The 461373-nt window shown below is 58.9% G+C and carries 399 protein-coding genes and 19 pseudogenes (1 of these 418 only partly in view); 184 read left to right on the forward strand and 234 right to left on the reverse strand.

All coding sequences use genetic code 11. The annotated features are described in order from the left end of the window. Positions 1 to 122 precede the first annotated feature (122 nt). Together ACYZTW_RS13735 and ACYZTW_RS13740 are read left to right on the forward strand one after the other, a co-directional pair. Positions 123 to 1055, forward strand: a complete 933-nt coding sequence (locus ACYZTW_RS13735; RefSeq protein WP_462005321.1) for a GlxA family transcriptional regulator — start codon at positions 123 to 125, stop codon at positions 1053 to 1055. A 263-nt stretch (positions 1056 to 1318) separates the two neighbouring features. Next, the gene (locus ACYZTW_RS13740) at positions 1319 to 2293 is read left to right on the forward strand and encodes a nitrilase-related carbon-nitrogen hydrolase (protein WP_462005322.1); all 975 of its coding nucleotides are present in this window, start codon (positions 1319 to 1321) and stop codon (positions 2291 to 2293) included. A gap of 177 nt (positions 2294 to 2470) precedes the next feature. Here the strand turns inward: ACYZTW_RS13740 and ACYZTW_RS13745 are convergent, their stop codons facing one another. The 4 genes from ACYZTW_RS13745 to ACYZTW_RS13760 are packed head-to-tail and all read right to left on the reverse strand — an operon-like array spanning position 2471 to position 4655. Further along, positions 2471 to 3169, reverse strand: a complete 699-nt coding sequence (locus ACYZTW_RS13745; RefSeq protein WP_462005323.1) for a dienelactone hydrolase family protein — start codon at positions 3167 to 3169, stop codon at positions 2471 to 2473. A 37-nt stretch (positions 3170 to 3206) separates the two neighbouring features. Then, entirely contained in the window at positions 3207 to 3830 is a 624-nt protein-coding gene (locus ACYZTW_RS13750; RefSeq protein WP_462005324.1) for a glutathione S-transferase family protein, read from the reverse strand. A 50-nt stretch (positions 3831 to 3880) separates the two neighbouring features. Further along, positions 3881 to 4396 (reverse strand): HvfX family Cu-binding RiPP maturation protein, encoded by a 516-nt coding sequence (locus ACYZTW_RS13755; RefSeq protein ID WP_008151486.1) that lies wholly within the window; start codon positions 4394 to 4396, stop codon positions 3881 to 3883. Between the two features lie 55 nt (positions 4397 to 4451). Beyond that, positions 4452 to 4655 (reverse strand): HvfA family oxazolone/thioamide-modified RiPP metallophore, encoded by a 204-nt coding sequence (locus ACYZTW_RS13760; protein ID WP_046048963.1) that lies wholly within the window; start codon positions 4653 to 4655, stop codon positions 4452 to 4454. 388 nt (positions 4656 to 5043) lie between these two features. On the opposite strand from ACYZTW_RS13760, the gene glsB reads away from it, so the two are divergent. Continuing rightward, positions 5044 to 5952 (forward strand): glutaminase B, encoded by a 909-nt coding sequence (gene glsB / locus ACYZTW_RS13765; RefSeq protein ID WP_462005325.1) that lies wholly within the window; start codon positions 5044 to 5046, stop codon positions 5950 to 5952. Positions 5953 to 5975: 23 nt separating this feature from the next. Here the strand turns inward: glsB and ACYZTW_RS13770 are convergent, their stop codons facing one another. Beyond that, a complete protein-coding gene (locus ACYZTW_RS13770; RefSeq protein WP_462005326.1) occupies positions 5976 to 6767 on the reverse strand; it encodes an N-acetylmuramidase domain-containing protein in 792 nt (263 codons plus the stop codon). Between the two features lie 166 nt (positions 6768 to 6933). Here ACYZTW_RS13770 and ACYZTW_RS13775 point away from each other — a divergent pair, with 166 nt between their 5' ends. Next, entirely contained in the window at positions 6934 to 8436 is a 1503-nt protein-coding gene (locus ACYZTW_RS13775; protein WP_462005327.1) for an aldehyde dehydrogenase family protein, read from the forward strand. Positions 8437 to 8607: 171 nt separating this feature from the next. After that, the gene (locus ACYZTW_RS13780; RefSeq protein ID WP_462005328.1) at positions 8608 to 8958 is read left to right on the forward strand and encodes a BON domain-containing protein; all 351 of its coding nucleotides are present in this window, start codon (positions 8608 to 8610) and stop codon (positions 8956 to 8958) included. An 80-nt stretch (positions 8959 to 9038) separates the two neighbouring features. Here ACYZTW_RS13780 and ACYZTW_RS13785 read toward each other — a convergent pair whose 3' ends face one another. Both ACYZTW_RS13785 and cynS read right to left on the reverse strand, forming a co-directional pair. After that, a complete protein-coding gene (locus ACYZTW_RS13785) occupies positions 9039 to 9701 on the reverse strand; it encodes a carbonic anhydrase (protein ID WP_149630622.1) in 663 nt (220 codons plus the stop codon). A gap of 188 nt (positions 9702 to 9889) precedes the next feature. After that, entirely contained in the window at positions 9890 to 10357 is a 468-nt protein-coding gene (gene cynS / locus ACYZTW_RS13790) for a cyanase (protein WP_462005329.1), read from the reverse strand. A 123-nt stretch (positions 10358 to 10480) separates the two neighbouring features. Here cynS and cynR point away from each other — a divergent pair, with 123 nt between their 5' ends. Then, entirely contained in the window at positions 10481 to 11386 is a 906-nt protein-coding gene (cynR, locus tag ACYZTW_RS13795) for a transcriptional regulator CynR (RefSeq protein WP_462005330.1), read from the forward strand. Here cynR and ACYZTW_RS13800 read toward each other — a convergent pair. Continuing rightward, entirely contained in the window at positions 11372 to 11674 is a 303-nt protein-coding gene (locus ACYZTW_RS13800; protein WP_462005331.1) for a hypothetical protein, read from the reverse strand. The two genes, cynR and ACYZTW_RS13800, sit on opposite strands and share 15 nt — an antisense overlap. Before the next feature lie 563 nt (positions 11675 to 12237). Here ACYZTW_RS13800 and ltrA (ACYZTW_RS13805) point away from each other — a divergent pair. After that, entirely contained in the window at positions 12238 to 13530 is a 1293-nt protein-coding gene (gene ltrA / locus ACYZTW_RS13805; protein WP_462001131.1) for a group II intron reverse transcriptase/maturase, read from the forward strand. Positions 13531 to 13636: 106 nt separating this feature from the next. Here the strand turns inward: ltrA (ACYZTW_RS13805) and ACYZTW_RS13810 are convergent, their stop codons facing one another. From ACYZTW_RS13810 to ACYZTW_RS13825, 4 genes are all read right to left on the reverse strand, one after another. Further along, on the reverse strand, positions 13637 to 13966 hold the full coding sequence (locus ACYZTW_RS13810; protein WP_462005332.1) for a hypothetical protein: 330 nt from the start codon (positions 13964 to 13966) through the stop codon (positions 13637 to 13639). 520 nt (positions 13967 to 14486) lie between these two features. Further along, complete coding sequence (locus tag ACYZTW_RS13815; RefSeq protein WP_462005333.1) at positions 14487 to 14990, reverse strand: GNAT family N-acetyltransferase; 504 nt, start codon at positions 14988 to 14990, stop codon at positions 14487 to 14489. A 98-nt stretch (positions 14991 to 15088) separates the two neighbouring features. Beyond that, a complete protein-coding gene (locus tag ACYZTW_RS13820) occupies positions 15089 to 17038 on the reverse strand; it encodes a DNA topoisomerase III (protein WP_462005334.1) in 1950 nt (649 codons plus the stop codon). A 118-nt stretch (positions 17039 to 17156) separates the two neighbouring features. After that, positions 17157 to 19388, reverse strand: coding sequence for a C1 family peptidase (locus ACYZTW_RS13825; RefSeq protein WP_462005335.1), 2232 nt, complete (start codon positions 19386 to 19388; stop codon positions 17157 to 17159). Positions 19389 to 19688: 300 nt separating this feature from the next. On the opposite strand from ACYZTW_RS13825, the gene ACYZTW_RS13830 reads away from it, so the two are divergent. Then, on the forward strand, positions 19689 to 20057 hold the full coding sequence (locus ACYZTW_RS13830) for a DUF427 domain-containing protein (protein WP_462005336.1): 369 nt from the start codon (positions 19689 to 19691) through the stop codon (positions 20055 to 20057). Between the two features lie 67 nt (positions 20058 to 20124). Here ACYZTW_RS13830 and lldD read toward each other — a convergent pair whose 3' ends face one another. The 3 genes from lldD to ACYZTW_RS13845 form a co-directional block, all read right to left on the reverse strand. Beyond that, positions 20125 to 21267 (reverse strand): FMN-dependent L-lactate dehydrogenase LldD, encoded by a 1143-nt coding sequence (gene lldD / locus ACYZTW_RS13835; protein WP_462005337.1) that lies wholly within the window; start codon positions 21265 to 21267, stop codon positions 20125 to 20127. A 198-nt stretch (positions 21268 to 21465) separates the two neighbouring features. Continuing rightward, positions 21466 to 23088 carry an MFS transporter gene (locus ACYZTW_RS13840; protein WP_462005338.1) on the reverse strand — a complete coding sequence of 541 codons (1623 nt, stop codon included), beginning with the start codon at positions 23086 to 23088 and terminating at the stop codon, positions 21466 to 21468. A gap of 139 nt (positions 23089 to 23227) precedes the next feature. Beyond that, positions 23228 to 24889, reverse strand: a complete 1662-nt coding sequence (locus ACYZTW_RS13845; RefSeq protein ID WP_462005339.1) for a GMC family oxidoreductase — start codon at positions 24887 to 24889, stop codon at positions 23228 to 23230. A 133-nt stretch (positions 24890 to 25022) separates the two neighbouring features. Between ACYZTW_RS13845 and ACYZTW_RS13850 the strand changes: the two genes are divergently transcribed. The 4 genes from ACYZTW_RS13850 (at position 25023) to ACYZTW_RS13865 (ending at position 28195) form a co-directional block, all read left to right on the forward strand. Further along, the gene (locus tag ACYZTW_RS13850; protein WP_462005340.1) at positions 25023 to 25907 is read left to right on the forward strand and encodes a LysR family transcriptional regulator; all 885 of its coding nucleotides are present in this window, start codon (positions 25023 to 25025) and stop codon (positions 25905 to 25907) included. Between the two features lie 81 nt (positions 25908 to 25988). Continuing rightward, positions 25989 to 26864 (forward strand): tetratricopeptide repeat protein, encoded by an 876-nt coding sequence (locus ACYZTW_RS13855; protein WP_462005341.1) that lies wholly within the window; start codon positions 25989 to 25991, stop codon positions 26862 to 26864. Between the two features lie 157 nt (positions 26865 to 27021). Then, positions 27022 to 27237: a DUF4287 domain-containing protein gene (locus tag ACYZTW_RS13860; RefSeq protein WP_140679290.1), complete on the forward strand. Its 216-nt coding sequence runs from the start codon at positions 27022 to 27024 to the stop codon at positions 27235 to 27237. Between the two features lie 601 nt (positions 27238 to 27838). Then, positions 27839 to 28195 (forward strand): DUF6124 family protein, encoded by a 357-nt coding sequence (locus tag ACYZTW_RS13865; RefSeq protein WP_462005342.1) that lies wholly within the window; start codon positions 27839 to 27841, stop codon positions 28193 to 28195. A gap of 203 nt (positions 28196 to 28398) precedes the next feature. Here the strand turns inward: ACYZTW_RS13865 and ACYZTW_RS13870 are convergent, their stop codons facing one another. Further along, positions 28399 to 29502 carry a DNA alkylation repair protein gene (locus ACYZTW_RS13870; protein WP_462005343.1) on the reverse strand — a complete coding sequence of 368 codons (1104 nt, stop codon included), beginning with the start codon at positions 29500 to 29502 and terminating at the stop codon, positions 28399 to 28401. Positions 29503 to 29710: 208 nt separating this feature from the next. Further along, positions 29711 to 31522: a monovalent cation:proton antiporter-2 (CPA2) family protein gene (locus ACYZTW_RS13875; protein ID WP_462005344.1), complete on the reverse strand. Its 1812-nt coding sequence runs from the start codon at positions 31520 to 31522 to the stop codon at positions 29711 to 29713. A 282-nt stretch (positions 31523 to 31804) separates the two neighbouring features. Between ACYZTW_RS13875 and ACYZTW_RS13880 the strand changes: the two genes are divergently transcribed. Next, positions 31805 to 32710 (forward strand): LysR family transcriptional regulator, encoded by a 906-nt coding sequence (locus ACYZTW_RS13880; protein ID WP_129444896.1) that lies wholly within the window; start codon positions 31805 to 31807, stop codon positions 32708 to 32710. Here the strand turns inward: ACYZTW_RS13880 and ACYZTW_RS13885 are convergent. The 3 genes from ACYZTW_RS13885 to ACYZTW_RS13895 form a co-directional block, all read right to left on the reverse strand. Then, positions 32700 to 33476 (reverse strand): substrate-binding domain-containing protein, encoded by a 777-nt coding sequence (locus ACYZTW_RS13885; protein ID WP_462005345.1) that lies wholly within the window; start codon positions 33474 to 33476, stop codon positions 32700 to 32702. The two genes, ACYZTW_RS13880 and ACYZTW_RS13885, sit on opposite strands and share 11 nt — an antisense overlap. Before the next feature lie 21 nt (positions 33477 to 33497). Continuing rightward, entirely contained in the window at positions 33498 to 34802 is a 1305-nt protein-coding gene (gene tcuC / locus ACYZTW_RS13890; RefSeq protein ID WP_462005346.1) for a tricarballylate/proton symporter TcuC, read from the reverse strand. A gap of 156 nt (positions 34803 to 34958) precedes the next feature. Beyond that, positions 34959 to 35564 carry a DJ-1/PfpI family protein gene (locus ACYZTW_RS13895; RefSeq protein ID WP_462005347.1) on the reverse strand — a complete coding sequence of 202 codons (606 nt, stop codon included), beginning with the start codon at positions 35562 to 35564 and terminating at the stop codon, positions 34959 to 34961. Between the two features lie 150 nt (positions 35565 to 35714). Between ACYZTW_RS13895 and ACYZTW_RS13900 the strand changes: the two genes are divergently transcribed. After that, complete coding sequence (locus ACYZTW_RS13900) at positions 35715 to 36023, forward strand: RcnB family protein (RefSeq protein ID WP_462005348.1); 309 nt, start codon at positions 35715 to 35717, stop codon at positions 36021 to 36023. A gap of 100 nt (positions 36024 to 36123) precedes the next feature. Beyond that, positions 36124 to 36588: a hypothetical protein gene (locus ACYZTW_RS13905; RefSeq protein ID WP_462005349.1), complete on the forward strand. Its 465-nt coding sequence runs from the start codon at positions 36124 to 36126 to the stop codon at positions 36586 to 36588. Between the two features lie 5 nt (positions 36589 to 36593). On the opposite strand, the gene ACYZTW_RS13910 is transcribed toward ACYZTW_RS13905, so the two are convergent. Further along, a complete protein-coding gene (locus tag ACYZTW_RS13910) occupies positions 36594 to 37667 on the reverse strand; it encodes a diguanylate cyclase domain-containing protein (RefSeq protein ID WP_462005350.1) in 1074 nt (357 codons plus the stop codon). A gap of 185 nt (positions 37668 to 37852) precedes the next feature. On the opposite strand from ACYZTW_RS13910, the gene ACYZTW_RS13915 reads away from it, so the two are divergent. Then, entirely contained in the window at positions 37853 to 38191 is a 339-nt protein-coding gene (locus tag ACYZTW_RS13915) for an FKBP-type peptidyl-prolyl cis-trans isomerase (protein WP_462005351.1), read from the forward strand. 106 nt (positions 38192 to 38297) lie between these two features. Here ACYZTW_RS13915 and ACYZTW_RS13920 read toward each other — a convergent pair whose 3' ends face one another. Together ACYZTW_RS13920 and ACYZTW_RS13925 are read right to left on the reverse strand one after the other, a co-directional pair. After that, positions 38298 to 38537, reverse strand: a complete 240-nt coding sequence (locus tag ACYZTW_RS13920) for a pyocin S6 family toxin immunity protein (protein WP_462005352.1) — start codon at positions 38535 to 38537, stop codon at positions 38298 to 38300. Positions 38538 to 38552: 15 nt separating this feature from the next. Next, complete coding sequence (locus tag ACYZTW_RS13925) at positions 38553 to 39785, reverse strand: colicin E3/pyocin S6 family cytotoxin (RefSeq protein ID WP_462005353.1); 1233 nt, start codon at positions 39783 to 39785, stop codon at positions 38553 to 38555. 130 nt (positions 39786 to 39915) lie between these two features. Between ACYZTW_RS13925 and ACYZTW_RS13930 the strand changes: the two are divergent. Beyond that, a pseudogene (locus tag ACYZTW_RS13930) lies at positions 39916 to 40074 on the forward strand (FKBP-type peptidyl-prolyl cis-trans isomerase); the annotation flags it as partial. 409 nt (positions 40075 to 40483) lie between these two features. On the opposite strand, the gene ACYZTW_RS13935 reads toward ACYZTW_RS13930, so the two are convergent. Then, a complete protein-coding gene (locus ACYZTW_RS13935; protein ID WP_462005354.1) occupies positions 40484 to 41515 on the reverse strand; it encodes a D-cysteine desulfhydrase family protein in 1032 nt (343 codons plus the stop codon). Between the two features lie 139 nt (positions 41516 to 41654). Between ACYZTW_RS13935 and ACYZTW_RS13940 the strand changes: the two genes are divergently transcribed. Together ACYZTW_RS13940 and ACYZTW_RS13945 are read left to right on the forward strand one after the other, a co-directional pair. Next, entirely contained in the window at positions 41655 to 42536 is an 882-nt protein-coding gene (locus tag ACYZTW_RS13940; RefSeq protein ID WP_462005355.1) for a LysR substrate-binding domain-containing protein, read from the forward strand. A gap of 81 nt (positions 42537 to 42617) precedes the next feature. Continuing rightward, positions 42618 to 43094, forward strand: a complete 477-nt coding sequence (locus ACYZTW_RS13945; protein ID WP_462005356.1) for an MEKHLA domain-containing protein — start codon at positions 42618 to 42620, stop codon at positions 43092 to 43094. Between the two features lie 108 nt (positions 43095 to 43202). On the opposite strand, the gene ACYZTW_RS13950 is transcribed toward ACYZTW_RS13945, so the two are convergent. After that, positions 43203 to 44396 (reverse strand): cytochrome P450, encoded by a 1194-nt coding sequence (locus ACYZTW_RS13950; RefSeq protein WP_462005357.1) that lies wholly within the window; start codon positions 44394 to 44396, stop codon positions 43203 to 43205. Between the two features lie 82 nt (positions 44397 to 44478). On the opposite strand from ACYZTW_RS13950, the gene ACYZTW_RS13955 reads away from it, so the two are divergent. Next, positions 44479 to 45243 carry an ArsR/SmtB family transcription factor gene (locus tag ACYZTW_RS13955; RefSeq protein ID WP_462005358.1) on the forward strand — a complete coding sequence of 255 codons (765 nt, stop codon included), beginning with the start codon at positions 44479 to 44481 and terminating at the stop codon, positions 45241 to 45243. Here the strand turns inward: ACYZTW_RS13955 and ACYZTW_RS13960 are convergent. Further along, positions 45240 to 45848, reverse strand: coding sequence for a LysE family translocator (locus ACYZTW_RS13960; protein WP_462005359.1), 609 nt, complete (start codon positions 45846 to 45848; stop codon positions 45240 to 45242). The two genes, ACYZTW_RS13955 and ACYZTW_RS13960, sit on opposite strands and share 4 nt — an antisense overlap. A gap of 105 nt (positions 45849 to 45953) precedes the next feature. Here ACYZTW_RS13960 and ACYZTW_RS13965 point away from each other — a divergent pair, with 105 nt between their 5' ends. Further along, the gene (locus ACYZTW_RS13965) at positions 45954 to 46883 is read left to right on the forward strand and encodes a LysR substrate-binding domain-containing protein (protein ID WP_462005360.1); all 930 of its coding nucleotides are present in this window, start codon (positions 45954 to 45956) and stop codon (positions 46881 to 46883) included. Positions 46884 to 46996: 113 nt separating this feature from the next. Here ACYZTW_RS13965 and ACYZTW_RS13970 read toward each other — a convergent pair whose 3' ends face one another. From ACYZTW_RS13970 to ACYZTW_RS13990, 5 genes are all read right to left on the reverse strand, one after another. After that, positions 46997 to 48016, reverse strand: coding sequence for a branched-chain amino acid aminotransferase (locus tag ACYZTW_RS13970; protein ID WP_462005361.1), 1020 nt, complete (start codon positions 48014 to 48016; stop codon positions 46997 to 46999). Positions 48017 to 48317: 301 nt separating this feature from the next. Beyond that, complete coding sequence (gene lpdA / locus ACYZTW_RS13975; RefSeq protein ID WP_462005362.1) at positions 48318 to 49700, reverse strand: dihydrolipoyl dehydrogenase; 1383 nt, start codon at positions 49698 to 49700, stop codon at positions 48318 to 48320. A gap of 17 nt (positions 49701 to 49717) precedes the next feature. Next, entirely contained in the window at positions 49718 to 50986 is a 1269-nt protein-coding gene (locus ACYZTW_RS13980; RefSeq protein WP_462005363.1) for a dihydrolipoamide acetyltransferase family protein, read from the reverse strand. Beyond that, positions 50987 to 52045 carry an alpha-ketoacid dehydrogenase subunit beta gene (locus ACYZTW_RS13985; RefSeq protein ID WP_462005364.1) on the reverse strand — a complete coding sequence of 353 codons (1059 nt, stop codon included), beginning with the start codon at positions 52043 to 52045 and terminating at the stop codon, positions 50987 to 50989. A gap of 1 nt (position 52046) precedes the next feature. Beyond that, positions 52047 to 53282: a thiamine pyrophosphate-dependent enzyme gene (locus ACYZTW_RS13990; protein WP_462005365.1), complete on the reverse strand. Its 1236-nt coding sequence runs from the start codon at positions 53280 to 53282 to the stop codon at positions 52047 to 52049. 186 nt (positions 53283 to 53468) lie between these two features. Between ACYZTW_RS13990 and bkdR the strand changes: the two genes are divergently transcribed. Then, positions 53469 to 53957 carry a Bkd operon transcriptional regulator BkdR gene (bkdR, locus tag ACYZTW_RS13995; protein ID WP_007895124.1) on the forward strand — a complete coding sequence of 163 codons (489 nt, stop codon included), beginning with the start codon at positions 53469 to 53471 and terminating at the stop codon, positions 53955 to 53957. Positions 53958 to 54104: 147 nt separating this feature from the next. Here the strand turns inward: bkdR and ACYZTW_RS14000 are convergent, their stop codons facing one another. Next, positions 54105 to 54968, reverse strand: a complete 864-nt coding sequence (locus tag ACYZTW_RS14000; RefSeq protein WP_462005366.1) for an MBL fold metallo-hydrolase — start codon at positions 54966 to 54968, stop codon at positions 54105 to 54107. Between the two features lie 161 nt (positions 54969 to 55129). Between ACYZTW_RS14000 and ACYZTW_RS14005 the strand changes: the two genes are divergently transcribed. The 4 genes from ACYZTW_RS14005 to nahK all read left to right on the forward strand — a co-directional run bounded on the left by ACYZTW_RS14005 (position 55130) and on the right by nahK (position 61399). After that, entirely contained in the window at positions 55130 to 55936 is an 807-nt protein-coding gene (locus ACYZTW_RS14005) for a sulfite exporter TauE/SafE family protein (protein WP_462005367.1), read from the forward strand. Between the two features lie 209 nt (positions 55937 to 56145). Continuing rightward, positions 56146 to 57330, forward strand: coding sequence for a porin (locus tag ACYZTW_RS14010; RefSeq protein WP_462005368.1), 1185 nt, complete (start codon positions 56146 to 56148; stop codon positions 57328 to 57330). A 342-nt stretch (positions 57331 to 57672) separates the two neighbouring features. Then, positions 57673 to 58836 (forward strand): nitric oxide-sensing protein NosP, encoded by a 1164-nt coding sequence (nosP, locus tag ACYZTW_RS14015; protein WP_462005369.1) that lies wholly within the window; start codon positions 57673 to 57675, stop codon positions 58834 to 58836. Next, positions 58805 to 61399, forward strand: coding sequence for a hybrid sensor histidine kinase/response regulator NahK/ErcS' (nahK, locus tag ACYZTW_RS14020; RefSeq protein ID WP_462005754.1), 2595 nt, complete (start codon positions 58805 to 58807; stop codon positions 61397 to 61399). Before nosP ends, nahK begins: the two co-directional genes overlap by 32 nt. Before the next feature lie 113 nt (positions 61400 to 61512). Here the strand turns inward: nahK and ACYZTW_RS14025 are convergent, their stop codons facing one another. The 6 genes from ACYZTW_RS14025 to ACYZTW_RS14050 all read right to left on the reverse strand — a co-directional run bounded on the left by ACYZTW_RS14025 (position 61513) and on the right by ACYZTW_RS14050 (position 66886). Then, the gene (locus ACYZTW_RS14025; RefSeq protein ID WP_140679198.1) at positions 61513 to 62175 is read right to left on the reverse strand and encodes a response regulator transcription factor; all 663 of its coding nucleotides are present in this window, start codon (positions 62173 to 62175) and stop codon (positions 61513 to 61515) included. A 56-nt stretch (positions 62176 to 62231) separates the two neighbouring features. Beyond that, a complete protein-coding gene (locus tag ACYZTW_RS14030) occupies positions 62232 to 62789 on the reverse strand; it encodes a PQQ-dependent catabolism-associated CXXCW motif protein (RefSeq protein WP_462005370.1) in 558 nt (185 codons plus the stop codon). Between the two features lie 381 nt (positions 62790 to 63170). Next, positions 63171 to 63962 carry an ABC transporter permease gene (locus tag ACYZTW_RS14035; protein ID WP_462005371.1) on the reverse strand — a complete coding sequence of 264 codons (792 nt, stop codon included), beginning with the start codon at positions 63960 to 63962 and terminating at the stop codon, positions 63171 to 63173. Continuing rightward, the gene (locus ACYZTW_RS14040) at positions 63959 to 64690 is read right to left on the reverse strand and encodes an ABC transporter ATP-binding protein (protein ID WP_462005372.1); all 732 of its coding nucleotides are present in this window, start codon (positions 64688 to 64690) and stop codon (positions 63959 to 63961) included. The genes ACYZTW_RS14035 and ACYZTW_RS14040 overlap by 4 nt, the downstream gene beginning before the upstream one ends. Further along, positions 64687 to 65661 carry a YVTN family beta-propeller repeat protein gene (locus ACYZTW_RS14045; RefSeq protein ID WP_462005373.1) on the reverse strand — a complete coding sequence of 325 codons (975 nt, stop codon included), beginning with the start codon at positions 65659 to 65661 and terminating at the stop codon, positions 64687 to 64689. The genes ACYZTW_RS14040 and ACYZTW_RS14045 overlap by 4 nt, the downstream gene beginning before the upstream one ends. A gap of 40 nt (positions 65662 to 65701) precedes the next feature. Then, the gene (locus ACYZTW_RS14050) at positions 65702 to 66886 is read right to left on the reverse strand and encodes an ABC transporter substrate-binding protein (RefSeq protein WP_462005374.1); all 1185 of its coding nucleotides are present in this window, start codon (positions 66884 to 66886) and stop codon (positions 65702 to 65704) included. A 252-nt stretch (positions 66887 to 67138) separates the two neighbouring features. Between ACYZTW_RS14050 and pedF the strand changes: the two genes are divergently transcribed. The 13 genes from pedF (at position 67139) to ACYZTW_RS14115 (ending at position 80769) form a co-directional block, all read left to right on the forward strand. Then, complete coding sequence (pedF, locus tag ACYZTW_RS14055) at positions 67139 to 67600, forward strand: cytochrome c-550 PedF (RefSeq protein ID WP_462005375.1); 462 nt, start codon at positions 67139 to 67141, stop codon at positions 67598 to 67600. Positions 67601 to 67603: 3 nt separating this feature from the next. Then, entirely contained in the window at positions 67604 to 68479 is an 876-nt protein-coding gene (locus tag ACYZTW_RS14060; RefSeq protein WP_462005376.1) for a substrate-binding periplasmic protein, read from the forward strand. Next, complete coding sequence (locus ACYZTW_RS14065; RefSeq protein ID WP_462005377.1) at positions 68479 to 69240, forward strand: quinoprotein dehydrogenase-associated SoxYZ-like carrier; 762 nt, start codon at positions 68479 to 68481, stop codon at positions 69238 to 69240. The genes ACYZTW_RS14060 and ACYZTW_RS14065 overlap by 1 nt, the downstream gene beginning before the upstream one ends. A 16-nt stretch (positions 69241 to 69256) precedes the next feature. After that, on the forward strand, positions 69257 to 70195 hold the full coding sequence (locus ACYZTW_RS14070) for a quinoprotein relay system zinc metallohydrolase 1 (RefSeq protein ID WP_462005378.1): 939 nt from the start codon (positions 69257 to 69259) through the stop codon (positions 70193 to 70195). Positions 70196 to 70510: 315 nt separating this feature from the next. After that, positions 70511 to 72289, forward strand: coding sequence for a PQQ-dependent methanol/ethanol family dehydrogenase (locus tag ACYZTW_RS14075; protein WP_415767404.1), 1779 nt, complete (start codon positions 70511 to 70513; stop codon positions 72287 to 72289). 264 nt (positions 72290 to 72553) lie between these two features. Continuing rightward, positions 72554 to 74074 carry an acetaldehyde dehydrogenase ExaC gene (gene exaC / locus ACYZTW_RS14080; RefSeq protein ID WP_462005379.1) on the forward strand — a complete coding sequence of 507 codons (1521 nt, stop codon included), beginning with the start codon at positions 72554 to 72556 and terminating at the stop codon, positions 74072 to 74074. 259 nt (positions 74075 to 74333) lie between these two features. Further along, a complete protein-coding gene (gene pqqA, locus ACYZTW_RS14085; protein WP_003253598.1) occupies positions 74334 to 74405 on the forward strand; it encodes a pyrroloquinoline quinone precursor peptide PqqA in 72 nt (23 codons plus the stop codon). Positions 74406 to 74460: 55 nt separating this feature from the next. Next, positions 74461 to 75375, forward strand: coding sequence for a pyrroloquinoline quinone biosynthesis protein PqqB (gene pqqB / locus ACYZTW_RS14090; protein WP_462005380.1), 915 nt, complete (start codon positions 74461 to 74463; stop codon positions 75373 to 75375). A gap of 114 nt (positions 75376 to 75489) precedes the next feature. Then, the gene (gene pqqC / locus ACYZTW_RS14095) at positions 75490 to 76242 is read left to right on the forward strand and encodes a pyrroloquinoline-quinone synthase PqqC (protein WP_462005381.1); all 753 of its coding nucleotides are present in this window, start codon (positions 75490 to 75492) and stop codon (positions 76240 to 76242) included. Then, positions 76239 to 76511 (forward strand): pyrroloquinoline quinone biosynthesis peptide chaperone PqqD, encoded by a 273-nt coding sequence (pqqD, locus tag ACYZTW_RS14100; RefSeq protein ID WP_046048900.1) that lies wholly within the window; start codon positions 76239 to 76241, stop codon positions 76509 to 76511. Before pqqC ends, pqqD begins: the two co-directional genes overlap by 4 nt. Then, complete coding sequence (pqqE, locus tag ACYZTW_RS14105) at positions 76489 to 77631, forward strand: pyrroloquinoline quinone biosynthesis protein PqqE (protein WP_462005382.1); 1143 nt, start codon at positions 76489 to 76491, stop codon at positions 77629 to 77631. Before pqqD ends, pqqE begins: the two co-directional genes overlap by 23 nt. Positions 77632 to 77894: 263 nt before the next feature. Next, the gene (ercA, locus tag ACYZTW_RS14110; protein WP_283184275.1) at positions 77895 to 79058 is read left to right on the forward strand and encodes an alcohol dehydrogenase-like regulatory protein ErcA; all 1164 of its coding nucleotides are present in this window, start codon (positions 77895 to 77897) and stop codon (positions 79056 to 79058) included. After that, positions 79042 to 80769 (forward strand): hybrid sensor histidine kinase/response regulator, encoded by a 1728-nt coding sequence (locus ACYZTW_RS14115; RefSeq protein ID WP_462005383.1) that lies wholly within the window; start codon positions 79042 to 79044, stop codon positions 80767 to 80769. Before ercA ends, ACYZTW_RS14115 begins: the two co-directional genes overlap by 17 nt. Here ACYZTW_RS14115 and ACYZTW_RS14120 read toward each other — a convergent pair. From ACYZTW_RS14120 to copC, 6 genes are all read right to left on the reverse strand, one after another. Further along, a complete protein-coding gene (locus ACYZTW_RS14120; protein ID WP_462005384.1) occupies positions 80754 to 81629 on the reverse strand; it encodes an aldose 1-epimerase in 876 nt (291 codons plus the stop codon). The two genes, ACYZTW_RS14115 and ACYZTW_RS14120, sit on opposite strands and share 16 nt — an antisense overlap. 182 nt (positions 81630 to 81811) lie before the next feature. Continuing rightward, positions 81812 to 82699 carry an SMP-30/gluconolactonase/LRE family protein gene (locus ACYZTW_RS14125; RefSeq protein WP_462005385.1) on the reverse strand — a complete coding sequence of 296 codons (888 nt, stop codon included), beginning with the start codon at positions 82697 to 82699 and terminating at the stop codon, positions 81812 to 81814. Between the two features lie 41 nt (positions 82700 to 82740). After that, entirely contained in the window at positions 82741 to 83559 is an 819-nt protein-coding gene (locus ACYZTW_RS14130; protein WP_462005386.1) for an NAD-dependent epimerase/dehydratase family protein, read from the reverse strand. A 323-nt stretch (positions 83560 to 83882) separates the two neighbouring features. After that, the gene (locus tag ACYZTW_RS14135) at positions 83883 to 85181 is read right to left on the reverse strand and encodes an OprD family porin (RefSeq protein WP_462005387.1); all 1299 of its coding nucleotides are present in this window, start codon (positions 85179 to 85181) and stop codon (positions 83883 to 83885) included. Between the two features lie 264 nt (positions 85182 to 85445). Next, positions 85446 to 86306 carry a copper homeostasis membrane protein CopD gene (gene copD / locus ACYZTW_RS14140; RefSeq protein ID WP_462005388.1) on the reverse strand — a complete coding sequence of 287 codons (861 nt, stop codon included), beginning with the start codon at positions 86304 to 86306 and terminating at the stop codon, positions 85446 to 85448. A gap of 3 nt (positions 86307 to 86309) precedes the next feature. Beyond that, a complete protein-coding gene (copC, locus tag ACYZTW_RS14145) occupies positions 86310 to 86675 on the reverse strand; it encodes a copper homeostasis periplasmic binding protein CopC (RefSeq protein ID WP_462005389.1) in 366 nt (121 codons plus the stop codon). A 140-nt stretch (positions 86676 to 86815) separates the two neighbouring features. On the opposite strand from copC, the gene ACYZTW_RS14150 reads away from it, so the two are divergent. Further along, positions 86816 to 87436 (forward strand): TetR/AcrR family transcriptional regulator, encoded by a 621-nt coding sequence (locus ACYZTW_RS14150; protein WP_008149783.1) that lies wholly within the window; start codon positions 86816 to 86818, stop codon positions 87434 to 87436. A 78-nt stretch (positions 87437 to 87514) separates the two neighbouring features. On the opposite strand, the gene preA is transcribed toward ACYZTW_RS14150, so the two are convergent. The 3 genes from preA to hydA form a co-directional block, all read right to left on the reverse strand. Next, on the reverse strand, positions 87515 to 88789 hold the full coding sequence (preA, locus tag ACYZTW_RS14155; protein WP_462005390.1) for an NAD-dependent dihydropyrimidine dehydrogenase subunit PreA: 1275 nt from the start codon (positions 88787 to 88789) through the stop codon (positions 87515 to 87517). Then, positions 88790 to 90157, reverse strand: coding sequence for an NAD(P)-dependent oxidoreductase (locus tag ACYZTW_RS14160; protein ID WP_462005391.1), 1368 nt, complete (start codon positions 90155 to 90157; stop codon positions 88790 to 88792). Between the two features lie 203 nt (positions 90158 to 90360). Beyond that, positions 90361 to 91800 carry a dihydropyrimidinase gene (hydA, locus tag ACYZTW_RS14165; protein WP_462005392.1) on the reverse strand — a complete coding sequence of 480 codons (1440 nt, stop codon included), beginning with the start codon at positions 91798 to 91800 and terminating at the stop codon, positions 90361 to 90363. A gap of 554 nt (positions 91801 to 92354) precedes the next feature. On the opposite strand from hydA, the gene ACYZTW_RS14170 reads away from it, so the two are divergent. The 5 genes from ACYZTW_RS14170 (at position 92355) to ACYZTW_RS14190 (ending at position 98321) form a co-directional block, all read left to right on the forward strand. Then, positions 92355 to 93839, forward strand: a complete 1485-nt coding sequence (locus tag ACYZTW_RS14170; RefSeq protein WP_462005393.1) for an NCS1 family nucleobase:cation symporter-1 — start codon at positions 92355 to 92357, stop codon at positions 93837 to 93839. A gap of 142 nt (positions 93840 to 93981) precedes the next feature. After that, positions 93982 to 95265, forward strand: coding sequence for a Zn-dependent hydrolase (locus ACYZTW_RS14175; protein ID WP_462005394.1), 1284 nt, complete (start codon positions 93982 to 93984; stop codon positions 95263 to 95265). A gap of 481 nt (positions 95266 to 95746) precedes the next feature. After that, the gene (locus ACYZTW_RS14180; protein ID WP_462005395.1) at positions 95747 to 96118 is read left to right on the forward strand and encodes a DUF6124 family protein; all 372 of its coding nucleotides are present in this window, start codon (positions 95747 to 95749) and stop codon (positions 96116 to 96118) included. 328 nt (positions 96119 to 96446) lie between these two features. Further along, positions 96447 to 97943 carry a helix-turn-helix transcriptional regulator gene (locus tag ACYZTW_RS14185; RefSeq protein WP_462005396.1) on the forward strand — a complete coding sequence of 499 codons (1497 nt, stop codon included), beginning with the start codon at positions 96447 to 96449 and terminating at the stop codon, positions 97941 to 97943. A 129-nt stretch (positions 97944 to 98072) separates the two neighbouring features. Continuing rightward, the gene (locus ACYZTW_RS14190) at positions 98073 to 98321 is read left to right on the forward strand and encodes a DUF1652 domain-containing protein (protein ID WP_462005397.1); all 249 of its coding nucleotides are present in this window, start codon (positions 98073 to 98075) and stop codon (positions 98319 to 98321) included. Between the two features lie 415 nt (positions 98322 to 98736). Here the strand turns inward: ACYZTW_RS14190 and ACYZTW_RS14195 are convergent, their stop codons facing one another. Further along, entirely contained in the window at positions 98737 to 99852 is a 1116-nt protein-coding gene (locus tag ACYZTW_RS14195) for a Gfo/Idh/MocA family protein (RefSeq protein ID WP_462005398.1), read from the reverse strand. 315 nt (positions 99853 to 100167) lie between these two features. Between ACYZTW_RS14195 and ACYZTW_RS14200 the strand changes: the two genes are divergently transcribed. Beyond that, complete coding sequence (locus ACYZTW_RS14200; protein ID WP_462005399.1) at positions 100168 to 100581, forward strand: hypothetical protein; 414 nt, start codon at positions 100168 to 100170, stop codon at positions 100579 to 100581. Then, on the forward strand, positions 100581 to 100946 hold the full coding sequence (locus ACYZTW_RS14205; protein ID WP_462005400.1) for a hypothetical protein: 366 nt from the start codon (positions 100581 to 100583) through the stop codon (positions 100944 to 100946). The genes ACYZTW_RS14200 and ACYZTW_RS14205 overlap by 1 nt, the downstream gene beginning before the upstream one ends. Before the next feature lie 164 nt (positions 100947 to 101110). Here ACYZTW_RS14205 and ACYZTW_RS14210 read toward each other — a convergent pair whose 3' ends face one another. Both ACYZTW_RS14210 and ACYZTW_RS14215 read right to left on the reverse strand, forming a co-directional pair. Continuing rightward, positions 101111 to 101878 carry an SDR family oxidoreductase gene (locus ACYZTW_RS14210; protein ID WP_462005401.1) on the reverse strand — a complete coding sequence of 256 codons (768 nt, stop codon included), beginning with the start codon at positions 101876 to 101878 and terminating at the stop codon, positions 101111 to 101113. Between the two features lie 33 nt (positions 101879 to 101911). Then, positions 101912 to 102979, reverse strand: a complete 1068-nt coding sequence (locus ACYZTW_RS14215) for a phosphotransferase family protein (protein WP_462005402.1) — start codon at positions 102977 to 102979, stop codon at positions 101912 to 101914. Between the two features lie 190 nt (positions 102980 to 103169). On the opposite strand from ACYZTW_RS14215, the gene ACYZTW_RS14220 reads away from it, so the two are divergent. Next, positions 103170 to 103562: a DUF4280 domain-containing protein gene (locus ACYZTW_RS14220; RefSeq protein ID WP_462005403.1), complete on the forward strand. Its 393-nt coding sequence runs from the start codon at positions 103170 to 103172 to the stop codon at positions 103560 to 103562. A 170-nt stretch (positions 103563 to 103732) separates the two neighbouring features. Here ACYZTW_RS14220 and ACYZTW_RS14225 read toward each other — a convergent pair whose 3' ends face one another. The 11 genes from ACYZTW_RS14225 to tssB form a co-directional block, all read right to left on the reverse strand. Next, positions 103733 to 104275 carry a toxin-antitoxin system YwqK family antitoxin gene (locus tag ACYZTW_RS14225; RefSeq protein ID WP_462005404.1) on the reverse strand — a complete coding sequence of 181 codons (543 nt, stop codon included), beginning with the start codon at positions 104273 to 104275 and terminating at the stop codon, positions 103733 to 103735. Between the two features lie 14 nt (positions 104276 to 104289). Further along, the gene (locus ACYZTW_RS14230; RefSeq protein WP_462005405.1) at positions 104290 to 106299 is read right to left on the reverse strand and encodes a type VI secretion system Vgr family protein; all 2010 of its coding nucleotides are present in this window, start codon (positions 106297 to 106299) and stop codon (positions 104290 to 104292) included. Positions 106300 to 106384: 85 nt separating this feature from the next. Then, positions 106385 to 107053, reverse strand: a complete 669-nt coding sequence (locus ACYZTW_RS14235; protein ID WP_462005406.1) for a hypothetical protein — start codon at positions 107051 to 107053, stop codon at positions 106385 to 106387. 126 nt (positions 107054 to 107179) lie between these two features. Then, entirely contained in the window at positions 107180 to 107668 is a 489-nt protein-coding gene (locus ACYZTW_RS14240; protein ID WP_462005407.1) for a hypothetical protein, read from the reverse strand. 77 nt (positions 107669 to 107745) lie between these two features. Then, complete coding sequence (gene tssH, locus ACYZTW_RS14245; RefSeq protein ID WP_462005408.1) at positions 107746 to 110289, reverse strand: type VI secretion system ATPase TssH; 2544 nt, start codon at positions 110287 to 110289, stop codon at positions 107746 to 107748. Between the two features lie 2 nt (positions 110290 to 110291). After that, entirely contained in the window at positions 110292 to 111317 is a 1026-nt protein-coding gene (gene tssG, locus ACYZTW_RS14250) for a type VI secretion system baseplate subunit TssG (RefSeq protein WP_462005409.1), read from the reverse strand. Next, a complete protein-coding gene (gene tssF, locus ACYZTW_RS14255) occupies positions 111281 to 113074 on the reverse strand; it encodes a type VI secretion system baseplate subunit TssF (protein ID WP_462005410.1) in 1794 nt (597 codons plus the stop codon). The genes tssG and tssF overlap by 37 nt, the downstream gene beginning before the upstream one ends. After that, positions 113058 to 113501, reverse strand: a complete 444-nt coding sequence (tssE, locus tag ACYZTW_RS14260) for a type VI secretion system baseplate subunit TssE (RefSeq protein ID WP_462005411.1) — start codon at positions 113499 to 113501, stop codon at positions 113058 to 113060. The genes tssF and tssE overlap by 17 nt, the downstream gene beginning before the upstream one ends. Before the next feature lie 15 nt (positions 113502 to 113516). Next, a complete protein-coding gene (locus ACYZTW_RS14265) occupies positions 113517 to 114014 on the reverse strand; it encodes an Hcp family type VI secretion system effector (protein ID WP_462005412.1) in 498 nt (165 codons plus the stop codon). A 165-nt stretch (positions 114015 to 114179) separates the two neighbouring features. Continuing rightward, positions 114180 to 115661: a type VI secretion system contractile sheath large subunit gene (tssC, locus tag ACYZTW_RS14270; protein WP_462005413.1), complete on the reverse strand. Its 1482-nt coding sequence runs from the start codon at positions 115659 to 115661 to the stop codon at positions 114180 to 114182. A 28-nt stretch (positions 115662 to 115689) separates the two neighbouring features. Beyond that, a complete protein-coding gene (gene tssB, locus ACYZTW_RS14275) occupies positions 115690 to 116238 on the reverse strand; it encodes a type VI secretion system contractile sheath small subunit (RefSeq protein ID WP_008149836.1) in 549 nt (182 codons plus the stop codon). Positions 116239 to 116463: 225 nt separating this feature from the next. Between tssB and ACYZTW_RS14280 the strand changes: the two genes are divergently transcribed. From ACYZTW_RS14280 to tssA, 5 genes are read left to right on the forward strand one after another with little or no spacing between them, the layout of a single operon-like run. Further along, positions 116464 to 116913 (forward strand): type VI secretion protein, encoded by a 450-nt coding sequence (locus ACYZTW_RS14280; protein ID WP_462005414.1) that lies wholly within the window; start codon positions 116464 to 116466, stop codon positions 116911 to 116913. 56 nt (positions 116914 to 116969) lie between these two features. After that, positions 116970 to 118301 carry a type VI secretion system baseplate subunit TssK gene (gene tssK, locus ACYZTW_RS14285; protein ID WP_462005415.1) on the forward strand — a complete coding sequence of 444 codons (1332 nt, stop codon included), beginning with the start codon at positions 116970 to 116972 and terminating at the stop codon, positions 118299 to 118301. An 18-nt stretch (positions 118302 to 118319) separates the two neighbouring features. Next, positions 118320 to 119087, forward strand: a complete 768-nt coding sequence (locus tag ACYZTW_RS14290) for a DotU family type IV/VI secretion system protein (RefSeq protein ID WP_462005416.1) — start codon at positions 118320 to 118322, stop codon at positions 119085 to 119087. Beyond that, positions 119084 to 122902 carry a type VI secretion system protein gene (locus ACYZTW_RS14295; RefSeq protein WP_462005417.1) on the forward strand — a complete coding sequence of 1273 codons (3819 nt, stop codon included), beginning with the start codon at positions 119084 to 119086 and terminating at the stop codon, positions 122900 to 122902. The genes ACYZTW_RS14290 and ACYZTW_RS14295 overlap by 4 nt, the downstream gene beginning before the upstream one ends. Continuing rightward, a complete protein-coding gene (tssA, locus tag ACYZTW_RS14300) occupies positions 122899 to 123987 on the forward strand; it encodes a type VI secretion system protein TssA (protein ID WP_462005418.1) in 1089 nt (362 codons plus the stop codon). Before ACYZTW_RS14295 ends, tssA begins: the two co-directional genes overlap by 4 nt. Here tssA and ACYZTW_RS14305 read toward each other — a convergent pair whose 3' ends face one another. From ACYZTW_RS14305 to ACYZTW_RS14315, 3 genes are all read right to left on the reverse strand, one after another. Then, positions 123988 to 124956: a 2-hydroxyacid dehydrogenase gene (locus ACYZTW_RS14305; protein WP_462005419.1), complete on the reverse strand. Its 969-nt coding sequence runs from the start codon at positions 124954 to 124956 to the stop codon at positions 123988 to 123990. 241 nt (positions 124957 to 125197) lie between these two features. Beyond that, positions 125198 to 125815, reverse strand: a complete 618-nt coding sequence (locus ACYZTW_RS14310) for a TetR/AcrR family transcriptional regulator (RefSeq protein WP_462005420.1) — start codon at positions 125813 to 125815, stop codon at positions 125198 to 125200. A gap of 31 nt (positions 125816 to 125846) precedes the next feature. Then, positions 125847 to 126230: a tautomerase family protein gene (locus ACYZTW_RS14315; RefSeq protein WP_008149859.1), complete on the reverse strand. Its 384-nt coding sequence runs from the start codon at positions 126228 to 126230 to the stop codon at positions 125847 to 125849. 270 nt (positions 126231 to 126500) lie between these two features. On the opposite strand from ACYZTW_RS14315, the gene ACYZTW_RS14320 reads away from it, so the two are divergent. Continuing rightward, entirely contained in the window at positions 126501 to 127781 is a 1281-nt protein-coding gene (locus tag ACYZTW_RS14320; protein ID WP_462005421.1) for a serine/threonine transporter, read from the forward strand. Between the two features lie 237 nt (positions 127782 to 128018). Beyond that, on the forward strand, positions 128019 to 129680 hold the full coding sequence (locus ACYZTW_RS14325; RefSeq protein WP_462005422.1) for a SulP family inorganic anion transporter: 1662 nt from the start codon (positions 128019 to 128021) through the stop codon (positions 129678 to 129680). Positions 129681 to 129882: 202 nt separating this feature from the next. Here ACYZTW_RS14325 and acnB read toward each other — a convergent pair whose 3' ends face one another. Continuing rightward, the gene (gene acnB / locus ACYZTW_RS14330; protein ID WP_123364375.1) at positions 129883 to 132492 is read right to left on the reverse strand and encodes a bifunctional aconitate hydratase 2/2-methylisocitrate dehydratase; all 2610 of its coding nucleotides are present in this window, start codon (positions 132490 to 132492) and stop codon (positions 129883 to 129885) included. A 408-nt stretch (positions 132493 to 132900) separates the two neighbouring features. Here acnB and ACYZTW_RS14335 point away from each other — a divergent pair, with 408 nt between their 5' ends. Next, entirely contained in the window at positions 132901 to 133371 is a 471-nt protein-coding gene (locus ACYZTW_RS14335; RefSeq protein ID WP_008149863.1) for a DUF1289 domain-containing protein, read from the forward strand. A 94-nt stretch (positions 133372 to 133465) separates the two neighbouring features. On the opposite strand, the gene ACYZTW_RS14340 is transcribed toward ACYZTW_RS14335, so the two are convergent. Beyond that, positions 133466 to 134329, reverse strand: coding sequence for a universal stress protein (locus tag ACYZTW_RS14340; protein WP_462005423.1), 864 nt, complete (start codon positions 134327 to 134329; stop codon positions 133466 to 133468). A gap of 204 nt (positions 134330 to 134533) precedes the next feature. On the opposite strand from ACYZTW_RS14340, the gene ACYZTW_RS14345 reads away from it, so the two are divergent. After that, complete coding sequence (locus ACYZTW_RS14345) at positions 134534 to 135142, forward strand: MiaE family protein (protein ID WP_462005424.1); 609 nt, start codon at positions 134534 to 134536, stop codon at positions 135140 to 135142. On the opposite strand, the gene ACYZTW_RS14350 is transcribed toward ACYZTW_RS14345, so the two are convergent. From ACYZTW_RS14350 to ACYZTW_RS14370, 5 genes are all read right to left on the reverse strand, one after another. Then, a complete protein-coding gene (locus tag ACYZTW_RS14350) occupies positions 135139 to 135627 on the reverse strand; it encodes a GFA family protein (RefSeq protein WP_462005425.1) in 489 nt (162 codons plus the stop codon). The two genes, ACYZTW_RS14345 and ACYZTW_RS14350, sit on opposite strands and share 4 nt — an antisense overlap. 264 nt (positions 135628 to 135891) lie before the next feature. Next, the gene (locus ACYZTW_RS14355; RefSeq protein WP_462005426.1) at positions 135892 to 136509 is read right to left on the reverse strand and encodes a DNA-3-methyladenine glycosylase family protein; all 618 of its coding nucleotides are present in this window, start codon (positions 136507 to 136509) and stop codon (positions 135892 to 135894) included. A 4-nt stretch (positions 136510 to 136513) separates the two neighbouring features. Beyond that, the gene (locus tag ACYZTW_RS14360) at positions 136514 to 137326 is read right to left on the reverse strand and encodes an isocitrate lyase/PEP mutase family protein (RefSeq protein ID WP_462005427.1); all 813 of its coding nucleotides are present in this window, start codon (positions 137324 to 137326) and stop codon (positions 136514 to 136516) included. 42 nt (positions 137327 to 137368) lie between these two features. Further along, positions 137369 to 138451, reverse strand: coding sequence for a bifunctional transcriptional activator/DNA repair enzyme AdaA (locus ACYZTW_RS14365; RefSeq protein WP_462005428.1), 1083 nt, complete (start codon positions 138449 to 138451; stop codon positions 137369 to 137371). A gap of 223 nt (positions 138452 to 138674) precedes the next feature. Beyond that, entirely contained in the window at positions 138675 to 139295 is a 621-nt protein-coding gene (locus tag ACYZTW_RS14370) for a LysE family translocator (RefSeq protein WP_462005429.1), read from the reverse strand. 170 nt (positions 139296 to 139465) lie between these two features. Here ACYZTW_RS14370 and ACYZTW_RS14375 point away from each other — a divergent pair, with 170 nt between their 5' ends. Next, positions 139466 to 140050: a LysE family translocator gene (locus ACYZTW_RS14375; protein ID WP_462005430.1), complete on the forward strand. Its 585-nt coding sequence runs from the start codon at positions 139466 to 139468 to the stop codon at positions 140048 to 140050. On the opposite strand, the gene ACYZTW_RS14380 is transcribed toward ACYZTW_RS14375, so the two are convergent. Next, complete coding sequence (locus tag ACYZTW_RS14380) at positions 140047 to 140880, reverse strand: AraC family ligand binding domain-containing protein (protein ID WP_462005431.1); 834 nt, start codon at positions 140878 to 140880, stop codon at positions 140047 to 140049. The two genes, ACYZTW_RS14375 and ACYZTW_RS14380, sit on opposite strands and share 4 nt — an antisense overlap. A gap of 35 nt (positions 140881 to 140915) precedes the next feature. Next, positions 140916 to 141419, reverse strand: coding sequence for a VOC family protein (locus ACYZTW_RS14385; protein ID WP_462005432.1), 504 nt, complete (start codon positions 141417 to 141419; stop codon positions 140916 to 140918). Between the two features lie 180 nt (positions 141420 to 141599). Here ACYZTW_RS14385 and ACYZTW_RS14390 point away from each other — a divergent pair, with 180 nt between their 5' ends. Beyond that, positions 141600 to 142958 (forward strand): XAC2610-related protein, encoded by a 1359-nt coding sequence (locus ACYZTW_RS14390; protein ID WP_462005433.1) that lies wholly within the window; start codon positions 141600 to 141602, stop codon positions 142956 to 142958. Between the two features lie 29 nt (positions 142959 to 142987). After that, positions 142988 to 143101 (forward strand): annotated as a pseudogene (locus ACYZTW_RS14395) (transmembrane sensor/regulator PpyR); the annotation flags it as partial. 231 nt (positions 143102 to 143332) lie between these two features. Here ACYZTW_RS14395 and ACYZTW_RS14400 read toward each other — a convergent pair. Then, positions 143333 to 144250, reverse strand: coding sequence for a LysR family transcriptional regulator (locus ACYZTW_RS14400; protein ID WP_462005434.1), 918 nt, complete (start codon positions 144248 to 144250; stop codon positions 143333 to 143335). Positions 144251 to 144364: 114 nt separating this feature from the next. Between ACYZTW_RS14400 and ACYZTW_RS14405 the strand changes: the two genes are divergently transcribed. The 5 genes from ACYZTW_RS14405 (at position 144365) to ACYZTW_RS14425 (ending at position 149529) form a co-directional block, all read left to right on the forward strand. Beyond that, complete coding sequence (locus ACYZTW_RS14405) at positions 144365 to 145210, forward strand: oxidoreductase (protein ID WP_462005435.1); 846 nt, start codon at positions 144365 to 144367, stop codon at positions 145208 to 145210. Positions 145211 to 145625: 415 nt separating this feature from the next. Further along, entirely contained in the window at positions 145626 to 146081 is a 456-nt protein-coding gene (locus ACYZTW_RS14410) for a (2Fe-2S)-binding protein (RefSeq protein WP_046048854.1), read from the forward strand. A 25-nt stretch (positions 146082 to 146106) separates the two neighbouring features. Then, positions 146107 to 148275, forward strand: coding sequence for a xanthine dehydrogenase family protein molybdopterin-binding subunit (locus ACYZTW_RS14415; RefSeq protein WP_462005436.1), 2169 nt, complete (start codon positions 146107 to 146109; stop codon positions 148273 to 148275). Position 148276: 1 nt separating this feature from the next. After that, positions 148277 to 148855, forward strand: a complete 579-nt coding sequence (locus tag ACYZTW_RS14420) for a hypothetical protein (RefSeq protein WP_462005437.1) — start codon at positions 148277 to 148279, stop codon at positions 148853 to 148855. Positions 148856 to 148929: 74 nt separating this feature from the next. Beyond that, positions 148930 to 149529, forward strand: coding sequence for a GGDEF domain-containing protein (locus ACYZTW_RS14425; protein ID WP_462005438.1), 600 nt, complete (start codon positions 148930 to 148932; stop codon positions 149527 to 149529). Here the strand turns inward: ACYZTW_RS14425 and ACYZTW_RS14430 are convergent. Then, a complete protein-coding gene (locus tag ACYZTW_RS14430) occupies positions 149498 to 149923 on the reverse strand; it encodes a VOC family protein (RefSeq protein WP_201187412.1) in 426 nt (141 codons plus the stop codon). The genes ACYZTW_RS14425 and ACYZTW_RS14430 overlap by 32 nt on opposite strands. A 111-nt stretch (positions 149924 to 150034) precedes the next feature. Between ACYZTW_RS14430 and ACYZTW_RS14435 the strand changes: the two genes are divergently transcribed. Then, on the forward strand, positions 150035 to 150901 hold the full coding sequence (locus ACYZTW_RS14435; RefSeq protein WP_462005439.1) for a LysR family transcriptional regulator: 867 nt from the start codon (positions 150035 to 150037) through the stop codon (positions 150899 to 150901). A 178-nt stretch (positions 150902 to 151079) separates the two neighbouring features. Here the strand turns inward: ACYZTW_RS14435 and fabI are convergent, their stop codons facing one another. From fabI to gloB, 8 genes are all read right to left on the reverse strand, one after another. Then, on the reverse strand, positions 151080 to 151874 hold the full coding sequence (fabI, locus tag ACYZTW_RS14440; protein ID WP_008152082.1) for an enoyl-ACP reductase FabI: 795 nt from the start codon (positions 151872 to 151874) through the stop codon (positions 151080 to 151082). A 21-nt stretch (positions 151875 to 151895) separates the two neighbouring features. Further along, positions 151896 to 153506 carry an ABC transporter ATP-binding protein gene (locus ACYZTW_RS14445; protein ID WP_462005440.1) on the reverse strand — a complete coding sequence of 537 codons (1611 nt, stop codon included), beginning with the start codon at positions 153504 to 153506 and terminating at the stop codon, positions 151896 to 151898. 1 nt (position 153507) lies between these two features. After that, positions 153508 to 154527: an ABC transporter permease gene (locus ACYZTW_RS14450; RefSeq protein ID WP_095128240.1), complete on the reverse strand. Its 1020-nt coding sequence runs from the start codon at positions 154525 to 154527 to the stop codon at positions 153508 to 153510. A 1-nt stretch (position 154528) separates the two neighbouring features. Further along, complete coding sequence (locus tag ACYZTW_RS14455; protein ID WP_415767452.1) at positions 154529 to 155602, reverse strand: microcin C ABC transporter permease YejB; 1074 nt, start codon at positions 155600 to 155602, stop codon at positions 154529 to 154531. A gap of 4 nt (positions 155603 to 155606) precedes the next feature. Beyond that, positions 155607 to 157448 carry an extracellular solute-binding protein gene (locus ACYZTW_RS14460; RefSeq protein ID WP_462005441.1) on the reverse strand — a complete coding sequence of 614 codons (1842 nt, stop codon included), beginning with the start codon at positions 157446 to 157448 and terminating at the stop codon, positions 155607 to 155609. After that, entirely contained in the window at positions 157445 to 159277 is a 1833-nt protein-coding gene (locus ACYZTW_RS14465) for an extracellular solute-binding protein (RefSeq protein WP_462005442.1), read from the reverse strand. Before ACYZTW_RS14465 ends, ACYZTW_RS14460 begins: the two co-directional genes overlap by 4 nt. Positions 159278 to 159595: 318 nt before the next feature. Further along, complete coding sequence (locus ACYZTW_RS14470) at positions 159596 to 161050, reverse strand: transglycosylase SLT domain-containing protein (RefSeq protein WP_462005443.1); 1455 nt, start codon at positions 161048 to 161050, stop codon at positions 159596 to 159598. A 99-nt stretch (positions 161051 to 161149) separates the two neighbouring features. After that, positions 161150 to 161917: a hydroxyacylglutathione hydrolase gene (gene gloB, locus ACYZTW_RS14475; RefSeq protein WP_462005755.1), complete on the reverse strand. Its 768-nt coding sequence runs from the start codon at positions 161915 to 161917 to the stop codon at positions 161150 to 161152. Positions 161918 to 161982: 65 nt separating this feature from the next. Between gloB and ACYZTW_RS14480 the strand changes: the two genes are divergently transcribed. Together ACYZTW_RS14480 and rnhA are read left to right on the forward strand one after the other, a co-directional pair. Beyond that, a complete protein-coding gene (locus ACYZTW_RS14480) occupies positions 161983 to 162741 on the forward strand; it encodes a methyltransferase domain-containing protein (RefSeq protein ID WP_008152097.1) in 759 nt (252 codons plus the stop codon). A gap of 92 nt (positions 162742 to 162833) precedes the next feature. Continuing rightward, positions 162834 to 163286: a ribonuclease HI gene (gene rnhA, locus ACYZTW_RS14485; protein ID WP_008152099.1), complete on the forward strand. Its 453-nt coding sequence runs from the start codon at positions 162834 to 162836 to the stop codon at positions 163284 to 163286. Positions 163287 to 163409: 123 nt separating this feature from the next. Here the strand turns inward: rnhA and ACYZTW_RS14490 are convergent, their stop codons facing one another. The 3 genes from ACYZTW_RS14490 to ACYZTW_RS14500 form a co-directional block, all read right to left on the reverse strand. Beyond that, positions 163410 to 163556: a DUF2388 domain-containing protein gene (locus tag ACYZTW_RS14490; RefSeq protein WP_462005444.1), complete on the reverse strand. Its 147-nt coding sequence runs from the start codon at positions 163554 to 163556 to the stop codon at positions 163410 to 163412. Between the two features lie 710 nt (positions 163557 to 164266). Continuing rightward, positions 164267 to 165640 carry a transposase gene (locus ACYZTW_RS14495; RefSeq protein ID WP_462005445.1) on the reverse strand — a complete coding sequence of 458 codons (1374 nt, stop codon included), beginning with the start codon at positions 165638 to 165640 and terminating at the stop codon, positions 164267 to 164269. A gap of 347 nt (positions 165641 to 165987) precedes the next feature. Next, positions 165988 to 166266, reverse strand: a complete 279-nt coding sequence (locus tag ACYZTW_RS14500; RefSeq protein ID WP_462005446.1) for a hypothetical protein — start codon at positions 166264 to 166266, stop codon at positions 165988 to 165990. A gap of 775 nt (positions 166267 to 167041) precedes the next feature. Here ACYZTW_RS14500 and ACYZTW_RS14505 point away from each other — a divergent pair. From ACYZTW_RS14505 to ACYZTW_RS14535, 7 genes are all read left to right on the forward strand, one after another. Then, positions 167042 to 168325: an oligosaccharide MFS transporter gene (locus ACYZTW_RS14505; protein ID WP_462005447.1), complete on the forward strand. Its 1284-nt coding sequence runs from the start codon at positions 167042 to 167044 to the stop codon at positions 168323 to 168325. Positions 168326 to 168338: 13 nt separating this feature from the next. Further along, a complete protein-coding gene (gene ansP / locus ACYZTW_RS14510; RefSeq protein ID WP_462005448.1) occupies positions 168339 to 169916 on the forward strand; it encodes an L-asparagine permease in 1578 nt (525 codons plus the stop codon). 714 nt (positions 169917 to 170630) lie between these two features. Then, the gene (locus ACYZTW_RS14515) at positions 170631 to 172040 is read left to right on the forward strand and encodes a circularly permuted type 2 ATP-grasp protein (protein WP_462005449.1); all 1410 of its coding nucleotides are present in this window, start codon (positions 170631 to 170633) and stop codon (positions 172038 to 172040) included. A 3-nt stretch (positions 172041 to 172043) separates the two neighbouring features. Continuing rightward, the gene (locus ACYZTW_RS14520; protein ID WP_462005450.1) at positions 172044 to 172994 is read left to right on the forward strand and encodes an alpha-E domain-containing protein; all 951 of its coding nucleotides are present in this window, start codon (positions 172044 to 172046) and stop codon (positions 172992 to 172994) included. Further along, positions 172991 to 173770, forward strand: a complete 780-nt coding sequence (locus ACYZTW_RS14525) for a transglutaminase family protein (protein WP_462005451.1) — start codon at positions 172991 to 172993, stop codon at positions 173768 to 173770. The genes ACYZTW_RS14520 and ACYZTW_RS14525 overlap by 4 nt, the downstream gene beginning before the upstream one ends. Positions 173771 to 173849: 79 nt before the next feature. Next, positions 173850 to 174599, forward strand: coding sequence for a peptidase (locus ACYZTW_RS14530; RefSeq protein ID WP_462005452.1), 750 nt, complete (start codon positions 173850 to 173852; stop codon positions 174597 to 174599). Positions 174600 to 174767: 168 nt separating this feature from the next. Next, complete coding sequence (locus tag ACYZTW_RS14535) at positions 174768 to 176075, forward strand: dicarboxylate/amino acid:cation symporter (protein ID WP_462005453.1); 1308 nt, start codon at positions 174768 to 174770, stop codon at positions 176073 to 176075. Between the two features lie 414 nt (positions 176076 to 176489). Here the strand turns inward: ACYZTW_RS14535 and ACYZTW_RS14540 are convergent, their stop codons facing one another. From ACYZTW_RS14540 to ACYZTW_RS14560, 5 genes and pseudogenes are all read right to left on the reverse strand, one after another. After that, complete coding sequence (locus ACYZTW_RS14540; protein ID WP_462005454.1) at positions 176490 to 176993, reverse strand: hypothetical protein; 504 nt, start codon at positions 176991 to 176993, stop codon at positions 176490 to 176492. A 256-nt stretch (positions 176994 to 177249) separates the two neighbouring features. After that, positions 177250 to 177615: a histone-like nucleoid-structuring protein, MvaT/MvaU family gene (locus ACYZTW_RS14545; protein ID WP_462005455.1), complete on the reverse strand. Its 366-nt coding sequence runs from the start codon at positions 177613 to 177615 to the stop codon at positions 177250 to 177252. Between the two features lie 571 nt (positions 177616 to 178186). Then, positions 178187 to 178336: pseudogene (locus ACYZTW_RS14550) on the reverse strand (IS4 family transposase); the annotation flags it as partial. Positions 178337 to 178638: 302 nt separating this feature from the next. After that, entirely contained in the window at positions 178639 to 179637 is a 999-nt protein-coding gene (locus ACYZTW_RS14555) for a LacI family DNA-binding transcriptional regulator (protein WP_462005456.1), read from the reverse strand. Further along, complete coding sequence (locus tag ACYZTW_RS14560; protein WP_462005457.1) at positions 179638 to 179940, reverse strand: hypothetical protein; 303 nt, start codon at positions 179938 to 179940, stop codon at positions 179638 to 179640. A 2-nt stretch (positions 179941 to 179942) separates the two neighbouring features. On the opposite strand from ACYZTW_RS14560, the gene ACYZTW_RS14565 reads away from it, so the two are divergent. Together ACYZTW_RS14565 and ACYZTW_RS14570 are read left to right on the forward strand one after the other, a co-directional pair. Continuing rightward, positions 179943 to 180941, forward strand: a complete 999-nt coding sequence (locus tag ACYZTW_RS14565) for a LacI family DNA-binding transcriptional regulator (RefSeq protein WP_462005458.1) — start codon at positions 179943 to 179945, stop codon at positions 180939 to 180941. A gap of 262 nt (positions 180942 to 181203) precedes the next feature. After that, positions 181204 to 181350 (forward strand): annotated as a pseudogene (locus ACYZTW_RS14570) (NCS2 family permease); the annotation flags it as partial. A gap of 112 nt (positions 181351 to 181462) precedes the next feature. Here ACYZTW_RS14570 and ACYZTW_RS14575 read toward each other — a convergent pair. From ACYZTW_RS14575 to ACYZTW_RS14595, 5 genes are read right to left on the reverse strand one after another with little or no spacing between them, the layout of a single operon-like run. Continuing rightward, positions 181463 to 182932: a glycoside hydrolase family 32 protein gene (locus ACYZTW_RS14575; RefSeq protein ID WP_462005459.1), complete on the reverse strand. Its 1470-nt coding sequence runs from the start codon at positions 182930 to 182932 to the stop codon at positions 181463 to 181465. Positions 182933 to 182961: 29 nt separating this feature from the next. After that, positions 182962 to 184098: an ABC transporter ATP-binding protein gene (locus ACYZTW_RS14580; RefSeq protein WP_462005460.1), complete on the reverse strand. Its 1137-nt coding sequence runs from the start codon at positions 184096 to 184098 to the stop codon at positions 182962 to 182964. A 27-nt stretch (positions 184099 to 184125) separates the two neighbouring features. Then, positions 184126 to 184968 (reverse strand): carbohydrate ABC transporter permease, encoded by an 843-nt coding sequence (locus ACYZTW_RS14585; RefSeq protein WP_462005461.1) that lies wholly within the window; start codon positions 184966 to 184968, stop codon positions 184126 to 184128. Beyond that, a complete protein-coding gene (locus tag ACYZTW_RS14590; RefSeq protein WP_462005462.1) occupies positions 184965 to 185927 on the reverse strand; it encodes a carbohydrate ABC transporter permease in 963 nt (320 codons plus the stop codon). The genes ACYZTW_RS14585 and ACYZTW_RS14590 overlap by 4 nt, the downstream gene beginning before the upstream one ends. 11 nt (positions 185928 to 185938) lie before the next feature. Beyond that, on the reverse strand, positions 185939 to 187213 hold the full coding sequence (locus ACYZTW_RS14595; RefSeq protein WP_462005463.1) for an ABC transporter substrate-binding protein: 1275 nt from the start codon (positions 187211 to 187213) through the stop codon (positions 185939 to 185941). A gap of 170 nt (positions 187214 to 187383) precedes the next feature. Between ACYZTW_RS14595 and ACYZTW_RS14600 the strand changes: the two genes are divergently transcribed. The 6 genes and pseudogenes from ACYZTW_RS14600 to ACYZTW_RS14625 all read left to right on the forward strand — a co-directional run bounded on the left by ACYZTW_RS14600 (position 187384) and on the right by ACYZTW_RS14625 (position 196054). Continuing rightward, positions 187384 to 188949, forward strand: a complete 1566-nt coding sequence (locus tag ACYZTW_RS14600) for a carbohydrate porin (protein ID WP_462005464.1) — start codon at positions 187384 to 187386, stop codon at positions 188947 to 188949. A gap of 107 nt (positions 188950 to 189056) precedes the next feature. After that, positions 189057 to 189173 carry a thiolase C-terminal domain-containing protein gene (locus ACYZTW_RS14605; protein WP_462005756.1) on the forward strand — a complete coding sequence of 39 codons (117 nt, stop codon included), beginning with the start codon at positions 189057 to 189059 and terminating at the stop codon, positions 189171 to 189173. A 194-nt stretch (positions 189174 to 189367) separates the two neighbouring features. Next, positions 189368 to 191032 (forward strand): glucose-6-phosphate isomerase, encoded by a 1665-nt coding sequence (pgi, locus tag ACYZTW_RS14610; protein WP_462005465.1) that lies wholly within the window; start codon positions 189368 to 189370, stop codon positions 191030 to 191032. Positions 191033 to 191434: 402 nt separating this feature from the next. Then, a pseudogene (locus ACYZTW_RS14615) lies at positions 191435 to 192442 on the forward strand (methyl-accepting chemotaxis protein); the annotation flags it as partial. A 102-nt stretch (positions 192443 to 192544) separates the two neighbouring features. Next, positions 192545 to 193300: a methyl-accepting chemotaxis protein gene (locus ACYZTW_RS14620; protein WP_462005757.1), complete on the forward strand. Its 756-nt coding sequence runs from the start codon at positions 192545 to 192547 to the stop codon at positions 193298 to 193300. Between the two features lie 177 nt (positions 193301 to 193477). After that, positions 193478 to 196054: a bifunctional diguanylate cyclase/phosphodiesterase gene (locus ACYZTW_RS14625; protein WP_462005466.1), complete on the forward strand. Its 2577-nt coding sequence runs from the start codon at positions 193478 to 193480 to the stop codon at positions 196052 to 196054. Between the two features lie 33 nt (positions 196055 to 196087). On the opposite strand, the pseudogene ACYZTW_RS14630 reads toward ACYZTW_RS14625, so the two are convergent. Next, positions 196088 to 196270, reverse strand: a pseudogene (locus ACYZTW_RS14630) (hypothetical protein); the annotation flags it as partial. A gap of 579 nt (positions 196271 to 196849) precedes the next feature. On the opposite strand from ACYZTW_RS14630, the gene ACYZTW_RS14635 reads away from it, so the two are divergent. After that, positions 196850 to 197065 (forward strand): hypothetical protein, encoded by a 216-nt coding sequence (locus ACYZTW_RS14635; protein ID WP_462005467.1) that lies wholly within the window; start codon positions 196850 to 196852, stop codon positions 197063 to 197065. 460 nt (positions 197066 to 197525) lie between these two features. Here the strand turns inward: ACYZTW_RS14635 and gabP are convergent, their stop codons facing one another. Continuing rightward, positions 197526 to 198917, reverse strand: a complete 1392-nt coding sequence (gabP, locus tag ACYZTW_RS14640; RefSeq protein WP_462005758.1) for a GABA permease — start codon at positions 198915 to 198917, stop codon at positions 197526 to 197528. A gap of 388 nt (positions 198918 to 199305) precedes the next feature. On the opposite strand from gabP, the gene ACYZTW_RS14645 reads away from it, so the two are divergent. The 3 genes from ACYZTW_RS14645 (at position 199306) to ACYZTW_RS14655 (ending at position 201619) form a co-directional block, all read left to right on the forward strand. Continuing rightward, on the forward strand, positions 199306 to 199776 hold the full coding sequence (locus ACYZTW_RS14645) for an Lrp/AsnC ligand binding domain-containing protein (protein ID WP_462005468.1): 471 nt from the start codon (positions 199306 to 199308) through the stop codon (positions 199774 to 199776). A gap of 47 nt (positions 199777 to 199823) precedes the next feature. Then, positions 199824 to 200555: a transposase gene (locus tag ACYZTW_RS14650; RefSeq protein ID WP_462005759.1), complete on the forward strand. Its 732-nt coding sequence runs from the start codon at positions 199824 to 199826 to the stop codon at positions 200553 to 200555. A gap of 347 nt (positions 200556 to 200902) precedes the next feature. After that, entirely contained in the window at positions 200903 to 201619 is a 717-nt protein-coding gene (locus tag ACYZTW_RS14655; protein WP_462005469.1) for a class I SAM-dependent methyltransferase, read from the forward strand. 91 nt (positions 201620 to 201710) lie between these two features. On the opposite strand, the gene ACYZTW_RS14660 is transcribed toward ACYZTW_RS14655, so the two are convergent. Beyond that, positions 201711 to 202031, reverse strand: coding sequence for an isochorismate lyase (locus ACYZTW_RS14660; RefSeq protein ID WP_462005470.1), 321 nt, complete (start codon positions 202029 to 202031; stop codon positions 201711 to 201713). Positions 202032 to 202290: 259 nt separating this feature from the next. Continuing rightward, positions 202291 to 203250, reverse strand: coding sequence for a LysR family transcriptional regulator (locus tag ACYZTW_RS14665; protein ID WP_462005471.1), 960 nt, complete (start codon positions 203248 to 203250; stop codon positions 202291 to 202293). A 100-nt stretch (positions 203251 to 203350) separates the two neighbouring features. Here ACYZTW_RS14665 and ACYZTW_RS14670 point away from each other — a divergent pair, with 100 nt between their 5' ends. From ACYZTW_RS14670 to ACYZTW_RS14685, 4 genes are all read left to right on the forward strand, one after another. Further along, entirely contained in the window at positions 203351 to 204091 is a 741-nt protein-coding gene (locus tag ACYZTW_RS14670; RefSeq protein ID WP_462005472.1) for an SDR family oxidoreductase, read from the forward strand. 28 nt (positions 204092 to 204119) lie between these two features. Next, positions 204120 to 205205 carry an alkene reductase gene (locus ACYZTW_RS14675; RefSeq protein ID WP_462005473.1) on the forward strand — a complete coding sequence of 362 codons (1086 nt, stop codon included), beginning with the start codon at positions 204120 to 204122 and terminating at the stop codon, positions 205203 to 205205. A 576-nt stretch (positions 205206 to 205781) separates the two neighbouring features. Then, positions 205782 to 207113, forward strand: a complete 1332-nt coding sequence (locus ACYZTW_RS14680) for an IS4 family transposase (RefSeq protein WP_462000820.1) — start codon at positions 205782 to 205784, stop codon at positions 207111 to 207113. A gap of 122 nt (positions 207114 to 207235) precedes the next feature. Next, positions 207236 to 207544, forward strand: coding sequence for a hypothetical protein (locus ACYZTW_RS14685; protein ID WP_123366410.1), 309 nt, complete (start codon positions 207236 to 207238; stop codon positions 207542 to 207544). 376 nt (positions 207545 to 207920) lie between these two features. Here ACYZTW_RS14685 and ACYZTW_RS14690 read toward each other — a convergent pair whose 3' ends face one another. The 5 genes and pseudogenes from ACYZTW_RS14690 to ACYZTW_RS14710 form a co-directional block, all read right to left on the reverse strand. Then, a complete protein-coding gene (locus ACYZTW_RS14690; RefSeq protein WP_462005474.1) occupies positions 207921 to 208730 on the reverse strand; it encodes a hypothetical protein in 810 nt (269 codons plus the stop codon). Between the two features lie 317 nt (positions 208731 to 209047). After that, positions 209048 to 209338, reverse strand: a pseudogene (locus ACYZTW_RS14695) (transposase); the annotation flags it as partial. Continuing rightward, positions 209295 to 209564, reverse strand: coding sequence for a hypothetical protein (locus tag ACYZTW_RS14700; RefSeq protein ID WP_462005475.1), 270 nt, complete (start codon positions 209562 to 209564; stop codon positions 209295 to 209297). The pseudogene ACYZTW_RS14695 and the gene ACYZTW_RS14700, both read right to left, overlap by 44 nt. Next, entirely contained in the window at positions 209558 to 210637 is a 1080-nt protein-coding gene (locus ACYZTW_RS14705; protein WP_462005476.1) for a hypothetical protein, read from the reverse strand. Before ACYZTW_RS14705 ends, ACYZTW_RS14700 begins: the two co-directional genes overlap by 7 nt. A 142-nt stretch (positions 210638 to 210779) precedes the next feature. Next, on the reverse strand, positions 210780 to 211979 hold the full coding sequence (locus tag ACYZTW_RS14710; RefSeq protein ID WP_462005477.1) for a site-specific integrase: 1200 nt from the start codon (positions 211977 to 211979) through the stop codon (positions 210780 to 210782). A 132-nt stretch (positions 211980 to 212111) separates the two neighbouring features. Between ACYZTW_RS14710 and dnaQ the strand changes: the two genes are divergently transcribed. The 3 genes from dnaQ (at position 212112) to ACYZTW_RS14725 (ending at position 216000) form a co-directional block, all read left to right on the forward strand. Then, positions 212112 to 212888: a DNA polymerase III subunit epsilon gene (gene dnaQ / locus ACYZTW_RS14715; RefSeq protein ID WP_462005478.1), complete on the forward strand. Its 777-nt coding sequence runs from the start codon at positions 212112 to 212114 to the stop codon at positions 212886 to 212888. 227 nt (positions 212889 to 213115) lie between these two features. Beyond that, positions 213116 to 215371, forward strand: coding sequence for an Orn/Lys/Arg family decarboxylase (locus ACYZTW_RS14720; protein ID WP_462005479.1), 2256 nt, complete (start codon positions 213116 to 213118; stop codon positions 215369 to 215371). A gap of 14 nt (positions 215372 to 215385) precedes the next feature. Next, positions 215386 to 216000: a GNAT family N-acetyltransferase gene (locus ACYZTW_RS14725; protein ID WP_462005480.1), complete on the forward strand. Its 615-nt coding sequence runs from the start codon at positions 215386 to 215388 to the stop codon at positions 215998 to 216000. Here the strand turns inward: ACYZTW_RS14725 and ACYZTW_RS14730 are convergent. After that, positions 215966 to 216859: a LysR family transcriptional regulator gene (locus tag ACYZTW_RS14730; protein ID WP_462005481.1), complete on the reverse strand. Its 894-nt coding sequence runs from the start codon at positions 216857 to 216859 to the stop codon at positions 215966 to 215968. The two genes, ACYZTW_RS14725 and ACYZTW_RS14730, sit on opposite strands and share 35 nt — an antisense overlap. A gap of 88 nt (positions 216860 to 216947) precedes the next feature. Beyond that, entirely contained in the window at positions 216948 to 217208 is a 261-nt protein-coding gene (locus tag ACYZTW_RS14735; protein WP_462005482.1) for a hypothetical protein, read from the reverse strand. Between the two features lie 176 nt (positions 217209 to 217384). Here ACYZTW_RS14735 and ACYZTW_RS14740 point away from each other — a divergent pair, with 176 nt between their 5' ends. Next, on the forward strand, positions 217385 to 217945 hold the full coding sequence (locus ACYZTW_RS14740) for an NADPH-dependent FMN reductase (protein WP_462005483.1): 561 nt from the start codon (positions 217385 to 217387) through the stop codon (positions 217943 to 217945). A 13-nt stretch (positions 217946 to 217958) separates the two neighbouring features. On the opposite strand, the gene ACYZTW_RS14745 is transcribed toward ACYZTW_RS14740, so the two are convergent. Next, the gene (locus ACYZTW_RS14745) at positions 217959 to 218618 is read right to left on the reverse strand and encodes a TetR/AcrR family transcriptional regulator (RefSeq protein ID WP_462005484.1); all 660 of its coding nucleotides are present in this window, start codon (positions 218616 to 218618) and stop codon (positions 217959 to 217961) included. A gap of 55 nt (positions 218619 to 218673) precedes the next feature. Between ACYZTW_RS14745 and ACYZTW_RS14750 the strand changes: the two are divergent. Next, positions 218674 to 219778: pseudogene (locus ACYZTW_RS14750) on the forward strand (DUF2855 family protein). 262 nt (positions 219779 to 220040) lie between these two features. Continuing rightward, a complete protein-coding gene (locus tag ACYZTW_RS14755; RefSeq protein ID WP_462005485.1) occupies positions 220041 to 221324 on the forward strand; it encodes an arsenic transporter in 1284 nt (427 codons plus the stop codon). Positions 221325 to 221437: 113 nt separating this feature from the next. On the opposite strand, the gene ACYZTW_RS14760 is transcribed toward ACYZTW_RS14755, so the two are convergent. Beyond that, a complete protein-coding gene (locus tag ACYZTW_RS14760) occupies positions 221438 to 222388 on the reverse strand; it encodes a DUF1853 family protein (RefSeq protein WP_462005486.1) in 951 nt (316 codons plus the stop codon). A 107-nt stretch (positions 222389 to 222495) separates the two neighbouring features. Between ACYZTW_RS14760 and ACYZTW_RS14765 the strand changes: the two genes are divergently transcribed. From ACYZTW_RS14765 to ltrA (ACYZTW_RS14805), 9 genes are all read left to right on the forward strand, one after another. Next, on the forward strand, positions 222496 to 223386 hold the full coding sequence (locus tag ACYZTW_RS14765; protein ID WP_462005487.1) for an NAD(+) kinase: 891 nt from the start codon (positions 222496 to 222498) through the stop codon (positions 223384 to 223386). After that, positions 223383 to 224357 carry a metallophosphoesterase gene (locus tag ACYZTW_RS14770; RefSeq protein ID WP_462005760.1) on the forward strand — a complete coding sequence of 325 codons (975 nt, stop codon included), beginning with the start codon at positions 223383 to 223385 and terminating at the stop codon, positions 224355 to 224357. Before ACYZTW_RS14765 ends, ACYZTW_RS14770 begins: the two co-directional genes overlap by 4 nt. Further along, positions 224354 to 225223: a rhomboid family intramembrane serine protease gene (locus ACYZTW_RS14775; RefSeq protein WP_462005488.1), complete on the forward strand. Its 870-nt coding sequence runs from the start codon at positions 224354 to 224356 to the stop codon at positions 225221 to 225223. Before ACYZTW_RS14770 ends, ACYZTW_RS14775 begins: the two co-directional genes overlap by 4 nt. 35 nt (positions 225224 to 225258) lie before the next feature. Beyond that, positions 225259 to 225519, forward strand: coding sequence for a YeaC family protein (locus ACYZTW_RS14780; RefSeq protein WP_462005489.1), 261 nt, complete (start codon positions 225259 to 225261; stop codon positions 225517 to 225519). Further along, positions 225516 to 226346: a DUF2797 domain-containing protein gene (locus ACYZTW_RS14785; protein WP_462005490.1), complete on the forward strand. Its 831-nt coding sequence runs from the start codon at positions 225516 to 225518 to the stop codon at positions 226344 to 226346. Before ACYZTW_RS14780 ends, ACYZTW_RS14785 begins: the two co-directional genes overlap by 4 nt. Before the next feature lie 10 nt (positions 226347 to 226356). Next, positions 226357 to 229014 carry an aminopeptidase N gene (gene pepN / locus ACYZTW_RS14790; protein WP_462005491.1) on the forward strand — a complete coding sequence of 886 codons (2658 nt, stop codon included), beginning with the start codon at positions 226357 to 226359 and terminating at the stop codon, positions 229012 to 229014. 996 nt (positions 229015 to 230010) lie between these two features. Beyond that, positions 230011 to 231078, forward strand: a complete 1068-nt coding sequence (locus ACYZTW_RS14795) for a WD40/YVTN/BNR-like repeat-containing protein (RefSeq protein ID WP_462005492.1) — start codon at positions 230011 to 230013, stop codon at positions 231076 to 231078. A 28-nt stretch (positions 231079 to 231106) separates the two neighbouring features. Then, complete coding sequence (locus ACYZTW_RS14800; protein WP_462005493.1) at positions 231107 to 233491, forward strand: efflux RND transporter permease subunit; 2385 nt, start codon at positions 231107 to 231109, stop codon at positions 233489 to 233491. 476 nt (positions 233492 to 233967) lie between these two features. After that, positions 233968 to 235389: a group II intron reverse transcriptase/maturase gene (gene ltrA, locus ACYZTW_RS14805; RefSeq protein WP_462001834.1), complete on the forward strand. Its 1422-nt coding sequence runs from the start codon at positions 233968 to 233970 to the stop codon at positions 235387 to 235389. A 227-nt stretch (positions 235390 to 235616) separates the two neighbouring features. Here the strand turns inward: ltrA (ACYZTW_RS14805) and ACYZTW_RS14810 are convergent, their stop codons facing one another. Together ACYZTW_RS14810 and ACYZTW_RS14815 are read right to left on the reverse strand one after the other, a co-directional pair. Next, the gene (locus tag ACYZTW_RS14810) at positions 235617 to 236336 is read right to left on the reverse strand and encodes a FadR/GntR family transcriptional regulator (protein ID WP_178122760.1); all 720 of its coding nucleotides are present in this window, start codon (positions 236334 to 236336) and stop codon (positions 235617 to 235619) included. 164 nt (positions 236337 to 236500) lie between these two features. Continuing rightward, positions 236501 to 236794: pseudogene (locus ACYZTW_RS14815) on the reverse strand (dihydroxy-acid dehydratase domain-containing protein); the annotation flags it as partial. Between ACYZTW_RS14815 and ACYZTW_RS14820 the strand changes: the two are divergent. The 7 genes and pseudogenes from ACYZTW_RS14820 to ACYZTW_RS14850 all read left to right on the forward strand — a co-directional run. Further along, positions 236780 to 237699, forward strand: a pseudogene (locus tag ACYZTW_RS14820) (aldehyde dehydrogenase family protein); the annotation flags it as partial. The pseudogenes ACYZTW_RS14815 and ACYZTW_RS14820 overlap by 15 nt on opposite strands. A 218-nt stretch (positions 237700 to 237917) precedes the next feature. Then, the gene (locus ACYZTW_RS14825) at positions 237918 to 238214 is read left to right on the forward strand and encodes a DUF5629 family protein (RefSeq protein ID WP_462005494.1); all 297 of its coding nucleotides are present in this window, start codon (positions 237918 to 237920) and stop codon (positions 238212 to 238214) included. After that, positions 238207 to 239376 (forward strand): lactonase family protein, encoded by a 1170-nt coding sequence (locus tag ACYZTW_RS14830; protein WP_462005495.1) that lies wholly within the window; start codon positions 238207 to 238209, stop codon positions 239374 to 239376. Before ACYZTW_RS14825 ends, ACYZTW_RS14830 begins: the two co-directional genes overlap by 8 nt. 155 nt (positions 239377 to 239531) lie before the next feature. Continuing rightward, on the forward strand, positions 239532 to 239711 hold the full coding sequence (locus ACYZTW_RS14835; protein WP_462005496.1) for a hypothetical protein: 180 nt from the start codon (positions 239532 to 239534) through the stop codon (positions 239709 to 239711). A gap of 209 nt (positions 239712 to 239920) precedes the next feature. Further along, positions 239921 to 240046 carry a hypothetical protein gene (locus ACYZTW_RS14840; protein WP_462005497.1) on the forward strand — a complete coding sequence of 42 codons (126 nt, stop codon included), beginning with the start codon at positions 239921 to 239923 and terminating at the stop codon, positions 240044 to 240046. A gap of 115 nt (positions 240047 to 240161) precedes the next feature. Next, on the forward strand, positions 240162 to 240374 hold the full coding sequence (locus ACYZTW_RS14845) for a hypothetical protein (RefSeq protein ID WP_462005498.1): 213 nt from the start codon (positions 240162 to 240164) through the stop codon (positions 240372 to 240374). Continuing rightward, on the forward strand, positions 240371 to 240628 hold the full coding sequence (locus ACYZTW_RS14850) for a hypothetical protein (RefSeq protein WP_462005499.1): 258 nt from the start codon (positions 240371 to 240373) through the stop codon (positions 240626 to 240628). The genes ACYZTW_RS14845 and ACYZTW_RS14850 overlap by 4 nt, the downstream gene beginning before the upstream one ends. A gap of 169 nt (positions 240629 to 240797) precedes the next feature. On the opposite strand, the gene ACYZTW_RS14855 is transcribed toward ACYZTW_RS14850, so the two are convergent. From ACYZTW_RS14855 to ACYZTW_RS14865, 3 genes are read right to left on the reverse strand one after another with little or no spacing between them, the layout of a single operon-like run. Beyond that, complete coding sequence (locus ACYZTW_RS14855) at positions 240798 to 241394, reverse strand: glutathione S-transferase (RefSeq protein ID WP_462005500.1); 597 nt, start codon at positions 241392 to 241394, stop codon at positions 240798 to 240800. Further along, the gene (locus ACYZTW_RS14860) at positions 241391 to 245032 is read right to left on the reverse strand and encodes an AAA family ATPase (RefSeq protein ID WP_462005501.1); all 3642 of its coding nucleotides are present in this window, start codon (positions 245030 to 245032) and stop codon (positions 241391 to 241393) included. Before ACYZTW_RS14860 ends, ACYZTW_RS14855 begins: the two co-directional genes overlap by 4 nt. After that, the gene (locus ACYZTW_RS14865) at positions 245029 to 246273 is read right to left on the reverse strand and encodes an exonuclease SbcCD subunit D C-terminal domain-containing protein (RefSeq protein ID WP_462005502.1); all 1245 of its coding nucleotides are present in this window, start codon (positions 246271 to 246273) and stop codon (positions 245029 to 245031) included. The genes ACYZTW_RS14860 and ACYZTW_RS14865 overlap by 4 nt, the downstream gene beginning before the upstream one ends. Positions 246274 to 246474: 201 nt before the next feature. Between ACYZTW_RS14865 and ACYZTW_RS14870 the strand changes: the two genes are divergently transcribed. After that, entirely contained in the window at positions 246475 to 248058 is a 1584-nt protein-coding gene (locus ACYZTW_RS14870; protein WP_462005503.1) for an ABC-F family ATP-binding cassette domain-containing protein, read from the forward strand. A gap of 6 nt (positions 248059 to 248064) precedes the next feature. On the opposite strand, the gene ACYZTW_RS14875 is transcribed toward ACYZTW_RS14870, so the two are convergent. From ACYZTW_RS14875 to ACYZTW_RS14905, 7 genes are all read right to left on the reverse strand, one after another. Further along, positions 248065 to 249717, reverse strand: a complete 1653-nt coding sequence (locus ACYZTW_RS14875) for a BatD family protein (RefSeq protein WP_462005504.1) — start codon at positions 249715 to 249717, stop codon at positions 248065 to 248067. Next, the gene (locus tag ACYZTW_RS14880; protein ID WP_462005505.1) at positions 249714 to 251453 is read right to left on the reverse strand and encodes a tetratricopeptide repeat protein; all 1740 of its coding nucleotides are present in this window, start codon (positions 251451 to 251453) and stop codon (positions 249714 to 249716) included. The genes ACYZTW_RS14875 and ACYZTW_RS14880 overlap by 4 nt, the downstream gene beginning before the upstream one ends. After that, positions 251450 to 252529 (reverse strand): vWA domain-containing protein, encoded by a 1080-nt coding sequence (locus ACYZTW_RS14885; RefSeq protein WP_462005506.1) that lies wholly within the window; start codon positions 252527 to 252529, stop codon positions 251450 to 251452. Before ACYZTW_RS14885 ends, ACYZTW_RS14880 begins: the two co-directional genes overlap by 4 nt. Continuing rightward, on the reverse strand, positions 252522 to 253016 hold the full coding sequence (locus ACYZTW_RS14890) for a DUF4381 domain-containing protein (protein WP_462005507.1): 495 nt from the start codon (positions 253014 to 253016) through the stop codon (positions 252522 to 252524). Before ACYZTW_RS14890 ends, ACYZTW_RS14885 begins: the two co-directional genes overlap by 8 nt. Continuing rightward, positions 253013 to 253957 (reverse strand): DUF58 domain-containing protein, encoded by a 945-nt coding sequence (locus ACYZTW_RS14895; RefSeq protein ID WP_149631509.1) that lies wholly within the window; start codon positions 253955 to 253957, stop codon positions 253013 to 253015. Before ACYZTW_RS14895 ends, ACYZTW_RS14890 begins: the two co-directional genes overlap by 4 nt. A 5-nt stretch (positions 253958 to 253962) precedes the next feature. Next, positions 253963 to 254922: an AAA family ATPase gene (locus tag ACYZTW_RS14900; protein WP_150640839.1), complete on the reverse strand. Its 960-nt coding sequence runs from the start codon at positions 254920 to 254922 to the stop codon at positions 253963 to 253965. A gap of 281 nt (positions 254923 to 255203) precedes the next feature. After that, positions 255204 to 255557, reverse strand: coding sequence for a hypothetical protein (locus ACYZTW_RS14905; protein ID WP_462005508.1), 354 nt, complete (start codon positions 255555 to 255557; stop codon positions 255204 to 255206). 503 nt (positions 255558 to 256060) lie between these two features. Between ACYZTW_RS14905 and ACYZTW_RS14910 the strand changes: the two genes are divergently transcribed. After that, entirely contained in the window at positions 256061 to 260968 is a 4908-nt protein-coding gene (locus tag ACYZTW_RS14910; RefSeq protein WP_462005509.1) for an NAD-glutamate dehydrogenase, read from the forward strand. Between the two features lie 101 nt (positions 260969 to 261069). Here the strand turns inward: ACYZTW_RS14910 and ACYZTW_RS14915 are convergent, their stop codons facing one another. The 4 genes from ACYZTW_RS14915 to pdxR all read right to left on the reverse strand — a co-directional run bounded on the left by ACYZTW_RS14915 (position 261070) and on the right by pdxR (position 264755). Next, positions 261070 to 261777: a lytic polysaccharide monooxygenase auxiliary activity family 9 protein gene (locus tag ACYZTW_RS14915; RefSeq protein ID WP_462005510.1), complete on the reverse strand. Its 708-nt coding sequence runs from the start codon at positions 261775 to 261777 to the stop codon at positions 261070 to 261072. A gap of 525 nt (positions 261778 to 262302) precedes the next feature. Beyond that, entirely contained in the window at positions 262303 to 262713 is a 411-nt protein-coding gene (locus tag ACYZTW_RS14920; RefSeq protein WP_462005511.1) for a cupin domain-containing protein, read from the reverse strand. 191 nt (positions 262714 to 262904) lie between these two features. After that, a complete protein-coding gene (locus tag ACYZTW_RS14925) occupies positions 262905 to 263198 on the reverse strand; it encodes a putative quinol monooxygenase (protein WP_462005512.1) in 294 nt (97 codons plus the stop codon). A gap of 123 nt (positions 263199 to 263321) precedes the next feature. Further along, the gene (pdxR, locus tag ACYZTW_RS14930; RefSeq protein ID WP_462005513.1) at positions 263322 to 264755 is read right to left on the reverse strand and encodes a MocR-like pyridoxine biosynthesis transcription factor PdxR; all 1434 of its coding nucleotides are present in this window, start codon (positions 264753 to 264755) and stop codon (positions 263322 to 263324) included. A gap of 207 nt (positions 264756 to 264962) precedes the next feature. Here pdxR and ACYZTW_RS14935 point away from each other — a divergent pair, with 207 nt between their 5' ends. From ACYZTW_RS14935 to ACYZTW_RS14945, 3 genes are all read left to right on the forward strand, one after another. Next, positions 264963 to 265403, forward strand: coding sequence for a carboxymuconolactone decarboxylase family protein (locus tag ACYZTW_RS14935; RefSeq protein ID WP_462005514.1), 441 nt, complete (start codon positions 264963 to 264965; stop codon positions 265401 to 265403). Between the two features lie 85 nt (positions 265404 to 265488). After that, a complete protein-coding gene (locus ACYZTW_RS14940) occupies positions 265489 to 266481 on the forward strand; it encodes a LysR substrate-binding domain-containing protein (protein ID WP_462005515.1) in 993 nt (330 codons plus the stop codon). Between the two features lie 37 nt (positions 266482 to 266518). Next, positions 266519 to 267040, forward strand: coding sequence for a GNAT family N-acetyltransferase (locus ACYZTW_RS14945; RefSeq protein WP_462005516.1), 522 nt, complete (start codon positions 266519 to 266521; stop codon positions 267038 to 267040). A 1-nt stretch (position 267041) separates the two neighbouring features. Here the strand turns inward: ACYZTW_RS14945 and ACYZTW_RS14950 are convergent, their stop codons facing one another. The 5 genes from ACYZTW_RS14950 to ACYZTW_RS14970 form a co-directional block, all read right to left on the reverse strand. Next, positions 267042 to 267734, reverse strand: a complete 693-nt coding sequence (locus ACYZTW_RS14950; RefSeq protein ID WP_462005517.1) for an aspartate/glutamate racemase family protein — start codon at positions 267732 to 267734, stop codon at positions 267042 to 267044. Between the two features lie 89 nt (positions 267735 to 267823). Next, a complete protein-coding gene (locus ACYZTW_RS14955) occupies positions 267824 to 268777 on the reverse strand; it encodes a halovibrin HvnC (protein WP_462005518.1) in 954 nt (317 codons plus the stop codon). After that, complete coding sequence (locus tag ACYZTW_RS14960; protein WP_462005519.1) at positions 268774 to 269706, reverse strand: halovibrin HvnC; 933 nt, start codon at positions 269704 to 269706, stop codon at positions 268774 to 268776. The genes ACYZTW_RS14955 and ACYZTW_RS14960 overlap by 4 nt, the downstream gene beginning before the upstream one ends. A 113-nt stretch (positions 269707 to 269819) precedes the next feature. After that, on the reverse strand, positions 269820 to 270260 hold the full coding sequence (locus ACYZTW_RS14965) for a DUF2599 domain-containing protein (RefSeq protein ID WP_462005520.1): 441 nt from the start codon (positions 270258 to 270260) through the stop codon (positions 269820 to 269822). A 62-nt stretch (positions 270261 to 270322) separates the two neighbouring features. Beyond that, positions 270323 to 271711, reverse strand: coding sequence for a hypothetical protein (locus ACYZTW_RS14970; RefSeq protein ID WP_462005521.1), 1389 nt, complete (start codon positions 271709 to 271711; stop codon positions 270323 to 270325). A gap of 248 nt (positions 271712 to 271959) precedes the next feature. Between ACYZTW_RS14970 and ACYZTW_RS14975 the strand changes: the two genes are divergently transcribed. Then, the gene (locus ACYZTW_RS14975; protein ID WP_462005522.1) at positions 271960 to 272454 is read left to right on the forward strand and encodes a hypothetical protein; all 495 of its coding nucleotides are present in this window, start codon (positions 271960 to 271962) and stop codon (positions 272452 to 272454) included. A gap of 131 nt (positions 272455 to 272585) precedes the next feature. Here the strand turns inward: ACYZTW_RS14975 and ACYZTW_RS14980 are convergent, their stop codons facing one another. Beyond that, positions 272586 to 272807, reverse strand: coding sequence for a cbb3-type cytochrome c oxidase subunit 3 (locus ACYZTW_RS14980; RefSeq protein WP_462005523.1), 222 nt, complete (start codon positions 272805 to 272807; stop codon positions 272586 to 272588). A 15-nt stretch (positions 272808 to 272822) separates the two neighbouring features. Then, complete coding sequence (gene ccoN / locus ACYZTW_RS14985; RefSeq protein WP_462005524.1) at positions 272823 to 274250, reverse strand: cytochrome-c oxidase, cbb3-type subunit I; 1428 nt, start codon at positions 274248 to 274250, stop codon at positions 272823 to 272825. A gap of 425 nt (positions 274251 to 274675) precedes the next feature. Here ccoN and ACYZTW_RS14990 point away from each other — a divergent pair, with 425 nt between their 5' ends. The 3 genes from ACYZTW_RS14990 (at position 274676) to ACYZTW_RS15000 (ending at position 277871) form a co-directional block, all read left to right on the forward strand. Beyond that, on the forward strand, positions 274676 to 276349 hold the full coding sequence (locus tag ACYZTW_RS14990; protein ID WP_462005525.1) for a nitrite/sulfite reductase: 1674 nt from the start codon (positions 274676 to 274678) through the stop codon (positions 276347 to 276349). After that, positions 276346 to 276825 (forward strand): DUF934 domain-containing protein, encoded by a 480-nt coding sequence (locus ACYZTW_RS14995; protein WP_102614351.1) that lies wholly within the window; start codon positions 276346 to 276348, stop codon positions 276823 to 276825. The genes ACYZTW_RS14990 and ACYZTW_RS14995 overlap by 4 nt, the downstream gene beginning before the upstream one ends. Positions 276826 to 276902: 77 nt before the next feature. Beyond that, on the forward strand, positions 276903 to 277871 hold the full coding sequence (locus tag ACYZTW_RS15000; protein WP_462005526.1) for a hypothetical protein: 969 nt from the start codon (positions 276903 to 276905) through the stop codon (positions 277869 to 277871). 84 nt (positions 277872 to 277955) lie between these two features. Here the strand turns inward: ACYZTW_RS15000 and ACYZTW_RS15005 are convergent. Together ACYZTW_RS15005 and ACYZTW_RS15010 are read right to left on the reverse strand one after the other, a co-directional pair. Then, positions 277956 to 278482, reverse strand: a pseudogene (locus tag ACYZTW_RS15005) (DUF1254 domain-containing protein); the annotation flags it as partial. A 412-nt stretch (positions 278483 to 278894) separates the two neighbouring features. Then, positions 278895 to 279320 (reverse strand): YciI family protein, encoded by a 426-nt coding sequence (locus tag ACYZTW_RS15010; RefSeq protein ID WP_462005527.1) that lies wholly within the window; start codon positions 279318 to 279320, stop codon positions 278895 to 278897. Positions 279321 to 279388: 68 nt separating this feature from the next. Here ACYZTW_RS15010 and ACYZTW_RS15015 point away from each other — a divergent pair. The 8 genes and pseudogenes from ACYZTW_RS15015 to ACYZTW_RS15050 all read left to right on the forward strand — a co-directional run. Then, positions 279389 to 279568, forward strand: a pseudogene (locus ACYZTW_RS15015) (polyketide cyclase); the annotation flags it as partial. A 246-nt stretch (positions 279569 to 279814) separates the two neighbouring features. Beyond that, positions 279815 to 280315, forward strand: coding sequence for a thiol peroxidase (tpx, locus tag ACYZTW_RS15020; protein ID WP_134097025.1), 501 nt, complete (start codon positions 279815 to 279817; stop codon positions 280313 to 280315). A gap of 441 nt (positions 280316 to 280756) precedes the next feature. Then, positions 280757 to 282073: an MdtA/MuxA family multidrug efflux RND transporter periplasmic adaptor subunit gene (locus ACYZTW_RS15025; protein WP_462005528.1), complete on the forward strand. Its 1317-nt coding sequence runs from the start codon at positions 280757 to 280759 to the stop codon at positions 282071 to 282073. Further along, on the forward strand, positions 282070 to 285165 hold the full coding sequence (locus ACYZTW_RS15030) for an MdtB/MuxB family multidrug efflux RND transporter permease subunit (RefSeq protein ID WP_462005529.1): 3096 nt from the start codon (positions 282070 to 282072) through the stop codon (positions 285163 to 285165). The genes ACYZTW_RS15025 and ACYZTW_RS15030 overlap by 4 nt, the downstream gene beginning before the upstream one ends. A gap of 157 nt (positions 285166 to 285322) precedes the next feature. After that, entirely contained in the window at positions 285323 to 288430 is a 3108-nt protein-coding gene (locus ACYZTW_RS15035) for an efflux RND transporter permease subunit (RefSeq protein ID WP_462005530.1), read from the forward strand. Further along, entirely contained in the window at positions 288427 to 289908 is a 1482-nt protein-coding gene (locus ACYZTW_RS15040) for an efflux transporter outer membrane subunit (protein ID WP_462005531.1), read from the forward strand. Before ACYZTW_RS15035 ends, ACYZTW_RS15040 begins: the two co-directional genes overlap by 4 nt. A 372-nt stretch (positions 289909 to 290280) precedes the next feature. After that, positions 290281 to 292362, forward strand: coding sequence for a bifunctional diguanylate cyclase/phosphodiesterase (locus tag ACYZTW_RS15045; RefSeq protein WP_462005532.1), 2082 nt, complete (start codon positions 290281 to 290283; stop codon positions 292360 to 292362). A 239-nt stretch (positions 292363 to 292601) separates the two neighbouring features. Then, entirely contained in the window at positions 292602 to 293348 is a 747-nt protein-coding gene (locus ACYZTW_RS15050; RefSeq protein WP_462005533.1) for an SDR family oxidoreductase, read from the forward strand. Between the two features lie 123 nt (positions 293349 to 293471). Here the strand turns inward: ACYZTW_RS15050 and mapR are convergent, their stop codons facing one another. The 3 genes from mapR to ACYZTW_RS15065 all read right to left on the reverse strand — a co-directional run bounded on the left by mapR (position 293472) and on the right by ACYZTW_RS15065 (position 297035). After that, positions 293472 to 294881 carry a GntR family transcriptional regulator MpaR gene (gene mapR / locus ACYZTW_RS15055; protein WP_462005534.1) on the reverse strand — a complete coding sequence of 470 codons (1410 nt, stop codon included), beginning with the start codon at positions 294879 to 294881 and terminating at the stop codon, positions 293472 to 293474. Between the two features lie 294 nt (positions 294882 to 295175). Beyond that, the gene (ccoG, locus tag ACYZTW_RS15060; RefSeq protein WP_462005535.1) at positions 295176 to 296606 is read right to left on the reverse strand and encodes a cytochrome c oxidase accessory protein CcoG; all 1431 of its coding nucleotides are present in this window, start codon (positions 296604 to 296606) and stop codon (positions 295176 to 295178) included. A 195-nt stretch (positions 296607 to 296801) separates the two neighbouring features. Continuing rightward, a complete protein-coding gene (locus tag ACYZTW_RS15065) occupies positions 296802 to 297035 on the reverse strand; it encodes a DUF3203 family protein (RefSeq protein WP_462005536.1) in 234 nt (77 codons plus the stop codon). 145 nt (positions 297036 to 297180) lie between these two features. On the opposite strand from ACYZTW_RS15065, the pseudogene ACYZTW_RS15070 reads away from it, so the two are divergent. Beyond that, positions 297181 to 297474 (forward strand): annotated as a pseudogene (locus ACYZTW_RS15070) (MgtC/SapB family protein); the annotation flags it as partial. Here ACYZTW_RS15070 and ACYZTW_RS15075 read toward each other — a convergent pair. Beyond that, complete coding sequence (locus tag ACYZTW_RS15075) at positions 297422 to 297634, reverse strand: hypothetical protein (protein ID WP_462005537.1); 213 nt, start codon at positions 297632 to 297634, stop codon at positions 297422 to 297424. The pseudogene ACYZTW_RS15070 and the gene ACYZTW_RS15075 sit on opposite strands and share 53 nt — an antisense overlap. A gap of 229 nt (positions 297635 to 297863) precedes the next feature. On the opposite strand from ACYZTW_RS15075, the gene ACYZTW_RS15080 reads away from it, so the two are divergent. The 3 genes from ACYZTW_RS15080 (at position 297864) to glgB (ending at position 305669) form a co-directional block, all read left to right on the forward strand. After that, a complete protein-coding gene (locus tag ACYZTW_RS15080) occupies positions 297864 to 299861 on the forward strand; it encodes an alpha-1,4-glucan--maltose-1-phosphate maltosyltransferase (protein ID WP_462005538.1) in 1998 nt (665 codons plus the stop codon). Positions 299862 to 300093: 232 nt separating this feature from the next. Beyond that, positions 300094 to 303435 carry a maltose alpha-D-glucosyltransferase gene (gene treS, locus ACYZTW_RS15085; protein ID WP_462005539.1) on the forward strand — a complete coding sequence of 1114 codons (3342 nt, stop codon included), beginning with the start codon at positions 300094 to 300096 and terminating at the stop codon, positions 303433 to 303435. 2 nt (positions 303436 to 303437) lie between these two features. Continuing rightward, a complete protein-coding gene (gene glgB / locus ACYZTW_RS15090; protein ID WP_462005540.1) occupies positions 303438 to 305669 on the forward strand; it encodes a 1,4-alpha-glucan branching protein GlgB in 2232 nt (743 codons plus the stop codon). Positions 305670 to 305771: 102 nt separating this feature from the next. Here the strand turns inward: glgB and gloA are convergent, their stop codons facing one another. Further along, the gene (gloA, locus tag ACYZTW_RS15095) at positions 305772 to 306293 is read right to left on the reverse strand and encodes a lactoylglutathione lyase (RefSeq protein WP_462005541.1); all 522 of its coding nucleotides are present in this window, start codon (positions 306291 to 306293) and stop codon (positions 305772 to 305774) included. Between the two features lie 145 nt (positions 306294 to 306438). Between gloA and ACYZTW_RS15100 the strand changes: the two genes are divergently transcribed. Then, positions 306439 to 306963 (forward strand): DUF4946 domain-containing protein, encoded by a 525-nt coding sequence (locus ACYZTW_RS15100; RefSeq protein ID WP_462005542.1) that lies wholly within the window; start codon positions 306439 to 306441, stop codon positions 306961 to 306963. Positions 306964 to 307137: 174 nt separating this feature from the next. On the opposite strand, the gene ACYZTW_RS15105 is transcribed toward ACYZTW_RS15100, so the two are convergent. The 3 genes and pseudogenes from ACYZTW_RS15105 to ACYZTW_RS15115 all read right to left on the reverse strand — a co-directional run bounded on the left by ACYZTW_RS15105 (position 307138) and on the right by ACYZTW_RS15115 (position 309564). Further along, the gene (locus ACYZTW_RS15105; RefSeq protein ID WP_415756071.1) at positions 307138 to 307500 is read right to left on the reverse strand and encodes a histone-like nucleoid-structuring protein, MvaT/MvaU family; all 363 of its coding nucleotides are present in this window, start codon (positions 307498 to 307500) and stop codon (positions 307138 to 307140) included. 254 nt (positions 307501 to 307754) lie between these two features. Continuing rightward, positions 307755 to 308579: pseudogene (locus tag ACYZTW_RS15110) on the reverse strand (CSS-motif domain-containing protein); the annotation flags it as partial. Positions 308580 to 308691: 112 nt separating this feature from the next. Continuing rightward, positions 308692 to 309564, reverse strand: a complete 873-nt coding sequence (locus tag ACYZTW_RS15115) for a LysR family transcriptional regulator (RefSeq protein WP_462005543.1) — start codon at positions 309562 to 309564, stop codon at positions 308692 to 308694. 78 nt (positions 309565 to 309642) lie between these two features. Between ACYZTW_RS15115 and ACYZTW_RS15120 the strand changes: the two genes are divergently transcribed. Beyond that, complete coding sequence (locus ACYZTW_RS15120; protein WP_462005761.1) at positions 309643 to 310587, forward strand: DMT family transporter; 945 nt, start codon at positions 309643 to 309645, stop codon at positions 310585 to 310587. A gap of 252 nt (positions 310588 to 310839) precedes the next feature. Next, a complete protein-coding gene (gene hppD, locus ACYZTW_RS15125) occupies positions 310840 to 311916 on the forward strand; it encodes a 4-hydroxyphenylpyruvate dioxygenase (protein ID WP_462005544.1) in 1077 nt (358 codons plus the stop codon). 166 nt (positions 311917 to 312082) lie between these two features. On the opposite strand, the gene rarD is transcribed toward hppD, so the two are convergent. Both rarD and ACYZTW_RS15135 read right to left on the reverse strand, forming a co-directional pair. Then, positions 312083 to 312973: an EamA family transporter RarD gene (rarD, locus tag ACYZTW_RS15130; RefSeq protein ID WP_462005545.1), complete on the reverse strand. Its 891-nt coding sequence runs from the start codon at positions 312971 to 312973 to the stop codon at positions 312083 to 312085. A gap of 313 nt (positions 312974 to 313286) precedes the next feature. Then, entirely contained in the window at positions 313287 to 314300 is a 1014-nt protein-coding gene (locus ACYZTW_RS15135) for an aldo/keto reductase (RefSeq protein WP_462005546.1), read from the reverse strand. A 546-nt stretch (positions 314301 to 314846) separates the two neighbouring features. Here ACYZTW_RS15135 and ACYZTW_RS15140 point away from each other — a divergent pair. After that, on the forward strand, positions 314847 to 315203 hold the full coding sequence (locus ACYZTW_RS15140; protein ID WP_462005547.1) for a DUF6124 family protein: 357 nt from the start codon (positions 314847 to 314849) through the stop codon (positions 315201 to 315203). A 97-nt stretch (positions 315204 to 315300) separates the two neighbouring features. Here the strand turns inward: ACYZTW_RS15140 and ACYZTW_RS15145 are convergent, their stop codons facing one another. Continuing rightward, positions 315301 to 316611, reverse strand: a complete 1311-nt coding sequence (locus tag ACYZTW_RS15145) for an MFS transporter (protein ID WP_462005548.1) — start codon at positions 316609 to 316611, stop codon at positions 315301 to 315303. Positions 316612 to 316781: 170 nt separating this feature from the next. Here ACYZTW_RS15145 and ACYZTW_RS15150 point away from each other — a divergent pair, with 170 nt between their 5' ends. The 4 genes from ACYZTW_RS15150 to ACYZTW_RS15165 all read left to right on the forward strand — a co-directional run bounded on the left by ACYZTW_RS15150 (position 316782) and on the right by ACYZTW_RS15165 (position 322551). After that, a complete protein-coding gene (locus tag ACYZTW_RS15150) occupies positions 316782 to 317912 on the forward strand; it encodes a sugar diacid recognition domain-containing protein (RefSeq protein ID WP_462005549.1) in 1131 nt (376 codons plus the stop codon). Positions 317913 to 318179: 267 nt separating this feature from the next. Further along, complete coding sequence (locus tag ACYZTW_RS15155) at positions 318180 to 319322, forward strand: glycerate kinase (protein WP_462005550.1); 1143 nt, start codon at positions 318180 to 318182, stop codon at positions 319320 to 319322. Positions 319323 to 319696: 374 nt separating this feature from the next. Beyond that, on the forward strand, positions 319697 to 321322 hold the full coding sequence (locus ACYZTW_RS15160; RefSeq protein WP_462005551.1) for a methyl-accepting chemotaxis protein: 1626 nt from the start codon (positions 319697 to 319699) through the stop codon (positions 321320 to 321322). 41 nt (positions 321323 to 321363) lie between these two features. Beyond that, a complete protein-coding gene (locus ACYZTW_RS15165) occupies positions 321364 to 322551 on the forward strand; it encodes a pyridoxal phosphate-dependent aminotransferase (RefSeq protein ID WP_462005552.1) in 1188 nt (395 codons plus the stop codon). A gap of 113 nt (positions 322552 to 322664) precedes the next feature. Here the strand turns inward: ACYZTW_RS15165 and ACYZTW_RS15170 are convergent, their stop codons facing one another. From ACYZTW_RS15170 to ACYZTW_RS15190, 5 genes are all read right to left on the reverse strand, one after another. Further along, on the reverse strand, positions 322665 to 323642 hold the full coding sequence (locus ACYZTW_RS15170) for an NAD(P)-dependent oxidoreductase (protein ID WP_462005762.1): 978 nt from the start codon (positions 323640 to 323642) through the stop codon (positions 322665 to 322667). Between the two features lie 21 nt (positions 323643 to 323663). Next, positions 323664 to 324962 (reverse strand): MFS transporter, encoded by a 1299-nt coding sequence (locus tag ACYZTW_RS15175; protein ID WP_462005553.1) that lies wholly within the window; start codon positions 324960 to 324962, stop codon positions 323664 to 323666. A 102-nt stretch (positions 324963 to 325064) separates the two neighbouring features. After that, entirely contained in the window at positions 325065 to 326051 is a 987-nt protein-coding gene (locus tag ACYZTW_RS15180) for a sugar kinase (protein ID WP_462005554.1), read from the reverse strand. Continuing rightward, positions 326044 to 326826: a sugar phosphate isomerase/epimerase family protein gene (locus ACYZTW_RS15185; RefSeq protein ID WP_462005555.1), complete on the reverse strand. Its 783-nt coding sequence runs from the start codon at positions 326824 to 326826 to the stop codon at positions 326044 to 326046. Before ACYZTW_RS15185 ends, ACYZTW_RS15180 begins: the two co-directional genes overlap by 8 nt. 154 nt (positions 326827 to 326980) lie before the next feature. Next, on the reverse strand, positions 326981 to 328006 hold the full coding sequence (locus ACYZTW_RS15190; protein WP_462005556.1) for a LacI family DNA-binding transcriptional regulator: 1026 nt from the start codon (positions 328004 to 328006) through the stop codon (positions 326981 to 326983). Between the two features lie 241 nt (positions 328007 to 328247). On the opposite strand from ACYZTW_RS15190, the gene ACYZTW_RS15195 reads away from it, so the two are divergent. The 3 genes from ACYZTW_RS15195 (at position 328248) to ACYZTW_RS15205 (ending at position 333990) form a co-directional block, all read left to right on the forward strand. Continuing rightward, complete coding sequence (locus ACYZTW_RS15195; RefSeq protein WP_462005557.1) at positions 328248 to 329093, forward strand: hypothetical protein; 846 nt, start codon at positions 328248 to 328250, stop codon at positions 329091 to 329093. A gap of 108 nt (positions 329094 to 329201) precedes the next feature. After that, positions 329202 to 331292, forward strand: coding sequence for a hypothetical protein (locus tag ACYZTW_RS15200; RefSeq protein ID WP_462005558.1), 2091 nt, complete (start codon positions 329202 to 329204; stop codon positions 331290 to 331292). Between the two features lie 253 nt (positions 331293 to 331545). After that, entirely contained in the window at positions 331546 to 333990 is a 2445-nt protein-coding gene (locus ACYZTW_RS15205; RefSeq protein WP_462005559.1) for an autotransporter outer membrane beta-barrel domain-containing protein, read from the forward strand. Between the two features lie 67 nt (positions 333991 to 334057). On the opposite strand, the gene ACYZTW_RS15210 is transcribed toward ACYZTW_RS15205, so the two are convergent. The 6 genes from ACYZTW_RS15210 to ACYZTW_RS15235 all read right to left on the reverse strand — a co-directional run bounded on the left by ACYZTW_RS15210 (position 334058) and on the right by ACYZTW_RS15235 (position 341443). Then, positions 334058 to 334558 carry a hypothetical protein gene (locus tag ACYZTW_RS15210; protein ID WP_462005560.1) on the reverse strand — a complete coding sequence of 167 codons (501 nt, stop codon included), beginning with the start codon at positions 334556 to 334558 and terminating at the stop codon, positions 334058 to 334060. Positions 334559 to 334766: 208 nt separating this feature from the next. Further along, a complete protein-coding gene (locus tag ACYZTW_RS15215) occupies positions 334767 to 335384 on the reverse strand; it encodes a LysE family translocator (RefSeq protein ID WP_462005561.1) in 618 nt (205 codons plus the stop codon). Between the two features lie 51 nt (positions 335385 to 335435). Beyond that, a complete protein-coding gene (locus ACYZTW_RS15220; RefSeq protein ID WP_462005562.1) occupies positions 335436 to 336275 on the reverse strand; it encodes an AraC family ligand binding domain-containing protein in 840 nt (279 codons plus the stop codon). Positions 336276 to 336351: 76 nt separating this feature from the next. Next, positions 336352 to 336993: a DUF1345 domain-containing protein gene (locus ACYZTW_RS15225; protein ID WP_462005563.1), complete on the reverse strand. Its 642-nt coding sequence runs from the start codon at positions 336991 to 336993 to the stop codon at positions 336352 to 336354. A 182-nt stretch (positions 336994 to 337175) separates the two neighbouring features. Beyond that, positions 337176 to 340271, reverse strand: a complete 3096-nt coding sequence (locus tag ACYZTW_RS15230; protein WP_462005564.1) for a multidrug efflux RND transporter permease subunit — start codon at positions 340269 to 340271, stop codon at positions 337176 to 337178. A 14-nt stretch (positions 340272 to 340285) separates the two neighbouring features. Further along, the gene (locus ACYZTW_RS15235; protein ID WP_462005565.1) at positions 340286 to 341443 is read right to left on the reverse strand and encodes an efflux RND transporter periplasmic adaptor subunit; all 1158 of its coding nucleotides are present in this window, start codon (positions 341441 to 341443) and stop codon (positions 340286 to 340288) included. 267 nt (positions 341444 to 341710) lie between these two features. On the opposite strand from ACYZTW_RS15235, the gene ACYZTW_RS15240 reads away from it, so the two are divergent. Then, positions 341711 to 342412 carry a response regulator gene (locus ACYZTW_RS15240; protein WP_449643681.1) on the forward strand — a complete coding sequence of 234 codons (702 nt, stop codon included), beginning with the start codon at positions 341711 to 341713 and terminating at the stop codon, positions 342410 to 342412. 4 nt (positions 342413 to 342416) lie between these two features. Beyond that, entirely contained in the window at positions 342417 to 343718 is a 1302-nt protein-coding gene (locus ACYZTW_RS15245) for an ATP-binding protein (protein ID WP_462005566.1), read from the forward strand. A 161-nt stretch (positions 343719 to 343879) separates the two neighbouring features. On the opposite strand, the gene pncA is transcribed toward ACYZTW_RS15245, so the two are convergent. From pncA to ACYZTW_RS15270, 5 genes are read right to left on the reverse strand one after another with little or no spacing between them, the layout of a single operon-like run. Then, positions 343880 to 344509, reverse strand: a complete 630-nt coding sequence (gene pncA / locus ACYZTW_RS15250) for a bifunctional nicotinamidase/pyrazinamidase (protein WP_462005567.1) — start codon at positions 344507 to 344509, stop codon at positions 343880 to 343882. Between the two features lie 50 nt (positions 344510 to 344559). Then, complete coding sequence (locus tag ACYZTW_RS15255) at positions 344560 to 345336, reverse strand: anti-sigma factor family protein (RefSeq protein WP_462005568.1); 777 nt, start codon at positions 345334 to 345336, stop codon at positions 344560 to 344562. Beyond that, positions 345333 to 345830, reverse strand: a complete 498-nt coding sequence (locus tag ACYZTW_RS15260; RefSeq protein ID WP_462005763.1) for a sigma-70 family RNA polymerase sigma factor — start codon at positions 345828 to 345830, stop codon at positions 345333 to 345335. Before ACYZTW_RS15260 ends, ACYZTW_RS15255 begins: the two co-directional genes overlap by 4 nt. A gap of 54 nt (positions 345831 to 345884) precedes the next feature. After that, positions 345885 to 346418, reverse strand: coding sequence for a tetratricopeptide repeat protein (locus tag ACYZTW_RS15265; protein WP_462005569.1), 534 nt, complete (start codon positions 346416 to 346418; stop codon positions 345885 to 345887). Positions 346419 to 346445: 27 nt separating this feature from the next. Next, complete coding sequence (locus tag ACYZTW_RS15270) at positions 346446 to 347006, reverse strand: cytochrome b (RefSeq protein WP_462005570.1); 561 nt, start codon at positions 347004 to 347006, stop codon at positions 346446 to 346448. 137 nt (positions 347007 to 347143) lie between these two features. Between ACYZTW_RS15270 and ACYZTW_RS15275 the strand changes: the two genes are divergently transcribed. Further along, a complete protein-coding gene (locus ACYZTW_RS15275; protein WP_462005571.1) occupies positions 347144 to 347917 on the forward strand; it encodes a methyltransferase domain-containing protein in 774 nt (257 codons plus the stop codon). Positions 347918 to 348042: 125 nt separating this feature from the next. Here the strand turns inward: ACYZTW_RS15275 and ACYZTW_RS15280 are convergent, their stop codons facing one another. The 4 genes from ACYZTW_RS15280 to ACYZTW_RS15295 form a co-directional block, all read right to left on the reverse strand. Then, a complete protein-coding gene (locus tag ACYZTW_RS15280; RefSeq protein ID WP_462005572.1) occupies positions 348043 to 348996 on the reverse strand; it encodes a D-2-hydroxyacid dehydrogenase family protein in 954 nt (317 codons plus the stop codon). A 13-nt stretch (positions 348997 to 349009) separates the two neighbouring features. Next, complete coding sequence (locus ACYZTW_RS15285) at positions 349010 to 350038, reverse strand: alpha/beta fold hydrolase (RefSeq protein WP_462005573.1); 1029 nt, start codon at positions 350036 to 350038, stop codon at positions 349010 to 349012. 85 nt (positions 350039 to 350123) lie between these two features. Then, complete coding sequence (locus ACYZTW_RS15290; RefSeq protein ID WP_415769220.1) at positions 350124 to 350558, reverse strand: YqaA family protein; 435 nt, start codon at positions 350556 to 350558, stop codon at positions 350124 to 350126. Further along, positions 350558 to 351004 (reverse strand): DUF411 domain-containing protein, encoded by a 447-nt coding sequence (locus tag ACYZTW_RS15295; RefSeq protein WP_462005574.1) that lies wholly within the window; start codon positions 351002 to 351004, stop codon positions 350558 to 350560. Before ACYZTW_RS15295 ends, ACYZTW_RS15290 begins: the two co-directional genes overlap by 1 nt. Before the next feature lie 186 nt (positions 351005 to 351190). On the opposite strand from ACYZTW_RS15295, the pseudogene ACYZTW_RS15300 reads away from it, so the two are divergent. Further along, positions 351191 to 351421 (forward strand): annotated as a pseudogene (locus ACYZTW_RS15300) (hypothetical protein); the annotation flags it as partial. Between the two features lie 49 nt (positions 351422 to 351470). Here ACYZTW_RS15300 and ACYZTW_RS15305 read toward each other — a convergent pair. Beyond that, positions 351471 to 352466, reverse strand: coding sequence for an aldo/keto reductase (locus ACYZTW_RS15305; RefSeq protein ID WP_462005575.1), 996 nt, complete (start codon positions 352464 to 352466; stop codon positions 351471 to 351473). Between the two features lie 118 nt (positions 352467 to 352584). Here ACYZTW_RS15305 and ACYZTW_RS15310 point away from each other — a divergent pair, with 118 nt between their 5' ends. Continuing rightward, on the forward strand, positions 352585 to 353511 hold the full coding sequence (locus ACYZTW_RS15310) for a LysR family transcriptional regulator (protein ID WP_462005576.1): 927 nt from the start codon (positions 352585 to 352587) through the stop codon (positions 353509 to 353511). Here the strand turns inward: ACYZTW_RS15310 and ACYZTW_RS15315 are convergent. The 6 genes from ACYZTW_RS15315 to ACYZTW_RS15340 all read right to left on the reverse strand — a co-directional run bounded on the left by ACYZTW_RS15315 (position 353500) and on the right by ACYZTW_RS15340 (position 361020). Then, positions 353500 to 354453: a GNAT family N-acetyltransferase gene (locus ACYZTW_RS15315; RefSeq protein ID WP_462005578.1), complete on the reverse strand. Its 954-nt coding sequence runs from the start codon at positions 354451 to 354453 to the stop codon at positions 353500 to 353502. The two genes, ACYZTW_RS15310 and ACYZTW_RS15315, sit on opposite strands and share 12 nt — an antisense overlap. Beyond that, complete coding sequence (locus tag ACYZTW_RS15320; RefSeq protein WP_462005579.1) at positions 354453 to 355742, reverse strand: phenylacetate--CoA ligase family protein; 1290 nt, start codon at positions 355740 to 355742, stop codon at positions 354453 to 354455. The genes ACYZTW_RS15315 and ACYZTW_RS15320 overlap by 1 nt, the downstream gene beginning before the upstream one ends. A gap of 66 nt (positions 355743 to 355808) precedes the next feature. Beyond that, a complete protein-coding gene (locus ACYZTW_RS15325; RefSeq protein ID WP_462005580.1) occupies positions 355809 to 358211 on the reverse strand; it encodes an acyl-CoA reductase in 2403 nt (800 codons plus the stop codon). A 1-nt stretch (position 358212) separates the two neighbouring features. After that, entirely contained in the window at positions 358213 to 359343 is a 1131-nt protein-coding gene (locus tag ACYZTW_RS15330) for a LuxE/PaaK family acyltransferase (protein WP_462005581.1), read from the reverse strand. Positions 359344 to 359364: 21 nt separating this feature from the next. Next, entirely contained in the window at positions 359365 to 360606 is a 1242-nt protein-coding gene (locus tag ACYZTW_RS15335; protein WP_462005582.1) for an MFS transporter, read from the reverse strand. 276 nt (positions 360607 to 360882) lie between these two features. Next, positions 360883 to 361020, reverse strand: coding sequence for a hypothetical protein (locus ACYZTW_RS15340; RefSeq protein WP_165353291.1), 138 nt, complete (start codon positions 361018 to 361020; stop codon positions 360883 to 360885). A 156-nt stretch (positions 361021 to 361176) separates the two neighbouring features. Here ACYZTW_RS15340 and ACYZTW_RS15345 point away from each other — a divergent pair, with 156 nt between their 5' ends. After that, on the forward strand, positions 361177 to 361365 hold the full coding sequence (locus tag ACYZTW_RS15345) for a hypothetical protein (RefSeq protein WP_008024801.1): 189 nt from the start codon (positions 361177 to 361179) through the stop codon (positions 361363 to 361365). 18 nt (positions 361366 to 361383) lie between these two features. Here the strand turns inward: ACYZTW_RS15345 and ACYZTW_RS15350 are convergent, their stop codons facing one another. Further along, entirely contained in the window at positions 361384 to 361755 is a 372-nt protein-coding gene (locus ACYZTW_RS15350; protein WP_462005583.1) for a fe2+ zn2+ uptake regulation protein, read from the reverse strand. A gap of 244 nt (positions 361756 to 361999) precedes the next feature. Between ACYZTW_RS15350 and ACYZTW_RS15355 the strand changes: the two are divergent. Continuing rightward, positions 362000 to 362371 (forward strand): annotated as a pseudogene (locus ACYZTW_RS15355) (penicillin acylase family protein); the annotation flags it as partial. A gap of 156 nt (positions 362372 to 362527) precedes the next feature. Here ACYZTW_RS15355 and ACYZTW_RS15360 read toward each other — a convergent pair. Both ACYZTW_RS15360 and ACYZTW_RS15365 read right to left on the reverse strand, forming a co-directional pair. Further along, on the reverse strand, positions 362528 to 363529 hold the full coding sequence (locus tag ACYZTW_RS15360) for a FecR family protein (RefSeq protein WP_462005584.1): 1002 nt from the start codon (positions 363527 to 363529) through the stop codon (positions 362528 to 362530). Between the two features lie 98 nt (positions 363530 to 363627). Next, entirely contained in the window at positions 363628 to 368484 is a 4857-nt protein-coding gene (locus ACYZTW_RS15365) for a dermonecrotic toxin domain-containing protein (protein ID WP_462005585.1), read from the reverse strand. Positions 368485 to 368715: 231 nt separating this feature from the next. On the opposite strand from ACYZTW_RS15365, the gene ACYZTW_RS15370 reads away from it, so the two are divergent. Beyond that, complete coding sequence (locus ACYZTW_RS15370; protein ID WP_462005586.1) at positions 368716 to 369756, forward strand: Ldh family oxidoreductase; 1041 nt, start codon at positions 368716 to 368718, stop codon at positions 369754 to 369756. A gap of 303 nt (positions 369757 to 370059) precedes the next feature. Here the strand turns inward: ACYZTW_RS15370 and ACYZTW_RS15375 are convergent, their stop codons facing one another. After that, the gene (locus ACYZTW_RS15375) at positions 370060 to 370377 is read right to left on the reverse strand and encodes an ElaB/YgaM/YqjD family protein (RefSeq protein WP_056739945.1); all 318 of its coding nucleotides are present in this window, start codon (positions 370375 to 370377) and stop codon (positions 370060 to 370062) included. Positions 370378 to 370542: 165 nt separating this feature from the next. On the opposite strand from ACYZTW_RS15375, the gene ACYZTW_RS15380 reads away from it, so the two are divergent. Continuing rightward, on the forward strand, positions 370543 to 370794 hold the full coding sequence (locus ACYZTW_RS15380; protein WP_282379433.1) for a hypothetical protein: 252 nt from the start codon (positions 370543 to 370545) through the stop codon (positions 370792 to 370794). A gap of 101 nt (positions 370795 to 370895) precedes the next feature. Here ACYZTW_RS15380 and ACYZTW_RS15385 read toward each other — a convergent pair whose 3' ends face one another. Beyond that, complete coding sequence (locus ACYZTW_RS15385; protein ID WP_462005764.1) at positions 370896 to 371810, reverse strand: LysR family transcriptional regulator; 915 nt, start codon at positions 371808 to 371810, stop codon at positions 370896 to 370898. Positions 371811 to 371895: 85 nt separating this feature from the next. Here ACYZTW_RS15385 and ACYZTW_RS15390 point away from each other — a divergent pair, with 85 nt between their 5' ends. Further along, positions 371896 to 372819: a carbon-nitrogen hydrolase family protein gene (locus ACYZTW_RS15390; RefSeq protein WP_462005587.1), complete on the forward strand. Its 924-nt coding sequence runs from the start codon at positions 371896 to 371898 to the stop codon at positions 372817 to 372819. A 129-nt stretch (positions 372820 to 372948) separates the two neighbouring features. On the opposite strand, the gene ACYZTW_RS15395 is transcribed toward ACYZTW_RS15390, so the two are convergent. The 8 genes from ACYZTW_RS15395 to ACYZTW_RS15430 form a co-directional block, all read right to left on the reverse strand. After that, positions 372949 to 373494, reverse strand: a complete 546-nt coding sequence (locus ACYZTW_RS15395; RefSeq protein WP_462005588.1) for a GNAT family N-acetyltransferase — start codon at positions 373492 to 373494, stop codon at positions 372949 to 372951. 27 nt (positions 373495 to 373521) lie between these two features. Next, complete coding sequence (locus ACYZTW_RS15400; protein ID WP_462005589.1) at positions 373522 to 373995, reverse strand: LEA/WHy family protein; 474 nt, start codon at positions 373993 to 373995, stop codon at positions 373522 to 373524. A 136-nt stretch (positions 373996 to 374131) separates the two neighbouring features. Then, positions 374132 to 375211, reverse strand: coding sequence for a nucleoside hydrolase (locus ACYZTW_RS15405; RefSeq protein ID WP_462005590.1), 1080 nt, complete (start codon positions 375209 to 375211; stop codon positions 374132 to 374134). A gap of 171 nt (positions 375212 to 375382) precedes the next feature. After that, on the reverse strand, positions 375383 to 376693 hold the full coding sequence (locus ACYZTW_RS15410) for an MFS transporter (RefSeq protein ID WP_462005591.1): 1311 nt from the start codon (positions 376691 to 376693) through the stop codon (positions 375383 to 375385). 336 nt (positions 376694 to 377029) lie between these two features. Further along, on the reverse strand, positions 377030 to 377662 hold the full coding sequence (locus ACYZTW_RS15415) for an N-carbamoylsarcosine amidohydrolase (protein WP_462005592.1): 633 nt from the start codon (positions 377660 to 377662) through the stop codon (positions 377030 to 377032). Positions 377663 to 377674: 12 nt separating this feature from the next. Next, complete coding sequence (locus tag ACYZTW_RS15420; RefSeq protein ID WP_462005593.1) at positions 377675 to 378427, reverse strand: maleate cis-trans isomerase family protein; 753 nt, start codon at positions 378425 to 378427, stop codon at positions 377675 to 377677. Positions 378428 to 378445: 18 nt separating this feature from the next. After that, positions 378446 to 379252, reverse strand: a complete 807-nt coding sequence (locus ACYZTW_RS15425; protein ID WP_462005594.1) for an alpha/beta fold hydrolase — start codon at positions 379250 to 379252, stop codon at positions 378446 to 378448. Further along, on the reverse strand, positions 379249 to 380397 hold the full coding sequence (locus ACYZTW_RS15430; RefSeq protein WP_008149895.1) for an FAD-dependent monooxygenase: 1149 nt from the start codon (positions 380395 to 380397) through the stop codon (positions 379249 to 379251). Before ACYZTW_RS15430 ends, ACYZTW_RS15425 begins: the two co-directional genes overlap by 4 nt. Positions 380398 to 380709: 312 nt before the next feature. On the opposite strand from ACYZTW_RS15430, the gene ACYZTW_RS15435 reads away from it, so the two are divergent. From ACYZTW_RS15435 to ACYZTW_RS15450, 4 genes are all read left to right on the forward strand, one after another. After that, positions 380710 to 381762, forward strand: coding sequence for a 2,5-dihydroxypyridine 5,6-dioxygenase (locus ACYZTW_RS15435; protein ID WP_462005595.1), 1053 nt, complete (start codon positions 380710 to 380712; stop codon positions 381760 to 381762). A 164-nt stretch (positions 381763 to 381926) separates the two neighbouring features. Beyond that, positions 381927 to 382409: a MarR family winged helix-turn-helix transcriptional regulator gene (locus ACYZTW_RS15440; protein WP_462005765.1), complete on the forward strand. Its 483-nt coding sequence runs from the start codon at positions 381927 to 381929 to the stop codon at positions 382407 to 382409. A 161-nt stretch (positions 382410 to 382570) separates the two neighbouring features. Continuing rightward, positions 382571 to 383047 (forward strand): (2Fe-2S)-binding protein, encoded by a 477-nt coding sequence (locus tag ACYZTW_RS15445; RefSeq protein WP_462005596.1) that lies wholly within the window; start codon positions 382571 to 382573, stop codon positions 383045 to 383047. Positions 383048 to 383063: 16 nt separating this feature from the next. After that, positions 383064 to 386618: a molybdopterin cofactor-binding domain-containing protein gene (locus tag ACYZTW_RS15450; protein ID WP_462005598.1), complete on the forward strand. Its 3555-nt coding sequence runs from the start codon at positions 383064 to 383066 to the stop codon at positions 386616 to 386618. 81 nt (positions 386619 to 386699) lie between these two features. Here the strand turns inward: ACYZTW_RS15450 and ACYZTW_RS15455 are convergent, their stop codons facing one another. The 3 genes from ACYZTW_RS15455 to ACYZTW_RS15465 form a co-directional block, all read right to left on the reverse strand. Next, entirely contained in the window at positions 386700 to 387356 is a 657-nt protein-coding gene (locus ACYZTW_RS15455; protein WP_462005600.1) for a TetR/AcrR family transcriptional regulator, read from the reverse strand. 53 nt (positions 387357 to 387409) lie between these two features. Then, positions 387410 to 388858 (reverse strand): nucleobase:cation symporter-2 family protein, encoded by a 1449-nt coding sequence (locus ACYZTW_RS15460; protein ID WP_462005601.1) that lies wholly within the window; start codon positions 388856 to 388858, stop codon positions 387410 to 387412. Between the two features lie 225 nt (positions 388859 to 389083). Beyond that, positions 389084 to 389977 carry a LysR family transcriptional regulator gene (locus ACYZTW_RS15465; protein WP_462005602.1) on the reverse strand — a complete coding sequence of 298 codons (894 nt, stop codon included), beginning with the start codon at positions 389975 to 389977 and terminating at the stop codon, positions 389084 to 389086. A 101-nt stretch (positions 389978 to 390078) separates the two neighbouring features. Between ACYZTW_RS15465 and ACYZTW_RS15470 the strand changes: the two genes are divergently transcribed. Both ACYZTW_RS15470 and speB read left to right on the forward strand, forming a co-directional pair. Then, positions 390079 to 391170: a polyamine ABC transporter substrate-binding protein gene (locus ACYZTW_RS15470; protein WP_462005604.1), complete on the forward strand. Its 1092-nt coding sequence runs from the start codon at positions 390079 to 390081 to the stop codon at positions 391168 to 391170. A gap of 13 nt (positions 391171 to 391183) precedes the next feature. After that, a complete protein-coding gene (gene speB / locus ACYZTW_RS15475) occupies positions 391184 to 392143 on the forward strand; it encodes an agmatinase (protein WP_462005605.1) in 960 nt (319 codons plus the stop codon). Positions 392144 to 392273: 130 nt separating this feature from the next. Here speB and ACYZTW_RS15480 read toward each other — a convergent pair whose 3' ends face one another. After that, entirely contained in the window at positions 392274 to 393326 is a 1053-nt protein-coding gene (locus ACYZTW_RS15480; RefSeq protein ID WP_462005606.1) for an aldo/keto reductase, read from the reverse strand. 205 nt (positions 393327 to 393531) lie between these two features. On the opposite strand from ACYZTW_RS15480, the gene ACYZTW_RS15485 reads away from it, so the two are divergent. The 5 genes from ACYZTW_RS15485 (at position 393532) to ACYZTW_RS15505 (ending at position 397143) form a co-directional block, all read left to right on the forward strand. After that, positions 393532 to 394248, forward strand: coding sequence for a helix-turn-helix transcriptional regulator (locus ACYZTW_RS15485; protein WP_462005607.1), 717 nt, complete (start codon positions 393532 to 393534; stop codon positions 394246 to 394248). 52 nt (positions 394249 to 394300) lie between these two features. Further along, complete coding sequence (locus ACYZTW_RS15490) at positions 394301 to 394642, forward strand: nuclear transport factor 2 family protein (RefSeq protein ID WP_462005608.1); 342 nt, start codon at positions 394301 to 394303, stop codon at positions 394640 to 394642. A gap of 179 nt (positions 394643 to 394821) precedes the next feature. Continuing rightward, positions 394822 to 395940, forward strand: coding sequence for a cell division protein ZapE (gene zapE / locus ACYZTW_RS15495; protein ID WP_462005766.1), 1119 nt, complete (start codon positions 394822 to 394824; stop codon positions 395938 to 395940). Between the two features lie 16 nt (positions 395941 to 395956). Continuing rightward, a complete protein-coding gene (locus ACYZTW_RS15500; RefSeq protein ID WP_462005609.1) occupies positions 395957 to 396538 on the forward strand; it encodes a DinB family protein in 582 nt (193 codons plus the stop codon). Positions 396539 to 396651: 113 nt separating this feature from the next. Further along, a complete protein-coding gene (locus ACYZTW_RS15505) occupies positions 396652 to 397143 on the forward strand; it encodes a GNAT family N-acetyltransferase (protein ID WP_462005610.1) in 492 nt (163 codons plus the stop codon). A gap of 73 nt (positions 397144 to 397216) precedes the next feature. On the opposite strand, the gene ACYZTW_RS15510 is transcribed toward ACYZTW_RS15505, so the two are convergent. From ACYZTW_RS15510 to ACYZTW_RS15520, 3 genes are all read right to left on the reverse strand, one after another. Continuing rightward, positions 397217 to 397426, reverse strand: a complete 210-nt coding sequence (locus ACYZTW_RS15510) for a hypothetical protein (RefSeq protein ID WP_462005611.1) — start codon at positions 397424 to 397426, stop codon at positions 397217 to 397219. Between the two features lie 96 nt (positions 397427 to 397522). Further along, positions 397523 to 397870: a hypothetical protein gene (locus ACYZTW_RS15515; RefSeq protein ID WP_462005886.1), complete on the reverse strand. Its 348-nt coding sequence runs from the start codon at positions 397868 to 397870 to the stop codon at positions 397523 to 397525. Between the two features lie 429 nt (positions 397871 to 398299). Beyond that, on the reverse strand, positions 398300 to 398482 hold the full coding sequence (locus ACYZTW_RS15520) for a DUF6026 family protein (RefSeq protein WP_462005612.1): 183 nt from the start codon (positions 398480 to 398482) through the stop codon (positions 398300 to 398302). 270 nt (positions 398483 to 398752) lie between these two features. On the opposite strand from ACYZTW_RS15520, the gene gnd reads away from it, so the two are divergent. Genes gnd through ACYZTW_RS15535 form a run of 3 tightly spaced genes read left to right on the forward strand, consistent with a single transcriptional unit; the run spans position 398753 to position 402071 of the window. Beyond that, the gene (gnd, locus tag ACYZTW_RS15525) at positions 398753 to 399733 is read left to right on the forward strand and encodes a phosphogluconate dehydrogenase (NAD(+)-dependent, decarboxylating) (RefSeq protein ID WP_462005613.1); all 981 of its coding nucleotides are present in this window, start codon (positions 398753 to 398755) and stop codon (positions 399731 to 399733) included. Further along, positions 399730 to 401253 carry a glucose-6-phosphate dehydrogenase gene (gene zwf, locus ACYZTW_RS15530; protein ID WP_462005614.1) on the forward strand — a complete coding sequence of 508 codons (1524 nt, stop codon included), beginning with the start codon at positions 399730 to 399732 and terminating at the stop codon, positions 401251 to 401253. Before gnd ends, zwf begins: the two co-directional genes overlap by 4 nt. Next, positions 401250 to 402071 (forward strand): HAD family hydrolase, encoded by an 822-nt coding sequence (locus ACYZTW_RS15535; protein ID WP_462005615.1) that lies wholly within the window; start codon positions 401250 to 401252, stop codon positions 402069 to 402071. The genes zwf and ACYZTW_RS15535 overlap by 4 nt, the downstream gene beginning before the upstream one ends. A 118-nt stretch (positions 402072 to 402189) precedes the next feature. Here the strand turns inward: ACYZTW_RS15535 and nhaB are convergent, their stop codons facing one another. The 3 genes from nhaB to ACYZTW_RS15550 all read right to left on the reverse strand — a co-directional run bounded on the left by nhaB (position 402190) and on the right by ACYZTW_RS15550 (position 405567). After that, a complete protein-coding gene (gene nhaB, locus ACYZTW_RS15540; RefSeq protein WP_462005616.1) occupies positions 402190 to 403692 on the reverse strand; it encodes a sodium/proton antiporter NhaB in 1503 nt (500 codons plus the stop codon). Between the two features lie 78 nt (positions 403693 to 403770). After that, positions 403771 to 405060, reverse strand: a complete 1290-nt coding sequence (locus tag ACYZTW_RS15545) for an NHL repeat-containing protein (protein WP_462005617.1) — start codon at positions 405058 to 405060, stop codon at positions 403771 to 403773. Between the two features lie 240 nt (positions 405061 to 405300). After that, positions 405301 to 405567 carry a hypothetical protein gene (locus ACYZTW_RS15550; RefSeq protein ID WP_462005618.1) on the reverse strand — a complete coding sequence of 89 codons (267 nt, stop codon included), beginning with the start codon at positions 405565 to 405567 and terminating at the stop codon, positions 405301 to 405303. A gap of 343 nt (positions 405568 to 405910) precedes the next feature. Here ACYZTW_RS15550 and ACYZTW_RS15555 point away from each other — a divergent pair, with 343 nt between their 5' ends. Further along, entirely contained in the window at positions 405911 to 407236 is a 1326-nt protein-coding gene (locus ACYZTW_RS15555; protein WP_462005619.1) for a sigma-54 dependent transcriptional regulator, read from the forward strand. A 178-nt stretch (positions 407237 to 407414) separates the two neighbouring features. Here the strand turns inward: ACYZTW_RS15555 and ACYZTW_RS15560 are convergent, their stop codons facing one another. From ACYZTW_RS15560 to ACYZTW_RS15600, 9 genes are all read right to left on the reverse strand, one after another. Next, on the reverse strand, positions 407415 to 408695 hold the full coding sequence (locus tag ACYZTW_RS15560) for a coiled-coil domain-containing protein (protein WP_462005620.1): 1281 nt from the start codon (positions 408693 to 408695) through the stop codon (positions 407415 to 407417). 46 nt (positions 408696 to 408741) lie between these two features. Further along, positions 408742 to 409482, reverse strand: coding sequence for a hypothetical protein (locus tag ACYZTW_RS15565; RefSeq protein ID WP_462005621.1), 741 nt, complete (start codon positions 409480 to 409482; stop codon positions 408742 to 408744). 34 nt (positions 409483 to 409516) lie between these two features. After that, positions 409517 to 410197 carry a C39 family peptidase gene (locus ACYZTW_RS15570; RefSeq protein ID WP_462005622.1) on the reverse strand — a complete coding sequence of 227 codons (681 nt, stop codon included), beginning with the start codon at positions 410195 to 410197 and terminating at the stop codon, positions 409517 to 409519. Between the two features lie 62 nt (positions 410198 to 410259). Beyond that, complete coding sequence (locus ACYZTW_RS15575; protein WP_462005623.1) at positions 410260 to 411726, reverse strand: heme utilization protein; 1467 nt, start codon at positions 411724 to 411726, stop codon at positions 410260 to 410262. Between the two features lie 51 nt (positions 411727 to 411777). Next, positions 411778 to 412350 (reverse strand): adhesin, encoded by a 573-nt coding sequence (locus ACYZTW_RS15580; protein ID WP_462005624.1) that lies wholly within the window; start codon positions 412348 to 412350, stop codon positions 411778 to 411780. 1 nt (position 412351) lies between these two features. Then, positions 412352 to 412789, reverse strand: coding sequence for a hypothetical protein (locus tag ACYZTW_RS15585; RefSeq protein WP_462005625.1), 438 nt, complete (start codon positions 412787 to 412789; stop codon positions 412352 to 412354). Between the two features lie 331 nt (positions 412790 to 413120). Next, a complete protein-coding gene (locus ACYZTW_RS15590) occupies positions 413121 to 413645 on the reverse strand; it encodes an AAA family ATPase (protein ID WP_462005626.1) in 525 nt (174 codons plus the stop codon). Continuing rightward, complete coding sequence (gene pnuC, locus ACYZTW_RS15595) at positions 413642 to 414205, reverse strand: nicotinamide riboside transporter PnuC (protein ID WP_462005627.1); 564 nt, start codon at positions 414203 to 414205, stop codon at positions 413642 to 413644. Before pnuC ends, ACYZTW_RS15590 begins: the two co-directional genes overlap by 4 nt. A gap of 255 nt (positions 414206 to 414460) precedes the next feature. Continuing rightward, positions 414461 to 416095: a methyl-accepting chemotaxis protein gene (locus ACYZTW_RS15600; protein ID WP_462005628.1), complete on the reverse strand. Its 1635-nt coding sequence runs from the start codon at positions 416093 to 416095 to the stop codon at positions 414461 to 414463. A gap of 292 nt (positions 416096 to 416387) precedes the next feature. On the opposite strand from ACYZTW_RS15600, the gene ACYZTW_RS15605 reads away from it, so the two are divergent. Next, entirely contained in the window at positions 416388 to 417218 is an 831-nt protein-coding gene (locus ACYZTW_RS15605) for an undecaprenyl-diphosphate phosphatase (protein ID WP_462005629.1), read from the forward strand. After that, positions 417215 to 417631 carry a DUF1294 domain-containing protein gene (locus ACYZTW_RS15610; RefSeq protein ID WP_462005630.1) on the forward strand — a complete coding sequence of 139 codons (417 nt, stop codon included), beginning with the start codon at positions 417215 to 417217 and terminating at the stop codon, positions 417629 to 417631. Before ACYZTW_RS15605 ends, ACYZTW_RS15610 begins: the two co-directional genes overlap by 4 nt. Before the next feature lie 11 nt (positions 417632 to 417642). Here the strand turns inward: ACYZTW_RS15610 and ACYZTW_RS15615 are convergent, their stop codons facing one another. Together ACYZTW_RS15615 and ACYZTW_RS15620 are read right to left on the reverse strand one after the other, a co-directional pair. Then, positions 417643 to 418002: an MmcQ/YjbR family DNA-binding protein gene (locus ACYZTW_RS15615; RefSeq protein ID WP_462005631.1), complete on the reverse strand. Its 360-nt coding sequence runs from the start codon at positions 418000 to 418002 to the stop codon at positions 417643 to 417645. Next, positions 417999 to 418907, reverse strand: a complete 909-nt coding sequence (locus ACYZTW_RS15620) for a LysR substrate-binding domain-containing protein (RefSeq protein ID WP_462005632.1) — start codon at positions 418905 to 418907, stop codon at positions 417999 to 418001. The genes ACYZTW_RS15615 and ACYZTW_RS15620 overlap by 4 nt, the downstream gene beginning before the upstream one ends. Positions 418908 to 419036: 129 nt before the next feature. On the opposite strand from ACYZTW_RS15620, the gene ACYZTW_RS15625 reads away from it, so the two are divergent. Further along, complete coding sequence (locus tag ACYZTW_RS15625) at positions 419037 to 419648, forward strand: FMN-dependent NADH-azoreductase (RefSeq protein WP_462005633.1); 612 nt, start codon at positions 419037 to 419039, stop codon at positions 419646 to 419648. Between the two features lie 179 nt (positions 419649 to 419827). Further along, complete coding sequence (locus ACYZTW_RS15630; RefSeq protein ID WP_462005634.1) at positions 419828 to 420865, forward strand: alpha/beta hydrolase family protein; 1038 nt, start codon at positions 419828 to 419830, stop codon at positions 420863 to 420865. A 396-nt stretch (positions 420866 to 421261) separates the two neighbouring features. Here ACYZTW_RS15630 and ACYZTW_RS15635 read toward each other — a convergent pair. From ACYZTW_RS15635 to ACYZTW_RS15645, 3 genes and pseudogenes are all read right to left on the reverse strand, one after another. Next, positions 421262 to 422361 (reverse strand): annotated as a pseudogene (locus ACYZTW_RS15635) (IS110 family RNA-guided transposase). 97 nt (positions 422362 to 422458) lie between these two features. Continuing rightward, complete coding sequence (locus ACYZTW_RS15640) at positions 422459 to 423646, reverse strand: MFS transporter (protein ID WP_462005635.1); 1188 nt, start codon at positions 423644 to 423646, stop codon at positions 422459 to 422461. Positions 423647 to 423907: 261 nt separating this feature from the next. Beyond that, positions 423908 to 425497 (reverse strand): ABC-F family ATPase, encoded by a 1590-nt coding sequence (locus ACYZTW_RS15645; RefSeq protein ID WP_462005636.1) that lies wholly within the window; start codon positions 425495 to 425497, stop codon positions 423908 to 423910. A gap of 344 nt (positions 425498 to 425841) precedes the next feature. Here ACYZTW_RS15645 and ACYZTW_RS15650 point away from each other — a divergent pair, with 344 nt between their 5' ends. Next, positions 425842 to 425979, forward strand: coding sequence for a hypothetical protein (locus ACYZTW_RS15650; protein ID WP_462005637.1), 138 nt, complete (start codon positions 425842 to 425844; stop codon positions 425977 to 425979). 16 nt (positions 425980 to 425995) lie between these two features. After that, positions 425996 to 426895 carry a lipid A hydroxylase LpxO gene (gene lpxO, locus ACYZTW_RS15655; protein ID WP_415764118.1) on the forward strand — a complete coding sequence of 300 codons (900 nt, stop codon included), beginning with the start codon at positions 425996 to 425998 and terminating at the stop codon, positions 426893 to 426895. A gap of 131 nt (positions 426896 to 427026) precedes the next feature. Here lpxO and ku read toward each other — a convergent pair whose 3' ends face one another. Next, positions 427027 to 427887 carry a non-homologous end joining protein Ku gene (gene ku / locus ACYZTW_RS15660; protein WP_462005638.1) on the reverse strand — a complete coding sequence of 287 codons (861 nt, stop codon included), beginning with the start codon at positions 427885 to 427887 and terminating at the stop codon, positions 427027 to 427029. 203 nt (positions 427888 to 428090) lie between these two features. On the opposite strand from ku, the gene ACYZTW_RS15665 reads away from it, so the two are divergent. Next, positions 428091 to 428447 (forward strand): hypothetical protein, encoded by a 357-nt coding sequence (locus ACYZTW_RS15665; protein ID WP_462005639.1) that lies wholly within the window; start codon positions 428091 to 428093, stop codon positions 428445 to 428447. A gap of 51 nt (positions 428448 to 428498) precedes the next feature. Next, a complete protein-coding gene (locus ACYZTW_RS15670; protein ID WP_462005640.1) occupies positions 428499 to 429650 on the forward strand; it encodes a PQQ-dependent sugar dehydrogenase in 1152 nt (383 codons plus the stop codon). 157 nt (positions 429651 to 429807) lie between these two features. Here the strand turns inward: ACYZTW_RS15670 and ACYZTW_RS15675 are convergent. Both ACYZTW_RS15675 and ACYZTW_RS15680 read right to left on the reverse strand, forming a co-directional pair. Beyond that, positions 429808 to 429990 (reverse strand): annotated as a pseudogene (locus tag ACYZTW_RS15675) (GNAT family N-acetyltransferase); the annotation flags it as partial. Between the two features lie 106 nt (positions 429991 to 430096). Beyond that, the gene (locus ACYZTW_RS15680) at positions 430097 to 430432 is read right to left on the reverse strand and encodes a DUF2834 domain-containing protein (RefSeq protein ID WP_462005641.1); all 336 of its coding nucleotides are present in this window, start codon (positions 430430 to 430432) and stop codon (positions 430097 to 430099) included. A gap of 248 nt (positions 430433 to 430680) precedes the next feature. On the opposite strand from ACYZTW_RS15680, the pseudogene ilvA reads away from it, so the two are divergent. Further along, a pseudogene (ilvA, locus tag ACYZTW_RS15685) lies at positions 430681 to 431676 on the forward strand (threonine ammonia-lyase, biosynthetic); the annotation flags it as partial. Positions 431677 to 431700: 24 nt separating this feature from the next. Here the strand turns inward: ilvA and ACYZTW_RS15690 are convergent. Together ACYZTW_RS15690 and eco are read right to left on the reverse strand one after the other, a co-directional pair. Next, complete coding sequence (locus tag ACYZTW_RS15690) at positions 431701 to 432006, reverse strand: NIPSNAP family protein (protein ID WP_074876451.1); 306 nt, start codon at positions 432004 to 432006, stop codon at positions 431701 to 431703. 29 nt (positions 432007 to 432035) lie between these two features. Continuing rightward, positions 432036 to 432518 (reverse strand): serine protease inhibitor ecotin, encoded by a 483-nt coding sequence (eco, locus tag ACYZTW_RS15695; protein WP_462005642.1) that lies wholly within the window; start codon positions 432516 to 432518, stop codon positions 432036 to 432038. Positions 432519 to 432818: 300 nt separating this feature from the next. Between eco and ACYZTW_RS15700 the strand changes: the two genes are divergently transcribed. Continuing rightward, on the forward strand, positions 432819 to 433088 hold the full coding sequence (locus tag ACYZTW_RS15700) for a DUF1652 domain-containing protein (protein WP_462005643.1): 270 nt from the start codon (positions 432819 to 432821) through the stop codon (positions 433086 to 433088). On the opposite strand, the gene ACYZTW_RS15705 is transcribed toward ACYZTW_RS15700, so the two are convergent. After that, positions 433085 to 433480 (reverse strand): hypothetical protein, encoded by a 396-nt coding sequence (locus ACYZTW_RS15705; protein ID WP_462005644.1) that lies wholly within the window; start codon positions 433478 to 433480, stop codon positions 433085 to 433087. The two genes, ACYZTW_RS15700 and ACYZTW_RS15705, sit on opposite strands and share 4 nt — an antisense overlap. Before the next feature lie 91 nt (positions 433481 to 433571). Beyond that, entirely contained in the window at positions 433572 to 433841 is a 270-nt protein-coding gene (locus ACYZTW_RS15710; protein ID WP_140678705.1) for a DUF2790 domain-containing protein, read from the reverse strand. A gap of 507 nt (positions 433842 to 434348) precedes the next feature. On the opposite strand from ACYZTW_RS15710, the gene ACYZTW_RS15715 reads away from it, so the two are divergent. Further along, the gene (locus ACYZTW_RS15715; protein WP_462005645.1) at positions 434349 to 434645 is read left to right on the forward strand and encodes a hypothetical protein; all 297 of its coding nucleotides are present in this window, start codon (positions 434349 to 434351) and stop codon (positions 434643 to 434645) included. A gap of 82 nt (positions 434646 to 434727) precedes the next feature. Here the strand turns inward: ACYZTW_RS15715 and ACYZTW_RS15720 are convergent, their stop codons facing one another. The 18 genes from ACYZTW_RS15720 to ACYZTW_RS15805 form a co-directional block, all read right to left on the reverse strand. After that, on the reverse strand, positions 434728 to 436857 hold the full coding sequence (locus ACYZTW_RS15720) for a lipase family protein (RefSeq protein ID WP_462005646.1): 2130 nt from the start codon (positions 436855 to 436857) through the stop codon (positions 434728 to 434730). 11 nt (positions 436858 to 436868) lie between these two features. Further along, positions 436869 to 437663 (reverse strand): hypothetical protein, encoded by a 795-nt coding sequence (locus ACYZTW_RS15725; RefSeq protein ID WP_462005647.1) that lies wholly within the window; start codon positions 437661 to 437663, stop codon positions 436869 to 436871. Positions 437664 to 437673: 10 nt separating this feature from the next. Further along, entirely contained in the window at positions 437674 to 438468 is a 795-nt protein-coding gene (locus ACYZTW_RS15730; RefSeq protein ID WP_462005648.1) for a hypothetical protein, read from the reverse strand. A gap of 1 nt (position 438469) precedes the next feature. Then, positions 438470 to 439282, reverse strand: coding sequence for a hypothetical protein (locus ACYZTW_RS15735; protein WP_462005649.1), 813 nt, complete (start codon positions 439280 to 439282; stop codon positions 438470 to 438472). Continuing rightward, entirely contained in the window at positions 439275 to 440126 is an 852-nt protein-coding gene (locus ACYZTW_RS15740) for a DUF4123 domain-containing protein (protein ID WP_462005650.1), read from the reverse strand. The genes ACYZTW_RS15735 and ACYZTW_RS15740 overlap by 8 nt, the downstream gene beginning before the upstream one ends. Then, positions 440123 to 442195 carry a type VI secretion system Vgr family protein gene (locus tag ACYZTW_RS15745; protein WP_462005651.1) on the reverse strand — a complete coding sequence of 691 codons (2073 nt, stop codon included), beginning with the start codon at positions 442193 to 442195 and terminating at the stop codon, positions 440123 to 440125. Before ACYZTW_RS15745 ends, ACYZTW_RS15740 begins: the two co-directional genes overlap by 4 nt. 317 nt (positions 442196 to 442512) lie before the next feature. Continuing rightward, on the reverse strand, positions 442513 to 443457 hold the full coding sequence (locus tag ACYZTW_RS15750; RefSeq protein ID WP_462005652.1) for a carbohydrate kinase family protein: 945 nt from the start codon (positions 443455 to 443457) through the stop codon (positions 442513 to 442515). Between the two features lie 13 nt (positions 443458 to 443470). Further along, positions 443471 to 444967, reverse strand: a complete 1497-nt coding sequence (gene xylB / locus ACYZTW_RS15755; protein ID WP_462005653.1) for a xylulokinase — start codon at positions 444965 to 444967, stop codon at positions 443471 to 443473. Between the two features lie 158 nt (positions 444968 to 445125). Beyond that, positions 445126 to 446598, reverse strand: coding sequence for a mannitol dehydrogenase family protein (locus tag ACYZTW_RS15760; protein ID WP_462005654.1), 1473 nt, complete (start codon positions 446596 to 446598; stop codon positions 445126 to 445128). Between the two features lie 15 nt (positions 446599 to 446613). Then, complete coding sequence (locus ACYZTW_RS15765; RefSeq protein ID WP_462005655.1) at positions 446614 to 447717, reverse strand: ABC transporter ATP-binding protein; 1104 nt, start codon at positions 447715 to 447717, stop codon at positions 446614 to 446616. A gap of 166 nt (positions 447718 to 447883) precedes the next feature. Beyond that, positions 447884 to 448714: a carbohydrate ABC transporter permease gene (locus ACYZTW_RS15770; RefSeq protein ID WP_223484925.1), complete on the reverse strand. Its 831-nt coding sequence runs from the start codon at positions 448712 to 448714 to the stop codon at positions 447884 to 447886. 10 nt (positions 448715 to 448724) lie between these two features. Continuing rightward, positions 448725 to 449624, reverse strand: coding sequence for a carbohydrate ABC transporter permease (locus ACYZTW_RS15775; RefSeq protein ID WP_462005767.1), 900 nt, complete (start codon positions 449622 to 449624; stop codon positions 448725 to 448727). A 209-nt stretch (positions 449625 to 449833) separates the two neighbouring features. Continuing rightward, a complete protein-coding gene (locus tag ACYZTW_RS15780; protein WP_462005656.1) occupies positions 449834 to 451144 on the reverse strand; it encodes an ABC transporter substrate-binding protein in 1311 nt (436 codons plus the stop codon). A gap of 341 nt (positions 451145 to 451485) precedes the next feature. Next, the gene (locus ACYZTW_RS15785) at positions 451486 to 452391 is read right to left on the reverse strand and encodes an AraC family transcriptional regulator (protein WP_462005657.1); all 906 of its coding nucleotides are present in this window, start codon (positions 452389 to 452391) and stop codon (positions 451486 to 451488) included. Between the two features lie 79 nt (positions 452392 to 452470). Beyond that, positions 452471 to 453352 carry a phospholipase gene (locus tag ACYZTW_RS15790; RefSeq protein ID WP_462005658.1) on the reverse strand — a complete coding sequence of 294 codons (882 nt, stop codon included), beginning with the start codon at positions 453350 to 453352 and terminating at the stop codon, positions 452471 to 452473. A 188-nt stretch (positions 453353 to 453540) separates the two neighbouring features. Then, entirely contained in the window at positions 453541 to 454398 is an 858-nt protein-coding gene (locus ACYZTW_RS15795) for a phospholipase (RefSeq protein ID WP_462005659.1), read from the reverse strand. A gap of 149 nt (positions 454399 to 454547) precedes the next feature. Then, positions 454548 to 455843 carry a glycosyltransferase gene (locus ACYZTW_RS15800; RefSeq protein WP_462005660.1) on the reverse strand — a complete coding sequence of 432 codons (1296 nt, stop codon included), beginning with the start codon at positions 455841 to 455843 and terminating at the stop codon, positions 454548 to 454550. Between the two features lie 98 nt (positions 455844 to 455941). After that, positions 455942 to 456301: a response regulator gene (locus ACYZTW_RS15805; RefSeq protein ID WP_462005661.1), complete on the reverse strand. Its 360-nt coding sequence runs from the start codon at positions 456299 to 456301 to the stop codon at positions 455942 to 455944. A 261-nt stretch (positions 456302 to 456562) separates the two neighbouring features. On the opposite strand from ACYZTW_RS15805, the gene ACYZTW_RS15810 reads away from it, so the two are divergent. The 3 genes in view from ACYZTW_RS15810 to ACYZTW_RS15820 are tightly spaced (at most 13 nt apart) and all read left to right on the forward strand, a layout consistent with a single transcriptional unit that may run on beyond the window. Next, positions 456563 to 460054, forward strand: coding sequence for a response regulator (locus tag ACYZTW_RS15810; protein ID WP_462005662.1), 3492 nt, complete (start codon positions 456563 to 456565; stop codon positions 460052 to 460054). A 13-nt stretch (positions 460055 to 460067) separates the two neighbouring features. Continuing rightward, on the forward strand, positions 460068 to 460883 hold the full coding sequence (locus ACYZTW_RS15815) for a CheR family methyltransferase (protein WP_462005663.1): 816 nt from the start codon (positions 460068 to 460070) through the stop codon (positions 460881 to 460883). Then, positions 460880 to 461373, forward strand: the 5' portion of a protein-coding gene (locus ACYZTW_RS15820; protein WP_462005664.1) for a chemotaxis protein CheB. Its footprint extends 100 nt past the window's final position; the window shows 494 of its 594 coding nt (coding positions 1–494); its start codon is at positions 460880 to 460882; its stop codon lies off the right edge, out of view. Before ACYZTW_RS15815 ends, ACYZTW_RS15820 begins: the two co-directional genes overlap by 4 nt.

The raw sequence follows: 461373 nt of genomic DNA on the forward strand, positions 1-461373 counted from the left end.
TGTGCCTCTTGTTCTCGGCCAACTGATTACAGTTATGTATAGACCCAATAAGAGGGTTCAGTGCAAAGTCAGTGGCGGTAAAATCAGTCATGCCACCTTTAAGGTCACAAGAGGCAGCCGCCATGCACACCATCGGACTCATCGTTTACCCCGGGTTTCAGGTGTTGGGCCTGGCCATGTGCGCCACGTTCGAGTTGGCCAACACGGCCACTGACGAACCGGTGTACAGCATGGCCTTGCTGTCCGAGCACGGCGGTACGGTGCAGACCTCCGCCGGGTTTGGCGTGGAAACCTCGGCGTTCGACCAGCGCTCGTTCGACACGCTGTTGGTGATGGGCGACAACCTGATCCGTCCGGTATCACCGGGCATGGTGGCGTTTTTGCGCAGCGCCAGCCGGACCACCCGGCGTCTGGGCTCGATCTGTACCGGCGCTATCGCACTGGCCGAGGCCGGTTTGCTGGATGGCCGGCGCGCGACCACACACTGGTGCCATGCCCCGGCGCTGCAGAAGGCGTACCCGAAGGTGAAGGTCGAGGAAGACCGGATCTTCATCAACGACGGCAACCTCTGGACGGCCGCGGGCATGAGCGCTTGTGTTGATCTGGCGCTGGCGCTGGTGGAAAAGGATCTGGGCGCGGAAGTCGCGCGGCGGGTGGCCCGGCAATTGGTGGTGTACCACCGGCGCGCGGGAGGGCAGTCGCAGTTTTCGGTGATGCTCGAACTTGAGCCCAAGACCGATCGCATCCAGGCCGCGTTGGCCTATGCCAAGCAGAACCTGAAATCCGCGCTGTCAGTCGAGGAACTGGCCAGCGCCGCCAACCTCAGCCCTCGGCAATTCAGCCGTGTGTTCCATGCCGAAACCGGGCAATCACCGGCCAAGGCCATCGAAAACCTGCGGGTGGAAGCGGCGCGTCTGATGATGGAAACCGGTCGGCACCCCATCGACGTGGTGGCGACCGATACCGGTTTTGGCGATCGCGAGCGGATGCGTCGGGCGTTTATTCGTGCATTTGGCCAGCCACCGCAAGTGATCCAGCGCGCTAATCGAGGCTGATGCCAGTCAGTTAAGCGTGACACTGAACCTGTGGCGAGGGAGCTTGCTCCCGCTGGGCCGCGAAGCGGCCCCCCGATCCCTAAAAAGAAGGGGACTGCTGCGCAGTCCAGCGGGAGCAAGCTCCCTCGCCACAGGTTACTTATCGATCGACGCGGCTGATTGTCATGGTGTCCTAAAAGGTGGTGTATTCGACATTTCGGTCTAAATATTATTGGCGTAATTTTGATCTCGTTGAAGTCCATTCCCTCAATGAGATCACCGCCATGACCCTCGTAAAAGCCGCTGCCGTACAAATCAGCCCCGTTCTTTACAGCCGTGAAGGCACCGTCGACAAAGTGGTGCAGAAGATTCTCGAACTCGGTGATCAGGGCGTGCAGTTCGCCGTGTTCCCGGAAACCATCGTGCCTTACTACCCGTACTTCTCGTTCGTTCAGTCGCCTTTCGAAATGGCGGCTGAACACCTCAAACTGCTGGATCAGGCCGTCACTGTCCCTTCGGCTGCCACCGAGGCCATCGGCGCCGCCGCCAGACAGGCCGGCATGGTGGTCTCCATCGGCGTCAACGAACGTGACGGCGGCACGCTGTACAACACGCAGTTGTTGTTCGATGCCGACGGCACCCTGATTCAGCATCGCCGCAAGATTTCACCGACCTATCACGAACGCATGATCTGGGGCATGGGCGACGGTTCCGGCCTGCGCGCCACCGACAGCGCGGTAGGGCGCATCGGCCAACTGGCGTGCTGGGAACATTACAACCCGCTGGCCCGTTATGCCTTGATGGCCGATGGCGAACAGATTCATGCGGCGATGTACCCAGGATCGTTTGCGGGGCCGCTGTTTGCTTCACAAATGGAAGTCAGCATCCGCCAGCATGCATTGGAGGCGGCCTGCTTCGTGGTCAACTCCACGGCCTGGCTGAACCCAGAGCAACAGGCACAAATCATGGCCGACACCGGTTGCCCCATCGGCCCGATTTCCGGTGGTTGCTTCACTGCGATCATCAGCCCGGATGGCGTGGTGCGGGGCGCGCTGACTGAAGGCGAAGGCGAGGTGATCGTCGACCTCGACATGGGCCTGATCGACAAACGCAAACGCATGATGGATTCGCGCGGTCACTACAGCCGTCCGGAACTGCTGAGCCTGCTGATCGACCGCACACCGACCGCGCATGTGCATGAGCGCAGTGTTCATCCGACGTTGATGGTGAACGAGGTGGTGGAAGAAACCAGTCGTTAAACGGCTGAGACCGTGTCGACCCCATCGCGGGCAAGCCACGCTCCCACAGGGGAAATGCATTCCAATGTGGGAGCGTGCGATGCGGCGATCCGACTTGCCCGCGATGACGCCATTGCAGGCGCTAAAAAAAGGGGACTTCCATCGCCGCGATGGAAGTCCCCTTTTGTTCGTCTGGGCTTACAAATTCTGACTCAAAAAGATCAACGTATTGCCATGCGCCTCGGCTGCCGCCGGCTGGTTGTAGCTGTCGCGATGCGAGCAGTTGAAGCCATGTTCGGCACCCGGATACACCTGAATATCCACGTGGTCGTTGTTCTCGAAACGTTCGGCGATTGTCTTCACGGCGTCCATGGAGATGTGGCTGTCTTGTTCGCCAAAATGCATCAGCACCGGCACCTTGATTTCATCGGCCCGCTGCAAATGGTTCTGGATACCGCCGCCGTAATAGGCGATCGCCACGTTGACCAGTCCGTTGGCCGCCGTGTGGTACGAGAGCAGGCCGCCAAAGCAGAAACCGATGGAAGCGATCCCGCCGTCCAGGCCGGGCTGAGCTTTCAGCGCTTCAATGGCCAGTTTGATGTCGGCCTGCGCCTTGTGGACGTCGGTGGCGTTCATCAACTCGACGGCGCGTTTCCAGCCGGCTTCGTCGTAGCCCAGTTCTATGCGCTCGCCGCTGCGCCAGAACAGGTCCGGTACGATCACCAGGTAACCGTCGGCGGCGTATTGTTCGGCGACCGAACGGATGTGTTCATTCACGCCGAAGATTTCCTGGATCAGCACAATCCCCGGACCTTTGCCGGTGTGCGGAATCGCCAGGTAAGCGTCGAATTTGCCGTCGGTGCTGTCGATCTCGATCCATTGGGTGGTCACGCTCATGGTGGCTCCTGTCTACGCAAGTGAGTTCGGTTGATGCTTACTGGGGCTGTGTGGCCTTGAAGCTTGGCAGCGCCTGCATACGTTTCCACCATTCGGCGAAACCGTCCACGGCAAACACCTGTGACGCGTCCGGGATCATGGCCAGGTAGGCGCAGCCCGGTGCCAGGTAAAAGTCGCCGATGCTGGGTTCTTGACCTGCGATAAACGGATCGGTGCCTTTTATTTTCATCAGTTCGCGCAGCACCCGTTTCGAGTTCTCGATGCCTTTGCGGCGCGAATCTTCATTCTTTCCGCCGATGAAGTCGGGAAACAGGTGATAGCCGAACACCTGCACAAAGTTGCCATAGCCATAGGAATCGTAAATGCCTTGGGCCATGTGGGTGCGAGCGCGGTCGTGGGCATTGTCAGGGGTGATTGACGGGCCTGGCAGGACTTCGTCCAGATAGGCCACGATCGCGCCGGTTTCGATCACCCGGAAACCGTCATGGTCGATGACGGGCACTTTGCCGAAAGGGTGGCGCACCAAATGCTCTGGCAGGTGCGGCTCGCCTTTGATCACGTTGACCTGCACCTGGTCGAAGTCCGCGTCTTTTTCCGCCAGCAGCATCTTCACTGTGCGCACGTAAGTACTGCCGTCAAAACCATAGAGGGTGAGACTCATGACCATTGCTCCACTATTGAACCGAGGGACGTTATCGAGTCCCTGGCAGTTCAGCGGTTATCGCGACGCCAGAAGACTCGAGCCAGCAGCGCATCGAGGCTGAGCTTGCCGGCACCCGAGAGCAACAGCGGCATAAAGGCCGCGAGGTAGATCAGCGGCAGTTTGAAGTTGCCGTGACCTTTGTTGCTGATGGCGTAACCCTGGGCAAGCTCACTCAATGTAGACCAATCGGCCGGCCAGTGAACGGCAGCGGTCGCGACGACCGTGACCACGATCAAAATGATTGCCGAGATCCGCGTTCCCAGGCCGACCAGTATGGCCAGGGCGCAGATCAGTTCGGCCCACATCGACAGTTCCCAGTTCAGCGTGGCCGGCACGTGGTTGAAGGGGAACGGGAAGCTGTCCTGAATATCGGCGAACCAGTTTTCGCCATTGAATTTTTCCAGGCCTGACTCGAAGAACTCCCAGGCGAGGAACACCCGCAGGGTCAGCGGCGCAATCCAGCTACCGGCACGGTCGAGGTTCAGGTGCAGGCCTTTCACGGCCGACGAGAGTGAGGTGGTCATGGCTTGATCTCCGTTCAGTCAGGGAAGTGGGCAACGCGGGGCCCCACGCAATGGGTTACTCGCTGGCGCCGCACTTGCCTTCGCCACATTTACCTTCAGCCGGTTTTTCCGCCGTGTCGGCCTGGACCTGGCTGTAGCCGTGGGCCAGTTGTTTCATGCTGAATGCTTCGGACTCGGAGGCAGAAGCCACGTTGGACAAGGCCAGGCCGCCAGCGATGATCAGGCCGAGGGTCAAAGAAGAAGTCGAGAGCTTGAACATGGTGATACTCCGTAGCATTGAGTGAGTTGAGCGCTTTGATCGGCGTGGCCAATCGACAGGCACAGTTCATCAAGCGGGTGTATCTGCGATGTGTCTTTGGTGCGGGGTTTTAGGGGCGGGGTGTGTCGGGAGGGGCGCTGTACACAATGTGATACGTAACCACTGATCCCTTGTGGGAGCGAGCCTGCTCGCGAAAGCGGACTGTCAGTTGGCATTGATGTTGTCTGACACAGCGCTTTCGCGAGCAGGCTCGCTCCCACAAGGGGGGCAATGGGGTATTGGAGACTGGGTTTATCCAATGCCACGGAAAACTGTGATCCAGTCCCGCCCCGTGGCGTCTAGCGTCTGTGTCCCCGCAATCCCATGGGGCGAGACTTCGGAACCCGGCATGCAAGCGCTGTTGAACGAGATCCTTGACGCAGTACGTCCCCTGATCGGCCAGGGTAAGGTGGCTGACTACATTCCCGCCCTCGGTACGGTGCCGGCCGATCAACTGGGCATCGCGGTGTACGGCAATGACGGCGAACTGTATTGCGCCGGCGATGCCCATACGCTGTTCTCGGTGCAGAGTATTTCCAAGGTGTTCAGCCTGGTGCAGGCCATCGAACACTCCGGCGAAGCCATTTGGAAACGCCTGGGTCACGAGCCTTCCGGCCAACCGTTCAATTCGCTGGTGCAACTGGAGTTTGAGCGCGGACGCCCGCGCAATCCCTTCATCAACGCCGGTGCGCTGGTGATCTGCGACATCAACCAGTCACGCTTTGCCGCGCCGGCACTGTCCATGCGCGATTTTGTCCGTCGGCTGTCCGGCAACCCGCAAGTCATGGTGGACGGCAAGGTCGCCGAGTCCGAATACCAGCATCGCGCGCGCAACGCTGCGATGGCCTATCTGATGCAATCTTTCGGCAATTTCCACAACGACGTCGAAGCGGTGCTGCGCAGTTACTTCAGCCATTGCGCGCTGCGCATGAGCTGCGTGGATCTGGCGCGGGCGTTCTGTTTCCTGGCCAATGACGGTTTCTGCAAACACAGCGGTGAACAGATCCTCACCGCTCGGCAGACCCAGCAAGTCAACTCGATCATGGCCACCAGCGGCCTCTACGATGAAGCCGGCAACTTTGCCTATCGCGTCGGTTTACCCGGCAAGAGCGGCGTGGGCGGAGGGATTGTCGCGGTGGTGCCGGGGCAATTCACGGTGTGCGTCTGGTCACCGGAGTTGAACACCGCCGGCAACTCCCTCGCGGGCATGGCCGCGCTGGAGTTGCTGAGTCAGCGGATTGGCTGGTCGGTGTTCTAGGCACGGTGCACAGTGGTGCCGGGTCACAGCGGCAACGCTTCGACTCGGCTGCGCAAACACGCCAGCGTTTCATCGTCCAGCACTGTGGTGATATCCAGGTGCTCTTTTGCCTGGAAGAGGTTCATTGCATCCCGGGTCTGTTTGCCGACGATGCCGTCGACGGGGCCGGGGTGCCAGCCCAGGTACGTCAAGCAGGTTTGCGCCATACGAATTCTCAGGTCCGGCGTCCCTCCATAGGAAAACTTCTGATACGCCGCGCTGAGTCGCACGTCGTAGTTGTTGATCGCGTAGTTGGGGCCGTTGTAGCGGCGAGCAAAGTTAGTCCAGTCCTTGGCCCGTAAGGCCGCGACTGACCCGCCTTCGATCAACGTGCCAACGGTGCACAGCAGTTGTTCGTTTTCGGACACGACCATCCGTTTGATCATCGTCTCGACATCCGCCGAATGGGTCTGCGCAAAATTGAATCCCATGATCTGCCCCAGCCCCCAGGATGTACTTTGCAAGGCTGCGGTCCTGTTCAGGCCGACGGCCAGGTTCAGACGGTCATATTGATGCGGCCCCGATGCGCCATAGTTGCCGGGGGTTTTGCTACTGATATCAGGATGTTGCGCGTCAAACGTCTGGTGGGTCAGTCGACTGAAGACGTGGCGCTCGTAAAGGATTTTCGGGCGGCGATCGGGAAAGAACCCGTTGCCGGACGTTTCTACTGCCAAAACAGCCCAGAGTTGCGCGGCACTGACTTTGGCAAGGTCCAGCGCCTGCGCCAGACCATCCTCGTCAAGGGCCGCTCCATGGCTTGTGAATTCATCGCTCATGACGGCCTCCTTGGAAAACAGGAAACGCTGATGTACCTCTTTTAGCGTAGGAGGGCCGGGTGCAGGGCTGCCGGGTTTTCGATTACCGGTCAGGCGTGCGGTTAATGACGCTCCCGGGATTTTCCTATACATTTTCCGGCCGCCCACTGCATGGTGAAACCGCTTCATGTCTCTTGCGCTCGAACGTCTAGTCGCTGGCACGCCTATCCCTTTCGCCGGGAATCGTGTCTCTGTGGTCAGCCCCGAATTGGCCGCGCGCTTTCAGCCCGGGGACCATTTGCTGGTGGAGCAGGTCAGCGGCGAATTGTTGCTGATTCCGGTGGCTGACCAGCAAGCGGCGGCCATTGCAATCGAGCGTGCCGAAGCGGCCTTCAGCGCAATGTCCGCGGTCCCCGATCAAGCCATCAGCGAGTTCTTTGATCGCTTCGCCCAACGTCTGGAAAACCCTGACTGCTGGGCCTTGATCGAAGCCGCCAACCTGGCCGACATCGAGCGGGCCAAGGCCCGCGGACGCTCCACCACGCGCCTTCTGGCTGATGAACGCATGCGCCGCGACATGATCGCCGGCCTCAGGGCCTGGCGCGATGCGTCGGCCACGCGCGGCAAAGTGGTCAGTTGCATCGAGCATGACGGCTGGAAAGTCGAGCAAGTGGTCTCGCCTTTGGGCATCGTCGCGTTCGTCTTCGAAGGCCGGCCGAACGTCTTCGCCGACGCCGCCGGCGTGTTGCGCACGGGTAACACGGCGGTGTTGCGCATTGGCAGCGATGCGTTGGGCACGGCGCAAGCCATCGTCACCCACGCGCTGAATCCGGCACTGAGCGACGCCGGGTTGCCGACTGGCGCGGTGTCGCTGGTGGAAAGCGTCAATCACGCGGCCGGTTGGGCGATGTTCGCCGACCGGCGCCTGTCGCTGGCGGTGGCCCGTGGTTCGGGTCGCGCCGTCAGTCAATTGGGCAGCATCGCCCAACAGGCCGGCACCGCCGTCAGCCTGCACGGCACCGGTGGTGCCTGGCTGATCGCGAATAAGGATGCCGATGCCCAGCGCTTTGCTGCGGTGGTGCGCAACTCGCTGGATCGCAAAGTCTGCAACACCATGAACGTCTGCCTGATTCACCGTGACCGTGTCGCCGAACTGCTGCCGCTGTTCCTGGACGCGCTGCAACAGGCCGGCACTGCACGGGGGCAGGGCTGCAAATTGCACATCGTCGAAGGCAGCGAGCAATACTTGCCGGCCGATTGGCAGACCGCCAGCGTTGAGGTTTACCGCGCCGAAGGCTATCAGACCGAAGCGTTGGCCGAACCGCTGCCCGAAGATCAGTTGGGCCGTGAATGGGAATGGGAAGAAACCCCGGAAGTCAGCCTGAAGATTGTCGATGACCTGGACAGCGCCATCGCGTTGTTTAATCGCTATAGCCCGCAGTTCACCGTGTCATTGATCAGTGAAGATGCCGAGGCTCAGGAACGCTTCTACAACGCGGTCAACGCACCCTTTGTCGGTAACGGGATTACCCGCTGGGTCGACGGACAGTACGCGCTGAACAAGCCGGAACTGGGGCTTTCGAACTGGGAGAGCGGTCGCCTGTTTGCTCGCAGCGCGATTCTCTCGGGAGATGGGGTGTTCACGATCCGCAGTCGCATGACCCAGACGGATCTGTCGGTCAAACGCTGAGCCAGAGCCGCGCCCCCGGTCAACGACCGCACTATACTTAATGTGCGTCTGTATGGGCGCGGCGAGCACTCCAAAACGAATCAGATGTCCCATAACGCTCGCCTGAGAGTCAGAGGGCTGCACAGCCAATAGACGGGCAGTGCATCTGATGACGGGAGAGAGGGTTGCACCATGAAACTTCATTCCTTTCAACATTACTCTCATGATCTGGAAAGGGGCGTTCACGACACGTGGATTACCGCCAGGGTGAAGTCAGCCCTGGCAATGGCTGAACCAAGCCTTGGCCTGCAAATCCATGTCAAAACCCACGGGGGCACGGTGGCATTGAGCGGTCGTGTCAACACCCATAAACAGTGTGAGCAGGCTGTTGCTCTGACCCGTTCGGTTCAGGGCGTCGTCGACATCGATGCCAAAGACTTGCTGACTCACGTGTTCACGCCCGGCAGTATTCCAGAACCACCCAACGCTGAAGAGGCCCCTGAGATTCGGCCACAATCGTCAACAAAGATGGACGATAAATAACCCAGTCGATCGTGTCAGTGCAGCGTTCCCGTGAGCCGGGAGCGCTGCGTCGATCGGCTCGTTACCCGTGGATACACACTTCAGGCTGCTGCTTCTATGGATCGGGCTTGAAGGGCGCAGGTGTCCGGATACTCGGCGAGCGCCACGAAACGGTGGCTGTTGGCATCCAGGGCGTCAACCGAACCGGTCTCGATGTCGTAAACCCAACCATGCAAATTCAACAGGCCTTTCTCCTGAGCCAGGCGCACGCTCGGATGCGTCTGGATATTGGCCAGTTGCGCGATGACATTTTCCCGAACCATTGAACTCACCTTCGCCGCGTCATTGGCGTGAGGGCGGGATTCGTTGATGACTTTCGCTGACTCGGCGTGTTGCAACCAGCCGCTGACGGCGGGCAGGTGGTCCATGCATGTGCACTTCGCTACGGCGGTCATGGCGCCGCAGTCCGAGTGCCCGCAGATCACAATGTCAGTGACGCCGAGCACTGCCACCGCATATTCGACTGTGGCCGACACACCGCCGGGATGCGGACTGTAAGAGGGCACGATATTGCCGGCGTTGCGGATCACAAACAGTTCACCGGGTTCTTGTTGGGTCAGCAGTTCCGGCACGACACGGCTGTCGGAACAGGTGATAAACAACGTGCCCGGATGCTGGGTGGTCGCCAGGTGTTTGAACAGGTCGGTGCGTTGCGGAAAGGCGTCTTTCTGGAACTTCAAAAAACCTTCGATGAGCGCTTTCATGGCGATGTCCTCATGCGTGAGACGAATGATTATTTTGTAGCAGCTGTCGAGCCTGCGAGGCTGCGTTCGGCTGCGCAGCAGTCGCCTGGATCTGCGAGGACTTCGGTCGAGCGCGACCCCGGCTCGAACGCAGCCTCGCAGGCTCGGCAGCTGCTACGGATTTGGCGTGATGCAGAGCCAGCATCCACTTAGAAAGGACGCAGCGGCAGGAATTTGCCATCGAGGGTGATCACCGCGCGGGAGCCGCCTTCCGGGTCTTCGACTTTCTTCATGTCGAGCTTGAAGTTGATCGCACTGATGATGCCGTCGCCGAATTGCTCATGAACCAGGGCTTTCAAGGTGGTGCCGTAAATCTGGATCATTTCGTAGAAGCGGTAGATGGTCGGGTCGGTCGGGACACCCGAGAGGCTGCCGCGCAACGGGATGATCTGCAGGCGGGCCACGGTCTCGGCATCCAGGTCCAGTTTCTCGCCAATCACTTTGGCGGCGCTTTCCGGCAGCGGGTGCTGACCGAGCAGGGCAGCGGTGACGTAGGCCAGACCGAGGCCGGTGCCGTCGGTCAAGTCCTGCCAGGACAGATTTTTGCGCGCTTTTGCATCGAGGATCGACGTGGTCAGCGCCAGGCTTGGGTCGTTGTAGGCGTGGGACTGCTGCATGGTGTTTCTCCTGTCGGAAGTGATGTTGCTTGGGTGTGGGGCAATCTTCTGCTGATCGATCCATAGCGTCCAAGACCGATATACAATGCAGCGCATAAGCACAGCCTATAGATGGGGATTGCAATGCTGCTCCGACACCTTCGTTATTTGCTGGCGGTTGCCGACCACGGCGGTTTCACCCGCGCCGCCGAGGCGCTTCACGTCTCGCAGCCGACCCTGTCCCAACAGATCCGGCAACTTGAAGAAACCCTGGGCGTGAGCTTGTTCGACCGAACCTCGCGCACGGTGAAACCCACTGATGCGGGAGAGGCCTACATCGAATGCGCTCGTCGGGTGCTGGTGGAACTGGAGGCGGGCAAACGTGCGTTGCATGACGTGAAGGACTTGTCCCGCGGCACCTTGCGGCTGGCCATGACCCCAACGTTCATGGCGTACCTGGTGGGGCCGCTGGTGCGCGATTACGTGGCGCGGTTTCCGAACATCCATCTACAGATTTTCGAGCTGTCGATGGATGACATCGAGGCCGGGCTGGTGGATGACTCACTGGACATCGCCATCGCCTTTACCCAGGTCAGAAATCCCGACATCGAGTCGATCCCGGCGTTTACCGAGACATTGGGTGTCATGGTGGGGCGCGATCACCCGTTATACGAAAGCCAGGTCGCGTTGTCCGCGCAAGAGGTCGCGCAACTGGAATTTGCGCTGCTGGCCCCGGACTTCGTTACCCGCACCCGCATCGATGAGTACTTTGCCCAGGAGCAGATCACGCCGAAGGTGGTGATCGAGGTCAACTCGGTGAGCACCTTGCTGGAAGTCATTCGGCACACGGCCATCGCCACCATCCTTCCGGAGCCTATCGCCACCTCGGATCGCGCATTGCGCAAAATCCCGTTGTTGGGGGAGGCGCCGAAAAGAGGGGCCGCGCTGCTTCGACGTAAAAACAACTATCACAGTGCGGCGTCGGTGGCGTTTATGGAACTGGTGTTGGGTGCGGCTGCAGGTGAGTCGACGACGTCAGTCTTCTATTAATTGGCACACACCATTGGGCGCCTTGCCCGTGGAGGACACCGTGACCGAGTCGTCATCGGTGAGGAGGATCGAGATTACGACGCCCGAACCCTTGGCTTCGAAACGGCGATCGTCAATGGCTTTGGTCTCGGCTTCCTTGCTGTTGATCAACACCGGTCCGTCCTGATCCGCGTGGACGACGATTTTGCCGGGGCAGTCCGCATCGAACAACGGAACGCCGGTGATGCTGTTTGCATGGGCAGCACTGGCCATTACGAGCAACAGCAAGCCTGTCAGTTGTATGTTCATCGCAAACCTCCAATGATCCAGTGCACACGGTTAACAATAGCGTTGTTTGGTGCGCACGAGACAAACAAAAAGGCCCCGCTCGATATGACGAGCGGGGCCTTTTTATGTGCGCCCAGCATGGGCGCAATCTTGTGGGTGAAAGTCCCGCCGTAAGCTGACCACAGCGAACGAAGTGAAGCGCAACTGCATGAGGGCGACCGAGTGTGGGGAGGAAGCGTGGATCGAAGCCATGAGCCGATGTACAAGAACCGGATAGAAGGCGAAGCCGATCAGGGCGAGCGGGCATAAAACCGCGAAGCTCTTGTGGTCAAGGATCAGGTTGCGTAAATCCGGCGGTTGTGTGGTGAAGGATTGCGTTCTTACCTGGGGAGATCTCGCCTTGTGCCTGAAAGGGCGACGGTGCAAGCCGGAGCGAGAAGTCAGCAGAGGCCGTAGTAGTCTTTTTTTTTTTTTTGACGAAGGGCCGAACGAGAGAAAGCGTTATAGGCCATGTTGATGCGAACGACCGGAAGTCAGATGCCTGCCAAACGCGGGGCGGATGTGAGGACGCGAGCGGTGAAACCGTGAGAAGCCCCATCAGCGACGAGGTCAATCGCCCGCAAGATGAATCCGACAACGCAGGGCAAGGGCTGCTGGATCGGGCCTTTGCGAGAGAAAACCTGAAGCGGGCATGGAAGCGGGTCAAGGCCAACAAGGGAGCAGCGGGCGTCGATGGTCTGGATATTGAACAGACCGCCGAACATCTACTGAGCCAGTGGGCGGCGATTCGCGAACAGCTTCTTTCAGGCGTCTACCGGCCCAGCCCGGTACGACGTGTGGTCATCCCCAAACCTGACGGCGGTCAGCGCGAGTTGGGAATTCCAACGGTCACCGATCGCTTGATCCAACAAGCGTTGCTGCAAGTCTTGCAACCAGAACTCGATCCGACTTTCAGTGAACACAGCTACGGCTTTCGCCCGGGACGTTGCGCGCAGGATGCTGTTTTGGCGGCTCAGCGCCATGTGTCTTCAGGGCGAAGAGTGGTGGTGGATGTTGATCTGGAGAAGTTCTTCGACCGGGTCGATCACGATATTTTGATTGATCGTTTACGCAAGCGGATTGCGGATCGGGCGGTTATCCGGCTGATTCGGGCGTATCTGGATGCGGGAACGCAGATCAATGGCGTAGTCGAGAAAAGCCGCTGCGGGGCGCCGCAAGGCGGCCCGCTGTCGCCGTTGCTGGCGAACGTGCTGCTGGACGAAGTGGATCGGGAACTTGAACGTCGAGGTCATTGCTTCGTGCGCTATGCCGACGATGCGAATGTGTATGTTCGCAGCAAGAAGGCCGGGCAGCGAGTGATGGCCTTGCTCAAGCGTCTGTATGAAAAGCTGCACTTGAGCGTCAACGAGAGCAAGAGTGCGGTGGCGAGTGTATTTGGTCGCAAGTTTCTGGGGTACGCGTTCTGGGCTTCTCCACAAGGCGTCAAAAGGACAGTAGCGGTCAAAGCGCGTCAGCGCTTCAAACAGTGCATCCGCTGGTTTACCCGGCGCTCAGGTGGCCGCAGCTTGCAACAAGTTGTCGACCGATTAAGGCCCTACATGCTTGGCTGGAAGGGATATTTCGGCTTGTCGCAAACTCCCAGAATCTGGCGAGAGTTAGATGAATGGATACGACACCGACTACGAGCAATCCAGCTCAAGCAATGGCGGCGTAGTTCAACGATCTATCGAGAGCTGCGCAGGTTGGGTGCAAGTGAGGCTACTGCTCGCAAAGTGGCGGGAAGCTCTCGCTGCTGGTGGCGCAATAGCGCTCTTGAACTCAACCGAGTGCTCGATATAGCGTGGTTCGACAGAACGGGTTTACCGCGTCTCTCCTGACCTCAATCTCTCGAACCGCCCGGTGCGGACCCGCATGCCGGGTGGTGTGGCAGGGGAACGGCCTATGAAGGCCGTCCCCTATGCCGATGGATGGGGTGTGGAGGTATCAGGAGAACCGGTCAATCACCCGAACTTCGTTCTGGTTCTGCATCGAGGCCCACGCCTGTTTCAGCGTCTGCAGCACATTACCGATGAAGTCCTTGTCAGCCGCGGCTTTCTTGCCGACATAGCCTTGGCCGCGACGGTACATCTTCAGTCGGGCGAGCAGGTTCTGGTTGTTCTTGTCGAACTCCGCTTCATCAGCGTGCATCGACAGGCAGTCGATATGCACCTGGCCCGACTTGCTGATCCACAGAATATGGCTGTCATGGCTGTCTTTTTGCGCAGCGAACAGATGAGCCAGTTCATCGATAGTGGGTTGATTGTTCAGATTCATAGTAAGCCCCTTGACCATTTGGTGATCTTTCAAAGTTGATTCGCTAATACAGGTAGCCCATGGGTTAGTTGATCCCTGGCACCGAAACCAGGACGTCAGCGGTCGGCCGCCAAATTGACGGGGTCCCGCGTCTGTTGCATGTAGTCGTGTTGAATAACTGCTACGCAATAGCGTCACAACGAGGAGAAGCAGCGAAAACCTTCTGGCCACTGCCGACGTTTTCAGGGTCGGCCACAAGCTTCATGAGGATTGATCGCCAGCGCTTCTCGTCCTTGTACTGGACGTTCAGGCCAGGTCAGCTTCTTCAATCTGCCTTGTGGGCAGCGTGTATCCGGGAAAAACAGCTCGGCGGTCAGACGAGCTTGCTCAAACGTGTTGCCTGTACTCCCGATCGGGGAGATGTCTGCATCATGCAAGGGCAAATCGGAGGCGTCAACGGTTTTGTAGTGATTATTTTTAGTCACTACATATTGTCGGACAAAGTCGTTTGGAATTAAAAAGCGGGATCGGAAGGCGCCAGTCAGGACGCTGGCAGCGATGTCCGGAATCGGTAAACGGTGCAGGGATAACCGTCTACCGGCAGTTGATGCAGGGTGAACTCGCCATGGGTGAGATCAGCTATGGCCCGTGCCCAGAACCGCCGCGCAGGCGGGTTCGCGTCGAGGTGGAAAATTTGCCATTGACCGGGGAACCGGCTCAAGAGGGTGGAAACGACAAACTTCGCGACGCCTTGGCCACGAAAGCGTCGACTGACAAAGAAGTAGCCGATGTTGTACTCGGCGCCGTGAAGATGGGTTTCATCATCCACGGTCACGAAACCGGCCAATTCTCCGTCGACCTTGATCAGAAACGGCCTGGTTGCGGGTTTTTGCCAGTAACCCGGTTTGGGCTGGGCGTTGAAGAAACCGTGCTCGCCGAGCTTCAGTGGCAGCCACTCGCTGAAGTCATACATGTAGAACTGCATCAGGTTTTCAATCGTTTCCAGTTCGTCGCGCTGGGCGGCGTGCAGTTCTATCAAGGGCATGCTGGTTGGCTCCTGATGCGCTAGTCCGTCGTGGCGCTGGTGCGCTGCAGATAATTATGGTCGATGCTTTTCCAGAAAGTGGCCCGCCCGAACTGCCCTCACGCCTTGCTCGCCGGTTTTGCCGCGCGTTTGGTGCCTGCCGAGGGTTTGCGTTTGGCGGGCTTGCGTTTGTTTTTCCACGGTGTGGCACCGCGCCCGGCGGGGCTTGCCGGTCCGCTGATGGTCAGGCTCAGGCCGGCGCAACGGGCGACCTGTTTGCTCATCCACGCGGCCTGCTTGGTGACGAATTCTTCCAGGCTCATCTCGCCGCTCTGCACCATGTCCAGCGCCTGCTCCCAAATCGCCGTGGTCCCAGGGTCGGCGATGGCACGCGGCACGGCATCGATCAGGCTGAACGCGGCCGGGGTGGCGGCGAGGGCCTTGCCGTTCTTGATCAGATAACCACGGTCGAGCAGACCCTGGATGATCGAGGCGCGGGTTGCTTCAGTGCCGATTCCGGTGGTGTCCTTGAGTTTCTGCTTGAGCAGGGGATCTTCCACCAGTTTGGCGACGTTCTTCATCGCCTTGATCAGATCGCCTTCGGTGAACGGTTTGGGCGGTTGGGTCCAGAGGTCCTTGAGCTTGACGTCGGCCACTGCGCAGTCACGCCCTTCGGCCAAGGCCGGCAGTGTTTGCGGCGCCGGTGCTTCGCGGCCCTTGGCCGGGGCAAGGGCCTCGGGCAGGGCGCGCTTCCAGCCGGGTTCGACGATCTGCTTGCCGACGGCACGCAAGGCTTCACCGGCGCAGTCGAAGTCGGCCTGGGTCCGGTCGTATTCATGGTTGGGCAGAAACTGCGCCAGGTAACGCGCGCGGATCAGGGTGTAGACCGCCCGTTGCTTACCCGCCAGTCGCTCGAGGTTTTTCGCCGCAGCCGTGGGGATGATGCCGTGGTGAGCGCTGACCTTGGCGTCGTTCCAGGCCCGTGAGCGGCGCTGAGGCTCCAGGAAATCGTTCAAGGCGTTCAACGCCGGATCAGCCTGCCTCAGCGCGGCCAGAATGCCCGGTGCTTCGCTGTGCTGACTCACGGGCAGGTAACCGCAGTCACTGCGGGGATAGGTGATGACTTTGTGGGTTTCGTACAGGGCCTGGGCGATGTCGAGGGTTTCCTGGGCACCAAGCCCGAGCTTCTTCGAGCAGACTTCCTGCAAAGTGCCCAGGTCGAAGGGCAGGGGTGCCACTTCGCGCATTCGCTCGGTGCGCAGTTTGATCACCCGGGCACTCGCCGCGCTGCCAATCGCCGCCGCTGCGTTGCGCGCCAGTGCCTGATTCAGGCAGCGGTCCTGATCGTCGCAAACCTCGGAGGCCGCACGCCACTGGGCGGTGAACGCGGTGTCGTCGTGCAGCAGTTGCACATCGATGGCCCAATAGGCGACCGGCACGAAATCGGCGATGCTGCGGTCGCGATCCACCACCAGGCGCAGGGTTGGCGTTTGCACCCGACCGACCGGCAATACGCCCTGGTAACCGGACTGACGCCCCAACAGCGTGAACAGCCGGCTCATGTTCATCCCGATCAGCCAGTCGGCCCGCGAGCGCCCGAGTGCCGAATGGTAAAGGCTAAAGGTCTCGGCCCCCGGCTTCAGGGCTGCCAGTGCCTTGCGGATCGACGCATCGTCCAGCGCCGACAGCCATAGCCGCTGGATCGGCCCGCGATAGCGGCAATGCTCCACCAGTTCCCGGGCAATCATCTCGCCCTCACGGTCGGCGTCGGTGGCGATCACCAGTTCCGTGGCCTCGCCGAGCAGCCGTTTGACCGCTTTGTACTGGCCGGCCGTGCGCGGTTTGACGGTCATCTTCCACTTCTCTGGAATGATCGGCAGATCCGCCAGCACCCAGCGCTTGTAACGCGCGTCATAGGCATCCGGCGGCGCGGTTTCCAGCAGATGGCCGATGCACCAGGTCACCGTGACGTCCGTTCCCAGCCAGCAGCCGTCGCCACGACGCCTGGCGCCGAGGACGGCCGCAATGTCTTTGGCCTGGGAAGGTTTTTCACAGAGGTACAGCCGCATAACCACCATCGTTCATCAACTGTCGAGAGGCGAACAGAATGGCGGCTGATGAGCGATGGGGCAATCTTTATCTGTATGGATGTACAGTCGGTGCGTTGCGATTCATTGCGCGGACGCCTCAGTAGTTCAGGTTAACCACCGGCTGGTCCAGCTTCCCGTCGGGCTCTCGTCTGAGAATGGTCAGCAAGGCTGCGGTAATGACGTTCACATCATTGTCGAACCCGCCGTGGGAGGTGTCCGCTTTGGTACCCGCGCCGTAGTTCATTTGCGAATCGTTGAAGATATGCAGGGTTTTCGCGAACGCCTCGGGAAGCCCACGGCCTGTGGCGGCGAACCCGGCCGGAATGGTTTTTCCCCAGTAAAACTGGTTCCACTGCTCGGTCATGTTCTTGGCGGCAATGTTCCACTGCGCCACATCGGGATTGCTGAAGTCCTGGAAGTTCTTGTCCAGGCTCTTGGCCATGCCCAGCAGCGGCATGCGTTGCAGTTCTTCATAGGCACGGGAAACGAGGTACAGCAGTGACTTGTGGTACACGTCGATGACGTTGTCATCCTGTTCGCGATTGTCGGACATCATGTAAATGTGGAAGTCCTTGCGCTTGAGTCCTCCACCTTCGATGACTTTGCGGTAGGTCTGGTTGGCGAAATCGAGGGTGCAGGCCGGGGCCATCAGCGTCGACGTTTCGATGGCCAAGCCTCTGGCCGACAGCAGTTGAGCCAAGTGGCCATTGATCAAGGACCCCGCGGAATGACCGATCAGATGAAGTTCGACGTTCTTCTTGCCCATGTCGGCGACCAGTTTTTTCAGGTTCTCCGCCATTTCCACCAGCCCGCGCGGGGTAAAGCCTGCGACTGAGGCCGCTTCGGCGTTCTGCTTCATCTGGCTCCACTGATCGCCGCCGAGTTTTTTGGTGGCCAGTTCCACCGTGCGATCAAAGCCTTCCAGGGCCTTGTCCTTGAGGGTCTTCAACACATCGCTGATGCCGCCAGCCTCGGGAAACAGCCCTGAGAGGGCGTCCTTGACGATGTCGGCAAACGTCTCCAGCGCCCCGGTTCGCCAAGTGACAAACAGTGGATAGATACCGTTTTCAAGAAAATAGGGCGCCATCGCACAGATTCGATTGATGGAGTCCTGCTCGGAATTGAGCCCGCCGTGAGCAATGACGGCGATGCGCAGCACGGCGGGTTTGTTGGCCGCCGGGAGCTTGTCGTACCAGGCGCGCGGTGACTCGTAGACGATTCGCTTGACGCCCGCGCGGACGTTTTCGACATCGGTGAGGCGGGGGCCGATGCTGCCATTGTTTTCCATCACGATGGTCAGGCCATACGCCTGATCCATGGTCAACAGGGCAGGCCCTTTGCGACCGGTATCGCGGGCACCGGCGGTGAACAGCGAGAAACCTTCGCGCTTGGCGCTGGAGCTCGACAGGGCGCTGCGAAACGCGGATTGAACATCAGCCCGGGAACGTGAAGGCCGCGCGTTGTGCGATAACGCGCCGTGTTCGATCGGCACGCCGAGGGCCACAGTCCAGGCGTCGGTGCCGTTGGCCAGCCAGTCCTCGAACGTCAGGAGGGCGAAGCCCGAGAATCCCCATCCGGTTGACCAGGAATTCTGCACGATGAACCCCTGACGGGTGTACCCGATCAAGGCAAAGGCGTGACCACCCTGGCTGGTTGCCGGCCATTTGATGACGGGTAGCTGTGACATGCTCTGGAACACCGCCGGCGGACGTTTTTTGCCTTTGGGCTGCATCAGTGCCCAGCCCTGATGCACATTGGCGGAAACGTAAAGCGCACCCGCTTCGTACAGCGCCGCCATCATGGCGGTGATGTCGTCTTTCTCGACGCGGTAGTAAACCCCCAGCGGCCGGGTCACGGCGTCTGTCGCCCAATTTTCGGCGGGTGCTTCAAACGCCGGAACCGATCCGTCGGGCTTGACGGTATAGGGCCACAGTTCCTCTGCGCAGACGCCGTGCTTATGCCATCCCTTCAATGCGCCGCGACAACTGGAACCGGTGTAGTCCTCGCCTGGCCATTCGTCATAGAGTTTGGCCAGATGATAAAGCTGACGCGGGCTCGTCTTGATGGACGCCCGGTCCCGCAGCCACAACAGATAGTTGACCACCGCCGCCAGCCCGAACCCTGTGCACGCGCCTTCGTTGCCTTGGTAGAGCACCAGGCCTTTACCCAGGTATGCAGAGAGTTCGGTGGCAATGTCTTTGTCTGCGGGCCAGGAGGGCGGCAGTGACTGGACCCGTGGGGTGAAGATCCGATCACGCAGGTCGAGGCGATCGGGACGGGCGTCGAGGGTGATGATCTTTTGATCGAGCGTAAACTGTGTGGCGGGCATGGTGAGACCCTCAGGTTTCTGAGACTCAAATCCCCACGCCATGCCACGACTGCCTGTCTGGGTAGTAGGGAGGTCAACGGTCCAATTGATCGTAGACGATGTTTCACCGACTTCGAGTGTTTGCCCGCTTAAAGCGGCATCTGGTTCTACTTTTGTGGCGAGGGCGCTTGTCGGAACGCCGCACCGTTCCGTTCGGCTGCGCAGCCGTCGTGATTGCAAAATGTGGGTTATACCTGACAGTTGTGGTCTCAGGTTTTGGGGCTGCTGCGCAGCCCATCAGCATCATGAGGAACGTATTTCATGAAAAGCACCGGTCCTAGTCCTGTCATCACCATCGCAGAGCAGCCAGGCACCCTGTTGGTGAAGTTTCACGGTATTCAAGTGGCTGCATCTACACGGGCGCTGGTGCTGCTCGAGGCCAATTATCCTCCGGTGTACTACGTTCCATGGGAGGACATCGCCGAACAATATTTTGCCCGCACCGACCACACGACCTATTGCCCGTACAAGGGCGACGCCACGTATTACAGTCTGCAAATCCCGGGGCATGAGGGGGCTAACGCGGTGTGGCGCTATGAAGACCCCAAAGTGTCGGTCGATCAGATTCGCGGCTACGTGGCGTTCTATCCCGATCAAGTCACGTTTGAGATTCTCAAAAACGTCGAGTGATGGTCGCTTTCCAGGCATCAACGAAAACGCCGCGCATTGGCGCGGCGTTCAAGGACAGGTGTTCAACTCATCTAACAGCATTCACCAGCGTGGATTCATCAATCTGACCAATCGAGGTCACCCCGGTCAAGGTCATGGCGACGCGCATTTCCTTGGCGAAGATATCCAGCATATTTTCCACCCCGCGCTGACCATCGGCGGCCAGTGCATAGGCCATGGAACGCCCCAGCAATACGCCTTTTGCTCCCAACGCCAACATCCGTACGACATCAAGCCCCGAGCGGATTCCCGAGTCGACCAGCACCGTCAGATCATTGCCGATGGCTTGCATGATGGGCGGCAGTGCCTTGGTGGTGGAGAGCACGCCGTCCAGCTGCCTCCCGCCGTGGTTCGACACGACAATGCCATCCGCGCCAAAGCTGACCGCGTCTCTGGCATCCTGAGGATCGAGAATGCCTTTGATGATCATCGGGCCTTTCCAGAACTCACGAATCCACTCCAGATCGCTCCAGCTGATCGAAGGGTCGAAGTTATTGGCCAACCAGCCCATGTAGTCTTCGAGCGTGACGGCTTTGCCAAGGTACTTCGAGATATTGCCCAGGTCGTGTGGACGCCCCATGACACCGACGTTGAATGCCCAGTCGGGTTTGGTCATGGCCTGAAGCATTCGCCGCGACGCGGCAAAAGGGCCTGACATGCCCGAGTGTGCGTCCCTGTATCGGGCGCCGGGCGTGGGCATGTCCACGGTAAACACCAGGTTTCTCACACCGGCGGCCTTCGCACGCTCCAGTGCATTTTTCATGAAGCCTCGGTCTTTCAACACATACAGTTGAAACCAGATGGATTGTTCGGTTTGTGCCGAGACCTCTTCGATCGAACACACCGATACCGTTGATAGGCACAGTGGAATGCCTTTATTTTCCGCCGCTTTTACAGCCTGCACTTCACCACGGCGGGCGAACATGCCCGTCAGGCCTACCGGCGCCAATATGATTGGCATGGAAAGTGGTTGATCGAAGAGGGTGGTTTCAAGGCTCAGGGTTTCGACGTTTTTCAGAATGCGCTGACGAAGGCTGATGCCCGTCAGATCCGCGCTATTGGCCCTCAGCGTATGCTCTGCATAAGCCCCGCCATCAATGTAATCAAACAAAAAACGCGGGAGTTTGCGACGTGCTGCCTCGCGATAGTCAGATGCGGATGAAATGATCATGGTGCCTCGGTCTGTGGAATGGCGGGGCTGCCGATGTCGTCGAGCTTAACTTGTGGCGAGGGAGCTTGCTCCCGCTGGGTGGCGAAGCCACCCCAATCCAGCCAACTCGATTGTTCTGACACACCGAGGCGGCTGGATTGGGCCTGCTGCCCAGGCCAGCGGGAGCAAGCTCCCTCGCCACAGGGGATTGTGGTGAGCTCAGTTTTTATCCAGGTCCACGCTCCTGGTCTCACGCAAACAGATCATCCCGACGACCAGGCTCACCCCGGTAATCACCACCGGGTACCACAGCCCATAGAAGATGTCCCCGGTGTACACCACCAAGGCAAACGACACCGTTGGCAGGAAACCGCCGAACCAACCGTTACCAATGTGGTACGGCAGGGACATCGAGGTGTAGCGGATGCGGGTCGGGAACAGTTCGACCATCAGCGCTGCCAGCGGGCCGTAGCACATGGCGGAAATGATGATCAGCGCGACGATCAGCGCCACGATCATCGGTTTGTTGATCAACTGGATGTCGGCTTTTGATGGATACCCAGCCAGCGTCACGGCGCCTCGCAGGGCCGCTTCATCGTAACCATCGAGTTTCACCTCACCGACGCTCACCTGCACGCCACTGCCGGCCGGTGCAGCTTCGCTGTTGTAGGGAAGGCCCTGTTTCACCAGGAAGGTTTTGACCTTGTCGCAAGGGCTGTCAAATTTCGCCTTGCCCACCGGGTCGAACTGGAAGGTGCAGGTGGCCGGGTCAGCCAGCACGGTGATCGGTGCCTGACGGCTGGCCTGGTCGATGGCCGGGTTGGCGTAGTGGGCGATGGACTTGAAGATCGGGAAGTACAGTGCAGTCGCCAGCAGCAGGCCGATCATCAGCACCGGTTTGCGCCCGACCTTGTCCGACAACCAGCCAAAAAAGATAAAGAACGGTGCGCCGATAATCACGCTAACGATCAGCAGATTGTTGGCCAGCGCCGGGTCCATTTTCAGGAACTGGGTGAGGAAGAACAGCACGTAGAACTGCGCCGCGTAGAAGGTCACGGCTTGCCCGGCGTTGATGCTGAACAGGGCGATCAGTACGACTTTCAGGTTTTCCCATTTGCCGAAGGAATCGCGCAGCGGCGACTTGCAGAGCTTGCCTTCCTCTTTCATTTTCACGAACGCAGGCGACTCGTGCAGGCTCATGCGAATCCAGGTCGAGATGCCCAGCAGAATGATCGAAAACAGGAACGGAATCCGCCAGCCCCAGACTTCAAACTGGTCACCGGTGAAGTAGCGGCAACCGAGCACCACCAGCAGCGACAGCAGCAAGCCGAGGGTCGCGGTGGACTGAATCCAGCTGGTGTGGAAACCGCGTTTACCCATCGGTGCGTGTTCCGCGACATAGGTCGCAGCGCCGCCGTATTCACCGCCCAGCGCCAAGCCTTGAAGCATGCGCAGCAGCACGAGGATGATCGGCGCGGCAATGCCGATACTCGCGTAGGTCGGTAGCAACCCGACGCAGAAGGTCGCCAGGCCCATGAGGATGATGGTCGCAAGGAAGGTGTATTTACGCCCGATCATGTCCCCCAACCGGCCGAACACCAAGGCGCCGAACGGCCGCACGATGAAGCCGGCGGCGAAGGCCATCAGCGCAAAGATGAACGCCGTAGTGTCGTTGACCCCGGCGAAAAACTGTTTGCTGATCACCGCCGCGAGGGCGCCATAGAGGAAAAAGTCGTACCACTCGAAGACCGTCCCGAGCGACGAGGCGAAGATGACTTTCTGCGTCTCGCGGCTGGTGCCCGCGCTGCGTACGGCTTCCAGAGGCTGAACATGTTCTGACATATCGGTATCCCTCACAGTGATTGTTTTTTTTGTTCCACTGGTGTTGCGTAGTCCTTGTAGCGGTATTTCAACGTCCGTAAATCTAGTACGACCCCTTGTAGGAGCGAGCCTGCTCGCGAAGGCGTCGTATCAGTGCACATCAATGTTGATGGTCTACCGCTTTCGCGAGCAGGCTCGCTCCCACACGGGGAGTGATTGCAGGGGTGGTAAGCATCAGTTGTGCTGCCTTTTCGGCAATCATCAGCGTAGGCGAACAGGTGTTGCCCGAGGTGATGCGCGGCATGATCGAGGCGTCGGCGATGCGCAGGCCGGGGATGCCGTGAACACGCAGGTCGGCATCGACCACTGCGTCCGCGTCGTTACCCATGCGACAGGTGCCGACTGGATGGAAGATGGTGGTGCCGATGCGGGCGGCGGCTTCGTGCAATTGTTCTTCGCTCTGCAAGCTGTCACCGGGCAAGTACTCGACCGGTTTGAACGCTTGCAGGGCCGGTGCGGCGACGATGCGCCGGGTCAGGCGAATGGCATCCGCTGCCACCCGCAAGTCCTCCGGATGGCTCAAGTAATTGGGCTGAATCAGCGGTGCTTCCTTAGGATCGGTGGAGCGAATCTCGATGCGACCACGGCTTTGCGGACGCAGATCGCACACCGACGCCGTGAAGGCGGGGAAGGCATGCAGCGGCTCACCGAAACGCTCCAGCGACAGCGGTTGAACGTGGTACTCGAGATTCGCCGACGTCTGCTCCGGTCCTGAGCGGGCGAAGGCCCCGAGTTGGCTCGGCGCCATGGACAGCGGGCCGCTGCGGTCATACAGGTAGCGCAGGCCCATGCCCATTTTTCCCCACAGGCTGCCGGCAATTTGATTCAGCGTGCGGGCGTTTTCCAGTTTGTAGATCAGGCGCAGTTGCAGGTGATCCTGCAGATTGCCCCCCACGCCGGGCAGTTCATGGGCAACGCCAATCCCCAATCGTTGCAGCAGCGGGCGAGGGCCGATCCCGGAACGTTGCAGGATGCTCGGTGAGCCGACGGAACCGGCGCACAGCACGATCTCCTTGCGCGCTTTAAAGGTTTTCGCCTGACCCTGCCAACGCGTGCTGACTGCTGACGCACGGCCGTTTTCCAGCAGCACGCGATCCACTTCGACGTCGGTCAGCACGGTGAGATTGGGGCGGTTGCGGATCGGTTTGAGAAACGCCTTGGCCGCGTTCCAGCGAATCCCGGCCTTCTGGTTGACCTGGAAGTAGCCGCAGCCTTCGTTGTCGCCCTGGTTGAAGTCATCGATGCTGGCGATGCCGCTTTGCTCGGCGGCGCTGCGGAAGGCATCCAGAATCGGCCACGACAGACGCTGGCGTTCGATTCGCCATTCACCGGCGGCGCCGTGAAACTCCGAGTCGCCGGCAAAGTGGTTTTCGCTCTTTTTGAACAATGGCAGGACGTCTTGCCAGCTCCAGCCGGGATTGCCCTGAGCCGCCCAGCCGTCATAGTCGCCGGCCTGGCCGCGCATGTAGATCATGCCGTTGATCGAGGAACAGCCGCCGAGCACCTTGCCACGCGGGTAACTCAGGGCGCGGCCTTGCAGGCCGGGTTGCGCTTCGGTCTTGAAGCACCAGTCGGTGCGCGGATTGCCGATGCAGAACAGGTAACCCACGGGGATGTGAATCCACGCATAGTTATCGCGGCCGCCGGCTTCGAGCAGCAACACGCGATGTTGCGGGTCGGCCGACAACCGATTGGCCAGCAAACAACCGGCCGGGCCGGCCCCGACCACGATGTAGTCGTATTCATCCAGGGAAGTCTGCATCCGTGACCTCATGTTGTTGTTCTTGTTGTCGGTCATCCTAGTTGTTAGCTTTCGTCAAAAGAATGTTAGTTTTTGCGCAGCCGCTGTGCGTTTTTAAACAGCGCCTCAAACAGCGTAGACACAAGGACGATTCATGTTCGACTGGAATGACCTGCGGTTTTTTCTCGAGTTGCAGCGTAGCGGGCGTCTGCTCACCGCTGCCCGCCGTTTGAACACCACCCACGCCACCGTGGCCCGGCATATCGAGGCCATCGAAAAGAGCCTGGGCACTGCTCTGTTTGTCCAGCATGCGCAGGGATATGAACTGACGCCGGCAGGCGAAGCACTGCTCAAACACGCCGAAGCCATGGAAAACGTCGCGCTGCTGGCGCAGGAAGAAATCACTCAGTCCACGGCACCGCTGGGCAAGATCCGCGTCGGCGTGACCGAAGGGTTGGGCATCATGTTCCTCGCCAGCCGCATGAACGGCCTGTTCGAACGTTATCCGGGGCTGGAAGTGGAACTGGTGGCGGTGCCGCGTTTCGTCAGCATCCTCAACCGCGAAGCCGAGATCAGCATCCACCTGGAGCGCCCGGCCGCCGACATGCTGGTCACGCGCAAACTGACTGACTATCGATTGGCGCTGTACGCCAGCCAGGACTACCTCGACCGTTCGCCACCACTGCGCAGCCGCGAAGACCTCGGTCGTCACGCGTGGATTGGCTACGTCGACGACTTGCTGTTCAGCCAGGAACTGATGTTCCTCAATAGCTTCTGCCGCAATCCCCAAGTGGTCTTCCACAGCACCAGCGTCATCGCCCAGCAACAAGCCGCGCGTTCCGGGCTGGGGATCGCAGTGCTGCCGTGTTACATGGCCAGCGCTGATCCAGACCTTGTGCCGTTGTTGCCGGATGAGAGCATCCAGCGCAGCTACTGGATCAGTACGCGGCGGGAGTTGCACAAATCGGTGCGGCTGCGGGTGTTGTGGGATTACGTGGTGGAGTTGTGTGAGCGCGAACAGGCGTTGTTGCTGGGATAGCGTTTGGCAGCCCAATCCATCGTCACAGGTTCAGTGACTCATTTTTTCTTGATGTTTGGACGACTTCAACGGATGCAATACATGAAAAAGGCTGTTGTTTTACTGGTGCTCACGGCCCTCATTGCAGGATGCCAAACCACCCCGCCCAGTCCTCAGGACGACTTTCAAGCCGGCCTCCGTTGCAGGCTTCTTATGGATAAAAAACCCATCACCCCGGAGCAGGTCGAAAACATCCGCGAATCCAGCGAGAGCGGCAACCTCCTGTGCAAACTCGTGCTCGGCTTTCTGTATGAAACTGGCCATGGCGTGCCGCAGGATGTACATAAAGCCAAGACCCTCTATCAGTCCGTGGCCGTCGGGAAGGCAGCAGGCTATGAGCAACTCGCTCGCATGGCGGAAGAGGGCATCGGCCAGGCGCCCAACTTTGTTGAGGCCAGGCAGTTTTATCAGTTGGCCGTCACCGCACCCGGAAATCTGCGCAGTGAGGCCAAGTTGGCCCAGTTCATGGAGGACGGCAGAGGTGGTCCGCAGGATCTCAAAGGGGCGCTGGCGCATTACCTGAACGCTGCCAAGTACGTCGACGATGCTCCATGGCAAGGCGTACAACGGCTACGCGACGAAGGCTCGACCCTGACGGCCGAACAGGAAAAGCACTACAACGAAATATGGGTCGCTAGCCTCGATAGCAGCCTCACCAGAAAGGCACTGGACGTTCAGCAAGCCCTGGCGACGCAGATCAAGTCAGGCGCTGCCGGCAAACCGGTCACGCTACAACTGGTAGGCAGCCCTGGTTCGGTTGTGCCTCAAATCTCAGTGCTGGAAAGCTCGGGGAATAGCGCCATTGACCAAGCGGTGTTGAAAGCCATGAGCGACTACCGATTCTTCGACGAGCCAATATTGCCAGCAGGTCAGAAGACTTGGCAGGCGACTGTCAGCGTCGAGACAGAGTTGAAATGACAGGCTCCAGAGAACACGGCTGAGCCGGCCGCAATGACGAGCGGGTCGCGTGAGGGCCGAGCAGGGTGGTTGTCGGGATAACGCTTGGCGTCCACTCTATGGCATGACGACAAGGAGCGTTATCCGACACTCCGTCGCGATAAAGGGAGCTTGCAGCATGACCGACGATACAAAAACGAAAGGCCCGGCGTCGTACTTCCCGTCAATCGAGAAAAAATACGGGCAGCCAATCAGCCACTGGCTGGATCTGCTCGGAACAGTGAGCGCAAAGAAGCACATGGAAATGGTGGCCTGGCTGAAGACTGAGCATGGTATGGGGCATGGCCATGCCAATGCTTTGGTTGCGCATTATTTAGCGAGCGCTAAAACGTGAGCCACCTGTAAACGGCTTGCAACGTGGCATGGCAATGACACGGATGCTGGATGTGCCGCCGTCTTCGTCGGAACGCCGCCCGGAGCAAGCTCGCTCCCACATTTGTTCGGTGTCGTTCGCGAGAGTTGTGGTCGATACAGGCGCTTGTGGGAGCGAGCTTGCTCCGGGCGGCGTTCCGACGATGGTGTCAGATCTGGCACACCGCATTCAGGTGAGGGTTTTTCGCTCGATTTTTGATGCGGATAAACATGTTTCTGGGCGCGCGTTTAAAGACACTCGGTGTTACGTCCTAACGGCTACAGCGCCTTGCGTCGTTACCTACACGTGCGCCAGAATCCGCCGGCTTGTGCGTCTAGGGGGCCGTCGGTAACTTAATTCCTGTCACTGCTCATCAGTGATCGGGTCTGCAAGCCCGCCGGAATACCAGTCGCATAGCCCTGCCAAAGGACGCTCGTTTATGTCCGCGAAATGGCGGCTTTGTGCGGGAGACCTTCGGTCTGCCGGGTTCCTGGTTTCCCGGTCTTGCAGACCCGCACATAGCTGCCACCCATCATCTGCAAGTGATGCTGGTAGCTCCTAGTGAACAATCAGGAGTTTCATCATGATCAAACCAACACCCAATCCACCGGAAACCGATCCGGCATCCCCGTACGAACCCGATTCAAAGAAGCTCAACGAGGCCGCCGAACGGGCACTCGACTTCCACTTCCCCTCGAATGCCGATATCAAAGCCACCGCGCGTACACCCAGCACCCTGTTTTCCGTGGCCCCAGAGGCTACGACCGAAACCCTGATGGTTTTTTTGGTCGAAACGCTTGCCTCGGTCGATGTGATGGTCCGTCAGTTGGTGGATCATCTGGAAGGTGGGTCGCGCTACGCACTGCTGGGCATTTCAAACAGCATCATGGTGGCGGAAATCACTGCGAATCGGGTTCTGGATCATATTGATACGCCTTAACAGGTGTTGCCTTAAAAGATCGTCCGAACGCGGCCCGAACCTTCGGCAGCTCCTACAGGGGATCGTGTAAACCTGTAGGAGCTGCCGAAGGTTCGGGCCGCGTTCGGACGATCTTTTGGGGCCGCTTCGCAGCCCAGCGGGAGCAAGCTCCCTCGCCACAGATTGTTTAGCGGCCTTTTGCCCTTGATGGGCGTGGCCTGCCGCTAGGGGAGGATTTCGAATGCGGTACTGGCCAGGCGCTCGCCGTTCACCAGAATGTGCACGGCGTGCTGACCGGCGTAATGCCGGCGGGTGGTGAGTTCCTTGATCTGCTGGCTACGGGCGATGGATTCGGTCGCCTTGCCAGGAAGTGTCAGCGCCTTGAGCTTGAACACTTTCGCCGACGTGCTGCCGTTAGCTTTCACGTAATCGATTGCGTAGTCGATCACCAGTCGTTGACTGTCCTGGACCGTGGATTTCACGGCGAAGGACAGGGTGATTTTTTCCCCCAGGCGAATCACTGCCGGTTGCACCTGCGCACCGATGATCTCGACCTCAGGCTTGCCGCCTGCGCCAATGATCGCCAACGCGCGTTGGTTACCTTGTTTGATCAGGCTGCGCAGGGCGTGTTTGGTGATCCATGCGGTGTGTTTGTTGTCCAGCGACCAGCCTTCGATCAGGTCCAGCACCCATTCGGGATGATCCTTGGTGACGTCGTTGAGGTGGTTGGCCACGGACTTGCGCACGTAGAGGCTGTCGTCAGCCTTGAGGTTGTCGAGGATCGAAGCCGCCAATGTTGGGTCAGCCTGAATCTGTTCCAGTCGAAACGACCATGGCAGGCGCGGTCGGCTGCCTTCGCTGGCCAGGCGGCGGACGTGTTCGTTTTCGTCCAGGGACCAATCGTGCATGACCGCCAGTGAGCGTTCGATGTCGCTGCGCAGGAAATAGCGGATCGCGAACTCCGATGAACCGAACGCGGTGAAGTATTTCAGCGCGTCCATGGACTGCTCGAAGGCATGTCCGCCATACGTCGCGACGTAATGCGGTAATGAAATGCTGACGAAGCCGCTGTTCAGCCGCGGAGCGAGGGCGCGCAGCACCTCAAGTGTCTCTTCATAACTCAACGGCAGCACCGCGTGCAGGCACTCGCTGACCCGGGCCATTCGCTGCATTTTTGATAAATCGGCTAGCCCGTCGTTGGCCTGCTTCAGGAAGGCCTTGGCGTTGAACGCGGGGTAGACCGCGGTCATCTCGGTGGCGATGTGCTGGAGGCGGTCGGCGTTGAAGATTTCTTTCAGGGCGGGGGCGGGTTGGTTGGTGTTGGTCATGGGATGGGTTTGCTCGAATGATTGTGTGTCAGTTAGATCCATCCCCTCACCCCAGCCCTCTCCCACGGGGGAGAGGGGGAAAGGGAGCCGATCTCCATTGCTTTCAAATCTTGAGTTCGACTCGATATCTCAGGTCGATGTAGCTCTTAAGAACCACTCGGTCAGTCCCCTCGCCCCCTGGGGAGAGGGTTAGGGTGAGGGGGGGCTCTCAAGCCTTACCCGATTCCTGCTCCTCCAACTGATCCGACTCAAACAGCCTCGCCAGTTCCGCCCGGGCTTCCTGCGCGGTCTGCAATACCTTCGCCGCATCGTCATAAATCGCATGCTGGGCTTCCAGCACCTGCTCGTCGTGATGCTTGAAACGCTTGATCCGCGCATCGGCCTGGGCCTGGGTCAGCCCCAGGCCGACCAACGTGCGCCGGCTCATTTCCAGACTCGAATAATAGGTTTCCCGAATGGCCTCGGCGCCAAGGTCCACCAGGCGATGCACATGCTGACGGTTACGCGCCCGGGCGATGATTTTGATGTGCGGATAGAGTTTGTGCACGATTTCGGCGGTCTTGATGTTGGTGTCCGGGTCGTCGGTGGCAATGACAAAGTATTCCGCCTGCTCGACCTTGGCTGCGCTGAGGATCTCCGGGCGCATCGGGTCGCCGTAGAACACCGGCACACCGCCGAAGCTGCGCGACAGTTCGATGGTTTCCACCGAGGTGTCGAGGGCGACGAACTTGATGTTTTGCGCGCGCAAAATCCGCGCGACGATCTGCCCCATACGGCCCATGCCGGCGATCACCACGCGCGGTGTGTCGGTATCAATCTCGCGGAATTTCTCCGGCACCACCACCGGTTGAACCCTGGGGCTGACCAGTCGCGCGCACACCAGCAACAGCAGCGGTGTCACCGCCATCGACAAGGTGATGGTCAGCACCAGCAAGTCGTACAGGCGCGGCTCGAACAGCCCCTGGTCGCGGCCGATCTTGAACACCACAAACGCAAATTCACCACCGGCCGCGAGCACGATGCCGAGGCGAATGGCACTGACCTTGCCCAAGCCACCCGCCAGCCGACCGACGACAAACAGCAGCGGCAATTTGATTGCGATCAGCAATAGCGTCAGCCCCAGCACCGTGATCGGCGCGCTCAGAAGCAGACTCAGATTGGCGCCCATGCCGACACTGATGAAAAACAGCCCCAGCAGCAATCCCTTGAACGGTTCGATTTGCGCTTCCAGTTCGTGACGGTATTCGGAGTCCGCCAGCAGCAACCCGGCGAGGAACGCCCCCAGCGCCATGGACACGCCGACCAGGTCCATCAGCCACGCCGTGCCAATCACCACCAGCAACGCGGTGGCGGTGGAGACTTCCGGCAAACCGGTCTTGGCCACTACCCGGAACACCGGTCGCAGCAGATACCGCCCACCGATCACCACCACCGCGATGCTGCCCAGCACGCGCAAGCCGTGATTGAGGCCTTCGCCAGCGCTGCTGGTGTGATCGCCGCCCGCCAATAATGGCACCATGGCGATCAACGGGATGGCGGCGATGTCCTGGAACAACAGAATCGCGAACGCCAATCGCCCGTGGGGGCTGGTCAGTTCCTTGCGTTCGGCCAGGCTTTGCAAACCGAACGCGGTGGACGATAGCGCCAGGCCCAAGCCCAACACGATCGCGCTGTTCAACGGCTGGCCAAAGACGACCAACGCCAGCACACCAATCACCGAGCCCGTCAGCAACACCTGCGCCAGGCCGACGCCGAACACCGATTTGCGCATCACCCACAAACGTCGTGGCGACAGTTCAAGACCAATGATGAACAGCAGCAACACCACCCCGAGTTCGGAAATGTGGCTGACGCTTTGCGGATTGCCGATCAGGCCCAGCACCGACGGCCCGATGATCACCCCGGCAAACAGATAACCCAGCACTGCCCCCAGTTGCAGGCGCTTGGCCAAGGGAACGGTGAGCACCGCCGCGAACAGAAACACGACAGCGGCTTGCAACAGGTTGCCTTCATGGGGCATGACAAAAACTCCATTAACTCGGTACGGCGGGGGCGACAAGGATAAAGGGTGATGCTTCATGCGTCAGCCTGAACATAAAGTCTTGTTGACTGACACACCGCCATCGCGAGCAGGCTCGCTCCCACAATGGATCTGCGGTGGACACAGTATCTCTGCACGCCACGAACAAATGTGGGAGCGAGCCTGCTCGCGAAGGCGGCCTTGCAGGCGACATAGATTTGCATTAATTGGTTACATTCATAGGATAAGCTGATCAATCTGCCCCGTTCCTGAGTACACACCATGGCCATCAACTTCGACCTTAACGACTTGCAAGCCTTTCGCGCCGTGGTGGAGCAGGGCAGCTTTCGCAAGGCGGCCGACACGGTGCGCATTTCCCAGCCGGCGCTGAGCCGGCGTATCGAAAAGCTTGAAGACGCCCTCGGTGTGAGGTTGTTCGAGCGCACCACACGCAAGGTCAGCCTGACCCAGGCCGGACGCGGTTTTATGCCGAGTGTCGAGCGTCTGCTGGACGACCTGGACGTGGCGCTACTGGGCATCAGCGAAGTCGCCTCGACCCGCCTCGGTCATGTCACCGTGGCCTGCGTGCCTTCAGCGGCTTACTACTTCATGCCGCGAGTGATCGCCCATTACCACCGGCAGTTTCCACGGATCAAGGTCAAGGTCCTCGACTCCAGCGCCCACGAAGTGCTCAGTGCGGTGGTCAACGGCGAGGCGGATTTCGGCCTGAGTTTCATGGGCACCCTGGAGGCGGAAGTGGAGTTCGAGCCGCTGGTACAGGAAGGTTATGTGGTGGCGTGCCGGCGCGATCATCCGTTGGCCGGGCGCAGCAGCGTGACGTGGGATGAGTTTTATCAGCAGGATTACATCTCGCTGGACAAGACCTCGGGCAATCGCTTTCTGCTGGATCAAGCGCTCACGGGCATCGTGCCGCAGCGGCCGAGCATCTGCGAAACCCGGCATGTGACGACGATGATTGGTTTGGTCGAAGCGGGGTTGGGCGTGGCAGCGGTGCCGTTGATGGCGATGCCGGCGGCGGATCACCCGATCCTGACACGGGTGCCGCTGACCGATCCGCAGGTGATGCGCAGTGTCGGTTTGATCAAGCGCCGGGGTCGTACCTTGACCCCGGCGGCACTGGAGCTGGAACGGTTGGTGGTGGAAATGAAAGTTCAGGTCAGCGACTGACCGAGTCCAGCCCGGTGGCTTTCACATCCGGTTGAGCGGCGGAGGAGGCCAGGTAATCCAGCAATGCCCTGGCTTCGGCCGGGTGTTGCGCGCCCACCGGAATACCGGCAGCAAAACGCGTCACCGACTGCACCGACTCTGGAATCTTCGCCACAAAACTCACGCCCGGCACCGGCAGCAACTCGCTGACCTGCTGAAAGCCCAGTTGATAGTCACCGGTGGCAACCACAGAGCCCACCGGGATTTTCGGAACCATCGTCGACTTGGGTTTGAGCTGGTCTTCGATACCCAGCCGTTTGAACAGTTGTTCCTCGATGTACACGCCACTGGCGCTGTCGGAATAGGCCACGGACTTCGCGTCGAGCAAGGTCTTTTTCAGGCCGTCGACAGAGCTGATGTCCGGCTTCGGCGCGCCTTCGCGCACCACCAGACCGATTCGCGAGTCAGCCAGCTCGACCCGTGAAGCAGGGTCGACTTTGCCTTGCTTGATCAGGTCATCGAGGGCGTAACCGACCATGATCACCACGTCGGCTTTTTCACCGCGAGCCAGGCGATTGGGGATCGCTTCCGGCGCCTTGCCCATCGAAGGGCCGAGGGCGGTGTCCAACGTGTTGCCGGTGGAAGCGGCGAATTTCGGGCCGAGGATTTTATAGGCGGCGGTGAAACCACCGGAGGTCATCACGCGGATCTCTTCGGCCTGGGCGACGGTGCTCAGACCGAGGCTGACCAGCAAAGTCAGGGCAGCAAAACTGAATAGCTTCTTCATGGTCATGTGCTCTCAAAGGGTTCAGGACATCGCCGGTTGCAAGCGACCGGTCGAACGGCGATAGAGATACAGCGTCGCGCACAATGCACAGAACGCGGCAAAACTCATCCAGTAGCCGGGCGCAGCCTTGTCGCCGGTGTACTGGATCAGGAAAGTCGATATCGCCGGGGTGAAACCACCGAACACCGCCGTGGCCAGGCTATAAGCCAGGGAGAAACCGGCAACCCGAACTTCAACCGGCATGATTTCCGTCAGCGCGGCAATCATCGCGCCGTTGTACAAACCGTAAATGAACGACAACCACAGCAGCACCAACAGCATGTTGATAAAGCTCGGTGCCTGCACCAGATACGTCAGCGCCGGATACGCCGTAGCCAACGTCAGCAGGGCCATGGCGATCAGCACCGGACGACGGCCGATGCGGTCCGACAGCGCACCGCCAATCGGCAGCCAGAAGAAGTTCGAAACGCCCACCAGCAAGGTCACCAGCAGCGCATCAGACGTACTCAGGTGCAGCACGGTCTTGCCGAAGGTCGGCGCGTACACGGTGATCAGGTAGAAGGCAGTGGTGGTCAGGGCGACCATCATCATCCCGGCGAACACGATCACCCAGTTCTGCGCCAACGTGCGGAACACTTCGCCCATGCTCGGGCGGTGTTTGCGGGCGGCGAACGCTTCGGTTTCCTCAAGGTTGCGGCGCAGGAAGAAAATGAACGGCACGATCATGCAGCCGACGAAAAACGGAATCCGCCAGCCCCAGTCGGCAATCATCGTCGGCGCCATCCATTGGTTCAGGCCATAGCCCAGCGCCGCCGCAACAATGATCGCCACTTGCTGGCTGGCCGACTGCCAACTGGTGAAGAAGCCTTTGTTGCCGGGGGTGGCGATCTCCGAGAGATACACCGAGACGCCGCCCATTTCCGCGCCGGCCGAGAAGCCTTGCAGCAAGCGGCCGATCAACACGATGGCCGGAGCGAACAGTCCGATGGTTTCGTAACCGGGCACCAGCACAATCAAAATCGTGCCGCTGGCCATGATCGACAGGGTGACGATCAGCCCTTTGCGCCGGCCCACATCATCGATGTAGGCGCCCAGCACCACCGCGCCCAACGGCCGCATCAGGAAGCCTGCGCCGAACACCGCGAAGGTCATCATCAGCGAGGCGAACTCGCTGCTGGCCGGGAAGAACACGGCAGCGATTTGCGTGGCGTAAAAGCCGAAAAGGAAGAAGTCGAATTGTTCGAGGAAGTTGCCCGAGGTGACCCGGAAAATCGCACTGGCCCGGGAGCGACCGGAAGTCGCGGGCCGTTGGGTTGATGTTGTCATAGACGTGTACTCCACCGCTTTTATGACGTGCACCGCCTGGACGCGGCGCACGGTTCTTATTGGGGCGGATAGTGGAGCAGGGTGATCGATATGTTAATTGCATTGTTGACATGCATTAATGCGTGAAACGGATCAATGCATTCGCGGGCTACGCCATTACAGACTGGCCTCGATATGAGCAAACGCCCGCGCCACATAGTCTTCTTTCTCGCCGACCGGGGCGAAATAGTGCAACACCTCCCGCGCCGTTTCAGTGCCCTTGAGCCGTGCCAGCAACCACGCCGAAAGGTACTGCGCCGACAAACAGCCGCCGGCGGTGGCGATGTTGCCATTGGCGTAGAACGCCTGATTAACGATGTTGGCCCCCGCCGCCTGCACCCACGGTTTGCTGGTGGTGTCGGTGCAGGCGGGTGCCTGGCCGAGCAAGCCGAGTTTGGCCAACAGGAAGGTGCCGGAACATTGGGCCGCCAGCAGTTGCCGCGCTGGATCAAGGCGCAACTGCGCCATGATCGCCGGATCGCTGGCCACTTCGCGCGTCTTCCGGCCACTGCCTACCAGCACTGCATCCGCCTGACAGGCCTCGACCAGGTCGATGTGGGCATCGATGGTCAAACCGTTCATGGATGTGACCCGCGGCGTTGGCGAAGCAATGCTCACGCGCCACTCCTTGTCGCCGAGCAGGGAAACCCGGCTGAGCATGCCGAAGGCGATCAGGGAGTCCAGTTCGTTGAAACCGTCAAAGGTCAGAATGGCGATGTGCATGGCGAATTCCGATGGTTTTTTTCGCAGCCTACGCTGACGCTGCGCCAAGTCCCCCGTACAGTTCGGCACAGAATTGTCGCAACAGTAATGAATGATTTATCGCGAGCGCAGTCGGAGTTCGGTACCACGACATCACTGGAGGATCACCCCATGAACAGCAAAACCCTCATCGCCGCCCTGGCCCTGGCTGCAGGCGTTGCCGGTATCAGCCCGATCGTTCAAGCGGATGACCCACCGCAAAAAACCGTCCAGCCCGGGGTCAACAACACCCGGGAGTTAGTGGTCGGCGACCGCGCCCCGGACGTTTACCAGCGCAGCGAAAAGGCCTTGAGCAACTGGAAGCAGAAAGGCTTGAAAGCGCCGAAGGCTCAGGCGCAGTGGGTGCAGATCAACGACAAGTACATGATGGTGATGATTACTAACGGGACGATTGTGGATATCACGCCGGTGGAGCGTTAGGCCGCAAGCAACATTTGGCCATTGAAGGCTGATTGAAATCGTCAGCGGTTCCGGTAAAGCTCGGCGGCGATTTCATTGGCTGGATGTCAGGAGCGACTCGTTGGAAAAGAAACCCCTCTACCGCAAGGTCAATACCCGCACTTGGGGTGTCTGGCGTAACGAAATTACCGGGCATTACCGGCATCAGCGCAATACCAAGATTGAAATCCAAAACGATGCGCCACGGGGTTCGATGCATGGAACTCGTCGGCACGGATTCGACTACACACCGCTGTTCCGGTTTTTGCTGTCCCGCGTCGGTAGGCAGTGGGATGAAGTGTTCAGCGAAGCGGTGGCCCGCCTCGATCGGCCTGAACCGGTGTTCTGGATGGTGGCTCTGCATGAAAACGAAAGGAAGGAGCAGGTGTGTCTGGGAGAGTCGAGCTACTTCAGTGGCTTGTATGTCGATGATCAAGGGTGTCTGCGGATCGTCAATCCTGAGCTGGCAGCCGAACGCATGACGCCTTACTGCCATTGCTGCACCCACACCTTTAACGGCATTCCTTTCGGTCAGCACAAGGACTGAACGGGTCAATCGACCCGGCTATGGATCATCGTTTGCTCGCCCAACCGATACTGATTATTCCCACTGCGCTTCGCCTCATACATCGCCAGGTCCGCAATATGAATCAGCCGGTCCATGCTCGGCGCATGGTCGGGGAACACCGCGACCCCCAGGTTGGTGCCGATGTGCCGTTGATCATTGCCGATAGTCACCGGTGGCGACAGTTCGACGAAGATTTTCTGGCAGATGGTGCGGGCTTCGTCTTGCAGGCTGTTGCCCTGGGGCAGGCCTTGAAGGATGACTACAAATTCGTCGCCACCGATCCGGGCGACGGTATCGGTTGAACGCAGGATTTTCTTCAGTCGGGTGGCGGTGGTGATCAGTACCCGGTCGCCGGCGGCATGGCCGTAATGGTCGTTGATTGCCTTGAAACCGTTGAGGTCGACAAACACCAGCGCAACCCTCGTGGCGCTGATGCGCGCCTGTTCCAGCGCCTCGGACAGACGCTCCTCGAGCACCAGGCGATTGGGCAAACCGGTCAGCGGGTCGAAGTGGGCCAGGTGTTGCAGGTAGCTGGCGGAGGCTTTTTCCTCGGTGATGTCGCGCACTACGCCCATCATCTTGATCGTTGCATCGTGGTCGTTCTTGACCACATTGCCGGTTTCCCGAAGCCAGCGGATCGTGCCGTCGGGCCAGACCACCCGGTATTCCTCGTCATGGTTGTCGCCGGTTTCCAGGCAACGCAATTCCCCGGCCCGGACCTTGGCCCGGTCGTCGGGGTGAACACATGAGCAAAACAGGGCGTAGGAGGGCGTTACTTCGTCGATCTTGAAGCCGAACATGCCGTAGATCGCGTCCGACCAGTAGAGCTTGTCGGTGTCGACATCCCAGTCCCACGTGCCGATACGGGCGAAGTACTGGCTGCGCTTGAAGCGTTCGGCGTCGCCATCCTGGTGGATATTTTGGCCATCTGTCAGGCTGGTGACCAGCACGCGATACTCGGCCAACTGCTTTTGCAGCGAGCGCTCGCGACAGATCAACGCGATGATCAGGGCAAGCATCAGTGAGCCGATGGTTGCGCTGGTCCAGACCACATTCATTCAGAAATTGCCGTCATGGCGCGTTGATCCGTACGGGTAAGTGTTGCTTATCTTAGTTCACGGTCACCGTGGTAAACAGGTTTAAACCCTTCGCCAGGCGATCGGAATGGTTGCCAATCGACTGTAAATCTGGGAAAACGGCGCCCATTAGGCCTTTCGGGCAAACGAACACACGAGTGCATGCAATGAATGACGAGCTTCAGGTAATCGACATCCAGGTGGGCGACGGCAAAGCCGCCGTCAAAGGCGCGCTGATCACCACGCAGTACCGTGGCTGGCTGGAAGACGGCACTGAATTCGATTCTTCCTACAGCCGTGGTAAGCCTTTTCAGTGCGTGATCGGCACTAGTCGGGTGATCAAAGGGTGGGATCAGGGGATTATGGGCATGCAGGTTGGTGGCAAGCGCAAGCTGTGGGTGCCTGCGCATTTGGCCTATGGCGAGCGGACGATGGGGGGCATTCCCCCCCATTCGAATTTGATTTTCGAGATTGAATTGCTGGAAGTACTGACGCGGGATGAGTGATTGTTGACTTGGGTTTGAAAGTCAAAAGATCGCAATGTGCGATCTTTTGATGTTGATTTGGCAAGTTGATTGAACGCCTCGATATCATCAAGTGTGTCTGCCGTATTTACTCCCGCACCCCTATGAAGAGGTCCAGTTCAGTTGGTAACTGCTCATTGAGAGCTATAGCGACTTGTTGGACTTGCTCGCTAGTCAGTAGCCATTCCCCATCCGCGCTTTCATCAAGATTTTTCCAACCTAGAACATCCATTACCGCGACTTCAAACTCAGGTCGAACTGTAAGATCGTATTTTAAGGAGTCGTCCTCGTCACTATCTTTTAAAAATCCACTAATCCATAAAAACATAAATAGCCTCTTAATTTACTTCTCGGTGGTTCTGCCGGTTTTTGCGGGGTCTATCTGTTCACCTGTTTCGTGGTTGAACTCGCCAAGATGCTTACCTTGCTTGTCATAGATCTCTATTGCGCCTGTCTTGCTGTCCCATTCATATATTCGCCCCTTCCGGTCTTTCCACCGACTGCGCTTACCCCCGCCGCCCTGAACACTGCTTTTTGATTTAACAGGAAGGGCATCAGGGAATGCAGGTAATGCCTGCGGTGGCCTGTGGTACTTTATATCACCATTACCAGCAGGTCTTGAAACCACAACATATAGCGGCTGCACACCGGAATCAGCCGGGAAAACAAGGATGAAGTCCTTGTATTCTGGGGGGTAAATCGGATTGACGCTGATGTTATCTGCCTGTTCAGTAGGCGGATAAATCAAGATTTGCGGGGCTTGCGGGGCACCCTCTAGTGGAGGAATACCTGAAGTGCTGGACGGATCAACCGCTGGCGTCCATATCAGTGTTACGTTACCACCAAAATCAGCCACTTGCTGAGAGCCTTGTGCAACGAACTGCACTACAGGAATCATTTCCCAGTCGCGGCGCTTCTGGGTGTTGTACCCGTACCCTTTCAAGGTGCCATCGGCTTGTTGCTCGACGTGTAGTCGAAGACGTGTACGACCTAGCTTGAGCGATTTGAGTTGTTCGTCCGTGTACAGGCTGCTGTCACCGAGACTCGACGGCCACAACAGTGCAACCACTCCCACCAATGCACCAGTAACAACACTAGCCGTCACTATGCCCGCACCACTTGCAGCCCCCGTTGCAGCAGTCCCGGTACCAGCAGGACTGGCCTCGCCTAAGAGAAGCGTTCCCAGTGCAGCAGGCAACGCGCTGCCACTGATTTTTTTGAGAGGGATGTTCCCTGCTGCATCCCTTTCGCGGCCTCCCAGCAGGGAGAATTTTCCATAGTCGGCCAGCTTCTCAACGGGAACAAACCCCGCTACGTTGTCGTGATTGATTACGCCGTCTGGGAGGTTACAGCTTTTGGTGAATACACACCCCATGGAACTGGGACGGTTCTGCGGTTGAGGCTTGCTGATAAAACGGTCTTCATACGTCTGTTGTCGAGCCAGCATGTCGTCGTAGGATTTTTGTCTGGCGTCTCGCTCTGCTAATTCGGTGGCGGTCATGTAGCGGCTGGTTATGTGGTGTCCGTCCCCTGACGGTGGGTTTTGCACCCGTGGTATGTCTTTATTGCGAGCCATGAGCGTCCTTTCAAGTTCCAGCGTGAGGCTGGGGCAACGGGACATTACAGGGGGGCTCCAACGCTGGCTGTAGGACATGTCCTAATTGCCATGTTCCAGTTTCCTGTGTCTATGTCATTGCCGAAATACCTGGGGTCAGGGGATTATGGGCATGCAGGTCGGCGGCAAACGCAAGCTGTGGGTGCCCGCGCATTTGGCCTATGGCGAGCGGACGATGGGTGCGATCACGCCGAATTCGAACCTGATCTTTGAGATTGAATTGCTGGAAGTGCTGACACGTGATGATTGATTGGCGTATGAGCTGACATGACAAAAACCGCCCTATCTGCTCGCAGAGAGGGCGGTTTTTTTTGGAACATTGATCAAGTCACTACGCCACGGTGATTCAGGTGAATGCGTCGATGTCGTCAAGGGTGTCCATAACAACTCCTTCCAATGAGGGGAACTTCGTGGCTCATTGATGGATCCTGGTAGAGAAGGCCCACTTTTTTACTCCTGGAACGTTGCCCTTGTTATCGACTTTTTTAGCTTTAATCAGAGCGTTTTTCATATCTTGGTGAAAACTCAGGATTGCATCCTATGGCTGTAGGACGGGTCTGAAACTCGTCCTGTTGGTACAAATGCACGTGTTTCTCTCAATAGGAAAATCAATCGAGAGAAGTGAATGGCAGGAAGTACTGCCCCGCGACGATTGACCGCTAGGGCTGAAAGGTCTCCCGGTAGGCATACAGACCCGGTGTTCCGCCGGTCATCACGAACAACACGTTGTCCCCGGAACGGAAGCGTCCTTGCCTGAGATCGGCCAACAGGCCCGCGAACGCTTTGCCGGAGTACACCGGGTCGATCAACAGGCCTTCGGCGCGAGCCATCAGGCGCACCGCTTCCTGCATGGCGGGTGTCGGCAGACCGTAGCCGTCGCCCAACTGACTGCCGTCAATGGCAATTTCTTCAGCCTTCACAACGGCGTTGCTGCCCAGCAGCGCCAATGCGTCTTGGGTCAATTGTCGGGTTCTGGTTGCCGACGTGTCTTGATCGGACAAAACCGAATAGGACTTGACGATCGAGGTGCCTCGGCCCAGCAACTGGAAGCCCGCCGCGAGCCCGGCGTGGGTGCCGGCGCTGCCGTTGGGCACCACGACCTGATTGAAGGTGAGGCCAAGTTCCGTCTCCTGCTGTGCGATCTCCGCTGCGCAGCGCGCATAACCGAGACTGCCAAGAGGCGTTGAGCCACCGGTGGGAATCACCAGCACGTTGCGCCCTGATTCCCGAAGTTGCGCGGCCCGTCTCTCGGCCTCGGCGAGTGAGTCGCTGCCCCCGGCAAGCACCTGTAGGTGTGCGCCGAACAACTGGTCGAGCAGAACGTTACCGTTGAGTTCGTAATCCACATCGTTTTTAGGAACCGAGCGGGTCAGGATCAGTTCGCAGGCAAAGCCCAGACGGGCACATACCGCAGCGGTCAGGCGCGCGTGGTTGGACTGAATGCCGCCCACGGTAATCACCGTGTCGACCCCAGCCTGCTGCGCCGCGCCGATATGGAATTCGAGTTTGCGCAATTTGTTGCCGCCACCGCCAACCAGCATGTGATCATCGCGCTTGAGAAACAGGCCGATTCCCTGCGACTTCAAGCCCAGCAGTTGTTCGAGGCGATCGGCGCGCTGAATGGGCGTGGGGCCTTGCAGAAGGTCTGCCCGCGCAAAAGAACTCAGTGACGTGTCCAGTAAGGTTTGCATCAATGGAGCCTCGTTGTTCACTTTAATAAAGTGACTCTATGGAGAAAGCCCTTCGTGATAAACGCATTGCCGGTTATTACTCCTTTAACCTGATGTACTTAATCAAGCTTTTAGTTTCCTCCCTTCACAAGGCATGGTCATGAGCAAACTCAGGCAAATGGAAGTTTTCGTCGCCGTGGTCGAGGCGGGCAGCTTCGCCGATGCGGCCAGTGAAATCGGCATGTCGGCGGTCATGGTTGGACGGCATATCCAGAGCCTGGAGAAAACCCTCAACACCCAACTCATTCAACGCACTACCCGGCGGCAATCCATCACCGGGGAGGGGCGGTTGTTTTATGAAGAGGCCAAGCGGGCACTGGAACAGGTGAAGTACGCATTCAGTCGGGTGGAGGCGTCGAGCCCCGAGCCCAGCGGTCTGTTGCGAATCACCGCGCCGATGACCCTCGGCGTGGCATTGGTCGGTCCTCTGGTGTCGGAGTTCATGCAGCATTATCCGCAGATCCAGGTCGAACTGATTCTGAGCAACGAAGTGGTGGACCTGTACGAGACGTCATTCGATCTGGCGTTCAGGATCTCCGAACTGATCGGCGTCAATCTGCTGGCCAAGCCACTGCCACCGTATCGAATGGTGATCTGCGCATCGCCCCGGTATCTGGGAAAATGGCAGGAACCTCAGTCCCCCGAAGACCTGCACCGACACAGAATCCTCACCCACACGTCCTGGAACAACCGGTTTGCCTGGCCTTTGAAAAACGGTGCCAGCGAGGTTCCCTGGCCTGAAGGGGCGGTGTTGAAAAGCAATGACGGCCAGGTACTGCTGCAGGCGGCCGTGGCTGGTGAAGGGATATTGATGCAGCCCGATTTCCTGGTGTCGGCTGCTTTGGCCAAAGGCGAACTCGTGCGGATCCTGGACGCCTATGCTCCGCCGCCCAAGCCGGTGCAGATGGTGTATCCACGCTCGCGTAAATCACTGCCCAAGTTGAAAGCTTTTATCGATTTTGTTGTGCAGCGACTGGCGTGATCGTTGCGAATACGGATTTTTCAGGAAGGTTTCGATAGGCTACGTTGCATCAAAAACCAACGCCTTTGTGTGGGAGGGCGCGTGTCGCCAATCAACGAATATGCAGCTGTTGTTCAACTGCTGGACGAGGCTTACCGGCGCTGGACCGGCCAACGCCTGCCAGCCCCTGAATCGCTGACCGGACCTGAGCGCTTGCACTGGTTGCACGCGCACGCGCCTTACAGCCTGTTGGCCCACGGCACCGAAGCCGATCCATGCTTCTTCTACGCCAATGAACAGACGCTGGCCTGTTTCGAATACCCTCGTTCGCAGTTCCTCGGCATGCCGTCACGGTTCAGCGCTTCGCCACTGGACCGAGCCATGCGCCAGTCGTTGCTGGAGCAGGTCACGGCCAACGGGATTGCTCATGGCTACAGCGGTTATCGGGTGGACAAGGACGGCAATGCCTTCATGATTCATGAAGGCAAAGTCTGGACGCTGATCGATCAGCATGGCGAACATCGGGGGCAGGCGGCGCTGTTCTGGCCGGATGCGGAGCGTGTTGGTCGGGTTGATTGATTTCGATGTGGCCTGCTGGGCATTTAGGAAATGAAGCATCGTTTGTCAGGCCGCCTTCGTCGGATCGCCGCCCGGAGCAAGCTCGCTCCCACAGGGGATTCTTGTCTATCACGAATACTGTGTGCGACACCCATCAACTGTGGGAGCGAGCTTGCTCCGGGCGGCGTTCCGACGATGAACGATGACGCGGTCGTTGAAGAGCGGAATGCGGCCGTTGAGGGAAGGGCGGTAGTGCCATTCCAATTGGTCTAGCGCGGGTTTCATTGCCAGAATCTCCCTCAACGTGGCGCTGGCAATGCTCAGGGCCAATGTCTGTCCCGGGCATTGATGACGCCCCGCCCCAAAGGTGAAGCTGCGCCGGTCTGGACGATCCAGAAGAAAAGCGTCTGGATGGTCATTGAACTGCGGATCACGATTAGCCGAAGCCAGCAGCACCAGAATCACGTCGCCGGGGTTCAGGCTAGCCCCCTCGATATCACAAGGCGCAGCGACAAACCGGCGGGTGTTCTGCACCGAGGGATCGAAGCGCTGAACTTCAGCAATCAAGTTGTCAACGGGTGTCGATTCGCTGTGCAACGAGGGGTTGCGAATCAACGCCAACAGCGCAATGCCGATCAGCCCGGCGGTGGCTTCATAGGTCTGTGAGAACAGGCCGATCAGATTGGCGATCAACATTTCGGAATCGCTAGAGGTTGCCGCGAAGCGCTCGCGGATCCCGGCGAGCAGGGCGTTCTGTTTGCTCAGGTCATCCAGCAGCTCAACGAAATAGCCGCTCAATTGTTCCGCCGCAACGTGTGCCGCATCCAGTTGCGCTTGATCGCTAAGGGGCGACAGGCACGCGACGAAGTCCCCGGTCAGCTCACTGATAGCCCGACCTTGAGCCGGAGAGAACCCCAGCAATGCAGCCACCACGCAAACCGGCCCGCGGAACATCGCCTTGTATAACCCCTCGGCGCCTGGAGTGATCAGGCGAGCGCCGACCAGGGCATTGACTTCAGCGACATCAATCAACGCCAACCCTGGTTGCATCGCCGACCTCGGGCAGCGCTGCCGGTCGCCCTCATTCATCCGCATCAACTGACCAAAGACCTTGCCGGCCAACCCTTCAACAATCGCCTTGGGCACCGGCTCGTGGGACGGCCGGACATGACAGTCAGGATGAGCCAGCACGGCCGCAACGGCGCGGGCGCTACTCGCCACCCACACTTTCAGTTCTTCGTGAAAAAACAGCCCACCCTCGGCACGCAGTTGTGCGTAATAGGGATAAGGGTCGGCGTGAGTCGCAGCGATGATCGGGTCCATGGGTCGCAGCCTTGTTCGTGGTTGGAAAAGTGTTGCTACTATCTCCAGTCCGAAAGGGCCTTGATTCGTCCGGGAGCGAAATATGAACGTAGAACAACACGACATCGGCGTTTCTCACGTGGCCGCGGCCATCGCAGAACCGGCCCGGACGAAAATCCTCTGTTCGCTGATGGACGGCCACGCCCGCACCAGCACCGAGCTGGCGGCGATTGCCGAAGTCAGCGCCTCCACCGCCAGCGCGCACCTGGCCAAACTCAAGGAACTGGCGTTGGTGCGGCTGCACGTGCAGGGTCGCCATCGCTATTACAGCCTGACGGACAAGCGCGTTGCCCAGGCGCTGGAAGCGTTGATGGTGATCGGCCAGAACGCCGCGCCGACCTTCAATTCGCGCACCCCGGATCGCCTGCAATTCGCCCGCACCTGCTACGACCACATGGCCGGTACGTTGGCGGTGCTGCTGCATGACCGGATGATCGAAGCGGGGTGGTTGCTGGAAACCGATGAGCAGGTTTATCAGCTCAGCGACAGCGGCGAGGCGTTGTTTGAAGGGTTGGGTATCGAGGTCAAGGACCTGAATACGCTGCGTCGCCGCTTCGCCTGTCCGTGCCTGGACTGGAACATGCGTCGGCCGCATTTGGGCGGCTCACTGGGGGCGGCGTTGTTGCAAACGACGATCAAGCGCAAATGGGTGACTCAAGACCTGGACAGCCGCGCGCTGACGTTGACCGCCACGGGGCGAAAGGAGCTCAGCAGCCGGTTCGCCGTTGAACTGCCGGTTCAGGTAACGGCAGCACAACCCGCTTCCACCGAGACCAGGCGCCGAGCGATCGCCAGTTCTGCGCCTTAGCGACTGGCCGAGGCCATCAGTACGCCGAAACCGGCGAAGGTCACGCCCGAGACTTTCGCCGCCAGCCAGGAACCTTTCGGGCTGGATAACCAGCCTTTGGCGGCATTGGCGAGCAAGGCATAGCTGCCATGCACCAGGATCACCAGTACGCCGTAGGAGGCGACCAGCTTGAAAAACTGGCTGGAGAAGTGCGCCGAGGTGTCGATGAATTGCGGGAACACTGCCAAAAAGAAAAACACGGCCTTGGGGTTCAAAAACTGGATCGAAGCCGCTTCAAGGAAGCGATAGCCCCGGCTTGAGGGGCGCGTTTCAAGCCGCGTGCTGAAACCATCCGAGAGCCAGCTTTTGTAACCCAGGTACAGCAAATAGGCGGCCCCTGCGTATTTCAACGCGGTAAAGGCGTTGGCGGAGGTGCTGAGGATCAGGCCAACACTGGTGGCGCTGATGGTGGCGACGACAAATGCCCCCGACGCAATCCCCAGAATGCCCGGCACTGCCCCCGTCCAGCCATGGCGCACCGCGTTGGACAGGGTCAGGACCACGCCAGGCCCTGGACTCAAAATGGTCAGGGTGGCAAACAGTAGAAAGAGTCCGTAGCTGCTCATGTCTTGCTCCGTCAGGTGGCGCTGGCTGCGTGCTGGCAGATTGGCGTGACGAAGAGGGCGTGACAAACGCTTTAAATGCAGCGCATAGGTGACTAAATTAGACGCATGACTAATCAACTACCGCCGCTTAACGCTGTTCGCGCCTTCGCCGTTGCTGCTCGCCATCAGAGTTTCAGCCTGGCGGCCGAAGAGCTGCATGTCAGCCACAGTGCCGTCAGCCGGCACATCAAACTGCTTGAGGAGCACCTGGGTGTGCTGCTGTTCGAGCGGCGTATCCGTCAATCGGTGCTGACGCCGGCCGGTCAGCGCTTTTATGAGCAGGTCAGTGCCGGGCTGGCGCAGATCGCCAACGCCGCTGCTTCGCTCAAGCAACATGCCTCGCTGCCGACCGTGAAGATCAATGTCCGTCCCTCCTTTGCCATGCTTTGGCTGATGCCCAGGCTGGCGGATTTCATTGCGCAGCACCCGGACATCAAACCGCAGGTGATCACCCAAACCCAGGCACCCGATCATGCACGCGACGGATTCGACGTCGTCATTCGCCGGGGTCGTGACGACTGGGCGCCAGCGATTGAGGCGCGAGCCCTCTTCGAAGACGAATTGTTGTTGGTCGCGGCTCCTTTGCTGATCCAGCGCCTGGCCCTTGAAGACCTCGCGTCTCTGAGCCGGCACACGTTACTGACAGCCAAGGCGCGTCGCGAGGACTGGCACAATTGGGCTCTGCACTTTGGTCAAACCCAGTCAGCCACTCAGGCCATGCGGCAGTTTGATCACATGCACCTGGTGCTTGAGGCCGCCGTGCAAGGGCAGGGCATTGCCTTGTGCCCGACCTCTTTGTTGGGCACCCATCTCTCGAGCGGTCGCCTGATCTGCCCGTTGCCCGAGTTGAGGATGCCGCTGCCGCGTTATTACTACGGGGTTGCGCCGGATGTGACGGCGCAGACACGGGTGTTTGTGGAGTGGTTGTTTGCCCGGATCGATGAAGATGCCGGTCAGGTTCAAGACGGTATCTACAGGGATCGCATTTCAATGTAGGAGCTGCCGCAGGTTCGGGCCGCGTTCGGACGATCTTTTGATTTTTGCCCATAAAAAAAGCCCACCCGACGCGTTAACGAGGGGTGGGCTTTTTTAGTGCGTGAAGCGCTGGATCAAACCTTGACGATCCAACCCGCTGGCGCTTCGATGTCGCCGGTCTGTACGCCCGTCAGCTCTTTGTAGAGCTTCTGAGTGACCGGGCCAACGTCGGTTTCGCTGTGGAACACGTGCAGTTTGTCGTTGTAGCTGATGCCGCCGATCGGTGTGATCACCGCAGCAGTACCGCAAGCGCCGGCTTCCTTGAAGTCGGACAGCTTATCGATGAACACGTCGCCTTCGACCACTTCCAGGCCCAGACGCGATTTTGCCAACTCGATCAAGGACAGGCGGGTGATGCCCGGCAGGACCGACGGCGAGTTCGGGGTCACGAACTTGTTGTCGTGGGTGATCCCGAAGAAGTTGGCCGAACCGACTTCTTCGATTTTCGTGTGGGTCATCGGGTCCAGGTAGATGCAGTCGGCGAAGTGGGCTTTCTTGGCCTGGGAACCTGGCATCAGGCTGGCCGCGTAGTTACCACCGACTTTGGCTGCACCGGTGCCTTGTGGGGCGGCGCGGTCGTAGCTGGAGATCAGGAAGTTGTGCGGGGTCAGGCCGCCCTTGAAGTAGGCGCCAACCGGGATGCAGAAAATCGAGAAGATGAACTCGGGGGCGGTGCGCACGCCGATGTTGTCACCCACGCCGATCACGAACGGACGCAGGTACAGCGCGCCGCCGGTGCCGTAAGGCGGGATGAAACGCTCGTTGGCGCGGACCACTTCCTTGCAGGCTTCGACGAACTGCTCGGTGGACACCTGTGGCATCAGCAGGCGTGCGCAGCTGCGTTGCATGCGTGCAGCGTTCTGATCCGGGCGGAACAGGTTGATCGAACCGTCCTTGCAACGATAGGCCTTTAGCCCTTCGAAGCATTGCTGGCCATAGTGAAGGGCAGTGGAGCCTTCGCTGATGTGCAGCACATTGTCTTCGGTCAGGGTGCCTTTGTCCCACTCGCCATTACGCCAGTGCGACAGATAGCGCTTGTCTGTCTTGATATAGTCAAAACCCAACTTGTCCCAATTGATGCTTTCGTTACCCATGACACCCTCTATCACTTAACAACCGCCGAAACGGTTCAAGGCTTCTGACGTTTTTCTGGATGGGGACAACAATACTTCATTCCGGGCCTGTTTCGCAGCCCGCAATTCGATCTCTGCGACCATCGATGCTCCCCGATGTAGCAGCTGTCGAGCAACGCGAGGCAGCGTCCGGCGGCGAAGCCGTCGTATTCCGGCTGACTCGGAATGCCTAAAAGCACGCGGTGGCAGGTTTTGCGACGACTTCGTCGTCGGACGCTGCCTCGCGGTGCTCGTCAGCTGCTACAGGGTTATATGTCCGGTTTTAGAGGTGCAGAGCATGGCCCAATGCACGCAGTGCTGCCTCCTGCACTGCTTCGCCGAGCGTCGGATGCGCGTGGATGGTGCCGGCAATGTCTTCCAGCCGTGCACCCATTTCCAGGCTCTGGCCAAACGCCGTCGACAATTCCGACACGCCCACACCGACCGCCTGCCAGCCCACAATCACATGATTGTCACGCCGCGCCACGACCCGCACGAAGCCGCTTTTCGATTCCAACGTCATCGCCCGACCATTGGCCGCAAACGGGAAGCTGGAAACGATGCAGTCCAGACCCGCCGCCTTGACGTCGTCCGGGGTCTTGCCGACCACCACCAGTTCCGGGTCGGTAAAGCACACGGCGGCGATGGCGGTCGGGTTGAATTCGCGGGATTTACCGCTGATCAGTTCGGCAACCATTTCACCTTGTGCCATGGCCCGGTGCGCGAGCATCGGTTCGCCGCTCAGGTCGCCGATGGCATACACATTGCGCATGCTGGTCTGGCAGCGGTTATCGATCTTGATCGCCGAGCCGTTCATGGCCAGGTTCAAACCTTCGAGGTTCCAGCCTTGGGTGTTCGGTTTGCGACCAACGGCCACCAGCACCTGATCGGTTTCCAGGTTCAGGGTGTCGCCATTCGGGTCAAGCACTTGCAGTGTATTGCTCGCAAAATCAAAGCCTTGGACGCTGTGCTTCAAGTAAAGCTTCATGCCAAGTTTTTTCAGTTCGTCATGTACAGGCTGCGTCAGTTCGGCGTCGTAGGCCGGCAAGATGCGATCCTGAGCTTCGACCACACTGACCTCGGCGCCTAGCTTGCGATAGGCAATCCCCAGCTCCAGACCGATGTAACCGCCACCGACCACGATCAGCCGTTTTGGCACGGACGTCGGCGCCAGGGCTTCGGTGGAGGAGATGATCGGCCCGCCAATCGGCAGCATCGGCAGGTTCACGCTTTTCGAACCGGTGGCCAGCACCAGGTGCTCGCACTGAATCCGCGTGTCGCCGACGTCGGCGGTCTTGCCGTCGATGACCTTGGCCCAGCCTTGAATGACCTGGACTTTGTTCTTTTTCAGCAATGCCGACACGCCGGTGGTCAGGCGATCAACGATGCCGTCCTTCCACTCGACGCTTTTGCCGATGTCGAGGGTCGGCGCCGACACGCTGATGCCCAGCGCCGAGTGCTGGCTGTGGTGTTGCGTCTGGTGAAACTGTTCGGCGACATGGATCAACGCCTTGGACGGAATACAGCCGATGTTCAGGCACGTGCCGCCCAGGGATTCGCCTTCCACCAGAATGGTCGAGATGCCCAACTGACCGGCACGAATCGCCGTCACATAACCGCCAGGGCCGCCGCCGATGATCAGCAGCGTGGTGTTCAAAGTTTTCATGCCTGCTCCACTAATAATCAGTCCACAAACAGGGTGGCGGGTTGTTCGAGCAGGCCACGAACGGCCTGGATGAATTGCGCCGCGTCCATGCCATCGACCACGCGGTGATCGAAGGAGCTGGAGAGGTTCATCATCTTGCGAATCACGATCTGGCTTTTGACGACCATCGGGCGTTCGACGATTTTATTGACGCCCACGATCGCCACTTCCGGCAGGTTCAGCACCGGGGTGCTGACGATCCCGCCCAAGGCGCCGAGGCTGGTCAGGGTGATGGTTGAGCCGGACAGTTCATCGCGGCTGGCCTTGCCATTACGGGCAGCGGTAGCGAGGCGAGAAATTTCCTGAGCGCTGTCCCACAGGCTGCGGGTTTCAGCGTGACGGACCACCGGCACCATCAAACCGATGTCGGCTTGAGTGGCGACGCCCACGTGCACCGCGCCGAGGCGGGTGATGACCTGGGCTTCGTCGTCGTAACGGGCGTTGATTTGCGGGAAGTCGCGAAGTGCAACGACCAGGGCACGGACCAGGAACGGCAGCAAGGTCAGCTTGCCGCGGGTCGCGCCGTGTTTTTCGTTCAGGTGCGCGCGCAGTTCTTCCACGGCGGTGACGTCGATTTCTTCGACGTAGCTGAAGTGAGCGGCGCGCTGAGTGGCGTCCTGCATGCGCTGGGCAATCTTGCGGCGCATGCCGATGACCGGGATTTGTTCTTCGTCGTTACGCTGTGCGTAAGCGGCGGCAACGGTCGATTGCGGCTGCTGACCCTGGGCCAGATAGGCGTCGAGGTCTTCGTGCAGCACCCGACCGGCAGGGCCGGAGCCACGCACCAGACGCAACGGGATGCCAAGGTCCAGCGCATGTTTACGTACAGCTGGAGAGGCCAGCGGACGCTCATCAGCTTCGCGAGCGACCATCGGGCCTTGGCAGACAGTGGCCGGACGCGGGGCTGCAACCGGTTTGCTTTCAACAGCGGCTGCAACTGTCGGCGCCGCAACCGGTGCTTCTTTAACAGGTGCAGGCTGAGCCGACTCTTTAACGTTGCCCGCGCCTTCGACTTCAATGCTGATCAGGATGCTGCCAACCGCCATGACTTCGCCCGGCACACCGCCCAACGCAATCACCTTGCCGTGCACCGGCGAAGGGATATCGACCATCGCCTTGTCGGTCATGACATCGGCCAGTACTTGATCTTCGACGACCATGTCGCCGACTTTGACGTGCCATACCGACAATTCAACTTCTGCAATGCCTTCACCAATGTCCGGCATTTTAATAACGTGCGTGCCCATTCAGACCTCCATAACCCGATGCAAAGCCGCGCCCACTCGGGACGGACCAGGGAAATACGCCCACTCTTGCGCGTGCGGGTAGGGAGTGTCCCAACCGGTGACGCGTTCGATAGGCGCTTCCAGGTAGTGGAAGCAGTGCTCTTGCACCAGGGCGACCAGTTCGGCGCCGAAACCGCAGGTGCGGGTCGCTTCGTGAACGATCACGCAACGGCCGGTTTTCTTCACCGACTTGACGATGGTGTCCAGGTCCAGCGGCCACAGGCTGCGCAGGTCGATGACTTCGGCGTCGATACCGGTTTCTTCAGCCGCCACTTGCGACACGTAAACGGTGGTGCCGTACGTCAGGATGGTTACGTCCTTGCCCGGACGCGCGATGGCGGCCACGTCCAGCGGCACGGTGTAGTAACCGTCAGGGACTTGCGCGGCCGGGTGTTTCGACCACGGGGTTACCGGGCGATCGTGGTGACCGTCGAACGGGCCGTTGTACAGGCGTTTTGGCTCGAGGAAGATCACCGGGTCATCGTTTTCGATGGAGGCGATCAACAAGCCTTTGGCGTCGTAAGGGTTGGACGGCATGACCGTGCGCAAACCGCAGACCTGGGTGAACATCGCTTCGATGCTCTGGCTGTGAGTCTGGCCGCCATAGATGCCGCCGCCGCAAGGCATGCGCAGGGTCATCGGGGCGGTGAACTCGCCGGCCGAGCGATAACGCAGGCGGGCGGCTTCGGAAATGATCTGGTCCGACGCCGGGTAAACGTAATCGGCGAACTGAATCTCGGCCACTGGCCGCAGACCGTAGGCACCCATACCGACGGCGACGCCGACGATGCCGCTTTCGGAGATCGGCGCGTCGAACACCCGGGAGGTGCCGTACTTGTTCTGCAGGCCTTCGGTGCAGCGGAACACGCCGCCGAAATAGCCCACGTCCTGGCCGAAGACCACGACGTTGTCGTCGCGCTCAAGCATCACGTCCATGGCCGAGCGCAGGGCCTGGATCATGGTCATGGTGGTCGTGGTCATGGCGGTTTCCAGCTCAATATTGTTGTTGTGGTCGTTCATGTCAGATCCCCAACTCTTGACGCTGGCGCTTCAAGTGCTCCGGCATCTCTTTGTAGACGTCTTCGAACATCGTCGCGGCGCTTGGAATCTGGCCGCCGGCGAGGGTGCCGTACTGCTCGGCTTCTTTCTGCGCGGCAATGACTTCGGCTTCGAGTTCGGCGCTGACGGCGACGTGTTCCTCTTCGGACCACTGGCCGATTTTCACCAGGTGCTGCTTCAGGCGCGCAATCGGGTCGCCCAACGGGAAGTAGCTCCAGTCGTCGGCAGGACGGTATTTGGACGGATCATCGGACGTCGAGTGTGGGCCGGCGCGGTAGGTGACCCACTCGAGCATGGTCGGGCCGAGGTTGCGGCGCGCACGTTCGGCGGCCCAGGCTGAGGCGGCGTAGACCGCGACAAAATCGTTGCCATCGACCCGAAGGGAGGCAATCCCGCAACCAACGCCACGACCGGCGAACGTAGTGGCTTCACCACCGGCAATCGCCTGGAACGTGGAGATGGCCCACTGGTTGTTGACCACGTTGAGGATCACTGGCGCACGGTAAACGTGGGCGAAGGTGAGGGCGGTGTGGAAGTCGGATTCAGCGGTGGCGCCGTCGCCGATCCAGGCCGAGGCGATTTTGGTGTCGCCCTTGATCGCCGAGGCCATGCCCCAGCCCACACCCTGTACGAACTGAGTGGCGAGGTTGCCGGAAATGGTGAAGAAACCGAAGTCTTTGACTGAATACATGATCGGCAGCTGACGGCCCTTGAGCGGATCGCGCTCGTTGGACAGCAATTGGCAAATCAGGTCCACCAGCGGCACTTCACGCGCCATCAGAATGCTTTGCTGACGGTAGGTGGGGAAGCACATGTCGTCGATGTTCAAGGCCAGGGCCTGGGCGCTGCCGATGGCTTCTTCGCCAAGGCTCTGCATGTAGAACGACATTTTTTTCTGACGCTGGGCGACCACCATACGGTTGTCGAAGATTCGCGTCTTGAGCATGGCGCGCATGCCTTTACGCAGGATCTCGACCGGCACGCCTTCGCCCCATGGACCGAGGGCATTGCCCTGGTCGTCGAGCACGCGAATCAGGCCCTTGGCCAGGTCGGCCGTGTCGGCGGGTTCAACGTCAATTGGGGGTTTGCGCACCGTGCCGGCGTCGGTCAGACGCAGGTAGGAGAAGTCGGTTTTGCAGCCAGGACGGCCCGAGGGTTCGGGAACGTGCAGTTGCAGCGGTTCGTACGCTTGGTTCATGGCTTCTACGCTCGATCTTGTGAATTTCTTGTAGTGAGCTGACCGTCATTCCAGGGGTGATGGAAATCTTGTCCTACAAACATCATAGGCCCGGCGAAGAAGAATATTTCTCTCTGTTTCGTTGCGCTGGCGGTCATTTGAGGATAAAAAATCTGCATAAACATAAAAAACAGGTGGTTTTGTCTCATGCGCAAACTGGACCGTACCGATATCGGCATTTTGAACAGCCTTCAGGAGAACGCGCGCATCACCAACGCCGACCTCGCACGCTCGGTGAACCTGTCGCCGACCCCGTGCTTCAATCGGGTCAAGGCGATGGAAGAATTGGGCCTGATTCGCGAGCAGGTGACCCTGCTGGATGCCGAGCTGCTGGGGCTGCACGTGAATGTGTTCATTCACGTCAGCCTGGAAAAACAGGTGGAGGAGGCGTTGCAGCATTTCGAGGAGGCGATCTCGGATCGCCCGGAAGTGATGGAGTGCTATTTGATGGCCGGCGACCCGGACTATTTGATCCGGGTGCTGGTGCCGACCATTCAGTCGCTGGAGCGCTTCATGATGGATTTCCTCACCAAAGTCCCCGGCGTCGCCAACATCCGTTCGAGCTTTGCACTCAAGCAGGTGCGCTATAAAACGGCGCTGCCGTTGCCGGCGAATGGGTTAACCCTCGCCAACTAAACGCAAATCCCCTGTAGCAGCTGTCGAGCAGCGCGAGGCTGCGACCGCGATCTGTCTGGAAGAATGCTGACGCAGCCTCGCGCTGCTCGACAGCTGCTACACCGTTAGAGCTTGATGATCGTTCCCACGCGTGGGAACGATCGAACGTCAGAGTTTATTCAGAGGGATTTTGAGGTAGGTCACGCCATTGCCTTCGGCCGGCGGCAAATTCCCCGCCCGCACATTCACCTGAATCGCCGGCAGCAACAGCGTCGGCATGCCCAACCCGGCATCGCGCCGCGTACGCATGGCGACGAACGCGGCTTCGTCGATACCGTCATGGATGTGAATGTTGCTTTTGCGTTGCTCGCCCACCGTGCTCATGCACTGAGGTTCGCGGCCTGCGGGTGGATAATCGTGGCAGACATAAAGTCGGACGCCGGCAGGGAAGGCCAGCAGTTTGCGAATCGAAGCGAACATCTGGTTGGCATTGCCGCCGGGGAAGTCGCAGCGCGCGGTGCCGACGTCCGGCATGAACAGCGTATCGCCCACCAGAATCACATCGCTATCGATCAGATAGGCCATGTCCGCGGGCGTGTGGCCGGGAACATGCAACGCCGTGGCCTTGAGGTTGCCGATGCTGAATGATTCGTCCGGCGCGAACAGATGGTCGAACTGCGAACCGTCACTGCGAAATTCCGGTTCAAGGTTGAACAGGGTCTTGAACACGCCCTGAACCTTGCTGATCGACTGACCAATCGCAATCTTCCCGCCCAGTTCCCGACGCAAATACGGTGCGGCGGACAGGTGATCGGCATGGGCGTGGGTTTCCAGCAGCCATTGCACCTGCAGCTGATGTTGGCGAACGAAAGCGATGATCTTGTCGGCCTGGGTGGTGCCGGTTCGCCCGGCGGCGGGGTCGTAGTCGAGCACCGGGTCGACGATCGCGCAGTGTTCGCCATCGTGCTCGTAGATCACGTAGCTGTAGGTCGACGAGGCAGGGTCTAGAAAAGCTTCAATCAAGGCGGGCATGGTGGCCGTTTCTTTCTGGTTAAGCCATGAGGGTAGTTTCATTTTCCCTGCGCTGACCAGCCCCCAGTCAATTCAAACAAGGAAAAAAGCTGCACGGGCTCTATCCTGTCTGTCATCGATACCGGGCGTTCCCGGCTTTTTTTGCAGATCACGAGTGTTTTATGTTGCTGGCGAGTTTTTTTGGCGTGGTGATGGGGTTGGTGCTGGGTTTGACCGGGGCCGGTGGCGGCATTCTTGCGGTGCCGGCGCTGGTATTGGGGTTGGGCTGGACCATGACGCAAGCCGCGCCGGTCGCACTGTTTGCGGTGGGCAGTGCGGCAGCTGTCGGCGCCATTGACGGGTTGCGCCATGGCCTGGTGCGCTACCGCGCGGCGTTGCTGATCGCCCTGTTGGGGGCGATTTTTTCGCCGGTCGGCATCTACGTTGCCCACCAGTTGCCGGAAAAAATCCTGATGATCCTGTTCAGTCTGCTGATGGTCATGGTGGCCTGGCGGATGCTGCGCCGTGAGCGCCAGGAAGAAGGACCCAGCGACCACGGCCACGCCAACTGGGGCCAGAAAAACTGCATGCTCGATCAGCAGACCGGGCGCTTTTCCTGGACCGCCAAGTGCACCGCGACCCTCGCGGCACTGGGCGCGGTGACCGGTGTTGTTTCCGGGCTGCTCGGGGTGGGCGGTGGCTTCCTGATCGTTCCGGCGTTCAAGCAACTGACCGATGTGCAGATGCGCGGAATCGTCGCCACTTCTTTGATGGTCATCAGCCTGATTTCCGCCATTGGCGTGATCGGCGCGTTTCAGGCCGGGGTGCGAATCGACGGTTTGGGTGTGGTGTTTATCGCCGCAAGCATCGTCGGCATGATCATCGGCCGAAAGCTTTGCGCGCGAGTACCGGCTAGGGGTTTGCAGACCGGCTTCGCCAGCATCTGTGTCGTGGTCGCCGCTTACATGCTGTTTAGAGCGGGTGGCTAGCGAGTACCGATTCTTGTGGACGCCAGTCTGTTCCACAGACGTACACCCAAAGTTCCGAGCCTCGTCGACAGACGGTCTTATACCGAATTTGCCGCGCCTAACCTGCTACTCCGAAGCACTTCAAAACTGCCTCCAAGGCAGCGTATGACGCCGCCGGTCAGCTTTCGATAATCGCCTCCGACATCCAGTCCCCCGCTGCGGAGCGCGTCATGCACAACAATAAGAACATCAAGCATCGTTTCTTGCCTGCCTTCATCGCCAGCCTGTCGACCCTCGGTTTGAGCTCGATGGCCCAAGCCGAGATCATGCTGTACGACAAGGACCAGACCACGTTTTCCACCGATGGCTACATCAACGCCTTCTATGTGAACAGCAAAGTGGACCGTGCCGGCGACCAGTTCGACCGGCGACAGGCGCGTGTGAAGATGGGGTTTCTGCCCAACTATCTGGGCTTCAACATGAGCAAGCAGGTCGATGACCTCAAGCTTGGCGCCCGGTCCTCCTTCTGGGTGACCATCAACGACAGCGAAACCAACGGCACCGACACCGCCATCGACGTGCGGCAGTTCTACGGCACGGTGGCCAACCCGGAGTGGGGCGAAGTGTTGATCGGCAAGGACTTCGGCCTGTTTGCCCGTTCCAACATCCTGCTGGATGAAATGCTCGCCGGTTACGGCCAGGTCAGCGATTCCCTGGGGCTGGTGGACGGTGGCGGGGTGTCGTTCGGCAACATCGGCACGGGTTATCCGTATCCGTTCCCGACTTCACAGATCACCTACCGCACGCCGGTGATGGAGGGTTTGCGGGTGGCCGTGGGGATCATGGACCCGGTGGACACCAACGACAGCAGCCCGACAGGCAAGGCTTACCAAGAGAACCCGCGTACCGAAAGCGAGATCACCTATCAGTTCGACCTCGCCGGGGCGAAGATTTACAGCTGGGTCAACGGCAGCTACCAGACGTCGGACAACACCGATTCCACCGTCCAGTCCGTCACCTCCAAAGGCGTCGGCTATGGCGTGCAGGCGAAAATGGGCGGCTTGTCCCTCACCGGCTCCGGCTTCCAGGCCAAGGGCATCAACCCGTTCTTCACCAACAACGCCGGCGAACCGACCCTGCGCAATGTCGACAGTGACGGTTACCTGCTGCAGGGCTCCTACAAACTGGGCAAGAACCGGCTGGCCTTGTCTTACGGCAAGACCAACGACGATGGCAATGGCGTGGTCGGCAGCGGCGCGGACTACGAAACGAGCGGTATTGCGCTGTTCCATGACGTCAACGACAACCTCAAGCTGGTGGCCGAGTACAACCAGTTCGCAATCAACGGCCACGACACCAATGCCCAGGACGAAGACACCGACACCTTTGCGGTGGGGGCGGTGCTGACCTGGTAAGTCCATCGTGCTGAGTGAGCTCTCGAACCATAGCCGCTTTTGAAGCCTAAGCTCGGCTCCGTAGCAGCTGTCGAGCCTGCGAGGCTGCGTCCGGCTGCGCAGCAGTCGCAAAACCTGAGTGCGAGGTTTTCCTAAAACACCGCATTGTCTGATTTCACGACTGCTGCGCAGCCGGACGCAGCCTCGCAGGCTCGACAGCTGCTACGGAGTGTGGATCGCGCCTGAATGGTTATCAGACTCTCATCCCATCGAAGCGGCTACCCGCTACCCAAGTAGCATACGTTGCAGCTCACAGGCTTCGTACACTCGAGCCTCATACATGCGCACCTGCGGGAGGCGACGATGCAGCAGGTCCAGAGTGAAGGTGTGGTCAGCGCAATGTCCCAGGCCACCGATGCCCAACAGGTGGCCCAGGAGCTGGCGCGACAACTGTTGCATCCGCACTTGGGCTTCGTGCTGTTCTTCTGTTCCGCCGAGTACGACTTGCAGGCGCTGGGTCAGGCCTTGCAACAAAGCTTCGGCGGCATTCGCCTGGTGGGTTGCACCAGCGCGGGGGAAATCACGCCCCTTGGCTACGGCCGCAACTGTGTTACGGCGGTGGGCTTCGATCATCGGCATTTTTCCATCGACGCCGAACTGATCGACGAGATGGAGCGCTTCAGCCTGATCGACGCCCAGCAAATGGTCGAGCGACTGGTCAGTGGCTGTCGCAGCAACACCCAGGCACCGATCAAGGGCAACAGCTTTGCGCTGACCCTGCTCGATGGGTTGTCCAGTCGTGAAGAAATGGTCCTCGCAGCCCTGAGTGCGGCGCTGGGCGACATCCCGCATTTTGGCGGTTCGGCCGGCGACGACAATTACCTGACCCACACCCACGTTTATTTTAATGGCGAGTTCCACAGCGGCGCGGCGGTGGTGGTGCTGGTCAATACCTGGCTGGATTTCGAGGTGTTCACCACTCACCACATCTTGCCGAGGGCGGAAAAACTGGTGGTCACCGGCGCTGACAGCGCTTCGCGTCGGGTCTTTGAGCTCAACGCCGAACCTGCCGCCGAGGAATACGCCCGGCACATCGGCGTGCCGGTGGCGGAGCTCGATCATCGGATCTTCGCCGCGCACCCTTTGGCCGTGCGGATCAACGATCAGTATTACGTGCGGGCGATCCAGCAGGTTCACCCGGACCTGAGCCTGAGTTTCTACTGCGCGGTGGAAAACGGCATTGTCCTCACCGTCATGACGCCAGGCCCAATGCTGCCGAATCTGCAAACGCTGTTCGAAGGCTTGCAGGAGCGCCTTGGCGATCTGTTGCTGACCATCGGCTGCGACTGCTTTCTCAGGCGTCTGGAACTGGAAGACGGCGGCAGTCTCGAGCAGATCGGAACGTTTTTGCGTGACCAACGGGTGATGGGTTTCAACACCTACGGAGAACAGTTCAATGGCATGCACATCAACCAAACCTTCACCGGGGTTGCCATTGCCCGAGGCCGGTCCCCTGGACACCGCTGATCTTCAAGCGCAGATCGCCAGCCTGCAGTGCGACAACCACAAACTGCAGCGCATCAATGGCGCGCTGATCGAGCGCATCGAGTCCGGCATCACCCGCGGCAATGACCCGTACGCGGCGTTCCAGCATTCGGTGGTGCTGGCCGAACAGGTGCGTGAGCGCACCGACGCCTTGAACCAGGCCATGGCCGAACTCAAGTCGGGCAACCACTTGCTCAGCGAAGCGCGCCTGCGCGCGGAGACCGCGCATCAACACTTGATCGATGCCATCGAGAGCATTTCCGACGCCTTTGTGCTGTTCGATGCAGACCAGCGGATCGTGTTGTTCAACAGCCGCTTCAAGGCTTTCTGGGGCAACAGCCGGGTGCGAATCAACGCCGGCATGCGCCTGGCCGAGGTCAAGCGGCTGATGTCCGCCACCGGGCTGTTCACTGAAGAGCCGCGCGGGCATGCCGACGAAAACCTGTTCTATCGCCTGCAGAACGGCCGCTGGTTGCAAGTCAGCGAAAGGCCCACCCAGGAAGGCGGGCGGGTGATCCTGTTCACCGACATTACCGACGTCAAACTCAGCGAAACCGTGCGCCGCGAGCAGGCGGTGGCGCAGAAATCGCATTTGTTGCAACGGGCGGTCGACAACCTGTCCCAAGGGGTGGCGATGGTCAACGCCGAGGGCATTCTGGAGCTGTGGAACCGGCGTTTCCTCGAACTCAGCGGCTTGGCCCCGGTAGCGGCCCATCGTCCGTTTGCCGAAGTGATCGCCGACAGCGAATTGAACCTGTTGACCCCGGCCAGTCGCGATGTAAACGGACGGCCTGTGCAGGAACGCGAGCAACGTCTCTACGATGGCCGGGTGCTGGAAATCCGCACCCATCCGTTGCCCACCGGCGGTTTCGTCAACACCTTCACCGACATCACCGAACGCTACCAACACGCCGAAGCGCTGAGCGAAAGCGAGCGCTGGATCCGCCTGATCACCGACCATGTGCCGGCGTTGATTGCCTACCTGAATGCCGATCTGGTCTACGAGTTCACCAACAAGGTGTATGAAGAATGGTACTGCTGGCCTCGGGGCGTGATGCTTGGGCAGAGCCTGCGTGAAGTCCACAGCGAGCAGCATTACCAGCGTCTGGAAGACTATGTGGCACGGGCCCTGGCCGGCGAGAGCGTGACGTTCGAGTTCGCCGAAACCAACATCAACAATCAGGAGCGCTACATGCTGCGCTCCTACGTACCCAATCGCCTGGCCACCGGGGAAGTGGTGGGGATTTTCGTGTTGATCCGCGACATCACCGAACGCCGTCGCACCGCCGAGGCGCTGCACCAGGCCTATCAGAATCTAGAGTTGCGGGTGCGCGAACGGACGGCGGAACTGACGACGCTCAACGACCAATTACTGCGCGAGATCGACGAGCGTCGGCGGGCGGAGTCTCGCCTGCGCGAAGCCAAGCTCGAGGCCGAGCAGGCCAACCTGTCGAAGACCAAGTTTCTCGCCGCCGTCAGTCATGACCTGCTGCAACCGCTCAACGCCGCGCGGCTGTTTACCAGCGCGTTGCTCGAACGGCGGGAGCCGGTGGCCAATGCGATTTTGGTGCGTAATGTCAGCAACTCTCTGGAAGATGTGGAGAACCTGCTGGGTACGCTGGTCGACATCTCCAAACTGGATGCCGGGGTGATCAAGGCCGACATTGCGCCGTTCGCCCTGAGCGAATTGCTGGAAAACCTCGCGGCCGAATACACCCAGGTGGCTCGCAGCGAAGGTCTGGAACTGCATTTCATCCCCTGTTCGGCACTGGTGCGCAGCGACATTCAGTTGCTGGCGCGGATCCTTCGAAATCTGCTGAGCAACGCCATTCGCTACACCTACAGCGGTCGTGTGGTGCTCGGTTGCCGGCGTCATCACCAGCGCCTGTCGATCGAGGTCTGGGACAGCGGCATGGGCATCGCCGAAAACCGCCTCGAGGAGATTTTTCAGGAATTCAAACGCGGTGATGTACAGCGTCCAGATCAGGATCGCGGGTTAGGTCTGGGCCTGGCGATCGTTGAAAAAATCGCCGGGATTCTCGGTCACCGCATTCATGTGCGTTCGTGGCCGGGCAAAGGCTCGATGTTCTCGGTCGAAGTGCCGCTCAGCGCCACGGCACCCAAGGCTCTGCCGAGCCTGCTGATGAGTGAGCCGATGCTTGAACGTCTGCGTGGGGCGCGGGTGTGGGTGCTGGATAACGACGCGGCTATTTGCGCCGGGATGCGCACGTTGCTCGAAGGGTGGGGGTGTCTGGTGGTCACGGCGCTGTCCGAGCAGGACCTGGCGCGGCAAGTGGACAACTATCACGAAGAAGCAGACCTGTTGATCGCCGACTATCACTTGGATGACGATCAGAACGGGGTCGATGCCGTGGCCCGGATCAACGCCCGTCGCGGCTCGGCCATTCCGGCGATGATGATTACCGCTAATTACAGCAATGAACTCAAGCAGCAGATTCGTGAGCTGGGCCACACCCTGATGCACAAACCGGTGCGGCCGATGAAGCTCAAGACAGCGATGAGTCATTTGCTCGGCAGGCCCTGAGTCTTCTGGTGTGATCACTGGCCCCATCGCGAGCAAGCTCGCTCCCACATTTGACCGAGTTCACTCAGATCCAATGTGGGAGCGAGCTTGCTCGCGATGAAGGCGACTCGGTCTCAACGCCGTAAGTAAGACCCGAAATCAATATCCCCGGCACTCAAAATGGCCTGCACCCGATTGTGCACATTGAGTTTGCGCAGGATCGCCGAGACGTGGGCCTTGACCGTGGTTTCGGCGATTTCCAGGGTGTAGGCAATCTGTTTGTTCGACTCGCCCTTGGTCATGCGTTCGAGCACCAGCAACTGCTTGCGGGTCAAGGCCTGGAGCAGTTCAGGTGGGAAGCTTGGGGCATCGTTCATGCGCCTTGAACCGCATTTTTGCGTGCGGATGATGTCCGGCGGCAAGTAGACATTGCCGTTGAGGATCTGCTGGATGGCTTCGGTCATCTGCACCCGTGGCGAGGATTTGGTGATGAAACCCACTGCGCCGTAAGTGATGGCTTGCAACACGACTTGTTTGTCCTGCTCGGCCGAGACGATCACCACCGGAATGGTCGGCGCCTCGTTGCGCAGGTTGATCAGGCCATTGAGGCCGTGCATGCCGGGCATGTTCAGGTCGAGCAGGATCAGGTCCAGGTCGTCATGTTCCTGAGTCAGCACCAGGGCGCTGTCCAGGTCGGCGGTTTCCATCACCTCGCTGCCCGGAAAACCGTCGCTGATGACGTTATGAATGGCTTCGCGAAACAGCGGGTGATCGTCGGCAATCAGAATTTTGTACATAGCCTTTCACCTCATTATTTTGATTAGGGTGTGGCAACAACACGCACGCGTTAAAGTCAGGGAAAGGGCTCGGGCTGGGCGGGTGTCACCGGCAGGTTGGCGGCCTGCCAGGCGTCCAGGCCGTCGCGATACCAATACAGCGTCTTATAGCCCATGGCGGCGGCGCGCTTCACCGCATTCCAGCTCAGCCAGCAATCGGCGCGGCAGTAGAAGACCAGCGGTTGCGCGAGATCGCCTGCGGTCAATGTGTTCAGCTTACGCGCAAAATAGTCCTGCCAGTCGGGCGTCAGGTCACCGTCGCCGGTATTGGCCAGCCAATGGCTGCCGGGCAGGTTTTCGTGGGGCTGGTCCTCGATGAAACGTCCTTGCAACCACTGACGGCGGTAGACGTCGATCAGCACCGGACGCGGTGTCTGGGTCAGCAGGGTTTGCAGGGCGGCGGTATCGATGATTCCGGCGCCCTGTACTTGATTCGGGGTCGGGCTGCGGTACAGACCGATGCGATAGCCGTCGGCGGAAAACAGCGGGGTTTCGGCCTGCGCGACACCCAGCAACAGGCTCAGCGATAGCGCAGCGAGAGAAGGGCGCAGCAGACGACGTCGGGCACGCGGCATGGGGTTCAATCCTTATAGTTATGAACCTATTACATGCCAGTCTCGGTGCGATTGGAATGCGACGATAGACAGGGAAACCAGTACTAAAGTAGTAATTTTGCCCGGATTGCCGGGTGCTTTGCCTGTGTACACCTCAGAACAACTGTGGGAGCGAGCCTGCTCGCGAAGAGGCCATCACATCCAGCATTGATGTTGACTGACACACCGCTATCGCGAGCAGGCTCGCTCCCACACTGAATGGTGTGTGAAAAAAAAATATGTGAACACCTCAGATCAACTGTGGGAGCGAGCCTGCTCGCGATGGGGCCATCACATCCAGCATTATCGTTGGCTGATACACCGCTATCGCGAGCAGACTCGCTCCCACAGGGAATCGTGTTTTCAGTTGGATTTGCGTAAGGCGGCATGTTGCGGGTTGAAGGTGAGTACGGCGAGTAGGGCGAACACCAGGGTCAGCCCCGCGCACACCGCCAGCGCCAACGGATTGAAGCGTTCATACAGGGCAAACCGCACCAGTTCCACCGCATGGGTGAACGGGTTCAGGGCACACAACCCGTACAACCACTCGCTGGACTCGCGCATCTTCCACAGCGGATACAGTGCCGACGACAGGAAAAACAGCGGGAAGATCACGAAATTCATCACCCCGGCAAAGTTCTCCAGCTGACGAATCGCATTGGAGAGCAGCAGGCCCAACGCGCTGAGCATCAACGCCACCAGCAGCAACGCCGGCAACGCAAACAACAGCCCCATGGCCGGTGGTTGCACGCCGTACACCCAGGCAATTGCCAGGAAGGCATAGACCTGTAAAAGCGAGATCAGCGAGGTGGCCAACAACTTGCTGCACAACAGGAAGGTTCGGGGCAGGGGACTGGTCAGTAGCACGCGCATGCTGCCCATTTCCCGGTCGTAGACCATCGACAGCGAACCTTGCATGCCGTTGAACAGCAGGATCATGCAAGCCAGCCCGGGAATGATGTAGACCTCGTAGGGAATGTAGGTGTCATAGGGCTCGATGATCGCGATCCCGAGTGCCGCGCGAAAACCGGCGGCGAACACCAGCAGCCACAGCAACGGCCGCACCAGTGCGCTGAGAAACCGCGTGCGCTGCAACACAAAACGCAGCCATTCACGCAGCACGATGCCGCTGAAACATTGCCAGTAGGCATTCATTGGGCGGCTCCTGAAGTCGTCAGTCGAGTGAAGGCCGAACCCAGGTCACCACCGTGCTCCAGGCTCAGGGCGTCGGCTTGTCCGCTGGCGACCAGCCGGCCCTGATGAAGGATCAACAAGTCGTCGCTCGGCTGTACTTCATCGAGTAAGTGAGTGGTCCAAAGCACGCTGATGCCTTGCTCGCGGCACAAACTGCGGATGTGTTGATTGAGCGCCAGCCGGCTGGCCGGGTCGAGGCCGACGCTGGCTTCGTCGAGCAGCAGCAGGCGCGGTTCATGCAGCAACGCACGGGCGATCTCCACCCGGCGACGGTGGCCGCCATTGAGTTCGCGGACCCGCTCGCGACGGCGTTCGGTCAAGGCCTGACGAGCCAGTTCGGCGTCGACCCGCAGGCCGGTCTGACGCCGGGACATCCCATGCAGCGCGGCGTGATAACGCAGGTTTTGCTCGACGCTGAGGTCCAGGTCCAACGTGCTTTGCTGAAACACCACACCCAATTGCTTGAGAGCCGGACGCGCTGCGTTGCGCAACGAACAACCGCCGACGCGGATGTCGCCGCGCTGCACATCGTAGAGTCGAGTGAGCAGGGCGATCAGCGTCGATTTGCCCGCGCCGTTTGGCCCCAGCAATGCAGCAAAACGGCCAAGCGCCAGGCTGAAACTCACCTGACGCAACGCTTCTTTCGCACCATAAGCGAAACTCAGCTCGCTGACTTCGAGTGCGTTCATGGCGTCACCACCACGCCCCACGGATAGCGCCCGACCTTGATCGATTGGGTGACCTTGAGGCTGTCGACATCAATCACCGACACGTCGCCGCTGACGCCGTTGGTGGCCAGCAATTGTTTTTGATCCGGGGTAAACGACATCTGCCAGACTCGTCGCCCGACCAACAGGTAATCAAGAATCTCGAAAGTCTTGGCGTCGATCACCGCCACATGATTGGCCGGGCCGAGGGCGACGAAACCGTACTTGCCGTCAGCGCTGAGTTTGATGCCCACCGGCTGGACTTTGTCCGGGTGCACGCCCTTGATCTGGAAGGTCAGGGTCTTGAGGATCTTGCGGGTGGCAACGTCGAGAATGGTCACCGTGCCGCCGATTTCCGCCGAGGCCCAGAGCTTCGAGCCATCCGGCGTGAACTCGACGAAGCGCGGCCGCTGATCCACCAGTGTGCTGTCGGCCAGGGTCTGGGTGCTGGTGTCGATCCAGTGCAGCATGTTGGTGGTTTCGCTGGTGTTCACCGCCCACTTGCCGTCGGGGCTGACGGCCATGCCCTCGGGTTCGACGCCGACGTTGATCTGGCTCAGCACCTTGGAAGTTTCGGTGTCGATCACCGTCACCAGCGCATCGTCTTCGTTGGAAACGTACAGCCAGCGATTGTTGGGGTGCAGGGCGAACTGCTCAGGGTCTTTGCCCGAGGGCAGCTCCTTGATGATTTTGCGCGTGGCGACGTCCATCACCTGGACCCGGTCCGAGTCACTGGCGCAGATGTACAGCAGCTTGTTGTCGTGGGACAGCAGCAGGCCACGCGGGCGCTGGCCGACGGGCAGGGTGTCGGTGACTTGCAGGGTCTGCAGGTCGATCAGACTCAGGCTGTTGTCCTTTTCGTTGGAGACCCAGGCGGTGCTGGCCGCGGCCTGCCCGGCGGCGAGCAGCAGGGCCCAGAAAAGCAGGGAGCGGCAGAGCAGGGTGCGGCGCATGGCGGATTCCTTTTTGTTGTAGTTCTTGTGGAAAGTTGGATTAGGGAAAGCGGCAGGTCACTTCGGGTTTGTCGTAGCCCAGGCTGTCCATTTCGTTGAACGGGTGCAGGAAACCGTCCTGGGGCGAAGTGCTGACCAACGCCCGGGGTTGCACAATGGGGATCGGCTGACGCAACTGGCCGTTCCACGGTCGATAACTGAGCTTGCGACCCTTGAAACCGTCCAGCGGCAATTGATCGCTGATTTCAAGCGTACGGATCGCCATCGGATCGGCCTGACGCAGTTTGCTCACCGCACTGGCGATGCTGCGCACGGCGATCCACGCGGCGAAATCCCGATCATTCATCCAGCGCCCGGCCAGGGCTTCGAAGCGTTTCTGCAACTGGGCGGCGCCGTAGGTTTCCACGGTTTTGTGCCAGCCCACCGGGGTCAGCCCCTGAGTGCCGGCGACCGGCCGTGGGTACCAGGTCTGGTAGGGCACGTATTCGCCGAAATCGCCCCGTTCATCCGCGACCAGCACCACGTCGTACTCGGCGGTCTGGGTGAACAGCGGCATGTCGGCCTGGGCGCTGCGACGCTGATCGTTGTCGAAACTCCAGGCTTTTTCCGCGACCAGTTTCAGGCCGAAGCGTTTGGCGGCGCGGCGCAGCGCGGCGGCATAGGCTTGATCGTCCGGGGTCGGGCCGACGATCAGTAGCGCCCGTTGCCATTTGCGCACCACCAGAAATTGCGCCAGCGCATCGGCCAGCATCGCCCGGCTCGGCAGGCTGTGCAGCACGTTCGGCAGGCAGTCGGTGGCGCGCAGGCTGTCGTCGGGGCTGCCGGCGTTGAACAGCAAACTGTCGGGTAACACGGTGCTGAGCCGGCGCAGGCTGGCGGCCGGTGCGTTGACGACAAACAGGCGCAGACCTTGTTCATGCTGAGCCTTGGCCTCTTCGACCAGGGCATCCGGATTGTCGACGTTGGCGCTGACCAGGCTGTAGCTCTGGTTGAGGAAACGCCCGGTGCTGTTACTGTCAGTGATCGCCAGTTCGGCGCCACGCCGCCCGGCATCGACTGGTTCGGGAATGACGTTCGACAGCAACGGGCCCGGGTCAGGGCGATACCCCAGGTAGCCGATCTGCACCTGCAACGGCGCGTCGGAAGCCTGGCTCTGGGTCGCCAGCCCGGCGGCGCAGGCAATCGCCAACAGGTAGATCAGGGCGTAAGGGGCAAGCTGGCGCATAGGGCTCTCCATTACAGGTAGCGCCAGCATAGGAAGCCTGCGAGGCAGAAGGAAATATGCAGAAAGTACCAGTGAGCCAGTACCAAGGTAGTAAAGGCGCCGGAAGCGTACCCGGGTGCGCGCCACAAGCCCTACTACCAAGGAACTAGGCGGCGGCCACCAAAGCAGCATGGGGCTTGCGCGAAGCCGTTCTTAAGATGGGTGCCATAGCCTCTTCACAGAGGTTTTGCGTGCAATCAAGAGGGCATAACAATGAAAACAAAACGCAGCGCCTTACTCGTTGCCGGACTGCTGGCCGGTTTTATCAGCGCAGGTTCCGTCTGGGCCCACGGCAATGTGGTGCCGCAAGCGGTGGAAACCCCGGGCCTGACCCCGATCAAGGACGCCGGCGTACCGGTCGATGCCGATGGTTGGGCATCGGTGAACCCTTACCGCACTTCGCCGGAACATGATAAGGCCCTGGAAATCGGCTCCTCGGCGTACAACCAGAACTGTGCGGCCTGCCATGGCCTGGAAGCCAAATCCGGCGGCATCGCCCCCGATTTGCGCATGCTCGATGTCGCTGATGCCGGTGATGAGTGGTTCGTCGAACGCGTGCGCCATGGCGCCGTGCGTGACGGCCGGGTCTACATGCCGAAGATGGCCGACTACCTGAGCCAGGAAGCCTTGTGGGCGGTGCGCACCTATCTGGACAGCGTTCACGTCGAGGAGTAATCCATGCGCCTGCTCGCTGTGTTGATCAGCGCTGTGTTGCTGTGCTGCCAGGCAGTGCAGGCGCAGGTCCGTACCTATGACGAAATGATCGCCGCCGGGGAGCTGAAAGTGGCGGTCTACAAGGACTTCGCCCCCTACAGTTTTGAAGACGCCGGCCAGGCCCGTGGCGTTGATGTCGAACTCGCCGAAGCATTGGCCAAGGCTCTCGGTGTACGCCTGACGTTGATTTGGGCGCCGGCCGGCGAGAAGCTCGATGACGACCTGCGCGATTACATCTGGCGTGCCAGTCAGTTGCACGATCTGCAACTGGCCGACCTGATGATGCGCGTGCCGTACGACCGCGACTACGCGCAAAAGCGCAATGAACTGGGTGAGCTGGAAAACGGCCATGTGGTGATGTTCGGGCCGTACCAGAACGAACAATGGCAGGTCGCCTATGACCGTCGCCGGCTGGAGTCGGTGGGCAGCGTCGCCGTGTTCGAGCACCACCCGATCGGCGTCGAAGTCGACAGCGTGCCGTCGTTCTACCTGACCTCGGTGTTCAACGGCATGCTTGCCGCCAAAACGCATCACTATCCCGGTGTGCCTCAAGCGTTCGCGGCCATGAAGGCCGGTGAAGTCGACGCAGTCATGGCCATGCGCGGTGAGATCGACTGGCAAGTGCATGAAGCGGCGGACCCGCAAGTGGCGCTGGCGGAAAACGCCTACCCGAACATGGGCAAGCAGCTTTGGGAGATCGGCATGGCGGTGCACGAAAGCAACCGTCAACTGGCCTATGCCGTGGAAGAGGCGCTGGAAGCCTTGATCCGCGAGGGTTCGGTCAAGACCATTTATGGCCACTACGGCCTGCGCTATGACGTGCCCGAGATGTATCAGTAGTGAATTGGCGAGCGGGTTGTTTATTGGCCTGTTGGCTACCCATCGCCGCGCACGCTGTGGACATCGATCCGGGCAAAGACCCGGTGCCCTCGGTGATGTGGGCCTTCTATCACAAGCAAATGCTCGGCGATGCGCCGTTCGTGTTCGACGAGCGGGTCAAGCTGCTGGCGCCGCCATTCGCCGAAGATGCCCGGCAAGTGCCGCTGGAAATCGACGCGCGGGCGTTCAAGGGCGAAGTGGTGAAAATCCTCGCCTGGGCCGAACTCAACCCTTTGCCGAAAATTGTCGATTTCCAGCCGCTCGACCGCGTGCTGCCGTGGCTGTCGATCCGCATCCGTATCGAACAGGCCACGCCGTTGCGCGCGGCGGTACTGACCCGCGATGGGATCTGGCATGTCGGCTCGGCGCTGATCGACGCGGCGGGCGGCGGTTGCACGGCGCCGAGTGTGGTGCGCACTCAGCCAGGTTGGGAAGACCATATCGGCGAAGTGCTGGGCGGGCGTTATCCCCGTGGCGAGTTCAGCCGTGTGCGTTTGCAGGTAGCGCATCCGATGGACAACGGCATGGTCAGCGGCATTCCCGAGTTTTTCATCAACCATGCTGAACTGCGGGACCAAAACGATCAGCTGTTGGCCCGTCTTGAGCTGTTTCCCGCCGTCAGCGAAAACCCCAACCTGGCCTTTGATATCGAAGGAGCAGGGCAGACGCGGCTGTTGCTGCGCGACAACAGCGGCAATCAATTCGATGCGGCCATACCCTGACCCAAAGGAGCGCGTGATGCGCTGGATGCTGCTGTTGTTCATCGGTTTGAGCCTGCCGGCCCTGGCCGACTTCGAGTACTCACTCAAGCCCCGACAGATCGCCGAAGACACCTGGCTGCTGGAAGGCAGCACCGACAATTTTGCCAAGGCCAATGGCGGCAACATCGTCAACACCGCGTTCATCGTCACCGAGCGCGGCGTGGTGGTGATCGACACCGGGCCGTCGAAACGCTACGGCGAAGCGATGCGCAAAGCCATTGCCGCGACCACCGATAAACCGGTGATCGAGGTGCTGCTGACCCATCATCATCCTGATCATGTGCTCGGCAACCAGGCCTTCACTGACGTGCCGATCGGCGCGTTGGCTGGCACCACCGAGCTGCTGCATCAGCAGGGCGATGCCATGGCCGAGAACATGTATCGCCTGGTGGGCGACTGGATGCGCGGCACCGAAGTGGTGTTGCCGACCCGGACGCTGACGCCCGGCGTGCGAAGTTTTGGGAATCACGATCTACGTCTGCTGGGCCTGGGTGGGCACACGGGCGCGGATCTGGCTATTCTCGACCAGAAAACCGGCGTGTTGTTTGCCGGGGACCTGGTGTTTTACCAACGGGCGCTCACCACGCCCAACAGTCCGGGGTTGGCGGTGTGGCTGGCGGACATCGCCACCCTGCAAGGCTTGCCGTGGACGCTGATCGTTCCCGGCCATGGGCCGGTGGCCAGCGATCAACTGCCGTTCGAGCAAATGCGCGACTACCTCACCTGGCTCGATCAGCTCATGCGCGATGGCGCCGCCAACGGCAGCGACATGGCCGAGATGATCCGCAGCCCCATTCCCGAGCGTTTCGCCGGGATTACTCTGAGTCGTTACGAGCTGATCCGCAGCGTCAGCCATTTGTACCCGCGTTACGAGCGCGCACAAATGACCCGCGTCGATTCCGCCGCGGACAAATGACCTAGCGGCGACACAACCCCTTGTAGCAGCTGGCGAAGCCTGCGTTCGGCTGCGTAGCAGTCGTAAATCCGGTTTGCACGATTTTCCAGATGCACCGCGAGCGCTGATTTTACGACTGCTACGCAGCCGAACGCAGGCTCCGCCAGCTGCTACAGGTCGAGGTGAACCCTAACTCGTTGGCATCATTCGACCCGGTACTAAGGAACTAGCAATCTCAGCACTGCGGGCAATTGTTCCAAGGGCGGCGGCGCCCAAGAATCTGCACCAGACCGGGAAAATTTCCCGGGTATAACAAAAACTGCAGAGGTAGCCGTCATGACCCAACCCGCACGTCGCCAACCCTTCGTCTTGAGCGTGCTGCTCAGTGCCATGCTGTTGTCCGGCACCGCGCTGGCCGGCGTCACCGATCAAGACATTCTCCAGGACCCCAAGAACCCGGAGCAGATCGTCACCAACGGTCTAGGCGTCCAGGGTCAGCGCTACAGTCCGCTGGATACGCTCAACGTCAACAACGTGAAGGACTTGCGGCCGGTCTGGGCGTTCTCCTTTGGGGGTGAAAAACAACGCGGTCAGCAAGCACAGCCGATGATCAAGGACGGCGTGATGTACATGACCGGTTCCTACTCGCGAGTGTTTGCGGTGGATGCGCGCACCGGCAAGAAGCTTTGGCAATACGATGCGCGCCTGCCCGATGACATCCGCCCTTGCTGCGACGTGATCAACCGTGGTGTCGCGCTGTACGGCGACCTGGTGATTTTCGGCACCCTCGACGCCAAGCTCGTGGCCCTGAACAAAGACACCGGCAAGGTTGTCTGGAGCAAGAAAGTCGCCGACCATAAGGAAGGCTATTCGATCAGCGCCGCGCCGTTGGTGATCAACGGCAAACTGATCACCGGTGTCGCCGGTGGCGAGTTCGGGGTGGTCGGCAAAATCGAAGCCTACGACCCGAAAAACGGCGACCTGCTGTGGACCCGACCCACCGTCGAAGGCCACATGGGTTATGTCTACAAGGACGGCAAAGCGGTGGAGAACGGTATCTCCGGCGGTGAAGCTGGCAAGACCTGGCCCGGCGATCTCTGGAAAACCGGTGGCGCGGCGCCTTGGCTAGGCGGTTACTACGACCCTGAAACCAATCTGCTGCTGTTCGGCACCGGCAACCCGGCGCCGTGGAACTCGCACCTGCGTCCTGGCGACAACCTCTACTCGTCGTCGCGTCTGGCGCTCAATCCGGATGACGGCACCATCAAATGGCACTTCCAGAGCACACCTCACGACGGCTGGGACTATGACGGCGTGAATGAGCTGGTCTCGTTCAACTACACCGAAGGCGGCAAAGAGATCAAAGCCGCAGCGACTGCTGACCGTAACGGTTTCTTCTATGTGCTGGACCGCACCAACGGCAAATTCATTCGCGGCTTCCCGTTCGTGGACAAAATCACCTGGGCCACCGGCCTGGATAAAGACGGTCGGCCGATCTACAACGAAGCCAGCCGTCCAGGTGCACCGGGTACCGAAGCCAAAGGCAGTTCAGTATTCGTAGCCCCGGCGTTCCTCGGCGCGAAAAACTGGATGCCGATGGCCTACAACAAGGACACCGGGCTGTTCTACGTGCCGTCCAACGAATGGGGCATGGACATCTGGAACGAAGGCATCGCCTACAAAAAAGGCGCGGCGTTCCTCGGTGCCGGTTTCACCATCAAACCGTTGAATGAAGACTACATCGGCGTGCTGCGCGCCATTGACCCGAAAACCGGCAAGGAAGTCTGGCGCCACAAGAACTACGCGCCGCTGTGGGGCGGCGTGCTGACCACCAAGGGCAACCTGGTGTTCACCGGCACGCCAGAAGGTTTCCTGCAGGCGTTCAATGCCAAGACCGGCGAGAAGGTCTGGGAATTCCAGACCGGCTCCGGCGTTCTCGGCTCGCCTGTGACCTGGGAAATGGACGGCGAGCAGTACGTCTCGGTGTTGTCCGGTTGGGGCGGTGCCGTACCGCTGTGGGGCGGCGAAGTGGCCAAGCGCATCAAGGACTTCAACCAGGGCGGCATGCTTTGGACGTTCAAGTTGCCGAAAGACCTGGTCGTCGCCAAACACTAACCCTGAAACCCTCGCATAACCCCTGTAGGAGTGAGCCTGCTCGCGATAGCGGACTTCCAGTCAAAAGTGATGCTGACTGACACTCCGTCATCGCGAGCAGGCTCACTCCTACAGTGAGATTTGCCACAGGTAGATGTGGGCAAATCTACTACCAAATAACGAGAGTCCTCCTGCCAACGGCGCATTCGTCTGACGCGTGGGGCTCTCTACTATCGGTTCATCGCCTGTTTGCCCGACAGGCATCGACCCAGACAGAGGCCCACCATGATCTATGCACAACCCGGCACACCCGGCGCCATCGTTTCCTTCAAACCGCGCTACGGCAATTTCATCGGCGGTGAGTTCGTGCCGCCGGTCAATGGCGAGTACTTCACCAACACCTCACCGGTCAACGGTGAAGTGATCGCCGAGTTCCCGCGCTCCAGCGCCGCCGACATCGACAAAGCCCTCGACGCTGCCCACGCGGCCGCCGATGCCTGGGGCAAGACCTCGGCGCAGGACCGCTCCCTGGTGCTGCTGAAAATCGCCGACCGCGTCGAGCAAAACCTCGAAATCCTCGCCGTCGCCGAAACCTGGGACAACGGCAAAGCCGTGCGCGAGACCCTCAACGCCGACGTGCCGCTGGCCGCCGACCATTTCCGTTACTTTGCCGGTTGCATCCGCGCTCAAGAGGGCGGCGCCGCCGAGATCAACGAGCTGACGACGGCCTATCACTTCCACGAGCCGCTGGGCGTGGTCGGACAGATCATTCCGTGGAACTTCCCGCTGCTGATGGCCGCCTGGAAACTCGCCCCGGCCCTGGCCGCCGGTAACTGCGTGGTACTCAAACCCGCCGAGCAGACGCCGCTGTCGATCATGGTCTTCGCCGAGCTGATCGCCGATTTGCTGCCGGCCGGTGTGCTGAACATCGTCCAGGGCTTCGGTCGCGAAGCGGGTGAGGCGCTGGCCACCAGCAAGCGCATCGCCAAGATCGCCTTCACCGGTTCCACCCCGATTGGCGCGCACATCATGAAATGCGCGGCCGAGAACATCATTCCGAGCACCGTCGAGCTGGGCGGCAAGTCGCCGAACATTTTCTTCGAAGACATCATGCAAGCCGAGCCACAGTTCATCGAGAAAGCCGCCGAAGGCCTGGTGCTGGCGTTCTTCAACCAAGGCGAAGTCTGCACCTGTCCGTCCCGGGCCTTGGTGCAGGAATCGATCTACGACGACTTCATGAAAGTGGTGATGAAGAAGATCGTCAAGATCAAGCGCGGCAACCCGCTGGATACCGAAACCATGGTCGGCGCCCAGGCGTCCGAGCAGCAATACGACAAGATCCTCTCGTACCTGAAAATTGCTCAGGAGGAGGGCGCCGAGCTGCTCACCGGCGGCGCGGCCGAACGTCTTGAGGGCGACTTGTCGACGGGTTATTACATCCAGCCGACCCTGCTCAAGGGCCACAACAAAATGCGCGTGTTCCAGGAAGAAATCTTCGGCCCGGTGGTGGGTATCACCACCTTCAAGGACGAAGCCGAAGCCTTGGCGATTGCCAACGACAGCGAGTTCGGTCTCGGTGCCGGTCTGTGGACCCGCGACATCAACCGCGCCTACCGCATGGGCCGCGCGATCAAGGCCGGGCGTGTCTGGACCAACTGCTACCACCTGTACCCGGCCCACGCCGCGTTTGGTGGCTACAAGAAGTCCGGCGTCGGTCGTGAAAACCACAAGATGATGCTCGACCATTATCAGCAGACCAAAAACCTGCTGGTGAGCTACGACATCAATCCGATGGGGTTCTTCTGATCCGATAAGCACGCCGCAACCCCCCTGTGGGAGCGAGCCTGCTCGCGAAGAGGCCAGCACATTCAACATTGATGTTGATTGTCAGACCGCCTTCGCGAGCAGGCTCGCTCCCACATTGGTTTTGTGTGTACTGAAAAACCCCGCAACACCCCCTACCAATGCACGCCGCCACCTCGTTCGAAAGTAGCATTCGGGTGCCTGGCGCCCCGTGCATTAATGGCTTTACCGGAATCGTCCGGCACAAGAAGAGGATTGACCCATGTGGACTAAACCCGCGTTTACCGATCTGCGCATTGGCTTCGAAGTGACGATGTATTTCGCCAACCGCTGATTGTTCACCCGGCCAGCCGCTACGTTGGCCGGGCCTGCCTTCTGGAGCATTGCCCATGCATATTCGCGTTCTCGGATCCGCCGCTGGCGGTGGTTTTCCGCAATGGAATTGCAACTGCCGCCAGTGCGCCGCGATGCGCAATGGCAGCCTGCGGGCCCAACGGCGCACACAATCCTCGATTGCCCTGAGCGACAACGATGTGGATTGGGTGCTGTGCAATGCTTCACCGGACATTCGCGCGCAACTTGAGAGTTTCGCGCCGCTGCAACCAGCACGTCGGGTGCGTGACACGGCGATTGCCGGCGTCGTCCTGCTGGACAGCCAGATCGACCATTGCACCGGCCTGTTGAGCCTGCGCGAGGGCTGCCCGCATTCGGTCTGGTGCACCGAACGGGTTCATGAAGACCTGAGCAGCGGCTTCCCGTTGTTCACCATGCTCAAGCACTGGAACGGCGGGTTGCAGTGGCAACCGGTCGGGTTGGCCCGCGAGCCGTTCAGCATCCCGGCGTGTGCACACCTGCGATTTCGCGCGATCCCCTTGGTCAGCAACGCACCGCCGTATTCGCCCAATCGCGGCAATCCGCAGCCAGGCGACACCATCGGACTGTTTGTCGAAGACCGGCGCAGCGGTGCTTCGCTGTTCTACGCGCCGGGTCTTGGACAGGTCGACGACGAGGTTCTGAGCTGGATGCAACGCGCCGATTGCCTGTTGCTGGACGGCACCTTGTGGCGCGACGACGAGATGCGAATCTGCGAAGTCGGCCAGAACCTGGGCAGTGAAATGGGTCACCTGTCGCAAAGCGGCCCTGGCGGCATGCTCGACATCCTTGAAGGCTTCACCCGCCAGCGCAAGGTGCTGATCCACATCAACAACACCAACCCGATCCTCGATGAAGACTCGGCCGAGCGGGCGTTGCTGGAGCGGCGCGGGATCGAAGTGGCCTATGACGGCATGAGTATTGTGCTGTAGCGGAGGGCCCTTTCGCGAGCAGGCTCGCTCCCATAGTGGATCGCATTCCCCTGTGGGAGCGAGCCTGCTCGCGAAGACGCCAGACCAGACACCGCAGTTTTTCGGAGAACCGCAATGACTGACACCCCAATGACCCCCGCCGAATTCGAAGCGGCCCTGCGAGCCAAAGGCGCCTATTACCACATCCACCATCCATTCCACCAAACCATGTACGCCGGCCGATCAACCCGCGAGCAGATTCAGGGCTGGGTCGCCAATCGCTTCTACTACCAGGTGAACATCCCCCTGAAGGACGCAGCGATTCTCGCCAACTGCCTGGACCGCGACGTACGCCGGGAATGGCTGCAACGGATACTCGATCACGACGGTGCACCCGGCAGCGAAGGCGGGATCGAAGCCTGGCTGCGGCTGGGCGAAGCGGTGGGCCTGGATCGCGAGCAAATCCTTTCACAGGAATTGGTGCTGCCCGGTGTCCGTTTCGCCGTCGACGCCTATGTCAATTTCGCCCGTCGCGCCTGTTGGCAGGAAGCCGCCAGCAGTTCGCTGACCGAGCTGTTTGCGCCACAGATCCATCAATCCCGGCTCGATGCCTGGCCGACCCATTACCCGTGGATCGACGTCAGTGGTTACGACTATTTCCGTACTCGCCTGAGTCAGGCGCGACGGGATGTCGAGCATGGCTTGCGTATCACCCTGGCGCACTACGTCACGGTCGAAGGCCAGCAACGCATGCTGGAAATTCTGCAATTCAAGCTCGACGTGCTGTGGAGCATGCTCGACGCCATGAGCATGGCCTACGAGCTGGAGCGCCCGCCGTATCACACCGTCACCACGGAGCAGGTCTGGCACCGGGGGATTGCCCTGTGAGCCTGATCAACCGCGAGCAATCACCGTCGCTGCGTCAGGGTTTTCGCCTGCAATGGGAACCTCGTCAGGACTGTCACGTGCTGCTGTACCCCGAAGGCATGATCAAACTCAACACCAGTGCCGGGCAGATCCTCGATCTGGTGGACGGCCAGCGCAGCGTCGCGGCGATCATTGATCGACTGTCTGAGAGTTTCCCCGGCGTGCCGGGGATCGACGAAGATGTGTTGGCGTTTCTGGAGGTGGCCCATGCTCAATTCTGGATCGAGTGACTCGCCTCCGGGCCCGCCGCTGTGGCTGTTGGCGGAGCTGACCTACCGTTGCCCGCTGCAATGCCCGTATTGCTCCAACCCGCTGGACTTCGCCCGGCAGGGCGAGGAATTGAGCACCGAAGAATGGATCCGGGTGTTCCGCGAAGCCCGGGAGATGGGGGCCGCGCAACTGGGATTTTCCGGCGGCGAGCCGTTAGTACGTCAGGACCTGGCCGAGCTGATCAAGGCCGCCCGGGACATGGGTTATTACACCAACCTGATCACCTCGGGCATTGGCCTGACCGAGCAGAAAGTACGCGATTTCAAGGTCGCGGGGCTGGACCATATCCAGATCAGCTTCCAGGCCGCCGACGAAGCGGTGAACAACATGCTCGCCGGTTCGCGCAAGGCCTTCGCCCAGAAACTCGCCATGGCCCGGGCGGTAAAGGCCCAGGGCTACCCGATGGTGCTGAACTTCGTCACCCATCGGCACAACATCGACCAGATCGCACAGATCATCGACTTGTGCCTGGAGCTGGAAGCGGATTTCGTCGAATTGGCGACGTGCCAGTTCTACGGCTGGGCCGAGCTCAACCGCGTCGGCCTGTTGCCCACGCGCGAACAATTGCAGCGTGCCGAGCGCATCACTAACGAGTATCGCGAGCGTCTTGAGGCGCAGGGCCACCCGTGCAAGCTGATCTTCGTCACCCCGGATTACTACGAAGAGCGTCCCAAAACCTGCATGAACGGCTGGGCCAACCTGTTTCTCGACATCACCCCCGACGGCACGGCGTTGCCTTGCCACAGCGCCCGACAGTTGCCGGTGCAGTTTCCCAATGTGCGCGAGCACAGTATCGAGCACATCTGGACGGAGTCGTTCGGTTTCAATCGCTTTCGTGGCGATGACTGGATGAAAGAGCCGTGCCGCTCCTGCGATGAAAAGCACAAGGATCTGGGCGGCTGTCGCTGCCAGGCATTCATGCTGACCGGTGACGCCGCCAACGCGGACCCGGTGTGCAGCAAATCCCCGCACCACGGCATGATTCTAAAGGCCCGCGAGGAAGCCGAGGCACCGGGGCTGGGCATGGAACACCTGACGTTGCGTAACGAGAAGGCTTCGCGACTGATCTATCGCGGATGAATAAAGCAACACTACTCCCCTGTGGGAGCGAACTGTGGCGAGGGGATTTATCCCCGCTGGACTGCGAAGCAGGCCCAAGATTTTGGGGCGGCTGCGCCACCCAACGGAGATAAATCCCCTCGCCACAGTTCGCTCCCACAGGGGGTATCCGGTGAATTCAGAGTCTGAGTACACCAGCCTGCTACCCATTGGTCTGATTGCATTCACCACCGGATGCTTTAGTGTGGACGTTACCTTCCAAAACAATAAAAACAGGCTTTCCAATGAGCCAGAGTCTCAGTCAGCTGCGTAAATTCGTTTCGCCTGAAATCATCTTTGGTGCCGGCTGCCGGCACAACGTCGGCAATTGCGCCAAAACCTTTGGCGCCCGTAAGGTGCTGTTGGTCAGCGATCCCGGTGTGATTGCGGCCGGTTGGGTCGCCGATGTCGAGGCCAGCCTGCAAGCTCAGGGCATCGAGTATTTCCTGTACAGCGCGGTCTCGCCCAACCCGCGGGTCGAAGAAGTAATGCTCGGCGCCGACCTGTACCGGGAAAATCATTGCGATGTGATCGTGGCCGTCGGTGGCGGCAGCCCGATGGATTGCGGCAAAGGCATCGGCATTGTCGTCGCCCATGGACGCAGCATCCTCGAATTCGAAGGCGTGGACACCATCCGTGTCCCGAGCCCGCCGCTGATCCTGATTCCGACCACCGCCGGGACCTCGGCCGATGTCTCGCAATTCGTGATCATCTCCAACCAGCAAGAACGCATGAAGTTCTCCATCGTCAGTAAGGCGGTGGTGCCGGACGTGTCGTTGATCGACCCGGAAACCACGTTGAGCATGGACCCGTTCCTGTCGGCCTGTACCGGCATCGATGCGTTGGTGCATGCCATCGAAGCGTTTGTGTCCACCGGTCATGGGCCGTTGACCGATCCCCATGCGCTGGAGGCGATGCGCCTGATCAACGGCAACCTGGTGCAGATGATCGCCAACCCCAACGACATTGCCCTGCGCGAGAAGATCATGCTCGGTAGCATGCAGGCCGGGCTGGCGTTCTCCAACGCGATCCTCGGCGCGGTGCATGCCATGTCCCACAGCCTCGGTGGTTTTCTCGATTTGCCTCATGGTTTGTGCAACGCGGTGCTGGTGGAACACGTGGTGGCGTTCAACTACAGCTCCGCACCTGAGCGCTTCAAGGTGATCGCCGAGACCTTTGGCATCGATTGCCGTGGCCTCAATCACCGGCAGATTTGCGGGCGTCTGGTGGAACATCTGATCGCTCTGAAACATGCCATTGGCTTCCACGAAACCCTTGGCCTGCACGGGGTCAGCACCGCGGACATTCCTTTCCTGTCGCAACACGCCATGCACGATCCGTGCATCCTGACCAACCCGCGCGAGTCCAGTCAGCGTGATGTCGAGGTCGTCTATGGCGAAGCCCTCTGACGAACAGCAACGGGCGCTGGCGGGGTTACTGGGATTAGGCAGCCACTCGGCGCGCAAGAGTCATTACCCGGAACTGGCCGCGCGCCTTGACGAGCTGGAAGCCGAGCGCAATCGCTACAAATGGCTGTTCGAAAACGCGGTTCACGGGATCTTCCAGGCCAGCCTCTTGGAAGGCATGCGCGCCGCCAACCCGGCCCTGGCACGGATGCTCGGCTATCAGGACCCTCAGGAAGTGCTGTTCTCGCTGGCTGACCTGGCGAGCAACCTGTTTGTCGGCGGGGCTAAAGAGCTGGAAAACATCGGTGAACTGCTCAAGCGCGAGCGTAGCCTGCTCGGGTACGAAACCCAATTGCGGCGCAAGGATGGCAGTAGCCTCGACGTGCTGATGAACCTGTTACTCAAGCCCGATCAGGAAGGGCTAGTGGAAGGTTTTGTCGCCGACATCACTGAACGCAAACTCGCCCAGCAGCGCCTGCAGCAACTCAACGACGAACTGGAGCAGCGCGTCACTGCGCGCACCGACGAGTTGCTGGAAGCCAACCGCAACCTGCAACAGCAGATCACCCAGCGTAAACAGATTGCCCAGGCCTTGCGCGATGCCCGGGACGCCGCCGAGGCCGCCAACCGTAGCAAGGACAAATACCTCGCTGCCGCCAGTCATGACCTGCTGCAACCGCTCAATGCCGCGCGTTTGCTGATCTCGACACTGCGTGAGCGCAAGCTGCCCGACGTCGAGCAAGTGCTGGTGGAGCGTACTCACCAAGCGTTGGAAGGGGCGGAGGATTTGCTCACCGATTTGCTGGATATTTCCCGGCTCGATCAGGCGGCGGTCAAACCGGACATTGCGCTGTACCGCCTCGACGAATTGCTCGCGCCGTTGGTGTCGGAGTTCCAGTCAGTGGCGCAAGCCGCAGGGTTGAACCTGCGGGTGCACATAGGCGATTACGCCATCAGCACGGACTTGCGCCTGATGACGCGGATTCTGCGCAACTTCCTCAGCAACGCCTGCCGCTACACCGACGAGGGCTGCATCCTGCTGGGTGCCAGACGCCGGGGTGAAATGCTGCGCCTGGAAGTCTGGGACACCGGGCGCGGGATCGCGGCGGACCGACTGGATTCGATTTTCCTCGAGTTCAACCAACTGGACGTCGGACGCGCCGCCGACCGCAAAGGTGTGGGCCTGGGGTTGGCGATCGTTGAACGCATCGCCAAGATCCTCGGCTATAAAGTCGGGGTTCATTCGTTGCCGGGGCGCGGTTCGATGTTCAGCATCGACGTGCCGATTTCCCATGAAATTCCGCTGCCGATCAGTCTGGCAGCACCACAACCCGGCACCGGCAATCCATTGCCGGGCCGGCGTTTGCTGGTGCTGGACAACGAAGTGAGCATCCTCGAAAGCATGAGCGCGCTGCTCGGGCAATGGGGCTGCGAAGTGGTGACAGCCACGGATGAATTTTCCGCACTGGCAGCCTTGCAGGGGCGACCGCCCGAACTGATTCTGGCGGACTACCACCTCGATCACGGGGTGGTGGGCTGTGATGTGGTCAGGCATTTGCGCGAGCATTACCGCCAGGCGATTCCGGCGGTCATTATCACCGCAGACCGCACGGATCAGTGTCGGCGCTCATTACAGCGGCTCGACGCACCGCTGCTGAACAAACCGGTGAAACCCGGCAAGTTGCGCGCGGTGCTGAGTCAGTTGCTGGGGTAGCGATAGTGCAGGCTGAAACCGAGCTCGGCTGACTCGCCTTGCTCCAGCAAACGCAACCCCGGTCGACCGGGCAGGTGATGCGCGTTGACCGGGTGGCTCACCGGTTCGATACAGAAAAAATCCAGGCCCACCGGGCAGTAGAGCAGGTAGTAATCGCTGCCCGTGGCCCGGCATTCCAGCTCATAGCCCAACGCTGGCTGGCGGATCAGGCAGTGGCCGTCCCATGCGCAGAAGCCGTTGTCGACCAATGTGTCGGGCAACACCTTGAGTGCCTGGAAATCCCATTCGGCCGGCAACGCGCTGAGGTGTGTCGGTAGTTTTGTCCCGTCACACAACCAGACGTGCCGGGCTTGCGCCTGCAACTGGGTGCCCGTGGTACGCGGAAAGTAAGGATGCAAACCGAGCCCATGCCAGGCAGGGCTTTCGGCCAGATGGGTGACCTTTAGATCAATACTCAGCTTGCCTTCGCTCAGGTGAAATCGTTGCCGGGCGCGATAGGCGAAGGGCGTGGTGCTGTCGAGTTGCAGGACGACTTCATCGCGCGTCTGCGAAACCACCTGCCACGGCTGTTGCCAGGCGCTGCCGTGAATCGGCAGGGGATCGGTGAGGCTGTTGGGTGTCAGTGCCAGCCAGCCATCGGGGCCGTCGAAACCCCCTTCGGCAATGCGATTCGACCAGGGAACCAAGGGAAAACAGCCGAGCTTGCCCGGCAGGCCGGTGTTTAGCGCGTGGGCATCGCTATGGCGAAACAGCGGCAGACCCGTGCTGCGCACGCTCCAGTTGACGATGCTGCCACCGAGTTGCGGGGCGAGGGTGAGGTGGGTGAATTCGTCTTCGAGGTTCAGCAATGTTGGCGGCATTTCAATTGAACTCTGATGTGAGAACACCGCTGAGCCTTGTAGCAGCTGGCGAAGCCTGCGTTCGGCTGCGAAGCAGTCGTCAATCCGGTGAATGCGATTTTTCTGATACACCGCGCCGTATGGTTTTACGACTGCTGCGCAGCCGAACGCAGCCTTCGGCAGCTGCTACATGGCGACCTGCTTCATCCCTGGAACAGCGGCTCCGGCAAACCTTTCACCCCGGGATAGAGGGCGAACACACCGCCGGCCAGTGACTGTTCGTCGTGGTCGTCGCCGGGGCGGATCGAGGTCACGAACAGCGTGTCCAGGCGACTGCCGCCGAAGGCGCACATGCTCGGTTTTTTCACCGGTACGGCGAGGGAACGGTCCAGTCGGCCGTCGGGGTTAAAGCGGTGAATCAGCCCGGCGTCATTGGCGCAAATCCAGTAGCCGCCTTCGGCATCGACCGCAGCGCCATCGGGACGACCAGGGAACTGATGCATGTCGACGAACAGCCTCCGGTTGGACGGCGTGCCGCTGTCGGTGTCGTAATCAAAGGCCCAGATTTGCTGGACCAGGGGATGAGAGTCAGACAGGTACATCGTCCGCCCGTCCGGGCTGAAACCCAGACCGTTGGGCACGATAAGCCCGCTGAGTTGCGCCTCGAGTGGCCCGCGTTGCCCGGCACTGTAACGGTAAAGCGAGCCGTCGGCAGCGTTGGCGCCCATGTTCAGCACCATACTGCCGGCCCAGAAGCGCCCCTGACGATCGCAGCGACCATCGTTCAGGCGCATATCGGGGCGGGCGTGATCGACATGTGCCAGCAGTGCGCTGTCGAGGCTGCCGTCGTTGTGCGGGTGCAGATGGAAGAACCCGCTTTCCATCCCGGCAACCCAGCCACCGTCGCGGTGACGCGCGATGCAGGCGAGCATTTCCGGCGCTGTCCAGGCGTGGACATGACCGGTTTCGGCGCTCCAGCGTTGCAGGCCCCCGGCGGGAATATCGACCCAGTACAGGGCGTTTTCTTCGGGGACCCAGACCGGGCATTCCCCGACCGCGTTACGGGCATCGACAATCAATTCAGCGTGCATGGCAACTCATTCCCTGGGGTTTTTGTTTGGGGTGAGGAGGTTCAGTCGCCAAACGGGCCAGAAGCGACAAACGCGCCCCCCTGGTAAACCATCGCAGGGTCATCAGCGGCCGGCATTGGTTGGGCTTCGATTTTTTCGCGGAATACTTCGGAGTTGTCCTGTGGTTTATAACCCAGGCCGGTTGCGAAACGGTTATCCCACCAAACGTTCTTGTTATCGGACACGCCGTAGACCACGGTATGGCCGACGTTCGGGGCGTACAACGCGCATTCGAGCAGTTGGGTCAGATCACCGAAGCTCAGCCAGGTGCTCATCATGCGGCGGTTCAGTGGTTCCGCGAACGAGGAGCCGATGCGCACGCTGACGGTCTCGATGCCGTAGCGATCGAAGTAGAAACTGGCCATGTCTTCGCCGTAGGACTTGGACAAGCCGTAGTAGCTGTCCGGGCGGCGAGGGGAGTGGGCGTCGATGACTTCATCCTGCTTATAGAAGCCGATCACGTGGTTGGAACTGGCGAAAATCACGCGCTTCACACTATGGCGGCGAGCAGCTTCGTAGATGTGAAACACGCCGCAGATGTTGGCGCCGAGGATCTCTTCGAAGGAGTGCTCCGTCGACACGCCGCCGAAGTGCAGGATTGCGTCCACGCCTTCGACCAGTTGATGGACTGCTTGCTTGTCTGCCAGGTCGCAGGGCACGACTTCTTCACGGTCATCGATGGCCGGGGCGATGTCAGCGATGTCCGACAGGCGAATCACATTGGCGTAGGGCCGCAGGCGTTCGCGCAGGACTTTGCCGAGGCCACCGGCGGCACCGGTCAGGAGTAGACGATTGAAAGGGGCTGGGGGAGTAGTGGTCATGGAAGTCCCTGGATACGCAGTTATTGTTAGTTGTTGTAAGTTGTCGTACGACTAAGGCGAAGTATCGTTAGCCATTCTGGTGGTTGTCAACGACACATCAATTGAAATTGACGAAGGGTCTGGTCGCCCCGCGATCGATGTAGCAGCTGGCGAAGCCTGCGTTCGGCTGCGCAGCAGTCGTAAACCCTGCGCACGTGATTTTCCTGATGCACCGCGTCGGCTGATTTTACGACTGCTCCGCAGCCGGACGCAGGCTTCGCCAGCTGCTACAAAGAGTGAGTTGTGGCACAAATCGGGGATTCAACCTTGTCGAAATACCCGCCTTACAGCAACGAGATCGGGTAGTTGATGATAATGCGGTTTTCGTCGAATTCATTGGTGCTGAAGTCCTTGCGGATCGACGCATTACGCCATTTGACGTTGAGATTCTTCAGCGCGCCGCTCTGCACCGTGTAAGCCAGTTCTGACTCGCGGCCCCATTCCTTGCCGTCGGTGATGGTGCCTGTGTGCACGTTATCGCCGCTGATGTAGCGGTTCATCATCGTCAGGCCGGGAATGCCGAGCGCCACAAAATTGTAGTCGTGGCGCAGCTGCCAGGATCTTTCCTTGGCGTTGTCATAGCTGGAGTTGTAGCTGTCGTTGGCCAGGGTGCCGCCGCTGGTGCCGTTGACCCGCATCCAGACATCGTCGCCGGTGAGTTTTTGCAGGCCGACAAAGAAGGTGTTGCCGCCGTATTTGGCCGAGAGCATGGCGAATGCGGTTTTGTTGTCGAGGTCGCCGGCCAGGGCGCTGCCGTCTTCCTTGCCGATGAAGTAGCCAAGGTTGGCGCCGAGGGTCCAGTCGCCGATGGGCTGGCTGTGGCTCAGGTTGAAATACTGCTGCTGATAAATGTCGCTGAGTTGTGCGTACCAGACGCCGACCTGGGTGCGCTTTTCGTTGAACGCATATTCACCGCCGCCAAAGTTGAAACGGTCCGAGGTGAAAGCAGCCGATTTGCCGTTCATGAACATGTCTTCCATGCTCGCATCGTTGCGCGGGCTGTTGGCGCGGAACTGGCCGCCGTAGAGCGTCAGGCCACTGATCTCTGTGGACGTTACCTGACCGCCGCGGAAGGTTTGCGGCAGGGAGCGGCCGTCGTCGGAGCGCAGGATCGGCAACACCGGCATCCATTCGCCGACCTTCAATTCGGTTTTCGAGACTTTACCTTTCAGCGCCACACCCAGGCGCCCGAAATTGTCGGCAGGGCGGCCGTCGTCATGAATCGGCAGCAACGAGGTGCCGCCTGTGCCTTTGCCACCGTCGAGCTTTTCCGAGTACAGGCCCAGCACATCCATGCCGAAACCGACGGGGCCTTGGGTGAACCCGGATTTGGCATCGAGGATGAAGCTTTGCGTCCACTCCTCAGCCTTGCCCTGCGGGTAGGCCGGGTTAGTGAAGTTGCGGTTGATGTAGAAGTTGCGCAAGTTCAACGTGGCTTTGGCGTCATCGACGAAACCTTCGGCATGACTGGTCATGGGCAGGGCGAGGACCAGGCTGCTGCAACCGATCAGGCTCAGGGTGTGACGGCGTGCGAAGGTTGGGCGAGGGGTGCAGACGGAGGAATTGCGGACGAGCTTGCTCACAGTGACGCTCCCGTGTTTCTTGTTGTTTTTATTTTTTGTCATACGTCGTCGTACAACATTGGGGCGGATTATTTGCAAGTGTTGCGGGGAATGTCAATCAGAAGTTGTACGATGACTTTGCGCGATTTTGTAGTATGCCGAAGAACCCTGTGGGAGCGAGCCTGCTCGCGAATAGGCTCTGTCAGGCAACATTGATGTTGAATGACACACCGCTTTCGTCGGAGCGCCGCCCGGAGCCGGCTCGCTCCCACAGGGATTGGCGTTTTAGCCGGTGATCATCGGCGGCATCGTGCCGAGTAAAGAAACCGCTGCCACCGCTCCCATCCCCAGCAACCATTCGAAGATGACGCTGCTTTTCAAAGCAGTCGGACGCTGCTCGCAGTCGTTGATCCGCAGTCGATTGAACAGTGCCAATCCCAGCATCGCGGCGACAAGCACAACCTTGATCAACAGAATCAGCGCAAACCCGGACAGCAACGGCGTCGGCCAGAACTGCCCGGTGAGTACCCGCACGTTGATCAAACCGGTCATCACCAACCCCGCCACCAATACGTAACCAACGCCGCTGAAGCGTTGCAAGGTCGCCTTGATTGAATGCTCTGTCGGCTGCCGCAGGATCATCACCAACAGCATCAAGCCGCCGAGCCAGGCACCGACGCAGGTCAGGTGAATGATTTGATTGAGGATCAGCAATTGGCCGTTGAGGCCGTCGAGCATGGCGCCGTGGCCGACCGGGGCGAGGGTGGCCAGCAGCAGGCTGGCGAGGCCGATTCGCAGGGGCAGGTTTGAGCGCAATGGCGTCATTAGCAGCGCGACCAACACAGCATTGAGCAGCAGGTGCCAGCGCCATACCTGGCCGAAAAACGTCTTGCCCAGCACCAGTTGCAGGGTCGATGGATCGAATGCCGCGTCCCACGATCCGGCCATGCTGGCGGTGATCAGCAGCAACCAGCTAACGCCAGTGACCAACGCCACCGCCGCCAGCCAGCGGCTTGTCTTCGTCAGTCGCAGATCCAGATTTCCAGCGTCGCCATTGACCAGCAGAGGCCTGAACACCCAGGCCCCGAACAGCATCAGCACGACAGTGAAATGCAGAAAGCGGCACAGCACCATCGCGCTCGTCATGAATTACTGGCCAACCTTGAAGCTATAGGCGCCTTCGCTTTTGTGGGTATCGACCGACACCGCGTGCCATTCGACTTTGTAAGCACCCGCTGCCAACGGTGCGGCCGGGGTGACGATCAGGGTTTTCTTGTCGCTGCCTTCGGTGGCCAGGCTTTTCACTGCGACGGGGGCGCCGTCCTTGCCGATCGTGACCTTGGAAAAGGTCGCTTCAACGCCTTCGGAAAACACCAGGCGCAGTTCCGACGGCGCGCTCACCGTGCTGTTGGCGGCCGGGGTCTGGCTTTTCAGATGGGCGTGGGCAAACACCGATGAAGCGGCGAACAGCGAGCCGAGCAGGGCGACGGTGGTCAGGGTTTTCTTGAGCAGCATCGTGGAATACCTCTGAGGCGGGTTCGAAAAGGTGGTCAGTTTACCTGCGAGACGCTGGGTGTACGAAGTTTCGTTTTCCCTTGTCGCCGCGAGGTAGAGCGGATGCTAGTCTTGATCAACGCTGTTGTCAGGGAGCCCTCATGGGCAATCACAAGATCGAGATTCGTCGCAGTAACGTCGAGAAAATTCTGTTGGGGGCCGAAAAGGTTTTCGCCGAAAAAGGTTTCGGCGGTACCGCCATGGCCGACATCGCCGCCGAAGTGCAACTGCCGCGCTCCAACCTGCATTACTACTTCAGCACCAAGAGTGAGCTGTACAGCGCGGTGCTGTTGGGTTTGCTGGAAGTGTGGAAACAGGACGCTCTGTGCTTCGAGATGTTCGACGACCCGCGCGTGGTGCTCAGCAGCTACATCCGCGCCAAGATGAACCACTCCCGCAGCCGGCCTTACGGCTCCAAAGTCTGGGCCAACGAAATCATCCACGGCGCGCCAACGCTGGGTGAGAAACTGGACGTCAGTCTGTACGACTGGGCCAAGATGAAAGAAGCGAAAATTCGCCAGTGGGTGGACGACAAACGCATCCTGCCGGTGGAACCTTCGAGCCTGCTGTACATGATCTGGGCGTCGACCCAGCACTACGCCGACTTTGATCATCAGGTGAATATTCTGAATGACCACCAGCCGCTGTCGGACATGCAGTTTGAGCGGGCGGTGCAGACGGTGACGAGTGTGATCTTGCGCGGGATCGGCTTGGAGCCGTGAATCAAAAGATCGCAGCCTCGTTTCACTCTGTAGGAGCTGTCGAGTGAAACGAGGCTGCGATCTCTTGATCTTCAACGATCAAACGGTAACGTGATACGGATTCCTTGGATCATGATTCCAATCCAGAAACGGCTTCCCGTTCTCTATCGCCACCATCTCAATACAATCCTGCACCGGGCACGTGATCTGGCACAGATTGCACCCCACGCACTCATCATCAATCACTTCATATTTATGCGTCCCGTCTGCCTGCTTCAGGCTGGCAATCGCCTGGTGCGAAGTGTCTTCGCAAGCAATGTGGCAGCGACCGCAACCAATGCACGCTTCCTGGTCAATCTTCGCAATCACCTGATAGTTGATGTCCAGGTACTTCCAGTCCGTGGTGTTGCCCACCGCACGCCCGGAAAACTCTGACACGCTGGCGTAGCCCTGACTGTCCATCCAGCGTGACAACCCGTCTTTCATTTCCTCGACAATCCGGAAGCCATGCAGCATCGCCGCCGTGCACACCTGCACCGAGCCGCTGCCCAACGCGATGAACTCCGCGGCGTCGCGCCAGCTGCTAATGCCGCCAATGCCGGAGATCGGCAGGCCTTGCGTCTGCGGGTCGCGGGCGATTTCGGCGACCATGTTCAGCGCAATCGGCTTCACCGCCGAACCGCAATAACCGCCGTGGGTGCTTTGGCTGCCGACGGCGGGATTGGCGACCATGCGCTCCAGGTTGACGCTGGTGATCGAGTTGATTGTGTTGATCAGCGACACCGCATCCGCACCACCCCGATGAGCTGCGCGGGCGGCGACGCGAATGTCGGTGATGTTCGGCGTGAGCTTGACGATCACCGGCAGCGAGCAGTACGTCTTGCACCAGCGGGTGACCTGCTCGACGTACTCCGGCACCTGGCCGACCGCCGCGCCCATACCGCGCTCCGGCATCCCGTGCGGGCAACCGAAGTTCAGCTCGATGCCGTCGGCACCGGTGGCTTCCACCAGCGGCAAGATGAATTTCCAGGATTCTTCAACGCAGGGCACCATCAGCGACACAATCAGCGCGCGGTCCGGCCAGTCCTTTTTGACCTGAGTGATTTCCCGCAGGTTGATCTCCAGCGAGCGATCAGTGATCAGCTCGATGTTGTTGAAACCCACCACTTCGCGGTTGGCACCGAAGTGCGCCGAGTAACGCGACGACACGTTGACCGCCGCCGGGTCTTCACCCAGGGTTTTCCAGACCACGCCACCCCAACCGGCCTCGAAAGCACGGACCACGTTGTAGGCCTTGTCGGTGGGTGGCGCGGAGGCCAGCCAGAACGGATTGGGGGCTTTGATGCCGGCGAAGACAATCGAGAGATCGGCCATTTACGCAGCCTCCACGTTGATCATGAGTTGGGCGTTGATGGCCTCGGCGGCCCGTTTACCGTGCTGCACGGCCTGTACGGTGAGGTCCTGATCGAGACTGGTGCAGTCGCCGCCGGCGTACACGCCGGGGATGCTGGTGCGCAGGTTTTCGTCCACTTGAATCCGCTCGCCCTGACGCTTGAGTTCACGGGCCAGCGGATCGGCGAGGGCGCTGGCGTCGAAGGCCTGGCCGATGGCTTTGAAGATCGCATCAGCGGCCAGTTCGAAGGTTTCGCCGGTGGTTTGCAGGCGACCGTCTACCAAATGAGTGCGGGCGAAGCGCATGCCGCGCACCTGGCCCAGGTCGTCGAGCAACACTTCTTCAGGTTGTGCCCAGGTCAGCAGCCGCACCTGATTGGCTTTGGCGATGTCCTGTTCGTGACCCGTGGCGCCCATTTCCTCGACACCGCGGCGGTACACCAGATTCACGTCGCGAGCCCCAAGGCGAGCCATTTGCACGGCCATGTCGATGGCGGTGTTGCCGGCGCCCAGCACGATGCAATGATCAGCCAGCGGCAGCTGAGTGAGGTCGTCGGCCTGACGCAATTCGCGGATGTAATCGGTGGCAGCGAGCAGGCCGGGTGCGTCTTCGTGGGCCAGACCCAGTTGTTTACTGGCGTTCAAGCCGAGGCCCAAGAACACCGCATCGAATTGCTGATGCAGTTCGCTTAAGGTCAGGTTCTCGCCGAGTTTTTGCCCATGGCGGATTTCGATGCCGCCAATGTCCATTAGGAATTCAAGCTCCTTCTGCGCGTAATCGTCCACCAGTTTGTACTTGGCGATCCCGTATTCGTTGAGGCCACCAGCCTTTTCCCGTGCCTCGAAAATCACCACGTCATGACCGTGCATGGCACTGCGGTGAGCGCAGGACAAACCGGCCGGACCGGCGCCAACCACGGCGATGCGCTTGCCGGTTGACGCAGCACGCGTGAAGGGGTGTTCGCTGAAGTGTGCGTTGTCGACGGCGTAACGCTGCAACAGGCCGATCAGCACCGGTGCGCATTCATGGTCGTTGTTGCGCACGCAGGCTTGCTGGCAAAGAACTTCCGTCGGGCACACCCGGGCGCAACTGCCGCCGAGGATGTTCGCCGAGAGGATTTTTTGCGCGGCGCCCTGAACGTTTTCCTGATGGATATTGCGGATGAACGACGGAATGTCGATCTCGCTCGGACAGGCATTCACGCACGGCGCGTCGTAGCAGTACAGGCAACGTGAGGCTTCCAGGTGGGCCTGACGGTCGTTGAGCGGTGGCGCCAGATCGGTGAAATGACCAGCGAGGGCGGCCGCATTCTCATAGGGATGCGGGAGGTGGTTCAGGGTCTTGATCACGGTGTTGGCCTCACGGTTATTGAGGTATTGCCTCTGATGGGCATTGGTTTTTTCGCATCATTCTGTGGCGAGGGAGCTTGCTCCCGCTGGGGGCGAAGCCGCCCCACATCCTGCCAACTCGGTTGTCCTGCCCCCCGAGTCGACTGGCTTTTGGCCTGCTGCGCAGTCCAGCGGGAGCAAGCTCCCTCGCCACAGAGGGCAGATCAGCGTTTCACAGCCGTCGGCCTGTTCATCTCAGCCCGCTTACTCAGCAAATCAAACACCGCCGGATACGCCGGCCGTTCGACATACCGCCCGGCGCCACGTTCGGCCCGCAAATCACCATCGGCCCACACCACCCGGCCCTGGCTGACGGTGTGGCTCGGAACACCGCGCACGGTCTTGCCTTCAAAGATGTTGAAGTCGACCTGCTGATGGTGAGTCTTCGCCGAAATCGTTCGTGTACCTTCCGGATCCCACAGCACCAGATCCGCATCCGCACCGACGCGAATCGCCCCTTTACGCGGGTAGAGGTTGAAGATTTTCGCGGTGTTGGTGGAGGTGAGCGCCACGAAGTGCTGCATCGACAAACGCCCGGTGTTCACCCCTTCATCCCAGAGCACCGCCATGCGGTCTTCGATACCGGCCGTGCCATTGGGGATTTTGCTGAAATCGTCACGGCCAGCCGCTTTTTGTTCGGCGCAGAAGCAGCAATGGTCGGTGGCGGTGGTGTGCAGGTTGCCCGATTGCAGACCGTGCCAAAGCGCCTCTTGATGGCCGCGCGGACGGAAGGGCGGGCTCATCACGTAACCGGCAGCGGTCTGCCAGTCCGGGTGTTGATAGACGCTGTCGTCCAGCAGCAAATGCCCGGCCAGGACTTCGCCGTAGACTTGTTGGCCCTTGCTGCGGGCGTAGGTGATTTCGTCGAGGGCTTCCTTGGTCGAGACGTGCACCAGATACAGCGGCGTGCCCAGGGTTTCGGCGATGCGGATCGCCCGACTGGCCGCTTCACCTTCCACCTGCGAAGGGCGCGACAACGGATGCGCTTCCGGGCCGGTCATGCCTTGAGCCATCAACTTGCGTTGCAGGTGATAGACCAGTTCGCCGTTCTCCGCATGCACGGTTGGCACTGCGCCCAGTTCCAGGCAACGCTCAAAACTTGCTACCAGGGTGTCGTCGGCGGCCATGATCGCGTTCTTGTAGGCCATGAAGTGCTTGAAGCTATTGACCCCGTGCTGGCTGACCAGCTCGGCCATTTCCTCGCGGACCTGTTCGCTCCACCAGGTGATCGCGACATGGAAACCGTAATCCGACGCCGACTTCTCGGCCCAGCCGCGCCACTGATGAAAGGCTTCCATCAAGGATTGCTGCGGATTGGGAATCACAAAGTCGATGATCGACGTCGTGCCACCGGCGAGTCCCGCCGCGGTACCGCTGAAGAAGTCTTCACTGGCCACCGTGCCCATGAAGGGCAGTTGCATGTGCGTGTGCGGATCGATGCCGCCGGGCATCAGGTATTGGCCGCTGCCGTCGAGCACTTCGGCATCCGCCGGAACATCAAGGTTTTCGCCGATGGCTTTGATCACGCCGTCGGCGCAATAGACGTCGGCGCGATAACTTTCATCATGGGTAACAACGGTGGCGCCACGGATCAACAGAGACATTCCGAGTTCCTCGCAGGCAATGACCGACTGGTGCCGGTTCTAAAATGTTTTATATGAAGCTGACGCAAACAGGTGTATTCCTGTCAGCGCTGTCAGGAATGAACGCTAGTCTGAGTTTGAGGATTGAGCAAGAATATTTTTTATAAGCTTATATCTGTTTTAACTTATTGATAAATAACGATTAAGTTCGGCAATCACCAAAATGGTGAGGCCTCTCACCATTTTGACGCACTTGACAGGTTCTAAAAATAGACGAGATTTCTTATGTGAAATCAGCCGCTTGAGGATGGTCTATGGTTGATGCGCAACGTTGAAAAAAAGTGGAATGCACCAGATTGAGTCCTGACTGTTCGGACAACTTGCCAGGCATTCGACCTGAGTGAACAAGCAAGTAACCGGTGACTCATCGGCTATATAAATAAAACTGATAAACATCAGTTGGTTACAAAGTTTTTGTGGAACTGCCCGATGCGCAAACGGGGTGCCCGGCACGTTTATTGATGCCGCCAGCCCCCTGATGAGCAAAAAATAATTCAAAGAACAGTGGAGCGGCCATGCAACAGATCAGATCGCAAGTGACCGAGCGCGACGGCTTGTTTGAGCTCGAAGCCGGCAGTGACGTCCTCGACAGCCCCCGTTACAACCACGATATGGCACCGACCAAGGTGCGCGAACGAACCTGGAACAAATGGCACATCACCGCATTGTGGGTCGGCATGGCGATCTGCGTGCCGACCTACACCCTCGGCGGCGTGCTCACCGCGTATTTCGGCCTGAGCGTCGGCGAAGCGCTGCTGGCGATTCTGTTCGCCAACATCATCGTACTGATCCCTCTGACCCTGAACGCCTTTCCCGGCACCAAGTACGGCATTCCGTTTCCGGTGTTGCTGCGTTCGTCCTTCGGTATCCTCGGTTCGAACATTCCGTGCCTGATCCGGGCGCTGGTGGCGTGTGGCTGGTTCGGCATTCAGACGATGTTCGGCGGACTGGCCATTCACCTGTTTCTCGGCTCGGTGTTCGAAGGGTGGAAATCCCTCGGCGGTACCGGTGAAGTGATCGGCTTCATGGTGTTCTGGGCCTTGAATCTATGGGTGGTTATTCGCGGGGCGGACTCGATCAAATGGCTCGAAACCCTCTCGGCGCCGTTGTTGGTGCTGGTGGGTGTGGGCCTGTTGGTATGGGCGATGCCGAACGTGTCGATGACCGAGTTGCTGGCGATCCCGGCCAAACGTCCGGAAGGGGCCAGCGTGGTCAGTTACTTTGCCGCCGGGCTGACCGCCATGGTTGGGTTCTGGGCCACGTTGTCGCTGAACATTCCGGATTTCAGCCGCTATGCGAAAAGCCAGAAGGATCAGATTGTCGGGCAGATTATCGGCTTGCCCCTGACCATGTTTCTGTTCGCCTCCCTCGGCGTGGTGATGACGGCCGCCTCGGTCAAACTGGTGGGCGTCACCGTCTCCGATCCGGTCACCCTGATCGGTCATATCCAGAGCCCGGTCTGGGTCGCACTGGCCATGGCGCTGATCATCATCGCCACGCTATCTACCAACACGGCGGCCAATATCGTTTCGCCGACCAACGACTTCCAGAACGTCGCCCCCAAATTCATCAACCGCACCAAAGCGGTGATGCTCACCGGTCTGGTCGGCTTGGCGCTGATGGCCCATGAGCTGTTGAAGAAGCTCGGTTTGATCGTCTCGGATTTGAGTCTGGAGACGGTGTATTCCAACTGGTTGCTGGGCTATTCGAGCCTGTTGGGCCCGATCGCCGGGATCATGGTGGTGGATTATTTCCTGATCAAGAAACAGCAACTGGACCTGGCGGGTCTTTACCGTGACGACGTTTACCCGGCGTGGAACTGGCTCGGGTTTATCGCGTTCGGTGTGCCGGTGATGCTGACGCTGCTGTCACTCGGTAGCGATGCATTCAGCTGGTTCTACAGTTATGGCTGGTTTACCGGCTCGGCGCTTGGCGGGCTGATTTATTACGGGTTGTGCTCGATGCGACCCAGCCCGTCTGTTGCGAAATCTGCGGTGTGACTGAGGGCCCCTTCGCGAGCAGGCTCGCTCCCACATTGGGAATGCATTTCAAATGTGGGAGCGAGCCTCCTCGCGAAGACGGCCGCCAAGACACCCAAGAAATGCCTGAAGAAATCCATAAGAACTGCCTGAGGAGATCATCATGAACGCTGCCGTAGACGTTCTGCAGTCCACCCATCAGCACATCAACCGCGACCGCTTGTGGCAGTCGCTCATGGACCTGGCCAAGCTCGGCGCCACGGTCAAGGGCGGCGTCTGTCGCCTGGCCCTGACCGACCTCGACCGCCAGGCCCGGGACATTTTCGTCAACTGGTGCGAGGAGGCCGGTTGCACCGTCAGCATCGACGCCGTCGGCAACATCTTCGCCCGCCGCCCCGGCCGCAACCCGAACCTGCCACCGGTGATGACCGGCAGCCACATCGACACCCAACCCACCGGCGGCAAGTTCGACGGCTGCTTCGGCGTACTGGCCGGCGTCGAAGTGCTGCGCACCCTCAATGATCTGGGCGTGGAAACCGAAGCGCCGCTGGAAGTGGTGGTCTGGACCAACGAGGAAGGCTCACGCTTCGCTCCGTGCATGATGGGCTCCGGCGTATTCGCAGAAAAATTCACCCTCGAAGAAACCCTGGCCAAGGTCGATGCCGAGGGCGTCACCGTCGGCGAAGCGTTGAACGCCATCGGCTACGCCGGCCCACGCGAGGTCAGCGGCCATGCGGTCGGCGCCTATTTCGAGGCCCATATCGAACAAGGACCGATCCTCGAAGACGAACGCAAAACCATCGGCGTGGTGATGGGCGCCCTCGGCCAGAAATGGTTCGACCTGAAACTGCGCGGCGTCGAAGCCCACGCCGGCCCGACGCCGATGCACCTGCGCAAGGATGCCCTGGTCGGCGCTTCGGTGATCGTCGGTGCGGTCAACCGCGCCGCCCTCGGTCATCAACCGCACGCCTGCGGCACCGTCGGCTGCCTGCAAGCCTATCCCGGCTCACGCAACGTCATCCCCGGCGAAGTGCGCATGACCCTGGACTTCCGTCATCTGGAACCGGCGCGCCTGGACTCGATGATCGCCGAAGTCCGTGAAGTCATCGAAACCACCTGCGAGGAACACGGCCTGACCTTTGAACTGACACCCACTGCGGATTTCCCGCCGCTGTACTTCGACAAAGGTTGCGTCGAAGCGGTACGCGGCGCCGCCCAAGGGCTGGGCCTGTCGCACATGGACATCGTCAGCGGAGCAGGGCACGACGCAATCTTCCTTGCCGAACTCGGCCCGGCGGGAATGATCTTCGTACCGTGCGAAGGCGGCATCAGCCACAACGAAATCGAAAACGCCGCGCCGGATGATCTGGCGGCCGGGTGTGCGGTGTTGTTGCGGGCAATGCTGGCGGCGTCGGCGGCGATTGCCAGCGGTGAATTGGCGGCCTGAGGATCAAAAGATCGTCCGAACGTGGCCCGAGCCTTCGGACGATCTTTTTTGATCTAATGGCATGCCTCACTTTTCAAGGATTGTTTTGGTCAGTTCTCCTGACAATTCGGGCCGCAATTATCGAAAAATTTTGTTGCTATTGACCGTTCCTACACGGGAAATGCGAGGCTACATCACCTTGCGTCATTGCCTACAACTACGCCAGAATCCGCCGGCTTGTGCGCCTCGTGCCTGGTCTTTATCGTCTCCGGGTCGCTGAATGTTCAGTGACCGGGTTTAGCGACTCGACTATGTAGGCGCACAAACGCTCCAAGCTGCATTGCATGCTTTTTATGTCTGCAATCTGCGTTATGGCGGCTGTGCGCGGGAGACCCTCGGGTCTGCCGGGTGCCTACAACCGGTTCGCTAACCTGCGTTCAGCCGCCACCCTTACTTGTTTAGCGACAGGTCATGGTGGCTCCACTTATGTAGGAGATTCACCATGTTCAAAGCCACACCCAATCCCCCGGAAACCGACAACGTTTCCCCTTACGATTCCCTCGATCCCAAAAAACTCCACGAAGCCGCCGACCGTGCCCTCGATCATTACCTCAATCCGGGTGCCCACATCAAAGCCACCCCGCGCACACCCGGCAAGATGTTCATCGTCAACCCGGAGCTCGATACCGAAACCTTGCTGGCCCACGCTTGCGAGTCGCTGGCCTCGGCCAATGTCATGACCATGGACCTGGCGGATCATATGGAGGGGCCGAGTCGTAATTCCCTGTTGGGTATTGCGCAGATCATCATGCTGGGCGAGCTGGCAGTGAATCGGGCGCTGGACAATATTGACCCGCAGAACGCAGTGGACTAACCGGTTGAGTGTGTCAGTGCTTCAACACAAGAAACGGCCTGTGGGCCGTTTTTTGTTGGCTGGTGAAAAGTTTCGGTCAGGCGCAGCTTTGGTGGCGAGGGAGCTCGCTCCCGCTCGGCTGCGAAGCAGTCGTAAGTCGGCTGACGGGGTATGCCTGATGGGGCCGGGATAGAGGGCCGCTTCGCACCCCAGCGGGAGCAAGCTCCCTCGCCACAGGGATCGCGTTCGCAATGCTGGGCGGGTGAGTCGTGTGCACTATCCCACCCCCTCGCGGTCGTAATCTTCACAGGGCGGCGCGTGAATGCGCCGCCGCACGCGTGGAGATCCAATGAGCCGGGACGTCCTGACCACCGAAACCAATCGCCGTCAGTTGCAGCAGATCATCGCCGGCCTGTCCGATGGGGTGATTCTGCTGGAGCTCGACCAGACCCTCCTCTGGGCCAATGACGCCGCGTTGGCCATGCACGGCGTCGGGAAACTCAGCGAGCTGGGGGCGAATGCCAAGGAGTACGCCAAGCGTTTCGCCTTGCGTTATCGCAATAATCATCCGGTTCAGGCCAATAATTATCCGATCAGCCGCGTCGCCCGAGGCGAGACCTTCAGCGATGTGTTGGTTGAGGTGACGCCTGCGGATGACGAAGAGCGCACCTGGGTCCACAGCGTGCGCAGCATGGTACTGGCTGACAGCGCTGGCGAGCCGGAGTCGTTGGTGTTGATCATGAACGATGTCACGGAGTGGGCCAGCGCCGAACAGCGTTTCGAAAAAACCTTCAACGCCAACCCGGCCCCGGCGGTGATCTGTCGCCTCAGTGATTTGCGCTACATCAAAGTCAACCCGGGCTTCCTGGAGATGACCGGCTATGCCCGTGATCAGGTGATCGGCCGTTCGACCTATGAACTGGACGTGCTGGAGGGGGCTGAAAACAAAGTCCTGGCCAAGCAGCGTTTGCGCGAAGGGGCGACCATTCCGCAAATGCAGGCGCAGCTGCAGTTACCCGAAGGTGGCAGCAAACAGGTGATCGTCGCTGGCCAGCCCCTTGAGTTGAACGACGAAGCCTGCATGCTGTTTTCCTTCGTCGACATCGAGCCTCGGCATAAGGCCGAAGTCGCCCTGCGTCAGAGCGAGGAACGTTTCGCCAAGGCTTTTCGACTGACCCCGGTGCCGATCCTGGTGTGCAACGCCATTGATCAGGTGGTGATGGACGTCAATGAAGCCTTCCTCGATACGCTCGCGTATCCCAGTGAAGAAGTGCTCGGCAAGACCATCGCAGAGATCGACTTCATCCATGACAAGGGCGCACGTACACGGCTGTTCGCAACCCTGGAGAAAACCGGAAGCCTGGATCGCATCGATGTCAGCCTCCGTAAGAAAGACACCGGGCTGATCGATTGCGCGGTCTCGGCCGATACCGTGAACATTCAAGACAGTCCCTGCTACCTGCTGGTGTTGATGGACATCACCGAACGTAAACGCACGGAGCTGGAATTGGTGTCGGCGATCGAAGAGGTGATGAAAGACGCCTCCTGGTTCAGCCGCACGCTCATCGAGAAGCTCGCTAACGTGAAAAACGTCAACTCGCCGCAGTTGCCTAGCGTGTCTTTCACCGACCTGACCGCCCGCGAGCGCGATGTGCTCGGCCTGATCTGCGAAGGCCTGGCCGACAAGGAAATCGCCGCGCGGCTCAAACTTGCGCCGAACACGGTGCGCAACCATGTGTCGACGGTGTATTCCAAGCTCGATGTTCACAGCCGTAGTGAGGCGATTGTCTGGGCTCGCGAGCGCGGTTTGTTCTCCAGTGAGTGGCGGCCCAAGGCCCAGCGTTAGGTGCAAATGCACTACTCGAGGGGGTGCAAATTCATGTTCTGGCCGGGTGCGGCAGTTCTTAGGCTGTAAGGGTGCGATACAGGTCTTCGGGTATCGCGTCCCTTTCAAAACAGCGACAGGAACCGCGGGATGATTTATGTGGCGCAATTGCGTATGCAACTGGAGCGGAGTTTCTCGCCGTTGGCCTGTGACTGCAGTGTCACGGGTGAGCATTCACTGACGGTGAAGCTCTATCATCCGGTGTCGGGGCAGGTGGATCTGGTGGTCAGTGGGTTGAGCGTGGCCAACCTTCGAACGCCGGAGGCGGTGGCAGCGTTGATCGAAGAGCTGCGTTATGAACTTGAGAGCAACACGTTGCGTTGCCCCGAGACGTCCTAGGAACTGTCGGGTTTTGCCAGCGGTCGTATAAAGAATACGAGAGTATTTTTTCTGTGACCGGTCCGCGGGTTCGCGGTGAGAGTGTTGGGTCGCGGAAATATGTCGATCACTTACCGCGGGTCAACCTATGAAAAGTCTTGGGAAACGCATTTTTACAACACTGTCGTTCGCACTCTGGATAGCGCTTCTGGGTGGTTGTGCGAGCCCTCCACCGCCACCTCCCGCCGCGCCGCCTCCACCCCCTGTGCGCACCTGCCAGACCACTGAAAACACCGATGTGCAAGGCGATATGAGGGCTGAGGGGCAGGTGACCCGGGAAACCACGCTCACTCGTTGCGTCACTCAGTAGGCGTCCATCTGCTCACGTTGAACCGCCAGCGGCACTGTGCTGCTGGCGGGTATCCGCGCGTTTCGCTCAGACTTCCTCGATCCTGACCCAACGCGACTCCCGCGCTGCCAACCGAATCGCCGTCGCCAGGCGCTCGACTTCCCACGCCTGCTCGAAATCCGTTCCGCCCTGAGATAAGCCAGCCAACGCCATCACCAGATCATGCACTTCCAGCGTCTTGAGTTCGTTGTAACCCAACTGATGCCCTGCCGCTGGACTGAATGCCGCATAACCCGGCAGGTTCGGGCCCGCCAGCAAACGCTGGAAACCATCCTGACCCGCACGGAACAGTCGCAGTTCATTCAGGCGTTCCTGATCGAACGTCAGAGTCCCTCGGGTACCGCTGATTTCAAAACTCAGGTGATTCTTGTAGCCGTGCTTGAGCCAGCTGCTGCTGAACGTGCCCCGGGCGCCGTTGGAAAACCTCAGCAGAGCATGGACCTGATCGTCGACGGCGATACTGCGTTGCTCCGGACTGCCAGCCGTGGCGGGACGTTGCAGGTGTACGGTCTGGGTGTCGGCGCTCACTGCCTCGACATCGCCCACCAGATAACGGGCCATGGCCAACAAATGACTGCCCAGATCGGCCAGTGCACCACCGGCATGATCGGCATCGCAACGCCAGGACCAGGGTGACGCGGGATCGGCCATGAAGTCTTCGCTGAATTCACCCTGGAAACTGATGATCTGGCCCAAGTCGCCGTTTTCAATGAGCTGCCGGGCGAGCCCGATCATCGGGTTGTGCTGATAGTTGTAACCCACCCGCGTCACCACGCCTGCCGCTTTGGCCGCCAGCCGCATGGCGTCGGCCTGTTCCAGATTCACCGCCAACGGCTTTTCGCAATACACCGGTTTTCCGGCGGCGAGGGCGGCCATGGCCATGGGGTAATGCAGATGATTGGGCGTGGTAATGGCGATCAGATTGACCTGGGGGTCATCGATCAGTTGTTGCCAGTCGCTATGAGCGGAGTTGAAACCCCAGGCATCGGCGCAGTGGCGGGCACGCTGCGGATCGGCGTCGGCCAGGGCGGCGAGTTTGAGCTTGAGGGGCAGTTCGAAAACCGCACTGACGTTGCGAAACGCCAAGGCATGGGCGCGGCCCATGAAACCTGTGCCGATGAGTCCGATACCGAGTTCGCGCATAGCCGGGGTCCTTTTGGGATTTTGTTTTCAGGAGGGCTATTAATGGAATAAAAATTCGTAATTCGCAACAGAATGGAATAAATATTCCTTTGTTGTGCAATGTCAGGAAGCACGGGGCTACACAGCCTTGCACCATTGCCTACAACTACACCGGAATCCGCCGGCTTGTGCGTCTCGCTATCGACCTCTATCGTTTCCGGGTGCGCAGATCAACGACAAATCGCGGGCTTTGATGACGGGACATACACCTCAGACTATATTGGCCACTAATTAATCAAATTTGAGCTATGCAACGAAGCTCGAATAGAGGTGGCTATGTCGAAGGATCTCGAAAAAACAACCTGTGTTTTCGTTGATGGTGATCGTCACGAAGCTAAGGCTGTGCGTGATTCTGTCGGATTCCAACATGGCGGCATCATCCGACTGGCGAATGGAAAAATCGTTAGCGGTCGTGCCAGTACTGTCAAAACCAATTCCGAGAAGGCATACGGATTTATCGCAGCTGCGGTTGCAAAAAGTGGATCAGGAGTGAGGATCAATATGGATGGCGACGGACACAAAACAGCGGCTGAGAGTGGCTGGATCATGGTCGGTTCTAACGGCACCAAGCTATCAGCCGCCACATACGCTTCGATGCGTATCGATGAATACGCTACAGAAATGCTCAAGGATCCGAACAAGGTTCGAGCGTTTTTCGAACGTGTGAATGGGGAAGCCAAGGCTCGCTGATGTATTGCATTTCTCCTTCTTTTGTTCTTGGTTTCCATGGGTGCGAACGAGAAATTGGCGAGCGCGTACTGGCTGGCGAAGCAACGCTACTTGATAGTACTAATGACTATGATTGGCTTGGTCGCGGCGCCTATTTTTGGGAAAACAACCCGCAACGCGCGCTGAGCTTTGCGACTAATGCGCAAAAGCGGAGCTCTATCAAAAATCCATTTGTGATTGGCGCAGTGATTGACTTGGGCCGTTGCCTGGATTTCACAACCGAGAGTGCGTTGCGTGAAATTCGTCAGACCTACCTCTGGCTTGAAGCCGCCTCTGTAGCAGCTGCCGAGCCCGCGAGGCTGCGTTCGGCTGTGAAGCAGTCGTAAAATCAGTCATTGCGGTACGTCAGGCATACCGCGTCAGCCGGACTCACGACTGCTACGCAGCCGAACGCAGCCTCGCGGGCTCGGCAGCTGCTACAGATCGCGTTACGGCTTAACTGACTGGCATTAGTCCCTAAGGCTGCCTTTTGTTCATCCGGTAAATCGGATCAGGACAAGAACCCCCCATCCACATTCAACGAAATCCCAGTCGTATAGCTCGACGCATCACTCGCCAGATACAACACCGCTCCCGCCATCTCACTCGGATCCGCCACACGCTTGAGCGGAATCTGTTGCAACGCGGTGTTCAAAATAGCCTCGTTTTTCACCAGCGCCGAAGCAAATTTGGTGTCGGTCAAGCCCGGCAGCAGGGCGTTGCAGCGGATGCCGAACTGCGCGCATTCCTTGGCGAACACTTTGGTCATGTTGATGACCGCCGCTTTGGTCACAGAGTAGATGCCCTGGAAGATCCCCGGCGAGATGCCGTTGATGGAGGCGACGTTGATGATGCTGCCGCCGCCGTTTTCGCGCATCAGCTTGCCGGCTTCCACCGACATGAAGAAGTAGCCGCGGATGTTCACGTCGACGGTTTTCTGGAAGGCGCTGAGGTCGGTGTCCAGTACGTTGCAGAACTGCGGGTTGGTCGCCGCGTTGTTGACCAGGATGTCCAGGCGCCCGAACTGTTCGCGGATGCCGGCGAAGACCTGGCTGATCTGTTCCATTTCACCGATGTGGCAAGCAACGGCAGTGGCTTTGCCGCCGGCGGCGATGATCGCATCGGCCACGTGCTGGCAGCCGTCGAGTTTGCGGCTCGAGACGATGACGTGGGCGCCTTGCTGGGCCAGCAGTTTGGCGATGGCTTCACCGATACCACGGCTGGCGCCAGACACGAATGCGATTTTGCCGTCGAGGTCGAACAACTGAGTCTTGGACATGGTTTTTCCTTGTTATTGGGGCCAGTGGCGTGATCAGAGGCTGGATTTCGAGATGACTTGCAGACTCATCTGCTCCAGCAGTTTGTTCATGTGAATGAACTGCGCGAAGCGTTTGTCCTGGGTCTGACCATGGAAGAAGCGGTAGTAGATCTGCTGCACGATGCCGGCCAGGCGGAACAGGCCGTAGGTGTAGTAGAAGTCGAAGTTGTCGATCTGAATGCCTGAGCGTTCGGCGTAGTAATCAACAAACTCGCGGCGGGTCAGCATGCCCGGGGCGTGGCTCGGTTGGCGGCGCATCAATTGCACCGGTGCCGGGTCGTCGGCTTCGATCCAGTAGGCGAGGGTGTTGCCCAGGTCCATCAGCGGGTCGCCGAGGGTGGTCAGTTCCCAGTCGAGCACGCCGATGATCTGCATCGGGTTGTTCGGGTCGAGGATCACGTTGTCGAAGCGGTAGTCGTTGTGAACGATGCTGGAGGTCGGGTGATCGGCCGGCATCTTGTCGTTGAGCCAGGCTTTGACCGCTTCCCACTTCGGCGCGTCTGGGGTCAGGGCTTTCTCGTAGCGATCGCTCCAGCCTTTTATTTGCCGCGCGACATAACCTTCGGGCTTGCCTAGATCGCCCAGGCCATAGGCGTTGTAGTCGACCCGGTGCAGCTCAACGAATTTGTCGATGAAGCTCTTGCACAGCGCTTCGGTTTTCGCCGAATCCAGACCCAGTTCCGGCGGCAGTTCGGAGCGCAGGATGATCCCCTTGACCCGCTCCATCACATAGAACTCGGCGCCGATCACCGATTCGTCAGTGCAGTGCACGTAGGCTTTCGGACAGTACGGAAAACCATCACGAAGCTGATTGAGGATGCGAAATTCGCGGCCCATGTCGTGGGCGGACTTGGCCTTGTGGCCGAACGGCGGGCGACGCAGGACGAATTCCTGTTCGGGGTATTCCAGCAGGTACGTCAGGTTCGATGCACCGCCGGGAAACTGGCTGATCGCAGGCACGCCGCTCAAGCCCGGAATATGAGCCTTGAGGTACGGATCGATCAGGCTGGCATCAAGTTCTTCGCCGGAGCGGATACGGGTGGACTGATCAGTAAGCGCCATGCTTATCCCTTCTGCTTATTTTGGAGGCCAGACATCATTGGCTAATCTAATGGTGAGACGGGCGTGCCACAAGCGCGGCTCGGTCTTATAGGTTAGCGTGTTGCTGGATAATCAGCGTTCCTGATGTGCGAAAGCGGGCAGGGCGGGCTATGGTTCAGGGGATGCAGCGCTTCCAGGAAGGAGCTTTGAAATGGGCTGTCCGCAAGTCTGTGCCACCGCAACCCTGCAATGCAGCTTCGGCGCGGCGCCGGCCGTGCTCAACGTGCTGCCGGTGAATCGCACGCTGACGGGAGGCATGCCGGCGGCCAACATCATGGATCACATCCCGTTGGTAAACGTCATGCCTTTCGGCATGTGCATGAGTATGGCTAACCCGATGGTCGCGGCGGCCACTGCCGCAGCGCTTGGCGTGCTGACACCGATGCCGTGCATCCCGGCTACCGCCTCCCCGTGGCTTCCCGGTGCGCCAACGGTTTTGTTGGGCAACATGCCGGCCCTGGATGCCAACAGCATCCTGATGTGCAACTGGGCGGGGGTGATCAAAATCGCCATGCCGGGGCAGATGCAGATGCTGATTCCCTGACTTGAAGAACACCGCAACCGTTGTAGCAGCTGGCGAAGCCTGCGTTCGGCTGCGCAGCAGTCGTGAATTCAGGCACCTTGGAGTGTCAGGTCAACCGTGCATGTAGGGATTGCGACTGCTGCGCAGCCGAACGCAGGCTTCGCCAGCTGCTACTGGATATGCATCGTTAGTCACACCTGAACCGGATCCGTCCAGCGCCTGAACCACCAACGCACTCTCGACATTGGCTTGCCCTCGGCATCCAGCGGTCGCCCATCACTGGCAAACCCCTGTTCCGGCTCCACCAACTGCCCATTGAGATAACGCGCATCAACCGCCGGTTTGCCGTTGGGATGAAAGCGCTGATAACGCCCCTCGCGCACACCGTCGCGGTAGAGCTCGGCCTCGGCCAGTTGTCCGTCAGGGAAGTAATTACTTGCCTCCCCATGCAGCAAGCCCCGGCGGTAGCTGGCCTTGCGCTGCAGCCAACCCTCGGGCGCATAAAAACTGGCGACCCCCTGCAGTTTGTCCCGCACATAGGGCAATTGCGCCGACACCTTGCCGTTGGGGTGATACAGCAAACTCGTGCCTTGCAGTTCGCCCTGGCTGTAATTCAGATCCGCCTGTGGCCGGCCGGCTTCCTTGATATGCAGCGGACCTTCCAGTTGGTCATCGATCAGGCGGCCGTCCATGTGACTGTCACCACGGTCCAGATCCACTTTGCTGGATGACATCGTCGTAACCCTCCTCAGTTGACCTTCACCAAGCCGCCCTTGATCGTCAGCATGCCGCCACCGTCCACAGTCTGCTCGGCACCGCCCTTGTTCATCAGACTAACCCCCGCATCGTTGGTCAGCGTGGTGCCGGCCTTATTGGTCAGTGAAGTCCCGGCCGTATTACTCAAAGATGTTCCAGCCTTTTGGCTGACCGAAGTACTGGCCTCGGCCGCCAGGTCCGCGCCGCTCTTGATCGAAAAGCTGCCGCCGCTTTGCAGGGTCAGGGTGCCGGTCACCTTGATCGTCAGGTTGCCGTCCACGGTCAGGCTGTAATCGCCGGTGACCTTGTGTTCGTAATTACCGCCGGTGCTGTGAGTCTGGTCGGCACCGACCGTCACCGTGCGGCTGTCCTTCACGTCGAGGCTGTCGCTGCCGGTCTGGATCGTCACGCTGCGCTTGCCTTTCTCCAGGGTCACGGTCTCGTCGCCTTCTTTCACCGTGCGGGTGCGGGCGTTCTGCACCGTCAGGGTTTCGTCGTGGCCGACGGTGGCGGTGGTGTCGTTGAGTACGTTGATCTTGAAATCTTTCTGCGCCTGGAGAAACACCTCTTCGGCGTCCTTCTTGTCCTCGAAGCGCAACTCGTTGAAACCACCGCCACCCTTGGACGATTGGGTCTTGATCCCGGACTGGGTCTGGTTCGCCGGCAACGCATAGGGCAGGGCGTTGTCACCGTTGTAGACGCAACCGGTCACCAGTGGCCGGTCCGGATCGCCATCGATAAAGGTCACGATCACTTCCTGGCCGATGCGCGGGACGAACTGCATGCCGAAACCCTTGCCGCTCCAGGGCAGCACCACCCGGACCCAGCAGGAACTGGTTTCATCGTTCTTGCCATCGCGGTCCCAAGGGAACTGCAACTTTATGCGGCCGTATTCGTCGGTCCAGATTTCTTCGCCGGACTTGCCGACGACGATAGCGGTCTGGGTGTGCATTCGCGGTTTTGGTGTGGTTCGCTGCGGCCGGAACGGTGCGGCTTTGGGGATCGCTTCGAAGCGATTTTGGTAGCTGTCGTGGCTGGCTTCGTGAGTGACCGCTGTCACCACCCAATCAATATTCAGCGTCGCGTCATCGTGGCCGGCGAGGGTGAACCAATGGCCGGGCACCAGCCAGCGACAGTCACTCTCACCAACAAAACGCTTCTCCTGACTGCGCAGGCTGTCCACTCGCTGCTTGGTCAACGCATCACCCCGAGCCTTGGCGTTGTAGCTCCCGGGATGCTCGTACATCGACCGCGGCCCGGCCACCGCTTCGGCCTGGCTGTAGAGCGAAGTGGTCGGGGTGGTGAACTCGTAATCCGTCGCCCGATAAACCCCGGCCACCGCTTGCAGGCACACCTGACCCGTGCGAATGCCATGCAGTTCGCGCTCACCGATTTGCTGGCCGACGTAATTCACCTCCGGTCCATTGGGGATCGGCGCAAATGCATCGTTACTGTCTCCCAGCACCAGCGTGTGCTTGCCGTCTTCATGGGTGTAAAACCAGAAAATCCCGTCTTCTTCCAGAAGGCGCGAAACGAACGCGAAGTCGGTTTCTCCGTACTGCACGCAGTACTCGCGCGGGGTGTAACTGCCGGTGAGTTTCAGCAGGAAATCGGTGAAACCGTGAGCTTTGAAAATTGTGGTGACGATGTCCGATGTGCTGAGGTTCTGGAATACGCGGTTGTTGCTGGCCAGGGTCAGCCACCAGAGCCATGGCCTTAGAACCAGTTGATAACGTTCGGCGGTGGCGTCAGCGGGGAGTTGGCGGATTTCGGCGACCAGCGAATCGAAGGGGCGGAGCAGGGCGTCGTTGTGCAGTGTGGTGGTGACGTGGGTGGCCACGGCGGTGGTCAATGTGAGCGAGGTGCCGTCATTGAGGCCGTTGAGGGTTTGCGACCCGAGTGAATTGAGGGATTCCTCACCGGACAGCGACTCAGGGTAAAGCGCCGACAGCGATGAGGCAGTGAGGGAAAGGCTTGTATTGCTGTCGGTGGTGCGGGGCATTGAGCAACCTCAAGCAGTGATCAATGAATGTGTGGCGACATGGAAATACATCCTCCCCTAGCCCCTTTCCCTTTTCTCCTGTGACTTAGACGTAGGGATTGTTTCGTATAACCTTGTCCCTGGCCGTTTCCGCAATTTTGTTGGTTGAAGTCTGTCCCGCAACTTCTGCGTCAATCCCGACTGAGTCGGTCAGAACACCGCCAAAGGTTCCGCCCGGTGCGCGACCATTGAGCCAACCGAGGTTTGCGCTAGCGGTATTGGCCCATAGCACCGCATCCTGCAAAGTGTCATGCCAAGACACGATGGTATCGTTACGCATCGTCGCCTCATCATGTGTGGCCACTTTGAAATAGAGGGTGCGTCCCCCTGCATAGGCCCCGAGCAGTGCGGTAAGCATGTTACCGGTATCGGCAAGATTGCAGCAGACATAGCAACGGTAGGCTGCTGCGACTGGCATGTTGTTGCTGAAAAAATGTACCCAATATGCAGTGCTTCCCGCCGCAAGCCATGCAGTTACGGTTCCCCAGTTGGGGGCCTGAGCACGGGTGTTTTGATTTTGCGCAGTAACAATTCTTGGGTCGACATTAATCGCGCCGGTTACTGCCGCGGCGTAGCCAGCCACGGCAGCCTTCAATCCGACGGTATAGGCCGCGTGGTCATAGGCATCAACAACAGGGTTAGCCGTGAATCGCGCGGCAGTAGTGTTAACTGCCGTATTAAAGCGATGGGATACATCCAGATCGTCGAATGACATTGTTCACCTCCGTCTTTCTTCGTTAAGGCCGTCTTGCCAGGTTGAAAGGGGACATCTCTATTTTTCGCTACTCTCCTTTCCTATCAAGGGAGTGCGACCTTGAGCGCTGTCTTCTTTACCACTATTTCAGTCAGTCACCGATGGCTTGATAACGTATGAAAAATCCGCGCTGCAGATTTTGTCCAGGGCAGTGAAAATTTCAGGGCCATGCCTGCTGCCGCACACCACATACACCAGCGTCTTTCCATCTTCCACGAAGGCATGCTCAATCATCGCTGCCATGCGCTCGCTCCTCTTGAGGGGTGTGGCTTCAAGGTCGATTTTTTCTTTCTTGCAGTCCACCGCTGTACTGGTGCCTGCTTCATATCTTTCATCCAGCAGACGCTCGTAAATGACTCGAGTAGTGCCCGCGTTTATCAAGGGAGGCGTGGCGACAAGCGAAATATTGATCGCTTTGTCAATGTCATTGACGTGACTCTCGCCCAGAAAGATAACGGTGCGGGCTCTTAGGCGACGTTCGATCTTCAATAGCTGGGCCCTGATGTAGGTGAGCGCTTTGTCTACCTTGGTTTTGACGTTCGCTAGATCGAGATCAGTTCGGTGTCCGCTGGGCATCACATCATCCTTTTGTGGGGAATACAGTTACTCAATGTCCGGGTCTGTCCTTGCGCATGTGGGGGTGAAAACAGTGCTTACTCCAACACCCACTCCGCCAACTTCCCTGTCACTTGCGTCATCAACACATTTTCAACATCCCGTGCACCCGCGGCACTGCACTTGGCCAATACCGCCTGCACAATCCCGGCATCAAACTCAAACTGTTTCCCGGTCGCTGCCTTATACCGTCCGCGCAATTTCTCCAGCTTCGCCAACACAATCCCTTCCAGCGTCGCCTCATCCAGCGGTCGATACGCGACCACCGTCATGCGCGCCAGAAACGCCGGGCGAAATGCTTGCAGCAACACCTTGTGCAGCGCTTCGTTGAAGGCATCTGTACCGAGTTGCGCCACCGGCGTATCGAGCAACAACTCAGCCCCAACATTACTGGTGGCGAGCATCACGGTGTTTTTGAAATCCACCACCAACCCGGTCCCGTCCTCCATCACGCCTTTATCGAAGACGTTATAAAAAGCCTCCAGCACATCCGGGTGGGCCTTTTCGATTTCATCGAGCAGCACCACCGAATACGGTTTGCGCCGCACCGCTTCCGTCAGCACGCCACCGCTGCCATAACCGACGTAGCCGGGCGGGGCGCCTTTGAGTTGGCTGACGGTGTGGGCTTCCTGGTATTCGGAAAGGTTGATGCTGATCAGGTTGCGTTCGCCGCCATACAACGCATCGGCCAAGGCGTAAGCGGTTTCGGTTTTGCCGACGCCGGTGGGGCCGACCAGCAGGAACACGCCGACCGGTTTCTGCGGGTCGGTGAGGCCGGCGCGGTAGGCTTGCAAGCGCTGGGCGATGGTGCCTAGGGCGATGCTTTGGCCCATCACCCGTTGGCCCATACGCTGGCCGAGGGTGCGCACGGCGTGAGCTTCATCGGCGAGCATTTTGCCCACCGGGATGCCGGTCCAGCCGGCGATCACGGCGGCGACGGTTTTGGTGTCGACCTGTTCCGGCACCAGTGGGTCGTCCTGGCGAATCGCGTCGAGTCCGGCTTCCAGCCGCACCAGTTCGGCGGCCAGGTGATCGATGCGGCTGTCGGTGCCTTCGTCCGGTTTGTCGCTGTCGGCGCGTTCGCTCAAGGAGAGCAACTCGCGGCGGGTTTCCAGCAGTTCGCGCACGGCGACCCGTTCTTCATTCCAGCGCACTTCCAGTTCGCGAATGGCCTGCACATTGGCGACGGATTCGGTTTCCAGCAGGGTGATGCGTTCACGGTGATCGAGCCCGGTGGCCTGTTCGCGACGCAGGCGTTCGACTTCATCCTTGAGGCTGTTCTGGCGATGACGCAGGCTTTCCAACGGCGGCGGCACGTCGTGCTGGCCGAGGGCAACCCGGGCGCACGCGGTGTCGAGCACGCTGATGGCCTTGTCCGGCAATTGGCGTCCGGAAATGTAGCGATGGGACAGTTTCACCGCTTCATGAATCGCGGCGTCCAGCACTTGCACACCGTGATGCTGTTCCAGTTTGGCGGCAACGCCGCGGAGCATTTCCACGGCGGTGATTTCATCCGGTTCCTCGACTTGCACCAGCTGAAAACGCCGGGCGAGGGCCGGGTCTTTCTCGAAGTATTTTTTGTACTCCAGCCACGTGGTGGCGGCCAGGGTGCGCAACTCGCCGCGGGCCAGAGCCGGTTTCAGCAGGTTGGCTGCGTCGCTGCCACCTTCTGCGCCACCGGCGCCGATCAGGGTGTGGGCTTCGTCGATAAACAAAATGATCGGTTTTTCCGCGCTGCGCACGGCGTCGATCACGCCTTTGAGTCGCTGTTCGAACTCGCCCTTGACCCCGGCACCGGCCTGCAACAGCCCGAGGTCGAGCACCCGCAGGCTGACTTCCTGCAACGACGGCGGCACGTCCCCGGCGGCGATGCGCAGGGCCAGGCCTTCGACCACGGCGGTTTTACCGACACCCGGAGCCCCCACCAGGATCGGGTTGTTCTGCCGACGCCGCAGCAAGATGTCGATGCACTGACGGATCTCGCCATCGCGCCCGACGATAGGGTCGATACGCCCGGCGTGGGCATCGGCAGTCAGGTCCTGAGTGTACTGATCGAGCACTGAATCCTGTTTTGGCGCTGAATGGCCAGCCACGACTGGACGCGTACCGCCGACGTGCTCGCGAGAGCTTTCGGTCCATTCCAGCAGGTTGCTACGCAACGCCTCCCGGGGAATCTTCAACAGCGATGAAGCACTGTTGAGCAGCAGGCTGCGGCGTTCATCACGGTCGATCAAAGCGAGTAGCAGCAAGCCCGAGCGAATGCTGTCCAGTCCCAATACGCTGGCCTGGACCACCGCATCTTCCAGCAGCCCGGTGGTGTGCGTCGACAGCGCTGGAGTGCGGGTGCTGCCGGATTTGAACAGCTCCAGCGCCTTGTTGATTTCTGCGGTCAGGGCGTCGCGCTCCAGGCCGAAGCGTGGCAGCAGCCAGGCAAAGTCACCGCCCTCGATGTCCAGCAACTCCAGCAACAAATGCTCGATTTCGACGTAGTGATGACCCCGTTGCAGACAGCGTTGCGCTGCCCGTTCCAGGGCGCGGCGGTTGTCCGGGTTGAGGCGTCCGATCAGGCTGGCCAGTTCCATGTTCAGGTAATCTCCAGCTGACGAAGACGGGTTTCGATGCGTTGCACGGCGAGGCTGGTCTGACGTTGCAAACCGCCGTTCCAGCTGAGCAGCGGCGGCGCCTCGCGACCGAGTTTCATCGGGCCTGCGCCGCGCACCAGCAACACCAGGGTGCAATCCAGATCCGGGCCGAAATACAGCGCGCTGAGGCTGGCCAGCGCCGGGTGCGATTCGCCATCCGGCAAAAACCGCGCAGCCTGGGCCGAGGTCAACGGGCCAAGGGTCAGGCGATAGCCGGCATGCTCATCCCAGACCCGAGTGCCGGCCACCGCCGTGCGGCCCAGTTGCAGGTTGCGCCCGCCCGGGATCATGCGGCTGCGGCTGGCGGGCGGGATCTCGCGCCAAGCGCCTTCGTAGGCGCTGAGTTCCACCGGCAGTTCGAAGTGCTCGCGCACGATGGCAGCGAAACCGGCGAGGGAGCGGCGCCCGTCGGCGAACAGCGCGCTACACGCCAGCACGGCAGAGTCGGGCACGGCTTGGCGTTCTTGCAAAGATTTGGGCAACAACCCGGTCAGCGCCCTCAACTGAGCCTGAACCGCCGAGGCGCCGGGGACGGTGAACCCCACGGCAATCCGGTGTTTGCGCATCACCTTGTACAACAGGCTCAGCAAGCGATGCTGGAACAGGTCGAGGAACTCGGCCGGTGCATGATCCTTGGCTCGAGCCCGTTGTTGCAGCCATTCCTGATAGGCGTAGGGCAGGGGACCGTCAGGGCCACCGAGGCCGAACACCGGTGTGCTGAGGATCGGACGCTCGCCGGGTTGCTGGGTCAGGCTTTCGATTTCGCTGGCGGCAAACAACGGCGTCAACGGCCCGCGCAGGCGAATGGCTTCCGCCTGGGGTGAGGTGCCGCTACCGAGGGATTCGGCTTGCGGATGTTCACGCTCCAGCAGCAAGAGCGCCTGCAACAGTTCAAACGCTTGCGGATCGCGTCGTAGTTTTTCACTCAGGTTCAGAGGGAGAGTGGCATGCCGGCTTGGGGTTGCCATGTTTTCACCTCCTTGTCTGACTGGACCAGGACCGTGCGCACGAAGCGATTGGCCGTGGCATACAGTGAAAAGAATTGCGCCAGCACGCCCGAAAACAACACCGCGCTGCTGCCGACAAAATGCTGCGAATCAAGTTGCAAACTCACTTCCAACCCATTGCGCCAACCGCGCCAGGCGTCTTCGCCGACATGGCCGATCACTCGCTCGCAGCCAAGGCTCAGCAAACCCTCGATCTGCCGCAAGGCGCTGGCCTCGTCACGCAGGTTGTGCAGCTGGAGAATTTCCTTGAGCGCATCCAGCGCCTGCGGTCCTTCGACCAGCGACAAATGATTGAGGGTCAGTTGCGACACCAGCCGCCAGCGCGATTCACCCTCCAGTCGCGGCAAACTTTGTGGACTCGGCGGGTTGCGCAGGCGTGCCCAGGCCACCGGCCCCGGTCGCTCAAAACCCAACGGCGTGCCTGCCGGAAGGCTCTGGGCCAAGTGTCGATTGGTGCACAGCAACTCGGCGGTGAGGCTGTATTCGACGGCCTCGGAAAGTGGGTCGAGCCGGGTGTCCACCAAGCTCACCAACACGTCGGTGCCCAGCCGATTCGGGGTCATGCCGCTGACCCGTCGTGCATGCCAGTAGCACTGTTTATCGCCGCCACCATGCTGGCTGCCGTAATAGGCCGGCACCCGTTGCACGCCTTGGCGGGTGGTGGCGCGCACCGCGCGGATGCTATGGATCTCGACACTGTTTTCCCGGTGACTGTCGGCCACCAGGCGGTACTCGCTGCGGGTGCCGTCCGGGCGCAGGGGCTCGGAGGTACGCGGGAACAGGTTGATCACCGGCGCGCAACCGAGGGCGATGTCGCTGGCCTGAAGGTGCATGCGATGGGTCGGCGGGCGGTCGAAGACGATGTAAAGAAACAGCGTCTGGCTGTCGCTGCTGGCGCCGGCCAGTGGCAGGTCAAAGAAGTTGAATTTGTCCGCGAAGGCAAAGTACTCGGCGAGCAGGCGCATGCCGGGATGCACACCGTCCTCGTCCGGCAGCAGGACTTCGTCGCTGGCAAACCCGACGATCTCAGGCAGCCCTGCCAACACCGACGGCACGCTGCCCGCCGGCCCGGCCAACACCTTCACGGCGTGGGCGCCAAGCAGGTCATACAGGCAGGCATTAATCACCGGGGACGCGGCCAAATGGATGCGCAGATGCTGGATGCTCAGCTCCGACCATTGGCTTTCACCCAGGCAACGCAGACTCAGGCGCAACGCCGAACGGGCCTGGGGCACACCGGTCAGGGCTTGGGCTTCGTCGCTGCCCAGCAGCAACGCTTCGTTGATTTCCACCGGCCACAATCGAACGGCTGCACTGGTGCGAAAGTGGATGCTTTCGCCCTTGCTGGTGGTGACAAATAACGGTGTGTCCCGTGGCAATGGATAGCCGCCAGCCAGATTGCCTTTGCTCGGGTCCGGCTCGAACTGCACGATCGCGCAGGACGGCAGCGGGCGCATGGCCAAGGGGTAAAGTTGTTCCAGCAAGGCATCGCTGAATTCGGCGTAGTCGTCATCGAGCCGTCGTTGCAGGCGCGCCGCCAGCAGCGCAAAACCTTCCAGCAGCCGTTCGACATGCGGGTCGGGGCATTCGCCGGGTGCCAGTTCCAGGCGCCGGGCGACCTTGGGGTAACGCTCGGCGAAAATGCTTCCGGCGTGGCGCAGCCAGGTCAGTTCGCGCTGGTAGTAGTCGAGCAGTTGCGGGTCAATCGAGTCGCTCATGACGCACCTCAAGGCCATCGCTGGCCCTCTCGATGACAAATGCCACGGGCCAGTGCTGCTGGCCGCTGCGCAACTCACCGACCAGGCGAATGCACAGTTGCTGCGGATGACCGGGCACCGGATCGACCTGAATTTCGCCCAAGCGCAGGCGCGGTTCGAAATGGTTGATGGCCTCGCGTACTTCCCGCGCCAACTGACGACGGTCATCGCTGCGCTGCTGTTGCAATGCAGTCCAGTCAGCGATGCCGTAGTCGAGAATGCTCGGTGGGGAGGTCAGCGGGCGTCGGCCGCGCCGGGTGTTGAACAAGCGCAGCAACTCCGTGCGGACCGAGTCGAGCAACCCCTGGCGGTCGAACACCTGCACGGTGTCGACCTCACTTGAGGCGAGTCGCTCGAACAACGGTGGGAGCATGCCGGTGCCTGCCATGGCCGACGCGTCCGCTTACTTGACGAGCTTGTTGGCAGCCATGTCCCAGGTCGAGGCGGCCGTACCTTCCTTGGTGCCGTCGTCTTTCTGGGCGGTGAGTTCCCATTTGATTTTGGTGAAGTTCAGGGAAAGGGTTTCCACCGGTTTGCCACCCGCGCCACCACTGACACTGACGTTGGACAGCACCACGTTGGTCAGGGTGTAAATGATGAACGGCATCAGCTGACCACTGCCTTCGGCGGCGTTGCGGCCGATGGTGATCTTGGCTTCCGGGATCGGTTTGCCGGCGCAGCAATACTCGTTGAGTGACGGGGTGGAACTGTCGACGAATTTGGTCAGGGTGAACTCGCCGATGTGTGGCTTGCCGGAGGTCCGTTCCGAGTTGCTGACGTCGTTGGTTACCTGCATGGCCACGTTGTGGCTGTAGGACATGACTTCGATTTTGTCCGCGTAGCCCTCGAGCAGACTGTCGCCTTTGATGTCGCCGCCGAGGTCGAGAATGATTGCATCCATCGCATGAAACTCCTGAAGAAATTCAGATTAGGCAAATGAGCTGTCGAGTCGAACACTGAACCTGTGGCGAGGGAGCTTGCTCCCGCTGGGGCGCGAAGCGGCCCTAAAAATGGGACTGCTACGCAGTCCAGCGGGTGCAAGCTCCCTCGCCACAGTTTTCGGTGATCAGGCAGCTACCGGTGGCGGCAGGGTCGCGACCAGGCGGATCGACGCGGTCAGCTCTTCGAGCTGGAAGTGTGGTCGCAGGAACACCGTGGCCTTGTAGGCGCCCGGTTTTCCGGCAACCTCGGTCACATCTACCCGGGCTTCACGCAACGGGTACTGCGCCTTGATCTCTTGCGGCGCGTTGTCGTTGATCAGCACGTAGTCGGCGATCCAGTTGTTGAGGTAGGTCTGCACGTTGTCGCGGGTCATGAAGCTGCCGACCTTGTCGCGCATGATCACCTTCAGGTAGTGCGCGAAACGCGAGGCGGCGAGCACGTACGGCAACATCGCCGAAATCCGTGCGTTGGCGTTGGCCTCGTTGGTGTTGTAAAGCTTGGACTTGTTGGTGGTCTGGCCACCGAAGAACACCGCCACGTCGCTGTTTTTCTTGTGGCACAGGGCGATGAAGCCGAGGTCGTTGAGCTCTTTTTCCCGGCGGTCGGTGATCGCCACTTCGGTCGGGCATTTGAGTGACAAATCGCCTGAACTGGTGCGGAAGGTATGGGCCGGCAGGCCTTCGACCGCGCCACCGCCTTCGGCTCCGCGAATTGCCGCGCACCAGCCGTACTTGGCGAAGGCCTCGGTGATGCGTTGCGACAAGGCCCAGGCGGCGTTACCCCACAGGTACTTGCCGTGGTCGCTGCCGTTGACGTCTTCGATGTAATTGATGCCTTCCACCGGCGAGGTTTCCGGGCCGTAAGGCAGGCGCAGCAGGAAATGCGGCAGCACCAGCGAGACGTAGCGCGAATCTTCGCTTTCGCGGAAGGAGCGCCATTTGATCAGCTCCTGACTCTCGAAGACTTTCGACAGGTCACGCGGCACGGCCAGCTCGGTGAAGCTGTTCATGTCGAACAACCTTGGGCTGGCGGCGGCAATGAACGGTGCGTGCGCAGCCGCGGCGACGTTCGACAGTTTCTCCAGCAGGCCAATGTCCTGCGGGTGCCGGCCGAAGGTGTAATCACCCACCAGCAGGCTGAACGGGTGGCCGCCGAAGGTGCCGTATTCTTCTTCGTAGATCTTTTTGAACAGCGCACTCTGGTCGAACTCGACGGCTTTCTCCAGATCGTTCTGCAGCTCTTTCTGCGTCACGTTGAGCAGGCGCAGTTTCAGCCGGGAACTGGTTTCGGTGTTCTGCACCAGCAGGTGCAGGCCACGCCAGGAGGCCTCGAGTTTTTGCAGGTCCGGATGGTGCAACACCTCGTTGAGCTGAGCGCTGATCAGCTCGTCGATCTGGCTGATGCGGTCGTTGATCATCGCCACGGTGTCCTTGTCGATGGCCATGCCTTCGTCGAGAACCTGGGTGGCGAATTCCGCGAGCATGTCGCGGGCATAGTCCTGTTGGCTGTCGTCATGGGCCATGCGGCCTTCGGCGATGATGCGGTCTAGCAGGGACAGACTTTCCGTGGTGCTTTCACTGATTTTGGAGGCGGCTGAAGCGGGCATGGCGACATCTCCCTAAATGAATGAGTGATCAGGCTTGCGGTTCTGCCGGGGCTTCGGTGTCGCCTGCGGGAGCAGCGGCAGCGGTTTCCGGACGCGCAGACTTGATCTCTTGCAGGCCCTCGGTATTGGCGATGACATCGCGCAACAGCTTGTCCAGGTCATCGTTGCCATCGAGCTTGGTCAGCAGGTCGCGCAGACGCTGGCGGGCTTCGAACAGGCGCCGCAGCGGGGTCACTTGCTCGACCACCTTGACCGGGTCGAAGTCGTCGATGTGTTTGAAATTGAGCTCGATGTTGAGCTTGCTGTCGTCGCCGCTGAGGGTGTTGGTGACCTGCAAGGTGGCGCGGGGGGCGATCGAGGCGAGCACTTCGTTGAAGTTGTCGCGGTCGATTTCGGTGAAGCGCCGTTCATTCAGTTTCGCGAGTGGCTCGAGGGGCTTGCCGGAAAGGTCGGCGAGAATGCCGACGACCAACGGCAGTTCTTTTTTCTCGATGGCGTTGCCGATTTCGACGTCGTAAGTGATTTGCACCCTGGGCGGGCGGACCCTGTCGAGCTTGTGCTGAGTACTTTCTGCCATGTTGGCTGACTCCGATGCATGAGCGGGTGCAATGCATCGGGAGGCCCGTTCATCGCTTTCCCTTGCTGGACCGTAGGTTAGAAAGGGTGGCAGATGGACCTGTCGTTCCTTTGACAAACCTTCCTCATTCGCCGTGTGGGCCGAACTACCCAAGAAGCTAGAACAGGTCTATAAAAAAGCAAGCGAAAACATTTTTGGACTGTCTCGAGAAAAGGAAAATTCATTTTGCTTGCACGTTTTTTTACTTTGGTCTTGTTCCTGACCCTCACCGGCTGTTCGTTATTCGGCCCCCGTGTGGACCTCGACAACCTGACCCTCGACGTTGCTCCGAAGGCCAACGACGACACCCCGATTGCCGTGGATTTTATTGCGGTGAACGACAAGGATTTGCTCAAACAGCTGTCGGGCATCACCGCGCGGCAGTGGTTTACCGAACGCGAGCAGTATCAACGCGACTACCGGCAGCTGATGACGGTCTGGGGGCTTGAGCTGGTCCCCGGTCAATTCATCGATAAACAACCCTTCCCGCTGGGGGGCAAGCGGGCGGCTGGACTTTTGGTCTTCGCCAGCTATAACACTCCCGGAGCACACCGGTTGCGGCTGGATGACCAGAGCAATGCCTGGCTCAAGTTCGACAGTCGCGAGATGACTTTGGTTGGCGACAGCCCGAACTGAATACATCGCAAGAACGCCCATGTGCGTGGCGACACTTAGACGTCGAAAGGAATCGTATGAGCCTGTTACCTGACGCAGTTTGCTGGCACGAGGGCATGCAGTTGTTGCCCCAGCATTTTCAGTTACAAGGGCTACGGGCCGAGGCGCTGGTGGCGCATTTTGCCCAGGCGTGTAATCCATGGTTCTGGGGCGTGAGTCGGGTCGAAGTCGACCCCGGCGCACTGAGTGCCGGGCTGGTGCGGTTGCTCCATCTGCAAGCGACAATGCCCGACGGTTTGCCGGTCAATCTGCAAGCCGGTGTGGGGCCGACACTGGAGCTCGACGTCAGCGAAGCCATCAACGCCACCGACGACGCCACGGTGACGGTTTTTCTGGCGGTCAGCCCGTTGTGGCGTGCCGGGCAGTTGCTGCCGCTCAAGGGCCGACTGCAATCAGTGGTCGGCGATGCGTTGCCGGATTTGACCAGCGGCGAGTCCCCCGAATCGATCACCGTGTGGCGTCCGAATCCGCGGTTGTGCACGCAGTTGAACAAGGCCGACTCCATCTGCCTGCCGCTGCTGAAAATCCGCAAGGAGGGCGGCGGTTTTATCCCGTTGCCTTACACACCACCCACCCCCAGCCTGTTGCCGGAGTCCGTCATCGGCCGTCGGGTGGCCGGTTTGTGTGCCCGGGCACGGGAGAAATGCATGTTCCTCGCCGGGCGTTTGCGTCAGGCGCAGCAGGCCGGCAATCAGGACGACGCGATGGAAATTCGTCGCCAGTTGACCGCACTCTGGGCCCGGCTGCCGGAAGTCGAAGGCGCGTTGAGCAGCCGTCAAGCCAACCCGCAAACCCTGTACGGCCTGTTGCTCGGGCTGGCTGGCGCCTGGTCTGCATTGGACCCGTTGGCCGGTGTGCCGCCGTTTGCACCGCTGGATTTTCTGGAGCTGCAACGCGGCTATGAAGCGGTCCTCGACTGGCTGGAGAAAACCCTCGAATTGATTCGCGCCGGCTATCGCAGCCTGCCGTTTGCGCGCAGTGAACAGAGCTTCTCGATTCAACTGCCCGACGATCAGCCAAGCCAGCGCTTGGTCATCGGTTTGCGCATGCCCAACGGTGTGGGCGAGCAAGCCGCCAGCGAATGGCTGAGCGGCGCGATCATCGCGTCGCAGCCGCACATCCCGTTGCTCAGCCGCCAGCGCATGAGCGGCTTGTCCCATCAGGCCATGAGCCGTAACGAGCAAGTGGCCTACAGCGTCGGCGACGATACGCGGTTGTTTGTGGTGACGGCCGAAGGCCAATGGTTCGACGGGCAGTTGCCGTTGCTGATTGCCGCGCCAGCCTCAAAACCGGCGAGCAGCCCATGGCAAGTGGTGTTGTTTGTGACCCAGGCGAGCGAAAGTGCTTGATCAAGGAAGGGGCGTCATATGTCTGAGGGAAATGCCGGGGCGGGTACACGAGGCCTCCACGAAGCACCGCTGAGCAGTGCCTTTCGCGAGGCTTGGCTGCAATGGTCCGAGGAATGGAACCAGCTACCCAAGGACAATGACGACGAGGCGCTGGTGGAGGCCGTGGTCGAACTGTCTACGCAAATCTCCCAGCGCCTGTGGCGAACGGCGTTCGCTCGGGTCGGCGATGCTGCGACCGAACAGGTCAAGGCGCTGGTCTATGCCTTTGTCGCACTGATCGATGAAACCCTGTTGTTTACCCCGTGGCCGGGCCAGTCCGCCTGGCAGGAAAAGCCCCTGGAGTCGAGGATGTACGCCAGCCGTCAGGCCGGTGAGAGGCTGCCGTTGGCCATCAAGACGTTGCTGGACGAGCAGATTCCCACCACCCGCGACCTCGCCAATGTCTATTTGCAGTGCCTGGTATTAGGGTTTGAGGGGCGGCTGCGGGGCGAGCAGAGTCAGGCTCAACATGAAAAATTACGCCTGGCGCTGTTCACCTTTGCCTGGCAGCACGAAGCGGATTATGTCGATGTCAGCACCAGGCTCGCGCAACCTTCGGCCGTGCCGCCGGTGCAGTTGCCCGTGCGTCAGTCGTTGCCCGATGGCTTTCGCCTGGGCCTGGGGATTCTCGCCATGATCCTGTTGCTGACCGGACTCGGCCAGTTGTTCTGGCGGGATATTCGCCAGGAACTCGAACCGGTCTTGCAGATGACTGATTCGGTTGCCACCTCGGAGCAAGACTCATGAGCACCCTGGAGATTATCGGTCTGGTCATCGCCGTGCTATTGGTGCTGAGCATTATCGGGGTGGCGGTCTGGTGGTTGCGCACCCAGAGCGGAGCGGCGATCCGCAGTTTTTATGCCTCGGTGCGGCACATGGAGCAGGAGCAGGGCGCTCAGGACCGTTACCAGATTCCATGGTTGCTGATGCTCGGCAACGAAACCCAGGGCACACAGTTGTGCAGTCAGTGGCACCTGCAACCGACGGACAAACCGGCCTGGTTCGGGCGCTGGTGGTCGGACCCCGAAGGCGCGGTATTGGTGGTGCCACAGGCGCTGTTTCTGCCGGATGAAGGCATCAACCTGCAACGGGGCGGCTGGTGGCGCTTGTTGGGGTTGATCTTGCGCTTGCGCAGCAGACGGCCACTGGACGGGGTGATCTGGACCGTGCCGGTCAGTCACCTGGGCAATATCGAACAGGCCGCGACCCTGGGCCTGGCGGCTCGCCGGCGGTTCATCGATCTATTGCAACGGTTCGGCCTGAGCCTGCCGGTGTACGTGGTCATTACCGGCATGGAAGAGCTGCCGGGTTTTCAAGAGTTGATCACAGCACTGCCGGTCGAAACCCGCGAGCAGGTGTTGGGCTGGTCCTCGCCCCATGGCCCCGATGCGACCTGGCAAGCGCAATGGAGTGATCAGGCGCTGGACCAGGTTAACCGCGCCTTATCGGAGTCAATCATCGAAATCGGTGCCTTGTCCGGCCATTTGAGTGGCGAGCTATTTGGTTTGCCGGAACGTCTTGAAGCCTTGAGGCGCAACCTGCAAACCCTGCTGGAACCGGTTTTTCAGGGCAATGCCCAAGGTGAGGCGCCGCGTTTTCGAGGGGTTTATTTCACCGCCAACCAGCCTGCGCAGGACGCTCTCAACGGATTCTCGGCCTACGACACCGGGTTGCAGCAAAGTGCGTTTGCCCGGCAGTTGTGGCAACGGCGTGTGGTCGCCGAACGGGGGGTGGCTCAGGTCGTGCCCCGGCTGTTGCGCCTGCGCCAGCGTTGGCAGCGATTGACCGGTGTGGTGGCGCTGGTGGTCGGTGTGGTCTGGGCCGTGAGCATGCTGTGGGTCTGGCAGGACTCGGTCAAGGAGGCTCATGAACTGTCGCGCCTGCTGCAAGGCGCGCAGAAGAATTACGTGGCGGTTACGGATGAGTCTCATCGACTGGAGTCGACCCGGCGCAACGTCCAGGGTTTCTGGCGAGTTCTGGAGAAGGCCCCGCACTGGAGTTTTACTTGCGTGGTGTTTCCCACCTCCTGGTTCTCGTCCCTGGACATGCAACTGGAGAATCAACTGCGCTTGACCGCTCAGAGCCATTTGTTGCAGCCGTTGCACGGCCTGCTGAGCGCGGAACTGGTGCAACTCAAGGCCATCCGCAATACGGAGCGACGTGGCAACGTCGAAAGCGAAGACCCGGCCCAATGGCAGAACTATGCCAAGGCCAAAGATCTGGTGGAGCGCGCGGTACGTCTTGAGCAACAGAATCAATGGTTCAATCAGGCGTTGAACAACCCCAAGGCTCCGCTTGAAGACCTGGCATTGTTGAGCAACAACGCTTTGTCCCTGAACCTCAATGTCGGCACGTTGCGCCATGCCGGTTTTTACAACCGGGTGTTGCTCGATACCGATGGCGGCGACTTCAAACCGCTGGACCTGGCCATGGAGCGCTCGACGATAGAGGAAAACTTTTCCGGGCTCATGGAACGCTGGCTTGACCAGTATTTTCTCGCGGACAACTTCGTACGCCAGGCCGGTTATCTCAAGTTGCACCTGGAGCGGCTGGAGGCCGGCAGTGGCAATTCCCTGACTGAGCTTGAGGACCTGCGGGCGCTGATCGACGATCTGCAAGCGCTGATCGGCCTGACCAACTCGGCGTGGAGTCGCGGCAAAGGCCAGGATCTGGTACCTGGCTATCGCGAGATGATGGGCAAGGTGCGCCAGAGCACCTTGCTCGGCCCGCAGGTCGAGCAACAACTGGATCAGCAAGCGTCCAAGTTGCAGCAGAGTTTTCGCGATCAGTGGATCGCCCAGGCAGGGGCCAGAGGCAACTTGCTGGTGCAACAAGGTAGCGGGCAACTGACGTTACAAGAGCATGTCAGCCAGTTGAACAACGCGGTGCAGGCCCTGTTCAAACGCGACTTCGTGGCCATTGCCTTGCGTGCGGATCAGTCTGATGCCAGTGACATGCAAGGCCAGAACGTCGATGGCGATGACCTCAACGGAGCGCTGAACTATTTCTCCAGTTACAAGCGTTACGCCGCCGAAGAACTGCCGCGCATCCCGCCGGACTATCGCGGTGCGTTGCTGCAGGCCGCTGAAGGTGCAGCGGCCAAGGCCATGTGGTTGAGCCTCAAGGAGCACAATGACCAGTCTCCTGCCTATGGGGTGTTCAATGTGCAGGCGCCTCAGGCGGTGGCCTTGCAGAAAGCCTTTGTCGAGTTACGCCGCAGCGACCTGGCGACGCGTTTGCAAAGCGCCTTGAACCGCCGCGCCCTGAACCAGGTGGTCGACGGCCTGGGTGAAATCGTCGCCCAGCCGCTCTTCAGCGAGCGCACTGAAATCAGCCAGTGGGACGGCTCGAAAAACCTCGGTCTGCAACTGTATGGCGCCAGCGACGTGCAGGATTTGAAGCTGAGTCTCAAGCAGCAATTCAATACCATGCTGGGTATCACCGAACGGCGCACCTCGGCGCTGGAGTGGTTGAAAACCCAGCAGCAGAATCTCTCGGCGCTGGATTACGAGCGGGTGACACAATTCAGCGCACTCAACGATGAACTGCTCAAGTATAAGGACCAGAACCCCGCCAGTTCGCCGGCCCAGATCGAGCAGTTGGTGAGCCGCGACTTCATCGAAATGGATGCCACGTCCTGCGGCCAGATCCTGCAAACCGCCAGCCTGTCCGGCGGGCGCGGGACGTTGGCCATGCGCGCCCTGGATCTACAGCAAAGCGCCATGCAACGCTGTCAGTACCTGCAACAGCGGCAGGCATCGGCGGCGTGGAACGACCTGGCCAACTATTTCAATCAATACCTGGCCGAGCGCTTTCCGTTTGCCAATGGTATTCAGGCTTCCGATGCGGACCCTGCGCGGGTTCAGCATTTCCTCGAACTGATCGACAAGCGTTTGCCCGTGGCCCAGGCCGGATTGCAGCTCAGTCAGACGCCGGAGCGCCTGGCCGCTGAGGATTTTCTCAACCGGTTGAAGCAGGCCAGTACCTGGCTGAGCCCGCTATTTGTGCGGGACAAGAGCGGCATCCTCGGCGTTGAAATGGACGTGCGCTGGCGCACCGATCGAGAGGAGGAGCGCGGTGCCGATCAAGTGATTGTCTGGGGGCTGGATGCCGGCAATCAACAGATCAGCTACCCCGGCGAGGCCCAGCCGAACCTGCGCTGGATGGTCGGCCAACCCGTCCGGCTGACCTTGCGTTGGGCCAGAAACGGCTACCAGCGCCCGGCCAACGATCCGTTGCAGCCAAGCCTGGTAGTGCGCGATCTTGAAGCCGGTTGGGAGTACAGCGGTCCGTGGTCGTTGCTGCGTTTGATCCGTTCGCACCAGTCGGTGCAGCGCCAGCCGAATATGGATTACACCGATTTTCCGCTGACGTTGCGCTTGCCGGTAACGGCGCAGACCGCCACTGCTGAGCAGACCCTGATGTTTGTTCGCCTGTCGCTGATGACCCAGGGCTCGAAGCTGCCGTTATCCATTCAGCCGCTGCCCACCCGAGCGCCGCGTTCGCCGTTCATGGTGACAGGGGCGACCGCGAACCTGATGAACAATGAGGAGGGACTGTGAGCCTGCCTTCAAAACCGTTACCGGAACTGATTGTCCGGTTGCTTGAGCCGATCAGCGAGGAGGCACCTTGCGGTCAGGATTTGCGCTATGAACGTGAATTCGACCAGGCGCGTGAACTGCGCCGGGAGGACGACACGAGCTTGCCGACGGGCGTCTGGCAGTCGTCGATCAAACGGGCGCAATGGCCGGAACTGGAAAAACTGACCACGACCTTGCTGCTGGAACGCAGCAAGGACCTGATGCTCAGCGCCTGGCTCGGTGAGGCCTGGTTGCATCAGGACGGGCTGGAAGGGTTGCCGGGCAGTCTCGCGCTGGTTGCCGGGTTATGCGAACGCTATCCCGAGCATCTTCATCCTCAGGCTGAGGACGGTGATCAGTCATGGCGGGTAATACCGCTTGAATGGCTGTCCCGGCGCTACAGTGAAGTGCTACTGACCCGAGTGCCGTTGCTCGATCCGCGTAACAGCGAATTCGATGGCTTGTGTCTGGATGCCTGGCGGCGTTTGCAGTTGCAACAGGTGCTGGTCAATGACAGCAAGGCGGCGAAAGCCTCGGTGGAATCTGCGCGCAGTGAACAGAAAAATCTCACCGAACAGATTCGCGCAACGCCCCTGTCATTCTGGTTGCGCAGCCAGGGCTGTCTGCTGATGAGCCTGCAACATCTGCAACGACTGGAAGGCTGGAGCGATGCCTATCTCGGCACTCAGGCCCCGGGCTTCAAAGCTTTGCAGGACGTGATCGAGGCGCTATTGACGCTGGTCCAGGAGTTCATTGCCATGCACCCACGACAGTCAACCGAGGTACCTGTCGGGGCGCCACCCGTGGCGGCGTCCAGACCTGTCGATGTGCCGCAAGCGACGTCGACGCCTCAGGTGTTTCGCGAGCCGGCGAGTCGCGACGAGGCGTATCGACAATTGCTATTGATTGCCGAGTACCTGGCGCGTACCGAACCCCACAGCCCTGTCCCGTACTTGATCAAGCGCGGGGTGGAGTGGGGCAACAAACCTCTAAGCGAACTGTTGGGCGAACTGATCTCGGCCGACGCCGAATCCCGGCGCCTGTGGACGCTGTTGGGCGTCCTTTAATCAGCGTACTGGCACGGCCGTGATCGGTGCGGGCAAGGCAATGGGCGTCAACACCTGCTGGCCGGAAAAGAACGCCACCAGGTTTTTCCCGACCAGTTCAACGGTCCCTTGCGTTGCCTCCGGGGACAGCCCCGCGACATGGGGTGACAGGATCACGTTGGTCAACACCTTGAGTGCATCCGGCACATGAGGTTCGGCATCGAACACATCCAGTGCGGCGCCGGCAATGCGTCGCTGCTCAAGCGCGCTGATCAGGTCGGCGGTGACGATCACGCTGGCTCGGGCGATGTTGACGATGAACCCCAGGGGGCCCAAGGCGTCGAGTACCTGTCGGTTGATCAGGTGTTTGGTGCCCAGGCCGCCGGGGGTGGCGACGATCAAAAAGTCTGATTTGCGTGCCAGCTCGGTAGGCGTCGAGCAGAAGCTGTACGGCACATCGCTGCGATGCTGGCGGTTGTGATAACTGATCGGCATGTCGAAGCCGTGGGCGGCGCGTTTGGCGATGGCCATCCCGACCGCACCGAGCCCCAGGATGCCCAGGTGCTTGCCCGCAAGGGAAGGGCGCATGATTTTCGGCCACTCACCCCGGCGCACGGCGGCGTCGCAACGGGGAATGTCACGCACCAGAGACAGCAGCATCGCCATGGCATGGTCGGCGACTGAAGAGGCATTGACGCCGGCGCCATTGGTGACCGTAATGCCCCGGTTGGCGGCGGCTTGCAGGTCGACGTGTTCATAGCCGGCGCCGATCACGCAGATGATCTTGAGAGTGGGCAGGGCGACGATTTCGTCGGCATACAAGCCCAATGGGCCACGGGTCAGCACCGCATCGATCTGGGCGCCATGCCGTTTGATGGCGTCGGCGCGCTCGGCTGGTGTAGGAGCCAGAATCAGGTGAAAACCCTGATGTTCGAGAATCGGCAGGTAATCATTGATGGTTTCAACCAGTACCAGAACGGTTGCGGGCATGCTGGGCTCCTGTGGGCATCGGAAAGTCGGGGCTCGAACGTCGCTTCAGATTGCTGATTGCGCAACGGTCTGGCAATTACCAAAGATAGCAGGCTTGTGGCCTGCGACCTCAGTGTAGGAGCGTTCCATAGCTCTTCCATCTCCACAGTGTTCAACACTTTTGCGAATGCACCGTTCGGGAGAAACAACAAGGCCCCGTCCATTGCTGGCGGGGCCTTGGGTTCGCTGCGCTGTGTTTATCTCAGCCAGTCGTCGTCGCGGCCTTTTCAACGACCGTGTCCGAGGTGAGAAACGTCCGGGCTGCGTCAAGAATTTCATCGGACAAGGCGTCACCACGGGTGGCGCGGGCCAGGGTCAGGGCACCGACCATCAGCGAATAATCCACCAACGCTTTTTGCCGATTGGTTTCGGGCTGATCCGCGCCCATCAGCGGTGCCAGCATCTGCAGCAATGCCTCCAGCCCTTGGGTGTAGGTCTGGTGCAAACCGCTTTCTGCGGTTTCATGACACATGTCGCCGGCAAACGCGGTCACCGGGCAGCTTTCACCCGGATTGTCGCGATTGGCCGCGGACAGGTAGGGCGCGATGATACTCTCGCGGGCCGAGAGGCTGTCGTCGTTAGCCTCTATTTTCTGCTTCCAGCGTTCCATGGATTGGGTGAACGCCCGGGTGCACGCCTCTTTCGCGAGTGCTTCCTTGGATTCGAAGTGACCATAGAAGCCGCCATGGGTGAGGCCGGCCGCGCCCATCACATCGACGACACTGATCCCGTGCAGGCCGCGTTCGCGAAACAGACGCGTGGCGGCCTCGACGATGATCTCGCGGTTGAGTTCGGCTTGTTTGCGGGAGACTCGGGGCATTGGCGGCTCACAGGTATATAAAAGGTAAAAATCAGCTGGCGTATTGGGCTATGCCATTGCCAAACGACCAGTTCTCTTTCTTGACCTCCACCAGATTGATGAACACATCTTCCAGCCGCACTGCCAGTTCCGCGTTAAGGCTCTCGGCGATGGTTTTGTAGAGGAGTTTTTTCTGCTCGATGGTGCGGCCTTCACTCAGGGTGATCTGAATCACCACCAGATTGTCGGTGCGATTGATGCCCAGATAGCCGGGGTCAAAGATGAAATGCTGTTCGTCGTGCTCGGCAAGAATCTGGAAATTATCGTTCTCCGGCACGCCAATGGCGCTGTGCATGGCGGCGTAGATCAATTGCCCGACACGTTTGGCGTAAGTCGGGTCTTGATGCTTTTTGATGTCGACGCGAACGAGTGGCATGAGAGGGCTCCGCAGGTAAGGGCTGCCGGTCAGCAGTCAGGATCGAAATTACATGATGGCAATCCTTTATTAAATAGATTTTTTAAAACATCTATTTAATAAAGGGTGCCAGAGGATCTGATCCGCACCACCACTCCTCAGCTAAGTCTTTGCTTCTGCTCATTAATCCCGGACAATCGCGCCCCTGTTTCGGCCAGGGCGCTGCCTGTCGGATTTTTCCGACTCGTCCTGACCGGGTAGCAACTGACCGGAATGCGGAGATCCCACCGGATGAATGATCAGGCCAATAGCGTCGACGAACGCTATGTATCGGCGGCACCAGCGACGCTTTCGAGCTGGAATCGCCATGACACCACCTGGATGCTGGGCCTGTTTGGCACGGCCATCGGGGCTGGCACGCTGTTTTTGCCGATCAACGCGGGTCTGGGCGGCTTCTGGCCGTTGCTGGTCCTGGCGGTGTTGGCGTTCCCTATGACGTTTTACGCACACCGTGGCCTGACCCGCTTTGTGTTGTCCGGACGTGAAGGCGCGGACATCACTGAAGTGGTGGAAGAGCACTTCGGGATCAAGGCTGGCGCGCTGATCACCTTGCTGTACTTCTTCGCGATCTTCCCGATCCTGCTGATTTATAGCGTGGCCCTGACCAACACCGTGGGCAGTTTCCTCGAGCATCAACTGCACATCATGCCGCCACCGCGCGCCGTGCTGTCGTTCGTGCTGATCCTCGGCCTGTTGGCGGTGGTACGTTGCGGCGAGCAAGCGATCGTCAAGGCCATGAGCCTGATGGTTTATCCGTTCATTGTTGCGCTGCTGTTCCTCGCGGTGTTCCTGATTCCTCACTGGAACGGCGGCATCCTCGCCACCGCGTCGACGCTGCCAGAACCGTCGGCACTGCTGCACACGCTGTGGCTGGCGATACCGGTGATGGTGTTCTCGTTCAACCATTCGCCGATCATCTCGGCGTTCGCAGTGGACCAGAAGCGTCGTTATGGTGATCACGCTGAAGAGCGCAGCTCGCAGATCCTGTCCCGCGCCCACGCCTTGATGGTGGTGATGGTGCTGTTCTTCGTGTTCAGTTGCGTGCTGACCCTGTCGCCAGCGCAATTGGCTGAAGCCAAGGCGCAGAACCTGTCGATCCTGTCGTACCTGGCCAACCACTTCAGCAACCCGACCATCGCCTTCGCAGCGCCGTTGATTGCGTTTGTGGCCATTTCCAAGTCATTCCTGGGCCACTACATCGGCGCCAGCGAAGGTCTTAAAGGTCTGATCGTGAAGAGTGGCAAGCGCCCGGCACCGAAGACCCTGGATCGCATGACTGCCGCCTTCATGCTGGTGGTCTGCTGGATCGTTGCCACGCTGAACCCGAGCATTCTCGGGATGATCGAAACCCTCGGTGGCCCGATCATCGCCGCGATCCTGTTCCTGATGCCGATGTACGCAATCCGCAAGGTTGCGGCCATGGCGCGTTATCGCGGTCAGGCTTCCAACGTCTTCGTCACGGCGGTGGGCCTGGTGGCGATTTCGGCGTTGATCTATTCCCTTACTGCCTGACCAGCACTTTGATCGTTCCCGCGCAGAGTGGGAATGATCAGTTAAGGGGGCAGCCCAAAAAAAACGCCGCTCATCTCACGATGGGCGGCGTTTTTTATTGCGTTGAAAACGCTCAACACCTGACCCAGAGCCGACATTCCGTGCACTTAGCGATTAAGCTTGAGGTTGCATAAACGCGTCATAGAGCGTTTGCCGAGGACTTTTCCCGGCCAGTCTATCTTTCTCTGGAGACGCTTCATGGCTCAGGCTCGCGGCGCATCGGTGCAACCCCGTGCCGATACACCCAACCGTTGGCTGGATGTGTTGGCCGGGCTGTCGATCGCCGGTTTGTTGTTACCCGAGGCGGTCGCCTATTCAAGCATTGCCGCGTTACCGCCCCAGGCCGGCGTGATTGCGTTATTTGCCGGTCTGCTGTGTTACGGGCTGTTCGGCACCAGCCGTTTTGCCATCGTTTCTGCTACGTCTTCTTCGGCGGCGGTGCTGGCTGCCGCCACAGCCACTTTGGCCAATGGTGACTCGGGCCTGCGCATGACCCTGGCGATCGGTCTGGTGCTGGTGACGGGTGGGTTTTTCCTGCTCGCCGGGTTGCTCAAGCTCGGTAGCGTGACGTCGTTCATTGCCAAACCGGTGCTGCGAGGCTTTGCCTTCGGCCTCGCAGTGACGATCATCCTCAAGCAAGTAGCGAGCATCGTCGATGTGCACTTGAGCAATGGCAACCTGATCCGTTTCCTGCCGCAACTGATTGAACAGTTACCACAGTGGAACCGGGTCGGCGCGCTCGTGGCGGCCGTGTCCTTGCTGGTGCTGTGGCTGTGCACGCGGGTCAGGCGTTTACCAGGAGGTTTACTGGTGGTGGCGCTCGGCATCGCGGCCGGCCAATGGCTGAACTTGCCGGCCTATGGGGTGAAACTGATCAGCGTGATCGATCTGAGCCTGGAAGTGCCTCGTCTTCCCGTGCTGCCGTTTGCCGACTGGCTGCGCCTGGGTGAATTGGCGTTTGCCATGGTGATGATTCTGTATGCCGAGTCTTACGGATCGATCACCTCGTTTGCGCTCAAGCACGGCGACCGTGTGTCCTCGAACCGCGATCTGCTGGCACTTGGTGCGGCCAATCTGCTGTCGGGCCTGTTCCATGGCATGCCGGCGGGCGCCGGTTACTCTGCAACATCGGCCAACGAGGCGGCGGGTGCTGGATCGCGTCTGGCGGGCGCGGTAGCGGCGGGGGTGGTGTTGCTCATCGTCTTGACGGTGTTGCCCTGGATTGCCCTGACCCCCGAACCGGTGCTGGCGGCCATCGTCATTCATGCATTGGCGCGCGGCTTGAGCCTGCAGCCCTTGGGCCGTTATTTCATCTGGCGCCGCGACCGTCTGCTGGTGATCTGTGCCGTGGCGGCGGTGCTGGTGCTGGGTGTGCTGGACGGTTTGTTGGTGGCGGTTGTGATCAGTGTGGTGCTGATGCTCAAGCAAATGTCTTCGGCAGATATTCAAGTGCTGGGGCAGATAGGCAGCGGTCATGATTTTGTCGATCTGCAACGCCACCCTCAGGCCCGCGAGATCCCCGGTGTGCTGATTGTCAGGCCGAGCGAGGCGCTGTTTTTTGCAAACGTGGAGCGCATTCTCGGCGGTGCATTGCATCTGGCCCGCCACGCGTTACCGCCGGTTCATACGATTATTCTCAGTCTGGAGGAGACTCCCGATCTGGATGGCACGAGTATCGAAGCGTTGGAGGCGTTCTTTTTGCAGGTGCGGGCCGAGGACAAGTTGCTGATCCTGGCGCGGCTCAAACACGAGGCTAACGCGGTGCTGTCGAAGTTGCCGACGCAGGAGTTGGAGCAGGTGATACTCAGCGGTTTGAGTGTTGACGGTGCCGTACAACAAGCCCTTAAGCCGACCGCATAACCCTTGTGGGAGCGAGCCGGCTCCGGGCGGCGTTCCGACGAAGGCGGTGTGTCAGTCAGCATAGATGTGGCCGTCAGACCGTTTTCGTCGGAACGCCGCCCGGAGCCGGCTCGCTCCCACAAGGGTTAGTGCAACTCTTGCAGGCATAAAAAAAACGCCGCTCATCTCACGATGGGCGGCGTTTTTTTATTGCTGTGTAACGTTAGGCTTGAACGACCGGGATGTTGGCGTTCGCAGCAGCTTCACGGAACTCGGCGATCTGGTCGAAGGACAGGTAGCGGTAAACATCGGCCGCCATGCTGTCGATCTTGCCAGCGTATTCCATGTACTCCTCGACGGTCGGCAGGCGACCCAGGATGGAAGCCACAGACGCCAGCTCGGCCGAAGCCAGGTAGACGTTCGCGCCATCACCCAGACGGTTCGGGAAGTTACGGGTCGAAGTCGACACAACAGTCGAGTTCGGCTCTACACGTGCCTGGTTACCCATGCACAGCGAGCAGCCTGGCATTTCCATGCGCGCGCCGGCCTTGCCGTAGATGCCGTAGTAGCCTTCTTCGGTCAGCTGGTGAGCGTCCATTTTGGTCGGCGGCGACAGCCACAGACGGGTTGGAAGCTGACCTTTGACCTGTTCCAGCAACTTGCCGGCAGCGCGGAAGTGACCGATGTTGGTCATGCACGAACCGATGAACACTTCGTCGATCTTCTCGCCAGCAACGCTGGACAGCAGACGGGCGTCGTCCGGATCGTTTGGCGCGCAGAGCACAGGCTCTTTGATGTCGGCCAGGTCGATTTCGATGATTTCAGCGTATTCGGCGTCAGCATCGGCAACCATCAACTCAGGGTTGGCGATCCAGGCTTCCATCGCTTGAGCACGACGTTCCAGGGTACGCGCATCGCCGTAGCCTTCGCCGATCATCCAGCGCAGCAGGGTGACGTTGGAGCTCAGGTACTCGGTGATCGACTCTTTCGACAGCTTGATGGTGCAACCGGCAGCCGAACGTTCGGCCGAAGCGTCGGACAGCTCGAAAGCTTGCTCGATGCTCAGGTTGTCCAGGCCTTCGATTTCCAGAATGCGGCCGGAGAAGGCGTTCTTCTTGCCTTTCTTCTCGACAGTCAGCAGGCCAGCCTGAATCGCGAAGTAAGGAATGGCGTGAACCAGGTCACGCAGGGTGACGCCCGGTTGCATTTTGCCTTTGAAGCGCACCAGGATCGATTCCGGCATGTCCAGCGGCATAACGCCGGTGGCCGCAGCGAACGCAACCAGACCGGAACCGGCCGGGAACGAAATGCCCATCGGGAAACGGGTGTGCGAGTCACCACCGGTACCGACGGTGTCCGGCAGCAGCATGCGGTTCAGCCAGCTGTGGATGATGCCGTCGCCCGGACGCAGGGAAACGCCGCCGCGGGTCATGATGAAGTCTGGCAGGGTGTGGTGGGTGGTCACGTCGATCGGCTTAGGGTAAGCCGCGGTGTGGCAGAAGGACTGCATCACCAGATCGGTCGAGAAGCCCAGGCACGCCAGGTCTTTCAGTTCGTCACGGGTCATAGGACCGGTGGTGTCCTGAGAACCGACGGTGGTCATTTTCGGTTCGCAGTAAGTACCTGGACGAACACCTTTGCCTTCTGGCAGGCCGCAAGCCTTGCCGACCATTTTCTGTGCCAGGGTGAAACCCTTGCCGGTGTCGACAGGTGCTTCAGGCAGTTTGAACAGATCGGTAGGGCCCAGGCCCAATTCAGCACGGGCCTTGTCGGTCAGGCCGCGACCGATGATCAGCGGGATACGGCCGCCAGCACGAACTTCGTCCAACAGCACCGGGGTCTTCATTTCGAAGGTGGTCAGGACTTCGTCAGTGCCGTGTTTGCAGACTTTGCCAGCATGCGGATACAGGTCGATCACGTCGCCCATGTTCATGTTGGTCACGTCGAATTCGATCGGCAGTGCGCCAGCATCTTCCATGGTGTTGTAGAAGATCGGAGCGATTTTGCTGCCGAAGCAGAAACCACCGGCACGCTTGTTCGGCACGTAAGGAACGTCGTCGCCGAAGAACCACAGTACCGAGTTGGTCGCCGATTTACGCGACGAACCGGTACCGACCACGTCGCCAACGTAGGCGATCGGGAAGCCGGCGTTGCGCATTTCTTCGATCTGCTTCATCGGACCGGTGACGCCCTGGGCGTCAGGCACGATGCCTTCACGGGCCATTTTCAGCATGGCGAGGGCGTGCAGCGGGATGTCCGGGCGGGACCAGGCATCAGGAGCAGGGGACAGGTCGTCGGTGTTGGTTTCGCCGGTGACCTTGAACACGCGCAGGCTGATCTTGTCGGCCAGCACCGGGCGGTTCTTGAACCACTCGCCGTCAGCCCAGGATTGAAGCACGCCTTTGGCGTGAACGTTACCGTTCTTGGCTTTTTCAGCGACGTCGTGGAAGGCGTCGAACATCAGCAGGGTGTGCTTGAGTTCTTTGGCGGCTACTGGCGCCAGTTCGGCGTCGTCCAGCAGGTTAACCAGAGTCACGATGTTGTAGCCGCCCTGCATGGTGCCGAGCAGTTCAACAGCGCGTTTCTTGTCGATCAGAGGGGATTTTGCTTCGCCTTTGGCGAGGGCAGAGAGGAAGCCGGCCTTGACATAGGCCGCTTCGTCCACACCTGGCGGAATGCGATTGGTGATCAGGTCAACGAGGAAAGCTTCTTCGCCAGCCGGGGGATTCTTCAGCAGCTCGACCAGGCCTGCAGTTTGTTCGGCGTTAAGCGGCTGGGGAACGATACCCAGTGCTGCACGCTCTTCGATATGTTTGCGGTAGGCTTCAAGCACAGTTATTACCCTCATCAGTGGTCCCAAATGGGTGTCCGGGACGCTCATCCCGAAATTGCCGTACTCATGCGCTGCGTGGCGTTGTGGGCCACTTAGCCAGAATTACCGACAATTCCTTACAGAAGCTGCTTTCAAAGTTTTACGCCTGCAGAACGGGGAGCTGATGAGGGTTGGCGTCAGGCTTTTCCCCGCTGGAAAAACCCTTCGCCAACACCGCTCTGAAGGAACGACTGTGCTCGTGACGCTTTGAAAACAGCTTCTAACGGACATTGGCGCCTTAAAAGGCTGGCTGATTCTACGGCAAAAAAAATATAAACGTAAGTTAGCCCCTCAAGATTGAGGGGTGATGAATGTTAGACAAAGGGCTAACATGCCGACCTGTTCTGCTTTCCCGTGCTTTCCCAACCTATGCCCAATCAGACCATCAAGACCCCCTGCGTCGGCCTTTGCTCCACTGTTTACGGTGATTTGGTGTGCCGTGGCTGCAAGCGTTTCCACCATGAAGTAATCAACTGGAATGGTTACAACGAGGAAGAAAAGCGCGCGGTGTGGCTGCGTCTTGAGCTGCTGCTGTCCCAGGTGATGGCCAGCAAGCTGGAAGTGTTCGATCCCCAGCGCCTGCGTCTGCAGCTGGAGCAGCGCAAGATCCGCTTTGTGCCGCATCAGTCGGAATACTGCTGGGCTTATCAGCTGATCGCCCGGGGCGCGCGGGTCATCAACAACCTGGAAGCGTATGGCATGGTGTTAATGCCGGAGTTTCGCGACTGGAACCTGCCGGAGCTGCGGGACGCCATTGATCGGGAGTTCTTTTTGCTGTCCGAGGCGCATTACCAGCGCTACATTGCGCCGGGCTTCCTCAAGGACGCCTTCGGCGGTTAAAAGCTTCGCGAGCAGGCTCGCTCCCACAGTTGGAATGCAATCCCATGTGGGAGCGAGCCTGCTCGCGAAGTCAATCTGACTGGCGCCGCAACCCTCAATGCTGGGTCACGATCTCCTCCAGATGGTCCATGATCGTATCTGGCTTCAGCACCAGCACATCGCTCTCCACCGCATCCAGCACCACCTCCGCCGTATTCCCGATCAACGCGCCTGACAACCCCGACCGCGCCACGGTACCGATTACCGTCACCGCCGCCTGCAGCTTGTGGACCATGAACGGAATCAACACATCCGCCGGACCTTCCTCGATATGCAGGTGCTCGTCATCAATGTCGAACTCGGCCTGAAACGATTTGCACTGTTCGCGATAGCGCGCCTCGATGGTTTCGCTGAGCTGCAACGTCGGATCGGCGGACGACAGCATCGGCGACGGATGGGCACTGACCACGTGCAAATGGGCCTTGGCCAGGCTGGCGATGTCATAGCCGTGATCGATGATGGCGGCGTGCAGCGTACGGTGTTCGGCGTCGGTATTACCGACATCGATCGCCGCAAGAATGACCCCGCCCGCCCACGGTTTCGAGGTTTTGACCAGCAGCACCGGCGTCGGGCAGAAACGCAGCAGTTTCCAGTCCGCCGGGGTCAGCAGGGCTTTTTTCAGCGGACTGTCGGGGTAATGCTGTTTGACCACCAGTCCGCAGCCTTCAGCCTGCTGCACATCGACAATGGTTTCGTGCAGGCTTTCGTTCCAGGCCTGCTCTGTGGTGACACTGTAGCCGTCCTCGATCAGCGCGGCCTTGAGCACGCCCAACATGCCGCTGTGGTCATGCTTGCGGTCGCAGACCAGCAGATGCAGATGAGCCTGGGTCACGCCGGCAATCAGTTTGGCCCGTTTGAGCGCCAGACTTTCCGAGTGTTCAGGTTCGAGGACCACCAGAATGCTGCGAATGGCTTGCATGATCGGGATCTCCATGAAGTAAAAAATACTGCGTTGGACAACTATAGTTGCTGGCCGGCCATTCGGGACTTGATGTATATCAACGGTCGCGGCTGGTGGTCTGCCGGCAGGCCGGTATAATCGGCGCCCTTCGCCGAGTCCATTGTCCGTGAGCCCCATGCTACTGAAGCCCGAAATCGTCGCCGTCCTGCTGGAAGTGAACGCATGATCCTTCCCGAAATTCACGAGTTCCTCGGCTGTCGCACCCCCGATGGCTGGGTTCAGGCCGCGCTGGCTGATCAGGAAACCCTGCTGATCGATCACAAGAACTGCGAATTCAAGGCCGCCAGTACCGCGTTGAGCCTGATTGCCAAGTATCACTCCCACGTCGATCTGATCAACCTGATGTCGCGTCTGGCCCGGGAAGAGCTGGTGCACCACGAACAGGTCATGCGCCTGATGAAAAAGCGCAAGATCGAGCTGCGTCAGCTGTCCGCCGGGCGCTATGCCTCGGGCCTGCGCAAAGTGGTGCGCAGCCACGAGCCGGTCAAACTGGTGGACACCCTGGTGGTCGGCGCCTTTATCGAAGCCCGCAGCTGTGAGCGTTTCGAGGCGCTGGTGCCGCATCTGGACGAAGAACTGGGCAAGTTCTACTTCGGCCTGCTGAAAAGCGAGGCCCGGCATTTCCAGGGTTACCTGAAACTGGCCTACCAGTACGGTGACGCCAAGGACATCGCCCATGTGATCGACAAAGTCCGCGCCGCCGAGCAGGAGCTGATCGAATCACCGGACGTGGAATTTCGTTTCCACAGCGGTGTGCCAGTACGGGCTTAACGGCTCAAACCCAGGCGCTCATGCCACTCGGCGATGGATTCTTCGGGATAGACGTCGAACTGCTGATCCCCTGGATGTGCATCGACTTCCACCCACGGCGCCTTGGAACCGAGCATCAAGTGCGTGTACTCCGGTGGCACCGGCAGCGGAGTATCGATGGCAGAGGCAAACGGGTGAATCAGCTCCGGCCATTCGGGGCTGAACAGCCACAAGCCTGAACCACAGAGAGAACAGAAATGCCGCTCGGCGGTGCTGCTGTGGGCGCGTTTATCGCCTTCTTCTTTGAATCGTGCGTGATAAATCGCGATGTGTTTGCGGCCGCGAACCTTCAGGCTCTCGGCACCGCCGCCCAGGTTGATCGCATACCCGCCACCGCCCTGAGTCTTGCGGCAGATCGAGCAGTAGCAACGCTGATACGGATAGGGGTGGGCGCTGGTCAAACTGAACGACACTGCGCCGCAATGGCAGGAACCTTCGAGCTGCATGGGAACCTCCGACGAGACATGGGTTTACCCAAAACAGCCTAGACCTTCAGCACCCCTCGACCGGTACGAGAATCGCATCGCCGGTCCACATGCACCGGGTTTGGGGGGACGTCATGGTGGATAAGGGCGGGTGATGGGGCGTTGGATTTGTGGTGAATGTGCCGCCGCCATCGTCGGATCGCCGCCCGGACCAAGCTCGGCTCCTACAGGGGATCGTTGCCCCTTGTTGGAGCCGGGCTTGCTCGCGATGAACGATAACGCGGTCTACTTGCCAGTCATCCGCCACAAATACCAGGAAGCCACCGTCCGGTATGGACTCCACGCCAACCCGATCTCAATCATCTGCTTGCGATTGGGCTGCACCTCCAACCCCTTGAGCCGCCGATACCCCTCACGCACGCCAAAATCATCGGCCGGTAAAATATCCGGCCGTTCCAGGCTGTAAATCAGCAACATCTCAACCGTCCAGCGCCCAACTCCACGCAGGGTGATCAGGCGCTCAATCAACGCCTCATCCTCCATGGCCAGTGCCGTGGCGTAATCCGGCACCACACCGTCCAGCGCCGCTTGGGCAATGCCCTGAATGGTCGCGATCTTGCTGGCGGAAAATCCGCAACTGCGCAGTTGATCGAACTCAGTCGCGACGATCTGTTCAGGCTTCGGAAACGCGCCCGTCCCAAACAACGCCAGCAACCGACCGACAATCGCATCCCCGGCCTTTGCATGCAGTTGCTGGTAGGCAATCGCCCGCACCAGCGACTCATAAGGATCGCGAGCCGCATGGGGCTGATGCAGGCAAGGACCGATGGCGGCGATGTGGCGACGCCAATCTTCGTCGATGGACGATAGAAACTCGGTGGCGGGCAGATAGGCGTCGGGCATGGGGTCAAGCTTTCCCGGACGGCGCCAACAGGGCGTTCACTTCGCCATAGGTGAAGGCCTTCAGATCACGGCTGTCGAGTGTCCCTGTTTCCAGAAAGCTCTTGGTCAGTGCGCTCATGGCGCCGTACAGAAACTCGGCGATGCGTGAACCTGCGCTCAAACGGCGTACGCCGAGGGCCTTCAACGCTTCCGGCGACGGCAGACCCGGTAGGCCGAGAACGTTGACTGGCAGTGTGGTGCCCTGGCACAGCGCAGCGATTTCGTACTCTGCCGTGACGCCAGCCGCGAACAACCCATCGGCACCGGCCGCCTGATACAACGCGGCGCGCTTGAGCGTCTCGGCCACGCGGTCTTCGGCGGGCACCAGGCTCTTGAGGTACACATCGGTGCGGGCGTTGATGAACAGCTTCACATTTCGGCGGCTGGCAACCTGCCGAGCGATTTCAATCTTGCGCACCAGTATTTCGGGCGCGGAGGCACCGTCCTCGATATTGATCCCGACGGCCCCGGCGGCAATCACCGCCTCGATGAGGTCGCCCACCCGCGTCAGGTCATCGGAATAACCGGCCTCGATGTCCACGGTCAACGGCACCGAGATCACCCGGGCGATGGACTCGACCGTTGATATCAGACGCTCAAGGGGCAGGGCATTGCCATCCGGATAACCGTGAGCCCAGGCCACCGCCGCGCTGCTGGTGGCAACGGCTTTGCAGCCCAGTTGCTCCACGATTCGCGCGCCGGTGGCATCGGCGACGTTGGTAAGAATCAGCAGGCCATCCTGGTGCAACTGGTGAAATTGGTTGTCGAGCGTGTCCATCGAATGTCCTTCCTTATGACTTTTTGAGAAACCTGCAAGTCATCAGAATGCGAGTGGTTGCGTGATCTGCACCGCCGCTTTTTCCAGCCTGAGCAAGAACGCCTTGCGCGGTTGTCCTCCACCATAGCCGGTCAGCGAGCCGTCCGCGCCGATCACCCGGTGACAGGGCACAACAATCGAAAGACGGTTATGCCCGTTGGCCAGGCCCACGGCGCGACTGGCGCCGGGTTTGCCCAATAGCGCCGCGATGGCGCCGTAGGTGCTGGTCTGGCCGTACGGGATCTTCGCCAGTTCGGCCCAGACCTGTCGGGCGAAATCACTGCCCGGCAAGTGTAGTGCAACGTTGAAGTCAGTGAGTTTGCCGGCGAAATACTGCGTCAGCTCGGCTTCAATCTGCTGCAAATGCGCGTTATGTCCTGGCGCGACCGCATAGCCGTATCGATTCTGCAACGCTTCGACTTCCTTGGTCAGCGCTGGCCGATCAAGAAACTCGAGCAGTACCAGCCCGCGTCGTTCGGCCATGGCAATCATTGGCCCCAGCGGTGTGGTCAGGCGAGTGAACAGCAGCGGCTCGCTGTTGGCGGCGCGACCCGGTGTGATGTGGAAGGACTTTTGAAACGCATCGCGAAACCCGCTCAGGGACTCGTAACCCGAGTCAAACGCCGCGTTGTCGATGGAATCGCCCTGTTTGATCCCGCCCAACGCCATGCCGAGGCGTCGGGTGCGCAGCCAGGCGTGAAAGGTCATGCCGAAATGCTGCTTGAACCAGCGGCGCAGCTTCAGCGGTTCGATGCCTTCGGCCAGCAACTGGGCATCGGTCCAGCGCTGCTCGGAGTCGGCGTCCACCGATTTGAGCAGCTTCTGCACCCAGTCCGGTGCAATGGCCGCCGCGTCCAGAGGCTTGCAGCGCAGGCAAGCGCGGTAGCCGGCCGACATGCACTCATCGGCATGGGCGAAGAACTCGACGTTCTCCGGCTTCGGTTTGCGCGCCGTGCAACTGGGGCGACAGAAGATGCCGGTGGTTTTGACCGCGGTAAAGAACACCCCCTCGTAGGCGGTGTCTCGTTCGAGCATGGCGCGAACCATCTCGGCGTGGGGCGGAAGCAAAGCGTTTTGTAGGTTCATGGAATGAGCATAAGACGCGTCGCCCAACGCCTCCACCGGAAAATCGACAGAGAATTTATGTTGTTCATCATTGATGGTTAACCAATGTGGGAGCGAGCCTTTGTGGTGAGGGGATTTATCCCCGTTCGGCTGCGTAGCAGACGTCAGCTCATGAATGCGATTTGGGGCCGCTTCGCGACCCAACGGGGATAAATCCCCTCGCCACAAAGGCTCGCTCCCACATTCAGGCCCGTCGCGCCATCAGCAACACCGAAGCCGCCGCTGACAACAATCCCGCGCAGCAACGATTGAATAGCCGCTTGCCCCGGGGCTCGGCGAACCAGCGGCGCATGTGCAGGCCCATGTAGGCGTAGGCGCCGATGGCGATCCATTCCAGTACCAGGAACAACGCGCCCAACACGGCGAATTGCGGCGATACGGCGTGGGTCGAGTCAACGAACTGGGGCAGGAACGCGGTGAAGATCAGGATCGCTTTCGGATTGCCGGCCGCCACCAGAAACTCCTGCCGCGCCAACGCCAGCATCCCCACCGGCGCGCCCGCCACCACGTTTTCCGCCCCGGGATCCGCGCGCCACAATTGCCAGGCGAGGTAAAGCAGATACGCCGCCCCCACAATCTTGATCCCGTAGAACAACAACTCCGACGTTTGCAGCACCACCGCCAGCCCCGCCGACGCGAGGGCGATCATGCCGGCGAACGCGAGCAGTCGACCGATCCCGGCGACACAGGCGGTGCGATAGCCGTAGCGGGTCGAGTTGCTGACCGACAACAAGTTGTTCGGCCCGGGTGCCATGTTCAGGGCGAAGCAGGCGGGAAGAAACAGGGTGAGGGTGGCGAGGTCCATGACGGGGCTCCAAAAGCAGGAGCGGTATTTTTATCACAGGCGTTGGGTGGCTTGACCCATACAGTGGTGGACGTCGGTCGCGGTACAGCTGAGGGGTATTTTGTTCAATACAGTCATCAGGTCGCTCTTTACCTTGAGGCCTCGTTCAACTGAAGTGAAGAGGGTCTGTGATGAGTCTGATGATCTCCATGGCGGCATTTGCATTGGTCGCCTCGATAACGCCGGGGCCAGTGAACATCGTGGCGTTGAGTTCCGGCGCGCAATTTGGTTTTCGCGCCAGTCAACGGCATGTGGCCGGGGCAACGCTGGGTTTCGTTGTGTTGTTGGTGTTGATGGGATTAGGGCTGCATGAAGTGTTGCAGCGATGGCCAGCGCTGACGCAGGTGGTGCAATGGGCGGGAGTGGCGTTTCTGTTGTACATGGCCTTCAAGTTGGCCGCCGACAATGGGCATCTGGATGCGAAGGAGTCAGGCCGCGCGCCGTCGATGCTGTATGGCGCGGTCATGCAGTGGCTCAACCCGAAAGCGTGGCTGGCTTGTGTGGCCGGCATGGGCGCTTTTGTGGCAGATGGCGAGGCGCGGCTGGTCTGGCAGTTTGCCGCGGTGTATCTGGTGATTTGCTACTTGTCCGTCGGCTGCTGGGCCTATGCCGGGACGTTTTTGCGCGGCTATCTGAGTAACCCGGCGGGCATGCGCCTGTTCAATCGGAGCATGGCGTTGCTGCTGGCGGTGAGCGCGGCGTACCTGTTGTTTTAACCGCGATACTGCCCCGGTGTCGCCGCCAGATGCTGTTTGAAGGCACGCTGAAAATGCGCCTGATCGGCAAACCCGGCTTCGAGCGCCACATCGGCGATCAATTTGCCGCTGCGCAGTTGATCGCGGGCGAACTGGATGCGCCGGTTGACCAGAAAGGCGTGGGGCGTCATGCCGTAATGCTGCTTGAACGCACGGATCAGGTAGGACGGCGATAGCTGAGCCGCCTCGCAAATGTCTTCGAGCTTGAGCAGTTGCGTGCAGTTGTCGCGGATGTAGTCGGCCGCCCGCTCCAGTTTGAAATTGGGCTCGCGCAGCGGTTGATCGATCGGGTTGAGCCGCTGCTGCACGTCGGTGAAAAACTCCACGGCCGCGCTTTGCTTGCGCAGCACGTCTTGCTGCGCATCGACCAGCACGTCGTACAAACCTTTCAGGCCGGCAAACAGGTCGCTGTCGTGAGTGTGGGTGATGGAAAACCGGCGAAACGCCAAGTCTTGGCTGAAGCCGAGCTGGTGCTGCAAATCGGTCAGCCAGGGTGTCTCGACGTACAGCATCAGGTACGACCACGGCTGGTCATCGATGGGATTGCAGGCGTGGACATCACCGGGATTCATCAGCACCACGGTGCCGGCACTGACCTGAAATTCCGATTGCTCGTGGAGGTAGGTACTGCGCCCGGCCGTGATCGCACCGATGGAAAAGTGCTCGTGAGAATGCCGGGTGTAACAGACCTCGCGGCCGTCGGCGATGGAACGGGCTTCGATGAAGGGCAGGGCGTCGTCGCGCCAGAAGCGCGGGGCTTTGTCAGCGTCTTTGGCAACGGCGGGTTTCATGGTCAGCGTCCTCGGCAGGTCAGCGTCGAAGTGTATTAGCTCTCGCCGTCAAAGGCTCGTTGCAGCGCTGCGATGTCGAGTTTTTTCATCTGCAACATCGCCGTCATGGCGCGTTGGGATTTTGCCGTGTCCGGGTCTTTCATCATGTCCATCAGGGCCACCGGTACGATCTGCCAGGACACGCCGAATTTGTCCTTGAGCCAGCCGCATTGCTGGGCCTCGATGGGGCCGCCCGCGGACAGGCGCCCCCAGAAATGGTCGACTTCTTCCTGAGTATGGCAATTGACCTGAAATGAAACCGCTTCATTGAACGTGAAAACGGGACCACCGTTGAGGCCGGTAAAACTCTGCCCGTCCAGTTCGAAACTGACCGTCATCACCGAGCCTTCGGGCCTGCCGTGGATCTCCTGACCGGCCTTGCCGTAGTGGGTAGTGGCGGTGATTTTCGAATGATCGAAGATTGCACAGTAGAACTTCGCGGCCTCCTCGGCGTGATCGTCGAACCACAGGCAGGGCGTGAGTTTTTGAACACGGTGCATGGCGTAGCTCCTCTACGGATTGTTCAGGCTGGACTTTCAGCGTAGTCAGCCTCGGGTCGTCTGGCCGTACCGTAGATCGACAAGTTGAAAGAGTTTCCTTTCGACGGAATCAACGATGTCGGCATGACCCGATAGCCGCTAGACTTGCCGACCTGGTTTGCCGCAAGGACGCTCTGCATCATGGTTGCCTCTCGTTTATTGGCTGTTTCCTGTCTGCTGGTTGCCGCTGCCGTAAGCGCCGAACCGCTGACGTATCACCTCACGGACCCTGCGCAGAAATACGTCATCGACGTGCTGTTTGCGCAGCCGCCCACCCAGACTTTCGACGGCGCTCCTGCGCTGATTACGTTGCGCGAAAGGGCCGGCGGGCAGGTGCTGCAGCGCATCGAGTCCGCCGAAGCGTTCGCCCTGTTCAAGCCAGGTCGCAAAGCTTCGGAGTTCGACCGGAACCTGGCGTATGCCGATCAAAGCCTGCTGTTGTTCGGCGATTTCAATTTCGACGGACAGCAAGATCTTGCCGTACGCAATGGCAATGATGCGGGCTATGGCGGTCCTTCCTACGACATCTATCTGTTCGATCCCGAGAGCCCGACGCTCGTGTTGAGCACGTCCTTTTCCGCGCTGACCCGTGACGCAAATCTGGGCATGTTCGAGATCGACCCGGTCACCAAGCGCCTGCATACCCAGTCCAAAAGCGGTTGCTGCTGGCGCCAGAGCGCGACCTGGCAAATACAGGACAACCGCCCTGTGAAGGTGGCCGAGAAAACAGAGGTGGTGCAAAAGCCGTCGGAAGCCAACCCGTTCATGCCTTCTGGCTATGTGGACGTTACCGATCGTGAACTGAAGTCAGGTCAGTGGGCGGAGCGTCGTCGCCTCGAGGGTCCCGTGGGTAAAGCACCCGTCATGTTGCGCGGTACCCTCGATGACAAGATCCCCGTTGAGCTTTGGTGGCAACTTCAGGGTGATGTCTATGTTGGCGAAGTTCGCTACAGCAAGACCGGCAGCGGTCAACCGATCCGGCTGGTGGGCAATACCTACGAAGATGGTGGAATCGTTCTGCGTGAGCTGGACGACGATGGTCAGATGATCGGCAACTGGTTCGTCGAAGGCACGCCGAACGAGCAGGGCAGCCAGACCGGCACGTGGATCAACGGTTCCCGTCAATTAAGCATCAATGTGCGGCCGACCGCGTTCAAGGTCGCCGCGCAAAAGCTTGAGCGGGTTGCTGACAGTCAACGTGAAGGGCGCTACCTCGTGAGCAATGTCCAGGATCAGCGTGTCGGCGAGTTGACCGTCAAAGTATTACCGGGGACCGACAACGGCCCCGAGGTGGCGGACATCAACCTGAGCATTTTTCAGCTCAAGGATCCGCCCGTTGAAGTCCATCATCAATATCCATTGCTCGCCGGCAACCTCGTCATCGCGCTGGACCCCGAGGGCGATCCGCTCTTTCGCCTGCAGTTGCTCAATGGCGCCGCAGAAGTGACCGGTTTCGGCGAGTATCAGAAGTACAGCGCGGCTTACGTGAAACAGCCCTGATGTAGTCGTAATGACTTTTCATAGGGTCGATGTCGATGCATGCGATGACCATCATCGGGCCGACCTTGCTCAAAATCGGCTATGTGATGCGTCTGCTGGCGCAACATCGGCTGGGAAAAAATCTGGTTGGCGCTGTGGCCTGACGGCGAAGGTTCAGCGACGGCCCAGGCCTAATGTCGATCAGTTAAGCCAAAACGCGATACGTAGCAGCTGGCGAAGCCTGCGTTCGGCTGCGAAGCAGTCGTAAAACCTGCGTTTGCGGTCTTCCTGAAACACCGCATCGTCTTATTTCACGACTGCTTCGCAGCCGAACGCAGGCTTCGCCAGCTGCTACAAGGTTTGCGTTGCGGCTGAAATGGCTTAACTGATCGGCATTAACGGCCCAGCCCTCCTTTTTCGGCGATCCACCGGGTGGCCAAATCGATAAAGGCCCGCAGTTTCGGCTGTGTCTGGGTGCGACTGGGAAAGTACAGGTATAACGCCGAGCTGAGTGGCACAAAGGGCTGCAGCACCCGTTCCAGCCGCCCATCCGCCAACTCGTCGGCAATCTCCAGATCACAGGCATACGCCAGGCCCGAACCGCTGCGAGCAGCCGCCACTAACAGCCTGCGGTCATTGACGATCACGCCGCCCTCGACGCCCACGGTGAAGTCCCGACCCTCGCGGCGAAACTCCCAGCGGTGCGCGCTGCCTGAGGTCGAGAAGCGAAAGCCGATGCATTCATGCCGGGTCAGGTCTTCCGGGATGAGCGGTTTGCCAGCCTTGGCGAAGTATGCCGGGGAGCCCACCACCGACCATTGCAGGTCAGGTGTGAGGCGCACCGCGATCATGTCTTTTTCAATCGACTCTCCCAGACGAATCCCGGCATCGAAGCCGCCGGCCATCAGGTCAACCGTGGCATCGTCCAGGGAAATATCGAGGGTGACTTGCGGATAGGCCTGCCGGAACAGCGGAATCAGCGGTTCCATCAACAGGGTGCCGGACAATCGCGGTACGGTGAGTCGCAACGTGCCCATGGGCTGATCACGGAAACCGCTGAGCACCGCCAGGGCTTCATCGATTTCACTTGCCGCCGGGCGCAAACGAGTAAACAGACTGGCGCCGGCTTCGGTCAGCGCTACGCGGCGAGTGGTGCGTTGGAACAGCAGCACGCCGGTGCGCCGTTCCAGCAGTTTGATCGCATGGCTGACGGCGGTGGGTGTAACGGCTAGCCGAGTCGCGGCCAGGGTGAAGCTTTTGTGCTCGGCGACCGCAAGAAACTCGGTCAAGCCGTCGAAAGGGTCGTGATTCATACAGGCGCCATTATGAAAGAGCGTTTCATAGTGCTTGTAACACGAGGGCTTTTTTCCGACCAATGTTCCTGCGTACCTTGTGCTTACCCCAACGGCCTACAAGGATTCGCGATCATGACCACTTCCCAAAACTTCAAGCGTGTATGGCTCATCACCGGCGCTTCTCGCGGCATCGGCGCCAAGATCGCTGCCGCCGCGCTGGCCAATGGCGACGCCGTGGTAGCCACTGCCCGTGACGCCAGCAGCATCACCCAGCGTTTTGGCGAGCAGCCAGGCTTGCTGGCAGCCACCCTTGATGTGACCCACGAAGCTCAGGGCGCTGCGGTGGCCAACGCCGCCATTGAACACTTCGGGCGCATCGACGTGCTGGTCAACAACGCCGGTTTCGGTTTGCTCGGCGCGGTGGAAGAGGCCAGCGCCGACGAAGTGCGGCGCGTGTACGAAACCAACGTCTTCGGCTTGCTGAATGTCACTCGCGCCGTCCTGCCGCACATGCGTGCCGCTCGCAGTGGCCATGTGATCAACATCTCTTCGGTGGGCGGTTATCAGTCGGCACCGGGTTACGGTGTGTACTGCTCGACCAAGTTTGCCGTCGAAGCATTGAGCGAAGCCTTGCACGGCGAGCTGGCGCCGCTGGGCGTCAAGGTCACCGTGGTCGAGCCGGGTTACTTCCGCACCGACTTCCTCGACAGCAACTCTCTGGTCGAGTCCCCTGAAACAATTGTCGACTACGCGTCGACCTCCGGTGAAATGCGTAAAGTGGCCAAAGCCGTCAATCAGCAACAGCCAGGCGACCCGGAAAAACTCGCTCAGGCGATGATCATCCTGGTCGAGGCCGAGCAACCACCGCTGCGCCTGCCGCTGGGCACGGACTCGGTGACTTACATCGAAGCCAAGAACGCCTTCGTCACCGGCGAGCTGAACGCCTGGCGCGAGCTGTCGGTGTCCACCGACTTCTAAGCCCCCACCCGCTCTATGTAGCAGCTGCCGAGCCCGCGAGGCTGTGGCGAGGGGATTTATCCCCGTTCGGCGGCGAAGCCGTCGTAATCCATTGGACGCGGTGTGGCTGGAAAAACAGGGGCCGCTTCGCAGCCCAACGGGGATAAATCCCCTCACCACACCTCGCAGGCTCGGCAGCTGCTACACAGAGCGAGCTGCTTCAGTCTTCTTTGTGTGACCGGTGGTCGATGAACCCGTCTCGCCCGGCAAATTGCGCTTAGCTGAAAGGATAACGCCGCCCCTGTAGGAGCCGAGCTTGCTCGCGATGGCGTCAGGTCTGACACACCGCGTTATCGTTCATCGCGAGCAAGCTCGGCTCCTACAAGGGGCCCGGAGAGAGCCCCTTCAGAACACCGTGAGTCTGAGGAAATTCGCAATGCTGACCCTCAACATCAATGGCAAGGACCAGGCGCTGGATGTCCCCGCAGACATGCCGCTCCTGTGGGTCCTGCGCGATGTCGCGCACCTGACCGGCACCAAATTCGGTTGTGGCATCGCCCAGTGTGGCGCCTGCACCGTGCACGTCGACGGCGCGCCACTGCGTTCCTGCATCACGCCCGCCACAGCCGTGGCCCACGGGCAGAAAATTCTAACCATCGAAGGCCTGTCCACTGACGGTTCGCACCCGGTGCAACAAGCCTGGGCCGAACTCGATGTGGTGCAGTGCGGTTACTGCCAGTCCGGGCAGATCATGTCGGCCGCCGCGTTGCTGGCGAAAATTCCCAAGCCCACCGACAGCGACATCGATCAGGCGCTGTCCGGCAACATCTGCCGCTGCGGCACCTACCCAAGGATCCGCGCAGCGGTCAAACGCGCCGCCGAGATCGGTTGATGCCACGTTGACGGGAGTCCGAACAATGAACAGCCTCAATCCTCTGTCACGCCGCGGTTTCCTCAAGGGCAGCGCGGTGCTGGGCGGTGGTCTGGTGGTGGCGTTTGTCATCCCCGGTGGCCATCGCTTCGCCATCGGCGCCGAGAATCAAGGCAATGTTTTCGCGCCCAATGCTTTTTTGCGGATTGGCAATGACAACAGCGTCACCATGCTGCTCGGCCATTCGGAAATGGGCCAGGGCATCTGGACCGGCCTGACCATGTTGATCGCCGAAGAACTGGACGCCGATTGGTCGAAGATCCGTGTCGAACATGCACCGGCTTCGGCCGCCGAGTATGGCCTGGCCGGGTTTGGCGGGATGCAAATTACCGGTGGGTCGACCTCGACCTGGATGGAGTTCGACCGCTACCGTCAGGCCGGTGCAGCGGCGCGTTTGATGTTGATCGACGCGGCGGCCAAACGCTTCAACGTCGCGCCCTCCGGGATTCGCACCGAGTCGGGCGTGGTGATTGCCGGCGACCAACGCGCCACCTACGGCGAACTGGCCGATGACGCCGGCAAGCTGCCGGTGCCGGATCCGGCGTCGATCAAGCTCAAGGAGTCCAAGGACTGGAAAATCATCGGCAAACCGACCAAGCGCCTGGACACCCCGGAAAAAATCACCGGCCGCGCCAAGTTCGGCATGGACGTGCAGTTCGACGGCCTGATGACCGCCATGGTCGCGCGCTCGCCGGTGTTCGGTGGCAGCGTAAAATCCTTCGAAGGCGCCGAAGCGCTGGCGATCCCGGGCGTGCACAAAGTGGTGCAGGTGCCCACCGGGGTGGCGGTGATTGCCGATCATTACTGGGCGGCGAAGCTGGGGCGCGATGCGTTGAAGATTGATTGGGATCTGGGGCCAAACACCGGGCTCGACAGTCAGGTGCTGCTGGAAAGCTTCCGCAAACTCGCCGCCACTCCTGGCGCTTCGGCCAGTCAGGCCGGTGATGTCGCGGCGGGTCTGGGTAAAGCGGCGAAGACCATCGATGTGGAGTACAGCGTGCCGTACCTGGCCCACGCGCCGATGGAGCCGCTCAATTGCACGGTGAAAATCACCCAGGACAAATGCGAAATCTGGACCGGCACCCAGTTCCAGACCCTGGATCAAATGGTCGCCGGGAAAATCACCGGGCTCAAACCTGAACAGGTGGAGATTCACACCGAGTTTCTGGGCGGCGGTTTCGGTCGCCGGGCCAATCCGACCTCGGACTTTGTCGCTGAAGCCGTGGAAGTCGCCAAGGCAGCGGGCGCGCCGGTGAAAACCGTCTGGTCCCGGGAGGACGACATTCGCGGCGGGTACTACCGCTCGGCATTCCTCCACCAGGCCCGCATCGGCCTCGATGCCGGCGGATTGCCGATCGCCTGGAAGCATGTGATGGTCGGGCAGTCGATCATGGCGGGCACGTCATTCGAGGCAACCATGGTCAAGAATGGCATCGACAAGACGTCTGTCGAAGGGGTCGCCGACAGCCCTTACCTTGAAGGGTTAGCGAATCATCAGGTTGAACTGCATTCTCCGCAAACCGGCATCCGTGTGCTCTGGCTGCGCTCGGTGGGGCACACCCACACCGCGTTCGTGATGGAGTCGCTGATCGACGAGCTGGCAGAGGCGGCCGGCAAGGATCCGGTCGAGTACCGGCGAACCTTGCTCAAGGGCCATCCACGGCATCTTGGCGTGCTGAACCTGGCTGTCGAGAAAGCCAACTGGAAGGCGCCACTGCCAGACGGCCATGCGCTGGGCGTTGCGGTGCATGAGTCTTTCGGCAGTTACGTTGCCCAGGTGGCCGAGGTGTCCCAGGACAACCTGGCGATCCGCGTACACCGGGTGGTGTGTGCGGTGGATTGCGGCATTGCGGTCAACCCGATGAGCATCGCGGCGCAAATGGAGTCGGCCATCACGTTCGGCCTCGGATTTACCTTGCACAGCAAACTGACCTTCAAGAACGGGCAGGTGGTGCAGTCCAATTACCACGATTATCAGGTGTTGCGACTCAACGAAATGCCGCTGGTCGAGGTGCATATCGTGCCCAGCAGCGACAAACCCGGCGGCATCGGCGAGGCCGGTGTGCCGCCCACGGCGCCGGCAGTGGCCAACGCGGTGTTCGCCCTGACCGGCCAACGCTTGCGGGAACTGCCGCTGCAACTGTCGGGGGTGTGAGATGAGACGACATCTGATTCTTGGCGCGGTGGTGTTGATCGGCCTGATCGGTTACGCCGAGCACCTGTTCGCTGACGATAAGGAAGCCATCAAGGCGTTCGATACGGTGCAAAAGGTCTTTCAGAGCCCGCGCTGCCAGAACTGCCATATTCCCGGCGATTCGCCGTTGCAGTTCGACGCCGGGATTCCCCACGCAATGAACGTCGTGCGGGGCATGGACGGCAAGGGCGCGGCGGGTTTGCCCTGTGCTACGTGCCACGCCGAGAGTAATCCGCCGGCCAGTTACGGCGCTCACGCACCACCGGGGGCCCCGCACTGGAGCCTGCCGCCAGCCGCGCACAAAATGGCCTGGATCGGTCTGCCGGCCGACCAGTTGTGCGCAATGATCAAGGACCGCTCCAGCAATGGCGACCGCGATTTCGCCGCGCTGATCAAGCATGTCAGCGACGATAAATTGGTGCTTTGGGGCTGGAATCCGGGTCAGGGAAGGGCGCCGGTACCGGTGCCGCACGACATTTTCGTCACCCAGTTCAAACGCTGGGCAGACGCGGGAGGGCCATGTCCGGTCGTGGGTAGTTGACCGGCGGTCCGTTAACAGGGAGTCAAACCGGGTATGGACGACTCTAAGAAATATACCCGCCAATGGAGTGACTAATGCTGACCCCAGGCAAACCGGTAAAACCAGGCGCGTGCGCCGACCCGTTGCGCACGCCACTGCAGGAGCGCGAACTGCTACGTGACCTGGCCCGCAAGGCCGAGGAGGAGCTGATGGGCGTGCAGATGGCGAGCATGGACGAGTTGACGCTGCTCTCCAACCGATACGGTTTTACAGCGCTGGCCCAACAAGGGCTGGATGCCTGCCAACAGCTGAAAAGGCCAGCGACGCTGTTGCTCTTCAATATTGATGGCTTCAAACACATCAACTATCTCTATGGTCGTGCCGAGGGCGACAATGCCCTGAAAACCTTCGCTGATGTGCTGCGCATTGCCTTTCGCGAGAGCGATGTGATCGGCCGGTTGGGCAGCGACAAATTCGTCGCGTTGCTGACCGGTTCAAGCGTTGTGGAGATTCCCGCGATCAAGGCGCGACTCGAAGAAATACTCGAAGAGCGCAATGCCACGGTCCATCGCGGTTATGACATCCGCTTCAGCATCGGACAACTCGAGTGCAACCCTCAGCTTCCCGGCTCGATCGAGGAACTACTGGCACAGGCCGATGCGTTCACTTGGCAAACAGCTGAGCCACATCCTTGAATGCCTTGAACTCAAGCGCGTTGCCGCATGGATCGAAGAGAAACATCGTGGCTTGCTCGCCCACCAATCCCTGAAAGCGAATGCCCGGTTCGATGACGAATCGGGTATCGAGGGCTTTCAACCGCTCGGCCAGAGCCTCCCATTCGTTCATCCCCAACACCACACCAAAATGCGGCACCGGAACGTCATGACCGTCAACAGCATTGGTGTGCGCGGCTTCTTGAGACGCGTTTTTCGGCGCCAGGTGAATGACCAGCTGATGGCCGAAAAAATTGAAATCGACCCAATGATCACTTGAGCGACCTTCTTCCAGGCCAAACACTTCACCATAAAAATTCCGTGCGGCGGTCAGGTCGTAGACCGGGATGGCCAGGTGAAAAGGGGAGAGTTGCATCGGATGTGCCTCGGCTGTGTGGATTCAGACTGAGTTTAGCCCTGTGCTTTTTGATTAAAAGACGATAATTTTTGCAGCGAGCTCAAATTATTTCGATCAATCGAGAACGCCATGCTGCGGGAACTGAAAACCTTTATTGCCGTGACGCGCTACGGCACTTTTGCCGCGGCCGGGATGCACATCGGCCTGACCCAGTCGGCCGTCAGCGCGCAGATTCGCAATCTGGAACAGGCCCTGGGTATTCGTTTGTTCGACCGCACCGGACGTCAGGCGTTGCTCAATGCGGCGGGGCAGCGTGCGTTGCCGATGGCCAGGGAAATGCTGGAGACCTTCAGCCGCATGGCGGTCAGCGATGATGTCAGCGAGTATCGCGGCGAGTTGAAAATAGGCGCGGTGGCCACGGCCCAGACCGGACTGCTGCCCCAGGCGTTGCTGCGACTGAGGCAACAGGCGCCGTTGCTGGAGCCGAAACTGGTACCGGGCGTGTCGCTGAACCTGTTGAGCCAGGTGGACACCGGTGAGGTGGATCTGGCGATCCTGATCAAGCCTCCGTTTGAGTTGCCCAAAGAACTGTCAGCGCAGGTCATCCGCAAGGAACCGTTTGTATTGATCGTGCCGGCAGAACTTGAAGGCGATGAGCCGTTGCAGATCCTCGCGAGCCATCCGCATGTGCGCTACGACCGCAATTCGTTCGGTGGAAGATTGGTGACGCGGTTTTTGCGCGAGCAGCAGATTGATGTGCGGGTGGCTTTGGAGCTGGATGAGCTGGAAGCCATCGTGAAGATGGTTGAATGCGGGTTAGGGGTGTCGCTGCTACCTGAGGCAGGGCTCTGGCTTGAGCATGGGGCGAAGGTTCGGATCATCCCGTTGGGTGAGCTGACGTTCTATCGGGAGATTGTGTTGTTGCAGCGTTACAGCCAGCGGACACAGCCTATTCAGCAGTTGTTTGCGCGGTGTTTGACCCAGAACGGTGGCTAAATACAAAACCCTGTAGGAGCGAGCCTGCTCGCGAAAGCGTCGTGTCAGTCGACATCAATACTGATTGATACACCGCTTTCGCGAGCAGGCTCGCTCCCACATTGGATTGCATCAGCCTTGAAATAGCAGGCACAAAAAACCCGCCTGAAGAGGCGGGTTTTTATTGGCTGACCGAAGATTACTCTTCGAGGCTGCCCATGGCCGTGGTGTTGAAACCACCGTCCACGTACATGATTTCGCCGCTGATGCCGGACGCCAGGTCCGAGCACAGGAAGGCGCCGGCATTGCCGACTTCGTCGATGGTGACGTTGCGACGCAGCGGGGTTTGCGCTTCGTTGGCGGCCAGCATCTTGCGGAAGTTCTTGATGCCGGAAGCGGCGAGGGTGCGGATCGGGCCAGCCGATACGCAGTTGACGCGGGTGCCGTCCGGGCCCAGGGAGCCGGCCAGGTAACGAACGCCAGCTTCCAGAGAAGCCTTGGCCATGCCCATCACGTTGTAGTTCGGCATGGTGCGCTCGGCGCCCAGGTACGACAGGGTCAGCAGGCTACCGTTGCGGCCTTTCATCATTTCGCGACCGGCTTTGGCCAGGGCCACGAAGCTGTAGGCGCTGATGTCGTGAGCGATGCGGAAACCTTCACGGGTGGTGGCTTCGGTGAAGTCGCCATCCAGTTGGTCGCCCGGAGCGAAACCGACGGAGTGCACGATGCAGTCCAGGCCGTCCCACTTCTTGCCCAGCTCAACGAAGACCTTGGCGATTTCTTCATCGCTGGCCACGTCGCACGGGAAGCACAGATCAGGGTTGGAACCCCAGCTTTGTGCGAACTCTTCTACACGACCCTTGAGTTTGTCGTTCTGATAAGTGAAGGCAAGCTCAGCGCCCTCGCGATGCATGGCGGCAGCGATGCCGGATGCGATGGACAGCTTGCTGGCGACACCGACGATCAGTACGCGCTTACCGGCGAGAAAACCCATGTGTTGCTCCTCTCTTTCAGGTTATTGCGCAGTGGCTGGGGCCAGAAAAGCGGCTTCCAGCAGCTGCTGTGTATACGGATGTTTGGGGGCCGCAAAAATACTTTGCGCGTCTCCCTGTTCGACCACTTGGCCTTGCTTGACCACCATCAGCTGGTGGCTCAGCGCTTTGACGACAGCCAGGTCATGGCTGATAAACAGATACGTCAGGTTGTACTTGGTTTGCAGTGAACGCAAAAGCTCCACCACTTGGCGTTGCACTGTCCGGTCGAGGGCCGATGTCGGCTCGTCCAGCAGAATCAACGCCGGTTTTAGCACTAATGCTCGGGCAATGGCGATTCTCTGCCGTTGCCCACCGGAAAATTCGTGGGGGTAGCGGTGCCGGGTTTCCGGGTCCAGACCTACCTCCTTGAGTGCCGCAATAATCGCTTGTTCCTGTTCCGCCTCGGTGCCCATCTTGTGGATCCGCAGGCCTTCGCCGACGATCTGGCTCACGCACATCCGTGGGCTCAAGCTGCCGAACGGGTCCTGAAACACCACCTGCATCTCCCGACGCAGCGGCCGAACCTGTTGTTGCGTCAGGCAGTCTAGCTGCTTGCCTTCAAAACGGATGGCACCTTTGCTGCCGATCAGCCGCAAAATCGCCAAACCCAGTGTCGACTTGCCCGAACCGCTTTCTCCCACAATCCCCAGGGTCTGGCCCTGAGGCAGGCTGAAATTGATTCCGTCCACCGCTTTGATGTGGTCGACGGTTTTTTTCAGAAAGCCTTTCTTGATCGGGAACCAGACTTTCAGGTCCTCGACTTGCAGCAAGGGCGGGCCGATAACGTTAGTTGCCGGCTTGCCGCTGGGCTCCGCTGCCAGCAGTTCCCGAGTGTACGGATGCTGCGGCGCGCGGAACAACTCTTCGCACGATGCCTGTTCGACGATGCAACCGCGCTGCATGACACATACGCGATGCGCAATTCTTCGCACAAGGTTCAAATCGTGACTGATCAGTAGCAGCGCCATGCCCAACCGGGCCTGTAATTCCTTGAGCAATTCGAGGATTTTCAGCTGAACGGTCACGTCCAGCGCGGTGGTTGGCTCGTCGGCGATCAGCAGTTCCGGCTCGTTGGCCAGGGCCATGGCAATCATCACTCGCTGACGCTGGCCGCCAGACAATTCATGGGGCAGCGCTTTGAGGCGCTTCTCGGGTTCCGGGATGCCGACCATTTCCAGCAGCTCCAGCGTGCGCTTGGTTGCGACTTTGCCGATCAAGCCCTTGTGGATGCTCAACACCTCGTTGATCTGCTTCTCGATCGAGTGCAGTGGATTGAGCGAGGTCATCGGCTCCTGGAAGATCATCGCGATCCGGTTGCCGCGGATGTGGCGGATGGTTTTCTCTTTCAGGCTCAGCAGGTTTTGCCCGGAGTACTCGATAGTGCCGGACGGATGCCGGGCGAGCGGGTAGGGCAGCAGCCGCAGGATCGAGTGGGCCGTCACCGATTTACCGGAGCCACTTTCGCCCACCAGCGCCAGCGTTTCCCCGCGCTTGATATCGAAGCTGACGCCTTCGACCACCCGCTGACAGCGTTCGCCGACGACGAATTCGACGGCCAGGTCGCGCACTTCGATCAGATTGTCCTGATTCATTTCACTTCCTCGGGTCGAAGGCATCGCGAGCGGACTCGCCGATGAACACCAGCAAACTCAACATCAACGCCAGCACGGCAAACGCGCTCATGCCGAGCCACGGTGCTTGCAGGTTGGATTTGCCCTGGGCCACCAGTTCGCCCAGCGACGGTGCGCCGGGCGGCAGACCGAACCCCAGGAAGTCGAGTGCGGTCAGGGTGCCGATGGCGCCGGTCAGGATGAACGGCATGAAGGTCATGGTCGAGACCATGGCGTTGGGCAGGATGTGGCGGAACATGATCGCCCCGTTTTGCATCCCCAACGCCCGCGCGGCGCGCACGTATTCCAGGTTACGCCCCCGCAGGAATTCGGCGCGGACCACGTCCACCAGGCTCATCCACGAGAACAGCAGCATGATCCCCAGCAGCCACCAGAAATTCGGCTGGACGAAACTGGCGAGAATGATCAGTAGATACAGCACCGGCAGCCCGGACCAGATCTCCAGAAAACGCTGTCCGGCCAAATCCACCCAGCCGCCGTAGAACCCCTGCAACGCCCCGGCAATCACGCCGATGATCGAGCTGAGAATGGTCAGGGTCAGGGCGAACAACACCGAAATCCGGAAGCCATAAATCACCCGCGCCAACACGTCGCGGCCCTGATCGTCGGTGCCCAGCAGGTTGTCGGTAGAGGGCGGGGCCGGGGCCGGGACTTTCAGGTCGTAGTTGATGCTCTGGTAGCTGTAGGGAATCGGCGCCCACAGGACCCAGGCGTCTTTTTCCTTGAGCAACTCGCGGATGTACGGGCTTTTGTAGTTGGCTTCCAGCGGGAATTCGCCGCCGAAGGTGGTTTCCGGGTAACGCTTGAGCGCCGGGAAGTACCAGCCGTTGTCGTAGTGCACCACCAGCGGTTTGTCGTTGGCGATCAGTTCGGCACCGAGGCTCAGCCCAAACAGCAGCAGAAACAGCCACAGCGACCACCAGCCACGCTTGTTGGCCTTGAACAGTTCGAAACGTCGGCGATTGAGAGGGGACAGATTCATCTCAATGCTCCCGGCTTTCGAAGTCGATGCGCGGATCGACAAAGGTGTACGTAAGGTCGCCGATCAGTTTCACCACCAATCCCAACAGGGTGAAGATGAACAGCGTGCCAAAGACCACCGGGTAATCGCGGTTGATCGCGGACTCAAAACTCATCAGCCCGAGGCCGTCGAGGGAGAAGATCACCTCCACCAGCAACGAGCCGGTGAAGAAGATGCCGATAAACGCCGACGGGAACCCGGCGATCACCAGCAGCATGGCGTTGCGGAACACATGGCCGTAGAGCACGCGGTGATTGGTCAGACCCTTGGCCTTGGCGGTGACCACGTACTGCTTGTTGATCTCGTCGAGGAAGCTGTTTTTGGTCAGCAGCGTCATGGTCGCGAAGTTACCGATCACCAGCGCGGTGACTGGCAACGCGAGGTGCCAGAAGTAATCGAGAACCTTGCCGCCCATGCTCAACTCGTCGAAATTGTTGGAGGTCAGCCCTCTGAGCGGGAACCAGTCGAAATAGCTGCCACCGGCAAAGACCACGATCAGCAGGATGGCGAACAGGAATGCCGGTATCGCGTAACCGACAATGATTGCCGAACTGGTCCAGACGTCGAAGTGGCTGCCGTGTCGCGTCGCCTTGGCGATCCCCAGCGGGATCGACACCAGGTACATGATCAGCGTGCTCCACAGCCCGAGGGAGATCGACACCGGCATCTTTTCCTTGATCAGGTCGATGACCTTGGCGTCGCGGAAGAAGCTGTCGCCGAAATCCAGGGTGGCGTAGTTCTTGATCATGATCCATAAGCGTTCCGGCGCCGATTTATCGAAGCCGTACATGTGTTCGATTTCCTTGACCAGCATCGGGTCCAGGCCCTGGGCGCCGCGATAGGCGGAGCCCGCCACCGAGACTTCGGCACCACCGCCGGCGATGCGGCTGGTGGCGCCTTCGAAGCCTTCGAGCTTGGCGATCATCTGCTCCACCGGCCCGCCGGGGGCAGCCTGGATGATCACAAAGTTGATCAGCAAAATGCCGAGCAAGGTCGGGATGATCAGCAGCAGTCGCCGAAAAATATACGCCAGCATCTGATTACTCCGTGCCCGCAGGGTCGGCTTGCAGTTTGGTTTCGACTTCTACCGCAGGTTTCGCATCGGGCTTGACCCACCAGGTGTTGATGCCGATGTCGTACTTGGGTGAGATTTTCGGATGGCCGATGTGGTTCCAATACGCCACGCGCCAGGTTTTGATGTGCCAGTTGGGGATCACGTAATAGCCCCATTGCAGCACGCGGTCCAGCGCGCGGGCGTGGGCCACCAGGCTTTTGCGCGAATCGGCGTTGATCAGTTGCTCGACCAACTGGTCCACCACCGGGTCTTTCAGACCCATGGAGTTGCGGCTGCCGGGTTTGTCGGCGGCGGCGGACATCCAGAATTCGCGCTGTTCGTTGCCCGGGGAGTTGGACTGCGGGAAGCTGCCGACGATCATGTCGAAGTCACGTGAACGCACGCGGTTGATGTACTGCGAGACGTCAACCCGGCGGATCACCAGGTCAACCCCCAAGTCGCTCAGGTTACGTTTGAACGGCAGCAGCACCCGCTCGAATTCGGTCTGGGCCAACAGGAACTCGATGGTCACCGGTTTGCCCTTGGCGTCGACCATCTTGTCATCGACGATCCGCCAGCCCGCCTCTTGCAACAGTTGATAGGCTTTGCGCTGCTGGGTGCGGATCATGCCGCTGGCGTCGGTCATCGGGTTCTGGAACGCCTCTCTGAACACCTGCTCGGGGATCTTGCCGCGGAACGGGTCGAGGATCGCCAGTTGATCGGCGTCCGGCAGGCCGCTGGCAGCCATTTCCGAATTTTCGAAATAACTGCGGGTGCGCGCGTAGGCGCCGTTGAACAGTTGCTTGTTGGTCCATTCGAAGTCCAGCAACAGGGTCAGGGCCTGTCGCACGCGCACGTCCTGGAACACCGGGCGGCGCAGGTTGAATACAAAGCCTTGCATGCCGGTGGGGTTGCCGTTGGGGATCTGTTCCTTGATCAACCGGCCCTCGGTGACGGCCGGAATGTTGTAGGCGTTGGCCCAGTTCTTTGCTGCCATTTCGAGCCAGTAATCGAACTGCCCGGCTTTGAGGGCTTCCAGGGCCACGGTGTTGTCGCGGTAGTAGTCGGTGGTCATCACGTCGAAGTTGTAGAACCCGCGGTTGACCGGCAGGTCCTTGCCCCAGTAATCCTTGACCCGCTCATAGCGCACCGAACGCCCGGCCTTGACTTCGCTGACCTTGTACGGGCCGCTGCCCAGCGGCATTTCCAGGTTGCCCTTGTTGAAATCGCGCGTCGCCCACCAATGCTTGGGCAGCACCGGCAACTGGCCGAGGATCAGCGGCAGCTCACGGTTGTTGTTGTGTTTGAACTTGAACAACACGGTAAGCGGATCTTCAGCGACCACTTCCTCGACATCGCTGTAGTAACCGCGGTACAGCGGTGCGCCGTCCTTGATCAGGGTCTGGAAGCTGAACACCACGTCCTCGGCGCGCATCGGATGCCCGTCGTGGAAGCGCGCTTCGGGGCGCAGGTAGAAACGCACCCAGCTGTTGTCCGGGGCTTTTTCAATCTTGCCGGCGACCAGGCCGTACTCGGTGAACGGTTCATCCAGGCCCTGTTTGGCCAGGGTGTCGTAGATCATGCTGATGTCGTCGGCCGCGACACCCTTGTTGATGAAGGGATTGAGGCTGTCAAAGCCGCCGAAACCGGCCTGACGGAAGATCCCGCCCTTGGGGGCGTCGGGGTTTACGTAATCGAAATGTTTGAAATCGGCCGGGTATTTCGGCGGCTCGTTGTACAGGGTCAGGGCATGTTGCGGGGCGGCACAGGCCAGCCCGGCGAACAACAGACCACCGGCCTGCAAGAGCAGGGCGCGTACGGGTTTCATCGATCTTTCTCCGAAGATTTCAGCCACCACGCGCTCAGGCCCAGGGTGTAGGGCGGCGTGGTGACGAAGGCGAACCGGTTGCGGTAGGCCAGGCGGTGATAATTGAGGTACCAGTTGGGAATGATGTAGTGCTGCCACAGCAACACCCGGTCCAGGGCTTTGCCGGCGGCGACTTGTTCATCACGGGTCTGGGCGGCGAGCAATTGTTCGAGTAAATGGTCGACCACCGGATTGGCGATGCCGGCGTAGTTTTTGCTGCCCTTGACCCCGACCTGACTGGAATGGAAGTACTGCCATTGTTCCAGGCCCGGACTGAGCGTCTGGTTGAGGGTCATCAGGATCATGTCGAAATCGAACTGATCGAGGCGTTGCTTGTACTGGGCGCGATCGACCGTGCGCAGCCGGGCATCGATGCCGATGCTGGCGAGGTTCTCGACGTAAGGCTGAAGAATGCGTTCCAGGTTCGGGTTGACCAGCAGAATCTCGAATCGCAACGGTTGGCCAGCGGCGTTCTGAACGTGCTGGCCGCTGAGCTTCCAGCCGGCCTCAGCGAGCAGGCCCAGGGCTTTGCGCATGGTTTCCCGGGGGATGCCGCGCCCTTGGGTCTGCGGCAGGCTGAAGGCCTCAGTGAAGAGTTTGGCGGGCAACTGCTCGCGATACGGCTTGAGCATTAGCCATTCATGGCCGACCGGAAGGTCAGTCGCGGAGAACTCGCTGTTGGGGTAGTAACTCATGGCGCGTTTGTAGGCGCCGCTGAACAGCGTGCGATTGGTCCACTCGAAGTCGAACATCAGGCCCAGCGCTTCACGGACTTTGGTCTCGGAGAAGGTCGGGCGCCGGGTGTTCATGAACAGACCCTGGCTCTGGGTCGGGATCTGATGCGGGATTTGCGCTTTGATGACGTCGCCGCGTCGTACCGCCGGGAAGCTGTAGCCGTTGTCCCAATTCTTGGCCTGATGCTCGATATAGATATCGAATTCGCCGGCCTTGAAGGCTTCGAACGCGACGTCACTGTCGCGGTAGAACTCGACTTCCATGCGGTCGAAGTTGTATTTGCCGCGATTGACCGGCAAGTCCTTGCCCCAGTAATCCTTGACCCGTTCGAAAATGATCTGACGCCCAGGCTCTACTGACGTAATGCGATACGGTCCGCTGCCCAGTGGCGGTTCGAAGGTGGTGGCCTTGAAGTCACGACCTTTCCAGTAATGCTGGGGCAGCACCGGCAATTCACCCAGGCGCAGGATCAGCAACGGATTGCCGGCGCGCTTGAAGACGAAACGGATGCGCTGCGGGTTGAGGATGTCGACCCGCGACACTTCCTGAAGGTTGGTGCGGTACTGCGGATGGCCTTCCTTGAGCAGCAAGCGGTAGGAAAACGCCACGTCATAGGCGGTAATCGGCGTGCCATCGTGGAAACGCGCTTCCGGGCGCAGGTTGAACACCACCCAGCTGCGGTCTTCGCTGTATTCCACCGATTGGGCGATCAGGCCATAGCTGGAGGTCGGCTCATCGCCGGACGGCGCGTATTGGCCGGTGCCGACCATCAGCGGTTCGTTGAGCTCGTTGATGCCGTATTGCAGGAAATTCGGCGTGGAAACCGGACTTGAACCTTTGAAGGTGTAGGGGTTGAGCGTATCGAAGGTGCCAAACGCCATCACCCGCAACGTACCGCCCTTGGGCGCTTGCGGGTTGACCCAGTCGAAGTGGGTAAATCTGGCCGGGTACTTGAGCGTGCCGAACTGCGCATAACCATGGCTTTCGCTGATCGTCGCGCTTGCGGGGGAGCTCAAGGCCAGGCTGATCAGGAGCAGGAGGAGGGGACGCTTCAAGTCAGGGATCCGATCCAGGCGGCTTGGGCTTTGTGGCCCGTACAGTAACAGCTTGTATCGACAGGAAAAAGACGGGACTTAATGCGGGGTTAATTGCGCAAGCACACCCCTGTAGCAGCTGGTGAAGTGTGGCGAGGGGATTTATCCCCGTTGGGCTGCGAAGCGGCCCCAGCAGTTCATTCGCAACACGCACTTACAGGATTGACGACTGCTGCGCAGCCGAACGGGGATAAATCCCCTCGCCACACTTCGCCTGCTGCTACAAGGTTCTTCGCAAACTCTGCAGGCAAAAAAAGCCCCTGAAATCAGGGGCTCATTTTAGCGTGGTGAAGCCACCGTCAGCATCTGACCAGGCTTCAGCGCCTGGCCGACACGCGGGTTCCAGCGCTTGAGGTGTTGCATTTCAACGTTGAAACGCTTGGCGACCATGTACAGCGAGTCGCCTTGCTGGACCTTGTACTGGGTCTGCGGCTTCTGTTTGTCAGCTTTGCTGTTTGCTTTGCTGTTCACCGCCACGACGGTGTTGATCCGACCGCCGCTGCGCTTGGCGGTGTCCTGCATGACCAGTGTCTGGCCGACTTTGAGGTCCTTGCCGGTCAGCTTGTTCCAGCGCTGCAGGTCCTTGATGTCAACCTTGTTGGCCTTGGCGATGGTGCCGAGGTTGTCGCCGCGTTTAACGCGATAAGCACGTTTGAGACTGGCGAGTTCGGAGTCGTCTGAGCCTTCGAATACCGGCTTGAGCGGCTTCTTGCTGATCAGCTCCTCAGGACGCATGGTCGAGAGACTGGCCGTCAGCAGTTGCGCCTTGGACGTTGGCACCAGCAAATGCTGGGGGCCATCGATGGTGGTGCGCTGCTTGAAGGCCGGATTGAGCTGGAACAGTTCGTCTTCGTCGATATTGGCCACAGCGGCGACCTTGGACAGGTCCATGCGCTGGTTGATTTCGACGACCTGGAAGTACGGTTCGTTGGCGATCGGGTTCAGATTGACGCCGTAGGCTTCGGGTGCCAGCACCACTTGCGACAAGGCCAGCAGCTTCGGCACGTAGGCCTGGGTTTCGGCCGGCAGCGGCAGGTTCCAGTAATCGGTCGGCAAGCCGAGCCTTTCGTTACGCTCGATGGCCCGGCTGACCGTGCCTTCGCCGGCGTTGTAGGCCGCCAGGGCCAGCAGCCAGTCGCCGTTAAACATGTCGTGCAGGCGGGTCAGGTAATCCATGGCCGCGGTGGTCGAGGCGGTGATATCGCGACGGCCATCATAGAAACGGGTTTGACGCAGGTTGAAGTAACGCCCGGTGGAAGGGATGAATTGCCACAAGCCAACCGCGTCGGCCCGGGAATAGGCCATCGGGTTGTAGGCGCTTTCAATCACTGGCAGCAGCGCCAGTTCCAGCGGCATGTTGCGTTCTTCAAGGCGTTCGATGATGTAGTGAATGTAGAGGCTGCCGCGTTCGCTGGCGTTTTCGAGGAAGGACGGGTTGCTGGCGAACCACAGGCGCTGTTGCTCGATGCGTGGGTTGACGCCCAGGTTGTCCTGCAACTGGAAGCCCTGGCGCATGCGCTCCCAGACATCTTGTGGAACTTGCGGAGTCGGTTTTTCGCTGAGCCAGATAGGTTTCTGCTTGGCTCGGGCGGCAATATTCGGAGTGTGTGCCGCGTCGGTCTGCGGCACATGACTTGAGCAGCCCGCCAAAGTGGCGGACACAGCCACCGCGATGGCTTGAGCCAAGCGGGTCAATGCGTCTGAATTGATGGTTTTACGAATAGATGACGACATTGGCTGGAAGTAAGTTCCGGGCAAAAATGTCGGGCGATTCTAGAAAGCGTACCCCCTGCGGTCAACCATTCAGAATTTTTGTACCAACGTGATGGCTACTTAGAACTTATCTTTCCAAGCACGAAGAGCAGCAAAAACCGTACTCGGAGCCCGGTTATCGGTTCCATTCCGTTCGTCCACTTTTTCTTTAACGGATGTTTCGCCGGTACGCAAAAACGGATTTGTGAGCTTTTCAAGCGCCAGAGTAGAGGGCAGCGTCATGATTCCGGCTTCACGTTGTGCGGTGACTTTTTCCAGACGTGCGGCAGTGTCCGGATTGCCCGGTTCGACCGCTGCGGCAAACTTCAGGTTGCTCAGGGTGTATTCGTGGGTGCAATAGACCAGCGTATCTTCAGGCAATGAGGCCAGGCGCATCAGCGAGGTGTGCATCTGCTCCGGTGTGCCTTCGAACAAGCGCCCGCAACCGGCGGCGAACAGGGTGTCACCGCAGAACAGCAAACCATGATGGTAATAGGCGATATGCCCCAGGGTGTGGCCGGGGACGGCAAAGACATCGAAGTCCCAGCCCAGCACGTTGACGCGGTCGTTGTCCTTGAGCGCCACGTCCCGCAGCGGGATGGTTTCGCTGGCCGGACCGTAGACTGTCGCGTCTGTCGCTTTTTTCAGCTGCTCGACGCCGCCGACGTGGTCATGATGATGGTGAGTGATCAGAATATCACTCAACACCCAACCCGGATGCGCTGCGAGCCAGGCCTGCACTGGCGCGGCATCGCCCGGATCGACCACCGCGCAGCGCTGGGTGCGGTGATCTTGTAACAACCAGATGTAGTTGTCGGTGAAGGCGGGCAGGGCACTGATCTGTATCATCGTCGGATTCGCCAAGCGGAAAACAATGGTGCATCTTAGAGCTTCCTGGCGCGTTGGAGAATGCAATGACCGATAAAGCGTTCGCTCAGGCTGATCCTGAGTGGCTGACGTTGATCAGCGCGGCCCGTGAATGGCTGTCCGGCCCCATTGGGCAATTCCTGCTGGACGAAGAACGTCGCATGCTCGAAGACGAGTTGGGACGCTTCTTTGGCGGCTACCTGGTGCATTACGGCCCGTCGGCCCAGACACCGCCGTCGGCGCCGCAAGTCCAGCGCAATGTGCGGCTCGGCGCGCCATTGCCGGGTGTCGAGATCGTCTGCGAAGAGCAGGCGTGGCCTTTGAGCGAGCATGCCGCCGACGTGGTGGTGTTGCAGCATGGGCTGGATTTCTGCCTGTCGCCCCACGGTCTGCTGCGCGAAGCGGCGAGCAGCGTGCGGCCCGGCGGGCATCTGCTGATCGTCGGGATCAACCCCTGGAGCACCTGGGGCTTGCGACACGTTTTTGCTCACGACGCCTTGCGCAAGGCGCGCTGTATCTCCCCGTCGCGGGTCGGTGACTGGTTGAACCTGCTGGGCTTCGCACTGGAGAAACGCCGCTTCGGGTGCTATCGTCCGCCGCTTGCGTCACCCGCCTGGCAGGCTCGTCTGGCCGGTTGGGAGCGCAAGGCCGGTGACTGGCAACTGTCGGGTGGCGGCTTCTATTTATTGGTGGCGCGCAAGATCGTGGTGGGCCTGCGGCCCGTCCGTCAGGAGCGGCGCGAACCGATGGGCAAGCTGATTCCATTGCCGATGGCCAAGGTCAATCGTCGCCGCATCGATCCGTAATACACTTTTTAATTTCCCGGCCGGGTTTGCCCCGGCCTCGGGCATCGTCGATCACCGATCGGCGAGCCACCGCATTTTCTGGATAGATTGGCATGAGCGATAGCGTAGAACTCTTCACCGACGGCGCCTGTAAAGGCAATCCTGGCCCAGGCGGCTGGGGTGCTTTGCTGGTGTGCAAGGGCATTGAAAAAGAACTCTGGGGCGGCGAAGCCAATACCACCAACAACCGCATGGAGTTGATGGGCGCGATCCGTGGCCTTGAAGAACTCAAGCGCTCCTGCGACGTGCTGCTGGTCACCGACTCGCAGTACGTGATGAAAGGCATCAACGAGTGGATGGACAACTGGAAGAAGCGCGGCTGGAAAACCGCCGCGAAAGAACCGGTGAAAAACGCCGATCTGTGGAAGCTGCTCGACGAGCAGGTCAACCGCCACAACGTTACCTGGAAATGGGTGCGCGGGCACATCGGTCATCACGGCAATGAACGGGCCGACCAACTGGCCAACCGCGGCGTGGATGAAGTGCGCGGTTACAAACAGGCTTGACCACAAATACCCCTGTAGGAGCTGTCGAGTGCAACGAGGCTGCGATCTTTTGATCTTCGCTTTTAAAGGCAACATCAAAAGATCGCAGCCTCGTTGCACTCGACAGCTCCTACAGGGCCATGTTCACAACATTAAAATGGCAGTGGCCAGTTGCTGGTCTGAATACGGGTCGTTGATAACTCCGCGAATCCGCACAAGCGCCGCCTCAATCTGCACCCCGCGAATCTCCCCCCTCACTTGCCACAAACGCCGCCGCATCATCAACTGCATGAGCGCAGGTCACTTGGCGTTGCGCGCCGGATCCCGCGAGCGTGTTAACATCGCCGCTTTTGCACGAATGACCCGTTGAGAGCTGAGCACTGATGGCCACCAGATCCGTTGTCAGATTCTGGCTACTTGTCAACCTTGTAATCGAGTTTTTCAGCGCGTCAATAACGCGTTTAAGATACTGATAATATGTGGTATTGCAGTCAGTTTTCATGGTTCTTATGGTTGATTTTGCAGCCTAGATGAGCCCAAATTGTAAACGATGAGTTATTTTGGCTCTTCATCGTTTACATTTTGAAAAATGGCATGCGGAAACTACTTCACTGCAGAATCCAGCGCATTTAGCTTTTCCGTCCTCGGAAGAATTCGCCCCTGCTTCCCTCTCTGACATACGCAATTCGGCGCGAATGGGGCAGGGGCCAGATGCAGAATTGCGCGCCCTGGTTGACCGCCTTTTTGCATTTGACTTGAGCAGACACTTGCAGTCGGTCTAAACACTCATGGTATTGGATTTGACGAATCAGTTTTGTAGATATGATCGGCGGTTAACGACCGATTCTGTTGAAAAAGTCGGATTTTCAGCTCGCCTGAACTCAGGCACGACCGCCACCGTAGAACCTACTCGCCACATTGAGTGGTTTTTCAGTCCTTCGTTGACCTTTGCGGCTCTGTTATTGGGTTGGTCTTAGGTTTTTTGCTTCGTGCAGGCGCACCTATCTCGTAACTGGCGGACCTTGAGATGTAAGTTTGGCCGGCCGTCGCAGGTTCTGCACCGCAGCGGCCAGCGTGAATTCATCGGTCGCGCCACTCAGTCCACGTAGTCGCAAGCGATCCAGTTTCAGGATGCGCTTGAGGTGGGCAAACGACATTTCGACCTTCTTACGTTCGTGGCGAGAGCGCACGTACTCCGGCGTCGCTGCGATGCGTCGAGCCACATCACGAGCGGCTTCATGGACGCTGCGGGCGATCTTGCGAATCGCAGTGTTTGGGCAGCACTTGGCTTTCATCGGACATGTCGCGCAGTCGGTCTGTCTGGATCGGAAGATGATGGTGTTGGCTTTGGTGAGGTGCGAACGCTCGTTCTTGAAGGCTCGCCATTCGCTGCGTAATGCGTTGCCGGCTGGGCAGCGGTATTCCTCGGCCTCTTCATTCCAGTGGAAATCGTTGCCCGAGAAACTGTCGTTCTTGCGCTCGGTTTTGTCCCACACCGGCACATGCGGCTCGATACCTTTTTGCTCCACCATCCAGGCCAGCATCGGCGCGGTACCATAAGCGGTGTCGCCGATGAGGCGTTCCGGCTTGATGTCGAACTGCTCTTCGACGCGGTCAATCATTGTCTTGGTGCTCTCGACTTCGGCCGTGCGATGAGCCGGTGTGGGTTCCACATCCATGATCACGCCGTGTTCGGTATCGATCAGATAGTTCGTGGAATAGGCGAAGAACGCTGGGCCGCCTGGAGCAGCGTTCCAGCGGGCTTGAGGATCCGTCAGCGACAGGCGCTTCGGTAGCGTTTCGGCCAAAGCCTCTTCATCGAGGCCTTCAAGGTACTCACGCACGGCGCGGGTGCTCAGGGCCGGATCGCTCCAGTTGACCTGTTCATCACCCGGTACGCCGCGCTGCCGACTCGCATCCACTTTGATAATGCTGGCGTCCACGGCAAAGCCTTCGCCCTTGACCAGACCTGCATCCATGCAGCGACGCAGCACTTCATTAAACAACCAGCGAAACAGATCACTGTCCCGAAAACGGCCGTGTCGATTTTTGGAAAAGGTCGAGTGGTTGGGGACTTCATCTTCAAGGCTTAACCGGCAGAACCAGCGATACGCCAGGTTCAAATGGGCCTCTTCGCACAACCGCCGTTCGGAGCGGATGCCATAGCAGTAGCCGACGATCAGCATGCGGATCATCAGCTCAGGATCAATCGACGGACGCCCAATCGGGCTGTAGAAGTCGGCGAGGTAATGGCGCAGGTCGCTCAGATCGAGACATTGATCAATGCTGCGCAGAAGGTGATTGGCGGGGATGTGATCTTCAAGGTTGAACGAGTAAAACAGTCGCTCCTGCCCACTCGATAACTGTCCCATCATGCTGCGTGCTTCCCTGCTGGCCAATGCAGAGATTTTGCCGGAGGCCAGTCAGGGGAGCTACTTTTTCAACAGAATCGGCCATAAGCGGTCAGTCACGACGCGCGTGGATCAGCTTTGGACGGTGTACTGTCGGCAACCGTGTCGTCTGTTGGCTCCGCCCGAGACCCCTGATTGGATTATTCGAAATTATGGCTCAATTCGAAATTATGACTCAGCAATAATTATGGCTGGGCTATAACTTTATGGTGCTGAGAACACAGCTCAAGGGTTTTTTTCGGTGCTAGCGTAGCCTTTTGCATGTGGTGGTATGTCTGAGGGCGCTGTCGCATTGCTGGTTGCCTACCGTTTCAGTTCGACTCTGAAGGTCTGGCGGTATCAGCGCTCAAAGAACAGTACCAGTCACAATAGGGCGTATTGGCGACCTGGTATCTATTGAAGTCAGGACTGCCATCGTCCCACCAAACCGGCCCGCGTTCCCCGAGCGCCACCTTCGCCACCTCACGTCGCGCTGCCATCAGCTCGTCAACAAGGCGCTGCCGCTCATCTTCATTCAGCGAAGGGTTGGTGCAACGCCACAGCTGTCCTTTGACTACAAAGTAGCGACCGTCAGGTGTAGCGGGATTCATCTCGCAAGCTCCGTGCCGACTCAGTACAGCGGCCTCTCTCGATACGCGCCCGATCTGGGGCCAGGCCTAGTCCTGTTCGGAAAGTTGTATGTCTTGATGTTCTGCATAGAGCTGGCTCAGCAAGCGGAGGCGCTCAGGTGTCTTGGTCGCGCTATGCCCGGTGGAAAGCGGGGCTTCGTTAACTGCGTCTTTCATATTGATGCGTTGTCATTGGCCGTTGCAAATAACCACCTGTGCTCATTGCCTGATTGTCCCTGGCTTGGTGTAAAGACAGGCTTGCGGGCAAGGTTGTCGATTTGCCGCCACTGTACTCGTTGCATTAAGCCGTCCTAAAGCAATTGGGCTGAAGGTTCAGTTAAGTCTGTATATAAATAATTGACGTCAATATTCTTTCAAGATGCCTGCACGCTCGAATGAGCAGATTAATCTGATATCGAGAACATTATCATTTCGATTTGGTCAGTCGCATGTCCCAAAGCTAAGCAGTCGAAAACGCACGGCCGACAGGTCGTAAAAACTCATAGTTAACCCTCTTGTTGTTGTGTTTGGTACTGCCAGAAACCTTTCGAATAAACCCACCTGCTCCAGGCGAAACGGAGCTGCGCAAGACTGAAACCGTTGAGTGGGGCATACAACGGAAGTCGGTTTTGCTGGGCGTGCTCAACCCGCTCCCGAACCTTTATTGCTCAGTGCCACTTGACAGCGGGCAGGTGAAGGTTGCGTAATGCGTCGCGCTGTTAACGTTAACTTATATAAAAACAAATAGGGACGTCACATGCAATTATCAGTCAAGCGTGAGTACTGGCTCATCAGCGGTCTGTTGTTTTTCTTCTTCTTCGCGTGGTCATCCAGCTATTCGCTGTTCGCGATATGGCTCCATCGAGTCATCGGCCTGAACGGAACGGAAACCGGATTAATCTTTGGCGCCAACGCGATTGCGGCGCTTCTCATTCAGCCGTTCTATGGTGCTCTTCAGGATCGGCTTGGCCTGTCCAAAAAACTGCTGATATGGATTGGCGTGCTGCTCTGCGCTGCTGCCCCCTTTGCAATCTACGTCTATGCCAATCTATTGGCCCAGAACGTGGTATTGGGGGCCGTGGTCGGCGCGGCCTTCCTGGCGTTTTCCATGCTCGCAGGCGTAGGCGTCATCGAGTCCTATACGGAGCGACTGTCGCGTCATGCGGGCTTCGAGTTCGGCACCACCAGAATGTGGGGTTCGCTGGGCTGGGCGAGTGCGACAGGCGTCGCCGGTGCGTTCTTCAACATTGATCCGAATATTGCGTTCTACATGAGCAGCGCCGCCGGGGTCGCGTTCTTGCTGATCCTGTTCCAGCTGGATCTGAGCCGGTTCCGAAAGCCGGCCACGCAATCGGGTGGTGAAACTGCCCTGCCAGTTCGGATGAACGATCTTTGGAAGTTGCTGACACTGCCGCGCTTCTGGGCATTCAGCTTGTACCTGACCGGGGTGTGTGGAGTCTACATGATCTACGAACAGCAGTTTCCGGTGTATTTTTCCTCGTTTTTTCCAACCCCGGAGGAAGGTACCCGAGCTTATGGCTACCTGAATTCATCCCAGGTTCTGCTCGAAGCTGTTTTGATGTTGTTCGCACCCTGGGTGGTCGGTCGTACAGGCGCCAAGTATGGATTGATACTGGGTGGCAGCATCATGTTCGTCCGTATTCTTGGCTCCGGATTGGCAGTGGATGCCTGGACCATCGCCGCCTGCAAGATGTTGCACGCCATTGAAGTCCCCATCTTGCTGGTCTCGGTATTCAAATACATTTCGCTCAATTTTGATTCGCGGCTGTCGGCCTCGGTCTACGTGTTGGGATTCCAGTTCTCCCAGCAATTGAGCGCGATGCTGCTGTCGCCAGTTGTGGGATACGGCTACGACCATGCTGGTTTCTCGAGCGTTTACGTAATGATGGCTGGCGTGGTAGGCGGTTGTCTGCTGCTGTCATGGTCGTTGCTACGCGCGGACCCGGCCCGTCAATCATCCCAGGCAAGAACTCTTGATTCGATTGAGCTTCCTGTCATGGCTCAATCAGCCAAACCCTAGTAAGGATCAAGCCATGCACGCTGCCGCGTGCATGCGCTTTGATGCTGAGTCGGGCATTCCTGAAATACACCGTAATGGCTTCATAACTAGTGGAGATTCATCCATGTCAACAGATGCAATAGGACGGCAGTTGGTAGAACACTCGGAACACGGCGATAAGAGCGCGTGGTTAGCCTCCCATGAAGCGGGATATCACCAGAATCTGACCAAGCGTCATGTGCAAATGATTGCGTTGGGAGGCGCGATCGGTACGGGACTTTTTCTGGGGGCCGGTGCGCGATTGCAGATAGCCGGACCTTCATTGGCCATCGTTTATCTGGTGTGCGGTTTTTTTGCGTTTCTCATCTTGCGCGCGCTGGGTGAGTTGGTGATGCATCGGCCTACAAGCGGCAGCTTCGTGTCCTATTCACGAGAGTTCATGGGTGAAAAAGCGTCTTATGTCGCAGGCTGGATGTACTTCTTGAATTGGGCCATGGCCGGGATTGTCGATATCACCGCTGTGGCGTTGTACATGCAATATTGGGATGCATTCGCCGCAGTGCCTCAATGGATGTCGGCTCTGGTGGCGTTGGCGATCGTCACCGTAATGAACCTGATTGGCGTCAAGTGGTTCGGTGAAATGGAGTTTTGGTTTGCCTTGATCAAGGTCGCCGCTCTGACGTTGTTCCTGGTGATCGGTTCGATCATGCTCGGCGGCGGAATCGCGGTGGGCGGTCATCCTACGGGACTGCACCTGATTACTGAAAACGGTGGTTTCTTTCCCCATGGGTTGTTGGCGGCCCTGGTGCTGGTGCAAGGGGTGGTGTTCGCGTATGCCGGTATCGAATTGATCGGCGTTGCCGCGGGAGAATGCCTGGACGCTAAAGCTGTACTGCCTAAAGCCATCAACAGCGTTATCTGGCGGATTGCGATTTTCTACGTGGGTGCAGTGATTTTGCTGGTGTGTCTACTGCCCTGGACCGCCTATAAAGCAGGCGAAAGTCCGTTTGTAACCTTCTTTGCAGCCCTCGGTGTTCCCGGGATCGGTTCGGTGATGAACGTGGTCGTGTTGACCGCCGCCCTGTCCAGTCTCAATTCAGGGCTGTACTCGACCGGACGCGTCCTGCGGGCATTGGCAATGGGGGGCTCGGCGCCAACCTTCATGTCGCGCATGAGCGCACAATCGGTGCCTTACGCAGGGATCCTGGTGACCGTTGCCATTTACGTGGTAGGGGTTGTACTGAATTACCTGGTGCCGTCGCAGGTATTTGAAATTGTGCTGAACATCTCCTCCCTTGGCGTGATCAGTACTTGGGGATTCATTGTTGTCTGTCAGATGAAGTTCCGTCGTGCGGTAGCGCGAGGGGAGGCGCAGGCAGTGTCATTCAAGATGCCGGGGGCTCCCGTAACTTCATGGCTGACCTTACTGTTCCTGGCAGGCGTATTGGTGATGATGGCCTTTGATTATCCAAACGGAACATTGACCGTGGCCTCGATACCTTTTGTTGCGCTGTTGTTGGTTTGTGGCTGGTACTTGTTACGTCGTCCCAAGGCTGTAATGATGACCCCGACGATGCCATCTGTGACCCTGACCCAGAAGTTTCTCGAATAATCCGCAGTTAATCTATTCCGTTATGCAGACGGCAGGGCCGCAGGGTCAGGCCATCTTCTCTTTATATTCCTTTTTTTGTATCAATACTTGGCACTTTAGTTCCGCTCGCCGGTTGGTGGTGCAATTTTATGAATCTTAATAGTGCATCTGTATTTAATCGACGCGCAGCGCTGAACGCCTTGTATTGCAAGGGTTATAAAAAACGCGAGTAGAAAATCCCGTTTTTAGTGCATAAAAACAACCGAATCTGCCAATCGCACCAACTTTGCCCGCTCCAGAGTTGTGCAAATTACAAATCAGAGAATCGTTTCAGTGACCTGATCGTTTTTTGCCTAAAAAATGGAATAAAACGCCGTGAGAATATTTTTATAGAAGGCCTTTCGCTTTTTATCAGCTGTAATAGTACTTGGGCACAACCCTTGCAGAGTACTTTCAAACCATCACAAGTGCGGTTAGTCAGCGAAAAAAGATAATGAAGAGCGTTATAAATTGGGCGCCAGAAATCAGGCCAGAAAGGCAAAATCTCTGGCGTCGGAACGCGTCAAGAGATTGCCGGAATCATGAGGAATTTATTTTCGCATGGGACAGGAAGTTAACGACGCACACTGAGGTGCTCAACAGAAACAGTACTCACTAAAACAACGTAAGGCCTAATTGTATTGAAATAGCGAAGTTATAAGAAAATGCCGTTTGTATCGCGGCAAGGAGTAGGGTATGTCCCGAGCTTTTTTTAACGAAATGTATGATGCGAGTGGTGGTTGCCGCCCACATTACCAGGAGTTCGCACGTTGGTTGGCGGACACACCTCTGGAGTTGCTGGATCAACGTCGTCGCGAAGCCGACCTGTTGTTCCACCGAGCCGGCATCACCTTCACCTTATACGGGGACGAGCAGGGCACCGAGCGGTTGATTCCGTTCGACATCATTCCGCGCAGCATCAAGGCCAGCGAATGGCAGATGGTCGAGCGCGGCTGCATTCAGCGGGTCCAGGCCTTGAACATGTTTCTGGCCGACATCTACCACGGTCAACGCATCCTCAAGGAGGGCATCATCCCGGCCGAACAGGTGCTGGCCAACGAGGGTTATCAGGTCGCCATGCAGGGCCTGAATTTACACCGCGGCATCTACGCCCATATCGCCGGGGTCGATCTGGTCCGCGACGGTGACGGCAGTTACTACGTGCTGGAAGACAATCTGCGTACCCCCAGCGGCGTCAGCTACATGCTTGAAGACCGCAAGATGATGATGCGTTTGTTCCCCGAACTCTTTGCCGCCCAGCGTGTGGCGCCCATCGATCATTACCCGAACCTGCTGCTCGACACCCTCAAGTGCTCCAGCCCTCTGGACAACCCCACAGCTGTGGTGCTGACCCCGGGCCGCTTCAACAGCGCTTACTTCGAACACGCGTTCCTGGCCCGTGAAATGGGCGTGGAATTGGTGGAAGGCGCCGACCTGTTTGTCCGCGATGATCATGTCTATATGCGCACCACCGCTGGCCCCAGGCAGGTGGATGTCATTTATCGCCGCCTCGACGATGCGTATCTCGATCCACTATCGTTCAACCCGGATTCCATGCTCGGCGTGCCCGGTCTGATTGCCGCTTACCGCTCAGGCAATGTGGTCCTGGCGAACGCCGTCGGCACCGGCGTGGCCGATGACAAGTCGATCTATCCCTATGTCGGCGACATGATCCGCTTCTACCTCGACGAGGAGCCGATCCTCAAGAACGTACCAACCTGGCAATGTCGCAAGCCGGAAGAGTTGTCCCATGTGCTGGCCAACCTTCCGGAGCTGGTGGTCAAGGAAACCCAGGGTTCCGGCGGCTACGGCATGCTGGTCGGCCCGGCAGCCACGGCAGCGGAAATCGAAGACTTCCGCGCGCGCCTCAAGGCACGCCCTGAAGCCTATATCGCCCAACCAACCCTGTGCCTGTCGACGTGCCCGACCTTTGTCGAAAACGGCATCGCGCCACGCCACATTGACCTGCGCCCGTTTGTGCTGTCAGGCAGCGAAACCCGCCTGGTGCCCGGCGGCCTGACCCGCGTGGCATTACGCGAAGGCTCGCTGGTGGTGAACTCGTCCCAGGGTGGCGGCACCAAAGACACTTGGGTAGTGGAGGACTAAGACATGCTTTCAAGAACCGCTTCGGACCTCTACTGGATGTCCCGTTACCTGGAGCGCGCCGAAAACCTGGCGCGCATGCTTGAAGTCAGTTACTCGTTATCGCTGATGCCCCAGGCCGGGCGCACCGATGGCCGCGCTGAACTGGCGATGTCGCTGCTGGCCGCCGGTACGCTGGACGATTACAACGAACGCTACGGCGAGCTCAACACTGAGCGCATGTTGCATTTCTTCGCTTTGGATGAAACCAACCCCGGCAGTATCTATTGCTGCCTGCAGGCGGCGCGGGCCAATGCCCACGCGGTACGCGGACGCATCACCGCCGACATGTGGGAGAACATCAACGCCACGTGGCTGGAGATGCGCAACATCGCCAGCAACGGTCTGGCGCGTTATGGCATCAGCCATTTCTGTGAGTGGGTCAAGGAGCGTTCCCATCTGTTCCGTGGGGCGACCTCGGGCACCATCATGCGTAATGATGCCTACTGCTTCATTCGTTTGGGGACTTTCCTCGAGCGCGCCGACAACACCCTGCGTCTGCTGGATGCACGCTACGAAATGTTCGGCGAAGAGTCGGAGGAGGTCAGTGATGACTCGGCGCGCGGCTACTACCAGTGGAGCGCCTTGCTGCGGGCCTTGTCGTCATTCGAAGCCTTCAACGAGATCTACCGCAATGCGCCAGGCGCCGAGGAAGTCTCCGAGATGTTGCTGTTACGCGCCGACGTCCCGCGTTCGATACACGCTTGCATCGAGGAGCTGGACCAAATCCTCGCCAGCCTGCCGGGAAGTAACGGGCGGGCGGCCCAGCGTCTGGCCGCCGAACTGAATGCACGGCTGCGCTACACCGGTATCGACGAGATTCTCGGCTTCGGTCTGCACCTCTGGCTGACGGATTTCATCTCCCAGGTTCGCCATCTCGGCCAGACCGTTCACGAGTCCTATCTGGAGGTCGTATGAAACTGTCCATACGCCATGACACCACCTACAGCTACGCCGATGAAGTCAGCACCAGTATTCAGTTCTTACGGCTGACACCGCAGAACACCGAGCGCCAGCACATTCTGGAGTGGCATCTGGAACTCCCACGCCTGGTCCGCAGCCAGCTCGATCCTTATGGCAACATCTTGCATGTATTGACGATGGACGAGCCCCACGGCGCCCTGGTGTTGACCGCCTATGGTCAGGTTGAAATCGACCAGACGCTGGATATGGAGCACGACAGTCAGTCGCCGTTGCCGTTCTTGCGCACCAGTCATCTGACCACGGCCGATGACGCCCTGAACGCTTTTGCCTTGCAGCACTGCGGCACGCGGCGTGACCGGGTGGCGCTGATCGACCTGATGAATGGCCTGGCCGATCACATGGTCTACAGCCCGGGCGCAACCACCGTGGACACCACCGCCGCGCAAGCCTTTGCCGCCGGGGGCGGGGTCTGTCAGGACCACACCCACGCGTTCCTGGCCTGCTCTCGTAGCCTGGGGATCCCGGCGCGTTACGTCTCCGGTTATCTGTGCACCGAAGATGAAAGCCATTTGGCCAGCCACGCCTGGGCCGAAGCCTGGCTCGACGATGGCTGGTACAGCGTCGACGTGACCAACCGGCTGATCCGGCCCGAGCGCCATTTGAAACTGGCGGTGGGCCTGGACTACCTCGACGCCTGCCCGGTACGCGGCATGCGGCGTGGCGGCGGGGCCGAGTCGATGCTGGCTCGGGTAAAGGTTCAGCACCAATAGCCTGAAACTTTCACAGTAATTGGCCATACCGTCATGGGGACGGTATGGCCTTTCATCCAAAATTCACGAGTTAGCGCATATGACTTATTGCGTCGCTATGCACCTCGCCGACGGGCTGGTGTTCATCTCCGACTCACGGACCAATGCCGGTATCGACCAGATTTCAACGTTCCGTAAGTTGTTTATTTTCAGTACGCCGGGCGAACGCCTGATTGTGTTGCAAACCGCTGGCAATCTGGCCACTTCGCAATCGGTGGTCAACCTGCTCGAGCAGCGTTCCAGCGGGTCAGGCCCGCACCTGTTGAATGTCCGCACACTCTATGACGCTACCGTGCTGGTGGCCGAAACCGTTCGCGAAGTCGTCGCCCGAGATCGTACAAAGTTGGCAGGCAAGACCGACTTGAGTTGCTCTTTTCTGGTGGGCGGGCAGATCGCAGACGGGCCCATGGACGTGTACAGCATTTACCCGCAAGGCAACTTCATCCAGGCGACAGAGGACACACCTTTCCTGCAATTGGGTGAAAGCAAATATGGCAGACCGATCCTCGATCGCAATCTGACGCATCGCACATCACTCGAAGAAGGCCTGCGTTGTGGGCTGATCTCGTTCGACTCGACCATGCGCAGTAATCTGTCGGTGGGTATGCCGCTGGATCTGCTGGTGTACAGAAGAGACAGTTTTTCCCGTGCAAAAAGTTATCGCATCACGGCTGACGACCCTTACTTCATGCGTATCCGAACGCAGTGGGCTGCAGGACTGCACGACATGCTTGCCGCACTGCCGGAGCCGCCTGACGCCTATATGTCGGCGGCCGCCAACAAAAACTAGCTTGTCATCTTTTTCACAGGCGCCGCCCTGATTTCAGGGCGGTTTGTCTGCTGCCGAGTCGGCTTTCTTGAATGACTTTTGATTGTTCAGGTGTGCACGCATGAAACGCATTGCGAATGAGCGGTTGCCATTGAGGCAATCAGCACTGGATTGAATTAGAGGTGTTTTATGAAACGTAAACTACCGGCAGCAGCGTGGATTCTGATCGCCATGACGCTGGGGATCGTGATTGGCTACATGGTGTTCATCAATTTTCCGGACAAGGAATCGGCGACTAAAGTCGCGGGGTATATTTCCATTGTATCGGATGTCTTTTTACGTTTAATCAAAATGCTGATCGGGCCGCTGGTGTTCTCGACCCTGGTGGTCGGCATAGCGCATATGGGGGATGCTGCCTCGGTTGGACGCGTATTCGCCAAGTCCCTTGGCTGGTTCGTGACAGCATCTTTGGTGTCGCTGGTGCTGGGGCTGATCATGGCCAATCTGCTGCAGCCCGGCCACAATCTTGGCCTTCCGCTACCCGATATCGGTGCCCACACTAACTTGGCGACGTCAGCCTTCACCTTGAAGGATTTTGTCGTCCACTTGGTACCCAAGTCCTTCGCCGAGGCGATGGCCAACAACGAAATCCTGCAGATCGTGGTGTTCTCCATGTTCTTCGGTGTCGCGCTCGCGGCGCTGGGCAAAAAGGCCGAACGCCTTGTAGGTCTGATCGAAGAACTGTCCCACGCCATGCTGAAAATCACCGGTTATGTGATGAAGTTGGCGCCCATCGCGGTGATGGCGGCTATGGCCGCGACCGTGTCGGTGAACGGTTTGGCCATCCTGTTGAAGTTCGCCGTGTTCATGGGCGATTTTTATCTGGGGTTGTTCTTGCTGTGGGGGCTGCTGGTGCTGGCTGGCCTGCTGTTTCTCGGGCCACGGGTGTTCAAGCTGGTGGTGCTGATCAAGGAAGCTTTTCTACTGTCCTTCGCCACCGCCAGTTCCGAGTCGGCGTATCCGAAAATTCTCGAGGCGCTCGACCGCTTTGGTGTGAAGCGCAAAATCTCCAGTTTCGTCATGCCGATGGGGTATTCGTTCAACCTCGATGGTTCGATGATGTACTGCACCTTTGCAGTGCTGTTCATTGCCCAGGCATACGGTATTGAGCTACCCATCGGCACCCAGATCACCATGCTGCTGATTCTGATGCTGACCTCCAAGGGCATGGCCGGTGTACCGCGGGCGTCCCTGGTGGTGATTGCCGCCACTATGAACCAGTTCAATATTCCAGAGGCCGGACTATTGCTGATTCTGGGCGTCGATACATTTCTCGACATGGGCCGCTCGGCAACCAACGCCGTTGGCAACTCCATTGCCACTGCCGTAGTGGCCAAGTGGGAGGGCGAGTTGATGAGTGAAGAAGAGGCTCAGGTGCACGCGCAAATGCTAGATCGCGAAAGTGCCGCATCAATGGGCGCGCCAGTGAAGGCCTGAGAAACCAGAATCAGCGTCTCATATGCCCGAGGTTACATTCATGCAAATGAGAGTGACCTCGGGCAGATCATGCTCGCGAGTATTGAAGGCTTAAACAGTACGAGCCATTGGCGCGCCCTTGAGAGATATTGCGGTCTCCTCTAATGGCTGGCCGCTTAACGTAATCCGACGAGACGTGCAGGAAATGGAAAACCTGCACGTCCAGACCTATATTTTTGGCGTTAGCGTCTCGTTAGAATCCCTCGACATTAATCTTTCTGACGTCGGGATTCTCACTGTCCAACTGATATATCAGCTGGACATTACGCATCGTCTCGAAATCCGCACTAAATTTTCCTGGGTTTATTTTTATCCGATTGAATCTGAACTAGATTCCCAGACAGCGCCACGGCAGTATTGCGGAGATTGACGCCCCTAAAAAACAAACGGCACAGGGGGGCCTGCTTTTACATCGTCAATGGCTCGATCCGTGGTCACTTGGTCGGCCAGCCAATCCTTCTCTGAAAGTCTTTTAACTAGCTTCGATACGGCCATCATCAAAACATCCCGTTTTTCGGCCGTCATCAACTCTGGTAGCTTCCAGTCGACATTGACTTGATTAAGACATTGGCACTTATAGCCGAATAAATAACGCACTGTCGCAGGCACCTCCAGTGGTTCAAAACTCGGGAGACTTACCTCAAGTATGCGCGTCCCTGAGCGGGCGTCCTCGGTGACCTTGATGTCGGATTCTTTTACATTGAAGTCAGTAACGATTGCCTGTTTTACCGCGGCCTCCCGAGAACCAAAATAGGCGCTTTGAAATTTCTTGACATTACCCTGGAGTTCCTTGGTATCGGCCCCTTTCATATTCTCTCCGTATGCCAGTGGTGACAGCAAGATAGAAAGGGTTGTAGTGAGTGCAGCTCTCTTCAACATGAAACTCTCCCTGAGTTTGAGTACAACGACGCATGTAGCATCCAGCTATGCCGAGTGACATTGTGACAACCATAGCCAGTTGATGCAACTTTAGGGGGATAGCGGAGTTAAAAAATATGGGGTTATCGTCCTCTTACGGAGATCATCAGGAAAACAATACAACAAGGTGGGGGCAATATCCTTGAGACGGGGGCTACAGGCTGGTCATCCTCGTTAATAAAAAGGGCCTCGAAAGGCCCTTTTGTACTCAAACGAATTACTTGGTCAACCAAGACTCGACTTTGTCAGAGCCATATTTTGCTTTCCACTCTTTGAGTGTTTTGTGGTTACCACCTTTGGTTTCCACGACTTCGCCAGATTCCGGATTTTTGTAGACCTTCACTTGGCGCGGCTTGCGGTTGCTGATTTTTTGCGCAACAGCAGGTGCGCGACGTCCAGATTGCGGGTCAAGCAAATTGACGATGTCCTTCAAACTATAGCCATACTTGGCCAGCAAGGCACGGAGCTTTGTTTCGAATTCGATTTCTTGCTTAAGGCCAGCATCACCCTTAAGAGCTTCAAGCGCTTGGAGCTGCTCGGCCAAGTGTTTTTCAAGCTGGCGAAATTCTGCGAGTTTGGACATGGGAAATCTCTCCGTGATTGTTATCCTAACCTTACACCAAAAACTCCGATTTGCATGAAGTAAGCGTGTTAGCTTTGCTCATTAAGTCGCATCCATTACAGGATTCGCACTTGCGCAAACGTCTATCAATTAACATTTGTAAGCGTTCGGCGAAGACACTTGGGCAATCCTCTACGACATTAGGATCAAATAGAATGGAGCAAGCGTACGCAGTGCCATATTCGTCTAGCGACGAGCGATGATGTGGGGAGCAGCGATCACTCTGGTGGTGGGGGCAGGGGCAAGCATTCTAGGCGCCTGGATGCTTGAACGCATCAACGAGCAGCAGGCTCAAGAAAAAGTCGCAGCGGCTACCGAGGAAGCCGCAGAGTTGGTTTTAGCTCGCCTCAATCTTTACTAATAAGGATTGCGAGGCGTTCGTGGATCCGTGCTGACAGCGGGTGAGGCATGGCATCAGCCGCGAATTTTTTGACCAATATCACCATGTACACGATCCCGGTTGCGAGTTCCCCGGCGTACGTGCCATTGGTTTTATCAGGCGTGTACCGGAGCAGGACGAAGCGAGTTTATAGGCGGGCAGGCGACGTCTGCGAATGGTGGCCTGACTGGAAAGATCCAGCGCAGACGCCACCTACTCAATAGGGATGTTTTGGGCGAAGGTGCTCAAGTCGCAGAAGTTGAAAAGGTCGCCGAGGTCGAGCAGGTCCTGTTGAACAGACATAAAAAATCTGATGCCAGAGATCTAGCATCGGATTTTCAGGCAAGCCCGGCTTGGACTCAAATGCTTAAGTGAAATTACCTTATATGGGGGGCTGTCTGGGTGATTAAAGGACTGTTTCGCAACCCTAAGCAATCACTTGCAATGCCAGCTACTATTTAGTCGTTGAGTTAGCAAGCCAGGTCGATGGTACGCGAGCAAAAGGTGCTGCGGGTCGATGGCAGATCAGGTCGATCCGAAACGGCCACGATCAGATCACATATATTAATGACGAACGTGTTTTGGTCTTTCTTTGAAGATTCGGGTCACCAAGACATGCGCTTGACAAGGGGGCAGGGGACCTTGTGAATGAAGGGTTCGTCCTTGTTTTCGATCAAGTGCTGCGCGGCGCGGCGTCCCATCTCATAATAGGGTAATTGCACGGTGCTCAACGGCGGATAAAACAACTCGGCAACTCCGACCGTGTTGTCGAAGCCGAGGACTGCAATGTCGGCCGGAATTTTCAGGCCTTGACCGAGCAGGAACTGGTAGGCAATCAAGGCAATACGGTCGTTACCACAAATCAGCAGGTCAAAGGTCGGCTTTACCCGTGGCTCGCCCAATTGGCGTTTGAGCTCTTCAATTGTTTCTCCATATTCATCATCAGCAGACAGATCATATTGCTGGACAGTGTCCAGGGAGATGTCGGCCTCTATCAGCGCGCGCGACAAGCCCTGTTGGCGCAGCTTCCAAGCCATGCTTTGGCGAGGCAGGTTAATGCACAGCGGCCGCCGGTAGCCACGTTGAAGTGCCTGACGTACGGCTTGATACTGGCCGTCTTCGTCATCGGGGACATAGCACGCCACGTCGGGTTCTGAACTGATGCAATTGCTCAGCACCAGAGGCAGGCTGCGCAGTACTGGGGGAATCTCGACTATGCGTAACTGCATGGTACTGAAAATGATCCCGTCAGGTTGATGCGACAGCATCAGATCGATGGTTTGCGGGCTCGGTGGGGTTTCGAATACGTTGATGATAAAAATGTTCCAACCATTTTCCCGAGCAGTGCGCTCTAGCGCGAGCAGCATATTCACGGCGAAGGGAGTGGTCGCAGTATCGAGAGCGAAAACACCGATCAGCTTGCTGCGGGAATGACCACCGCGTATCTTGCGTGCGGAGAGACTGGGCACATAGCCCAGTGTCTCGATGGCTCGCAGGACAGTTGTCAGCGTTTCGGCATTGAGTTTTTCGGGGGTGTTGATAGCTCGAGACACGGTCATCAGGGAAACCCCTGCCAACCGTGCAACATCTTTAACCGAGGCCATTTACGGATGCCATTGATTTATTCTCCATGCATGAAAGTCATGTCCGTCAGGAGCATCACGATAATCAGCCGGTAGGTCAAGCTCGACTGGCTCTGCGGAAAAAATGTTGATGACGACGATGCGTTTGGCGTCGAGTTTGCGCTCGTAAGCAAAGACCTGTGGGTGAGCGTCGAACAGCGGCATATTGTCGCCATAGACGATCGCCCCTCTGAGATGCCATTCGCGCCGTCTGCTGCTGGCACGGTGTTGGCATGCTTTTGTCTGGCATGACATGATGCCCGCCAGACAATCAATGGAACCCACGAATGGCTTCGGTTAAAGATGTCGCAAGGATGGCGGGGGTTTCCTTCATGACCGTGTCCAGAGCTCTCAATACCCCGGAAAAGGTTCATCGGAAAACCCTGACGAAAATTCGTCAAGCGATCGAGACGTTGGGCTATGTCCCCAACCTTTCTGCGCGCAAGATCCGTGGCGGCCATTCCAGTGGCAAGACCATTGGCGTCTTCGCGCTAGATACCGCGACCACTCCCTTCGCCGTGAATATGCTGCTCTCGCTAGAGCGCACTGCACGGGAAAATGGTTGGAACATCTTTATCATCAACGTATTTGAAACCCCCCCAAGCCCGCAAATCATCGACCTGATGCTGTCGCATCAACCCGACGGGATCATTTTCAGTACCATGCAGTTACGCGTAGTCGAGATTCCCAAAGTACTGCACAGCCTTCCTCTGGTGCTGAGCAATTGCATCAGTTCAGAACCCGGCGTGGCCTGTTACGTACCCGACGACGCAGAAGGTCAGTATCAGGCTGTACGACAGGCGCTGAATCGAGGCTACCGGCGACCGCTGTGCATCAACCTGCCTCAAAGCAACTTGGCCTGGGAGCAGCGCCAAGAAGGATTGGTTCGCGCCCTAACAGAGGCCGGCTTGTCCGCGGCCGATGTTCCCCAGTACAACCTGTCGACCGATGACGCCTATGGGGAAACGGTTGTAGCTCTGGAGCAACAATTGTGCGGCTCGAAGGGCAAGCCGGTTTTTGACTTGCTTATTTGTGGCAACGACCGCATCGCCCTGGTCGCTTATCAATACCTGCTCGGTCGAGGCCTGCGCATTCCAGACGATGTGGCAGTCCTTGGTTACGACAACATGATTGGCGTCGCCGAGTTGTTCTATCCACCGCTGAGTACTGTGCAGCTGCCGTACTACGAGATCGGCCGCCGCGCGGCCCAGCATGTGATTGAAAGCCGGGACGAACCCACTATTCACAGGGTTACATGCCCACTCGTTGAGCGTGAGTCATGGTGACGACTGTGGGCAGCGGACAATTCGTTCGGCAGTAGCCAGATGAGCAAGGCACAGCGTGACCTTAGCAATCTGCGCCCCTAGCGTTACGCGGTGGTCGCGTTCGTGCTGCACCCGCCTTACGAGAGCTTACCTGCCTGCTTGCTTTCGATAAAATGGACCTTCTGGTTAATTTTTTGTCCTGTTTTGGTCATCTTGCTCGACCTCGACGGTGGTGCTGTAAACTTAACCGTTCAGTCATGTTTACAGCACCACCGGGAGTAACATCCTGGACTCGCTATTCAAACTCAAAGCGCACGAGACCAACGTACGCATCGAAATCCTCGCAGGGATCACAACCTTTCTGGCGATGGCCTACATCCTGTTCGTCAACCTGAGCATCCTGGGCGTGACTGGCATGGACAAAGGCGCCCGAGCAGCCGTCATCAGGGACACGCCGGCCAGCTGTGCACCATCTTTCGCTCTCTCAGGTTGACGAAGAATCAGACACATGGCCGGTCTTCTCGCGACTCGAATGACGCCGCTCACAGCCATCCCGAGGACAGAGGCCATGCCTTGGGAATGGAAACACGTCCGCCACTGCCGCTTGCCAGAAGCTTCACCCCCAGGCTGTCGAGCTTTGGATAGAGGCGACTGCTGATAGTGAAGCGCCCGTTTTCGTCGAACACCTCGATGGAAGAGCGATCGAGAAATACGCGCAGCTCCAGTCGCTCTTGCGTCGGGTCTATCGACACGCTGCGCTGACCGGTGACTTGCGCACCCGAGCGGCTGCGGTCCAGCACCAGACGCTGCAGCGACGCATCGTAGTAGAGCAGGGTCTCTTCATGGCCATCGTCGCTGCAGCGCAAAGCGATTCCCAGGTGACCGTCAGTGCAGCCGCGCAAATCCAGAAGCACATGGATTTCCAGCATGTCGCCACTCACTGCCGATACCCACCGGGTTCCCGACTTGTCCCACCAGGGTGTGCTCGGCAATGGCGCCTTGCGTAGCGCGGTGAGCTCCCGTGCCGGATACACGCAGAGGCGATCGGCGTGCAGTTCAAGTTCGCGCGGCAAACTGAGCATGCCGCACCAGTGATGGGCCTGGCTCGGCATCGGGCTGTCCCAGATGTCGAGCCACGCCCACACCAGACGCCGGCCATCGGCGGCCAGCAGCGTTTGCGCCGCATAGAAATCGTGGCCGTTATCCAGCTCGATAAAAGGCCCGCCGGTGAAGTGCCACTCGCTATCGAGGAGGCCCACTCGATAACCGGTATGGTACTTGTTGAGCCGGTCGTAACCCTCGGGTTGCATGCCCTGGGGCGAGTACAGCAGCACATCGCGCCCGTTCAGGCGAAACAGATCCGGGCACTCCCACATATAGCCATCGCCCTCGCTGCCGCTGGACACATAGTCGAGGAACTCCCAAGTGTGCAGATCCGTGGAACGGTACAGCGGGAGCAACGGCACATCGCCCAGACGTGCGCCGGCAATCAGGTACCAGCAGTCATCCTCCTGCCATACCTTGGGGTCGCGAAAGTGCATGATCGTGTCTTGCGGTGCGGTGTCGATGACGGCGCCATGCTTGACGAACCGGATGCCGTCGGTGCTGGTGGCCAGGCACTGGACTTGACGGATCGAGCTTTCGTCACCCACGGCCTTCAGCCAGGTGTGCCCGGTGTAGATCAGTGCCAGGGTATCGCCGCACACCACCGCGCTACCGGAAAAACAACCGTGGCGGTCGAAGTCATCGCCTGGCGCCAACGCCATGGGCAGATGCTGCCAATGGACCAGATCGGCACTCTTGGCATGTCCCCAATACATCGGGCCCCATTTCGCGTCGAAGGGGTGGTGTTGATAGAACACGTGATACTCGCCGCGAAAGTACACCACTCCGTTAGGGTCGTTCATCCAGCCTGCCGGGGGGGCAAGATGATAACCGGGCCGGTAATCGTGAATGACGCGCGACAAGCCGTCACTCAGTGCATGTTGCGCAAGTTCAAGGGTGCAAGACATTGGATCGCTCATGGTATTCAAAGACAAAGTTATAGGGCGCCTGCTCGTGCCGGGCGCGAAGGAACGCCATCGGGCAGGGTTTCAATGGCGTGGCGCTTCAAGGCCGTGCCGTCGGCGTCGAACAAGTGCAGGTTGCCGATGTCCAGCTGCAGCTCGACCCGATCGCCTACCTGCCATCCGGCGCTGACCTCACAACGACAAATCAGTAGCTCGTCGTGACCGGTATCGAGGTGCACATAGGTTTCGCTGCCCAGGTATTCGACCCCGGTCACCACGATGCCGGGTCCCTCTGCAGCCTTGAGCGACACCTGCTCCGGGCGAATCCCCAGGCTCAGCAGCGTGCCCTCCGCCAGGTTCGAGCTGTCGAAGGGCAGGGATGTTTTGCCCAATACGAGGTTATAGACCAGGCTGGTTTCGCCTGGGGCATGCAGGCGCACCGTCAGGAAGTTCATTTTGGGTGAACCGAGAAAACCGGCGACAAAGCGGCTGGCGGGGCGTTCATAGAGTTCGCGCGGTGAGCCAACCTGCTCGACGCGACCGCCATTGAGCACGACAATTTTGTCGGCCAGGGTCATCGCTTCAACCTGATCGTGGGTGACGTAGATCATGGTCGAGCCGAGTCGATCATGCAGCCGGGCGATTTCGTTGCGCATCTGCACCCGCAAGGAGGCGTCCAGGTTGGAAAGCGGCTCATCGAACAACAAAATGTCCGGTTCCCGCGCCATGGCCCTGCCCATGGCCACACGCTGACGCTGCCCACCGGACAGTTCCTTTGGCTTGCGTTGCAGCAGGTTGTCCAATTGCAGGATTTTCGCCGTTTTCAGCACGCGCTCGCGCAGGCTGGTCTTTTCCGTCTTGGCCAACTTGAGGCCAAAACTGATGTTGTCGTAGACGCTCATGTGCGGGTACAGCGCATAAGACTGAAACACCATGCCGACACCACGCTCGCGCGGCTCCAGGTCGTTGACCCGACGCCCATCGATCAGCAGGTGGCCGGCGCAGATCGAATCCAGTCCGGCGATCAGGCGCAACAGGGTCGACTTCCCGCAGCCTGAAGGGCCAACGAACACCACGAATTCACCCGCCGCGATCTCCAGGCTGACGTCGCGAAGAATGCGCATGCCGCCCAATTGTTTGTTCACTTTGTCTAGCTTCAATTTGATCACGATGCTGTTCCTTATAGTTGTTGGGCATCAACCCTTTAACGCGCCGGCAGTGAGACCGGAAACGATTCGGCGCTGGAAGATCAGCACCAGAATCACCAGTGGGACGGTGACCACCACCGATGCGGCCATCAACAACCCCCAAGGCAACTCATGGGGGCTGCCGCCGGAAATCAAGGCGATGGCGACCGGCACCGTGCGTTGGGTGTCGGTGAGGGTGAAGGTCAGGGCAAACAGGAACTCGTTCCAGGCGGCGATGAACGCCAACAAACCCGTGGTGACCAGTGCGGGCCAGAGCAGGGGCAACAGCACGCGGGTCAGCGTGACCCACGGCGAAGCGCCATCCATGATTGCCGCTTCTTCCAATTCGTGGGGCAGTTGTCCCATGAATGTGGTCAGCACCCAGACGGTGAAGGGCAGGGTGAAAATCGTGTAGCTCAGGATCAACGCCCAGGACGTGTTGTACAGACCCAGCGCGCGAATCACTTCGAACAGCCCGGACAACACCGCGACCTGAGGAAACATCGACACGCCAAGGACCATCATCAAGACGGTGCCACGCCCACGAAACTTCACCCGGCCCAAGGCATAGGCGGCGGTCAGGCTGAGGAACAACGCCAGCGTCACCACGCTAAGAGCAACCACCAGCGAGTTGCCGATCGCCCGCAGGAATGAGGATTGATGGAGTACCGCCGCGTAATTGGAGAAGTCGGGGTTATTGATCCAGTAGCTCACCTCGAACAAGGCGCTGGACGGCTTCAGCGAAGTCACGATGGCGTAGTAGAAAGGGAAGACCGCATACAGCAGCAAAACCCCGATCAGACACCAGAACCCGAGACGCAACAAGGCTTTTTTCAGTAGGCGCTGGTTCATGACCGAACCTCTAGTTGACGGCGTCCGAGGTAGAGATAAAGCATCGCGATCACCGCAACGACCAGAAACAGCAGAGTCGAGGCCGCGCTGCCGTAACCAACGTCCTGGAACTCCACCAGGTGCTGGCGGGCATAGACCGACATACTCATGGTGCTCGAAGAGTTCGAGGTCAGCACATAGATCACGTCGAATACCCGCAGGGAATCGAGGATGCGGAAGATAGCCGCCACCAGCAGAGCGGGCATCAGCAGGGGAAGCGTGACACGCCAGAACACCCTCAGCGGGTGAATGCCATCGACTCTGGCGGCTTCGTAGCAATCGCTCGGTAACATCTGCAAGGCCGCCAGCGTCAGCAGCGTGACAAAAGGCACGGTCTTCCAGACGTCGACGATGATCACCGCCCACATCGACAGGCCCGCATCTGCCGTCCAGGCTAGGGGCGCGTCAATCAGGCCGAGGCTCAGCATCAGGTGATTGATGATGCCGAACTGGTCGTTAAGCATCCATGACCAGATCTTCGCCGAGACAATGGTAGGAATCGCCCAAGGAATCAGAATCAACGCCCGCACCAGGGAACGGCCGGTGAACTTGATGTTCAACAGCAACGCCACCAGCAATCCGAGTACGACTTCCAGTCCCACCGACACCACGGTGAAATGCAAGGTGTTGCGCACGGCGTTCCACCATTGAGGATCGACCAGGATGCCCGACCAGCTGGTACCGTTGTGGAACAGGTAATTGCTCAGGCCGATGAAGGTTCCGCCACGGGTGTCCGCCAGGTTGGCGTCGGTCAGGCTGAACCAGAATGTGCGCAGTAGCGGCCAGGCCGCCACCAGGGCCAGACACAGCAACATCGGTGTCAGAAACAGCCAGGCCGCGCGTACTCGGCGGCGCTGTACCGGCGTTTCCCTGGTGGGGAGGAGCTCGTCATCGGAGGCAGGGATAGAATAGACAGGCATGATGATTTCCTTTACCAGTTCCGGCGTTTAATGCTTGTGAGTTCGCTTTCCAGCTCGGCCAGTGCCTGATCGACCGGTAGCTCGCCCGCCAGCACGCCATGCACTCGATCGAAGAACGCATTGGAGACCCGTGGATAGCGATCGGCGGTGATGGCAGCGGGGCGCATGACCCCATCGTTGAGAATGCTGTGCAGCTGAGCGTAATAAGGCATGGCCGCGAGCAATTCGGGGTCTTGATACAGCGACTCGATCACCGGGTTATAGGCGCCGACCAGAGCCCGATGTTTCTGCTGTTGGGCACTGCTCAGGTAGGTCACCAGCTCTGCGGCAAGTTTTGGATGGGCACTGTAACGCGATACCGCCAGGCCCCACCCGCCGAGGGTGGCTGCATGGGTGCCGGTGGTGCCGCCACGGGGCAGGGGGGCGACCCCGACCTTGTCTTTTACGACACTGTCCTGGCCTTGCACCAGAGCCCAGACATAAGGCCAGTTACGCATGAACAGCGCATTTCCCGACTGGAATACGCCACGGCCTTCTTCCTCGGTGTAATTGAGTACGCCCCGTGGGGAGATGTCTCCCACCCAGCTTTTCGCCAGGGTCAAAGCCGTTCTTGAAGCCTGACTGTTGACCACGATGTCGCCTCGTGGATTGACCAGTCCGCCTTCCGGTTGGCTGCTAATCCACTCCAGCGCATTACACGTCAGGCCCTCGTAGGCGCGCCCTTGAAAGATGTAACCCCACGCATTGGGGTTCCCGGCAGTGCGCTCGGCCTGTTGAATATTTCTCGCGGTAGCGGTCATTTCCTCCCAGGTCTGGGGAACCTGCTTGTTGTACTTCTCGAGCAAGTCCTTGCGGTAATACAACAGGCCCGAGTCAGTGAACCACGGCATCATCACCAACTGTCCGTTCACCGTGGCGTTATCCACCTGTGCCTGGAAGTAGCCCTGGGTCGCGTTGGCGGGAAGCACCTCGCGCAGGTCCATCAGATGTTTGGCCAGCATCCCCGGCCACACCATGTCGATTTGAATGATGTCGATGTCGCTGGACTGCGCACTGAGGATCTGTTGGTAGAACGACAACCTCTCGGTCGCCGAGTTAGGCGTGGAAACCACTTCGACGTGGTTGCCGGTCTGTTTCGACCACGCCTCGACAGCCTCCTTGCACAGTTGCAATTCCGCACCCACCGCCCCACACGAGATCGTCAGATCGGCTGCGCTCGAGAGGGATGGAAGTCCGGCACAAAGGGTGAGTAGCGCGGCTGGAAGGAGCGATTTCAGTTGTTTCATAAAGCCCTCTTTATTTTTGTTTTTTTTAGCGTTAACGTTAACACCGCCAATGTAGCAGCGTATTTGCGATGAGGCATCTTTTTTTTTTCGTGGATTTTGGTAATCCACCGTTCACGAAAAAAATGGTCAGTCGCAGAAACAAAACAATAAAAACAAAACAGGAAATTCCCATGCAGAAAGCATCAAACTGGCTACTCGCAGGCGTGCTCAGCACCTCGGCGGCCACCACTCAGGCCGCGACTCTGGAAGAACGCATGGCCGCGTTTGAAGCCCGTGCCAGCGCAGCGGAAAGGCGTGCGGCCGCAGCCGAACAGCAAACCCAGGCGCTTGCAAGAGAATTGCAGCAGATCAAAACCGCCACTCCCACCTTGCAGCCCGCGGCGTCTACTGCAGCAGCCATTTCGGCGCCTGCTTTGGACACCCGACTGGCAAAACTCGAAGCCCGTCAGCAAAGCATGGAGAAAGAGGGCAGCAGCGGGCACCTCACTGACGGCTTCAGCTTCAAAGGCTACGCCCGCTCCGGGTTGCTGATCAACGATGGGCTGGGTGGTGGTCGTGGCGGCCCTTATACAACCCCGGCCGGTTCAGTCGGTGGCGCCGTCGGGCGACTCGGTAACGAAGACGACACCTACATGCGTATAGACCTGTCGAAAGAAGCCTATGCGCAAAACGGCACCCATTCCAAATTCACGGTGTCCATCGCCGATGGAGTGGAAAGTACCAATGACTGGACGGCCGAAGAAAGCAACCTGAACGTGCGTCAGGTATTTACCGAACTCGATCACCTCGCCGCCTTCAAGGGCAATTCAGTGTTCGAGAATTCCACCCTGTGGGCAGGCAAACGATTTGACAGAGATAACTTCGATATCCACTGGCTGGACTCGGATGTCATCTTTCTGGCCGGCACCGGGGGTGGCATTTACGATGTGCAGATGAACAAGGATTGGCGCTCGAATTACTCCTTGATCGGGCGTAACTATGGGGATTTCAGTGAGGGCGGAGTCAATGCCGATGTGGAAAGCTACATCCTGACCTCCAATCAGTTCTTCGATAATGGTCAGTGGCAGTGGATGTTCAATGGCATTGGCTCGAAGAAAAACGATTTTGGCACTCGCACCAACAAAGCGGGTCTGACGCCTGCGGATTCCGGCTTGCACAGCATGGTGGCCAATCATCAGAAAAACTTTTTCGGCAGGGAAGGCTTCTTCAAAACGGCGTTGCTCTATGGGCAAGGTCTGGGGGCAGAGGTCAAGAATGTCGGCTCGGATGGCGAGCTGATCGACGATGCCCGCGCGCTGCGTCTGGCGCTTTACGGCGAGACACCCATTGCACCTGGCTGGCGCATCGGTCCCAGCTTGCTGGCCGAACAAAGCAAGGACAGATACGTCAAGGGTGACGACTACCGCTGGATGACCCTGAACGTGCGGTTGGCCAATGAAATCAACAGCAATTTCGAGATGGCCTACGAAATGAGCTGGCAAACCATGGACCTCGACCCCAAGGGCTACCTGCAACGTAATGCGGTCGACGGTAACTTCTGGAAATTCACGATTGCCCCAACATTCAAACTCGACGTTGGAGACCTTTTCACACGTCCCGAATTGCGCGTGTTCGCCAGCGTCATGAACTGGTCCTCGGACCTGGACCGATACAGTTCCACAGACAACTTCGGCAAGTCGGACTTCAACGCCGGTGGTGTATGGCAGTACGGCATACAGATGGAAACCTGGTTTTGATCTCTGGGTCATCTGCGACAGGCTTCATGCCGTAACCAAACTTGCGTGTTTTTTGATCGTGCCGCTGCCTCACTTTTAGGTGCGATGGTGAAGTAGGGCTGGTCGACCTGCCCGAACTTTACGATGGTTTTACCTTCAATGGGTTGCTCTGGTTGGAGTCGATGAACTTCTGTCCGGAAGGCGACGGAGGTCACTCCGTAGAAGGTGGCGAACGTCCGCGCTGACGGGCAGGAGAGGTAGGTGGGCAAGCGCGGGCGCAGTACCGCCTCGTCGATTCGCTCAGCCAGAAGAGATCGGTCTTGCGGCGTTAATGGCAAGCGTAGCAGCAGCGATGATTAACGGCGGAACCTAGTTGTAGATGGTTACACCATCCAGGTGACACCAGTGAGCGAACAATAATTTATAGGCAGTGATTTGAATGGTGCATTACTCAAACTCTCATGATGTGACACTGATGTCCGGCTGGAAGGCGCTCTCCCGACACCGTGAATCGATGAAAAATTTCAACATGCGTGAGGCGTTCAACACAGATCCGCAGCGCTTTACTCAATTCACCCTCAGCAGCTGTGGCCTGTTTCTCGACTACTCGAAGAACCTGATCAATACCGAGACCCGCAACCTGCTGGTGGGTCTGGCCAACGAAGTCGACCTCAAGGGCGCAATCAAAGCGCTGTTCGATGGCGAAATCGTCAACTCTTCCGAAGGGCGCCCGGCCCTGCACACCGCACTGCGCCGCCCGGTGGGCGACAAGCTGTCGGTCAACGGCGTCAACGTGATGCCCGATGTGCACAAGGTGCTGAATCAGATCACCGACCTCGTGGGCCGTATTCACGACGGTCTGTGGCGCGGTTACACCGAGAAGCCGATCACTGACGTGGTGAACATCGGCATCGGTGGCTCGTTCCTCGGCCCTGAGCTGGTCTCCGAAGCGCTGCTGTCCTACGCCCAGAAAGGCGTGCGCTGCCATTACCTGGCGAATATCGACGGCAGCGAGTTTCACGAACTGTCGATGAAGCTTCGCGCCGAGACCACGTTGTTCATCGTCTCGTCGAAATCCTTCAATACCCTGGAAACCCTGAAAAACGCCCAGGCTGCTCGTGCCTGGTATCTGGCCCAAGGTGGCTCCGAAGCCGAGCTGTATCGTCACTTCATCGCGGTCTCGAGCAACAATGCCGCCGCTGTGGCGTTCGGCATCCGCGAAGAAAACATCTTCCCGATGTGGGACTGGGTGGGCGGACGTTATTCGCTGTGGTCGGCCATCGGTTTGCCGATCGCCCTGGCCATCGGCATGTCCAACTTCAAGGAACTGCTGTCCGGTGCCTACACCATGGACCAGCACTTCCAGAGCGCGCCATTCGAACAGAACATGCCGGTGCTGCTGGCGTTGCTGGGTGTCTGGTACGGCAATTTCTGGGGCGCGCAAAGCCACGCGATCCTGCCGTACGACCACTACCTGCGCAACATCGCCAAGCACTTGCAACAGCTGGACATGGAATCCAACGGCAAGAGCGTGCGCCAGGACGGCACGCCAGTGTCCACCGATACCGGCCCGGTCATCTGGGGCGGCGCCGGCTGCAACGGTCAGCATGCTTACCACCAGTTGCTGCACCAGGGCACTCAACTGATTCCGGCCGACTTCATCGTGCCAATCGTCAGCTTCAACCCGGTGTCCGATCACCACCAGTGGCTGTACGCCAACTGCCTGTCCCAGAGCCAGGCACTGATGCTCGGCAAGACCCACGCCGAGGCCGAAGCCGAGCTGCGTGACAAGGGCATGAACGAGGATGAAGTGCAGAAGCTGGCGGTGCACAAGATGATCCCGGGCAACCGTCCGAGCAACACCATTGTGCTGGAGCGCATTAGTCCGCGTCGCCTGGGTTCGCTGGTGGCGATGTACGAACACAAAGTCTTCGTGCAAAGCGTGATCTGGGGTATCAACGCCTTCGACCAATGGGGTGTGGAGCTGGGTAAAGAGCTCGGCAAAGGCGTCTACAACCGCCTGACCGGTAGCGAAGAAGCGCCGGCCGAAGACCCGTCAACGCAAGGGCTGATCAGTTACTTCCGTGGTCTTCACCGTGGCTGAGAAGCCCCCATACTGTTCGAAAGAAGTCTTCCTGCTCCAGCGATTCGGCTCTCTTTTACTGGCCCTCAGTCGCAACCGGGTCGGGGCCCGACTCACAGCCAACACTTCATCCATTCGCGAGTTCGCCCCATGTTCGCCTCTCTTTCCATCCGCCTGAAAATCGTTCTGCTATCCGGCCTGTGCCTGCTGGGCGTGGTCGTCCTGATCGTCGGCATGAACATCTACCAAACCAATCGCAACGTTGAACTGGTTAGTGCCTCCAGCAGCAAGATGCTCACCGCCAGCGTGCAGGATTTGCTCCAGGCTAAGGCGGCCGAGCAAGCCGTGCGGGTACAGAAAACCTTCGGCGAAAGTCTGCTGGTGGTGACCGCTCTGGCCGATCAGATCAAAGACATGCGCACCATGGCTGCCAAACGTTCGCTGGAGGCCGGCGCCCTGCGCGAGGAGTTGAACCAGAGCCTGAAAACCGCCTTCGAGCGCAACAGCAAAGTGCTGGGGATCTGGCTGGCATTCGAACCCGATGGCCTGGATGGCAAGGACAGCGAATTTGCCAACGATGCGGCTCGACAGTCCAACGAAGCCGGTCGCTTCGCCAGTTACTGGAGCCGCGTTGGCGGTGCCGGGATCAACACGATCATGGTCGAAGAAGACATGACGAAGACCACCTTGAGCCTCAGCGGCACGCCTTATAACAGCTGGTACACCTGCCCCCGCGACAGCAAGCGCACCTGCCTGCTGGACCCGTATGCCGACACGGTTGCCGGCAAGAAAGTGCTGATGACCACCATTTCCGTACCGCTGTTGGTGGATGGCAAATCTATCGGTGTGGTCGGTGTGGACATTGCCCTCGACGCCCTGCAAGCGGCGGCTGTCGACTCCCAACGTGACCTGTTCAACAGCGCCGGGCACATGCTGATCGTCTCTGCCAGCGGCGTGCTCGCCGGTTATAGCATCGATGCCAGCAAAGTCGGTAAAAGCATCGGCGACACCTTGGGTGTAGACGGCAAGGACATTCTGCAACTGCTCAGCGGCGGCACACCGAAGATCCTTGAACAGGGCGACCTGATCCGCGCGGTGTACCCGGTCAGTCCGATTGCCGAGTCCAAAGCCTGGGGCGTGGTGATCGACCTGCCGAAACACGTGTTGCTGGCCGACTCGGTGAAGTTGCAAGCCGTACTCGATGACGCCCAGCAAAGCGGCACCCTCAAAGCCGTTTTGGTGGCGGTGATTGCCGGCCTGGTCGGACTGTTGCTGATCTGGCTCACGGCCTCCGGTGTGACCCGGCCGATCAACAGCGTGGCCGAGATGCTCAAGGCGATTGCCAGCGGCGACGGCGACCTGACTCAACGTCTGCACTACAGCAAGAAAGACGAACTGGGCGAACTGGTGAGCTGGTTCAACCGCTTCCTCGACAAGCTGCAACCCACCATCGCGCAGATCAAACAAAGCATCACCGATGCGCGCGGCACCGCCGATCAGTCTTCGGAAATCGCCCGCCAGACCAGCGAAGGCATGCAGGTGCAGTTCCGCGAAATCGACCAGGTCGCCACCGCGTCCAACGAAATGAGCGCCACCGCCCACGACGTCGCCAACAGTGCCTCTAGCGCGGCGAATGCGGCCAAGGGTGCCGACCAGTCGGCCCGCGACGGCATGCAGATCATTGAACGCAGCACCCGCGACATCAATCAACTGGCCGACGAAGTCAGCAAGGCGGTGACGGAAGTCGAAGCATTGGCGGTCAACAGCGAGCAGATCGGTTCGGTGCTGGAAGTGATCCGCAGCATCGCCGAGCAAACCAACCTGCTGGCGCTCAACGCGGCGATTGAAGCGGCGCGTGCCGGCGAGAGCGGGCGCGGATTTGCGGTGGTCGCCGATGAAGTGCGCAACCTGGCCAAACGCACCCAGGATTCGGTGGAAGAAATCCGCATTGTCATCGAACGCATCCAGACCGGTACTCGCGGCGTGGTTGCTACCATGCATTCGAGCCAGACCCAGGCCCACAGCAACGCCGGGCAGATCCAGCAAGCGGTGCAGGCCTTGAGCAAAATCAGCGACGCGGTGACGGTCATCAGCGACATGAACCTGCAAATCGCCAGCGCCGCCGAACAGCAAAGCGCGGTAGCCGAAGAGGTCAACCGCAACGTCTCGGCGATCCGCACGGTCACCGAAACCCTGACCGGCCAGGCCACCGAATCGGCACAGATCAGCAGCCAGCTCAACTCGCTGACCACCCATCAGATGACATTGATGGATCAATTTCGGGTATAGCAAACAATCACAAATCCCTGTGGGAGCTGGCTTGCGCCTATTCCGTTAGAGACGGATGGCCAGTCGCTTCTTACCATCTGATTGGCTTACAGGTGCCATCAGTGCATCGCCGCACCGACGATTTGATTGGTCTCTTATCGTCGAGGCGATGTGGCTTACCACTCGCTCAGGCCTATCATGCTTAAATCTGCTAATACCACCCTTTACTCGTCAGCTGAAATGCGCACCAGTGCCTCATTGGCACATGCCTCTTTGATCACGTTCTCTGCGATTCTTACCGTCGTCTTTGCAATGGCGGTCTCACTGCTGTTGTATTTCGCCCATGGCCTGAATCGCGCAGAGCAGGAACAAGCGCAGTCCCTGATTGAGAAAAGCATCGACGGGGCTGAAAAGTCCCTGCATTTGACCGTTAAGGACTATGCATTCTGGGGTGATGCCTATAAGCATTTGCACCGTACTGTCGATTTCGACTGGGCGTATGTGCGAGAAAATTTCGGTCCGGCCCTATTTGATGACTTTGGCTTTCAGGGCATGTTCGTACTGGGACCTTCCGATCGTACCGTCTACTCCGTGATAGAGGGCAAGTTCCAGTCTGTATCGGCCGCGGACTGGATCGGGCGGCCCATCGATGAGCTAGTAAGCAACGCTCGGGCCGAGTCCGAGGACGGAGAGGTGGTAACCTTGATTACGACGCTCAAAGGTACGCCGACGTTGATCGCGGCAGCGGCCATTACGCCAGGCACGGACTCCACTGTAGTGCCGGATGGCAGGCCATCATCAGTGATGATGGTCGTCAAAATACTTGACCCCGCCAAGCTGGACGAAATCGGCGAAAATCTGGGTATCAAAGGGCTGCGCATTGCTGCGGACAATGACACAACCGAGCCACGCGCCATATTGCATGGTGACAACAACAACGTCATTCAACTGCAATGGAGCGCAGTGAAGCCAGGACGGCAAATGGTTATCCTCGTGTTGCCGATGATAGTTCTGGCAGGGCTCACCATCTTTCTGATGACTTGGATCATGCAGCGTCGCAACACAAAGGCCGCGCGCGCTCTGGACGGGAACCATGAGTTGTTGAGAAACAGCCAAGCCGCCCTGGCCATAAGCGAATCGCGCTTTCGCGACGTGGCGGAAGTCAGCTCTGATTGGATATGGGAAACTGATACTGAAGGGCGAGTAACTTATTTGTCCGATAGGTTCGAGACGGTGACCGGTCTGTCAAAGACCCAATGGTTAGGCAGTTTGATCGACAATCTGGTCGACCTGCAACACGGCACACTGCTGGATTGGTTTCGAAGCAACGATAGGCGTTGCAATACGACCACGGAATGCGGCTATACCGATGTCCATCTACGTAAACGAACCGCCAGAGTGGCAGCGCGCAATATTCACAATCAGGGTTTTCGCGGCACCGCGACTGACGTGACTGAAGAAATAGAATCGCGCCAACGCGTCGAGTACCTTTCAAAACACGACGTGCTGACGGGGCTACCAAACAGAAGCCAGTTGCGCGACTTTCTTGAAAGCAAGTTGGTCACAGTGCTTGCATCAAACTCACCGTTGGTCATGCTGACCATCGACCTTGATCGGTTCAAGCCGGTCAACGACCTTCTTGGGCATGCTGCGGGTGATCGTGTACTGAACAAGATTTCGGATCGACTCAAACAGTGCGTCCGCAACGAAGACATTGTGGCTAGAGTGGGCGGTGACGAGTTTGTCATGGTCATCTCCGGCAGGGTTGACCACTCGGAAGTCGAAACCATTTGCCGCCGATTGATTGGTTTGATCGAGCAAGCCATCGTGATCGATGGCCAAGACATCTTTGTCAGCGCTAGTGTGGGGATTGCAATGGCCCCCGAGGACTCGTCGCAGGCAACTGAATTGTTGCGTTATTCAGATATTGCGCTGTACGAGGCAAAAGCCAGCGGTCGCGGTATCTGGCGATTTTATGATGGAGAGATGAGCGACCGGATCATTGAGCGTAGACGATTAGAAAGCGATCTTCGATATGCTATCAATCATGGTGAACTGCGACTTCAGTTTCAGCCCAGGTTTCGAATTTCAGACGGCAAGATGGTGGGAGCCGAGGCATTGGTTCGTTGGGAGCATCCTAAACGGGGCCTTTTGGCCCCTGACGAGTTTATCCCGATCGCCGAAGAAACAGGGCTCATCACTGCGCTCGGCGATTGGGTCATGCACACGGCTTGCAGCCAAGCTATTCGTTGGCCCGAGGAGCTGTTCGTATCGGTCAATGTTTCCTCGAAAGAATTCCAGGGAGGTCAGTTGGTCGAACGCGTAAAAACTGCCTTGACCGCGTCTGGCCTAGTGGCGGCACGGCTCGAACTGGAAGTGACTGAAAGCGTCATGCTGGAAGATGCCGACAATGCACTTGTCTCGATGCGAACCCTGAAATCACTCGGGGTCAGAATGTCGATGGACGATTTTGGTACGGGTTACTCGTCCTTGAACTATTTGCGGTCGTTTCCGTTCGATGGGCTTAAGATCGACCGTAGCTTTGTCAACAGGCTGAGCGAGGACCACACTAACCTGGCGATCATAAAGGCCGTGATCGGGCTGGGCCGCGCACTCTCGCTCACGGTGACCGCCGAGGGTATTGAAACACTTGAACACCTTCAGTTGCTCGATTCTGTTTCCTGTGATGAAGGCCAGGGTTATTTACTGAGTCGGCCATTGTGTGCGAGCAAATTCGACGACTTGCTGCTATCAGCTAAGCATGTCTGTCGATAGATGAAAATTGGCGACTGGTACTTGGATTCAGCGCGCCTTGGCCAACTTCAGCTGCCCAGGATCGCCAGAGGCTTCCGCTGCCTTCACCTTACCTCGTGCTCCCATCAGTTCGTCGACGAGACGCTGCCGGGCATCTGCGGTCAACGAAGGGTTGCTGCAACGCCACAGCTGCCGGTTGACTACAAAGTAGCGACCGTCAGGTGTCGTGGGATTCATTTCGGAAGCTCCGTGCTAACTCAGTGCAGCGTTCTGGCTTGAAATGCACCGCAACCGATGCACGCCCGGCGTGGGGCTTTCTGACTTGGTATTAGAATGGCGCTCAGCTATATGCTGGCTCTGGGCATCGACGAGTTTCTCGGCCAAGAAACTTCATTGGCAGTTCTCTGGATGGTTTGCGGTTGGTGTCGACGTGCGATTCGCAATACTCCCCACAGCATGGCAATAGCTACCGTCACCCAAGCAGCAAACATGCTGAGAATTGTCATTGCAAGGCTCATATTTCTCTCCTTTGCGTAGTCTTCATCCTGCTCTCCTTGTCTCCATTCGCACATTCAAATTCATGCGTGATTTGAATGTACAGCAGTTATGAGGCTATGGTTTCGAGTATCTGAACGCAATGTGGAAACCATCTTTAGCCTGCAGATCGCTTTGAAACCGGTAGCTAGATCTAATGGTTTAGGCTTTCCAACGACAACTCAGCCGGTGCCTGGGGCTTAGAGCCAGCCCGCGCAGTTGAAACACTGGCGAAATAATCTTGCCGTATGATTCGCGTCATTGGAATCCTAGGTGCTAGAGATGAATCGGCCATCAAGAAGCATGCGCAAACTGCTCGACTCTGTTGCTACCAACAATGAGCACGCGGCGCTGGATGTTATGCGTGCAACTGAGCAGCTCACGGACGAGGTGTTGCGGCAACGGTTGCTCAACCTGGTTCACCGGCTCAATCAGGACGCCGATGACCTGCGTTTGGCGCGCGACGACTTCCAGGGCGGTGCCATCAAATTCGGGTGACTGACCGCCAGCGACTTAGCGGACTGGTTGAACTAACCGTATGTTTGGCGCATGTACGCATGGCAGCTCCGTCAACGTCGAGCCTCGGTTGTCCATGTGATTTCCTATTGAGTACAAACAAGGGCCCTTCGAGGGCCCTTTGTTGTATGCACTTTCGTAATTGCAAGGCCGAATTAAGCTTGGCGCGCTGCTAACGCCTAGTAGCTGTTCATCAGGTTGCGAAATTGCGAATACTGCAATGAGAGGACGTTAGAGCCCGTTCAGGCTTTTCAAGTCATCGGCAACGCTAAGTTGGTGGGCCAAGGACATCCTGGCCGTGCGTGGGCGCCGAAGCGTGAGAAAGGCCAATGGATTTGAAGTTGAAAACTTCATCCAGCGTTTTTACACACTCTGGACCAAATGCAGTCACTACGGCCGCTGTCATCCCTTACAGCGGCCATGACGTGATTGAATCAAACCATCAATTCAACACCACCGCCCCAAGCTTCTCGAGCCTGCGACGACGCGCCACAAACAGACCTGCCGCGATCACCAGAATGCTCAGCACGCCGGTCGCCAGGATCTCCACACGATGCGCTTCCTGGAACAGCATGATGGTCAGTATCCCGACGATGAACACGATCACCGCGTAGGTCAGGCCCGGGAACAGCCACATCTTGTAGTCGATTTTCTCGCCGACGGCCATGCGCTTCTGGCGCATGCGCAATTGGGATACGGCGATCACCAGGTACACCAGCAAGGCGATAGCGCCGGAACTGGCGAGCAGGAACTCGAACACCGCAGCCGGGGCCACGTAGTTGGCGAATACCGCGAGGAACGCTGCTGCAGTGGACAGAATCACGGCCCAGTAAGGCGTGCCGCTTTTGTTGGTGATTTTCGCAACGGCCGGTGCATCACCACGATTGCCCAGGGAGAAGAGCATGCGCGAGGCGGTGTACAGCGCCGAGTTCAGGCAACTGGTCACGGCAACCAGAACCACCAGATCAACGATCAGTTTGGCGTTTGGAATACCCATGCGGTCGAGTACGGTCTGGTAGGAACCAACCTGCGCCAGGCCTGCGTCGTTCCACGGCACCAGCGCCACAACGATGAAAATCGATACCAGATAGAACAAGCCGATCCGCCAAATCACCGAGTTGGTGGCCTTGGAGATTTGCTGGCCAGGGTTCTTCGATTCGGCGGCGGCGATGGTGACGATTTCGGTGCCCATGAACGAGAACATCGTGGTCAGCATCGCGGCCAGAACCGCGCCCATGCCGTTGGGCAGGAAGCCTTGGGTATCGAACAGGTGCGAGACACCGCTGACCTGGCTAGTCGGCAGCAGGCCGAAGATTGCCAGCACGCCAAGGATGATAAAGCCGATGATCGCGACCACCTTGACTAGCGCGAACCAGAATTCGAACTCGCCGTAATTCTTCACGCTGAACAGGTTGGTCACCGTCAACAGCAGGGTAATGACCAGTGTGAACGCCCAGATCGCCACGTCAGGGAACCAGCCGTGGAGGATGGTTGCGGCGGCGTTGGCTTCCAACGGGATCACCAGCACCCAGAACCACCAGTACAGCCAGCCGATGGTGAAACCGGCCCAGTGACCGATCGCCCGATCGGCATAAGTCGAGAACGAGCCGGTGTCCGGCGAAGCGATGGCCATTTCGGCCAGCATGCGCATTACCAGCACCACCAGCGTACCGGCGGCGGCATAGGCCAGCAGCACAGCGGGACCGGCGGCGGCAATGGCGTGTCCAGAGCCGACGAACAGGCCGGCGCCGATGACGCCAGCGATCGACAGCATGGTCACATGCCGCGGTTTGAGCCCCTGTTCGAGGCCATTAGAGCTATGGGGGGTGCTCATTGGCTGCATGGGTTCTCTTGTTTGTTTGGATACGGTCATAGTGGTCAATCCTCGGATTAGATTTATTCTTGGAAGCTTTCCATCCACGTTGAGAAAGATGGATTAAGCGTGACGAAAAATGGTGTATCCATTGACTTTCAATCGACAAAGATCAATTGCCAGAAAGGAATACCTTCGCGTCTCTCCCATTTATTCCTGGACACTCAAACCCTGAACAGAAGGCTAGGACCTCACCCGAGCTGATAGGGAAACCCTATTGCCGGATCCGCTTATACGCCTAGCCTTCACGACTACATATTCAGTCTTTTTTCCTAGGAGATGGCTCTAAATATTGATAAATTGGCTGCCTTATGTCCTCTTTAATTGGGTTTTATAGGAAATATGGCTAGTGAAGATCGATCGCATAGATAAGCAAATCTTGTATCAGCTGCAAGAGCATGGACGACTGCCCATTGTCGATTTGGCCAGCAGAGTGAACTTGACGAAAACGCCCTGTGCGCAGCGTGTACGGCGGTTAGAGCAGGAAGGAATCATTCGGGGCTATCGTGCAGACCTGGACCCGAATCAGCTGGGGGCCGGCCATGTACTGGTTGTGCAGGTAACCCTGAACAAAACCAGTGAAGATGCGCTCGAGCGTTTCAATGAGGCTGTGCGGCGTATCCCGGAAATACAGAGTTGCTATATGGTGGCGGGTAATTTCGACTATCTGCTCAAGGTCAGAACACACGACATCGCACATTACCGCGCTGTACTAGGTCATGAGATTGGGCGTTTACCAAACGTCCATCAAACACATTCCTATGTAGTGATGGAGCTTGTGAAAGATGAAGTGACGGTACCCGTTACAAACGATTTCTGATGCTTGCAAGGGGCTATTGGTCGACAGGCTCTCTATAGGCGACAGCCATCAGGCCGGCGCCGATCAGCAAGAAAAACCACACATGCTTGCAGATCGTCGGCTACAACGTGCAGACAGCGGTCGATACCCAGCACCATTTGATCGTTGCGCATGAGGTCACCAACGTCGGTTCCGACCGCGATCAACTCAGCTCGATGACCAAGCAGGCGTCAGAAACGCTGTCGGTAGTGGCTGACCGAGGTTACTTCAAAAGAGAAGAAATCCTGGTTTGTCACGATGCAGCCATCACCGCCTATGTGCCCAAACCGATGACCTCTGGAGCCAAAGCAGACGGGCGCTTCAATAACGATGCCTTCATTTATGACGCAGCAAAAAACGAATACATTTGCCCGGCTGGAGAGGCGCTGATTTGGCACTATTCCTACGTTGAAAAAGGCCTGAAGTTGCACCGTTACTGGGGTTCCAATTGCCAGGGCTGCGCACTGAAATCGCAATGTACACCGAGCACGGAACGGCGAATCCGACGCTGGGAGCATGAAGCAATACTTGAGGAAATGCAGAGCCCGTTGAGCAACGCCCCGGAGATGATGCGAGTCCGAAAACGGACGGTTGAGCATCCCTTGGGGACGCTCAAACAATGGATGGGTGCGACGCACTTCCTGACTCGAAAGCTCAACGGGGTGAGCGCCGAGATGAGCTTGAACGTGCTCGCCTACAATCTGAAACGGGTAATGAAAATCATCGGCGCCGCTGGCTTGATGATAGCGTTAACGGCGTAAAAACCGGTTTTTTTACCCCATCCAAAGGGCTTTAGAGGCTGCTGAGCCGTTTTGACTGTTCTTGGAAACATCATGGCCTTGATCAGTTTTCAAACCTGAGCACGGTCTTCTAGCGTCGCTAAAGAAAACTCGATTTAGTGTTTTTACACACTCTGGGCCGTTAGCTGCCTGACGCGAAGGGCTGCAGTCGACCCAAAGCGGCCTGTCGTGGCAAGGCGGCCTCCATCTGATCAAACGAGCGATTGTTAGCGCGCTGCATTCCTTGCAGGAATGCAGCGCATAAAATTAATGAATTTTTATTATCGTTGCGTGTGGCGTAGCTTGATTTGAGGACATGGAGAACCACCTTGAAATCATCTCCCCTTAACGCAGCTGAAAAATTTGATACTTCACGGGCCAATGAGTACGGACGGCAGAGCCGTATCGCATTAGCTGGGTATGACGCTTGCCAGGATCTTGCTGCGTGCATGTTGGCGGCAAGCCTCGGCAATGCACGCTCCGCGAAAATACTGGTCGTTGGCGCTGGCGGTACGGCTCAGGAGATTATTGCGATGGCAGCGCTGGAACCGACATGGCGCTTCACTGCCGTTGATCCATCCGAGCCGATGCTGGAGGCCGCGGCGCAGCAGCTGGAGGCAAACAATTTGCTCGAAAGAACAAGCCTGCATCTTGGGCATGTTGAAGAGCTGGCAGCGAACGAGTCATACGACGCAGCCACCTTGATCGGTGTGCTCCATCATCTCGATGGGGATGACGCGAAACGACAAATTTTACGATCCATTCGGGCTCATCTAAAGCCCGGTGCGCCGCTGATTGTCGCGGGCAATCAATATGCTTATGCCAGCCAACCGTTATTGCTTGCCGCCTGGGGGCAACGGTGGCGACAGCATGGCGCCAGCCCGGACGAAGTGAAGGTCAAGCTTGGGAAAATCCTTCAAGGCGCTGATCCTCCACATTCCGAGGCAGCGGTTCAAAAACTGCTGCATGACGCCGGATTTGGGAGCGCTACCCGTTTTTTCAGCAGCCTTTTTTGGAGTGCCTGGTTGACGTGCAAAACGGCCTGAACAGGGAACAGAAAGGTCACTCTTGGCCGTTTTCTGCATGTCGCGACTGAGCGAAATCCACAACCCAAAGCGGACAGTCCGGACACCAGAATCAGGTTTCGGATTGATGAGTCGCCCAGTGTTTCATCTCTTCGGCAATGAAGTGGTTTACCAGGTCGCTGTACATCTTCTCAATTGCATCCGGGCTCAGGCCCACGGCCTCGGCCCACTCGCGACGTGTCGCCAGCATGGCCTTGAAACGCTCCGGAGCACGCACCGAAGTCGCCGAGGTCTTGAACTTCGAGGCAGCCAGCACGTAGTGAAAACGCTTGCCCAACAGCTTGATAACGACCTGATCAAGGGCATCGATTTCGCGTCGGATGTCCTCCATGCCCGCACACTCTGCGGGTTGCAACTGATTGATGACTTCCATGTAGGTGACTCCGTTTGTTGAAAAAAATGATGAACCTTCGGAAGAGGTATCGCCGCGTCATCTTCCGTGCGTGATACAGCCCGAATACCATAACATCCGTTGTCCGCAGCACGAGGAGCGGTCTTTGACTAAGGCAGATCGGCGAACTATTTAAGCCACGTTACTCGATAAGATCGTAGGTAACTGTGTCAGCCCGTTGGGTGGCTGTTTTTGGCCGATTGCGGCCGCACATTCCAGCATTTTACCCTCTCTGAATCGTTCAGCCCCGTCTCGCGGCGGCCACCTTGTTCACCGCGTCATCCCACGGAGGCGTTGAAGGGAACAGCTCAATCAGAAATGCGATGAATGCTTTCACGTTGGGGCTGCCTCGACGGCTTTCCGGCCACAAGGCGGTGATGGCGAAGCGTTCCACGGAGAACTGCGGAAGGACTGGAATCAATTCTCCACGGCGAACGTAGGGCGCAGCCACATAATGCGGTGAGATACCAATACCGCCTCCTGCGGCCAGTACCGCCGCGACCGCGTCGCTGGCATCAACGGTAAAAGCTGAATCTGGCGTCAGCTCAAGCTGCCTGTCACCCGCCTGATAGGGCCACCGCAAACTTTGCCCTGTACTCTGGTAGCGAAAATTCACGCACTCGTGTTCCGCAAGGTCTTCAGCCGTGGCCGGTGTGCCTCTGCGTTGGAGGTAGTGGGGTGACGCAAACGCGCCGATTCGATGGGGCCCCAGAGGCCGTGAAACCAGGCGCGAATCGGCAAGGTTGCCCACTCGAATTGCCACGTCGACCCCTTGCTCAATGATGTCTGCATACTGATCTCCGAGCCTCAGGTCGACTGCCAGGTTGGGGTATTGCTCACGAAACCTGGGCAGTGCAGGAGCCAGGATGTTCAAACCGATGGGCAGCGGGGCAGTCACTTTCAAAATACCTGAAGGCTCGGCTCGGGAAGCGACTGCTGCCTGGTCGATGTCTTCTACCTCTCGCAGAATCCGCAGCGCACGTTCATAAAGGTCCCGCCCCTCAGGTGTGAGGATCAACGACCGCGTAGTGCGGGTGAACAGCATCAGCCCAAAATGCTCCTCAAGCCGTTGCACGCTTTTACTGATGGCAGAGGGGGACACTGAGAGGGCTCGCGCAGCAGCGGTGTAGCTGCCCAGCGAGGCCGCCCGCGCAAAGGCAATGAGCCCGGTTAAACGGTCTAAACCAATTTGTTCCTTCATGGCACTAGTAAAGCGACTTTGCCCCCAATTATCAATCTCTCTTCATAGCTTTAGTCTCTCTCCATCGAACGCCATTCAGGTGTTCCAGCGGAGATTCATCATGACGATCACCCAAGCACTTCCATCTTCACTCGCCGACCGCACTGTGGTCATTTTCGGCGGCACATCCGGCATCGGCCTGGCAGCCGCAATACAAGCGAAAGCCGCAGGCGCCAATGTCATTGTGATTGGCTCGAACGCAGCGCGCGCGGAGCAAGCTGCGATCGACCATGGTCTGGATGGATGGCGTGCGGCGGACGTGACCGACAACGATGCTGTTGAAGCAGCACTGTCCGATATTCCTGTCGTTGACCACCTTGTGTTGCTCGCCGGTACGTTTGTCGCCGGAACCGTGCTGACCGCTGAAGTCGACTATCTCCGCAGGGCGTTCGATGAGCGTATCTGGGCAGCGATCAGCGCTATCCGTGCCCTTGGTGACAGGCTCTCAAAAGATGGGTCGATTACCTTCATCTCTGGTTCTCTTGCTGATCGCCCCAATGCCTACGGCACTGCCGTACTGGCGGCAGCATCGGCTGCCATGGAAGCGCTGGCTCGCGGCATGGCCCTGGAGCTGGCACCGGTTCGTGTCAATACGCTGTCTCCCGGCCCGATCAACACGCCGATCCTCGGCAAGGTATTGGGTGAGGGCCGTGACGCGTTCGTGGCATCTCTGGAGCAGGCTTTGCCTTTGCATCGCCTTGGGACATCAGAGGAAGCAGGGTCGGCGGCAGTGTTTTTGATGACCAACACATTCATGAACGGCGCAGTGCTCAACATTGATGGCGGCGCACGCCTAGTTTGATCCTACCCATTAATTTGAGAGCTTAATCATGACCACGCTATTCGATTCCCTGCGCCTCGGCGCGCTCGATCTGCCACAACGTATTTTGATGGCGCCTATGACCCGGGCGCGCGGTACTCGTGATCACATGCCGAGCGACATAATGGTGGAGTATTACCGTCAGCGAGCGAGCGCCGGTCTCATCATTTCCGAAGCCATCGGTATCAGCCAACAAGGTCTCGGATGGCCTTATGCGACAGGCATCTGGCTGGACGAGCAGGTCGCCGGATGGCGCAAGGTAACCGATGCGGTTCATGCATCTGGCGGTCGCATCATTGCGCAGCTCTGGCACATGGGGCGTGTAGTGCACCCCAGCTTTCTGGGTGGCGGACAGCCGGTGTCCGCTTCTGTAACCACTGCGCCGGGTCAGGCGCACACCTACGCAGGCAAGCAGCCTTACACCCCTGCGCGTGCTTTACCCTTGGAAGAAATCCCTGCACTGCTGGAAGACTTTCGTCATGCAACCCGTAATGCAATGAAGGCTGGCTTTGACGGCGTACAGATTCATGCGGCCAACGGATATCTGATCGACCAGTTTCTGCGTGATAGCGAAAACTTTCGTCCCGATGCGTATGGCGGTTCAATCGATAACCGAATCCGCTTGTTGAAGGAAGTCACGCAGGCGGTGGCGGAGGTCATCGGCCCGGATCGTACAGGTGTTCGATTGACCCCAAGCAGCTATGAGCAGGGCATACGTGACAGTGACCCCGAGCCGTTGTTCAAGCGAGCGGCCGAGGTGCTGGCTTCGATTGGAATTGCCCATCTGGAATTACGCGAGCCACCGCTGGACGGTACATTCGGCAAGTCCGAGCGCCCTCCACTTGCGGGGGTAATCCGCAAGGTGTTCAGTGGGGTGCTGATTCTCAACTCGGACTACGATTTCAGCCGGGCGCAGGCACAGATAGAGGCCGGGCTCGCAGACGCGATTGCTTTTGGGCGGCCCTTCATTGCTAACCCCGATCTGCCTCTACGATTAGCGCGGCAGTTGCCCCTGGCTCAAAGCGAGATGAACACCTGGTTCACACAAGGCAGGGAAGGGTATTCGGACTATCCAGCGTCAGTAAGCGTTCGATGATGGCAAGTTGACGAAGGAGTGACCGCTTTTGGCCGTTCTCTGCCGGTCGTCATTCCCACGTGCGCTGGTCAAGTCGGCTGCAAATGACTGGTCAGTTGTGATGCAGATGGGGGGCAAGTCCGTGCAACTCCAAAAGCCCAGCCGCCCGCTGGGCTTTTTACTGCCCGCTCATCTGCTCAGTCGCACACTTTTCACCTGCCAAATTCAAACTATTACGGCCCAGAAAAGCTGGACCTCATTGGTGAGGTGGGTATGTCGACCGATTCGAGTTTTCAAAACCAAACACAAGGTTCTGTTCCATCCAAGCCTGAGCCAGGTTCAGATGAGCCGACGCTAGATCCAGACGATCCGAACAAATACGATCCGTTGAAAAATCCAAGCGATGATCGTCCAGAAGACTGGAAGGATCCTGGTGAGAGGACTACCCCAGAGGCGGATGAACAGACACCGCTTTCAGACGATAGGAGATAGGAGAGAAAGCCCGGCCAGTGAGCCTAATGCTGTTCACTTAAGCATTTGAGTCCTAGCTGGGCTTATCCGAAAATCCGATGCCAGACCTCTGGCATCGGATTTTTTATGTCTGTTCAACAGGACCTGCTCGACCTCGGCGACCTTTTCAACTTCTGCGACCTGAGCACCTTTACCCAAAACATCCCCATTGAGTGGGTAGCCTCTGCGCTGGATCTTTCCAGTCAGGCCACCATTCGCCGACGTCGCTTGCCTGCTGACCAGGTGCTTTGGCTGGTGCTCGGCATGGCGCTGTTTCGTGACGAACCCGTTCACGAGGTGGCCAGACGCTTGAACATTTGCGCCCAAGGCCTGGCCTCCGACCACCTGTTGGCCCGTAGCGGTGTAACCGAAGCTCGAAAGCGGCTCGGCGCCGATCCTGTTGAGTGGTTGTTCCGCAAGACGGGTACCCAATGGGGTGCAGAGCGCTATAGCGGTGACGCCTGGCACGATCTGCAGGTGTTCGCGGTAGACGGTGCGCTCTTGCGCACTGCGGATACGCCCGAGCTTCGGGATCACTTCGGCTCGGGAAATACTTCGACCGACCGCCAGACACCGTTTCCCATGATGCGTCTTGTGGCGTTGATGAATGTACGCTCGCACTTGATTCTGGATGCGCAATTGAGTCCCTACCGGCGCAGTGAAATGCGCTTGGCCGATGAGTTCCTGCAACAGATCCCCAACCACTCGGTGACGCTGTTCGATAAAGGGTTCTGGGGGGCTGAAATGCTGTCGAGCCTGAGCAAAGCCGGGATCAACCGTCATTGGTTGATCCCGGCCAAAAAAGGCATGGTCTGTGAGGAAGTGGCCCGTTACGGCCAGCACGACCGTTTGGTGCGCATGAAAGTCTCGCCGCAGGCTAGAAAGCGCATTCCGACTCTTCCAACGCACTGGGAAGCCCGCGAAGTCAGCTATGAAATTCAAGGCAAGCTAAAAACCGTCATGACGTCGTTGCCGGCCGATACCTACAACACCAAGGCGGTTGCCAGGCTTTATCAGGAGCGCTGGGAAATTGAATTGGGCTTCAGGGACATCAAGAGCTCGATGCAACAGAACGCAGTGACCTTGCGCAGCAAAAAAGTCGATCTGGTCTATCAGGAGGTATGGGGACTCTTGCTGGCTTACAACGTAATTCGTCGGGAAGCCAGTCAGGCGGCGGTGGCGTTTGGTCGAGCGCCATCGGACATCCGTTTCAAACCGGCCTGCCAGTACATCGCAGTCCAACTGATCGTCATGGCAGCGGCTAACCCGGTTTCAGCGACCGGGAGACGATTGGCAGAGTTGAGGGCAGGTATCGGAGGATTGTTTCTGGACCACCGCCCCAGGCCTTCGAGGCCAAGGACGGTGAAGATCTCAAAGACCCGGTTTCCAGTGGACCGTAAGGCTGCTCCGCTTAAGTGAACAGCATTAGGCCAGTGAGCCGGGTTTTTCTTCTCCGTTCGTCCACTGCGCTGCACTTGTAACGCTTTGCCGTTTCTCATGTTCAAGCACGGACATCCCGCGCATCAGTACGGAGGTTCAGCATGGACATTGACGAGAACGCACCTGGCAACAAATCACAGCAGCCCGAAACGCGCACGACGGACAACGAAACCGGCCATGACCCCAAGAGGGACGAGCCCGAAGTTCCGCTGCCTCCAGACGACGAGGCTCCTGTCGACGAAGACATGACTGACGTGGATGCAAATAACTCGGTGTCGAGTGAGCATCCAGAAGCTGGACAGAGCGGTCGAGTCGATAACCCTGACGCCGACCCACAGATGGACGATCAGGACGAAAACGATAAGGAAGCTCGCGGTATGCCTGCGAGTGACCCTGAATCAGGTGCCTGAATTAGTTCGGATGATTTCCGATGCCCGCTCAACGCGGGCTTTTTTACGCCTCGAGTTTACCTGTAGCCAGGGCAGCCCTTGGGAAGGCCTGGACGTCGATAGCCGGATAGTGCGACGTACGGAATCAACACCCGCAGCCCCCGCACCCTGACCTCACATGCTTTCGGGGTGGTGCGAGACGGGATCAGCGAGACCGATGCAATAGGGCGTCGGCGCCGTGAACGTATTCGGCAGACAGCGGGATTTAGAGCAGTGAATAGCCGCTGGGTTCGTAGACGCGTCTAATGCCTGCTTTTGGCCGATTTCTGCCTGTCACTAGGGGCCGCAACCGGTTGAATCCACAGCCAATAGCAGCCTTCACCATCAACAGTTGACATTACCAGATGATGCGACCATCGGACTCAACCCCCTGAGCGTTTCGGAGCACGTCAAAATCGTACATTCCAAACTTGTATTTTTTAATGATTTTGATGACGAAGCTCGCCGAGACCTGCAAAGTTCTCTCAGCTGCCATCGGCTTGATCGCATAGTTTCTTGATGCCTCAGAGGCGACACCGCTGTAGGTAATGGCATCAATGCCAGGATTACGCTCGAAGAGAAGGCTGGCAAGCGTTCTTGAGTGAAGATACTGCGTGTGCCGGGCTGATCTGTCCTTGAGGATTGAGGAAAGAAATGCGTCAGTGAACACGAAGCTCTTTCCGAAATCATGGGGCATCTGATTCAGCTGCTTATTAATCAATTGCCCAACCATATCTGAGGTCAAGCCTGAGCCCCAGCGATGAACATGGGTGATCTCGCCGATCATTGCACATCTCAGCAATTCGTTAGGCAGTTGCTCAAACGCTGCCACATGCAAGAAGTCACCCTGCGAAGCGCCTATTTCTTCGAAGGTGGACATCAGGTTGGCTGACAAATAGAGGATGGGGGCATTTTCCTCATTCAGCCGGCCAGCGACAGTGTATTTCGAAGGAGGATGGTTCAGTTCACCGACGTGTTCAAAGCCTGTGTCGGTCGGGCATTTTCGTGCCCGCCAAAATGCCCGGTCATATTTCATCTCGTAATTGATGACCTGGTAATAATCGAGCAGGAAACTCAACTTCTCTCTCACGAATGTAATGTTCGTGCTCGCCAAGATCGCTGTGGAAAGCTCGTCGAGATGGGGCAGCGAAAGCGCTTTGAATTCCACTGCTAGTGATCTCCTGATGGACCGTACAGTATGTTGAGCCTAGCGACCGTATATGGACTCCTCCTTATTGCAAGCCCCGTTGCTTTGGCGCCCGTGCCGACTGCACACGTATATTCGGCCTCTAAATACGGCATCGTTTCGATGCAGGGCCATGATGGGCTATTCGCGCGCCGGCTCCCGATCGCTTTTTCGTGCTTTTCGCACTTGGACATTCGAGGGTTTTGCCGACGCCGGTTCGACCGGTTTGCCATCGTTCAGGTTGCTTCGCAATCGTGGTTAAGAGTTGTTTCTCTCGTAGAACACGTCGGGTAAATAGATCAGGCTGCAGCCTGATTCGGTTGGTAATCAGTGCCGTGACGCAGCATCGCCCAAGCCATGCGTGCAGTTTTGTTGGCCAGCGCAATAGCGGCCACATTGGGATGCGATCGCTCGGCTAAACGAACGGCCCACTGGCTGAGCCGATCCTCTTTGGATTTGGCTGTGCGTAGCGCCGAGCGTGCGCCATGCACCATCAATGTTCGCAGATACGTATCACCGCGCTTGCTGATACCGAGCAGTCGATCCTTACCACCAGAACTGTGTTGCCTCGGTGTCAGTCCCAGCGAGGCAGGTTGTGGCGCAGAAGCTGAGTTTGCCGCAGTGACCGACGTTTTTGAGTTCCCCTGAACGGGCGAACTCCAATTTGCTCGATCTGTCGCTGGCTTTCGTGGCCTGATCTGTGGTGTCGATTAGATTGCCCGCAAAAGCCATTGCGAATGGTGTCAATGCTGGCGCCATTGCTTCATCAATTTGCCGTGCTTGTTCGGCGGGATCGTTGTAATAGGCGGCTAACACCGCTCATACGAATGACCCAGCCAGTGAGAGAGAAGATGATTAGGTATGCCCTTTCGGGCGAGTTGTCGTGCACGCGTATGCCGCATTCTCGTAGCGTTGACAGCCAATATCTGACCAGTGCGTGGACTGATGGGAGGCTTTGGCGGTATCGACCTTTTGAGCTTTGCTGCATCATAGTGACAAGTCGGGGTGTTAGTCGTCCAACAGAGGATACTACCGATACTTATTTTCCGTAGATGAAATAATTCGTTGTCTAAATTCTCCAAAAGATTGAGCCGATGCTGAACTTCAATGAGCTGCAGAGACTGCTCGACACGCAACTTGCTAAAAAATAGAGGCAGTTTTTTCAACTGATCGTCCGTCAAAGAAAAGCCCAAGACATGTTCGTAAAGTGTTCTAACTTCCTTGCATTGAATTTGGCATAGATCCCATAAGTAATCGGCCAAGCAGTGGGGTTCAAATTTACTGTCACGAAAATTTATTTCGGATCTCTGGTCCTTGGCACCCGGAAAATATATAATTTTTCCTGTAGGAGCCAAGCTATCCGAGCCGTCGTTTTCACGGACATCCCCGATCTTGAGGTACGCAATTTGTAAGGGTCTTCGCGCATATTGCATGGACAGGAGCTTGATGAGCGTCACCTGAGTGCCGAAGATCCCCCTGTCGTAGTTATCCCAGACGGTGCTCAGTAAATCGTCATATTCTTCTTCGGTGAGCCAGCTTTTCTTTGGATCATCAGAATGCACATTTCGGGGGCGTGCGGGGACGTAAGCAGCATCATTTAATAAGTCTAGAGCCTCTAGGCTAATTGCTGCAGTGTCGCGTTCTTTCCAATTAAGGAATAGTTGAGTGATTCCGTTCTTGCAACTATTAAATGGTCGATTTGCCAATGCTCGTGCTATCCAGTCGATGTCAAAGACACTGGTGGGGTGTGCATTGAGTCTTGCCACCAGCGCTGCGATGATGGACGAATAGCTATACGGCGCATAGTTTCCTTGCTTCGTAAATAATATTAAGTTCTGTTTGAATGAGGCCTTAAGCGAGGGGCTTAACTGCGATAGGGCCTTATTCATTTTTAATCTTTGGTGGCCTGGTCTTACAAGATTGTCGCCTTCCCAATAAACGCCCCGCTTTCCGAGCCGTGGCGCTCGGTACGTGAGAGGTCGAGATCGAGTCCGATCGATATGGGTATGCTTGTTAAGAAAGTTTTATTTTTCATTCTGAAACCCTCGCCGTATCGGAAGCTACCTTTCTGCCTATTTCATGCGCTTTTTCTTCAATATGGCGTCGATTGTAATTTTTTGACATAGGCGAACCTGGCACCCAACCCATTAGTTGTTCCCTCAGGGTTCGTTCTTCCTCAAAAGGCATGCCTTCGCTATCCGCTTGCTTTGAAAAACGGTAATTCCAGTCGTGTCGTAACAAATGAGGGTGAATTGGTGTGAGCGCTTTAAAGAGCTGTTTAAGATTGGCCAGCCCTGTACCAAATGCCGTCTTGGGAAGCGCCTGACCTTGGCTGCGTCCTCCTCGATGGACGATGAAAATGAAGTCTTCATTCGAGAATCCGACACTCGGTACGTCTGCTCGCCAATTGTCTCGATAGTCTATTAGCTGTTCTTCGAGGTTTTCCGATATCGGAACCCTGCGGCCTAGTGTTTTGGCAACAGGCTGATGTAGCCGAGCGTCGAACTCATCGTGGTGGTTGCGCTCAATATCAAAGTAGGCGCTGTCGCCACCACTGGCTTCGATAAAATGCTTAAGTTTCAAGCTTAGTAGCTCACCGAATCTCATGCCTGTTTCATGAAGTACTCGCAGCATCAAGATATTGCGAAGTCTGGGGCCAAAGTTCTGTGGTTGTCGAATGCCCTCAAAGGGCTGGTCGAACAGGTCCAGCAGCCGATTGCGAGTTTCGACAGGCAGTTTCAATGCGACAATTCGTTGCTCTCGTGCGGCTCTTGACCCAACCTTGCGCCTCATTTTCCGCAGAAGCATGGTGTTCTGCTTCTCAGCGGCATCCCTGACGTCGCGCGTGTTGGAGTCGGTGATAACCTCTTGTATGAGCCAACGGATATACATAGCTGCATAGGCAACATAAGTGTTGTACTTAGCGCTGCCGATGACATCTTCTTTGCCACCCAATTTGCTGGCACGCAGATAGTTTGTTAGGTCATCAATCTCCGCAGCGCTGAGAAACCTGCGGTTGTGAAAATGTATCGCTAGGTCGATGTTCCTGCTTGATTCCCATTCACAGACTCTTTTAATCGCTGCAAGGTAGACCTTCTGCGTTTCGTGCGTAGCGGACGGCCGGATCGAGCGTGCAATGAAAGCGGTTGGGTAGAACAAAGGAAAGCCAGGAGCGTCAGCTTCGTAGAGTTGGGAAAACCGTTCACCTCCACTAGCAATGAAGGTTTTCATTGTATAGATCATATTTACACCTCAGCGTAGTGGAAGAGAATGTCACTTGCTGTTTACATCTGATCGTCAGTTCTTGCGGTGATTTTCTGACGATATGTTAAGATTTAACGCGTGTTTAGAGGCGGCGATGCGATGACGGTTTACACAAATACAGCTAACAGGATGGTAGTACTCGATACCGAAACCACCGGCATGCCGGTGACCGACGGCCACCGGATTATCGAAATCGGTTGTGTCGAGTTGATCGGTCGGCGCCTGACGGGCCGGCATTTTCACGTTTATCTGCAACCGGACCGCGAGAGTGATGAAGGCGCCATTGGCGTCCACGGCATCACCAATGAATTTTTGGTCGGCAAGCCGCGCTTCACTGAAGTGGCCGATGAGTTCTTTGAATTCATCAAGGGTGCGCAGCTGATCATCCATAACGCGGCGTTCGACGTTGGCTTCATCAACAATGAATTCGCGCGGATGGGCCAGCACGATCGTGCGGACATCACGCAGCACTGCTCGATCCTCGACACCCTGATGATGGCCCGAGAACGTCACCCGGGGCAGCGCAACAGCCTCGACGCCTTGTGCAAACGCTATGGCGTCGACAACTCCGGTCGTGAACTGCACGGCGCTTTGCTCGACTCCGAGATCCTCGCCGACGTTTACCTGACCATGACGGGCGGCCAGACCAGCCTGTCGCTGGCCGGTAATGCTTCCGATGGCAATGGTTCCGGGGAAGGGGCGGACAATTCCGCCACCGAGATCCGCCGTCTGCCGGCCGACCGTCAGCCGACGCGGATTATCCGTGCCAGCGAAGATGACCTGGCCCAGCACGTGGCACGGCTGGAAGCCATCGCCAAATCCGCTGGCGCCCCGTCGCTCTGGCAGCAACTGGCCGAGGCCAAGGCTCAAGCGTAGGCCCTTCTAAAAAAGATCGCAGCCTCGTTTCACTCGACAGCTCCTACGGGGTTACGCATTCCGTTGTAGGAGCTGTCGAGTGAAACGAGGCTGCGATCTTTTGATCTTGAAAGGCGTACCGCGCCCGACGACCCATTTTAGGGCATCACACTCGCCACAGACGCTCGAACCCTCTACCCTGAGGTGATTGGCGGACCACGGTCTGCCGCCTCAGGACACTGAGCCTCATGTATAAAGATTTGAAATTCCCGGTCCTGATTGTCCATCGCGACATCAAGGCCGACACCGTCGCCGGTGATCGCGTGCGTGGCATCGCCCGGGAGCTGGAGCAGGAAGGTTTCAGCATTGTCTCGGCGGTGGATTACACCGAAGGGCGTCTGGTCGCCTCGACTCATCACGGTCTTTCCTGCATGTTGATTGCGGCCGAAGACGCCAGTACCCACTCTCATCTATTACACAACATGGCCGAGCTGATCGGTCTGGCGCGGGTTCGTGCGCCCGACTTGCCGATCTTCGCGCTGGGTGAGCAGGTGACCTTGGAGAACGCTCCAGCCGATGCCATGGCTGAACTCAATCAGCTGCGCGGGATTCTTTATCTGTTCGAAGACACCGTGCCCTTTCTGGCCAGGCAGGTCGCCCGAGCGGCACGCAAATATCTGGATGGTCTGCTGCCGCCGTTTTTCAAAGCGCTGGTGCAGCACACGGCCGACTCCAATTATTCCTGGCACACACCCGGCCATGGCGGCGGCGTGGCGTACCACAAGAGCCCGGTGGGTCAGGCATTTCACCAGTTCTTTGGGGAAAATACCCTGCGCTCGGATTTGTCGGTGTCGGTGCCGGAACTCGGTTCTTTGCTCGATCACACCGGCCCGCTAGCCGAGGCAGAAGCAAGAGCGGCCCGCAATTTCGGCGCCGATCACACCTTCTTCGTGATCAATGGCACCTCGACCGCCAACAAAATCGTCTGGCATTCGATGGTCGCTCGCGATGACTTGGTGTTGGTGGATCGCAATTGCCATAAGTCGGTGCTGCACTCGATCATCATGACCGGCGCGATCCCGTTGTACCTGTGCCCGGAACGCAATGAGCTGGGGATCATCGGCCCGATTCCGTTGAGAGAATTCAGCCGCGAATCGATTCAGGCCAAGATCGACGCCAGCCCGCTGACCAAGGGCCGGGCGCCCAAGGTCAAATTGGCGGTGGTGACCAATTCGACGTACGACGGCCTCTGCTACAACGCTGAGCTGATCAAGCAGCAGTTGGGCAACAGCGTCGAGGTCTTGCACTTCGATGAAGCCTGGTACGCCTACGCGGCGTTTCACGAGTTCTTCGCCGGACGTTACGGCATGGGTACTTCGCGCAGTGAAGATGGCCCGCTGGTGTTCACCACCCATTCCACCCACAAACTGCTGGCGGCATTCAGCCAGGCGTCGATGATTCACGTCCAGGACGGCGGCGCGCGGCAACTGGATCGGGATCGCTTCAATGAAGCGTTCATGATGCACATCTCTACCTCGCCGCAGTACAGCATCATCGCTTCGCTGGATGTAGCTTCGGCCATGATGGAAGGCCCGGCCGGGCGATCGCTGTTGCAGGAAATGTTTGACGAAGCGCTGAGTTTTCGCCGGGCGCTGGCCAATTTGCGCCAGCACATCGCCGCCGACGATTGGTGGTTTTCCATCTGGCAGCCGCCGTCGGCGGAAGGCATCGACCGAGTTGTCACCGACGACTGGCTGCTGCAACCCGACGCCGACTGGCACGGCTTTGGCGGCGTAACCGACGACTACGTGCTGCTTGATCCGATCAAAGTCACGTTGGTGATGCCGGGCCTGACGGCAGACGGCGCCCTCAGCCAGCGCGGGATTCCGGCGGCGGTGGTCAGCAAATTCCTTTGGGAGCGTGGGCTGGTCGTTGAAAAGACCGGGCTGTATTCGTTCCTGGTGTTGTTCTCCATGGGCATCACCAAGGGGAAATGGAGCACATTGCTGACCGAGCTGCTGGAGTTCAAGCGCAGCTACGATGCCAATGTCAGCCTCGCGACGTGCCTACCGTGCGTGGCGCAAGAGAATGTCGCGCGCTATCAGGGCATGGGTTTGCGCGATCTGTGCGATCAACTGCACGCCTGCTATCGCAGCAATGCCACGGCCAAACACCTCAAGCGCATGTACACAGTGCTGCCGGAAATCGCCATGAAGCCGTCTGACGCCTATGATCAATTGGTGCGTGGCGAAGTTGAAGCGGTGTCGATCGATGCTCTGGATGGGCGGGTCGCCGCGGTGATGCTGGTGCCGTATCCGCCGGGGATTCCGTTGATCATGCCCGGCGAGCGTTTTACCGAGGCGACCCGCTCGATCATCGATTACCTGGCATTTGCCCGGACGTTCGACAGCAGCTTCCCGGGGTTTGTCGCTGATGTGCACGGCTTGCAACACGAAGACGAGGGCAATGGACGGCATTACACCGTTGATTGCATCAAGGAATGAGGACCTTTCCCAGTATGCAACCGATCATGAATCCGAAATACCCAGGGCTGTCGGTGCGCGTTGCCGACGATGGTTTTGCGGCCTATATCTGGGGCAGCGATTTCAGTTTTGAAGTCGCAACCTATGGCACCGCCGAAATTGGCAAGCCGCTGGAGCAGTGGCCGGTGACGCCGATCACGCCTTATCGAAAGTGCTACGGCATCGATCCTGAGGAGTTCAGCAGTTTCCGCGATGCCGCCGACAGTGCGATTTTCATGGCTTATCTCGATGATGAGCCCGTGGGTCACCTGGTGGTCAGCACCAACTGGAACGGCTTTGCCCATATCGACGAGTTGGCGGTGCATGCACCAGCGCGTCGTCATGGCGTGGCCAAGGCGTTGCTGGATGTGGCGCAGTTCTGGAGTCGCAAAAAGAAACTGCCGGGCATCATGCTCGAAACCCAGAACAACAACCTGGGGGCCTGCCGGCTCTATGAGCGCAGCGGTTACGTCTTGGGCGGAATCGATCATCTACGCTATCGCGGGATCGATCCGAACACCGCCGAAGTGGCGCTGTTCTGGTATCGATTGTTCGATAACCCGCTGGAAACCCCGGTTAGTTCGCCAACATCGCCACGGCTTGTTCCGTGATGATGCCCAGCAATGCCTGAACCGCCGGTGATGGCTCGCCGTTCTTGAGGGTCAAGGCATAAAGGCTGATCGGCACGGCCGGCGCCAGGGGGCAGGCATCCAGCCCGGCCGATTTAGCCCCGAGGGCGGTGAAAGGGTCGACGATGGCCAAGCCTTCACCGGCCTCGACCATGCTGCGCATCATCTGGTGAGTCTGTACCCGGGTTTGAATGACCGGGGCAGGGCGCAGGGCATGCAGCTTGTTTTCCAGCACCGGGCTCAGCGGATCGTGACCTTCCAGGCCCACCATCGATTGGCCGGCCAGGTCCTGTAGCGAAATATACTTTTGTTTAGGTTGCAGCCAGCCGTGGGGTGCCAGCAGCTGAAGTTTGCCTTGGGCAATCACCTGGCAATGGATGTCGGCGTGATCGGGATCATGCAGGCTCAAGCCGAGATCGCTTTCGCGCAGCAGCAGGCTTCTGACGATTTCGCGAGTCGGTTGGCTCAGAAGGGTGCAAGGTGCGTCAGGAAGGCGTCGGCGCAGGGCGGCAATGCTCTGTGGCAATAGCTGCTGTGCCAGGGGTGGCGTGCAGATAATCCGCAGGGGAGGCGCCTGATATTGCTTGAGGCTGTTGGCCAGGCGCTGGACCGGCTCGAGCGCTTCATAGACGTGGGCGATCTGGACCTGCAACTCCCGCGCCTCGCGCGTGGCCTGCAAACGTCCACGCACGCTGGAAAACAGCATGAAACCCAACTGATCCTCGGCGTCGCGCAAAATCACTTCGACTTCGGCCACAGGCAACTGCAGCCATTCGGCGGCGGTGCCCAGGTGACCGGTCTGCAAGAGCGCCTGGATCACTTCGATATGACGTAAACGCATGCGTGAAGTCCATGTTCAGCAGGTGAGGGAGTCAGTGACTGAATCCTAACTCAAGTGCGCGCATATGACTTCTGCTCATAACACGAGGTTATGAGGCGACGTTGGCTACCGGCACGCTTCCGACATAGGTATCGGGTTCGCGAACGATGGTCACGTCCGACTGCACCAGCAAAAACTGGTTGTCATCGAGTTTCTTGACTCGATCGCCAATGGCCAGCTTATAAGTGGTGACAGGCACCGAGCCAGTGAGGCCGTCTGCCGACGGGGTGGATTCCTGGAACTCATGCACGGAATAAACACGGCCTTCCGCGTCTCTTGCATGGAACTGACCGACGAGTACTGCTGCCATCTGCTTAGAACCTCTGGGGATAAATCACTCAATTTGCGGCTCTGTAGACCGTGGTTGGGCGAGGTAAGTTTTCCTACAGGAAAAAAATAATCAGGGACGGCGTTTTTCAGTCGCCCACGGGTTGAATCGTCATCTATAACTACAAGCTCTTTCCATCGGACAGTCGAGAATCTTCCATGAACAACGTCTATACGATCGCCGTTCTGGTCGGCAGCTTGAGAAAGGAATCGATCAATCGCAAGGTCGCTTTGGCCCTGGCCGATCTGGCACCTGCAAATCTCAAGCTGAACATCGTCGAAATTGGCGATCTGCCGCTCTACAACGAAGACATCGATGGCGCTTCACCGCCGGCAGCCTACAGCACTTTCCGACAACAAGTGAGTTCATCCGACGCGGTGCTGTTCGTGACCCCCGAATACAACCGTTCGGTGCCAGCGCCGATGAAGAATGCGATCGATGTGGGTTCGCGTCCCTATGGCAAGAGTGCCTGGAGCGGCAAGCCTGGAGCGGTGATCAGTGCTTCGCCGGGCGCTGTCGGCGGATTTGGCGCCAACCATCACCTGCGCCAGTCCATGGTGTTTCTGGATGTGCCTTGCATGCAGCAACCGGAAGCTTACTTGAGCGGCGCCGGTTCAGCGTTCGACGAGGCGGGCAACCTGTCCGAGTCGCTCAAACCGTTTTTGCAAAAATTCATCAATGCTTATGGTCTTTGGGTCGAACAACACAAGAAGATGTGACAAATCCCCTGGGCTACGGGGTGCTGGCCAGTCGGTTACAGATCATTGCTTCCATTTCCGACAGCCAAGCGGCGGTTTGCTCCGCCGCCGGTTGTGCAGTGACGCAATAACGACGGCCACCCCAAGCCATGATCACCCAGGCATCAATGGTTGATGCTGACGGTTGAGTGGGCAAGTCCTCGCAGGAGGCGAAGGCTTCACGCCATTTCTGCGACAGCTCCTGGAATACCCGCTGGTGATGTTTGGGTTCGGCGATCCGGTGTTCGATCGCCAACACTTCATCGTTGAACAGTGGTTGAAATGTATCGTTCGGGTCGCAGGTCAGGCGTATCAAGCGTTTGATCCGGATGGGCCAGTTCAGCTCTGTTGCGTGCACGACTTCAACATCCAGGCGCAGCAACAAGGCGTCCAGGCAGTGCCGAATGTAGCCTGACAGCAAGGCTTCCTTGCTCGGAAAATAGTCATATAGCGTGCCAATGGCGACGCCGGCTTCCAGGGCCACTGCGCGCGTGGTTAATCCCGACCAGCCGTCGCGTTGCCAAATCCGAACAAACGCTTCGTAAATCGCCTCTACGGTGAAAATCGCCCGAGCCTGGCTCGGCCGTTTCAACGGCTTGGCGCGGGGATTGAGGGTCGGGGAACTGCCCCTGGAATTTCCGAACCCGCTCTTCATCGGCTGCCACTACTCTGGTGCTACCCGCCACTGACGCGCAGCAGGAGTCTGAATAATGCAAAGTTCAAGCACGGTAACACGGCTGATCACCCGTAAAAGCGCCCTTGACCAAAGTCGGATCGAGCAGGAGCAACGTAGCCTGATCCCCGCTGCCGGAGAGGTGATATTGAAGATCGACCGGTGCGCGTTGACCACCAACAACATTACGTATGCCGCGTATGGCGATTCGATGAACTACTGGGGATTCTTTCCTACAGGGTTGACGGAATTGGGGGCACATCCCGGCGTGGGGTTTTGCCGATGTCGTGGCGTCTGATGTGGCCGGCATCAAAGTCGGGGAACGTTTCTACGGGTATTTTCCGATTGCAAGCCATCTGTGGATGCGCCCGGAACGGGTCACCGAGCGTGGTTTCTATGACGCCGCCGAGCATCGTCAGGCACTGACGTCGGCTTACAATCAATACACCCGTTGCAGTTGGGATTCGTACTACACCCCTGAAACCGAAAACCTGCAGATATTGCTGAAACCGCTGTTCCTGACCTCGTCGATGCTGGCGGATTTCCTGCAGGACAAGCAGTTCTTTGGCGCGACCCGGCTGGTGTTCTCCAGCGCCTCGAGCAAAACCGCCTATGGCACGGCGGTCTGCCTGGAAAATCACCCTGACCTGGAGCGAGTGGCACTGACCTCGACCGGCAACAAGGCGTTTGTCGAGAAGCTCGGTTGTTACGAGCGAACGGTGTCCTACGCAGAACTGTCGAGCCTGGCCAATGATCGACCGACGTTGTATGTGGATTTTTCCGGCGACCTGGGTTTGCGTGATCGTGTGCATCAGCATTTCGCCGGGCAGTTGGTCTATAGCTGCTTCGCCGGCTCGGCCCAAAGCACCGACGAGGCCCAACTGAGTGCCATTGAAGGCCCGCAACCGGTGTTCTTTTTTGCGCCGATCCAGATCCGCAAACGCAATACCGAGTGGGGGCCGGAAGGGGTCAGTCGGCATATTGGCGAGGGTCTGCAACGGTTTTACCGGCAAGTGACCGCGCCAGCCAATCCGCTGCTTGAGGTGGTGGAGAGTGAGGGTTATGAGGCGGCGCAGACGGTGATCAGGCGGTTGTTCCACGGCCAGGTCGCACCCGTGGAGGGCCATGTGGTCCGGTTGTAGCACACCGATCTGTCGTAGCAGCTGCCGAGCCCGCGAGGCTGCGTTCGGCGACGCAGTCGTCGTAAACCCTGCGAACGCGGTATTCCTGGGACACCGCAGTGCCTGATTTCACGACGACTGCGTCGCCGAACGCAGCCTCGCGGGCTCGACAGCTGCTACATCGATCCCGGTGCGTTTAGGAGTGGGGCAGCCAGTTTTGGCTTTACTCCGCTTGTGTGTTGCGGCTGAATCGCGGTTTGTTTTTCCGACAAGGCTGCACTGCATGCTGATCGCATCGTTGATTTTCCTGCTGACCATCACCTTGGTGATCTGGCAGCCAAAAGGCCTTGGCGTCGGCTGGAGCGCGGTATTCGGTGCGGTGCTTGCGCTGATTTTCGGGGTCGTACACCTGAGCGACATTCCGCTGGTGTGGCAAATTATCTGGAATGCCACCGGGACCTTTGTCGCGCTGATTGTCATCAGTCTGCTGCTGGATGAGGCGGGGTTCTTCGCCTGGGCGGCGCTGCACGTCGCCCGTTGGGGGCGGGGCAGCGGACGCAAGCTGTTTGCTTACATGGTGCTGCTCGGGGCGTTGGTGTCGGCGTTGTTCGCCAACGACGGGGCAGCGCTGATTCTCACACCTATCGTGATATCCATGCTGTTGGCGTTACGCTTTTCCCCGGCGGCGACGCTGGCGTTCGTCATGGGCGCCGGTTTCATCGCCGACACGGCGAGCCTGCCGCTGGTCGTGTCAAACCTGGTGAACATCGTTTCCGCGGACTTCTTCCACATCAGTTTCAACCGTTACGCGGCGGTGATGATCCCGGTCAACCTGGTGAGTGTCGCGGCGACGTTGGCGATGCTGATGTGGTTTTTTCGTCGTGAGATCCCCAAGGATTACGACCCCGAGCAACTGGCGCATCCGGCTTCAGCGATCCACGACCACGCCACGTTTTATGCCGGTTGGGCCGTGTTGGTGATTCTGCTACTCGGCTGCTTCGCGCTGGAACCGTTGGGGATTCCGATCAGTGCCATCTCTGCGGTGTGCGCGGCCTTGCTGCTGGGCATTGCCGCCCGTGGTCACAAGATTTCCACGCGCAAAGTCATCAAAGAAGCGCCATGGCATATCGTGATTTTCTCGTTGGGCATGTACCTGGTGGTCTATGGTCTGCGCAACGCCGGGCTCACGGGCTATCTGGCCGGATGGCTGGACGGTTTTGCCGGTTACGGCGTGTGGGGCGCGGCCATGGGCACGGGCGTGCTGACGGCGCTGCTGTCGTCGATGATGAACAATCTGCCGACGGTGCTGATCGGTTTGCTGTCGATCGATGCCAGCCAGGCGACCGGGATGGTGAAGGAGGCGATGATCTACGCCAACGTCATTGGCAGCGACCTGGGGCCGAAAATTACGCCGATCGGCAGCCTGGCGACGTTGCTGTGGTTGCATGTGCTGGAGCGCAAGAGCATTCGGATAGGCTGGGGGTATTACTTCAAGGTCGGGATTGTGCTGACGGTGCCGGTGTTGTTGGTGACGTTGGCGGCGTTGGCATTGCGTTTATCGGTATAGACCGCCTCGGCCCCTTCGCGAGCAGGCTCGCTCCCACAGGGATCTTCGTCATAAGGAGATTGAATGTGGGAGCGAGCCTGCTCGCGAAGAGGCCATTGCAGTCACCACAAATCTCAGCCATTACCCGGCACATTCGGCCAAAGATCCGCCACCAAAAACAGCCGCTCGGCTTCTTCCCAATCGCCCTGGGTGTTTTCTGTGAGTCGCACCAGCAACTGCGCCGGGGCCAGTGGTTCCAGATCGCTGAGCCAGGCGTTCAGCTGTTCAGTGCTCCAGGTCTGCTCCACCGGATAGTGCGCCGGCGCCAGCCAGGCATGGCGGGGCAGGGGTTGCCAGCGACCGAACGGGCGTTGCACGACAAAGTCTGCCCAGTCTTTCTGATGCAGCCAGCTACCGCGTAAATGCTGGGGATGTGCACCATTCGGTGGCTCGGCCGGTCCCGGCCACGGATACAGCAAATAGCCGCCCAGCCACAAATGCGCACTGAACTGCTGGATATCCAGCGCCGCCAATACTTCGCGGCTCTCCGGGCGCGCCGAAATCGGCAATTGATGCTGAGTCAGATGAGCCAGTTTGCGGTCCAGCCGATCGTGGCAGCCGGGGCCGAGCCACTGCGCCGTGTCGTGTCCATCGCCATTTTGCGGGCCAAGGTAAAGTTTGATCGCCAGTTCCAGATGATGCACGCCGTCACGATCGCGCAGCAGCATGTCGAGCTCGCCCAGTGTGTGGCCTTCGCGACGGATCGGCATGTTGGCGGCAATCAGGTCGATACCCGGCGCGTGCCGCACGGCGTATTGCCAGAGGCGTTCGTAGTACAAGCCCAATCGCCGGGTTCGGGCCTGCGCCAGCCAGTGCAGCAAGTCATAACTGTCCCGATCCAGTTGCCGCAGCCACTGTTCCAGCCGCTCCGGCGCTTGTACCCAGTCACTGCCGGTCAGCGGATGACGCTGCGGCCACGTCGTGACACCGAGCATCGGCGGCGCGAGGATGACCCAGGCCAGGTCGCGCACTTCGGGGTGGCGCAACTGGTGGGGTAACTGCAGCAAATCGGGAAATAGGATCATCTTGCGAGCATAGCCTCAATCGTGAGTACACCGTTGTGGCTGAAAGGATTTTGTCTATCCCGCGCTTTCGCCCATAATCGTGTTTTTCGCTGCCGCGCAGGAACCTCATGGAGCAATTTCGTAATATCGGCATCATCGGTCGCCTGGGCAGTTCTCAGGTGCTGGATACCGTTCGCCGACTGAAACGGTTTCTGCTCGATCGTCACCTGCACGTGATCCTCGAAGACACCATCGCCGAAGTGCTGCCGGGTCATGGCCTGCAAACCTCGTCGCGCAAGATGCTCGGCGAAGTATGTGACATGGTGATTGTGGTCGGTGGTGACGGCAGCCTGTTGGGCGCCGCCCGGGCGCTGGCCCGACACAATATTCCGGTGCTCGGCATCAACCGTGGCAGCCTGGGTTTCCTGACCGATATTCGCCCCGATGAGCTGGAAGTCAAAGTCGCCGAAGTGCTCGACGGCCACTATCTGGTGGAAAACCGCTTCCTGCTGCAAGCCGAAGTCCGCCGTCACGCCGAAGCCATTGGGCAGGGCGACGCGCTGAACGACGTGGTGCTGCACCCCGGCAAATCGACGCGGATGATCGAGTTCGAGTTGTACATTGATGGCCAGTTCGTCTGCAGCCAGAAGGCCGACGGCCTGATCATCGCCACGCCGACTGGTTCGACCGCCTACGCGCTGTCGGCGGGCGGGCCGATCATGCATCCCAAGCTCGACGCTATTGTGATTGTGCCGATGTACCCCCATACCTTGTCGGGCAGGCCGATTGTGGTCGATGGCAACAGTGAGCTGAAAATCGTCGTGTCCAAAGATATGCAGATTTACCCGCAAGTCTCCTGTGACGGGCAGAACCATTTCACCTGCGCGCCGGGTGACACCATCACCATCAGCAAGAAAGCCCAGAAGCTGCGGCTGATTCACCCGCTCGACCACAACTACTATGAAGTCTGCCGGACCAAACTCGGCTGGGGCAGCAAGTTGGGTGGTGGAGGCGACTGATGCTCGATCCCGCGCGTAGCTACGACCTGATCGGTGACGTGCACGGTTGCGCTCTGACCCTTGAGCACTTGCTCGACCGGCTCGGTTATCAAAAAAACGGTGGCGTCTGGCGGCATCCGTCGCGCATGGCGGTGTTCGTCGGCGACATCATCGACCGCGGGCCGCGGATTCGTGAGGCGCTGCACATCGTTCACGACATGGTCGAAGCCGGCCAGGCGCTGTGCATCATGGGGAACCATGAATTCAACGCCCTCGGCTGGAGCACGCCGGCGCCTCCGGGCAGCGGCAAGCAGTTCGTGCGTGAACACACCCCGCGCCATGCCCGTTTGCTGAACGAAACCCTGACCCAGTTCGAAGACCATCCGGCTGACTGGCATGACTTCCTGCAATGGTTCTATGAGATGCCATTGTTCGTCGATGCCGGGCGTTTTCGGGTGGTGCATGCCTGCTGGGACGCGGGGCTGATCGAACCCCTGCGAGCCCTGTTCCCCAACGGTTGCGTCGACGAGCACTTTCTCCAGGCCTCCGCGGTGCCGGGCAGTTTTGCCTGCACCGTGTTCGACCGCCTGTTACGCGGCACCGACATGCGTTTGCCTCATGGGTTGACCATGACCAGCGGCGATGGTCTGACGCGTTCGTTCTTCCGCACCAAGTTCTGGGAAGACGACCCGCAAACTTACGGAGACATTGTGTTCCAGCCCGACGCCTTGCCCGAACCCGTGGCCCGGACGCCGCTGTCGTCCACCGAAAAAAACACCTTGCTGCGCTATGGCGTCGACGAGCCACTGTTGTTCGTGGGCCATTACTGGCGCAGCGGCAAACCGGTGCCGATCCGGCCGAACCTGGCCTGTCTGGATTACAGCGCGGTGCTCTACGGCAAACTGGTCGCCTACCGTCTGGACCAGGAAACCCGCCTCGACCCGCATAAATTTGTCTGGGTCGATGTCGAGCGGCCGGAGGTGCTGCGATGAGTGCCGTTGCCGTTTTACGTCTGCCGCTGGCGGTGGACTTGAGCGGGTTCGTCAAACTGCTGCAACGCATGCAGGTGCCGCATCGGGTCAGTGAAGAGGCGGGCGAGCAAGTGCTTTGGGTTCCCGCCAACATCAGCGAAGACGTGCGTGTCTTGTACGAACGCTTCCCGGCCGGTGATCCCGATCAGCAGCTGGACATTCCGGTGGCGCAAACCATAAAGCGCCCAAGTTTCGTCGAGCAACTGCGCCACGCCAAGGCGACAGCGTTCGTGTTGTTGCTGAGCCTGCTTGTCGGCGCGGTAACGCTGCTGGGGGAAAACCTCGAAACGATGCGTTGGCTGACCTTCCTCGATTTCCGCATTGTCGGCGAATACATCCATTTCGTGCCGTTGGCCGACAGTCTGGCGGCGGGGCAGTGGTGGCGTCTGGTGACGCCGATGCTGATCCACTTCGGCATCCTGCACCTGGCCATGAACGGCATGTGGTATTGGGAGCTGGGGCGGCGCATCGAGTCGCGCCAGGGCAGTATCAACCTGATCGGCCTGACGTTGCTGTTCGGCCTGGTCTCGAACTACGCCCAGTTTGTTTTCAGTGGTCCGACGCTGTTTGGCGGTTTGTCCGGCGTGCTGTACGGCCTGCTTGGGCATTGCTGGATCTTTCAGCTGTTGTCGCCAAACCCGGATTATCGCCTGCCGCGCGGTGTGCTGGTGATGATGCTGGTGTGGCTGGTGCTGTGTATGTCGGGACTGATCTCGATGATCGGCTTCGGTGAAATTGCCAACGCGGCCCACGTCGGCGGGTTGCTCGTCGGATGCTTGACCGGTTTGTTGGGCGGTTTGTACAACCGCCGTAAACTGGCCGTCTAAAACAGTTACGTAAATCAAAGAGCGCGGAGCCCTTGATGTCCTCTTTTAACGAAATGATCAACAACATCACCCCCGATATCTACCAGAGCCTGAAACTGGCGGTGGAAATCGGTAAATGGTCCGACGGTGGCAAACTCACCGCCGAACAACGCGAACTGTCGCTGCAAGCGATGATCGCCTGGGAACTCCAGAACCTGCCCGAAGAAGAGCGTACCGGCTACATGGGCCCGCAGGAATGCAGTTCGAAGTCGATCAGCGTACCGAATATTCTGTTCAAGTCGGATGCCGTCCATTGATCGAGATTGGCCGCGGTGCAATCAGCAAAATGTCGGCGCGCCTGGACGGGCCGAACGTGCAGTACGCGTTTCGTCTGGACGACGTCGAGGTGCCGGTCAACCCTTTGATCGGGACCACGGTGCGCCTGGAATACCTGGGGGCGATTCACTGCACCCATTGCGGACGCAAGACCAAAACCAGTTTCAGCCAGGGCTACTGCTACCCATGCATGACCAAGCTGGCCCAGTGCGACATCTGCATCATGAGCCCCGAGCGTTGCCACTACGACGCTGGCACCTGCCGTGAGCCAGAGTGGGGCGAGAAGTTCTGCATGACGGATCACATTGTGTATCTGTCCAACTCCTCGGGGGTGAAGGTCGGGATTACCCGCGCCACTCAGCTGCCGACCCGTTGGATCGACCAGGGCGCCCGCCAGGCGTTGCCGATCATGCGCGTCTCGACCCGTCAGCAATCGGGTTTCGTCGAAGACCTGTTCCGCAGTCAGGTGGCGGACAAGACCAATTGGCGTGCTTTACTCAAGGGCGATGCGGTGTCGGTTGACCTGGCGCAGGTTCGCGATCAACTATTCGACAGTTGCGCCGAAGGATTGCAAAGTTTGCAGGAACGATTCGGCCTACAGGCGATCCAGACTATTGCCGATGTCGAACCGCTCGAAATCCGTTATCCGATCGAGCAATACCCGACAAAAATTGTCAGCTTCAACCTGGACAAGAACCCGATTGCCGAAGGCACGCTGCTGGGGATCAAAGGCCAATACCTGATCTTCGACACAGGCGTGATCAATATTCGTAAGTACACGGCCTACCAACTCGCCGTGCATCAGTAAGGACTCCAGCATGCGCACCGAACAACCGAAGATGATCTACCTGAAGGACTATCAGGCGCCCGAGTACCTGATCGACGAGACGCACCTGACCTTCGAGTTGTTCGAGGACCACAGCCTGGTCCATGCGCAACTGGTGATGCGCCGCAATCCTGAACGTGGCCCGGGTCTGCCGCCGCTGGTGCTGGATGGCCAGCAACTCGACCTGCTGTCGGTGACATTGGCCGATCGCGAGCTGAGCGCTGCTGACTACCAGTTGACCGAGAATCACCTGACCCTGCATCCGACCAGCACAAGCTTCACGGTCGACACCAGCGTCCGGATCCACCCGGAAACCAACACCGCCCTGGAAGGCCTGTACAAATCCGGCACCATGTTCTGCACCCAGTGTGAAGCCGAAGGCTTCCGCAAGATCACCTATTACCTCGACCGTCCGGACGTGATGAGCACGTTCACCACCACGGTGGTTGCCGAGCAGCACAGCTATCCGGTGCTGCTGTCTAACGGCAACCCGATTGCCAGCGGTCCGGGCGAAGACGGCCGGCACTGGGCGACCTGGGAGGATCCGTTCAAGAAACCTGCCTACCTGTTCGCGCTGGTGGCCGGTGATTTGTGGTGCGTCGAAGACACCTTCACCACCATGACCGAGCGCTCCGTGGCGCTGCGCATTTATGTCGAGCCAGAAAACATCGACAAGTGTCAGCACGCCATGAACAGCCTGAAGAAGTCCATGCGCTGGGACGAAGAGGTCTACGGTCGCGAGTACGACCTGGACATCTTCATGATCGTCGCGGTCAACGACTTCAACATGGGCGCCATGGAGAACAAGGGCCTCAACATCTTCAACTCCAGCGCCGTGCTGGCCCGCGCCGAAACCGCGACCGACGCCGCGCACCAGCGGGTCGAGGCGATCGTTGCCCACGAATACTTCCATAACTGGTCAGGCAACCGCGTGACCTGCCGCGACTGGTTCCAGTTGTCGCTCAAGGAAGGCTTCACCGTGTTCCGCGATTCGGGTTTCTCCGCCGACATGAACTCGGCGACCGTGAAGCGCATCCAGGACGTGGCGTACCTGCGCACCCACCAGTTCGCCGAAGACGCCGGTCCCATGGCTCACGCCGTGCGCCCGGACAGCTTCATCGAGATTTCCAACTTCTACACCCTGACCGTGTACGAAAAGGGTTCGGAAGTGGTCGGCATGATCCATACCTTGCTTGGGGCCGAAGGTTTCCGCAAAGGCAGCGACCTATATTTCGAGCGCCATGACGGCCAGGCCGTAACCTGCGACGATTTCATCAAGGCCATGGAAGACGCCAATGGTGTCGTCCTGACTCAGTTCAAACGCTGGTACAGCCAGGCCGGCACACCGCGCCTGGCGGTCAGCGAGTCCTACGACGCGGCGGCGAAAACCTACAGCCTGACGCTCCGCCAGAGCTGCCCGGCAACCCCGGACAAGGTTGAGAAGTTGCCGTTCGTGATCCCGGTCGAATTGGGGCTGCTGGACTCCAAAGGTGCGGCCATTGCGTTGCGTCTTTCCGGTGAAGCCAGCGCTCAGGGCACCTCACGGGTCATTTCGGTAACCGAAGCCGAGCAAACGTTCACCTTCATCGACATCGCGGAACAGCCATTGCCTTCGTTGCTGCGTGGCTTCTCGGCGCCGGTGAAACTGAGCTTCCCATACAACCGGGATCAGCTGATGTTCCTGATGCAGCACGACAGCGACGGCTTCAACCGCTGGGATGCGGGTCAGCAATTGTCGGTTCAGGTGCTGCAAGAGCTGATTGCTCAGCAGCAAAAGGGCGAGAAACTGGTGCTGGATCAACGTCTGATTTCTGCCTTGCGCACCGTGTTGTCGGACGAGACGCTGGATCAGGCCATGGTCGCGGAAATGCTCTCGCTGCCGGGCGAGGCGTATCTGACGGAGATCAGCGAAGTGGCTGACGTTGACGCCATTCACATCGCACGCGAGTTTGCTCGTAAGCAATTGGCGGAAGGTTTGTTCGAGGCGTTGTGGCTGCGTTATCAGGCCAATCGCGATCTCTCGAAGGAAACCCCGTATGTGGCCGAGGCCGAGCACTTCGCTCGTCGCGCGTTGCAAAACATCGCGCTGTCGTACCTGATGCTCAGCGGTAAACCGCCAGTGTTGGCGGCGACACTTGAGCAGTTCGAGACCAGCGACAACATGACCGAGCGCCTGACGGCGTTGGCAGTGTTGGTGAATTCGCCGTTCGAAGAAGAGAAGGCCAAGGCACTGGCGAGTTTTGCCGAGCACTTCAAGGACAACCCGCTGGTCATGGATCAGTGGTTCAGCGTCCAGGCGGGCAGCGTGTTGCCCGGTGGTCTGCAGCGGGTCAAGGCGTTGATGCAGCATCCGGCGTTCAATATCAAGAACCCGAACAAGGTGCGCGCATTGGTCGGCGCGTTTGCCGGGCAGAACCTGATCAACTTCCATGCGGCCGATGGTTCGGGTTATCGGTTCCTCGCGGATCTGGTGATCGAGCTGAACGGGTTCAACCCGCAGATTGCTTCCCGGCAGTTGGCGCCGCTGACTCGCTGGCGCAAGTATGACGATGCGCGTCAGGCGTTGATGAAAGGTGAGCTGGAGCGGATTCGCGCTTCGGGTCAGCTGTCGAGCGATGTGTTCGAAGTCGTCAGCAAAAGCCTGGCCTGACTCTGGGTTCGCTCCTACAGTGGTTCACCTGAACCCCTGTAGGAGCTGAGCTTGCTCGCGATGGCGGCCTGACAGCCGACCATTTTCTTTCAGGTGTTACCTATGTGCCTGAACTGTTTTGTTACCTATGTGGTTGATCCCTTCACTCGCCCCGAGCGTCCGGCCCTCGCCTAGGCTCGGCGTGCCTTCGTTCCGGCATTCATCTGGGGGCATCGCCTCCGGTTGGCTTCGCTTCAACCTCCTCTCGATGTGTTCGACTTCGTCGAACGGCGCTGCGCGCCTACCCCCAGATGAACGCCTCCACTCAGCCTCCCGAAGGAGCGGGCAGATCAAAAGCTGCAGGCGAGCTAACGCTCGGCCTGTTGAGTGGTGAAGGGCGGGGGCACACGAATCCAAGGTAGGAGCTGCCGAAGGCTGCGATCTTTTGATCTGGCTTTGGCTTTGGCTTTTGACGTTGATCTTGATTTTGATCTTTCGCCCCTTCGGCAGGCCGAGCGTAGGTGTTCATCAGGGGGTTAGGCGCGTAGCGCCGTGCGGCGAAGCCGCACACATCGAGAGGAGGTCGTCGCGAAGCAGACCGTAGGCGATGCCCCCTGATGGACACCGGAGCGAGGGAACACTGAGCTTTAGCGAAGTGCCGTACGCCGGGGCGAAGCCTTTTGGTTCCTTTTTGGCGTTTGAAAAAGGGACTCGCTGTAAAAGCGAAACCGCCAGCAGCCTTAACCGCAGTAACGGATATACACACCGACCAACAAACCCCCGATCACCCCACCGGATACCCAATCATTCAGCAAATGCGCAAACCGCCCAGGTTAACAAAACATAACGTGGCGTCGATTGTCAGACCTTTCCAAACCCCGATAGGATAAGCCAGCTTCCGAAGGGGCTCTAGATTGCGTATTTCAGGACTATGCTCCAGAAAAGGCAATCGCAAAGAGCACCCTTATGGCGCCCAGAAAGGTTGAACGACCTAACAATAATAATGGGGGAAGGTCTATGAGTGAGCCTGTCATGGGTGTGGGTATTTGCCGCCCGCCGGCACTACGCAAATTCGCGTTGCTGGCTACAGCGCTCTCGCTGTTGGGCTGTGCCGTGCTGTCGGCACCTGTACTGGCCGCTGCGGCGCCAGCATCCGACATTGTTTATTCCGTTGAATCTGCCAAAGCCAGCAAGAGCCTGATGCTCGACGTCGTCCATGCCGGCAAGCGCTTGGTGGCGGTCGGGGATCGCGGGCACATTTTGTATTCCGATGACCAGGGCGCGACCTGGACCCAAGCCAAGGTGCCGACCCGGCAACTGCTGACGGCGGTGTTTTTCGTCGACGACAAACACGGTTGGGCCGTCGGCCATGACGCGCAGATCCTCGCGAGCGAGGACGGCGGCGTCACCTGGACCAAACAATTTGAAGATCTGAAACGCGAATCGCCGCTGCTCGACGTCTGGTTCCAGGACGTCAACAGCGGCTTTGCCGTGGGCGCTTACGGCGCGTTGCTGGCCACCATCGACGGCGGCAAGAACTGGGAAGACGTCAGCGATCGCCTCGACAACGAAGACCAGTACCACCTCAACGCCATTGCCGCGGTCAAGGATTCCGGTCTGTTCATCGTCGGTGAGCAGGGCAGCATGTTCCGCTCCGCCGACGGGGGCCAGACCTGGGAGAAGCTTGAAGGTCCATACGAAGGCTCACTGTTTGGCGTGATCGGCACCGCTCAGGCCAACACGCTGCTGGCCTATGGGCTGCGGGGCAATCTGTTTCGCTCCACCGATTTCGGCACCACCTGGGAGCCAGTGGAACTCAAGGCTGCTCGTGGTGCGCTGGAATTCGGTCTGTCCGGTGCAACCTTGCTCGATGATGGTTCCATCGTGATCGTCGGTAACGGTGGCTCGGTGATCCGCAGCGACGACAACGGCGAAACCTTCAGCGTGTTCAACCGTCCGGATCGCATTTCCGTTTCGGCAGTCACCGCAGCGGGCAACGGCAATCTGATTCTGGCAGGACAGGGTGGCGTTCGCGTCACTTCGCCAACCGGCGCAGAGAATGGAAAAAATGGGTCGTCCAAATGAGCCGGGCAAATAATAAGAAGGCGGATCTATGACATCCTTGAGCACTCATCATCATGACAAGGCGACGTTTCTCGAACGCCTGATTTTCAACAACCGCCCGGCAGTGATCGTCATCTGCCTGCTGGTCAGTATTTTCCTGTTCTGGCAAGCGACGCTGATCCGGCCGTCCACCAGTTTCGAAAAAATGATCCCGCTCGAGCATCCGTTCATTCAAAAGATGATGGAGCATCGCAACGATCTGGCGAACCTGGGCAACACGGTGCGCATCTCGGTGGAAGCCACTGATGGCGACATCTTCTCCAAGGAGTACATGGAGACCCTGCGTCAGATCAACGACGAGGTGTTCTACATCTCCGGTGTTGACCGTTCCGGCCTCAAGTCGCTGTGGAGCCCGAGCGTACGCTGGACCGAAGTGACAGAGGAGGGCTTCGCCGGTGGTGAAGTGATTCCGCAGAGCTACAACGGTTCCCAGCAAAGCCTCGACCTGCTGCGCAACAACGTGCTCAAGTCCGGTCAGGTCGGGCGTCTGGTAGCCAACGACTTCAAGTCGAGCATTGTCGATATCCCGCTGCTGGAGTCCTACCCGGACCCGCAGGACCAGGGCAAGTTGCTGGCGCTGGACTACCGCAAGTTCTCTCACGAACTCGAAGACAAGATCCGCAACAAATTCGAAGCCCAGAACCCTAACGTGCAGATCCACATCGTCGGTTTCGCCAAGAAGGTCGGCGACCTGATCGATGGGCTGGTCATGGTGGTAATGTTCTTCGGCGTCGCCTTCATCATCACGTTGATCCTGCTCTACTGGTTCACCAACTGCATGCGCAGCACCGTGGCGGTGTTGAGTACCACGTTGGTGGCGGTGGTCTGGCAGCTGGGCTTGATGCACTTCTTCGGCTTCGGGCTCGACCCCTACTCGATGCTGGTGCCGTTCCTGATCTTCGCCATCGGTATTTCCCACGGTGTGCAGAAAATCAACGGTATTGCCTTGCAGTCCAGTGAGGCAGACAACGCATTGACTGCGGCGCGGCGGACGTTCCGTCAGTTGTTCCTGCCGGGGATGATTGCGATCCTCGCGGATGCGGTGGGTTTCATCACGCTGCTGATCATCGACATCGGGGTGATTCGTGAACTGGCCATCGGCGCGTCCATCGGTGTGGCGGTGATTGTGTTCACCAACCTGATCCTGCTGCCTGTGGCGATTTCCTACGTCGGCATCAGCAAACGCGCCGTCGAACGCAGCAAGAAAGACGCGCACCGCGAACACCCGTTCTGGCGCCTGCTGTCGAACTTTGCCAGCCCGAAAGTTGCACCGGTGTCGATTGTTTTGGCCTTGTTGGCCTTCAGCGGTGGCCTCTGGTACAGCCAGAACCTGAAAATCGGTGACCTCGATCAGGGTGCTCCGGAACTGCGTCCGGACTCGCGCTACAACAAGGACAACAACTTCATCATCAGCAACTACTCCACCAGTTCCGACGTGTTGGTGGTGATGGTCAAGACCAAGTCCGAAGGCTGCTCGCGCTACGAAGCCATGGCGCCGATCGACGAGCTGATGTGGAAAATGCAGAACACCGAGGGCGTGCAGTCGGCGATCTCGCTGGTGACCGTGTCCAAGCAGATGATCAAGGGCATGAACGAAGGCAACCTGAAATGGGAAAGCCTGTCGCGTAACCCGGACGTGCTGAACAACTCGATCGCCCGGGCTGATGGCCTGTACAACAACAGTTGCTCCCTGGCGCCGGTGCTGGTGTTCCTCAATGACCACAAGGCCGCCACACTGGATCGCGCCGTGCATGCGGTGCAGGACTTCGCCAAGGAGAACAACAAGGAAGGCCTGGAATTCATCCTCGCCGCCGGCAACGCCGGGATCGAGGCGGCCACCAACGAGGTGATCAAGGAATCCGAGCTGACCATCCTGGTCCTGGTGTACATCTGCGTGGCGACCATGTGCATGATCACCTTCCGTTCCTGGGCGGCGACGTTGTGCATCGTGCTACCGCTGGTACTGACTTCGGTACTCGGCAATGCCCTGATGGCCTTCATGGGCATCGGTGTGAAAGTCGCAACCCTACCGGTTGTGGCGCTCGGGGTGGGGATTGGCGTGGATTACGGCATCTACATCTACAGCCGTCTGGAAAGCTTCCTGCGTGCCGGCCTGCCGCTGCAAGAGGCGTACTACCAGACGCTGAAGTCCACCGGTAAAGCCGTGTTGTTCACCGGTCTGTGCCTGGCGATCGGCGTGTGCACCTGGATCTTCTCGGCCATCAAGTTCCAGGCCGACATGGGCCTGATGCTGACCTTCATGCTGCTCTGGAACATGTTTGGCGCACTGTGGCTGTTGCCGGCATTGGCGCGGTTCCTGATCAAACCGGAGAAATTGGCGGGGCAGAAGGGCAACTCGCTGTTCGCTCACTGATCCCAGGCTGAAATAGAAAAGCCGCAACTTGGTTGCGGCTTTTTTACATGTGCGCCAGGCATGGCGCGTTGCGCGCAAGCGCAACCAGCTTGGCTGTGGTGGCCTCGCTGGTGACTTGGAGGTGAAAGTCCTCTACACACCCGGCAAGGGGAAGTGTTAGCCAGAGGCAAGGGTGTCGCGGGTGACCGCGAATCTGAAGGAAGCCCGAGGCAAAATGCTGGCCTGACGAACAGCAAGCGGATAGAGGCGGCGCAGCGGGGTAAAGGGGCGTGTTTCCCTAAAGCCCAATACTTGCACGGGACGCTGCGACGTAGATCCGACAGGCATAAGCAGGAAGGTCGCGCGAATTACCCTGGGAGATCTGCACGTTTGCCACAGTGCTACCGAGCGTCGAGAGGCGACGGGATGAACGTGCAGAAGTCAGCCGAGGCCGTAGTAAATGGCGAATAACCCCGTCACCAAGGGCCGAACAAGTTATGCCGCCAGTAGGCGTCAAAGTCTCGTTGAATACCGAAATGCAGAAATTTCTCCAAGAGAAGACTGTTACTCCGAGTCCCGGACAGTATCCGAGGATGACGGCTGACAGCGCACAGGTATCGGCGGCGTCTGTGACGTGGACGAACGCGGAGCCGGACACGCTGATGGAGCGGGTGCTTGCGCCGGCCAACCTTAGGCGTGCGTATCAACGTGTGGTCAGCAACAAGGGCGCACCAGGTGCCGATGGCATGACGGTCGACGACTTGGCGGACTACGTGAAACAGTATTGGCCGACCCTCAAGGTGAGGTTGCTGGCCGGCGAGTATCACCCGCAGGGTGTACGCGCCGTTGACATCCCCAAACCCAAAGGCGGAACACGGCAACTGGGTATTCCCAGCGTCGTGGATCGCTTGATCCAACAGGCACTGCTGCAACAGCTCACGCCAATCTTCGATCCTCTGTTCTCGGACTACAGCTACGGCTTTCGTCCGGGTAGAAGCGCTCACCAAGCCATCGAAACCGCTCGCGGCCACGTGGCAGCGGGTCACCGCTGGTGCGTGGAACTTGATCTCGAGAAGTTCTTTGATCGGGTCAACCACGATGTCCTGATGGCCTACGTGGCGCGTCAAATCGAAGACAAGCGTGTGCTCACGCTGATCCGTCGTTACCTCGAAGCGGGAACGATGTCGGGCGGACTCGTCAGCCGACGGCAGGAAGGGACGCCGCAAGGCGGCCCGCTCTCGCCGTTGCTGTCGAACATCTTGCTCAACGAACTCGACCGCGAACTGGAACGGCGAGGCCATCGCTTCGTGCGTTATGCCGACGACGCGAACATCTATGTGCGCAGTCAGCGAGCTGGCACGCGGGTGATGACCGGTGTTGAGCGTTTCCTGAATCAGCGCCTGAAACTGACGCTGAACCGGGAAAAGAGCCACGTAGCACGGCCTTGGGTCTGCGACTATCTGGGTTATGGGATGAACTGGCATCAGCAACCGAGGCTGAGAGTGGCGACGATGAGTCTGGGTCGCTTGCACGACCGGTTAAGAGACCTGCTGCGCGGGGCGCGGGGCCACAAGATGGCGAATGTCATCGAACGGATAAACCCTGTGCTGCGCGGGTGGGCAGGCTACTTCAAGCTCAGTCAGAGCAAACGGCCACTTGAGGAAATTGACGGCTGGGTGCGGCGCAAACTTCGCTGCGTCGTCTGGCGTCAATGGAAGCGGCCCTCAACGAGGGCACGTAACTTGATGCGCCTGGGGCTTAGCGAAGCTCGCGCCTGCAAATCAGCCTTCAATGGCCGAGGCCCATGGTGGAGCTCGGGAGCATCTCATATGAATCAGGCGCTGCCGAAGAAGCTATGGGATCAACTTGGGTTGGTCTCGATACTGGATACGATAAACCGGCTTAGCCGCATAGCTTGAACCGCCGTATACGGATCCGTACGTACGGTGGTGTGAGAGGACGGCGGATGTAAATCCGCCTCCTACTCGATCCCGAATTCCACACCGAACCCCTATGGGAGTGGCGGTGCGGCGATCCGACTTGCCCGCGATGGCGGCGACACATTCAACATGTGTATCGACTGACACTCCGCAATCGCGGGCAAGTCGGATCGCCGCACCGCCACTCCCACAGGGTTCGATGGTGATCAGGAGGGATCGGTACCCAGCACCGCATTCAACGCACTACGCGCATCATCCAGCTGCACCAACGTCGCATGCCGTGCACCGAGCGCATCGCGGTTCTCGATCGCCGTCAGAATCGCCTTGTGCCGGGGCAATGCCAGTTCATGCAGATTCGGTCGCTGGTTGGAATGCTTCAACGCTTCGGCAATGGCCACCGACAGCATGTTGCACAGGTTGGCCAACAGATCGTTGTGGGTCGCATCGGCAATGCGGCTGTGAAAATCCAGGTCCGGTTGCAACAGGGCTTCCGGCGTCGGCGCGGCTTCCATGCGCTGGTAGGCTTCGCCGATCGAGGCGATGTCCTCGTCGGTAGCGAACTGCGCGGCGAGGGCGGCCGCAGCGGGTTCAATGATGCTGCGCACGCTGGTCAACAGGTCGAAGAATTCATTCTGGGGGCTGCTTTGCATCAACCAATGCAAAACGTCCGGGTCGAGCATGTGCCATTCCTTGCGCTGCTTGACCACCGTGCCCACTCGCGGACGGGAATACACCAGACCCTTGGCGACCAACACCCGGGTGGCTTCGCGCAGGACTGGCCGGCTGACCGCGTACTCTTCGCACAACAAGGCTTCGGCGGGCAGTTTGTCACACGGCTTGAAGCGTCCGGAAACGATCTGCATGCCCAGTTCCTGGACGATGCGCGAGTGCATGCTTTTGCGGTCGGAAGGTTTGCGGTAATCCATGGGGAACGGCGCGATCCTGTGGGATGGGGTGCCGCGCATGATAACAGGCGCGAGCGGAGGGCGATCCAGCCCTTGAAAAGATCGCAGGCTGCGCCAGCTCCTACACCGACCGAGCACGCCGAAAATTCCTCGTCATACCGGACCCCGCAGGAGCTGCCGAAGGCTGGCGCCAGGTTGCCGCGCAACACACAGATGCCGCCGTCGGCGCGGATCGGGTTGTCGAGGGTGCGGATCACTTCGTCCTGGCCGTAGATCGGTGCGTCCTTGGTGCTCTCGCCGAGGGTCTTGCCGTTGACGGTCAGGGCATTCGGATTCGGAATCAGGTTGGCTTCGCCGAGGCGGCGCAATACCGCTGGCAGGCCACCGGCGTAATAGAACTCTTCCATCAGGAAACGGCCGGACGGTTGCCGGTCGACGATGGTCGGCATGCCGCGACCGATGCGGGTCCAGTCGGCGAAGCGCTGGTCAAGCACCCGGCAATTCGGGCGGTCGGTTTTACCGGCTCGCTCAAGGGCGGCCGGGCGTTGTGCGACATGGCCGCCGCACGTCCACAGCCGATTCCGGTGTTTGCCGAGATGTCGAGCATCAACCCGGTGATTGTGTTGCCGCAGGCGTTGGCCGCTCGGGCAGAAACCGTCGCCCGCGACCTGACCGCTTCGGTGGTTCAGGGCTGCGGTCAGTTCTGCACCAATCCCGGTTTGGTGATCGGTATTCGTTCGCCACAGTTCAGCGCGTTCGTGCAACAGGTCGCGGGTCTCATCGGCGATCAGCCGGCGCAAACCATGCTCAACGCCGGGACCTTGAGCAGCTATGGCCAAGGCTTGCAAAAACTCCTTGCTCATCCGGGCATCGAGCACCTGGCCGGCCAGCCGCAGCAGGGTAATCAGGCCCGGCCGCAATTGTTCAAAGCCGATGTCAGCCTGTTGATCAATGGCGATGAAGTGCTGCAGGAAGAAGTGTTCGGCCCGACCACGGTGTTCGTCGAAGTCGTCGATCAGGCGCAACTCAGTGCCGCGTTGAACGGCCTGCACGGGCAACTGACGGCGACGATCATTGGCGAGCCGGCGGACTTCGAGTAGTTCACTGAGCGACGCCGTTGCTGGAACAAAAGGTCGGACGGATCCTGCTCAACGGTTATCCGACCGGGGTGGAAGTCTGCGATTCGATGGTCCACGGCGGTCCCTATCCGGCAACTTCCGATGCTCGCGGCACGTCGGTGGGCACCTTGGCCATCGATCGTTTCCTGCGCCCGGTGTGTTTCCAGAACTACCCCGACAGCCTGCTGCCGGATGCCTTGAAGAATGGCAATCCGTTGCGCATTCATCGCCTGGTGGATGGACAGCCTTCCCGCAACGCGCTGTAACGGCCGAGCACAATCCCCTGTGGGAGCGGCGGTGCGACGATTCGACTTGCTCGCGAAAGCGGTGTGACAGTCAAAGATTATGTCGGCTGACACTCCGCATTCGCGAGCAGGCTCGCTCCCACATTTTGTTGGGGGTTGTGTTTGAGTTGTGTGGCCAACACAGGCTGGCTCTGACATTGAGCTATCATTGCATCTTTCCCATGCAAAGATTGACTGCCATGACTGCCGCAACCGACACCTTGCTCGCCACCCTCGAACACTGCGATATGGTGGAAATCGACGGGCTGCACGCCTTCGAATTCTCCCTTGATGAAGACGATAACCTGCACATCGAATGCTTGGACGGTCGTGTGTCCAAGCACTGGGAGTTCACCCCGGCCGAGGTCCAGGCCGCAACCTTCGATCCAACCCTGGACAGCTGGCTGATCACCGGCAGTTCCGGCGAGCACCGGCTGGTGTGCATGACCGCGTTCCGCGGTGATGACGACGAGGAAGAAGTGAATGAGGATGTGTAAGCTCTGGCCACTGTTGATCGCCGGCAGCATCGGCGTGATGGGCTTTCAGGCTGCCTCGGCCGACGACTATCAGTTGCTGGTCGGTTCCTACACAGCCGGTCAGAGCCAAGGGATTTATCGGCTGAACTTTGACAGCGCTACCGGGCAGATCGATGCCAAACCGCTGCAAGTGGTCAAGAGCGAAAATCCATCCTGGCTGTCTCTGTCCAGGGATCAGCGGCACCTGTTCGTGGTCAATGAAAACGGTCCGGGACAAAAGGACCCGGTAGGGCGCGTCAGCAGCTATGCGATCGATCCAAAGACCCATGCGCTGAGCCTGATCAATCAGGTGCAGAGTCTGGGCAACGAGCCGACTCATTCGAGCCTCAGCGTTGAAGCCAGTCACCTGTTTGTCAGCAACTATTGCGTGGCTGAAGATCCGGGTGGCACCCTGGCGGTGTTGCCGGTCGGCGCCGACGGCAAGCTCAAATCCGTGGTTCAGCTGAGCAGCCATCCATCAAGCCGGGTCAATCCCGAGCGGCAGATGTCGGCGCACGTGCATTCGACGGTTTCGTCGCCGGACGGCAAGTTTGTGTTCTCCAATGACCTGGGCGCCGACAAGCTCTTTGTCTACCGCTTCGACCCCAAGGCCAACCCGGAACTGCCCTTGATCGCCGCCACACCGGCGTCCGTCCAGTTGCCACCCGGCAGCGGGCCGCGTCATCTGCTGTTCAGCGCCGATGGCAAGCACGCGTGGCTGACCATGGAAATGAGCGCACAGGTCGCGGTGTTCGATTACAAGGACGGCAAACTTGAGCAAACGCAAATGGTCGAGTTGGCGACGGGACAGCCCGTTTCGGACAAGGCGACCGCTGCGCTTCACGCGTCGCGCGATGGCAAGTTCCTCTACGTCAGCAACCGTGGCACCGCCAATCAGTTGCTGGTGTTTGCCATCGATCCTGCGACCGGGCACCTCAAGGAACTGCAGCGCCGTTCCGTAGAAGGTGATCACCCGCGCGAGTTCAGCCTCGATCCGAGTGGCAAGTTCTTGTTGATCGCCAATCAGAAAAGCAACCAGATTGTCGTCGTCGAGCGCGATTCAAAGACAGGACTGCTGGGTAAAACCGTGCAAAAACTGCCGATGGATGCCCCGAGCGACCTCAAGTTTATGGTGCGTCAATAGGCCGCAGGCCCCGGTTGATGGGGCCTGCATCCTTCTATTAATGACGCTGATATCTGCTAATGCTACAAAGGATTTCAGGCGTGAACCCTCCAAGGTTAAGTTTGCTTCACGGCCCCACCGGGCATGCAAGCCAACTGAATCCGAGGAATACCACCATGAACTTCAATCTCTTCTCCGTCATCGCTGCTTCCGCCATCTCGGCCACCGTTGCTCTGCCAGCCAGCGCCCACGTTGAAATCAGCGACAAAAAATCCCACGCCCAAAGCTACACCCAGAAATACCTGCAACAGAGCGCCAACTTTTACGCGGCTCTGGATCACAAGACCCAAGCCTGAAATTTGAACCCTGCACCGTTTATGCAGGAGCGAAGTCACTTGCGTCGATCGAGCTGAAAAGCGTCGAGAAACCAAGAGTGATGTCGCTCCTGCATAACGCGTTTACGACAGCATCATATTGCTATCAATGTATTGCTTGATATCACATGGCCATAAGTTTAAATTTGACGCTGATTTTTTGACTCCTTCTCATATTAAGGATCGACAGCATGGCAATGCGTCTGGCCGTGGTTCTTCTGTTTCTGTATTCCACCCCCATTCTTTCGGCTGCCCAGCCCGTTCCAGACGAGCCGGATGCAGCCCGCGAGCGCTCGATGAGTTTTATCGAAGACTGAAATAGACTGGCTTAATGATCAACGAAGCTGATGGTCACTATGGATAACCCTGAGTGGTTATCACCGCTTTTTTGATCGATTCTGTGGGCATCGAAACATGCCTGCGGAGAACATCATGGCCAGCGCAATCCTCACTTCTGCCAAACACGGCGCCTACCTGGTCATCGGTCTTTACGTGGCCATGGTGCTGGTTTTCAGCCTCTCGCCTCAATCGCAACAACCTGTTGAAGCGCCGATTCAAGTCGCTCATCCCGGCATCCAGTTTGAATACCGTTCGCAAAACGCGATGGTTGATCAGGTTGAACTCGCAGGAGTCGCCGGAGCATGAAAGGGCACAGACTTTGGGTCATCGCCTTCCTGGCGTTCATGACCAATGGATCGTCCTTGTTAGGGATCGGACAGGGCTCGGCGGGCTCGGTGGCACGGACTATCGAAGCCAATCACAACCTTGCTCGTAACATTGAAACCGCGAAGGCTTTGGGACTGCTGGCCGGCAATCCGCCAATCGAACGCCAGAACGATTTCTTCGGGCCGTTCCAGGTGGATTGCTCGGTGTTGCAGATGTGTGAAGTGTTGGCGTAAATGCCGGCAGCGATGAGGTCCATTGTGGCGAGGGGATTTATCCCCGTGCGGCTGCGAAGCAGTCGTAAATCCGCGAGACTCAGTCTGTTTGAATGGACGCTGGGGGCCGCTTCGCGACCCAACGGGGATAAATCCCCTCGCCACAGGTTTTTTGCCCCTTTAGGATCGGTTACTTCTTCATGATTGATGAGAACAGGTCTGACTCCAGAAACCGCTGCAACCAGCCCTGTAAACGCTGATAGGGCGTCTGCCCGAACCACTCGCGATCGACATGTGCGAATTGCCGCACGAACGGCATCAGCGCCACATCCGCCAGACTCGGATGCTCGGCCAGCAAGTAGTCGCGTCCCTCCAGCAACTCATCGAGCCTGCGCAAAAACACCTCGCCCTCGGCGCGATAAAACGTCATCAGCTGCTCGGGGTATCGCTCGGCGTACTTGTAGTGATTCAGGTGCACCTTGAACACCTGATCGTTTTCTTCGATCAACCCGGCGATGAGTGGCTGCCCGACAGGGTCATCCTTGAGCAACCAATCCTGCGGATCGTTCTGCGCCAACGCCCAGTGCATGATCGCCAGGCTTTCATCGATCACCTGACCGTCAACGCTCAGCACCGGCACCGTGCCTTTGCTCGACAGCGCGAGCATGTCGGCAGGTTTTGCCTTCAGGCTGACCTCGACAATGTTCACCGCAACGCCGGAGTAGCGCAGGGCCATGCGCGCCCGCATCGCGTAGGGGCAGCGGCGGAAGGAATACAACGTATTCATTTCACCTCCAGCGTACTCAGGCCGTTGCCCTGACGGTGGACCTGAATCTGCACCGGAATCCGTTCATGCATTTCCTGCACGTGGGAAATCACTGCGACCTTGCGGCCTTGAGCCTGCAAGCCGTCGAGAGCGTCCATGGCCAGTTGCAGGGATTCCGGATCAAGGCTGCCGAAGCCTTCGTCGATGAACAGCGATTCGATTTTCAGCGTGCTCGATGCCATGGACGCCAAACCAAGCGCCAGGGCCAACGACACCAGGAACGTCTCGCCGCCGGACAACGAATGCACCGAACGCAGTTCATCACCCATCTCGGTGTCCATCACCAACAACCCGAGCATGCTACCGCCACGTTTAAGGCGATAGCGCCGCACCAATTGCCGCAACTGAACGTTGGCGTGATGCACCAGCAGGTCGAGGTTGTAGGCCTGGGCGATCTTGCGGAAGGTGTCGCCCGTGGCCGAACCGATCAGTGCATTCAAACGTGCCCAGCGCTGGTATTCGGTGTAGGCGTCGGCGATCTGCTGCGCGAGGGCCTGATTGGCGTTTTGCCGGCGCTGATCCTCGGCCTGTTCGGCGCGCAGTTCTGCGCAACGGTGTTCGCTGGCGGTGAACAGGTTTTGCAACTCGGCAAGTGCCGTCGCCAGTTGTTCGGCGTCGAGATTGCCGTTGTGCTGTGCTTGATGATTGAGCAGTCGTTGATCCCGCTCCCGCAGCAGCACGTTGGCTTGCTCAATGGCTTTTTCATTTTGCTGCAACTGTTGGCGCAGCTCGCTGACCTGTTGGTCGTCGACGCTCAGCAGAGCTTCCAGGCCGCCGTCATCCAGCTCCGGATGCAAGGCGCGCCAGTCGCCAATCTTGCCGCTCAGCTCGCGATCTTCGGTTTCCAGTGCTTGCGAGCGTTCTTGCTGGGCCTTGAGTTCGGCGCCCAGTTGCACCAGCCGCGTACGCACGGTTTGCAGTTCCTGATTGGCCGTCGCTTCGGCATTGCGCGCCTGTTCGACGGCTTGATCCAGTTGCTGCTGCCACTGCTCGGCGCTGGTGTGTTCGCCGAGCAATTGCGTGAGTTTTTGCTGGCAGGCCTGTTGCTGGTCGGCGAGGGTGGTGAACTGCTGGCGGGCCGTTTCCAACTGCTGGATGCGAGTGAGTTGGCGGTCCTGTTCTTTCTCCAGCGTCTGCTGCCGTTGTTGCTGTTCGCTGAGTTCATCGCGTTGCTGATCGAGATGTTCCAGGCGCTGGGCGATCTGCCGGTCCAGTTGCATGAAGGTCGCGGCCGGTTCGTTGCGCAACGCTTGCAGCGTATCGGTCGGGAGCAGGGTGCTGAACGCCGTCAACTCCTCGTCCAGACGCTGGCGATCACTGCTCAACTCACGTTGTTGGTTGGCCAGGTGCTGGGCCGCTTGCTGGCTCGCCGCTTCAGCGCTACGCAGTTGCTGTTGAAGGCGCGCAGCGTCTTGCTGCAGGGTGAGCAGGGCGGTTTGCCGTTGTTCGTCCTGAGTGATGCTTTGGTTCAACTGGTTGTTTTGCTGCGCCAGCCAGGCATCGCGTTTAAGCGCGTCCTGCGTTAGCAGCTGCGCAGACAACGGATGTGCTTCAAGGCTCGGTGCCAGGCTCTGCTGCTGAGTCGCTAGGTGTTCTTGCTGTTGCAGCAACTCCTTTTGCTGTGCAATCACGCCGCCCACTTCAGCGCGCAGGTCAGTGAGTTTTTCTTTCAGCAGGTCGACGGCTTTCTGGGCGTTGGCCTGTTCGCTTTCATCATGCCGACCCAGGCTTTGCAGCAGCGCTTCGGGCTGATGATAAGGATGGTCGGGGCTGCCACAGACCGGGCACGGTTGATCGTCCTGCAACTGCTCGCGCAGTTCTTCGACGCTGGCGCTACGGGCCAGGCGCTGGCGTTCCAGCAGTTGGCGGGTGACGGTCAGGGTCTGTTCGGCAACAACCAATTCGTTCTTGGCTTTCACACCGTCCTGGGTCAGACGCTCACGCGCTTGCTGAGCGATCAGCTGACGCTGCTGGAGTTCGGACGCGCGCTGGTCCAGTTCCTGCTGGCTGGCCCACAGGCGTGCCAGCGCTTCAAAGGCCCGCTGTTGCTTGCGGTTGTCTTGCAACAGACTCCCGAGAATCTGGATCTGCTCGGCGACCGCCTCCGGTTCGGCGCCGGCCTCCTTGTACAGCACTTCAAGGCTCTGGCGCTGGGTCGACAGATCCTCGGCAGCGATAGCGGCGCTTTGTTCCAGGGCGGCCAGTTCGGCCTGGCCCTTGTTCAGGCGATTGCCGATCAGCATCAGTTGTTGCAGGCGATCACGGTAGGCGTTCCAGGCATCGCTCAACGGCGCCAGATGCGTACTTTGCTCAAGCTCCCCGGCAATCCGCTGCAAACGTTCGGCGACCCGTTTCTGTTGGTCGAGCAAGCCTTGAATCGTGTTTTGCCCCTGAGTGCAGGCTAGCTCGGTCTGCTGCTTGAGGTCGGCACTGAGGCCGGCGTCTTTGACCAGCCGGCTGAGAGTGCTTTGCTCTTCAAAGGCCTGACGCAGCAGTGGAGCGCTGGTGGTGTGTTGGCTTTGGGCTTCGACGAGTGCGGTCTGCGCAGCGCTCAGGCTGTGTTCGAGTTGCGCCTGACGCTCATTCAGTTCGATTTGCTGTTGGGTGTGTCGCTGAATCTGCGCGGCCAGCGGTGTGAGCTGGGCAGTGAGTTCGGTCTTGCGGGCGAACTGGTGCCGTTGCGGGGCCAGTTGCTCCAGGCGAGTCAGCTTCAAACGTTCACCGGCCAAACTGTTCCAGTGCTGCTGGGCGGATTGCAGTTGCTCGGTGGCGTTCTTATGCTCGTCCTGCAACTGGCGCAGCTCCTTGAGCCAGGTGTGTTGCAGTTCTAATTGCTTGAGTTGCGCTTGCTGGGTCTTGAGTTGTTGCTGAGCCTCGTTGAAGCGTTCATCGAGCTCTGCCCGAGCTTCTGGCGACAATGGCGTCACGCCAGTGGCCTGGTCCTGCAACAGCTTGTGGGTTTCGCGAGCCTCTTTGGTTTTGTCGAAAGCCCGGCGACCGAGGCGCGTATACAACGCAGTGTCGGTGAGTTTTTCCAGCAGTTCGCTACGTTCGTTGTCGTTAGCCTTGAGGAAAGCACTGAATTCGCTCTGGGCCAGCAGCACCGCGCGGGTGAATTGCTCGAAGTTCAGGCCCAGTACGGATTCGAGCTGGATTTTGAATTCAACTTTCTGACTGGCCAGCAGTTGATCCAGATCGATGTCGCGCAAACTCTGACGGCTGGCTTGCAGCTTGCCGCCGGCCTTCTCGCGGGCGCGATTAGCCTCCCAGCGAGCGCGGTAGCGACGGCCATCGATGCCAACGAAATCGACTTCGGCATAACCTTCACCCGTGCCGCGACGCAGCAGCGTGCGGGGGTCGCCCGTGCTGATGTCGCCGTCGGCGTCAGGCGCTTTGGCAGACACCTGAGCATTGCTCAGCCGAGGCACAGCACCGAACAACGCCAGGCACAAGGCGTCGAGCAAGGTGCTTTTGCCGGCGCCGGTCGGCCCGGTAATCGCGAACAGACCGGCGCTGGCCAACGGTTCAGCGGTAAAGTCGATTTCAAAGGGCCCGGCCAGTGAGGCGAGGTTTTTCAGGCGGATCGCGAGGATCTTCATGCTTGTTCGCTCTCCATCTGCACGTCTTGCAACAGCTCGGCGAAGTCCTTGAGGGTTTGCTCGTCGACCTCGCTACCGTAGTTGTCCTGCCAGGCGCGGCTGAACAGTTCCTGAGGTGAGAGCTGGTCGAGTTCGATCAAGGTCGTGCCGTCATCCACGCCATCGCGGCTGCCGTTGCCGGCGTATTCAGCGGCGATTCGCACCAGACGCACGGCTTTGCCTTGCAGGGCGCTTTCCACTTGATAACGCAAGTCGGGTTGCGGCTCATCGAGACGCACCCGAACTTCCAGCCACGGCTGGCGCTGGGTATCGGCCAGCAGGTCGATGTTCGGCAAGTCGGCCAGTTGCAGCAGGATTTCCGCCAATGGCGCGGGACCGATGCGTTGCAGATTCACTGCACGGGGGATCAGTTTGGGGTCGACGCTGACCAGGGTTTCGCCCTCGAGTTTGATGTCGAGAATCTGGTGCTGATAGCCGATCTCGGAGAACGACAACGGAATCGGCGAACCGCTGTAGCGGATGCGCTCTTCACCATTGACCTTCTGCGGCTTGTGCAAGTGACCGAGGGCGACGTAACTGATGCTCGCCCCGAACAGGCTGGCGGGCAGCGCTTCGGCATTGCCGATAATCAGGCTGCGTTCGGAGTCTTCCGACACCGAGCCACCGGCCATGTGTGCATGACTGATGGCAATCAGTGCCTGGCCCCGCTTGCGTTTGGCATTGGCAGCTTCGATTAGCCATTCGTGAACCTGACCGATACCGCGCAGGTAGTTGTCGCCCAAGTGCGCGCCGGTCACTTCGGCAGGTCGCAAGAAAGGCAGCGCCAGGCACCAGGCGACGATTTTGCCTTTGGCGTCCGGCAATGGCAGCAGCAGGCGCTCGGCGTCGAGTTGACCGTCATCCAGCCACAGCACACGACCGAGGGCATGAGTGCGCAAACGCCGCATCAACGGCGCGGGCAGTTCGATCCGCGAACCGGAGTCATGGTTACCGGCGATCATCACGATGGTCAGCTTCGGCTGTTGTTCATGGGCGCTGACGATGAAATCGTAGAGACGCTCCTGGGCTTTGACCGGCGGGTTGACCGTGTCGAAGATATCGCCGGCGATCAGCAGCACATCAGGCTGGTCCAGCTTTAGCTGATGCAACAGCCATTCAAGGAAACAGCCGTGCTCGAAATCGCGTTCCTGGCCGTGCAGGTTCTGCCCAAGGTGCCAGTCGGAGGTGTGAAACAGACGCAAGGTGAACTCCGTAGGAAATAAGGTAATGGCCGCGTAGAAAATGAGGGCGGCGAAAGGGGAGAGAGTTTACTGGCAAACGATCGGGGATGCTGAAAGCCTTGAAGGATTGCCTGTCGATTATGTGGTGCAGCTTCAGTAGGGTAGAGGGCAGTCGAACGCTGTTGCGCAACATCAGGGAGTTTTAATGTTTAAGGAGGCGTCATGACCCAACGGTTACTTCAACTTGATCAAGTGTCGTTCAACCTGCCCGACGGGCGCGTTCTGTTCGATCACTTGAACCACACCTTCAGTACCAGGGCCACCGGCATCGTGGGCGCCAATGGCTGTGGCAAGTCCTTGCTTGGCCGGCTCCTGACGGGGGAGCAACTGCCCACAAGCGGCATCGTCCGTCGCGAAGGGCGGGTTTACGCCGTGGCGCAGTTACTGGAACCCGAGCGCTATCCCAGCGTTGCCGCGCTGGCCGGTGTCGCCCCTATTCTGGCGGCGCTGGATCGCATTACTCAGGGCAGCGTCGACGATGAGGATCATGCGCTGGCGGTCGATCAATGGGATTGCGCCACACGCCTTGAGGCGGAGCTGCAGCAGATCGGCCTGGGTCATTTGAATGCCGACGCGCGCACCGACGCACTCAGTGGTGGCGAACGGCAACAGGTGGCGTTGCTGGGGGCGTGGTTATCCAGAGCCGACTGGCTCATCCTGGACGAGCCCAGCAACCACCTGGATATTGATCAGCAACACAAGTTATCGCAGCAGATCGATCGCTGGCCCAACGGCCTGGTATTGATCAGCCACGACCGGGGCCTTCTGGAGCACGTGAACGAAATTGTCGAGCTTTCACCCTTGGGGCTGGCGGTTTATGGCGGCAACTACAGTCAGTATGCGGCGGCACGCGAGCAAGAACAGCAGTCGTTCCAGTCGGCATTGCAAGGGGAGCGGGCACAGGCCAAGCGCGAGCAACGTGAGATGGCCGTGCAGATGGAGCGTCAGCAACGGCGTAATGCGCGCGGCGACCGTCAGGCCCGTGACGGCAATCAGACCAAGCTGATCACCAACGCCCAGAAAGAACGCAGTGAAAACAGTCAGGGAAAACTGCGCCTCAATCAACAGGTGGCCCGGGAGCAGCAGCAACAACGGATCGCCGAGGCCCGTGCACGGTGCGCGCCAGACATTCAACGCATGATGTTGTCTCCGGAAAGCGTAGTGCCCAATGGCAAGCTGATTGTGCAGCTCAACGACGTCATTCTCCCGTTCGGTTACGCGGCGCCGGTCAATCTGACGCTGACGGGGCCTATGCGCATGGCAATCCTGGGCGCCAACGGTAGCGGCAAGTCGACCCTGTTGCGAATGATCGCCGGCCAACTGCCGGTGCGAGAAGGCGAACTCATCCGCAGTTGCCATGTTGGCTGGCTGGATCAACACGCCGGATTACAGTACCCCGAACGCACAGCGGTGCAATGGCTCTACGAGAGTAATCCGGAGTTGCCCGAAGCCGAGGCGCGAACCCGGTTGGCGCAGATGGGCATTGATGCGGATCGTGCGATGCTCAAGACCTGTCAGTTGAGTGGCGGCGAACGCCTGAAAATAGCACTGGCTGCGCAGTTATATGCACAGCGGCCACCGCAATTGCTATTGCTGGACGAACCGGACAACCATTTGGACTTGCCCAGTAAAATTGCGCTGGAGCAGATGCTCAATCAGTACCAAGGGGCATTGATTGTCGTCTCCCACGACAGCGCTTTTTTACAGGCCATTCACTTGGCCGCCGAGTTCCATCTCGACAGCTAGGGACCGTTACTTCGGATAAAGCGGCGGCAGGCCACTGTCGCCCACCAGGTCCTGAACCCGCTCGGCAATCGGGATCGTACGAATCGCCCGCCACAGATCTTCACCTTGCCAATGCTGGCCGGTTTCGCTGTAGAGCGCGCCGTTCAGGCCGTCGAGGGCGTCGGACAGCGGCACAAAACGCGCCGCCATATCGGCCAGGGTTTCCGGTTGTTGCCGGGCCCAGGCGTCGAGGGCCTGGCGGGTGGCGTGGGAGTCGTTGGCCTGACAGGCGCGCTTGAGATCGTCGAGCACGGTGCGCGGGCTCGGGCCGGTCTGCGCCGCGCGCAGGATCGCCGGTTGCCAGCGGGCGCGCCACCAGAGACCGAAGCCCAGCAGGGTGGTGCAGGCCAGGACCAGGGTGCTGAGCTTCCACCACCAGAGGGCTTCGTTGTCGGCCGCGGAAAAGACTTGTGGCATGCCGGCCGGGGTGTCGACCATCAGGCTCGGATTGTTCGCCACTGGCAGGGTTTGGGCCGGCAGGCTGCTGTGATCCAGGTGGTCCTCGAAGGTGTTCCACCAGACCACTTCAACCGCTGGCAACTCGATTGCGCCGCTGCGCGTTGGCACCAGGGCTTCACGGTCTTCGCGACTGCCGATCAGCCCGCGCTCGCTGTTCTGGTTGCCCAGCACCGGTTGATCCGGGTAGCGCCGCAAACCGTTGACGTCGGTGGCGGGCAGCGGCGGCAATTGCGAACTGGCCAGGCCTTCAGCCTTCACCGTCAGGCTGCGGGTCAACGAATCACCCACCTGTGCATGATCCGGTTCCGGGTTCCAGCTTTCGTTCAGGCTGAGGCTGCGGGCCGGCAGCCATGGCATGTCGGCCGGGTAGGTGATGGGTTTGGCCTTGACCGTCAGCAGAATCTCGGCGGAGCTGACCCGCATCAGTTTGCCGGATTTCGGTGCCTGCGCGGCGGCGTCCTTGGCGGGTTGTGCGTCCACGAGTGCAGCATTGAATATCTGCGGTGGAATGACCAACTCACCGCTGTGTTGCGGGTAGATCGCGTAGCGCATCTCGATCACGCCGTGGCGCAGGCCATTGATGTCTTTCTCGTAGGTGCGCGCCTCGCCCAGCTGCTCGATGCGCACATCGGGGATTTGCAAGGGGGGCAGGCTGCTGTCGTCGTACAGCGACACCGAATGGTAGATGCGCAAGGTCAGGATCGCCTGGGCTTGCACGTACACGCTGTTTTGATCGAGGCTGGCGTCGATGAACACCGGGGCCCGTTTGGTCGGGCTGTCCTGGGTTTCGGTCTCGACCACTTGCACGGTGATTGGCTGGCTCTGCACGTCACCCAGTTGCAGTGACGGAATCATCACGCTGCCATTCTGCCGAGGCAGCAGGGTGATGATCCAGCGGGTGGTCGCACGGTTGGCGCCGTTCAGGGTGGTCAACTGGTTGACCTGACGGGTGCCGCGCACTTCGAACAGCGGCTCCAGCGGTGTCAGATCAGGCTTGCCGAACTGCGTCACGTCGTTGGATTCCAGGGTCAGTTCAATCGTCTCGCCGCTGTTCAGGCGACTGCGATCCACACTGGCGACCAGCCCGGCTGCCTGTGCCTGAACAGTGCAGAACAACAGGGCGGGCAGCAGTGCGAGCAAGAAGGCGGTGAAGCGGGTCATCGAGTTTTTCCCTGATCCTGATGTTGTTGCTGTTCGTACCAGAATTTGCGCCTGAGCAATTCACCCGGGTCGTCCGGGATCTTGCGCAGCCATTGCTCCAGCGCCTGGCGCTGTTCACCATCGATGCTGTCGCTGGCCGGGCGCATCGGTGGTCGGGTGCTGTCTTCATCCCCCAGTTCGCTGCCCGGGACTTCATTGGTGCCGGTTTTCGGCGGCGTTGTGCGCGGTTGCTCGGAGTCCTTTGTGCCTTGTTCGCCGTCGGTTTTCGGTTCGCCCTTATCCGACGGTTGCGTGGCCGCGCCCGGCGGTGGTTCTTGCGTGGGGGGCTCGGTCTCGTTACCAGCGTTTTTGTCTGGAGCGACGGGCGGTGGAGTGTTTTTCTGCTTGAGCAGACTTTCCACCAGCGCCTTGTTGGTCAGGGCCGGGCGCAAATCCGGTTGGCGTTCCAGCGCCTGTTCGTAGGCGTCCAGCGCCGCTTCCAATTCACCGCTTTTGGCCAGGGCGTTGCCACGATTGTAGTGGGCGTGGGCGTCGCTGCCTTCGGCGAACCGCTGGGCGGCGCCGCTGTAGTCGCCGGCCTCGTAGAGCGCCACACCTTGCCATTGGCGATCTTCGAAATGCTGCGCAGCCTCGGCCGAGCGCTTCTGCTTCAGCAAGATCAGACCCTGTTGGTCGGGTCGCAGCCACAAATCGTTGAAGTCGAAGGCATAACTCGGTTGTGGCAGCAGCAAGAGCAATGGCAGACAGAACAACCAGCCGCGACGACCGGCGCAGGCCGCCAGCAGCAACAGTGGCAGCAACAGCCAGTAACCTTGATCGGCCCACGTGTCGAGGCGCAGGGTCTGGCCGTCGTTGCGCAGTGCGCGGGGGCCGTCGAGCAAACCGAGGGCGCGCAGGTCGGTATCGTCCAGGCGTGCGTGGCGATAGCGTCCGTCCAGGTCGTTGGCAAAGGTTTTCAGGCTTGGCTCGTCCAGATGTGGCACCAGAATCGCGCCCTGGTCGTCCTTCAGGAAACTGTCGTCCTCCTGGGTGATCGGCGCCCCTTCGGCAGTGCCGATGCCGAGCATCAGAAATTGTGTCGACTTACCGTCCAGAGCCTGCCTAATCCCTTGGCGTTCCTGTTCGGTCAAGGTTGAACCGATCAGCAGGACCCGCCCGTCGCCGAGGGCGCCCTGATCCAGCAGTGCAAGGGCCTTGGCCACCGCCAGATCGGCACGATGCCCCGTCTCGGGCATCAACGAAGGCTTGAGGGCAGCCAGCAGATTGCGGCTGGTCGACAGGTCATCCGACAGAGGCACCAGCGTGTGAGCGCTGCCGGCGTAGACGACGATCGCGGTCTGGGCATCGCTGCGGTTCTCCAGCAGGTCGAACAGCTTGCGCCGGGCCTGTTCCAGTCGGTTGGGTGGCACGTCGGTGGCGAGCATTTCCGGGGTCAGCTCAAGGATCACGACCAACGGATCGGCGGGTTTCTGGCTGGCTTGCTCGACACGTTCCCAGCTCGGCCCGAGCAACGCCAGAACGGTCAGCACCCAGGCACATCCCAGGATGATCCACGGCATTTTGCTGTCGCGACCGTTGCCACCACTGAGCAACGCTGCATGGAAGGCCGGTGGCAGAATCATCTGCCAGCGACCGGCGCGTTTCTGCCGATGCCAGAGCTGCCAGAGCAACCAGCCGAGCATTGGCAGCAACAGCAACCACCAGGGGCGGAACAAGTACGGCCAGAGTGCACTCATCGGCGCCTCCGCAGACGCAGGCGTTTAAGCCGCTGGCGCCAATCGGGCAGTTGCGTTTGCAAAAACAGATCCTTGGTAAACAGTCGCTGCAACGGGTTGTCAGGCCAGCGCTCGCGAACCACCAACAGCATGCTCAACAGCAACGCTATTGCCAAAGGCCAGTGGTACAACGCCTGAGCCGGGCGGGCCTGAGTCGGTTGCTGGGTCACCGGTTCCAGTTTGTCGAGGGTGTCCTTGATCGCTTGCAGTTCCTTGTCATCGTGGGCGCGAAAATACTGGCCGCCCGTGGCTTCGGCGATTGCCATCAAGGAGGGTTCATCGAGGTCGAGGCTCGGGTTGACCCCCAGGAAACCCAAAGTGCCGCTTTGCTCCGGATCGGCGCCGATACCGATCGGATAGATTTTCACGCCTTCATTAGCCGCCAGCCGCGCAGCCGTGAGCGGGTCGATTTGGCCACCGTTGTTGGCGCCGTCAGTGACCAGAATCAGTACGCGACTTTGTGCCGGGCGTTGGCGCAGGCGTTTGAGGGCCAGGCCGATGGCATCGCCGATGGCGGTGTTCTTGCCGGCGATGCCGATCCGCGCTTCGTCGAGCCACACGCGCACCGTGTGCCGGTCGAACGTCAGCGGTGCTTGCAGATACGCCTGGCTGCCGAACAGGATCAGGCCGACGCGATCGCCGTCGCGACTTTCAAGAAAGTCACCCAGCAAGTGCTGAACCAGTGTGAGTCGACTGACGTCTTCGTCCTGCCATTGCATGTCGGGGAAATCCATCGAACCGGACACGTCGACCGCCACCAGCAGATCGCGACCGCTGGCGGCGATGGGCAGTGGTTCGCCGAGCCATTGCGGGCGCGCCGCCGCGATCAGTAACAACAGCCACAGCAGAATGAACGGTGCCTGTTGGCGCCAGGCCGGCAGGTTGGCCCGGGCGCGGCGGCGGGCCAGGCCTTCGAGGTCGCCGAGGAAGCTGACTTTGAGCGCCGGCTCGCCACTGTCGGCGACAGGCAACACGATGCGCATCAGCCAGGGCAGCGGCAGCAGGGCAAAGATCCACGGCCAGGCGAACTCAAACATGTTTACGAATCCAGGTGTCGACCGCTTGTGTCAGGCCGGCAATGGCCTTGTCGTCGAGTTTGCATTCGGGTTTGTAGGCGCCTTCGACCAGCACCATCCAGCGGGTCAAGCCGGCGGCCGGGCAACGATTGTCGAGGAATGCCAGCCATTTGCGCCCATTGAGGGTATGGCTCTGGCTGTAGGGGTAGTGGTTGCGGCACAGGCGTTTGAGCAAACCGTTGAGTTGCTGCAACCAGGCGCCGGCCGGCGCGCCGTCGTAGGGTTTGGGCATCCGCGCCAGTTCGGCCAGCGCGGCAAGGCGCACCGGGTCCAGCGGTTGTTCGGCGCGCACGATCGGGCGCGTGTCTGGAAGAAAGCGCCTTGCCTTCCACAGACCGAAACCGATGAGCGGCAGTAGCAAGAGCAACAGCCACCACCCTGGTGCCGGTGGCCAGAATTCGATCGGTGGCGGGGAGATCAGTGGTTGCAGTTGCTCGAGGCTGCTCATCGGCCTTTCCCCGGTTTCTGCGGGTTCAGGTACTCGCGCAATTGTTCCACCATCTCGCTCTGGGTGCTCAAGGGCATCAGCAATACCCGCAGCTTCTGCGCCAGCAATTCCCAGCGAGCGATGCGCGCTTCGGCCTGGGCGCGATAGGTCTGGCGCAGCTCGAAATTCAGGGTGTCGAGTTCCAGTTGCGCACCGCGTTCGGCGAAGCGTAAAAGCCCGGCGGCGGGCAGGGCGTGATCCAGTGGATCGGACACCGGCAGCAGCAACAGATCGCAATGCCGCGACAACAGACTCAGCTGTTGTTCGGCGCCCTCGGTCAGGGTGCGTTCGTCGCAGATCACGATCACCAGACTGCCGGGACGCAGTACTTCCCGGGCTCGGCGCAGGGCAATGTTGAAGGCGTCCCGGTCCGGCTCGTTTTCCGTGTGCAGCGACTGATTGACCCGCACCAGACGGTTGAGCAACTGCAGCAGGCTCTGTTTGCTGCGTCGTGGCTTGATTTCATAGTGTTCGTTGTTGCCGAACACCAGTCCGCCGACCCGATCGTTATGACCCAGCGCGGCCCAGCCGATCAAGCTCGCGGCCTGGGCGGCGAGCACCGATTTGAACATCAGCCCCGAGCCGAAAAACAGCCGGCGACTTTGCTCGACCATGATGAAAATCGGCCGTTCGCGCTCTTCATGGAACAGCTTGGTGTGGGGTTCCTGGGTCCGTGCGGTGACGCGCCAGTCGATGCTTCGCACGTCATCGCCGGCCTGATAGACCCGTACCTGATCGAAGTCCACCCCGCGGCCGCGCAGTTTGGAGTGGTGCAGGCCGATCAGCGGGCTGCGCTGGCTCGGCGTGGAAAACAATTGCACTTCACGCACGCGATGGCGCATCTCGATCAGCTCGGCGAGGCTGACACGGATGCCCGGCTCGGGCGGCAGGAGGGCGTTCATCGGGGTCAAGCGACGGCTACGACGTCGAGAATCCGCTGGACCACCCGGTCCTGGTCGATGCCCGCGGCTTCGGCTTCAAAGGAAAGAATGATGCGGTGACGCAGCACATCGAACAGCACCGCCTGGATGTCTTCCGGGCTGACGAAGTCGCGACCGGCCAGCCAGGCGTGGGCCCGGGCGCAACGGTCGAGGGCAATCGAGCCGCGCGGGCTGGCGCCGTAGGCGATCCACTCGGCCATCTCCGGGTCGAACTTGGCCGGGGTGCGCGTGGCCATGACCAGTTGCACCAGGTATTCCTCCACGGCGTCGGCCATGTACAAACCGAGGATTTCCTTGCGCGCGGCAAAGATCGCCTGCTGACTGACCCGGCGCTCGGGCTTGGTTTCGCCGTGCAGGGCTTCGCCACGGGCCTGTTGCAGGATCCGACGTTCGACAGCGGCGTCCGGGAAGCCGATTTTCACGTGCATCAGGAAGCGGTCGAGCTGCGCTTCGGGCAGTGGATAGGTGCCTTCCTGCTCGATCGGGTTTTGCGTGGCCATCACCAGGAACAGCGGCGACAGCTCGTATGTGCTGCGCCCGACGCTGACCTGGCGTTCGCCCATAGCTTCGAGCAGGGCGGACTGAACCTTGGCCGGGGCGCGGTTGATTTCGTCCGCCAGCACCAGGTTGTGAAAGATCGGGCCTTGCTGGAACACGAAACTGCCGGTTTCCGGGCGATAGATTTCTGTACCGGTGATGTCGGCGGGCAGCAGGTCGGGGGTGAACTGGATGCGATGGAACTGAGCTTCGATGCCTTCGGCAAGTTCTTTGATGGCCTTGGTCTTGGCCAGGCCCGGAGCGCCCTCGACCAGCATGTGGCCGTCGGCGAGCAAGGCGATGAGCAAGCGCTCGATGAGTTTTTCCTGGCCGAGAATCTGCGTTGAAAGAAAGGTTCGCAGCGCTAGCAGCGCTTCACGATGTTCCATCGATGACTGTTCCTGGAAAGGGTGACCGAAGACGTTCGAATAACGCCAGGGCTGGGGGCGTTACTTTAATCTATCGCGGGGGGCGGCGACTAACGGCATTTTGTGCAAAGTGCGGGAAATGGTTGGGGAAATTGTTGGTGTTTTGTGAGGTTCCAAGGTCGATGGTGCTCTTTCGGGCCTCATCGCGAGCAGGCTCGCTCCCACAGGTGACCGAGTCGTTTGATTGAAATGCGATCAATGTGGGAGCGAGCCTGCTCGCGATGAGGCCGGTCAAGGCACCATCAAAGCTCGCTTATATAGGTGCCAGTCCCTTTGAGGATGTTCTGCAGAGTTTCCTCGACCTCAGCCAAATCGCTCGCATCAGTGCTGTGAATGATTTCCAGCGAATCATTACCATTGAGCGCATCAGCGTCAGTGGCGGCGATTTCGATCAGCAGGCGGGTAGGGCTGAGGGTGACTTTCACGCCGTCCAGCGTCGAGGGCTCGCCGTCGAGGGTGATGTCCAGCGCGTCCTCGTCCGGGTAGCGGGTCATCAGGAACATATCGCCCTGATCGCTGTGGCAGCAGAGCATGGCCATGTTGTCTTCTTCGTCATCGCACGGGTTGACGATCAAGAGGGCGGTGGTCATTTGCATGGGGAATTCCTGGCTCGACGAGCGTTGTGAAGACGAACAAAGGGCGATTCTGCCAGCAGACGGGAATTTCTGCTCGCCAGAGTGTCAGAGGATGTGTTGTGAACATCCGGGGTGTTGCTGGTCATTTCTGGTACGGATGTGCCGCAAAACCGGGCTTAAACCCCCCGTTTTGCCGTGCGGCTGCTAGTGTTGTCTGAGGCATATGCCGTGTATTACGTGCCGATGACCGAATATGTCGCAGCGCTGCAAGCACGGGGCTTGCCGCACTGGTTAAGCTGCGCAACGGATGAGCACCTGTAAAGACATTGCGCGGCACATGGCCCAGTCGTTTTTGCAGATGCCCATTCATGGAAGGTGAATGTGACCTGAGTGTCTCGTCCAGCTTCACCCACCTGTCATCCTGTTTCCTCTGCCCGAGAATCAGGAACAGGGTGACGGATTGCCCCGAAAGGGGTTTGCACGCGACGCTTCCATCAATAACAAGCCCAAGCGGAGTACCACAGATGGCGTTCTTCACCGCAGCCAGCAAAGCCGACTTCCAGCACCAACTGCAAGCGGCACTGGCCCAGCACATCAGTGAACAGGCACTGCCACAAGTGGCGCTGTTCGCGGAACAATTTTTCGGCATTATTTCCCTGGACGAGCTGACCCAGCGTCGGTTGTCGGACCTCGCCGGCTGCACCCTTTCTGCGTGGCGCCTGCTTGAGCGCTTCGATCACGCGCAACCGCAAGTGCGCGTCTACAACCCCGATTACGAACGCCACGGCTGGCAGTCGACCCACACCGCGGTCGAAGTGCTGCACCACGACCTGCCATTTCTGGTGGACTCGGTACGCACTGAGCTGAACCGTCGCGGCTACAGCATCCATACCCTGCAAACCACTGTGCTGAGCGTGCGTCGCGGCAGCAAGGGCGAGCTGCTGGAAATCCTGCCGAAAGGCACCCAGGGCGACGACGTGCTGCAAGAGTCGTTGATGTACCTGGAAATCGACCGTTGCGCCAACTCGGCCGAACTGAATGTCCTGAGCAAGGAACTGGAACAGGTTCTCGGTGAAGTCCGCGTTGCGGTCGCCGATTTCGAGCCGATGAAAGCCAAGGTCCAGGAAATCCTCACCGGCCTGGACAACAGCCAGTTCAAGGTTGATCCGGAAGAAAAAGCCGAAATCAAAAGCTTCCTGGAATGGCTGGTGGGCAACCACTTCACCTTCCTCGGTTATGAAGAGTTCGTGGTTCGCGATGAAGCCGATGGCGGCCACATCGTCTACGACCAGGACTCCTTCCTCGGCCTGACCAAATTGCTGCGCACCGGCCTGACCTACGATGACCTGCGCATCGAAGACTATGCCGTGAACTACCTGCGCGAACCGACCCTGCTGTCGTTCGCCAAGGCTGCGCACCCAAGCCGTGTGCACCGTCCGGCTTACCCTGATTACGTGTCGATCCGTGAAATCGACGCCGACGGCAACGTCATCAAGGAATGCCGTTTCATGGGCCTGTACACCTCGTCGGTGTATGGCGAGAGCGTACGGGTCATCCCGTACATCCGTCGCAAGGTCGAAGAAATCGAACGCCGTTCCGGCTTCCAGGCCAAGGCTCACTTGGGCAAGGAACTGGCGCAGGTGGTTGAAGTGCTGCCGCGCGACGACCTGTTCCAGACCCCGGTCGACGAACTGTTTGCCACCGTGATGTCGATCGTGCAGATCCAGGAACGCAACAAGATTCGCGTGTTCCTGCGCAAAGACCCGTATGGTCGTTTCTGCTACTGCCTGGCCTACGTGCCGCGCGACATCTACTCCACCGAAGTGCGCCAGAAGATCCAGCAAGTGCTGATGGATCGCCTGAAAGCCTCGGACTGCGAGTTCTGGACCTTCTTCTCCGAGTCCGTGCTGGCCCGCGTGCAACTGATTCTGCGTGTCGATCCGAAAAACCGTCTGGATATCGACCCGCAGCAGCTGGAAAACGAAGTGATCCAGGCTTGCCGCAGCTGGCAGGACGACTACTCGGCCCTGACCGTCGAAACCTTCGGCGAAGCCCACGGCACCAACGTGTTGGCCGACTTCCCGAAAGGCTTCCCGGCCGGTTACCGCGAGCGTTTCGCCGCGCATTCGGCTGTGGTCGACATGCAGCACCTGCTGAGCCTGAAAGAATCCAATCCGCTGGTGATGAGCTTCTATCAGCCACTGGGTCAGGTCTCCGGTCAGCGCGAGCTGCACTGCAAGCTGTATCACGCTGATACCCCGCTGGCGTTGTCCGATGTGCTGCCGATTCTGGAAAACCTCGGTCTGCGCGTGTTGGGTGAATTCCCGTATCGCCTGCGTCACAACAATGGCCGCGAGTTCTGGATTCACGATTTCGCGTTCACCGCCGCTGAAGGCCTGGAACTCGACATCCAGCAACTCAACGACACCTTGCAGGACGCGTTCGTCCACATCGTGCGTGGCGATGCCGAGAACGATGCGTTCAACCGTCTGGTGCTGACCGCCGGCCTGCCATGGCGCGATGTGGCGCTGCTGCGTGCCTACGCTCGTTACATGAAGCAGATTCGCCTGGGCTTCGACCTGGGTTACATCGCCAGCACCCTGAACAACCACACCGACATCGCTCGCGAGTTGACCCGGTTGTTCAAAACCCGTTTCTACCTGGCCCGCAAGCTCGGTACAGACGATCTGGAAGACAAGCAGCAACGTCTGGAGCACGCGATTCTGAGCGCACTGGACGACGTCCAGGTGTTGAACGAAGACCGCATCCTGCGTCGCTACCTGGACCTGATCAAGGCCACCCTGCGGACCAACTTCTACCAGACCGACGCGCACGGTCAGAACAAGTCCTACTTCAGCTTCAAGTTCAACCCGCACCAGATTCCAGAGTTGCCGAAGCCAGTACCGAAGTTCGAAATCTTCGTTTACTCGCCACGCGTCGAAGGCGTGCACCTGCGCTTCGGCAACGTTGCTCGCGGCGGTCTGCGCTGGTCTGACCGTGAAGAAGACTTCCGTACCGAAGTCCTGGGCCTGGTAAAAGCCCAGCAAGTGAAGAACTCGGTCATCGTGCCAGTGGGTGCGAAGGGTGGCTTCCTGCCGCGTCGCCTGCCACTGGGCGGTAGCCGTGACGAGATCGCGGCCGAGGGCATCGCTTGCTACCGCATCTTCATCTCGGGCCTGCTGGACATCACCGACAACCTGAAAGATGGCGCGCTGGTTCCGCCGGCCAACGTCGTGCGTCATGACGACGATGACCCGTACCTGGTCGTGGCAGCGGACAAGGGCACTGCAACCTTCTCCGACATTGCCAACGGTATCGCCATCGACTACGGCTTCTGGCTCGGCGATGCATTCGCATCGGGCGGCTCGGCCGGTTACGACCACAAGAAAATGGGCATCACCGCCAAGGGCGCGTGGGTTGGCGTTCAACGTCACTTCCGCGAACGCGGCATCAATGTTCAGGAAGACAACATCACAGTGGTCGGCGTCGGCGACATGGCCGGTGACGTGTTCGGTAACGGCTTGTTGATGTCCGACAAGCTGCAACTGGTCGCAGCGTTCAACCACCTGCACATCTTCATCGACCCGAACCCGGAGCCGGCCAACAGCTTCGCCGAGCGTCAGCGCCTGTTCGACCTGCCGCGTTCGGCCTGGTCGGATTACGACACCAGCATCATGTCCGAAGGCGGCGGGATCTTCTCCCGTAGCGCGAAAAGCATCGCGATTTCCCCGCAGATGAAAGAGCGCTTCGACATTCAGGCTGACAAGCTGACCCCGACCGAACTGCTCAATGCCTTGCTCAAGGCACCGGTGGATCTGTTGTGGAACGGCGGTATCGGTACTTACGTCAAAGCCAGCAGCGAAAGCCACGCCGATGTTGGCGACAAGGCCAACGATGCACTGCGCGTGAACGGCAACGAACTGCGCTGCAAAGTCGTGGGCGAGGGCGGTAACCTCGGTATGACCCAGCTGGGTCGTGTCGAATTCGGCCTCAATGGCGGCGGTTCCAACACCGACTTCATCGACAACGCCGGTGGTGTGGACTGCTCCGACCATGAAGTAAACATCAAGATCCTGCTGAACGAAGTGGTTCATGCCGGCGACATGACCGACAAGCAACGTAACCAGTTGCTGGCGAGCATGACCGACGAAGTCGGCAACCTGGTTTTGGGCAACAACTACAAGCAGACTCAGGCATTGTCCTTGGCGGCACGCCGTGCCTTCGTGCGGATTGCCGAATACAAGCGTCTGATGAACGATCTGGAAGGCCGCGGCAAGCTGGATCGCGCCATCGAGTTCCTGCCGTCTGAAGAAGCGATCAACGAACGCCTCGCGGAAGGCCATGGCCTGACCCGTGCCGAGCTGTCGGTGCTGATCTCCTACAGCAAGATCGACCTCAAGGAAGCACTGCTCAATTCCCAGGTGCCGGACGACGATTACCTGACGCGCGACATGGAAACCGCTTTCCCGCCGACCCTGGTGAGCAAGTTCTCCGACGCCATGCGCCGTCACCGTCTGAAGCGCGAAATCGTCAGCACCCAGATCGCCAACGATCTGGTCAACCACATGGGCATCACCTTCGTTCAAAGGCTCAAAGAGTCCACGGGCATGAGCCCGGCGAACGTGGCCGGTGCTTACGTGATCGTGCGTGACATCTTCCATCTCCCACACTGGTTCCGTCAGATCGAGGCCCTGGATTACCAGGTTTCCGCCGACGTGCAACTGGAGCTGATGGATGAGCTGATGCGTCTGGGCCGTCGCGCTACGCGCTGGTTCCTGCGTGCCCGTCGCAACGAACAGAACGCTGCCCGTGACGTCGCGCACTTCGGTCCGCATCTGAAAGAGTTGGGTCTCAAGCTCGACGAACTGCTGAGTGGCGAGATCCACGAAAACTGGCAGGCTCGCTATGAGGCGTATGTCGAAGCCGGTGTGCCGGAGTTGCTCGCACGCATGGTGGCTGGCACTTCGCACCTGTACACGCTGCTGCCGATCATCGAGGCCTCTGACGTGACTGGCCAGAACCCAGCAGACGTGGCGAAGGCTTACTTCGCTGTCGGCAGCGCGCTGGACATCACCTGGTACCTGCAACAGATCAGCGCTCTGCCGGTTGAAAACAACTGGCAGGCCCTGGCCCGTGAAGCGTTCCGCGATGACGTCGACTGGCAACAACGTGCGATCACCATCTCGGTCCTGCAACAGGGCAACGGCACCCAGGACGTGGAAACCCGTCTGGAGCTGTGGATGGAAGAGCACGAAGGCATGATCGAACGCTGGCGCGCCATGCTGGTAGAAATCCGTGCCGCCAGCGGCACTGATTACGCCATGTATGCGGTGGCCAACCGTGAGTTGCTGGATCTGGCGTTGAGCGGTCAAGCGGTAGTGCCTGTCACTGCCTCTACCATTGCCAGCGCGGAACTGGAGCCGGCTGCCTGATCAGGCGCTGAATGAAAAAGCCCCGTCTCGAGAGAGGCGGGGCTTTTTTTTGTCTGGACTGTCCCGTCCTGAATAAGGTTTACACCTTCTGATCTGCCGAGTCAGGAGGTGAAGTTAAGGTCCAGCACTTGATAGAAAGCATTTTGGGTATCGGCCACGTCCCAGACTGCCAGAAGCACGTGGTATCCACTTCGCACCGGCAGTGTCATTTTGTGTTGGTGAATGATTGGCGGGTACAACACCTCGTTTCCCGGGGCCCAATAGGGTTGAAAGGTGTTCAGGTAGGTCTGGATGGGCGCTTCTTCGAAGTGTTTCCTCGCCAGCGGCTCTTGAGCGTTCCAGTCCGGCTTGGTGAGGTAGTATTTCCAGCGGCGGGTTCTGTGGGTTTGCCTATATTCCCAAGTCAACGTGAATTCCTGGCCTGACACGACGTTGTGTTTTTTCCAGTGATTGCCGGTTTCGGCCGCATTCAGCAGGGCACGTTCATCACTGTATCCGCCACTGGCGATCATTCCGTCCGGGGGCGGTACGGCGCTGCGAACGTCTGCTGGAGCATCCGCATCCGGTAAGTCGCCTATCAGCGCAGGAAAGCCTTTTCCGCACTCTAATTCAACAAGTTGCCCCAGATTCAGCTTGCCTTCGTTATAGAGGAACTGAGCACGGGACTCCGGCGTGCTGATCCGACCATGCAACGGCTTGATGGTTTCAGTGCGGGAAATTTCCCTGACTGTCTCGGTAACTTTACCCAATTGATCTAACAGATCAGGGATTACGTTTTTTGAGGTCATCGCATTGATACTCCCTTCCATGAACAGTCCAAAGACAGAATGAGAGGTCAATGGCCATCTTTCCTGTCCGTCGATTGGGATTAGAGAGGAGCGTGTCAACCACTGTCTACTGTCAACGTTGACAGTAGACAGGCTAAGAAAGTTGAGCTTTGGGTGTTTGGTCGGTCCGGTGATCTATTGGATATTTGAGGCGGACTCGCTCGAAAGGGACAGCTTATCTGTCGGTCTGGTCAATAAATTACTGAGCGACTGGTCGAACTTCTGCAAGGTTTCACCCGCTGGCTCTGGTCGAAACCGGTGCCGGCGTTGGCCTGGTAATCTGTGTTTCTCCAGTGAAACAACTTGAGTCGGAAAGTTAAAGTTGCCGGGCGTCGGCAGTGACTCCAGACTAAACCTGTGCCTGCTGAATGAAATAGCCAATTTGTACGCTTATCAGATGGCCAATAGTTTTGTTTGGTTTAAAAGTTTGCGGTTAGTTGCGCTGGGAAATAAAAAGGCCCGAATAGGTGGTTCGGGCCTTTTTATTTATGGCTGTACGTTCGGCCATCAGTTTCTCAATGGGATCAATACTTTCTCGTCCGGGGACAACACCATAAACACCAACAGTTTGGCTGGCTTGGTCGCACTGGCATTTTTCGAGACCAGATGTTCCGAGCCGGCCGATTCATACCAATACTCGCCGGCCTTGTAGGTCTTCGGTTGCTCGCCTTTCACTTGAGAAACGATCGATCCAGAAATCACGTAGGCCATTGCCGTGCCTTCGTGTTTGTGGGCGATGGAGGATTGGCCCGGCTCGTAGTCGACTTCGATCATCAACGCCTTTTTGCCCGGGACGTTCTTCAGTACTTCGTCCTGCAGGATCGTGACTTTTTCCGAAGGGTCGTGGGCGAATGCCGAGGCTGAAACGGTCAAGGCCAGGGCGGCGAGAGGGGCAGCAAACAAACGGAGTGCTTTCATGGGTCATCACCTGCGTGGGTTAGTCGTCAGGGATTACGGTAGTCCGCCCATCGGGGCAAACAAACAGCCAATTTTCGTGAAGGCGAGGGGACCAATCATGCGCGTTGAAAAAACAAGATCGCCGCCTCCAGCCACTCCTGCAGGGGTACCCATTGCCCTGTAGGAGTGGCCGAAGGCGACGACCTAATTTTCTAAACGATAGGAAAACTGTTGAAGTCGACGCTATTGGCCAGGCGGCTGTCGATCAGGCCGATAAACCCTTGTACTTCAGGGCAGTTGAAATGCATTTGCATGGCCGCTTCCGATTGCCAGCGGGCGCTGACCGTCCAGCGGTTGTCGTCCTCGGGGCAGCGGTCGACCATATAGGATTCACAGCCCGGTTGTGCGCGCAGGGTGTCGACAATCTTTTGTAGTTGCTGACCCAGTTCGTCCGAGCGGCCGGCGGCGGCCTGCACCTTTACGGTATTGATCACTTCGTTGGACATTGCTCACACTCCTGAATCAGGCCGGACGAATCCTGCTCATTGAGGGATAACACTTATGCAGGATAGGCCTGCACCCCCGGACCACCAATAGCCAATCGCCGGATAAAAACGCAGACCAATCTGTCAGGCGACCTGCTGCAAAATGTCCCGCAGGCGGTCCAGGGCGATGTCGATGTCCAGGGTTTCAATGGCGCCAAAACCCAGGAAAAGCCCGGCCTGCGGCGCTTGCTGGTAGAAAAAGCTGTCGATGTCGTAGAGCCCGACTTCGACCTTTTTGGCCAATTCGATCACTAATGGAATATCGATAGGCACTTTGCACATAACCGCCATGTGGAACCCGGCGGTGGTCGGGACAGCTTCGAGCCACGGTGAAAGGTCGCCGGCCATGCGCGCGAGGATTCGTTCGCGGCGCCCGGCATAGATCGTATGGCAGCGCCGGATGTGCTTGAGCAGACAGCCTTCGGCGATGAACTTGGCCAGCGCCCATTGGGGCAGGGTGGAGGTGTGCAGATCGGTGAGCTGCTTGGCCCGAATGACCGCTTCGAGAATCGCCGGCGGCAGGATCGCATAACCCAGCCGCAACTCCGGCAGCAGGGTTTTCGAAAAGGTCCCGACGTAGGCGACGATGCCGCGTTCGTCCATGCTTTGCAGCGAATCGGTAGGCCGGCCTTCGTAGCGGAATTCGCTGTCGTAATCGTCCTCGATGATGATCGCGCCCAATTCATGGGCCCGCTCCAGCAGCGCCACCCGGCGTGCCTGGCTCATTGGCATGCCGAGCGGGAACTGGTGGGACGGCGTGACGTAAATCAGCCGGGTGCCAAGGGGGATCTTGTCCACCTCAATGCCTTCGGCATCCACCGGAACGCCAATCACCGTGGCACCGTGGGTGCCGAACAACAGGCGTGCGGGCGGATAACCGGGATCTTCCATGGCGACAATGCTGCCGGGGCGCGTGAGCACCCGGGAGATCAGGTCCAGCGCCTGTTGCGCGCCGTTGCACACCACCACGTCCTCATCCTGACAATTGACCCCGCGAGAAAATGCGATGTGCCGGGCGATCGCGTTGCGCAGCGCCGGCAGGCCTTCAGGCAGGCTGTAGAAGCCCTTGGACGCGGCGATCTGGCGCAAGGCGTGAGCGGTGCAGCGCCGCCAGTCATCCTGGGGAAACTGGCCCTTGCTGGTGGCGCCGCCGATGAAGTCGTAGCGCAACGAGCCTTCCAGTGTTGGATGGCGCAGGAACACCGGCAGGTTGCGCCAAGACTCGATGACCTCGGCACTGGCCAACTCCGAATGGCTCTGTTTACGGGTGATTTTCGCCGGTCGGGCGTTGACGTAGGTGCCTTTGCCGATGACCCCGGTGAGGAAGTTTTCGTAGGTCAGTTGTGTGTAGGTGTCGGAAATGGTCTTGCGCGAAATGCCCAGTTGTTCTGCCAGCAAACGACTGGGTGGGAGCTGCGTCCCGGCTGCCAGACGACCGGATTCGATGGCGCTGCGCAGTTGGTTGTACAACTGGCCTGCCAGGTCCTTGCGGCCGTTGATGACAACGTGAAGTTCCATACCGGCGAGGCTCCTGGGGCGATTGAGGCGCGTGTGCGTCGCGCCAGATTACCCGCATGAGTGCCTGCGCAGAAGTTGCGTGGGCGAAAAACTTCCGATTGGTCTGGTGCCTTGGTGGTCCACGGGTATTTCGCAAAATTGGATCTGTAACGCCTGCGTATCAGCGCCTACCTTGAGGGGCACACATCCGGTCCACGAGGTCACTCCATGAACGCCCGCCTGGATTACTACAGCGCATCGCCCAAAGCGATGAAAGCGATGATTGCCATGGAGGCCTTGACCAGCAACCTCAGCATCGAGCCGGCCTTGCTGCACTTGATCAAGATCCGTGCCTCGCAACTCAATGGCTGCGCTTTCTGCACCGACATGCACTCGGTGGATGCCCGGCGCCTGGGCGAGACCGACCGCCGTTTGTATTCGATCGTGGTCTGGCGCGACAGCGGCTTCTTCAACCCGCGAGAACGCGCGGCGCTGGCCTGGACCGAAGCCGTCACCTTGCTCTCTGAAAGCCATGTGCCGGACGAGGTCTACACGCAGGCCCGGGAGCAGTTCAGCGAAGGCGAGATGGTCGATCTGACCATCGCCGTCACCACTATCAACAGCTGGAATCGTCTGGCGGTGAGTTTTCGGCAAACCCCCGGCGGTTGATCCGGTTTTTTCCCGGTTGTCATACCAGATTCATGAACGGTCAGCAGGATGAAACGCTCAAGGACAGATCGACAGGGAGTCACCAATGTCATTCATGGAGCCCTCCGGGCGTCAGGGTGTGGCCGAGTACCGCCGGCCCGTAGAACACAGCAAATTCTCGTATTCACGAGTAGCCGGCATCGATCCGGTGCTGCTGCAGTCTTTCAGGGTCAGTGCCCGTTGTGGTTGTTTCATGCAGGCAGCCCGCAGTCTCAACATCAAGACAACACAGTTGCGCAAACAATTGGCGCAGCTTGAAGTGCAACTGCAGTGTTCGCTGTTCAGCCATTTGGATAATGGCGTTGCCCTCAGTCGTGACGGGGTGCAGCTGCAATCGCAGTTGTTTGCCCTGGCCCACGAGCGCGATTTGCCGGTGACCGAACAGCCGTTGATTCGCCTGGCCGTCGCCGAATCGATCCTGCATGACATTCTCGGTCGCGATCTGGTTGCCTTGTTGCGGCGCAACGCCAGCGTGCGTCTGGACATCATCACCCTGGACAGTGAACTCTCCCTGCAAGCGGTCAGTGCCGATGTGGTGCTGTGGCTGGCCGGCACCGATTCACCGCTGCCGGGCCCGAGTTTTGCTGTCAGCGAGCCCCGGTGCCTGGCGCGGCTCGACTACCTGCCCCACATCGCCAAACGGTATTCACGGGTCGCGTCGCGACCTGACAGTCTCGATGACCTGGCGGATTATCTGCTGGTGCAATGGCAGCATGACCGTCAGGTCGACAGTTTTCGCCCGTGGAATACCCTCGTGGACCAGCGCCTGGCCGGGGTGGTGCAGTTGCAATCCTATGAGCTGATGCTGGAGATGATCCGCTGCAGCGCCTGCATTGGCCTGCTGCCCGGATACATCAGCCGCTTCGACCGTGGCCTTATTGAATTGCCGGGGCTGTTCAGTCAACCGATGCAGCGCCAAGTGTGGATGGCGGTCAATGCCGAGTCCGAGGGGGCAGCGCAGGTGCAGATGATCGTTGAGCTGATCCAGAACACCTTCGAAGAGCGGCGGGAGTGGTTTGAACAACCTACGGCGGTATAGAGTGGGCGGCCATGTCTGTATCAAGGATGAATCACCCATGCCCGCCACTGACGCTGTCATTTCCCTCGAACGTTTCAACGAATCCCACATCGACGGCATTACCGCGCTCTACAACGACCCGGCCATTACCCGGCAGGTGCTGCAAATGCCGTTTCAGTCCGCGGAGGTCTGGCGCAAGCGCCTGGCGCCGGACAACGAGCGTGTGGTGCAGCTGGTGGCGCTGCATCAAGGGACGGTCATCGGCAATATTGGCCTGGAGCAGTTTTCACGGATCCGCCGCAGCCATGCCGGCAATCTCGGCATGGGCGTCGCGGTGGCCTGGCAGGGCAAGGGCGTTGGCTCGCAACTGCTGGCGGCAGCGCTGGACATCGCCGACAACTGGATGAACCTGCAACGGGTCGAGCTTTCGGTGTACGCCGACAATGAAGCCGCCATCGGGCTGTATCGCAAGTTCGGCTTCGACCCCGAAGGGCTGTTTCGCGACTACGCCGTGCGTGACGGCGTGCTGGTGGATGCCTTGAGCATGGCGCGCCTGCGTCGCACACCCAAGGCCGGTTGAGTCACTCGCCCAACGCGAACGCCACCGCCGCTTGAGCATGCAGTTCGGTGGTGTCGAGCAAGGGCAGGGCGCTGTGCTCGGGCTTGATCAGCAGGCCGATCTCCGTGCAGCCGAGGATGATCGCCTGGGCGCCGCGCTGGGTCAGTGATTCGATAACCTGCTGATAGACCTTGCGCGACGCCTCGCTGATCACCCCGACGCACAACTCGTCATAGATGATCCGGTGGACGGCCTGACGTTCATCGGCCTCCGGCACCAGCACGGTCAGTCCCATTGAAGTCAGGCGCTCTTTCAGAAAGTCCTGCTCCATGGTGAACGCTGTGCCGAGCAATCCAACCTTCAACGCACCCGTATCGACGGCAGCCTGACCAGCTGGATCGGCGATGTGCAGAAACGGAATACTGATCGCTGCCTGAATCTGCCCGGCTACCTTGTGCATGGTGTTGGTGCACAGCACCACGCAATCAGCGCCACCGGCCTCCAGCCTGCGCGCCGCGTCCACCAGAATCGCCGCGGCATCGTCCCAGCGCCCGGCGTGCTGGGCCTGTTCGACAGGGCCAAAGTCGACGCTGTACATGAGCAATTTCGCCGAACGCAACGGCCCGAGCCGGTCGCGCACCTGCTGGTTGATGAGACGGTAATACTCGGCGCTGGACTCCCAGCTCATGCCGCCGATAAGGCCGATGGTGCGCATTGCAATCTCCCGATGAAGTGGCCTGCTTGACGTGACAGGCGAGCACGAGAGTGTCGGTTTCTTTGGTGCTGTATACCAGTGGTTAATACTTATTTGTGCACCTGATCTGCCTCTATGTACTCAAAGTGCGCCCGACCCGTTACGGTAGTGGGAAGGGTGACTTTGATAATGGGTACGATGATGTGTGGATGGGTCCAGTTATAGAAGTCCCTTTGATTCCATTTTGCATCAGCAAGGGCTACTGCGGGGCTCCCGGCGATGTAAAAGAGCGCCATGATCGGCAGTCTGTTTTGCTGACCTGCGGGCCATGCAGCCAGTATCAAATCATTTTGCTCATTGAAGCCCCGTTGACCTAACTGTTGTTTCGCTCGGATGGATTGATAGAACGAGGCCGCCCCGAGGTTGTTCATGGCATCTCGAGTGTCGAAACTGCATTGGTGCAAACTTGGTTTTGCGATATTTGGAGTGTTCCAGTGTTTTATCCATAACTCAGCCGTGGTTATCCCAATTGACTGGCAACGACGGCTTTGAGTGGGGTAATCAGTACTGGGTCCACAACCGGGCGCTGAGCGGTACCAGGCCCAGCCATCGATTGGAAAGGCGCAGAGATATTCAATATGGAGCTTATCCGCAGGCTTATCGAAAATGGGGTAAAAAACATAGCCGTTACTATTGGTTTTTGGATCGCTCCAGGCCATTTCTCTGAAGTTCGAATCCGCTCTGAGATAAGAGAAATGAATGCCTCCGGTTCTTACTGAGGTGGGGCTGGGGTCCCAGACGTGGTAGCTGTTATCTTGGCGAGTGACTCTTAACGTGACACCGGAACACAAGAACGCGGGTGCTGAAGGCGTTCCGCAATCTTTTCGCGTGTCTTCGTACAAGGCTTGAAGCCTTGCTGCGACGGCTGAGCCTGCGGTAGTTGTGTAACTACCGATGACATCATCTTCAGGTGGCGTATTGGTGTGGCTACACCCCACCAGAATACCGAACCCAACAGCTGCAATCAGACTTTTGATGCAGGCCGGATGAAGGGGGGCGTTCATTGGGTCACCACCTGGTCTGCGGCGACGTATATAAAGGAGGCGGTGCCGGCCGCGCTGTCGGGAGGTGTGAGCCGAATGATCGGCACCACGATCTTAGGGTTGGTTGAATTATAGAAATCCCTTTGGTTGTACTGAGCATCGGCAAGGCCCGCGTTAGTTCCACCCGCAACAAAGAAGAACGCCATGATCGGGAGCGTGTTGGGGCGTCCTGCTGTCCAGGTCTTGATCAGTATTTCGTTATGCTCGCTGAATCCCTTCGCACCAAGCAACGCTTTCGCTCTGACGGATTGATAGAACGCGGGACCCGCCAGTGCATTGCGATCATCCTTGACGTCGAAACCACATGAGCGCTGGTTTGGAGTGCCACCGGGCAAATCCCATACGGCTTTCCATTGTTCAGCAGTGGTCACGCCGGCGTTATGGCAAATCTGGCTTTGAGCGGGATAAGAGGGATGGGCGACGCAGACCGCTGTTTCGTTTCGGGTCCAGGTCCACGCATCCATGGGGTACGAGCATAAATAGTCCAGATCGACTTTGTCGGCAGGTGCTTCAAAGATGGGATACAGGATAAAACCATTTCCGTAACCCCAGGCCAGTCGTCCGAAGTTTGTATCGGCTCTTAGATAAGAAAACGATACGCCGCCACTTTTTATTGATGTGGGGCTGGGGTCCCATACTTTATATTGGTTGTTCGGGTCCTTTACCGTAACTCTGAGTGTAACGCCCGAACAAAGAAATGCAGGCTGTGAGTCCGAATTATTGCAGTTGGCAAATTTTCTGCTGTAGAGAGTATTAAGTTGTGTTGCGATGGCAGGCCCCTTCAATATATTGGCGTTGTTAATTGCGCCAAGCTCATGGGTGAGGTTGGAAGCTGTCTGTGTGCAACCCATAACGGTTAGCGTGAAAAGTGCGAGTATTAACTTATTCATAATAAAATCCATTTTTTAAAACAGGTGTTGGCGATTGTTATTGAAAATAATGTTGGCTTTGTTGGAGTGAACGTTGCTGAAGTGAAAAGTCGATATAGATATTGGGTGAAACGTCAGGGTGCTTGCTCAGGCAGCGGCGTAACGTGGTTGCAACCGGCAGCCAGGGTTTTTTCGTAGCCGACGTCAGGTCTCCACGGTTCCAGGATCCATTGAGGTTTGTCGCGTGCAATGGCCAGGTGGCAAATCAATTGATGTCTCAAGCCATGGGTGTTTTTCCAATACCTGCTGTTTGAATAGTCACGCGTCAGCTCATCCCATAAAAAAGGCGTTTGTTCTGGCTGGGTCTCTCTGGCACAAGGTGTTGGGGTGATTGCAATAGACCATTCATAGTCTCGGCGAAACCATTCGGCTGTTTCGATGTACTTGGCGCAACGTTGTACGGTAATTACACTTTGTGTGGCTGTTGTACTGGCTGTTTCCTGCGTGGCATATGATAGTGAGTAGATACTGACTAGCATTCCTGCGCTCAACAGCAAGCAAGCTGAGTGGTTCATTGGTATTCCCTCTCATGAAATGCTGTGTAAGTTATGAGTCCAGTTCTAAAAGAAATAATTTGTCAAAGTTGAATGCGTAATATCCACGAAAACATCAAGCGTTCACCACTGTTTGAGCGAAGGATCGTGTAATTGATGTGCACGGGGAGTCCTGCACTTTCAGAGATCCATGAGGAATCTATGGGTAGGCGCATTTCGGAGGTGTTGGTGATGTCGAATTCGGCACCGTAACGTTTGTATTTACCGTGCCAGGCAATACGGACTTTGTAACCGGTGTTCATGCCGGTATAGCGGACGGTTGCCGTACGTTTGTCCGACGACAATAGGGGTTCGGGAAGATGAAAGCGTTGTGCAAGGACAGTGAGGTCCAGCGGGCGAGAGCGTTGAGGATCGGTATCGGGACGTTCAACGGTGTAATAAACCTGCGCCCCACTGCCGATGCAATCGATCACGTCTAACCGATCAACCTTAAAGACCAGGGTTTGCCCGGCTTGGCCGATCGTTTGAATCTCACTGCCATAGGTTATGTTTCGGCCGATCCAATACACCTTCACGGTGTGTCCGGGCAAGGAGCCGGTGTAGTCGACCTGCACTCTGGCGTAATCGGCGGAGTACATGTCGTTGAAGTCCAACACTGTACCGTTGCTTCCCAAGGCCTCCAGCACTTTGGGAGGCTTCAGGTCGAGTTGCGCCTCTCTGAGATGTACATCCACCTCAAGGGGCGCGGACTGGCCGGATGAATTGCCGAGCTGATCAATGATCCGAAACCAGAACGGGGTACGCGGGTTATCGCCCGTTTTTTCGAAAACCGGGGTGAAGAGTGTTTCGGTCACTACCGGGCTGCCTGGAACCGCCTCGGCAGGGGTTACCTTGTGATCGACATAGGTCGTACCAACGGTCAGCCGAATATCATCATGTGCGCGTCTATTGGGATAGTCGAACCCGACCACCACACCACGCTCCGCCTGGGCTTTATCCACGCCGTTGGTCTGCACATCGGCAGAGACCTGAACCTTGCGCGTCGAATGGCCGGGTTCTCCGGGTGCAAGGGTGTGGTAGAGAACTTTTAATTTCAGGGACTCTTCGGGCGTTGTCTGACCTACCCTCAATACCTGGTAGAAGATCTCGTTGACACCGTCTTGAAGAATGCCTTTGGGGATGTACAGTCGAACACGATCGTTTTCCTCGCCGGGTCCAATGGTTTTGCCCGTCACGGGGGTTGCTCTGCCGTCCACGTACAGATCAACGCGGTCGTCTACATCCATAACAACAGACTTGGACGCCGCATTGAGCCAAGGGTCGATAAGGCATAAGAGACCCTCAGGTTGTTCATCGAAGAGGGAAAGGGGGATGCCCCCATGTGGATTGGAATCATGAATGACTGGCGTTTTCCATCCCGGGATGATTACCGGATATAGGGTCAGAACATTGCTGTTGGTTTGGTTATCCATCACCTGTCTCCTTGAGCGTGACTCTCACCATCCCGGTTATTTCGGTGGCGGTTCTATCAAACACCTACTCAAGCGAGGTGGCTACTGTCACATCTGACAGGTAACGCCGCGTAAATTGTGTTTTTCGGTACCGTTTGTCGTAATTTCCGCTGCCGCTCATGCATCAGTCTCCGTTTTAATTGAACGGTCCTGTGCTCAATCTGCCATGCTCAAAAACCGCAGCACTGCTTCAACAAAGGAACACCGCAATGGACGACGTACAGCAACTGGGTGAGATGCTTCGCCATTACGCAGAAAGCGAAGCGCACAAGAAGCAACTGTTCGAGTCGCAATCGGCCGTGTGGGCGACGCGCATTGGTGAGCTGTTTGATCAGATCCAGCAATGGCTGGAACCGGTCCAGGCACCGAATCTGCTGGAGGTAAGCCGCGAGGCGTATGTCGCCTCGGGGCCGAGCGTTCCGGTCGAGACGTCGACCTTCAAGACCGAGAAGCTGTCCATTGTCATTGCCGGTAAACCGGTGGAGTTTGTGCCGGATGTGATGGGTGTCGGTGGTCAGATTTCACTCGCCGTGATGGGCCTGACGGCAGCGCGCTATGGCAGCATTTCGCTGGTGTGCCTGCCGCCGTCCAGTAGCTGGCAATGGCGCAAGACCAATGGGTTGAAAGACCCGGATACCTTTGCGTTCGATGCGAACTTTTTGGCGCAGCAGTTGCAGAGCCTGATTCCCCGCGAACGCAGCTGAATCCTCTGACCTGACACATAATCCTGTGGGAGCGAGCCTGCTCGCGAAAGCAGTCTTACATTCAACAATGATGCTGAATGTTATGGCCCCTTCGCCAGCAGGCTCGCTCCCACAATGGATTAGTGGAGCTGTCAGAGGTCGAGGTTGCCCCATCCCGGCTTCACCTCTTCCGGTGCCACCGCCTTCACAGTCTTGCCCGTCGCCAACTCCACCCGCCGCGCCACCTCAGGGTCATCGGCAAACGGAATCAGGCTCGCATCCTCCAGACTCTCTGCTGTCTGGTGCTTCAGGCAGTATTCAATCGCCAGCCAAAGCCCCACCACGCCCAAAACATTCAACACGACCTCAATCATCTCAAGCCCCTTGCCTCAGGCAATCTGCGCTTCGCGGTGGGCCATTTCGACGTCCGAAACCCGCACGGTGCGCCAGGTGTTGTACGCCATCAGCAACATGCCGCTGAGGAAGAACACCCCACCGGCGAAGCGCACCACGAACCCTGGATGGCTGGCCTGCAAGGCTTCAACGAACGAATAGGTCAGCGTGCCGTCGTCGTTGATCGCGCGCCACATCAGGCCCTGGGTGATGCCATTGACCCACATCGAGGCGATGTACAGCACCGTGCCGATGGTGGCGAGCCAGAAGTGCAGGTTGATCAGCGGCGTGCTGTACATCTGCTCGCGGCCGAAGACTTTCGGGATCATGTGGTACAGCGAACCGAAGGTAATCATCGCCACCCAACCCAAAGCGCCGGCGTGGACATGACCGATGGTCCAGTCGGTGTAGTGGGAGAGGGCGTTGACGGTTTTGATCGCCATCATCGGCCCTTCGAAGGTCGACATGCCGTAGAAGGCCAGGGACAGCACCAAAAAGCGCAGGATCGGGTCGGTGCGCAATTTATGCCAGGCACCCGACAGCGTCATCATGCCGTTGATCATCCCGCCCCAACTCGGTGCCAGGAGGATCAGCGACATCGCCATGCCCAGCGACTGCGCCCAGTCCGGCAGTGCGGTGTAATGCAAGTGGTGCGGGCCGGCCCAGATGTACAGGGTAATCAGCGCCCAGAAGTGCACGATCGACAGCCGATAGGAATACACCGGCCGCCCGACCTGTTTCGGCACGAAGTAATACATCATCCCGAGGAACCCGGTGGTCAGGAAGAACCCCACCGCGTTGTGCCCGTACCACCACTGCACCATGGCGTCGGTCGCTCCGGAATACACCGGATAGGACTTGAACCAGTCCACCGGAATCGCCAGGTGATTGACCATATGCAGCATCGCGATCACCACGATGAACGCGCCGAAGAACCAGTTGCCGACGTAGATGTGTTTGGTCTTGCGCTGCACCACGGTGGTGAAGAACACAATGGCGTAAGCGACCCAGACCACCGTCATCCATACCGCGCCAGAAAACTCGATCTCGGCGTATTCCTTGGTGGTGGTGTAGCCCAGCGGCAAGGTGATCAGCATCACCACGATCACCGATTGCCAACCCCAAAAAGTGAACGCGGCAAGCTTGTCCGAATACAGCCGCACCTGGCAGGTGCGCTGCACCGCGTAGTAACTGGCTGCGAATTGCGCGCTGCCGGCGAAGCCGAAAATCACCAGGCTGGTGTGCAGCGGGCGCAAGCGGCCGAAGGTGGTCCACGGCAGGTCGAGGTTCATCTGCGGCCACACCAGTTGCGAGGCGATCCACACCCCCATCGCCATCCCCACGACACCCCATACCACGGTTGCCACGACGAATTGGCGGACGACCTTGTAGTTATAGGCCTGTCCGATTGTTGCTGTGCTCATGGTCAAAGTTTCCACGGTTGCAAAGTCTTGCCAGGCCACCCGGACTGGCATGTCGTCCACTGTAGAAACCCTGCCGGAAACAAAACAGACTCAGAAAAACAGAGTTTATGCGGATCAGATAAAGCGAATGCCTGCGGTGATAAGCCGCAGTCTGATACGGTTTTTTAGCCTTCAGGTGAATCTGTAACGTGCTGCGCCGCAGGTCCATAGTCAACACCACAAGCACCGCCAATCCCCCGTAGCAGCTGCCGAGCCTGCGAGGCTGCGTTCGGCTGCGAAGCAGTCGTCAAACCACACGACTCGGTCTGTCAGGTGAACCGTGTGCACAGGGTTTACGACTGCTTCGCAGCCGAACGCAGCCTCGCAGGCTCGGCAGCTGCTACAGGGTATGTAGAGCGTGCGATCAATCCTGATGAGGTAGCCACATGTATCAGTACGATGACTATGACCGGGCCCTGGTCTTTGAGCGGGTCGCGCAGTTTCGCGATCAGGTCGAACGCTTCATGGCGGATGAGTTGAGCGAAGAAGAATTCCTGCCTTTGCGCCTACAGAACGGCCTGTACATGCAAAAACACGCCTACATGCTGCGCGTGGCGATCCCTTACGGCACATTAAGCGCGCCGCAAATGCGCACGCTGGCGAGCATCGCCCGGGATTACGATCGCGGTTACGGCCACTTCACCACCCGGCAGAACATGCAGTTCAACTGGATCGAACTGGCCCAGGTACCGGACATCCTCGAACGCCTGGCACAAGTGGAAATGCACGCGATCCAGACCTCCGGTAACTGCGTGCGCAACATCACCACCGAAGCCTTTGCCGGGGTGGCGGCGGATGAAATGATCGACCCGCGGCCGCTGGCGGAAATTCTCCGGCAGTGGTCGACCATCAACCCGGAATTCCTGTTCCTGCCGCGCAAGTTCAAAATCGCCATCTGCTCGGCGGAACAAGACCGGGCGGCGATCATGATGCATGACATCGGCCTCTATCTTTACCCGGGCACCGACGGGCAAATGCTGCTGCGGGTCATCGTCGGCGGTGGGTTGGGGCGCACGCCGATCCTTGGTTTACAGATTCGCGAGGGGTTGCCGTGGCAACACCTGCTGTCCTACGTCGAAGCGGTGCTGCGGGTCTACAACCGCCACGGTCGGCGCGACAACAAGTACAAGGCGCGGATCAAGATTCTGGTCAAGGCGCTGGGCATCGAAGCTTTCGCCAGGGAAGTGGAAGAGGAGTGGCAGTACCTCAAGGACGGCCCTGCGCAGTTGACCGACGTCGAGTATGAGCGCGTGGCCAGCGCCTTTGTGCCACCGGATTACCGCGCTCTGGCGGACACCGACCTCGATTTCGGCACACGCCTGTCCGAAAACCCGGCCTTCGCCCGCTGGGTGTCGCGCAACGTTCAGCCGCACAAAGTGCCGGGCTATGCCAGCGTGGTGCTGTCGACCAAACCGGGCATTGCCTCACCGCCGGGTGATGTCACGGCAGAGCAAATGGAGGCCGTTGCCGACTGGTCCGAGCAGTTCGGTTTTGGCGAAATTCGCATCGCCCATGAACAGAACATTGTGTTACCCGACGTGCCCAAGGCTGATCTCTACACGCTCTGGTGCCTGGCCTGCGAACAGGGCCTGGGCTGCGCCAACATCGGTTTGCTGACTGACATCATCGCCTGCCCCGGCGGTGACTTCTGCGCGCTGGCCAATGCCAAATCGATCCCCATCGCGCAAGCCATACAGGCACGCTTCGAAGACCTCGACTATCTGCATGATCTGGGCGACATCAGCCTGAACATCTCCGGCTGCATGAACGCCTGCGGCCACCACCACATCGGCAACATCGGCATTCTGGGGGTCGATAAGAACGGCAGCGAGTGGTACCAGATCACCCTCGGCGGTTCTCAGGGCAAGAACAGCGCATTGGGCAAAGTCATCGGCCCCTCCTTCAGCGCCGCCGAAGTGCCCGAGGTGATCGAGCGGATCATCGACACGTTCGTCAATTACCGCGAAAGCGAGGAAGTGTTCGTCGACACCTTGCAGCGCATCGGTCTGGAACCGTTCAAAGAGCAGGTCTATCCGAAGCTGCTGGAGGTATCGGCATGAACAATTTGCTGCGACTGGAGGAGGGTGTGGCGCGGATTGTCGCTGATGATCCCTGGACCCTGGTCAGGGATGTCAACGATGAATGGCCGGCGGGTGCAGTGATTCTGCCGTTGGCCCGTTGGCTTGAAGGTCCACCGCAAAAGGGGGTGTGGTTGGGGCCGGACGATGAGGTGGAAAGCCTCAAGCCGTGGTTTTCACACCTGCCGCTGATTGCCCTCGACTTTCCGAGTTTTCGTGACGGTCGCGGTTACAGCCAGGCGTACTTGCTGCGCACTCGATTGGGCTGGACGGGCGAGTTACGCGCGGTCGGCGACGTACTGCGCGATCAACTCAGCCACATGCGTCAATGCGGGTTCGACAGCTTTGCGGTGCGTGAGGACAAGTCCGCCGAAGATGCGCTCAAGGGGCTGGCCGGGATGAGTGTGCTGTATGGGCGTTCGGTGATTGAACCGCGGCCGTTGTTCAGGCGACGTTGAGGGTTTCGCTTGGGTCGATGATGGCATTTTGGTAGAGTCCGCGCCTCATAAGGGAGTCGTACAGAAAGGAGTCTGGTTTGAGTGTGGGCAAGAAGATTTTAGGGTTAACCGCGTTTCTGCTGATGTTGACCCTGTGGGGCGGTTACTTTTATGTGTTCCAGGAAAACCGCGGTGGGCAGTTGGGTGGTGCGTTCGACAGTTACGCCTGGTGCGGCACGCCACCGGCCGCCGATGCGCTGTCGCTGGGCAAGGATCAGCTGACCCTGCGCATCACCAACAACCTGCGTGGCGAGTTCCTGCTCAGCGGCGCGGTGATTGTTTCCGAGCGCACCTTCAATCGCTATGACCTGGGCCGTAACGAGCTGCGCCTGCGCCTGGAACCGCTGCAATGGTCCTACGGCGCCACGCCGATTCTCCTCGAACAGGTCAGGATCAAACCCCTGAGCCGTAACCTCGCCTCAGACAACAAAAGCGCCTACGCGGAGCTCGAGCCGCGACCGATTGACGTACAGGGGCGCGCCACCGAGTTTCCCTTCGACACCTACCGCTACGGCTACAAACCGGTGCTGTATTACCTCAAGGGCAATGAGCGCATCGACTTGCGCTTCCGTCACATCACCACGGTGATGGAGATGTCGAACACCTTTACGCCCATTCAGAAGTACAACCGGGGCGAGTACATCAACGAGAAAAATGCGTTGGTTCGCGAAGAAGACTACAAACCCTACGCCACCCATGAATGTGCGTTCAGCGTCGAGCGCAAAGGTTCGTTCAAGGTGATCGTCTTGCTATTGCTGCTGGTGATTTGCCTGCCGCTGATGCACGTGTTTTATCGCGATGAGCCGGGCATCGATTTTCTCGCCACGCTGGTGAGTATCGGGGCGATCCGGGTGTTTCTGGTGGGGCCGTTGAATGACTTCCAGTTGTACAACATCGACTTTCTGTTCGGCGCTGCGATATTGCTGGTGGGCACGGTGTCGTTGATCAAGGCGATGCGGGCGAATAGTCGGCGGGAGTTGGCGGCGAAGAGTGGTTCTTCGTGGTGATTCCACCGTCTATGTAGCAGGCGCCGAGCAGCGCGAGGCTGCGTTCGGTGCGGGCCGCGTTCGGACGCAGCCGTCGTGAAGTCAGGCGTACGGGTACATCTTGAATTGTTCGACCAGCGCCTTGCCCTTGGCCGGGTTCGGATCGAGGACGCGAAAGCCCACCAGCACGTTCATCGTTTCCGACTTGGCGAGGTAATACTTGCCGGCGTCGGCCGGTGGCTCGGGCCGGGCGGCAGTTCGATCACCAGCGGGCCGGTTTCATTCAGGTCGACGAAACCGAGAATATACGGCGTGGTGGCGTTGGCGGTGATCACGCCCAGTTTGTCTTCGTAACTGTTGAGCACCATCAGGTCGCCGCTGTGAGCGCCGAGCCTGTTACGAAACGCTTCCTGCTATTGCGCGTAGGACACCAGCGGCAAGGCCCACAGATAACTCTGGGTCGCCTGCTGGAAATCCAGCTCGGCGTAGAGCCCGGCAATGGATTCATGGGCCGGCAGTTCGCCTTCCATCGCGATCTTGCCGATCCGCGTATCCAGGTCCTGGGCGCCGACACCGCAACTGGCGAACATAGTCATCAGGCTGAAACCGGCTGCGCGAATTACGCTGTGCATATAAAAGTCCCTATGTGCTGAACTTGACGTTGATTCCGGCGAACTGCGTGAACTGCGGCCTGCCATTTTCCGGTGCCCAGTTCGTCCTGATCGGCGGTGGGGGCGGTGATCTGCGGACCGATGCCCAACTGCACACCGTCGGTCTTGAGCAAGAAGATATCGAAAAGGTTCAGATCGCCTTCACCGGTGCTACTGCGAAATCTCTTTCCTATCAAGCCTGTAGGACACGTCTGTTGAAACTAGCAGCTAACGCCGGGTTCGCCAGTCGAAGGGGGGGATTCTTTGGTTTTTTTTGCACACGCTTGTGTGAATTTGTGTGTACTAAAAAGTTAATGCGAAGCAGGGGGTTGAGATCGACGGACTGCTAGATGTGGCGAGGGGGCTTGTGCCCTCGCCACAATGATTGGACTTTTCAGCGTTTCTTCACCTGTGCGCGCAGCCGCTCTTCCTGCTCCCGCAATTCCGGTGTGAACTCGGCCCCGAAATCTTCGGCCTCGAACACTTGGCGAATCTCGATTTCGGCGTCGGTGCCTGGCATCGGGTTGGGGCAGCGTTTGACCCACTCGATCGCTTCCTGTTTCGACTTCACCTGCCATAGCCAGTAGCCGGCGATCAGCTCCTTGGTTTCGGCGAACGGGCCGTCGATCACCGTGCGCTGGTCACCCGAGAAGCGCACGCGAGCGCCTTTGCTGCTGGGCTGCAGGCCATCGCACTCGATGAGGATGCCGGCTTTGACCAGCTCCTCGTTGTAGTTGCCCATTGCAGTCATCAGTTCTTTGCTGGGCATCACACCGGCCTCGGAATCCTGGCTGGCTTTCACAATAATCATGAATCGCATGGTCTTATCTCCGCTGGATGTGAGTGACTCACTGGCTAGTCGAATGGCCGTCGCTTAAATCGACAACGCTGGCTGCCTTTCGTCATGAACACCGGGTTGAGGCCGGCGAGGGCGGTACGCTGTACACCGACCGCATCACTTACGCAGCCATTGGCGGCGCACCTTTGGAGTGGTTGCTGGTCAATGCGTACATGCGCCGAATCTTCGAGGCAAGGCACCGCAATATGCTGCGCTTGCTGACCCTGTAGGAGCGAGCGATGCGGCGATCCGACTTGCTCGCGAAGGGAGCACCTCGTTGCAACAGGCTGACCGCGTTATCGTTCTTCGCGGGCAAGGGCTAGGCGCCCCCCTGCTCCTACAAAGGATTTGGGTTGTATCCAATGTGTGCGACGAGACATCACAATTTGTATCTCGGCATAGGTCGTCGGGCCATTTCGTGGTTAACTTCGGCCTCTTCAAAATTCTCTACAACAACGTTCAGAAGGACTCCGTTCATGGCTCAAGTCACTCTTAAAGGCTCCCCGGTTCAAGTCAACGGCCAACTGCCACAAGCCGGTTCCAAGGCGCCAGCCTTTTCCCTGGTTGCCGGCAATCTGTCCGACGTGACCCTGGCGAGCTTCGCCGGCAAGCGCAAAGTGCTGAACATCTTCCCAAGCGTTGATACCCCGACCTGCGCGACTTCGGTTCGCAAGTTCAACGCCCAGGCCAACGATGTCGCCAACACTGTCGTGCTGTGCATCTCCGCTGACCTGCCGTTCGCTCAAGCTCGCTTCTGCGGCGCCGAAGGTCTGGAAAACGTACAAAACCTGTCGACCCTGCGCGGTGCCGAGTTCATCGAGAACTACGGCGTTGCCATCGCTGACGGCCCGCTCAAAGGCCTGACGGCCCGTGCCGTCGTGGTTCTGGACGAAAACGACAACGTTCTGCACAGCGAGCTGGTCAAGGAAATCGCTGAAGAACCGAACTACGAAGCAGCGCTCGCTGTTCTGAAGTAAGCGGTTTTTACATTTGTTAACGGCCTAGGGGGCGTTCTCACTGAATTTCCCCGCCGCGTTGTCGCCTTAAAGCGGGCCAGGCAAGGCGCAGGCCGCTGGTAATGGTTGTTCCCTTTCCAAGGCCTGCAACGCAGGCTGGCCCGCTTTAAGGCACAACCCAAAGGGCCGGGCCTGCTGTTGTGCAGGGCTGCGTTGCTCGAAGCTTATTTGGAATGACCAAACCACGCTTCTCGCGCCTTGCCCTGCACAACAGCAGACCCGGCGCGGCGGGGAAATTCAGTGAGAACGCCCCCTCTGTCCAGGCCGTTTTCATTTGTGCTTCAGTGTCTTAGATAAATTTCCTGTTACGTAAGCCAAAGGTAAATTGCCGGTAAAGCCGCTTTGCTTAATACCCGCCAGTGCTTATCGTTCAGCCTCCTGTAGAAGAAGCCCACGCGCCCAATGGTTGATCATTCCATGCAATCCTCCGTTTCCCGTAGTCCCCGTCGCTGGCTGTTTGGCCTGCTTGTCCTGTTGGTCATCGCTGGCCTGTGCTGGAAATTCTGGCCCGCCGGCACTGCCCAAAAAGAGGGCGCAGGGCAAAAAGCCGTTGCCGGGCATACCGGCAGGTCGGGGGGGATGCGTCCGGGTTTCGGCGGGGCGACCGGGCCCGTTCCAGTGCGTGTCGCGCCAGCGGTCAAGGGCGACTTCCCGCTGTACTACAAGGCGCTGGGCACCGTGACGGCGCTGAACACCATTAATGTGCGCAGCCGCGTCGGCGGTGAGCTGATGAAGATCTCCTTCGAAGAAGGGCAGATGGTCAAGGCGGGCGATCTGCTGGCTGAAATCGACCCGCGTCCTTACCAGAACGCCTTGCTTCAGGCCGAAGGCACGTTGCTGCAGAACCAGGCACAACTGAAAAACGCCCAGGTCGATGTGGAACGCTATCGCGGCCTGTATCGCGAAGACAGTATTGCCAAGCAGACCCTGGACACCGCCGAAGCGCTGGTGGGCCAGTATCAGGGCACCGTCAAAACCAATCAGGCGGCGGTCAACGACGCCAAGCTCAATCTGGAGTTCACCAAGGTCCGCGCCCCGATTGCCGGGCGTGTGGGCTTGCGTCAGCTGGATGTCGGCAACCTGGTGGCAGCCAACGACACCACCGCGCTGGTGATCATCACCCAGACCCAACCGATCAGCGTCGCCTTCACCTTGCCGGAAAACAGCCTGGAAACCGTGCTGGCCCGTTATCGCACCGGCGCCAAACTGACCGCCGAAGCCTGGGACCGTGGCGACACCAAGTTGCAGGCCACCGGCGTCTTGCAGAGCCTGGACAACCAGATCGACGTCACCACCGGCACCCTGAAATTCAAGGCGCGTTACGAGAACCGCGATCAGGCGCTGTTCCCGAATCAGTTCGTCAACGTCCACCTGCTGGCCGACACCCTCAAAGACGTGGTGCTCGCACCTTCGGCAGCGATTCAGTTCGGCACCAACGGCACGTTTGTCTATGCCTTGGAGGGCGACAAGAAAGTCGTGATTCGTCAGTTGAAAGTCGGCGCCAGTGACGGTGAAAACACTGTGATTACCGAAGGTCTCGCCCCTGGGGATCGCGTGGTCCTTGAAGGCACCGACCGCTTGAAGGAAGGTAGCGAAGTGGAAGTGGTCAACGACACCAAGGATGTACCGACCACCCCGACCGGGCACCTGCAAGGAAAATCGGCCGCCGCGGCGCCTGACACGACGACCACCGACAAGGCGAAAAAGGACGGCGCATGAACATCTCGCGGCTGTTCATCCTTCGCCCGGTCGCCACGACCCTGAGCATGCTGGCCATTATCCTGGCCGGCGTGATCGCCTATCGGCTGTTGCCAGTGTCGGCATTGCCTCAGGTCGATTACCCGACTATCCGCGTCATGACGCTGTATCCCGGCGCCAGCCCGGATGTCATGACCAGCGCCGTGACCGCGCCCCTTGAGCGTCAATTCGGGCAGATGCCCGGCCTGACCCAAATGGCGTCGACCAGTTCCGGCGGCGCTTCGGTGCTGACCCTGCGTTTCAGCCTCGACATCAACATGGACGTCGCCGAGCAGCAGGTGCAGGCGGCGATCAACGCCGCGACCAATTTGCTGCCCAAGGACCTGCCGGCGCCGCCGGTGTACAACAAGGTCAACCCGGCGGACACCCCGGTACTGACCCTGGCCATTACGTCCAAGACCATGCTGCTGCCCAAGCTCAATGATTTGGTCGACACGCGCATGGCGCAGAAAATTGCCCAGATCAGCGGCGTCGGCATGGTCAGCATTGCCGGCGGCCAGCGTCAGGCCGTTCGGATCAAGGTCAACCCCGAGGCGCTGGCGGCCAATGGCTTGAACCTGTCTGACGTACGCACCTTGATCGGCGCGTCCAACGTCAACCAGCCCAAGGGCAACTTCGACGGCCCGACCCGGGTGTCGATGCTCGATGCAAACGATCAACTGACCTCGCCCAAGGACTACGCCAACCTGATCCTCGCCTACGCCAACGGCGCGCCGTTGCGTTTGAAGGACGTGGCGGAGATCGTCGATGGCGCGGAAAACGAACGTCTGGCGGCGTGGGCCAATGAAAACCAGGCGGTGTTGTTGAACATCCAGCGCCAGCCTGGCGCCAACGTCATCGAAGTGGTCGACCGGATCAAAGCCCTGCTGCCGAGCATCACCGACAACCTGCCGGCCGGTCTCGAGGTCACCGTGCTGACCGACCGCACCCAGACCATCCGCGCCTCGGTCACCGACGTGCAACACGAATTGTTGATCGCCATTGCGCTGGTCGTGATGGTGACCTTCCTGTTCCTGCGTCGCGCCAGTGCCACGATCATCCCCTCAGTGGCCGTGCCACTGTCGCTGATCGGCACCTTCGGCGTGATGTACCTCGCGGGTTTCTCGGTCAACAACCTGACCCTGATGGCCCTGACCATCGCCACCGGTTTTGTGGTGGACGATGCGATCGTCATGCTGGAGAACATTTCCCGGTTTATCGAAGAGGGCGACAGCCCCCTGAATGCGGCGCTCAAGGGCGCCAAGCAGATCGGTTTCACGCTGATCTCCCTGACCTTGTCGCTGATCGCCGTACTGATTCCGTTGCTGTTCATGGCCGACGTGGTAGGGCGATTGTTCCGCGAATTTGCCATCACCCTGGCGGTAGCGATCCTGATTTCCCTTGTCGTCTCCCTGACCCTGACGCCAATGATGTGCGCGCGGTTGCTCAAGCGTGAACCCAAGGAAGAAGAGCAGGGCCGTTTCTACCGGGCCAGCGGCGCCACAATTGATTGGATGATCGCGGCTTACGGGCGCAAGTTAAAGTGGGTTCTCAAGCATCAACCGCTGACCCTGATGGTGGCCATCGGCACGCTGGCGTTGACCGTGTTCCTTTACATGGTGGTGCCCAAGGGCTTCTTCCCGGTGCAGGACACCGGGGTAATCCAGGGCATTTCCGAAGCGCCGCAGTCGATTTCCTTTGCCGCCATGAGCGAACGTCAGCAGGAACTGGCCAAAGTGATCCTGGCGGATCCGGCGGTGGAAAGCCTGTCGTCCTACATCGGTGTGGACGGTGACAACTCGACGCTCAACAGCGGTCGTCTGCTGATCAACCTCAAATCCCACAGCAACCGCGACCTGAGCGCCACCGAGGTGATCGCACGTCTGCAACCGGAACTGGACAAGCTCACCGGCATTCGCCTGTTCATGCAACCGGTGCAGGACCTGACCATCGAAGACCGCGTCAGCCGGACTCAATACCAGTTCAGCATGTCGTCGCCGGATTCCGAGCTGCTCAGTCTGTGGAGTGGTCGTCTGGTGGAAGCCCTGGCCCAACGGCCTGAGCTGACCGACGTCGCCAGCGATTTGCAGGACAAAGGTCTGCAGGTGTATCTGGTGATCGACCGCGATGCGGCGTCGCGGGTCGGTGTGTCGGTGTCGAACATCACCGATGCGCTGTACGACGCCTTCGGTCAGCGGCAGATTTCCACCATCTACACCCAGGCCAGCCAATACCGCGTGGTGCTGCAATCGCAGTCCGGCGAGAAGATCGGTCCGGAGGCGCTGAATCAGATTCACGTGAAAACCACCGACGGCGGGCAAGTGCGCCTGTCCAGCCTGGCGCACATCGAGGAGCGTCAGGCCCAACTGGCGATCACTCATATCGGTCAGTTCCCGGCAGTGATGATGTCGTTCAACCTCGCGCCCGGCGTAGCGCTGGGGCATGCGGTGGAGATCATCGACCAGGTGCAGAAGGACATCGGCATGCCGATCGGCGTGCAGACCCAGTTCCAGGGCGCGGCCGAAGCTTTCCAGGCCTCGCTGTCGAGCACCTTGCTGCTGATTCTGGCGGCGGTGGTCACCATGTACATCGTGCTTGGCGTGCTTTACGAGAGCTACATCCACCCGATCACCATTCTCTCGACCTTGCCCTCGGCAGCGGTCGGCGCCTTGTTGGCGTTGCTGTTGAGCGGCAATGACCTGGGCATGATCGCGATCATCGGCATCATTTTGTTGATCGGTATCGTGAAAAAGAACGCGATCATGATGATCGACTTCGCCCTCGACGCTGAACGCAATCAGGGCGTGGACCCGGAAACGGCGATCTATCAGGCGGCGCTGCTGCGTTTCCGGCCGATTTTGATGACCACACTGGCCGCGTTGTTCGGCGCGGTGCCGCTGATGCTGGCGACCGGTTCAGGCGCGGAACTGCGTCAACCGTTGGGTCTGGTGATGGTGGGTGGCTTGTTGGTGAGTCAAGTGCTGACGTTGTTCACCACGCCTGTGATCTATCTGTATTTCGACCGGTTGGGACGTCGTTTCGGCAAACCCGACGCCCAAGAGGTGGCGGTATGACGCCTCGCAAAGGCAAATCTGTCCCTGCAAGGCGCACCCTTTGTGGGAGCGAGCCTGCTCGCGAAAGCGGTGGGTCGGTGAGCATCTATGGTGAATGTGCAGGCCTCATCGCGAGCAGGCTCGCTCCCACAGGGGTGGATGTCGGGAGCTGCCGTCGATGAACCTGTCCGGACCATTCATCAAGCGCCCGGTCGCGACGATGTTGCTGAGCCTGGCGATCCTGCTGCTGGGCGGCGTGAGCTTCGGCCTGTTGCCGGTGGCGCCGTTGCCGCAGATGGACTTCCCGGTGATCGTGGTTCAGGCGAGTCTGCCCGGCGCGAGCCCGGAGGTCATGGCCTCGACCGTGGCCACGCCGCTTGAGCGTTCCTTCGGTACTATCGCCGGGGTCAACACCATGAGCAGCCGCTCCAGTCAGGGCTCGACCCGGGTGATTTTGCAGTTCGACCTGGACCGCGACATCAACGGCGCGGCGCGGGAAGTGCAGGCGGCGATCAACGCCTCGCGCAACCTGCTGCCGAGCGGGATGCGCAGCATGCCGACCTACAAGAAGGTCAACCCGTCCCAGGCGCCGATCATGGTGCTGTCGCTGACCTCCGACGTGCTGGAAAAGGGCCAGCTCTACGATTTGGCCTCGACGATTCTGTCTCAGAGCCTGTCTCAGGTGCAGGGCGTCGGCGAAGTGCAGATCGGCGGCAGTTCCTTGCCAGCGGTGCGCATCGAACTCGAACCGCAGGCGCTCAACCAGTACGGCGTGGCGCTGGACGATGTGCGCAACACCATCGCCAACGCCAACGTGCGCCGGCCCAAGGGGTCAGTCGAAGACAGTCAGCGGCTGTGGCAGGTTCAGGCCAACGATCAACTGGAGAAAGCCAAGGATTACGAGTCGCTGATCATTCACTACGCGGACGGCGCAGCCCTGCGCCTGAAGGACGTCGCCAAGGTCAGCGACGGCGTCGAAGACCGCTACAACAGCGGTTTTTTCAACAACGACGCGGCGGTACTGCTGGTGATCAACCGCCAGGCCGGCGCCAACATCATCGAGACGGTCAATGAAATCAAGGCTCAGCTGCCGGCGTTGCAGGCTGTGTTGCCGGCCAGCGTGAAGCTGAACCTGGCGATGGACCGTTCGCCGGTGATCAAGGCGACCTTGCACGAAGCGGAAATGACCCTGCTGATTGCCGTGGCGCTGGTGATTCTGGTGGTGTTCCTGTTCCTCGGTAACTTCCGCGCCTCGTTGATTCCGACCCTTGCGGTGCCTGTGTCCCTGGTCGGCACCTTTGCGGTCATGTACCTCTACGGATTCTCCCTGAACAATCTGTCGCTGATGGCGCTGATTCTGGCCACCGGGCTGGTGGTGGACGACGCCATTGTGGTGCTGGAGAACATTTCCCGGCACATCGACGAAGGCGTGCCGCCGATGAAGGCCGCGTACCTCGGGGCGCAGGAAGTCGGCTTCACCTTGCTGTCGATGAACGTCTCACTGGTGGCAGTGTTCCTGTCGATCCTGTTCATGGGCGGGATCGTCCAAAGCCTGTTTCGCGAGTTTTCCATCACGCTGGCGGCGGCCATCGTGGTGTCGCTGGTGGTCTCGCTGACGCTGACACCGATGCTCTGCGCCCGCTGGCTCAAACAGCATACGCCGGGTGAGGAAAATCGTTTGCAACGCTGGAGTCAGCGTGCCAACGAGTGGATGGTCGGCAAGTACGCGACAAGTCTTGACTGGGTGTTGCGTCACCGCCGGTTGACCTTGCTTAGTCTGATCGTGACAGTCGGCGTTAACATTGCACTGTATATCGTTGTTCCTAAAACATTTATGCCTCAGCAGGATACCGGCCAGCTGATCGGGTTCGTGCGCGGCGACGACGGGCTCTCATTCAGTGTGATGCAGCCGAAAATGGAAACCTTCCGCCGTGCCGTGCTCAAGGATGACGCGGTGCAAAGCGTCGCCGGCTTTATCGGCGGCACCAACGGCACCAACAACGCCTTCATGCTGGTGCGGCTGAAACCGATCAAGGAACGCAACATTTCTGCGCAAAAGGTCATTGAACGCCTGCGCAAGGAAATGCCCAAGGTCGCCGGTGCGCAGTTGATGCTGATGGCCGATCAGGATCTGCAGTTTGGTGGCGGTCGTGAACAGACCACGTCGCAATATTCCTACATCCTGCAAAGCGCCGACCTTGGCGAGTTGCGCGAGTGGTATCCGAAAGTGGTGACTGCGCTCAAGGCCTTGCCGGAGCTGACGGCGATTGATGCCCGTGAAGGGCGCGGCGCCCAACAGGTGACCCTGATCGTCGATCGTGATCAGGCCAAACGCCTGGGTGTCGACATGGACATGGTCACCGCGGTGCTGAACAACGCCTACAGCCAGCGGCAGATTTCGACGATTTACGACAGCCTTAACCAGTATCAGGTGGTCATGGAGGTCAATCCGAAATATGCCCAGGACCCGATTACCCTCAAACAGGTTCAGGTGATCACCGCTGACGGTGCGCGGATTCCGCTCTCGACCATCGCGCATTACGAAAACAGCCTGGAAGATGACCGCGTCAGCCACGAAGGCCAGTTCGCCTCCGAGAGCATTTCCTTCGACATGGCCGAAGGCGTAACGGTGGAGCAGGGCACGGCGGCCATCGAGCGGGCCATCGCCAAACTGGGTATGCCGGAAGACGTGATCGTGAAAATGGCTGGCACCGCCGACGCCTTCGCCGCGACCCAGAAGAGCCAGCCGTGGATGATTCTCGGCGCGCTGGTGGCGGTGTATCTGGTGCTCGGCGTGCTGTATGAAAGCTACATCCATCCCCTGACCATTCTCTCGACCTTGCCGTCGGCCGGGGTCGGCGCGTTGCTGTCGATCTATGCGTTGGGCGGTGAGTTCAGCCTGATCTCGTTGCTCGGGCTGTTCTTGTTGATCGGCGTGGTGAAGAAAAACGCCATTCTGATGATCGACCTGGCCTTGCAGCTGGAGCGACATCAGGGCATGGCGCCGCTGGAATCGATTCGTAGTGCTTGCTTGCAACGTCTGCGGCCCATTCTGATGACCACCCTGGCGGCGATCCTCGGCGCGTTGCCGTTGCTGCTGAGCCGCGCCGAAGGTGCGGAAATGCGTCAGCCGCTGGGCCTGACCATCATCGGCGGGCTGATCTTCAGCCAGGTGCTGACTCTTTACACCACCCCGGTGGTTTACCTCTATCTCGACAAACTGCGCCATCGCTTCAACCACTGGCGTGGGGTGCGTACTGATGCTGCTCTGGAAACTCCGCTATGACTGACCGTTCGTTTATCAATCTGGCTGCACCGCTGATCACGGCCCGGGGCTCGCGTTTGTTGAGCCTGGCGCTGTGCGTGGCGATGCTCAGCGCCTGCGCCATCGGCCCGGATTACCAGCGCCCGCAAGCGGCTGCGCCGGCGCAATACAAGGAAGCGGCAGGCTGGCGTCAGGCCAATCCCGGCGATTCTCTGGCCCGTGGCGCTTGGTGGGAGTTGTATGGCGATCAACAACTCAATGGCCTGATCGAAAAACTCAACAGTGCCAACCAGACCGTCGCGCAGTCCGAAGCCCAGTACCGTCAGGCCCAGGCTTTGGTGCGCAGTGCCCGTGGCGCGTTTTTTCCGACCGTGGACCTGACCGTCGGGAAAAACCGCTCCAGCCAGGGCACCGGCAGCAGCAGTTCGAGCCTGACCAGTTCCTCCAGCGGGATTCGCGACACTTACACCGCACAGGCCGGGGTCAGTTGGGAAGCCGACGTTTGGGGCAAACTGCGCCGAGGACTGGAAGCCGACACCGCCAATGCCGAGGCGAGTTTTGCCGATCTGGCGGCGATGCGCTTGAGTCAGCAGTCGGAACTGGTGCAGAACTATCTGCAACTGCGGGTGATCGACGAGCAGAAACGCCTGCTGGAAGCGACGGTCGAGGCCTATCAGCGCTCGCTGACAATGACTGAAAACCAGTACCGCGCCGGCGTCTCCGGCAAGGACGCGGTGGCTCAGGCCCAGACTCAGCTCAAAAGCACCCAGGCTGACCTGGTCGATTTGATCTGGCAGCGCGCCCAATTCGAGAACGCCATTGCCGTACTGATCGGGTTACCGCCGGCCGAGTTCAGCCTGGCTGAAACCAAAAACATCCCTGCGTTGCCCGAGGTACCGCTGAGCCTGCCTTCGCAATTGCTCGAGCGCCGCCCGGACATCGCCTCCGCTGAACGCTCGGTGATGGCCGCCAATGCCAACATCGGCGTGGCCAAGGCGGCCTATTACCCGGACTTCACCCTGAGTCTGAACGGTGGCTATAGCAGCAGCACCTATGCCAACTGGATCAGCGTGCCGAACCGCTTCTGGTCGGTCGGTCCCCAATTGGCCATGACCTTGTTCGACGGCGGTCAGCGCTCCGCGGAAGTTGACCGCAGCGAAGCGGCCTACGACGAAACAGTGGCCAAGTACCGCCAGACTGTGCTCGATGGCTTCCGTGAAGTGGAAAACTACCTGGTGCAGCTCAAGGTTCTGGAAGACGAAGCGGGCGTGCGCCAGGAAGCACTGGACGCGGCGCGTGAGTCCTTGCGTCTGACCCAGAATCAGTACAAGGCCGGTTTGATCGCTTATCTGGGCGTGGTGGTCGTTCAGGCCACAGCGTTGAACAATGAACGCAGCATGCTGGATTTGTTGCAGAGCCGGTTGATTGCCAGCGTGCAATTGATCGCGGCATTGGGTGGCGGCTGGGATGGTCAGCTACAGGTGAGCGACAAAGAATAGCCACACATTCTCTGACGGCAAGTCGAGACTCCGTAGCAGCTGCCGAGCCTGCGAGGTGTGGTGAGGGGATTTATCGAAACGTCGCACCGCCCCGTTGGGCTGCGAAGCGGCCCCTTTTTTTTCAGCCGCACCGCGTCCAATGGATTACGACGGCTTCGCCGCCGAACGGGGATAAATCCCCTCGCCACGGCCTCGCAGGCTCGGCAGCTGCTACCGGAGGACGCGGTCCCTGCGAGGTGTCAAACAAGTGTTTCATCGGCTTGATGGCCCTTTGATAATTTTGTCAGTGCGTTCTTTTGCGCAATCAGTACAATCGCCCGATTTGCCCCCCGAGAATGGAAGCAGTACGGAGGGGCTGTCGCGAGTAGTCTCATGCTTATCGGTAGCTATTCCCCCACGCTGGTTATCATCTCGCTTTTTGTGGCGATTCTTGCCTCCTATACCGCGCTCGACCTGACCGAGCGCATCGCCACGGCCAAGGGTCGGGCCGTGCATCTATGGACGGCGGGCGGCGCATTTGCCATGGGGGTTGGCGTGTGGTCGATGCATTTCATCGGCATGCTCGCATTCAAACTGCCCATCGACCTCGGTTACGACGTCGGCATCACGTTGCTGTCACTGTTGATTGGCATCCTGTCCTGCGGCTTTGCCCTGTGGCTGGTCAGCCAGCCACAATTGCCAGCCTGGAAATTGGCATTCGGCGCGTTGGTCATGGGCACCGGGATCAGCGCCATGCACTACACCGGCATGGCCGCCATGCGTATGCAGCCGGGTATCGATTACGATCCGACGCTATTCGGCGCCTCGCTGCTGATCGCGGTAGTCGCCTCGGGCGCTGCGTTATGGATCGCTTTCCGCCTGCGCCAGCACACACCTTATGTCGGCCTGATCCGTGGCGGTGCGGCGGTGATCATGGGGTTCGCGATCGTCGGCATGCACTACACCGGCATGGCGGCAGCGCGTTTCCCGGATGGCAGCTTCTGTGGCGCGGCCGTCAGCGGCCTGAACGGCAAGGGCCTGGACAATCTGGTGCTGATCACCACCCTGGCAGTGTTGAGCCTTGCCTTGTTGACCTCGATCCTCGATGCGCGCCTTGAGGCCCGCACCGCTGGCCTTGCCCACTCATTGACCGAGGCCAACCGCGAACTGACCCAACTGGCGCTGCATGACACCCTGACCGGCCTGCCGAATCGCGTGTTGCTGGCTGACCGTATCGATCAGGCGATGTCGATGGTGCGCGAGCAAGGCGGTTGTTTCGCGTTGATGTTCATCGATCTGGACGGTTTCAAACCGGTCAACGATGCCTTCGGTCACCATATGGGCGATCTGTTGTTGCGTGAAGTCGGCCTGCGCCTGCGTGAGGATTTGCGCAGCCATGACACCCTGGCGCGGATCGGCGGTGATGAGTTCGTATTGCTGGTGCAACTCGGCGAGCAGAATGACGCATTGAGCCTGGCGGCCCGTCAGGTCGGGCTGATCGCGCGTTCGTTCCGGGTCGCCGAACATGACTTGCAGATTTCCGCCAGCGTCGGCATCGCGATTTATCCGGGCAACGGTGAAACCGCCGAGGAATTGCTGATGAACGCCGACGCGGCGATGTATCACGCCAAGGGCGCCGGCAAAAACGGCTATAGCTTCTTCGATGCCTCGATGAACAGCAACGCGCGCAAACAGCTGCAATTGCTGCAGGACTTGCGTATCGCTCTTGATCAGCAGCAATTCAGTCTCTATTACCAACCCAAGTTCGATGCCAACAATGGCCGGCCGGTCGGCGCCGAGGCGTTGCTGCGCTGGGTGCATCCGACCCAGGGCATGCTGCTGCCGGACAAGTTCATCGAACTGGCGGAAAAGACCGGGCTGATCATTCCGATTGGCGAGTGGGTGCTCAACGAAGCCTGCCGTCAGATGCGCGAGTGGTACGTGCTCGGGTACACCGACTGGCGCATCGCGGTGAACCTTTCAGCCTTGCAGTTCTGCCACGCGGGCCTGGTCCAGAGTGTCGCCAAAGCCTTGGCCACTCACCATTTGCCGGCCAATAGCCTGACCCTTGAGATCACTGAAACCACCGCCATGAGCGATGCCGATGCGAGCATGACGGTGCTTCAGGAGCTTTCGACAATGGGTGTCGATCTGTCGATCGATGACTTTGGCACCGGCTATTCGAGCTTGATGTACCTCAAGCGCTTGCCGGCCAATGAACTGAAGATCGACCGCGGCTTTGTCCGCGATCTGGAGCGCGACAGCGATGACGCCGCCATTGTTTCGGCCATCGTCGCCCTCGGCCAGGCGTTGGGGTTGCGGATCGTTGCCGAAGGGGTGGAAACCGACTCGCAGCAGGACTTCCTGACGCAACTCGGTTGTGATTCGCTCCAGGGCTATCTGCTTGGGCACCCGCTGCCGGCCGAGCGCTTCATGGTCGATATTCACCGCGCAGAGCAATTGGCGGTGGGCTGAAGACTTTTTATCTGTAGCAGCTGCCGAGCCCGCGAGGCCGTGGCGAGGGGATTTATCCCCGTTCGGCGGCGAAGCCGTCGTAATCCATTGGACGCGGTGTGGCTGGAAAAACAGGGGCCGCTTCGCAGCCCAACGGGGATAAATCCCCTCGCCACAGGCTACAAGAGCCCATGCAAAAGCCAGCGATGACGGTTATTCTTGCCCCCGACCGCTAACGCTTGGAATGGGGGAAATTTCGCATGGACAAAGTCATCGTCATCACCGGCGGCAGCCGCGGTATCGGCGCCGCCACAGCCCTGTTGGCCGCCGAACAAGGCTATCGGATCTGCATCAACTACCTGGCCGATGAATCGGCCGCGCAACAGGTGCTGGAGCAAGTCCGCGCCCTCGGCGCCCAAGCCATCGCGGTGCGCGCTGACGTCAGCATCGAAGACGAAGTGATCGCGCTGTTCCACCGCGTGGACACTGAGCTGGGCCGGGTCACGGCACTGGTGAACAACGCCGGCACCGTCGGGCATAAGTCCCGGATCGATGAAATATCCGAATTCCGTATTCTCAAAATCCTCAGAACCAACGTCCTGGCGCCGATCCTCTGCGCGAAACACGCGATCCTGCGCATGTCGCCCAAGCATGGCGGGCAGGGTGGCAGTATCGTTAACGTGTCCTCGGTGGCCTCACGCTTGGGCGCGCCCGGTGAATACGTCGACTACGCCGCCTCCAAAGGTGCGCTGGATACGTTCACCATCGGCCTGTCCAAAGAAGTGGCCGGCGAAGGCATCCGCGTCAACGCAGTGCGTCCTGGTTACATCTATACCGATTTCCACGCGTTAAGCGGCGACCCGGATCGGGTCAGCAAACTGGAATCGGCGATTCCCATGGCTCGGGGCGGGCGCCCGGATGAAGTGGCTGAGGCGATTGTATGGTTGTTGTCGGACAAGGCTTCTTATGCGACCGGGACATTTGTTGACCTCGGCGGCGGGCGATAAACCTTAGGATTTGTATCGCTGGATCTGGCTTCTTCGCGAGCAGGCTCGCTCCCACAGTTGATCGCATTTCCCTGTGGGAGCGAGCCTGCTCGCGAAGGCGGTAGAGCAGACGCCATCAAACCTTCAGAACGACCGCACAATCCGCCCCAACGTCTCCATCGCCTTCTCGGCAGTCTCATCCCAGGGGCTGCCGTAATTCAGCCGAATACAATTTCTGAACCGCTGGGTCGGTGAAAAGATCGGCCCGGGTGCAATGCTGATCCCTTGCGCCAATGCCATCTGAAACAACTTCAGCGAATCCATCTGCGGTGGCAGTTCCAGCCACAGGAAGTAGCCGCCGGCCGGTTGGCTGACGCGGGTTTGCGCCGGGAAGTAGCGCGCGATCGCGGCGAGCATGGCGCTTTGCTGTTCTTCCAGGGCGTACCGAAGTTTGCGCAGATGCCGGTCGTAGCCGCCGTGTTGCAGGTAATCGGCGATGGCCGCCTGGGCCGGCATCGACGCGCACAGCGACGTCATGAGTTTCAGCCGTTCGATCTTCTGCGCATAGCGCCCGGCGGCAACCCAACCGATGCGGTAGCCGGGGGCCAGGCTTTTGGCGAACGAACCGCAATGCATCACCAGCCCTTCGGTATCAAAAGCTTTGGCCGGTTTCGGCGCCTGTTGGCCGTAATACAGCTCTGCGTAGACATCGTCCTCGATCAACGGCACCTGATGCTTGCGCAATAACTCAACCAGTGCCTGTTTCTTCGCCTCGGGCATCGTCGCGCCCATCGGGTTCTGAAAACTGGTCATGCACCAGCACGCCTTGATCGGGTGCCGTTCCAGGGTTTGCGCGAGTACGCCAAGGTCGATGCCGTCGCGCGGGTGCACAGGAATTTCCACGGCTTTGAGCTTCAGCCGTTCCAGTATTTGCAGGCAGGCGTAGAACGCCGGGGCTTCGATAGCCACCAGATCGCCGGGCTCGGTGACCGCTTGCAGGCACAGGTTCAGCGCTTCCAGTGCGCCGTTGGTGATTAGCAGTTCTTCCATGGGCAGCATCAGCCCACCGACCATATAGCGCAGGGCGATTTGTCGACGCAGTTGCGGGTTACCTGGCGACATGTCGGTGACGACCATGCGTGGGTCCATCTCTCGGGCGGCGCTGGCCAGAGAGCGGGACAGGCGCTGCAGCGGGAACAGGGTCGGGCTGGGGAAGGCCGAGCCGAAGGGCACGGTGTTCGGGTCCTTGATCGAGTCGAGGACTGAGAACACCAGTTCGCTGACGTCGACCTCGGTGGACTCGTTGACCTGGCTGCTGATCACCGGCTCCGAGAACGGGCTCGGCGCGTGTGCGTTGACGAAGTAGCCGGAACGCGGGCGAGCGCGGATCAGGCCTCGGCGTTCGAGCAGGTAATAGGCCTGGAACACCGTGGATGGGCTGACCCCGTAAGTCTGGCTGGCGTAGCGCACGGAAGGGACGCGCTGGCCGGGGCCGAGAACGCCGGAGCGGATCAGTTCAGCGATGTCGTCGGCGAATTTTTCGTAGCGTTTCATCGGGGGGGGGGCCTTGTCGCCAGGTTGTAGTGTGGTGTGTCAGGGATATCGACCCCTCACCCTAACCCTCTCCCCAGAGGGGCGAGGGGACTGACCGAGGTGTCCAGCGAATTACGGCGACCTGAAACACCGAGTCGACTATGGATTCAAAGCAGATTTTTCAGGTCGCCGTAAACCTTGAATATCCCCCAATCAGTCCCCTCGCCCCTCTGGGGAGAGGGTTAGGGTGAGGGGTGGCTTCCAGATCATGCACAAAACTCAATCGCGCCTCTGACCGCTCGCCATCTTAAAGACTCAACGATTCATCGGCGCAACAAACCGGCTCTTCGCCATGCTATAAATCTGCGGCTCATCACCGTCGACAATCTTGAAGCTGATCGTCTGCGAACTGCTGCTCGGCCGTTCCGTGGTCATCGCCACCGACACCGGCACATCGACAATCTCACCGGGCGCCAGGCTCAGTTCGGTCTTGCCTTGCAACTGGAAGCCGTCGCCATCGACCAGGGTCAGACGGTAGTCCTGACGTCGCTGGGTCTTGTTGATGACTTTCAGGCTGTAGATGTTTTCGATCTGCCCCTGACTGTTCTCGCGGAACAGGCCACGGTCCTTGCTCACGTCCAGCGAGACCATCGGCCGCTCCACTAGCGCCAGGGCAAGCGCACCGATCATCACCAGCAGGACCGCGGTGTAGCCGATCAATCGCGGCCGCAGCAAATGGGTCTTGCCACCCTGCAATTGATGCTCCGAGGTATAGCTGATCAGCCCGCGGGCGTAGCCCATTTTGTCCATGATCGAATCACAGGCGTCGATACACGCAGCGCAACCGATGCATTCCATCTGCAAGCCGTCGCGGATGTCGATGCCGGTCGGGCAGACCTGCACGCACACCTGGCAGTCGATGCAATCACCGAGGCCGACTTCAGCCGGAGCCACGTCACGTTTGCGCGGGCCACGGTTTTCGCCGCGGGCCACGTCGTAGGAGATGGTCAGGGTGTCTTTGTCGAACATCACGCTCTGGAACCGCGCATATGGACACATGTGCATGCACACCGCTTCACGCAGCCAACCGGCGTTGATGTAAGTCGCGCCGGCAAAGAACATCACCCAGAACAGGCTGACGCCGCCCATCTGCAAGGTCAGCAGCTCTTCGGCCAGCGGCCGGATCGGGGTGAAGTAGCCGACAAAGGTCAGGCCGGTCAACAGGCTGATGGCCAGCCACAAGGTGTGCTTGGCCGAGCGGCGGATCAGTTTGTTCAGGCCCCAGGGCGCGGCTTGCAGCTTGATTCGCTGGTTGCGTTCGCCCTCGGTGATCTTCTCGCACCACATGAAGATCCAGGTCCAGGAACTCTGTGGGCAGGTGTAACCGCACCAGACCCGGCCGGCGAACACGGTGGTTGCAAACAGACCGAACGCAGCAATGATCAGCAACGCCGACAGCAGGATGAAATCCTGTGGCCAGAAGGTTGCACCGAAGATGTGGAATTTGCTTTCGGAGAGGTCCCAGAGCACCGCTTGGCGGTCGCCCCAGTTCAACCACACCGTGCCGAAAAACAGCAAAAACAGAAACCCCGCGCCGCTCAGGCGCAGGGTGCGGAATAAACCGGTGAAGCTGCGGGTGTGGATCAGGTTGTCGCTGGACTTGGCCTTCATCTTTGGACGCGAAGGCTCATAGCTCTGTACTAAAGGGGCACTTTCAACAATTCGGACGGGGATTCTATCGCTCATGGTCTTTCGCTCATCAGCCTCCATCAGGCCTGAGCACTATGAGCGGCGATCTGTTTGCATAACAGACTCACCTATTTCAATAAAAAGCGGATCAGATGGGCGTTGATTCGCTGCCTGCGACAAGTTGATGCACCCGCTTCAGCGGGACGCAGGCGCCTATATCAAGCGTCTGCGGGGGTTGTTGATCCGGGTCAGTCAAATTACCGAATCACTGTCGGTAGCCTTCAAATGCTTACGACCGTCGACTGCGCCTGCTACGGTCAATGCGTCGGCTTCTGCTTCGGTGATGTAGATGCGCTGGCCGTCGAGTTCCACCGCCGACATGGCTTTTTCCGAGTCGGTAATGATGGTGACGTCGGGGCACAGACGAATTTCTTCGCCGTTCTCGGTAATGAAGAAGCAGGTCTGGTTGTCGATGCGCACAGTCATGGAAGTGTCCTTTTTTCTGCGGGTTCTAACGTGTTAGGGCACAGCCGAGGATCATCGTTCTGTGCAACCGATTAATGGTCGACGCGGTCCATCCTGAAACGCCCCTTAACAAGGACAGCACGATGAACGCCTGGTGGCATGAGGTTTGGTGCCGCAAATGTCCGGTTCACAGGCCAATGCCATGAGTCGGGTGGTGCAGGGTGTGATCGCGGGGATCGGCTTTCTTGGCGCTGGGACTATTCTGAAAAACAACGAGGGCGACGAGGGACATGTCAAAGGCCTCACCACCGCCGCCGGGTTGTGGATGACCGCCGCCATTGGCGTCTCGGCCGGGTTGGGGCGAGAGGCGACGGCGGTGTTCAGTACGTTTTTGGCGCTGGCGATATTCAGTGTGATGCCAAGGATCGTGCGATTACTGGAGAGGGATCACACCCCGTAGGCGTAACGATCACCGGCGGCATCGTCTCTGGCGGGTCTTCCCGAGGTGGCGGTGTGGTGCCGGGCGGATCTTGCTCAGGCACAGGTTCAGGTTCGGTCGGCGGAATGGTCGGGCTGTCGATGTTTGGATCAGGCGTTTCGGCAGGGATCGGAATGCTCATGGATTTAGCCTCCAGTGGCACATGGCGTAAGTCGTGCTTAAGTGAGTTGACCACAGTGCAAAGGAATTGATTCACCCGAAGGCTCAGGCAAATCCTCGTGAACTTTACCGATGCCTGCCGCTCGGAACCTAAGAGAGTTCATTCCGGGGCGGACGATCCTGCGGGATGGCTATCCAGTTACAAACCACAGACACAAGAGCGTCCATGGGGCGTAAAGGAGAGATGCTCGATGACTGCTGAAAAACCCACAGAGCTGAACTACAACCCTCATATGCCGCTGTCGCAGGCTTTACTGCTACCGCGCATTGCAATCGAAAACACCGTGCCGACCCTCGATGGCGGGCAGTTTGCCGTCAAAGCCGTTGTGGGTCAGGACGTGGTGGTGACCAGCAAAGTGTTTGCCGACGGTCACGACAAGTTGGCCGTGCGAGTGCGCTGGCACGCCGAGGGTGACGAGACCTGGCAAAGCGAAGTCATGACTGACCTGGGCAATAACGGTTGGGAAGGGCAGTTCCGGGTCGCGCGCCAGGGCCGTTATGTATATTGCATCGAAGCCTGGATCGATCAGTTCGCCAGCTTCTGTTATGAGCTGGAGAAAAAACACGCCGCCCGGGTGCCGATCAGCCTGGAATTGCAGGAGGGGCGAACGCTGGTCCAGCAAGCCGGCGAACGTACGGAAGGGCAGCTGAGTGAGCAACTGGCGGCGCTGCACCATGACTTGTCGGGTCTGCTCGAAACCGAGCAGGTCGAGATGTTTCTGCACCCAAGTAGTGCCGAGTTGATGACGCAGGCCGATCATCGTGCTTATTTGAGCATCAGCCCTGAGTACCCGCTCGACGTCGAACGGGACTTGGCGCAGTTTGCCAGTTGGTATGAATTGTTTCCGCGCTCGATCACTGACGATCCGGCCCGTCATGGCACCTTCAACGATGTGCATTCGCGGCTGCCGATGATCCAGGACATGGGCTTCGATGTGCTGTACTTCCCGCCGATCCACCCAATCGGCCGCAGTTACCGCAAGGGCCCGAACAACTCCCTGACCGCCGGGCCGGACGATCCGGGCAGTCCGTATGCCATCGGCAGCGAAGAGGGCGGGCACGAAGCCATTCACGCCGAACTGGGCACCCGCGAGGACTTCCGTCGGCTTGTCGCGGCGGCTGCGGACCATGGACTGGAAATCGCCCTCGACTTCGCGATTCAGTGTTCCCAGGATCACCCATGGCTGACGCAGCATCCAGGTTGGTTCAACTGGCGCCCGGACGGCACGATCAAATACGCCGAGAACCCGCCGAAGAAATACCAGGACATCGTCAACGTCGATTTCTATGCCACCGATGCGATTCCGAGTCTGTGGGTCGAGTTGCGCGACGTCGTGGTGGGTTGGGTCGAGGAGGGCGTGAAGCTCTTTCGCGTCGACAACCCTCACACCAAACCGCTGCCGTTCTGGCAGTGGCTGATCGCTGATGTGCGGGCGCTGTACCCCGAGGTGATCTTCCTGGCCGAAGCCTTCACCACCCCGGCGATGATGGCGCGGTTGGGCAAGGTCGGTTACTCCCAGAGCTACAGCTACTTCACCTGGCGCAACAACAAGTCCGAACTGGCCACCTACTTCACCGAACTCAATGAGTCACCGTGGCGCGAATGCTTCCGGCCGAACTTCTTCGTTAACACACCGGATATCAACCCGGCGTTTTTGCATGAGTCGGGGCGCGCCGGTTTTCTGATCCGCGCGGCGCTGGCCACCATGGGCTCCGGTCTGTGGGGCATGTATTCAGGCTTCGAACTGTGCGAAGCAGCACCGGTGCCGGGCAAGGAGGAGTACCTCAATTCCGAAAAGTACGAAATTCGCCCACGGGACTTCAACGCGCCGGGCAACATCATTGCCGAGATCGCCCAGCTCAACCGCATCCGCCGGCAGAACCCGGCGCTGCAGACGCACCTGGGCTTGAAGGTCTACAACGCCTGGAACGACAACATTCTGTATTTCGGCAAACGCAGCGCGGATGGCAGCAATTTCATTCTAGTGGCGGTCAGCCTTGATCCGCATAACGTCCAGGAAGCGAATTTCGAATTGCCGCTGTGGGAAATGGGCTTGTCCGACGACGCCAGCACCCAGGGCGAAGACTTGATGAGCGGTCATCGCTGGACCTGGCACGGCAAATACCAGTTCATGCGGATCGACCCGGCGCATCAACCGTTCGGCATTTGGCGGATCACCACTTCTTGAATGCACCGCAAACCCTGTGGCGAGGGAGCTTTTGTGGCGAGGGGATTTATCCCCGTTGGGCTGCGAAGCGGCCCCCAGATAAACCAGACAACCCATTCCTCCCATCAGATTTGGATTCACAGTATTTACGACTGCTTCGCAGCCGAACGGGGATAAATCCCCTCGCCACAAAAGCCCAATTCCAAAGCTACTGGCTCTGTGGTGGCTATTTCGAATTCAACAGGAGTTTCAAATGGCGAAGAAACCCAAGGCAGCCACCTTTATCAAGGACCCGCTCTGGTACAAGGATGCGGTGATTTACCAGGTTCACGTTAAGTCTTTTTTCGACTCCAATAATGACGGGATCGGCGACTTTCCCGGCCTTATCGCCAAACTCGATTACATTGCCGATCTGGGCGTCAACACCATTTGGCTGTTGCCGTTCTATCCCTCGCCACGGCGTGATGACGGCTACGACATTGCCGAATACCGTGGCGTGCATTCCGACTACGGCACCATGGCCGACGCCAAGCGCTTCATCTCTGAAGCCCATAAACGTGGCCTGCGGGTGATTACCGAACTGGTCATCAACCACACCTCTGACCAGCACGCCTGGTTTCAGCGTGCGCGCAAGGCCAAGAAAGGCTCGGCGGCACGGGATTTTTACGTTTGGTCAGATGACGATCATAAGTACGACGGCACTCGCATCATCTTTCTCGACACCGAAAAATCCAACTGGACCTGGGATCCGGTGGCCGGCCAGTATTTCTGGCATCGCTTCTATTCCCACCAGCCAGACCTGAACTTCGATAACCCGCAAGTCATGAAAGCCGTGCTGTCGGTGATGCGCTACTGGCTGGACATGGGCATCGACGGCTTGCGGCTGGACGCGATTCCGTACCTGATCGAACGCGACGGCACCAACAACGAAAACCTGCCCGAGACCCACGACGTCCTCAAGCAAATCCGTGCCGAAATCGACGCCAATTACCCGGACCGCATGCTGCTGGCCGAAGCCAACCAATGGCCGGAAGACACGCAACTGTACTTCGGCGACACCGACGCCAAAGGCCTGAACGGCGACGAATGCCACATGGCATTCCACTTCCCGCTGATGCCGCGCATGTACATGGCGCTGGCCCAAGAAGACCGTTTCCCGATCACCGACATCCTGCGTCAGACCCCGGAGATCCCGGCCAATTGTCAGTGGGCGATTTTCCTGCGCAACCACGATGAACTGACCCTGGAAATGGTCACCGACAAGGAGCGCGATTACCTGTGGAATTACTACGCGGCCGACCGGCGGGCGCGGATCAATCTGGGCATTCGCCGCCGCTTGGCGCCGTTGATGGAGCGCGACCGTCGTCGTGTGGAGTTGCTCAACAGTTTGCTGCTGTCGATGCCCGGCACGCCGACCCTGTATTACGGCGACGAAATCGGCATGGGCGACAACATCTACCTCGGCGACCGTGATGGCGTGCGTACGCCGATGCAGTGGTCGATTGACCGTAACGGCGGTTTCTCCCGCGCCGACCCGGCCAGCTTGGTGCTGCCACCGATCATGGACCCGCAATACGGCTACCTGTCGGTCAACGTCGAAACCCAGGCCGGCGACCCGCATTCGCTGCTGAACTGGACCCGGCGCATGCTCGCCGTGCGCAAGCAGTCCAAGGCCTTCGGTCGCGGCACGCTGAAAATGCTCTCGCCGAGCAACCGGCGGATTCTGGCTTACACCCGGGAATTCACGGGGCCGGATGGCAAGTACGAAATCATTCTGTGTGTGGCCAACGTGTCGCGCAGTGCGCAAGCGGCGGAACTGGATCTGTCCGCGTACGCCGGCATGGTGCCGGTCGAGATGCTGGGCGGTAACGCCTTCCCGCCGATCGGCCAGCTTAATTTCCTGCTGACACTGGCGCCTTACGGTTTCTACTGGTTCGGCCTGGCGGCGGAAAACCAGATGCCAAGCTGGCACGTAGAACCGGCGCAAAGCCTGCCGGACTTCACCACGCTGGTGCTGAAAAAACAAATGGAAGAACTGCTCGAAGCGCCGTCCCGCGGCACGCTGGAGCAGGGCATCCTGCCGAACTGGCTGCAGAATCGCCGCTGGTTTGCCGGCAAGGACGCGGGCATCGAACAGGTCAACATCGCTTACGGCGTGCGCTTCGGCGATCCGCTGCACCCTGTGCTGTTGAGTGAAATCGACGTCACCAGCGGCGGCCAGACCAGTCGCTATCAGTTGCCGTTCGGTTTTATCTCCGAAGATCAGGTCGGTGCTGCGTTGCCTCAGCAACTGGCCTTGTCTCGGGTCCGACGCGTGCGTCAGGTCGGTTTGATCACCGACGCCTTCAGCCTCGACACCTTTGTGCATGCGGTTTTGCAGGGCATGCAAAGTAATACTGTATTGCCATCCAGTGCGGGCGATATCTGCTTTGAGCCGACGTGGGAACTGGCGAAACTCGGTCTGACCGGGGAGTCGGAAGTGCGTTACCTGTCTGCCGAACAGTCCAACAGTTCGGTAGTGATCGGCAACAGTCTGGTGCTGAAACTGATCCGCAAGGTCGCGTCTGGCGTGCACCCGGAACTGGAAATGAGCGCGTTCCTGACTCATGCCGGTTTCCGTAATATCTCGCCGCTGCTGGGTTCGGTGGTTCGCCGCGATCCGGCGGGCGAGGAAAGTCTGCTGATGATTGCCCAAGGCTATTTGAGCAATCAGGGCGACGCCTGGGAATGGACCCAGAACAACCTCGAACGGGCACTGCGCGATGAACTGGCTGACGCCATGTCCGAGCAGGAGCAACACTACAACGCCTTGGGCGAACTGAGAGACTTCGCCGGCATGCTCGGTCAGCGTCTGGGCGAAATGCATCAGGTGCTGGCGGCGCCGAGCGACAACCCGGACTTCGCCCCGCAGGTCACCACCCAGAAAGATGCCCTGGCCTGCGCCAAGGATGTGGCGGCGCAACTGGAGCACGCGCTGAAGTTGCTCAAGCAGCATCAAAGCGAATTGAACCCGGCGGACAAAGCGTTGGTCAGTCGTTTACTGGACGACAAAAAAGCCATCCTCAGCCATGTTCAGGAGCTGGGCAAAAAAGCCGTCGGTGGTCTGCGTATTCGCGTCCACGGCGACTTGCACCTGGGCCAGGTGCTGGTGATCAAGGGCGACGCCTACTTGATCGACTTTGAAGGCGAGCCGGCGCGGCCGCTGCATGAACGACGGGGCAAACACAGCCCGTACAAAGACGTCAGTGGCGTATTGCGTTCTTTTGACTACGCTGCGGCGATGGCGATCAATGTGCACAACGTCGATAACACGGCCGATGCCCACGCCGCTCGTCAACGTGTCGCCGATCGCTATTTAAATGAAGCAAGACAAGCATTTGTCGACGCTTATCGGCTGGCGGGAGCTAGTCTTGCTCATGCATGGCAAGATCCGGAAGGCGAGGACGCCGCATTGGCGTTGTTCGGCCTGGAGAAGGCAGCGTATGAAGTGGCCTATGAGGCAGAAAATCGCCCCACATGGTTGCCCGTGCCGTTGCACGGTTTGTATGGGTTATTAAGTGGGCTTAAACCCTTTTCCGATCTTGGTGGAGAGTAGTCATGAGTTTCTCGAACAAGGAACAGGGTCACGCTAAAGAAGCGTTGATGCCCAGATCGCGGGACATCGACGCATTGGTACGCGCCGAACATCACGACCCCTTTGCAATTCTCGGTCCCCACGGCGATGGTGCCGGCGGGCAATTCATTCGGGCCTATTTGCCGGACGCCTTGAGCGTGCAGGTACTGGCCAAGGACTCCGGGGAAGAGCTCGGCACCCTTGAGGCCACCCAGACGCCGGGCCTGTTCGTCGGGCACTTCGATCGGGCGCAGGCGTATCTGCTGCGAACCCGGTGGGCCGGCGGCGAACAAATTTCCGAGGACCCTTACAGCTTTGGTCCGTTGCTCGGCGAGATGGACTTGTACCTGTTCGCCGAAGGCAATCACCGCGATCTCAGCGCTTGCCTGGGCGCGCAGCTGAAAACGGTCGACGGTGTCGACGGCGTGCGGTTCGCTGTGTGGGCACCGAATGCCAAACGGGTGTCGGTGGTGGGTGACTTCAACAACTGGGACGGTCGCCGGCACCCGATGCGCCTGCGCCATCCCACCGGCGTATGGGAAATTTTCGTCCCGCGCATGCAAGCGGGGGAAACGTACAAATACGAAATCCTCGGCACCCACGGCATTCTGCCGCTCAAGGCCGACCCGATGGCGCTGGCCACTTCGCTGCCGCCCGATACCGCGTCAAAAGTCGCTTCGCCGCTGAACATCGATTGGCAGGACCACGACTGGATGCAATCCCGTGGTGACCGTCATCGGGTGAGTGCGCCGCTGTCGATCTACGAATTGCATGCCGGGTCCTGGCAATGTGAGTTGGACGATTTGGGCGAAGTTGCGCGCCTGTACACCTGGCATGAGTTGGCCGAGCGGCTGATTCCTTACGTGAAGGATCTGGGTTTTACCCACATCGAGCTGATGCCGATCATGGAACACCCGTTCGGTGGGTCCTGGGGCTATCAGCTGCTGTCGCAATTCGCCCCGAGCGCCCGCTACGGTACGCCGGATGATTTCGCCGCGTTCGTCAATGCCTGCCACCAGGCCGGCATCGGCGTGATCCTCGATTGGGTGCCGGCACATTTTCCGACCGATACCCACGGCCTGGCGCAGTTCGACGGCACCGCGCTGTACGAATACGGCAACCCGCAGGAAGGGTTCCATCAGGACTGGGACACGCTGATCTACAACCTGGGTCGCACCGAAGTGCACGGCTACATGCTGGCCTCGGCGTTGCACTGGCTCAAGCATTTCCACGTCGATGGCCTGCGGGTCGATGCCGTGGCTTCGATGCTGTACCGCGATTATTCGCGCAAGGCCGGCGAATGGGTGCCAAACCGCCACGGCGGTCGGGAAAACCTTGAAGCCATCGACTTCCTGCGCCATCTCAATGACGTGGTAGACCTCGAAGCTCCTGGCGCGCTGGTGATTGCCGAAGAGTCCACCGCATGGCCGGGGGTCAGCCAGGGCACGCAACAGGGCGGACTGGGCTTCGACTACAAATGGAACATGGGCTGGATGCACGATTCGCTGCATTACATCCAGCAGGACCCGGTGTACCGCGCTCATCACCATAACGAACTGAGTTTCGGCCTGGTGTATGCCTGGTCCGAGCGCTTTATCCTGCCGATCTCCCACGACGAAGTGGTTCACGGCAAGCACTCGCTGATCGACAAGATGCCCGGCGACCGCTGGCAGAAATTCGCCAACCTGCGCGCCTACCTCAGTTTCATGTGGGCGCATCCGGGCAAGAAGCTGTTGTTCATGGGCTGCGAGTTTGGTCAGTGGCGTGAGTGGAACCACGATCAGCAACTCGACTGGTACTTGCTGCAGTACTCGGAACACAAAGGTGTGCAGAAACTCGTCGGCGATCTAAATCGGCTGTATCGCGAAGAGCCGGCGCTGCATGATCAGGACGACGCGCCGCAAGGCTTCCAGTGGTTGATTGGTGATGATGCAATCAACAGCGTTTACGCCTTCATGCGCTGGAGCAGGGATGGGCGGCCGGTGTTGGTTGTGGCCAACTTCACGCCGGTGCCGCGCGAGGGTTATCGCATTGGCGTACCGTTTGCCGGGCGTTGGACCGAGGTGATCAACAGCGATGCTGCTACTTACGCCGGTTCGAACTATGGCAACAGCGGCGGGGTGTTTACCGAGGAAGAGCCGAGCCATGGGCAGCCCCTCTCGTTGGTATTGAACCTGCCGCCGCTGGCGGTGTTGATGCTGCGTCCGGAGGGTTGATCCGAAAGGACTTTTGATCGTTCCCATGCTCTGGGAACGATCAAAGCCGGGTCAGGCGTGATTCTGTAGGCGCTGGCGAAGCCTGCGATCTTTTAACTTTAATTACAGCGGCGCCGGTTGAATGATCTCGACCCAATAAGCATCCGGGTCTTTGATGAACGCCAGGCTCTTCATGCGGCCATCATTCAGACGTTTCTGGAAATCGCAGCCCAGCGCTTCGAAGCGCTCGCAGGCTGCACGGATGTCCGGTACCGAGATGCAGATGTGGCCAAAACCGCGCGGGTCGGTGTTGCCGTTGTGGTAAGCGAAATCTGCGTCGTCCTCGGTGCCGTGGTTGTGGGTCAGTTCGAGAATGCCGGGGATCGACTTCATCCATTCAGTGCGCGCAGCGGCGTCAGCCGGGATCTGGTTTTTATCGACCAGCGCCAGGAAGTACAGACTGAACTCGGCTTCCGGGAAGTCGCGTTTTTCTACCAGCGAGAAACCCAAAATGCGCGTGTAGAAATCCAGGGACTTGGTGATGTCCTTGACCCGCAGCATGGTGTGGTTGAAGACGAATTTCTGAGTGGCGGTGTCAGGCTGGGCAGTCACGACCGGGAAGGTGTTCAATTCGTGCAGGCTCATGGGCCCTCCGGAAAATAAGTGGGGCTAACGAATGGCGACAATAATACGCAAGGGCTCAGACATCACCAAACCCAATGCGTCGGCTATTGCCTGACAGACGGGCGAGGCTCAGACTTTACGGTTCAATCCGTGAGTGTTCATTGCAATGATTCGTTTCTGTAAATCGATGTTCGTCCTGATCTGCGTGCTTTCAGGTGTTAACAGCGCGCACGCAGACGCGCCAGTCATGACCTGGCCTGACGGCTGGGAAGTCGAAGCCGTCCCGCAAGGTGACGCCAACACCCACGTTTCCCGCCAGCGTGCAGTGAAAAACGATCAGGGCGGCACGCCGGTGATGGTGATGGAGTTGACCATGACTCAGGTGGAAAGCGGTCATCAGGTGAATCTTCAGGGCGTGTTACTGGAGATGCGCAAGTCGGTGCAGAAGGACTTTTTTCAAGGCGGTTATCAAAGTGTCTGCAACAAGATTCACCCGACGACCTTGAGCCGCTTATCAGCGCTGGAAACAACCTGCACGATCACACAGAACGGAAGGCATGTGCTCTCTCAAACATTGGTTGCCGCCGTGGATGCCGATAAGGCCTATGTTCTTTCCTACGCGGGGCAGGCTGAGGTTTATAAGGCAAGTCAGGATGAAATAGAGGCGGCCCGTAACAGCTTGAAACTTTAGTTAAAGATTTCAATGGCTGCCGGTTTGAGCGCATTCTGAAATTTTTAGATACCCAAAGGGATTAAGCACAAAGTTATTCAATAAGTAGCGAGTTGATCGACGCCAATGGTTGCATTTAGAAGGCGTCCATGAAAAAGCCCTGCATTGGCAGGGCTTTTTTGTCACCGCGAGAGCTTAGCCACGCAGCCAGGAATCAACGGTAGCTGCACCGTATTGTTCCTTCCAGGCTTTCAGGCCGCGGTGGTTGCCACCCTTGGTTTCAATCAGTTCACCGGTGTGCGGATTCTGATAAACCTTGACCACGCGAGCGCGGCGGGTTTTAGGCGCTGCCTGTTGCAGACCGGATTTTGCCGGGTTCGGATCGAGAATGGCGATGATGTCGCGCAGGCTCTTGCCGTAGGTTTTCATCAGCCCCTGGAGCTTTTCTTCGAATTCGATTTCTTTCTTGAGCCCGGCATCGTTCTTCAGGGTTTCCAGCTGCTTGAGCTGCTCTTGAAGGGCCTTTTCAGCTGCACGAAATTCAGCGAGTCTGGACAATATCTTTACTCCAATAGTGTGTTTGGCTGATACCAACCGCAAACAAAGCTATAAGCCAAGAGCCTTGAAGCGACTCGGTGATAGTGGCTCACCTGCCAATCTTGCGCAGGCATGAAAAATTGTAGTAGTTAATTGGCCAAGAGTAAATCCTGTCTTTTTCTTCATGTAACAACAGTAGTCTTTTGATTCAAATGGGTGCGCGATCTCCTTGTCGTGTCGGTTAGCGCCGCTAGTTAATCGTGACTTAATGCGTTAATGAACTCCGCAGCTTCCAGGGCGCGCCGCATTTCATTGCTCGGCGATGACGAGCGTTTTTGCACAAAGTGCCCGATCACGCCGGAAATCACACCGAAGAAGATCAGCAAACTAAACAGCGGCGGATACTCGCTGCTCATGAAGCGCCAGGTTTCGCCTTCGGGAAATCCGGCCGCCACCGAAAAGACGTAACGCGAGGACGCCAGTCTGGTTTGCGCCACCGCAAAGGCTGGCAGGGCACCTTCATGGAATTTGCCATCGGCGGACAACCAATGGGGGCCGACTTGCAATAGCAGCACTGTCTTGCGACCGATCAGCCGCAGTACGTTGCTCAGGTGATACCCGTCCAGGGTGCTCATCGCGCCCTGTTTTTCTTCGCTGAGCCGATACACAAGTAATGCTGTATCAGGCGTGACCGGGTTGCCCTTCATCAGCAACAACGCACCTTTGCTGTAGTCGCCGGAAACGATTCTTTCCTGAACGTCACCGAACAAAGAACTGCAATAAATAGTGTCGTCCCACACCAGATTGGTCGAGCGCACGAACGGCCGGCGGGTGACCTGTTCGCGCAAGGCCAGTTTGACGTCGTTGCAGTTTTGACCGGCCAGCGGCAGCAATTCGCGGGCGGCCTGGGCGGTTTTGTCGAGCATCAATTCGAATTGGCGAATGGCTTCTTCGGCCGTCTGTTCAGTGCTTTGCTTGAGTGCATGCTCAGCTTGCATATAAAGAATGGCGAACCCCAACAGCACCGGGAGTAATCCGCTCAGTAGCGTCACAGCCATCCTGATGCCGCGTTTGCGGGGGGTTTTGACGTTCAGTGGCATTTGCGAAACCTGTCACGATGAAATAGGGCTCTCAAATGCTGGCAGGACGGGACGCCTTCCAAAAAGAGTTCAGGTAGAGGCGATGATAGTTGGCCCTCGGCGCGTGCGCCGCTCAACGGTCGTTCAGGCGCTCGGCCAGTTTGATAAAAGCCAGCGTCGCGGGTGATGACTGGCGCTGGTCGAGCACCGCCAGACCGACCTGACGGGCGACCGGTGGCGACAGCGGTTTTTTCACGTAGCGACTGTCGCTGTCGTCGGGCAATGAGCTTTCGGCGACGACCGTCAGCGCGTCACCTCGGCCAACGGTGTCCAGCGTACTCAGTAGTTGCGAGCAGCGAAAACGGATGTTCGGTGTCAGCCGCGCGGCACTGAACAGCCGGGACACCAGCTCCGAAGAGCCGGCCTCGGTCAACACAAACGGGTCGTGACACAAATCGCTCAAGCTCAGGCTGTCGCGACGGGCCAGCGGATGATCGACGGGCAGCAGCGCGACCATTTGGTCTTCAATCAGCGCAAAGGTGTCGAACCGCTCCTCGGGCAACACCACAAAACCGACATCGATACGCCGCTCCTCCAGCCACTGGATCACCTGCCGGTCCGGGCCTTCGTCGATGTGGACCTCGATGCCCGGGTGAGCCGCGCGGTAGTGCTGCAGGATCAGCGGCAGCAGTTTGATCGATGAGGTCGGGCCGAACGAGCCAATGCGCAACGTGCCGCGTTTCATCCCGCGCGCATCGGCCGCTTCCTGGCGCAAGGTGTTGGCCAGGCCAAGCATCGCTCGGGCGCGCAGCAAAAGCTGTTGGCCAATGTCGCTGAGTTCGACCCGGGACTGATGCCGGCGCAGCAGCTCGACGCCCAATTCCTGTTCCAGCGACTTGAGGGCGTGAGAGACCGCGGATTGGGAAATCCCCAAGCGATTGGCTGCCGCCGTAAAACCGTGAAGCTCGGCGACCAGAGAAAAAATCTCCAGTTGGGTAAGGGTCATGAGTGTTTACTCATTTTACGATGAGAAGGTATTAGTCGAATGATACGTCATCTCCCCGATTTCTCGTTCTGGAAACCTATGACGACCTGTGAGCAGAGCCTTTCCAATCCTTCGGATGTGCCGGTTTATCTGAAACTGGCGGCAGTCACCATGATCTGGGGCGGCACCTTTGTCGCCGGGCGGTTTCTGGCTGATAGCCTCAGCCCCTTGTTTGCCGCCAGCCTGCGATTCTTGCTGGCCAGCGTGGCGTTGCTGGTATTTCTGCTACTGGCCCGCGTGCCTCTTGCAAGGCCCAGCCCCAGACAATGGCTGCAATTGGCGCTGCTGGGTTTTTTCGGGATCTTTTTCTACAACCTGTGCTTCTTTTATGGGCTGCACTACATCAATGCCTCACGGGCGTCATTGATCGTGGCGTTGAACCCGGCCGTGATCGGGCTGGCGTCATGGCTGTTGTTCAAGGAGCGCTTGAGTCGAGCAAAAGTTTTCGGAATCGCGATCTGTATTGCCGGGGCGAGTCTGGTGATCATCAGCCGTAACCCGCAATTGCTGGCCGGTAATGCCGACGCGTGGATCGGCGATCTGTTGATCTTCGGCTGTGTGCTCGGCTGGGGCGTTTATTCGCTGTTCTCCAAAGATCTGAACCAGACGCTAGGCCCGGTGCAAACGGTGACGTACTCGATTTTGTTGGGCACGCTGATGTTGTGGGTGACCAGTGCTGTTCGCGGTGAGTTGAGTGTGGCTGCACTCGCCAGCCTCGGTCCTCCACAATGGTTGAGCTTGATGTACCTGGGCGTACTGGGTTCGGCGCTGGCCTATATCGGCTATTACGACGGCATCCGCAAAATCGGCGCGACGCGTTCAGGTGTGTTCATCGCCCTCAACCCGCTGACCGCGGTGATTCTCGGTGCGCTGCTGTTGGGCGAGCAGTTGAGCCTGGCGATGTGCCTGGGAGGAGGGCTGATCCTCGCGGGAATTTTCCTGTGCAACAAACCCCTTGCGCGAGCAGGGAAAAAGGGGATTTGATACAGAAGGCGGACAAACCTATTTACGCTGTGTAGAATCGGGTTACGCATATAAGAATAATCGTCTTCTGGCAGCAGAAGCCTCGCCCGCAAGAGCCTTGGGTCGACAATGAAGAGTTTCGGGTTTCAATTGATCTACGGTGACTTCCTCGCCCGCAGCGTGCGGGGCATCTCCTGCGCGCCACCCGCCGGTCTCAGCATTGCTAGCAACTAACGATCCGTTAATTGACAAGAAAATGATGAGGCGCCAACCATGGCAGATTTATACGAAAACCCAATGGGCCTGATGGGCTTTGAATTCATCGAATTCGCATCGCCGACCCCGAACACCCTGGAGCCGATCTTCGAGATCATGGGCTTCACCAAGGTCGCGACCCACCGTTCCAAAGACGTGCACCTGTATCGCCAGGGCCAGATCAACCTGATCCTCAACAACGAACCTAATAGCGTCGCTTCGTACTTCGCGGCCGAGCACGGTCCGTCGGTGTGCGGCATGGCGTTCCGGGTCAAGGATTCGCAAAAGGCCTACAAGCGTGCGCTGGAACTCGGCGCCCAGCCGATCCACATCGAAACCGGCCCGATGGAGCTTCACCTGCCGGCGATCAAAGGCATCGGCGGCGCGCCGCTGTACCTGATCGACCGTTTCGGCGAAGGCAGCTCGATCTACGACATCGACTTTGTGTTCATCGAAGGCGTTGACCGCAACCCGGTCGGGGCCGGCCTGAAGATCATCGACCACCTGACCCACAACGTGTATCGCGGTCGCATGGCCTACTGGGCCAACTTCTACGAGAAGCTGTTCAACTTCCGTGAGATCCGTTACTTCGACATCAAGGGCGAATACACCGGCCTGACCTCCAAGGCCATGACCGCGCCGGACGGCATGATCCGCATCCCGCTGAACGAAGAATCGTCCAAGGGCGCCGGGCAGATCGAAGAGTTCCTGATGCAGTTCAACGGCGAGGGCATCCAGCACGTTGCCTTCCTGTCCGATGACCTGATCAAGACTTGGGATCACCTGAAAAGCATCGGCATGCGCTTCATGACCGCGCCGCCGGAAACCTACTACGAAATGCTCGAAGGCCGTTTGCCGAACCACGGTGAGCCGGTTGATCAACTGCAATCTCGCGGCATTCTGCTGGACGGTTCGTCCGAGTCAGGCGACAGGCGTCTGCTGTTGCAGATCTTCTCGGAAACCCTGATGGGCCCGGTGTTCTTCGAATTCATCCAGCGTAAAGGCGACGATGGCTTCGGTGAAGGCAACTTCAAGGCGTTGTTCGAATCCATCGAACGCGACCAGGTTCGTCGGGGTGTGCTCTCCACCGACTAAGCCGCTACAGAAATAGAAAAGCCCGGTCAGCATTACTGCTGACCGGGCTTTTTCGTTTTTGCTGTCTGTAGGAGCAAAGCTTGCTCGCGATTGAGACGCCTCGGTGTATCTGGCGAATCGCGTTATCGTTCATCGCGGGCAAGTCGGATCGCCGCACCGCTCGCTCCTACGACATAGGGCGTCGACGTTGTCGGACGAGGTGTTTGAACCCTTCAAACACCAACACCACAACAGCCAACCAAATCGGGATATAGGTCAACCACTCACCGGCCTTGATGCTTTCCCCCAGCAGCAACGCGACGCCGAGTAACAGCACCGGTTCGACATAGCTCAACAACCCGAACAGGCTGAACGGCAACAGCCGGCTGGCGATGATGTAGACCACCAGCGCCGAAGCACTGATCACCCCGAGCAACGGGATCAGCAGCGACAGCCAGGGGTGTTGATCGAACACGGCGAAACCCTGTTCGCCGCCCTGAACGAACCAGAACGCCACCGGCAGCATCAAGGCCATGTCCATCCACAAGCCGCCGAGGTTGTCGGTGGCCAGTCGCTTGCGCAGGATGAAGTAGAGCGGATAACCGATGACGACCAGTAAGGTCGCCCAGGAAAAACCGCCGACCTGATACAGCTCGTTCAGCACGCCGAGGGAAGCAAAAAACACGGCAACCTTTTGCAGGTAAGACAGTCGCTCGCCATAGGCGAACCGCCCGGTCAGCACCATGGACAGCGGCAACAGGAAGTAGCCCAGGGACACGTCAAGGCTATAGCCGTTGAGCGGCGCCCACATGAATAGCCAGAGTTGCAGGCCAAGCAGCGTCGCGGAAAGGATCAGGCCTGCGAGCAATTTTGGTTGGCCAACCAGCCGCCGAAAAAGGGCGGCTACGCGTTTCCATTCGCCGGAGACCACCATGAACACGGTCATGCACGGCAGGGTCAGCAGCATCCGCCAGCCAAAGATTTCTACGCCGCTCAAAGGCGTGAGCAACGAAGTGTAGTAATACATGACGGCAAACAGCACCGAGGCTGAAACCGATAGAGCGATACCTTTAGACAAACTGTCCTCGCGAAGTTGAACGTGAAACGGGCGCAGAGGATACGTGGTTTTTGTGCTGAATATTGGGCGGGTGATCGATATTTCCAACATCCCTGCAGAATTTCAAACCGTCGTCCCCTCACCCTAGCCCTCTCCCGGAGGGAGAGGGGACTGACCGAGTGGATTCAAGAAACTTTGCGACCTGAAAGACCTATTCGATTATGGATTCGATGCGGAACTTTCAGGTCGAAGGATATGCTGAACATCCCCCATTCAGTCCCCTCTCCCTACGGGCGGTCCGACGTTTCGGGAGGGTTAGGGTGAGGGAGAGATCTCAAGCCGAACGCGGTTTACGCCCCGACACAAAATGGCTCACATCATTAAACCCCGGCGTCGACGCATGCCCAGGCACAACCAACGAATCAATGAACGCTTCATCCTCAGCCGTAATCTTCACCGCCTGCGCCTTAGTGTAGGCATCCCATTGTTCTTCGGTGCGCGGCCCAACGATGGCCGAGGTCACGGCGCTGTTGTTCAGCACCCAGGCAATGGCGAATTCGACGATGCCCACGCCGCGACTCTGTGTGTACTGCTGAATCTGCTGAGCAATGCGCAAGGATTCGACGCGCCATTCGGTTTCCAGAATGCGTTTGTCTGCGCGACCGGCTCGACTGTTGGCATCCGGCTTCACGTCCGGCGCGTACTTTCCGCTGAGCACACCACGCGCCAGCGGACTGTAAGGCACCACGCCCAGGCCATAGTTTTGCGCGGCGGTGATCTGCTCGGTTTCCACCTGACGGTTGACGATGTTGTACAGCGGCTGACTGATCACCGGCCGGTCGACGCCCAGTTGGTCGGCCACACGAATCACCTCGGCGATGCGCCAGCCACGGTAGTTCGACAAACCCCAATAACGAATCTTGCCCTGACGAATCAGATCGCCAATCGCCGACACCGTGACTTCCAGTGGCGTGTTGTGGTCTTCGCGGTGCAGGTAATAGATGTCGAGATAGTCGGTACCCAAACGCGTCAGGCTGGCGTCGAGGCCATTGAACAGGTGCTTGCGGCTCAGGCCGTTACGGTTCGGTACACCGTCCACCGGGCCGTAGCCGACCTTGGTCGCCAGCACCCATTCGTGCCGATTACCTGCAATCGCTTCGCCGACGATCTCTTCGGAGCGGCCGTTGGTGTAAACGTCTGCGGTGTCGATGAAATTGATGCCCTGGTCCCAGGCCTTGTCGATGATCCGCAGGGAATCTTCGGTGCTGGTTTGTTCGCCGAACATCATGGTGCCCAGGGTCAGGGTGGAAACTTGTAATCCCGAATGACCCAGCGTGCGGTAGCTCATGACGAAATCCTTTTACTGGTGGGAGAAAGGCCTCAATCAAATACCAGAACCGTCATCGGGAGCAATCGGAATATCAGCTCAATGCCCCTGTAGGAGTGAGCCTGCTCGCGATGGCGGTTGATCATTCAATATTGATGTCGACTGACACGCCGCTATCGCGAGCAGGCTCACTCCTACAATGGATCGTTGGCAATAAACAGCAATGTTTAAGCGGTCAGGATGGATGCGCCTGGAGGCTACATAACCTTGCGTCGTTGCCTACGACTGCGCCAGAATCCGCCGGCTTGTGCGCCTTGGGCCCGGATCTTATCGTTACCCCGTCGCTGAAAAACAGCGATCGGGTTTGGTAGCCCGGTTACCTGACGCATACGCAACGTAATGCAGAGATTTTTTCGTCTTCTGTTTTTATGGTGGTCATGCGTAGGGCATCCTCGGATGCGCCGGGTTTTGCACCAGGTAACCGGTCTACCAACCTGCGTATGGCCGCCACTCTTCGTTTGGTAGCGAGGGTGACGGCTCCTTAATGTCTTACCTGGAGCATCATCTATGTTCAAACCAACACCCAACCCACCAGCACCCGACGACGTTTCCCCCTACGACTCACTCGATTCAAAAAAACTCCACGAAGCCGCCGACCGCGCCCTCGATCATTACCTCAAGCCGGCGACCCCCCAAGACATCCCACGAAAACCCAGCACGATCTACTTCATTGCCCCCGACACCGATGACGAAACCCTGCTCGTCAATGCCTGTGAGTCTCTGGCATCAGCGAGTGTCATGCTCAGTAATGTGGCGGGGTTGGTAGAGGGTACGCATCGCAATACTTTGCTGGGTATTCAGCAGGTCGTGATGCTGGGAGAATTGGCGGTGAATCGGGTGCTGGATAGGCTCGATCCGCAGTAATAGCGGCAATTAAAAGATCGCAAGCTCCTACAGGTGTACGCCAAACCCTGTAGGAGCTGTCGAGTGAAACGAGGCTGCGATCTTTTGATCTTGGCCGTTACACCCGCAACGTCCGCGTCATGCGCAACGCCAACAAACTCCCACAAACAATCACACCCGCCAGCAAATACAACGCGGCATCAGTCGACCCGGTGCTGTCCTTGACCCAACCCACCAGATACGGGCTCAGGAAACCCGCCATCTGCCCCATCGAGTTGATCAACGCCAAACCACCCGCCGCAGCACCCGCGCTCAGCAGCGCAGTCGGCACCGGCCAGAACATCGGCAATCCGGTCAGCGCGCCCATGGTGGCGATGGTCAGGCCGAGAATCGCAATGGCCGGCGTAGTCGCAAAGTTCACGGCGATCAGCAGACCGACCGCGCCCATCAGCATCGGCACCACCAAATGCCAGCGGCGCTCTTTGCGCAGGTCGGCGGAGCGGCCGACCATCAACATGAACAGCGCCGCCAGCAGGTACGGAATCGCACTCAGCCAACCAATCACCAGGTTATCGCTGAAACCCAGGTTCTTGATGATCGACGGCAGCCAGAAGTTGATCGCGTAGACGCCGCTCTGGATGCAGAAGTAGATCAGGCCGAACGCCCAGATCGCCGGGTTCTTGAACACGGCCAGCAGCGAGTCGGTGGTGGTTTTTGGTTTGTTGGCCAGGTCTTCAGCGTGGTCGGCTTCCAGCACCGAGCGCTCGAACGGCGTGAGCCATTTGGCGTTGGCGTAACTGTCGCTCAATAGGAAGTAGGCGAGGGCGCCGAGGATGATGGTCGGGATACCTTGCAGCAGGAACATCCACTGCCAGCCCGCCAGACCCGCCTGGCCTGCGCCAAAGTGATTGAGAATCCAGCCGGAGAACGGACTGCCGAGCAGGCCGGACACCGGGATCGCCGACATGAACAGCGCCATGATGCGGCCACGGCGGAAGGTCGGGAACCACTGCGAGAGGTAGAGCACCACGCCCGGGAAGAACCCGGCTTCGGCCGCGCCAGTGAACAGGCGCAAGGTGTAGAACTCGGTTGGGGTGGTGACGAACAGCAAGCAGGTCGAGAGCGAGCCCCAGACGATCATCATCAGCGCGATCCAGCGCCGTGGGCCGAATTTGGTCAGGGCCAGGTTGCTCGGCACGCCGCACAGCACGTAGCCGATAAAGAAGATCCCGGCCCCGAGGCCGTACACGGTTTCGCTGAACTTCAGTGCGTCGAGCATCTGCAGCTTGGCGAATCCAACGTTCACCCGGTCGAGGTAGTTGAACAGATAGCAGATGAAGATGAAGGGGATCAAACGCAGGGTGATGCGTTTGTAGACGGCGTTTTTCTCGTCAACGATGGCCTGGGTAGCGGCGGCGCTCTGTGACATGGCGGGCTCTCTCTTTGTTATGATTTTTTGCGATGCAAAGGGTAACGTTGATTGCCCTGAGAGTCTCAGCCACCCTCAGGGTTGCTGTCTTTGTGCCTGAGCACAGGGTTTGCAACCAAGGCCTGTGCGGGTGAACAACCTGTCCCATCACGCTTTCAAGGATCACCGCTATGTTCGAACTCGATCACGACCTGGCCCAGGACATCGTCGACCGGGCGATGGCCATCCTGCCGTACAACGTCAATGTCATGGACAGCCAGGGCCTGATTCTCGGCAGCGGCGAACCGGAGCGGGTCAACACCCGGCATGAAGGCGCGCAACTGGTGCTGGCCAACGGGCGAGTGGTGGAGATCGACGCCCAAACGGCGATTCATTTGAAAGGCGTGCAGCCGGGCATCAACTTGCCGCTGTTGCTCGATCAGCGCTTGATTGGCGTGCTGGGCATCACCGGTGAACCCGAGCAATTGCGCACCTACGCCGAACTGGTGCGGATGACCGCCGAGATGCTCGTCGGCCAGCGCAATCAACAGGCCGAACAGCAATGGCGGCGTCAGCGTTGTGATGATTTGCTGGCATTGCTGCTCAGCGAGTCGGGGGATTCACCTCGGTTGATCGACGAAGCGCAGCAACTGGGGCTCAAGCCGCAGATGACGCGGGTGCCATACCTGTTCGAGTTAGGGATGGAACGCGGTCCGGGGCAAACCGTCGAGGCGCTCAGCGCCTGGTTGACCTCGCGCTACCCGGACAGTTGGTGCGTGAGTTCGGCCAAGTCCTCGTTGCTCTGGTGCCGGCCGGCATCCCAGGCGATCGAGAATGATCGGCTGCTGGATAAGCTCGATGCCCTGGGCTGGAACATTCTGCGCATTGCTGTGGGCGGGCAGGCCGATGGGCTGTCGGGATTGCGCCGCTGCTATCGGCGCGTCGGTGACTTGCTGGCCTATGGGCGAGAGGTGTTGCCGCACACCCGTTTGCTGACGCTCAACCGTTATCGGTTGCCGGTGATGCTCTGGCGACACCGCAACGACGATGCACTGGACGAGTTGCTCAAACCGCTGCGCAAAGTCATCGCCAAGGATGGCAACGGCCAACTGCTGGCAACCCTGCGCAGCTGGTGCGATCACGATGGCCAGAGCCAGGCGTGTGCCGATGCATTGGGCATCCACCGCAATAGCTTGCGTTATCGGATGGAGCGGATTGCCGAACTCAGTGGTGTTGATCCGCTGAAGCTGGACGGGATGCTCGCGCTCTACCTCGGTGTCCAACTCCTCCCCCAAACCGACGCACCGAACACCAACCCGTAGCAGCTGCCGAGCCCGCGAGGCTGCGTTCGGCTGCGCAGCAGTCGTGAAATCATGCGCCGAGGAGCATCAGGTAAACCGTGCTTGCAGAATTTACGACGGCTTCGCCGCCGAACGCAGCCTCGCAGGCTCGACAGCTGCTACAACGAACGGTGTGGAGGGAGGTTTTGTGGAAATGAACAATAAACGCCACCCCCGCTTGTGCAGCGGACCGGCGTTATTGTTCAAGGCTGCTGGCAGCATGGATCGCATTGGAACTGGAGAATTCGCATGAAAATCGTCATCGCCCCCGATTCGTTCAAGGACAGCCTGAGTGCCCAGGGTGTGGCTGATGCCATTGCTCTGGGGTTGGCGCAGGTTTGGCCCGATGCAGTCTTGGTCAAATGCCCGATGGCTGACGGCGGGGAGGGGACCGTCGAGTCGATTCTGGCGGCGTGCGAGGGCGAACTGCGTCGCACCCCGGTTCGCGGGCCGCTCGGCGCAACGGTTGACGCCGCCTGGGGCTGGTTGCCTCAGAGCCACACCGCGATCATCGAAATGGCTGAGGCCAGTGGCCTGCAACTGGTTCCGCCGGGCAAGCGTGATGCCTGCTTCAGCAGCACGTTCGGCACCGGCGAATTGATCCGCGCGGCGCTCGATGCCGGGGCGCAACGGGTCATTCTGGCGATTGGCGGCAGCGCCACCAACGACGGCGGGGCGGGTGCGATGCAAGCGTTGGGCGTCAAACTGCTGGACGCACACGGCCGAACACTGGCACCGGGTGGTCTGGCGCTTGGACTGCTTGCCCGCATTGATCTGAGTGAAATCGATCCGCGTCTGGCCGAAGTGCAATTCGATATCGCCGCCGACGTCAACAATCCACTGTGCGGCCCTCACGGTGCCTCCGCGATTTTCGGCCCGCAAAAAGGGGCATCACCCGAGCAAGTCCAACAACTGGATCGCGCGCTCGGGCACTTTGCTGAACGGTGCGCTCAGGTCCTGAACAAAGACGTACGTGACGAACCGGGCAGCGGTGCGGCAGGCGGCCTGGGGTTTGCCGCCAAAGCGTTTCTGGGGGCGCAGTTCAAGGCCGGCGTCGAAGTGGTTGCCGAGCTGGTCGGCTTGAACGATGCGGTCAAGGGCGCCGACCTGGTGATCACCGGTGAAGGCCGTTTCGATGCCCAGACCCTGCGTGGCAAGACGCCGTTTGGTGTGGCGCGTATTGCTCGGCAGCATGGCGTGCCGGTGATCGTCATCGCCGGGACCCTGGGTGAGGGTTATCAAGCACTGTACGAACATGGCATCGATGCCGCGTTTGCCTTGACCAGTGGACCGATGACGCTGGAGCAGGCGTGTGCCGAGGCGCCGCGGTTGTTGCGGGAGCGGGCCAGTGATGTTGCGCGGGTTTGGCGGATGGCCGCTCGCAAAACCTGAAGCCGTACGATCACTTGTAGCAGCTGCCGAGCCTGCGAGGCTGCGTTCGACTGCGAAGCAGTCGTAAATCCGGCAGCCGGTTTTTCCTGACACACCGCGCCGCATGACTTCACGACTGCTTCGCAGTCGAACGCAGCCTCGCAGGCTCGGCAGCTGCTACATAGAGCTAGAGTGTTTCATGGGTGAAACGCTCGTAATCCCTTGAAATATATTTCTCAAATCCCCGCAGGAAACCTCATCCCCAGCCGATACAGCCAATAGGCCCACACAAACCTATTCCAACAGTGGCGCCAAACTGAAAACGCGTGCGCCAACGCCCGCCATTCAGCGATCACGCAAGGATGCTCGTAGCCCCATCATCCGAGAATCATCCTATGTCACTGCGTAATCTGAATATCGCGCCTCGAGCTTTCCTGGGTTTTGCCTTCATTGCCTTGCTCGTTATCGTGCTGGGTGTGTTTGCCGTGAACCGCATGACGACCATTCACCAAGCCTCCATCGACATGGAAACCACGCAGCTGCCCAGCGTCGGGTTTCTCGGTAACCTGACGGAAAACGTCCTGCGTCTGCGCATTCTCTCTTTCCGGGTCTTGGTCAATCGTGATCCGGCCGCGTTGCAGGAAGCCCAGACGCGTATCGGCGTGCTGGCCGACAAGGTACGCAGCGCACAATCCAGTTATGCCGCGTTGCCGGCCACCCCGGAAGAAGCCGCGCTGTACAAGACGTTCACGGCAACACTGGACAGTTACATGCAAGCCCAGAGCCAGATGCTGGAGCTGTCGCGACAGAACAAGCTCGATGAGATGCGCACGCTGATCAACACCCGGATCAAGGAAGGTACGGACCAGATGGGCGAGCAACTGAACAAACTGGTGGCGCTCAACAACACCGATGCGAAAACCGCCTCGGCCGAAGCAGGCGAGCATTACCGCAGCGCGATTACCGGCATCATCGCCGTGGCGGTGATTGCGGCGCTGATGACCGTGTTGCTGGCCTGGTTGCTGACCCGCAGCATCGTCACACCGCTGAACCGTGCGTTGCAGGCGGCGCAAACCATTGCGGGCGGCAACCTGACCACACTCATCGAGGTCGACGGCCAGGACGAACCGGCCCGTTTGCTCGGTGCCTTGTCCACGATGCAGGCCAGCCTGCGCAAAACCATCGAACAGATCGCCGGTTCCGCCACCCAACTGGGGGCCGCCGCTGAAGAACTCAGCACGGTCACCCAAGAAGCGTCCCGCGGTCTGCAACAGCAGAACAACGAAATCGAACAGGCCGCCACCGCCGTCAACGAAATGACCGCTGCCGTGGAAGAAGTGGCGCGCAACGCGGTGTCGACGTCCGAAGCCTCCAACCAGTCGACCCAGGCTGCCCGCGAAGGTCGCGACCGTGTGGTGGAAACCGTCGGCGCGATCCAGACCATGACCCACGATGTGCAAAACACCTCGGTGATGATCGAAGGCCTGGCCGCTCAAGGGCGCGACATCGGCAAGGTGCTGGACGTGATCCGCGCCATCGCCGAACAAACCAACCTGCTGGCGCTGAACGCTGCAATCGAAGCCGCCCGTGCCGGTGAAGCCGGGCGCGGTTTTGCGGTGGTGGCGGACGAGGTCCGGGCGCTGGCCCATCGCACTGCGCAATCGACCCAGGAAATCGAAAAAATGGTCGCCGGCATCCAGAACGGCACCGGCCAAGCGGTCGCGTCGATGCAGCAAAGCAATCAACGCACCCAAAGCACCCTGGAAATGGCCCGCGCCGCCGGTGTGGCACTGGAGCAGATCACTCAGTCGATCCAATTGATCAACGAGCGCAACCTGGTGATCGCCAGCGCGTCCGAAGAACAGGCCCAGGTGTCCCGCGAGGTCGACCGCAACCTGGTGAACATCCGCGACCTCGCCACCCAGTCCGCCGCCGGTGCCAACCAGACCAGCGCCGCGACGCACGAACTGTCGCGCCTGGCCGTGGATTTAAATGCCATGGTGGCGCGTTTCGTGATTTGAGATAGGGTTGTGGCTTGGAACCCGCGCGACTGGAGAAATACATGCGCTATTCAGCCTTGACCAAACGAATCGCCGGTGACGGCGCTGCGGCCTGGCAGATTCATGACCGAGCATTGGAATTACTTGAGCAGGGCGTTGATGTGCTGTTGCTATCGATCGGCGATCCCGACTTCGATACGCCGCAGCCCATTGTTCAGGCGTGCATCGATAGCTTGCTGGCCGGTGACACCCACTACCCGTCAGTACGTGGCAGTCGAGGGTTACGCGATAGCATTGCCAACCGCCATCGACGCCGCAGTGGTCACGCGGTGGATGCCGACCATGTGATCGTGCTGCCGGGCGCGCAATGTGCGGTGTATTCGGTCGCGCAATGCCTGCTCGACCCGGGCGATGAAGTGATCGTCGCCGAACCGATGTACGTGACCTATGAAGGTGTATTCGGTGCCTGCGCGGCCAAAGTGGTGCCGGTGGCGGTGCGCCCCGAGAACGGCTTTCGGGTCGATCCGGCGGATGTCGCGGCGCTGATCACGCCGAAAACCCGCGCCATCGTGCTCAACAGTCCGAACAATCCTTCCGGCGCCAGTTTGCCGCTGATGGTCTGGCAGGAACTGGCATCGCTGTGTGTTCGTCACGACTTGTGGCTGATCAGCGACGAGGTCTACAGCGATCTGTTGTACGAAGGCGAGCACATCAGCCCGGCGAGCCTGCCGGGCATGGCCGAGCGCACCGCGACCATCAATAGCCTGTCCAAATCCCACGCCATGAGCGGTTGGCGGGTGGGCTGGGTGATCGGGCCCAAACCCTTGGCCGAACACTTGGTGCACCTGTCGTTATGCATGCTGTTTGGTATTCCGGATTTCATTCAGAACGCCGCGCAATTGGCGCTGGATGAGGACCTGCCGGAAGTGGCGTTGATGCGCGAGGAGTATCGCCAGCGTCGCGACCTGGTGTGCGCGAGTCTGAATGATTGCCCGGGCATCCGGCCGATTCGGCCTGATGGCGGGATGTTCGTGATGGTCGATGTGCGCCAGACCGGGTTATGTGCCCAGGGTTTTGCCGAGCGGCTGCTGGAAGGTTACGGCGTGTCGGTGCTGGCAGGTGAAGCGTTCGGACCGAGTGCGGCAGGGCATATTCGATTGGGGTTGGTGGTGGATCAGCTGAAGCTGGCGGATGCGTGCCAGCGGATTGCGTTGTGTGCGGCGGACCTTCTGGAGGTTCGCCGGGCCTGAAGTTGTGCTGGCTTTGATGGCCTCTTCGCGAGCAGGCTCGCTCCCACATTCGACCGCGATCAAATGTGGGAGCGAGCCTGCTCGCGAAGACTGACTGACAGGCGCCGAATTCCTCAGCCTTTCCACGCCCCAACGTTCACCAGATTCGCCGGCCGCTCACCTGCCAGCGCCGTCAGCAGATTGTCCACCGCACAGGCGGCCATCGCCTCCCGCGTTTCATGCGTCGCCGAGCCAATGTGCGGCGTCGCCACCACGTTGTTCAGCTGCAACAGCGGCGAGTCTGGGTTCAGCGGCTCGCGTTCGAACACATCCAGCCCCGCAGCGCGAATCTGCCCCTCACGCAAGGCCTGAATCAGCGCCGCCTCGTCCACCACCTTGCCCCGTGAAATGTTGATGAAGATGGTTTCGGGGCGCATCAGGGCAAATTGCTCTGCGCCGATCAGCCCTTCGGTTTCAGCGGTCAGCGGCAAGGTCAGGCAAACGAAATCCGCCCGCTGCAACAGTTCCGGCAAGCTGCGGTATTGCGCATTGAATCGCTGCTCCACCGCCGGTTTCGGCGAATGGCTGTGGTACAGAACCGGCATGCCAAAACCGAAATGCCCGCGTTGTGCCAACGCCTCGCCAATCCGTCCCATGCCAATGATGCCCAACGTCTTGCCGTGCACATCGCTGCCGAAATGCGCCGGCCCGATGTTGCGGTTCCACTGACCGGCGCGAACCATGTTCGCCAGTTCCACCACGCGCCGGGCGGTCGCCAGGATCAGCGCGAAACCGGTGTCGGCGGTGGTTTCGGTGAGCACGTCCGGGGTGTTGCTGAGCAGGATCCGCCGTTCGGTCAGGTAGTCGATGTCGTAGTTATCGACCCCCACGGACACGCTGGCGATGGCTTCCAGGTCAGGTGCCAGATCCAACAATCCGGCATCCAGCTTCAGACTCGCACCAAGCAACCCGTGGGCGCGGGGCAGGGCCTCGCGCAGTTTTGCCAGGCCTTCGGCATTGAGGTTGTCGATCAGCGTGACCTCGGTCTGCTCGTACAGGCGAGCCATCAGCAGCGGCGAGAGTTTCTTGTACAGCACAACCTGCTTTTTCATCATCGTCATCTCAACTTCAATTCAGGAATGAGCAGCCGTCGGTCGTTGCACAACGGCCTTGGCCACGACCCGGTCACTGGCGCCGGGCTTGAGGAAAATCGTCAGCACCACCGAGAGCATCAACGCGCCGCTCATCAACAGATAAGAAGCACCCGGTGAGCCGGTTGAGCTGTTCAAGTAGCCCACCAGATACGAACCGCCAAACGAACCGAGCGCACCCATGCTGTTGATCAGCGCCATGGCGCCACCCGCGACATTGGCCGGCAGGATTTCCGGGACGATGGCGAAAAACGGTCCATACGGCGCATACATGCAGGCGCCCGCAATCACCAACAGCGTGTAGGACCACCAGAAGTGTTCAGCGCCCAAGGCGTAGGATCCGTAGAACGCAATCGAGGCGATCAGCAGCGGCGGCCAGACGAAGCGTTTGCGTTTTTGTAGTTTGTCCGAGCCCCAGGACACCAGCAGCATGCCGATCACCGCCGCCAGATACGGCAGCGCCGAGAGCCAACCGGCCTCGATCATGTCCATTTGCGCTCCGGCCTTGAGGATCGATGGCAGCCACAGCACGAAACCGTAGACGCCAATGCTCCAGCAGAAAAACTGCAGGGCCAGGATGATCACTTTCGGCGAGCGGAAGGCTTCGGCGTAGTTCTTCACCGCTTTGATACCGACCTGCTCGGCAGCCAGGGCGCTGTGCAAATCCTGCTTCTCTTGATCGCTCAGCCACTTGGCTTGAGCGGGACGGTCATCGGCCAGACGCCACCAGATAAACGCCCAGAGCACGGCCGGCAACCCTTCGATGATGAACATCCAGCGCCAGCTGAAATGCTGCACCAGATAGCCCGACACCACCGACATCCAGAGCATGGTCACCGGGTTGCCGAGGATCAGGAAGGTGTTGGCGCGCGAGCGTTCGGCACGGGTGAACCAGTGGCACAGGTACACCAGCATCGCCGGCATCACCGCGGCTTCGACCACACCGAGCATGAAGCGAATCACGACCAGCCAGTAAGCGTTGGAGACGATCCCGGTCAATGTGGCCAGGCCACCCCAGAGAATCAGGCTGACGAAAATCAGCTTCTTCACGCTGTGCTTCTGGGCGTAGATCGCGCCCGGTACCTGGAAGAAGAAGTAGCCGAGGAAGAACAGCGCGCCGAGCATCGACGACAGGCCCGGCGTGATCATCAGGTCGGCAGCCATCCCGGAGGCGGCGGCGAACCCGTAGTTGGCGCGGTCCAGGTACGCCAGGCTGTAGGTGATGAACACGATGGGCATGATGTACCACCAGCGGCGGGCGGCGAGCGTTGCGGTTTTCATAGTGGTGCTCCTGAGCTTGTTGTTTTTGTCGCAGCAGGTAACGGTTAGATCTTCAGTGATTGTTATGGCCTCTTCGCGAGCAGGCTCGCTCCCACAGGGGAATTACGTTGGAATACGATCCAATGTGGGAGCGAGCCTGCTCGCGAAGGCGGCCTCAAATTCGGCGATCATTTCGGATCGATTGGGCAATCCCTCCATATCCCCACGGCTCTGTACCGCGCGGCTGCCAATCCAGTTGCCACGCTTCACGGCGTCGGCAAAGCTGTGGTTTTCCAGCAGTGCGCTGATCATGCCAACGGCAAATCCATCGCCGGCACCGACGGTGTCGACCACCGTTTCCACCGGTACGCCCGCCACGAAACCCTGGTCCAGATGGGTGCGGTAATACGCACCGTGCGGGCCAAGTTTGATCGCCACGGCTTCGGCGCCCTGGTCGAGGTAAAACGCCGCGATGTCAGCCGGGTCTTCGAAACCGGTCAGCAAGCGGCCTTCGCTCAATCCTGGCAATACCCAGTGGGCAAGGGCGGCGAGGCGGTTGATCTCGCTAATCATCTGTTGCTCACTGGCCCACAGGCTCGGGCGCAGGTTCGGGTCGAAGGACACGCTGCGCCCGGCATCGCGCATGCGGGTCATCAATTCGAAAGACATTTCCCGAGCCGTTTCGGACAGCGCCGGGGGAATGCCGGTGGCGTGCAAGTGCCGGGCGTTCAGTAACTCAGGCGCGATCGACTGCCGCGACAGATGACTCGCCGCCGACCCACGACGGAAATACTCGACCACTGGATCGCTGCCATCGTCGGTGCGCGACTTGAGTTGAAAACCGGTGGGGTGCGCGGTGTCGATGGCGACGTGGCTGCAATCCAGGCCTTCTTTCTCCAGGGTGTCGATGACGAACCGGCCCAGAGAATCAGCGCCGACCCGGCTCAGCCAAGCCACGTTAAAACCCAACCGCGACAAGCCAATGGCGACATTGCTGTCGGCCCCGGCAATGCGTTTGTGGAAGTGTCCGACGTCAGCCAGGTCGCCGTTCTGCTCGGCGACGAACATCGCCATGGTTTCGCCGAACGACAGAATATCGATCTCAGACATGAGCGCTCTCCAACCGGGTTTGACCGAGGCGGGCGAGGGTGGCGACGTGCTCGGTGGTCAACTGCACCAGGTCGTCGCCTTGCAGCGGATATTCCGCCGCCCGCATAACGCCTTGGGCCATGTGCCGCAGCAGTTGTTCCCACAGATGCAAGTCACTGGCGGCCGGCGGTATGGCGACCAGTTTGCCGTCGGCCCGGCGTGTCACGGCTTTGCAGTGCACATAGCCAACGTGGCGACCGAGCAACCGCGCGGCGCTGGCCGCGGACTGGTCTTGCCAGTGCCAGTTGCCGATATCGAAGGTCATTTTGACCGGCAGGCTGTGTTGCTCGACTTCAGCGAAAAAGCGCTGGAACGGCTCGATGCGGCCACCGTGCAAGGTCTGATCGTTTTCCACCAGCAACTGCACCGCGCTTTTGCCCAGTACGCGGGACAAGGTCTGGAGGTCGCTGTTGTCGGTGAAATAGCCCAGGGACACTTTCAGCCATTTGGCACCGAATGCCTGGGCACGCTGCAGTGCGCTGATCAGTTCGGGATTGGGTTTGGACTGGCCAGCCAGCCACAATTCCATCGGCGAGGAATACACGCTTTCGAGGCCTTGGGCCTGAGTGGCATCGGCCAGTTGCGCGGGATCTTCGACGGTCAGCAGTTCCTCGCGCCATTCGATGCGCGTGGCGCCTGCGGTAGCCAATACGTCGATGAAGCTGCCCTGGCCGCGTAGGCGCACAAGGTCGGCGCCGTAGCTCGACAGGCTGATGGAAACGGGTGGTTTATTCATTGTTGTATACCTCTGAAACCGGTTTCATTTTTGTTCAAAAAAAATGGCTACTTGATGGGGTGTTCTTTAGGGCCCCTTCGCGAGCAGGCTCACTCCCACATAGGAATGCGGTGCCCATGTGGGAGCGAGCCTGCTCGCGAAGAGGCCATAACATTCACCGCACATCGCCAAGAGTCGACCCACGCACAATCAACCGCGCCGAAAAATCCAGGGTCCGCACCGGCCCGTCATCACCGCGCAAGCGCTTGAGCAAACACTCAAACGCACTCGCGCCAATCTCGGCCGTCGGTTGGGCGAGGGCGGTGATGCCGCTGCCCACCAGCGGGTACCAATCCAGATCATCGAGGGCGATCAGGCCGACGTCCTCGAACAGATTGCATTTCAGTTCACGCAACGAATGGGTGCTGGCCAGCGCGGCGATGCCGTTGGCGCAGAACAGCGTCTTCGGGCCGGGGCCGGGCGTTTCGAGGAAGGTTTTCAGCTGTGCGGTGAGTTCACTGCCGGTTTCGATCAGGGTGCCGCGCAGGGTCGGGCGTTGCTCGATCTGCGCCTTGAAGCTGCTGACCCGCTCGATCCGCGAACTGGTGCCGTCAAACGGCTCGGTCACCAACAGCACATCGCGATAGCCGCGTTCTTCAAGGTGCGCGAGGGCGAGTTCGACCGCTGCCGGATTGTCCAGCCCGACCAGATCACTCTCCAGCTGATCGACCTTGCGATCCACCAGCACCAGCGGCATTTCCCGATGCAGCTCGCGCAGTTCGTCGCGGTGATGACCGAGCGTGTTCACGATCAGCCCTTCGATGTTGTAGGAGCGCAGCAGGGCCAGGTGCTGGCGTTCCTGCTCGTCATCGCGATCGGTGTTGCACACCACCAGGCTGTAGCCGTGCTGACGGCAGGCGGTTTCCACCCCGTGCATCACGGCAATCGAATAAGGGTTACGGATATCGGCCACCAGCATGCCGATCAGGCGAGTGCGCCCACGTTTCAGGCCACGAGCCATCTGGTTTGGGCGATAGCCCAGTTCGGCAATTGCCTGCTCGATGCGCAAGGCGGTGGCATCTGAGAGCAGGGCACGGTCGTCGCCGATGAAACGCGAGACGCTGGCCTTGGAGACGCCGGCGTGTTCGGCGACGTCGAGCATGGTGACGCGGCTGCGCTGGGCGGCGGAGAAATCGTTCACGGTGATGGACCTTATTATTGGCGTCGTTGCGGTTCTGTACATCAAGTTTCTGAAACCGGTTTCAGGAAACACCATCGGTACCGTCGCAGTCAACCGGATTGTGCTGAGTGACCGGTCAGATACCTGATGATTTCCGACAGGCGGTAGCTTTACCTGTCAGATTTGACAGTAGTCAACGCCCGGATGTCGGCGCTTAATTTCTTGCACGTGAAGGGCGATAAAAGAAAGCGAGAAATTACTCATGTCACCACCTAATGACCCACTTGCAGCAGGGAGCACCTCCGATGCGGGCGTACTACTTGACCCTCTTCGGGTGCAGGGAGTCGACCCATCGGATCCTGCCGGGACATTACCGGACGATGCGAAACAAAATGGCATCGTTTGCATCATTCCCCGCTGGCCAGCGTTCCCAACAGACACTCGTATTGACCGCGTCGAAATCTTCATCGTTGGAAACCCCAACTCGATTGCGCAGCGCAACTATGGCGCTGCCGATGATGCAACGGAGTTTCTCATTCCGATAGGGCCGACATTACTTCCGGATCTGCTTACGTTTGAAATCAGGTACACGGTTCGTTCGGTCAACAATACGACGTCCCCGCCACGACGCCTGACGTTTGCAATTGTTGCGCCGCCACAAGTTCTCAAAGCAGCGACTTTTCCCGATGCAGATCCTTGGGGCTATATCGGCTGCACTAAAAATAACCCTCAGGATCCTGATTCTTTATATGTTTGGGAGGGGATACGCATCCTCATTCCGTTCGACAATCGTTTTCAACTTCTGGATGTTATCGAACTGGTCTGGCAGGGTTGGGAATCTTTAAACGGGTCAGGAACGGCTTTGACACCTGCAGCTACGTTCACCGGGACGGTAACAGATGTAATCAACAAGAAACCGGTTTCGATCGTTATACGCCCGTTTGTCCCGCATATCGAACCGATGCGTGATAACGATTCTGCAACAGCCAATTATTTGCTGTTGCGCAATGGGGTTCCGATCTTCAGCTCTTTTACAGGGCTGGTGAAAATAGACAGGGTGATTCCGGGTAGCAGTGGCTTTTGTTCGGATGCAAGGTGGATGAAGTAAGAGCGTTGCTGTAACTGAAGAGCTACAACGACTGATGTTGGCGATAAACGCTGTTGTCGATGATGTAAGGATTGATATTAAATTTTTTCAGCGTAATGGAGAAAGCACATGACAATTTATCAAGCTGGGACATCGAGGCAGGGAAATGGAATACTGATTGCTCCTACTCCTGAATTACCGGATGGTCGCGGCCCCAACTCCGATATTATTCCTTTGGCCGCAATTCCTGTGGGAGGCGATCTCACGCTCTTACTGGATACAAGCGTCTGGACGACACCACATGACCGTGATCAGGTGGCGTTGGAGTTCACACGAACCCAGCCTCCTGCCAATCCACAGCCCTCAGACTTCACAAGACTTCCACGTGTTTTGCTCGGTCCCGTAGCGGCCAGGCCTCCTAAATTTCAGGTCACATTACCCGCCCAGAATCTGGGAGAGGATGCAACGCCAGTTGGCCCGACACCGATTTGGGTGAGGTGCGTTCTTTTTGAGCGGGGCCTCAACCCGCTGACATCACCTGTCATGCAGGGGTTCATTGACCGTACCGCGCCCTGGCAAGCGAAACCGGTACAGACAGGACCAAACCCTGGGGCAACTCCCGGCGCGAAGTCGACCCCGCTGGTGACCTTTCCCAATGCACTGACCCCCAGTACGCAAATCGACGATACTTGGGCGGCTATCCCGGGCAATGCAAACGGGTTGATAGTTAAAGTCGACTTGACTTACGCCAATTTTCAGGCAACAGACCGCCTCACACTTTATGCGGCGGGCACCCGAACCGAGCCCCCTCAGGTGGCGCCCATCTTCGATGCCGTTGTCCCTGCCAATGGTGAAGTGCCGATTCCGATTCCAGTGCTGCGAGATGTGACCACCGGCAGGGTGCAGATCTGGTTTCGCCTTACCGATGTGGCGGGCAACTTCAGCAACTATTCGGTGAACTACAGGAACGTGAGGTTTCTGCCATTACCCGTGTTGGGTGATCCGGTCGTCCCATCGGCCGCGGACGGTCTGGTAGATCTGAACGATGTGCGTGCAGGTGTAACGGTAAGGGTCGCGCGGCCGACAAACGCGCTCAACACTGACAGCGTGAGTTTGAAGTGGGGGGATGAAGCAGCCGAAGACCTTACGTTCAATGCCCTCAATGAACTGATATTCACCATTCCCTGGGCAAAGTTGCAAAACGAATATTTCCCGAAACAGACCGGTACAGTCTACGAGCTGCCCGTGTTGGTCAAGGCTGATTTGATGCGTGGCGGTAGCTCTATCAGCTCTTCACAGACAACGGTAAATACGGACTACTCGGTGGTCGGTAACCCTTATCCTGTCGATCCGGTCATTCCGCCCGGTGAGTTCAATCCTGAGTTGAAAACATTGATCGTGCGGGGTCAACCTCCTGTCCTTGACAACACACTCGGCCCGCAGGATGTCAATCAAGAGGCGACGATTTTTATCGATATATCGCCTGAGAGCGGCGGGACATGGCCAGATCCGGAACCGGGTGACCAGGTAACCGTTAAGTACCGGGGAGATCTGGGCGAAGTCGTCGTGGTTTCCGAGCCGCTGACGACAACGAATGTCAATACAATCATCGAACTTCCTTTGCCTTACAGCATCGTCGGCCCAGGTGGTCTAGGGGACCAGGAAATATGGTGGGAAGTTGAAAACCCCAATCGCAACAACATTCAGAAAGCGACAGAAACAACGCTGACGGTCAATACAGTAATCATCAATCTGGATGCACCAGAGTTCGTACGGCCGCCCGCAGATGGCACTGCCGATCCGTTCATCATTTGTGAGAGTCTGACCGGTGTGGATCACGTGGCCAGATTCCGGATTCCGCCAAATAGCCATTTCGTCCTGGATATGGATATCACCTTCAACTGGCGTGGGTTCCGCACGGATGATTATGCGACGCCGGCGCCGGATGACACTGAGTTCACCGAAACCCGGCCAATCACTGCGCAAGAACTTACCGACGGGATGATCTTCGATGTGGGTGATTATAACCCCGTTATCCGCAATGTACCTGTGCCTCCACCTGGTCCCCCGGTCCCCGAAGATTTTTATGCCGGCTATGTCAAAGTCTGGTATTCGACACCAGTTGTTCCCACATCCGGTGTTACGGAAATGACCGTTTATTTGCTCAATGCTGACTTCAAATACTGTGAGTCAGAACCGGGTTGGGACCCCGCGCCATAACCATCGTTTAAGCGTGCAGAGCTGCATTTGCCGGGAGAGTAAGGCTCTCCCGGCAGTGCTATCGCTGACTGTCGTCAAAAGCACAGATTGTATTTCGCAAGTGAGGGATAAATCCCATTCATAAAAGGAATAGTCCTACATAGAAGGTTCGAAGTTGTAGGTATTCTCCGACGCCGCCAACGACGGACGTCTGATGGAGCATCTCTTTGAACCGTCTTTCTACCGTCCCGACAAAACTCAGAGAGTAGTGACTATGAAGTTTGAAAAGATACTGGGACTGACAGTTATGAAGTTTACAGGTGTGCTCTCTTATGCAGTGGTCATAATGGCCGTTTCAGAGTCCGCCTATTCGCGAAATCTTGTGCCGGGAGAGGTGGAAACCGTCTCCAGTGGTGCAACGCCTGAAGCGTGGTTTATCCCCGCAACGGCAACTCTAAACATTAACAGTGCCGGCGCGCTGAATATCGAGGTCGGTGGTGGCACACTCAACGGCGACACCGCTGTCACATCACAGATAGATGCATCTTCAGGTGCCCGCATCAATCTGGCCCAGTCAACGGTGACCAGCACAGGTTTTGATACCGCACTCGCATTGACTGACAGCTCGGCCACTGTCACCGGCAGTACGTTGACCAGTCAAGGCAGGGCAATGTCCTTGGCTCGGGATCTGCTAATACCGGTGGGATCAACGGCAACCGTGACCAACAGCACTTTACTCGGCGGCACATCCGGTGCCGCGGTTACGTCGCTCAGCACTCTGAACCTGGTCGATACCCGGGTGGAAGGGACGGATTCGGATGGCATTGGTCTGGAACTGTTCGGTGGCCACGCCAATGTCAGCGCAGACAGCCGGATCACCGGCGGGCTCAACGGCGTCATGTTCGGGGACGACACTGTACTGAATCCCGGCGATGTGACGGGACAGAGCCGGTTGACGGTGGACGGATCAATCGTGCAAGGACGTACTGGCGCTGCGATCAGTGTCAATTTTGCTACTCCGGCCGGCCAGCCGGTCTTGATCGAAGTAAACAACGGTTCCAGCCTGATCGGAGGCAACGGCAATATCCTGGAGGTGATCGATGGCGCCGCTGCCCGATTCCAGGTCGATAACAGCAAGCTGTCTGGCAACATTCAAGTCGCTGAAGGTGGAGAAGCCAGCGTACTGTTGCGAAACGCTGCGAGCCTTGACGGCAATCTGGTCAACGTTGATTCGGTCACGCTCGATACGCAAAGCGCACTGACCGGCAACATCCAAGGTTCCGGAGCCGGCGTGGTGACGCTGGACAATAATGCGGTCTTGCATGGCGCCGTCACCGGCGTCAGCAACATGTCGATCAGTCGTGGTGCAGAGTGGAACATGGTGGGTAGCAACGCTCTCACCCGCCTCGACCTGCAGGGCGGCAGCGTGCGCTTCGGGACGAACCAGGAGTTCACTCGCCTGGACATCGCCAACCTGTCAGGCAATGGTCAGTTCCTCATGAACACGGATGTTGCCACCGCAGAGACGGATTTTTTGAATGTCACGCAATCCGCATCCGGCCAGCATGAGCTGGTAGTGGCTGCTACCGCAAGCGAACCGGTCAATGGCGCGCCGGTCAAAGTGGCCAACATCGCCGCAGGGGATGCCCAGTTTTCCTTGAGAAACGGCCAGGTGGATGTCGGTGCTTTAGCCTACAAGCTGGTGAAAGAAGGCGAAGGGCTGTTCCTGCAACCTGATGCGACGAGTCCGAGCACAGGTTCAAAAACAGCCATGGCAATTGCCGGCATCGCCCCCACAGTGATTTATTCTGAAATGACTACCCTCAATACTCGTCTCGGGGACCGTCGCATGGCCGGCACCCAGCCTCGGGCACGATCCGCTGCTGCCCTGGACTCGGATACTCAAGGCTCGACATCCGGTGTCTGGATACGTACTTACGGAAATCAGTACAACGTCAAAAATGCATACGGTGATGGCTATAAGCAAAATCAGACTGGAGTCTCCGTAGGGGTGGATACGCCTCTGTCGGCGATGGGTGACGGCCAATGGCTGATCGGCGCCTTTGGTGGTTACAGCACCACTCGCCTGAATCTGACGCGCGGCAGTTCTGGCTCGATCGATAGCGTTTATCTGGGCACTTACCTGACTTGGTATGACGAAGAGACCGGGTATTACGTGGATACCGTCGCCAAGGTCAACCGTTTCAATAACGACGTTAAAGTCACATTGAGTGATGACTCTCGAACAAAGGGCAATTTCGATAACGTAGGCGTGAGCGGATCTGTCGAGGTCGGCAAGCACATCGTTTTGAACAAAGGCTATTTCATCGAGCCTTCTGCACAACTCGGTGCGGCGGCAGTGGAGGGTAAAACGTACCGTCTGGACAATGGATTGCACGTGGACAGCGATGAGACCCGCTCTTTGCTCGGCAAGGTCGGTATGACCGTTGGCCGTGAATTGGTTCTAGACAACGGCAGCAAGCTTCAGCCCAGACTGCATGCCGCCGTCAGCCATGAGTTTGTCAACAGTAATCGTGTGAGTGTGAATGACACTGACTTCAACAATGATTTGTCCAGCACCAGCCTGGAGTTGACCGGCGGGCTGAACTGGATACCGGCGAACGATAAGTGGCAGGTTTATGCAGAGCTCGGTACCAGTCGTGGCACCAAGGTTGACCAGGCGCTGGGAGGAAGCGTGGGGTTGAGTTATAACTTTTAACCAGGTTTGCGGCGGCATAAAAAAGGAAGCTTTAAAGCTTCCTTTTTTATTACTTGTTGAGGGCAGTTTACTTTCTGCGCAAGTCGACGTTATCGGTCAAAAATTCTGCAGAAATCGGGAACACATCGTCGCCATCATCCCCCCCATGGTCAAATGTACCGTCGAAAGTTCCGGTTAGTGTTTTTTCGGATTCGTCAACTTGAATACTAAGAGTGCCGCTGACTCCTACGTGTAAAAGACCGTTCACAGGGTCCGAATAGTAAGTTACTGCGACACGCTCGCTATCCAAAGATATGGGCAGGCTGCCTGATTCGGGCTTTGTATAAAAAACAACTTCGATAGAGCGCGTCATGCCATTTTCGGTATGGCCTGCGCTTAGCCGCCAATACTTGCCAGTGGGATAATCCACCAAATCGAGCGAAGGGGCAGAGGTTGAGCGGAAACTCAGTGGCTCAGGAATTTTGCTGTGTTTATATCGGGGATTAGAATCGCCATTTATCGTGGCGGACAAGAACGGTTGCGCAACGGTTGGTTGAATTGTCGGGTAGGCCCGTGCTGCGAAGCTCATGAGTTTATCTCCATACATGATAATTAGAGGAATCCAAAGACTGAGCAGTCCTAATCCTGGATGTTGTATGGAAGCTTAAATATGGCGCAGCTGTAAACTGTCAGAGTTGACAGTTTACATTGCGGTGGATTTGTGGGTTTTAATTTTAAAGGTTTAAGGTGATTGGCTATATAGAAGAGGGTATATGGGGGCGCTCTTTTATTAAGAATCAAGCTAATACGCTTAGCCATGCAGAGCCCAATAACAATAGTGCCATGCAACTGTTGAAGCGCTGAATCGTTAGCGCAGAGCGCAAAACACGAGACGATCCGCTGCCCAACGCAGCCCAACATGCCAGACATGGAATGGCGACAAGAAAAAATACGGTCGACAAGTACAGCGTATGAATGATCTGGTCTCCTGAGCGTACAGTGAACACACTCGCGACGGCCAAGGCCATTGTCCAGGTTTTGGGGTTGATCAGCTGCAATCCAGCGGCCCCCCATAAACCCAAGCGCCGGTGGTTATGGGTTGGAGTGTCGGGCGTGGATACTTCGACGGGGGCCCGGAATATTTGCCAGGCCAGGAAGCTCAGCCAGACGACGCCCACCCACCTCATTGCCTGTTGCACGCCGGGGTTCGCGTTGAGGGCCTGACCAAAACCACTGCCCACTAACAACACAATCAATGCCGCGCTCGCGCAAGCTCCAAAGATGATCGGCAAGGCAGCCTTGAAGCCGTAACGGGCGCTGTTGCTCAGCACCAGAATATTGGTCGGCCCCGGCGTAATGGAGGCTACAAAAGCAAACAGCATAAAAGGTAGCAAGGTCGGGAAGGTGGACAACATGGCAGCGGGCTCCGTGGATTAACTCAGGAGCCAATCCTCACAAAGCCTGCTTCACACGTCTGGAAGATTTGAGCACCGCTTGCGGTACCTCGCTGGCGTCAGGCCATAGGCACGCACGAACCACCGGCCCAAGTGACTCTGATCGGCAAATCCCAACTCCATCGCCACCGTCGCCGGTTGCTCGCCACAGGCCAGCATTCGCCGAGCCGTGGCCAGGCGCAATTGTACGAGGTAGGCGTGGGGTGCCATGCCATAAGCGGCCTTGAAGGCGCGGGTCAGGCGAAAGCGATCGACGCCGGTGACGGCAGCCAGTTGGTCGAGGCCGATGTCGTATTGAGCGTTGGCGTGCAGGTATTCCCGAGCCTTCTGCGCCACCAGGGGCAGGCGCGGATCTTCGCCATAGCGGGCGCGCCAGTGTAGATGGCTGGTAAGGCGTTCAAGTAAACCGTCGAGGGCGGTTTGGCGGACGATCTTCAGCTCACCGTGATGCAGGGTTTGAAACGCCAGGCTGGTGGCGTGAGCCAGTCGTGAGTCGCTGGCCAGGGTGTTGGCGAAACTCAATTCACTGTTATCGGGGGCATTGTCGAATACCGCACTGAGTTCGCGTTTCAGCCACTGCGGATCGAGGTACAGCATGCGGTAGGTGAAACCGTCTTCGGTCGTGGCTTCGCCGTCGTGGATGTCGCCCGGCTCCAGCAGAAACACCTTGCCCGGCGTGCTTTGGTGCTTCGCCCGTCGACAGTGGAACTGCTGAACCCCTTGCTCGGTGACACCCACCAGATAGCTGTCATGCCAGTGCGGATCGTAAGCGTGGCCCTCGAAATGCGCGCGCAAGGTCTCGATGCCGGTGTCGGCGTCCTGGGCCAGGTCGATCCAGTTGTGGGAAATCATGCTGCACCTGTGAGGCGGATTGCCGACTTATTTAACGCCCGCGCCGAAGGTGATGACTAGAACGTTTGTGCAGGGATCAGTTGAACAGTCCTGCCGCGATGTTGATCGAGAACCCGAGAATGGCCGTGTTGAACAGAAAGCCGATCAGCGACTGCGCCAGGACAATCTTGCGCAAATCCCGCGTCGCCACACCGACATCGGATGTCTGCACCGCCGCACTGATGGTGAACGAGAAATACAGGAAGTCCCAGTAGTTGGGGGTTTCCAGACCTTCTGCAAAGCGCAGCGCCAAGTCCTTGCCGTCCCAGGTGTAGAACAGACGGGCGTAGTGCACGCTGAAAATCACCCCGATCAGCAGCCATGAACCGATCACGGTTAATGCAGTAACGCCGTAGCGCAACAGCTTGCGGGTCGTTTCCAGGTCCCTGCTGCCGGCCAGTTCAAAGGCGATGGTCGCCAGGCTCGCAATCGCGGCGATGCACACAACAAACAACACCAGCCCGGCATTTTCGTCTTCGACCTCGGCAATGCGCTTCACGTCCGGGGCCTTGGCGCGGATGGTGAGCCAGAGCATAAGGACCAGATAGGTCCAGACGCCGGTATTCCAGCCGATGAGGATTTTGCTGATGATCGAATCGGCCGGCGCCAGAATGCCTACGGCAACGCCGAGTATGGTCGCGGCGGACAGACGAGGGTGGGTGCGGGCGAGGAAGGGCATGTGAACTCACAGGAGCGGGATTCTTACCACCATAGCTTAGGTAACCGAGCTTTTGTAGGAGCTGCCGAAGGCTGCGATCTTTTGATCTTATGGCCTCCACCGAAGATCAAGACCAAAAGATCGCAGCCTTCGGCAGCTCCTACAGGGGGATGGAGTTACATTTGGGTTAGTCGAGTCCGTGGCTACTTTTTGTGGCGCGCTTTTACCAACCTCATCACCACCACAAAAAACACCGGCACAAACAGCACTGCCAATGTCGCCGTGATCATCCCGCCAATCACCCCGGTGCCGATGGCTTGCTGGCTCGCAGAACTGGCCCCGGTGGCAATCGCCAGTGGCACTACGCCAAGAATGAACGCCAGCGACGTCATCACAATCGGCCGCAGGCGCAGGCGCGCGGCTTGCAGTGTCGCGTCGACCAGGTCGTGGCCTTCGTCGTACAGGCTCTTGGCGAATTCGATGATCAGGATCGCGTTCTTCGCCGACAGGCCGATGATGGTGATCAACCCGACCTTGAAGAACACGTCGTTGGGCATCCCGCGTAAGGTCACGGCCAGTACCGCGCCGAGCACACCGAGTGGCACCACCAGCAGCACCGACGTCGGAATCGACCAGCTCTCATACAGCGCCGCCAGACACAGAAACACGATCAATAGCGACAGCCCGAGCAGGATCGGCGCCTGACTGCCGGACAAGCGTTCCTGCAACGACAACCCGGTCCATTCCTGGCCCAATCCCGCCGGCCCTTGCGCCACCAGCCGTTCGATTTCGGCCATGGCTTCGCCGGTGCTATGTCCGGGCGACGGTTCGCCGGAGATGCTGATCGCCGGGTAGCCGTTGTAACGGGTCAACTGCGCCGGGCCCTGAGTCCATTTGGCCTGGACGAAGGCCGACAGCGGCACCATTTTCCCGGCGTTGTTGCGCACGTGAATCTTCAGCAGATCGGCGACCTGACTGCGCTGATCGCCTTCAGCCTGAACCACTACCCGCTGCATCCGTCCCTGATTGGGGAAGTCGTTGATGTAGGCCGAACCGACGGTGGTGGACAGCACATTGCCAATGTCGGCAAAGGACACGCCCAGCGCGTTGGCCTGTTTACGGTCGACTTCCAGGTGCACCTGCGGCGCTTCGGCCAGCGCGCTTTCACGCACGTTCATCAGGATCGCGCTCTTCTCGGCAGCCGCCAGCAACTCGGTGCGCGCCTGCATCAGCGTGGCATGACCGAGACCGCCACGGTCCTGCAAGCGGAACTCGAAACCGCTGGAGGTGCCCAGGCCGTCAACCGGCGGCGGCAGTACCGCAAAGGCTACGGCGTCCTTGATCTGGCTCAACGCGATGTTGGCGCGATCGGCAATCGAACTGGCCGAGTCGTCGCTGCCCCGATCAGACCAGTCTTTGAGCGTGGTAAACGCCAACGCGGCGTTCTGCCCGCTACCGGAGAAGCTGAAACCGAGAATCACTGTGCTGTCACCAACGCCGGGTTCAGTGGCGTTGTGGGCTTCGATCTGCTCAACCACCTGCACCGTGCGGTTCTTGCTCGCACCCGGCGGCAGTTGAATGTCGGTGATGGTGTAACCCTGATCCTCCACCGGCAGGAACGAGGAGGGCAGTCGGCTGAAGCACACGCCCAATCCGATCAGCAGCACGCCGTAGATCAACAGGTAACGGCCCGTGCGTTTCAGCGCATAGGCGACCCAGCCTTGATAACGCTCGGTCAGTTGCTCGAAACGCCGGTTGAACCAGCCAAAGAATCCGCGCTTTTCGTGATGCTCGCCCTTGGCAATCGGCTTGAGCAACGTTGAGCACAGTGCCGGGGTCAAGGTCAGGGCGAGGAACGCCGAGAACAGAATCGAGGTGGCCATGGACAGCGAGAATTGCCGGTAAATCACCCCGACCGAACCCTGCATGAACGCCATTGGAATGAATACAGCGACCAGCACCAGCGTGATGCCGATGATTGCGCCGGTGATCTGCTTCATTGCCTTGCGCGTAGCCTCTTTGGGCGACAGGCCTTCGGTGGCCATGATCCGTTCAACGTTTTCCACCACCACAATCGCGTCATCCACCAGGATGCCGATGGCCAGTACCATGCCGAACATGGTCAGCACGTTGATCGAGAACCCCAGCGCCAACATGGTCGCAAAGGTGCCCATCAGCGCCACCGGCACCACCAGCGTTGGAATCAGCGTGTAGCGGATGTTTTGCAGGAACAGAAACATCACCGCAAACACCAGCAACATCGCCTCGCCGAGGGTGTAAACCACCTTGGTGATCGAGACTTTGACGAAGGGCGAGGTGTCGTACGGAATCTTGTACTCGACGCCCGCCGGGAAGTAGCGCGCCAGTTCGTCCATCTTCGCCCGCACCAACGTGGCAGTACTCAGGGCATTAGCGCCCGGCGCCAATTGCACGCTGACGGCGGTCGACGGTTTGCCATTGAGGCGCGTGGAGAACTGGTATTCCTGACTGCCGATCTCGACGCGCGCCACGTCTTTGATGCGCACAGTTGAGCCGTCGGGATTGGCCTTGAGCACAATGTCGGCGAATTCTTCGGGGGTCGACAACTGGCCTTTGACCAGAATGGTCGCGGTGATTTCCTGAGTGGTGCGGGTCGGCAAATCGCCGATGCTGCCGGCCGACACTTGCGCGTTCTGCGCGACGATGGCGGCGTTGACGTCGGCCGGGGTCAGGTTGAAACCGATCAGCTTCTGCGGATCGATCCAGATCCGCATCGCCCGTTCGGCGCCGTACAACTGCGCCTTGCCGACGCCGTCCAGGCGCTTGATCTCGTTCATCACATTGCGTGCCAGGTAATCGCTGAGCGCCACGTCGTCGAGCTTGCCGTCACTGGAGGTGAGGGTGATCAACAGCAGGAAACCGGCAGAGACTTTCTCCACCTGCAAGCCTTGTTGTGTCACGGCCTGAGGCAAGCGCGATTCCACAACCTTGAGACGGTTTTGCACATCGACCTGCGCCATTTCCGGGTCGGTGCCCGGCTGGAACGTCGCGGTGATGGTGGCGCTGCCGAGGCTGCTTTGGGATTCGAAATACAGCAGATGGTCCGCGCCGTTGAGTTCCTCCTCGATCAGGCTGACCACGCTTTCGTCCACGGTCTGCGCCGAAGCGCCGGGGTACACGGCGTAGATTTCGACTTTCGGCGGCGCGACGTTGGGGTATTGCGCCACCGGCAATTGCGGAATGGCCAGGGCGCCGGCCAACAGGATGAACAGGGCAACCACCCAGGCGAACACCGGGCGGTCGATAAAGAACTGCGGCATAAAAAGCGTCCTGCTTACTGACCAGAAGCCTGGGCAAGTGGAAGAGGGGTGTTGTCAATCTGCACCTGTTCGCCGGGACGGGCGTGCTGCAGGCCTTCAGTGACGATGCGATCACCGGGCTTGAGGCCTCCGGTGACGATCCAGCGATCGTTCTGCACGGCGCCCAATTCGACCGGTTGCTGGCCGACCCGCTGTTCGGCGTCGAGCAACAGCACTTGGGCGATGCCGGCACTGTCGCGCTGAATGGCCCGTTGCGGCACGCTGATGCCTTGCTGAATGACCGCTTGCTCCAGAAGCACGCGCACGAAGCTGCCCGGCAGCAAGTCGAGGTCCGGGTTGGGGAATTCGCTGCGCAGAATGATCTGACCGGTGCCGGGGTCGACGGTGATGTCGGCAAACAGCAACTTGCCCGGCAACGGATAGAGACTGCCATCGTCCTGGATCAGCGTGGCTTTGGCCTGGTCCTGACCGACCTGCTGCAACTGGCCGGAACGGAACGCCCGGCGCAGGTCGTTGAGTTCGCGGGTCGATTGAGTGAGGTCGGCGTGAATCGGGTTCAGTTGCTGAATCAATGCCAGCGGTGTGGTTTCGTTCTGCCCGACCAGTGCGCCTTCGGTCACCAGCGCGCGGCCGATGCGCCCGGAAATCGGCGCTGTAACGGTGGCGTAACCCAGGTTGAGTTTCGCCCGCTCCACGGCGGCTTTGTTCGCAGCGACGTCGGCAGCGGTTTGCCGGGCATTGGCCCGGGCGTTGTCATAATCCTGGCCGCTGATGGCGTTGCCTTCGATCAACTGCGCGTAGCGCTGCTCCTGCAATCGTGCCTGAAATGCGTTGGCTTCAGCCTTGCGCAGCGCCGCTTCGGCACTGTCCAGGTCAGCCTTGAACGGCGCCGGGTCGATACGGAATAACACTTCGCCTTTTTTCACATCGCTGCCTTCACGGAAGGCCCGTTGCAACACCACGCCGGCCACTCGGGCACGGACTTCGGCAATCCGTGGCGCAGCAATCCGCCCGCTCAGTTCGCTGGTGATCGACAGGGGCTGGGCTTCGATGGTTTCGATGCGAACCGTGGCCAGGGTTGCCGCCTCTTCAGCATTCGAGGACTTGTCACAAGCGCTCAGCGTCAGCGCCAGTGCAATCAGGCTGAGCCTGGCAAGCAGATTCATTGACATGTAAATACCCCAATAATGACCTCCCGCATCCTACGGGGAGGCGACGAGGGTAGCGGTGAAGCTTTGTAGGCGCTGTGTGAAATTGTGTAAGGGTTTTACTCAGGCATGGGCGAGGGCGTATATCCTTCACGCCTTGATTTCTATCGCGACTGATAGATTGCTTTCGCGAGCAGGCTCGCTCCCACAGTTGAAATGCGGTCCCCTGTGGGAGCGAGCCTGCTCGCGAAAGCGGTCTATCAAACGCCACTGCACTTTCTGGAACACCCCATGCCCAACATCCTCCTGGTCGAAGACGACACCGCGCTCTCCGAACTGATTGCCAGTTACCTGGAACGCAACGGCTATAGCGTCAGCGTGATCAGCCGTGGCGACCCTGTGCGCGAACGTGCGCGGGTCAATCCGCCGGACCTGGTGATCCTTGACCTGATGCTGCCGGGGCTCGACGGCCTGCAAGTCTGCCGCTTGCTGCGCGCTGATTCGGCCACGTTGCCGATCCTGATGCTCACCGCCCGCGACGACAGCCACGATCAGGTGCTGGGCCTGGAAATGGGCGCCGACGACTACGTCACCAAGCCCTGTGAACCGCGCGTGTTGCTGGCCCGGGTGCGGACCTTACTGCGGCGCAGCAGCCTCACTGAACCGCAGACGGCCAACGACCGCATTCTGATGGGCAATCTGTGCATCGACCTCTCCGAGCGCACCGTGACCTGGCGCGAGCAATTGGTCGAGCTGTCCAGCGGCGAATACAACCTGCTGGTGGTGCTCGCCCGGCATGCCGGCGAAGTACTCAGCCGCGACCAGATTCTGCAACGCCTGCGCGGCATCGAATTCAATGGCACCGACCGTTCGGTGGACGTGGCGATCTCCAAGCTGCGGCGCAAATTCGACGACCATGCGGGCGAGGCCCGCAAGATCAAGACCGTGTGGGGCAAGGGTTACCTATTTAGCCGTTCCGAGTGGGAATGCTGAGTCGATGTTCAGAATCCTGTTTCGCCTGTACCTGGTGACCATCGTTTCGTACAGCGCGGCGATCTATCTGGTGCCTGACGTGGTGATCAAAGTCTTCCAGGAGCGCTTTGTCACCTACAACCTCGATTACTCGCGCGGGCTGCAAACCCTCATCGTCAAACAGTTTCATGCGGTGCCTGAGGAACAATGGCCGGCCTTGGCGGCCGAGATGGACAAGGAATTCACGCCGCTGCACATCGTGCTCACCGGTAAAGACGATGCCGATTTCACCCCCGATGAGCGCAAGCGTTTGCAGCGTGGCGAGAACGTCGTACGCATCGGCGACTGGGCCTGGCGCACCCTGGCGGTGGCGCCGCTGAACGAGCGGACCGTGGTGGAAATGGTCGTGCCGCCCGATCCTATGGACGTCAGCCTGTTGTACTGGAGCATCAACGTGCTGATTGGCGCAACGATGCTCGCTTGCCTGTTGCTGTGGCTGCGCCCGCACTGGCGCGACCTGGAACGCCTCAAAGGCACGGCTGAACGTTTCGGCAAGGGCCACTTGAGCGAGCGCACACAGATTTCCAAAAGCTCCAACATCGGCAGCCTGGCCAACGTCTTCGACACCATGGCCGGCGACATCGAGAACCTGCTCAACCAGCAGCGCGACCTGCTCAATGCCGTCTCTCACGAACTGCGCACGCCCCTGACCCGACTGGATTTCGGCCTGGCGCTGGCGTTGTCCGACGATTTGCCAGCGGCCAGTCGCGAACGGCTGCAAGGTCTGATCGCGCACATTCGCGAACTCGATGAGCTGGTGCTGGAGCTGTTGTCCTACAGTCGCCTGCAAAATCCGGCGCGGGTGCCGGAACGGGTCGAAGTATCGCTGGATGAGTTTATCGACAGCATTCTGGGCAGCGTCGATGAGGAACTGGAGTCGCCGGACATCGTTATTGATGTGATGCTTAACGGCCAACTTGAACGCTTTGTTCTCGATCCACGGCTGACCGCTCGCGCCATTCAGAACCTGCTGCGCAATGCCATGCGCTACTGCGAAAAGCGCATTCAGATTGGCGTACAGGTCTGTCCAAAAGGCTGCGAAATCTGGGTCGATGACGACGGCATCGGCATTCCGGATGATGAGCGCGAGCGGATATTCGAACCGTTCTATCGGCTGGATCGCAGCCGAGACCGGGCAACGGGCGGGTTTGGTCTGGGGCTGGCGATCAGTCGGCGGGCGCTGGAAGCCCAAGGCGGCACACTGACCGTGGAACCGTCGCCATTGGGCGGCGCACGGTTCCGTTTGTGGCTGCCCGCCTCAGCCTGACGCACTCTTTGTAGCAGCTGCCGAGCCCGCGAGGCTGCGTTCGAGGACGCAGTCCTCGCCAACCCGGCAGATGCGGTTTTCCTGAAAGAACGGAGTGCCTGATTTTACGGCTGCTTCGCAGCCGAACGCAGCCTCGCGGGCTCGACAGCTGCTACAGGGGGTTAACCTGGCACTTCGGTTGATGGAATCAACCCAACCCCAGCCGCCTGCATCCGCTCGATCGCTGCGGCCAGTGAGCCTTCCAGATCAATCGCCCGACAGGCATCCATCACCACAAATGCGTTAAACCCTGCCGCCCGCGCATCCAGCGCCGAAAACATCACGCAGAAATCCAGCGCCAGCCCGACCAGGTAAACAGTGTCGATGCCGCGTTCTTTCAAATAGCCAGCCAACCCGGTTGTGGTCGTACGGTCCGCTTCCAGAAACGCCGAATAACTGTCGATGTCCGGATTACAGCCCTTGCGGATGATCAGTTGGGCATGAGGCAGGTCCAGTTCCGCGTGGAATTCGGCGCCGGGTGTGGCGCGTACACAATGCTCCGGCCACAGCGTCTGTTCACCGTAAGGCAACTGAATCACGTCATAAGGTTTGCGCCCGGGGTGGCTGGAAGCGAACGAGGCGTGGCCGGCTGGGTGCCAGTCCTGGGCGATGATGACTTGGGTGAACCGGGCGCCGAGGCGGTTGATCAACGGGACGATCAGGTCACCTTCGGGTACCGGCAACTGGCCGCCGGGGATGAAGTCGTTCTGTACGTCGATGACCAGCAAGGCTGTGCGTGAAGAAATCGGCATGGGGAGGTTCCTCCTTGGAAATGAGACACCCAGCATAGTGACAAACGAGATCACGCGCTCAGCCGACTTCTCAACAATTTCGCCATGTCCTCCAGATCCGCCACCGGGTTATGCCCGATCAACATCCAGGCATGTTGCATGTCAGCCCAATAGACAATGTTCATCCCGTGCCGAATCTCATGGGAGAAATGCCGGCTGCCGCTGTTGGAGCGGGTGACACACAGCGCCATGGGGCCGTGCGCCGGGTCCAGGTAGGTGATTTGGGCAATGGCGACGCCGTCGTACTCGAGGATTTGTGCGCGCTTGAACTCGGAGCGTGGCAGGGCCAGTTGCGCCGGCACAAGATTCAGGCCCAGACGTGCATCGATGGTCCGCAGTTGCGCTCGCTGAGCGGCTTCGTCACTGGGCAAGTGGTCCAGGGTTTGCGGCACGTACAGCGACATGTACTCGGCCACCAGCCCGCGCCAGTTGTTAGTTTGCTGACTCAACTGCCAACCGAGAAACAGCCTGTCCGCCACCACGCCACTCACCACCAACCCGGCGGCCGCCGCGAGAAACCAGCGCCGATTCATGGCCGGGCGTTCAGGTGAAGGCAAGGTGTCGAGCATCGATTGCAGGCGGTCCAGGGGCGCCTGTCGACCCAACTCGTCGTAGGCCTCCTTGAACGGCAGGCTGCTGCGGGCTAGCCATTGCAGGCGCAGGTTGAGCGTTGGGTCATCAAGGATGGCCGCGTCGATGCGGGTGCGCTGTTCGCTGTCGAGCTGGTTGTCGAGGTAGGCCACCAGTTGCTCATCCGAGGGTATCGTCGGGCGTGCGCTGTCGTTCATCGACGTTCTCCAGTGGAAGGGTTCGGCACAGTGTGCAATGGCGGATACTCGGCCAGTTTCGCGCGGGCAGCGGCCAGGCGACTCATGACCGTGCCGATGGGTACGTCCAACACGTCGGCCACTTCGCGGTAGGACAAGCCCTCGACGTAGGCGAGAAACACCGTTTCGCGCTGGGCTTCGGGCAGGGCATCAACGCGCCGGATCACCTGAGCCGCGAGGACGTGGGTTTGCGCCGCGTATTCACCGTCGAACGACAAAGCGTTGTCGGCATCCACCAGCCCCTGTCCATGCCGTACCCTTCGTGCGCGGACTTCGTTGAGCCAGATCGAATGCAAAATGCTCAGCAGCCAGCGGTCCATGCGGGTGCCCGGGACAAACTGCCCGGCACGCTCGAGCGCCCGCACGCAGGTGGCCTGCACCAAGTCTTCGGCGACATGCCGTTGCCGGGACAGCAGCAGGCCGTAGCGCCATAAACGCGCCAGATGCTGGCCCAGTTCTGCCCGTATTGCCTGATCGCTGGCGATGGCGACCTCCGTCTGCTCGGTGTGTCAGGTTTTCGATGAATCGTTAATGGCTTCGGCCAGGTCCTGGTATTCCTCGCAGGTGTTGCCGCAGATCGACTTGATCTGCTGTAACTGTTCCTGAGCGAGGTCCAGCCGACCTTTGACCACATACGCTTCGCCGAGGTATTCGCGAACTTGTGCGTAGTGCGGGTCAAGTTTGACCGATTGCAGGTAATAGTTGATGCCTTCGTCGGTGCGCCCCAGTTTACGCGTGGCGTAGCCGCGATAGTTCAACGCCTTGGCGGTGTTTGGCTCTTTGAGGGTGTCGAGCAGGGCCAAGGCTTCTTCGTAGCGACCATCCTTGGCCAGGCGATAAGCGTAATCGGTGCGGTCGGCGTCCGGTACCAGGCTGCTGGTTTGCTTGAGGCATTTTTGCGACCGGGAGTCGAAGACCTGGCCTTTAGGGCAATTGGGTCTTGCGGGGGCGTCATCGCCACCACCATTGGCCAACGCCAGCGAACTGGACAAGGCGACCGCCAGCAGCAACGGGGCGGTTAACACAGCGAAACGGGTGTTCATGGGCGATGCTCCACAGGTTAATTCGTTTCAGTTAGAACCACGCCCCGGCAACATGCGGCGCAACGTGTTATCACGCAGGCTGAAATGGTGAACCAGCGCCATCACAGCGTGCAGCCCGGCCAGAATCACGATGGCCCAGGCTACTTGTTCGTGCAGGCCGCCGAACACCGACTTCATGCTTTTATCGACGGTGATCAACGTTGGGACATCGAACAGGCCGAAAAGGTTGAACGGTTCAGCCTGCGCCCAGCGGAACAGAAAGCCCAACACGATCTGGCTCAGCAGCAAGGCATAGAGCGCCAGGTGCGCGGTTTTCGCCAGAGTGTTCATGACCCCCTGATTGGCGGGCGGCAAACGGCGGCCAGGAAACAGACGCCACAGCAATCGGCCGATGACGATCACCGCCAGCAGGATGCCGCAGGAAATGTGCAACGCCTGCAACTCCTTGCGTAGCGGCGTGCCCTTGGCCAGTTGCTCCCAGATCTGCGCGCTGGCGAACAGGCCAATCACCAGCAACGCGGTCAGCCAGTGCAGGCTCATGGTCAGACGGTCGTAACGTGTCGGCGAGTTCAGGTTCGGGTTGTTCATTGGCAATTCTCATGGGGGATGAAAGGTGAACACCACAGGGTGAACAATTATTCATTTCTTTCTGGCGGTCTGTGCAAGGAAAGCTCAAATCGAGGCGCTATGCTCGACAGCATTCGTAGTCGATCTGGAGCACTGCCATGAAAGATCAGGTCCATCACTCGGCGGCCGCCGGCTATAAAACCGGCGCTGATACCTACGTTCGCGGTCGTCCGGATTATCCGCCGCCAGTGGCCGATTGGCTGACCGCCACGCTCGGTTTGAACGCGGATAAAGCGGTGATTGATCTGGGCGCCGGCACTGGCAAGTTCACCGGTCGGCTGGTGGCGACCGGCGCGCAAGTGATTGCGGTGGAGCCAGTGGCGCAGATGCTCGAGAAATTGTCCGAAGCCTTCCCTGAGGTGCTGGCCGTCAGCGGCACCGCCATGGATCTGTCGCTGCCGGATGCTTCGGTGGACGTGGTGATCTGCGCCCAAGCTTTTCACTGGTTTGCCAGCACCGAAGCACTGACCGAAATTGCCCGTGTACTCAAACCCGGCGGCAAGCTGGGGCTGGTGTGGAACCTGCGCGATTCCCGAGTGAGTTGGGTGCCGAAACTGGATGCGATCGTCAATGCGCTGGAGGGCGATACCCCGCGCTATTACACCGGGGCCTGGCGCCGGGCGTTTCCGCATCCGGCGTTCGGACCGCTCAAGGAGCAGCGCTTCAGCCATGGGCATACAGGCTCGCCGGAAGATGTGATTTTCAACCGCGTGCGCTCCACCAGTTTTGTTGCGGCCTCGTCGGCGGTGGAGCGGGCGAGGGTTGATGAGCAATTGAGAGCGCTGATTGCCGCCGAGCCCGAACTCCGTGGAAAAGACCTGGTGACGGTGCCCTATGAGACGGCGGCGTTTGTGGCGGTGAAGGGCAGTTAGATCGGTGGTGAGACCAATCGCGAGCAGGCTCGCTCCCACACTGGATTTTGGCCGGACACAAAACCTGTGGCCACTGAACATCTACTGTGGGAGCGAGCCTGCTCGCGATGAACGATGACTCGGTATCAGCTTAGTAGGCGAATCGGTTTTCCTGCAGACCAGGCTTGAATGTCCTCGATCATCTGCGAGAAAAACTGGTGATAGTTCTGCTGGCTGACATACCCGACGTGGGGCGTGGCCAGCACATTGTCCAGGGTTCTGAACGGATGATGACGGGGCAAGGGCTCCTGCTCGAAGACGTCCAGCGCAGCGCCGGCCAGTCGCTGTTTTTGCAGCGCCTTGATCAACGCCGCTTCATCGACGATCGGCCCACGCGCAGTGTTGACCAGCAGCGCCGTGGGCTTCATCCAGTCCAGCGCCTGGGCATTCACCAAACCTCGGCTACGATCGCTGAGCACCAGATGGATCGACAGCACATCGGCCTGTTCGAACAGTTCCTGTTTGCTGACGTAGGTCACGCCGACTTCGGCTGCACGTTCGGCGGTCAGGTTCTCGCTCCAGGCAATCACCCGCATGCCGAACACCTGACCGAACTGGGCAACGCGTTGGCCGATGCTGCCCAGACCCAGGATCGCCAGGGTCTTGCCGTGCAGGTCGCCACCCAGGCTTTGCTGCCATAAACCTGCGCGCAGGGCGTTGGCTTCGGCCACCAGGTTGCGGGTCGCCGCCATGATCAGCGCCCAGGTCAGTTCCGGTGCGGCGTGCTTGTAGCTGTCGGTGCCACAGACCTGAATGCCCAGCGCAGCGGCGGCTTTCAGGTCCAGGGCGGCGTTGCGCATGCTGCCGGTGGTCAGCAGCTTGAGTTTCGGTAAGCGCCGCAGCAGGTCCTCATCGAACCGGGTGCGCTCGCGCATCACGCAGATCACCTCGAACTCGCCCAACCGTGCCGCCAGGGTTTCGTTGTCGGCAGGGTAGTCATGGATGAAGTTCACCTGACCGATGTTATCCAGCACCGACCAGTCCACCACGTCACGGGCCACGTCCTGCCAGTCATCAATCACCGCAATCTGCACAGCCATCAGCCTTACCTCATCAATGAACGGGGTTGGTTTTGTTCAGCCAAGCGAGCAGCGCCTGGTGGAATTGCGCCGGTTCTTCCATTTGCGGAGCGTGGCCCATGCCGGGGAATTCGACCAGCGTCGACCGGGGAATCAGTTTCGCCACCTGCTTGCCGAGCACGTCGTAGTGACCGATTTTCGCCTTGACCTCGGGCGGTGCAATGTCGCTGCCGATGGCCGTGGTGTCGGACGTACCAATCAGCAGCAGGGTCGGCATCTTCAGGTCCTTGAACTCGTAGTACACCGGTTGGGTGAAGATCATGTCGTAGATCAGCGCCGAATTCCACGCCACCTGTGTATGCCCCGGTCCTTTGTTCAGCCCGGCGAGCATGTCTACCCAACGATCGAATTCCGGCTTCCAGCGGCCGCCGTAATAGGTGTTGCGTTCATAGGTGCGGATGCCATCGGCCGTCAGTTTGAGCTCGCGTTCGTACCATTGATCAACCGTGCGATAGGGCACGCCGAGGGCTTTCCAGTCTTCCAGGCCGATGGGGTTGACCAGTGCCAGTTGTTCGACTTGATCGGGGTATTGCAGCGCATAGCGAGTGGCGAGCATGCCGCCGGTGGAATGTCCGAGAACACTGGCCTTCTGAATGCCCAGGGCCTTGAGCAGTTGCTGGGTGTTGGTCGCCAACTGCTGGAAGCTGTACTGATAATGGTCGGGCTTACTGGAGGTACAGAAACCGATCTGATCCGGGGCGATGACACGGTAACCGGCCTCACTCAGGGCCTTGATAGAACTGTCCCAGGTGGCACCGCAGAAATTCTTGCCGTGCATCAGCACCACGCTGCGTCCATTGGCCTTGCCGTGGGCGGCGACATCCATGTAACCCATTTGCAGGGATTTGCCCTGGGACTCAAAGGCGAAATGCTTGACCGTGTAGGGGTACTCGAAACCTTGCAGCTCCGGGCCATATTCCGGGCCTTCGGCGTGGGCGATGACAGGCAATGCAGCGGTCAGCAGCAGCAGGCCGGGCAGCCAGCGGGAGCGGGTGAGGGACATGGGTGAACTCCATTGGAAATCGGCCGATGCTGGATCGGCATGATTAGGGCGACATTAAACACAGGCAATCGCCGTGGATAATCGTTCAACCCATCCAGCCCAATGTGGCCATGGCCAACACACCATAACGGGCGCCTTTGGCGAGGGTCACGATCAGCAGGAATCGCCCCAGCGGCTCGCGCATCACGCCGGCCACCAGGGTCAGCGGATCACCGATCACAGGCACCCAACTCAGCAGCAACGACCAATGACCATAGCGCTGATAATGGACTCGGGCTTTTTCCAGATGGCGCGGGCTGACCGGAAACCAGCGCCGATCACGAAACCGCTCGATACCGCGCCCCAGCCACCAGTTCAGCAGTGACCCCAGAACATTGCCCAATGTCGCCACGGCGAGCAGCGACCAGAGCCAATACTTGCCGCTGAGCAACAGCCCCACCAACACCGCTTCGGACTGCAAGGGCAGCAGCGTCGCGGCACCGAATGCCGCAAAGAACAGCCCGATGTACGCACCGAACATCAATGGGCGGGGTAGTCCGCCACCACCACGTCAGAGCCATCCTTTTTCAGGCCGATCACTTGATACGCATCGCTCATGCCGTCCATTTCCATGCCGGGTGAACCCATGGGCATGCCGGGGGCGGCAACGCCCAACAGATCGTCGCGCTTGCTCAAGGCCAGCACCTGATCGGCGGGAACATGACCTTCAACGAATTTGCCGTTGATCAAGCCTGTGTGGCACGACGCCAGACGCGGAGGCACGCCGTGCTGTTGCTTGAATTCGCTCATGTTGGCTTCGACGTGATCGTCGACTTTGAAACCGTTGGCTTCCAGATGGCTGATCCATTTTTTGCAGCAACCGCAATTGGCATCGCGGTGAACCTCGATCGGGATCAGGTCGGCGGCCTGGGCCAGGGAGGAAATGAACAGGGCGCTCAGGGCGACCAGACGCAGGTGGGTTCGCATGGGGATCTCGTCTCGGGTTGCGGCCAAAAAAATGCATTCTGACCATTTTTAGCGGCCAGACATTCAAGGTGTGTTTCGAAGTAATACAAAACTGGGCAGCTCGATCATCGTAGGTCAAAGCTGTCAGTCAGATGAGGCGCACATTACAAGATTGTCAGGTTGGACGCTGAGTGCCCGGACGGCACCTTTGACCGGTTTGGGATACAGAAAGACCCGGATGCGAAATTCAACGCGTTAGAGTATTTCGCCACCCAACTGGACACCATTCAAAACAACAGTATCAAGGGTGACAAGTACGCCGTGGGCCTGATCCCGGAATACAAAATGGCGATCTACGTACTGCAGAATCTACAAACTTACGGCAAGGGTAACGGCACGACCGTCCCTACCGACAAGGGCGTCAGTTCCAAGGCATGACGTCCGGTCGTCCTGGCCCATTCAACCTGTCGAATGGGCCAGGCGTCGGTTACCGGTCAAGCAGCTTCATGACTTCCTCCGGGTAACGTAAACCTGCGGTGGCATTGGCCGGGAATATCGCTTCCAGCGCTTGCAAGTCTTCGCCGCTGAGCTTCACATCCAGCGCGGCCACATTCTCTTCCAGGTATTTACGTTGTTTGGTCCCCGGAATCGGGATCACGTAATCGCCCTGAGCCAGTACCCACGCGAGCGCCAGTTGGCCAGCGGTCACGCCTTTTTCGGCGGCCAGATCCTGCACTTGCTGCACCAACAACAGATTCTTCGCGAAGTTCTCTCCTTGAAACCGCGGGCTGAAGCGCCGGTAGTCGTCTGCCGCGAAATCATCAGGATTTTTCAGCGCTCCGGTGAGAAAGCCACGGCCCAAAGGGCTGTAAGGGACGAAGGCAATTCCCAGGCGCTGACACGCAGCCAGACAACCGTTTTCTTCCTGATCACGACTCCACAACGAATACTCGCTCTGCAGCGCACTGATCGGATGAACCTTGTGTGCCCGCTCAAGCGTTGCGACCGAGGCCTCGCTCAAACCCAGGTACCGAACCTTGCCAGCTTTCACCAGTTCGGCCATGGCGCCGATGGTCTCCTCGATGGCCACCTGCGGATCGATACGGTGCTGGTAGTACAAATCCAGGGTCTCGACACCGAGGCGCTTGAGGGTGCCGTCGATAGAGGCGCGAATGTAGTCCGGTCGACCGTTGACGCCTCGCGCAACCGGATTGGCCGGGTCGCGGACGATGCCGAATTTGCTGGCCAGAAACACCTGATCGCGCTTGCCGGTGATGGCTTTGCCGATCAGTTCTTCGTTGGTGTGCGGGCCATACATGTCAGCGGTGTCGAGCAGGTTGATCCCCAGCTCCAGCGCGCGGTGCAGAGTGGCCGTGGCTTCGCGGGTGTCCACGCCAGTCGTGTAGAAATCGGTCATGCCCATGCAGCCCAGACCGATCGCGCTCACTAGTGGACCGTTTTTGCCCAGTTGACGTGTTTGCATGAAATCAGCTCCTTGTGAATGTGAAGTCCATTGTTGTCCTCGACAGAAACAAGATAAACCGGCTAAAACTGCTATCACTGTTCACAATTTCTAAATAATCAGCCGGTAAGCCAAAGCAATGGACCGTTTTAACGCGATGCGCGTGTTCACCCGAATCGTCGAGCTGGGCGGCTTCGCCAAGGCGGCGGACAGCCTGCAATTGCCCCGTGCTTCAGTGACCATCCTGATCAAGCAGCTGGAGGCGCATCTCGGTGTGCAACTGCTGCAACGCACGACACGGCAGATCGGCCTGACGCTCGACGGTGCGGCCTATTACCCTCGTTGCGTGCGGTTGCTGGCGGACCTGGAGGAAACCGAAGCGGTGTTCAGCGCTGCACGCAATAACCCCAAGGGGCTGTTGCGAGTGGACATGCCGGCAGGTGTGGGGCGCTTGATGGTGATCCCGGCATTGCCGCAATTTACTGCCCGGTATCCCTTGATCGAGCTGGAAATCGGTTTGAATGACCGGCCTGTCGACCTGATTCGCGAAGGCGTCGATTGCGTGCTGCGGGGCGGCGACTCACTGGACGATTCACTGGTGGCGCGGCCGTTGGCCATGCTGGACCAGGTCACGTGTGCCAGCCCCGACTATTTGAAGCGATACGGAACGCCTCAGTGTCTGGCTGACCTGGAAGGCCATCAGATGGTGGAGTATTTCTCCAGCAGCAACGGCAAGCGTTATGGGCTGGAGTTCATGGTCAATGATCAGGTTCAGGCCATTAATCTACCCAAGCAAGTCTCGGTCAACAGCGCCGATGGTTACCTGGCCGCTTGTGAGGCGGGGTATGGTCTGGTCCAGACCCCGTATTACCACGTAGCCCGCCAGCTGAGCGAAGGCCGTTTGTGTGAAGTCCTCAGGACGGTGCCGACACCGGGGATGCCGCTGACGGCGCTCTACCCTCCACACCGCCAGTTGTCCCGGCGGGTGAGGGTGTTTGTCGACTGGTTGGTGGAGCTTTGCGCGCAGCCGGGCAATGATTTTTATCGAAAAGACTCAAGCGGCTGAGCGCGCTTTGTTCGGCGCTTCGGCGCTACTGTGCGTGTTGGCGATTTGCTGTAAGTCGTCATGCAACTGTTGCATGTGCGGGCACTGCAGGGTGAGGTGCCGAGCGTGCGCCCCTCGATGAAACAGTGCGAACCACCCATTACTGTTGGGTGTAGGCATCAGCCCGGTAAAGGCGAAGCCAAGGGTTGCCAAATTGCGCAAGTCCCCGGAAAAGTGCCGTGACAACTGAAGTTTGGCCGAGATGAGCCAGTGCCTGGGCAATTGCCTGATCTGGTCAAGCAGACGTTTGGTCAAACGCTGAATGAGCATGTCGAATCTTTGATGGTGTTGCTTGAGTTGCAAGGGCAGAGAAGACATCGGCGTCGTGTCCGAATGAGTCCCGAACACAGAACACAAGTGCTGCATAACCCCCCGGCAGCTGTCAGGCCATGGGATGTCCGGGAGCGGACGCGTATGTCCTTCGACTACATAACAACCCATCACGATGGTTTCCGGCAGCGGTTCAGCGAAGGGCGAAGGAACGTAGTCGGGTAGCAAACCCGTGCTGTGGAAGCCAATGTTTGCTGCCATGCGTTGCGTGTAGGGATGGTGGGTCACTTGTTTGATCGAGATGCCCTTGAATCCCATGGAACTTGACCGCGACAGTAGCTCCCGTCCCAGGCGGGTCGCGATACTCTGGCCCTGCGCGGCGGGATGTACCACGCTCAGGGCCAGTTCTGTGGTATCCGAAGGCGTGTCGTGGCACAACGCTGCATGGCCCAGAACGCGTACGCCGTCCACCGCCAGCATCGACTTCCAGCGCCCCTCGGCATTGTGCTGATTGATCATGTTCGGCAGGTAAACGTCTGGCTGAACGTAATGATCGCCATAGACCTCGCGAAACAACTGGCTCACGGCACGGGCGTCGGATGGCCGATAGGGTCGAAAAATCAAATGCGGCATCACGCAGGCTCCGGCGACGGTGCGTCATACACGCGCAAGTCCAGGACCCGCAGTTGTTTGCCGGAGCGTGGGTGAAGCTTCAGGGCTGTGACATCGCAGGACAGCACTCGCAGCTCCAACAGACCCTCGCGGCTCAGTTCCTCGATGGCGCGATAGTGTTCAACCAGCGCCTCGTACAGCGCCCGGCACACCGGTACGGTGGCCATGGATTGAGCCGAGGGCACCCACTTCACACTCAAAATATCTTTGTATCCATCATGTTCGATCAGCAATTGCCATTGGTCGTTGTGGGCAATGCGCTGGACGATCTCGTGGATATCGTCGATCAACAGCGACAGCACGCCCACCCGTACTCGCTGGCTGTGCGCGCTACGTCCCTTGAGGGCGAATTTACGCCTTGGGGTTGCGCCGGGTTCGCGCCAGCACGCGCGATCGCCCACTGGATAACGCAGCAGCGGCATGAGTCGGCGAGTCAGATTGGTCAGCACCAACAATCCGGTGCTATCGCATTCATCGATGACTTCACCGGTGAGTTCATCGACGATTTCCAGCACGGTGTGTGGTTCAAACACCCGATGCTCGCCCAAGGCGCAGTCGCGGTCGCTGGCCCCGATAAGGCCGGCGTCTACACTGGCGTAGCCAATGGAAGCAACGCGCACGTTGGGAAACACGTCGGTGAGGATTGCCAACTGCGGGGCAAACAGGCTTTCGCCGCCATACAGCAACGTATCAACCCCGCACAGTACTCGCCGATGCTGGTTCAGGTAGGCAGCGAATCGCAGCAGCTGTGCCGGTACGCCGACCAGCACGTTGATCCGATGCTGATCAATCGCATCGGCCAATACATCCAGCTCGACTTGCCCGGTAAACGGAAACTCGCAAATGGATCGCCTGACGTGCGCCAGTGAGTCGTGGATGAACAGAAAACTGGCGTAAAGATCGCCGGAAAAAAACAGATTGGCGACACGGTCGCCGTCGTTCAGTTGAGAGGAGAAGCTTTCTCCAAACGTACTGACCAGTACTTGCCATTCGCTGTAGGTGTAAACGGCCAGTTTGCCTTGGCTGGTCGATCCACCGGTTTTAAACACCAGCGCATCGTCGACATTTCCGGTCAGGACCGGCCAGTGACTCAAGTCATTGCTGTCAGCCCAATAGTCCACCACGTTGGTGAGCGGTAGATCTTGTAACGTAATGCCCTGCGGCGGTAAGTGTTCCAGTTGTTTGCTGTAGAAGTTTGAATGTTGTCGTATATAAGGCAGTAGGTGTTCGAGCGAATAAGTTGTTTTCACTGGGTTCTCTTTTTATATTGGGCGTCTTGATGGTTAAAAGCACACTGTGAGTAGTTAGCGATATTTTTATGTTCTTTTATCAATAACCAAAGGTGTTTTGCCGCTGTGTTTGTTTCGAAATAACGTTTGCTCCGTGCACGCTTGAACGTCGACAGTTAACAGTTTGGCGTTTACGGCATTGGCCAGCGCTGCATGACTCAGTAATGCGTTGCGGACCTGGTTGGCGTCTGCATCCGTCAGCACTGTCAGCCGCTCGACGCCATCAGGGGTGTGGTCCAGAACAATCTGAATGGGCGCGCCGACGCTATCCTGCAAAGCCGAAGGCGAAATGAACTCCGTGCCCATTCGTATCAGCTTGCCGTGGCGCTGGAGCAGTTCGAATCGGGGTGAATCCAGCCCGCACGGACAGGTTCCGGGTATCCAGCGACCGGTGTCTCCAACGTCATACCGGCGCACGGCTTGGCCTTCTCGTGCTCGTGAAGTAAACAGCAGGCGACCGACCTCATTGGCCTGAACCGGTTCATCCTGTTCGATCTGCACAATTTCCAGATGCTGGGTATCGCACATCAAGTGAAACACCCCGTTCGCGGTGGCTGTGCACGCATGCCCCAAGGGGCCGGCGTCGACGGAGCCATAGATCGCCGAGCGGATCATCGAGACCCCACAGCTTTCCATCAGGCCAAGGCTGGTTTGGCCCGGATGTTCGCCGCCGAGGAACACTTTGCCGATACCTGCGTACGCGCGGAGCCGGGTCTGCTCGTTGAAAAACAGACGATGCAAGGTGCTCGGCATGCCAATCAGCACGGTGACTCGCTGGTCGACGATCAGTTGGGCGATTTCGCTGAAGTCATTGTCCTGGGGCGCACCCATGGGGAAATGTGTGACGCCCATCTGTTCCAGTATTTTGGTAAAACTGAGGAATCCTCCGTACAGGCTGCCACCGTAAAACAGGTTCATGACCCGGTCCTGTGAAGGATCGAGCCCGGCGGCGAACAGGCCGTCGGCCGCTGCGCGCATCTGCCGTTGAAAGTCGCGATAGCTGAAACCGGCGAGGGCCGGAGTGCCGCTGCTTCCTCCAGAGCGAAAATGCAATTGCGCCGCGGCGCCCATCGGTTGGGTCGTGAAGGCGTTTTTGTCCATGATCGGCGCATGGGCGGTGTCAGGGGCGGGCGGGACCGGGTCGAGCGTTGCCCGGCCAGGCAAAACATTCGGCGGCAGACTCACTGAGAGGCGGCGACTCAGACGCGCCAGCGCGTAGACGCCATCATGGGGCTCACCGGCGTAGCCGTCATGAATCCCCGCGCAAGGCGCTATACGGGTGACGCCGGCGTTGACCAGCGCTCGAGCAAGGCCTGGCGTTTCTGCCGCAGAGCAAATCAGCGCGCAACTTTGCAGGACCGTGCGCCAGGGCAACAGCGTCTCGGCGATCAAGTGTTGCGGTACGGGCTTGAGCAGCACCGTACGAAACAGCGGCGACGGTGCGAGCGTCTGATGGTGTTCCCAGATGATCCGCCATCCGTGGCCGGCCCAGACCTGGCCGGTCTGGTTCGCAAAACAATAATCCAGTTGCGCCATGGCGGTGCGGGTGGTGATCTCGCAAGCCTCTTGGTCCGTGGGCACCAGCGCCGGCCAGTGCGACGCGCGACGTTTGAAGGCTTCGCTCAAACGCTCTCCCAGGTCCTGCAGGATGGCCGGGTCGTTGCTGTCTACCAGCAGCCATTGCGGACTGGAGCACGCTTGCTGATCCAGACTGCACACCTCATCCACCAATGCATCCAGCGTCGAGGGATCCGCGGCGTCAGGCGACAGATAGGCGAAACTGATCCTGTGCCCCCAATCGATCCAGCGACATCCGGCGGGGATCTGCTGACGAATCGCTTTGAGTGCCTTTTCGCCGCCCCAGGCTGACACGCCATCGGCTTGAGCGCAGAGTTCAGCTATCCGGGAAGTGCCCACGGGCAGCACCGCGACGAATTCGGCAAGCCTGCCGCTGGTGTCGCAGTGCACAAGGGAGGCCAGCAATTGCGCGGTCAAACCCGCATCGCTGGCGCTGGGGCGTAGCCAGTTAATGTTACCGGCCAGCAGGCTTTCGAGAACCGCGCAGAACGCCAGCATCGGCGCATTGCCCGGCGTCACATGCACCACCAGCCCCAAGGGGTGCCAGCTTTCAAAGTGCGGCTGCGGGTAGTCGATACGCCTCAGCGAACGGGGTTGCGAGCCCAGTTCCCGCTCAAGTTTCGTGCTCAGGTTGCCGCGCTGGCAGAACTCGATAAGTCCCTGACATTGATCATCGTCGAGGGGCAGGTTCAGGCTGCGGGTCTGTAATTGCGTGGCGAAACGAGCCGCGGCCTCAATGACTGAGTCGCTGTCGATCGGTGCAGAAAGCAACCTGGGCAATTGTTTGTGAAGGCGGTCGAGGGCGCTTTCCGGGGTGACGTCGTCACGCAGTTGGCCATTGATGAGGTACATATCAAGCCCCTCCGAGCAGTTCTGAGGCCGCCATTGCGCAGCTGCGACTGGCGGTGGTGCCGGCACGACCGTGCAGTTCGAACCAATCAGTCGTCAGGCCGCATCCGCAGCTTGCAGCAGGGTGTAATGTCGCCAGATCGCCCATGACCACTGCGTGAGCAGGGCTTGACGAAATGTACGGGGAAACGAATTCCAGCAAGCCGCGCTGGCCGTATGGCTGGACCGTGAAATCAGATGGGTTGCGCACGAAAACCTTCGAGTAAACGGGTGCATGAAAATGATGGTGAGCACATTGGATATAGGGCACGGCATGCTCGACGGCGCCGTAGCCATCCCGACAGCGAGACAGGTCGATGCCCAGTTGCCGGTTGATTCGGGCATACAGCTCAATCAGGGGAATCTCCTGAGCTGCCTGGGTTTTCCAGCCGCCTCCCAGAAACACCAATGACTGGGCGGGTAGCTTGAGATTCGGTGCAGTGGTGTTTTCCATGTGCTGTAGCGCATGGGAAAGGAACGCAGGAAATCCGAGAATCCGCACGGGTAAGCCCTCGTCGGCAAACTCCTGCAAGGCGCGAACCACACCAAACAGGTCGAACTCGTGACCGTTACCGGTCAGGCGCAATCCGTAGACGACTCGGTTGACGGGTGCATAGCTGCAGAGAAACTGGTCGGTGTAAGCGGTGCCCAAGGTGATGGCAGCCTCGGGCTCGTAACTCAGGAGCAAGTAATTACAGGGGCTGTCCGGCGTATCCCAGCCGTAGTGCCGGAAGATGTGGCTCACCATGCCTTGGGCCGCCGCCATGCTGCGGGGGTCATAGCGCATGCGACTCTTCTGGCCGCTGGTGCCGGACGATGTCAGCTCCAGCGCGCCTTCGCCGGTGGGACCGAACAACAAGTGCCGTTTGAAATAGTTGGCGAAAATCGGTGGCAACCTGGACCAGTCATCCAGTGTCTCCAGGTCCTTTGCATCGAGCCCGTTGGCGTTTAGCCAGCGCTCGTAACCAGGCGTGTGGTGACAATGAAACAGGCTGATTTCCCCCGTCGCCTGGTCGAACAGACCCTCGGGTACGGAGTTCAGGCAATAGGGTTGCGTTAACGCGCAGAGCGCATCGGTGTGGGGTAAATGGATCATCAAAAGACCTACTGTGTGGTGTCAGACGGCAAGCGCGATGTGAGAACGCCGCAGAAACAGACTTAGGGGCGCCAGGCACAGAAGCCCCGCAAGACCCGCCATCAGGGCGAAGGATTCGTGGCTGTCACCGGCGCCGGCCGCCGCAATCATTGAGCCGCCGCCGCCCATGACGGCGATCGAGATCATGCCGATCATGGCCGAGACCAGACCTTTGCTGTCGTCGCTTGCAAACAGTGCAAGCCGGTACAGCGCGGCATTGCTCATGCCAAGCCCAACGGCGTAAAGCGCCAGGCAGCTGATCAGTACGACCGTCGAAGCGCCGTAGACGCTGATGGCGACTAACGCGATGAGCCCGCCGCAAAACGGCCAAAGCGCGTAGCGAATCAGGTGTGGCAGTTCAGTGTTGGCAATCAGTCGGTTGAGGATCAGATTGCCGAGAATGACTGCCGCAAACACCGGGATTTGCCACAGGCCGTAGTGCAGCGTTGAAAGCCCCTGGTTGTGGATCAACAAGAGCGGCGCCAGCCCGATCCAGGCAATCAATGGCAAGCTCATCACGCCCAGCGCGACGGCGGCGCAAAGGAATCGCGGGTTAGTCAGCAGCGCAGCATAGCGGCGCACGGTGCCGTGCCATTCAAAGCGCACGGCTTCCAGTCGCTGACCGTCGTGGCGCAGGGTGCCCACGGTTTCCGGCATGAACAGGTAAAGCCCGAGCCAGACCATCACGCCGCCGATACCCAGCAGTAAAAACAGCTCCCGCCAGGACAGCCATTCCAGCAGTAGACTGCCGAGTAACGGCCCCAGAAGCGGGGAGAGCAACGCAACGTTACCCAGCAACGCCATGATTTTGACCGCGTCGGCTTCGCAGAACACTTCCTGCAGGGCTGGGTAGCTGACCGCGATGACAAACCCCAACCCCATGCCCTGAATGAGTCGCAAGCCGTTGAACGCATAGATACTTTGTACGTTGAACGCGGCGGCGCAGGCCAGGGCAAATACTGCACAACCGACGAGCAACATCCGGCGGCGGCCGAAGTGATCAGACAGCGGGCCAATCAGCCATTGCAGAAGAATGCCTCCGGCCAGATAAAGATTGAAGGCGTAGGGGACATGGTCGGGGCTGGCATCCAGTTGTCGGGTGACGGTCAACATGGCCGGCATGATCATGTCGCTGGCCATATAGGTCAGCAGTTCAAAAAAAGTGATTGCAAGGCAAAAGCCAAACAAATGGTGGGGGCTGATATTGATTAAAGGCTTGTGCATGGCATCCCTGTTCTTTGCTCAAAAGTTAATAACGGGTTTTATTGCGATGCGCCGAGAGTAATCATCGAATATCAATAGCTCAATTGGACGATTAAGACCGAAAGCTTCAATGGTTATCGCTATGTGTCGATGTGCACAGGGAAGGAAATCAGAAGTGAATGCGCATGTACGAAAAATGCCCGCGACGGGGCGGGCATTTGTTCAGTAGTTATTGGGTGGGTTATTTGTCTTACGAATGAATGTTCAATTATTCACGCTTTATGGCCCAACTAGCCGTTATCGATGTTGGTAATAACCCGGTCCGCCACGGTCGTAATGGTGGCCGCCGTGCCAGCCGCCGTGGGGGAAAATGATGCAGCCGCTCAGGGACAGTATGGCAAGCAGCGGAATCAGCAGTGTGATTCGACGGAACATTTCAAAATCCTCATGGTTATCGCCACTATGAAGCCAAAACTCTTCATCGGCTGTAACATGAGACCCCGTTTGTAGCGTCCCATCCCCGGAGAAAGGTAGGGGCTTGGCATGCGTTCTGATACAAACCGGATACATTTTCAGGTTCAGGAACTCGCAATGACTCAGTCGCAACGTTTGAAATACTCGATTCTGATCTCCCTCGTGGTGTTGGGGATCATGTTCGGCCTTTCGTATCTGCAAAACGCAGGCGTCATCAGCGAGAAGCTGTTTCAGTACATCGCCATCGGTGTGGCGGTGATCGTGGTGGTGATCAATGGCGTGATGCGTCGCAAGGTAAAACCCTGAGTGACGCAGCCAAGCTGATTACTCGCGATGGAGCATGGCTACAGCGTCCGGATGCAGGCTGTAGCTTTTGTCCGGATTGAGCGTGATCACGCCTTCGCTGCACAAGCGTTTCAACACTTCCCGCACACTGAGAAAGGACAGGGGAATATCCAGGTCCAGCAAGTGGCTGTGCACGCCACGCACGCCAAGGCTACGGTCGCTTTCGGCGGCGCTCAGCAAGGCGTCGATGACTTTGAGGCGGATCAGACTGGTTCGCAGACCATAGCTTTTGAGCAGTAACCTGATCCGCTCGTTGCCATTGCGCTCACTGCGTTGACTGAAAACACCGGAGCCCATGGCAGAGCCCTTTGGCGCATTGCTACCGTCCGTTGGCAGTTGCGAGTTGTACATGCAAAAACTCCTTTTCCGAGCCGGCCAGGAAATGTGATGGGTGCTCTCAATCAATAAGACGTACGAGCAGGGCAAATAATGAAGCCCCGAATGTAGAAATTTTGTCGCCATCACGTCAGTGGCCTGTGAGATGGCCGTGAAAAGCGCCTTTCAGGGCCTAAATTTTTGTCATTTGTTTCGTTCCTAGGGAAAGGCGCAGTGCGTGTATGACGCAGGGTGTTTGTCTTTTCGATCAGGAGCGAGCGTGATTATTTCCAGGCAGTTAACCAGGTTGAGCCTTGCGGGTATTTTTCTGGGCTTAAGTCTTGCGGCAAACGCACGCAGTCAGCCGGAGCTGGCGAGCGCCGACATTCGCCGGACCAGTTTCGGCGTGCCGCATATCCGTGCCGACAACGAGCGCGGACTCGGTTATGGCATTGGTTATGCCTACGCTCAGGACAACCTGTGCCTGCTGGCCAATGAGATCACCACTGTGAACGGCGAACGTTCACGGTATTTCGGCCCGGACCCGTTCACGGTCGAAGAGCGCAAAAACCTGGTCAGCGATCTGTTTTTCAATTGGCTGAACACGCCACAGGCCGTCTCCGGTTTCTGGCAGGCGCAAACCCCGCCAGTATGTTGCCGTTCACCGAACAGCAGATCACGTCTGATCCGCAATACCAGGTTCAGACGATCCGCGAGCAGGATGAAAAAGCCGGGAAGGTGGCCGCACAGTCACACTGATAGCGCTTGAACCAGGAATGAAGGCCGCACCCCGCAAGGGTCGCGGCCTTCAGCTTTTTGGGGCTTGTTGCGGTATGGAATTGAGGACCGGATTGCCGTCCTTGTTGCGGGTCAGATAGACCGGCAATACCTTGGGCAGGGAAGCCACCAGGTTGTTGAGCTCATTGATGTTGTAGATGCCGCCGATACGAATCGAGCCGGTGCTGTTGTCGGCCACCATCACCGGTTTGGTCAAGTAGCGATTGATCAATGGCAGCGCATCGGTCAGCGCCAGATCATCGAGCACCAGTTTTCCGCTGCGCCACGCCAGTGAGTTGTCATTGTCGTAGGTCTGACTGATCCGGGGAGTGAAGTCGCCGCGTCTATAGCTCGCCTGCATCGCTGGCTCGAGGCGCAAGCCTTCTCCCGTCAGGGCATCATTGCTGCTGACCAGCACCGAACCTTCAATCAGGTTCACCCGTACCTGATCTTCATACATCCAGACGTTGAATTTGGTTCCGGTGACGCGAATCCGGCCTTCGGCCGCGTTGACAATGAAGGGGTGTCGAGTGTCGTGACTGACGCTGAAGAAGGCTTCGCCTTTTTTCAGCGTGATCCGACGTTGATCCCTGTAGTTGCTGAACGTCAGCTCACTGCCCAGGTTCAGTTCCACCTGACTGCCATCGCTCAGGGTGACCTGGCGGACATTGTCGTTCGCCTCGAAATGTTGGTACGAATTGGGTAGCCAGCCCAGGTTCCAGCCGCTATAGGCCGCCAGTGGTAACGCCATGGCGCAAACCGCGGCCGCGATACCGAAGGTGCGCCAAGGCGATGCAGGTTTGGCGCGAGCCACCGGTATCACGGTTTCGGGACGTGGCAGGTCACCCGCGACATCCCAGATCTCCAGCATGGCCTCGTACTCGAACGCATGAAGCGGATGAGCGTCACGCCATTGCTCGAATGCCAGCCGCTCTTGAGCAGTGCAATCGTTGGCGTGCAGACGCATGCACCAATGCGCAGCGGCATCGGTGACAGCGTCGTATTCGGCTTGCGAGAGAGGGTTGTCGGTCATTGACTCATCCTGATTTCCTGCATTCTAACCTTGAGGGGAAGTCTGCGAGAACAACCGTCATGGCAATTACCCATCAACTGGGTATTTATTTTTCTGATTCACGGGGTGCTGGCGTGCAGTTGGCGGCCCAAATGGCTGATTAGCCATGCAACGCTGTCGGCGTTGCCGAGTTGTACCTTGAGCCTGACCAGTGGATCTCTCTTGAAAATTTTGCGGGCACCGCTCAGGTTTTCTTCGCCGGTCAAGGTCAATATATGTTTTTTTACCCGATCAGTATTTTCATAAGAAGTGCTGCCCAGATCCTCCCATACACCGGTATCAGCATCCTCGGTCATGAACAGCTGAGTCAGGGGTGTCTTGATCGAGAGTGCGGTGTCCTGAAGGGTGGTCAACGCCTCCTTGAGGTCACTGGCGGTTGCGCTGGTCGTTTCAATCAGATGGGAGAATGGTCTGCCGGAATCGAGGTAAGCAATGTCTTCGGTGTCGCAGACAATATGGGAAAGCTCATGAATAAGGGTTGCTGCTCGAGCATGGGCGTTGATAGGAAAGGCAGGGTCGCCAAGATGTGGGCGGTAGAGGTCGTAACCGGTGTCGAAAAACTTTTCTGCCAGATAAATTTTCCGCTTTGCATCCTTTGGAACGGTGAAACCGAATGAAGATGCCGCGCCACTGACCAGCCTGCCGACTGCAAAACGACGGGTCTTCGGCTTTCTGAGTGAGGGGTCCAACAAGGCCGCAAAAATGTCGCTCACGACTTTTTCAAGCTGCTCCACATGCGCGGATTGCACTTGCGGCACATCAATAAAATCCATGATGAGTTGATGCACGGGGGTAACCGTCTTGTCGGAAGACTTCAGCAATTGCAGGTTTCGAAAGCAGTTCCAGGCATAGGTGGTTGCCAAGTCCAGCGCTTCGTCAATCTGACGAGCCTTTTGCGGAAACAGTCGACGGATTTCGGGCATTCCATTGGCTTCGACGTTCATGCCTTTCCAAACCGAAAATGCGGTGCGCAACCGATGGCCGATACTGAAACGGGGCGCTGGCGTTTCCCTATCCAGAACCCATTGTTTCGACACGTTCTGACTCAGCCGAGGACCACGAATTTTTGTGTCAGCGATGCGCCAGCGTGTGCCGAACTTTGCGACCGGGTATACCTTTCCCTCAACCGGTGCGTAGGTTTTTTTTGTCGTCGGATGGGTATAGAACCCAAGACTTTTATCTAGTGTGAGCGAATCCAGATCGACATCGATGCTTTCATGACGCTTCAACTGCGTACGCTCGGGTGCAGTAATGTCAATGTTCTGCCATTTGAACCGGGTATCGGGCGTTTCTGGCGCAGGTGCGCTTGGCGTAGAAGATGGCTTCGCTTGCGCTTGCAGCGATTGTCGCAACGTGGCGAGTTGTGCAATGCCGCTGATGAATTCTTTTAGCGCGGGCCCCCATTTGTGCGTTTGAAGGTCTTCGGCGGATTGCTTGATCTCGCGATAACTGCGCCACACGGTGATGGGGTAGGCGAGTTTGCCGATGAAGAGCGAGTATGCCTCGCGCAGGTCTTCGCCCAGCACGTCCTTGATGGTTGCCCATTCGCCTTGCGTTTTGTCATCGGACTGGCAAACGAGCAATCGGGCCAGCAGCGCAGCGTTATCATCGAACAAGTGCTTGAACAGACTCCCCTTGATCGGGTTGGACGCCAATGTGACATCGGCTTCGCGATTATCGTTGGCCGGCGGTGCGGCCCTGGCGATACGGGGGCTGTTGGTCGCCATTCGGTTTTCCAGCAGTATCCGGTCAGCTTGCGGCAGATTCATGAGTACCCAATCGAGCAGCGAACCGCGGGTCTTCAGCTCTGTCAGCAATTGTTTTTCGTTTTCATATTCTTTCACCCCGTGGCGAGGGCTGTGAGGCGCGACGAGGACCTGTGGCGCGGTGCTATCGGCCGATGAGCCGATCAGATAGACACCTGGCACTTTGATCGTCTGTTTGCTCTTGATGCCCAGGAACTCAAGTGGGCGGATGATCGCGTGGGCGCCGTCGACTGCCGCGCGGGCGATGGCGTCGGGCATGTCCATGACTTGCTGAATCAGATCAAACCCCGTCTCGCTCAGGCGCTCCTGCAGTTTTTCCGTGTGGGCGTAATGCATTAGCTGCCAGGGTAATTGGGTGTAAAACCGCTTCCTGCGGTCCGTTGCGTTCGCCTGGGTGTCTGCCAAGGCTTCGTTCAATGTTTTCTGCTGATGTTCGCCCAACTTCAAGTTTCGTATCAGTTCTCTGATGTAGCTTTGGTCCATTTTCTCGGGAATCTCGGTGCTATCAAGCGACACCAGTTTGAAATGGGTTTTATCCAGATCCTTGAAATGGGTCAGTGCAAAGTCGGTCAGGGTCAGGGTGCTGGCCGCAGACCTCGAACGTTTGTCGATCCGTATCTGGACATGGTCCGGATCGATGTCGAAGGTGTCAGCCTTGAGTTGTTTTTCAAGTTCATGGTGCGCCGTGCGCGCCAGGGAGCGTATGCCAGTGAGGTAGTCCTGGTTGTCGGTGATGTTGTTGAGGTATTGCTGAAGCAACTCCGCATGCAGTACCTGGTCTTGAATGGACGCCTTGGCCAGCCATGCCGGCAGTTTTTGCTGGGTCGTCAGGGATTGGGCAATGTCCGTCGCACGGTCTAACCCCGTCATCGGTTGACGCAGTGCCACCAGCTTCAGAAGACTGGCCAGGTTCGTCTCGGGCAGCTTCGTGGCCAGCGCACGGGTGACGCACGCCTCGTCCAGTTGGACATAGGGTCTTTGCACGTGATCGAGAAAATGCTCATCTATTCGCTGCAGTGGCGCCAGGGTGTAAGTCTGACCAGGCAATCGCTCGCTACGACCAAGGTTCTCCAGAAGGGTGGTGCGAGCACCGTCGTCCTTGAGGCGCCGTCCCAGCTCGGTCAGCAACGGTACCAATGCCTTGTAGGGTTCAAATCCCAACGCAGGCGTCCACAAAATCGCCTTGCCCGAATGCAACGGGTCCAGGCCTCCTCGTTCAGTCAACACAAAACAACTGGCCAGTTTCAACGGGGCCGTAGCGTCGCCTGCCTTCAGCGCCAAGGAAAATACGTCCGGCAGAAAACCGTTCAATGCAGCTCGCTGCAAGCGTACCGGGGTATCGAGCACGGTGTTGATGATTGCCTGTTCCGTCGCACCCAGGGTGCGTGTGACGGTGTGCAACTTCAATTCACTGCGCAATGCCGTTGACAGGGTGTGAGTGAAACTCGATTGCAAGCTCCCGAGCGACGAATTGACGATGAGCTGCACCTCGGCAACAGTGCGGGTTGTTGCGGGAATGACCGGGTGGTTTTCGAGGAGTTGGTCGAGCGCCTGCTCAACGGAGGAGAGTCGTGCCAGCTGCTCTTTGGCCGACTCGGCACGCACGGTGGCCGGTTGCGCGCTCCAACGCTGGTCGGCGTGTGTACTCCAACGTCCTGCAGCATCGGCAGCCAGCAGTCGGTCATCGATCAGTCCCCGGACATCCAGTGCCTTGTCGATCAAGGCATGGGGATCCTGTGTACCTTCGCTTTGACGGTAACGGCTCAGCGCGTGGGATAGGTTCTCCTGTTGTTTGCCAAGGATGTCGTCCATCAAATGCTCAAACACCGGGCCGATGATCGGTGCACCGACAATGACGCGCTCATCCGGCTCCAACGAAAGAAACGTGCCGCGTTCATCCAAAGACATGAAGTTGAGTAGCGTGTCTTCATGCCCTTCGCTTTTCATCATCTCCAGGACGATTTTCCTGACAGCGGGCAGGTCGCTTGTTGCCTCGATGCCTCTGGACTGGGTGTGCAGAAAGCCCAAGGTGTCGCTACTGCCGATCATCAAGGTTGAGGCAAGCTCCGCGTAATGCTTGAAGGGGGCGGTGACACGCACTTTTTCGATACGAAGAGGATCGTCGGTGGCAGGTTCGAGGCTGACATTCATCAGTCGCAGGTATTCCGGCGTCGTTAAAACACGATCCTGACGCTGATGTAAAAGTTTCACGTGAAAGGTGTCGCGCAAACCCTCGGTAAAAAACGCCGAGCGTGACTGTCCGTTGCTCATCGGTGTGTTCCAGAACGTCTTGAGCAGGCTTTGCAAGTGAGGTGTAAAACTTTGCGCGATCTCTTTTATGGCGCTTTCCCAGGCCTGGTTATCGGTGTCGCTGCTCACACTGTGTACGGGATTGGAAAAAACCCTGGAATCGCCAGTCGGCCACTGGTTGGTCAGGTAGTAATGCAGGAGGGCATCGCTCAGTGACTGCGAGGAAAGCGTGTGCTGGTAGTCGCTGCCGTCGAAGGCTGAAATCGTATTGACGATGTTCTTCAGTCGAGTAAGGCGCTGGTCCAGTTTGGGGAACGGCTTGTGCAACGCGGTCTTGAGGGTCTCGTCCAGCATCGATTGCAGTGTTGGCAGCTTGACCAGCTCGCCCATCATCGTCTTGATGTTCTGAGCCTGATTGCGCTCGAGGGTGAGCTTCTGGTCCTGGAATACCGCACCTTCGATTGCTTGCGTGGAAATGTCTGGCGCAGTGGCGGCGGGTAAAGCGTTGCGTTGTTCGATGGAGAGAAAGCGCAGTAGTTCTCGCTTGTCGGTGGCCTGCGCCAACCACTCCTTGAGCTTGCTTTTGAGGTCGCCCATGTCCGCGAATTTGATCAGGCCTTTCCACGGTGTGTAGAGCGTGACTTCTCCATTCTTGGGCCGGCTCATGGCAAAGGCGCCGGCCAAGGGGATATCAGACACGCTTAAAAGCAGCTGATCTACGTACATGGGCTGGGTGTTGGTACTGGCCGTACGGGCTTCATGGGTCGGTAGATAAACACCCTTCAACCACTTCAGGTCATCCAGCGTGAAATTCAGCGCTTTCTCGCGATCACCGGGCTGTTTGGCATTGGATGCACGTTCTGCTTCGTCGAAAAAATACGGCAGTGGGGGAGCAATCATGGTTTTTCCTCGATGTGCTGCGATCGGCGGGTAATCGCATGCCGTTGGATTGAGGAAAAACAGTACGGCCAGTGGAAGGCTCGGGTGCGGTACATATTGCTTGATCCGAACAGGCTGTCGAGACTTGACAGGACGACGGTAAAACAGCGCTTAATCGACAACTGTTTTGGGTTGCCCTGCAACCTCGCTTCACCCTGTTGCCCGTACTCAATAATAAAACTGGAGCTTCAGATGACCGCAACGCCCGAAATGGCCGTCAGTTCGAACACTCAAACGCTCGATTTCGACGCGCTCGTTCTTTTGCTTGAGCAGATTTTTCAGCGCCATGGCACCTCCGCCGAGGTGGCCAGGACACTGGCCCTCAACTGCGCCGGTGCCGAGCGCGATGGCGCCCATAGCCATGGCGTGTTCCGCATTCCCGGTTACGTGTCGACGCTCAAGAGCGGCTGGGTCAATGGCCAAGCCGTGCCGGTGGTCGAGGACGTGGCTTCGGGCTTTATCCGGGTCGACGCCGGCAATGGTTTCGCCCAGCCGGCCCTCGCGGCAGCACGCGCACTGTTGGTGGAAAAGGCCCGCAGTGCCGGCATTGCGGTGCTGGCGATTCGTAATTCCCACCATTTCGCCGCCTTGTGGCCGGATGTCGAGCCCTTCGCCTATGAAGGGCTCGTCGCGCTGAGCGTGGTCAACAGCATGACCTGCGTGGTGCCGCACGGTGCCGATCGTCCGCTGTTCGGGACCAACCCGATTGCTTTCGCCGCCCCTCGGGCTGACGGCGATCCGATTGTTTTCGACCTGGCGACCAGCGCCATTGCCCATGGCGATGTGCAGATCGCCGCCCGCAAGGGCGAGCGTTTGCCGCCGGGCATGGGGGTGGACGGTCTCGGCCAGCCGACCCAGGACCCGAAAGCGATTCTTGAGGGCGGCGCATTGCTGCCGTTTGGCGGGCATAAAGGTTCGGCGCTGTCGATGATGGTGGAGCTGTTGGCGGCGGCGTTGACCGGCGGCAATTTTTCCTTCGAGTTCGATTGGTCGAACCATCCGGGCGCCAAGACGCCGTGGACGGGCCAACTGTTGATTGTGATTGACCCGAGCAAGGCGGCCGGCCAGAACTTTGCCGAGCGCAGCCAGGAATTGGTCCGGCAGATGCACGGTGTGGGACTCAAGCGTCTACCAGGTGATCGACGTCACTACCAGCGGGCCAAGTCCAGCACCGAAGGCATCCGGCTCGATGCTCAGACGTTGGCGAGTTTGCGGGAATTGGCCGGGCTCTGAGGTCTACATAAAACCCGGGCATGAAAAAGGCGGCTGCGTGCTTAATGCCAATCAGTTAAGTGATTTCAGCCACGACACTCTTTGTAGCAGCTGCCGAGCCCGCGAGGCTGCGTTCGGTTCGGGCCGCGTTCGGACGAAGCAGTCGTGAGTCCGGCTGACGCGGTATGCCTGACGTACTGCAATGACTGATTTTACGACTGCTACGCAGCCGAACGCAGCCTCGCGGGCTCGGCAGCTGCTACAGATCGCGTTACGGTTTAACTGACTGGCATAAGCGACGTGCTCGCCTTTTTTATCGATCGCTTACCGCCGGCCCAGCAACAAACCGACCACCAGGCCGAAACCCGCAGAGATCGCCACGGTTTGCCACGGATGACCACCGATGTAGGTTTCAGTGGCTTCGACCGCAGGTTTGGTCCGGTCACGAACGCGGGTGACGGAATCCCGAGCTTGCTGAAGTTTCTGGGCGATTTGCCCACGAAGTGTGTCCGCTTCCTCACCGACGAGCGAGGCACTGCTTTTGAGCAGTTTCTCCGACTCTTCGATCAGGGCCTGAAGTTCGCTGAAGGCCTGATCCTTTATTTGATCTTCAGCGACTTGTGCGGCGGTTTTCCGGGCCATTGGGGTACTCCTTGCAGGTAAATGGACAGTGAACAATGGAGTCTGTCGTCAGCGAAAAAGTTGCAGTGGATTTTCCCGTTGACCCAACCCTGAAGAAAAATCCTGAGTCGGACATTTCTTCCTACAGTGTAAGATGTCGCCTATTTTACGCAGCAGGTAACTTCCATGAGCTTCAATCTGGCCGACAAACCCCTTGCCGAGCGCGCTGCGCTGGAAGATGAGAAATCCCGTCTGTTCGACCTCTGGCAAAGCAACCTGGGCAAGTCCAAGGGCGAGGCCGCGCGGTTGTTCGGCGAACGCGCCAAGCGCAAAGGCAAATGGTCCGAGTGGGTCCGTGCCGAACTGGACGGCATGTCGCCCCCGGAGTTCGCGAACATGGTGCGCAGCGAGATCAATCGCCTCATGGCTGCCAAGTAACCTGAACTCGACACACATCTCTGTAGGAGCTGTCGCAGGCTGCGATCTTTTGATTTTGCTTTTTTAAAACAAGATCAAAAGATCGCAGCTTGCGGCAGCTCCTACGCGCTCGCAAAGCTCGCGACAATCGCTTCCCGTACTTTCAGCACCACCGGATCGAGCTGCGTACTGGTGCGCCAGCCCAGTTCGATCGGATATCGCGGCAACGCCAGAGGGCAGGGCAGCAGTGCCAGTCCGCTGAGCGCTGCAATGCTTTGGGCCGCATGGGCCGGAATGGTCGCCACGGCCTGACTGCCCTTGAGCAAGTGCGGCAATGCCGCAAAGTGTGTGGTCGAAGCGCATACCCGCCGAGTCAACCCCAGCGCCGCCAGCCCCTCATCGGTGATCCCGATAAAGCCACCCGACGACACCAGAATGTGTTCGCGGGCGACGAACTCATCAAGGCTAAGGGTCTGCTGTCCTTCGGCCAGGCTGAGCGGGTCCACCAGGCACAGATAACCGCCTTCTCCCAGCACCTGGCGGCTGAGCAAACGCTCGGCAAACCCGCCTGCGGTGATCGCCAGATCGATGCTGCGTTCCATCAACGCCTGGGCGACGATCTGGCTGTGGGTCTGACGGAAGATCAGCCGGAGCTTCGGCGCGACGCGGGCGATTTCCACGATCAGCCGGCGCCCATAAGCAATTTCGAAATCATCGGACATACCCACGGTCACCGAGCGCCCGTCGTAATGGTGGGCGGCCGGATCGACCATCGCCAGGCTCTGCCGGCATTTGTTCAGGGCATCGCTGACCACCGGTTTCAACTGGTTGGCCCTGAGTGTGGGCGCGAGTCCACGGCCGGTGCGCACGAACAACTGATCGCCATACACCTCGCGAAGCCTTCGCAGTGCGGCGCTGACGGCTGATTGCGTCACGCCCAGACGCAACGCGGCCCGGCTGGCGCTGGACTCTTCGTGCAGCGCTTCGAACACTTTCAGTAAGTTGAGATCGACGGTGGCGATATTCATTTGGTTTATATCATTCAGCAGTGAACGGGGCTTTATTCATGATCCCGTCGCGTCTGAGAATGAGCAACACCTCATTGCTTTCGGAGTTACTGCGATGCCCAAGTCAATCGTTGCTGCACTGCAAATCGGCTCTTTACCCGGCGGCAAAGCCGAGACCCTGCAACAGATCCTTACCTGGGAAAGCGCGATTATTGAATCCGGCACTGCGCTGGTGGTCATGCCTGAAGCGTTGCTCGGCGGTTATCCCAAAGGCGAGGGCTTTGGTACGCAACTGGGTTATCGACTGCCGGAAGGGCGTGAAGCCTTTGCCCGGTATTTCGCCAATGCGATTGACGTGCCGGGCGCGGAAACCGAAGCGTTGGCCGGGCTGTCAGCGCGCACCGGCGCCAACCTGGTGATCGGTGTCATCGAACGCGCCGGCAGCACGTTGTACTGCACCGCGTTGTATTTCGATCCGCAGGCCGGGCTCGTCGCCAAGCACCGTAAACTGATGCCCACCGGCACCGAGCGGTTGATTTGGGGTAAAGGCGATGGCTCGACGTTGCCGGTGATCGACAGTCAGGTCGGGCGGATCGGTGCGGTAATTTGCTGGGAAAACATGATGCCGATGCTACGCACCGCGATGTACGCCAAAGGCGTGGAGGTCTGGTGCGCGCCAACGGTGGATGAGCGGGAAATGTGGCAGGTCAGCATGCGCCATATCGCCCATGAAGGACGCTGCTTTGTGGTCAGCGCCTGTCAGGTTCAGGATTCACCGCGCGCCTTGGGTGTGGAGGTTGCCAACTGGCCGGCGGACCGGCCGTTGATCGCCGGTGGCAGCGTGATCGTCGGGCCGATGGGCGACATTCTGGCGGGACCCCTGCGTGACAGCGCCGGTTTGCTTACCGCAGAAATCGACACCGATGATTTGATTCGCGCCCGTTACGACTACGACGTGGTCGGGCACTACGCGCGCCCGGATGTCTTCGAACTGACAGTAGATGAGCGCGCCAAACCTGGCGTCCGTTTCAACACATAACCCCTGTGGGAGCGAGCCTGCTCGCGAAGACGGCGGCACACCCAATATTGATGTGACTGACACAGCGCATTCGTCGGAACGCCGCCCGGAGCCGGCTCGCTCCCACATTGGATCTCCCACATTGGATTTTCAGTGTTGTTGCAGCCACTCTTCACGGGTGATTTCCCAAAGGTCTCTGGGGAATCGCCCGCTGACGAAGTCGCCCTCATCGCTGCGGATCAGGCGCATCCCCGTACGTTCCGAGAGTTTGCGCGAGCCGATGTTGGGCGCCGCTTTCGGTACCCGCATCACGGACCGGCCGAGTGTTTCGAACCAGTACTCGGTGACGGCCGCACCGGCTTCGGTCATCAAGCCCCGGCCTTGCCATTTTGGTCCTAGCCAGAAGCCACGGTTGTTGTCCTGTTCATCCATCAGGCTGACATTGCCGATCAGTTGCTCAGGCGCCGACTTCAAACGAATCGACCAGTGCCACTCTTTGCCGGCGGCAATCGCCGGCAACGCGATGTCACGTAGATAGGTCAGTGCGCCGTCGGCAGGGTACGGCCAAGGAACCAGGGCGTTCAGATAACGCACCACTTCCCAGTGCGGGAACTGTTGCTGGATGGCGTCGGCGTCGGACCATTCCAGTGGACGAAGGATCAGGCGTTCGGTGTAGAGCGTGGGTGTGGCTTCCATGTTTGTTGTCGCTCCTTGGGTCGTGACTTACCAGGTGCCGGTAGTCGACGTTGGCAGGCTGAGTTTGCCACTGTCCACGAAACGCAGGGTGCCGAACACGCCGCCCGCGAGTTTGCCGCGCAGGGTGTAGGGCAGGTTGTCGAGGGTTTGGGTTTTGCTCAGGCCCAGTGTCTGACGCAGCACTGAGAACGCCGAAACGCTGACCGGCACCGTCAGCACAGTTTCGGAAAAGCGTGCAATCGAGCCCGATTGATCGCTGACACCGGAGGCGAGTGGCTGGCCATTGACCTCCAGGTCCAGGGCCACGCCGTTGTAGTCGATCGCGGTTTCATTGGGATTTTGCACGCGTATTTTCACGGCAAAGCGTACTTCCATGTCCTGGCTTTGCAACGGCTCGATGCCGACCACGTTGATGTTCAGCGGGTCGCGATTGGGGAACAGGGCGCAGGCGCTCAGGGAGAGCAACAGCAACGAGAGGGATAAAGCGAGGAGTCTGCGCATGAAGGGTTCTCGACAGAAAAGGGACCGAACCGCTGACGGCTCGACCCTTGAGCAACGTTCAGCGGTTCAACTGTGCGACCACGCTCACTGTGAGGGGTTCGCCGCAAGCTGTCACTTCTTCATGAGCGGCGCGGCATCAGCTGCCTTTGACCGGCGTCGGCAAGGTCACAAGATTCACATAATCATCCCAGAACTGCTTCTGGTCGATGGCAAACACCACCTTGGCTTTTTGCGTGCCCACCGGTGGACTTTTCTTGTAACCCAGGGCACGACCGTAGTCGGCACCGAACTGGGCATTGACATCGACCCACAACTCGCGGGATTCGGTGACGATGCCCGGCTCGACCAGAAACAGGGCCGGCAGGCTGTCCCAGGTAAAACTGTGATAGCCGGGGTCTTTGCTGAACAACGGAGCGAATTCGTGTGTGTACAGATCGGCAATCGGTCCCGGCCGGGCGATGACGCGCTGGTAGATCGAGGCATCGAAGGTGACCTTTTCGCACACATCGTTGGGGAAAATGATGTGTTCGATGGGTGAGCGCAGGACGATCTTCGCCGCCTCGGGGTCGAACCACCAGTTGAATTCGGCGGCCGGTGTGGTGTTGCCCGGAATCTCGATGGCCCCGCCCATGTACACGATACGTTTGATCAACGGCACGATGTCAGGGGCGGAGCGAATGGCCAGGGCGATGTTGGTCAGCGGGCCGACCGCCAGCAACGTCACCTCATGGGGATTGGCGCGCACGCTGTCGACGATGAACTGGGCGGCGGTTTCCTTGCGCAATGCGGTGTGATTCGCCAGGCCATCCGGCGGGGCGATCAGTTGCGCGGCGGACGTCGGAGGCGGCGCCTTGAAAGCACCCGGCCAGCCGGCCCCGAACAGGGCTTTTTCCTGCGGGTAGGTGGCGAAGTCATGAAGTAACGGGTAGGCCGCGCCGGAATACACGCCGACGTCCTTTTCCACACCCATCCGCTCTACCGCCTTGAGGGCATCCACCTGTTCCTGGTCGACCCAGGCGTTGCCGCTGACCAGGGTCATGCCGAGCAGGTCGATGCGTTTCTGGGCGTGGAGTTGGGCGAGCATGATGAAGGCCTGGCCATCATCGTTGAGCACGTTGAAGTCGGTGTCGAAGATGACTTTTTCCGCCGCTTGCAGGGAACCGGCACAGAGGCCGGCAGCGACAAGCAGAGCACAGCGTTTGATGAAACCTTGCATGGAAATTCACCTGAGAATGGATGTTCAAGGGCCTTTGTAGCAGCTGCCGAAGGCTGCGTTCGGCGGCGCAGCCGTCGTAAAACCAGTCACCGCGGTGTATCCGATAAATCGCGGTGGGCCGATCAACGACGGCTGCGCCGCCGAACGCAGGCTACGCCAGCTGCTACAGGGTCAGCGGTTGACCAGTTTGGCCGGCAAGGCGATCACCAGAAAGCTGCTGAGAATCAGGCAGCCGGCAAAGAACCACAGCGCGCCGGCGCTGCTGCCGGTGACGTCGATGGCGACCCCCATCAGCGAGTTGCTGACCAGCCCGGCGATGTTCGCCAACGAGCAGGCGAGGGCGAAGCCGGTGGCCGCCGCGGTGCCTTTGAGAAAGGTCGCCGGCAGACTGAAGAACACCGGCACCGCGCCGATGATCGCCGCCGACGCGACGGCGAACAGTGCCACGGTCGCCACCACGTTGTGGACGAAGAATGGCGCACTGGCCATGGCGGCGGCGCCCACCAGAAACGGCACGATGATGTGCCAGCGACGTTCGCGGTGTTTGTCGGAGCTGGCGCCGATCAACAGCATGCCCAACAACGCGGCGATGCTCGGCAGCGCCGTGAGTACGCCGATGTGGAACGTGTCGACGATGCCTGCATTGCGGATGAAGGTCGGCATCCAGAAACCCATGGCATAGGCACTGAGCAGGATCGAGAAGTCGATCCCGCCGAGCATCCAGACTTTCAGGTTGAAGAAGCCGTCGCGAAAACTGTGTTTGCTGTCCCCGCCACTGGCCTCATCAGCGCGCAGTTCTTGCTCCAGCAGGTTTTTTTCATCGTCGTTGAGCCATTTGGCCTGGCGATAATTGTTGGGCAGGGCCCAGAAGGTCAGCACGCCCAGCATGACACTCGGTACCGCTTCGATGAGGAACAGCCATTGCCAGCCATGCAGGCCGCCAAAGTTATCGAAATAGCCCATGACCCAGCCGGACAGCGGGCCGCCAATGACGCTGGACAGCGGCAGGCCGATCATGAATAAGGCGATGATGCGGCCCCGTCGATAGGTCGGGAACCAGGTCGTTAGGTAATACAGAACGCCGGGCAGAAAACCGGCTTCGGCGGCACCGAGCAAGAAGCGCAGGATGTAGAACTGAGTGGTGGACGTTACGAGCATGGTGCAGGCCGACAGCAGGCCCCAGGTGATCATGATGCGGGCGATCCAGATCTTGGCACCGACTTTCTCCAGCACCAGGTTGCTCGGCACCTCGAACAGGATGTAGCCGACAAAAAACAGGCCGGCACCGAGGCCGAAGGCGGTTTCGCTGAAGTGCAGTTGATCGAGCATCTGCAGTTTGGCGAAGCCGATATTGATCCGGTCGAGGTACGCGGCCAGGTAGCAGAAGCACAGGAAAGGGATCAGCTTCCAGGTGATCTTGTGGTAAAGCGCTTGAATCGGGTCGGCGACCGTGGTCGCAGGTGCTGCATTCGCAATGGGCATCGGGTGTCTCCTGGCGGTGACTTATGGTTTTTATACAGCCGCTTTTTTCCAGCGCTCTGGCGCGCTGTAGCAAGCGACGTCCAAAGGCAGTGTCAGAAGACTGGGCGCTCGCTCGTGGGCGAGTTGGGCTCAGTTTTTTTCGTTTGGGTTTTGGCCAGGGTTGTTCAAGAGGAGCGCTTTGCGCTCATCGCGAGCAGGCTCGCTCTCACATTCGACCGCGATCCACTGTGGGAGCGAGCCTGCTCGCGATAAGGTCTGCAAGACCTTCCGATCAGACAACGCCTGGCTTAAACCCGACAAGACCTACGCTCTATGGCGTGGTTCTCGTGGCACGCATTACCTTTTTTCGAAGTGGGCGATCGCCTCCTGCTTGCTGACGACATCGCCGTACTTGCTGTCGATATCGAACAGGTTGGCTTCATGGGGCGCCGAATGCCGGTCGCCGACGCACTCGCGCACGACGATGGTGCGAAAACCGTGTTGTACGGCGTCCACCGCTGTCGCCCGAATGCAGCCGCTGGTGGAGCAACCGGCCAGCACCACGGTGTCGATGCCTTGAGCGTGCAGCATCGGGGCCAGGCTGCTGCCGAAAAAGGCACTGGCGTATTGCTTGCTGATCACCACTTCATCCTCCAGGGGCAATACCTCATCGCAAAACGCCGCCAAGGGGTTGCCCTCGACCATGTCTTTCATCACCGGGGCTTTTTTAACCCAGATGCCACCGTCGGCGAAATGGCCGGGATGGTAACGGATATTGGTGTGCACCACCGGGATGCCCTGACGACGGGCGCTAGCCAACAGCTCAACACTTTCGGCCACGGCACTGACCACGCCGGGTGCGAACAGCGGCGCCCCTTCGGTGGTGTAGCCGCGCATGAAGTCGATCATCAGCAACGCGGCTTTCTGGCCGAAACCGATGCGCTGGCCCCACACACCCTGATAGTTGTCGTTGGCGGTTTGTTCGCTCATGTCGCTCACCTCTTAATAGGCGCCGGAGAGCAGGGCGCCCGCACCGGGAACAATCGGTTCCAGGTCCAGGGCCTTGAGCATGGCGTAGGTGGTGGCAATGGCGGCGGTGAGCACCGGTTTTCCGGTTTGCGCTTCGACTTGCGCCACCACGGGCAGTGACTGCATCTGCACGCAGGCCGAGAGCACGATCACGTCGACGCCTTCCAGGTTCATGCCGGCCACGATGCCCGGCAGATTCGCCGGATCGTGACGGGCCACGGCGAGGTTGTCGGGAATTTCCAGTGCGCGCCAGTCCACGACTTCGAAGCCTTCTGCGCGTATGTAATCCACCACCAGTTCGGTGAGGGGTTTCATGTACGGCGCGACGATAGCGATGCGTTTGGCGCCCAGCACTTTCAGGCCTTCAATCAAAGCCCCGGCGCTGGTAATGACCGGCGCGTTGCCGTCGTTATCGGCGGTGGCCTTGCGCAGCCGTTGCTCGGATTGGCGGTGATAACCCAGACCCATGGCCATGATCGCCACCAGGCACGCGTAACCCAATACGTCGACCTTGGCGTCGGACAATTCCACGGCACAGCGGTCGGATTCGCCGTCCATCGCCGCCAGCTCTTCCTTGCGCACTTGCTTCATGCGCATGCGGCTGGAGTGAAAGGTGAAGCGTTCCGGGCGGATCAACTGACGCGCGGTGAGCATCGCCGGGATCTCGGTTTCCATGGTGGTGTTGGAGCTCGGCACGATCTGGCCGATGCGGTAAGGCGTGAGCATAAAAGTCTCCGGATTCGATTAGTTCAGGCGTGGGCCAAGGAAATCACCGAAGGCGCTGAAGAAGCCGTCGAGGTCATCCCAGGGAATCATGTGCCCGGCGTTTTCGACGTGGACACTGCGAATGTTCGGTTGCAGGTCGAGGATTTCCGCTTCGTCCTCGGGCTGAATAACACCACCACGGCCGGCGATCATCAGTAACGCCGGGGCCTGGAGTTTCGGCAGGTCCTGATGGAAGTCCACCTCATGGAAATCGTTGAAAGCCCTGACGATCGCTGGCTCGTAGCAGGTGTGCAGCCACTCGGCGCGCAGTTGCAATTGTTCCTCGGTCCAGGTGGCGCAGAAGGCGCGCATCGCCTCGGCATCCATCCCGATCAAGGACTGGCGGATCGAGTCGACGTACCACGGCAGTTTGCTCGGGTACTCACGCCGGCCAGGGCCGGACACCGGTGGATCGATCAATACCAGGCGGTTCACGCCGGCCGGATGCCGCACCGCGCTGCGCACGGCAAAACGGGCGCCCATGGAATGACCGACCAAGTGGTAGTTGTCGAGCTTCATGGCTTGGGCGAACGCACCGATGTCGTCGGCGCAGGCGTCAGCGCTGTAGTTCAGCTCGGGCCCGGTGGAGGAGAGGCCGCGACCGCGAACGTCGAGCACGTAGGTGTCGAAATGCTCGCCGAGTCGTTCCGCGACAAACCCCCAGGTGATCGCCGGGCTGGTGATGCCGGGTATCAACACCAGCGACGGGCCTTTGCCGCCGTAGCGCAGGTAGTGTTGGCGAATGCCGTTGGCCTGGACGTTACCGCCATGGATGAACGTACTCACGCGGCTACCCCCGATTTCAGCGGCTGGGCGTACAGGTCATAGCCGTAAACCCAGGCCGGATCTTCCTGGGTGCGAAGCCAGGTGTTGGCGTTGGACACGGACTGCACGCGGGAGGCGCGTTCCTTGCGGTTGGCTTCATAGAGTTCGAACGCAGTGCGGTAATCCCCGAGCCCGGTTTCCTGCAGGCAACGGGTGAGCATCGCGGCGTCTTCGATGGCCATGCCGGCGCCCTGGGCCATGTGCGGCTTCATCGGGTGGCACGCGTCACCCAGCAACACCAGTCGCCCACGGCTCCACAGCGGTAGCGGGTTGCGGTTGCGCAACGGCCATTTGGTGACGCTTTCGGTGGACTCGATCAGCGCCTGAACGGTGGGGTGATACCCCTGGAACGCCTCAAACATTTCTTCGCGGCTGCTGTCGACGAACGCACCCTGGAAATCCCACTCCGGGTGCGGCACGCCGGTGACGTAGTAGTACTCGTCGCGCTTGCCGGTGGTGTAGTAGACCATCATGTGCCGGTCCTCGGTCCACCACTTGATGCAGTCTTCGAACTTCAAATCGTATTTGGCCAGTTGATCGCCACGGATCAGCGCGCGGTGTGCCACCCAACCGCTGTACAGCGGTTTTTCCGCGCCGAGCAACTCTTCACGAATCTTCGAATTGATGCCGTCGGCGCCGATGACGATGTCGGCGTAGGTCACTTCGCCATCGCTGAAGGTCAGGCGCACCTGGCTGTCGGTTTCTTCGAGGGTTTCCAGGCGTTTGTTGAAGTGCACGGTGCCGGGTTTGATCGTCGACATTTGCAGGGCGTGCAGGTCGCCGCGGTGCACGGTGATGTAGGACGCGCCGTATTCCTTGCGAGCGAAATCCCCCAGCGGGATGCGTGACAAGTAATCGCCACTCAAGCCGTCACGACTGAACCAGTGATCCGGGTGCGAACCCATCAGGTCGAGCTGTTGCTCGATGCCCATGCGCCGGAAGATTTTCATGATGTTGGGACCCATGTGAATCCCGGCGCCGAGGCGGGAGAACTCAGGTGCCTGTTCGTAGATGTCCACCTCAAACCCGGCTTGTTGCAGCAGCGTCGCAGCGGCTGCACCGCCCAGACCCGCACCGACGATGGCGATTTTCTGTGTTCTTGCCATGGGGCTTGTTCCTCTTCTTCGAATGGTCGCTGGCTGTGTCGCCGCTAGGTTTTTAAAGTGTATACGCTATATTCTTTAAAAAGAAAGAGCGGCTGGGGAAAAATAATTTTCAGGCTTGTTTGTCTGTAGTCACCATATGTAACCCGTAAATAGTGGATATGTGTGGGTTTGTAACGTTGTGGTCTGGCGCTTGCAGTCAGCCTGCTTTTAGGGTCTTATCGTTAACAAATGGCGTATACGCTATAAAAATGCACTAGAGTGAGGCGAGGCGCCTCGACTTGGTGCGCAGCAGGCGATTGAGGAGACAGGAAAATGCCGGTAAGCGATTGCGAATTGACCCAGATGTTCGAACACGTGTTGAAGCTGTCGAAGGTCGACCCGACCCAGAGCGTCGCCGTGCTCAAGAGCCACTATTCGAACCCGCGCACCGTGCGCGCCGCGATGGATGCAGCCCAGCGGCTGGGGGCCAAGGTCTATGCGGTGGAATTGCCTTCGTTCAACCACCCAACCGCCATGGGCAATGACATGACGGCTTACTGCGGCGACACCGCGTTGACCGGCAATATCGCGGCGCAGCGGGCGCTGGAAGCGGCAGACTTGATCGTCGACACGATGATGCTGCTGCACTCGCCGGAACAGGAGCAGATCCTCAAGACTGGCACGCGAATTCTGTTGGCCGTCGAACCGCCGGAAGTCCTGGCGCGAATGCTGCCGACCGAGGCTGACAAGGTGCGGGTAATGACGGCGGAGCAAGTGCTCAAACAGGCCAAATCAATCCATGTCACCTCCCGCGCCGGCAGCAATTTCCGCGCCGCGCTGGGGCAATATCCTTCCGTCACCGAGTACGGATTCGCCGATGAGCCGGGGCGCTGGGACCACTGGCCAAGCGGCTTTCTGTTCTCCTGGCCCAACGAAGAAACCGCCGAGGGCGTGTTGGTGCTGGATGTCGGCGACATTCTGCTGCCGTTCAAGAACTACACCCGGGAGAAGATCACCCTGGAAATCGAGAAGGGCTTCATCACCTCGATCCATGGCGGTTTTGAGGCCGAATACCTGCGTGACTACATGAAGTACTTCAACGATCCCGAGGTCTACGGCATCTCCCACATTGGCTGGGGCTTGCAGCCACGGGCGCAGTGGACGGCCATGGGGTTGCACGACAAAAACGATGGCATGTGCATGGATGCTCGGGCGTTCTACGGCAACTTCCTGTTCTCCACCGGACCGAATACCGAAGTCGGTGGCACCCGCAAAACCCCGTGTCACCTGGATATTCCACTGCGCCATTGCGATGTGTATCTGGATGATTTGGCGGTAGTGATCGGTGGGGACGTGGTCGCACCTGAGGCGTCCCGAGTCCCCTGAAATCAAATGTGTATGTGTTTGCTGAAACGCTGAAACCTGTAGGAGCAAGGCTTGCCCGCGATGGCGATCTCAAGTGCGCTATCGCGGGCAAGCCTTGCTCCTACGAAAAGCGGTTCAGGTGTTTGCCCAAACCGCTCTTGAGTCCACCCGCCAACCTGTCCATCATGCCTTCCCACCACTTTTCCCCTTTCGAGCCTGTCGTGTCAGAAACTCCTGATTTTTCCTACGTTTTCTCCGAACAAGTCGGGCATTTGCTCCGCAAGGCCTATCAACGGCACATGGCGATTTTTCAGCAGAACGTCGGCGACTCCCAGCTCACCGCGGTGCAGTTCGTTACCCTGTGCGCCGTGCGTGATCACGGCCCCAGTTCGTTGACTGAACTGGTCAAAGCCACCGCCGTGGACCAGGCAACCATTCGCGGCATCGTCGAGCGGCTCAAGGCCCGGGAACTGATCACCCTTGAACCCGACCCGCAGGACCGGCGCAAAGTCATTGTCGGCCTGTCCGAAGCCGGCGATCGACTGGTGCAGCAAACCGTGCCTTGTGCCGGGAAAATCACTGAGCTGACCATGAGCAACCTCAACCCGGCAGAGCGGGTCGCCGTGCTGTTTTTGCTGCGCAAAATGATCGACGACCCACAGGACTGATCAGCCCGTTCGGCCTTTGGCACTGTTTTTGCTCTCTTTTCATGTAGTAACCACTTCACCACTCGAGTGTGTCGCGACGCCACAAACTGATGCTGGCCCGCGACCTTTTCTTCGACCTTTTGGTGTAGTGGATACTTCATCAACTGAAGCAGGCGAAGCGAATGACAAGCCAGGAAATCACGGTAGCGCTTGAGGTCAACGGCCATACCACCACCGTCACCGCAATGGCGGATACGCCGTTATTGCTGATCCTGCGCAATGACCTGCAACTCAACGGCCCCAAGTACGGTTGCGGCCTGGGCGAGTGCGGCGCGTGCACGGTGATCATCGATGGTGTGGCGGCGCGCTCCTGCGTCTTTCCGCTGGCTGGCGCAGTCGACCGGCAGATCGTCACCCTCGAAGGGCTCGGCAACCGCGCCAATCCGCACCCGGTGCAACAAGCCTTTATCGACGAGCAGGCGGCGCAATGCGGCTATTGCCTCAACGGCATGATCATGACGGCCAAGGCCTTGCTCGACCGCATCCCGCACCCCAGCGAAACCCAGATTCGCAACGAGCTGTCGGCCAACCTTTGCCGTTGCGGCACCCATATCGAAATCCTCCGCGCGGTGCTGCGTGCCGCCCGTCAAACGCCTTGAACGTGGATCGATGACCATGACTGACGCAATCCCCACTCGCGACCAATGGCTGGCCAAGACCGGCGTTCTGCTGATCGTCGACGACATCCTGCCGCCATCCGGCCCGGTGGCCAAAGGCGGTACGCCGCTGATCAAACCCAAGGAGCTTGGGCTGTTCATCGCCATCAGCGATGACGCACGGGTGTATGCCTTCAACGGGCATGTCGACCTCGGCACCGGTATCCGCACTTCGCTGGCGCAGATCGTCGCCGAAGAACTGGACCTGCAACTGGAGCAGGTGTGCGTGGTGCTGGGCGACACCGAGCGTGTGCCCAATCAGGGTGCGACTATCGCCAGCGCCACCCTGCAGATTTCCGCGATCCCATTGCGCAATGCGGCTGCCGAGGCCCGGCGTTTTCTGCTGGAGCGGGCAGCAGAGCGCTGGTCGGTGGAGGCGGGCAGTCTGAGGGTCGAGGCCGGGGTGATTGTCGCAGTGGACGGACGCACCACGTCCTACGCCGATCTGGTGCGCGGTGACCACGTAGAACTGCGCCTCTCAGGCACCGCGCCACTCAAGCCTGCCGAAGACTATCGGCTGGTCGGCAAGGGCGCCGCGCGGGTGGATATTCCGGCCAAGGCCACTGGCGAACTGACTTACGTCCACGACATGCGGGTGCCGGACATGCTCCACGGCCGGGTGATTCGCCCGCCCTATGCCGGGCTCGATTGTGGCGACTTCGTCGGCAACAGCCTGCTGGACGTCGACGAGTCTTCCATCGCGCATATACCCGGGATCGTGGCGGTGGTGGTGATTCGTGATTTCGTCGGGGTGGTGGCGCTGCGCGAAGAGCAGGCGATCAAGGCTGCCCAGGCGTTGAAAATCACGTGGAAAGCCTGGAATCACAAGTTGCCCGACATGAGCAATGTCGAGCAGGCCATTCGCGATAACCCGCGAGTGCAGCGTGTCGTTCTCGACCAGGGCAACGTCGACGACGCCTTGGCCGGGGCCAGTCAGCGCCTGTCGCGCACGTATCTGTGGCCGTATCAGATGCACGGTTCCATCGGCCCCTCCTGTGGAGTGGCGGACTATCAGCCGTCGGGCACTCGCGTGTGGTCCGGTAGCCAGAATCCGCATTTGCTGCGAGCGGACCTCGCCTGGTTGCTGGAGTGTGCGGAAGAATCGATTGAGATTATTCGCATGGAAGCGTCAGGCTGTTATGGGCGTAACTGTGCCGACGATGTCTGCGCCGATGCCTTGCTGTTGTCCCGCGCCGTGGGCAAACCGGTCCGGGTGCAATTGACTCGGGAGCAGGAGCACCTGTGGGAACCCAAGGGCACTGCGCAACTGATGGACGTGGACGGCGGCTTGAACGCCGATGGCGGTGTGGCTGCTTACGATTTCCAGACCAGCTACCCGTCCAACGGCGCGCCGACTCTGGCCTTGCTGTTGACCGGACGGGTCGAGCCGGTGGCGGCGATGTTCGAGATGGGCGATCGCACGTCGATCCCGCCTTATGACTTCGAACACATGCGCGTGACCATCAATGACATGGCACCGATCGTCCGGGCTTCGTGGATGCGCGGGGTGTCGGCGCTGCCCAACACCTTCGCCCACGAGTCGTACATCGATGAACTGGCGTTCGCGGCGGGCGTCGATCCGGTGGAATACCGACTGCGTTATCTGCGCGATGAGCGCGCCATCGACCTGGTGAAATCCACCGCCGAGCGCGCCGCCTGGACCCCGCGCACCGCGCCGATGCAAACCCCGAACGACGATCAGTTCCTGCGTGGTCGCGGCTTTGCCTATGCGCGCTACATCCACAGCAAGTTCCCCGGTTTTGGTGCGGCGTGGGCCGCGTGGGTGGCGGACGTGGCGGTGGATCGCCAGACCGGTGATGTGTCCGTCACGCGGGTGGTGATCGGTCATGACTCGGGGATGATGATCAACCCGGCGGGCGTGCAGCATCAGATCCACGGCAATGTCATTCAATCCACCAGTCGGGTGCTCAAGGAGCGGGTGACTTTCGAGGAGTCCACCGTCGCCAGCAAGGAGTGGGGCGGTTATCCGATCCTGACCTTCCCTGAGGTGCCGCAGATCGACGTCTTGATGATGCCGCGTCAGGACCAGCCGCCCATGGGCGCCGGTGAATCCACCTCGGTGCCGAGCGCGGCGGCGATTGCCAACGCCATTTACGACGCCACCGGGATTCGTTTTCGCGAACTGCCAATTACCCCGGAGCGGGTGCTGGCGGCGTTGAACGCCGGCACCTGTGACGAGCCACCGAAATCGCCGACCAAACGCTCGAAGTGGCTGTTCGGTTCTCTGTTTGCAGCGTTCGGCGCGGTGCTCGGTATGGCCGCCACCGCTTGGCCGTTTCACGGTGAAATCGCGCCGATTGCGCCACCAAGTGCTGGCACCTGGTCGGCGGCAACCCTTGAGCGCGGGCGTTTGCTGGCGGCCGTCGGCGATTGCGCGGTGTGCCATACCGCGCCAGGTGGCGCGACCAATGCCGGAGGCCTGGCGATGCAGACACCCTTCGGCACGCTCTATAGCAGCAACATCACGCCCGACGTGAAGACCGGCATCGGCAGTTGGTCGTACCCGGCGTTCGAACGGGCAATGCGCGATGGCATCGGCCGCGACGGACGCAATCTGTACCCGGCGTTTCCCTACACCGCGTTTCGCAATATCAACGATGCCGACATGCAGGCGCTGTATGCGTACCTGATGTCGCAAGCGCCGGTCAGCCAACCCGCGACAGCCAACGACATGCGTTTTCCGTTCAATTTGCGGCCGTTGATGGCCGGGTGGAATTCGCTGTTTCTGCGCCGGGGCGAGATCAGCGTTCAGCCAGGACGTAGCGAGCAATGGAATCGCGGCGCTTACCTGGTCAACGGTTTGGGGCACTGCGCCGCCTGCCATTCGCCACGCAACCTGATGGGCGCGGAGAAGGGCGGTGCATCTTTCCTGGCTGGTGGCATGGTTGATGGCTGGGAAGCGCCGGCATTGAACGGTTTGTCGAAAGCGCCAACGCCGTGGACGGAGAATCAGCTGTTCGACTATCTCGGCACCGGCTATTCCGACGCCCATGGCGTGGCGACCGGGCCCATGGGGCCGGTGGTCAGTGAACTGGCGAAATTGCCCAAGACGGATATCCGGGCGATGGCGGTGTACCTGGCGTCACTCAACGACGCGCAGGCTGAAGCGCAAGTGGTGGAGAAAGACATCCGGCCGTCGCCGCTCGCGAGTCTGTCATTGAGCAACGGCCAGCGGGTGTTCGAAGGTTCGTGCAAGGCCTGTCACGCGGATGGCCTGGGGCCGAAACTGTTTGGTGTGAGTCCGTCTCTGGCGAGCAATACCAATGTGCACAGCGATCAACCGGACAACCTGATCAAGGTCATCCTGCAAGGCATCGATGCACCGGCCACCAAGGACCTGGGCTACATGCCCGGTTTCAAGGACAGCCTGTCCAATACCCAGGTGGCGGAACTGGCGGCGTATTTGCGTAATCGGTTTGCTTCAAATGCGCCGGGTTGGGAAGGGTTGGAACAGAAGGTTGCACATCTGCGGGCGAATCCGGGGAGCCATTAGAAGCATCGCGAGCAGGCTCGCTCCCACAGGTTCAGCGCAACCCTTGTGGGAGCGAGCCTGCTCGCGAAGAGGCCGGCGCGGTCACCGCTGTTCCTGATCCGGCAACCGCATCACCCCCCGCACCACCAGATCCTTGATAAACCCCAACCAATCCTGCTGCTGCCCCTTGTCCGCCAGATCCTCACCCAAAAACGAACTGAGGGTGTGCCGGTTGGAGTTATAGAAGTAGCAAAGCGAGGCGATCATCAAATACACATGCTTGATGTCCAGATCCTGACGAAACACTCCCTGAACCTGACCCGCCTCAATGATCGGCCGCAACACGCCGACCGCTTCTCCCGACAACCTGCGCAACTCGCTGGATTGTTGGGCGTGCTTGCCGTTGTGCAGGTTCTCGTTGCTGAGGATGGCGACGAATTCCGGGTGTTCAACGTAGTAGTTCCAGACGAACGCCACCAGATCCTGCAGGGCCAACAGCGGGGTGCTCAGGTTCAGCTTGAGCTGGCTTTCGGCTTTATTGAATTGCTCGTAGGTGTGTTCCAGCACGCAGATGAACAGCTGTTCTTTGCTGCCAAAGTAGTAATAGAGCATGCGGTCGTTGGAATCTGCCTCGCGGGAAATGCTCTCCACCCGCCCCCCGGAGTAGCCGTCGCGGGTGAACACCTTCACGGCCGCTTCGAGAATCCGGGTTCGGGTTTGATGGGCCTGAGCGGCCCGGATGCCGGTTTTCTTGTTCAACGTGCGGTCAACCTTCTACCAAGCGGAGTTGCAACGAATGTAGCACGGTCCTTTCAGCGGTTCAGGCTGGCCGCTGTTGCAGTGGCCGGCGGATTCTCCATGACTTGCAGGATCGAGGCTTCCGGATCGAAGTCATCTTCTTCCAGCTCGATGAATTCCTCGGGCAGGAAGATGTTGAGCACGATGGCGCACAACGCACCGACGGTGATCGGCGATTCGAAGATGTTGTGCAGCGCCTTCGGCAACTCGCGCAGCACTTCCGGAACCGCCGCGACACCCAGGCCCATGCCGAGGGAAATCGACACGATCAGCATGTTGCGCCGGTGCAGGCCGGCTTCGGCGAGGATCTTGATCCCGGCGACGGCGACGGTGCCGAACATCACCAGTTCAGCGCCACCGAGTACCGGTTTCGGCATCAGCTGCAGCACCGCGCCGATCATCGGGAACAACCCCAGCAGCACCAACAAACCGGCAATGAAGAACGCCACATAGCGGCTGGCCACACCGGTGAGCTGAATCACGCCGTTGTTCTGGGCGAAGGTCACCATCGGCATGCTGTTGAACACGGCGGCCATGGCCGAATTAAGGCCATCGGCGAGCAGACCTGACTTGATCCGGCGAATGTAGATTGGGCCTTTGACGGGCTGCCGGGAAATCATCGAGTTGGCCGTCAGGTCACCGGCGGCTTCCAGTGGCGACACCAGGAAAATCACCGCCACCGGCACAAACGCCACCCAATCGAAATTAAAACCGTACTTGAACGGCACCGGCACGCTCATCAGCGGTACGTCCGGCAGGCTGGCGAAATTGACGTCACCCATCAGCCAGGCCACGACATAACCGAGGGTCAGACCGATAACGATCGCACCGAGGCGCAGGAACGGCACATCGACCCGGTTCAACACCACAATTGTTCCGAGCACCAAGGCCGCGAGGGCCAGATGACTGGCCGCGCCAAGATCCACCGCACCGAAACCACCGGCGATGTCGGTCATGGCGACTTTGATCAGCGACAGGCCCATCAGCGTGATGATCGTGCCGGTCACTACCGGGGTGATCAGCATCCGCAGTTTGCCGATGAACTGGCTCAACACGACTTCGATGAAGGCGGCGAAAAAGCACACACCGAAGATCGTCGACAGGATCTCATCGGTGCCGCCGCCCCGGGCCTTGACCATGAAGCCGGCACTGAGAATCACGCTGATGAAGGAGAAGCTGGTGCCTTGCAGGCACAGCAGACCGGAACCGATCGGGCCGAAACGTCGTGCCTGAACAAACGTGCCCAGCCCCGAGACGAACAGCGCCATGCTGATCAGGTACGGCACTTCGCTTTGCAGACCGAGGGCGCCGCCCATGATCAGGGTCGGGGTGATGATGCCGACGAAACTCGCGAGTACGTGTTGCAGGGCGGCGAAGACGGTGGCGGTCAGATGCGGGCGATCATCGAGGCCGTAAATCAGGTCGTTATTGCGCGGGGCAGGGGCTTTTTCAGAGGCGGTCATGGTGGTGTGCGCGCCAGAAGGCGGGCCGGGTCAAAAATGGAGGCGCAGGATGCCAGAAAGACTATTTTGTGGCGAGCGATGAGCCTCACATACCAAGCGCAATCTCTGTGGGAGCGAGCCGGCTCCGGGCGGCGTTCCGACGAATGCGGCGTATCAGTCGATATCAATGTTGGATATGCCGGCCTCTTCGCGAGCAGGCTCGCTCCCACAGGAACGTCGTTGGTTTCAGGTAAACGCCGCCAACAAATCCTCTTCAAACGCCTTTTGTGCATCCCCCGGCACTTGGGCGCGATGGCGGGCCAGATGGAACGCCACGTCGAAACTCATATCGGCACGGCGCACGGCCCGCAGCAATCCCTTGTCTTCCCAGCTCCGGGCAAAGTGGCTGGGCAAATAACCGACGTGCTTGCCGGAAAGAATGAAGGCGAGGGTACCTTCGACTTGCTCCGAGCGCGCCGAACACAATTTTCCCTGAAACGGTTCGTCGCTGCGCAGGAACCGGTAAGGATGATCGACCCGATCGCAAGCCTGTAGCGCTTGATCGTCAGGTGCGTCATCGGTGAATAACGGATGGCCGGCGGCGCAATACAGGTGCTGGGTTTCGGTAAACAGTTCGCGGTAGTCAAAAGCGCTTTGCACTTGTGAGAAATAGCCGATCGCCAGGTCCAGTCGTTGTTGCAGCAGCAACCGTTCCATTTCGCCGGGCATGGCGCTGATCAATTCGATGCGCACCGATTCGTCCCGCTCACGAAAGCGCCGGATCGCATCGGCCACCCGTTGCAACACCGATTGATCGAGCGCTTCGGACAGCCCCAGACGAACCTCGCCGATCAAGCGCCCGGCCACACCATTGGATTGATGGCGGAAGGCTTCAATCGACTCGAACAGGCCGCGAGTCGCGCTGAGCAGTTGTTCGCCCTTGGGCGTGATTTTGAAACCACCCTTGCCGCGACTGCACAGGCGATAGCCGAGTCGGGTTTCCAGTTTGGCCATTTGCTGGCTGATGCTCGACTGGCTCAAGCCCAACTCACCTTGGGCCGCGCTGAAGCCGCCGCACTCCACCACGTTGACGAACAGGCGCAGCAGTTGCAGATCTAGATCATGGAGTTGGCCGAGCATCAAACATTACTCCTGGATAAAGTCAGGATAACTAACTTGGTATTTTTCCAATGTATCCGACGACGCATTCTGCATCCACTTCCTCTGGTCAGGTGTTCGTCATGGCTCCCACCTTCAAGTTGTGTTTACCCGCGCTGTTTCTCGCCATGGCCGTATCGGCCCAGGCCGAGGAAAAAGTCGTCAATCTCTATAGCTGGGCCGATTACGTCGCCCCCGAAACTTTGCAACGTTTCGAACAGGAAACCGGCATCCACGTGCGCTACGACACGTTCGATTCTTCCGAAGTGCTCGAAACCAAGCTGCTCACCGGGGGCAGCGGTTATGACGTGGTCGTGCCGTCTTCCAGTGTGCTGGCCCGCGGACTGGCTGCTGGTGCGTTGAAAGAAATTCCCCACGAAGGCCTCAAGGGATACGCCAACCTCGATCCGGATTTGCTGGAAAAACTCGCCGCCGTCGATCCCGGCAACCGCTATGGCGTGCCCTACACCTGGGGCACCCTGGGTTTGGGGATGAATGTCGACGCGGTGAAACAACACTTGCCGAATGTGCCACTCAACAGCCTGGACCTGCTGTTCAAGCCTGAGTACGCCAGCAAACTGAAAGAGTGCGGCATCGCCATTCTCGATTCGCCCCAGGAAGTGATCGGCCTGGCGCTGCATTACCTGGGTAAAAATCCCTACAGCACCGACAAGGCTGATCTGTCAGCCGCCGAGGCGCTGTTGCATCAGCTGCAACCTAATGTGCTGTACGTCGCCACCGGTCGGCAGATCAGCGATCTGGCCAATGGCAGCGTTTGCCTGGCGCTGACCTACAACGGTGACGCCAGCATGGCCGCCGATCAGGCGCGCAAGGCCAACAAGCCGTTTGAAGTGGCGTACCGGATTCCGAAAGAGGGCACGCTGGTCTGGCAGGACAACCTGGCGATCCCCAAGGACGCCCCACACCCCGAAGCCGCCCGCGCCTTTATCGAGTTCATGCTGCGCCCGGAATCCGTCGCGGCACTGACCAACGAACTGTTCTTCGCGACGGCCAACCAGGCCGCGACACCGCTGGTGGATGAGGCGGTGCGCACCGACCCGGACATCTACCCGCTGGCTGACGTGCGCGACCGGTTGTACGCCGACCGCAGCATGAGCCTCAAGGACATGCGTCAACGTACCCGCGTGTGGACCACTTTCCGTAGCCGCCAATAATAAGGAACCCGAGATGGACGTCCCGATGCAAAACGATCAGGCCATGACCCGCGACAGCCTCTACGGCACTGCCGCCGAAAGCACCTACGCCGGTATCACCAGTTTCATGCGTCGTCGCTACAGTCGCGACTTGCGCGGCGTTGACGTAGCGGTCAGCGGTGTCCCGTTCGACACCGCCACCAGCAACCGCCCCGGTGCGCGTTTTGGACCACGGGGCATTCGTGCCGCGTCCACCGGAATTGCCTGGGAACGCCACTGGCCGTGGACCTTCGACCCGTTCGACCATCTGGCGGTCATTGACTACGGCGATTGCGACTTCGATTACGGCACACCGCAGTCGGTGCCGGAAAGCATCGAAGCCCATGCCGAACACATACTCAACGCCGGTAGCGCGATGTTGACGTTCGGCGGGGATCACTTCATCACGTATCCGCTGCTCAAGGCCCATGCGCGTAAACATGGCCCGCTGTCGTTGATCCACTTCGACGCTCACAGCGATACCTGGCCGGATGAAGGCGGCAAGCGCGTCGATCACGGCACGATGTTCTGGCACGCGGCCAAGGAAGGTTTGGTGGATCCGTCGCGTTCGGTGCAGATCGGTTTGCGCACCACCAATGACGATCATCAGGGTTTTCAGGTACTGGATGCGCGGCAAGTGCATCGACGTGGTGTTGATGCGATCGTCGAGGCCATTCGGGCGCGGGTCGGTGATCACCCGGTGTACCTGACGTTCGACATTGATTGCCTCGATCCGGCCTTCGCTCCAGGCACCGGAACGCCGGTGTGCGGGGGCTTGAGCACGGTGCAGGCGCTGGAGATCCTTGGGGGCTTGCGCGGGATTAATCTGGTGGGAATGGACGTCGTGGAAGTGGCGCCGGCCTACGACAGTGCGGACATTACCTCACTGGCGGCGGCGACGTTGGCGATGGAAATGCTGTGCCTCTATGCAGCGAAGCATAAGGTCGATCAGTAATACGGGGTCAAATGTGGGAGCGAGCCGGCTCCGGGCGGCGTTCCGACGAAAGCGGTCTGACATTCAACATCAATGTCGGCTGAAAGGTCCCCTTCGCGAGCAGGCTCGCTCCCACATTATTTGATCTGTGTCAGGCCACTGGAATGATTGGCAGGTCCAATGTTTCAGCCCCGGTAAATCGCGCCATCGACCCGGCAATGGATTCATGCGGCACGCCCATTGCCACACCACTGACCCCATCAAGCCGCGACAGTTGGTCAGCACTCAACTGCACATCCAGCGCACCCAAGGTCGCATCCAGTTGCTCACGGGTGCGCGAGCCGAGAATCGGAATCAGCGCCGTGGTCGAACGCTTGGCTTTTTCCCGCAGCCATGCAATGGCCACGTGAGTCGGGCTGGCGCCCAGTTCTTCAGCGACGGCCAGCAACGTGTCGAGCAGGGTGGTTTCACGGGCGCTTTTCTCGGCGTGGATCAGCATGCCGAGTTTGGCGGCGCGGTTGTCGCCGTCGTTGGCGCGGTACTTGCCAGTGAGGAAGCCGCCACCCAACGGTGACCATAACGTAGCAGCCAGTCCCAAGGCTTCGGCCATTGGCAGCTGTTCACGTTCGGCCGTGCGTTCGGCGAGGCTGTATTCAACCTGGATGGCTGCAATCGGCGCAAAACTGCGAACTTCGGCCAGCAGATCGGCCCGCGCGATGCGCCACGCCGGGAAGTTTGACAGCCCGGCGTAGTGGATTTTGCCAGCGCGCACCAGATCGTCGAAACCGCGCAGGATCTCTTCCATGGGCGTCACGCCATCGCTCATGTGGGCCCAGAACAGGTCGATGTGGTCGGTGTTGAGTCGTTTCAGGCTTTCTTCCACGGCGCGAACCATGTTCTTGCGGTTGTTGCCAGTGTGGGAAATGCCCGCGGCCGGCGTGGTCCCCAGGGTGTATTTGGTGGCGATGACCAGGCGATCCCGTTCCGTTGCGATGAACTCGCCGAGCATGGCTTCCGACTGGCCAGCCTGATAGCCGTTGGCGGTGTCGATGAAATTACCGCCGGCCTCCAGGTAGCCATCAAATATGCGTTTGGCTTCGTCACGTTCAGCGCCATGGCCCCAACCGGTGCCGAAGTTACCGGCGCCCAGCGCCAGTTCCGAGACCCGCAAGCCGGTTTTGCGGCCGAAGACTTTGTAATGCATGGGATGACTCCTGAAGGAAAGGACGCTGGGGGTCGAATATAAATGTCTGGTGACATGTATTTAATATGATGCGAGTAATATTTGGCGTCAAGGCGCTTTTTCGTTCGCAAGAGAAGGGCCGACCATCGGCCTTATTGCTACTGCCACTTTCTGACAGGGGCCTCTGCTAAGCTCCGACAACTTTTACGGACAGAGCCTGCCGATTGTGTCGCGGACCACTCGTTTACTGACCTTGTTGCAAGTGCTGCGCGGCAAAAGTCGTCCGGTGACCGCGGCGACACTTGCCGGCGAATTGGATATTTCCGAGCGCACGCTGTACCGCGACATCGCCGAACTCACCGCTCTTGGCGCGCCAATCTACGGCGAAGCGGGGATCGGCTATGTGCTGCGTAGCGGTTTGTTTCTACCGCCGTTGATGCTCAATGCCGATGAAACCGAAGCCATCGTGCTAGGGTTGCGCTATGTGGATCAGCGCGGGGATGAGGTGTTGAGCAAGGCGGCCGCGGATGCGCTGGCCAAGATCGCTGCGGTATTGGCGCCTGAAGCGCTGGACGCGTTACGCAACCCGACGGTGTTGCCGGGGCCTCCCGGCTATGGCTTCGCGCCCAACGCGGTGCCACTGAATGTGTTTCGCCAGGCCATCCGCGATCAGGCCAAGCTGCACATCGATTACGCGGACGCCAACCAGGTGCCGAGTCAGCGGCTGATCTGGCCGCTGGCCCTGGGGTTTCTCAACGAGGTGCGAATCATCGTCGCCTGGTGTGAGTTGCGCAGCGCCTATCGCACCTTTCGCACCGACCGGATCTCGGCGGCGAACGAGCAGGGCGAGCGTTATCCGGGGCGGCGCAGCGACTTGTTGCGCACCTGGCGCAAACAGATGCAACTGGACGAAGCAGGGCGCTTCACTCCTGACAAGAACTGACACAGGCTTGTTTTAGCATGGCTCCAGAATCAACAAACAAGGAGCCGTAAACATGTCTAATCCCACCTCTTCACTGGCACCCGCCATCGCCGCCTACATTGCTGCGGCGAATGCCCGCGACACCTCGCGGGTCGCCAGTTTTTTCGCTGAGGATGCCAATGTGTTCGATGAAGGTGAGCATCAGGTCGGCACTCAGGCCATCGCGCAATGGATGCAAGACACCGCCCAGCGTTACCAGCCACGGGTTGAAGTGCTCGACGTGCAATTGCGCACCGGCAAAGTGCTGGTGCATAACCTGATCTCTGGAACGTTTCCCGGCAGCCCGCTGGAATTGCGCTACATGTTTCGCCTGAATGAACAGGGCAAGATTGCCCGGCTAGACATCTCCCTTTAACCGCAAACCAGGCTCGCAACGAGAGCCCCTGTAGCAGCTGGCGAAGCCTGCGTTCGGCCGCGAAGCGGTCGTAAAACCTGAAAACGCGGTAAATGAGCAAGATCCGGGATTCCGATGGCGACCGCTCCGCGGCCGAACGCAGGCTTCGCCAGCTGCTACAGGGACGTATACTGCCGCGCATGAATGTCGACTCTCCCCTAAGCGCCTGGCAACACGCCATCGAACAGAAGGGCTTCGTCCAGGACGAAGCCCAGGAACATGCCGTGTGGGCGCTGCAGAAATGCTACGAAGCGCTGCATGAAGGGCGCACGCCGATCACTGGCGTGTACCTCTGGGGCCCGGTCGGGCGCGGCAAGACCTGGTTGATGGACCAGTTTTACCAAAGCCTGCAGGTCCCGGCCCGCCGCCAACACTTTCACCACTTTATGGGCTGGGTGCATCAGCGTTCGTTTCAACTGACCGGCACCGCCGACCCGTTGAAGGCGCTGGCTCGTGAACTGAGCGAGGAAGTGCGGGTCCTGTGTTTTGACGAATTGTTCGTCAACGACATCGGCGACGCCATCATTCTCGGGCGTTTGTTTCAGGTGATGTTCGAGCAGGGCGTGGTGGTGGTCTGCACCTCCAATCAGCCACCGGATCAGCTGTACGCCGATGGCTTCAATCGCGACCGGTTTGTGCCCGCCATCGAGGCCATCAAGAAACATATGCAGGTGATTGCGGTGGATGGAGGCGAAGATCATCGCCTGCACCCAGGTAAAGGTTTGCAACGTTACTGGGTGGCGGCACCGGGGCAACCCAGCGCTCTGGGTGAAGTGTTCAACGCGTTGACCGTCGGCCAGTCGGTGTCCAGTGACCCGATCAAGGTGGGCTACCGCTCACTCAATGTCGTGCAGGCCAGTCAAACCGTGCTCTGGACTCGTTACGCCGATCTCTGCGAACAGCCTTTTGCCGCCATGGATTTCATCGCCCTGTGCGACACCTTCAGCGCTATTCTGTTGAGTGACGTGCCCAATCTCAGCGCGCAAAAGCGCGAAGGGCGCATCGCCCGAGGCACTGAAGACGGCGTAGAGCGGGTGGTGGCGGGCGATCGCGAGTTGCCACAATTGTCGGTGCATGACGACGGTGTACGGCGTTTCATCGCCCTGGTGGACGAGTGCTATGACCGCAAGGTGCCGCTGTGCCTCGAAGCGCAGGTGCCCATGGAATCGTTGTACACCGAAGGCTATCTGGAGTTTCCGTTCCGCCGCACCCTCAGCCGTTTACAGGAAATGCAGCTGCAACGTTTCGCCGAAGTTTGAACAAGGAGCCGCGAACATGAATCAGCCTTTGTCGCACCATTTGCTGACCATGGCCTATCAGAACGCCTGGGCCAATCATCGCCTCGCCAAGGCCTGGAGCCAGTTGAGCCCGGCCGATCTGGCGGCAACCCGGGTCAGCTTCTTTCCCAATCTGCGCACCACCCTCAATCACATCCTGACCTGCGATTGGTTTTACGTGGATGCGCTGGAGCGGGAGTTGCGCGGCGATGACCCGCATCCCGATTGCTACGTGTTTTTCAACGCCGATGAGCCGTTTACGCAGGCGGTAGACCTCAAGCGCGAACAAGCGCTGGTAGACCGTCGACTGATCGCCTACTGCGAGCAAATGCGCGACGCAGACCTCGGGAAGATCGTGACCATTGCCCGGGACACGCCGCAACACGACAGACGCTTGCGCCTGCTGTCCCATTTGTTCGAGCACCAGATTCATCATCGCGGGCAGGTTCACGCCATGCTCAGCGGTACCTCGGTCAAACCGCCGCAACTGGACGAGTTTTTCTGTGCCGGTGAGTCAGGCTTGAGGGCCGAGGATTTTGCCGAGCTCGGATGGACCGAAACGCTGATCTGGGGCGCTTGAGCGAAAAATTACAGCAGGATCGGGTTGTCGACACGGCTGTGCCCGCGATATTGTCGGTCGGCCCTTCAGTGCAAGATGCACTGGGGCAACTTAATGTGTGAACGAGGGTGGAAATGGAATCCGCAGAAATTCTTGTGCTTCAGGCCAGTTACACCAATCCGGTGCATGCCGAGGCTATTGGGCTGGTGCTAAATGCTTACGCCGAAGACCCGATGGGTGGCGGCCACTCGTTGCCCGCCGACTTGTTGAAGCAACTGCCGGCGGAACTGGCCAAACGTCCCCACGCGTTCAGCGTTCTGGCCTTTGTCGGTGGCGAGCCGGCCGGGTTGGTCAATTGCTTTGAAGGTTTCTCGACCTTCGCCTGCCGACCGCTGGTCAACGTGCACGATGTGGTGGTGGTGAAGAAGTTTCGCGGCTTGGGCTTGAGCCAGAAAATGCTGCAAAAGGTCGAGGACATCGCCCGCCAGCGCGGCTGCTGCAAAATCACGCTGGAGGTGCTGGAAGGTAATACAGTCGCCCAGGCTTCCTATGGCAAGTTCGGTTTTGCCGCGGGCATGTTCGACCCGGCGCACGGTCGGATGCTGTTCTGGACCAAGGCGCTTTAAAGACTGATGGGCATAAAAAAGGGCGTCCATCAGGACGCCCGATTGTCATCTTTGACCGCAGCGCAAACAGCGGTTATTTCGGTTTGTAGGTCTCGGTCACTTGCGCGGTTTGATCGTCCGGAACCCGGAGTTCATTGCTCTGGGTGACCTGGCCCTGGGCGTGCTGTTGACTGAACCGCAGGCTCTCAAAGTAATACCGCATGCGTTCAGCGCCACCTTCGGCCAATGCAGCTGTTGAACTGAGCATAAGCAGACCGGCGAGGATCATGGTTGTACGTTTCATGGTGTGCCCCACTACGAGTTGTCGGGTCCTTTCGTCCATGAAGCAATGTCGAAGAGACATTATCCGCCGATTCCGTTAAATGGGAATTACCTGCGCCTAGAGCTTCCAGTCCAGGCTCAGGGTCACCGTGCGCGGGTCACCCCAAAACACACCGTTATAGAACCCGACGTTGTCGTAATACTTCTTGTCGAACAGGTTATCGACGTTCAGCGAGGCCGACAGGTGTTTGTCGAACGCGTAGCGCGACATCAGTTTGACGACGGTGTACGACTCGGTGTTTTCGGTGGTGCTGCCCAAACCTTGGGCGGTCACGTTGGTGGCGCCCAGTTCGAGGGTGCGGCCAGGCGCTTGATCAGGGTCGGTTTCAGCCAGCAAGTCGGGACACAGGGCGGCACTGCACAGGCCCAGGGTAAAGGTCATGGAACGGGTAATAGGCGCGAACATCGCAGCCGACTCCTTGTCGTCGATGGAAAAATTCCGTTTGTTCAAAGACGAAGGAGAGAGTCGGGATTTAGCGTCAAACGAGAATAATTATTATCTTTGGAAGGTGTCGAACAGAGCAGTCGCGCAATGGCGTAGGAAAAGAGGGTCGGAACCGGCCCCCCTGAAAGGATTATTTCTGAACGATTTTCGGGGCGCCTGGCGCCGCCTTGGGTTTCATCAGGCTGAAGTCGATCAAGGCCTTGCTCGCGCTCATAAGGATTGCCGATCATCAATCTCACCGACGAACGGGCGCCGCGCGGATACCGAACGGCCATTGTGCGCGGGAGTATCAACAGGCGGATGTGAAAACTTCGAGAGTTGCCGGGTTTGTAAAAGGGGGGATGGCAGGTCGGAAACAGCGGTGGGCTGCTTCCGAATCAAGCGAGGGGATCAGGCGTGAGGGGCACCTTGGGCGACGAGTAAAGGCTGGGCCTGATTGCTTTGTGTCAAAAAGCGCAGTTGCGCGAGCTCCTGCTTCAACTGGTCGCGCTCGTCTTTCAACTGGCGCAATTCATCGCGACGAATCGTGACGTAAAGGGTTTGTGCTGGCCGTGCTGCGTGTACTGTGCCCATTGCTCACCTCGCAAATGGCTGCCTCAACTGTAAACCTGCCCCGAAATCGGGTGCTGACTTACTATCGGCGCTGATTTTGATTTCTTTTGCCCCAGAAGGGAACTTTTTTATTTTTCATGGTCGTTGTGTCTTCGGTGCGACGACTGACGTTATCAATCTTGATCGGGCACAATGCCCGGAAACTATGTGCCCCAACGCTGGACTAACTCGAATGGTCGCGTTGGGCTATAACCTTTGACACACATTATTTGTAGTAGGGAGCATCAGCACATGCAACTCGGGATTATTGGACTGGGCCGCATGGGCGGCAATATTGCGCGGCGCCTGATGCTTAACGGTCATACCACCGTTGTTTACGACCGCAATACCGCCTTTGTCGACACCCTGGCCGCAGAAGGCGCCTCTGGCGTCATCGACCTGCCGGCGCTGGTCGCTGGCCTGGCCAAACCACGTGCGGTGTGGGTCATGCTGCCGGCCGGCGCACCGACCGAAGACACCATCGACACCCTGAGTACCTTGCTCGAAGCCGGCGATACCATCATCGACGGCGGCAACACCTTCTATAAGGACGATATCCGCCGGGCGAAAACCCTGTCGGAGAAAGGCCTGCACTACGTCGACGTCGGCACCTCCGGCGGCGTCTGGGGCCTGGAGCGCGGTTACTGCATGATGATCGGCGGCGAAGCCGAGGTGGTTAAACGCCTTGATCCGCTGTTCGAGAGCCTTGCACCGGGCCTGGGTGACATCCCGCGGACCAAGGACCGCAAGTCCGAAGACGATCGTGCCGAGCGCGGTTACATCCACGCAGGCCCGGCCGGTTCTGGCCACTTCGTGAAAATGATCCACAACGGCATCGAATACGGAATGATGCAGGCCTTCGCCGAAGGCTTCGACATCCTCAAGACCAAAGCGAGCACCAACCTGCCGGAAGACCAGCGTTTCGACCTGAACGTCGCCGACATCGCCGAGGTCTGGCGTCGTGGCAGCGTTGTGTCGTCCTGGCTGCTTGATCTGACGGCCGACGCACTGGCCAGCGATCCGAAACTCGACGGTTACGAAGGCGCCGTGGCTGACAGCGGTGAAGGTCGCTGGACCATCGAAGCCGCCATGGAGCAATCGGTGCCCGTACCGGTGCTGTCGAACTCGCTGTTCTCCCGCTACCGTTCGCGCGGGCAAGGCACCTTTGGCGACAAGATTCTCTCGGCCCAGCGTTTCGGCTTCGGCGGCCATGTGGAGACTGCGAAAAAATGACCCGCCTGATCCGCAATAAATCCAAGGCAGAACCCGCACCATCGACCACGCTGTTTCTGTTCGGTGCCCATGGTGATCTGGTCAAGCGTCTGCTGATGCCGGCGCTGTACAACCTGAGTCGTGACGGTCTGCTTGGGGATGGACTGCGGATCATCGGCGTTGACCACAACGCCATCACCGATGAAGCCTTTGCGAAAAAACTCGAAGACTTCATTCAAGCCGAAGTGGCCGCCAAGGTCGGCAAGGGCGATCAAGCCCTTGACCCGGACTTGTGGGCCAAGTTGGCCAAAGGCATCAGCTACGTCCAGGGCGACTTCCTGGACGACAGCACCTATCAAGCCCTGGCGGCGAAAATCGCCGCCAGCGGCACCGGCAACGCCGTCTTCTACCTGGCCACTGCGCCACGTTTCTTCAGCGAGGTGGTGCGTCGTCTCGGTGCCGCCGGCTTGCTGCAAGAGGCACCGGAAGCGTTTAGAAGGGTGGTGATCGAAAAACCCTTCGGTTCCGATCTGCCAACCGCCGAAGCCTTGAACGCTTGCTTGCTCAAGGTGATGACGGAAAACCAGATCTACCGGATCGATCACTATCTGGGCAAGGAAACCGTGCAGAACATTTTGATCAGCCGGTTCTCCAACAGCCTGTTCGAAGCGTTCTGGAACAACCACTACATCGACCACGTACAAATCACCGCCGCCGAAACCGTCGGCGTGGAAACCCGTGGCAGTTTTTATGAACACACCGGCGCCTTGCGGGACATGGTGCCCAATCACCTGTTCCAATTGCTGGCGATGGTTGCGATGGAGCCGCCGGCCGCCTTTGGCGCCGATGCGGTACGCGGCGAGAAAGCCAAGGTGGTCGGTGCGATTCGCCCCTGGTCGGTCGAGGAAGCGCTGGCCAATTCGGTACGCGGCCAATACGCGCCCGGCGAAATCGACGGCAAGCCATTGCCGGGTTATCGCCAGGAAAACAACGTGGCGCCCGACAGCAATACCGAAACCTACGTCGCGCTGAAAGTCATGATCGACAACTGGCGCTGGGTCGGCGTGCCGTTTTACCTGCGCACCGGCAAGCGCATGAGCGTGCGCGACACCGAGATTGTCATCTGCTTCAAACCGGCGCCGTATGCGCAGTTCCGCGATACCGAGGTCGATGAGTTGCAGCCGACCTATCTGCGAATTCAGATTCAGCCCAACGAAGGCATGTGGTTCGACCTGTTGGCCAAACGGCCCGGGCCGGCCTTGAAAATGGCCAATATCGAACTGGGCTTTGCCTATAAGGATTTCTTTGAAATGCAGCCGTCCACCGGCTATGAAACCCTGATCTACGATTGCCTGACCGGCGATCAGACACTGTTCCAGCGCGCCGACAACATCGAGAATGGCTGGCGCGCCGTGCAGCCATTCCTCGATGCCTGGAAGCAAGACTCGAACGTGCAGAGCTATGCCGCTGGCGAGGACGGGCCGCAGGCAGCAGAAGATCTGCTGACCCGAGACGGTCGCGTCTGGCACGGCCTCGGATGAGTGAGCCGACGCAACATCCCATCCGTTTTCTGCTCAGCGACATGGACGGCACCTTGTTGCTGCCCGATCACAGCCTCAGTCAACGCACCATTGAAGCGGTCCGTTCCTTGCGCGAGGCCGGCGTGCTGTTCAGCTTGGCCACCGGCCGTCCACCCAAAGCCATGTTGCAGCAGATTGAAGCCTTGGGCGTCGACCTGCCAACGGCAGCGTTCAATGGCGGCACCCTCGTCAATCCAGATGGCAGTTTGCTGGTCGCGCATTACTTGCCGGCCACGGCTGCGCTAACGGCATTGGCGCTGTTTGCCGACCGGCCGGACATCGAAATCTGGGTGTTCAGTGGTGGCGACTGGTTGCTGAAAGATCCGAACGGTCCAATGGTGCCTCGTGAACAGCACGGCCTGGGTTATCCGCCAGTGGTGGTCGAGAGTTTTGAGCCGTACCTGGAACGCATCGACAAGATTGTCGCCACCAGCAACAACACACAGTTGTTGATTGAGCTGGAAGCGCTCCTGCTGCCCAAAGTGGAAGGCCAGGCACAGGTCTCCCGTTCACAGCCCATTTATCTGGACGTGACCGCGATGCAGGCCAACAAGGGGGCGGCGCTGGCGACACTGGCCGAGTTTCTCGGTGTACCGCTGGAGCAGACCGCGGCGCTGGGCGATGGCGGCAACGACCCGGCGATGTTTCACCGCGCCGGGTTGTCGATCGCCATGGGGCAGTCGGAGGAGGCGGTGAAACGCCAGGCGGACGTGGTGACGGGCGCCAACACCGAGGACGGCGCGGCGCAGGCAATCGAGCGCTATATCCTCCCGCGCTAACGACACAAAACCAATGTGGGAGCGAGCCTGCTCGCGAAGAGGCCATGTCAGTCAACATTGATGTTGAATGACACACCGCTTTCGCGAGCAGGCTCGCTCCCACATTTTTTGGTCGGTGCTACAGCCAGTAGCTCACCGTATACCACCCCAACACTCCCATCACCACGGTGTACGGCAACGCCATCCACACCATCCGCCCGTACGACAGGCGAATCAGCGGTGCAATCGCCGAGGTCAGCAGGAACAGAAACGCAGCCTGACCATTGGGCGTTGCCACGCTCGGCAAGTTCGTTCCGGTGTTGATCGCAATCGCCAGCGTCTCGAAATGCTCACGGCTCATGTGGCCGGAGATGAAGGCCTGTTTGACTTCGGTAATGTAAATGGTCGCGACGAATACGTTGTCACTGATGGCCGACAACAAGCCGTTGGCAATGAACAACATGCCCGGCTGTTGATCGGCCGGCAGGGCCAGCACCCACTGAATCAGTGGTGTGAACAGTTGCTGATCGTGAATCACCGCCACCACCGCGAAAAACACCACCAACAACGCTGTGAACGGCATGGCGTCCTTGAACGCGTTGCCAATGCGGTGCTCGTCGGTGATGCCAGTGAATGCGGTAATCAGCACGATCACCATCAAGCCGATCAAGCCGACCTCAGCAATGTGGAACGCCAGCCCCGCAATCAGAATCAGCGCCGCCAATCCCTGCACGATGAGCGCAGCACGTTGGCGTGATGTGCGTTCAGCATTGTCTTCGGCGGCGTAATTGGCCAGTACCGTACGCACGTTGTCCGGTAACAACGTGCCGTAACCGAACCAGTGAAGTTTCTCCAGCAGGACGCAAGTCACCAGGCCCGCCACCAGGACCGGTAACGAAACCGGGGCGACTTTCAGAAAGAACTCAGAGAAGTGCCAGCCCATCTCGTGGCCGATCAGCAGGTTCTGCGGTTCACCGACCAATGTGCAAACACCGCCCAGTGCGGTACCCACGGCGCCGTGCATCAGCAGACTGCGCAAAAAGGCGCGGAATTGTTCGAGGTCGGCATGATGGAGTGTGGGCAGGTGCTGGTCATCGCCAAACTCGCTGTCCTGACGCGGATCGTTGCCCGAGGCGACGCGGTGATACACCGAGTAAAACCCGACGGCGGCACTGATGATCACGGCGGTCACGGTCAAGGCATCAAGAAACGCCGACAGGAACGCGGACAGGAAGCAGAACATCAACGCCAGCAGCGCCTTGGAGCGAATCCCGAGCAGCAGTCGTGAGAACAGAAACAGCAGCAGGTCTTTCATGAAGTAGATACCGGCCACCATGAACATCAGCAGCAGGATCACCGGGAAGTTGTGCACCAGCTCGTCGTAGAGTGCCTGGGGCGTGGTCATCTTCAGCAACAGTGCTTCGATCAACAGCAGGCCGCCAGGCACTAACGGATAACACTTGAGCGCCATGGCCAGGGTAAAGATGAACTCCAGCACCAGCAGCCAACCGGCCGCCACCGGACCTACGGTCCACAACACCAGTGCGTTGAGAATCAGAAAGCCGACAATGCTTGCCTTGTACCAGCGGGGTGAATGCCCGAGAAAATTGTGCGCGAACGCCTGAGCCATTGAACCGGGCATCGGCTACTCCTTGTATTAAGAAGCGCGCAACTTGCCGTAAGCGGAAGGGAAGATCAAGTGTAGGAAAACTGTGCTGGTCTACCCCAGATAGCGTGCGACGACCGCTCGATAGTTGCCATCCAGTGAATAGCCTCCGACGACAATGTTTCCGTCGGCCTGCATGACCACGGAAGTCGCGGTATCGAGGCTGCGGCCCAGGCGGGTGCGAACCCAACCGGTGCCATTGCCGAAGCTGCGATCAAGTCGCCCGTCGGGCAGATACCGCGCCAGAATGAAATCCGCCTCGACGCCGCCGATTGTGGCCCCGACCGTCACCACACAACCATTGGGCAGTGCCTGCGCGGCGGTCCACTGGCAGCCACTGTGACCGATCTCCAGCAGTTGGGTTTGGCCTCCATTGCAATGAATGTCCGGGCGACCGTTGCTGTGTACTTTCAGTGCAAGGCAGTGCATCGGGTCGCGACTGCTGCCAAAGCACTGCACATCGCCATTTTCCTGTTGGACGATCTGGCTGACCTGAGCGCTATACCCCCGTGCCTTGAAGGTCATGAAACCATCCACGGCGAAACAATCGTCGAGCCTGCCGTCGGTGTGATAGCGGGCCAGCAGACCTTCTTCAGGGAAGTTGATCGACCCGCCCACCAGGATCCGGCCATCTCGTTGCACCATCAGGCTGCTGAGCCAGGTGTTCATCAGCAAGTGCCTGACCATCACGAAGCCACGACTATTGAAGGTATCGTCCAGCGAGCCGTCGATGTTGAGCCGTATCAGGATGCCGACATGATCGGCCAGTTCGAAGTGATGATTGGCCTGCAGCAGAATTCGACCATCCTCCTGCACGCAGACATCACAGGCTTCTGCGCCCGGTACGCCGGGTGGTAGCCAGGTGTCACGCACCCCTTGGGAAAGACCGCCCGGAAGGCGCACGACGCAGCGGCCATTGTCGCCAAAACATTGAACCGGGCGGCCATGCTGATCAAACAGGGCGAGAGCGGGCAGTGTCCGGTGAGCATTTTCGTAGTGCAGTCCGGCCACTAGAATGTGCCCATCGGGCAGTACGTGGACTTTGCCGGCCATGGCCTCGAAGCCGTGTTCAAATTGCCCGATGACGCTGCCTTGATTGCCAAACGCCAGATCTGCCGAGCCGTCCTCGAGCAAGCGAGCCACGCCGAAGCGACTACCGCCTGGCGTTCCTACCTTCGCCGCGACTAACAACCTGCCACGTGAATCAATCGCGACCCCATTGGCCATGCTTGAGAGGCTGCCAGCGAAATACACCTGGGTTTTGCCAGACGAGGCAAAGGTTGTATCAAGTTTTCCGGTGTCGCTCAGTGTGGCCGGTAATGCAAACGCGGTCTGGATTGACATGCACGCAGCTCCTTGCAAGTCGTCCTGATCCGGGAGTTTGGATGGCGACTGTATAAGGAAACATTCAATCCCTGAATGCCTGGATGCACAACTGTCATAACTAACAGACGGAGGGTCGCTGTGTGCCAGAACAGTGTCTTTTCGAACCACTGACAAGCCGGCCAGGTAGTTGGGCGCGTGCAAGTTCGAATAAATAATCGGGGAGGGCGCGGGTTACCGTTTAGTAACCCGCAAAACGCATTAGTGTGGCATCGACCACGATTGGAGTTTGTAACCCTCCTCGCTCAATTCCGCACGTGCCGCTTCAAGCAGGCATTCAAGTTGCGCCGGATCGGTATAGGCACTGCTGGGGATCTGCGTGCGGCGGATGCGGGTGTTGGTGCGATCGATAACGGTCAGGCTGAGTTCGCCATTGCCGTCTTGTGGGGCCCAGGCCACGCATTGGAAAGGTTGAAATGCGCGGTCGGCAATCAAAAGAGCTTCGTTGATACGGAGCGGGGCGTTCATGGGTTTTTCTCTCTGTATGCCCAATCAAGTGATGTGCCGTCGGTTGGGCTTACCGTTCGGCTGGTTACTTGTACTGATGCCCTCAACCGTGGGGTGGGTCACATACAATTAAAAAGAAATTTCAACTTTCTTTCATCAGCTCAACGTTCAGACAAGTTTTGAAAGCTGAATGAAAGGCAAGATTCGTTAGGTAACTAACAAAGTCGCTTCTTATATCTAATAACGCAACAGCTCTATAGTCAAACGGTACAAGGCCGCGTCAAATTATTGCTAACGTTACAGCCAGATCCGCCAAACGACTGTTTTTAATAAAATTTCATAAATTTGGCGTCAAGGAACAGTCATGATCGAAGCGCCTGCCTTACGACGTCTGTTAGTAGTGGACCCTTGCGAGGACTGTCATCGTCTGCTGCCGGGTTTGCGCTCTGTGGGTTGGGACGTTGACAGCTGTACCCTGGAACACGCTGGCGACAAAACCTGCGACGTCGGCCTGTTGCGTTTGCAACCTTTTCACCTGGAACGCCCGGAAGCCGTCAAAGAGCTGATCAGCCGCAGCGGAACCGAGTGGATCGCCGTACTCAATCAGGAAGTCCTGCGGTTGCAAAATGTCGGGGACTTTGTCTGCGAATGGTTTTTCGATTTCCATACCTTGCCGTTCGATGTGTCCCGGGTTCAGGTGACGCTGGGCCGAGCATTCGGGATGGCACGCCTGCGTGGGCAGGGTACGGTTCACATTGATCAGTCGGAGCATGAGCTGCTTGGCGACAGCAAGCCCATTCGCGAACTGCGCAAGTTGCTGAGCAAGCTGGCGCCCACCGAGTCTCCGGTATTGATTCGTGGTGAAAGCGGTACCGGTAAAGAGCTGGTGGCCCGCACGCTCCATCGACAATCCCAACGTCACAGCAAACCCTTCGTCGCAATTAATTGCGGCGCAATCCCCGAACACTTGATCCAGTCCGAACTGTTTGGCCACGAGAAAGGCGCCTTTACCGGCGCCCACCAACGCAAGGTCGGGCGGATCGAAGCGGCGAATGGCGGCACACTGTTTCTCGATGAGATCGGTGACCTGCCGCTGGAGTTACAAGCCAATCTGCTGCGCTTCCTACAGGAAAAACACATCGAGCGTGTAGGCGGCAGTCAGCCGATTCCGGTGGATGTGCGGGTATTGGCGGCGACTCACGCCGACCTTGAGGCGGCGATCGAGAAGAAACGCTTTCGTGAGGATTTGTACTACCGCCTGAACGTACTGCAAGTCGTCACCGCGCCACTGCGTGAGCGCCAGGGTGACTTATCGATGCTGGCCAACCACTTTTCCCACTTCTACAGCCATGAAACCGGCCGCCGTCCGCGCAACTTCAGTGAAGACGCCTTGATTGCCATGGGAAAGCATGACTGGCCGGGCAATGTTCGCGAGCTGGCCAACCGGGTACGTCGCGGGTTGGTACTGGCCGAAGGCCGGCAGATCGAAGCGCGAGACCTGGGGCTGATCAGCCAGCAGGCCGTTGCCGCGCCGATGGGCACGCTGGAAAACTACAAGCACCGGGCAGAGCGCCAGGCCTTGTGCGATGTACTTAACCGCCACAGCGACAATTTGAGCATCGCCGCCAAGGTGCTGGGGATATCCAGGCCTACCTTCTACCGTTTGTTGCACAAGCATCAGATACGTTAGACGCAAGATCAAAAGATCGCAGCCTCGTTTCACTCGACAGCTCCTACAAGGGTTCCGCGCAAACCTGTAGGAGCTGTCGAGTGAAACGAGGCTGCGATCTTTTGATGTTCCACACACACACACACACACACAAAGCCCCGCTGGGATTGAAGTCGCAGCGGGGCTTTGTTGTTGTGGATTAGAAGTAGTACGGGAATTTCAGGCTGAAGGAAAAATCTGGCGCGTCGTCGGTCAGTCCGATGGACAGGTTGGGAACGATCGTCAGGTTATTGGTTGCTGCCAGGGTCATGCCGATGTTGAAGTTGGCCGAGTTGTAATCGCTGTTGGTAATCGATTGCCAATCGCCACCGTCCGGCTTGATCTTGCTCTTGCGGGCAAACTGATCGGTGAACGAGAACGACATACTCATCTTCTCGTTCAAGGCGAATGCAATGCCAGCGCCGACCTGCCAGGAATCGCCCAGTTTCACGTCCCCGCGTACCTTGGAGTTGACCTGAGGGCTGATGTCGTTGAAAGAGTCTTGCATGTTGTAGGTGTAGGCCAGGCTGCCGAACAGCACGGCCGGGTCGAAGGTCTTGACCAGCGAGATACCCGGGGTGATGGACCAGACGCCATTGCCGGTAGGCAAGTCTTCGGGTACCGAGAGGTTATCGTTGCCCGGGTCTTGGACCAGCTTGATGCCGTATGGATCCTTACCGGTCGGCGCCTTGACGCGCAGTGTAGCGACCGCGTCGGGCAGGCTGGCCGACTCATCCAGAAACTTGTAAGCAACGCCAAAGTTCACATCACCGATGGTCGGGTCGCGGGTAACGGTTGAGTCCGACGTCACCGGGCCTGCGCCACCTGCGCCACCGGAGGAATACGTTGATTCGCGATAAACCACGGGGACGTTAATATCGAACTGCCAACGTTGTGCCACGTTGTAGCGGCCGGTCAGGTCCAGTGTCCAGTTATCCGCCTTGATACGGTCGATATCAATGTTGCCGAGAAAAATCGAGTCCAGTGCCAGAAAGCCATTGAGCGTCAGCGCACGGGTATCGTAGTGCGTGTAGGTGATGCCGGTTTCGAGGCTGAACTTGCCGCCACCGAAGAAGCCGCTGGCTTCGTCATACAGGTTGGAAACGCTTTGCGCAGGCTCCGAATCATCCTTGAGCGATTGGCCGTATGAACTGCCTGTGGTTCCCGGCGCACCGGCGGCCACCGTCTGGGCACCCTTGGTCGTTTCGGCAGGGGATTTGGTCAGGCGTTTGGGAGCAGGTGGCGCAGGTGTTTCTTCGACTTGGCGAACGCGTTGCTCGAGTACCATCAGCGCGTTCTGTTGTGCTTCGTAACGCTGTTTCAACTCCATGAGTTCTTGTTTTAGTATTTCGACCTGGGGGTCCGGTGCTGCGTATAGCAGGGTGGCCGGGGCCAGGCTACTCAAACAAACGATAGCTCTGAACGTTAACGATGGGTGCATGGGTTAGCCGTCCCTTCTGACTTCATCTGATGAGACTGAGCGTAGATCAGAATCCGATAGTGCGAAGGCCTTTGAGTTGGTCCAGGTTGCCGTTCAGCGACCCGGCTGTCGGCCCGTTGTCGCCCAGCACGACGTTGAGGGACGTGAGGTTACGGACCTGGTTGCCACCGCCAAGCAAAGTCGTGTTCTGCATCAGCCCACCCTGGGCCAGGCGTTGTACGGTACTGCCCTGGTTGTTGTTGGCCACGATGTTGAGTTGCACACCAGTACCGGTCGAGGAAATGCTCAGCGAGCCCGCGTCATTGGCGCCGCCCAACGTCGAGCCTGCGGCCAATGCCTGGCCCTGCTGTTGCGTTGTTGGCGCTTGATTAGCCCTTGTGACGTTGATATCAACGTTGTTGTAGGCAGTGTTATGGTCGCCGGCCGCACGCACGACTTGAGTGACACCTTCGGTGGTGTTGAGGCCGCTGCCGCCAGCGACGGTACCGGTGCCTTGCGAACTCGCTGAGCCATTACCTTTTTCGTTGATTATCGACACATAGAACTGTGGCTTGATGGTCGATTGTTGAATTTGCATCGAGGAAGTTGCCCCGATCACTTCACCGTTGGCATTTTGCCAAGTGCTGGTCATGACAATGCCGAAACTGATGATCCGTCCCGGCATGACATAGCGGCCTCGCAGGGTCGCTAATTCCTGATCGTTAAGTTCAATGGGTTTGAACGTCTGTGCCTGGGTCGGCAGGCTGGCGGCCAGGCAAACTACGGCCAGCCAGATTGGAGTCTTCATTGGAATGCTCCCGGAGCGTCGTGCTCCCTTGTTATTAGAAGAAGTCGCTTTGGATGAATCCGAAATCCATCAACTCTGCGTCTTGCACCGGGCTGAAGGTGTTGATGCGGTTCTTGGCGGTCAGTGGCAGGGGGGGGGCGAGCAACGCATTGGTTTTGTCGTAGCCCTGGCCGATGACGGCAAAGATGATGCCGTTCCAGCCTTTGATAAAGTCGTCGACTTTGTAACGTTTATGACCGAGTACCGGATCTCCGATATAGACCCACCCCTCATGGACTCTTTGCATGACCACAAAATGTTTGTAGCCACGGATATCCATGAGCACCACAACTGGAATTCTGATTTCGCTCAACGTTGCCGGCGCTACCCGGTAGCCACGGGCGCGCATGCCGATACTTTCAACGTAGCGCTTCATGTCGAGCATGGAAAAGCCCTGGACGCGGACAAGATCCTGATCGGAGTGTGACAGCATGCCTTCGATGATTTGTTCTTCGTTCACGTCCAGCCAATAGGCCTGGCGCAATACGGTAGCCAGCGCAGCCGCGCCGCAACTGAAGTCGGTTTTCTGTTGCACCAGGTCGGCAAATTTACGCTCGCGTATGCTCTGGATCGGCTTATACACCACCGCGCCGCCCGGCAGGACGGAAAGCGGCAGTTGTGCAGCCTCGATCACACAGGCCACGCAAAGCAAAAATGCCAAGGCGATAATGCGCATAGTGGGACGCCTTCTGGTTGTGTTGAAAAAGGCCCCCATAAGGGGGCCTCAAGAGACAACAATTAGAACGACTGGTTGGAAATGGCCAGCGAGTTGCTTTGTTGGTTACCCACACCGGCAGCCACGTTGACGCCCAGGTTGCCACTGCCGCCATTCACCGAACCGCTCAGGGTTGCAGTGTTGGTTACAGGGTTGGCCCAGCCAGTTGGAGTCAGCACTTGATAGGAATAGGTGTTGCTCAAATCAAATGAACTGCTCTCACTGAAGCTTCCCGCTTTTGCGAACTCGGATTCGGACGATTTACTGGCCGATTTTTCGAACGAGGAGGCGTTCGATTTCTCGAACGACTTATCGAACGATTTTTCGAACGAGGAGTCGCGCGATCTGTCGAACGACGATTCGCGAGACTTGTCGAACGAGGAGTCGCGAGATCTGTCGAACGAGGAATCGCGCGATTTGTCGAACGATTTGTTCACCGCTACGTTAAGCGTTGCGTCAAGCGATGCGGTAAGCGATGCGTCGGAACTGCTGCTGCGGGTGCGATCGCCATGGCCATTATTGACGGTAGTGGAATGGGAAGCCGCCGCAGCAGCGTCCAAAGTAGCGCTCAAGGAAGCATCCAAGGATGCACTCGAAGAACCGCTTGCACTACTGCTGTTGGAACCGCTCGCAGAACTGCTGTTAGAACCGCTCGCAGAACTGCTGTTGGAACCGCTCGCATTGCTGCTCTTCGAACCGCTTATATCAACGCTAAGGGAACCGCTGGAATTAGAGCTCTTGGCACCGGCCGCGGCCCAGCTCGAAGAAGCGCTTTCACTGCCGCTAACCGAGAATGACTTATCTTTAGAGAAACTACCGCTGGCCGTTTTGGTAACCGTAATGGTATCAACGCGATAGGTCCGATCAGCGTTGTTATTCACTGTCAGGCCAGGACCGCTTTGATTGGCAGAGGCGGTGGCTGTTGCGTCACCCAGCGGGGCATTGGAGTTGGCAATTGCCATGGTGTTTTTCTGTTGGTTGAGGTCGCCGCCAGCAATGTTGACACCCATATTGCCGCTGCTGCCATCGCCCGATCCGCTCATCACGGCAGAGTTTTGGGTGCCATAGTTCCAGACCTTGTTGTTGTTGCTGTATTGCGAGACTCGAGCGGTGGCTTCGGAAGTGCCGAATACGAAGCTGTTATCGAGACTGGAGGTGGAGCCAGCGTTTGCGATGGCGGCTGCGTTGTCTTGTTGGTTGCCGGCGCCTGCTGCCACGTTGACACCGACGTTGCCGCTCGCGCCTGAGGCAGAGCTGCTCATCTCGGCTGAGTTCTCAGTCCCTTCGTTGTAGATGCGGTTGCCGGTGCTGCTCTGCCTATCGTTTGCAGTGGCGGTCGCGCTGGTATGGATCACTGTTGGAGGAGGGGTGTGGTGATTGTTGTGATGACCGTGATGGTGACGCCGATCGTTCTGTCCAGCTTGTGCAGCAACAGCCAAGACCGCAGCGATTGCAAAAACCAGAGGTTTTATTGCCATCGAAGGTTTCATGGTGGTTCTCCGTACTTATTTTAGGTTAAGTGTTGTACCTACCTGTTTGGGTCAATCCGTGACCCGTACGCTCAGGGTATTGGCCGTTCGGTTTCCCACCCCGGCGCTCTGATTCAACTGGATCACCCCACGGCTACCGGTGAAGGCCTGATCGCTGGTAGCGACCTGGCGATAGCCTGGTGCAGAGTCAGTTGGATCGGAGTTGGTGATCAGCGTCACGTTCTGTTGCCTGAGGACGCTGTCGTCGATACTTTGCGGCTGTGTACTGATGCTTATCCGCAGGGCATTGGCTTGCTGGTTGCTGGCACCCGCACTCTGGTTGACGCCCAGTACGCCGGTGCCGTGGCTGAAGGAGTCGCCTTGAATGCTGGATCGAGCATCGATCCTGGGGTCGACCACCGTACGCAGCCGTTGGCGAATCTGTGTGGTCGCGCTGGCTCCATGGCCAACGGCGATGGCCCGGGCGTTAGCTTGTTGCTGTAGATCGCCGGCAGCCTGGTTGACCGCGAGATTGCCCTGGTACTGCATGCCCGAACCGTCGATGTCGGCGTTATTGATGACGGGAGATTGGGCAAAGGTCGATGCACTGCAAAACATGGCGATAATCAGCAGCGTACGATTCATCTTAACGGTCTCCCGTTATGACTTTCAGAGCACCCAGGCCTTGCTGGACGCTTGAATTGACCATGTTCGCAATACCGTTGCCCGAATTTCCCGAACGTCCAGCGGAGAGGTTGGAAAGCTGGGTCTGGTTGCTGATATTGCCGCTCAGGCTGTTGGTGTTTTGAGTGATCAGGCGGGAGATGCCTGCACCACTGGCGACGCTGGCAAAGTCGCCGTCGCTCAATTCGTTCGTTTGCTCGAGGATTTGTTTGGACGGGTTGGCATTGGCGGTCGTGGGGTTAGGGTCGGGCATCACCGGCGGACGCGTTGCCATGCGCGGTTGGACATCTCGTTTGATAATAATGATGCCGTTGTCAGCCTGTACAGGCAGGCAGACACTTGAGCCCAGTGCGCATCCGATCAGCAGGAGGTTATAAATGCTTTTATCAAGTTTCCCCACAGCGGCAATTCCTTCTGTAAGTGGAACGCTGGCCCTTATCAGCGTTGCGAGGAAGAGAGCAGAAGGTGTGCCGGTTCTTGTTTTTCTTTTAAAACCAGTTGGTTGGCTTTAATTGTCGAGGTGGTCAAAAAAATTTTGTAACGCCACCGAGACAGAGCCACGCAAAAACGCCGTCCATGCTGGCGGCAGTGCTCGCTAAGGGCGCTGAAGGCAGGTTGTATCAGTGGCTTAACATGTTCTTGCCGGAGTGCTCGGGCCGCTTTAGCTCGAGGGTTTGCGCAGGGGTGGGTGTTTCAGGAATGGACATTTGCGGCAGGGCGGGGTAACCCTGTCAGGCCTTGAGCAAGCGCGTCACAGCCTCGAATGCCGCGTCCTTGCGCTGTTTCCAATCACCATGCAGAACCTGGCAAGGCTGGCGATGCAGGTCAAGCCATTGGCGGCTGGCCTGGAAAAACGCCTGGCGTTCTGCCAGTTGCGGTTGGCAGCGCTGCCCGTCGTCATGCCAGGCCACGGTTTCAGGGCTCAGCAGCAAATGCAGATCGTAGTGCCGTGCCAGCAATGCTTGCTCGATCCACGTCGGGCAAGCGCCAAACAAGGTCTGGCTCCAGAGGATGTTGCTCAGCAAGTGAGTGTCGAGAATCAGCAACTGCGGCTGTCGGGCGCGCGCCTCGTCCTCCCATTTCAGCTGTCCGCGGGCGATTTCCTCAATGTCGGCCAGGCAGGTGTCTCGCGGGTTCTGTTCGATGAACCAGCGTACATATTCGTCTACCAGGACCCCGCCGAAATGCTGTTGTAACTCGGCTGCCAGCCAACTCTTGCCGCTGGATTCGGGGCCTGTGAGTACCAGAACCTTCATGTGCGCAACGCCGGATCGGCCCGCCATTCCCGCCAGCCTTGCACGGCAATCAGGGCGAACAGCGCGTAGAGCCCGGCGGTCAGGTACAGCGCTTTGTAGATAAACAGCCCGACGAAGATCACATCCAGGGCGAACCACAGCGGCCAGCATTGAACGCGTTTTTGTGCCATCCACCACTGCGCCACCAGGCTGAAGCCAGTCAGTGCTGCATCGAGCCAGGGTTGGGCGGCATCGGTCCAGTTCGCCATCGCAGCGCCCAGCAACAGACTGCCGAGTGCTCCAATGACCAGACTGAAAGCGACCGATTTACCGTCGAGTTGGCTGACCCGCCGACCCTGGTGCGCGTCCCCTGCACGCGTCCACTGCCACCAGCCATAAAGCTGCAATGCAGCGTAGATCACCTGCAGCAGCATGTCCGAGTAGAGCTTCACCTCAAAAAAGATCCAGCTATAAAGCAGCACCATGACCAGGCCGATCGGCCAGCACCAGGGGTTCTGTTTGACCGTCAACCAGACGGCGATGACACCGAGGGCGGCGGCAAACAGTTCAAGCCCGGACATGGAGGTTCCTTGGGGGAAGTCGAAGAGGGCGGCGATTGTAACGGCAGACGATGCCGAGTAGAACCGGTGTGCGCCCTCCGTAGCAGCTGCCGAGCCTGCGAGACTGTGGCGAGGGGATTTATCCCCGTTCGGCGGCGAAGCCGTCGTAATCCATTGGACGCGGTGTGGCTGGAAAAACAGGGGCCGCTTCGCAGCCCAACGGGGATAAATCCCCTCGCCACAGCCTCGCGAGCTCGACAGCTGCTACAAAGGCGGTTACACCCGGAACTGCTTGAGCAGACCGTTCAACTGCTCACTCAATTCCTTCAGATGAACGCTGGCCACGCTCGACTGTTCGGCCGCCAGCGCCGTGCTGTGGGACAAACCGGCCGCTTGGGTGACGTTCTGGTTGATGTCCTCGACCACATGCGCCTGCTGCAAGGTCGCGCTGGCGATGGAGGCGTTCAGCCCGTTGAGGTTACGCAGCGCCTGGCCAATGGCATTCAGGCTTGCACCGGCCAGGCCGGCCTGCTCGATGGTCAACTGCGATGCACGGCTGCTGTCGCCGATCACTTTGACCGCCGCTTCGGAGTGGCTTTGCAGACGTTCGATCATCGACTGGATCTCGGCCGTGGACTTCTGGGTACGCTGGGCCAGCAGTCGCACTTCATCGGCCACCACCGCAAAACCGCGACCCTGCTCGCCGGCCCGGGCCGCTTCGATGGCCGCGTTCAGGGCCAACAGGTTGGTTTGCTCGGCGATGGAACGGATCACTTCGAGGACGCTGCCGATCTGCGTGCTTTCGGCGGCCAGGGTGCGAATCACTTCCACCGCTTGATCGATGGTGGACGACAGCTTGTCGATCTGTTGCAGGCTGCCATCGATGTTGACCTGGCCTTGCTGCGCCTGAGACTCGGCATCGCGCATTTCGCTGGCGGCGTGCTCGGCGTTTTTCGCGACGTCGTGTACGCCATACGTCACTTCATTGATTGCCGTTGCCACCAGTTCCATTTGCTGGGACTGTTGCTGACTGCGTTGCTGGGCCTGGGCGGCGTCGTTGCCCAGCTCGCTGGAAGACTGGCCCAGGGCACTGGCGGACACTTGCAGTTCACGGATCACCAGTCGCAGCTTGGCGGTGAAGGCGTTGAAGTGTCGTGCCAGTTGCGTGACTTCGTCCTGGCCATGGGTGTCGAGGCTGCGGGTCAGGTCGCCCTCGCCGCTGGCGATGTTGGCCATGGCGTTCACAGTTTCCTGCAGCGGACGCACGATGCTGCGGGCAATCAGGATGACCAGCAGCGCCATGATCAGGGCAATCACCAGCCCCACGAACGAGGCTTTCCAGACCTGGCCATAGAACTCGGCCTGCATGTCATCGATATACACGCCCGAGCCGATCACCCAACCCCAGGGTTCGAAGAGTTTGACGTAGGAGGTTTTTTCTACCGGCGCGCTGGCGCCGGGTTTCGGCCAGCGATAGTCGATCGTGCCGGCACCCTTGGACTTGGCGACGGCGACCATTTCGTTAAACAGGGCAAAACCGTCGGGGTCGCGGATTGCCGAGAGGTTCTGGCCATCGAGTTTCGGGTTGGCCGGGTGCATGATCATCACCGGCGTCAGGTCGTTGATCCAGAAGTAGTCGTTCTGGTCATAACGCAGACCGCGAACGGCGCTCAGTGCCTGCTTCTGCGCGGCATCGCGGGTGAGCGTGCCGGCGGTTTCGAGATCATGGTAGTAGGTCAGAATGCCACTGGCGGTTTGCACCACATGCTGGGTTTTCTGAGCCTTGGCGTGGTACAGGTCATCGTGAATCTGCTTGAGCATCAAGACGCCCAACGTCATTAGCATCAGGACGGCCACGATCAAGATGAGCCACAAACGTCGGCTGATCGACATACTGCGCAAGCTGTTCATAACGCTGTCACTCCGGTTTCTTTTTCTTGTAATAAATGATCGCCAGCATCCAACCACACTTTGTCGATCGGTCATATCCGACCCAAGTCCAATAACGCGGCAGCGCTAATCAGACTTGTCTGATAGGATTTCGGCCCCGCGCGGAAAAACCTGAATCCAAGTTGAATTTTCACGGAATTTTTATGGTTTCGTCTGGATCCTGTGCGCGCGGGACTTCAGCTACGCTGATCGCAGTAAACGCTCTGACAAATATTAACGGGGCATGCTTTTGCGCATTGCCTTTGGGGGATTGATGGATCTTTGGACGGCCTTGCAGGCATTGATTTTAGGCGTAGTAGAAGGGCTGACGGAGTTTTTGCCCATTTCCAGTACCGGTCACCAAATCATTGTGGCGGACTTGCTCAACTTCGGTGGCGAGCGGGCCATCGCTTTCAACATTATTATTCAGCTGGGGGCGATTCTGGCGGTGGTGTGGGAGTTCCGCCGCAAGATCATCGATGTGGTGACCGGTTTGCCAACACAGCCCGGCGCTCGCCGCTTTACCGCAAACCTGTTGATTGCCTTCATGCCGGCCGTGGTACTGGGGGTGATTTTTTCCGATTTGATCCACGAGTACCTGTTCAACCCGATTACCGTTGCTGCGGCGTTGGTTGTGGGCGGGATCGTCATGTTGTGGGCCGAAAAGCGTCAGCATGAAGTGCATGCCGAAACCGTCGATGAGATTACGTGGAAAGACGCCCTGAAAGTCGGCTTCGCCCAGTGCCTGGCGATGATTCCCGGTACTTCGCGTTCCGGCTCGACCATCATTGGTGGCTTGTTGTTCGGGCTGTCGCGCAAGACCGCCACCGAGTTCTCGTTCTTTCTGGCGATGCCCACCATGGTCGCTGCGGCCGTTTACTCGGGCTACAAATACCGCCACCTGTTCGTCCCGGCGGATTTTCCGGTGTTCGCGATCGGCTTCGTCACCGCGTTCATCTTTGCAATGATTGCCGTCAGGGGCTTGCTCAAGTTCATCGCCAGCCACAGCTACGCAGCGTTCGCCTGGTATCGCATTGCATTCGGCCTGGTCATCCTGGCCACCTGGCAGTTTGGCTGGGTTGACTGGGCCGCGGTCAAGCCATGAACGACGCCAGCGCGCGCAACAAACCCGGTGGAGAGATCCGCAATTCCCAGCTGAAACTGGTGGTGTTTGCGGTCCTGTGCGCGCTGCCGCTGTACGGCTCGATGTCGTTGTGGCTGCGTGGGGTTTCCATGATTCCCTTGGCTGCGTACGGGGTCGCCAGCCTGCTGGCGTTCTTGCTGTACTGGAGCGACAAGCGCAAAGCTCGCGCCGACAATTGGCGCACACCAGAGAACGTGTTGCATGCGGTGGAATTCGCCGGGGGCTGGCCGGGCGCCTTACTGGCGCAGCAGCTGTTTCGGCACAAGACGCGCAAGCTCTCGTTTCAGTTGGTGTTCTGGGTCATCGTGCTGATGCATGAAGTGTTCTGGATCGATCAGCTGTTTCTCGGCGCCCATCTGTTCGCATTGCCCTAAAAGAGAAGGTTCTAAAGCAGGAGTCCGATCTGAGTGCGCTTGGGCAACTTGCTCACCACCAATTGATGGGAACACTGCAACAAGCCTTGCAGCTCTTCAGTGCCCAACGGATAGGGCGTTTCCATGATGATCCACTGAGCCCGCGCCAGGTACGGCGCCGGGCGGATTCCCGGGCGGTCGCAATGGCCGAGAAACAAATCCTTGTCGACCTTGAAGGCCAGGGAGTCGCCTCGCAGATTCTGCAAGGCAAACATCTTGTTCCCCGCAATCGAAAACACCCGCACGCCACCCCACTTGTAGTCTTCCCGCGCACCCGGCAGCGCGAGACAGAATTGCGCGACGTCCTCTTCGCTCATACGTCCAGCCTTCATATCAGTCGGTCCCCACAGGCATTGAATGATTCGATCAAATGGTCGAGCCAGGCGCGTACGGCCGGCATCACCCCGCGCCGATGAGGGTAGACCGCTTGCAGCCAGCCGCCAGGCAGCGACCAATCGGGCAGCAACTGCACCAGCGAGCCGTTTTCCAGTTCCTGCTCGCAATACATCATCGGCAGCATCGTAAAACCCTGGCCGGCGAGTGTGCAGGCCTTGCGCACGATAAAGTCGTCGATGCCCAATCGCGCTTCGAGGGTGAGATCGCAGCTTTTGCCCTGTTGGTCGAGCATGCGGATATGCACCAGGCGGTCAGCTTCCAGGGCGCCGAGCACGGGCAGGTTTTTCAGGTCTTCGGGGTGGTTTATTTCACGTCCGTGCAAAAACGCGGGGCTGGCGACCATCGCCATCTGCGCCTGGCGCAAACGTCGGGTGACCAGCAGCGGATCCTCATCGCCCAACTCACGCACCCGCAGCGCCACATCGACGCCCTCGGTCACCAGGTCGACGCGGCGGTTGAGCAACATGACCTCCAGTTGAACCTGAGGAAACTTCTCAAGGAAATCGCTAATCACTGTCGGCAGAATTTCGTGGGCCAGCCCGACGGGGCAGGACACCCGCAAGCGCCCGCGAGGTTCACTGGACATGCTGGCGACGGCTTCGTCGGCCATTTCGGCTTCCAGCAGCATTGCCTGACAGTGCCGCAGGTAACGTTCGCCCACGGCGGTCAGCTTCAGTTGTCGGGTGGTGCGTTGCAGCAGGCGCGCGCCGAGGCGCTCTTCCAGCTCGGCGATGCGCCGCGACAACCGCGACTTGGGAATTCCGAGCAAACGCCCGGCCGCCGCGAAGCCACCGGCTTCAACCACCTTGGCGAAGTAGTAGAGATCATTGAGGTCTTGCATGGTGTGAGCTCGATTGTTCTATCAGTGGGACGAACTATCGCATTGTTGCAGTCTAATCAGCTATTGGTTTCGCCTGTAGGATTCTCTCCATCAGATCGCCTCGTGGCGATCCTCACCTGGAGATCCCACATGAAACTGCTGCATATCGATTCGAGCATTCTTGGTGACAACTCGGCTTCCCGTCAGCTGAGCAGCGAAGTCGTTAAAGCCTGGCAAACCACCGAGCCGACTGCCGTGGTGACCTACCGCGACCTGGCCGCCGATGCCATCAGCCATTTCTCCGCCACGACCCTGGTTGCTGCCGGTACCACCGCTGAACTGCGCAACGCCGCACAGCAGCACGAAGCTGAACTGAGCGCCTCGACGCTGGCCGAATTCCTCGCCGCCGATGCCGTGGTGATTGCAGCCCCGATGTACAACTTCACCATCCCGACCCAACTCAAGGCCTGGATCGACCGCATCGCCGTTGCCGGTCAGACCTTCCGTTACACCGAAGCCGGCCCTGAAGGCCTGTGCGGTGGCAAGAAAGTCGTCATCGTATCGACCTCCGGCGGTCTGCATGCCGGTCAGGCCACTGGCGTGGCTCACGAAGAGTACTTGAAGGTGCTGTTCGGCTTCATCGGTATCACTGACATCGAGTTCGTCCGTGCCCATGGCCTTGCCTACGGTGACGAAGTCCGCACCAAAGCCATGAGCGACGCACACACGCAAATCAGCGAGCAGTTGTTCGCCGCTGCGTAAGGCTTGTGTAAAGAAAATCAAACAGCTCGGGCAATACCCAAAAAACTCTGTATTCTGATCACGCAAGTGCCAGATACGGAGTTTTTTGTTTCTGGCTGTTTCGGAATTTCATTAAAAAGTGGCCCGAGTTATGCAGTCGAGGGTTAACGTCCCCGGTCAGTAGCCAGGTGGAGCCTCCCATGGTGCGTCTTTGTGCAACTTTACTGATTTGTCTGCTCAGCAGCCTGAACTCAGTGCACGCCGCGCCTGCGCCGCATCCTCACTGGAGCGTCGGCTTCCATGAGATGAGTTTTCTTGACCCTCTGGACTTGCAGCCGATGCGCGCCATTGCCTTCTATCCCTCCAGCGACAAGGAGCACTCCAGCATCATCGAGGGCTACACGGTCGAAGCGGGCGAAGACACCCGAGTCGCCATCGGTCGTTTCCCGATGCTGATGCTGTCCCACGGCAACACCGGAACCCCGCTGGCCTTAAACGACCTCGCCACGTCGCTGGCACGCAAAGGGTTTGTGGTGGTGGCGGTCATCCATCCCGGTGACAACTCCAAAGACCACAGCCGCCTCGGTACGTTGAGTAACCTTTACGGTCGACCCATCCAGATTTCCGAAGCCATTACCGCGACGCTGGGTGATCGTATGCTCGCGCCCTTCGTCAATGCCGATCAGGTCGGTGTGATCGGTTATTCGGCGGGCGGGGAGACTGCGCTGATTCTGTCCGGCGCGACACCAGACCTGGACCGTCTGCGCCGCTATTGTCAGGAACGCCCGGATGACCGCGATGCGTGCAACACCCAAGGTGAATTGATTGCTGACCGTGATGACTTGCAACCGGTGGCTGACCCGCGGGTTCGCGCCTTGCTGCTCATGGCGCCGCTGAGCCTGAAGTTTGGTCGCCATACCCTGGCCGACGTGCATGTACCGGTGCTGCTCTACAGCGGCGACGGCGACAAACTGGTGGCGTTCGACAAGAATGCCGCCGCCCTGGCGCGCAAACTGCCGATTGCACCGGACTTCAAGTTGCTGGTCGGGGCAGGGCACTTTGTGTTCCTGGCGCCTTGCAACGAAGAGCAGATCATTGCCATGCCGGCACTGTGTACCGATGCCGATGGTGTAGACCGCAAAGACATCCATCGCACCATGGTGTCCGAGGCCGGGCGATTTTTCTCTCACGCGCTTGGCAAACCGACCCGGGCCGGGTTGCAGACTGCCGATCAATAACAGGTACAAAACCTTTTGTAGCAGCTGGCGAAGCCTGCGTTCGGCTGCGCAGCAGTCGTAAACCGGTATCCACAGTTTTTCTGACACACCGCGGTGGATGGTTTTACGACTGCTGCGCAGCCGAACGCAGGCTTCGCCAGCTGCTATGTATGGACTCGCCCCCACGTTCAACCCGCTTTTAAACACTGCTACCCGGTTGCATCTATGTATGAGGCCTGTTCGAGGAAGCCTTCAACGGCTTCTGGCCAACATTGGGTAAGCTCGCGGTATGCCGATTACAGTAAGGCCTCAAGGGCCAGTAGCAGCTTAGGCATCAATCCGCGACGGTCTGACCTGGGGTCAATGTTCTTAGCATGGGTTGGAGCGGCTTAACGCCCCGGTGGCAGAACTCTGTTATCAGTGACTCATCGCAGCCTCCTGGCCAGTGCCCGGCTGGCGACGATAAGTCTGGTCGTTTTGCAATAGCACCCAGAGGATGCGCAGGTTGCGGTTGGCCAAGCGCACCGCCGCCTCCTTGCGACCCAGGCGGGATATCCAACGCTGGAGACGTTGGTCGTCCGGCTGCTGTGAATCGGGTCGTAGCTGTCTTAAAACGGCATGGGCACCCTGGATCGTCAGACTGCGCAAGTAAGCATCGCCATGCTTGCTCATCTTGCCCAACCGGACCTTCTCGCCGCTGCTGTGCTGGCTGGGCACCAACCCGAAGTAGGCGGCGAACAAGCGGGCGTTGGCGAAGCGTTCAGGCTCGGTCTGCTTGGCCAACAACGCCGTGGCGATGATCGGACCAACGCCGCGCACCGTCATCAGCCGCTTCGCCGTCTCGTCCGCCTTCGCGGCTGTTTCCAGCCGACCAGTCAGCACGTTGACGCGTTCGCCCAGTTGACTCCATTCGCCCAGCAGTTCGGCGATCAGTTCGCGCAGCAAATCGGGCAACGGTTGGGTGGTATCTTCCAGTACCCGAGGCACGAGCTGGCTGATAGCTATTTCGCCCTGCGCCATGGCCACACCGTGTTCCAGCAGTAAACCGCGCATCTGATTGCCGACCGCAGTACGTCGTGTACATATCCCTGCCGGGCCCTGTGCAGAGCCTGCATCGCCAGCGCCGCCGCACTCTTGAGCGGTACAGATGAGATCTTGCAATCGCGGCCTGCGCGCAAGATAGCCAATGCATCGTTGCGATCATTTTTCGGGCCGCTGCGATGATTGGCAACCAACTGGGCCGGCAGGATGCGCACTGGATTACCCTGCGTTTGCAGCAACCGCGCCCACGCCTGAGCGCCTGGCCCGGTTTCCACCAACACCGTCACGCTCACTGGTAGCTTATGAAGAAATACCTGAAAGGCCTCGCGTGACTTGATTCGATCCTCGAATATCACCTGACCGAGGGCATCCTCCCCGGCCACTTGAAAGACCCTTTTGGCAAGATCCACCGCAACTGTGGTGCATGCCGCCGCATCGGCTGACAAAGACTGGTTGATCGTCGTATGCTTTTTCATGGCCTCGCCCTCGCTGTCGTTGGCTTCTATAAGAATGCCACCGTGGCGCACAGACGCCTCGGCTTGGGCGAGTCCATTCAATTACAGGATCATGCGGCTAAGCCATTGCTCGGCGCTTGAGTAGTAAGGTCAGGCCCAATCCTGTTATCGACAACAACGCCGCGCTGAAGAAAATCCACGTGTACCCGAGGTTCAACGCCACCGCGCCCATCAACGGCCCGGCAATCGCCAGCGCCAGATCGAAAAACACCGCGTAAGCACTCAATCCCGCCCCGCGACTGGCGTTGGGCACTTGCTTGATCGCTTCGACCCCCAGTGCCGGATACACCAGCGACAGACCGAATCCGGTCAGTCCTGCGCCGATCAGCGCATAACCGGTCGAAGGCGCAAGCCAAAGCAATGCAAGGCCCACCGTTTCAATGCTCATACAGGCAATGGCCGAGGTGAACCCACCGAAACGGCTGATGCTGGAGATGAACAACAGTCGCGCCAGAATGAAACACACGCCGAACACCGTCAGGCAATAAGCCGCGCCGGCCCAGCCACGGCTGACGTAATACAGGGTAATAAAAGTGGTTAACGTGCCGTAACCGATGGAGGCCAGGCTCAGGCTCGCGCCGAACGGCGCAATGCGCCCGAACACCGCCCAGAACGGCAGGCGCTCGCCGCGGATCACCGGTACCGAGGGTTTGTTTCTGATCAGCAACAACGCGGCCAGCGCCAGCACCGATAGCGCGATCCCAAGACTGGCGAACCCCAGTTCGCCGACCATCACCACCCCCAGCGGCGCACCAATGGCGATGGCGCCGTACGAGGCGATGCCGTTCCAGGAGATCGATCGCGCGGTATGTTCAACGCCCACCTGACCCATGCACCAACTGATGGTGCCGACCCCGATCAAGCCTTGGGCAATCCCCAGCAACAAGCGGCCAGCGATCAGGATCAACAGGCTCAGCAACGGAAAACTTTGCAGCAGCGTTGAAATCAACGTCAGCACGCCGCTCAACACAATCCCCGATAACCCGTAAACAATCGCCCGCTTGGTGCCGATGCTGTCCGACAGGCGTCCGGCCATCGGGCGGCTGAGCAGGGTGGCCAGGTATTGGGAGCCGATGGTCAGCCCCGCGATGATCGCGCTGAAACCCAGCTGTTCGTGGACGTAGCCCGGCAACACCGCAATCGGCAGGCCGATGCAGAGGAAGGCAATAAAGGTATAAAAGACGATGGAGACGATCTGCAGGGTGATCGCCATGGAGCTTTGCGGTGGCAGTTGCTGCACAGACATGAGGGCTCGTTCGCGGGCGGCGGTAGGAGAACTGCATCATGGCTTGCATGGGAAATAAAAGGAAGCAGGCTAACTATATTGGCTTCGAATTTTGCGGTGTTATTGAGGGACTCTTCGCGAGCAGGCTCGCTCCCACAGGGGAACGCATTTCACATGTGGGAGCGAGCCTGCTCGCGAAGGTCTCGGCACCAAAACATCCCATGGCCCTGAAATGCAAAAGCCCCGTCACCAGGACAGGGCTTTTTCAGTTGCAGCAGACGCTTAGAACACCACGCCCTGGCTACGCAGGTAGTCGTCATAGGTGCCGCTGAAGTCGATCACGCCGCTGGCGCTCAACTCAATGATGCGGGTGGCCAGGGACGATACGAACTCACGGTCATGGCTGACGAAGATCAGCGTGCCCGGGTAGTTCTCCAGCGCCAGGTTCAGCGCCTCGATGGATTCCATGTCCAAGTGGTTGGTTGGTTCGTCCATGATCAGCACGTTCGGCTTTTGCAGGATCAGCTTGCCGAACAGCATGCGACCTTGCTCACCACCGGAGATGACCTTGACCGACTTGAGGATCTCGTCGTTGGAGAACAGCATCCGGCCGAGGGTACCGCGAACCAGTTGCTCGCCGCCCTGGGTCCATTGGCCCATCCAGTCGAACAGGTTGCAGTCGTCTTCGAAGTCGTGCGCGTGATCCTGGGCGTAGTAGCCCAGTTCTGCGGCGTCGGTCCACTTCACGGTGCCGGCATCCGGGGTCAGTTCATTGACCAGGGTGCGCAGCAGGGTGGTTTTACCGATACCGTTCGGGCCGATGATCGCCACGCGCTCGCCGGCTTCAACCTGGAAGCTGAAGTCCTTGAACAGTGTCTTGCCGTCGAAGCCTTTGGCCATGCGCTCGACGATGACCGCTTGACGGTGCAGCTTCTTGGTTTGTTCGAAACGGATGAACGGGCTCACGCGGCTCGAAGGCTTGACCTCGGCCAGCTGGATCTTGTCGATCGCCTTGGCGCGGGAGGTCGCTTGCTTGGCTTTCGAGGCGTTGGCCGAGAAGCGGCTGACGAACGATTGCAGTTCGGAGATCTGCGCTTTCTTCTTGGCGTTGTCCGACAGCAGTTGCTCGCGGGACTGGGTCGCCACGGTCATGTACTCGTCGTAGTTGCCCGGGAACAGGCGCAGCTCGCCGTAATCCAGGTCAGCCATGTGGGTGCACACGCTGTTCAGGAAGTGACGGTCGTGAGAGATGATGATCATCAGGCTGGAGCGCTGGGTCAGAATGTTTTCCAGCCAGCGGATGGTGTTGATGTCCAGGTGGTTGGTCGGTTCGTCGAGCAACAGCACTTCAGGATCGGAGAACAGCGCCTGAGCCAGCAATACGCGCAGCTTCCAGCCTGGGGACACTTCGCTCATCGGGCCGAAGTGCTGCTCGATGCCGATACCCAGGCCCAGCAGCAATTCGCCAGCACGGGATTCGGCGGTGTAACCGTCCATTTCGGCGAATTCGGTTTCCAGCTCTGCCACGGCCATGCCGTCTTCTTCGGTCATTTCCGGCAGCGAGTAGATGCGGTCGCGCTCGGCCTTGACCTTCCACAGCTCTTCGTGACCCATGATCACGGTGTCGATGACGGTGAATTCTTCGTAGGCGAACTGGTCCTGGCGCAATTTACCCAGACGCACGTTCGGCTCGAGCATGACCTGGCCGCCGGACGGCTCGAGGTCGCCACCGAGGATTTTCATGAAGGTCGACTTGCCGCAACCGTTGGCGCCGATCAGGCCGTAGCGGTTGCCCGCGCCGAATTTGACCGAAACGTTTTCGAATAGCGGCTTGGCGCCGAACTGCATCGTGATGTTAGCTGTAGAGATCAAAGGTTTTTCCTGCGAAGCATTCAGAGTAGCTAGGGTTGCGGCAGTACCGATTCAGTACCCGTTTCCGGTTTTCGAACCACAGGAAATGCATCCCGGTCAGAAGCGGAAGGTCCATCTGGCAATAAGTGGACAGCAGCATATGGAGCGCTTGGCCCGAGTCGAAGTGCGCTGAGACGAGGTTCATTCCCGTCATCAACCAAGGGGGGCGCGTAATGTTTGGCGGCGATTGTACTGGTCTGGCTCTTTAAACGATAGGGCGTTAAGGCCGCACGGCCGCTTTGGCAGCATCAGCGGACAGATTTTCACATCTGAAGGTTAACTATTGGTTACAAACTGTGGCTAAAATGCCATCTATCAACCTGATGCCGACCGTCGGCATAGGCGTCAAGGACGCGCCATCGGGACCGTTGTTTCGTATTCAGACGCTGCACAAGACCCTTGGGCCGATTGGCCGGCAAGGGACGCAGTTTGTTCATATCTGACGTGTGACGATTTTTTGTGAAATTGATCATTGCCGCTATTTACGTTGTATCCATTGCGTACGTCCACTTGCGCGGACGCGTGCGCCACAAGCTGGGCCGCCAACTGAGCGACCACTCGACGTTTCTGGCGCCGATCAACTGCTTCCTTTATCTGTTCTCGAAAATCCCCAACAAGCCTTATCTGAACCCGGCCGACTTTCCTGATCTGAGTCCGTTGCAGGACCACTGGGAAGACATTCGCGCCGAGGGCCAAAACCTGCTCAGGGCCGGGGAGATCAAGCGCTCGAATCAATACGACGACGTCGGTTTCAACTCGTTCTTCAAGACGGGCTGGAAACGTTTCTACCTGAAGTGGTACGGCGACAGCCATCCTTCGGCCATGAAACTCTGCCCGCGAACCACCGAACTGGTGCAAAGCATCGGCTCGATCAAGGCCGCGATGTTCGCCGAGCTGCCACCGGGTTCGAAACTGGTCCGTCACCGCGATCCGTATGCCGGTTCCTATCGCTATCACCTGGGCCTGGAAACACCGAACGATGCCGGTTGCTACATCAATGTCGATGGCGAGAACTACCACTGGCGCGACGGTGAAGCGGTCATGTTCGATGAGACCTTCATTCATTACGCCGAAAACACCACCGAGCAGAACCGCATCATTCTGTTCTGCGACGTAGAGCGGCCGATGAAGTATCGCTGGGCGGCGGCGTTCAATGGCTGGTTCAGCCGTAACGTGATGTCGGCGGCGGGCGCGCCGAACGATGTGGGTGACAAGACCGGCGGTATCAACCGCTTGTTCGCCAAAATCTACAAGATTCGCCTGCGCGGCAAAGCGCTGAAGAAGCGCAACCGCAAGCTCTATTACCTGGAGAAGTGGGCGATTTTCGGTGGTTTGTTGGCGATTATCGTTCTGATCTGATTTCCGCGTTGTGGCGTATGACGCCATCGCGAGCAGGCTCGCTCCCACACTGGGTTTGTGTACCTCTCAGTTCCAATGTGGGAGCGAGCCTGCTCGCGATGGGGCCATAACATTCACCGCGCAACCCTCAATCAGCCACGAGAAGTCTTCGTGGCTTTTTTCTGCGCAGCAGGTTTAGCCGCCGGTTTGGGTTTACTGGCACTCTTACCGCCAAGGCTGCGTTTAAGCAGCTCGGTCAAATCGATAACATCTGCGGTTTTACGTTCCTCTTCGCCAGTCGCCGTTTCCACATCCTCGATCTTGCCTTCATTAGCCTTCTTCTCCACCAGCGCCATGATCTTGTCTTCGAAACTGTCGCGGTAATCTTCGGGTTTCCAGTCGGCACTCATGTCTTGAACCAGACGTTTGGCCATGTCGAGTTCGCCCTTGGCCAGTTCGGGCTTGGTGACTTCGCTGCCCAACTCCAGCGTATCCAGACTTCGCACTTCGGCGGGCCAGCGCAGCATCACCAATACCATCGCCGACTCCAGCGGCATCAGCGCGGCGAGGTGTTGGCGCGTATGGAGCACAACATGGGCGAGGGCGACTTTATTGGTTTTGCTTAACGTTTCGCGTAATAACGCATAGACCTTGCCACCGCGTTTATCCGGGGCGAGGTAGTAGGGCGTATCGATGTTTTGAAGGGGAATCTGTTCGCTGTCGACAAAGGAAAAGATGTCGATGGTCTGAGTGGACAGCGGGTGCGCCGACTTGATTTCCTCTTCGCTAAGGACCACATACCGACCCTTTTCGTACTGCACACCTTTAACGATGTGTTCCTTGGTCACTTCTTTGCCGGTGACCTTGTTGACTCGTTTGTAGCCCACCGGGTCCATGCTGCGGCTGTCGAGCCAGTCGAAATCCACCCCGTGCGAAGATGTCGCCGAGACCAGTGCCACAGGGATATGCACCAGACCGAAACTGATCGCACCTTTCCAGATTGCCCGTGCCATGGTCGTCTTCTCGCGAGTGATGTTCAGGTGACCTGTGCCGCTGTGCAAAAGTTTCAGCGGGCTGCGGCCCGGTCCTGCGGGCGTATCGGCGGTCGGGTCAACTCGTGTTACATCTTGTGAAGGAGGTTTTAGTTAACAAATCCGAACCTCGGGCGTAGCGTGATATCGAAGACCCTATCCACGCTGATGTCGAGAGGCTCCCCATGAACAGATTTGTGCTCGGCTGCGCCGCGTTGGTGTTGAGTGGCTGGCTGAGCAATCTGGCCCAGGCCGACACCGCACCGCCACCTTCTTCACTGTTGTTGGCCCAGAGCCCGACGGGCAACGCGAGCAATCCATACAACAGCCCGATTCGCCGGGCCAATCCCAACAGCATGCAAGGCTCGCAACCCAGCGCGCCGGCCATCCGTGGGCCGAACACAGTGCCCGTGCCGCGCCCACCGACGCTCGACAATGGTGGCGTCGGCAATCGCTATCCTCAGGACCGGCCGCCTCCCGCCACCTCACCGAAATTTATCCCCAATCCACCTCATCGAGATGCGGACACCAGCAACCGTTGAACGGCACGACAGTGTTCTTGCCAGCCATTCGAACGACAAAAGGAATCGTGCATGTTGCGTAAAACCCTTCTGGCCACACTGTGTGCCAGCGCACTGATCACCGCCACGGCACCCGTTTTCGCGGCGCCGCCCCAGAATTTGAAAAGCGAACAGGGCACCCTTGAGGTGACGCCGATTACCACGGGGCTCGAACATCCATGGGCCTTGGCGTTTCTTCCCGACCGCCAAGGGATGCTGGTGACTGAACGGCCCGGCAACCTGCGGGTCGTCAGCGCCGACGGTAAACTTTCCGCACCGCTCAGTGGCGTGCCAAAGGTCTGGGCCAAAGGGCAGGGCGGCTTGCTGGATGTGGTGTTGTCGCCCGACTTCAAGCAAGACCGCACAGTCTATCTGTCGTATGCCGAAGGGGGCGGTGAGGGCGACAAGGCCGGGACGGCGGTCGGTCGCGGACGTTTGTCTGACGACCTGACGGCCCTCAAGGATTTCAAAGTGATCTTCCGCCAGGAGCCCAAGCTTTCAGTCGGTAACCACTTCGGCTCCAGGTTGGTGTTCGATCGCGACGGCTATCTGTTCATCACCCTTGGCGAGAACAATGACCGGCCGACCGCCCAAGACCTCGACAAGCTGCAAGGCAAGGTCGTGCGGATCTACCCGGACGGCAAGGTACCGGATGACAACCCCTTTGTCGGTCAGGCCGGCGTACGCCCGGAAATCTGGTCCTACGGCCATCGCAATCCGCAAGGCGCGGCGCTCAATCCCTGGACCGGCACCCTCTGGGAAAACGAGCACGGTCCCCAGGGTGGCGATGAAATCAACATCATCGAGCGAGGCAAGAACTACGGTTGGCCGATGGCAACCCATGGCATCAACTATTCCGGCCAGCCGATTCCGGAAGCCAAGGGCAAGTCCGCCGAAGGCACCATCGCCCCGCACCACGTCTGGGAAAAGTCCCCCGGCCTCAGCGGCATGGCGTTCTACGACGCTGACCGCTTCAAGGCCTGGCAGCACAACGTGTTTATCGGCGCGTTAGTGAGCCAGGAGTTGATCCGCTTGCAGTTCGATGGCGACAGGGTGGTTCACGAAGAGCGATTGCTGGGCGAACTCAACAAGCGCATTCGCGATGTGCGGCAAGGGCCGGATGGGTACTTGTATGTGCTGACCGATGAGTACGATGGTGTCCTGTACAAGATCGGACTGAAGTAACCGACACCTGTAGCAGCTGGCGAAGCCTGCGTCCGGCTGCGCAGCAGTCGTAAAATCAGCCAACGCGGTCATTCAGGTAAACCAAGGTGGCAGGATTGGCGACTGCTTCGCAGCCGGACGCAGGCTTCGCCAGCTGCTACAGGGATTGTGAAACTCATGAGCGGGCGTACAGAATCACTGCAATCGCCGTCGGGTTGTCGATGCGTACTTCCAGCCGCAGGTAGGCGCAGTCGTGCTCAAGGGCGCAGACCTCGATGCGTTGGAGCAATTGCCTGCCCAGGCCGCTGCCGCGCGCTTCGGTTGCGATCGCAATCGAGTAAAGTCGCGCCAGCGAAGTACCTCCCACCTTTAATCTCTGGTACTCACAAATTATGTGTTCACAAAAGATCTAAGGTGGGAGCGAGCCTGCTCGCGAAGGCAATCTCAACGGCACCACAACTCCTGCATCAGACCTCTTGAGGTGCCTCACCGGACTTTTTCTGATCCTGAGACCCCCGAACCACCAGATACAACAACGGCCCGACGGAGACGAAAATAGCGGTAAGTAAAAGATACGGCACCACCGACAGCCCTGACTGCCCACGCTTGCGCGCATCCGTGTACATCCAGATGCCCGCGAGCGTCGCCAACAGGTAAAGATCAATCACTACCTGCGCCGTATCGGGGCGCGACATCAGGCTGATGCCGAAGTCGATCAATGACTGTTCGGCCTGAAGCATCACCGAAACGGTGTAGCCGGCGAACGCGATCAGGGCAATGAGGGGCAGGGCGACAGACTTCATGGTTTCCTTCCTTGGGACGATGAGCAGAGTCGTCAGCCTACAGAGGCTGCGGAAAATTGGCCATTGACTTGCCATCAGCGTCCGGCTAATTTCCGGACATGACTTCCACTGTATTGCGCTGCCAGCCAAGCATTATTACCGCCATTCCTTATTTGGCGGGCTAGCTCACGACTGCAGCACCCAACCCGCCCTCGAGGCGGGTTTTTACTTTCTGTCTCTTGGGCTCCGATCAACGACAGGAGACGACCATGAGCAGCATCCCCGCCCAGCAGGCCTTGCTTGAGCATTACGTGAAAAAGATTCTCGCCGCGCCCGTGTATGAGCTCGCGGTGCGTACGCCGTTGCAATCGGCGCCAGCGCTGTCCGAGGCCCTCGGCAATCAGATTCTGCTCAAGCGCGAAGACTTGCAGCCGACCTTTTCCTTCAAGATTCGCGGTGCCTATAACAAACTGGTGCAACTGAGCGATGAGCAAAAGGCTCGCGGGGTAATCACCGCTTCCGCAGGTAATCATGCTCAAGGCGTGGCATTAGCAGCCCGTGAACTGGGAATTGCGGCGACCATCGTCATGCCGTGCACGACGCCGGAACTGAAGGTGCTCGGTGTACGCAGTCGGGGCGCCGATGCCGTGCTGCACGGTGAGAGTTTTCCGTTTGCGCTGGAATATGCATTGAACCTGGCGCGGCAAACCGGTCGCACCTTTGTCTCGCCCTTCGACGACCCGGACGTGATCGCGGGGCAGGGCACCGTCGCCATGGAAATCCTGCGTCAGCATCAAGGTCCACTGGACGCGATCTTTGTCCCGGTGGGTGGTGGCGGCCTGATCGCCGGCATCGCGGCGTACGTCAAATACCTGCGACCTGAAGTCCGCATCATCGGTGTCGAGTCGGAGCATTCCGCCTGTTTACATGCGGCATTACTGGCCGGCGAGCGAGTTGTCCTGCCGAACGTAGGCACTTTCGCCGACGGTGTCGCCGTCGCCCAGATCGGTGCTCATGGTTTCGAGGTCTGCCGGTTTTGTGTCGATGAGGTGCTGACCGTCAGCAACGACGAACTCTGCGCCGCCATCAAGAATATCTACGACGATACCCGCTCGATCACCGAACCTTCCGGTGCATTGGCCGTGGCCGGAATCAAGAAATACGTGGCGCAGAGCGGTGCTCGGGGACAGACCCTGGTGGCCATCGACTCGGGCGCCAATATCAATTTCGACAGTTTGCGCCATGTCGCCGAGCGCGCCGCATTGAGCGGCGTCCCGGCGTGAGCGGTGTCAGGCCAGCAGCGGGCGCAGGAAGGTCCGCTCGTAACTGACAATAAACTTCTTCTCGACCAGCGAAGCCACCAGCGCGGCGCTTTCGGCGTCAGTCATCGCGATATGCCGGTAGCTTTCGTAGTCCGCCAGCGAAGGAAAGCTGAACAGGCAGTAGGCGATATTGCTCGCACCCTCGGAAGGCAGGAAGTACCCGTGGTGCGTACCGCCCAAACGCTCGACGATGCCGAGCCAGGCCTTGGCGTAGGCTTCGAATTCGCTCAGTTGATACGGATCGATCACATATTTGACGTGGCAGGTAATCAAAATGGCGCTCCTGTAACGGGATAGAACGGTTATTCCTGGACGGCTTTCTCGACCTTGCTCGACGCCGACCAGATCCGGTAGCGGACTTCGACGTCTTTGGGCACGTAGAGCACGATCGGCAGTTTGCTGTTGTAGCGCAGCATGAAACCGTCACCGGCCACCGGCACAAAGTCCTTTTTGCTTTTGCCGTCTGGGCAGGCCATCAACGTACTCATCGGGCCGATGACTTTTTCCAGTCGGTAGAACGGGTAGCCCCAGCCTTCGAGGTTTTTCTCCTCGAGAATGCCGCCCAGGCGTTGGCGATTGCAGTCGACGCTCAGGGTTTTGCCGGCGAGGATTTCGACCCGGAAACCGCCTTCCTGAGCCTGTGGGGCAAGGTGAATGACCTGGCGGGTGAAACCGCTCTCGGGCTTCGGGAACGGCGCAACCTCTTCGAGTTTCGCGGCGTGAGCGGCGGTCGACAGTCCAACAAAAATCAGCCCGACGGTAGTGATATAGGTCAAAGAACCCATGATGCCTCCTTGCGCGTGTGTGGGGTCAGCGGATACTGAATGTCTGGCGGCATTTTTACTGCCGTCAGCTGCGAATGCAAACTCAGGGATGTATGCAAATTGCAGGAGCACAACCGGCCTTTCTTGCACATTGCATGAGGCCATTTAGGGGTAGTTTCGCTAAATCGTTGATTTACCGATGAGCTGCAGTGCGAAATCCAAGGCATGTTTTATGCTGTAGCTGGTCTTAAGCTGACCGGGGATTTCATTGCGTCAGTATCGATCGTTGATTGGCAGTCTCACATTAAGGAGAGGGTCGCCATGTTTCTTTCTGCCTTGGAACTTCGCAAAATCATTGAAAGCAGTTTTCTGCCGCAACGCTGTCAATGCACGCTGTCGCCGGATCTGTCGATGACCGTTAAGGTGTATTCCGATCGTCAAACCAATCACCTCGATCTCATGGTGACCGGAATAAATGCCAAACAGCTAAATGGTTGTCGAGAAATCAACGACCTGATTGCTGGACTGCGCTCAGACATGCAGCACCAGACCGTTGCCCAGACTCTGCATCCAGACAGAAAAGCGCTTTAACCCACGGTTTCGAGTTCCATCGACACGCGCTTGGTCTGGAGAAACGCCAGACCCAGCGCCAGTTCGACCACCACCGCCAGCAAAATGCCCGGACCGGCATGGCCATTGAGCCATTCGCCGAAGCCCAGTGCTGCCAGCCCCCAGCAGCCGACCATGAAACCATTGGTCAGCGCATTGCGGGTGATCGAAGGCGACTCGTTTCGAACCCGATAAAACATCACACCCAATGCCGCAAACAGCATTGCACTGCGTCGCGCGACAACGCCCACCGCCAACGAGTATTCGATACTCCAGATTGACAGCAACCTGTCCGGCATCAAACCCCAGACCAGGGCCAACAGAAAACACAGCGCGGCGGTAAAAGTCGACAAGGTACGAAACGATAACTGCATGGCGAATCCTTGCGGCAGTGGGGGGAGGCGCTGAGCATAGCGCCAGAACCCCTCACAGGAATACCGCAAAGTATTGAATCAGACCTTTCCGTCAGTTTTGATAACTGCAAGCGTCGGAAAGCTTCCGATAGGAGATTTCCGCAGGCTTGCCCGAGGTGCTGTCGATGTACTTCATGTCAGCTGTGACCACTTTGCAGTCCAGCGTATTCGGTTCAGTCAGCGCAACGACCTTACCTACGTGAAGCGGCATGCCGTAGTGATAGGGCACGGCCTGGGAGGATGAAGTGTCATTGGCCTGAGCCAGACCGGCAAACGCGGTGCAGGCGAGGGCGGTGGTGATCAGCAAGGTGCGCATGTTCATGAACGATCTCCGATGCAGGCTTAAAGTCAGCTCGACGTTTAGGCGTCGAACCTGCCGCACTGGGCGTCAGAGAACTCTGAGGGCGTGCGGTCCAGTAAAGTTTTGGACCGCGGGGTTAAGCGATGGTTAACCCAACTGAATGCCGCCTGTCGTGAGGAGATTTCTGTCAGAGGTTTCATGTAGGTAAAAAAACTGAGGGAGCTTCGGCGAGTTCCTACACGCTCGGACTCCTTGTCGTCTTTCGCCGGCAAGCTACCAGCGTTTACTGTTTGAGCTCGCTGCAAAATCAGCGAACAGGTTTGGTCACCTGATTAACACTGCACATATATGTGCCATCATTCGCGCTGCGGCCTTCTACGTCTCGTAGTGCGTTGCAATGGTGGCTGTGTGCAGGACGCTTTCGGGCGAGCCGTTTTGAGTGTTAGCGGTTGACCAAGCCTGTACACAGCCGCCTCCATCGTTTGGTCACGGTGCTGGCGATTACTAATTAATGCTCGAGTAATTACTATGCCAACGCTAAATCCATTCCCCGATCGCTATCGCTCAATAAAAAGCAATGTTACCGACACAAACCCAATGGTCATCGACACCGAGGCCGATCCCCAAGACATTCTCGAAGCCGCTTTACAGCGGGTCCGAGCCGCCAGCCAGTTACTCGAAACGCTCCATTGCCAGTGTTTCAAGAACGGTGATGTTCAAGATATTCCGCACATTACTCATGCGCTTTATCTGCTAACGCAAGATGGGTGCGATTTGCTGCTGGTTGCGCAGCAGCAGATGATGGGGTGGAAGGCGCCGCTCTGACGGCACCGCAGCACTAAACAAGCCAGTCTCCTGTGGACACTGGCTTGTTTTGCGGGGCGCACCGAGTAAATATTTCCTGAAACTACGCTGTTCTCAGGTCACTGCTGCGTGCATCAGGAATCATCGCGAGCTGGACCTCGACACTGTTTTCTTTTTTCGCCATCCAGCGATCTACGTTGATTTTATGTTCCGGTGCCTGGGTGGCGGAGCCGTAAACGTCCTCGGGCGCCAGTTTAAGGAAGCTCATGGCATGAATCCGTTGTCGGGACGTATCCAGCCGTCCTATTTCCGCTCTCAACAGATTCGCCTCTTGCTGGTATTGCCGACGGTCAGATTGGAAGGCGAACCTCAGTTCGGATTCCTTCGCCTTCAACCGGTCCTGCATCTCTAGTAGTTGGTAGTAAACCTGGTCGTACTCTGTTTTGGTCACCACCGTGGTTCCGCTTTCCTGGGTTTGCTGCCAGCGGCGCAATGTTGCCCAGGCGTACGGAATGTAGGAGGGCACCATGTAGTGATCGCTCATCTGGAACAGTTGCAACACAAAAGCGTCGCGGTCAGGCATGTCCCCGAACTTTTTTATTGCTTTGGTACAAGCCGCTTCTTCGATGGAGTCGCAACCTGGGTCCCAAAGAACAGCGGATTGCTCACGCCCTTTGAAGTGGACGGGCATGAAATGATGCAAATTACCTTGATGCTCGTATGGCGCGCCGCCAGTTCGCGACAGGCCTATAGCAAAAATCAGTGCGCCTAACGGGGCGGTGATAAAACTGATGATTACGCCGGGCACCCAGATACTTTTACGAGTGTTCATCCAGGGGGCGGGAACACTTGGGATCGGGTCGTTGTTGTTGGCCATGCGGTGATGGGCCAGCCCTGCAGCGCCGTTGACGAAGTCTGCGTCGCCGGCTCGTGGGGAGCCGTAGGTGTAAAGCAATATGTCGTACGCATTTGGACTGCGTCGTAACGCCTCTGCGAGCAATGTTGCGATTGCTCCGCCCAGGCTATGTCCGCAAATAATGATTTTTTGCCCCGAGTAGAATTGATCAAGATATACCTGAACAAATTTACTCATTGCCTTATAGGCCTTGTAGAAGCCTTGGTGTGCTTTACCTACACCTTCTTCAAATGGAACTTGCTCCGCATCGGTGTCTCGCACAAAGTCCACGAGTTCTTTCGTTCCACGAACGGAAATCAGAACGACTTCGTCATGGTGAGTGATGAACGCTTGGGTATCACTACCGCCCTTGACTTTGCCATCATCGAAGAAGTGCAGTTTGGCGGGGTGTTCTTGTTTTTCGCCTAAATCAGATTTGTTTTGGTCATACAGCGTCGGGTCAAACGGCAGGATCTCGAAGCGCTTCGAGTACGGTACATCTTCATAAAGCGGGTAGTAAGGAGTGGTTTGGCTTACATTGACTTTCCAGGTTTCCCTGAAACTGGCAAGGCCGTCGCCAAACATATATCCCACGCTTGGATCGAGAGGAAACTGGACAGTGTCGATTGGCTTTTCGGGCGGCTCTTGACCAAAGTTGCAGTAGCTCAAGCTTGCAAACAAGGACAGTTGATACAAATTCAAGGCACTAAAATTTTTGTCTTTCGACAGCATGGGGCGGAAGGCACGCAGAGGACGAACCTCAAGAACTGTATGTTTGTTAGGCAGTAAGCCAAGTCCGTAGAGTTCTGATTCCTGAGGATCGAAACCAATGTCACCCATGGCTTTAAGTAAACTTTGGTTTGGAAGGTATTTTCTTGGAGAGTAGGGTGGCAGATGAGCAGTGTATTTCACCAAGTCTTTCACTTCGACGTGAAAAAACTGATCTGCCTTTTCCTTGGCAGGGTTTTTCTCAACGCGTAAACCGTCTTTTCGAACAAAACGGGTTTTTTCGGCCTTTACCTGAAACTCGGTGATGGGGAGCGGATAACTATCTCGTTGCGAAAGGGCACTGTAAAAATCCTCAGTTCCTGTGTAGGGGGAATCGAGGGTCAAAACCACAGGTCCTTGATAATGGTTGAAAACCTTGGCTGCCCCGTCAGCGTCCAGTACCCCAGGATATTTTTGATGCGCGCTATCCTGAAGAATATAGGAAAGCCCCGCATAAGGCTTGCCATCACCTGTCTCATCCACCACCTGAAAACTGATCCAGTCGCCACGCAATGGACATGCTTGTGATTTTTCACCCAAGAGTGGCTTGCAAGGTGCCTTTGGCTCCATAAAAAATATCCTTATTCAGTACAGTTGGGGTAGACGGTGCAATCACGGCCATCCGGCATTTTAAAGGGCTTGAAGTCGGTAGTGTTACCGCGACAAAACGCATAAGGGTCTGTGAGGCTCTTTCCCATACAACGCTTCCAGCCTTCAGGGAATTTAACCCAGGTATCTCCCATATATGGGCGTTCTTCATTCGCAATTGAAAATACGACTTTTACTGTCTTTCCTGCAAACTGAGCACGTTGCAAAGGACCTTTTGCCACTGAATTGTTTGCTTGTTCGGGAGTGGCCACCGATTTACATTTCAAAATTTTAACGATGTAACGGTCAGGCCCAGTAGTGCGAAATAACCATTCACACTGTTTATGTAATGATGTGGGTGAGAGAGAGGTTTGACTGCCTGCGGTTCCATCTTGAAAGGCAATACCTGTGTAATCCCTTCCTAGATCGAGGCGGGCAGCCCCATACTTTGCGTCTACCTCATAGCCAAAACTAGCCAGCACCAAAGGGCAACCACCTTCCTTGCTGGTCAGGGGAACTTCAAACTGTGCTGTTTGTGCATTGTTGCTCAGCTCCTGCTCAAAGAATTTTAAGCCTGGATAATTTCTTCCATTTCGAGGCGGGACCGTACATGTCTCTCCCGTTCTAGGCACATAGGACGCTTCGCCTTTAATACTGAATCCGGGTGGCAGTTCAGTGATCAGCGTGACGCTATCCTGTTGTGCGACGGAGCAACCTGTAGCCCCAAACGTTCCTAAACCGATGGCCGTTGCTCGAACAAGTCCAGTGAAAAAGTCTCGAGAAAACATTCTATTGTCCTTATTCGGTGCAGTTGGGGTAGACAGTGCAATCACGTCCATCCGGCATTTTGAAAGTTTTGAAGTCGGTGGTGTTCCCATTACAAAACGCATAAGGGTCTTCGAGGCTTTTTCCCATACAACGCTTCCAGCCAGCGGGGAATTTCACCCAGTTATCACCCATGGCCGGGCTCTCTTCGCTTGAAATAGCGAAAACGACTTTAACCGTCTTTCCTGCCAGCTGAGCAAGTTGCAGAGGTCCCGTTGCAACTGTGCGGCTTGCTTGTTCAGGCGTTGCTACAGATTTACATTTCAGGATTTTAGCTATGTAACGATTGGGCCCTACTGTACGGAACAACCATTCGCACTGTTTTTTGAGTGTCATAGGTGACGGAGGACTTAGGCTGTCTGCGACTCCATCCTGAAACGAAATCCCCGTGTAATCCCTACCTAAATTTAGCCTGGCAGCGCCGTACTTTGCGTCAACCTCATATCCGAAACTTTTAAGTACTAAAGGGCAGCCTCCTTCATTGCTTATAAGGGGGACTTTAAAGCTTGCAGTCTGTGCCTCGTTATTAAGTTCTTGCTCAAAGAACTTTTTGCCAGGGTGGTTTTTCCCGTTGCGAGGCGGGACCGTGCAAGTCTCTCCCATACGAGGCACATAGGATGCTTCGCCTTTAATGCTGAATCCGGGTGGCAGTTCAGTGATCAGCGTGAAACTATCCTGTTGTGCGATAGAACATCCTGTAGCCCCAAGCGTCCCTAAACCGATGGCCGCTACTCGAACAAGTCCAGAAAAAAAATCTCGAGAACGCATTTTATTTTCCTTGTTCGGTGCAAATTGGGTAGACCGTGCAATCGCGTCCATCCGGCATTTTGAACGGTTTGAAACTGGTGGTGTTCCCATTACAAAACGCATAAGGGTCCTCCAGGCTCTTACCCATGCAGCGTTTCCACCCAGCCGGGAACTTTATCCAGTTATCGCCTACGGCTGGACTTTCCTCGCTTGAAATGGCGAAAACTACTTTTATTGTCTTTCCTGCAAACTGAGCACGTTGCATGGGACCTTTAACATCTGTGTCAGTTGCCTGGTCCGGAGTTTCTATAGATCTACATTTCAGAAGTTTTACGATGTAGCGTTTTGGTCCTGCGGTGCGAAAGAACCATTCGCACTGTTTCTGCAAGACCAGGACTGGAGGAGGGTTCGGACTTTCTGCGCTTCCATCCCGAAACGAAACTCCTGTGTGGGCCCTACCTACATTTCGAAAGTCAGCACCATATTTGGCGTCAACCTCATATGAGAAGGTATCAATTACCAGCGGGCAGCCACCTTCATTGCTGGTCAGTGGCACTTCAAAATGCGCTGTCTGAGCGTCGTTATTAAGCTTTTGCTCAAAGAACTTTAATCCAGGATAGCTTCTGCTTTTTCTAGGAGGGACTGTACAACTCTCTCCCGTTCTAGGCACATAAGACGCTTCACCTTTAATGCTGAACCCCGGTGGCAGTTCCGTCAGTAACGTAAAACTGTCAGCAGGCTTGATGACCGAACAACCAGAAGCCACCATCACACCCGCCACAGCAAAAAAACAAAGCACATGTCTAGCCGCGCCAAACGCCTCTGCCTCACTCACGCTCTGACTTACCCAAGCTCGCATCAAACACCCGCTGGCACCGCGCAAAATGTTGCTCTGGCGTCTCACCCGGCAATGGCTGCCAAGCCACGTCGTCCGCACATTTAGGATCAAGTCTGAGGCTAAGCATGAATTCCCGCTGTTCCGGCGTGTTCCATTGCCAGGTTTCGAGCAGGTCCATCTGTTCTTCCAGCCACTCGCGAACGTTGCGGGTTTCGGAGAGTTTGGCGGCGGCTTCGACGTGGTGCACCAAGAGCCAGCGCTTGATGTTTTCGCGCAGGATGCTGCGGCTGCGGTCCGGCGAGTTGGGGATGCGCAGCCATGGCGCCGGGTTTGGCACCGGGTATATGCCGGGGCGGGCGTTATCGACGCTTTTCCATTGTTCCTCGTCCCAATACAGCACGCTGCTGATCGGGCCCAATAACACGGGTCGTTCGGTCTCGCTCAGGTTGGCGAGGCAGCGAGCAATCACGCGGTTGTCCTGGAAACGGAACAACGAGCGCTCGCCGTCTTCGTCAATGACCATCCGCGCTCGCCAGTGTTGGGTCAGGCCGTCGAGGTCGGCCTTGTCCATGCTGCCGATCCAGCCCCAGTTTCGCTGTGGGTCGTCCAGTAGTTTGCGGAAGGCGTCGGCGCTGGGGTTCGTCAGTTCGGTCAGCCATGGGCTGATGGGGGCGAACTCGGCGTACTGGGTGCCTCGATAGAGTTGCACCGAGCGCTGCATCAGGCCAGCGCTGTACAGCGAGGTGACCGGATTGGGTTCGGCGAGGCTGTCGAGGGCGAGGATCAGGACTCGATTGAGCCGGGCTTGTTCGCCGAGCCAGTGGTTGAGTGCGTCGCTCATGCTGCTGTCCCCAGGTCGCACTTGCCTTCACGGCAGGCCTCGCAAATCGGGCAGCGGATGTCGCCAGCCGCACGGGCGGCTTTGGCCATGGCCATTTGCACGGCTGCCGGGACGAGCAGAGCGCCTGCTTTGTCCTGGGCGGCGGCCCATGGAATAACAGGAGGGAGAATCTGAATCCCTGTTCCCGCGCCGGGACCACCGCCGGAGTTAACTTTTACCTGCGCGCCACTGATCGTCACGCCCCCCGCATCCACCTTCACAAAGCTCCCGCCAGCCTTGGCCGTCAGCTCCATGCCACCCTCAACCACAACCTTTTCCCCTGCGTTGTAGTGAATCTCCTGACCCGCCTCAACAAACTGCGCCGTCCCCACCTTCACATGCTGAGTAACGGCAACCGTCAGGTGATCATCCGCCCGCGTTTCAGTTTTGCGATCCAGATGGGTAATCCGATGCTCTTCAACCTTGAATTCGCTTAAAACATTGGCCTCGACCGTGTCGTGTCGCTCGTTGCCGACGCGAATCTTCTGGTCATGTTCAATGTTTTCATCCCAATCGCGCTGGGCATGCAGGTAGATCTGTTCCGCACCTTTCTTGTCTTCAATTCGAAACTCGTTGTAACCATTACCGCCCGGTGAGCTCAGGGTTTTGAAGGTGCTGCGGGTCTTGTTCGCCGGCAGGTCGTAGGGGACGACGTTTTCCTTGTGGTACAGGCAGCCGGTGATCAGGGGTTGGTCGGGGTCGCCTTCCATAAACGACACCAGCACTTCCATGCCGATGCGCGGGATGGCGATGCCACCGTAGGCGCTGCCGGCCCAGCCGGTGGCGACGCGCAGCCAGCAGCTGGTCTTGTCGTCGGCCTGGCCTTCGCGATCCCAGTGGAACTGGACTTTGACGCGGCCGTACTCGTCGCAATGGATTTCTTCACCCGCAGGGCCGGTGACGATGGCCGTCTGGCTGCCCAGGACTTTGGGTTTCGGGTGTTCGAGGGCCGGGCGGAAGTGCGCGTCCCACGGGGTGGCGAGGAAGCGGTTGCGGTAACCCTGGTGAAAATCGTCTTTGTTCTGGGTGACGTCGCTGATGACGTTTGCGCCGAGCACTTGCGGCTGTTTGCCTTCGTGCACCACTTCCAGCAGCAGCCAGAGGTCGTTCCACTCGGCGCGCGGGTGTTCGCCCAGGGCCATGAAGTGGCCGCTGACCAGGGTTGGCTCGTCGCCTTTGCCTTCGGCAAGTTTGTAGTCGCTGCGATGGCGTTCCAGGGCACGGGCTGCCAGTTGCTTGCCGCGTTCGCGGTCGGTGAAGCGGCCGGGGTAGTCGTAGTCTTCCAGGTCCGGGGCGAACGCGCTTTTGGCGGAGCCCTCGGGCAGGATGCGCGGTTTCTCGAAGTCGTAATCGCGACGGCTGACGCGGGTGGTGCGGGTTTCCAGGCGCAGGTTGAAGCGCTTGATCACCGGTTTCTCGGCAGCCATGCCGGAGTCTTGCTGGTAGGCCACGGGCGCGAGTTTGCGGAACACGGTCTGGTCGTCGCCGAACACCAGTTTGTGGCCGCTGGCACTGTGCTGGAAGTGGAAGTGAATGCCTTCTTCTTCGCACAGACGCTGGATGAAATGCAGGTCGGATTCGTCGTACTGCACGCAGTAATCGCGTTCCGGATAGATGGCGCCGAGCTGGAAGCTGTAGGCGTCGGCCAGGATGCCGCGCGCTTCGAGGACCTGAGCGATGATCTTCGGCACACTCAAATGCTGGAAAATCTGCTGGTCATGGTTGTGGCGCAGGTAGGCGAGTTGCGGCACCAGGCTGATGCTGTAACGGGTCAGGCTTTTGCCGGAATCACCTTGCTCGATGCGGTACACCAGACCGTGGATGATGCCTTTGCCGGTAGCGCCGAAGGTCAAGCAGCCGGGCTTGTGCAGCAACTTTTCGAGTTTCAGGTCGGGGCGGGCGCTGACCAGTTCGATGTCGAAACAGAACGGCTGGTTGAGGGTTTCGCGACCGACGAAGCTGAGTACCTGAAGGTCAACGGAAACGCCTTCCAGCGTCAGGGAAATATGGGTTGCGTTCGCGTCCAGCATGCCTTTAATTCCGTCCTTTGAATAAGCTGGGGCGGATGGTGCAGGATTAAAGCGCCTCGTTCAAGGAAACGAGCCGTCATTTACCGACTAAAGTCGTCTGTAGCCAGTAGCAGCCCTCTGCCCTTATTGCCGCTCACCACCGTGTTCTCATCCCCGTTCGCCAGTCACTGGACTCCAGCGTCGGAAGATTAGCGGTGTAAGTGACACCGCCTTCGCGAGCAGGCTTGCTCCCACATTGGATCGTTGCCGAACACAAAACCTGTGTTCACTGAAGATCTACTGTGGGAGCGAGCCTGCTCGCGAAGAGGCCATCAGCCTCAGCTAAGATCCAACTGATAGCGATACGGCAAATCCGGCCCGGTCTTGCTGCACGTCAGCGCCGCCGCTTGCACTGCAAATTTGAGCATCGCATCAATCTGCTCACGACTCAGCTGCTGCACGCCCTCAACCGAATCCAGCTGCTGTTCGGTCAGCCAGGTAATCAGCGCCGCCTGGAACGTATCGCCAGCGCCTACGGTGTCGGCGATTTTCACTGAGCTCGCTGGCACCGACCAGGAGCCATGCATACGGCTGAACACCGTCGCCCCCTCGCCACCCCGGGTCAGAAACACCAACTGACAGCGATGCTGCAGCCAGCCTTCAATCACCCGTTGCGGATCCTGCTCGGGGTACAACAGGCTCAAATCCTCATCGCTGACTTTGATCAGGTCGGCCAGCTCAACCAAGGTCGCAATCCGCGAGCGCCACAGGTCGATATTCGGCTCAGGATTGAGCCGCACGTTGGGATCAAGGCTGATCAAGCGTTTACCGCTCTCGCGCTGCACCAATGCTAACAGTGTGTCGGCGATGGGTTGCACCACCAGCGAAAACGAACCGATGTGCAAGCCGCGCACTTCAGGTCCCAGTTCCGGTAGATGCTCGGTTTTCAACTGACGATCCGCGCAGCCTTCGCCCCGGAAGCTGTAATGAGGTGAACCATTGGCACCGACGGCCACCATCGCCAGTGTCGTAGGCGCCGCGAAATCCACCAGGAAGTCCGGGCGCACGCCTTCATCCTGCAGGACCTGCTGCAAGCGCCGGCCGAGATAGTCGGTCGACAACCCGGCGAACAGCGCCGCGTCCACGCCCAAACGGCGCAAACCCACCGCGACGTTGAACGGCGAGCCGCCGGCAATCGCCTTGAAATTCACTTTTGAAGCCAGGCCGCTGACGTCGTCTTCACTGAAGAAATCGAACAGCGCTTCGCCACACACCAGATACATAGTTGTTCACTCTTTAAAGGGTTGCGACATGCAGTTGATAGCGTTCGTAAGCCTGCTGACAGGCTGCCACATTGTCTGCGATCGGCAGGGTTTCGCTGGCCGGATCGAGCTTCACGCAACGCTCGCATAGATCCGCCAGGCTGTCTTCATGCCCGTTTGCCCAGGACTTGCACCACGCGGCCTGAATCGCGGCGCCAAGGGCCGCGGCTTCGCTTTGTTCAGTGCAGATGACTGGGGTGTTCATGATGTCAGCGACGATCTGCCGCCACACCGGGCTTTTCGAGCCGCCGCCGATCAGGCAAATGCTGCGGCTTTGTAAGCCATTCTGGCGCAGCAGGTCCAGCCCATAACGCAAACCGAAGGTCGTGCCTTCCACCACCGCGCGGCACAGGTTGGCCTGAGTCAGGTTAGTCATCGTCAACCCCAGCAAGCTGCCGGTGGCATGGGGCAGGGCAGGGACGCGCTCGCCGTTGAGGAACGGCAACATGCACACGCCTTCGGCACCGATGGGTGCTTGTGCGACGAGGGCATTGAACTGTTCGATACCCAGCTCGAACAACTCGCGAATCACCCCGGTGGCATTGGTCAGGTTCATGGTGCAGATCAGCGGCAGCCAGCCACCACTGGAGGAGCAGAACGTTGCGACACAAGCGTCCGCACTGACTTTCGGCTGATCCGCATAGGCGTACACCGTCCCCGAAGAACCAAGACTCATGGTGATAGCGCCGGGCTTGATATTGCCGGTGCCGATGGCGCCCATCATGTTGTCGCCACCGCCGCTGGACACCAGCGCCTGCGGGTTGATGCCCAGGTGTTCGGCGATGCTCGGCAGGATCGTGCCGACCGCTTGATGAGCGTCGATCAGCTCCGGTAGCGCGGCTTGCAGTCGTCCGGTGGGATCGATGTCACGCAGCAGCTGCAAATCCCACTGGCGGGTGCGCACGTTGAAATACCCGGTGCCCGAGGCGTCGCCGTACTCGCTGCAACTGCGGCCGGTGAGCCAATAGTTGAGGTAGTCATGGGGCAGCAGCATGCGGGCGATGCGAGCGAAAATCTGCGGGTGTTGTTCTTTGGTCCAGAGCAGTTTGGAGACGGTGTAGCCCGGCGCGATCACAACACCGAGGCGTTCCAGGGAGCCTTTTTCGCCACCCAGGTGGGTCAGCAGCCGGTCGTTTTCCGGGGTGGATTCGGTGTCGCACCAGAGTTTGGCCGGACGCAGCACCTGGCCCTGATCGTCGAGCAGCACCAGCCCGTGTTGCTGGCCGGACACGCCGATGCCGAGGATGCCCTGGCCGTCGACCTTCGCCGCGAGCAATGCACGGCGGGTGGCAAGCGCGAAGGCCTCCAGCCATTGCGAGGTGTCTTGCTCGCGGCGGCCATTGGCGCCGCTGATCAAGGTGTGGGCGGCGGCACCTTGGCCGAGCACCTGACCGCTGACCGCGTCGAGGATGATGGCTTTGGTGCCTTGGGTGCCGCAGTCGATGCCGAGGAATAAATGTTGGTTTGCCATGGAAGATCCTTGGTGTGTCAGGTCGATCTCGGTGAAGCCATTCGCGAGCAGGCTCGCTCCCACAGGAGATTTTCAGAAGACGCGGATTTTGTGTCCGACACCGATCCCATGTGGGAGCGAGCCTGCTCGCGAAGACGGAGGCAGATTCACCGCAGGACTTAAGCCAACACCCGCTCCAACGTCCGCGACACACCGACGTCACGCAAGCTGTTACAGCACCACTCAAACGCCGCCACGAATTCCGGCGAATGAGGAATCGCCGTACCAAAAATCTCCTCAACCTCCAGCAACCGCTGCGTGATCAACGCATCATCCACCACCAGCGCCTGACAAAACGCCGCACGCGGATCAGGAATGCTGTAGGTATCGCCATTTTCGTCCACGCCCTTCAAATACAGCGCCCAAGCCGCTACCACCAACGCCGCCCGTTTGGTCTCCTGCCCATCAGCGATCAATCGATTGATCGTCGGCACCGTGAACTTCGGAAACTTCGACGAACCGTCCGAACACACGCGCTCCAGCTGATCAGCAATCGCCTGATTGGAAAAGCGCGCCTCCAGCGTGTTTTTGTACTCGGTCAGGTCGATCCCCGGCACGGGTGACAGTTGCGGGGTCACGTCCAGGTCCATATAGGCACGCATGTAGCGCACGAACAGCGGGTCGTTCATGGTTTCGTGAACGAAGCGGTAACCCTTCAAAAACCCCAGATAAGTGAGTGCCAGATGACTGCCATTGAGCAGTTTGATCTTCATCTCTTCATAAGGCGTGACGTCGTCGGTGAACTGGACGCCGACCTTTTCCCAGGCCGGACGACCGTTGACGAACTTGTCTTCCAGCACCCACTGAACAAACGGTTCGCAGACCACCGGCCAGGCATCGTCGACCGCATGTTTGTCGTGCAATTGCAGACGATGTTCAGTGCTGGTCATGGGCGTGATGCGGTCGACCATCGCGTTGGGGAAACTCACGTGGGTGGCGATCCAGTCCCGCAGCTCGGCATCGCGCAGGGCGGCGAAAGCCAGTAACGCTTTTCGAGTGACCGCGCCGTTGTGCGGCAGGTTATCGCAGGACATCAAGGTGAACGCAGGCGTGCCGGCTGCACGGCGTTTGGCCAGCGCGGCGCAGAGAAAACCGAACACGGTTTTCGGTGCGGTCGGGTGTGCCAGGTCGTGCTGGATCTGCGGCAGCTGGGCCATGAACTCGCCGTTGCTGTCGTCGATGCAGTAGCCGCCTTCGGTAATGGTCAGCGAAACGATACGGATCTCGGGGCTGGCGAGTTTGTCGATCAGCGCTTGCGCGCCGTCTTCGGCCAGCAGTATGTCGCGAATCGCGCCGATCACCCGAACTTCGGTGTCGTCGGTATCGCCCAGCTCGAACAGGGTGAAGAGGTAATCCTGCTCTTTGAGATCGTCCCGGGCGCGACGGTCTTCAGCGCGCAGGCCGACGCCGCAAATGGCCCAGTCCAGTGCGTCCCCGGTATTCATTAGCGCGTCGGTGTAATACGCCTGATGGGCGCGGTGGAAACCGCCGACGCCGATGTGCGCGATGCCTTGGCGGGTGTCGCTCAGGGCGTAGGCGGGCAGGGCGACTTCGGGGGCGAGGCGATTGAGGTTCTGTTTATTGAGTTTCATCACAAGGTCTCGAAATCAGGCCGCAGCGCGTAGTGGGCGGGTCAGCGCCACACCGTCGGCATCGAATAAATGGCAGTGTTCGGCGTCCAGATGCAGGCTCAGCGACTCGCCGTAACGGCTGGCCAGATCGCCGCGAACACGCATCGTCAAGGCTTCGCCGGACGAGGTCACCACGTGGCAGAAGGTGTCGCTGCCCAGGCGTTCGCTGACGTCCGCCGTGACCTGCAAGGTGCAGTCGCCGGTTTGCGCGAGATTCAGATGCTCCGGTCGAATGCCCAGGGTGACCGCGCCACCAACGCTCAGGTTGGCGCCGCTCAGCGGCAACGTGATACGGGTGCCTGCGTCCAGCAGCACTTCACAGCTCTGGCGCTCAATGCGGGTGACTTTGCCCTTGAGGAAGCCCATTTTTGGCGTGCCAAGGAACCCGGCAACAAACAGGTTGGCCGGCTGGTGATACAGGTCCAGCGGCGAGCCGACTTGTTCGACTTTGCCGCCATTGAGTACGACGACTTTGTCGGCCATGGTCATGGCTTCGACCTGGTCGTGAGTCACGTAGATCATCGTGGCCTGCAGTTCTTTGTGCAGACGCAACAGTTCCAGGCGCATCTGCACCCGTAGAGCGGCGTCGAGGTTAGACAGTGGTTCGTCGAACAGGAAGATTTTCGGGTTACGCACGATGGCCCGGCCGATGGCCACGCGCTGACGCTGACCGCCGGACAACTGTTTCGGTTTACGTTCGAGCATCGGTCCGAGTTCAAGGATGCGTGCCGCTTCGCCGACTTTCTTCTCGACTTCGGCTTTCGATACGCCGGCCAGGTCGAGGGCAAAGGACATATTTTTGCGCACGCTCATGTGTGGGTACAAGGCATAGGTCTGGAACACCATCGCCAGGTCGCGCTTGGCCGGGCTGACTTCGGTGATGTCGCGGCCATCGAGTTCGATGGTGCCGCCGCTGACTTCTTCCAGGCCGGCAATCAGGCGCAGCAGGGTGGATTTGCCGCAGCCCGACGGGCCGACGAACACCACGAACTCGCGGTCGTTCACTTCCAGGTCGATGCCTTTGATGATGGAAAAGCCTTCGAAGCCTTTTTGCAGATTCTTGATTTTCAGGTTGGCCATGATGATGGGCCTCCACTTGTTGTTATTCAGTTGAGCCGGGCGGGCTTTTTTTGTGGGAGCGAGCTTGCTCGCGAAGACGTCGACACTGACGACATCAATGCAAGCTGACCTACCGCCTTCGCGAGCAGGCTCGCTCCCACAGGGGATCGCGCTGGATCGGCGATCTTCATTTCACGGCGCCGAACGACAGGCCGCGGACCAATTGTTTCTGGCTGATCCAGCCGAAGATCAGGATCGGCGCGCAGGCCAGCGTCGACACCGCCGACAACTTGGCCCAGAACAGACCTTCGGGGCTTGAGTACGAGGCGATCAACGCGGTCAGCGGCGCGGCTTTCGACGAAGTCAGGTTCAAGGACCAGAACGCCTCGTTCCAGCACAGGATCAGCGACAGCAGCACGGTGGACGCCAGGCCACCCTTGGCGATCGGCAGCAGCACCCGGACCATTTCCTGCCACAGCGTGGCACCGTCGAGGCGCGCGGCTTCGAGGATGTCTTTGGGGATGTCCTTGAAGTAGGTATAAATCATCCAGACCACGATCGGCAGGTTGATCAGGGTGTAAATGGTGATCAAGGCGATGCGCGTATCCAGCAAGCCAAAGCTCTTGGCCAGCAGGTAGATCGGCATCAGCACCCCCACCGGTGGCAGCATCTTGGTGGAGAGCATCCACAGCAGCGTGCCTTTGGTGCGTTGGGTTTCGTAGAACGCCATCGAGTACGCCGCCGGCACCGCGATCAGCAGGCACAGGGCGGTAGCGCTGAAGGAAATCACCACCGAGTTCCAGGCGAAGCTGAAGTAATCGCTGCGCTCGTTGATGTGCAGGTAGTTCTCCAGCGTCGGCGTGAAGATGAACTGCGGCGGCGTGGCGAACGCATCGATTTCGGTTTTGAAGCTGGTCATCACCATCCAGAAGATCGGGAAGAAGATCAGGATCGCGATGGCCCAGGCCAGGGTGCCGAGCAGCAGGCTTTGCAGACGGCGGGATTGTTGAAGGGTCATGGCGCAGGCCTCAAGGCTTGTCAGTCAGGTTTTTGCCGATCATCCGGATCAGGACGATCGCTGCGATATTGGCGATCACCACCGCAATCAAGCCGCCGGCGGACGCCATGCCGACGTCGAACTGCACCAGCGCCTGGTTGTAGATCAGGTAGGCGAGGTTGGTCGAGGCGTAGCCGGGGCCGCCGTTGGTGGTGGTGAAGATTTCGGCGAACACCGAGAGCAGGAAGATGGTTTCGATCATCACCACCACCGCAATCGGCCGCGCCAGGTGCGGCAGGGTCAGGTGCCAGAAGATCGCGATCGGTCCGGCACCGTCGAGGCGCGCGGCTTCCTTCTGTTCCTGGTCGAGGGACTGCATGGCGGTCATCAGGATCAGGATCGCGAACGGCAGCCATTGCCAGGACACGATGATGATGATCGACAGCAGCGGGTAATGCGCCAGCCAGTCCACCGGCTGCGCGCCGAACAGCTTCCAGACGTAGGCGAGGATCCCCGACACTGGGTGGAAGATCAGGTTCTTCCAGATCAGCGCACCGACGGTGGGCATGATGAAAAACGGCGAGATCAGCATCACCCGCACGATGCCGCGACCGAGAAACTCACTGGCCTCCAGCAGCGCACTGATCAACACCCCGAACACCACGCTGATCAGCAGCACGCTGCCGACCAGCAACAAGGTATTGGTAGCGCCGGGCAGGAAACCCGAGTCGCTGAGGAAGTAGCTGAAGTTCTCAAGCCCGACGAACTCGTTTTCACCGGGATAGAGCAGGTTGTAGCGGATCAGCGAGAAGTAAACAGTCATGCCCAGCGGCACGATCATCCACAGCAGCAACAACGCCACCGAGGGGCTGACCAGGAACCAGCCGGGGTTGGTCAACCGGCTTTTACGCACCGGTTGGGGAATGTCCATGTGAGCTTTGGCAGTTGAAATATTCATGGCGATCACTTGCTCGTTGTACGGCGAGACCCTGTGGCGAGGGAGCTTGCTCCCGCTTGGCTGCGAAGCAGTCGTAAATCCGGAAAATGCGGTCTGTCTGATGAATCGCGGTTACCGGTTTTGGGGCCGCTTCGCAGCCCAGCGGGAGCAAGCTCCCTCGCCACAATGTGGATGGCTAGGGGTTACTTCGGGTAACCGGCGCGCTTCATTTCACGTTCGGTGGTTTGCTGGGCAGCGGTCAGGGCCTGGTCAACCGTGGTCTGGCCGATCAGTGCCGCCGAGAACAGCTTGCCGACCTGGGTGCCCACGGCCTGGAACTCAGGAATGGTCACCAACTGGATGCCAATATAGGGCACGGGTTTGAGGGTCGGTTTGCTCGGGTCCGCCGCTTTCAGCGACTCCAGCGTTACCTTGGCGAACGGCGCAGCCTTCATGTACTCATCGCTGTACGTCGAAGCGCGGGTACCTGGCGGTACATTGGCAATGCCGTCTTTCTCGGCAACCAATGCGCCGTATTCCTTGGAAGTGGCCCAGGCGCTGAAGGTTTTCGCCGCGTCCTTGGCCTTGGAACTGGTCGGAATCGCCAGCGCCCAGGAATACAACCAGGCCGAGCCTTTGTCGGTGGTCTCATGCGGTGCGTAGGTGAAGCCGACGTGCTCGCTGACCTTGCTTTGGGTCTTGTCGGTAACGAAGGAGCCGGCGACGCTGGCATCGACCCAGATCGCGCACTTGCCGCTGTTGAACAGCGCCAGGTTTTCGTTGAAACCGTTGCTCGATGCGCCCGGCGGGCCCGATTTTTTCATGGTGTCAACGTAGAAGTTCAGCGCGTTTTTCCACTCGGGGCCGGTGAATTCCGGTTGCCACTTTTCATCAAACCAGCGCGCACCATAGGCATTGGCGACGGTGGTGATCAGCGCCATGTTCTCGCCCCAGCCGGCCTTGCCGCGCAAGCAGATGCCGTACTGTTCTTTATCCTTATTGGTGAGTTTGCTGGCGAATTCGCTTATCTGGGTCCAGGTCGGGTGCTCGGGCATGGTCAACCCGGCCTCCTTGAACAGATCGGTACGGTAATAGGTGATGGAGCTTTCGGCGTAGAAGGGCAAGGCATAGAGCGAGCCCTTGACCGACAGGCCTTCACGCACCGACGGGAACACGTCGTCGAGGGCGTAGCTGGCCGGCAGGTCCTTCATCGGCTCCAGCCAACCCTTGGCACCCCAGAGTGCGGCTTCGTACATGCCGATGGTCAGCACATCGAACTGTCCGCCTTGTGTGGCAATGTCAGTGGTCAGGCGCTGACGCAGGACGTTTTCTTCCAGCACCACCCAATTGAGCTTGATGTCCGGATGCTCGGCCTCGAAGGTTTTCGAGAGCTTTTGCATGCGGATCATGTCGCTGTTGTTGACGGTGGCGATGGTCAGGGTCTGGGCGCCAAGGCTGACGCTGCTGAGGGTCATGCAGGTGAGGGCAAGCAGAGCTTTTACAGAAGGTTGCATCGTGCACTCCTTTTCTGCACCCGGCGGGTCACAGAAGGACAGTTATTGTTTTTGTGTCTTCCTGCGGAGGGAAGAATGTGCACTGATTACAGCCTTCAATTGATGATGTGACAAATCATCCGTAGCACTTGAATCGATACTATTTTGCACTCTGCTCTGGAAAGACAGGATTTAGCACCTGGCGCCCTGTAGCAGCTGCCGAAGGCTGCGTTCGAGTGCGAAGCACTCGCTGGAGCAGAGTACGCGGTAATCCTGGCGCAATGGAGTCGCAGGTTTGGCGCCTGCTGCGCAGTCGAACGCAGCCTTCGGCAGCTGCTACAGGGGGCGGCGCTGTTACAAAGTCAGTGCTGATTTTGCTCAGTCAGCCGTTGCACGGCCAACCGCCGGTAATGCGACGGCGTCATGCCCTTGAGTTGCTGAAAACGCCGATTGAAATTGGAAATATTGTTGAAGCCCGATTCGAAACACACATCGGTCACCGGTTTGTCGCCATCGGCCAGCAGCTCGCAAGATTTGCTGATGCGCAGGCGATTGACGAATTCGATGAAGCAGCGTCCAGTGGCTTGCTTGAACACTCGACTGAAATAAGTCGGTTTCATGCCCAGGTGCTCGGCGACTTCTTCCAGCGGCAGCTCTCGAGCGTAATGCGCGAAGATGTAATCCACCGCCCGGTTAGTGCGATCGATATTGTGCTCGTCGGCCAATTGCGGCGTTGTGGCCCCGGACAGCAGTTGATAGTCGTCAGACGCCGCCAGCAACTCCAGCAGAATGAAAAAGTGCCCGAGGCGCGTCACGCCTTTGGTGTCGGCGATACGCTGCATCAAGGTCATGGCCTGGCGAATGGTGCGCTTGCAGCGAAACTCGATGCCGTACTGGGCGCGCTCCAACAACGGCGTCAACGTCTTGAGTTCGGCAAACACCAGGTGGCCGCTGTCGAACAGCTCATCCGTGAAGTTGACCAGCATGTCGCGCTTGGGCACCACTTCGTCTTCGGCCACCTGGCTGATCCAGTTGTGGGGCAGGTTGGGGCCGGTGAGGAACAGCGATTCCGGATAGAAGTTACCGATGTAGTCGCCGATGAACACTTTGCCGGAGCTGGCGACGATCAGGTGCAGCTCGTATTCCTTGTGAAAATGCCAGCGCACCAACGGGCAAGGAAAACCGTGCTGACGATAGATGATGGACAACCCATTATGGTCGTCCATCAGTTCGTAGGAGGGGTCTGTCACACGGGCTGTTCGAGTCATGTCAGGGCGCTTTTCTTGTTATCGCTATCGGATCATGCCTCTTTTGGCGCCTGCTGTACCAGCCTGACACGACTTTCGCCTAGGCCGGTTCATGCAACCTGTGTCCGTAAACCGCCTTCATGCTGGTGGCGCTCCAGCAGTAGCGGACGATATCCGACTCTTCAAAGAAATCGGTGCTGATGATGCTGCAACGGGTGACCCTGTCGCGGGTGGTATGGAACCAGTCGTTGATCTGGTTTTTCAAGTGCTGCGGGCCACCTATCAGCGAATAACAGGTTGCCGACAACGACCAGAGAAATGTCTCGTAAGGTGCCCCTGCAAGGGTGGTCTCGATATGCGATTGCAGATCGCTGATGTCGCTGAATACCTTACCGTTCCACTGGTGAGGTATTCGCGGCCAGAAATACTCACTGCTCAATCCGGGCTTCGCCTGTGCTGCCATGACAATGCGGCGCTGTGGACTGGCGCGTTTGAACTGTTCCACGGTATTGAATGCATCCGAAGAGGGGATCAAGCGCGAACCGAGGCGGCGCATCAGTAAATCATTGAGTTGTTGATAGTCGAAAGGCTTCGACGCGTCCCCTAACTGGTGGAAGTCCAGGACGATGAACTCATCCGGGTTTCGATCGAGGAATGTCGTCACCGCGTCGATCAGCTCATCAAGGACTCGGTGGGACTGATAACCGTTGTGATGGAAGTAGAACACCGGTTCCACCGGGCCGGCGGTACAGCCGAGCCGGATATCGAACGCCCGTGCGCCGTTGGCCAGTTGCCAGGCAAATGAATCGTTCTGGCATGTTGTCCAGTTGCCGACCACCACCTCGTAGTTGGGTGCTTGTTTGTCCATGCCGGCGTTGTGCGTGCCGGGCCAGACGATATCGGTCAGCTTCAACCGGCCGATATCCAGTACGTTGCTCATCCATTTCTGTTTGTCGAGTGTGGTTGCTGTATTGCGGGTCATGACAATTCCTTGTCGTTGATTCGCCCCAACCGTGGGGCGAAGAAGTTCATGTGTCGGATGTGGCTGGGGGCCACATCCGTATTACTCGCCTGAGACAAAAGGCTTTCATGACCCAGCATAGAAGTGCATGGCAGTATTGCCAGCCATGGAAATACTTGCACAAAAATAGCCATTTGATGGCGCGATGACTAGTTGGCTGCTTTTTTCAGATTTGCAGTTCGGCAATAAGAAACAACATTGGTCTCTTCAATGAAGTCGACGTTGATAATGTTGCACTTTGTCGCCCAGTCGCTTTTTGTCGGGTCGAACCAGGCATTAAGCTCATCATGAATATCAACGGGGCCGCCGAGAGCACTGTAGCTGGTCGCAGAAAGCGACCACGGTGCCCATGTGCCCGGCGGGTTTTTTAGTACATTAATAATATGCTTTTCCAAATCAGCGGTACTGGTTATACCGCTGCCAGACCATTTGTGGTCGATCTGCTCGAGAAATACGTTTTTATCAAGTGCCTTGTGCCATGGGGCCGCGACCAAAATTCTTTGTACAGAACTGATTTGTTTGAGTTGACGGAGGCTCAGAGACCGGTTTTTGGTGGGGATTATGCGATCGCCAAGAAAATGCATCATCATGCTGTTGAAGTAAGCGAAATCAAACTGATCCCCCTTTAGTTCATGAAAATCCAGGATGATGAATTCATTGGGGTTCTCCTGAAGAAATTTTTCCACGTCGGTTACAAGGTGCCCCAAGGTACGACCATTGCGATAACCGTTGTGATGAATGCAGAATTTCCCGAGCCCCGGCGCCTTGGCGTCGTACATTAAACGGATATCGAGCGCACGAGAACCGTGACTCAGTTGGGCATAAAACGATTCGTGCTGACAGGCAAGCCAGTGGGCGCCTGGAATCAGCGGCCAGGAGGCTTTCCAGTCGCTGCCCGCGTTATGGGTGCCTGGCAGCGTCAATTCGCAGAGCGACAATGTATCAATTGCCGGAGTAGCGGCCATCCAGTTATTAGGTGTGTAATTATTCTGAACAAAGTTGTCCATTTAATGCATCCTTGCATTGATTTATTAGGGGTGGGTAGTTGCGCCGAACTTGGCTAATCAAGTTAAAGTTCGGCGGGGTATTTATAGAGAGGGTATTAAGCTTGGTCAATAACAGTGATAATGCAAAATGTTTGTTATTGGAGTAAGTGCTATAACGGATTTCGATTCTTTGCCTCAATCCATTGCGCCATGTATTGCGTACTTTTGTGATGGTGATGGCGCAACATGCTGCCCGTAAAATTATCGCTTCTAAGTTGCGCCAAATGTCGTTGGCAGTACAACAACTTTTCGATCAATGCCGGGCCGTGTTCTGACTGTCGATAACGATCAGCCAGCAATCTCTGACCCAGGGATTGGGTGTGCGTCCAAAGTGCTTCATCCTTGTAGAGCTGAACCGCGCAATCGGCGAATTCCTGTGCTGTGCGGGTCACGGCACCGGGCCAAAGGTGTTCGCCGTGCATCGCTTCGGCGCCGATTGGCGTTGTGATCGAGGGCGTTCCACATAACATGGCGTCGACAATCTTGCCTTTGATGCCGGCACCGAAGCGTAGCGGCGCCAGGCATATCCGCGCGTTAGACATGACTTCTAACGCATCTTCCGCCCAGTTCATTACATGAAAACCCTGGCTGGCGTTGTGCAGGGCAGTCGCCTTGGGCGGTGTGTAAGCGCCGTATATGTGCAACTGAGCGCTGGGCAGTTGTTTGCGGATCAGCGGCCAGATCGCGGTTTTCATCCAGAGCACCGCGTCCCAGTTAGGCGCATGGCGGAAGTTGCCGATGCTGAGAAAGTGCGCCCGCTCTTCAAAAGAGGTTGGCGGCACGTTCGGTAGTTCAACCATCAGCGGACACCAGTGCAGCAAGTTGCGCGGCAGCTTGAATTGCTCGACCAGCAACTCGATTTCCACTTCAGAAATCATCAGATTCAAGTCGCAACGATAAATCGCTGCGATCTCCCGCTTGGCCAGATCGGTCTCGGCCATGAGTTCGAACTCTTCACGCAACGCCGGCGCGAACAATTCATCGAAATCATTGCCGTCGTCACTGGCCTTCAAGCGCTCCTTGAGGCGTTGATGGCGGGCATCTCGCAGGCTTTGCAAGTCCGAGGTCTCAAGCACGCGCACAGCAGCGGGGCAGTGTTTTTCAACGCGCCAGCCGAACTGTTCTTCCATCATGAACCGATCGAACAGAACAATATCGGGGGCCAGTTCGCTGATGAACGTGTCGAAACTGCTGTTGTTCAATTCGATCGGGACTTCGCGAATGCCCAAGACCGTCAGGTCTGCCCGGTGTTCACCCGTGCCGGCCGGGCTACTGAACGTAATGTCCCAGCCCTGCTGCAAAAAAGTCTCGAGAATTTGCATCATGTGCCCGCCGGCCGCAGAAGAGCGGGGCTCGGGCCAGACGTAACCAATGACCAGGACTTTGGTTGCGTTGGACTGAGTCATGAACGGACATTCCTTGATGCGGGCAGAGGGCAGGGGATAAAAGCGGGGCGCAATTAAAGCACAGTCGATGGTAAATGCTGAGGCCGCTCCAACGGATATTAGGCGAGCATTCCTTTGACCTTGTCCCGCAACTGATCAATCGAAAACGGCTTGCCGATCACCTGCATGCCAGCAGGTACGTCGATGCTTTCGGCATAACCACTGGCGAACAAAATGGGCAATTCAGGGCGCAGCATCCGGGCCTGGGTAGCCAGTTCACGCCCATCCATCACCGGCAAACCGACATCGGTCATCATCAAGTCGATGTACTGGTCTTCATCGTTGAGGAATTCCAGCGCCTGTTCGCTGCCATCGGCCTCGAGCACCTTGAACTCCAGTTCCTCCAGCACATCGACAATCAGCATGCGGACAATGGCGTCGTCTTCGACTACAAGGATGATGGACGCGTTGGCGGACATAGTGGGGTTCTCAGAGGTTGAATTCGTGGTTGTCGGTCGATCGAAATCGCCGGGCTCTTGCTTGAGTAAGTGACGGAACCCGACAAGTTCCCACGCGGTAGAAAAGAGAATAGCCGCACACGTGCTGGCAAGGATAACCGCTCCTTTGCACTGGAGCAGTGGAATGTAGGACTTTGCGCGAAAAGGTGTCAGAAAATTGGATCAATACGCCGCTTTTGGGGCAAACTCCTTGGTTTTCAACAGTTCGACGAGGTTTCCCCCATGACATCCGCGTCTTCGGTTGATGAGCAACGATTTCGTAAACTCCTGAGCCGCAACGTCAGCCTGCCGTTGGGTGTCGGCGTGCTCAGCGCGGTGTTCTTTGTCTCGCTGATCACTTACCTGCTGTCGATGATCCAGTGGGTCGAGCACACCGACCGGGTGATCAATAACGCCAATGAAGCGGTCAAGCTGACCGTCGATCTGGAAACCGGTATGCGCGGCTTTCTGCTCAGTGGCGACGAGCACTTCCTTGAACCCTACGAAACGGCCAAGCCGCGAATCACTGTCGCCCTCAATACCTTGCTCGAACTGACCGCGGACAACCCGGTGCAGACCGACCGCCTGCACCGGCTCCAGGCCTTGCAGGATGAGTGGACCACTTACGCGCAGACAATGATCGAATTGCAGCGATCCAGCGGCGATTACCGCAGCGCGGTCAAGGCCGGGCGCGGCAAGCGGTTGACCGATGAGATCCGCAAGCAATACGAAGACGTGATCGACATGGAGCAGCAGTTGCGCACCACGCGTAACGAGGAAGTGCGCCACACCACCCTCTGGAGCATCAGCCTTTATCTGTTGTTCATCGTCGGGATCAGCGCATTGCTGGCCTACGTTGGCCGTCGGGATTTGCTCAACCTTTCGCAAAGCTACAGCGCCAACCTCGCCGCACAACAGGCCAGTGCTCATCGCCTGGAGCAGCAAGCCTGGCTGCGCAATGGCCAGACCGAACTGGCCGAGCAAGTGCTGGGGCAACTGTCGCTGAATCTGCTGGGTCGCAACATTTTGCAATTCTGTGCGCAGTACCTGGGCAGCGCCGTAGCGGCCATTTATATCCGTGAAGAACACGGCGGTCTCAAGCGCGTCGCGTCTTACGGTTTCTCCCGTGAGCAGGAAGCGCGCGAACAGCAGATTTACAGCGATGAAGGCATTGTCGGCCAGGTAGCGAGCCAGGCTCGCTTGATTCGTCTCGATGAGGTACCGAGCGATTACTTCAAGGTCAGCTCCGGCCTGGGCGAAGGTCTGCCGCACAGCGTGCTGGTCGTGCCGACCAGTGACGACGATCGGGTCAACGGTGTGATCGAACTGGGCTTCCTGCGCCCGCTGACGGACCGTGATGTCGAATTGCTTGAACTGATTGCCGGCAACATCGGCACGTCCATCGAGGCTGCTCGCTATCGCCAGCGCTTACAGGAGGTGCTGGCCGAAACCCAGCAGCTCAATGAAGAACTGCAGGTTCAGCAGGAAGAACTCAAGACCGCCAACGAAGAACTGGAAGAGCAGTCGCGGATTCTCAAGGAGTCCCAGGCGCATCTGGAGACCCAGCAGGTCGAGCTTGAACAAACCAATGAGCAACTCGCCGAGCAGGCGCAGATCCTGGCCGACCAGCGCGACGCCATGGACCTGAAGAACACCGAGCTCAATCAGGCCCGGATCCTGCTCGAAGAACGCGCCGAAGAGTTGCAGCGCTCGAGCAAGTACAAGTCTGAGTTCCTCGCCAACATGTCCCACGAGTTGCGCACGCCGCTGAACAGCTCGTTGATCCTGGCCAAGTTGCTGGCGGAAAACCCTCAGGAAAACCTCAACGCCGAACAGGTCAAGTTTGCCGAGTCGATCTATTCCGCCGGCAATGATTTGCTCAACTTGATCAACGATATTCTCGACATTTCCAAGGTCGAGGCCGGCAAGCTTGAGATGCGACCGGAGAACACCAGTGTCGCGCGTCTGGTGGATGGCTTGCGAGGGATGTTCCAGCCCTTGGCGACCGACAAGAAACTGGATTTCCAGGTCGAGGTGCAGGCCGGTGCGCCGATGATGATCTTCACCGACCGCCAGCGTCTGGAGCAGGTCATCAAGAACCTGCTGTCCAACGCGGTGAAATTCACCGAAAGAGGCACGGTCAGCCTGACAGTCGCCAGCCAGCCAGGCGACGGTATCGCCTTTATCATTCGCGATTCGGGGATTGGCATTGCCGCGGATCAGCAGGAAAGCATTTTCGAAGCCTTCCGCCAGGCCGATGGCACCACCAATCGCCGTTACGGCGGCACTGGCCTGGGCTTGTCGATTTCCCGTGACCTGGCCGCCTTGCTCGGCGGTTCCATCAGTGTCACCAGCGAGCCGGGGCAGGGCAGTGTGTTCACCCTGGTTTTGCCGCAGCAATACGTTGAACCGGGCGAAGAGCCTGTCGAGCCGATGAGAGCCACGCCGGTTGCCATTGCACCGAGAGTGACGACTGCCGCGCTGGTGCCGCTGATTGCTGAAGTCGAAATCCCGCGTTTCGACGACGATCGCACCAAGGCGCCATTCGCCACTCGTTGCATTCTGGTGGTGGAAGACGAGCCGAACTTTGCCAATATCCTTTACGACCTGGCGCATGAGCTGGGTTATCAGTGCCTGGTGGCGCACGGCGCGGATGAGGGTTACGAGCTGGCCAAAGAGTTCATCCCGGACGCCATTTTACTGGACATGCGCTTGCCGGATCATTCCGGGTTGACCGTGTTGCAACGCCTGAAGGAACACGCTGAAACCCGGCACATTCCGGTGCATGTGATTTCGGTGGAAGACCGGGTCGAAGCCGCGATGCACATGGGCGCCATTGGTTACGCGGTCAAGCCGACCACCCGCGAAGAACTCAAGGACGTGTTTGCCCGCCTTGAAGCCAAGCTGACCCAGAAGGTCAAACGCGTCCTGCTGGTCGAAGACGATGATGTACAGCGCGACAGCATTGCCCGACTGATCGGCGACGATGACATCGAGATCACTGCCGTTGGCCTGGCGCAGGATGCGCTGGACCTGCTGCGCACGACGATTTTCGACTGCATGATCATCGACCTTAAGCTGCCGGACATGCTCGGCAACGACCTGCTCAAGCGCATGTCCACGGAAGATATCTGCTCGTTCCCGCCCGTGATCGTCTACACCGGGCGTAACCTGACACGGGACGAAGAGGCCGAGCTGCGCAAGTATTCGCGCTCGATCATCATCAAGGGCGCGCGCTCGCCCGAGCGTTTGCTGGATGAGGTCACACTCTTCCTGCACAAAGTCGAATCCAGGTTGTCCCATGAACGCCAGAGGATGCTCAAGACCGCGCGCAGCCGCGACAGGGTTTTCGAGGGTCGCAAGGTGCTGCTGGTGGACGACGATGTACGCAACATCTTCGCCCTCACCAGTGCTCTGGAGCAGAAGGGTGCAGTCGTGGTCATCGGCCGAAACGGCCGTGAAGCGATTGAAAGACTGAATGAAGTCGAGGACATCGATCTGGTGTTGATGGACGTGATGATGCCGGAGATGGATGGTTTCGAAGCCACCACCTTGATCCGCAAGGACCCGCGCTGGCGCAAGCTGCCGATCATTGCGGTGACGGCCAAGGCCATGAAGGACGATCAGGAGCGCTGCTTGCAAGCGGGCTCCAATGATTACCTGGCCAAGCCCATCGACCTGGATCGCCTGTTCTCGCTGATTCGCGTGTGGTTACCGAAGATGGAACGCATTTAGTGGAACGCTTCTAGTGGAGAAGAACACCGAAATCGAATTGCGCTTGTTGATCGAGGCGATCTACCTCAAATACAGCTATGACTTTCGCGATTATTCCGGCGCTTCGATCAAGCGCCGGGTCAATCACGCGTTGAGCCAGTTCGAGTGCTCGACCATTTCAGCGTTGCAGGAAAAGGTCCTGCACGACCCGACGGCGTTCATGCAGTTGCTGCAACTGCTGACGATCCCGGTCAGCGAAATGTTCCGCGACCCTTCGCATTTTCTGGCGATCCGTCAGGAAGTGGTACCGCTGCTCAAGACCTACCCCTCGATCAAGATCTGGATCGCCGGTTGCAGCACGGGGGAAGAGGTCTATTCGATGGCCATTGTGCTGCGCGAAGAAGGCTTGCTCGATCGCACCATCATCTACGCCACCGACATCAATCCGCGCTCGCTGGATAAAGCCAAGCAAGGGATTTTCTCCATGGAGAATGTCCGCGCCTACACTCATAACTACCAGCAGGCAGGTGGCCAGTGCTCGTTCGCCGACTACTACACGGCGGCTTACGGTTACGCCATTTTTGACAAGACGCTGTGTGAGAACGTGACCTTCGCCGATCACAGTCTGGCGACCGACAGTGTCTTTTCAGAAACTCAATTAATTTCGTGTCGTAATGTTTTGATTTATTTCAACAAAAAGCTTCAGGATCGTGCTTTCGGTTTGTTCCATGAATCCCTTTGCCATCGAGGATTTTTGGTGCTGGGCAGTAAGGAAACCCTGGATTTTTCGGCCTACGGCAACCAGTTCGAACCGTTGGTCAAACAAGAACGGATTTACCGCAAATCATGAACAGTGCAGCGGATTTGCCTTCTATAGAGGCTATCGTGATTGGCGCCTCGGCCGGCGGTGTGGAGGCGTTGCTGAACATCCTCAGTCCACTGCGAGAAGGCTTCAAGCTGCCGATCATCGTGGTGTTGCACCTCCCGGACGAACGTCACAGCCAACTGGCCGAGGTGTTCGCACGGCGAGTAGCCATGCCTGTACTGGAAGCCCGCGACAAGACGCGGGTCGAAGCGGGAACGGTATATTTTGCGACACCGGGTTATCACTTGTCGGTGGAGCAGGACCGCAGTTTTTCCTTGAGCCTGGAAGCCCGCGTGCATTATTCGCGACCGGCCATTGATTACCTGTTCGAGTCGTCTGCCGATGCCTACGGTTGCGCCCTGGCCGCGGTGTTGTTGACCGGCGCCAACCGCGATGGCGCCCGCGGCCTGGCCCAGGTCAAACGCTGTGGCGGCATGACCATCGTCCAGGACCCGGACGAAGCCCTGGTCGCGAC

It is taken from the genome of Pseudomonas sp. LB3P25 (assembly GCF_054897985.1).

Bases quoted from the DNA above. Each gene is read 5' to 3' on its own strand.
- ACYZTW_RS13985 (WP_462005364.1), bottom strand. From the start codon at position 52,045: ATGAACGACCACAACAACAATATTGAGCTGGAAACCGCCATGACCACG.
- ACYZTW_RS15620 (WP_462005632.1), bottom strand. From the start codon at position 418,907: ATGCAAGACCTCAATGATCTCTACTACTTCGCCAAGGTGGTTGAAGCC.
- zwf (WP_462005614.1), top strand. From the start codon at position 399,730: ATGACCCGCCTGATCCGCAATAAATCCAAGGCAGAACCCGCACCATCG.
- cynS (WP_462005329.1), bottom strand. From the start codon at position 10,357: ATGCAGCAGTCCCACGCCTACAACGACCCAAGCCTGGCGCTGACCACG.
- ACYZTW_RS14845 (WP_462005498.1), top strand. From the start codon at position 240,162: ATGGCCAGCGCAATCCTCACTTCTGCCAAACACGGCGCCTACCTGGTC.
- ACYZTW_RS15075 (WP_462005537.1), bottom strand. From the start codon at position 297,634: ATGAGCATTCCGATCCCTGCCGAAACGCCTGATCCAAACATCGACAGC.
- ACYZTW_RS15245 (WP_462005566.1), top strand. From the start codon at position 342,417: ATGTTCAGAATCCTGTTTCGCCTGTACCTGGTGACCATCGTTTCGTAC.
- ACYZTW_RS14405 (WP_462005435.1), top strand. From the start codon at position 144,365: ATGACCACTTCCCAAAACTTCAAGCGTGTATGGCTCATCACCGGCGCT.
- ACYZTW_RS15280 (WP_462005572.1), bottom strand. From the start codon at position 348,996: ATGGCTGTGCAGATTGCGGTGATTGATGACTGGCAGGACGTGGCCCGT.
- ACYZTW_RS15270 (WP_462005570.1), bottom strand. From the start codon at position 347,006: ATGAACAACCCGAACCTGAACTCGCCGACACGTTACGACCGTCTGACC.
- copD (WP_462005388.1), bottom strand. From the start codon at position 86,306: ATGACGAGCGCGATGGTGCTGTGCCGCTTTCTGCATTTCACTGTCGTG.
- ACYZTW_RS15285 (WP_462005573.1), bottom strand. From the start codon at position 350,038: ATGTCCCTCACCCGCTCCCGCTGGCTGCCCGGCCTGCTGCTGCTGACC.
- ACYZTW_RS15160 (WP_462005551.1), top strand. From the start codon at position 319,697: ATGTCACTGCGTAATCTGAATATCGCGCCTCGAGCTTTCCTGGGTTTT.
- ACYZTW_RS15730 (WP_462005648.1), bottom strand. From the start codon at position 438,468: ATGCGTTCTCGAGATTTTTTTTCTGGACTTGTTCGAGTAGCGGCCATC.
- gloB (WP_462005755.1), bottom strand. From the start codon at position 161,917: ATGATACAGATCAGTGCCCTGCCCGCCTTCACCGACAACTACATCTGG.
- ACYZTW_RS15790 (WP_462005658.1), bottom strand. From the start codon at position 453,352: ATGACCCGCAATACAGCAACCACACTCGACAAACAGAAATGGATGAGC.
- ACYZTW_RS14265 (WP_462005412.1), bottom strand. From the start codon at position 114,014: ATGGATGCAATCATTCTCGACCTCGGCGGCGACATCAAAGGCGACAGT.
- ACYZTW_RS13900 (WP_462005348.1), top strand. From the start codon at position 35,715: ATGAACAGCAAAACCCTCATCGCCGCCCTGGCCCTGGCTGCAGGCGTT.
- hppD (WP_462005544.1), top strand. From the start codon at position 310,840: ATGGCAGATTTATACGAAAACCCAATGGGCCTGATGGGCTTTGAATTC.
- ACYZTW_RS15580 (WP_462005624.1), bottom strand. From the start codon at position 412,350: ATGAATCGTACGCTGCTGATTATCGCCATGTTTTGCAGTGCATCGACC.
- ercA (WP_283184275.1), top strand. From the start codon at position 77,895: ATGAGCCAGAGTCTCAGTCAGCTGCGTAAATTCGTTTCGCCTGAAATC.
- ACYZTW_RS15470 (WP_462005604.1), top strand. From the start codon at position 390,079: ATGGCTCCCACCTTCAAGTTGTGTTTACCCGCGCTGTTTCTCGCCATG.
- ACYZTW_RS15570 (WP_462005622.1), bottom strand. From the start codon at position 410,197: ATGCGCATTATCGCCTTGGCATTTTTGCTTTGCGTGGCCTGTGTGATC.
- ACYZTW_RS14540 (WP_462005454.1), bottom strand. From the start codon at position 176,993: ATGTTGAAGAGAGCTGCACTCACTACAACCCTTTCTATCTTGCTGTCA.
- ACYZTW_RS15505 (WP_462005610.1), top strand. From the start codon at position 396,652: ATGGAATCCGCAGAAATTCTTGTGCTTCAGGCCAGTTACACCAATCCG.
- ACYZTW_RS15035 (WP_462005530.1), top strand. From the start codon at position 285,323: ATGAACCTGTCCGGACCATTCATCAAGCGCCCGGTCGCGACGATGTTG.
- ACYZTW_RS14905 (WP_462005508.1), bottom strand. From the start codon at position 255,557: ATGCAAATGACCACCGCCCTCTTGATCGTCAACCCGTGCGATGACGAA.
- ACYZTW_RS13940 (WP_462005355.1), top strand. From the start codon at position 41,655: ATGAGCAAACTCAGGCAAATGGAAGTTTTCGTCGCCGTGGTCGAGGCG.
- ACYZTW_RS13800 (WP_462005331.1), bottom strand. From the start codon at position 11,674: ATGAACATACAACTGACAGGCTTGCTGTTGCTCGTAATGGCCAGTGCT.
- ACYZTW_RS14235 (WP_462005406.1), bottom strand. From the start codon at position 107,053: ATGTCATTCGACGATCTGGATGTATCCCATCGCTTTAATACGGCAGTT.
- ACYZTW_RS14170 (WP_462005393.1), top strand. From the start codon at position 92,355: ATGCAACAGATCAGATCGCAAGTGACCGAGCGCGACGGCTTGTTTGAG.
- ACYZTW_RS15345 (WP_008024801.1), top strand. From the start codon at position 361,177: ATGACTCAGTCGCAACGTTTGAAATACTCGATTCTGATCTCCCTCGTG.
- ACYZTW_RS13885 (WP_462005345.1), bottom strand. From the start codon at position 33,476: ATGAAGAAGCTATTCAGTTTTGCTGCCCTGACTTTGCTGGTCAGCCTC.
- ACYZTW_RS14800 (WP_462005493.1), top strand. From the start codon at position 231,107: ATGACATCCTTGAGCACTCATCATCATGACAAGGCGACGTTTCTCGAA.
- ACYZTW_RS14050 (WP_462005374.1), bottom strand. From the start codon at position 66,886: ATGCGCCAGCTTGCCCCTTACGCCCTGATCTACCTGTTGGCGATTGCC.
- ACYZTW_RS14885 (WP_462005506.1), bottom strand. From the start codon at position 252,529: ATGTTTGAGTTCGCCTGGCCGTGGATCTTTGCCCTGCTGCCGCTGCCC.
- ACYZTW_RS15605 (WP_462005629.1), top strand. From the start codon at position 416,388: ATGGATCTTTGGACGGCCTTGCAGGCATTGATTTTAGGCGTAGTAGAA.
- ACYZTW_RS14225 (WP_462005404.1), bottom strand. From the start codon at position 104,275: ATGTCATCCAGCAAAGTGGATCTGGACCGTGGTGACAGTCACATGGAC.
- ACYZTW_RS14045 (WP_462005373.1), bottom strand. From the start codon at position 65,661: ATGCGCCGCACCCTGCTCTGCCGCTCCCTGCTTTTCTGGGCCCTGCTG.
- ACYZTW_RS15780 (WP_462005656.1), bottom strand. From the start codon at position 451,144: ATGCAACCTTCTGTAAAAGCTCTGCTTGCCCTCACCTGCATGACCCTC.
- gabP (WP_462005758.1), bottom strand. From the start codon at position 198,917: ATGAGCACCCCCCATAGCTCTAATGGCCTCGAACAGGGGCTCAAACCG.
- ACYZTW_RS14390 (WP_462005433.1), top strand. From the start codon at position 141,600: ATGGTTGCCTCTCGTTTATTGGCTGTTTCCTGTCTGCTGGTTGCCGCT.
- ACYZTW_RS15700 (WP_462005643.1), top strand. From the start codon at position 432,819: ATGTTTCTTTCTGCCTTGGAACTTCGCAAAATCATTGAAAGCAGTTTT.
- ACYZTW_RS15615 (WP_462005631.1), bottom strand. From the start codon at position 418,002: ATGAAGGCTGGACGTATGAGCGAAGAGGACGTCGCGCAATTCTGTCTC.
- ACYZTW_RS14435 (WP_462005439.1), top strand. From the start codon at position 150,035: ATGCTGCGGGAACTGAAAACCTTTATTGCCGTGACGCGCTACGGCACT.
- ACYZTW_RS13925 (WP_462005353.1), bottom strand. From the start codon at position 39,785: ATGGCTCGCAATAAAGACATACCACGGGTGCAAAACCCACCGTCAGGG.
- ACYZTW_RS15255 (WP_462005568.1), bottom strand. From the start codon at position 345,336: ATGAACGACAGCGCACGCCCGACGATACCCTCGGATGAGCAACTGGTG.
- cynR (WP_462005330.1), top strand. From the start codon at position 10,481: ATGCTGCTCCGACACCTTCGTTATTTGCTGGCGGTTGCCGACCACGGC.
- ACYZTW_RS15380 (WP_282379433.1), top strand. From the start codon at position 370,543: ATGAGCTTCAATCTGGCCGACAAACCCCTTGCCGAGCGCGCTGCGCTG.
- ACYZTW_RS15315 (WP_462005578.1), bottom strand. From the start codon at position 354,453: ATGCCGCATTTGATTTTTCGACCCTATCGGCCATCCGACGCCCGTGCC.
- ACYZTW_RS14900 (WP_150640839.1), bottom strand. From the start codon at position 254,922: ATGGAACATCGTGAAGCGCTGCTAGCGCTGCGAACCTTTCTTTCAACG.
- ACYZTW_RS14825 (WP_462005494.1), top strand. From the start codon at position 237,918: ATGACTGCCGCAACCGACACCTTGCTCGCCACCCTCGAACACTGCGAT.
- ACYZTW_RS14205 (WP_462005400.1), top strand. From the start codon at position 100,581: ATGTATTGCATTTCTCCTTCTTTTGTTCTTGGTTTCCATGGGTGCGAA.
- preA (WP_462005390.1), bottom strand. From the start codon at position 88,789: ATGGCCGATCTCTCGATTGTCTTCGCCGGCATCAAAGCCCCCAATCCG.
- ACYZTW_RS14425 (WP_462005438.1), top strand. From the start codon at position 148,930: ATGCTGACCCCAGGCAAACCGGTAAAACCAGGCGCGTGCGCCGACCCG.
- ACYZTW_RS13955 (WP_462005358.1), top strand. From the start codon at position 44,479: ATGAACGTAGAACAACACGACATCGGCGTTTCTCACGTGGCCGCGGCC.
- ACYZTW_RS15175 (WP_462005553.1), bottom strand. From the start codon at position 324,962: ATGAAAACCGCAACGCTCGCCGCCCGCCGCTGGTGGTACATCATGCCC.
- nosP (WP_462005369.1), top strand. From the start codon at position 57,673: ATGCAGCAGGTCCAGAGTGAAGGTGTGGTCAGCGCAATGTCCCAGGCC.
- ACYZTW_RS15290 (WP_415769220.1), bottom strand. From the start codon at position 350,558: ATGTTCGGTGCGTACATCGGGCTGTTCTTTGCGGCATTCGGTGCCGCG.
- ACYZTW_RS14115 (WP_462005383.1), top strand. From the start codon at position 79,042: ATGGCGAAGCCCTCTGACGAACAGCAACGGGCGCTGGCGGGGTTACTG.
- ACYZTW_RS15575 (WP_462005623.1), bottom strand. From the start codon at position 411,726: ATGAAACCTTCGATGGCAATAAAACCTCTGGTTTTTGCAATCGCTGCG.
- ACYZTW_RS14500 (WP_462005446.1), bottom strand. From the start codon at position 166,266: ATGAATCCCGCTACACCTGACGGTCGCTACTTTGTAGTCAAAGGACAG.
- ACYZTW_RS14765 (WP_462005487.1), top strand. From the start codon at position 222,496: ATGGAGCAATTTCGTAATATCGGCATCATCGGTCGCCTGGGCAGTTCT.
- ACYZTW_RS13855 (WP_462005341.1), top strand. From the start codon at position 25,989: ATGAAAAAGGCTGTTGTTTTACTGGTGCTCACGGCCCTCATTGCAGGA.
- ACYZTW_RS14730 (WP_462005481.1), bottom strand. From the start codon at position 216,859: ATGCGTTTACGTCATATCGAAGTGATCCAGGCGCTCTTGCAGACCGGT.
- ACYZTW_RS14025 (WP_140679198.1), bottom strand. From the start codon at position 62,175: ATGTACAAAATTCTGATTGCCGACGATCACCCGCTGTTTCGCGAAGCC.
- ACYZTW_RS15220 (WP_462005562.1), bottom strand. From the start codon at position 336,275: ATGATTTCCCACAACTGGATCGACCTGGCCCAGGACGCCGACACCGGC.
- ACYZTW_RS15120 (WP_462005761.1), top strand. From the start codon at position 309,643: ATGACGACCTGTGAGCAGAGCCTTTCCAATCCTTCGGATGTGCCGGTT.
- ACYZTW_RS14780 (WP_462005489.1), top strand. From the start codon at position 225,259: ATGTCCTCTTTTAACGAAATGATCAACAACATCACCCCCGATATCTAC.
- ACYZTW_RS14305 (WP_462005419.1), bottom strand. From the start codon at position 124,956: ATGCCCGCAACCGTTCTGGTACTGGTTGAAACCATCAATGATTACCTG.
- ACYZTW_RS15225 (WP_462005563.1), bottom strand. From the start codon at position 336,993: ATGCCCTTCCTCGCCCGCACCCACCCTCGTCTGTCCGCCGCGACCATA.
- ACYZTW_RS13950 (WP_462005357.1), bottom strand. From the start codon at position 44,396: ATGGACCCGATCATCGCTGCGACTCACGCCGACCCTTATCCCTATTAC.
- ACYZTW_RS15045 (WP_462005532.1), top strand. From the start codon at position 290,281: ATGCTTATCGGTAGCTATTCCCCCACGCTGGTTATCATCTCGCTTTTT.
- ACYZTW_RS14030 (WP_462005370.1), bottom strand. From the start codon at position 62,789: ATGCCGCGTGCCCGACGTCGTCTGCTGCGCCCTTCTCTCGCTGCGCTA.
- ACYZTW_RS15625 (WP_462005633.1), top strand. From the start codon at position 419,037: ATGAAACTGCTGCATATCGATTCGAGCATTCTTGGTGACAACTCGGCT.
- ACYZTW_RS15395 (WP_462005588.1), bottom strand. From the start codon at position 373,494: ATGGAAGCCACACCCACGCTCTACACCGAACGCCTGATCCTTCGTCCA.
- ACYZTW_RS13920 (WP_462005352.1), bottom strand. From the start codon at position 38,537: ATGTTTTTATGGATTAGTGGATTTTTAAAAGATAGTGACGAGGACGAC.
- ACYZTW_RS14190 (WP_462005397.1), top strand. From the start codon at position 98,073: ATGATTTATGTGGCGCAATTGCGTATGCAACTGGAGCGGAGTTTCTCG.
- ACYZTW_RS14725 (WP_462005480.1), top strand. From the start codon at position 215,386: ATGCAACCGATCATGAATCCGAAATACCCAGGGCTGTCGGTGCGCGTT.
- ACYZTW_RS14535 (WP_462005453.1), top strand. From the start codon at position 174,768: ATGAAACGTAAACTACCGGCAGCAGCGTGGATTCTGATCGCCATGACG.
- ACYZTW_RS15430 (WP_008149895.1), bottom strand. From the start codon at position 380,397: ATGGCAAGAACACAGAAAATCGCCATCGTCGGTGCGGGTCTGGGCGGT.
- ACYZTW_RS14555 (WP_462005456.1), bottom strand. From the start codon at position 179,637: ATGGCCTCGGTTAAAGATGTTGCACGGTTGGCAGGGGTTTCCCTGATG.
- ACYZTW_RS14830 (WP_462005495.1), top strand. From the start codon at position 238,207: ATGTGTAAGCTCTGGCCACTGTTGATCGCCGGCAGCATCGGCGTGATG.
- ACYZTW_RS13880 (WP_129444896.1), top strand. From the start codon at position 31,805: ATGGCCATCAACTTCGACCTTAACGACTTGCAAGCCTTTCGCGCCGTG.
- copC (WP_462005389.1), bottom strand. From the start codon at position 86,675: ATGCTGCTCAAGAAAACCCTGACCACCGTCGCCCTGCTCGGCTCGCTG.
- ACYZTW_RS14980 (WP_462005523.1), bottom strand. From the start codon at position 272,807: ATGATTGAGGTCGTGTTGAATGTTTTGGGCGTGGTGGGGCTTTGGCTG.
- speB (WP_462005605.1), top strand. From the start codon at position 391,184: ATGGACGTCCCGATGCAAAACGATCAGGCCATGACCCGCGACAGCCTC.
- ACYZTW_RS14915 (WP_462005510.1), bottom strand. From the start codon at position 261,777: ATGGAAGGGAGTATCAATGCGATGACCTCAAAAAACGTAATCCCTGAT.
- ACYZTW_RS14955 (WP_462005518.1), bottom strand. From the start codon at position 268,777: ATGAACGCCCCCCTTCATCCGGCCTGCATCAAAAGTCTGATTGCAGCT.
- ACYZTW_RS14370 (WP_462005429.1), bottom strand. From the start codon at position 139,295: ATGGACCTCGCCACCCTCACCCTGTTTCTTCCCGCCTGCTTCGCCCTG.
- ACYZTW_RS13745 (WP_462005323.1), bottom strand. From the start codon at position 3,169: ATGAGCGTGACCACCCAATGGATCGAGATCGACAGCACCGACGGCAAA.
- ACYZTW_RS15725 (WP_462005647.1), bottom strand. From the start codon at position 437,663: ATGTTTTCTCGAGACTTTTTCACTGGACTTGTTCGAGCAACGGCCATC.
- ACYZTW_RS15765 (WP_462005655.1), bottom strand. From the start codon at position 447,717: ATGGCCAACCTGAAAATCAAGAATCTGCAAAAAGGCTTCGAAGGCTTT.
- tssK (WP_462005415.1), top strand. From the start codon at position 116,970: ATGAGCCTGTTACCTGACGCAGTTTGCTGGCACGAGGGCATGCAGTTG.
- ACYZTW_RS15710 (WP_140678705.1), bottom strand. From the start codon at position 433,841: ATGAACATGCGCACCTTGCTGATCACCACCGCCCTCGCCTGCACCGCG.
- ACYZTW_RS14380 (WP_462005431.1), bottom strand. From the start codon at position 140,880: ATGAAACCCGCCGTTGCCAAAGACGCTGACAAAGCCCCGCGCTTCTGG.
- ACYZTW_RS14325 (WP_462005422.1), top strand. From the start codon at position 128,019: ATGGCTCAGGCTCGCGGCGCATCGGTGCAACCCCGTGCCGATACACCC.
- ACYZTW_RS14835 (WP_462005496.1), top strand. From the start codon at position 239,532: ATGAACTTCAATCTCTTCTCCGTCATCGCTGCTTCCGCCATCTCGGCC.
- ACYZTW_RS15410 (WP_462005591.1), bottom strand. From the start codon at position 376,693: ATGCCCATTGCGAATGCAGCACCTGCGACCACGGTCGCCGACCCGATT.
- ACYZTW_RS13750 (WP_462005324.1), bottom strand. From the start codon at position 3,830: ATGAGTCTCACCCTCTATGGTTTTGACGGCAGTACTTACGTGCGCACA.
- zapE (WP_462005766.1), top strand. From the start codon at position 394,822: ATGAATGTCGACTCTCCCCTAAGCGCCTGGCAACACGCCATCGAACAG.
- ACYZTW_RS15240 (WP_449643681.1), top strand. From the start codon at position 341,711: ATGCCCAACATCCTCCTGGTCGAAGACGACACCGCGCTCTCCGAACTG.
- ACYZTW_RS14355 (WP_462005426.1), bottom strand. From the start codon at position 136,509: ATGCCCGACGCCTATCTGCCCGCCACCGAGTTTCTATCGTCCATCGAC.
- ACYZTW_RS15630 (WP_462005634.1), top strand. From the start codon at position 419,828: ATGGTGCGTCTTTGTGCAACTTTACTGATTTGTCTGCTCAGCAGCCTG.
- ACYZTW_RS14230 (WP_462005405.1), bottom strand. From the start codon at position 106,299: ATGCCCCGCACCACCGACAGCAATACAAGCCTTTCCCTCACTGCCTCA.
- ACYZTW_RS14185 (WP_462005396.1), top strand. From the start codon at position 96,447: ATGAGCCGGGACGTCCTGACCACCGAAACCAATCGCCGTCAGTTGCAG.
- ACYZTW_RS14375 (WP_462005430.1), top strand. From the start codon at position 139,466: ATGAGTCTGATGATCTCCATGGCGGCATTTGCATTGGTCGCCTCGATA.
- ACYZTW_RS15715 (WP_462005645.1), top strand. From the start codon at position 434,349: ATGCCAACGCTAAATCCATTCCCCGATCGCTATCGCTCAATAAAAAGC.
- ACYZTW_RS14735 (WP_462005482.1), bottom strand. From the start codon at position 217,208: ATGGCAGCAGTACTCGTCGGTCAGTTCCATGCAAGAGACGCGGAAGGC.
- ACYZTW_RS14795 (WP_462005492.1), top strand. From the start codon at position 230,011: ATGAGTGAGCCTGTCATGGGTGTGGGTATTTGCCGCCCGCCGGCACTA.
- ACYZTW_RS13770 (WP_462005326.1), bottom strand. From the start codon at position 6,767: ATGAGCGATGAATTCACAAGCCATGGAGCGGCCCTTGACGAGGATGGT.
- ACYZTW_RS14945 (WP_462005516.1), top strand. From the start codon at position 266,519: ATGCCCGCCACTGACGCTGTCATTTCCCTCGAACGTTTCAACGAATCC.
- ACYZTW_RS13820 (WP_462005334.1), bottom strand. From the start codon at position 17,038: ATGCGGCTGTACCTCTGTGAAAAACCTTCCCAGGCCAAAGACATTGCG.
- ACYZTW_RS14340 (WP_462005423.1), bottom strand. From the start codon at position 134,329: ATGCAAGCCATTCGCAGCATTCTGGTGGTCCTCGAACCTGAACACTCG.
- ACYZTW_RS14755 (WP_462005485.1), top strand. From the start codon at position 220,041: ATGCTGATCGCATCGTTGATTTTCCTGCTGACCATCACCTTGGTGATC.
- ACYZTW_RS15415 (WP_462005592.1), bottom strand. From the start codon at position 377,662: ATGAGCGAACAAACCGCCAACGACAACTATCAGGGTGTGTGGGGCCAG.
- ACYZTW_RS14595 (WP_462005463.1), bottom strand. From the start codon at position 187,213: ATGAAACAACTGAAATCGCTCCTTCCAGCCGCGCTACTCACCCTTTGT.
- ACYZTW_RS14680 (WP_462000820.1), top strand. From the start codon at position 205,782: ATGTCTGTTCAACAGGACCTGCTCGACCTCGGCGACCTTTTCAACTTC.
- lldD (WP_462005337.1), bottom strand. From the start codon at position 21,267: ATGATCATTTCATCCGCATCTGACTATCGCGAGGCAGCACGTCGCAAA.
- ACYZTW_RS14480 (WP_008152097.1), top strand. From the start codon at position 161,983: ATGACCGATAAAGCGTTCGCTCAGGCTGATCCTGAGTGGCTGACGTTG.
- ACYZTW_RS15215 (WP_462005561.1), bottom strand. From the start codon at position 335,384: ATGTTGTCCACCTTCCCGACCTTGCTACCTTTTATGCTGTTTGCTTTT.
- ACYZTW_RS14530 (WP_462005452.1), top strand. From the start codon at position 173,850: ATGACTTATTGCGTCGCTATGCACCTCGCCGACGGGCTGGTGTTCATC.
- pnuC (WP_462005627.1), bottom strand. From the start codon at position 414,205: ATGTCCGGGCTTGAACTGTTTGCCGCCGCCCTCGGTGTCATCGCCGTC.
- ACYZTW_RS15555 (WP_462005619.1), top strand. From the start codon at position 405,911: ATGATCGAAGCGCCTGCCTTACGACGTCTGTTAGTAGTGGACCCTTGC.
- ACYZTW_RS14360 (WP_462005427.1), bottom strand. From the start codon at position 137,326: ATGGACACGCTCGACAACCAATTTCACCAGTTGCACCAGGATGGCCTG.
- ACYZTW_RS15560 (WP_462005620.1), bottom strand. From the start codon at position 408,695: ATGCACCCATCGTTAACGTTCAGAGCTATCGTTTGTTTGAGTAGCCTG.
- ACYZTW_RS15440 (WP_462005765.1), top strand. From the start codon at position 381,927: ATGCCTTCCCACCACTTTTCCCCTTTCGAGCCTGTCGTGTCAGAAACT.
- pgi (WP_462005465.1), top strand. From the start codon at position 189,368: ATGGTGCATTACTCAAACTCTCATGATGTGACACTGATGTCCGGCTGG.
- ACYZTW_RS14445 (WP_462005440.1), bottom strand. From the start codon at position 153,506: ATGAATCAGGACAATCTGATCGAAGTGCGCGACCTGGCCGTCGAATTC.
- ACYZTW_RS14450 (WP_095128240.1), bottom strand. From the start codon at position 154,527: ATGAATCTGTCCCCTCTCAATCGCCGACGTTTCGAACTGTTCAAGGCC.
- ACYZTW_RS14220 (WP_462005403.1), top strand. From the start codon at position 103,170: ATGGGCTGTCCGCAAGTCTGTGCCACCGCAACCCTGCAATGCAGCTTC.
- ACYZTW_RS15010 (WP_462005527.1), bottom strand. From the start codon at position 279,320: ATGCGATTCATGATTATTGTGAAAGCCAGCCAGGATTCCGAGGCCGGT.
- ACYZTW_RS15185 (WP_462005555.1), bottom strand. From the start codon at position 326,826: ATGAATAAACCACCCGTTTCCATCAGCCTGTCGAGCTACGGCGCCGAC.
- ACYZTW_RS15135 (WP_462005546.1), bottom strand. From the start codon at position 314,300: ATGAGCTACCGCACGCTGGGTCATTCGGGATTACAAGTTTCCACCCTG.
- gloA (WP_462005541.1), bottom strand. From the start codon at position 306,293: ATGAGCCTGCACGAATTGAACACCTTCCCGGTCGTGACTGCCCAGCCT.
- ACYZTW_RS13735 (WP_462005321.1), top strand. From the start codon at position 123: ATGCACACCATCGGACTCATCGTTTACCCCGGGTTTCAGGTGTTGGGC.
- ACYZTW_RS15650 (WP_462005637.1), top strand. From the start codon at position 425,842: ATGCCATCTATCAACCTGATGCCGACCGTCGGCATAGGCGTCAAGGAC.
- ACYZTW_RS15400 (WP_462005589.1), bottom strand. From the start codon at position 373,995: ATGCGCAGACTCCTCGCTTTATCCCTCTCGTTGCTGTTGCTCTCCCTG.
- ACYZTW_RS15590 (WP_462005626.1), bottom strand. From the start codon at position 413,645: ATGAAGGTTCTGGTACTCACAGGCCCCGAATCCAGCGGCAAGAGTTGG.
- ACYZTW_RS14685 (WP_123366410.1), top strand. From the start codon at position 207,236: ATGGACATTGACGAGAACGCACCTGGCAACAAATCACAGCAGCCCGAA.
- ACYZTW_RS15445 (WP_462005596.1), top strand. From the start codon at position 382,571: ATGACAAGCCAGGAAATCACGGTAGCGCTTGAGGTCAACGGCCATACC.
- ACYZTW_RS15155 (WP_462005550.1), top strand. From the start codon at position 318,180: ATGAAAATCGTCATCGCCCCCGATTCGTTCAAGGACAGCCTGAGTGCC.
- ACYZTW_RS15050 (WP_462005533.1), top strand. From the start codon at position 292,602: ATGGACAAAGTCATCGTCATCACCGGCGGCAGCCGCGGTATCGGCGCC.
- ACYZTW_RS14130 (WP_462005386.1), bottom strand. From the start codon at position 83,559: ATGACCACTACTCCCCCAGCCCCTTTCAATCGTCTACTCCTGACCGGT.
- ACYZTW_RS14840 (WP_462005497.1), top strand. From the start codon at position 239,921: ATGGCAATGCGTCTGGCCGTGGTTCTTCTGTTTCTGTATTCCACCCCC.
- ACYZTW_RS14675 (WP_462005473.1), top strand. From the start codon at position 204,120: ATGACCACGCTATTCGATTCCCTGCGCCTCGGCGCGCTCGATCTGCCA.
- ACYZTW_RS15760 (WP_462005654.1), bottom strand. From the start codon at position 446,598: ATGAAACTCAATAAACAGAACCTCAATCGCCTCGCCCCCGAAGTCGCC.
- ACYZTW_RS15670 (WP_462005640.1), top strand. From the start codon at position 428,499: ATGTTGCGTAAAACCCTTCTGGCCACACTGTGTGCCAGCGCACTGATC.
- ACYZTW_RS14505 (WP_462005447.1), top strand. From the start codon at position 167,042: ATGCAATTATCAGTCAAGCGTGAGTACTGGCTCATCAGCGGTCTGTTG.
- ACYZTW_RS15460 (WP_462005601.1), bottom strand. From the start codon at position 388,858: ATGACCGCCTCTGAAAAAGCCCCTGCCCCGCGCAATAACGACCTGATT.
- ACYZTW_RS15140 (WP_462005547.1), top strand. From the start codon at position 314,847: ATGTTCAAACCAACACCCAACCCACCAGCACCCGACGACGTTTCCCCC.
- ACYZTW_RS15040 (WP_462005531.1), top strand. From the start codon at position 288,427: ATGACTGACCGTTCGTTTATCAATCTGGCTGCACCGCTGATCACGGCC.
- ACYZTW_RS14590 (WP_462005462.1), bottom strand. From the start codon at position 185,927: ATGCCTGTCTATTCTATCCCTGCCTCCGATGACGAGCTCCTCCCCACC.
- ACYZTW_RS14215 (WP_462005402.1), bottom strand. From the start codon at position 102,979: ATGGCGCTTACTGATCAGTCCACCCGTATCCGCTCCGGCGAAGAACTT.
- ACYZTW_RS14060 (WP_462005376.1), top strand. From the start codon at position 67,604: ATGCGCCTGCTCGCTGTGTTGATCAGCGCTGTGTTGCTGTGCTGCCAG.
- ACYZTW_RS14495 (WP_462005445.1), bottom strand. From the start codon at position 165,640: ATGATGGGACAGTTATCGAGTGGGCAGGAGCGACTGTTTTACTCGTTC.
- ACYZTW_RS15550 (WP_462005618.1), bottom strand. From the start codon at position 405,567: ATGAACGCCCCGCTCCGTATCAACGAAGCTCTTTTGATTGCCGACCGC.
- ACYZTW_RS14200 (WP_462005399.1), top strand. From the start codon at position 100,168: ATGTCGAAGGATCTCGAAAAAACAACCTGTGTTTTCGTTGATGGTGAT.
- ansP (WP_462005448.1), top strand. From the start codon at position 168,339: ATGCACGCTGCCGCGTGCATGCGCTTTGATGCTGAGTCGGGCATTCCT.
- ACYZTW_RS14710 (WP_462005477.1), bottom strand. From the start codon at position 211,979: ATGAAAACCTTCATTGCTAGTGGAGGTGAACGGTTTTCCCAACTCTAC.
- ccoN (WP_462005524.1), bottom strand. From the start codon at position 274,250: ATGAGCACAGCAACAATCGGACAGGCCTATAACTACAAGGTCGTCCGC.
- ACYZTW_RS15145 (WP_462005548.1), bottom strand. From the start codon at position 316,611: ATGTCACAGAGCGCCGCCGCTACCCAGGCCATCGTTGACGAGAAAAAC.
- ACYZTW_RS15705 (WP_462005644.1), bottom strand. From the start codon at position 433,480: ATGCAGTTATCGTTTCGTACCTTGTCGACTTTTACCGCCGCGCTGTGT.
- ACYZTW_RS13780 (WP_462005328.1), top strand. From the start codon at position 8,608: ATGAAACTTCATTCCTTTCAACATTACTCTCATGATCTGGAAAGGGGC.
- ACYZTW_RS13815 (WP_462005333.1), bottom strand. From the start codon at position 14,990: ATGCCCTTGATAGAACTGCACGCCGCCCAGCGCGACGAACTGGAAACG.
- ACYZTW_RS14420 (WP_462005437.1), top strand. From the start codon at position 148,277: ATGAGACGACATCTGATTCTTGGCGCGGTGGTGTTGATCGGCCTGATC.
- ACYZTW_RS14385 (WP_462005432.1), bottom strand. From the start codon at position 141,419: ATGCACCGTGTTCAAAAACTCACGCCCTGCCTGTGGTTCGACGATCAC.
- ACYZTW_RS15025 (WP_462005528.1), top strand. From the start codon at position 280,757: ATGGTTGATCATTCCATGCAATCCTCCGTTTCCCGTAGTCCCCGTCGC.
- ACYZTW_RS15500 (WP_462005609.1), top strand. From the start codon at position 395,957: ATGAATCAGCCTTTGTCGCACCATTTGCTGACCATGGCCTATCAGAAC.
- ACYZTW_RS15390 (WP_462005587.1), top strand. From the start codon at position 371,896: ATGCCCAAGTCAATCGTTGCTGCACTGCAAATCGGCTCTTTACCCGGC.
- ACYZTW_RS13860 (WP_140679290.1), top strand. From the start codon at position 27,022: ATGACCGACGATACAAAAACGAAAGGCCCGGCGTCGTACTTCCCGTCA.
- ACYZTW_RS14315 (WP_008149859.1), bottom strand. From the start codon at position 126,230: ATGCCACTCGTTCGCGTCGACATCAAAAAGCATCAAGACCCGACTTAC.
- ACYZTW_RS14295 (WP_462005417.1), top strand. From the start codon at position 119,084: ATGAGCACCCTGGAGATTATCGGTCTGGTCATCGCCGTGCTATTGGTG.
- ACYZTW_RS15350 (WP_462005583.1), bottom strand. From the start codon at position 361,755: ATGTACAACTCGCAACTGCCAACGGACGGTAGCAATGCGCCAAAGGGC.
- ACYZTW_RS14520 (WP_462005450.1), top strand. From the start codon at position 172,044: ATGCTTTCAAGAACCGCTTCGGACCTCTACTGGATGTCCCGTTACCTG.
- ACYZTW_RS15490 (WP_462005608.1), top strand. From the start codon at position 394,301: ATGTCTAATCCCACCTCTTCACTGGCACCCGCCATCGCCGCCTACATT.
- ACYZTW_RS15370 (WP_462005586.1), top strand. From the start codon at position 368,716: ATGACCGCAACGCCCGAAATGGCCGTCAGTTCGAACACTCAAACGCTC.
- ACYZTW_RS14565 (WP_462005458.1), top strand. From the start codon at position 179,943: ATGGCTTCGGTTAAAGATGTCGCAAGGATGGCGGGGGTTTCCTTCATG.
- ACYZTW_RS15465 (WP_462005602.1), bottom strand. From the start codon at position 389,977: ATGCTCGGCCAACTCCATGATCTAGATCTGCAACTGCTGCGCCTGTTC.
- nhaB (WP_462005616.1), bottom strand. From the start codon at position 403,692: ATGCCCGGTTCAATGGCTCAGGCGTTCGCGCACAATTTTCTCGGGCAT.
- ACYZTW_RS14365 (WP_462005428.1), bottom strand. From the start codon at position 138,451: ATGAACCTACAAAACGCTTTGCTTCCGCCCCACGCCGAGATGGTTCGC.
- ACYZTW_RS14320 (WP_462005421.1), top strand. From the start codon at position 126,501: ATGAATGATCAGGCCAATAGCGTCGACGAACGCTATGTATCGGCGGCA.
- ACYZTW_RS14125 (WP_462005385.1), bottom strand. From the start codon at position 82,699: ATGCACGCTGAATTGATTGTCGATGCCCGTAACGCGGTCGGGGAATGC.
- ACYZTW_RS14990 (WP_462005525.1), top strand. From the start codon at position 274,676: ATGTATCAGTACGATGACTATGACCGGGCCCTGGTCTTTGAGCGGGTC.
- exaC (WP_462005379.1), top strand. From the start codon at position 72,554: ATGATCTATGCACAACCCGGCACACCCGGCGCCATCGTTTCCTTCAAA.
- ACYZTW_RS14035 (WP_462005371.1), bottom strand. From the start codon at position 63,962: ATGAATGCCTACTGGCAATGTTTCAGCGGCATCGTGCTGCGTGAATGG.
- ACYZTW_RS14545 (WP_462005455.1), bottom strand. From the start codon at position 177,615: ATGTCCAAACTCGCAGAATTTCGCCAGCTTGAAAAACACTTGGCCGAG.
- dnaQ (WP_462005478.1), top strand. From the start codon at position 212,112: ATGACGGTTTACACAAATACAGCTAACAGGATGGTAGTACTCGATACC.
- ACYZTW_RS14740 (WP_462005483.1), top strand. From the start codon at position 217,385: ATGAACAACGTCTATACGATCGCCGTTCTGGTCGGCAGCTTGAGAAAG.
- rnhA (WP_008152099.1), top strand. From the start codon at position 162,834: ATGAGCGATAGCGTAGAACTCTTCACCGACGGCGCCTGTAAAGGCAAT.
- ACYZTW_RS15080 (WP_462005538.1), top strand. From the start codon at position 297,864: ATGACTGCTGAAAAACCCACAGAGCTGAACTACAACCCTCATATGCCG.
- ACYZTW_RS13755 (WP_008151486.1), bottom strand. From the start codon at position 4,396: ATGACCACCTCACTCTCGTCGGCCGTGAAAGGCCTGCACCTGAACCTC.
- ACYZTW_RS15420 (WP_462005593.1), bottom strand. From the start codon at position 378,427: ATGCTCACGCCTTACCGCATCGGCCAGATCGTGCCGAGCTCCAACACC.
- ACYZTW_RS15195 (WP_462005557.1), top strand. From the start codon at position 328,248: ATGTCACCACCTAATGACCCACTTGCAGCAGGGAGCACCTCCGATGCG.
- ACYZTW_RS13895 (WP_462005347.1), bottom strand. From the start codon at position 35,564: ATGCACATCGCCATTCTGACCTTTGACGGTTTCAACGAACTGGACTCC.
- ACYZTW_RS14875 (WP_462005504.1), bottom strand. From the start codon at position 249,717: ATGACCCGCTTCACCGCCTTCTTGCTCGCACTGCTGCCCGCCCTGTTG.
- ACYZTW_RS13915 (WP_462005351.1), top strand. From the start codon at position 37,853: ATGAATGACGAGCTTCAGGTAATCGACATCCAGGTGGGCGACGGCAAA.
- tcuC (WP_462005346.1), bottom strand. From the start codon at position 34,802: ATGACAACATCAACCCAACGGCCCGCGACTTCCGGTCGCTCCCGGGCC.
- ACYZTW_RS14600 (WP_462005464.1), top strand. From the start codon at position 187,384: ATGCAGAAAGCATCAAACTGGCTACTCGCAGGCGTGCTCAGCACCTCG.
- ACYZTW_RS14950 (WP_462005517.1), bottom strand. From the start codon at position 267,734: ATGCGCACCATCGGCCTTATCGGCGGCATGAGCTGGGAGTCCAGCGCC.
- ACYZTW_RS14620 (WP_462005757.1), top strand. From the start codon at position 192,545: ATGCAGGTGCAGTTCCGCGAAATCGACCAGGTCGCCACCGCGTCCAAC.
- ACYZTW_RS14670 (WP_462005472.1), top strand. From the start codon at position 203,351: ATGACGATCACCCAAGCACTTCCATCTTCACTCGCCGACCGCACTGTG.
- ACYZTW_RS15775 (WP_462005767.1), bottom strand. From the start codon at position 449,624: ATGGACATTCCCCAACCGGTGCGTAAAAGCCGGTTGACCAACCCCGGC.
- pqqC (WP_462005381.1), top strand. From the start codon at position 75,490: ATGACTGACACCCCAATGACCCCCGCCGAATTCGAAGCGGCCCTGCGA.
- ACYZTW_RS13840 (WP_462005338.1), bottom strand. From the start codon at position 23,088: ATGTCAGAACATGTTCAGCCTCTGGAAGCCGTACGCAGCGCGGGCACC.
- ACYZTW_RS14760 (WP_462005486.1), bottom strand. From the start codon at position 222,388: ATGATCCTATTTCCCGATTTGCTGCAGTTACCCCACCAGTTGCGCCAC.
- ACYZTW_RS15365 (WP_462005585.1), bottom strand. From the start codon at position 368,484: ATGATTGCTCCCCCACTGCCGTATTTTTTCGACGAAGCAGAACGTGCA.
- tssF (WP_462005410.1), bottom strand. From the start codon at position 113,074: ATGAGCGACTCGATTGACCCGCAACTGCTCGACTACTACCAGCGCGAA.
- ACYZTW_RS14070 (WP_462005378.1), top strand. From the start codon at position 69,257: ATGCGCTGGATGCTGCTGTTGTTCATCGGTTTGAGCCTGCCGGCCCTG.
- ACYZTW_RS15325 (WP_462005580.1), bottom strand. From the start codon at position 358,211: ATGTACCTCATCAATGGCCAACTGCGTGACGACGTCACCCCGGAAAGC.
- ACYZTW_RS14995 (WP_102614351.1), top strand. From the start codon at position 276,346: ATGAACAATTTGCTGCGACTGGAGGAGGGTGTGGCGCGGATTGTCGCT.
- ACYZTW_RS15450 (WP_462005598.1), top strand. From the start codon at position 383,064: ATGACTGACGCAATCCCCACTCGCGACCAATGGCTGGCCAAGACCGGC.
- ACYZTW_RS14345 (WP_462005424.1), top strand. From the start codon at position 134,534: ATGATCCTTCCCGAAATTCACGAGTTCCTCGGCTGTCGCACCCCCGAT.
- ACYZTW_RS13845 (WP_462005339.1), bottom strand. From the start codon at position 24,889: ATGCAGACTTCCCTGGATGAATACGACTACATCGTGGTCGGGGCCGGC.
- ACYZTW_RS15150 (WP_462005549.1), top strand. From the start codon at position 316,782: ATGTTCGAACTCGATCACGACCTGGCCCAGGACATCGTCGACCGGGCG.
- bkdR (WP_007895124.1), top strand. From the start codon at position 53,469: ATGCGCAAACTGGACCGTACCGATATCGGCATTTTGAACAGCCTTCAG.
- ACYZTW_RS15520 (WP_462005612.1), bottom strand. From the start codon at position 398,482: ATGGGCACAGTACACGCAGCACGGCCAGCACAAACCCTTTACGTCACG.
- ACYZTW_RS14120 (WP_462005384.1), bottom strand. From the start codon at position 81,629: ATGCCGCCAACATTGCTGAACCTCGAAGACGAATTCACCCACCTCACC.
- ACYZTW_RS15170 (WP_462005762.1), bottom strand. From the start codon at position 323,642: ATGAAAAAGCAGGTTGTGCTGTACAAGAAACTCTCGCCGCTGCTGATG.
- ACYZTW_RS15610 (WP_462005630.1), top strand. From the start codon at position 417,215: ATGAACGACGCCAGCGCGCGCAACAAACCCGGTGGAGAGATCCGCAAT.
- ACYZTW_RS14855 (WP_462005500.1), bottom strand. From the start codon at position 241,394: ATGAATACGTTGTATTCCTTCCGCCGCTGCCCCTACGCGATGCGGGCG.
- ACYZTW_RS14705 (WP_462005476.1), bottom strand. From the start codon at position 210,637: ATGAATAAGGCCCTATCGCAGTTAAGCCCCTCGCTTAAGGCCTCATTC.
- pqqE (WP_462005382.1), top strand. From the start codon at position 76,489: ATGCTCAATTCTGGATCGAGTGACTCGCCTCCGGGCCCGCCGCTGTGG.
- ACYZTW_RS15200 (WP_462005558.1), top strand. From the start codon at position 329,202: ATGACAATTTATCAAGCTGGGACATCGAGGCAGGGAAATGGAATACTG.
- pdxR (WP_462005513.1), bottom strand. From the start codon at position 264,755: ATGGAACTTCACGTTGTCATCAACGGCCGCAAGGACCTGGCAGGCCAG.
- ACYZTW_RS14625 (WP_462005466.1), top strand. From the start codon at position 193,478: ATGCTTAAATCTGCTAATACCACCCTTTACTCGTCAGCTGAAATGCGC.
- ACYZTW_RS14665 (WP_462005471.1), bottom strand. From the start codon at position 203,250: ATGAAGGAACAAATTGGTTTAGACCGTTTAACCGGGCTCATTGCCTTT.
- ACYZTW_RS14005 (WP_462005367.1), top strand. From the start codon at position 55,130: ATGTTGCTGGCGAGTTTTTTTGGCGTGGTGATGGGGTTGGTGCTGGGT.
- ACYZTW_RS14965 (WP_462005520.1), bottom strand. From the start codon at position 270,260: ATGAACCACTCAGCTTGCTTGCTGTTGAGCGCAGGAATGCTAGTCAGT.
- tssC (WP_462005413.1), bottom strand. From the start codon at position 115,661: ATGCCCGCTTCAGCCGCCTCCAAAATCAGTGAAAGCACCACGGAAAGT.
- ACYZTW_RS15795 (WP_462005659.1), bottom strand. From the start codon at position 454,398: ATGGACAACTTTGTTCAGAATAATTACACACCTAATAACTGGATGGCC.
- ACYZTW_RS15810 (WP_462005662.1), top strand. From the start codon at position 456,563: ATGACATCCGCGTCTTCGGTTGATGAGCAACGATTTCGTAAACTCCTG.
- ACYZTW_RS14175 (WP_462005394.1), top strand. From the start codon at position 93,982: ATGAACGCTGCCGTAGACGTTCTGCAGTCCACCCATCAGCACATCAAC.
- ACYZTW_RS13935 (WP_462005354.1), bottom strand. From the start codon at position 41,515: ATGCAAACCTTACTGGACACGTCACTGAGTTCTTTTGCGCGGGCAGAC.
- ACYZTW_RS14335 (WP_008149863.1), top strand. From the start codon at position 132,901: ATGCCCAATCAGACCATCAAGACCCCCTGCGTCGGCCTTTGCTCCACT.
- gnd (WP_462005613.1), top strand. From the start codon at position 398,753: ATGCAACTCGGGATTATTGGACTGGGCCGCATGGGCGGCAATATTGCG.
- ACYZTW_RS14410 (WP_046048854.1), top strand. From the start codon at position 145,626: ATGCTGACCCTCAACATCAATGGCAAGGACCAGGCGCTGGATGTCCCC.
- tssE (WP_462005411.1), bottom strand. From the start codon at position 113,501: ATGGCAGGCACCGGCATGCTCCCACCGTTGTTCGAGCGACTCGCCTCA.
- ACYZTW_RS14195 (WP_462005398.1), bottom strand. From the start codon at position 99,852: ATGCGCGAACTCGGTATCGGACTCATCGGCACAGGTTTCATGGGCCGC.
- ACYZTW_RS15230 (WP_462005564.1), bottom strand. From the start codon at position 340,271: ATGCCGCAGTTCTTTATCGACCGCCCGGTGTTCGCCTGGGTGGTTGCC.
- ACYZTW_RS14970 (WP_462005521.1), bottom strand. From the start codon at position 271,711: ATGGATAACCAAACCAACAGCAATGTTCTGACCCTATATCCGGTAATC.
- ccoG (WP_462005535.1), bottom strand. From the start codon at position 296,606: ATGAGCGATAGAATCCCCGTCCGAATTGTTGAAAGTGCCCCTTTAGTA.
- ACYZTW_RS15680 (WP_462005641.1), bottom strand. From the start codon at position 430,432: ATGAAGTCTGTCGCCCTGCCCCTCATTGCCCTGATCGCGTTCGCCGGC.
- ACYZTW_RS14430 (WP_201187412.1), bottom strand. From the start codon at position 149,923: ATGCAACTCTCCCCTTTTCACCTGGCCATCCCGGTCTACGACCTGACC.
- ACYZTW_RS15330 (WP_462005581.1), bottom strand. From the start codon at position 359,343: ATGATCCATTTACCCCACACCGATGCGCTCTGCGCGTTAACGCAACCC.
- ACYZTW_RS15340 (WP_165353291.1), bottom strand. From the start codon at position 361,020: ATGTTCCGTCGAATCACACTGCTGATTCCGCTGCTTGCCATACTGTCC.
- ACYZTW_RS15770 (WP_223484925.1), bottom strand. From the start codon at position 448,714: ATGACCCTTCAACAATCCCGCCGTCTGCAAAGCCTGCTGCTCGGCACC.
- tssB (WP_008149836.1), bottom strand. From the start codon at position 116,238: ATGGCAGAAAGTACTCAGCACAAGCTCGACAGGGTCCGCCCGCCCAGG.
- pqqB (WP_462005380.1), top strand. From the start codon at position 74,461: ATGCATATTCGCGTTCTCGGATCCGCCGCTGGCGGTGGTTTTCCGCAA.
- glgB (WP_462005540.1), top strand. From the start codon at position 303,438: ATGAGTTTCTCGAACAAGGAACAGGGTCACGCTAAAGAAGCGTTGATG.
- ACYZTW_RS14720 (WP_462005479.1), top strand. From the start codon at position 213,116: ATGTATAAAGATTTGAAATTCCCGGTCCTGATTGTCCATCGCGACATC.
- ACYZTW_RS14490 (WP_462005444.1), bottom strand. From the start codon at position 163,556: ATGCAGTTGATGATGCGGCGGCGTTTGTGGCAAGTGAGGGGGGAGATT.
- ACYZTW_RS15235 (WP_462005565.1), bottom strand. From the start codon at position 341,443: ATGTCAATGAATCTGCTTGCCAGGCTCAGCCTGATTGCACTGGCGCTG.
- ACYZTW_RS13810 (WP_462005332.1), bottom strand. From the start codon at position 13,966: ATGAATCTGAACAATCAACCCACTATCGATGAACTGGCTCATCTGTTC.
- tssH (WP_462005408.1), bottom strand. From the start codon at position 110,289: ATGGAACTGGCCAGCCTGATCGGACGCCTCAACCCGGACAACCGCCGC.
- ACYZTW_RS14635 (WP_462005467.1), top strand. From the start codon at position 196,850: ATGAATCGGCCATCAAGAAGCATGCGCAAACTGCTCGACTCTGTTGCT.
- ACYZTW_RS14775 (WP_462005488.1), top strand. From the start codon at position 224,354: ATGAGTGCCGTTGCCGTTTTACGTCTGCCGCTGGCGGTGGACTTGAGC.
- ACYZTW_RS13830 (WP_462005336.1), top strand. From the start codon at position 19,689: ATGAAAAGCACCGGTCCTAGTCCTGTCATCACCATCGCAGAGCAGCCA.
- ACYZTW_RS14290 (WP_462005416.1), top strand. From the start codon at position 118,320: ATGTCTGAGGGAAATGCCGGGGCGGGTACACGAGGCCTCCACGAAGCA.
- ACYZTW_RS13870 (WP_462005343.1), bottom strand. From the start codon at position 29,502: ATGACCAACACCAACCAACCCGCCCCCGCCCTGAAAGAAATCTTCAAC.
- ACYZTW_RS15405 (WP_462005590.1), bottom strand. From the start codon at position 375,211: ATGCAAGGTTTCATCAAACGCTGTGCTCTGCTTGTCGCTGCCGGCCTC.
- ACYZTW_RS15805 (WP_462005661.1), bottom strand. From the start codon at position 456,301: ATGTCCGCCAACGCGTCCATCATCCTTGTAGTCGAAGACGACGCCATT.
- ACYZTW_RS15100 (WP_462005542.1), top strand. From the start codon at position 306,439: ATGATTCGTTTCTGTAAATCGATGTTCGTCCTGATCTGCGTGCTTTCA.
- ACYZTW_RS14010 (WP_462005368.1), top strand. From the start codon at position 56,146: ATGCACAACAATAAGAACATCAAGCATCGTTTCTTGCCTGCCTTCATC.
- ACYZTW_RS14415 (WP_462005436.1), top strand. From the start codon at position 146,107: ATGAACAGCCTCAATCCTCTGTCACGCCGCGGTTTCCTCAAGGGCAGC.
- ACYZTW_RS15295 (WP_462005574.1), bottom strand. From the start codon at position 351,004: ATGCGAACCCACCTGCGTCTGGTCGCCCTGAGCGCCCTGTTCATTTCC.
- ACYZTW_RS14575 (WP_462005459.1), bottom strand. From the start codon at position 182,932: ATGTCTTGCACCCTTGAACTTGCGCAACATGCACTGAGTGACGGCTTG.
- ACYZTW_RS14745 (WP_462005484.1), bottom strand. From the start codon at position 218,618: ATGAAGAGCGGGTTCGGAAATTCCAGGGGCAGTTCCCCGACCCTCAAT.
- ACYZTW_RS15740 (WP_462005650.1), bottom strand. From the start codon at position 440,126: ATGAGCGACGCACTCAACCACTGGCTCGGCGAACAAGCCCGGCTCAAT.
- ACYZTW_RS13970 (WP_462005361.1), bottom strand. From the start codon at position 48,016: ATGGGTAACGAAAGCATCAATTGGGACAAGTTGGGTTTTGACTATATC.
- ACYZTW_RS15515 (WP_462005886.1), bottom strand. From the start codon at position 397,870: ATGTTCGCGCCTATTACCCGTTCCATGACCTTTACCCTGGGCCTGTGC.
- ACYZTW_RS15210 (WP_462005560.1), bottom strand. From the start codon at position 334,558: ATGAGCTTCGCAGCACGGGCCTACCCGACAATTCAACCAACCGTTGCG.
- ACYZTW_RS14240 (WP_462005407.1), bottom strand. From the start codon at position 107,668: ATGCCCAGCGGACACCGAACTGATCTCGATCTAGCGAACGTCAAAACC.
- ACYZTW_RS14910 (WP_462005509.1), top strand. From the start codon at position 256,061: ATGGCGTTCTTCACCGCAGCCAGCAAAGCCGACTTCCAGCACCAACTG.
- ACYZTW_RS14310 (WP_462005420.1), bottom strand. From the start codon at position 125,815: ATGCCCCGAGTCTCCCGCAAACAAGCCGAACTCAACCGCGAGATCATC.
- ACYZTW_RS15275 (WP_462005571.1), top strand. From the start codon at position 347,144: ATGAAAGATCAGGTCCATCACTCGGCGGCCGCCGGCTATAAAACCGGC.
- tssG (WP_462005409.1), bottom strand. From the start codon at position 111,317: ATGGCAACCCCAAGCCGGCATGCCACTCTCCCTCTGAACCTGAGTGAA.
- ACYZTW_RS14975 (WP_462005522.1), top strand. From the start codon at position 271,960: ATGGACGACGTACAGCAACTGGGTGAGATGCTTCGCCATTACGCAGAA.
- ACYZTW_RS14455 (WP_415767452.1), bottom strand. From the start codon at position 155,602: ATGCTGGCGTATATTTTTCGGCGACTGCTGCTGATCATCCCGACCTTG.
- ACYZTW_RS15165 (WP_462005552.1), top strand. From the start codon at position 321,364: ATGCGCTATTCAGCCTTGACCAAACGAATCGCCGGTGACGGCGCTGCG.
- ACYZTW_RS14150 (WP_008149783.1), top strand. From the start codon at position 86,816: ATGGGCAATCACAAGATCGAGATTCGTCGCAGTAACGTCGAGAAAATT.
- ACYZTW_RS14810 (WP_178122760.1), bottom strand. From the start codon at position 236,336: ATGGATTACCGCAAACCTTCCGACCGCAAAAGCATGCACTCGCGCATC.
- ACYZTW_RS14960 (WP_462005519.1), bottom strand. From the start codon at position 269,706: ATGAATAAGTTAATACTCGCACTTTTCACGCTAACCGTTATGGGTTGC.
- hydA (WP_462005392.1), bottom strand. From the start codon at position 91,800: ATGTCTCTGTTGATCCGTGGCGCCACCGTTGTTACCCATGATGAAAGT.
- ACYZTW_RS15640 (WP_462005635.1), bottom strand. From the start codon at position 423,646: ATGTCTGTGCAGCAACTGCCACCGCAAAGCTCCATGGCGATCACCCTG.
- tpx (WP_134097025.1), top strand. From the start codon at position 279,815: ATGGCTCAAGTCACTCTTAAAGGCTCCCCGGTTCAAGTCAACGGCCAA.
- ACYZTW_RS15535 (WP_462005615.1), top strand. From the start codon at position 401,250: ATGAGTGAGCCGACGCAACATCCCATCCGTTTTCTGCTCAGCGACATG.
- lpdA (WP_462005362.1), bottom strand. From the start codon at position 49,700: ATGAAAACTTTGAACACCACGCTGCTGATCATCGGCGGCGGCCCTGGC.
- ACYZTW_RS14180 (WP_462005395.1), top strand. From the start codon at position 95,747: ATGTTCAAAGCCACACCCAATCCCCCGGAAACCGACAACGTTTCCCCT.
- ACYZTW_RS14040 (WP_462005372.1), bottom strand. From the start codon at position 64,690: ATGAACGCACTCGAAGTCAGCGAGCTGAGTTTCGCTTATGGTGCGAAA.
- ACYZTW_RS15180 (WP_462005554.1), bottom strand. From the start codon at position 326,051: ATGTCTGAGATCGATATTCTGTCGTTCGGCGAAACCATGGCGATGTTC.
- ACYZTW_RS14075 (WP_415767404.1), top strand. From the start codon at position 70,511: ATGACCCAACCCGCACGTCGCCAACCCTTCGTCTTGAGCGTGCTGCTC.
- pepN (WP_462005491.1), top strand. From the start codon at position 226,357: ATGCGCACCGAACAACCGAAGATGATCTACCTGAAGGACTATCAGGCG.
- fabI (WP_008152082.1), bottom strand. From the start codon at position 151,874: ATGGGTTTTCTCGCCGGTAAGCGCGTACTGATCGTCGGTGTCGCCAGC.
- ACYZTW_RS13740 (WP_462005322.1), top strand. From the start codon at position 1,319: ATGACCCTCGTAAAAGCCGCTGCCGTACAAATCAGCCCCGTTCTTTAC.
- ACYZTW_RS13850 (WP_462005340.1), top strand. From the start codon at position 25,023: ATGTTCGACTGGAATGACCTGCGGTTTTTTCTCGAGTTGCAGCGTAGC.
- ACYZTW_RS13910 (WP_462005350.1), bottom strand. From the start codon at position 37,667: ATGAATGTGGTCTGGACCAGCGCAACCATCGGCTCACTGATGCTTGCC.
- ACYZTW_RS14525 (WP_462005451.1), top strand. From the start codon at position 172,991: ATGAAACTGTCCATACGCCATGACACCACCTACAGCTACGCCGATGAA.
- ACYZTW_RS14940 (WP_462005515.1), top strand. From the start codon at position 265,489: ATGTCATTCATGGAGCCCTCCGGGCGTCAGGGTGTGGCCGAGTACCGC.
- ACYZTW_RS14585 (WP_462005461.1), bottom strand. From the start codon at position 184,968: ATGAACCAGCGCCTACTGAAAAAAGCCTTGTTGCGTCTCGGGTTCTGG.
- ltrA (WP_462001834.1), top strand. From the start codon at position 233,968: ATGCCGCCAGTAGGCGTCAAAGTCTCGTTGAATACCGAAATGCAGAAA.
- ACYZTW_RS15310 (WP_462005576.1), top strand. From the start codon at position 352,585: ATGGACCGTTTTAACGCGATGCGCGTGTTCACCCGAATCGTCGAGCTG.
- ACYZTW_RS15665 (WP_462005639.1), top strand. From the start codon at position 428,091: ATGAACAGATTTGTGCTCGGCTGCGCCGCGTTGGTGTTGAGTGGCTGG.
- pedF (WP_462005375.1), top strand. From the start codon at position 67,139: ATGAAAACAAAACGCAGCGCCTTACTCGTTGCCGGACTGCTGGCCGGT.
- ACYZTW_RS15265 (WP_462005569.1), bottom strand. From the start codon at position 346,418: ATGAACACCCGTTTCGCTGTGTTAACCGCCCCGTTGCTGCTGGCGGTC.
- ACYZTW_RS13990 (WP_462005365.1), bottom strand. From the start codon at position 53,282: ATGAACCAAGCGTACGAACCGCTGCAACTGCACGTTCCCGAACCCTCG.
- ACYZTW_RS14470 (WP_462005443.1), bottom strand. From the start codon at position 161,050: ATGTCGTCATCTATTCGTAAAACCATCAATTCAGACGCATTGACCCGC.
- ACYZTW_RS15065 (WP_462005536.1), bottom strand. From the start codon at position 297,035: ATGACTGTGCGCATCGACAACCAGACCTGCTTCTTCATTACCGAGAAC.
- ACYZTW_RS14860 (WP_462005501.1), bottom strand. From the start codon at position 245,032: ATGAAGATCCTCGCGATCCGCCTGAAAAACCTCGCCTCACTGGCCGGG.
- ACYZTW_RS15115 (WP_462005543.1), bottom strand. From the start codon at position 309,564: ATGACCCTTACCCAACTGGAGATTTTTTCTCTGGTCGCCGAGCTTCAC.
- xylB (WP_462005653.1), bottom strand. From the start codon at position 444,967: ATGGCAAACCAACATTTATTCCTCGGCATCGACTGCGGCACCCAAGGC.
- ACYZTW_RS15205 (WP_462005559.1), top strand. From the start codon at position 331,546: ATGAAGTTTGAAAAGATACTGGGACTGACAGTTATGAAGTTTACAGGT.
- treS (WP_462005539.1), top strand. From the start codon at position 300,094: ATGGCGAAGAAACCCAAGGCAGCCACCTTTATCAAGGACCCGCTCTGG.
- ACYZTW_RS15305 (WP_462005575.1), bottom strand. From the start codon at position 352,466: ATGCAAACACGTCAACTGGGCAAAAACGGTCCACTAGTGAGCGCGATC.
- ACYZTW_RS14895 (WP_149631509.1), bottom strand. From the start codon at position 253,957: ATGAACGCCCTCCTGCCGCCCGAGCCGGGCATCCGTGTCAGCCTCGCC.
- ACYZTW_RS14850 (WP_462005499.1), top strand. From the start codon at position 240,371: ATGAAAGGGCACAGACTTTGGGTCATCGCCTTCCTGGCGTTCATGACC.
- ACYZTW_RS14000 (WP_462005366.1), bottom strand. From the start codon at position 54,968: ATGCCCGCCTTGATTGAAGCTTTTCTAGACCCTGCCTCGTCGACCTAC.
- ACYZTW_RS13980 (WP_462005363.1), bottom strand. From the start codon at position 50,986: ATGGGCACGCACGTTATTAAAATGCCGGACATTGGTGAAGGCATTGCA.
- ACYZTW_RS13875 (WP_462005344.1), bottom strand. From the start codon at position 31,522: ATGCCCCATGAAGGCAACCTGTTGCAAGCCGCTGTCGTGTTTCTGTTC.
- ACYZTW_RS15600 (WP_462005628.1), bottom strand. From the start codon at position 416,095: ATGAACAGCTTGCGCAGTATGTCGATCAGCCGACGTTTGTGGCTCATC.
- ACYZTW_RS14660 (WP_462005470.1), bottom strand. From the start codon at position 202,031: ATGGAAGTCATCAATCAGTTGCAACCCGCAGAGTGTGCGGGCATGGAG.
- ACYZTW_RS14515 (WP_462005449.1), top strand. From the start codon at position 170,631: ATGTCCCGAGCTTTTTTTAACGAAATGTATGATGCGAGTGGTGGTTGC.
- ACYZTW_RS13825 (WP_462005335.1), bottom strand. From the start codon at position 19,388: ATGCCCGCCACACAGTTTACGCTCGATCAAAAGATCATCACCCTCGAC.
- ACYZTW_RS13785 (WP_149630622.1), bottom strand. From the start codon at position 9,701: ATGAAAGCGCTCATCGAAGGTTTTTTGAAGTTCCAGAAAGACGCCTTT.
- ACYZTW_RS13865 (WP_462005342.1), top strand. From the start codon at position 27,839: ATGATCAAACCAACACCCAATCCACCGGAAACCGATCCGGCATCCCCG.
- ACYZTW_RS13775 (WP_462005327.1), top strand. From the start codon at position 6,934: ATGTCTCTTGCGCTCGAACGTCTAGTCGCTGGCACGCCTATCCCTTTC.
- ACYZTW_RS13760 (WP_046048963.1), bottom strand. From the start codon at position 4,655: ATGTTCAAGCTCTCGACTTCTTCTTTGACCCTCGGCCTGATCATCGCT.
- ku (WP_462005638.1), bottom strand. From the start codon at position 427,887: ATGGCACGGGCAATCTGGAAAGGTGCGATCAGTTTCGGTCTGGTGCAT.
- ACYZTW_RS14350 (WP_462005425.1), bottom strand. From the start codon at position 135,627: ATGCAGCTCGAAGGTTCCTGCCATTGCGGCGCAGTGTCGTTCAGTTTG.
- ACYZTW_RS15335 (WP_462005582.1), bottom strand. From the start codon at position 360,606: ATGCACAAGCCTTTAATCAATATCAGCCCCCACCATTTGTTTGGCTTT.
- ACYZTW_RS15545 (WP_462005617.1), bottom strand. From the start codon at position 405,060: ATGTCAATCCAGACCGCGTTTGCATTACCGGCCACACTGAGCGACACC.
- ACYZTW_RS15480 (WP_462005606.1), bottom strand. From the start codon at position 393,326: ATGCATTACAAAGTCTTCGGCCGCAAAACCGGCTTGCGGGTCTCGGAA.
- ACYZTW_RS15360 (WP_462005584.1), bottom strand. From the start codon at position 363,529: ATGACCGACAACCCTCTCTCGCAAGCCGAATACGACGCTGTCACCGAT.
- ACYZTW_RS14925 (WP_462005512.1), bottom strand. From the start codon at position 263,198: ATGTCCAACGAAGTGATCAATACCGTAAAGGTGCAGGCCGCCGCCGGC.
- ACYZTW_RS15745 (WP_462005651.1), bottom strand. From the start codon at position 442,195: ATGCTGGACGCGAACGCAACCCATATTTCCCTGACGCTGGAAGGCGTT.
- pncA (WP_462005567.1), bottom strand. From the start codon at position 344,509: ATGCCGATTTCTTCACGCACAGCCTTGCTGGTCATCGACGTACAGAAC.
- ACYZTW_RS14460 (WP_462005441.1), bottom strand. From the start codon at position 157,448: ATGAAACCCGTACGCGCCCTGCTCTTGCAGGCCGGTGGTCTGTTGTTC.
- ACYZTW_RS14400 (WP_462005434.1), bottom strand. From the start codon at position 144,250: ATGAATCACGACCCTTTCGACGGCTTGACCGAGTTTCTTGCGGTCGCC.
- ACYZTW_RS13965 (WP_462005360.1), top strand. From the start codon at position 45,954: ATGACTAATCAACTACCGCCGCTTAACGCTGTTCGCGCCTTCGCCGTT.
- ACYZTW_RS15785 (WP_462005657.1), bottom strand. From the start codon at position 452,391: ATGACTCGAACAGCCCGTGTGACAGACCCCTCCTACGAACTGATGGAC.
- ACYZTW_RS15720 (WP_462005646.1), bottom strand. From the start codon at position 436,857: ATGGAGCCAAAGGCACCTTGCAAGCCACTCTTGGGTGAAAAATCACAA.
- eco (WP_462005642.1), bottom strand. From the start codon at position 432,518: ATGGGTTCTTTGACCTATATCACTACCGTCGGGCTGATTTTTGTTGGA.
- ACYZTW_RS14880 (WP_462005505.1), bottom strand. From the start codon at position 251,453: ATGAGTGCACTCTGGCCGTACTTGTTCCGCCCCTGGTGGTTGCTGTTG.
- ACYZTW_RS15800 (WP_462005660.1), bottom strand. From the start codon at position 455,843: ATGACTCAGTCCAACGCAACCAAAGTCCTGGTCATTGGTTACGTCTGG.
- ACYZTW_RS14870 (WP_462005503.1), top strand. From the start codon at position 246,475: ATGACCCAACGGTTACTTCAACTTGATCAAGTGTCGTTCAACCTGCCC.
- glsB (WP_462005325.1), top strand. From the start codon at position 5,044: ATGCAAGCGCTGTTGAACGAGATCCTTGACGCAGTACGTCCCCTGATC.
- ACYZTW_RS14920 (WP_462005511.1), bottom strand. From the start codon at position 262,713: ATGAAAGCACTCCGTTTGTTTGCTGCCCCTCTCGCCGCCCTGGCCTTG.
- ACYZTW_RS14890 (WP_462005507.1), bottom strand. From the start codon at position 253,016: ATGAGCAGCCTCGAGCAACTGCAACCACTGATCTCCCCGCCACCGATC.
- ACYZTW_RS15565 (WP_462005621.1), bottom strand. From the start codon at position 409,482: ATGAAGACTCCAATCTGGCTGGCCGTAGTTTGCCTGGCCGCCAGCCTG.
- ACYZTW_RS14210 (WP_462005401.1), bottom strand. From the start codon at position 101,878: ATGTCCAAGACTCAGTTGTTCGACCTCGACGGCAAAATCGCATTCGTG.
- ACYZTW_RS15510 (WP_462005611.1), bottom strand. From the start codon at position 397,426: ATGAAACGTACAACCATGATCCTCGCCGGTCTGCTTATGCTCAGTTCA.
- ACYZTW_RS15750 (WP_462005652.1), bottom strand. From the start codon at position 443,457: ATGTATCTGGTGTGTGGCGAAGCGCTGTTCGATTTCTTCAGTGAAGAC.
- ACYZTW_RS14935 (WP_462005514.1), top strand. From the start codon at position 264,963: ATGAACGCCCGCCTGGATTACTACAGCGCATCGCCCAAAGCGATGAAA.
- ACYZTW_RS15030 (WP_462005529.1), top strand. From the start codon at position 282,070: ATGAACATCTCGCGGCTGTTCATCCTTCGCCCGGTCGCCACGACCCTG.
- ACYZTW_RS15375 (WP_056739945.1), bottom strand. From the start codon at position 370,377: ATGGCCCGGAAAACCGCCGCACAAGTCGCTGAAGATCAAATAAAGGAT.
- ACYZTW_RS15435 (WP_462005595.1), top strand. From the start codon at position 380,710: ATGCCGGTAAGCGATTGCGAATTGACCCAGATGTTCGAACACGTGTTG.
- ACYZTW_RS13960 (WP_462005359.1), bottom strand. From the start codon at position 45,848: ATGAGCAGCTACGGACTCTTTCTACTGTTTGCCACCCTGACCATTTTG.
- mapR (WP_462005534.1), bottom strand. From the start codon at position 294,881: ATGAAACGCTACGAAAAATTCGCCGACGACATCGCTGAACTGATCCGC.